401 protein-coding genes, 5 tRNA genes, 1 other RNA gene, 2 pseudogenes and 1 riboswitch (1 of these 410 cut by a window edge) are annotated in these 461,373 nt (G+C 38.9%); of the genes and pseudogenes, 251 read left to right on the forward strand and 158 right to left on the reverse strand.

Translation table 11 applies throughout. The features are described 5' to 3' along the window. The 3 genes from FFU37_RS00245 to FFU37_RS00255 all read left to right on the forward strand — a co-directional run. Positions 1-132: the 3' portion of a fatty acid cis/trans isomerase gene (locus FFU37_RS00245; protein WP_138488399.1), read on the forward strand. It extends 2,202 nt beyond the left edge of the window; 132 of the gene's 2,334 nt are visible here — the last part of the coding sequence; the start codon falls outside the window, past its left edge; its stop codon occupies positions 130-132. A 132-nt stretch (positions 133-264) separates the two neighbouring features. After that, positions 265-1,995: a response regulator gene (locus FFU37_RS00250; RefSeq protein WP_138488400.1), complete on the forward strand. Its 1,731-nt coding sequence runs from the start codon at positions 265-267 to the stop codon at positions 1,993-1,995. Between the two features lie 76 nt (positions 1,996-2,071). Then, on the forward strand, positions 2,072-3,484 hold the full coding sequence (locus tag FFU37_RS00255) for an ATP-binding cassette domain-containing protein (RefSeq protein ID WP_138488401.1): 1,413 nt from the start codon (positions 2,072-2,074) through the stop codon (positions 3,482-3,484). On the opposite strand, the gene FFU37_RS00260 is transcribed toward FFU37_RS00255, so the two are convergent. The 7 genes from FFU37_RS00260 to FFU37_RS00290 form a co-directional block, all read right to left on the reverse strand. After that, positions 3,474-3,665, reverse strand: coding sequence for a hypothetical protein (locus tag FFU37_RS00260; RefSeq protein WP_008166123.1), 192 nt, complete (start codon positions 3,663-3,665; stop codon positions 3,474-3,476). The two genes, FFU37_RS00255 and FFU37_RS00260, sit on opposite strands and share 11 nt — an antisense overlap. Before the next feature lie 70 nt (positions 3,666-3,735). Further along, positions 3,736-4,614: a TraB/GumN family protein gene (locus FFU37_RS00265; RefSeq protein WP_033038531.1), complete on the reverse strand. Its 879-nt coding sequence runs from the start codon at positions 4,612-4,614 to the stop codon at positions 3,736-3,738. Between the two features lie 49 nt (positions 4,615-4,663). Continuing rightward, positions 4,664-6,100 carry a sensor histidine kinase gene (locus tag FFU37_RS00270; protein WP_138488402.1) on the reverse strand — a complete coding sequence of 479 codons (1,437 nt, stop codon included), beginning with the start codon at positions 6,098-6,100 and terminating at the stop codon, positions 4,664-4,666. Continuing rightward, a complete protein-coding gene (locus tag FFU37_RS00275; protein WP_007377292.1) occupies positions 6,081-6,755 on the reverse strand; it encodes a response regulator transcription factor in 675 nt (224 codons plus the stop codon). The genes FFU37_RS00270 and FFU37_RS00275 overlap by 20 nt, the downstream gene beginning before the upstream one ends. Before the next feature lie 63 nt (positions 6,756-6,818). Beyond that, positions 6,819-8,765 carry an LTA synthase family protein gene (locus FFU37_RS00280; RefSeq protein ID WP_138488403.1) on the reverse strand — a complete coding sequence of 649 codons (1,947 nt, stop codon included), beginning with the start codon at positions 8,763-8,765 and terminating at the stop codon, positions 6,819-6,821. Further along, positions 8,756-9,127, reverse strand: a complete 372-nt coding sequence (locus FFU37_RS00285) for a diacylglycerol kinase (protein WP_007582120.1) — start codon at positions 9,125-9,127, stop codon at positions 8,756-8,758. Before FFU37_RS00285 ends, FFU37_RS00280 begins: the two co-directional genes overlap by 10 nt. Next, positions 9,124-10,794 (reverse strand): phosphoethanolamine transferase, encoded by a 1,671-nt coding sequence (locus tag FFU37_RS00290; RefSeq protein ID WP_138488404.1) that lies wholly within the window; start codon positions 10,792-10,794, stop codon positions 9,124-9,126. The genes FFU37_RS00285 and FFU37_RS00290 overlap by 4 nt, the downstream gene beginning before the upstream one ends. A gap of 553 nt (positions 10,795-11,347) precedes the next feature. Between FFU37_RS00290 and ilvG the strand changes: the two genes are divergently transcribed. The 8 genes from ilvG (at position 11,348) to FFU37_RS00330 (ending at position 20,465) form a co-directional block, all read left to right on the forward strand. Further along, entirely contained in the window at positions 11,348-12,997 is a 1,650-nt protein-coding gene (gene ilvG, locus FFU37_RS00295; RefSeq protein ID WP_002959891.1) for an acetolactate synthase 2 catalytic subunit, read from the forward strand. Continuing rightward, a complete protein-coding gene (gene ilvM, locus FFU37_RS00300; protein ID WP_138488405.1) occupies positions 12,994-13,239 on the forward strand; it encodes an acetolactate synthase 2 small subunit in 246 nt (81 codons plus the stop codon). Before ilvG ends, ilvM begins: the two co-directional genes overlap by 4 nt. A gap of 103 nt (positions 13,240-13,342) precedes the next feature. Then, positions 13,343-15,199, forward strand: a complete 1,857-nt coding sequence (ilvD, locus tag FFU37_RS00305) for a dihydroxy-acid dehydratase (protein WP_024596945.1) — start codon at positions 13,343-13,345, stop codon at positions 15,197-15,199. Between the two features lie 2 nt (positions 15,200-15,201). Continuing rightward, on the forward strand, positions 15,202-16,755 hold the full coding sequence (gene ilvA / locus FFU37_RS00310) for a threonine ammonia-lyase, biosynthetic (RefSeq protein ID WP_039485942.1): 1,554 nt from the start codon (positions 15,202-15,204) through the stop codon (positions 16,753-16,755). Between the two features lie 97 nt (positions 16,756-16,852). Continuing rightward, complete coding sequence (locus FFU37_RS00315; RefSeq protein ID WP_138488406.1) at positions 16,853-17,887, forward strand: ABC transporter substrate-binding protein; 1,035 nt, start codon at positions 16,853-16,855, stop codon at positions 17,885-17,887. Positions 17,888-17,947: 60 nt separating this feature from the next. Then, a complete protein-coding gene (locus tag FFU37_RS00320) occupies positions 17,948-19,123 on the forward strand; it encodes a methyltransferase (protein WP_138488407.1) in 1,176 nt (391 codons plus the stop codon). A 30-nt stretch (positions 19,124-19,153) separates the two neighbouring features. Next, on the forward strand, positions 19,154-19,816 hold the full coding sequence (gene can, locus FFU37_RS00325; protein WP_039485938.1) for a carbonate dehydratase: 663 nt from the start codon (positions 19,154-19,156) through the stop codon (positions 19,814-19,816). A gap of 4 nt (positions 19,817-19,820) precedes the next feature. Further along, entirely contained in the window at positions 19,821-20,465 is a 645-nt protein-coding gene (locus FFU37_RS00330; RefSeq protein WP_002959904.1) for an NAD(P)H-binding protein, read from the forward strand. 216 nt (positions 20,466-20,681) lie between these two features. Here the strand turns inward: FFU37_RS00330 and ubiK are convergent, their stop codons facing one another. Beyond that, on the reverse strand, positions 20,682-20,945 hold the full coding sequence (gene ubiK / locus FFU37_RS00335) for a ubiquinone biosynthesis accessory factor UbiK (RefSeq protein ID WP_002959905.1): 264 nt from the start codon (positions 20,943-20,945) through the stop codon (positions 20,682-20,684). 161 nt (positions 20,946-21,106) lie between these two features. Here ubiK and rep point away from each other — a divergent pair, with 161 nt between their 5' ends. Continuing rightward, complete coding sequence (gene rep, locus FFU37_RS00340) at positions 21,107-23,125, forward strand: DNA helicase Rep (protein ID WP_138488408.1); 2,019 nt, start codon at positions 21,107-21,109, stop codon at positions 23,123-23,125. Positions 23,126-23,140: 15 nt separating this feature from the next. On the opposite strand, the gene FFU37_RS00345 is transcribed toward rep, so the two are convergent. From FFU37_RS00345 to elbB, 3 genes are all read right to left on the reverse strand, one after another. Beyond that, positions 23,141-25,705 carry a sensor domain-containing diguanylate cyclase gene (locus FFU37_RS00345; RefSeq protein ID WP_138488409.1) on the reverse strand — a complete coding sequence of 855 codons (2,565 nt, stop codon included), beginning with the start codon at positions 25,703-25,705 and terminating at the stop codon, positions 23,141-23,143. A gap of 164 nt (positions 25,706-25,869) precedes the next feature. Next, positions 25,870-26,265, reverse strand: a complete 396-nt coding sequence (locus FFU37_RS00350) for a c-type cytochrome (RefSeq protein ID WP_002959908.1) — start codon at positions 26,263-26,265, stop codon at positions 25,870-25,872. Positions 26,266-26,498: 233 nt separating this feature from the next. After that, entirely contained in the window at positions 26,499-27,146 is a 648-nt protein-coding gene (gene elbB, locus FFU37_RS00355; protein ID WP_138488410.1) for an isoprenoid biosynthesis glyoxalase ElbB, read from the reverse strand. Positions 27,147-27,670: 524 nt separating this feature from the next. On the opposite strand from elbB, the gene polA reads away from it, so the two are divergent. The 3 genes from polA to FFU37_RS00370 all read left to right on the forward strand — a co-directional run bounded on the left by polA (position 27,671) and on the right by FFU37_RS00370 (position 31,998). After that, entirely contained in the window at positions 27,671-30,406 is a 2,736-nt protein-coding gene (gene polA, locus FFU37_RS00360; RefSeq protein ID WP_138488411.1) for a DNA polymerase I, read from the forward strand. A gap of 489 nt (positions 30,407-30,895) precedes the next feature. After that, a complete protein-coding gene (locus FFU37_RS00365; RefSeq protein WP_039485927.1) occupies positions 30,896-31,483 on the forward strand; it encodes a YceI family protein in 588 nt (195 codons plus the stop codon). After that, a complete protein-coding gene (locus FFU37_RS00370; RefSeq protein ID WP_138488412.1) occupies positions 31,480-31,998 on the forward strand; it encodes a DUF1285 domain-containing protein in 519 nt (172 codons plus the stop codon). The genes FFU37_RS00365 and FFU37_RS00370 overlap by 4 nt, the downstream gene beginning before the upstream one ends. 9 nt (positions 31,999-32,007) lie before the next feature. On the opposite strand, the gene yihA is transcribed toward FFU37_RS00370, so the two are convergent. Beyond that, complete coding sequence (gene yihA / locus FFU37_RS00375) at positions 32,008-32,676, reverse strand: ribosome biogenesis GTP-binding protein YihA/YsxC (protein WP_007377272.1); 669 nt, start codon at positions 32,674-32,676, stop codon at positions 32,008-32,010. A gap of 281 nt (positions 32,677-32,957) precedes the next feature. On the opposite strand from yihA, the gene FFU37_RS00380 reads away from it, so the two are divergent. The 3 genes from FFU37_RS00380 (at position 32,958) to FFU37_RS00390 (ending at position 35,456) form a co-directional block, all read left to right on the forward strand. After that, the gene (locus FFU37_RS00380; RefSeq protein ID WP_002959922.1) at positions 32,958-33,590 is read left to right on the forward strand and encodes a c-type cytochrome; all 633 of its coding nucleotides are present in this window, start codon (positions 32,958-32,960) and stop codon (positions 33,588-33,590) included. A gap of 753 nt (positions 33,591-34,343) precedes the next feature. Next, complete coding sequence (yihI, locus tag FFU37_RS00385) at positions 34,344-34,928, forward strand: Der GTPase-activating protein YihI (protein ID WP_002959924.1); 585 nt, start codon at positions 34,344-34,346, stop codon at positions 34,926-34,928. Positions 34,929-34,940: 12 nt separating this feature from the next. Further along, the gene (locus FFU37_RS00390) at positions 34,941-35,456 is read left to right on the forward strand and encodes a DUF2489 domain-containing protein (protein WP_002959926.1); all 516 of its coding nucleotides are present in this window, start codon (positions 34,941-34,943) and stop codon (positions 35,454-35,456) included. Positions 35,457-35,532: 76 nt separating this feature from the next. On the opposite strand, the gene hemN is transcribed toward FFU37_RS00390, so the two are convergent. Then, positions 35,533-36,906: an oxygen-independent coproporphyrinogen III oxidase gene (gene hemN, locus FFU37_RS00395; RefSeq protein ID WP_138488413.1), complete on the reverse strand. Its 1,374-nt coding sequence runs from the start codon at positions 36,904-36,906 to the stop codon at positions 35,533-35,535. A 123-nt stretch (positions 36,907-37,029) separates the two neighbouring features. Further along, positions 37,030-37,563, reverse strand: a complete 534-nt coding sequence (gene yjgA / locus FFU37_RS00400) for a ribosome biogenesis factor YjgA (RefSeq protein ID WP_002959930.1) — start codon at positions 37,561-37,563, stop codon at positions 37,030-37,032. 144 nt (positions 37,564-37,707) lie between these two features. Here yjgA and pmbA point away from each other — a divergent pair, with 144 nt between their 5' ends. The 3 genes and pseudogenes from pmbA (at position 37,708) to FFU37_RS00415 (ending at position 42,106) form a co-directional block, all read left to right on the forward strand. After that, the gene (gene pmbA, locus FFU37_RS00405) at positions 37,708-39,057 is read left to right on the forward strand and encodes a metalloprotease PmbA (RefSeq protein ID WP_002959932.1); all 1,350 of its coding nucleotides are present in this window, start codon (positions 37,708-37,710) and stop codon (positions 39,055-39,057) included. Between the two features lie 72 nt (positions 39,058-39,129). Beyond that, a pseudogene (locus FFU37_RS00410) lies at positions 39,130-39,608 on the forward strand (DUF721 domain-containing protein). Between the two features lie 422 nt (positions 39,609-40,030). Then, positions 40,031-42,106, forward strand: a complete 2,076-nt coding sequence (locus tag FFU37_RS00415; RefSeq protein ID WP_138488414.1) for a M13 family metallopeptidase — start codon at positions 40,031-40,033, stop codon at positions 42,104-42,106. A gap of 278 nt (positions 42,107-42,384) precedes the next feature. Here FFU37_RS00415 and FFU37_RS00420 read toward each other — a convergent pair whose 3' ends face one another. The 4 genes from FFU37_RS00420 to FFU37_RS00435 form a co-directional block, all read right to left on the reverse strand. Beyond that, entirely contained in the window at positions 42,385-43,452 is a 1,068-nt protein-coding gene (locus FFU37_RS00420; RefSeq protein WP_138488415.1) for a phosphotransferase enzyme family protein, read from the reverse strand. Positions 43,453-43,474: 22 nt separating this feature from the next. Continuing rightward, positions 43,475-43,873, reverse strand: a complete 399-nt coding sequence (gene mutT / locus FFU37_RS00425; RefSeq protein ID WP_007582062.1) for an 8-oxo-dGTP diphosphatase MutT — start codon at positions 43,871-43,873, stop codon at positions 43,475-43,477. 68 nt (positions 43,874-43,941) lie between these two features. After that, positions 43,942-46,650 (reverse strand): preprotein translocase subunit SecA, encoded by a 2,709-nt coding sequence (secA, locus tag FFU37_RS00430; RefSeq protein WP_039485905.1) that lies wholly within the window; start codon positions 46,648-46,650, stop codon positions 43,942-43,944. A gap of 371 nt (positions 46,651-47,021) precedes the next feature. After that, complete coding sequence (locus FFU37_RS00435; protein WP_138488416.1) at positions 47,022-49,049, reverse strand: methyl-accepting chemotaxis protein; 2,028 nt, start codon at positions 49,047-49,049, stop codon at positions 47,022-47,024. 116 nt (positions 49,050-49,165) lie between these two features. Between FFU37_RS00435 and FFU37_RS00440 the strand changes: the two genes are divergently transcribed. After that, entirely contained in the window at positions 49,166-49,936 is a 771-nt protein-coding gene (locus FFU37_RS00440) for a Rossmann-fold NAD(P)-binding domain-containing protein (RefSeq protein ID WP_138488417.1), read from the forward strand. Here FFU37_RS00440 and hutH read toward each other — a convergent pair. From hutH to hutC, 3 genes are all read right to left on the reverse strand, one after another. Further along, positions 49,933-51,468: a histidine ammonia-lyase gene (gene hutH / locus FFU37_RS00445; protein ID WP_138488418.1), complete on the reverse strand. Its 1,536-nt coding sequence runs from the start codon at positions 51,466-51,468 to the stop codon at positions 49,933-49,935. The genes FFU37_RS00440 and hutH overlap by 4 nt on opposite strands. A gap of 2 nt (positions 51,469-51,470) precedes the next feature. Next, positions 51,471-53,144 carry a urocanate hydratase gene (hutU, locus tag FFU37_RS00450; protein ID WP_138488419.1) on the reverse strand — a complete coding sequence of 558 codons (1,674 nt, stop codon included), beginning with the start codon at positions 53,142-53,144 and terminating at the stop codon, positions 51,471-51,473. Positions 53,145-53,210: 66 nt separating this feature from the next. Continuing rightward, positions 53,211-53,918 (reverse strand): histidine utilization transcriptional repressor HutC, encoded by a 708-nt coding sequence (hutC, locus tag FFU37_RS00455; protein WP_138488420.1) that lies wholly within the window; start codon positions 53,916-53,918, stop codon positions 53,211-53,213. Between the two features lie 118 nt (positions 53,919-54,036). Between hutC and hutI the strand changes: the two genes are divergently transcribed. Together hutI and FFU37_RS00465 are read left to right on the forward strand one after the other, a co-directional pair. After that, on the forward strand, positions 54,037-55,284 hold the full coding sequence (hutI, locus tag FFU37_RS00460; RefSeq protein ID WP_039485892.1) for an imidazolonepropionase: 1,248 nt from the start codon (positions 54,037-54,039) through the stop codon (positions 55,282-55,284). A 120-nt stretch (positions 55,285-55,404) separates the two neighbouring features. Then, positions 55,405-57,069 (forward strand): EAL domain-containing protein, encoded by a 1,665-nt coding sequence (locus FFU37_RS00465; protein ID WP_138489988.1) that lies wholly within the window; start codon positions 55,405-55,407, stop codon positions 57,067-57,069. Here the strand turns inward: FFU37_RS00465 and FFU37_RS00470 are convergent. Next, a complete protein-coding gene (locus tag FFU37_RS00470) occupies positions 57,066-58,115 on the reverse strand; it encodes a formimidoylglutamase (protein ID WP_138488421.1) in 1,050 nt (349 codons plus the stop codon). The genes FFU37_RS00465 and FFU37_RS00470 overlap by 4 nt on opposite strands. A 1-nt stretch (position 58,116) precedes the next feature. Further along, on the reverse strand, positions 58,117-58,614 hold the full coding sequence (rraA, locus tag FFU37_RS00475) for a ribonuclease E activity regulator RraA (RefSeq protein ID WP_002959955.1): 498 nt from the start codon (positions 58,612-58,614) through the stop codon (positions 58,117-58,119). A gap of 201 nt (positions 58,615-58,815) precedes the next feature. Here rraA and FFU37_RS00480 point away from each other — a divergent pair, with 201 nt between their 5' ends. From FFU37_RS00480 to FFU37_RS00490, 3 genes are all read left to right on the forward strand, one after another. Next, positions 58,816-59,355, forward strand: coding sequence for a phosphatase PAP2 family protein (locus tag FFU37_RS00480; RefSeq protein ID WP_138489989.1), 540 nt, complete (start codon positions 58,816-58,818; stop codon positions 59,353-59,355). Further along, a complete protein-coding gene (locus tag FFU37_RS00485) occupies positions 59,352-60,383 on the forward strand; it encodes an MJ1255/VC2487 family glycosyltransferase (RefSeq protein WP_138488422.1) in 1,032 nt (343 codons plus the stop codon). The genes FFU37_RS00480 and FFU37_RS00485 overlap by 4 nt, the downstream gene beginning before the upstream one ends. A gap of 109 nt (positions 60,384-60,492) precedes the next feature. After that, positions 60,493-62,373, forward strand: coding sequence for a methyl-accepting chemotaxis protein (locus tag FFU37_RS00490; RefSeq protein WP_138488423.1), 1,881 nt, complete (start codon positions 60,493-60,495; stop codon positions 62,371-62,373). A gap of 29 nt (positions 62,374-62,402) precedes the next feature. On the opposite strand, the gene FFU37_RS00495 is transcribed toward FFU37_RS00490, so the two are convergent. From FFU37_RS00495 to priA, 5 genes are all read right to left on the reverse strand, one after another. Continuing rightward, complete coding sequence (locus FFU37_RS00495) at positions 62,403-62,777, reverse strand: gamma-butyrobetaine hydroxylase family protein (protein ID WP_002958364.1); 375 nt, start codon at positions 62,775-62,777, stop codon at positions 62,403-62,405. 62 nt (positions 62,778-62,839) lie between these two features. After that, positions 62,840-64,168 carry an ATP-dependent protease ATPase subunit HslU gene (gene hslU, locus FFU37_RS00500; RefSeq protein WP_002958365.1) on the reverse strand — a complete coding sequence of 443 codons (1,329 nt, stop codon included), beginning with the start codon at positions 64,166-64,168 and terminating at the stop codon, positions 62,840-62,842. Between the two features lie 11 nt (positions 64,169-64,179). After that, entirely contained in the window at positions 64,180-64,698 is a 519-nt protein-coding gene (gene hslV / locus FFU37_RS00505; protein ID WP_002958366.1) for an ATP-dependent protease subunit HslV, read from the reverse strand. A gap of 79 nt (positions 64,699-64,777) precedes the next feature. Further along, positions 64,778-65,305, reverse strand: coding sequence for an SPOR domain-containing protein (locus FFU37_RS00510; RefSeq protein WP_024596311.1), 528 nt, complete (start codon positions 65,303-65,305; stop codon positions 64,778-64,780). A gap of 20 nt (positions 65,306-65,325) precedes the next feature. Then, entirely contained in the window at positions 65,326-67,512 is a 2,187-nt protein-coding gene (priA, locus tag FFU37_RS00515) for a primosomal protein N' (RefSeq protein ID WP_039485864.1), read from the reverse strand. A 230-nt stretch (positions 67,513-67,742) separates the two neighbouring features. On the opposite strand from priA, the gene rpmE reads away from it, so the two are divergent. Continuing rightward, complete coding sequence (gene rpmE, locus FFU37_RS00520) at positions 67,743-67,958, forward strand: 50S ribosomal protein L31 (protein WP_002958369.1); 216 nt, start codon at positions 67,743-67,745, stop codon at positions 67,956-67,958. A 526-nt stretch (positions 67,959-68,484) separates the two neighbouring features. Beyond that, positions 68,485-69,726, forward strand: coding sequence for a malic enzyme-like NAD(P)-binding protein (locus FFU37_RS00525; protein ID WP_002958370.1), 1,242 nt, complete (start codon positions 68,485-68,487; stop codon positions 69,724-69,726). 66 nt (positions 69,727-69,792) lie between these two features. On the opposite strand, the gene metJ is transcribed toward FFU37_RS00525, so the two are convergent. Beyond that, positions 69,793-70,113 carry a met regulon transcriptional regulator MetJ gene (gene metJ, locus FFU37_RS00530; RefSeq protein WP_002958371.1) on the reverse strand — a complete coding sequence of 107 codons (321 nt, stop codon included), beginning with the start codon at positions 70,111-70,113 and terminating at the stop codon, positions 69,793-69,795. Between the two features lie 289 nt (positions 70,114-70,402). Between metJ and metB the strand changes: the two genes are divergently transcribed. Together metB and metL are read left to right on the forward strand one after the other, a co-directional pair. After that, positions 70,403-71,650 carry a cystathionine gamma-synthase gene (gene metB / locus FFU37_RS00535; RefSeq protein WP_039485856.1) on the forward strand — a complete coding sequence of 416 codons (1,248 nt, stop codon included), beginning with the start codon at positions 70,403-70,405 and terminating at the stop codon, positions 71,648-71,650. Between the two features lie 482 nt (positions 71,651-72,132). Beyond that, the gene (gene metL / locus FFU37_RS00540) at positions 72,133-74,478 is read left to right on the forward strand and encodes a bifunctional aspartate kinase/homoserine dehydrogenase II (protein WP_138488424.1); all 2,346 of its coding nucleotides are present in this window, start codon (positions 72,133-72,135) and stop codon (positions 74,476-74,478) included. Between the two features lie 64 nt (positions 74,479-74,542). On the opposite strand, the gene FFU37_RS00545 is transcribed toward metL, so the two are convergent. Beyond that, positions 74,543-77,035: a penicillin-binding protein 1A gene (locus FFU37_RS00545; RefSeq protein ID WP_138488425.1), complete on the reverse strand. Its 2,493-nt coding sequence runs from the start codon at positions 77,033-77,035 to the stop codon at positions 74,543-74,545. A gap of 130 nt (positions 77,036-77,165) precedes the next feature. On the opposite strand from FFU37_RS00545, the gene FFU37_RS00550 reads away from it, so the two are divergent. From FFU37_RS00550 to FFU37_RS00590, 9 genes are all read left to right on the forward strand, one after another. Further along, the gene (locus FFU37_RS00550) at positions 77,166-78,245 is read left to right on the forward strand and encodes a pilus assembly protein PilM (RefSeq protein ID WP_024596029.1); all 1,080 of its coding nucleotides are present in this window, start codon (positions 77,166-77,168) and stop codon (positions 78,243-78,245) included. After that, positions 78,233-78,805 carry a PilN domain-containing protein gene (locus FFU37_RS00555; protein ID WP_138488426.1) on the forward strand — a complete coding sequence of 191 codons (573 nt, stop codon included), beginning with the start codon at positions 78,233-78,235 and terminating at the stop codon, positions 78,803-78,805. Before FFU37_RS00550 ends, FFU37_RS00555 begins: the two co-directional genes overlap by 13 nt. After that, positions 78,795-79,400: a type IV pilus inner membrane component PilO gene (locus tag FFU37_RS00560; protein WP_024596028.1), complete on the forward strand. Its 606-nt coding sequence runs from the start codon at positions 78,795-78,797 to the stop codon at positions 79,398-79,400. The genes FFU37_RS00555 and FFU37_RS00560 overlap by 11 nt, the downstream gene beginning before the upstream one ends. Continuing rightward, complete coding sequence (locus tag FFU37_RS00565; RefSeq protein WP_138488427.1) at positions 79,397-79,936, forward strand: pilus assembly protein PilP; 540 nt, start codon at positions 79,397-79,399, stop codon at positions 79,934-79,936. The genes FFU37_RS00560 and FFU37_RS00565 overlap by 4 nt, the downstream gene beginning before the upstream one ends. Further along, a complete protein-coding gene (locus tag FFU37_RS00570; protein ID WP_138488428.1) occupies positions 79,923-82,028 on the forward strand; it encodes a type IV pilus secretin PilQ in 2,106 nt (701 codons plus the stop codon). Before FFU37_RS00565 ends, FFU37_RS00570 begins: the two co-directional genes overlap by 14 nt. A 184-nt stretch (positions 82,029-82,212) precedes the next feature. Further along, complete coding sequence (gene aroK, locus FFU37_RS00575; RefSeq protein WP_004589350.1) at positions 82,213-82,731, forward strand: shikimate kinase AroK; 519 nt, start codon at positions 82,213-82,215, stop codon at positions 82,729-82,731. Between the two features lie 27 nt (positions 82,732-82,758). Next, complete coding sequence (gene aroB, locus FFU37_RS00580) at positions 82,759-83,829, forward strand: 3-dehydroquinate synthase (protein WP_024596026.1); 1,071 nt, start codon at positions 82,759-82,761, stop codon at positions 83,827-83,829. Next, positions 83,830-85,182: an SPOR domain-containing protein gene (locus FFU37_RS00585; protein ID WP_138488429.1), complete on the forward strand. Its 1,353-nt coding sequence runs from the start codon at positions 83,830-83,832 to the stop codon at positions 85,180-85,182. A 53-nt stretch (positions 85,183-85,235) separates the two neighbouring features. Beyond that, positions 85,236-86,093: a Dam family site-specific DNA-(adenine-N6)-methyltransferase gene (locus tag FFU37_RS00590; protein WP_002958383.1), complete on the forward strand. Its 858-nt coding sequence runs from the start codon at positions 85,236-85,238 to the stop codon at positions 86,091-86,093. Here FFU37_RS00590 and FFU37_RS00595 read toward each other — a convergent pair. Both FFU37_RS00595 and FFU37_RS00600 read right to left on the reverse strand, forming a co-directional pair. Further along, on the reverse strand, positions 86,050-86,235 hold the full coding sequence (locus tag FFU37_RS00595; protein ID WP_002958384.1) for a DUF2970 domain-containing protein: 186 nt from the start codon (positions 86,233-86,235) through the stop codon (positions 86,050-86,052). The genes FFU37_RS00590 and FFU37_RS00595 overlap by 44 nt on opposite strands. A 3-nt stretch (positions 86,236-86,238) precedes the next feature. Further along, positions 86,239-86,535, reverse strand: a complete 297-nt coding sequence (locus FFU37_RS00600; protein ID WP_039485830.1) for a hypothetical protein — start codon at positions 86,533-86,535, stop codon at positions 86,239-86,241. Positions 86,536-86,696: 161 nt separating this feature from the next. Here FFU37_RS00600 and rpe point away from each other — a divergent pair, with 161 nt between their 5' ends. The 3 genes from rpe to trpS are packed head-to-tail and all read left to right on the forward strand — an operon-like array spanning position 86,697 to position 89,082. After that, positions 86,697-87,380 carry a ribulose-phosphate 3-epimerase gene (gene rpe / locus FFU37_RS00605; protein ID WP_138488430.1) on the forward strand — a complete coding sequence of 228 codons (684 nt, stop codon included), beginning with the start codon at positions 86,697-86,699 and terminating at the stop codon, positions 87,378-87,380. Beyond that, the gene (locus FFU37_RS00610; RefSeq protein WP_138488431.1) at positions 87,380-88,045 is read left to right on the forward strand and encodes a phosphoglycolate phosphatase; all 666 of its coding nucleotides are present in this window, start codon (positions 87,380-87,382) and stop codon (positions 88,043-88,045) included. Before rpe ends, FFU37_RS00610 begins: the two co-directional genes overlap by 1 nt. Positions 88,046-88,077: 32 nt before the next feature. Then, positions 88,078-89,082, forward strand: coding sequence for a tryptophan--tRNA ligase (trpS, locus tag FFU37_RS00615; protein ID WP_002958388.1), 1,005 nt, complete (start codon positions 88,078-88,080; stop codon positions 89,080-89,082). 115 nt (positions 89,083-89,197) lie between these two features. On the opposite strand, the gene FFU37_RS00620 is transcribed toward trpS, so the two are convergent. Beyond that, positions 89,198-90,118, reverse strand: a complete 921-nt coding sequence (locus tag FFU37_RS00620) for a TraB/GumN family protein (protein WP_138488432.1) — start codon at positions 90,116-90,118, stop codon at positions 89,198-89,200. 36 nt (positions 90,119-90,154) lie between these two features. Then, positions 90,155-90,520 (reverse strand): hypothetical protein, encoded by a 366-nt coding sequence (locus FFU37_RS00625; RefSeq protein ID WP_138488433.1) that lies wholly within the window; start codon positions 90,518-90,520, stop codon positions 90,155-90,157. A 282-nt stretch (positions 90,521-90,802) separates the two neighbouring features. Here FFU37_RS00625 and FFU37_RS00635 point away from each other — a divergent pair, with 282 nt between their 5' ends. Both FFU37_RS00635 and FFU37_RS00640 read left to right on the forward strand, forming a co-directional pair. Next, the gene (locus FFU37_RS00635; protein WP_138488434.1) at positions 90,803-92,944 is read left to right on the forward strand and encodes a winged helix family transcriptional regulator; all 2,142 of its coding nucleotides are present in this window, start codon (positions 90,803-90,805) and stop codon (positions 92,942-92,944) included. A 15-nt stretch (positions 92,945-92,959) separates the two neighbouring features. Then, positions 92,960-93,211: a hypothetical protein gene (locus tag FFU37_RS00640; protein WP_138488435.1), complete on the forward strand. Its 252-nt coding sequence runs from the start codon at positions 92,960-92,962 to the stop codon at positions 93,209-93,211. Positions 93,212-93,291: 80 nt separating this feature from the next. Here FFU37_RS00640 and uvrA read toward each other — a convergent pair whose 3' ends face one another. Continuing rightward, complete coding sequence (gene uvrA, locus FFU37_RS00645; RefSeq protein WP_138488436.1) at positions 93,292-96,117, reverse strand: excinuclease ABC subunit UvrA; 2,826 nt, start codon at positions 96,115-96,117, stop codon at positions 93,292-93,294. Positions 96,118-96,279: 162 nt separating this feature from the next. Here uvrA and FFU37_RS00650 point away from each other — a divergent pair, with 162 nt between their 5' ends. From FFU37_RS00650 to FFU37_RS00680, 6 genes are all read left to right on the forward strand, one after another. Next, positions 96,280-97,647: an MFS transporter gene (locus FFU37_RS00650; protein WP_138488437.1), complete on the forward strand. Its 1,368-nt coding sequence runs from the start codon at positions 96,280-96,282 to the stop codon at positions 97,645-97,647. Positions 97,648-97,667: 20 nt separating this feature from the next. Next, a complete protein-coding gene (gene ssb / locus FFU37_RS00655; RefSeq protein WP_039485810.1) occupies positions 97,668-98,393 on the forward strand; it encodes a single-stranded DNA-binding protein in 726 nt (241 codons plus the stop codon). Positions 98,394-98,655: 262 nt separating this feature from the next. Beyond that, a complete protein-coding gene (locus FFU37_RS20255; protein ID WP_175413880.1) occupies positions 98,656-101,385 on the forward strand; it encodes a response regulator in 2,730 nt (909 codons plus the stop codon). A gap of 184 nt (positions 101,386-101,569) precedes the next feature. After that, positions 101,570-102,286 carry an arsenical resistance protein ArsH gene (gene arsH, locus FFU37_RS00670; protein WP_039485802.1) on the forward strand — a complete coding sequence of 239 codons (717 nt, stop codon included), beginning with the start codon at positions 101,570-101,572 and terminating at the stop codon, positions 102,284-102,286. Positions 102,287-102,295: 9 nt separating this feature from the next. Then, positions 102,296-103,312 carry an ACR3 family arsenite efflux transporter gene (gene arsB / locus FFU37_RS00675; RefSeq protein WP_138488438.1) on the forward strand — a complete coding sequence of 339 codons (1,017 nt, stop codon included), beginning with the start codon at positions 102,296-102,298 and terminating at the stop codon, positions 103,310-103,312. A gap of 226 nt (positions 103,313-103,538) precedes the next feature. Next, the gene (locus FFU37_RS00680) at positions 103,539-105,227 is read left to right on the forward strand and encodes an EAL domain-containing protein (RefSeq protein ID WP_138488439.1); all 1,689 of its coding nucleotides are present in this window, start codon (positions 103,539-103,541) and stop codon (positions 105,225-105,227) included. A gap of 3 nt (positions 105,228-105,230) precedes the next feature. Here the strand turns inward: FFU37_RS00680 and FFU37_RS00685 are convergent, their stop codons facing one another. Continuing rightward, entirely contained in the window at positions 105,231-106,139 is a 909-nt protein-coding gene (locus FFU37_RS00685; RefSeq protein ID WP_138488440.1) for a 1-aminocyclopropane-1-carboxylate deaminase/D-cysteine desulfhydrase, read from the reverse strand. A gap of 76 nt (positions 106,140-106,215) precedes the next feature. Between FFU37_RS00685 and FFU37_RS00690 the strand changes: the two genes are divergently transcribed. The 25 genes from FFU37_RS00690 (at position 106,216) to tldD (ending at position 135,401) form a co-directional block, all read left to right on the forward strand. Beyond that, positions 106,216-107,139: a hypothetical protein gene (locus tag FFU37_RS00690; RefSeq protein WP_039485798.1), complete on the forward strand. Its 924-nt coding sequence runs from the start codon at positions 106,216-106,218 to the stop codon at positions 107,137-107,139. Then, positions 107,136-107,735 (forward strand): PilN domain-containing protein, encoded by a 600-nt coding sequence (locus FFU37_RS00695; protein ID WP_234047864.1) that lies wholly within the window; start codon positions 107,136-107,138, stop codon positions 107,733-107,735. The genes FFU37_RS00690 and FFU37_RS00695 overlap by 4 nt, the downstream gene beginning before the upstream one ends. After that, positions 107,732-108,427, forward strand: coding sequence for a hypothetical protein (locus tag FFU37_RS00700; protein ID WP_039485794.1), 696 nt, complete (start codon positions 107,732-107,734; stop codon positions 108,425-108,427). Before FFU37_RS00695 ends, FFU37_RS00700 begins: the two co-directional genes overlap by 4 nt. After that, positions 108,405-108,728, forward strand: coding sequence for an agglutinin biogenesis protein MshK (locus FFU37_RS00705; RefSeq protein ID WP_039485790.1), 324 nt, complete (start codon positions 108,405-108,407; stop codon positions 108,726-108,728). Before FFU37_RS00700 ends, FFU37_RS00705 begins: the two co-directional genes overlap by 23 nt. Continuing rightward, positions 108,712-110,370, forward strand: coding sequence for a pilus (MSHA type) biogenesis protein MshL (mshL, locus tag FFU37_RS00710; protein ID WP_039486073.1), 1,659 nt, complete (start codon positions 108,712-108,714; stop codon positions 110,368-110,370). Before FFU37_RS00705 ends, mshL begins: the two co-directional genes overlap by 17 nt. 2 nt (positions 110,371-110,372) lie before the next feature. Next, positions 110,373-111,275 carry an ExeA family protein gene (locus tag FFU37_RS00715; protein WP_101217853.1) on the forward strand — a complete coding sequence of 301 codons (903 nt, stop codon included), beginning with the start codon at positions 110,373-110,375 and terminating at the stop codon, positions 111,273-111,275. Further along, on the forward strand, positions 111,272-112,414 hold the full coding sequence (locus FFU37_RS00720) for a tetratricopeptide repeat protein (RefSeq protein ID WP_138488441.1): 1,143 nt from the start codon (positions 111,272-111,274) through the stop codon (positions 112,412-112,414). The genes FFU37_RS00715 and FFU37_RS00720 overlap by 4 nt, the downstream gene beginning before the upstream one ends. Beyond that, positions 112,411-114,138: a GspE/PulE family protein gene (locus FFU37_RS00725; RefSeq protein WP_138488442.1), complete on the forward strand. Its 1,728-nt coding sequence runs from the start codon at positions 112,411-112,413 to the stop codon at positions 114,136-114,138. Before FFU37_RS00720 ends, FFU37_RS00725 begins: the two co-directional genes overlap by 4 nt. Continuing rightward, complete coding sequence (locus FFU37_RS00730; protein ID WP_138488443.1) at positions 114,125-115,345, forward strand: type II secretion system F family protein; 1,221 nt, start codon at positions 114,125-114,127, stop codon at positions 115,343-115,345. The genes FFU37_RS00725 and FFU37_RS00730 overlap by 14 nt, the downstream gene beginning before the upstream one ends. A gap of 1 nt (position 115,346) precedes the next feature. Then, the gene (locus FFU37_RS00735) at positions 115,347-115,931 is read left to right on the forward strand and encodes a prepilin-type N-terminal cleavage/methylation domain-containing protein (protein ID WP_138488444.1); all 585 of its coding nucleotides are present in this window, start codon (positions 115,347-115,349) and stop codon (positions 115,929-115,931) included. A 22-nt stretch (positions 115,932-115,953) separates the two neighbouring features. Further along, positions 115,954-116,484: a prepilin-type N-terminal cleavage/methylation domain-containing protein gene (locus FFU37_RS20470; protein ID WP_138488445.1), complete on the forward strand. Its 531-nt coding sequence runs from the start codon at positions 115,954-115,956 to the stop codon at positions 116,482-116,484. A gap of 6 nt (positions 116,485-116,490) precedes the next feature. Next, positions 116,491-116,982 carry a type II secretion system protein gene (locus FFU37_RS00745; protein WP_138488446.1) on the forward strand — a complete coding sequence of 164 codons (492 nt, stop codon included), beginning with the start codon at positions 116,491-116,493 and terminating at the stop codon, positions 116,980-116,982. After that, a complete protein-coding gene (locus tag FFU37_RS00750) occupies positions 116,969-117,508 on the forward strand; it encodes a type IV pilus modification PilV family protein (protein WP_138488447.1) in 540 nt (179 codons plus the stop codon). The genes FFU37_RS00745 and FFU37_RS00750 overlap by 14 nt, the downstream gene beginning before the upstream one ends. After that, entirely contained in the window at positions 117,508-118,350 is an 843-nt protein-coding gene (locus tag FFU37_RS00755; protein WP_138488448.1) for a PulJ/GspJ family protein, read from the forward strand. The genes FFU37_RS00750 and FFU37_RS00755 overlap by 1 nt, the downstream gene beginning before the upstream one ends. Then, entirely contained in the window at positions 118,340-118,831 is a 492-nt protein-coding gene (locus FFU37_RS00760; RefSeq protein ID WP_138488449.1) for an agglutinin biogenesis protein MshP, read from the forward strand. Before FFU37_RS00755 ends, FFU37_RS00760 begins: the two co-directional genes overlap by 11 nt. Then, positions 118,828-122,568: an H-type lectin domain-containing protein gene (locus FFU37_RS00765; protein ID WP_138488450.1), complete on the forward strand. Its 3,741-nt coding sequence runs from the start codon at positions 118,828-118,830 to the stop codon at positions 122,566-122,568. The genes FFU37_RS00760 and FFU37_RS00765 overlap by 4 nt, the downstream gene beginning before the upstream one ends. A 121-nt stretch (positions 122,569-122,689) precedes the next feature. Next, complete coding sequence (locus tag FFU37_RS00770) at positions 122,690-124,738, forward strand: SUMF1/EgtB/PvdO family nonheme iron enzyme (protein ID WP_138488451.1); 2,049 nt, start codon at positions 122,690-122,692, stop codon at positions 124,736-124,738. Positions 124,739-124,871: 133 nt separating this feature from the next. After that, a complete protein-coding gene (locus tag FFU37_RS00775; protein WP_002958401.1) occupies positions 124,872-125,915 on the forward strand; it encodes a rod shape-determining protein in 1,044 nt (347 codons plus the stop codon). Continuing rightward, complete coding sequence (gene mreC, locus FFU37_RS00780; RefSeq protein WP_173400216.1) at positions 125,915-126,757, forward strand: rod shape-determining protein MreC; 843 nt, start codon at positions 125,915-125,917, stop codon at positions 126,755-126,757. Before FFU37_RS00775 ends, mreC begins: the two co-directional genes overlap by 1 nt. Further along, a complete protein-coding gene (mreD, locus tag FFU37_RS00785; protein ID WP_002958403.1) occupies positions 126,750-127,229 on the forward strand; it encodes a rod shape-determining protein MreD in 480 nt (159 codons plus the stop codon). Before mreC ends, mreD begins: the two co-directional genes overlap by 8 nt. Next, the gene (locus FFU37_RS00790; protein ID WP_002958404.1) at positions 127,229-127,798 is read left to right on the forward strand and encodes a Maf family protein; all 570 of its coding nucleotides are present in this window, start codon (positions 127,229-127,231) and stop codon (positions 127,796-127,798) included. Before mreD ends, FFU37_RS00790 begins: the two co-directional genes overlap by 1 nt. Position 127,799: 1 nt before the next feature. Next, positions 127,800-129,272: a ribonuclease G gene (gene rng, locus FFU37_RS00795; protein ID WP_002958405.1), complete on the forward strand. Its 1,473-nt coding sequence runs from the start codon at positions 127,800-127,802 to the stop codon at positions 129,270-129,272. Then, a complete protein-coding gene (locus FFU37_RS00800) occupies positions 129,272-133,129 on the forward strand; it encodes a YhdP family protein (protein ID WP_138488452.1) in 3,858 nt (1,285 codons plus the stop codon). The genes rng and FFU37_RS00800 overlap by 1 nt, the downstream gene beginning before the upstream one ends. Next, positions 133,126-133,965 carry a carbon-nitrogen hydrolase family protein gene (locus tag FFU37_RS00805; RefSeq protein WP_138488453.1) on the forward strand — a complete coding sequence of 280 codons (840 nt, stop codon included), beginning with the start codon at positions 133,126-133,128 and terminating at the stop codon, positions 133,963-133,965. The genes FFU37_RS00800 and FFU37_RS00805 overlap by 4 nt, the downstream gene beginning before the upstream one ends. Further along, complete coding sequence (tldD, locus tag FFU37_RS00810; protein WP_138488454.1) at positions 133,962-135,401, forward strand: metalloprotease TldD; 1,440 nt, start codon at positions 133,962-133,964, stop codon at positions 135,399-135,401. The genes FFU37_RS00805 and tldD overlap by 4 nt, the downstream gene beginning before the upstream one ends. A 153-nt stretch (positions 135,402-135,554) precedes the next feature. On the opposite strand, the gene FFU37_RS00815 is transcribed toward tldD, so the two are convergent. The 3 genes from FFU37_RS00815 to gorA form a co-directional block, all read right to left on the reverse strand. After that, positions 135,555-136,391 (reverse strand): mechanosensitive ion channel family protein, encoded by an 837-nt coding sequence (locus FFU37_RS00815; protein WP_138488455.1) that lies wholly within the window; start codon positions 136,389-136,391, stop codon positions 135,555-135,557. Between the two features lie 108 nt (positions 136,392-136,499). Further along, positions 136,500-137,132: a hypothetical protein gene (locus FFU37_RS00820; RefSeq protein ID WP_138488456.1), complete on the reverse strand. Its 633-nt coding sequence runs from the start codon at positions 137,130-137,132 to the stop codon at positions 136,500-136,502. Positions 137,133-137,396: 264 nt separating this feature from the next. Then, positions 137,397-138,758 carry a glutathione-disulfide reductase gene (gene gorA, locus FFU37_RS00825; RefSeq protein ID WP_039485720.1) on the reverse strand — a complete coding sequence of 454 codons (1,362 nt, stop codon included), beginning with the start codon at positions 138,756-138,758 and terminating at the stop codon, positions 137,397-137,399. Positions 138,759-138,836: 78 nt separating this feature from the next. Between gorA and FFU37_RS00830 the strand changes: the two genes are divergently transcribed. From FFU37_RS00830 to FFU37_RS00890, 13 genes are all read left to right on the forward strand, one after another. After that, the gene (locus tag FFU37_RS00830) at positions 138,837-139,511 is read left to right on the forward strand and encodes a DUF2461 domain-containing protein (RefSeq protein WP_138488457.1); all 675 of its coding nucleotides are present in this window, start codon (positions 138,837-138,839) and stop codon (positions 139,509-139,511) included. 86 nt (positions 139,512-139,597) lie between these two features. Beyond that, positions 139,598-141,637: an oligopeptidase A gene (prlC, locus tag FFU37_RS00835; RefSeq protein WP_138488458.1), complete on the forward strand. Its 2,040-nt coding sequence runs from the start codon at positions 139,598-139,600 to the stop codon at positions 141,635-141,637. A 139-nt stretch (positions 141,638-141,776) separates the two neighbouring features. Next, positions 141,777-142,955: a response regulator transcription factor gene (locus FFU37_RS00840; RefSeq protein ID WP_138488459.1), complete on the forward strand. Its 1,179-nt coding sequence runs from the start codon at positions 141,777-141,779 to the stop codon at positions 142,953-142,955. 57 nt (positions 142,956-143,012) lie between these two features. Next, positions 143,013-143,768, forward strand: a complete 756-nt coding sequence (locus tag FFU37_RS00845) for a class I SAM-dependent methyltransferase (RefSeq protein ID WP_138488460.1) — start codon at positions 143,013-143,015, stop codon at positions 143,766-143,768. A 157-nt stretch (positions 143,769-143,925) separates the two neighbouring features. After that, on the forward strand, positions 143,926-144,651 hold the full coding sequence (gene trmJ / locus FFU37_RS00850) for a tRNA (cytosine(32)/uridine(32)-2'-O)-methyltransferase TrmJ (protein ID WP_002958423.1): 726 nt from the start codon (positions 143,926-143,928) through the stop codon (positions 144,649-144,651). Positions 144,652-144,888: 237 nt separating this feature from the next. Beyond that, positions 144,889-145,380 carry a Fe-S cluster assembly transcriptional regulator IscR gene (iscR, locus tag FFU37_RS00855; RefSeq protein ID WP_002958424.1) on the forward strand — a complete coding sequence of 164 codons (492 nt, stop codon included), beginning with the start codon at positions 144,889-144,891 and terminating at the stop codon, positions 145,378-145,380. 24 nt (positions 145,381-145,404) lie between these two features. After that, entirely contained in the window at positions 145,405-146,622 is a 1,218-nt protein-coding gene (locus FFU37_RS00860) for an IscS subfamily cysteine desulfurase (protein ID WP_002958425.1), read from the forward strand. Between the two features lie 41 nt (positions 146,623-146,663). Beyond that, positions 146,664-147,047 carry a Fe-S cluster assembly scaffold IscU gene (iscU, locus tag FFU37_RS00865; protein ID WP_002958426.1) on the forward strand — a complete coding sequence of 128 codons (384 nt, stop codon included), beginning with the start codon at positions 146,664-146,666 and terminating at the stop codon, positions 147,045-147,047. A gap of 12 nt (positions 147,048-147,059) precedes the next feature. Then, positions 147,060-147,383, forward strand: coding sequence for an iron-sulfur cluster assembly protein IscA (iscA, locus tag FFU37_RS00870; protein ID WP_002958427.1), 324 nt, complete (start codon positions 147,060-147,062; stop codon positions 147,381-147,383). Between the two features lie 82 nt (positions 147,384-147,465). Next, positions 147,466-147,993 carry a co-chaperone HscB gene (gene hscB, locus FFU37_RS00875; RefSeq protein WP_002958428.1) on the forward strand — a complete coding sequence of 176 codons (528 nt, stop codon included), beginning with the start codon at positions 147,466-147,468 and terminating at the stop codon, positions 147,991-147,993. 41 nt (positions 147,994-148,034) lie between these two features. Next, the gene (hscA, locus tag FFU37_RS00880; RefSeq protein WP_002958429.1) at positions 148,035-149,897 is read left to right on the forward strand and encodes a Fe-S protein assembly chaperone HscA; all 1,863 of its coding nucleotides are present in this window, start codon (positions 148,035-148,037) and stop codon (positions 149,895-149,897) included. 11 nt (positions 149,898-149,908) lie between these two features. Next, positions 149,909-150,247, forward strand: a complete 339-nt coding sequence (fdx, locus tag FFU37_RS00885; RefSeq protein ID WP_002958430.1) for an ISC system 2Fe-2S type ferredoxin — start codon at positions 149,909-149,911, stop codon at positions 150,245-150,247. A gap of 497 nt (positions 150,248-150,744) precedes the next feature. Beyond that, complete coding sequence (locus FFU37_RS00890) at positions 150,745-152,172, forward strand: NAD-dependent succinate-semialdehyde dehydrogenase (protein WP_138488461.1); 1,428 nt, start codon at positions 150,745-150,747, stop codon at positions 152,170-152,172. 290 nt (positions 152,173-152,462) lie between these two features. On the opposite strand, the gene FFU37_RS00895 is transcribed toward FFU37_RS00890, so the two are convergent. The 7 genes from FFU37_RS00895 to FFU37_RS00925 all read right to left on the reverse strand — a co-directional run bounded on the left by FFU37_RS00895 (position 152,463) and on the right by FFU37_RS00925 (position 166,451). Further along, the gene (locus FFU37_RS00895; protein WP_138488462.1) at positions 152,463-154,124 is read right to left on the reverse strand and encodes an HD-GYP domain-containing protein; all 1,662 of its coding nucleotides are present in this window, start codon (positions 154,122-154,124) and stop codon (positions 152,463-152,465) included. Beyond that, positions 154,096-156,315 carry a CHASE2 domain-containing protein gene (locus tag FFU37_RS00900; RefSeq protein WP_239022723.1) on the reverse strand — a complete coding sequence of 740 codons (2,220 nt, stop codon included), beginning with the start codon at positions 156,313-156,315 and terminating at the stop codon, positions 154,096-154,098. The genes FFU37_RS00895 and FFU37_RS00900 overlap by 29 nt, the downstream gene beginning before the upstream one ends. Positions 156,316-156,335: 20 nt before the next feature. Continuing rightward, positions 156,336-157,169 (reverse strand): MBL fold metallo-hydrolase, encoded by an 834-nt coding sequence (locus FFU37_RS00905; protein WP_138488464.1) that lies wholly within the window; start codon positions 157,167-157,169, stop codon positions 156,336-156,338. Positions 157,170-157,178: 9 nt separating this feature from the next. Then, on the reverse strand, positions 157,179-163,307 hold the full coding sequence (locus FFU37_RS00910; RefSeq protein WP_138488465.1) for an Ig-like domain-containing protein: 6,129 nt from the start codon (positions 163,305-163,307) through the stop codon (positions 157,179-157,181). 39 nt (positions 163,308-163,346) lie between these two features. Then, on the reverse strand, positions 163,347-164,468 hold the full coding sequence (locus FFU37_RS00915) for a FecR family protein (RefSeq protein WP_138488466.1): 1,122 nt from the start codon (positions 164,466-164,468) through the stop codon (positions 163,347-163,349). Between the two features lie 12 nt (positions 164,469-164,480). Beyond that, positions 164,481-165,806 (reverse strand): porin family protein, encoded by a 1,326-nt coding sequence (locus FFU37_RS00920; RefSeq protein ID WP_138488467.1) that lies wholly within the window; start codon positions 165,804-165,806, stop codon positions 164,481-164,483. A 569-nt stretch (positions 165,807-166,375) separates the two neighbouring features. Then, positions 166,376-166,451 (reverse strand) — tRNA-His (locus FFU37_RS00925). Positions 166,452-166,735: 284 nt separating this feature from the next. Here FFU37_RS00925 and FFU37_RS00930 point away from each other — a divergent pair. The 20 genes from FFU37_RS00930 to FFU37_RS01025 all read left to right on the forward strand — a co-directional run bounded on the left by FFU37_RS00930 (position 166,736) and on the right by FFU37_RS01025 (position 189,717). Next, a complete protein-coding gene (locus FFU37_RS00930) occupies positions 166,736-167,554 on the forward strand; it encodes a mechanosensitive ion channel family protein (RefSeq protein WP_002958438.1) in 819 nt (272 codons plus the stop codon). Positions 167,555-167,740: 186 nt separating this feature from the next. Further along, positions 167,741-168,523: a DUF481 domain-containing protein gene (locus FFU37_RS00935; RefSeq protein WP_138488468.1), complete on the forward strand. Its 783-nt coding sequence runs from the start codon at positions 167,741-167,743 to the stop codon at positions 168,521-168,523. Positions 168,524-168,645: 122 nt separating this feature from the next. Next, entirely contained in the window at positions 168,646-171,249 is a 2,604-nt protein-coding gene (locus FFU37_RS00940; protein ID WP_138488469.1) for an SLBB domain-containing protein, read from the forward strand. Positions 171,250-171,327: 78 nt separating this feature from the next. Further along, complete coding sequence (locus tag FFU37_RS00945) at positions 171,328-172,269, forward strand: Wzz/FepE/Etk N-terminal domain-containing protein (RefSeq protein ID WP_138488470.1); 942 nt, start codon at positions 171,328-171,330, stop codon at positions 172,267-172,269. 9 nt (positions 172,270-172,278) lie between these two features. Beyond that, positions 172,279-173,451 (forward strand): O-antigen ligase family protein, encoded by a 1,173-nt coding sequence (locus tag FFU37_RS00950; RefSeq protein WP_138488471.1) that lies wholly within the window; start codon positions 172,279-172,281, stop codon positions 173,449-173,451. Between the two features lie 174 nt (positions 173,452-173,625). Next, complete coding sequence (locus tag FFU37_RS00955) at positions 173,626-174,459, forward strand: hypothetical protein (RefSeq protein ID WP_138488472.1); 834 nt, start codon at positions 173,626-173,628, stop codon at positions 174,457-174,459. Then, positions 174,459-175,730, forward strand: coding sequence for a flippase (locus FFU37_RS00960; RefSeq protein ID WP_138488473.1), 1,272 nt, complete (start codon positions 174,459-174,461; stop codon positions 175,728-175,730). Before FFU37_RS00955 ends, FFU37_RS00960 begins: the two co-directional genes overlap by 1 nt. A 3-nt stretch (positions 175,731-175,733) precedes the next feature. Next, complete coding sequence (locus FFU37_RS00965; RefSeq protein WP_138488474.1) at positions 175,734-176,648, forward strand: glycosyltransferase family protein; 915 nt, start codon at positions 175,734-175,736, stop codon at positions 176,646-176,648. Further along, entirely contained in the window at positions 176,645-177,898 is a 1,254-nt protein-coding gene (locus FFU37_RS00970; RefSeq protein ID WP_138488475.1) for a glycosyltransferase, read from the forward strand. Before FFU37_RS00965 ends, FFU37_RS00970 begins: the two co-directional genes overlap by 4 nt. Before the next feature lie 23 nt (positions 177,899-177,921). Further along, positions 177,922-178,647 carry a glycosyltransferase family 2 protein gene (locus FFU37_RS00975; protein ID WP_138488476.1) on the forward strand — a complete coding sequence of 242 codons (726 nt, stop codon included), beginning with the start codon at positions 177,922-177,924 and terminating at the stop codon, positions 178,645-178,647. 30 nt (positions 178,648-178,677) lie between these two features. Then, positions 178,678-179,760 carry a glycosyltransferase family 4 protein gene (locus FFU37_RS00980; protein WP_138488477.1) on the forward strand — a complete coding sequence of 361 codons (1,083 nt, stop codon included), beginning with the start codon at positions 178,678-178,680 and terminating at the stop codon, positions 179,758-179,760. Continuing rightward, a complete protein-coding gene (gene gmd, locus FFU37_RS00985; protein ID WP_138488478.1) occupies positions 179,757-180,872 on the forward strand; it encodes a GDP-mannose 4,6-dehydratase in 1,116 nt (371 codons plus the stop codon). Before FFU37_RS00980 ends, gmd begins: the two co-directional genes overlap by 4 nt. Positions 180,873-180,938: 66 nt before the next feature. Beyond that, positions 180,939-181,904 (forward strand): GDP-L-fucose synthase, encoded by a 966-nt coding sequence (fcl, locus tag FFU37_RS00990; RefSeq protein WP_138488479.1) that lies wholly within the window; start codon positions 180,939-180,941, stop codon positions 181,902-181,904. A gap of 1 nt (position 181,905) precedes the next feature. Next, the gene (locus FFU37_RS00995; RefSeq protein WP_138488480.1) at positions 181,906-182,382 is read left to right on the forward strand and encodes a GDP-mannose mannosyl hydrolase; all 477 of its coding nucleotides are present in this window, start codon (positions 181,906-181,908) and stop codon (positions 182,380-182,382) included. A 1-nt stretch (position 182,383) separates the two neighbouring features. Beyond that, the gene (locus tag FFU37_RS01000; protein ID WP_138488481.1) at positions 182,384-183,790 is read left to right on the forward strand and encodes a mannose-1-phosphate guanylyltransferase/mannose-6-phosphate isomerase; all 1,407 of its coding nucleotides are present in this window, start codon (positions 182,384-182,386) and stop codon (positions 183,788-183,790) included. A gap of 181 nt (positions 183,791-183,971) precedes the next feature. Continuing rightward, positions 183,972-185,390 (forward strand): phosphomannomutase, encoded by a 1,419-nt coding sequence (locus tag FFU37_RS01005; RefSeq protein ID WP_138488482.1) that lies wholly within the window; start codon positions 183,972-183,974, stop codon positions 185,388-185,390. Further along, entirely contained in the window at positions 185,390-186,151 is a 762-nt protein-coding gene (locus FFU37_RS01010; protein WP_138488483.1) for a glycosyltransferase family 2 protein, read from the forward strand. Before FFU37_RS01005 ends, FFU37_RS01010 begins: the two co-directional genes overlap by 1 nt. Beyond that, on the forward strand, positions 186,144-187,067 hold the full coding sequence (locus tag FFU37_RS01015; protein WP_138488484.1) for a UDP-glucose 4-epimerase family protein: 924 nt from the start codon (positions 186,144-186,146) through the stop codon (positions 187,065-187,067). Before FFU37_RS01010 ends, FFU37_RS01015 begins: the two co-directional genes overlap by 8 nt. 12 nt (positions 187,068-187,079) lie before the next feature. Beyond that, positions 187,080-187,628: a sugar transferase gene (locus tag FFU37_RS01020; RefSeq protein ID WP_138488485.1), complete on the forward strand. Its 549-nt coding sequence runs from the start codon at positions 187,080-187,082 to the stop codon at positions 187,626-187,628. Between the two features lie 154 nt (positions 187,629-187,782). Next, positions 187,783-189,717 carry a polysaccharide biosynthesis protein gene (locus tag FFU37_RS01025; protein ID WP_138488486.1) on the forward strand — a complete coding sequence of 645 codons (1,935 nt, stop codon included), beginning with the start codon at positions 187,783-187,785 and terminating at the stop codon, positions 189,715-189,717. A gap of 223 nt (positions 189,718-189,940) precedes the next feature. Here FFU37_RS01025 and FFU37_RS20475 read toward each other — a convergent pair whose 3' ends face one another. Next, complete coding sequence (locus FFU37_RS20475) at positions 189,941-190,069, reverse strand: hypothetical protein (protein WP_275404353.1); 129 nt, start codon at positions 190,067-190,069, stop codon at positions 189,941-189,943. 524 nt (positions 190,070-190,593) lie between these two features. Here FFU37_RS20475 and rfaH point away from each other — a divergent pair. The 19 genes from rfaH to FFU37_RS01120 all read left to right on the forward strand — a co-directional run bounded on the left by rfaH (position 190,594) and on the right by FFU37_RS01120 (position 216,498). Continuing rightward, a complete protein-coding gene (gene rfaH, locus FFU37_RS01030; protein ID WP_138488487.1) occupies positions 190,594-191,079 on the forward strand; it encodes a transcription/translation regulatory transformer protein RfaH in 486 nt (161 codons plus the stop codon). A gap of 366 nt (positions 191,080-191,445) precedes the next feature. Then, positions 191,446-192,561 (forward strand): polysaccharide export protein, encoded by a 1,116-nt coding sequence (locus tag FFU37_RS01035; protein WP_138488488.1) that lies wholly within the window; start codon positions 191,446-191,448, stop codon positions 192,559-192,561. 12 nt (positions 192,562-192,573) lie between these two features. Continuing rightward, positions 192,574-193,008, forward strand: a complete 435-nt coding sequence (locus FFU37_RS01040) for a low molecular weight protein-tyrosine-phosphatase (protein WP_138488489.1) — start codon at positions 192,574-192,576, stop codon at positions 193,006-193,008. Between the two features lie 15 nt (positions 193,009-193,023). Beyond that, positions 193,024-195,270, forward strand: coding sequence for a polysaccharide biosynthesis tyrosine autokinase (locus FFU37_RS01045; RefSeq protein WP_138488490.1), 2,247 nt, complete (start codon positions 193,024-193,026; stop codon positions 195,268-195,270). Between the two features lie 115 nt (positions 195,271-195,385). Continuing rightward, a complete protein-coding gene (locus FFU37_RS01050) occupies positions 195,386-197,212 on the forward strand; it encodes an acyltransferase family protein (protein ID WP_138488491.1) in 1,827 nt (608 codons plus the stop codon). A 44-nt stretch (positions 197,213-197,256) separates the two neighbouring features. Continuing rightward, positions 197,257-198,336, forward strand: coding sequence for a hypothetical protein (locus tag FFU37_RS01055; RefSeq protein ID WP_138488492.1), 1,080 nt, complete (start codon positions 197,257-197,259; stop codon positions 198,334-198,336). Next, positions 198,323-199,753 (forward strand): oligosaccharide flippase family protein, encoded by a 1,431-nt coding sequence (locus tag FFU37_RS01060; RefSeq protein WP_138488493.1) that lies wholly within the window; start codon positions 198,323-198,325, stop codon positions 199,751-199,753. The genes FFU37_RS01055 and FFU37_RS01060 overlap by 14 nt, the downstream gene beginning before the upstream one ends. A 5-nt stretch (positions 199,754-199,758) precedes the next feature. Beyond that, positions 199,759-200,685, forward strand: a complete 927-nt coding sequence (locus tag FFU37_RS01065; protein WP_138488494.1) for a glycosyltransferase family 2 protein — start codon at positions 199,759-199,761, stop codon at positions 200,683-200,685. 15 nt (positions 200,686-200,700) lie between these two features. Further along, on the forward strand, positions 200,701-201,870 hold the full coding sequence (locus tag FFU37_RS01070) for a glycosyltransferase family 4 protein (RefSeq protein ID WP_138488495.1): 1,170 nt from the start codon (positions 200,701-200,703) through the stop codon (positions 201,868-201,870). Then, complete coding sequence (locus FFU37_RS01075) at positions 201,863-203,074, forward strand: hypothetical protein (RefSeq protein ID WP_138488496.1); 1,212 nt, start codon at positions 201,863-201,865, stop codon at positions 203,072-203,074. The genes FFU37_RS01070 and FFU37_RS01075 overlap by 8 nt, the downstream gene beginning before the upstream one ends. Continuing rightward, the gene (locus tag FFU37_RS01080; protein ID WP_138488497.1) at positions 203,061-204,032 is read left to right on the forward strand and encodes a glycosyltransferase family 4 protein; all 972 of its coding nucleotides are present in this window, start codon (positions 203,061-203,063) and stop codon (positions 204,030-204,032) included. Before FFU37_RS01075 ends, FFU37_RS01080 begins: the two co-directional genes overlap by 14 nt. Continuing rightward, on the forward strand, positions 203,984-204,985 hold the full coding sequence (locus FFU37_RS01085; RefSeq protein WP_239022724.1) for a glycosyltransferase: 1,002 nt from the start codon (positions 203,984-203,986) through the stop codon (positions 204,983-204,985). The genes FFU37_RS01080 and FFU37_RS01085 overlap by 49 nt, the downstream gene beginning before the upstream one ends. Positions 204,986-205,015: 30 nt before the next feature. Then, positions 205,016-206,422 carry a mannose-1-phosphate guanylyltransferase/mannose-6-phosphate isomerase gene (locus tag FFU37_RS01090; protein WP_138488499.1) on the forward strand — a complete coding sequence of 469 codons (1,407 nt, stop codon included), beginning with the start codon at positions 205,016-205,018 and terminating at the stop codon, positions 206,420-206,422. A 307-nt stretch (positions 206,423-206,729) separates the two neighbouring features. Then, positions 206,730-208,145 (forward strand): phosphomannomutase, encoded by a 1,416-nt coding sequence (locus tag FFU37_RS01095; RefSeq protein ID WP_138488500.1) that lies wholly within the window; start codon positions 206,730-206,732, stop codon positions 208,143-208,145. A 131-nt stretch (positions 208,146-208,276) separates the two neighbouring features. Further along, complete coding sequence (locus FFU37_RS01100; RefSeq protein WP_138488501.1) at positions 208,277-209,656, forward strand: undecaprenyl-phosphate glucose phosphotransferase; 1,380 nt, start codon at positions 208,277-208,279, stop codon at positions 209,654-209,656. A 191-nt stretch (positions 209,657-209,847) separates the two neighbouring features. Continuing rightward, positions 209,848-210,768 (forward strand): UTP--glucose-1-phosphate uridylyltransferase GalU, encoded by a 921-nt coding sequence (gene galU, locus FFU37_RS01105; protein WP_138488502.1) that lies wholly within the window; start codon positions 209,848-209,850, stop codon positions 210,766-210,768. Between the two features lie 1,200 nt (positions 210,769-211,968). Continuing rightward, positions 211,969-213,420 (forward strand): capsule assembly Wzi family protein, encoded by a 1,452-nt coding sequence (locus FFU37_RS01110; RefSeq protein WP_138488503.1) that lies wholly within the window; start codon positions 211,969-211,971, stop codon positions 213,418-213,420. A gap of 169 nt (positions 213,421-213,589) precedes the next feature. After that, positions 213,590-214,756: a nucleotide sugar dehydrogenase gene (locus tag FFU37_RS01115; protein WP_138488504.1), complete on the forward strand. Its 1,167-nt coding sequence runs from the start codon at positions 213,590-213,592 to the stop codon at positions 214,754-214,756. Positions 214,757-215,256: 500 nt separating this feature from the next. Then, complete coding sequence (locus FFU37_RS01120; RefSeq protein WP_138488505.1) at positions 215,257-216,498, forward strand: hypothetical protein; 1,242 nt, start codon at positions 215,257-215,259, stop codon at positions 216,496-216,498. A 296-nt stretch (positions 216,499-216,794) separates the two neighbouring features. Here the strand turns inward: FFU37_RS01120 and FFU37_RS01125 are convergent, their stop codons facing one another. From FFU37_RS01125 to lptD, 10 genes are all read right to left on the reverse strand, one after another. After that, positions 216,795-218,069 (reverse strand): PrsW family intramembrane metalloprotease, encoded by a 1,275-nt coding sequence (locus FFU37_RS01125; RefSeq protein ID WP_138488506.1) that lies wholly within the window; start codon positions 218,067-218,069, stop codon positions 216,795-216,797. Between the two features lies 1 nt (position 218,070). Continuing rightward, positions 218,071-219,270 carry an RDD family protein gene (locus tag FFU37_RS01130; protein WP_138488507.1) on the reverse strand — a complete coding sequence of 400 codons (1,200 nt, stop codon included), beginning with the start codon at positions 219,268-219,270 and terminating at the stop codon, positions 218,071-218,073. 809 nt (positions 219,271-220,079) lie between these two features. Continuing rightward, positions 220,080-220,532, reverse strand: a complete 453-nt coding sequence (locus tag FFU37_RS01135) for an REP-associated tyrosine transposase (protein WP_138488508.1) — start codon at positions 220,530-220,532, stop codon at positions 220,080-220,082. 798 nt (positions 220,533-221,330) lie between these two features. Then, a complete protein-coding gene (locus tag FFU37_RS01140; RefSeq protein WP_138488509.1) occupies positions 221,331-223,346 on the reverse strand; it encodes a methyl-accepting chemotaxis protein in 2,016 nt (671 codons plus the stop codon). Between the two features lie 137 nt (positions 223,347-223,483). Beyond that, on the reverse strand, positions 223,484-224,302 hold the full coding sequence (locus tag FFU37_RS01145; protein WP_138488510.1) for a symmetrical bis(5'-nucleosyl)-tetraphosphatase: 819 nt from the start codon (positions 224,300-224,302) through the stop codon (positions 223,484-223,486). A gap of 8 nt (positions 224,303-224,310) precedes the next feature. Beyond that, complete coding sequence (apaG, locus tag FFU37_RS01150; RefSeq protein WP_002960839.1) at positions 224,311-224,700, reverse strand: Co2+/Mg2+ efflux facilitator ApaG/CorD; 390 nt, start codon at positions 224,698-224,700, stop codon at positions 224,311-224,313. Further along, entirely contained in the window at positions 224,684-225,490 is an 807-nt protein-coding gene (rsmA, locus tag FFU37_RS01155) for a 16S rRNA (adenine(1518)-N(6)/adenine(1519)-N(6))-dimethyltransferase RsmA (protein ID WP_002960838.1), read from the reverse strand. Before rsmA ends, apaG begins: the two co-directional genes overlap by 17 nt. Beyond that, on the reverse strand, positions 225,487-226,479 hold the full coding sequence (gene pdxA, locus FFU37_RS01160; protein ID WP_138488511.1) for a 4-hydroxythreonine-4-phosphate dehydrogenase PdxA: 993 nt from the start codon (positions 226,477-226,479) through the stop codon (positions 225,487-225,489). The genes rsmA and pdxA overlap by 4 nt, the downstream gene beginning before the upstream one ends. Before the next feature lie 2 nt (positions 226,480-226,481). Beyond that, the gene (gene surA / locus FFU37_RS01165) at positions 226,482-227,777 is read right to left on the reverse strand and encodes a peptidylprolyl isomerase SurA (protein WP_002960833.1); all 1,296 of its coding nucleotides are present in this window, start codon (positions 227,775-227,777) and stop codon (positions 226,482-226,484) included. 30 nt (positions 227,778-227,807) lie between these two features. Next, entirely contained in the window at positions 227,808-230,060 is a 2,253-nt protein-coding gene (lptD, locus tag FFU37_RS01170; protein WP_138488512.1) for an LPS assembly protein LptD, read from the reverse strand. Positions 230,061-230,160: 100 nt separating this feature from the next. On the opposite strand from lptD, the gene FFU37_RS01175 reads away from it, so the two are divergent. The 3 genes from FFU37_RS01175 to djlA are packed head-to-tail and all read left to right on the forward strand — an operon-like array spanning position 230,161 to position 232,713. Beyond that, positions 230,161-231,162 (forward strand): aminoglycoside phosphotransferase family protein, encoded by a 1,002-nt coding sequence (locus FFU37_RS01175; protein ID WP_138488513.1) that lies wholly within the window; start codon positions 230,161-230,163, stop codon positions 231,160-231,162. Continuing rightward, complete coding sequence (gene murU, locus FFU37_RS01180) at positions 231,159-231,815, forward strand: N-acetylmuramate alpha-1-phosphate uridylyltransferase MurU (protein WP_138488514.1); 657 nt, start codon at positions 231,159-231,161, stop codon at positions 231,813-231,815. Before FFU37_RS01175 ends, murU begins: the two co-directional genes overlap by 4 nt. Before the next feature lie 31 nt (positions 231,816-231,846). Beyond that, a complete protein-coding gene (djlA, locus tag FFU37_RS01185) occupies positions 231,847-232,713 on the forward strand; it encodes a co-chaperone DjlA (protein WP_002960826.1) in 867 nt (288 codons plus the stop codon). On the opposite strand, the gene FFU37_RS01190 is transcribed toward djlA, so the two are convergent. From FFU37_RS01190 to rsuA, 3 genes are all read right to left on the reverse strand, one after another. Then, positions 232,696-233,646, reverse strand: a complete 951-nt coding sequence (locus FFU37_RS01190; protein WP_138488515.1) for a DUF3530 family protein — start codon at positions 233,644-233,646, stop codon at positions 232,696-232,698. The two genes, djlA and FFU37_RS01190, sit on opposite strands and share 18 nt — an antisense overlap. 81 nt (positions 233,647-233,727) lie before the next feature. After that, positions 233,728-234,381, reverse strand: a complete 654-nt coding sequence (rluA, locus tag FFU37_RS01195) for a bifunctional tRNA pseudouridine(32) synthase/23S rRNA pseudouridine(746) synthase RluA (RefSeq protein ID WP_138488516.1) — start codon at positions 234,379-234,381, stop codon at positions 233,728-233,730. A gap of 120 nt (positions 234,382-234,501) precedes the next feature. Beyond that, on the reverse strand, positions 234,502-235,200 hold the full coding sequence (gene rsuA / locus FFU37_RS01200; protein ID WP_138488517.1) for a 16S rRNA pseudouridine(516) synthase RsuA: 699 nt from the start codon (positions 235,198-235,200) through the stop codon (positions 234,502-234,504). A 59-nt stretch (positions 235,201-235,259) separates the two neighbouring features. On the opposite strand from rsuA, the gene zapE (FFU37_RS01205) reads away from it, so the two are divergent. Beyond that, complete coding sequence (gene zapE / locus FFU37_RS01205; RefSeq protein ID WP_138488518.1) at positions 235,260-236,369, forward strand: cell division protein ZapE; 1,110 nt, start codon at positions 235,260-235,262, stop codon at positions 236,367-236,369. Positions 236,370-237,020: 651 nt separating this feature from the next. Here the strand turns inward: zapE (FFU37_RS01205) and FFU37_RS01210 are convergent. From FFU37_RS01210 to FFU37_RS01235, 6 genes are read right to left on the reverse strand one after another with little or no spacing between them, the layout of a single operon-like run. Next, positions 237,021-238,448 (reverse strand): tetratricopeptide repeat protein, encoded by a 1,428-nt coding sequence (locus FFU37_RS01210; RefSeq protein WP_138488519.1) that lies wholly within the window; start codon positions 238,446-238,448, stop codon positions 237,021-237,023. 19 nt (positions 238,449-238,467) lie between these two features. Next, complete coding sequence (locus FFU37_RS01215; protein ID WP_138488520.1) at positions 238,468-239,124, reverse strand: energy transducer TonB; 657 nt, start codon at positions 239,122-239,124, stop codon at positions 238,468-238,470. A 1-nt stretch (position 239,125) separates the two neighbouring features. Then, a complete protein-coding gene (locus FFU37_RS01220; RefSeq protein ID WP_036981164.1) occupies positions 239,126-239,530 on the reverse strand; it encodes an ExbD/TolR family protein in 405 nt (134 codons plus the stop codon). Between the two features lie 4 nt (positions 239,531-239,534). Next, complete coding sequence (locus FFU37_RS01225; RefSeq protein ID WP_002960812.1) at positions 239,535-239,915, reverse strand: MotA/TolQ/ExbB proton channel family protein; 381 nt, start codon at positions 239,913-239,915, stop codon at positions 239,535-239,537. Further along, positions 239,908-241,233 carry a MotA/TolQ/ExbB proton channel family protein gene (locus tag FFU37_RS01230; protein WP_138488521.1) on the reverse strand — a complete coding sequence of 442 codons (1,326 nt, stop codon included), beginning with the start codon at positions 241,231-241,233 and terminating at the stop codon, positions 239,908-239,910. Before FFU37_RS01230 ends, FFU37_RS01225 begins: the two co-directional genes overlap by 8 nt. After that, positions 241,233-242,006 carry a DUF3450 family protein gene (locus tag FFU37_RS01235; RefSeq protein WP_138488522.1) on the reverse strand — a complete coding sequence of 258 codons (774 nt, stop codon included), beginning with the start codon at positions 242,004-242,006 and terminating at the stop codon, positions 241,233-241,235. The genes FFU37_RS01230 and FFU37_RS01235 overlap by 1 nt, the downstream gene beginning before the upstream one ends. 217 nt (positions 242,007-242,223) lie before the next feature. On the opposite strand from FFU37_RS01235, the gene FFU37_RS01240 reads away from it, so the two are divergent. Beyond that, entirely contained in the window at positions 242,224-244,404 is a 2,181-nt protein-coding gene (locus FFU37_RS01240) for a TonB-dependent receptor (protein ID WP_138488523.1), read from the forward strand. Between the two features lie 89 nt (positions 244,405-244,493). Continuing rightward, positions 244,494-245,174 carry a Fe2+-dependent dioxygenase gene (locus FFU37_RS01245; RefSeq protein WP_002960803.1) on the forward strand — a complete coding sequence of 227 codons (681 nt, stop codon included), beginning with the start codon at positions 244,494-244,496 and terminating at the stop codon, positions 245,172-245,174. Positions 245,175-245,493: 319 nt separating this feature from the next. Here the strand turns inward: FFU37_RS01245 and galE are convergent, their stop codons facing one another. Next, positions 245,494-246,510, reverse strand: a complete 1,017-nt coding sequence (gene galE, locus FFU37_RS01250; protein WP_002960801.1) for a UDP-glucose 4-epimerase GalE — start codon at positions 246,508-246,510, stop codon at positions 245,494-245,496. 276 nt (positions 246,511-246,786) lie between these two features. Here galE and FFU37_RS01255 point away from each other — a divergent pair, with 276 nt between their 5' ends. Then, a complete protein-coding gene (locus FFU37_RS01255; RefSeq protein ID WP_138488524.1) occupies positions 246,787-247,278 on the forward strand; it encodes a DUF3016 domain-containing protein in 492 nt (163 codons plus the stop codon). 47 nt (positions 247,279-247,325) lie between these two features. Here the strand turns inward: FFU37_RS01255 and FFU37_RS01260 are convergent, their stop codons facing one another. Continuing rightward, on the reverse strand, positions 247,326-247,616 hold the full coding sequence (locus tag FFU37_RS01260; protein ID WP_002960798.1) for a hypothetical protein: 291 nt from the start codon (positions 247,614-247,616) through the stop codon (positions 247,326-247,328). A 71-nt stretch (positions 247,617-247,687) separates the two neighbouring features. Here FFU37_RS01260 and FFU37_RS01265 point away from each other — a divergent pair, with 71 nt between their 5' ends. Then, positions 247,688-247,897: a hypothetical protein gene (locus FFU37_RS01265; protein WP_002960797.1), complete on the forward strand. Its 210-nt coding sequence runs from the start codon at positions 247,688-247,690 to the stop codon at positions 247,895-247,897. Here FFU37_RS01265 and epmB read toward each other — a convergent pair. Further along, on the reverse strand, positions 247,894-248,907 hold the full coding sequence (gene epmB / locus FFU37_RS01270; RefSeq protein WP_033031971.1) for an EF-P beta-lysylation protein EpmB: 1,014 nt from the start codon (positions 248,905-248,907) through the stop codon (positions 247,894-247,896). The two genes, FFU37_RS01265 and epmB, sit on opposite strands and share 4 nt — an antisense overlap. Before the next feature lie 41 nt (positions 248,908-248,948). Between epmB and efp the strand changes: the two genes are divergently transcribed. Together efp and epmA are read left to right on the forward strand one after the other, a co-directional pair. Then, complete coding sequence (gene efp, locus FFU37_RS01275) at positions 248,949-249,515, forward strand: elongation factor P (RefSeq protein ID WP_024596699.1); 567 nt, start codon at positions 248,949-248,951, stop codon at positions 249,513-249,515. Positions 249,516-249,571: 56 nt separating this feature from the next. Further along, positions 249,572-250,546: an elongation factor P--(R)-beta-lysine ligase gene (gene epmA / locus FFU37_RS01280; RefSeq protein ID WP_138488525.1), complete on the forward strand. Its 975-nt coding sequence runs from the start codon at positions 249,572-249,574 to the stop codon at positions 250,544-250,546. A 548-nt stretch (positions 250,547-251,094) separates the two neighbouring features. On the opposite strand, the gene FFU37_RS01285 is transcribed toward epmA, so the two are convergent. Then, positions 251,095-253,212: a TonB-dependent receptor gene (locus FFU37_RS01285; protein ID WP_175413881.1), complete on the reverse strand. Its 2,118-nt coding sequence runs from the start codon at positions 253,210-253,212 to the stop codon at positions 251,095-251,097. 84 nt (positions 253,213-253,296) lie between these two features. Between FFU37_RS01285 and FFU37_RS01290 the strand changes: the two genes are divergently transcribed. From FFU37_RS01290 to FFU37_RS01325, 8 genes are all read left to right on the forward strand, one after another. Continuing rightward, positions 253,297-253,695: an acyl-CoA thioesterase gene (locus tag FFU37_RS01290; RefSeq protein ID WP_010555268.1), complete on the forward strand. Its 399-nt coding sequence runs from the start codon at positions 253,297-253,299 to the stop codon at positions 253,693-253,695. Between the two features lie 126 nt (positions 253,696-253,821). Then, positions 253,822-254,220, forward strand: a complete 399-nt coding sequence (locus tag FFU37_RS01295; RefSeq protein ID WP_032826923.1) for an META domain-containing protein — start codon at positions 253,822-253,824, stop codon at positions 254,218-254,220. Between the two features lie 107 nt (positions 254,221-254,327). After that, a riboswitch (TPP riboswitch) is annotated at positions 254,328-254,442 on the forward strand. A gap of 140 nt (positions 254,443-254,582) precedes the next feature. Then, positions 254,583-256,535, forward strand: coding sequence for a phosphomethylpyrimidine synthase ThiC (thiC, locus tag FFU37_RS01300; protein WP_039485472.1), 1,953 nt, complete (start codon positions 254,583-254,585; stop codon positions 256,533-256,535). Between the two features lie 106 nt (positions 256,536-256,641). Then, positions 256,642-257,643 (forward strand): FAD-dependent oxidoreductase, encoded by a 1,002-nt coding sequence (locus FFU37_RS01305; protein WP_138488526.1) that lies wholly within the window; start codon positions 256,642-256,644, stop codon positions 257,641-257,643. A 7-nt stretch (positions 257,644-257,650) separates the two neighbouring features. After that, positions 257,651-257,845, forward strand: a complete 195-nt coding sequence (gene thiS, locus FFU37_RS01310) for a sulfur carrier protein ThiS (protein ID WP_002960781.1) — start codon at positions 257,651-257,653, stop codon at positions 257,843-257,845. Between the two features lie 5 nt (positions 257,846-257,850). After that, positions 257,851-258,642 carry a thiazole synthase gene (locus FFU37_RS01315; protein ID WP_138488527.1) on the forward strand — a complete coding sequence of 264 codons (792 nt, stop codon included), beginning with the start codon at positions 257,851-257,853 and terminating at the stop codon, positions 258,640-258,642. A 10-nt stretch (positions 258,643-258,652) separates the two neighbouring features. Next, complete coding sequence (gene thiE, locus FFU37_RS01320; RefSeq protein ID WP_138488528.1) at positions 258,653-260,188, forward strand: thiamine phosphate synthase; 1,536 nt, start codon at positions 258,653-258,655, stop codon at positions 260,186-260,188. Further along, the gene (locus FFU37_RS01325; RefSeq protein WP_138488529.1) at positions 260,178-260,972 is read left to right on the forward strand and encodes a HesA/MoeB/ThiF family protein; all 795 of its coding nucleotides are present in this window, start codon (positions 260,178-260,180) and stop codon (positions 260,970-260,972) included. The genes thiE and FFU37_RS01325 overlap by 11 nt, the downstream gene beginning before the upstream one ends. Before the next feature lie 868 nt (positions 260,973-261,840). On the opposite strand, the gene asd is transcribed toward FFU37_RS01325, so the two are convergent. Further along, a complete protein-coding gene (gene asd, locus FFU37_RS01330) occupies positions 261,841-262,707 on the reverse strand; it encodes an archaetidylserine decarboxylase (protein WP_175413882.1) in 867 nt (288 codons plus the stop codon). Between the two features lie 15 nt (positions 262,708-262,722). Further along, positions 262,723-263,781 carry a small ribosomal subunit biogenesis GTPase RsgA gene (gene rsgA / locus FFU37_RS01335; RefSeq protein ID WP_004336055.1) on the reverse strand — a complete coding sequence of 353 codons (1,059 nt, stop codon included), beginning with the start codon at positions 263,779-263,781 and terminating at the stop codon, positions 262,723-262,725. 121 nt (positions 263,782-263,902) lie between these two features. Between rsgA and orn the strand changes: the two genes are divergently transcribed. The 4 genes from orn to FFU37_RS01355 all read left to right on the forward strand — a co-directional run bounded on the left by orn (position 263,903) and on the right by FFU37_RS01355 (position 264,945). Next, a complete protein-coding gene (gene orn / locus FFU37_RS01340; RefSeq protein ID WP_004336052.1) occupies positions 263,903-264,448 on the forward strand; it encodes an oligoribonuclease in 546 nt (181 codons plus the stop codon). 183 nt (positions 264,449-264,631) lie between these two features. Beyond that, a tRNA-Gly gene (locus tag FFU37_RS01345) sits at positions 264,632-264,707 on the forward strand. Positions 264,708-264,750: 43 nt separating this feature from the next. Then, a tRNA-Gly gene (locus FFU37_RS01350) sits at positions 264,751-264,826 on the forward strand. A gap of 43 nt (positions 264,827-264,869) precedes the next feature. Then, positions 264,870-264,945: transfer RNA gene (locus tag FFU37_RS01355), tRNA-Gly, on the forward strand. Between the two features lie 231 nt (positions 264,946-265,176). On the opposite strand, the gene FFU37_RS01360 is transcribed toward FFU37_RS01355, so the two are convergent. The 3 genes from FFU37_RS01360 to FFU37_RS01370 form a co-directional block, all read right to left on the reverse strand. Continuing rightward, positions 265,177-265,605, reverse strand: coding sequence for a secondary thiamine-phosphate synthase enzyme YjbQ (locus FFU37_RS01360; protein ID WP_138488530.1), 429 nt, complete (start codon positions 265,603-265,605; stop codon positions 265,177-265,179). Beyond that, the gene (locus FFU37_RS01365) at positions 265,602-266,069 is read right to left on the reverse strand and encodes a chemotaxis protein CheX (protein ID WP_024595807.1); all 468 of its coding nucleotides are present in this window, start codon (positions 266,067-266,069) and stop codon (positions 265,602-265,604) included. The genes FFU37_RS01360 and FFU37_RS01365 overlap by 4 nt, the downstream gene beginning before the upstream one ends. A 75-nt stretch (positions 266,070-266,144) precedes the next feature. Then, a complete protein-coding gene (locus FFU37_RS01370) occupies positions 266,145-266,582 on the reverse strand; it encodes a transcriptional repressor (RefSeq protein ID WP_002957918.1) in 438 nt (145 codons plus the stop codon). A gap of 95 nt (positions 266,583-266,677) precedes the next feature. Here FFU37_RS01370 and FFU37_RS01375 point away from each other — a divergent pair, with 95 nt between their 5' ends. The 10 genes from FFU37_RS01375 to FFU37_RS01420 all read left to right on the forward strand — a co-directional run bounded on the left by FFU37_RS01375 (position 266,678) and on the right by FFU37_RS01420 (position 275,537). Next, a complete protein-coding gene (locus FFU37_RS01375) occupies positions 266,678-267,298 on the forward strand; it encodes a MarC family protein (protein WP_138488531.1) in 621 nt (206 codons plus the stop codon). Between the two features lie 449 nt (positions 267,299-267,747). Further along, entirely contained in the window at positions 267,748-268,212 is a 465-nt protein-coding gene (locus FFU37_RS01380) for a hypothetical protein (protein ID WP_138488532.1), read from the forward strand. A 56-nt stretch (positions 268,213-268,268) separates the two neighbouring features. Beyond that, on the forward strand, positions 268,269-269,945 hold the full coding sequence (locus FFU37_RS01385; RefSeq protein ID WP_239022707.1) for a methyl-accepting chemotaxis protein: 1,677 nt from the start codon (positions 268,269-268,271) through the stop codon (positions 269,943-269,945). Between the two features lie 662 nt (positions 269,946-270,607). Continuing rightward, positions 270,608-271,540, forward strand: a complete 933-nt coding sequence (gene dusA, locus FFU37_RS01390; RefSeq protein WP_239022725.1) for a tRNA dihydrouridine(20/20a) synthase DusA — start codon at positions 270,608-270,610, stop codon at positions 271,538-271,540. Positions 271,541-271,784: 244 nt separating this feature from the next. Further along, positions 271,785-272,465, forward strand: a complete 681-nt coding sequence (locus tag FFU37_RS01395; RefSeq protein ID WP_138488534.1) for a PspA/IM30 family protein — start codon at positions 271,785-271,787, stop codon at positions 272,463-272,465. A gap of 9 nt (positions 272,466-272,474) precedes the next feature. Next, positions 272,475-272,681 (forward strand): PspC domain-containing protein, encoded by a 207-nt coding sequence (locus FFU37_RS01400; RefSeq protein WP_002957924.1) that lies wholly within the window; start codon positions 272,475-272,477, stop codon positions 272,679-272,681. Positions 272,682-272,852: 171 nt separating this feature from the next. Then, the gene (locus tag FFU37_RS01405) at positions 272,853-273,179 is read left to right on the forward strand and encodes a hypothetical protein (protein WP_024595804.1); all 327 of its coding nucleotides are present in this window, start codon (positions 272,853-272,855) and stop codon (positions 273,177-273,179) included. Between the two features lie 79 nt (positions 273,180-273,258). Then, complete coding sequence (locus FFU37_RS01410) at positions 273,259-273,768, forward strand: copper chaperone PCu(A)C (protein ID WP_370659864.1); 510 nt, start codon at positions 273,259-273,261, stop codon at positions 273,766-273,768. Between the two features lie 8 nt (positions 273,769-273,776). Next, on the forward strand, positions 273,777-274,763 hold the full coding sequence (locus tag FFU37_RS01415) for a DUF2333 family protein (RefSeq protein WP_024603343.1): 987 nt from the start codon (positions 273,777-273,779) through the stop codon (positions 274,761-274,763). 3 nt (positions 274,764-274,766) lie between these two features. Next, positions 274,767-275,537, forward strand: a complete 771-nt coding sequence (locus tag FFU37_RS01420) for a TIGR04219 family outer membrane beta-barrel protein (RefSeq protein WP_138488536.1) — start codon at positions 274,767-274,769, stop codon at positions 275,535-275,537. A 33-nt stretch (positions 275,538-275,570) separates the two neighbouring features. On the opposite strand, the gene FFU37_RS01425 is transcribed toward FFU37_RS01420, so the two are convergent. Continuing rightward, on the reverse strand, positions 275,571-276,458 hold the full coding sequence (locus FFU37_RS01425) for a TIGR03899 family protein (RefSeq protein ID WP_002957930.1): 888 nt from the start codon (positions 276,456-276,458) through the stop codon (positions 275,571-275,573). Further along, positions 276,427-277,008, reverse strand: coding sequence for an SRPBCC family protein (locus FFU37_RS01430; protein ID WP_138488537.1), 582 nt, complete (start codon positions 277,006-277,008; stop codon positions 276,427-276,429). The genes FFU37_RS01425 and FFU37_RS01430 overlap by 32 nt, the downstream gene beginning before the upstream one ends. A gap of 111 nt (positions 277,009-277,119) precedes the next feature. On the opposite strand from FFU37_RS01430, the gene FFU37_RS01435 reads away from it, so the two are divergent. Next, positions 277,120-279,309 (forward strand): bifunctional diguanylate cyclase/phosphodiesterase, encoded by a 2,190-nt coding sequence (locus tag FFU37_RS01435; RefSeq protein ID WP_138488538.1) that lies wholly within the window; start codon positions 277,120-277,122, stop codon positions 279,307-279,309. 131 nt (positions 279,310-279,440) lie between these two features. Continuing rightward, positions 279,441-281,618 (forward strand): YgiQ family radical SAM protein, encoded by a 2,178-nt coding sequence (locus FFU37_RS01440; protein ID WP_138488539.1) that lies wholly within the window; start codon positions 279,441-279,443, stop codon positions 281,616-281,618. Between the two features lie 167 nt (positions 281,619-281,785). Here FFU37_RS01440 and FFU37_RS01445 read toward each other — a convergent pair whose 3' ends face one another. From FFU37_RS01445 to FFU37_RS01505, 13 genes are all read right to left on the reverse strand, one after another. Continuing rightward, complete coding sequence (locus FFU37_RS01445) at positions 281,786-282,193, reverse strand: protein disulfide oxidoreductase (RefSeq protein ID WP_239022708.1); 408 nt, start codon at positions 282,191-282,193, stop codon at positions 281,786-281,788. A 202-nt stretch (positions 282,194-282,395) separates the two neighbouring features. Beyond that, positions 282,396-283,754, reverse strand: coding sequence for a magnesium transporter (mgtE, locus tag FFU37_RS01450; protein WP_002957935.1), 1,359 nt, complete (start codon positions 283,752-283,754; stop codon positions 282,396-282,398). Between the two features lie 131 nt (positions 283,755-283,885). Beyond that, the gene (locus FFU37_RS01455; protein WP_002957937.1) at positions 283,886-284,158 is read right to left on the reverse strand and encodes an HPr family phosphocarrier protein; all 273 of its coding nucleotides are present in this window, start codon (positions 284,156-284,158) and stop codon (positions 283,886-283,888) included. A gap of 42 nt (positions 284,159-284,200) precedes the next feature. Further along, positions 284,201-285,046: an RNase adapter RapZ gene (gene rapZ / locus FFU37_RS01460; RefSeq protein WP_002957938.1), complete on the reverse strand. Its 846-nt coding sequence runs from the start codon at positions 285,044-285,046 to the stop codon at positions 284,201-284,203. An 18-nt stretch (positions 285,047-285,064) separates the two neighbouring features. After that, complete coding sequence (gene ptsN, locus FFU37_RS01465) at positions 285,065-285,517, reverse strand: PTS IIA-like nitrogen regulatory protein PtsN (RefSeq protein ID WP_024595797.1); 453 nt, start codon at positions 285,515-285,517, stop codon at positions 285,065-285,067. Positions 285,518-285,521: 4 nt separating this feature from the next. Then, positions 285,522-285,809 (reverse strand): ribosome hibernation promoting factor, encoded by a 288-nt coding sequence (gene hpf / locus FFU37_RS01470; RefSeq protein ID WP_007580301.1) that lies wholly within the window; start codon positions 285,807-285,809, stop codon positions 285,522-285,524. A 26-nt stretch (positions 285,810-285,835) separates the two neighbouring features. Beyond that, entirely contained in the window at positions 285,836-287,335 is a 1,500-nt protein-coding gene (locus FFU37_RS01475; protein ID WP_002957941.1) for an RNA polymerase factor sigma-54, read from the reverse strand. Positions 287,336-287,404: 69 nt separating this feature from the next. After that, positions 287,405-288,130 carry an LPS export ABC transporter ATP-binding protein gene (gene lptB / locus FFU37_RS01480; RefSeq protein ID WP_002957942.1) on the reverse strand — a complete coding sequence of 242 codons (726 nt, stop codon included), beginning with the start codon at positions 288,128-288,130 and terminating at the stop codon, positions 287,405-287,407. Continuing rightward, entirely contained in the window at positions 288,127-288,672 is a 546-nt protein-coding gene (lptA, locus tag FFU37_RS01485; RefSeq protein ID WP_002957943.1) for a lipopolysaccharide transport periplasmic protein LptA, read from the reverse strand. The genes lptB and lptA overlap by 4 nt, the downstream gene beginning before the upstream one ends. After that, the gene (lptC, locus tag FFU37_RS01490) at positions 288,662-289,216 is read right to left on the reverse strand and encodes an LPS export ABC transporter periplasmic protein LptC (RefSeq protein WP_024606357.1); all 555 of its coding nucleotides are present in this window, start codon (positions 289,214-289,216) and stop codon (positions 288,662-288,664) included. The genes lptA and lptC overlap by 11 nt, the downstream gene beginning before the upstream one ends. Then, a complete protein-coding gene (gene kdsC / locus FFU37_RS01495) occupies positions 289,213-289,764 on the reverse strand; it encodes a 3-deoxy-manno-octulosonate-8-phosphatase KdsC (RefSeq protein ID WP_007580311.1) in 552 nt (183 codons plus the stop codon). Before kdsC ends, lptC begins: the two co-directional genes overlap by 4 nt. Beyond that, positions 289,765-290,736 (reverse strand): KpsF/GutQ family sugar-phosphate isomerase, encoded by a 972-nt coding sequence (locus tag FFU37_RS01500; protein ID WP_138489995.1) that lies wholly within the window; start codon positions 290,734-290,736, stop codon positions 289,765-289,767. A 3-nt stretch (positions 290,737-290,739) separates the two neighbouring features. Next, on the reverse strand, positions 290,740-291,708 hold the full coding sequence (locus FFU37_RS01505) for a calcium/sodium antiporter (RefSeq protein WP_002957947.1): 969 nt from the start codon (positions 291,706-291,708) through the stop codon (positions 290,740-290,742). Positions 291,709-291,963: 255 nt separating this feature from the next. On the opposite strand from FFU37_RS01505, the gene FFU37_RS01510 reads away from it, so the two are divergent. Genes FFU37_RS01510 through murA form a run of 7 tightly spaced genes read left to right on the forward strand, consistent with a single transcriptional unit; the run spans position 291,964 to position 296,628 of the window. Continuing rightward, positions 291,964-292,779, forward strand: coding sequence for an ATP-binding cassette domain-containing protein (locus FFU37_RS01510; protein ID WP_080945050.1), 816 nt, complete (start codon positions 291,964-291,966; stop codon positions 292,777-292,779). Further along, complete coding sequence (gene mlaE, locus FFU37_RS01515; protein WP_002957949.1) at positions 292,779-293,558, forward strand: lipid asymmetry maintenance ABC transporter permease subunit MlaE; 780 nt, start codon at positions 292,779-292,781, stop codon at positions 293,556-293,558. Before FFU37_RS01510 ends, mlaE begins: the two co-directional genes overlap by 1 nt. A 13-nt stretch (positions 293,559-293,571) precedes the next feature. Next, positions 293,572-294,120 (forward strand): outer membrane lipid asymmetry maintenance protein MlaD, encoded by a 549-nt coding sequence (mlaD, locus tag FFU37_RS01520; protein ID WP_002957950.1) that lies wholly within the window; start codon positions 293,572-293,574, stop codon positions 294,118-294,120. A 5-nt stretch (positions 294,121-294,125) separates the two neighbouring features. Then, complete coding sequence (locus FFU37_RS01525) at positions 294,126-294,806, forward strand: MlaC/ttg2D family ABC transporter substrate-binding protein (RefSeq protein WP_039485391.1); 681 nt, start codon at positions 294,126-294,128, stop codon at positions 294,804-294,806. Continuing rightward, entirely contained in the window at positions 294,799-295,092 is a 294-nt protein-coding gene (locus FFU37_RS01530) for an STAS domain-containing protein (protein WP_002957952.1), read from the forward strand. The genes FFU37_RS01525 and FFU37_RS01530 overlap by 8 nt, the downstream gene beginning before the upstream one ends. A gap of 5 nt (positions 295,093-295,097) precedes the next feature. Then, entirely contained in the window at positions 295,098-295,355 is a 258-nt protein-coding gene (locus tag FFU37_RS01535; RefSeq protein WP_002957953.1) for a BolA family protein, read from the forward strand. 13 nt (positions 295,356-295,368) lie between these two features. After that, complete coding sequence (gene murA, locus FFU37_RS01540; protein ID WP_002957954.1) at positions 295,369-296,628, forward strand: UDP-N-acetylglucosamine 1-carboxyvinyltransferase; 1,260 nt, start codon at positions 295,369-295,371, stop codon at positions 296,626-296,628. 86 nt (positions 296,629-296,714) lie between these two features. Here murA and FFU37_RS01545 read toward each other — a convergent pair whose 3' ends face one another. The 3 genes from FFU37_RS01545 to FFU37_RS01555 all read right to left on the reverse strand — a co-directional run bounded on the left by FFU37_RS01545 (position 296,715) and on the right by FFU37_RS01555 (position 299,825). Beyond that, positions 296,715-297,797 carry a trypsin-like peptidase domain-containing protein gene (locus FFU37_RS01545; RefSeq protein WP_024595792.1) on the reverse strand — a complete coding sequence of 361 codons (1,083 nt, stop codon included), beginning with the start codon at positions 297,795-297,797 and terminating at the stop codon, positions 296,715-296,717. Positions 297,798-297,899: 102 nt separating this feature from the next. Further along, positions 297,900-299,252, reverse strand: a complete 1,353-nt coding sequence (locus tag FFU37_RS01550; protein WP_024606350.1) for a Do family serine endopeptidase — start codon at positions 299,250-299,252, stop codon at positions 297,900-297,902. A gap of 129 nt (positions 299,253-299,381) precedes the next feature. After that, complete coding sequence (locus FFU37_RS01555) at positions 299,382-299,825, reverse strand: Z-ring associated ZapG family protein (RefSeq protein ID WP_002957957.1); 444 nt, start codon at positions 299,823-299,825, stop codon at positions 299,382-299,384. 134 nt (positions 299,826-299,959) lie between these two features. On the opposite strand from FFU37_RS01555, the gene zapE (FFU37_RS01560) reads away from it, so the two are divergent. From zapE (FFU37_RS01560) to FFU37_RS01595, 8 genes are all read left to right on the forward strand, one after another. Next, a complete protein-coding gene (zapE, locus tag FFU37_RS01560) occupies positions 299,960-301,048 on the forward strand; it encodes a cell division protein ZapE (RefSeq protein WP_002957958.1) in 1,089 nt (362 codons plus the stop codon). Between the two features lie 282 nt (positions 301,049-301,330). Next, positions 301,331-301,759 carry a 50S ribosomal protein L13 gene (rplM, locus tag FFU37_RS01565; RefSeq protein ID WP_002957960.1) on the forward strand — a complete coding sequence of 143 codons (429 nt, stop codon included), beginning with the start codon at positions 301,331-301,333 and terminating at the stop codon, positions 301,757-301,759. Between the two features lie 8 nt (positions 301,760-301,767). Then, a complete protein-coding gene (gene rpsI, locus FFU37_RS01570) occupies positions 301,768-302,160 on the forward strand; it encodes a 30S ribosomal protein S9 (RefSeq protein ID WP_024595789.1) in 393 nt (130 codons plus the stop codon). 581 nt (positions 302,161-302,741) lie between these two features. Further along, positions 302,742-303,332, forward strand: a complete 591-nt coding sequence (gene petA / locus FFU37_RS01575) for a ubiquinol-cytochrome c reductase iron-sulfur subunit (RefSeq protein WP_002957962.1) — start codon at positions 302,742-302,744, stop codon at positions 303,330-303,332. Beyond that, positions 303,332-304,597 carry a cytochrome b gene (locus FFU37_RS01580; RefSeq protein WP_002957963.1) on the forward strand — a complete coding sequence of 422 codons (1,266 nt, stop codon included), beginning with the start codon at positions 303,332-303,334 and terminating at the stop codon, positions 304,595-304,597. Before petA ends, FFU37_RS01580 begins: the two co-directional genes overlap by 1 nt. Continuing rightward, positions 304,594-305,343, forward strand: coding sequence for a cytochrome c1 (locus FFU37_RS01585; protein ID WP_002957964.1), 750 nt, complete (start codon positions 304,594-304,596; stop codon positions 305,341-305,343). Before FFU37_RS01580 ends, FFU37_RS01585 begins: the two co-directional genes overlap by 4 nt. An 80-nt stretch (positions 305,344-305,423) precedes the next feature. Next, positions 305,424-306,050: a stringent starvation protein SspA gene (gene sspA, locus FFU37_RS01590; RefSeq protein ID WP_002957965.1), complete on the forward strand. Its 627-nt coding sequence runs from the start codon at positions 305,424-305,426 to the stop codon at positions 306,048-306,050. Next, positions 306,050-306,487, forward strand: coding sequence for a ClpXP protease specificity-enhancing factor (locus tag FFU37_RS01595; protein WP_138488541.1), 438 nt, complete (start codon positions 306,050-306,052; stop codon positions 306,485-306,487). Before sspA ends, FFU37_RS01595 begins: the two co-directional genes overlap by 1 nt. A 59-nt stretch (positions 306,488-306,546) precedes the next feature. Here the strand turns inward: FFU37_RS01595 and dolP are convergent, their stop codons facing one another. The 4 genes from dolP to FFU37_RS01615 are packed head-to-tail and all read right to left on the reverse strand — an operon-like array spanning position 306,547 to position 310,005. Next, positions 306,547-307,113: a division/outer membrane stress-associated lipid-binding lipoprotein gene (gene dolP / locus FFU37_RS01600; protein ID WP_039485369.1), complete on the reverse strand. Its 567-nt coding sequence runs from the start codon at positions 307,111-307,113 to the stop codon at positions 306,547-306,549. Next, positions 307,106-307,699: an SIS domain-containing protein gene (locus FFU37_RS01605; protein WP_002957968.1), complete on the reverse strand. Its 594-nt coding sequence runs from the start codon at positions 307,697-307,699 to the stop codon at positions 307,106-307,108. The genes dolP and FFU37_RS01605 overlap by 8 nt, the downstream gene beginning before the upstream one ends. A 32-nt stretch (positions 307,700-307,731) precedes the next feature. After that, on the reverse strand, positions 307,732-308,103 hold the full coding sequence (locus FFU37_RS01610) for a YraN family protein (RefSeq protein ID WP_002957970.1): 372 nt from the start codon (positions 308,101-308,103) through the stop codon (positions 307,732-307,734). Positions 308,104-308,127: 24 nt separating this feature from the next. Next, positions 308,128-310,005, reverse strand: a complete 1,878-nt coding sequence (locus FFU37_RS01615; RefSeq protein WP_138488542.1) for a penicillin-binding protein activator — start codon at positions 310,003-310,005, stop codon at positions 308,128-308,130. 61 nt (positions 310,006-310,066) lie between these two features. On the opposite strand from FFU37_RS01615, the gene rsmI reads away from it, so the two are divergent. Continuing rightward, on the forward strand, positions 310,067-310,924 hold the full coding sequence (rsmI, locus tag FFU37_RS01620) for a 16S rRNA (cytidine(1402)-2'-O)-methyltransferase (protein ID WP_138488543.1): 858 nt from the start codon (positions 310,067-310,069) through the stop codon (positions 310,922-310,924). Between the two features lie 41 nt (positions 310,925-310,965). Continuing rightward, positions 310,966-311,343, forward strand: an RNA gene (gene rnpB, locus FFU37_RS01625) — RNase P RNA component class A. A 402-nt stretch (positions 311,344-311,745) separates the two neighbouring features. Here rnpB and FFU37_RS01630 read toward each other — a convergent pair. The 3 genes from FFU37_RS01630 to FFU37_RS01640 form a co-directional block, all read right to left on the reverse strand. Further along, positions 311,746-312,264 carry an HD domain-containing protein gene (locus FFU37_RS01630; RefSeq protein ID WP_138488544.1) on the reverse strand — a complete coding sequence of 173 codons (519 nt, stop codon included), beginning with the start codon at positions 312,262-312,264 and terminating at the stop codon, positions 311,746-311,748. A 155-nt stretch (positions 312,265-312,419) separates the two neighbouring features. After that, positions 312,420-312,746, reverse strand: a complete 327-nt coding sequence (locus FFU37_RS01635; protein ID WP_138488545.1) for a hypothetical protein — start codon at positions 312,744-312,746, stop codon at positions 312,420-312,422. 278 nt (positions 312,747-313,024) lie between these two features. Next, the gene (locus tag FFU37_RS01640; protein ID WP_138488546.1) at positions 313,025-313,891 is read right to left on the reverse strand and encodes a hypothetical protein; all 867 of its coding nucleotides are present in this window, start codon (positions 313,889-313,891) and stop codon (positions 313,025-313,027) included. Positions 313,892-314,144: 253 nt separating this feature from the next. On the opposite strand from FFU37_RS01640, the gene FFU37_RS01645 reads away from it, so the two are divergent. After that, positions 314,145-315,164, forward strand: a complete 1,020-nt coding sequence (locus tag FFU37_RS01645) for a helix-turn-helix transcriptional regulator (RefSeq protein ID WP_138488547.1) — start codon at positions 314,145-314,147, stop codon at positions 315,162-315,164. Positions 315,165-315,681: 517 nt separating this feature from the next. Here FFU37_RS01645 and FFU37_RS01650 read toward each other — a convergent pair. Further along, on the reverse strand, positions 315,682-316,761 hold the full coding sequence (locus FFU37_RS01650; RefSeq protein WP_138488548.1) for a mechanosensitive ion channel family protein: 1,080 nt from the start codon (positions 316,759-316,761) through the stop codon (positions 315,682-315,684). Positions 316,762-316,888: 127 nt separating this feature from the next. Here FFU37_RS01650 and FFU37_RS01655 point away from each other — a divergent pair, with 127 nt between their 5' ends. Continuing rightward, positions 316,889-317,842, forward strand: coding sequence for a YihY/virulence factor BrkB family protein (locus FFU37_RS01655; protein WP_138488549.1), 954 nt, complete (start codon positions 316,889-316,891; stop codon positions 317,840-317,842). Positions 317,843-317,845: 3 nt separating this feature from the next. Here the strand turns inward: FFU37_RS01655 and FFU37_RS01660 are convergent, their stop codons facing one another. Further along, positions 317,846-318,733: a LysR family transcriptional regulator gene (locus FFU37_RS01660; protein WP_138488550.1), complete on the reverse strand. Its 888-nt coding sequence runs from the start codon at positions 318,731-318,733 to the stop codon at positions 317,846-317,848. An 88-nt stretch (positions 318,734-318,821) separates the two neighbouring features. Then, complete coding sequence (locus FFU37_RS01665; protein WP_138488551.1) at positions 318,822-321,926, reverse strand: bifunctional diguanylate cyclase/phosphodiesterase; 3,105 nt, start codon at positions 321,924-321,926, stop codon at positions 318,822-318,824. Positions 321,927-322,127: 201 nt separating this feature from the next. On the opposite strand from FFU37_RS01665, the gene FFU37_RS01670 reads away from it, so the two are divergent. After that, entirely contained in the window at positions 322,128-322,970 is an 843-nt protein-coding gene (locus tag FFU37_RS01670; RefSeq protein WP_138488552.1) for a pirin family protein, read from the forward strand. Positions 322,971-322,991: 21 nt separating this feature from the next. Further along, complete coding sequence (locus FFU37_RS01675; protein ID WP_138488553.1) at positions 322,992-323,966, forward strand: glutathione S-transferase family protein; 975 nt, start codon at positions 322,992-322,994, stop codon at positions 323,964-323,966. A 3-nt stretch (positions 323,967-323,969) separates the two neighbouring features. Here FFU37_RS01675 and FFU37_RS01680 read toward each other — a convergent pair whose 3' ends face one another. The 3 genes from FFU37_RS01680 to FFU37_RS01690 are packed head-to-tail and all read right to left on the reverse strand — an operon-like array spanning position 323,970 to position 325,014. Then, on the reverse strand, positions 323,970-324,212 hold the full coding sequence (locus tag FFU37_RS01680; RefSeq protein WP_039485339.1) for a hypothetical protein: 243 nt from the start codon (positions 324,210-324,212) through the stop codon (positions 323,970-323,972). Between the two features lies 1 nt (position 324,213). Continuing rightward, positions 324,214-324,669, reverse strand: a complete 456-nt coding sequence (locus tag FFU37_RS01685; protein ID WP_138488554.1) for a threonine/serine exporter family protein — start codon at positions 324,667-324,669, stop codon at positions 324,214-324,216. Positions 324,670-324,675: 6 nt separating this feature from the next. Further along, entirely contained in the window at positions 324,676-325,014 is a 339-nt protein-coding gene (locus tag FFU37_RS01690) for a DUF883 domain-containing protein (protein WP_138488555.1), read from the reverse strand. A gap of 496 nt (positions 325,015-325,510) precedes the next feature. On the opposite strand from FFU37_RS01690, the gene mraZ reads away from it, so the two are divergent. From mraZ to lpxC, 16 genes are all read left to right on the forward strand, one after another. Beyond that, complete coding sequence (mraZ, locus tag FFU37_RS01695) at positions 325,511-325,969, forward strand: division/cell wall cluster transcriptional repressor MraZ (protein WP_007582904.1); 459 nt, start codon at positions 325,511-325,513, stop codon at positions 325,967-325,969. A 28-nt stretch (positions 325,970-325,997) separates the two neighbouring features. Continuing rightward, the gene (gene rsmH / locus FFU37_RS01700) at positions 325,998-326,936 is read left to right on the forward strand and encodes a 16S rRNA (cytosine(1402)-N(4))-methyltransferase RsmH (protein WP_024606338.1); all 939 of its coding nucleotides are present in this window, start codon (positions 325,998-326,000) and stop codon (positions 326,934-326,936) included. Next, positions 326,933-327,259 carry a cell division protein FtsL gene (gene ftsL / locus FFU37_RS01705; RefSeq protein WP_002957986.1) on the forward strand — a complete coding sequence of 109 codons (327 nt, stop codon included), beginning with the start codon at positions 326,933-326,935 and terminating at the stop codon, positions 327,257-327,259. Before rsmH ends, ftsL begins: the two co-directional genes overlap by 4 nt. Next, on the forward strand, positions 327,256-329,073 hold the full coding sequence (locus FFU37_RS01710; RefSeq protein WP_002957987.1) for a peptidoglycan glycosyltransferase FtsI: 1,818 nt from the start codon (positions 327,256-327,258) through the stop codon (positions 329,071-329,073). Before ftsL ends, FFU37_RS01710 begins: the two co-directional genes overlap by 4 nt. Beyond that, positions 329,066-330,544 (forward strand): UDP-N-acetylmuramoyl-L-alanyl-D-glutamate--2,6-diaminopimelate ligase, encoded by a 1,479-nt coding sequence (murE, locus tag FFU37_RS01715; RefSeq protein ID WP_138488556.1) that lies wholly within the window; start codon positions 329,066-329,068, stop codon positions 330,542-330,544. The genes FFU37_RS01710 and murE overlap by 8 nt, the downstream gene beginning before the upstream one ends. Further along, positions 330,541-331,923: a UDP-N-acetylmuramoyl-tripeptide--D-alanyl-D-alanine ligase gene (locus tag FFU37_RS01720; RefSeq protein ID WP_138488557.1), complete on the forward strand. Its 1,383-nt coding sequence runs from the start codon at positions 330,541-330,543 to the stop codon at positions 331,921-331,923. Before murE ends, FFU37_RS01720 begins: the two co-directional genes overlap by 4 nt. Beyond that, the gene (gene mraY / locus FFU37_RS01725) at positions 331,923-333,005 is read left to right on the forward strand and encodes a phospho-N-acetylmuramoyl-pentapeptide-transferase (RefSeq protein WP_002957990.1); all 1,083 of its coding nucleotides are present in this window, start codon (positions 331,923-331,925) and stop codon (positions 333,003-333,005) included. The genes FFU37_RS01720 and mraY overlap by 1 nt, the downstream gene beginning before the upstream one ends. Continuing rightward, positions 333,006-334,340, forward strand: a complete 1,335-nt coding sequence (murD, locus tag FFU37_RS01730) for a UDP-N-acetylmuramoyl-L-alanine--D-glutamate ligase (RefSeq protein WP_138488558.1) — start codon at positions 333,006-333,008, stop codon at positions 334,338-334,340. Then, positions 334,337-335,512, forward strand: coding sequence for a cell division protein FtsW (ftsW, locus tag FFU37_RS01735; protein WP_024606332.1), 1,176 nt, complete (start codon positions 334,337-334,339; stop codon positions 335,510-335,512). The genes murD and ftsW overlap by 4 nt, the downstream gene beginning before the upstream one ends. Continuing rightward, complete coding sequence (murG, locus tag FFU37_RS01740; RefSeq protein WP_138488559.1) at positions 335,509-336,585, forward strand: undecaprenyldiphospho-muramoylpentapeptide beta-N-acetylglucosaminyltransferase; 1,077 nt, start codon at positions 335,509-335,511, stop codon at positions 336,583-336,585. The genes ftsW and murG overlap by 4 nt, the downstream gene beginning before the upstream one ends. Continuing rightward, positions 336,586-338,037 carry a UDP-N-acetylmuramate--L-alanine ligase gene (gene murC, locus FFU37_RS01745; protein WP_039485322.1) on the forward strand — a complete coding sequence of 484 codons (1,452 nt, stop codon included), beginning with the start codon at positions 336,586-336,588 and terminating at the stop codon, positions 338,035-338,037. Further along, a complete protein-coding gene (locus FFU37_RS01750; RefSeq protein ID WP_039485318.1) occupies positions 338,034-338,954 on the forward strand; it encodes a D-alanine--D-alanine ligase in 921 nt (306 codons plus the stop codon). Before murC ends, FFU37_RS01750 begins: the two co-directional genes overlap by 4 nt. A 1-nt stretch (position 338,955) precedes the next feature. Continuing rightward, positions 338,956-339,741, forward strand: coding sequence for a cell division protein FtsQ/DivIB (locus FFU37_RS01755; protein ID WP_002957996.1), 786 nt, complete (start codon positions 338,956-338,958; stop codon positions 339,739-339,741). Then, positions 339,738-340,970 carry a cell division protein FtsA gene (gene ftsA / locus FFU37_RS01760; RefSeq protein ID WP_007582937.1) on the forward strand — a complete coding sequence of 411 codons (1,233 nt, stop codon included), beginning with the start codon at positions 339,738-339,740 and terminating at the stop codon, positions 340,968-340,970. Before FFU37_RS01755 ends, ftsA begins: the two co-directional genes overlap by 4 nt. A gap of 21 nt (positions 340,971-340,991) precedes the next feature. Further along, the gene (ftsZ, locus tag FFU37_RS01765) at positions 340,992-342,236 is read left to right on the forward strand and encodes a cell division protein FtsZ (protein ID WP_138488560.1); all 1,245 of its coding nucleotides are present in this window, start codon (positions 340,992-340,994) and stop codon (positions 342,234-342,236) included. 106 nt (positions 342,237-342,342) lie between these two features. Next, a complete protein-coding gene (gene lpxC / locus FFU37_RS01770) occupies positions 342,343-343,254 on the forward strand; it encodes a UDP-3-O-acyl-N-acetylglucosamine deacetylase (protein WP_002957999.1) in 912 nt (303 codons plus the stop codon). An 81-nt stretch (positions 343,255-343,335) separates the two neighbouring features. Here the strand turns inward: lpxC and yjjG are convergent, their stop codons facing one another. The 3 genes from yjjG to FFU37_RS01785 all read right to left on the reverse strand — a co-directional run bounded on the left by yjjG (position 343,336) and on the right by FFU37_RS01785 (position 345,532). Beyond that, positions 343,336-344,010 carry a pyrimidine 5'-nucleotidase gene (yjjG, locus tag FFU37_RS01775; RefSeq protein WP_138488561.1) on the reverse strand — a complete coding sequence of 225 codons (675 nt, stop codon included), beginning with the start codon at positions 344,008-344,010 and terminating at the stop codon, positions 343,336-343,338. A gap of 13 nt (positions 344,011-344,023) precedes the next feature. Then, entirely contained in the window at positions 344,024-344,569 is a 546-nt protein-coding gene (gene yjjX, locus FFU37_RS01780; RefSeq protein WP_100218333.1) for an inosine/xanthosine triphosphatase, read from the reverse strand. A gap of 63 nt (positions 344,570-344,632) precedes the next feature. Next, positions 344,633-345,532: a phosphoribulokinase gene (locus FFU37_RS01785; protein WP_002958002.1), complete on the reverse strand. Its 900-nt coding sequence runs from the start codon at positions 345,530-345,532 to the stop codon at positions 344,633-344,635. 156 nt (positions 345,533-345,688) lie between these two features. Here FFU37_RS01785 and FFU37_RS01790 point away from each other — a divergent pair, with 156 nt between their 5' ends. Both FFU37_RS01790 and FFU37_RS01795 read left to right on the forward strand, forming a co-directional pair. After that, positions 345,689-346,564: a TolB-like translocation protein gene (locus FFU37_RS01790; RefSeq protein ID WP_138488562.1), complete on the forward strand. Its 876-nt coding sequence runs from the start codon at positions 345,689-345,691 to the stop codon at positions 346,562-346,564. Positions 346,565-346,639: 75 nt separating this feature from the next. Next, positions 346,640-347,005 (forward strand): hypothetical protein, encoded by a 366-nt coding sequence (locus tag FFU37_RS01795; RefSeq protein ID WP_007376965.1) that lies wholly within the window; start codon positions 346,640-346,642, stop codon positions 347,003-347,005. Between the two features lie 77 nt (positions 347,006-347,082). Here the strand turns inward: FFU37_RS01795 and FFU37_RS01800 are convergent, their stop codons facing one another. The 6 genes from FFU37_RS01800 to FFU37_RS01825 all read right to left on the reverse strand — a co-directional run bounded on the left by FFU37_RS01800 (position 347,083) and on the right by FFU37_RS01825 (position 352,539). Beyond that, positions 347,083-349,656, reverse strand: a complete 2,574-nt coding sequence (locus FFU37_RS01800; protein ID WP_138488563.1) for a M1 family metallopeptidase — start codon at positions 349,654-349,656, stop codon at positions 347,083-347,085. Positions 349,657-349,804: 148 nt separating this feature from the next. After that, positions 349,805-350,485, reverse strand: coding sequence for a site-specific integrase (locus tag FFU37_RS01805; protein WP_138488564.1), 681 nt, complete (start codon positions 350,483-350,485; stop codon positions 349,805-349,807). Between the two features lie 99 nt (positions 350,486-350,584). Next, the gene (locus FFU37_RS01810) at positions 350,585-350,935 is read right to left on the reverse strand and encodes a DUF2750 domain-containing protein (RefSeq protein WP_002958007.1); all 351 of its coding nucleotides are present in this window, start codon (positions 350,933-350,935) and stop codon (positions 350,585-350,587) included. 17 nt (positions 350,936-350,952) lie between these two features. Further along, a complete protein-coding gene (locus FFU37_RS01815) occupies positions 350,953-351,531 on the reverse strand; it encodes a glutathione S-transferase family protein (protein ID WP_039485301.1) in 579 nt (192 codons plus the stop codon). A 64-nt stretch (positions 351,532-351,595) separates the two neighbouring features. Then, positions 351,596-351,877 carry a peptidylprolyl isomerase gene (locus FFU37_RS01820; RefSeq protein ID WP_002958009.1) on the reverse strand — a complete coding sequence of 94 codons (282 nt, stop codon included), beginning with the start codon at positions 351,875-351,877 and terminating at the stop codon, positions 351,596-351,598. Between the two features lie 86 nt (positions 351,878-351,963). After that, positions 351,964-352,539, reverse strand: a complete 576-nt coding sequence (locus FFU37_RS01825; protein ID WP_002958010.1) for a glutathione peroxidase — start codon at positions 352,537-352,539, stop codon at positions 351,964-351,966. 81 nt (positions 352,540-352,620) lie between these two features. On the opposite strand from FFU37_RS01825, the gene FFU37_RS01830 reads away from it, so the two are divergent. The 3 genes from FFU37_RS01830 to FFU37_RS01840 all read left to right on the forward strand — a co-directional run bounded on the left by FFU37_RS01830 (position 352,621) and on the right by FFU37_RS01840 (position 356,405). Next, positions 352,621-353,109 carry a GNAT family N-acetyltransferase gene (locus tag FFU37_RS01830; protein WP_039485299.1) on the forward strand — a complete coding sequence of 163 codons (489 nt, stop codon included), beginning with the start codon at positions 352,621-352,623 and terminating at the stop codon, positions 353,107-353,109. A gap of 119 nt (positions 353,110-353,228) precedes the next feature. Then, a complete protein-coding gene (locus tag FFU37_RS01835) occupies positions 353,229-355,223 on the forward strand; it encodes a hybrid sensor histidine kinase/response regulator (protein WP_138488565.1) in 1,995 nt (664 codons plus the stop codon). 54 nt (positions 355,224-355,277) lie between these two features. Next, positions 355,278-356,405 (forward strand): response regulator, encoded by a 1,128-nt coding sequence (locus FFU37_RS01840; RefSeq protein WP_002958014.1) that lies wholly within the window; start codon positions 355,278-355,280, stop codon positions 356,403-356,405. Positions 356,406-356,439: 34 nt separating this feature from the next. Here FFU37_RS01840 and queG read toward each other — a convergent pair whose 3' ends face one another. The 4 genes from queG to FFU37_RS01860 all read right to left on the reverse strand — a co-directional run bounded on the left by queG (position 356,440) and on the right by FFU37_RS01860 (position 360,473). Next, a complete protein-coding gene (gene queG / locus FFU37_RS01845) occupies positions 356,440-357,573 on the reverse strand; it encodes a tRNA epoxyqueuosine(34) reductase QueG (RefSeq protein ID WP_058154164.1) in 1,134 nt (377 codons plus the stop codon). Positions 357,574-357,639: 66 nt separating this feature from the next. Further along, positions 357,640-358,860 carry a methyl-accepting chemotaxis protein gene (locus FFU37_RS01850; RefSeq protein WP_138488566.1) on the reverse strand — a complete coding sequence of 407 codons (1,221 nt, stop codon included), beginning with the start codon at positions 358,858-358,860 and terminating at the stop codon, positions 357,640-357,642. Between the two features lie 45 nt (positions 358,861-358,905). Next, on the reverse strand, positions 358,906-359,610 hold the full coding sequence (locus FFU37_RS01855) for a glycerophosphodiester phosphodiesterase (protein ID WP_039485289.1): 705 nt from the start codon (positions 359,608-359,610) through the stop codon (positions 358,906-358,908). Beyond that, entirely contained in the window at positions 359,607-360,473 is an 867-nt protein-coding gene (locus tag FFU37_RS01860) for a DMT family transporter (RefSeq protein ID WP_002958018.1), read from the reverse strand. The genes FFU37_RS01855 and FFU37_RS01860 overlap by 4 nt, the downstream gene beginning before the upstream one ends. A 158-nt stretch (positions 360,474-360,631) precedes the next feature. Here FFU37_RS01860 and FFU37_RS20260 point away from each other — a divergent pair, with 158 nt between their 5' ends. The 6 genes from FFU37_RS20260 to rlmB all read left to right on the forward strand — a co-directional run bounded on the left by FFU37_RS20260 (position 360,632) and on the right by rlmB (position 366,783). Continuing rightward, complete coding sequence (locus FFU37_RS20260) at positions 360,632-360,802, forward strand: hypothetical protein (RefSeq protein ID WP_164487629.1); 171 nt, start codon at positions 360,632-360,634, stop codon at positions 360,800-360,802. Then, positions 360,799-361,899, forward strand: coding sequence for a sensor histidine kinase (locus tag FFU37_RS01865; RefSeq protein WP_138488567.1), 1,101 nt, complete (start codon positions 360,799-360,801; stop codon positions 361,897-361,899). Before FFU37_RS20260 ends, FFU37_RS01865 begins: the two co-directional genes overlap by 4 nt. Continuing rightward, positions 361,899-362,513 carry a response regulator transcription factor gene (locus FFU37_RS01870; protein WP_138488568.1) on the forward strand — a complete coding sequence of 205 codons (615 nt, stop codon included), beginning with the start codon at positions 361,899-361,901 and terminating at the stop codon, positions 362,511-362,513. The genes FFU37_RS01865 and FFU37_RS01870 overlap by 1 nt, the downstream gene beginning before the upstream one ends. A 98-nt stretch (positions 362,514-362,611) precedes the next feature. Continuing rightward, the gene (locus tag FFU37_RS01875; protein ID WP_138488569.1) at positions 362,612-363,346 is read left to right on the forward strand and encodes an enoyl-CoA hydratase/isomerase family protein; all 735 of its coding nucleotides are present in this window, start codon (positions 362,612-362,614) and stop codon (positions 363,344-363,346) included. A gap of 201 nt (positions 363,347-363,547) precedes the next feature. Beyond that, on the forward strand, positions 363,548-366,043 hold the full coding sequence (rnr, locus tag FFU37_RS01880; RefSeq protein ID WP_138488570.1) for a ribonuclease R: 2,496 nt from the start codon (positions 363,548-363,550) through the stop codon (positions 366,041-366,043). Then, positions 366,040-366,783, forward strand: a complete 744-nt coding sequence (gene rlmB, locus FFU37_RS01885; protein ID WP_002958023.1) for a 23S rRNA (guanosine(2251)-2'-O)-methyltransferase RlmB — start codon at positions 366,040-366,042, stop codon at positions 366,781-366,783. The genes rnr and rlmB overlap by 4 nt, the downstream gene beginning before the upstream one ends. Before the next feature lie 187 nt (positions 366,784-366,970). Here the strand turns inward: rlmB and FFU37_RS01890 are convergent, their stop codons facing one another. Together FFU37_RS01890 and FFU37_RS01895 are read right to left on the reverse strand one after the other, a co-directional pair. Further along, positions 366,971-369,127 carry a TonB-dependent receptor family protein gene (locus FFU37_RS01890; protein WP_138488571.1) on the reverse strand — a complete coding sequence of 719 codons (2,157 nt, stop codon included), beginning with the start codon at positions 369,125-369,127 and terminating at the stop codon, positions 366,971-366,973. A gap of 212 nt (positions 369,128-369,339) precedes the next feature. Continuing rightward, positions 369,340-370,185, reverse strand: a complete 846-nt coding sequence (locus tag FFU37_RS01895) for a LysR family transcriptional regulator (RefSeq protein ID WP_002958025.1) — start codon at positions 370,183-370,185, stop codon at positions 369,340-369,342. A 126-nt stretch (positions 370,186-370,311) separates the two neighbouring features. Between FFU37_RS01895 and FFU37_RS01900 the strand changes: the two genes are divergently transcribed. From FFU37_RS01900 to FFU37_RS01920, 5 genes are all read left to right on the forward strand, one after another. Next, on the forward strand, positions 370,312-370,911 hold the full coding sequence (locus FFU37_RS01900; protein WP_039485272.1) for a hypothetical protein: 600 nt from the start codon (positions 370,312-370,314) through the stop codon (positions 370,909-370,911). A gap of 98 nt (positions 370,912-371,009) precedes the next feature. Continuing rightward, positions 371,010-372,092, forward strand: coding sequence for a glycine cleavage system aminomethyltransferase GcvT (gene gcvT / locus FFU37_RS01905; RefSeq protein ID WP_002958027.1), 1,083 nt, complete (start codon positions 371,010-371,012; stop codon positions 372,090-372,092). Between the two features lie 73 nt (positions 372,093-372,165). Beyond that, positions 372,166-372,555, forward strand: coding sequence for a glycine cleavage system protein GcvH (gcvH, locus tag FFU37_RS01910; RefSeq protein WP_002958029.1), 390 nt, complete (start codon positions 372,166-372,168; stop codon positions 372,553-372,555). A gap of 175 nt (positions 372,556-372,730) precedes the next feature. Then, complete coding sequence (gene gcvP, locus FFU37_RS01915) at positions 372,731-375,622, forward strand: aminomethyl-transferring glycine dehydrogenase (RefSeq protein ID WP_138488572.1); 2,892 nt, start codon at positions 372,731-372,733, stop codon at positions 375,620-375,622. Positions 375,623-375,932: 310 nt separating this feature from the next. Next, the gene (locus tag FFU37_RS01920; protein ID WP_096793685.1) at positions 375,933-376,217 is read left to right on the forward strand and encodes an addiction module antidote protein; all 285 of its coding nucleotides are present in this window, start codon (positions 375,933-375,935) and stop codon (positions 376,215-376,217) included. Between the two features lie 502 nt (positions 376,218-376,719). On the opposite strand, the gene FFU37_RS01925 is transcribed toward FFU37_RS01920, so the two are convergent. From FFU37_RS01925 to FFU37_RS01940, 3 genes are all read right to left on the reverse strand, one after another. Then, entirely contained in the window at positions 376,720-380,850 is a 4,131-nt protein-coding gene (locus FFU37_RS01925; RefSeq protein WP_138488573.1) for an esterase/lipase family protein, read from the reverse strand. 400 nt (positions 380,851-381,250) lie between these two features. After that, a complete protein-coding gene (locus FFU37_RS01935; RefSeq protein WP_138488574.1) occupies positions 381,251-382,399 on the reverse strand; it encodes a PA0049 C-terminal domain-containing protein in 1,149 nt (382 codons plus the stop codon). A 547-nt stretch (positions 382,400-382,946) separates the two neighbouring features. Beyond that, on the reverse strand, positions 382,947-383,792 hold the full coding sequence (locus FFU37_RS01940; protein ID WP_138488575.1) for a LytTR family DNA-binding domain-containing protein: 846 nt from the start codon (positions 383,790-383,792) through the stop codon (positions 382,947-382,949). A 147-nt stretch (positions 383,793-383,939) separates the two neighbouring features. On the opposite strand from FFU37_RS01940, the gene FFU37_RS01945 reads away from it, so the two are divergent. Beyond that, positions 383,940-384,359 (forward strand): DUF2141 domain-containing protein, encoded by a 420-nt coding sequence (locus FFU37_RS01945; protein ID WP_138488576.1) that lies wholly within the window; start codon positions 383,940-383,942, stop codon positions 384,357-384,359. 214 nt (positions 384,360-384,573) lie between these two features. Beyond that, a pseudogene (locus FFU37_RS01950) lies at positions 384,574-385,890 on the forward strand (carotenoid oxygenase family protein). A gap of 191 nt (positions 385,891-386,081) precedes the next feature. On the opposite strand, the gene FFU37_RS01955 reads toward FFU37_RS01950, so the two are convergent. From FFU37_RS01955 to FFU37_RS01970, 3 genes are all read right to left on the reverse strand, one after another. Beyond that, a complete protein-coding gene (locus tag FFU37_RS01955; RefSeq protein ID WP_138488577.1) occupies positions 386,082-387,125 on the reverse strand; it encodes an acyltransferase family protein in 1,044 nt (347 codons plus the stop codon). A gap of 556 nt (positions 387,126-387,681) precedes the next feature. Next, positions 387,682-387,990, reverse strand: a complete 309-nt coding sequence (locus FFU37_RS01965) for a hypothetical protein (protein WP_138488578.1) — start codon at positions 387,988-387,990, stop codon at positions 387,682-387,684. Positions 387,991-388,374: 384 nt separating this feature from the next. Next, the gene (locus FFU37_RS01970) at positions 388,375-388,620 is read right to left on the reverse strand and encodes a DUF4235 domain-containing protein (protein WP_002958040.1); all 246 of its coding nucleotides are present in this window, start codon (positions 388,618-388,620) and stop codon (positions 388,375-388,377) included. A gap of 350 nt (positions 388,621-388,970) precedes the next feature. Between FFU37_RS01970 and FFU37_RS01975 the strand changes: the two genes are divergently transcribed. The 7 genes from FFU37_RS01975 (at position 388,971) to FFU37_RS02005 (ending at position 394,554) form a co-directional block, all read left to right on the forward strand. Then, positions 388,971-390,203: a Vgb family protein gene (locus tag FFU37_RS01975; protein ID WP_138488579.1), complete on the forward strand. Its 1,233-nt coding sequence runs from the start codon at positions 388,971-388,973 to the stop codon at positions 390,201-390,203. A gap of 212 nt (positions 390,204-390,415) precedes the next feature. Further along, positions 390,416-390,910, forward strand: a complete 495-nt coding sequence (locus tag FFU37_RS01980; RefSeq protein ID WP_002958042.1) for a general stress protein — start codon at positions 390,416-390,418, stop codon at positions 390,908-390,910. A gap of 588 nt (positions 390,911-391,498) precedes the next feature. Continuing rightward, complete coding sequence (gene sodC / locus FFU37_RS01985) at positions 391,499-392,068, forward strand: superoxide dismutase family protein (RefSeq protein ID WP_138488580.1); 570 nt, start codon at positions 391,499-391,501, stop codon at positions 392,066-392,068. A gap of 16 nt (positions 392,069-392,084) precedes the next feature. Next, positions 392,085-392,318, forward strand: a complete 234-nt coding sequence (locus FFU37_RS01990) for a ChaB family protein (protein WP_039485228.1) — start codon at positions 392,085-392,087, stop codon at positions 392,316-392,318. 221 nt (positions 392,319-392,539) lie between these two features. Continuing rightward, entirely contained in the window at positions 392,540-393,127 is a 588-nt protein-coding gene (locus tag FFU37_RS01995) for an acyl carrier protein phosphodiesterase (protein ID WP_138488581.1), read from the forward strand. Between the two features lie 112 nt (positions 393,128-393,239). Next, positions 393,240-394,175, forward strand: a complete 936-nt coding sequence (locus FFU37_RS02000; protein ID WP_138488582.1) for a hypothetical protein — start codon at positions 393,240-393,242, stop codon at positions 394,173-394,175. A gap of 37 nt (positions 394,176-394,212) precedes the next feature. Continuing rightward, entirely contained in the window at positions 394,213-394,554 is a 342-nt protein-coding gene (locus FFU37_RS02005) for a YajD family HNH nuclease (protein ID WP_138488583.1), read from the forward strand. A gap of 3 nt (positions 394,555-394,557) precedes the next feature. Here the strand turns inward: FFU37_RS02005 and FFU37_RS02010 are convergent, their stop codons facing one another. The 5 genes from FFU37_RS02010 to FFU37_RS02030 form a co-directional block, all read right to left on the reverse strand. Then, complete coding sequence (locus FFU37_RS02010; protein ID WP_138488584.1) at positions 394,558-396,735, reverse strand: GAF domain-containing hybrid sensor histidine kinase/response regulator; 2,178 nt, start codon at positions 396,733-396,735, stop codon at positions 394,558-394,560. 296 nt (positions 396,736-397,031) lie between these two features. Next, positions 397,032-397,709, reverse strand: coding sequence for a DUF799 domain-containing protein (locus FFU37_RS02015; protein WP_138488585.1), 678 nt, complete (start codon positions 397,707-397,709; stop codon positions 397,032-397,034). Position 397,710: 1 nt separating this feature from the next. Next, positions 397,711-398,058 carry a DUF4810 domain-containing protein gene (locus tag FFU37_RS02020; protein WP_008165258.1) on the reverse strand — a complete coding sequence of 116 codons (348 nt, stop codon included), beginning with the start codon at positions 398,056-398,058 and terminating at the stop codon, positions 397,711-397,713. Continuing rightward, a complete protein-coding gene (locus FFU37_RS02025) occupies positions 398,058-398,738 on the reverse strand; it encodes a CsgG/HfaB family protein (protein WP_008165259.1) in 681 nt (226 codons plus the stop codon). Before FFU37_RS02025 ends, FFU37_RS02020 begins: the two co-directional genes overlap by 1 nt. 306 nt (positions 398,739-399,044) lie before the next feature. Beyond that, complete coding sequence (locus FFU37_RS02030; RefSeq protein WP_138488586.1) at positions 399,045-399,815, reverse strand: DUF1223 domain-containing protein; 771 nt, start codon at positions 399,813-399,815, stop codon at positions 399,045-399,047. A 177-nt stretch (positions 399,816-399,992) separates the two neighbouring features. Here FFU37_RS02030 and FFU37_RS02035 point away from each other — a divergent pair, with 177 nt between their 5' ends. Further along, on the forward strand, positions 399,993-400,670 hold the full coding sequence (locus tag FFU37_RS02035) for a glutathione S-transferase family protein (RefSeq protein WP_138488587.1): 678 nt from the start codon (positions 399,993-399,995) through the stop codon (positions 400,668-400,670). 53 nt (positions 400,671-400,723) lie between these two features. Here the strand turns inward: FFU37_RS02035 and FFU37_RS02040 are convergent, their stop codons facing one another. The 6 genes from FFU37_RS02040 to gss form a co-directional block, all read right to left on the reverse strand. Next, positions 400,724-402,463 (reverse strand): SulP family inorganic anion transporter, encoded by a 1,740-nt coding sequence (locus FFU37_RS02040; protein WP_138488588.1) that lies wholly within the window; start codon positions 402,461-402,463, stop codon positions 400,724-400,726. Between the two features lie 257 nt (positions 402,464-402,720). Then, on the reverse strand, positions 402,721-403,512 hold the full coding sequence (locus FFU37_RS02045; protein WP_138488589.1) for an HAD family hydrolase: 792 nt from the start codon (positions 403,510-403,512) through the stop codon (positions 402,721-402,723). Positions 403,513-403,821: 309 nt separating this feature from the next. Further along, positions 403,822-406,761, reverse strand: coding sequence for a TonB-dependent receptor (locus FFU37_RS02050; protein WP_138488590.1), 2,940 nt, complete (start codon positions 406,759-406,761; stop codon positions 403,822-403,824). A 623-nt stretch (positions 406,762-407,384) separates the two neighbouring features. Next, complete coding sequence (gene dps / locus FFU37_RS02055; RefSeq protein WP_024595435.1) at positions 407,385-407,909, reverse strand: DNA starvation/stationary phase protection protein Dps; 525 nt, start codon at positions 407,907-407,909, stop codon at positions 407,385-407,387. Positions 407,910-408,144: 235 nt separating this feature from the next. After that, complete coding sequence (locus FFU37_RS02060; RefSeq protein WP_138488591.1) at positions 408,145-408,513, reverse strand: DUF2237 family protein; 369 nt, start codon at positions 408,511-408,513, stop codon at positions 408,145-408,147. A 135-nt stretch (positions 408,514-408,648) separates the two neighbouring features. Continuing rightward, positions 408,649-410,517, reverse strand: a complete 1,869-nt coding sequence (gene gss / locus FFU37_RS02065; protein ID WP_138488592.1) for a bifunctional glutathionylspermidine amidase/synthase — start codon at positions 410,515-410,517, stop codon at positions 408,649-408,651. 299 nt (positions 410,518-410,816) lie between these two features. On the opposite strand from gss, the gene FFU37_RS02070 reads away from it, so the two are divergent. The 4 genes from FFU37_RS02070 (at position 410,817) to FFU37_RS02085 (ending at position 415,113) form a co-directional block, all read left to right on the forward strand. Next, positions 410,817-411,650, forward strand: a complete 834-nt coding sequence (locus FFU37_RS02070; protein WP_024590253.1) for a mechanosensitive ion channel family protein — start codon at positions 410,817-410,819, stop codon at positions 411,648-411,650. 242 nt (positions 411,651-411,892) lie between these two features. Beyond that, complete coding sequence (locus FFU37_RS02075) at positions 411,893-413,965, forward strand: catalase (RefSeq protein WP_138488593.1); 2,073 nt, start codon at positions 411,893-411,895, stop codon at positions 413,963-413,965. A gap of 103 nt (positions 413,966-414,068) precedes the next feature. After that, positions 414,069-414,539, forward strand: a complete 471-nt coding sequence (locus FFU37_RS02080) for a GFA family protein (RefSeq protein ID WP_058154198.1) — start codon at positions 414,069-414,071, stop codon at positions 414,537-414,539. Positions 414,540-414,639: 100 nt separating this feature from the next. Next, a complete protein-coding gene (locus FFU37_RS02085) occupies positions 414,640-415,113 on the forward strand; it encodes a VOC family protein (protein ID WP_010553103.1) in 474 nt (157 codons plus the stop codon). A gap of 232 nt (positions 415,114-415,345) precedes the next feature. Here FFU37_RS02085 and FFU37_RS02090 read toward each other — a convergent pair. Beyond that, positions 415,346-415,430, reverse strand: a tRNA-Leu gene (locus FFU37_RS02090). Between the two features lie 391 nt (positions 415,431-415,821). Between FFU37_RS02090 and FFU37_RS02095 the strand changes: the two genes are divergently transcribed. Then, entirely contained in the window at positions 415,822-416,814 is a 993-nt protein-coding gene (locus FFU37_RS02095) for a fatty acid desaturase (protein ID WP_138488594.1), read from the forward strand. 354 nt (positions 416,815-417,168) lie between these two features. On the opposite strand, the gene FFU37_RS02100 is transcribed toward FFU37_RS02095, so the two are convergent. The 6 genes from FFU37_RS02100 to FFU37_RS02125 form a co-directional block, all read right to left on the reverse strand. Then, entirely contained in the window at positions 417,169-417,942 is a 774-nt protein-coding gene (locus FFU37_RS02100) for a polysaccharide deacetylase family protein (RefSeq protein ID WP_039485172.1), read from the reverse strand. Beyond that, on the reverse strand, positions 417,939-418,658 hold the full coding sequence (locus FFU37_RS02105; RefSeq protein WP_052201191.1) for a GDSL-type esterase/lipase family protein: 720 nt from the start codon (positions 418,656-418,658) through the stop codon (positions 417,939-417,941). Before FFU37_RS02105 ends, FFU37_RS02100 begins: the two co-directional genes overlap by 4 nt. Positions 418,659-418,736: 78 nt before the next feature. Then, positions 418,737-419,033 carry a hypothetical protein gene (locus tag FFU37_RS02110; RefSeq protein WP_239022709.1) on the reverse strand — a complete coding sequence of 99 codons (297 nt, stop codon included), beginning with the start codon at positions 419,031-419,033 and terminating at the stop codon, positions 418,737-418,739. Further along, on the reverse strand, positions 419,030-419,497 hold the full coding sequence (locus FFU37_RS02115) for a DUF4405 domain-containing protein (protein WP_138488595.1): 468 nt from the start codon (positions 419,495-419,497) through the stop codon (positions 419,030-419,032). Before FFU37_RS02115 ends, FFU37_RS02110 begins: the two co-directional genes overlap by 4 nt. A 118-nt stretch (positions 419,498-419,615) precedes the next feature. Beyond that, positions 419,616-421,571 carry a TonB-dependent receptor domain-containing protein gene (locus FFU37_RS02120; protein ID WP_138488596.1) on the reverse strand — a complete coding sequence of 652 codons (1,956 nt, stop codon included), beginning with the start codon at positions 421,569-421,571 and terminating at the stop codon, positions 419,616-419,618. Between the two features lie 108 nt (positions 421,572-421,679). Beyond that, on the reverse strand, positions 421,680-422,594 hold the full coding sequence (locus FFU37_RS02125; protein ID WP_039485164.1) for a LysR family transcriptional regulator: 915 nt from the start codon (positions 422,592-422,594) through the stop codon (positions 421,680-421,682). A 230-nt stretch (positions 422,595-422,824) separates the two neighbouring features. Here FFU37_RS02125 and FFU37_RS02130 point away from each other — a divergent pair, with 230 nt between their 5' ends. Further along, positions 422,825-423,931, forward strand: coding sequence for an NHL repeat-containing protein (locus FFU37_RS02130; protein WP_138488597.1), 1,107 nt, complete (start codon positions 422,825-422,827; stop codon positions 423,929-423,931). Between the two features lie 118 nt (positions 423,932-424,049). On the opposite strand, the gene FFU37_RS02135 is transcribed toward FFU37_RS02130, so the two are convergent. Next, on the reverse strand, positions 424,050-424,649 hold the full coding sequence (locus FFU37_RS02135; RefSeq protein WP_039485154.1) for a short chain dehydrogenase: 600 nt from the start codon (positions 424,647-424,649) through the stop codon (positions 424,050-424,052). A 137-nt stretch (positions 424,650-424,786) separates the two neighbouring features. Here FFU37_RS02135 and FFU37_RS02140 point away from each other — a divergent pair, with 137 nt between their 5' ends. From FFU37_RS02140 to FFU37_RS02155, 4 genes are all read left to right on the forward strand, one after another. Next, positions 424,787-425,683: a LysR family transcriptional regulator gene (locus FFU37_RS02140; protein ID WP_039485151.1), complete on the forward strand. Its 897-nt coding sequence runs from the start codon at positions 424,787-424,789 to the stop codon at positions 425,681-425,683. A 216-nt stretch (positions 425,684-425,899) separates the two neighbouring features. Then, entirely contained in the window at positions 425,900-427,192 is a 1,293-nt protein-coding gene (locus tag FFU37_RS02145) for an amidohydrolase (protein ID WP_002958068.1), read from the forward strand. Between the two features lie 233 nt (positions 427,193-427,425). After that, entirely contained in the window at positions 427,426-427,839 is a 414-nt protein-coding gene (locus FFU37_RS02150) for a GFA family protein (RefSeq protein ID WP_002958070.1), read from the forward strand. A 97-nt stretch (positions 427,840-427,936) separates the two neighbouring features. Then, positions 427,937-428,158: a hypothetical protein gene (locus FFU37_RS02155; RefSeq protein ID WP_024605837.1), complete on the forward strand. Its 222-nt coding sequence runs from the start codon at positions 427,937-427,939 to the stop codon at positions 428,156-428,158. Here FFU37_RS02155 and FFU37_RS02160 read toward each other — a convergent pair. Next, positions 428,147-429,343, reverse strand: a complete 1,197-nt coding sequence (locus tag FFU37_RS02160) for an MFS transporter (RefSeq protein ID WP_138488598.1) — start codon at positions 429,341-429,343, stop codon at positions 428,147-428,149. The genes FFU37_RS02155 and FFU37_RS02160 overlap by 12 nt on opposite strands. A gap of 106 nt (positions 429,344-429,449) precedes the next feature. Here FFU37_RS02160 and FFU37_RS02165 point away from each other — a divergent pair, with 106 nt between their 5' ends. After that, a complete protein-coding gene (locus FFU37_RS02165; RefSeq protein ID WP_024595446.1) occupies positions 429,450-430,244 on the forward strand; it encodes an AraC family transcriptional regulator in 795 nt (264 codons plus the stop codon). 7 nt (positions 430,245-430,251) lie between these two features. Here FFU37_RS02165 and FFU37_RS02170 read toward each other — a convergent pair whose 3' ends face one another. The 3 genes from FFU37_RS02170 to FFU37_RS02180 all read right to left on the reverse strand — a co-directional run bounded on the left by FFU37_RS02170 (position 430,252) and on the right by FFU37_RS02180 (position 433,762). Continuing rightward, positions 430,252-432,312 carry a TonB-dependent receptor gene (locus tag FFU37_RS02170; protein ID WP_138488599.1) on the reverse strand — a complete coding sequence of 687 codons (2,061 nt, stop codon included), beginning with the start codon at positions 432,310-432,312 and terminating at the stop codon, positions 430,252-430,254. A gap of 74 nt (positions 432,313-432,386) precedes the next feature. After that, entirely contained in the window at positions 432,387-433,043 is a 657-nt protein-coding gene (locus tag FFU37_RS02175) for a YoaK family protein (RefSeq protein WP_138488600.1), read from the reverse strand. Positions 433,044-433,072: 29 nt separating this feature from the next. After that, positions 433,073-433,762, reverse strand: coding sequence for a substrate-binding periplasmic protein (locus FFU37_RS02180; protein ID WP_138488601.1), 690 nt, complete (start codon positions 433,760-433,762; stop codon positions 433,073-433,075). A 123-nt stretch (positions 433,763-433,885) separates the two neighbouring features. Between FFU37_RS02180 and FFU37_RS02185 the strand changes: the two genes are divergently transcribed. The 5 genes from FFU37_RS02185 (at position 433,886) to FFU37_RS02205 (ending at position 438,999) form a co-directional block, all read left to right on the forward strand. Next, complete coding sequence (locus tag FFU37_RS02185) at positions 433,886-434,134, forward strand: TIGR03643 family protein (RefSeq protein ID WP_002958079.1); 249 nt, start codon at positions 433,886-433,888, stop codon at positions 434,132-434,134. 76 nt (positions 434,135-434,210) lie between these two features. Continuing rightward, entirely contained in the window at positions 434,211-434,573 is a 363-nt protein-coding gene (locus FFU37_RS02190) for a hypothetical protein (RefSeq protein ID WP_138488602.1), read from the forward strand. Between the two features lie 23 nt (positions 434,574-434,596). Then, complete coding sequence (locus FFU37_RS02195; RefSeq protein ID WP_138488603.1) at positions 434,597-435,679, forward strand: endonuclease/exonuclease/phosphatase family protein; 1,083 nt, start codon at positions 434,597-434,599, stop codon at positions 435,677-435,679. Between the two features lie 433 nt (positions 435,680-436,112). Continuing rightward, the gene (locus FFU37_RS02200; RefSeq protein ID WP_138488604.1) at positions 436,113-438,464 is read left to right on the forward strand and encodes a hypothetical protein; all 2,352 of its coding nucleotides are present in this window, start codon (positions 436,113-436,115) and stop codon (positions 438,462-438,464) included. A 187-nt stretch (positions 438,465-438,651) separates the two neighbouring features. Next, positions 438,652-438,999 (forward strand): hypothetical protein, encoded by a 348-nt coding sequence (locus FFU37_RS02205; protein ID WP_039485094.1) that lies wholly within the window; start codon positions 438,652-438,654, stop codon positions 438,997-438,999. A gap of 157 nt (positions 439,000-439,156) precedes the next feature. On the opposite strand, the gene FFU37_RS02210 is transcribed toward FFU37_RS02205, so the two are convergent. Together FFU37_RS02210 and FFU37_RS02215 are read right to left on the reverse strand one after the other, a co-directional pair. Further along, positions 439,157-440,533 carry an NAD-dependent succinate-semialdehyde dehydrogenase gene (locus tag FFU37_RS02210; RefSeq protein ID WP_138488605.1) on the reverse strand — a complete coding sequence of 459 codons (1,377 nt, stop codon included), beginning with the start codon at positions 440,531-440,533 and terminating at the stop codon, positions 439,157-439,159. Positions 440,534-440,750: 217 nt separating this feature from the next. Continuing rightward, a complete protein-coding gene (locus FFU37_RS02215) occupies positions 440,751-441,266 on the reverse strand; it encodes an NUDIX hydrolase (protein ID WP_138488606.1) in 516 nt (171 codons plus the stop codon). A gap of 234 nt (positions 441,267-441,500) precedes the next feature. Here FFU37_RS02215 and FFU37_RS02220 point away from each other — a divergent pair, with 234 nt between their 5' ends. From FFU37_RS02220 to FFU37_RS02245, 6 genes are all read left to right on the forward strand, one after another. Beyond that, the gene (locus FFU37_RS02220; protein WP_138488607.1) at positions 441,501-442,841 is read left to right on the forward strand and encodes a sigma-54-dependent transcriptional regulator; all 1,341 of its coding nucleotides are present in this window, start codon (positions 441,501-441,503) and stop codon (positions 442,839-442,841) included. Positions 442,842-442,855: 14 nt separating this feature from the next. After that, on the forward strand, positions 442,856-443,065 hold the full coding sequence (locus FFU37_RS02225) for a histidine kinase (protein ID WP_039485081.1): 210 nt from the start codon (positions 442,856-442,858) through the stop codon (positions 443,063-443,065). Between the two features lie 38 nt (positions 443,066-443,103). Next, on the forward strand, positions 443,104-444,588 hold the full coding sequence (locus FFU37_RS02230; RefSeq protein WP_138488608.1) for a sensor histidine kinase: 1,485 nt from the start codon (positions 443,104-443,106) through the stop codon (positions 444,586-444,588). After that, the gene (locus FFU37_RS02235; RefSeq protein WP_039485075.1) at positions 444,589-445,050 is read left to right on the forward strand and encodes a response regulator; all 462 of its coding nucleotides are present in this window, start codon (positions 444,589-444,591) and stop codon (positions 445,048-445,050) included. Between the two features lie 10 nt (positions 445,051-445,060). Further along, positions 445,061-447,028: a hybrid sensor histidine kinase/response regulator gene (locus FFU37_RS02240; protein ID WP_039485072.1), complete on the forward strand. Its 1,968-nt coding sequence runs from the start codon at positions 445,061-445,063 to the stop codon at positions 447,026-447,028. Between the two features lie 284 nt (positions 447,029-447,312). Beyond that, the gene (locus FFU37_RS02245; RefSeq protein WP_007581529.1) at positions 447,313-447,933 is read left to right on the forward strand and encodes a fumarylacetoacetate hydrolase family protein; all 621 of its coding nucleotides are present in this window, start codon (positions 447,313-447,315) and stop codon (positions 447,931-447,933) included. On the opposite strand, the gene FFU37_RS02250 is transcribed toward FFU37_RS02245, so the two are convergent. From FFU37_RS02250 to FFU37_RS02260, 3 genes are all read right to left on the reverse strand, one after another. Then, positions 447,884-448,807: an ABC transporter substrate-binding protein gene (locus FFU37_RS02250; protein WP_138488609.1), complete on the reverse strand. Its 924-nt coding sequence runs from the start codon at positions 448,805-448,807 to the stop codon at positions 447,884-447,886. The two genes, FFU37_RS02245 and FFU37_RS02250, sit on opposite strands and share 50 nt — an antisense overlap. Before the next feature lie 116 nt (positions 448,808-448,923). Then, positions 448,924-449,976, reverse strand: coding sequence for an aldo/keto reductase (locus FFU37_RS02255; protein WP_138488610.1), 1,053 nt, complete (start codon positions 449,974-449,976; stop codon positions 448,924-448,926). A gap of 18 nt (positions 449,977-449,994) precedes the next feature. Then, positions 449,995-450,423, reverse strand: a complete 429-nt coding sequence (locus FFU37_RS02260) for an acyl-CoA thioesterase (protein WP_002958095.1) — start codon at positions 450,421-450,423, stop codon at positions 449,995-449,997. 729 nt (positions 450,424-451,152) lie between these two features. Here FFU37_RS02260 and dinB point away from each other — a divergent pair. Both dinB and FFU37_RS02270 read left to right on the forward strand, forming a co-directional pair. Further along, complete coding sequence (gene dinB, locus FFU37_RS02265; protein WP_039485058.1) at positions 451,153-452,205, forward strand: DNA polymerase IV; 1,053 nt, start codon at positions 451,153-451,155, stop codon at positions 452,203-452,205. Between the two features lie 129 nt (positions 452,206-452,334). Further along, complete coding sequence (locus FFU37_RS02270) at positions 452,335-453,855, forward strand: M17 family metallopeptidase (protein WP_138488611.1); 1,521 nt, start codon at positions 452,335-452,337, stop codon at positions 453,853-453,855. 71 nt (positions 453,856-453,926) lie between these two features. Here the strand turns inward: FFU37_RS02270 and FFU37_RS02275 are convergent, their stop codons facing one another. After that, entirely contained in the window at positions 453,927-455,564 is a 1,638-nt protein-coding gene (locus FFU37_RS02275) for a methyl-accepting chemotaxis protein (protein WP_138488612.1), read from the reverse strand. 142 nt (positions 455,565-455,706) lie between these two features. Further along, positions 455,707-457,932: a S9 family peptidase gene (locus FFU37_RS02280; protein ID WP_138488613.1), complete on the reverse strand. Its 2,226-nt coding sequence runs from the start codon at positions 457,930-457,932 to the stop codon at positions 455,707-455,709. Between the two features lie 111 nt (positions 457,933-458,043). On the opposite strand from FFU37_RS02280, the gene FFU37_RS02285 reads away from it, so the two are divergent. Continuing rightward, the gene (locus FFU37_RS02285; protein WP_024597591.1) at positions 458,044-458,448 is read left to right on the forward strand and encodes an HIT domain-containing protein; all 405 of its coding nucleotides are present in this window, start codon (positions 458,044-458,046) and stop codon (positions 458,446-458,448) included. A gap of 41 nt (positions 458,449-458,489) precedes the next feature. Here FFU37_RS02285 and FFU37_RS02290 read toward each other — a convergent pair whose 3' ends face one another. Continuing rightward, positions 458,490-460,190 carry a DUF8614 domain-containing protein gene (locus FFU37_RS02290; RefSeq protein WP_039485046.1) on the reverse strand — a complete coding sequence of 567 codons (1,701 nt, stop codon included), beginning with the start codon at positions 460,188-460,190 and terminating at the stop codon, positions 458,490-458,492. A 296-nt stretch (positions 460,191-460,486) separates the two neighbouring features. Between FFU37_RS02290 and FFU37_RS02295 the strand changes: the two genes are divergently transcribed. Continuing rightward, positions 460,487-461,326: an HDOD domain-containing protein gene (locus FFU37_RS02295; protein WP_039485043.1), complete on the forward strand. Its 840-nt coding sequence runs from the start codon at positions 460,487-460,489 to the stop codon at positions 461,324-461,326. Positions 461,327-461,373 lie beyond the last annotated feature (47 nt).

Here is a 461,373-nt window from a genome sequence, read left to right on the forward strand (position 1 = left end):
AAATCTAAGTTTGGTATTCGACGTACTCATCCACAGTTTTGGCAATACAGCGATATATTGCACGATACAGCTAAAAAGTATCGTGGGATAGAATATGGAATGTTCGATTATAATCGATTAGAGAATCGCTAATATAATTTTACTACTATGGCCCAGCTTGATGCTGGGCTTTTTTATTGGGTATTAATAATTCGCTTAATTATTTTGACTGATTCTTCGTTTTAAAAAATTAGTCTACACTTATATAAAAAAACTGGTTTATACATGTTCAATATTATTAAAAGCGTGAGAACACGTTACCGATGGGCACTAATTGCAATAGCGCTATTAATAAGTGGCTCTGCTTTATTAATGCAGCATAGTTTTTCTGTTCAAAAGTTTGATGCAAAAATTATTAACATCGCTGGTAGCCAGCGTATGCTCTCACAGAAAATTGCTTGGCACAGTAATGCTATGCTTAACATCAGTAATTACTCGCCCGCTCATACTGAGTCACTTGAAAAGTCCCTCAATACATTTAAAAAGTCCCATCAAATATTATTAACTAAAAACTCTGATGACGAATACATTTACTTAAATCCAGCGTTAGTAGACTTATATTTTGGTGAAACGATTGGGTTAGATAAAGCGGTATTTGACTATATAGAACAAACAGAGCGGCTTTTGTATCAGCAAGGAGAGATAAACCACTCAGTATTTTCTATAAAGCATGTTGAAACGTTATTAACAAAGCTTGATAAGGCAGTGAGCTTATTTGAATCTCAAGCTGTTAAAAAAGTAAATTGGGTCGCCAACCTAGAGATACTATGCTGGTTATTGGCAATGACATTATTACTTATTGAGTTAAGATTTGTTTTTATACCAATGGAAAAAGAGGTTTCAGACACGCTTTTAGAGCTACAAAAACAAAAAGATTTTGTTTATCAAACAAGTCAAAATAAAGAACATTTTATTGCCAGAGCTAGTCACGAATTTAGAACACCTTTGCAGGGACTTATTACGTCTATTGAGGAGCTAGAGGTTTCTGATAAACAGCAAAGCGTTAAAACCCAAGCTAACTATTGCGCGCTTAGGTTAATAGCCATATTAGATGAATTACAAGACCTGCAGGCTTTAAGTGCAGGTAAATGGGTACCGCATTTAAATGACGAAAACCTTTTAGAGTCGTGTAATAAAGTAGTAATAGCTTACAAGCATGCGTGTAAGCAAAAAGGCCTAAAACTAGTTAGTCGTTTAGATGAATCGTTAAATTGTGTATGTAAATTGGATCATCAACGTTTGCAGCACACACTTACAGAGTTAATTAGTAATGCAATTAAGTTTACACAAAAAGGTGAAATTACTGTTTCAGCTAAGCTTTTAAATGATGAATTTCATTTAACGGTGAGTGACACTGGCAGTGGCTTTTCGAAGAAGATTACTAGTCTTGAATTTGACTCATTTAAACAAACTAATCACTTTCAAGGGTTGAGAACAGGCCTAACCCGGGTTCAATACGTTGTAAAAGCACTGCATGGTGAAATTACTTTTACAAATAATAAAACTCATGGTGCTTTGGTGTCTTTGTATTTACCAGTGACTATAAGTAAAGCCCTCCCAACACCTCTTAAAGTAAACGACAAGCTAACGTGTTTAATCGTTGAAGATAACCCATTAAACACTATGTTATTAACCCGCATACTTAGTTTATTAGGTTTAAGCTATGATTGCGCAGAAAATGGTAAAGTCGCGTGTGATATGGTGAGTGAAAATCAGTACGATATTGTTTTTATGGACCTAAATATGCCTGTAATGGATGGGTTTGAGGCTATTAAAAAAATACGTTCCGATCTTAATAAAGTAATGCCAATTATTGTTATAACAGCAAATACCTCACAAAATGATATAGAGCGAGTTTATGAATACGGAGCTAACCTCCATATTCATAAGCCAATAAGCCAGCAAGCAATTAAAGACGCATTAAATAGTATTAGCGTTGTTAATGAAATAAATTAATTTTGCGGATAACAAGCTTGCTAAGCTCTTTTAATATGCGTTAACTTGCTGTTTTAAGGTTTATTAGGAAAAGTTAGTGCAGTCAATTACGCTTGAGCAATTTAATGGTTACTTACAAGGGCAAGGTAAAAGCCGTTACGATATATGCAACCTAGATTGGCAAGTAAACCTAGGAGAACATTGGTTACTTTTAGGTGCTAATGGAGCTGGTAAATCTGCTCTGACAGCTGCGTTAATCGGTGAGGCTAAGTGCGAAAGTGGTAAGCGTATAAGTAGTATTAATAAGCTTATGCTCGTGTCTTCAGATTCACATAAACAGTTACTAGCTCAGGAATTAGAGCATGAAAAGCACACCCTCGTTAAAGACCTTATTTTTACAGGGCATAGTAATAATGATGAATTATTAGCGCAGCTAATAGAATTATTTAAATTTAGCTCATTACTAAATAGGCATTTTAGAGACCTTTCAACGGGTGAAACTCGTAAACTCCTACTTATAAAAGCACTCAGCTCCCATAGTGAGTTAGTCGTGCTTGATGAGCCATTTCATGGACTCGACGTACAATCTTGCCAGCAGCTCAATAAAATACTCATAGAACTTAGCCAAACTATTACTTTTGTTTTTGTACTAAACCGCCTAGAGGAAATCCCTTCATTCACTACTCACTATGGCTATGTAAGCCAAGGTTGCTTGTTACATACTTTAGCAAAGCCAGACAGTGAGCAATTGAGTGATTTACTAAAACTACTTCATTTAGAACATACCTCATTGGATGTGCCATCTCCGGATACCGAACAAGAGCAAAAGGCATTCACCGGTAATACCTTAGTTAAATTGAGTAATGCTAAAGTTAGTTACAGTGATGTAAGCATATTCAAAAATCTCAATTGGACTATAAAAAAGTATCAGCATTGGCAGCTTAGTGGAGCGAACGGTTCAGGCAAAACATGCTTATTAAATTTAGTAACAGGTGATAACCCACAGTGTTATAACAATGACATTGAAGTGTTCGGTTTTAAACGTGGGACAGGGGAGAGTATTTGGGATATAAAACAGCATATTGGTTTTATATCTAACGCGCTACATATGGATTACCGCGTAAGTATATCGGCTTTAAATACTGTTATTTCAGGATTTTACGACAGCATAGGTTTATATCAAAAACCGAGCGACGCACAAATTAATATTGCTAAGCAGTGGCTGGCATTTATTGGTTTAAGTGACAAGCAAAACACCTCATTCACCCAGCTATCGTACGGCGATCAGCGTATGTTATTAATTGTGCGGGCTATGGTAAAACATCCAACGTTACTTATTTTAGATGAACCTTGCTTGGGCTTAGATGAAGCAAACAGGCAGCGTGTACTGTTACTAATAGAGAAAATTTGTGCTGCCAATACAAGTACTGTGATTTATGTAAATCATCATGCGGCAGACAAAATTAAAGGAATAGAGAATTACTTAAAAATGGAAGACTTTAGTTGTTAGTTCGTTTTTTATATTTTTTATTAATGCTTTCTATTAAGTAAATAACAATTTCAATCGCAATAAAAATAGAGGCAAGGATTAACCCACCACTTGGTTTAAAATACCCCTCTTGGTAGTAATATACTCCATTGATAAAAAGCATCGTGAGAAAAAATAAAATCTCAAATTGAAAACGTTTCATAATTTACCTAAACATTATGAGCTTACTTAGCGAGTTTGTTTACGTAAGCTCTATTAGGGTCATTTTTATTTTAAAGACGAGTAACGCTAAAGCCTTTATCTCGAAGTTGTTTAAGTAACCCGTGTTTTTCAGGTAAATGCAGAGCGCCTACAGCAATAAATAGCTGCTCGTTTGCTAAACGCGGTGTGAGTTGTTTAACCCAATTATTATTGCGGTTAGTTAGCATTACTTGCTCGCTAATTTCACCGTAATTACTGTCATCAAAACTCATGTTGTAGTAATCGGTTAGTGTGTCCATGTCACCGCTTTTCCACGCATTAACTAACTTGATAAAGTAAGTATTAATATCGGCTAGTTGCTCAAAGGTTTCTTCAATCATTTCATTGCTTAGTAGCGCCATACCATCAAACATTTGTAGTTGTTGCTCTAGGGTTTCAAGCTCGCCAATTTTAATATTATGCTCTTTAGCATAACTAAGCACTTGCTTGTCTATGCCGGTTTTATCTGAATATCCTGCATTTTGAAATTCAATTTGCATCATAGTCACCATAACAGCCCAAGGCTTTAAGCCATTAAACATAGCAATATCAATCGACTTTTTAGCAAAGTAATCTTTTAGCTTGGTATAATTTTGCTTTGAAAGCTCAGTTTGCAGTGTTTTACCGTCACTTAGCATCATAAATGGCATTGAGCGCTGTTGCATTTCAAGTGGTGTAAGTTTGCTTATATCAACTTCAACAATCACTTCTTTGCTTGCACTAATTGCATCGGTTACATTTTTAGGTAAGCCTTTCATGCTGGCATCACCAACGTGTACAGTGCCAAATAGGTAAGAACTGACGCCATTTTTTTCTATTTTATATAAGGCAGGAGCTGCGTAGCTGTTAAGGCTAAATGTTATAAGTAACGCCACAATAAAAAAGTGGCTAATACGGGTAAGAGCATTCATGGTTTGTCCTTAAAATCTCAAAATTAGTAGTGTAAATACTAACCTAAATTTACTTCAGAGGTAACGTTAATATAAACGTTAGCGTATTGTTTTCGGTATTACTGGCCTTAATAGTAAAGCCATTTAAGTTACATAAGCTCTGTACAATAGATAATCCTAAACCATGGCGCTGATTATTAGTTCTAGATGAATCTAGCTGATAGAGCGGGTCAAAAATAGCAGTTAGCTGTTCACCACTTAGTGGTTTATTTACTTTGTTACTAACAGAGATGCTCATGTTTGTGCTGTTATTTACGGCAGTTAATTTAATTGGCGCCTCAGGGAGTCCATAAAATAGTGCGTTATCGATTAAGTTACACAAAATGGTATTTAAACTAAATTCGTCAACATTAAGCATAAGTTCGCCACTTATTTCGTTATTTAAACGCGTTTTGATACTTGGATGCTTAAAGGTCAGCTCATCAATAATTTGATTTACTAAGTTATTTAGAATGATATTTTGCGCATTCAATTGCATAGCACTACTACTTGAGCGCTGCAATAATAAGAGGTTGTTAACAATCGTTTTCATACGCTGTGAAATACTAAGTACATCACTTGTATAGGTGTCGCTAATACGTTTATCGTCAGGGTAGCGAATAGCCACCTCTGAGAGGCTTATGAGTTCAGCTATTGGGGTTTTTAGCTCGTGTGCAATGTCGCTTGTTAGGCGTTTTTCATTACTATAGAGTTGCTGATTAACGGTAATAAACTTATTTAGCTCGTTACGTATAGGTTCTATTTCTTCTACTTTAAAGTCGCTTTCTATTGTTTGCGCAACACCGGTAATATCGAGTAACTTAATTTGGTCGTTTAAATTGTGTAGAGGGTGCAGGCCTTTATTTACAATACGTGTCACTAAATAGCGCACACCAAACACACCAAGTACACAGGTTAAAATAAAGACCACATCAATAATAATCAGTACTTTATTAAGCTCAGAGGTGGGCGCTGCAATTGCAAGCGTCATGGTATTAAAAACAGCAGAGTGAGTGGGGTTTCTATCATCTTTTTGGGCTACAAAGTGACTTATAAGTGCGCGACCATCACGTCCGTTAGGAAGCTCGTAATCTATAATTTTAGATTCGTTTATCGGCATTTCTAAAAAAGGCAGGTTAGCATTTTCATAAAGCGCTAATGAGTCCGAGCGTTCAAACACATCACGGCCATGCCATAATTGGTAAAACTCCGTGGCATCTGCAGCTTCATATTCCGACATAAACTCACCAGCAAAATCAAATTCAACCACGTTGTTGTCATCTTCAACTAAGGTTTTTAAGTAGTTAGCTTTATTAGTTAAAGACTGATTGAACTGATCTTCCACCCAAGTATCAACACTTAAATCAACGGTTAAAAATATGGTGAACAAAATAACTGAGATCACAGCGCTAATATTATTAACGAGTTTACGCTTTATTGAGTGACTTTTATTTTGTTGTTGCGACATAACCAAATCCACGTTTATTTTTTATCGGGAGCTCGCCATCAAACTGTCTTACTTTTTTACGTATGGTTGAGATGTGTGCTTCAAGCGCATTTTTAGAGAGCATATCAAACTGACCTACCACCGCTTCACTTATAAGTTCAAGCCCCAATACTCGCTCTGGGGCGTTAAATAAGCATTCTATTATTTTATATTCATTGCGCGTGAGCTCAATGGCATGTTGCTTGTAGTGAAGAGTTTTAAGGGAGAGATCTAATACGCAATCACCTACGGTAAGGGTATTTTGTTGATTTTGCAGTGAACCACGACGAAGTAATGCAAGGACACGAGCATGGAGTTCTTCAAACGAAAATGGCTTAGTTAAATAATCGTCAGCGCCTTTCATAAGGCCGTTAATTTTATCTTGAGGCTCACTTCGTGCCGATAAAATTAGTACACGGCTTTGGCTATTACTGCTGCGCAGTGCTTGTAAAATACTCATGCCATCAACGCTCGGTAGCATTAAATCAAGTACGAGGAGGTCGTAGTTTCCACTTAGTGCCATACTCAGCCCTTCTGAGCCATCACCAGTTTCATCTACGGTAAAACCAAGGTTGCTAAGGCCAACTTGCAAGCTTCGTCTTAATGCTTCTGAGTCTTCAATAACGAGGATTTTCATGTTTACTCGGTTTATAAAAATAGCCTTGTTACTTTAACAAGGCTTTATTATCAAGTCACTTGGTTAATGATACCAACCATTTGTGTAGGCTAAATTACCTAAGTTCGCATGGGCTAGGGCTTTTTTTACTAGTTGCTCATCGTTTTCACATGGCACAAGCTGGTTATTGCTATACGTATAGGTGGTTGCTGGTTTTTGTGGTTGTAACACCACCACTTTATTATCGTGCATGTAGGCAAAGTTTTTGTCGTATTGCATCATTGCGCGTTGTTTGTTGTCGCTAATTGGCTTTGATAAATCATGACCTATCATTGGGTGCTTACCACTTGCGCCAATTAAAGACAGTAGAGTAACAGGAATATCGAGCTGACTGGCTAGTTGGCTATCTCGTTTATGGGTAATACCTTTTCCAAAAATAACGGCCGGAATTTTAAAGTGATCAACCGGTACTAAATTTGAACCCGATACGCGCGAGTCGTGATCGGCAATAACTATAAATACAGTATCATCCCAGTAGCTCGATTTTTTAGCTTTTTCGATAAAGGTGCCTAGTGCGTAATCGGCATACTTGGCAGCATTATTACGGGTTTGTTTTTGTTTATCGTACAGCGTTATTTTATCGTCAGGAAAGTCATACGGGCTATGATTAGAGCTTGAAAATATAAGGCTAAAAAAGGGTTTGTTTTGATTTTTAAGCTTAGTAAGTTCTATGTCGGCTTGGTCGTACAAGTCTTCGTCTGATGCGCCCCACGAGCCATTAAAGTCTATTTTTTTAAAGTTATTTGTATCTACGATACTTTTAAAACCGTTGCCTAAAAAGAAGCTGCGCATGTTATCAAAATGGCTTTCGCCACCATAAATAAACTGCGTGTTGTAATTTTGCTTCGCTAAAAAATCAGCAATGGTAAAAAAGTCGCGTTGTGATTTATCAAGCTTAACAACCGCACGCGAAGGCGTTGGTGTAAATCCTGTAATTACCGCCTCAATTCCACGCACTGAACGTGTACCCGTGGCGTATAAATTATTAAATCCCCAGCCTTGTTTATAAAGGGCGTCTATATTAGGTGTAAGTGGTAAACCGCCAAGCGTGCCTACATAACGAGCACCTAAACTTTCTTGTAAAATAATGACTAAATTTTTGGGTTTACCTGTATTACTTGCGCCATGAAACGTTTTTGTAGGGGCGGTTACATCACTAAATGTGCCTTGCGTATTTTGCATGTTACTACGCACAATACTAAGTAATTCATCGGTGGGCATTTTACCGTAATAGTCTTGGCTCGATTGCTCATTAGAAAGTTGCTTAACTGCAAACGCGACGCTATAAAGTGAGTTAAGGGTTAAGTCGTTAAGTAAATGATCGGTAGAAAACGAGACCATGGCGGGGTTAAGTGGTCTGTGTCCTAATGAGTTGCGGGCGCCAAAAATAGTTAAGCATACTAAAACAAGCGCTAAAATTGATTGGTTTAAGCCTGTTAGTGATGACTTGCTTTGCCATTGATTGCTAAACATTTTACTTGCAAATTTACAGCTTAAAATAAGTGCTATAACAGCAATAAATACTTCTAACTTATAGCCTGAAAAAATCATTTTTGAGACTTCTTTAGGATAAATTAAATATTCTATAAATAAGCGGTTTGGGCGCAAATCGTACTCGTTTATAAACGTAGGCGTAATCACTTCAAAAAAAACAAGTAAAGCAGACATTCCCACTAAATAAATTTTAATGAGGCCGCGTACTTTATTTTGCCAACCTACGCTTTGCATCAGTAAAGTAAGTAGTAATGCGGGCATAATAATGTAGCTTAGAGTGGCTATATCAACTCTTAAACCACCTATAAATATAGACAACCACGCATGCGATCCAAATACACGCTCCCCTTGCCATACACTTAATCCAAAGCGAGCAAGTGTTAAAAAGCTAAGTGCCAAAACAGTAAATACAACAAAAATCCATACAGGGCCAAGTGCATTTTGTATTTTAGGTATAAAAGTTAGCTTTATGCCCATAACACAGCCCACCAAATAAGAGCGGCAATTAGCATAGCTATAAACACGCTTGCAGAGGCAATATCTTTAGCTAGCCCCGAAAGCTCATGGTATTCACTGCCAATTCTATCAACTACAACCTCAACTGCCGTATTTACCAGCTCAGCAAACAATACAAAAAGCAGGCTGGCTATAAGCAGTAATTTATCCCTTAGTGCAATTTCTTGTAGCCACACAAACACACCGAGTAACGAAAACAGTGCTAGCTCTTGTTGAAACGCCGCTTCAAATCGACTCATCCATTTTAAGCCGTTAAAAGAATGGCTTAAGGTAAAAATAAGGCGCATTAAGCCTTGGCGTTTTATGACGGTTTTATTACTCATAGTTTTATTTCGCTTGGTGTTGTTTGGCAGCTAGCAAGTAAATCAAGCGATGCCTGATACGTTTTGCTTTTAATGCCAATTAAATTTAAAAGGGTGTGAAAAATATTGTTGTGTGAGCGTGCAGCAGTGGTGTCTAAATTAGCCAAGCAGGTATTGGTAATGCGCTGATTATGCTCATCAGCCCAGATATAAAGAGGAACGTGCGTTTGTGTGCTAGGTGCAAAGCTATAAGGAAAACCATGTAAATAAGCACCGGCTTCGCCAAGTGATTCACCATGATCGGAGACATATAAAAACTGCTTATCTATGTTATTTGGCAGCGCTTTTAATTGCTCAATTACCTGGGCGTTAACAAAGTCGCTGTACGCAATTGTGTTGTCGTAGGTATTAACTAATTCATCGAGTGAGCAGTTTTGAATGTCGCTTCTGTCGCACGTGGGCGTAAATTGCTTAAATTTTTCTGGGTAGCGTTTAAAGTAGGTTGGTCCGTGTGAGCCCATCATGTGTAGGACGATAACGGTATTAGCTTGGTTTAAATTAGCTAGTTTGCGCTTAAGTGGAGCAAGAAGTGCTTCATCAAAACAATATTTTCCATCGCAAAGCGCTGATGGGGTGATTGGGATATCAATGTTAACAACACGGGTGCATACGTTTTTACAGCCGCTGTTGTTATCAACCCACAGTACGTCGCTGCCAGCTTGTTGTGCTAAATCAATCAGGTTTTGTTGGTTGTCGGCTGCTAATCGATCAAAGTTATCTTGTGTTTGCAGTGAAAACATACACGGCACAGACACTGCAGTAGCGGTGCCACAAGACGCCATATTATTAAAATACGTCACATTATACTTTTGTGTATAAGGGTTGGTGTTGCGCTTATAACCTTGATAAGCAAAGTTTTCTGCTCGTGCGGTTTCGCCAACAACCATAACTGTTACGCTGGTGGTGTTAGGCGCAATTAAGGTAGGTGTTGCATCTATATTTTTAAATTCCATATTGGTATACAGCAGCTGATCGCGCATATATTTATAACCGCTAGAGAGATACTGAAATGGGATGAGTTCTTTTTTCAAAATGCGGTTATTGCGGCCAGTGGCTGCGTAGTCGGCGTAAAAGTTTACGACCACTAAAGCAATTAATGAGCAGCACGCTACAATAAGTTTTATACGACTAATCGCTTCTTGGTGAGGGCGAGTAAAGTGTATTTTTACTTTGCTTAATATAAAAACAGGTAGCGCACAAAACAACAGTAAAAAAGCTATGAGCTGAGGGTTTAAATAGCTCATCGCTTCGCTTGAATCGGTTTCGAACGTGTTTTGAATCATTGAATAGTCAAACACGACGCCGTAATTTAATGAGCCGTAAAGTACGGCACTCGAAATTATCAGTAAAAGGTAGTTAATTGGTTTTAGTAACCACCTAACCGACACTATTGAAAAGAAAATAATTAAAAGGCATAGCAACAGCAGTGGCACTGAAAGTAAAAATAGCCATGAAAAAGATGCAAGAGAGGTGATGGCGCTAAACGAACCTTGAATAAAAGGAATGTTTATAACTAAACAGTAATAACAGGCAATCATCACTACAAAGGCATTTGCACTACAGTGAATGTAAAACCGCTTACTACGATTTGGCTTTTTTTGTGCTGGTGTTTGGCTAGTTATGTTCATATTTAGGCTCGTTTAAAATAACAACGCCATGCTATGCAACAACACTTAAGAGTCGCTTAAGAGAACCTACGCATTACCTGAAGGTGATAAATAATTTTATTTATAAAAATATTCTCAAAAATTAATCAAACCTTAAATAAGGGATATAAGAATAGTGAATTTCTGAGGTTAAAATTAGAGCATAAAAAAACCACTACTAGCTTGTATAATGAATTTTAAAACCTGATAAATTGCCTTTTAGTCTTTTTGTTAGATTAACTTTGGTGTTGACTTAAAGGGCCTAGCGCGGTACTAATATAAAAAGAGAGCGAAGGAATAACCTTCGCGATAATTGAACAAAATTTGGTATTAATTACATGCTTACAAACGCACTTAACCTAGTCCTGATTATTATCGTGGTGATTATTCCCGCGAGGGCTTCGTAGTGCTTTAAAAACTTAAGCATTAAAAAAGCCCTCCGCACTTAACCGTTCGGAGGGCTTTTTAGTTTTAAGGGTAAAATTTTTAGCGTAAAAATGTAATTGGGTTGTCACTGAGGAATGAGGGTTTATTAATGACAGGCGCAGAACTAACAATCGACTTATTGGCCAAACACGGCGTAAATGAAGTATTTGGCTACCCAGGCGGAGCTATTATGCCAATTTACGATGCGCTGTATGGCGCGCCAGTCAAACACTACCTTACTCGTCATGAGCAAGGTGCAGGGTTTGCAGCTGTTGGTTATGCTCGCAGCACGCGTAAATTAGGTGTGTGTTTTGCAACATCGGGCCCAGGTGCAACTAACTTAATAACTGCCCTTGCTGATGCGATGATGGACTCAGTACCATTATTGGCGATCACCGGCCAAGTGCCTACTGCAGCTATTGGTTCAGATGCGTTTCAAGAAATAGATGTACTAGGTATGTCGCTTTCGTGTACTAAGCACAGCTACATGGTAGAACGAGCTGAAGACTTAGCAGAGATATTACAAGAAGCAATTCATTTAGCGCAAAGCGGCCGCCCAGGTCCTGTACTTGTCGATATCCCAAAAGATATTCAAATGGCTCAAGTCCCTTTTAAACCTTGGCTAGCCGCTGATGAATACTTACCAGAGTTAGATTTAAAGCAAGTTGCTATTGCTAATCAATTGTTGAGTGAGGCTAAACAGCCTGTAGCGTATGTAGGTGGTGGTGTACAAGCCGCTGATGCGCAAGACGAACTAATGCAATTTTTAAATAAAACGCAGATGCCAGCTGTATCAACACTTAAAGCGTTGGGCAGTGTATTACCAGATTACGAACATTACTTAGGTATGTTGGGTATGCATGGTGGTCAAGCTGCTAATATCGCAGTGCAAGAATGTGATGTACTTGTATGTATAGGGGCGCGCTTTGATGACCGCGTAACAGGCAATTTGGCTAAATTTGCAGCTAAAGCTAAAGTAATCCATTTAGATATAGATGCTGCTGAAGTTGGTAAGCGAAAACCTGCTAAAGCTTCATTAATTGCCGATTTAAAAACGTCGTTACCCGCACTTGAGTGCTTTGTAACACCTAAAGCTTGGTGTGACACAAATAAAGAAATGAATATTAAGCATGCTTGGCGTTACGACTACCCAGGTGAGAAGGTTTTTGCACCGTACTTATTAAACCAACTAAGCCAACGCATGCCAAAAACAGGGGTTGTGTGCTGCGATGTTGGTCAGCACCAAATGTGGGTAGCACAACACATGAAGTTTACTCATCCGAGTAATCATTTAAGTAGTGGTGGCGCAGGCACAATGGGCTTTGGTCTACCTGCGGCTATTGGCGCGCAAGTAGCACGCCCTGATGACTTTGTTATCACTGTATCGGGCGATGGTTCTATAATGATGAATATTCAAGAATTGGCCACTATTCGTCGTAACAATTTACCTGTAAAAATATTAATTTTAGATAACCAGCGCTTGGGTATGGTTCGCCAATGGCAAGAACTATTTTTTGAAGGACGTTATTCTGAAACTAATCTGTCGGATAACCCAGACTTTGTGCAATTAGCTGCTGTATTTGGTATTCCAGGGCAAACAATTACTCACGCTAACCAAGTTGATGATGCGATAACTGCATTAGTTAACAGTAAAGGTCCGTACATAGTACATGCCTGTATTGATGATAAAGAAAATGTTTGGCCACTTGTACCACCTGGGGCTGCTAACGACGAAATGATGACGGAGAAAGCAAAATGAAACATAGCCTAACTATTGCATTAAAAAGCCAAAGTATAGCGGTAGAGCGCTTTTTACGAGTGGTGCGTCATCGTGGTTTTGACCTTACGCATTTTCAGCTCAATATGGACGATGGTTTTTATAATGTAGACATGACGGTAGATAGTGATAAACCAATTCACCTTTTAACCAGCCAGTTAAATAAGCTGGTGGATGTAAAAGAAGTCACTTTACAAGATTTACAGCAACAACAGGCTGTGTAATTACGAACTGAAAAACAATTTACGAGTAACTGAATCACTCGGTTACTCACCAATTTTAGAATGAGGAATGCCCGCTTATTTTGCGGCAAAAACTGAGGTAACTATGGCTAAATTAAGAAGTGCAACAACAACTGAAGGGCGTAAACGCGCAGGCGCTCGTGCATTATGGCGCGCAACAGGTATGACCGACACCGATTTTGGTAAGCCGATTATTGCCGTAGTTAACTCGTTTACACAATTTGTACCAGGGCATGTTCACCTTAATCAGTTAAGTGAACTTATGGCTGAAACCATTACACAAGCCGGTGGCGTCCCTAAAGAATTTAATACTATTGCGATTGATGATGGTATTGCAATGGGTCACGGCGGCATGCTTTATTCGCTGCCTTCACGTGACTTAATTGCTGACTCAGTTGAGTATATGGTAAATGGTCATTGTGCTGATGCGATGATTTGTATTTCAAACTGCGACAAAATTACTCCAGGAATGATGCTTGCAGCACTACGCTTAAATATTCCGGTAATATTTGTATCAGGCGGTCCAATGGAAGCAGGTAAAACTAAGCTTGCTAACATCGATATTAAACTTGATTTAGTAGATGCCATGGTTAAAGGCGCTGATGAATCGGTAAGTGATGCAGATTCAGAGCAAGTAGAGCGCTCTGCGTGTCCAACATGTGGCTCGTGTTCAGGCATGTTTACTGCAAACTCAATGAACTGTTTGCTAGAAGCGATTGGTTTAGCATTGCCAGGTAACGGCACGACGCTTGCGACTCATAAAGACCGTAAACAACTTTATGTTGAAGCGGGGGCTCGTATTGTTGATTTATGTCGTGAGTATTATCAAAAAGATAATCAAGATGTATTGCCACGTGCTATTGCTAACAAAACAGCCTTTATGAATGCAATGGTTGTTGATATTGCAATGGGTGGCTCGTCAAATACGGTATTGCATTTGCTTGCTGCAGCGCAGGAAGCGGGCGTTGATTTTGATATGTCGCACATTGATGCGCTCTCTCGTAAAACACCATTTTTATGTAAAGTTGCACCAGCGACACCTGAATATCACATTGAAGATGTGCACCGCGCAGGCGGCATGATGGCAATCGTACGTGAACTTGGCAAAGCAGGCTTAGTTGATATGTCAGTTAATCATGTTGCTGGGTCAACTATGGCTGAGCTCGTTAAAAAATGGGATGCAACAGATCCTACTAACGAAGCAGCGCGCAAATTTTACCGTGCTGGCCCTGCGGGCATTCGTACCACTAAAGCAATGAGCCAAGAGTGTCGTTGGGACGAGGGCGATAACGACCGTGTTAATGGGTGTATCCGAAGTGTCGAACACGCTTTTCGTCAAGATGGTGGCTTAGCTGTACTTTCGGGTAATTTAGCAGTTGATGGCTGTATTGTTAAAAGCGCTGGCGTTGTTGATGAAATGCTACATTTTGAAGGTACTGCAGTCGTGTACGAGTCACAAGATGATTCTGTAGAAGGTATTTTAAACGATGAAGTAAAAGCCGGTGATATCGTGGTTATTCGTTACGAAGGCCCTAGAGGCGGCCCAGGTATGCAAGAAATGCTATATCCAACTAGCTACTTGAAATCAAAAGGCCTAGCTGAAAAATGTGCACTTATTACTGATGGTCGCTTTTCGGGTGGTACTTCGGGTTTATCAATTGGTCATGTATCACCAGAGGCGGCAAGTGGTGGTGCAATTGCTTATGTTGAAAATGGCGACAAAATCATTATTGATATCGCAACCCGTGAAATTACGTTAGCGTTAAGTGATGAAGAGCTTGAAGCACGTAAACAAAAACAATTAGCACGCGGAAAACTGGCGTACAAACCAGTTGATCGTGAGCGCTATGTATCGTCTGCCTTAAAAGCCTATGCATTACTTGCAACAAGTGCTGATAAAGGCGCAGTGCGTGACTTAGCTAAATTGGAGGCGCTTAGTTAATTATGGTCTCTCAAGAGCTCGATTATTTTCGCGCTATTATTCAAGCAAACATGGAGCCTTTGGCTAAAGTTACCGAGGTCAGCGAAATGGCTGAGCTTGGTGCTAAATTAGGTAACCATGTTTGGTTAAAGCGTGAAGACCAACAGCCCGTGTATTCATTTAAATTACGCGGTGCGTATAACAAATTAAATAAATTACCTAAAGGCTCAGTGGTTATCACTGCTTCAGCGGGTAATCATGCTCAAGGGGTTGCACTAAGTGCTTCTCACTTAGGGCATCAAGCCACAATTGTAATGCCAGTAACAACGCCTGAAATAAAAGTAAGTGCGGTACGTGCGCTTGGCGGTGAAGTTGTGCTACATGGGCATCATTTTGATGCCGCAAAAGCACATGCGCTTGAGCTTACAGAGCAACGAAACGGTATATTTGTTCCACCATTTGATGACCCAGACGTCATTGTTGGTCAAGGTACTGTAGCACGTGAGCTCATGCAGCAATTAAACGAGCTTGATGCGGTGTTTATTCCTGTTGGCGGCGGCGGTTTACTTGCTGGGATGGCGGTTTATATCAAATCGCTGCGTCCAGATATAAAAGTAATTGGTGTAGAAGCCGACGAAAGTGCATGTTTACAAGCGGCACTTAAAGCAGGTAAACCGGTAGAGCTTGAGCGCGTTGGTAGTTTTGCTGATGGCGTAGCGGTTAAAATTATTGGCACTGAAACATTTCGCTTAGCGCAAAAGTTTTGTGATGAAGTTATAACCGTCACCAGCGACGAAATATGTGCTGCCATGCAGGATATTTTTGTATCTACCCGTGCAATAGCAGAGCCTTCAGGTGCACTTGCAACGGCAGGGCTTAAAAAGTGGAGCCAGCAGTCTGGTTTAAAAGGGTTACATTTAGCGGCTGTTTTATCCGGTGCTAATTTAAACTTTGATCGCCTGCGTTATGTTGCAGAGCGCACTGCGCTGGGTGAAAAAAACGAAGCGTTATTAGCGGTTACTATTAAAGAAGAAAAAGGCAGCTTTAAACAGTTTTGTGCTTCTTTAGGTGGCCGTGCTATTACTGAGTTTAACTATCGTTATGCAGGACCTGGTGAAGCACAAATATTTGTAGGTATTGCCCTGCGCCAAGGCGAGCAAGAGCTTAATGAGCTAAAGCAAGACTTAACAAATAATGATTACCAATTTTGCGATCTGTCGGATAACGAACTCGCTAAATTACATGTGCGCTATATGGTTGGCGGAAAAGCACCCGAGCAATTACATGAGCGCTTACTTCGCTTTGAATTTCCGGAGTATCCAGGTGCGCTTGCACGCTTTTTAGATACTTTAGGTAGTAATTGGAACATTACCTTATTTCATTATCGTAATCACGGTGGTTCGATGGGGAATGTACTGGCAGGTTTTGCTATTGAGCCGAGTCAGTATGAGATGTTTAACGAGCACTTAAACCGTTTAGGTTACAGTGTACAAGATGAAACACAAAATCCGTGCTTTAGCCAATTCTTAACATCAAAGCCGCAAGCAGAAAAAGCCGAAAAACTCGCCTCAGTATAGTCCTTCTTTATAGGCAGGCACCTAACTAGGGTGCTTGCTTTATTACACGTTTTACATATAGTTACAGGTAATCGTCATACTTTTTGAGGACACCTAGTTGCTAGTTAAAGGATTAATCATTGGATTGTGCTTTTTTTGTAGCCATATCGCGGCGCAAGAATCAGTCACATTACAGCTAAAATGGACACATCAGTTTCAGTTTGCTGGCTACTATATGGCAAAGCAAAAAGGCTTTTATAATGAAGCGGGCCTTGATGTAACCATTAAACAAGCTAATCCAATGAAACCTGATACCTTTGCTCCTGTCGCCAGTGGCGAAGCACAATTTGGAGTTGGGCACTCTGGTATTTTACAGCAACGTATTAATGGACAACCTCTTGTTGCTATGGCTGCCTTATTGCAATTTTCACCTTACTGCTGGATGGTTAAAGACACGTCTGATATTTTTCATCCACGTGACTTTGTTAATAAACGTATTACTGCGGTAAGCAAAAATGATGGTACCGAACTACTTATTATGCTTAAACGCAGTGGCGTTGATGTGGATAAACTCAAAGTTTACGATGGCGAAAACCCAGGCCAGGCTTGGATTGAAAACAAGCTAGATGCTATGCAAGTATATGTTACTACAGAGCCTTATTATATGACTCAACAAGGCGTTGCTCATCGACTTGTTTGCCCACAGCGTTATGGTATGGACGTATATAGCGACATTTTATTTACCAGCGAAAACATGCTTAAGAAAAATCCTCAAACGGTCGAAAAATTCTACCAAGCGAGCCTAAAAGGATGGCGTTATGCAATGATGAACATGGATGAAGCCATTGCAGTCACCCAGCAAAACTATGCACCGGGTAAAAGCTTTTATCAGCTCGCTTTTGAGGCTGAAGTACTAAAAAGTTATATAACCCCACCCACCACCAGTTTAGGACATATGTCGATAGCAAAGTGGCGCTTAATTGCGGACTTATATGGCATACAGCAAAACGAATTTGACGAAGTAAAATCTCACTTTATTTATAAATACCAAGAACCTGAAAAGATGCAGTTATCGTGGATGCTCATGGCAGCTATTTTGGTAAGTATTATTTCAATACCTTTGTATTTACGGCTGATTTTTAGTAAAAATTAACTGCTTAGGTAATTCCCGAAACTGATATAATTAATTGTCTTTTTTATTTTTTAAGCTGTTATGACTTTAGCTGAGCAATTTTTAGCACTTGATTCACTTTTAATGCGTCATCGTCAGTATTGGCAGTGCACTGCATTTGATTTTGACACTATACCTTGGCCAGAGCTACAAGGCATACTTAGCGAACTAACTGATGATCAGGTAAGCGTTCTTGATAACGATCAAAACCAGCTATACCAATTTTTTAGCCAACATATAAGCCAACTTGATGAACTTGCAAAGTTATGCGAGTTACCTAGCTCAGCCCACTCTCAAGCTGATTATCCATTTTGGATAAGTAACGGCATTAAAGGTCGTAAGTTTGCACAGTTACAAGATTTTGTATCTGCACTACCTAATACGAAACAACCTGTTTTAGAGTGGTGCGCGGGTAAAGGGCACTTAGGTCGAATGCTTGCGTTTAATGGCGCAAGTAATGTGCATAGTATTGAACTGCAACAAAGCTTATGCGAGCAAGGACAAAAAAGTGCACAGCAACAAGGCTTAGCAATGCACTTTAGCCAAGCAGATGTATTAAAAGACGATATCACTCAATTTTTTAATACAGACATGCATGCTGTAGCGCTTCACGCATGCGGTGGCTTACACCAAGCATTTATGCGCCAAGCAAGTTTAGCGAAAGTACAGCAAATTAGCTTTTCACCTTGTTGCTACCATTTATTCACGGCTAATGAGTACCGTGCAATGAGTGAGGATGCAAATAAAAGTGAGCTTAATCTAACGCATCGTGATTTAAAGCTCGCATTACAAGAAACTGTCACAGCGCCTTCTCGTCTGGAAAAAGTGCGTAAAACAGAACTTGAGTGGCGACTTGGTTTTGATGCACTAAGAAAGTCGATCACTGGCGAGCAATATTACGTAAGCGTACCTTCGGTCAACAAAGCTATATTCTCAGATTCGTTTAAATCGTTTTGTGCATGGGCTGCAGATAAAAAGGCATTAAAATTACCTCAAGGCACTGATTATATTAAGTATTTAGAGGTTGGGGTGGCTCGCAAAAAAATAACTGACCGAGTTGAACTGGTTCGACATGTGTTCAGAAGGGCAATTGAAGTTTGGCTTGTGCTCGATCGTGCTTTATATTTGCAACAGCAAGGTTATCAAGTAAGCGTTAAAACGTTTTGTGAAAAGGAGTTAACGCCTCGTAATATTTTGGTTCTTGCTAATGTCCATTAAATTTCCGTCCTCGACTTAATAAGAGATGCAATGAGAAAGTTAAAAAATTTATTCGATAACAACAAACGTTGGGCTGCTCGTACAAGTGAAGCAGACCCTGAGTTTTTTAAAATTTTATCTATGCAACAAAATCCAGAGTATTTATGGATTGGTTGTTCAGACTCTCGTGTACCTGCAAATCAAATAGTTGATTTATTACCAGGCGAATTATTTGTACATCGTAACGTTGCTAACGTGGTTGTACACACTGACCATAACTGCTTATCGGTTATGCAGTACGCTGTAGAGGTTTTAAAAGTAAAACATATAATGGTGGTAGGTCACTATGGTTGTGGTGGCGTACAAGCCGTTTTAAACAATGCTAAATTTGGCTTTATTGATAATTGGCTACGCCATGTAGGAGATGTAAAAGAAAAGCATCTTGAACAACTTGACGCAATGCCAGAAAGTGAACGTTTAAGCCGCCTTATTGAGCTAAATGTAATTGAGCAAGTACGTAATGTGTGTCGTACTAACATTGTGCAAGATGCCTGGGAGCGAGGCCAAGAACTAAGCGTTCATGGTTGGGTTTATGGTTTAGAAAACGGCCATCTTCATGATTTAGAATCTGTAGTAACGTGCGCGAGTGAAGAAACGCAAAGCTACAAAAAAGCAGTACAGTACGTACTTAAAAAAGTGGGTGAAAATAAATAAATCCATGACTAAAACGGCGGTGTTGATAGGTGCTACAGGCTTGGTCGGTAATGAGTTGCTCCATAAGTTACTTAATAGCGATCGTTATACAAAAGTAGTTACGTTAAGCCGTCGAGCTCTGCCTGTCACACATGCAAAGCTAGTTAATCACGTTATTGATTTTGAAAAATTAACTCAATATGTTGAGCTTTTTAAAGGTGATGTATTGTTTTCGTGTTTGGGCACAACCCGTAAACGAGCGGGCTCGATACACGCTCAGCGTAAAGTAGATTTTGATTATCAGTTTATAGCGGCGCAGTTAGCGGCATGTAATGGCGTTACGCATTATTGCTTAGTGTCATCAAGCGGGGCGAATACGCACAGTAATAGTGCTTATTTGAAAATGAAGGGAGAGCTTGAGCAACATATTAAAGCACTCCCTTTTGATAAAATAAGTATTTTACAACCATCTTTATTATTAGGCGATCGTGAGCAATTTAGAGTGGCAGAAAAGATAGGCAGTATTATTTTTCCTGTTATTACACGATTTGCGTTTTTAAAGCGTTACAAACCAATAACTGGCGAACAAGTTGCGCAAAAAATGCTGAGTGTGAGTTTAGCTCAGCAGGCTAAGTTGTCTTATTATGTACTTGATGAGCTATTTGAATAAACTTGGTAAAATGCAAAAGGCAGCCTGAGCTGCCTTTTTTGTACATTAAATTAATACCAATTTTATTAAAAAAAGATCATTTTAGTGTATTAAATAACTCACTAACTACGTTAAAAATTATTTATATAGAACAACTATGTACCATAATTTTAGCCTTGTTATTGAGCTATTTTCTTATCGCTATAATAGAACACTAATTTAATGCAATTGGTATAATTATTCAGCGTCAGTTTTAGCGCTAAGTTGTTGCTCAAGCAATGAAACTTTAGCTTCAAGTTCGGTTAACTTTTCGCGAGTACGAATAAGTACTTGGCTTTGCACATCAAATTCTTCACGGCTCACAAAGTCCATCTCAGCAAGCTTGTTTTGTAGAACTTGCTTTGTTTTACCTTCGAGTGTGTCTGCTAGGTTTTTTACACCTTGTGGCATATTGCTAGTAATTTGCTTAGCAATTTCTTCAAGTTTTGCTGGGTTGATCATATTTGTCCCTTCGGCATTGCCTAAATGATAATAACTAATATTACCTTATACCCACGGTATTTAACACATGATCATCTTTACCTTAATTAATTAAGGCAATTGCTATGCTCGCTGTAATGGTTACGTTAAAATTGCGTGTCTTTTAAATTTCTTTGGTCGTTATGAAACTCAATCCTAAACAAGATGAAGCCGTAAAATATATTAGTGGTCCCTGCTTAGTACTCGCGGGCGCAGGCTCTGGTAAAACCCGTGTTATTACGAATAAAATCGCTTATTTAGTGAAAAAATGTGAGTACAAAGCGCGAAATATAGCCGCTGTTACTTTTACCAATAAAGCAGCCAAAGAAATGCGTGAACGAGTACTGCAAACGCTCGGAAAGCAAGACGCTAAAGGTTTATGGGTATCAACGTTTCATACACTCGGTTTAGAAATAATAAAAAAAGAGTTAAGCACATTAGGGTTTAAACCCGGCTTTTCGCTATTTGATGATCAAGATACCAATCAGCTTCTTAGTGAACTCACCGAAGATGAGCTAAAAAAAGACAAGGACTTACTCAAACTACTTAAAATGGAAATTGGTAGTTGGAAAAACGAATTAGTACTGCCAGAGCAAGCAATACGCGAAGCGCGTGATCCGCAAAAAGCATTGTTCGCGCAGTTATATGGGCGCTATCAAAACCAGCTGCGTGCTTATAATGCACTGGATTTTGATGATTTAATTATGATCCCTACTTTGTTACTTACCAATAACGCCACTTCTCGTGAGCGCTGGCAGCAACGCTTTAAATACTTGCTGGTGGATGAGTATCAAGATACCAACACAAGCCAATATCAACTTGTTAAATTGCTAGTAGGCGAGCGTGCCCGTTTTACTGTGGTAGGTGACGACGATCAATCAATTTACTCATGGCGTGGTGCTCGCCCGCAAAACTTAGTGTTATTAGGTAAAGACTACCCAGGGCTTAGACTTATAAAGCTTGAACAAAACTATCGAAGTGCAGGGCGAATACTAAAAGCGGCTAACATTTTAATTGCCAATAACCCACATGACATAGAGAAAAAGTTATTTAGTGAACTAGGTTACGGTGAGCCGATTAAAGTAATAGGGTGCCGCGATGAAGAGCATGAATCTGAGCGTGTGGTTGCTGAAATAATTTCACATAAGTTTATGAAGCGAACCAGCTATAAAGATTACGCGATTTTATATCGTGGTAATCATCAAGCACGTGGCTTTGAAAAATCACTAATGAGTAACCGTATCCCTTATAAAATTAGTGGCGGTATGTCGTTTTTCGCTCGCTCAGAAATTAAAGATATTATGGCGTATTTACGTTTGCTAGTTAATCAAGATGATGACAATGCTTTTTTACGTATCGTAAATACACCGCGACGCGAAATAGGTACGGTTACCCTTGAAAAGCTTGGTACGCTTGCTAATGAAAAGCACGCGAGCTTGTTTGCTACCTGTTTTGATAACGATTTAGGCTACAGACTAAAAGGGCGTGGCTTTAATGCGCTTGCTGGGTTTGCACGCTGGGTTGTTGAGCTATCTGATAACGCAGTACGCGGTGATACGCTCGAAGCTGTTAAAGACTTAGTGCGTAATATTAATTACGAGGCATATTTGTACGAGTCGTCACCGAGTGCAAAAGCGGCTGAAATGCGTATGAAAAACGTATCAGAGCTGTATCGTTGGATAACAGATATGTTGACAGGTGATGCCGACAACGAACCAATGACATTAGCCGAGGTTGTTAGCAAGCTAACCCTTCGCGATATGCTTGAGCGTAATGAAGAAGAAGATGAAACCGATGCAGTGCACTTATCAACACTACATGCATCAAAGGGCTTAGAGTACCCGTACGTATTTATGGTGGGTATGGAAGAGGGTTTACTTCCGCATCAGGTAAGTATTGATGAGGACAACGTAGATGAAGAACGTCGCTTAGCTTATGTTGGTATTACTCGCGCACAGCAGGAGTTAACACTTACTTATGCAAAGACACGTCGTCAATTTGGTGAAACTTCACAAACTGAATTAAGCCGATTTGTACAAGAGTTACCGCAGGACGATCTCGCGTTCGAAAACAAAAAGGCGCCAAATACCCAAGCAGAGCGCATGGAAAAAGGCCAAGCAAGAGTCGCTAACTTACGAGCGATGTTTAAAAAGCCTGAGTAATACCTCAGGCTAACTTTATAGAGACTGAGTTGCTTGCACTTCAGGTAACTCAGAGCATACTAAAGCGTGTTGTTTACCTACAAAAAATGCCAAACCGTGTTTATCTAATAAAGCTATAAAATTAAGTATTGATGGGCCTTTAGCAATGACCTTCATTGCTTTGAGCTTTGTAATTGCAAGCACGCCCTGTAGCTGAAAATCGTAACTTTCTTGTTGTAAAACACGTTTACTAAAGGTCGAGCTAAGTAGTAAATAATCAAAATTAATATCGGTTAGTAAATTAAGTTCGCACCTGTCTTTAGCAAAATTGTTTAAACCAATTGAATAACCAAGTTGTGATAGCGTTTTGAGGTTTTTTATTTGCGTTGCACATGCGTGGCGAATTTCTTGTTCATCAAATAATAAACAGAGTTGGCTTTGTCCTTGTTGTTTATTTAGCGTATCTGTAAATAAAACAAATTCGTGTTCCTCAAGTAGCAAACCAGAGCAAGGAACCAATGCCATAGCTACATTTGCAGTAATTGCTTGTGCATAGGCGCGTTGTAATAGTTGTAACTCTACTTGCAGATGCTGCTCTTTATCTGATGCAAACTTTTTCAAAATATCAAAGCTAGTAAAGCCAAGTATTGGGTGTTCACCAAATGCTTCAAATAAAGATTCAGACTGTTGTTGCTCATCAAGCGTAATTATTTCTGAGCTTCTAAAACTCATAGGTAATATATCAAGGTGATGTTGTGCTTTTAGGGTCTGCGCAGGTATTGATTGCGTTAATAGCGGATGAAATAACTCGTAACGGTTTTTTCCTGAGTTTTTAGCGTGATACATGGCGGCATCGGCATCACGAATAATTTCATCTGTATGCGTATAGCTTTTCTTTGAGTAGGTTATCCCTATACTTGCGCCACTTTGTAAAGACTCACCTTTGAGATAAAAGGGTTTTTTCATTAAATCTATAATACGATTTGCAACATCTTCTGCTTGTTGAGGCTCAGTTAAATGGGTTAATAAAATAACAAATTCATCCCCGCCTAAACGTGCTAGTAAATCATGCTCGCGTATACATTGGGCAAATAACTCACTCACGTTAATTAAAAATTGATCGCCTGCATGGTGGCCAAGCTGATCGTTAATATCTTTAAATTTATCTAAATCGATAAACAAAACAGCAAAGTGGTGCTCAGGAAAACGTTGATAATGTTGTAGCGTTTTTTCTAGCTGAGTTAAAAATAGACTACGATTAGGCAAGCTCGTAAGTGAATCGTGATGTGCATCATGATAAAGCTGCTGCTCTATTTTTTTTCGCTCATCTATTTGCATTTGTAAGTGCAGATTAGTTTGACGCAATTCTTTGGTTTTTTCGTTTACTCTAAATTCGAGTTCTTGATGGCTTTTTGCAATTGCTTGATTGACGAGCTTTGTTTGTAAAACAGCTGCAATTTGATGCGATACAAAGGTAATTAACTCGCAATCATCTCGGCTGAAAATATGTTTGTTATCGTAGGCTTGGCAAACAATAAGGCCGATAACACCTTGAGCTGTTTTAAGTGGAGCGCCTAACCAGCTAGTGGCCATTTGCTCTTTTGGCACGGGAGCAGAGCGTTGTACCACCCCGCTTTCTATTAATTCTTTTGCTCTACATGGGTGTATTAGTTGTGTTTCTTCGGTGCTTATTACCAGTTCGCTATAACCTTTAGCAAAGCGTCTTGGCTGTGTATTTTCTTTAAATTCATCTACGCAATAAGGAAAACTAATCCACCCTGTTTCTTTATCATAAAGTGCAATATATAAGTTTTCTGCGTAGGTAATTGTTTTTATTATTTCGTGTATCTTAAAATAAGCGTCATCAAGGTTTTTAGCTTGTGTTGCTATCTCAGATATTTTAAATAGAATTTGTTGGCGTTGAAGTGCGCGTTTACGCTGCTCTATTTCAAGGTTTAGTGCATCGTTACTTTGAGTGAGTGCGCGGGTGCGAATTTTAACTTCTGACTCAAGAAGCTCTCGTTTTTTTACACGCTCTATTGCAGTTGCCAAATAAAGCGACATAAACTCGAGTAATTGTATTTGCTGTGAGCTATAGCCTTGTTTTGTATCGTAACTTTGCGCTGCTAAAACACCGATAATATTGTGTTCTTGATAAACAGGTACGCCTACCCAGTGTTCGGCAGGAGTGCCTAATGCTTTAAATAAACCTTCTGCTGCAGCATCTTGCATTTGCTGCTTGGTAAAACATGTGGTTTTACCCTGTTTAAATACATAACCCGTGGCGCCTTCATCAAAGCTATTTGATTGGTTAAGGGCGACGGCAATACCATCTTTTTCATCTGAAAAGTAAGAAAGTTCCAGTGATTGACTGTACTGATTTAGCAGCACCACATAAAAACTTTTACTAGGTACGTACTTTTGTAAAATGTCATGGATGGCGGGGTATAGCAGGGTTAGCTCGGCCACAGTACTTGCCTGCTCTGATAATTGGATCAGGGCATTTTGTAAGTGATGTGATTGTTTGTATTTTTCGAGAAGCGCTCTAAGGCGTTTATTTTGATACGCCAATTTACTCGATACTGATAGTTTATCTTCCAATGATCTAACCGGCTATTTTTATTGTATAGTTATTAGCCTTATACTTTCACTTTTAGTGCTTATCGTCAAGTTGATATTCCTACTAAAGCAGTAGCTAGACACACTATTTTAGGCATTAAAAAAGGCTTACAGAAGTAAACCTTTTTTGTATATTTCAATCGAGCTTATTTAGATGTCATAAAGTCGATAGCAGCGCTAATCTCATCATCAGAACAATCCATACACGTGCCTTTTGGAGGCATAGCATTAAAGCCATTTAGTGCATGCTCAAGTAAAGTGTCTTTACCTTTAGCAATACGTGGAGCCCAATCGTCAGCCGATTTAGGCGCGCCTAGTGCACCAGTGCCGTGACATGCAAAACATGCACCTTGATATACTTGCTCACCAGAACGAGGACCTGTAGGCGCCGCTGCAACTGCAGCTTTATCGCCTTCAAGGTATACAGCACCAACCGGCGCGAGACGTGCTTTAATTGCATCTTCAGTCATAGAGTTATCATATGGCTGTGCGTATGCAGTGGTTGCTAGCAATAATAATGCTGCAGCTGTTAATTTTTTCATTTTGCCTTGCTCACTTCGATTTGAACGTGATCAATCACGATTAAAGATGACGGAAATTAAACCGATTATAACTCTCTGAGCCAATTTATAAAATGCTAAGAGCCGTTTTTATTAATAAAACTGACTACTTTTTGCGTTAACGCAATAAAATTTAATTATTTACTGTTTTTTGTTAAGCAATTTAATAAGCGTAATCAGTCATACAATTAACTTTTTAGATCCTAAGATCAAAATCAATTTATTGATAATACGCTACTAACTAGTTTTGCGATCCCTGCGTCGGCTTCAAGAATCGATTCTGCCAACATGTAAGCAGGGGTGGTAACTAACTTATTTGGTTCATCGATAACTACACCGTCAACCGCACAGTCTATATGGTTAGCGCCTAATGTGCTTAGCGCTTGTGCTGTCTCTACATCATTACCAATAGTAAGTGCGGCGTTATCGTAAATAAATGGGATCAATGTGGGTGCGATACACATATAACCTGCAGGCTTATTCGCTTTTGCAAATGATTTACAAGCATTAAGGACGTCCTGATTGATATTTGCTTTTGCGCCTTTAATTGCAAAATCGCATAAGTTTTTTGCAGCACCGAAACCGCCAGGCACAATTAATGCGTCAAACTGAGTCACGTCTAGTTCAATCAGTGATTTAATGTCACCTCGTGCAATGCGAGCAGCTTCTGTTAATACATTGCGTTTATCAGGCATTACTTCACCTGTTAAATGGTTAATGGTATGAAGTTGCTCAATATCTGGTGCAAAACACTGATACGTTGCGCCATTTTTGGCTATATGTAATAAAGTTAAAATTGCTTCATTAATTTCACTACCATCGTACACACCAGACCCTGCTAATATTACTGCTACGTTTTTCATGCTTTTGTGCCCCTAAAGTCTTTTTTATAAGTCGATCGGATGAAGTTTAACATGCTCAAAATTTCTCGCGAAAATAAATTTTTAGTACAAAAATCATTCGCAGTGCAAGTCGTTTTGCGGTTTATGCCATTTGCGATCACTTTGCCTTTAAAAAAATTATAAAGGATCGCTATGATCTTCGATCCATTGTGCTAGAATACTCCTCCGGTTATTTAAATGGACGCGAATAATCAAAGTGAATAACAACAGAAGCAGTCGTTAGAAAACCTTTTTCCACATTGGTTTAAAATAATAAAAAAAGAACCTCGTATTATCTTTTTTAAATTAAAACATACAGTTAAAGTATTTTCTAGGCATTTTATAATGCTTTGGAAGAATAGCTCGTGGCTGTTATCTACACACTTATCCACAGCTTGCTCTAGTTTTAATAACACGATAAACAGTAATTCACAGTCGTTTTATTTACTACCTTATGGCATGCTTATAATTACCTTAATTTTTTGCATTTAGGATCCAAATTCACCATGGCTCAGATCCCCGAAAACCCACTTATTTTAGTTGATGGCTCGTCATATTTATTTCGTGCTTATCATTCTCCGCCGCATTTAACTAATTCTAAAGGTGAGGCTACGGGCGCTATTTATGGCGTGATCAACATGCTTAAAAGCTTGATCAGACAATATGATCCCTCACACATGGTGGTTATATTTGATGCTAAAGGCAAAACGTTCCGTAACGATATGTATAGCGAATATAAGGCAAATCGCCCGCCGATGCCGGATGACTTACGTACGCAAATAGCACCAATACATAGCATTATCAAAGCGATGGGTTTTCCGCTAATTAGTATCGAAGGCGTTGAAGCTGATGATGTTATTGGCACATTTGCACGCATTGCAACTGAGCAAAAACGGCATGTCCTTGTCTCCACTGGCGATAAAGATATGGCGCAACTTGTAAATGAACACGTTACATTAATAAACACGATGACCGACAGTATTTCAGACCCTGTTACCGTAGTTGAAAAGTTTGGTGTAGGCCCCGAGCTTATTATCGATTACTTGGCACTAATGGGCGATAAGGTCGATAATATCCCAGGTGTTGAAGGCTGTGGTCCAAAAACGGCCGTTAAGTGGTTAGAGAAATATGGCTCGTTGCAAGGTGTAATGGATCACGCAAGTGAGATTAAGGGTAAAATAGGTGAAAAGTTAGCTGCAGCTCTCGATCATCTGCCTTTAAGCTACGAGCTTGCAACAATTAAGTGCGATGTTGAAGTTGAATCAGATCTTGATACGTTCAAACTACAAGAGCCAAATAAAGACGAATTAATTGCACTATATGGTGAGTGCGAATTTCGTCGTTGGTTAGCTGAGTTATTAGATAACCCTAAAGATGCAGAAACACATCTAGCTGTACCTACCGAAGCCACTGAATTACCAAAAGTAGAAGATGCCCATTACGAAACTATTTTAACGCAAGCGCAATTTGATACGTTAATAGAGCAATTAAATAGTGCCGAGTTATTTGCATTTGATACAGAAACTACCAGCCTTGATTATATGAAAGCGCAATTAGTGGGTATGAGTTTTGCCGTAAAAGCGGGTGAAGCTGTGTATTTACCTCTAGCGCATGACTACCCGGGTGCGCCTGAGCAATTAAGCCTGGAATTTGTAATGCAAAAGCTAGGTCCAATTTTGGCCGATGAAAACAAAGCTAAAGTAGGGCAAAACCTTAAATACGACAAAAGTGTATTAGCGAATGCAGGTTTTGCGCTAAACGGTATTAAGTTTGACACCATGCTTGAGTCATACGTATTTAATAGTGTGGGTACACGCCACGATATGGACTCGCTAGCACTGAAATATCTAGGTCATAAAAATATTAGCTTTGAAGATATTGCTGGCAAAGGTAAAAAGCAACTTACCTTCAACCAAATTGAACTTGAAAAAGCTGCGCCTTACGCTGCAGAAGATGCCGATATTACTTTGCGCCTACATGAAGTGCTTTGGCCAAAAATAGCGGCTGATGAAAAGCTAAAATCTGTATTCGAAGATATAGAAATGCCACTTGTTAGTGTGATTTCTGATATTGAACGAACCGGCGTTGCAATAGATAGTAATATGCTTGCAGCACACAGCCAACGATTAGGCGAGCGTTTAATTGAGCTTGAAAAAGAAGCATTTGAAATAGCAGGCGAACCATTTAATTTAAGCTCTCCTAAGCAACTACAAGTACTGTTGTTTGAAAAGCTTGGCCTGCCTATTATCAAAAAAACGCCTAAAGGTGCACCTTCTACCGCAGAAGAAGTATTGCAAGAGCTTGCTCATGATTATCCACTACCGAAAGTAATTATAGAGCATCGTGGTTTATCAAAGCTTAAATCAACTTACACCGATAAATTACCATTAATGGTGAATGAGAAAACCCAGCGTGTACATACATCTTATCATCAGGCAATTACAGCAACGGGGCGCTTGAGTTCAACCGATCCTAATTTACAAAATATTCCTATTCGTTCAGAAGAAGGGCGTCGAATTCGTGAAGCGTTTATAGCTGCCGATGGTTACAAAATTGTCGCTGCCGATTACAGCCAAATTGAGCTGCGTATTATGGCGCACCTTTCACAAGACAAAGGTTTATTAAATGCATTTGCTAACGGCTTAGATGTACACAGTGCAACTGCCGCTGAAGTATTTGGTGTAGAGCTTGATGATGTAACTACCGATATGCGCCGCAAGGCGAAAGCAGTAAACTTTGGCTTAATTTACGGTATGTCTGCATTTGGTTTAGCACGTCAACTAGATGTGCCACGCCATGAAGCGCAGCATTACATAGATAAATACTTTGAGCGTTTTCCCGGTGTATTAGAGTACATGGAAACAACACGCGAAAAAGCAGCTGAAAATGGCTACGTTGAAACAATATTTGGTCGCCGCCTACATTTACCAGAAATAAACGCACGTAATGGCGCGCGCAGAAAAGGAGCCGAACGTGCTGCTATAAACGCACCAATGCAAGGTACTGCTGCTGATATTATTAAAAAAGCAATGCTGAGCGTTAACCGCTGGGTACACGAACAGGCGCCAAATACGATTAAGCTACTAATGCAAGTACACGATGAATTGGTATTTGAAATTAAAACAGACTGCGCACCTGAATACACAAAACATATTTGTGAGCTGATGTCGCAAGCTGCAGCGCTTGATGTGCCGCTTATTGTTGAAGCTGACGAAGGTGACAACTGGGAACAAGCCCATTAATGCAATTTGAGCATTTTAATTAAAGCGCCTTTGGCGCTTTTTTTATGTTTAATAAAAATGGTGAATCACAGCTATTTAATTAGCTATATGCAAGCTTTAGTTAAAATAAGGTTAATTTAAGCAACTATTTGTATTAAATAGTTATATGTTCGTCAATTCGAGCTGTTTTACAGGAATATGATTGTATTTTAATGCGTGCTTTTGTTAAAGTCCCGCCTGTCCTATCCTGTAGGACATCCTGTTGATGATGCATCTGAAAGGGTGCAACAAATTGATAGCTTCTCCCCAGTTTGCTATACCGGCCTACCAACTTGTTTGGTGGGCCGTTTTTTGTTTTACGCCTAAAAATCCTATCTAATTAATTCTTTTTTTCGCTATACCAATTGTATTATTCATTCGTCACTTCGAGGTGGTTTGGGTACATCGCAGGTGATACCATCGAAGTGCTATCATTTTTATTCTTTTCATTTTATTACTAAGGAGTGCGTTATGTTTAAAGCATTAGCTATTGCAGGTTTTTCTTTATCAAGTTTAGTTATTTCTAATGTTGCTCAGGCCAATTGGCAGCTAGTGAATGATAAAAGCCAACTAAGCTTTGTTTCAATTAAAAAAGATTCGATTGCTGAAGCTCACCATTTTACTAACCTTGAAGGTATGCTTTCTGATAAAGGTGAGTTTAGCGTTAATGTTGATTTAACATCAGCCGAAACTCTAATCCCTATTCGTAATGAGCGTTTAGCTACATTTTTATTCGAAGCGGCTAAATTCCCCAATGCTGTTTTAACTGCAAATTTAACTAAAGAGCTAAGTAATATTAAAAAGCCTGGTCAATACATATTGAAGGGTATTAAAGCTGAGCTTGATTTTCATGGTAATAAAAAACCATTGGCAATTGATGTACTCGTTAACAGCACGCAAAGTGGTGATTTAACGGTATCATCATTAACACCTATTATTATTAATAGTGATGATTTTGGTGTAACCGAAGGCGTTAAAAAGCTGCAAGAGTTAGCGGGCTTGCCTTCAATTGCAACAGCTGTGCCTGTTACATTTGCAATAACACTTAAAAAACAGTGATTTCTTTAAGTGAGCTTAGCAAGCGATTAAGCGAGCCAAGCAAACCTTTTGATAGTTGGCAGCCTAACCATTGCGGGGAGCTGCCAATTGTTATTAATAATGAAGGGAAATGGTTTTACGATGGCAGCGAAATAACACGCCCAGCCATGGTGAAGCTGTTTGCTTCTGTATTGTGTAAAGAAGATGAGCAATTTTATTTAAAAACCCCTGTCGAAAAAATAACAATAACGGTTGAAGATGCGCCGTTTATTATTGTTGATTGGCGTTTTGAAAATACAGCGCAAGGGCAAGTGTTGTGTTGTATTGATAATTTAGCTAGGCAGTGGCTAGTGAGCGCTCAGCAGCCCTTGCATATAAAAGACTACAATGGTTCAAAGGTGCCTTATTTAAAGCTACCGTATGGTTGTAGTGCGCGAGTTTCACGCAGTGTATTTTATCAGTGGGCTGAAAAAGCCGAGCCTGATAAGCTCGGCTATTTTATTAAATCTGCAGGAAAGCAGTTTTATTTATCGTAACGCCAGCGTTTAAGCCTCTGGGTTTGTTTCGTCTGTGATTGTTTCATCGGTAGGTGGTACAGCAATAACAGGACCTAAAAACCATTCATCTAGCTTTTTAGCTACTTCTGGTAAACCGGTGCCTTTTAATGATGAAAACGCATGAACTGTAATATCCCCATCAAGCGTGCTTAATTCACGGCGAACTTGCAGTACTTGTGATTTACGAGGGCCTTGCTTTAGTTTGTCGGCTTTAGTTAATAGTGCCAATACTGGAATTTCACTACCAATTGCCCAGTTAATCAAATCACGGTCTAAATCTTTTAATGGATGACGAATATCCATTAAAATAACAATACCTTTTAAGCTTTGACGCTTTTGCAGATATTCACCTAACGACTTTTGCCATTTCTTTTTCATTTCGATTGGTACTTTAGCAAAGCCATAGCCTGGTAAATCGATAAGGCGCATATCGTCGACATCCGCTAAATCGAATGTATTGATTAGCTGAGTACGTCCAGGTGTTTTACTTGTACGTGCTAGCTTCTGATCGGTTAATGCATTTAATGCACTCGACTTACCTGCATTGGAGCGACCGGCAAACGCAACTTCAATTCCCGTATCAGCAGGTAATTTAGTAATGTCGGGAGCGCTTGTTACGAAAGACGCAGTATTATATTTGATACGAGATTTGAGCACAGGCTCTCCTAAAACTTAAAAAAATAACATTGAGTAAACCAAATTCACTCAGGGCGCGTATTTTATACTATAAAGGATGTATTAAAAAGCGTATTTAACCACCTAAAAACAGCACCTATGGTACATTTAAAACATGTTAAAGCTTAATCTAAGTCAAAACCCTGTAAATTATAAGCTTAATATGTGTAGAAAACGTGCCAGAGAATTTATTATCGTGTAGAATATATGTATTACAACATCACGATTGTAGATGATACAGGGTCGGAAACAGAGAATTCACCATGAAAAAAATAGCACTATCTTTAACAATATTGCTTGGTGCGTTGTCAGCAAGCAACGCAACAGCATTTGATGGCGATGTAAACGCAGGTAAAGAAAAATCAGCAACGTGTGCGGCTTGTCACGGCCCAGACGGTAATGCGCCGGTTAATATTTACCCTAAAATTGCAGGTCAACATCCAGATTATATCCTTAAGCAACTTCAGGATTTAAAATTAGGTATGACGTCAGGCGGCAAAGAAGGGCGTATGGATCCAGTAATGAGCGCTATGGCTATGCCACTTAGCGAGCAAGACATGAAAGATCTAGCTGCTTATTTTTCTTCAATGAACATGACTGAAGGTGCTACACCTAAAGATGTTGTTGAAGTTGGCGAAATGCTCTTTAAAGCAGGCGATGCGGGGCGTGGAATTCCATCATGTGCAGCATGTCATGGTCCACGTGGTAACGGTTCATCACTTGCTAAGTTTCCAAAAATTTCTTTTCAGCATCCTGGATATATCAAGTCTCAACTTGAAAAATTCCGTGATGGAACTCGTCACAATGACTTAAATGGCATGATGGGCGATATAGCGAAGAAATTAACAGATAAAGATATTGAAGTACTTTCTCAGTACTTAGGTGGTTTACACTAAAGTCGTATTTATTTAGCAATTAATAATAAATAGACTACAATGTTTTACAAAAAGCAGCCCAGGCTGCTTTTTTTGTGTGTAAAATTAACGATATCACCCGTTTAAATGTAAGACATTGACCATGCATGAGTGTGAGAAAAGTCTTCTTTTTATTTTTTATTCATCATTAACCTATTGTATTTTATTGTTTATTTGATTTTAAAATGTAATAAGTATAATAAAAGTTATATAAACCAGTTGTAACAAAATCATTAACGAGTAAATTAACCACTGTCGCAAAAGAACAATAACAAAACGGAAACAAGCTATAAGGAAAGTGGCGCGGCATGACTACATAGCACAAGATTAGTGCTACTAAAGGAAATAATAAAAAAGTGTCAGGATGACCGAAAATAATAAAAAACTCATGGAAGTTTAATAATAAAAACAAAATGGAATGTAACAAGGAACGTAAAAATAATAACAATACGGACTGATAATAATAAAAATAATAAAGACTAAAAAAAGTCGAAGGGAGAAGTGTCCAGATAATGGCGCTCAGATTAGCAGGCGGTAGAGATGTTTTCTCTACCGCCTTTTTATTTGTCCTGTTACAATACCCACCGTTTAAAATTAGCGATTAATTAGCTAAGGCGCTTTTAAATGAGAAACCCAACCTCTATAGCGCAAACTGAATTCTTCTGGCTAGGCCAGCACTGCGATGCCCATTAATTTGCGCTTCGCTCAAAACCTCTTAAGTGAGATGATCAAGATATGAGTAGAACTAAAAAGTCACGCAAAAGCCCAGCAAACGGACCTGTTCGTTTAAGCCAAGATAAGCTTAAAGAAATGCGCGCATTAAAAGAGCAGCGAGTTAAAAAAACCAAAGGCGCAAAGCCCGGTTCTCGTAATGCGCCAGATTTACTAGATAGCGAAAGCCAAAATAGTAATCACGCGCCTAAAGATAAGCGTGTAGGCAGTAAAAAGCCTGTGCCGTTAATCGCAACCGCGCCGGAGCCTAAAGTTGAAATGAAACGCAACTTAAAGCCAACTATTGAGCTGAAAAAAGTAATCGAGCCTGAATTTACACCTGAACAAGAGCTAGAAGCACTTGAGAATGATGAACGTTTACTTAAATTAGTAGAGCGTCATGAAAAAGGTGAAATGCTAACAGGTAAAGATGCTAAGTACTTTAATAGTCGCATTGCTCGTCATCAGGCGTTATGTGAAATTCTTGGTATTGAAGATGAGGACGAAGACGAGTTTGAAGATGACCTTGAAAGCCAAGGCAATTCTGATTTCGATCAATACTTATCTGATGATTTAGCCAACGAATGGTTAGATGAAGACGATAAATAGTAAGGATAAATAATGAGTACCTCGGTAATTTTAGCCTTACTTTTAGGCGCTGCTATCATAGCTGGTTTGGCATTTTATGCGGGTCAGTTGCTGTATAAGTTAAATGCGCAAAAAAAGTTAATTGCTAAAACGCAGGCTGAACAAAAGCAAAAGCTTGAAAAGTCGCGTTTAAAGCGAAACGCAAAACTAGCCGATAGTATTCATTTAATCGCACGTGCAATGAATGAAGAGCAGTGTGAGTTTTCTGAAGGCTGTTTACGCATTTGGGTACTTATGTCTCAGTATGCCTTTGAAAGCGAGCGTGATTTAACGACGCAGTATCCTGGTATTTATAAAATGTATCAGGTAGTTAAAGAAATGCCGACGCACGATGCACGTAAAAAATACTCTAAAAAAGAGATTTTTAAGCTAGATAAGGCTCGCTGGCAAGCTGAAAAAACACTTAAAGATGAAGTTAAAGCGGATTGCGCTAAAATTATCATCGAGTTTAAAGCCGCTCCAGGTAGCGATAAAGTCGTTTTTAATTAAAGCTACAACTTAAATACAAAAAGCAGACCTAGGTCTGCTTTTTTTGTGTCGATGTATTTATTATCCAGAGTTCAGGCTAAATCACTCTTGAAAAGCGCGTTGCGTTAATTTGTTTTTGTAAGTGAGCATCGAAGCACATACAAATAATACGAATGAATAAGTTACCGCGTGGTGTTACGCTAATTTTATTATCAATTATAGTTACTAGTTCATCTTTTATAAGTGGCGCCAGCGCTACTAATGCATCCTCAAAGTAGTCATTAAATATAAGCGCGTGTTTTTCACTAAAGTCCTGTATATCTAATTCAAATTGGCAAATGAGCTGTTTAATTGCATCAGCACGAATTACATCATCATGTGTTAAGTGCATTCCTTTATTAAGAGCACTACCGCTTTGTGTTTCTACGCTGTGGTAATAATGTTTTAATTCTTTTTGATTTTGTAAAATGGCGGTGCCAATCTGCGAAATCGATGACACGCCTAAACCTAATAAATCACAATTTCCATGGGTTGTATAACCTTGAAAGTTACGATGTAACTTGCCTTCATTCTGCGCAACAGCTAGTTCATTATCAGTTTTTGCAAAATGGTCCATACCAATAAATTGATAGCCTGCTTGTGTCATCTGCTCCAGCGTATTTTTAAACATGGTGAGCTTATTATGTGCACTGGGTAAATCTGCATCTTTAATCTTACGCTGTGCGGCAAAGCGCTCAGGTAAATGCGCATAGTTAAACACTGATACTCTGTCAGGGCTTAACTCAATGAGTTGCTCTATAGTTTGTTTAAAGCTTTGTGGTGTTTGCAGTGGTAGTCCGTAAATCATATCTGCATTAATAGATTGAAACCCCAACTGGCGAGCTTGTGTAATTAATTGCTTGACCGTATCTGCATTTTGCGGGCGATTAACAGCAAGTTGTACGTCATCGTTAAAGTCTTGAATCCCAAATGAGACACGGTTAAAGCCAAGCATCCTTAAATCAACAAGCATATTATCGGCAAGTGAGCGTGGGTCTATTTCAATACCGCGTTCTGTTGTGCGTGTAAAATTAAAGTGCTGTTCTAAAAGCTTAATTAAACGGGTCATTTGTTTTGCGGTTAAAAAGGTGGGAGTACCGCCACCTAAATGTAATTGCTCAACCGTGTAGCTTTTAAATAAAGGCGCTTGGGCAGTAATTTCTTTTGCTAAAAAGTCGAGATACGTATCTGCCTTAGATTGATGACGGGTAATTATTTTATTACAGCCGCAGTAGTAGCAAAGCTGACTACAAAACGGGATGTGAATATATAAAGAAAGAGAGCGACTTGTTGACGATTCTATAGCGCTTAGTAGGTCTTGTTGCTGATATCCGTCACGCAGTGATAAAGCCGTGGGATAAGAGGTATAACGCGGACCAGACACATTATATTTGTTTATTAGGGTTTCATCCCATTGTGGAAGTTTAATCATCACGCGCACCTAAGTATTTATTTAGGGATGATTATAAAAAAGTACTCAGGAAGGCGGTTTGATCTATAACAAAAAAGGTGCCGAAGCACCTTTTTTAATAAAATATAACTTAATACGACCTAATTAATACGTAATAGTATGAGCATCTTTAAGGTATTGAAATAATTCTTTATAACCTTTACCTGGCTTTTCAGCTTTCGCTTCTTTTGCTGCATTACGAACTAATTGGCGCATCTGTTGACGATCAAGAGATGGAAACTGCTCAATAGTCTCATTGATAAGGTCATCACCTTGTTCAATTAAATCTGAACGTAATTGCTCAATTTTTTTGACCAATACTTCAGCTTGGTTATTTTTATTAAGCATCACATCAATAATCGCTTTAATATCATCAATGTTTTCTACAGTACGCAGTGTTTTAGCGATGTAGTTTAAGTGGCGGCGGTACGCGTCGCTTTTGTTACTTATTTTATCAGCAACAACCATCGCTTCTTTTAAATCGTCATTTAATGGCAGGCGTTCGCGCTGTTTTTTACCCATTTTGGCAATTTCAGTACCTAACTGATGAAACTCTTGCGCTTCGCGTTTAAGCTCCGTTCTTGATACATATTCAATTTCTTCTTCAATTTCAGCAGGCTTGCCTTTTTTCTTTGCCATGGGGTGCTCTTAAATAAAAATAACTTTTGCCATTATACATGAATATGATACTTAGGAATATTAGCTGATGTGATGCATTGAGTGTGTTAGCATTTAAATATAAGAAATGCGTGCATTATGCCTCTAAGGCTCAGGACTTAATTTATGAAAAGCCAACAAAACGATCCAATTTATTCTCAAATATCGCAAGTTAAAGATGCGGTAGCAGAAGTACTCGAACATGCTAAAAAATTAGGCGCTACAGCTGCAGAAGCTGCGATGTCTAGCACGTCTGGTTTATCGGTTAGTACACGAATGGGTGAAGTAGAAACCATTGAGTTCAACCAAGACGGCGGCTTAGGCATTAGTGTATATGTTGGTAATAATAAAGGCTCGGCGTCAACGGCTGATTTAAATCCAAAAACATTGCGCACGGTAGTCGAAAAAGCGATTGATATAGCCAAATTTACATCTGATGACCCATTTAACGGCGTTGCTGATAAAGAGTTACTTGAATTTAATCCTAAAGATTTAGATTTATATCATCCTTGGGATGTAAGTCCTGAGGAAGGCATTGAGCTTTGTCATGCTGCTGAGCAAGCTGCATTAAATGCAGACGAGCGGATTGTTAACTCTGATGGTGCGAGTTTTTCATCGCATCAGGGATTACGTGTTTATGGTAACAGCCACGGTTTAATTGCAGGCTTTCCGCGTACTCGTCATAGTATTAGTACTATGGTAATAGGTAAAGATGGCGAACACATGCAGCGCGACTCTGCTTATACAGTTGCTCGCGATCAGGCTGGTTTAAATGATGCGGCGGCAGTGGGCCTTGAAGCGGCAGCTGAAACCTTAGCTAAATTAAACAGCCAAAAGTTAGGCACAATGAAAGTGCCTGTTATTTTTAGAGCAGATATTGCAAATTCATTGTTTGGTCACTTGGTGTCGGCAATTGGTGGTGGCGCGCTTTATCGTAAATCAAGCTTTTTACTTGATAGCTTAGGTACTCAGGTATTTAGTAATTGTGTGAATATTGCTGAGCGCCCACATATTTTAAAAGGGTTGGCATCGTCACCGTTTGATAGCGAAGGTGTTAAAACATTCGATAGAGAAATAATTCAAGGTGGCGAGTTACAAACCTATTTATTAGCAAGTTATGCCGCACGCAAAATGAACATGACCCCAACAGGGCATGCAGGCGGTATACATAACTGGCTCGTTGAGCAAACTCATAACGATTTAACAGCACTATTAAAAACCATGGGTACTGGCTTATTAGTTACAGAGCTAATGGGGCAGGGCGTAAATACCGTAACGGGTGACTACTCTCGTGGTGCTGCAGGTTTTTGGGTTGAAAATGGTGAAATTCAATATCCGGTAAGTGAAATTACTATTGCTGGTAATTTAAAAGACATGTTTAAAGGTATTTCCGCCATTGGTGGTGATATAGAACGCCGTGGTGGTATTCAAACAGGCTCAGTACTAATAGAGCAAATGCAAATAGCCGGCGCGTAGTATTAATACGCAGTGTATACTTAGACCCAGAGTATTATCTCTGGGTCTAAGTGAGTTTTTACGAGGTGTAAAATGGCTAAAGATAGATATGCACCAAAACCGCTAACCGATATTATGGCGGGGTTAAATAATCGTTTATCGGCTTATGCAGGCAAAAGCCAAGCACTTGATACACAGCAAACCTTATTAAAAGATTTTTTAGGCCCTAAATTGGGTGATAAATGCCGAGTTAGTAATTACCGAGACGGCACGCTAATGATAGAGGCTGTGTCTGCGCCTATCGCGCTTAGGCTTAATTATTTAAAAATGGATATGCTTTCACACTTTAGAGCTGCTGGAATGGCAGAGCTCGGGCAAATAAAAATAACTGCAAATCCTCAAGCAACTCAGCGATTAAGTACCGCGAATAAATCGGGCAGCCCTACAGTTACCAACTCTCGGAAAATGAGTGAGCAAACCGCTAATTACTTAAATGCGATAGCGGCTTCTGCCCCCCTTCATTAAAAGAAAAACTAGAGCGTTTAGCGCTCCACGGGAAGAATAAAAGTTAGCCTTAGCCACCCGCTATATTGTTATTGGTAGGGCTATTTTTGCAGCTCACCGCATTCAAAATACTTTGTTACATATTCCATTTTATTGTTGGTCTAATGAGGTTTATGATACTGCCTGGTGTGCTTTATTATTTAAAGCTCCCTTGATACCCATTCCATTAAGTAAAAGCGTACAGGCAGTGCTATTTTTACTCCTGCTATATTCAAGAATTTAATGGAGTTGGTATGTGATACCAACCTGCATAAATCTTTGATCAATTTAACGAATTAAATTGCACTATAACGTCGTTAAAAATTTTTTATTTAGAACAACTAGATACAAAAACTTTTGCCTAGTTCTAGCGTAATTTTCTTAACGTTAAATAGACCCCATACATAAGCAGATTGGTATGATTTAATTCTAACTAACAAACGGAATCATTATGAATAAAGTAACAATGGCCGCTGCGAGCATAGCGCTTGCACTTGGTCTAGTAGGTTGTGGTGAAAAACAACAAGAAGCTAAAGTAACCGATACTCCTGTAGTAACAGCACCCGCTGAAAAGCCACTAGAGCTTGGTATTGAACTAGCGAATATGGATAGTTCAGTACGCGCACAAGACGATTTTTATTATCATGTAAATGGACAGTGGTTAGCAAAAACTGAAATACCAGGTGATAAGTCTAACTACGGTTCTTTTTCGCAGTTATATGATGAGTCACAAAAAGCGATGAAAATTGCCCTTGAAAACGCAGCCGCGAATAAGGCCGCTAAAAAAGGCAGCGATGAGTATAAAATTGGCGCATTTTATAAAAGCTACATGAATCAATCTGCGCGTAATGAGCTAGGTATTACGCCATTACAACCGTCATTAGATACGATTGATAGCGTTAAATCTAAAGCTGATTTAGTGGGTTTAATGGCTAAAATTCAAAAACAAGGCGGTACTTTACCGTTTGGTTGGTTTGTAAATAACGATGCTAAAAACTCGAGCGAGTATGCATTGTATTTATCTCAGTCGGGTCTTGGTTTACCAGATCGTGATTATTACTTAAATGATGACGAAAAATTCACTAAAATTCGTGCTTCTTACGAGCAATACATCACAGATGTTTTAGCAAAATCAGGCGTTAAAAATGCAGCAGAAGCTGCCAAGAGCGTACTTGCATTTGAAAAAACACTAGCTGATGCTCAGTGGAGCCGTGTGCAAAGCCGTGATGCAACTAAATCTTATAACAAGATGACAGTAGCAGACGCAAGCAAGTTGATGGGGGAGCTTGATTTAGCTGCATTCTTTAAAGATGCAGGTGTGAGTGCAAGTGATATTATTGTACGTCAACCAAGCTACTTAGAAGCACTTGCTACTATTTACAAAGACACTGATTTAGCGACGTGGAAAAACTACTTAAAATTTCATTTTGTAAGTGGTTATGCAGAGCTACTTAGCGAAGATTTAGTTAACCTTAACTTTGACTTTTATAGCACAACACTTCGTGGCGTAAAAGAACAAGCACCTCTTTGGAAGCAAGCGGTTGATGCATCTAACAGTGTACTTGGTGAAATTTTAGGTAAGGTATACGTTAAAGATAACTTCCCGCCAGAAGCTAAAGCACGCATGGAAGAGTTAGTTGATAACGTAATTAAAGGTTATGGCGTTGCTATCGAAAATCTTGAGTGGATGAGCCCTGAAACAAAGCTTGCAGCGAAAGAAAAATTAGACAAATTTACGCCTAAGATTGGTTACCCAGACACGTGGAAAGATTACTCAGAGCTAGAGATTAACTCAGACGAGCTAGTAGGTAATTACATCCGTTATAGCGAATGGGCATACGCAGATATGATTGCTAAATTGGGTAAACCAGTTGATCGCTCTGAGTGGCACATGACTCCGCAAACAGTCAATGCGTATTACAACCCAGTAAACAACGAAATTGTATTTCCTGCCGCTATTTTACAACCGCCATTCTTTAATTTAGAAGCGGATGATGCTGTAAACTACGGCGCAATTGGCGCGGTAATTGGGCATGAGCTTGGCCACGGTTTTGACGACCAAGGTGCTAAATACGACGGTGACGGTAACTTACGTAACTGGTGGAGTGAGACTGACCTTAAGCAATTTGAAGAGCGTACAGCGGCTTTAGTTGCACAGTATAACGAATATAAACCGTTTGAAGATGCAAGTGTTAATGGTGAGCTAACGCTTGGCGAAAACATTGGTGACTTAGGTGGTTTAACCGTTGCGCATAAAGCGTATATGCTATCTTTAGGTGATAAAAAAGCACCCGTGATAGATGGTTACACAGGCGATCAACGTTTCTTTATGGGTTGGTCACAAATCTGGCGTCGTAACTACCGCGATGAAGAGTTACGTAATCGTTTATTAACAGACCCTCATTCACCAAGCCACTACCGTGTAATCGGTATCTTGTCGAACATGCCTGAGTTTTACGAAGCGTTTGACGTAAAAGAAGGTGATAAAATGTATATCAAACCAGAAGATCGCGTAAAAATCTGGTAATTGCATTACTATAAATAACAAAAAACCAGTAAGTTTTTAGCTTACTGGTTTTTTTGTATCTTGAATTTGTAAATAACCTGAACTATGGATAATAAATCTATCTCAAGCAGCTATTTTTAGCGCTAACTGCGTTGAATTTACTTGCAATAGGCCAGCTATTGACGCGTAAATTCGCCTTGTTTTCACTAAAAATCTCTGGCTAGAGAAAATAAATTTAAATATCACCATGATTCAATACGTTAATAAATCTCTTAACCAGAGTTCAGGTTAAATAAGCTTTAGCTCATTAAGCACGCGTGCATCCATTCTTCGTTACTCAGTATGTTTTTATAAAGCGCGAGTTGGTTTTGTGCTCGCTCTAAATTATGCTCTGCATGAGCTACTTTAAAGTACACATCGTTATTTAAGTAATCAGTTAAAAAGCGCACACTTAACATGAGTGGCATAATTTTAGCGCCTAATAATAAGCTTTCTTGCTCTAGTATACTCATGCTACTTTTTAATGGCGTTACATAGCCTTTAACAATGGCTGAAAATATATCTTTTCGAATAACAACGTTGTGTAAGTTAGTTGAATCCTCGGCTTCGGGGGAGCAAAATGTACGTACCATGTCGCCAAAGTCATAAAGCCAAAGTCCTGCCATACAGGTGTCTAAATCAATAACTGCTTTTGCTTTGTGAGTTGTATTACAAAACAGCATATTATTTATTTTTGTATCGTTATGACACACTCTAAGCGGTATGTGTTTAGCTACCTGACTAAGCTCAGTAATTAAATGCTGCTGCGTTAAGCAATACTCTATTTCACCATTGCAGTGCTTTACTCTATTAACTACGTTGTTAGTGATTGCGGTATTTAATTGCTCAAAGCGCATCGCTAAGTTATGAAAATCAGGAATTACAGTGTGTAGCTGTTGCGCATCAAAATCTTGTAATGCATGAGCAAATACGCCAAAGGCGTAAGCCGCTTGCTCGCTCTGCTGGGTATTTTTAACAACGTCTTCGCTGTAGCTACCGCTAATATAGTTAAGGACGCGATAATACGCATTATCAATTTTTATTAAGTGTTCGTCGCTTTGTGTCGCTATATGTTTGATTATTTCAAGCGGGTAATTATTTTGCAGTTGTTTAGCATTTAAATGCTGCTCAATTAGTTTTGCGTTACTCACTAACTGAGCAGGGTTTTTAAATACCTCAGTATTTAGTTTTTGCACAATAAACTGTTTATCAATACTTGTAAGTAGCCATGTACTATTTATATGACCGCTACCAATCGCACTAACTTGAGTTAACTCAGGGGGCAGTGCTAACAGTTCGCTTAGCTTATTTTGTATTGAGATATTCATTGTGCTCACTTATGCCCTTTTTTTATGCGTATCGGGCAACTATTTTTTCGATAATTTCAGCATTCGCTTCAGGAAAATCATAATTTTCTAATTCACTAATTGCTACCCATTCGCTAGGTTGCCCTTCAGCGCCATGTGCCTCACCGCTAAAGTTACTTACTACGTGTACATCTAATTTAACGCATTTATCGCCGTAGTCATGTTCAATTACCATCAATTGGCTAGAGCTGTGAATGGTTAGTCCAACTTCTTCAATAAGCTCGCGTTTAAGTGCAACAAACACACTTTCTCCAGCTTCGACTTTACCACCAGGAAATTCCCATAAACCGCCTTGATGTTGTTCATCTGCACGTTTACAAATGAATATAGCGTTATTTTTCTTAATAACACCAACAGCTACATGTACAATTTCTATAGTCATTACTTTAAAACTCCATAAAAAAAAGCGACGCTAGCGCCGCTTTTTAATAAGCTACTGACAATATTGGGTTATTTTAATTTACCGCAACACTGTTTGAATTTTTGACCTGATTTACAAGGGCAAGGGTCATTACGACCTACTTTTGGTTCTGTACGAGCCATTACTGTCGCTGTTTCTGGCGCTTCGCCACCTACGTGCTCAGCTTCTTCATGTTGGTATTCGCGAGGAGCATTTTCACTTTTACGGTGTTGCTCTTCTACTTTTTCAACATCTTCTTCTGCGCGTACTTGTACTTTACTTAGAATGCTTACAACATCTACTTTCAAGTTTTCAAGCATTTCGGAGAACAGCTCAAACGATTCACGCTTGTACTCTTGCTTAGGATTCTTTTGCGCGTAACCACGTAAATGAATACCTTGGCGTAAATGATCCATTGCAGCAAGGTGATCTTTCCAATGCTGATCAAGGCTCTGTAGCATAATCGCTTTTTCGAATTGACGTAAAACAGAATCGCCAACTTGCTCTTCTTTTTGCTTGTATGACTGCTCAACCGCCTGCTCAATACGCTCACGAAGCTTTTCTTCGTATAGTTTATTGTCATCTGCTAACCACTGAGTAATAGGTAACTCAATTAAGAAGTCTTGTTTTAAACGCTCTTCAAGGCCAGGAATATCCCACATTTCAGCAAGGCTTTGCGGTGCAATGTACTGATCAATTGTATTGCTAAGTACGTCACCACGAATTGCAGTAATAGTTTCTGAAATATCACCTTCTTCAAGTAGTTCGTTACGCTGAGAGTAAACAACACGACGTTGATCGTTTGCTACATCATCGTACTCAAGTAGTTGCTTACGTACATCAAAGTTACGTGCTTCTACTTTACGCTGTGCATTTTCAATCGCACGGTTTACCCATGGATGTTCAATTGCTTCACCGCGTTGCATACCGAGTTTACGCATCATGTTAGTCATGCGCTCACCGGCAAATATACGCATTAACGCATCGTCCATCGATAAGTAAAAACGGCTTGAACCAGCATCACCTTGACGACCAGAGCGACCACGTAATTGGTTATCTATACGACGAGATTCGTGACGTTCAGTACCTATGATATGTAAACCGCCGGCATCAATTACTGCATCATGGCGAATTTTCCAAGCTGCTTTAATTTCAGCAATTTGCTCATCAGTTGGGTTTTCAAGTTTTTCAACTTCACTGTTCCAGTTACCACCTAACACGATATCGGTACCACGACCGGCCATGTTTGTTGCAATTGTTACTGTCCCTGGTAGGCCAGCATCTGAAACGATGTCAGCTTCTTGCGCATGAAATTTAGCATTAAGTACATTGTGCTTAATTTTTTCTTTGCGTAAAAACTGCGATAAATACTCAGAGCTTTCAATTGAAATAGTACCAACAAGCACCGGTTGTCCGCGGTCTTGGCAGTCTTTAATATCAATTAAAATAGCTTCGTATTTTTCTTCTTGCGTTAGGTACACTAAATCGGCGCGATCATCACGAATCATCGGCTTATTAGTTGGCATAACAACAGTATCTAGGCCATAAATTGACTGAAACTCAAATGCTTCAGTATCGGCTGTACCTGTCATACCTGCTAACGTTTCGTATAAACGGAAGTAGTTTTGGAACGTAATAGAGGCAAGTGTTTGGTTCTCGTTTTGAATTTTTACACCTTCTTTTGCTTCAACAGCTTGGTGTAAACCTTCTGACCAACGACGACCTTCCATTGAACGACCAGTATGCTCATCGATAATAATTACTTCGTTTTCTTTTACAACGTAATCAACATCTTTTTGGTATAGCTTATGAGCACGAAGGGCGGCATAAACATGGCTTAGTAGCGTAATGCTTGCTGCTGAATAAAGCGAATCGCCTTCTTCAATTAAGCCGCGCTCAGTAAGTAGCTCTTCTACTTTAATTTGACCACGTTCTGTTAAATGAACTTGCTTAGATTTTTCATCGATAGTGTAATCGCCGTCACCTTCAATGCCTTCTTCGTCTTCTTTTTCTTGAAGCTCAAGTAAAGGAACGATGGTGTTTATTTCAGTGTATAGCTCAGAGCTATCCTCAGCTGGGCCTGAAATAATAAGCGGGGTACGTGCTTCATCAATTAAGATTGAATCCACTTCATCGACTACAGCATAGAATAATGGACGTTGAACTCGTTCATCAATGCTAAAAGCCATGTTGTCACGAAGGTAGTCAAAACCAAATTCGTTATTAGTACCGTATGTAATGTCGGCAGTATAAGCGAGCTTCTTTTGCTGCGGCATCATACCTGGTACGTTACAGCCTACGGTAAGGCCTAAAAATTCAAATAACGCACGGTTGGTTTCAGCATCACGTTTAGCAAGGTAGTCATTCACGGTAATTACGTGAACACCTTTGCCTGTTAAGCCGTTTAGATAAGCTGGTAGAGTAGCTGTAAGTGTTTTACCTTCACCGGTACGCATTTCTGCAATGCGACCTTGATGTAAAACCATACCACCTAATAACTGCACGTCGAAATGACGCATGCCATTTACACGCTTTGACGCTTCACGTACCACAGCAAAAGCCTCTGGTAGAATGTCGTCAAGGCTTTGTCCGTTATCGTAACGTTCTCTAAACTCAGCTGTTTTAGCTCTTAAATCTTCATCAGAAAGCGCTTCAAGTTGCGTTTCTAGCGCATTGATTAGCGCGACCGTCTTTCTTAAGTTTTTAATAGTGCGGTCATTGCGACTACCAAAAAGCTTGGTAAATAAATTAGATATCATGATAAAACCGTTACAATGTATTCTTTGTCAGCCGAGTATCGGCTAACCCATTTTTAACAATTGGTAATTAATATGTGCTTTTAAGTAACACTTAGAACATATTAATTAGCAATTTTGTATTAAACCGTTCAAAAAGCACTGTTTATTACGTGCGCTACTATACCAGACTCTGCCAAACAACAAACTATCTCAATAAAAAGATCGGTGTATAAAATCGAAAAATTTGATCTGGTTCGTAAAAATCACTTTGTATTACTCAATTACAGTAAAAATAGCAGCGAACTGTAAAGATATGGTGCTAAATAAATTAAAAACAAGGGTTATAGTTGCGCTTAAGTTTTACGCTTAAACACAACTATAAAATGAATGTTTTATAATTTAAATTGATTAACCGTTTTGTTAAGCGCCGCAGCTAAATCACTTAAGTCACGAGCTTCGTCAGCGAGGGTGTGCGCATGGTCAGCGGTACTGTTCACTAAGTTATTAATTGCCGAAAGGCTCGTATTAATATCTTCAGCAACAACAGTTTGCTCCTCGGTAGATGTGGCTATTTGATGACTTTGGTCTTGTACTTTAGTAACCGACTGCGCAATATTGTGAAGTGAGCTAAGCACTTCTTTAGTTTGAAGCACTGAGCCCTCGGTTTGATCTTGTCCTTGTTGCATCATTACTGAGGCTTGTTGAGCTATTTGCTGCAAGCGCGAAATCATATTTCGAATATCGTCTGTTGATTCTTGTGTGCGACTTGCTAGTGAGCGTACTTCATCAGCAACAACGGCAAAGCCTCTACCGTGTTCACCGGCACGAGCAGCCTCTATAGCCGCATTAAGTGCAAGTAAGTTGGTTTGATCTGCAATGGAATTAATTACATCGACTAACGCACCAATGTTATTACTTTCTTGCTCAAGACCTGCAACCACTTTAGATGCTTCGCCAATATGTAATGCCAGTTCAGTCATTACTGTTTGCGCCTGTGTAGAACGGCTAGCTCCTTCAGCTGTAATTGCTTGTACTTCTTCAGCTGCGTTATTTGTGTGTTGTGCGTTACGTGATATTTCAAGCACAGTAGTCGCCATTTCAGTTACCGCTGCGCTCACGCTATCAACTTGCTGCTTCTCTTGCTGAATTTCAGAATTTGTTTTCTCAGAAACACTTCTTAACTGGGCCGCTGCATTACTTAGTTGTTCTGCTTGCGCTGCGGTATCAAGCATCATGGCGTGCAACTTATCAATAAAAGTGTTCATGTGGTTGGCCAGCTGTCCCACTTCATCTTGACTATTAATATCAATTTTTTGAGTAAGATCGCCTTCGCCCGATGCTATATCACGCATAATGTGTGTAAGCGTTGTAATGGGTTTTGAAATCATGTGGGTAGCCCATAAAATCATGGCTAATATAATGATTAAGATAATAATTACCGCCGTTGTTGTAGCGGTTACTGCGGCATTTACGGGCTCTTCAATCATAGTAGTTGGGATAAGTAGACCTACATACCAATCTATATAAGGCTGCTCTAGCTGCAAACGATGGTAAACCACATAAAACTGCTCACCTTTAAAAGTAACCATTTGGCTGCCTTCAAGGTTATTTCGCATTTGTGTATTTAACTCTTTAAAGCCTGCTGTATTTGTAAATTGTTGCTCAAGTGCATCGAGCCCTTCTTTACCGTTTGCACCTTCATCTGTAATTGAAAGTTTATGCCCAGTGGCCTTTGAAAAATGTACTACTTTTTGATTGCCATCGAGTAAAAATCCATAACCTTGGCCGTTAAAGCGAATATTTTCGACCATGTCGTTAATTTTGTTTAATTGTAAATCAACACCGCCCATACCGATGAGTTTTCGCTGAGCGTTATAAACAGGTTGTTGTACTACTGCGGATGCTACGCCTGTGGTTAAATCAACAGAGATTGGACCTACATAAAGCTTGTTAACTTGCATGGCTTCTTGCCACCACCCACGCTTGTAGGCGTAATAAGGCTGGCCGTTGTAGTGACTTGTACGCTCGTTCTCTTTAAAGTATTCACCGGTGGTTGCTGAGGCAAAAAAGGCCGATAAAATGTTTTCGTCATTTGAGCTTAAACGCACAAAGTCTTGGTTTACTTCGTGGTAACCTGGCGCGCTTTCGAGTGCTTGATCGCGCGTATCCCAATTTTCAAAAAAGTTGATTAAATGTGGGTTATTAACAAAGGTTGATACCATTTTACCGTACATCGCGAAGTAACTTTGCATTGAAAGTTGCTCGGTCTGTAGATAACTTTGTGCTTCGTTTTCTATGTTTTCTCTAGAGAGATTGGCAATGTGTTTAACAAAAAATGTTGAGGCGATAATTAGTAAAACGGTAATTGTTCCACCAATCAATAATAATATTTTCTTCCGTAATGATAAATTATTTAGCATGAGTACACATATTTTTATTATTTATGAAATTATATCTAATCATATCTTACTTAAAATCTCTATAAAGTTAGATAGAAAGAACTAATTATGCGTTTAAAATAAAGGCTTATACAAAAATGACAAATAAAAGTAATAAATTAGTAGTATTAGGTGCAGGCTGGTTAGGACATGCTTTATGCGTAAGTGCACAAAAAGCTGACTGGCAAGTACAAGGAACGCATAGAACAGATATACACGAGTTTGACTTTGAGCGTCAGTTTACACTTGAAGATGGACAATTAAGGCATCAAGTTGATTTACAAGATGCTTATTGGGTATGTGCTATTCCACCCCGTAGCAGACACAGTGAAAGTAATTATCCTGAAACACTCACCGCAGCGCTTAAGCTTTCAAAGGAGCTAAACGCAAAGGGCTTTTTATTGTGCTCATCAACCGGGGTGTACGATCAAGAGCCTGGTGTATATAGTGAAAGTAGCGATATTTCATGCACAAACGAGCGCCAAATAAAGCTTTACGAAGCTGAAGAGCAAGTGCTTGAACAAGATGGCAAAATACTTCGTTTAGCTGGATTACTAGGGCCTAATAGAGAACCGGGGCGTTTTGTGGCAGGTAAAGAGCTCAATACATCAAGTGAGCAAGTGGTAAATATGGTGCATCAACAAGATGTAATTAATGCTATTTTTGCGGTGATAGAGCACTGGCAAGTAGGGCAAAATATTTATAATGTGGTTAATCCTGCGCACCCTACAAAAGCTGAATATTACGCGATGAAGTGTCAGCAACATGGTGGTGAAATGCCAACGTTTACAGGAACTGATTCGGCTGAGCGAAAAATATTAGGCTCAGCCATTGAAGCCTTAGGGTTTAGCTATCAGCACGGTATTTAATATGCTGAAGGCAGGGGACTGCTCTCTATAAAGTCGCATAGCTTACCTTCACTTAGTAATGTGTTAGCAGCTTCGATATCGGGAGCAAAGTAGCGGTCTTTATCATAATAACTCACATGCTCGCGTAACAACGCTTTAGCGCTTTGCACTTTATTTGATGGTTCAAGCGGCTTTCTAAATTCTAGCCCTTGAACCGATGCTAACCATTCTATTGCCAAAACACCTTGGGTATTATTGGCCATTTCATCTAAGCGCCTTGCTGCAAAGGTTGCCATAGAAACATGATCTTCTTGATTTGCAGATGTAGGCAAGCTATCGACCGAAGCCGGATGCGCTAATGATTTGTTTTCTGATGCAAGCGCTGCTGCGGTAACTTGGGCAATCATAAATCCTGAATTTACCCCCCCGTTTTCAACTAAAAATGGCGGTAATTTGGATAGGTTTGAATCGATAAGTAATGCAATTCGCCTTTCTGCTAATGCACCAATTTCGGCAATTGCGATAGCTAAGTTATCGGCGGCCATTGCAACGGGTTCTGCATGAAAGTTTCCGCCCGATATTATGTCGCCTACATCGGCAAAAACTAGCGGATTATCGGTTACACCGTTCGACTCGCATAGCAACACTTCTGCAGCTTGGCGTATCTGAGTTAGGCAAGCACCTAGCACTTGAGGTTGGCAGCGAAGGCAATAAGGGTCTTGTACTTTTTCACAGTTGACGTGGGAGCTACTAATTTGAGAGTGCGTATCGAGTAGCTCTCTAAATACTTGAGCGGTGTCTATTTGTCCGCGCTGTCCGCGAATTTCATGAATACGTGCATCAAATGGCGCGCGACTGCCCATTGCGGCTTCTATACTTATCGAGCCGATAACGCAGCTTTGTGCATATAGGTTCTCGCTTCTAAATAGGCCTTGTAGTGCAAACGCAGTCGACGCTTGTGTGCCATTTAATAATGCTAAGCCTTCTTTAGCTGCAAGGGTAAGGGGTTCAAGTCCCGCTATTTTTAACCCTTGTGCTGCGCTAATTATTTCTCCTTTATGTCGCATTTGACCTTCAGCTAATAAAGGTAGACACATATGCGCAAGAGGGGCTAAATCTCCCGATGCCCCCACGGAGCCTTTTTTAGGCACGCATGGATATACTTCGCTACTAAGCAGCTGCATAAAAAATTGGATTACTTGCAGGCGAATGCCCGAATAGCCACGTGAAAGCGAGTTTACTTTTAAGGTGATCATTAACCTTACAGTGCTGTCATCCATGTATTCGCCAATACCCGCAGCGTGTGAAAGCACAATGGAGCGCTGTAATAATTCAAGTTGGTCGTCGGCAATTTTAGTATTGGCTAATAATCCAAAGCCGGTGTTAATTCCATATACAGTGCGGTGTTCATTAATAACGTTTTGAACGGTTTGCGCGCTGGCTGCTATTTGCGACTCGGCATGCTTTGCAAGGCTTAACTTTACCGGTGAATTATTAATTTTTTTTAGTGTGTTTAAATCAAGTGATCCGGGTGTGAGAGTAAGTTCGAACATGATCATTCCTCGTTTAACATAGGTAGGTCTAAATTTTGTTCTTTAGCGCAGTTTTTTGCTATGTCGTATCCGGCATCAGCATGGCGCATTACACCTGTTGCAGGGTCGTTCCACAGTACGCGAGCAATACGCTCTTTAGCTTCATCAGTACCATCGGCAACAATAACTACACCAGAGTGCTGACTAAATCCCATGCCTACACCGCCACCATGATGAAGCGACACCCAAGTAGCGCCACTAGCGGTATTAAGCAGTGCGTTGAGTAATGGCCAATCTGATACTGCATCTGAGCCATCTTTCATGCTCTCTGTTTCGCGGTTAGGGCTGGCAACTGAACCAGAATCGAGGTGATCGCGACCAATAACGATAGGGGCTTTAAGTTCGCCATTTTTAACCATTTCATTAAAGGCCAGTGCAAGGCGTGCTCTATCTTTTAGGCCAACCCAGCAAATACGTGCAGGTAGCCCTTGAAATTGTATGCGTTCCCGCGCCATATCAAGCCAATTATGCAAATGTGCATCATCAGGAATAAGCTCTTTTACTTTAGCGTCGGTTTTATATATATCTTCAGGGTCGCCTGATAATGCTACCCATCTAAATGGTCCAATACCTTCACAAAATAAAGGGCGAATATAGGCAGGCACAAATCCAGGAAAATCAAACGCGTTGGTAACACCCTCATCAAACGCCATTTGACGAATATTATTACCGTAATCAGTAGTGGCGGCACCGGCTTTTTGTAGTGCCAGCATAGCTTTAACTTGGACTGCCATTGATTGTTTAGCGGCTTTCACTACGGCTTTTGGATCTTGCTCACGCATTTTTGCTGCGTACTCCATTGTCCAGCCTTGTGGTAAGTAACCATTTAATGGATCGTGAGCAGATGTTTGATCTGTGACTACATCAGGGGTAATGCCTGTTTTAACTAGTGTACTAAATACATCGGCAGCGTTACCTAGTAAACCCACTGAGAGGGCTTTACCTTTTACACATGCATTGGTTACTAATTGCAGTGCGTGTTCAAGACTTGTTGCTTTTACATCAACGTAGCCTGTTTTTATACGAAAATCGATACGGCTTTCATCACATTCAACAACCAGTGCACTAAACCCAGCCATTGTAGCTGCAAGTGGTTGCGCACCGCCCATACCACCAAGACCACCTGTTAATACCCATTTACCACTAGCGCTACCTGCAAAATGTTGCTTTGCCATAGCTACAAAGGTTTCGTAAGTTCCTTGTACTATGCCTTGCGAGCCAATATAGATCCAAGAACCCGCCGTCATTTGCCCGTACATCATCAAGCCTTTTTTATCGAGCTCGTTAAAGTGCTCCCAATTTGCCCAGTGTGGAACAAGATTTGAGTTAGCAATAAGCACGCGAGGAGCATTACTGTGGGTTTTAAATACACCAACGGGTTTTCCTGATTGTACAAGCAGGGTTTCGTCGCTTTCGAGCCTATCGAGGGTTTCTATAATTTTGTCATAACTTGGCCAATCACGAGCTGCTCGGCCAATACCACCATATACAACAAGTGCATGAGGATGCTCTGCAACTTCAGGGTCTAAGTTATTCATTAGCATGCGCTTAGCAGCTTCTGTTTGCCAGCTTTTAGCACTTATTTTATCTCCGAGAGGTGCACGTATTACGCGACTTGTGTCGAGTCGGTTGTTCATGTTTTGCTCCTGTTGTATATACAAGGTGATTTGTTATAAAAAAAGCGCAGTAAGCGCTATTGTTTGTTATTTTTTAAATGTTAAGTGGCCACCTAAGCGATATTTACTGCCAGGTGATACAAGGCGCGCAAAGCTTACAATGCCTTTAACAGACCAGGTGCGTCGGATCACTTGTAAGCATGGCTCTTCATTATATAAGTTTAACCATTGGCACATTTCGCTGTTTGGCATAATGGCCTCTACGGTATGCCTTGCTTGGGTAAGTGGGGCAACACTAGATAGATATTCATGTGGTGTAAGCATGCTAAAGTCTTGTTGTAAGTAGCCAGTCGCAAGGGCAGGGTTTACAAAACGCTCTTCTAGCTGCAAAGGGCTGTCGTTTTCGTTATGCACAAGTACACTTCGATATACAACACTTTCAACCTCAACACCAAGTGCAATGGCAATAGGTGCGACTGCATTTATTGATTCGAGTATGAGTACGCTACAGGTGTAGTTGCCGTTACGCTCTTTTACTTCATCAGCAATATTTTTTATTTCAAGTAATGATGACTGCGATTTAAATGTAGCTACAAATGTACCTAACCCTTGGCTGCGGGTTAAAATGCCTGCCTCGGTTAATTCGCTTAGTGCTCTGCGAGCTGTCATCCTGCTTACACTAAATTGACTACTTAGTTCGTTTTCAGAGGGAACACGTTGGTTTTCTTGCCACGTACCGCTGCGTATTTTATCAACAATGAATTGTTTTATTTGCGCAAATTTAGGTGTCGTCATTAAATTTATGGTTACATTAAAATAGACTATATAAATAAGATGACACAATTACCTTGTATATACAAGATGGGTTGTTAGACTATATTTTCATCACTCTGGGCGTAAAAAGGGCTGAAAAATGCAAAGCACAACACAAAATTATGAGTTAGAAGAAATCGACTTACTTTTAACTGATGCCAATATTGCCACTATGGATAGCAATATAAATGCCCCTTATGGCGCAATTGAAAATGCTGCTATAGCCATTAAAAATGGTAAAATTGCGTGGATTGGAGAGCAATCAACATTGCCTAGTTTTGATGTGTTTGCAACGCCGACATTGAGTGTAAAAGGGCAGTGGTTAACGCCGGGCTTAATAGATTGCCATACTCACTTAGTATTTGCAGGTTCAAGATCGCAAGAGTTTGAACAGCGTTTGCAAGGCGTAAGCTATGAGCAAATCGCAGCACAAGGCGGTGGCATAGCAAGTACGGTTAAAGCCACAAGAGCAGCCGACCGTGAACAATTGTTTGTTGATGCAAAAGATCGCTTAAATACGTTGTTAAAAGAAGGTGTAACCACCGTTGAAATAAAGTCTGGTTATGGGCTAGATACTGAAAACGAGATAAAAATATTAGAAGTCGCTCGTTTATTAGGTGAACATCACCCTATTGATATTAAAACTACTTTTTTAGGGGCGCATGCTCTACCGCCTGAATACAAAGGCCGTGCTGATGAATATATTGATTTAGTGTGTACTGACATGCTTGATCAGGTAGTGGCTAATAATCTTGCTGATGCAGTCGATGTATTTTGTGAAAATGTAGGGTTTAGTTATTCGCAAACCAAACGTGTTTTCCAAGCGGCTAAAAAGCACAACCTCCCAGTAAAATGCCATGCTGAGCAGCTATCTAATCAACAGGGTTCTCAGCTGGTGGCGCAGTTTAATGGCCTTTCGGCGGATCATATTGAGCATCTAAATGAAGAGGGTGTAAAAGCCATGGCAGACGCTGGGACGGTAGCGGTGTTATTGCCAGGTGCATTTTATTTTTTAAGAGAAACTAAATTCCCACCTATAGAATTACTTAATCAATATAAAGTACCGATAGCTATTGCGAGTGACTTTAATCCTGGTACTTCACCGCTGTGCTCAGTGCACTTGATGATGAACATGGCATGCACATTGTTTAGATTAACACCTGAGCAAGCATTAGCTGGTGTTACTCGAAATGCAGCTAAAGCACTAGGGTTAGACGACCGTGGTATTTTAAAGGTTGGCGCAAGAGCTGATATTGCGCATTGGCAAATAAGTCATCCATCACAATTAAGTTACCAATTTGGCGTAAATAAACTGTTAAATTTATGGATTTTGGGTAGAATTAATTAGTTTGTATTATTTTTACCCACATATAACTTGGTTTAAACTTTTTTAGCGAATACGGATGCCGTTAATTTGAACATACTAACCGACAGTAATTTCCCAATATTTTTTAGTGGTGCACTATTAATGGCGATGATCGCCACTTTATTTGCTGTTAAAAATACCAGTATTAAATTTAGTTATTTATGCACAGCTGCTGTTGGTTTAGCTATCTTAAGCAGCGGTGCGGCTTGGCTTGCTATTTTACTAGCCTTTGGATTTTGTTTTCACTTATGGCAAGCATTTGAGCGAAATAATTGGAGCATGATAATTACCAGCTCAATGGCTGGTCTTTTATTTGTTGTTCTATTTTCAGCTCATTTATTATTGGAAGTTCCGCTATTTTGGGTTGTGTTAGCAATATTATTATTAGCTATTGTTGGCTTTTTAAATGATGAAAGTGCTGAAATAGAAGTCGTTATAGAGCCAGAACCTGAAGGTGATGCATTTATTGAAGAGTCTCCGCTTTCAGTTTTTGCAGATAGAAAACAGTTACGCCAAGGTTACTATGCATGGTGCGACAACAAACAAATAAGCGCAGCGTTAATCGTTATTCGCCTTGAAGGCTTTGAGCAAGTTAACCAGCATATTGGACGCGACTTTGGCGATATACTGTTAGCGCAATCGGCTAATCGAATAAAAGAGCTACTTTCAAGTGACGAAATAGTGACTTTAACTGGGCAAGAAAAGCTAGCCCACTTAGGGGGTCTTAACTTTGCATTTATTTGTAGTTTCGCGAATCAAAAACACTTACATGAATTAGTTATTGACCAAATACTGGGTGCAACGCTTAAGCCATTTAATGTTGCTAACTGCACTGTAGAAGTAAAAGCGAGAGCGAGTTATGTTGATTGTAATGAGCAAGATAACAACTTTGATAATTTAATATCGTACGCATACCTAGCACTCGATAGCCACCCAGATCGCAAGGTTGTGCCTTATCATCAACAAATGATGATTGAATTGCGAGAGCAACAAGCGCGACTAAAAGAATTAGCAAATATTGATTTTTCGAGTGAGTTAGAGCTTTATTTTCAGCCTATTATTTGTAACGAAAACGGTCAAATTGAGTTTTTAGAATTACTACTGCGTTGGCAGCACCCTAAGCAAGGAATTTTATCCGCTAACAGATTTATCGACGACATAAGAATTGCAGGGCTTGGTTATCCACTCGCTAAATTTGTAATAGAGAGAGCCGCTGAGCTTGCAATGGCGCTTAGAATAGAAGGTATTTCTATACCGCTTAGCATTAACGTATTTGGTCCTGAAATGCTTAACGAAGAGTTTATTGAATTTGTTGATGTTGTTTTAAGTGAGCATCACTTGGAAGCTGGCGATTTAATTGTTGAATGCCCTTTGCATATTTTTGCGGGACTAGATGATAAAGGCAGAGGCATGATCGCAAGGCTTAATAACATAGGCTTAAAAGTATGTGTTGATGGACTTGGTGATAACCCGGTACTGCTTTCTAAGTTACCAAGTTTAGCGGTAGAGTATATTAAGGTTTCACCTTCACTTACTGCTGACTTTAGTAATCAAAACAATATACGCAGTTTAGTTAGCGGAATGGTTGAAATGCATAGCCAACAAAAAACAAAAGTGATTTTTGAAGGGGTAGAAACACTTGAGCAACTTAAGTTTGTAAAAAGCTTAAAAGGTTATGCTGCCCAAGGTTATTACTTTGGTCACCCGCTAAGTAGTATCGGTTTAATGAGCTGGCTAAAAGAGTGGCGATTAGTTCAACAGCGCTAAGTGTTTTCTTTGGCTTGTAGGTAGCTATTCACAAGTGCACTGATCACTTGCCCTACATGGGCAGCACCGGCCTCAACTCCGTTAGGGTGCTGGCTAGGCGCTGCTTCACATAAATGTAAGTACTTAGAGTGGCGATGGTTTGCTGCTAAATGCACAAAGTGCTCAGTGTCATTCACACTAAATCCGCAACATGTGTACGCACTAACCGGCATGTAAGTAATACTATCTAAATCAACTTCAATACCCAGTGGTAAATCGTTAAAATTACTTAATGCGTTTTCAATTGCCTGCGTGAGTGTAATTTTTCGCTTAACTTGTATTGATTGATAGCTATCAAACGTAAAGTTAGCTTCACTCATTGCATCTATAATTGCTTGATTGTTTTTTATCTCATGTAAGCCAATAACGTGGTAATTACTTAGATGTTGCTCGTTATAAGCGTAGCGAAAGCCATTGCCGCTATGGCGACCTTCACATTCTCTAAAGTCGGCATGAGGGTCAAAGTTGATAGCATTAATAGGTGTATTTTTTGACTTACTCAGGGCACGGATAATTCCCAAGCAATTGTTATGACCTCCGCCAATAACGATTGGCTCAAGCCCCGCTTTAAAAATAAGGCTCAATACCGATTCTACGCGTTCATCAAGCTGTTGGCATAAATCTCGTAATTGAGTTAATTGCTGGCCTTGCTGATTATTAAGCTGGTTGCTTTGCGCCATTAAATCATCAGTATTAACTTCACCCAATAAAAGCACTTTTTGAGTGGCACTAAATTGATTGTGAGGTTGGTTTAAAAAGCGTTTTAAAAAAGCTGGCCATGCCTCGTTTGCACCGCCATTTCCTAAGTTTGCTTTTGGGCCGATATCTTCGCAAATACCCAGAAGTACATAGCGGATACCAAATTGAGCAGCGTCAACAAGTGCTTGTTGCAGGTTTACTTGGGTGTCGAGCAAGGCCATTGATTGCCATGCTTTTTTCTCATTTGCGCGGGTAGAGCAAAGTGTTCTAACCGCGCTTTCATCATATACTTTTAAATGGGAAGTCACGTTATACTTCTACAACTTCCAACTCTAATTCTTCTGCAGATAAAACAATGCCTGTGCTATCTGCATAAATAAAGTCGTCATCAAAAAATGATACCCCAGCAAAGTTAACGCCTATAGCATCTTCACCAGCACCTTCGCTGTCGGCTGCAACAGGGATTGAAGCAATTGCTTGAATGCCTAAATCAAGCTCTTCAAGCTCATCAACGTGGCGTACTGCGCCGTAAACAACAATACCATTCCAGTTGTTTTCAAGTGCTAGCTCAGCCAGTTCAATGTCGATTAGTGCGCGACGAGTTGAGCCGCCACCATCAATAAGAAGTACTAGGTCTGTACCATCTTGAGAAAGTAATTCGCGGATGAGTTCATTATTTTCAAAACATTTAACCGTTTTAATGCGGCCACCAAAGCTGTGTCGACCACCAAAGTTGATGAACATAGGCTCTAGCACGTCAACCACGTCAGCAAAGTGGTCGCATAAATCAGAAGTGCTGTAATCCATTATTTTATCCTCAAAAGGTACATTAATTTATATCTCAGTATACCCTCCTTATAAGCAATAACAACGACTTAATCGCAGTAAATTTAGGCAAAACAAGCGCTAAATCATTAATCGCAATAATAGTGTATTAAAAGCGTCACTCAATTGTTATTTACAACACATAAGCTAAATCGGTGTTCATATGTTATGCAATGAGGGATGGTGATGAATAATAATATGCTTAAAAAGGTAACTCAGATAGATGAGCAATTATTTTTAACTTTGTTTAATTGCAATTCACCGAGGTGGTTTAAAATAATGGCCTTTGGTTTGTCTAAAAGCGGTGATGGTGGGCTTTATATATTAATATGCTTAGCAGTGTGGTGGCTTAGTAATAATGAACAGCACCAATTATTGCCTGTCACTATATTAATTGGTTTTGCTATAGAAAGACCTATTTACCTACTAGCTAAAAATAGATTTGCTCGGATCCGTCCATGCGACTGCTTAGTAACAAATGCCTATATAGTACCAAGCGATAAATTTAGTTTACCATCGGGTCACAGTGCTGCTGCCTTTTTAGTGGCAATTATATTAAGCCATTTTTTTCCAGAATATGCATTACTACTATTTAGTTGGGCTACCGGCGTTGCTATGTCTCGTGTGGTATTAGGTGTGCACTTTCCTGCTGATATTATAATAGGCGCAACGATTGGTAGTTTTTGTGGTTTATTTGCGTTAGCACTTGTGGTGCCTGCATGAAAATATTGTATGGAGTGCAAGGTACCGGTAATGGTCATATAACGCGCGCTCGGGTTATGGCAAGCTGCTTTAATAAGCTCGGTATTGATGTTGATTATGTGTTTTCAGGGCGCGCAAATAAAGATTACTTTGATATGCACGAATTCTCAGATTATAAAGCGTATCGCGGTTTATCGTTTAGCACTGAAAATGGGCAAGTTAAAAATTTAAAAACACTTAAAAACATGCGAATTTGTAAGTTGGTGAGTGATATAAAATCGCTTGAGATAAAACAGTACGATTTTGTACTTAACGACTTTGAGCCTGTGACAGCATGGGCTGCAAAACGGGCAGGTATACCCGTTATTGGCATTAGTCACCAAGCAGCATTTTTGTCAGATAACGTACCTATGTTTGGTCGTGGCGTCCTGAGAAAATCACTTATCAAGCATTATGCACCAGCGACTACCTATTTAGGCGTGCACTGGCAACCATTTGCAAATAATATAATACCGCCTTTTATTGCTCATCATAATCACGACAACCCTGTAGCCGTAATGAACAAGGTATTGGTATATTTACCTTTCGAAAACTTAGATAGCGTTGTTGATTATTTAAAAGACTTTCCCGAAAAAGAATTTTATTGCTATCACCCAAATGCCTGCAATCAGTCTTTTGGACATATACATTTACGTGCCCCTTCACGCTCTGGTTTTCTAAACGACTTAGCAAACACAAGTGGCGTTATTGGTAATGCGGGATTTGAGCTTGCCAGTGAAGCGCTTAAGTTAGGTAAAAAGTTACTATTAAAGCCTTTAGATGGTCAGTTTGAGCAAGCAGCAAATGCACAAACTTTATTTGCCATGGGCATGGCGCATGTTATGAACTATTTAAACCCACAAGCCCTTGATGATTGGAATAGCGCGCCGCAAAACAAGCAAATAAATTACCCCAGCGACCCCGCGCCTTTAATTGATTGGTTGGTTAAACAACAATGGAATAACACACAATCGTTACATAAAGGTTTGTGGGATAGTGTCGCCTTATAGCCATCACATTTAAACTGTTTAAAATTACCAATAATAAAAAGTTAAATTAATTAGTCGCTTTTGATCTATTAGCTATAATAAAAATGCATATTTAAAAAAGGCGTTAGCGATGAATTTTTTACAAAACTTAACAATCAAACGACGTTTACAATTAAACGCAGTCGTTGTTGGTTTAGCAATGGTGGTCCTTTTATGCGTGATTATTTTTGAATCACGTACAACCCTGAGCTTAAACAAGACTATTCAATTAGCAGAAGAGCTCAACGTACATGCATTAGCATTGCGTAAACATGAAAAAAACTTTTTGTTTTATAAACAAGAAGACGCGTTAACTGCATTTGAAACGGATTTTGAGCAGTTAAGTGATAAAGTAAAAAAGTTACAACAGTTAATGGCTAACCAAGGTATTGCACAGGAGCAAGTTCAGCGCTTTGAGCAACTAATAAATAGCTATAATAATGATTTTAATACTGTTGTTAAGCTTCAAAAAGAAATTGGTTTAACCCCGACCGACGGGTTATATGGCAAGCTTAGAAGCTCGGTTCATGAAGTTGAACAACTATTAAAAGAGCAGCAAAATTACCAACTGGTGTCGTCAATGCTGCAACTAAGACGCTCAGAAAAAGATTTCATGCTGAGATTTGATATTAAGTACCTAGGGCGTTTTAATGAGGGAATTAATACATTTAAGCAGCAGATAGCTGCAGCACAGCTGCCAAGCGACTATAAAGCACAAATTAATCCTTTGATTGATATATACCAAAGCGAATTTCAAACACTTGTGCAGGCGCAAACTAAGCTAGGGCTAGATCTTGAGTCAGGCGCACTTGGAGTAATGCGTGACAGTGTAGATAAAAGCGACGCCATTGTTTCTAAAATCGTTAAAGACACTAAGTTACAAGTAGAACAAAGTGTAGAGCAGGCTCAATTTTTAGCTATTTTGGTATTTGTGATTGCAGGTGTGATTGTATTAGCACTCGTTTATTTTACAAGCCACTCCATTATTGTACCTATTGAGCGGGTTTATCACACTATTAACGATATTCGTCGTAATAATGATTTGAGCGTGATGATAGAGCAAACTGGTAAAGACGAAATTACCACCATGACGGTCGACTTTAATAGCTTAATAGGCGATTTTAAGAACTTAATTAACGAAGTTAATGGTGCTTTAAACACGCTTAATGTAGCAACAGAGCATTTATCAGAAAGTACCGCAGCAACAAGCTCTGGTATGCAAGAGCAACTACATGAAGCCGACATGGTTGCAACTGCAGCCACCGAAATGCAGGCGACGATTCAGGATATTTCACATAATACTGAGGCGGCTGCGAAAAAAGCAGAGTCAACAAATTTAAGTGCACAACAAGGGCGTAGTGAAGTAGATTCTACCGTTAAGCACATTAGGGCCCTATCTGATTCGCTGGGGAATGCATCAAATGTAGTGTCGCAACTTGAAAAAGATGGTGAAACAATTGGTTCAGTGCTTGATGTAATTCGAGCGATTGCAGATCAAACAAATTTACTTGCACTTAATGCGGCAATAGAAGCGGCCCGTGCTGGTGAGTATGGTCGTGGTTTTGCTGTTGTTGCAGATGAGGTTCGTTCATTAGCAAAGCGTACTCAAGAGTCTACAAGTGAGATTGAAGGTATTATAAGTACCTTACAACAGCGTACTCAAGAAGTGGTGAGTATTATGCACAAATGTCGCTCTCAAGGTGATGAAAGTGCCTCACAAGCAATTAAAGCTGGTGAGCTATTGGGCGCAATTACTGAGGATGTACAAACAATAATGGAAATGAGCTCTCAAATAGCAGTTGCTATTGATGAGCAAAGCCAAGTGGCATCAGAGGTTAATAAAAATGTAGTAAGAATTCGCGATATTGCACAAGACGCAACTGAACATGCTGCTAACAATGCGCAAACAAGTGAAGAGGTCTCTGAGCAGGCTCGCGTTCTGTTCACTGCAATTGATAAATTTAAGGTTTAATAACGCTTAATAGAACGGGCCTATAAAGTTTAAGGAACAAATTTTATAGGCACGCTATCTTTACTTTTTTCGTGTTCAGTTACCCGCGCTAAATATTCACTCCACAATGTATCTTGTTGCTGTTGTAGTTTTTCAAAGTAGCGCCAGCTAAATAGTCCGCTGTTATGGCCATCGTCAAAATCTAAACGAAGTGCGTAATGCCCAACAGGTACAATACTTTTTATTCCTACAGCTTGCTTATTAAGTACTAGCTTCATTGGGCCAGAGCCATGGCCCTGCACTTCAGCTGAAGGGGAGTGTACACGTAAAAACTCACAGCTAAATACAGCTTTACTGTCATCATCAAAGTAAACATCTAGATTTTTACTTACACTGTGGTAATGCACTTTTGTTACGTGTTTCATTTAATATATCCCATTAAAAAGCCCCCAATTTGGAGGCTTTTAGTATAACGTTTATATTCGTTTTATAGAATAAAGCGGCTTAAGTCTTCATCTTCAACAAGTGCACCTAAGTGTTTTTCAACATAAGCGGCGTCGATTACTAATGACGAGCCTGCTTTTTCAGAAGCATCGTATGAAATTTCTTCCATCAATCTTTCCATTACAGTGTGTAGACGACGAGCACCGATGTTTTCGGTTTTCTCGTTAACTTGCCAAGCTGCTTTGGCAATACGCTCAATTGCATCGTCGCTAAACTCAATCGATACCTGCTCAGTTTTAAGCAGCTCTCGTTGTTGCTCGGTAAGCGATGCATGAGGCTCTGTAAGGATGCGTTTAAAGTCATCTGCAGTAAGTGCTTCAAGTTCTACTCGAATAGGTAAGCGGCCCTGTAGCTCTGGGATCATATCTGATGGCTTTGCCATCTGAAACGCACCAGAGGCAATAAACAGCATATGGTCAGTTTTAACCATTCCGTGCTTAGTATTTACAGTTGAACCTTCAATTAGCGGTAGTAAGTCGCGCTGAACACCTTCTCGGCTCACATCTGGGCCTGACGAATCGCCGCGCTTACAAATTTTGTCTATTTCATCAATAAACACAATACCGTTTTGCTCTACTGCAAAAATAGCTTGTTCTTTTAGCTCTTCAGGATTTACTAATTTAGCGGCTTCTTCTTCCGTTAATAGTTTGAAGGCTTCTTTGATTTTTAGTTTACGCTTAGTGCGCTTATCGCCGCCCATGTTTTGAAACATGCTTTGTAGCTGGTTGGTCATATCTTCCATACCAGGAGGCGCCATAATTTCTACGTTTGGTTGTGCTTGTGCTAAATCGATTTCAATTTCTTTATCGTCTAGCTGACCTTCACGTAGCTTTTTACGGAACGCTTGGCGAGTTGATGAGTTATCATCACGCTGCGTTTCGCCGTATTGATCTTTCGCTGGTGGTAAAAGGGCATCTAAAATGCGCTCTTCTGCTGCTTCTTCGGCGCGATGTTTAAATTTCTTAGTCTGCTGTTCGCGAGTCATTTTAATTGATACATCGACTAAATCGCGGATGATAGTCTCAACTTCTTTACCAACATAGCCAACTTCAGTGAACTTAGTCGCTTCTACTTTAATAAAGGGTGCGTTAGCAAGTTTTGCTAATCGGCGGGCAATTTCTGTTTTACCTACACCGGTTGGACCAATCATTAAAATGTTTTTTGGTGTAACTTCGCTGCGTAAATCTTCTTTTAGTTGCATGCGACGCCAGCGGTTACGAAGTGCGATAGCCACTGCTTTTTTTGCTTTAGCCTGACCTATAATGTGCTGATCTAGCTCGTGAACAATTTCTCTTGGGGTCATATCAGACATGATAGTTCCTATTATAATTCTTCGATTGTTTGGAAGTTATTAGTAAATACGCAGATGTTGCCTGCAATAGTTAAGCTTTTCTCTACTATTTCACGAGCGCTTAAATCTGTATTTTCTAAAAGGGCGGTTGCCGCTGATTGTGCAAAGTTACCACCACTGCCAATTGCAATTAGGTCGTTTTCAGGTTGAACCACATCGCCATTACCGGTAATAATTAAAGAGGCTGTTTCGTCTGCTACAGCGAGCAGAGCTTCGAGTTTTCGAAGTGCACGGTCGCTGCGCCAATCTTTAGCCATTTCTACTGCGGCTTTAGTTAGGTTTCCTTGGTGCATTTCTAATTTGCTTTCGAAGCGTTCGAAAAGAGTGAAGGCATCAGCAGTACCACCGGCAAAACCAGCGATTACTTTGCCATTATAAAGACGTCGAACTTTACGGGCGTTGCCCTTCATTACGGTATTACCAAGAGACACTTGGCCATCGCCGCCAATTACAACCTTGTCGCCACGGCGTACACTTACGATAGTAGTCATGTTATTCCTCATCATCGAGCTGCAGAGGCAACTCGTAAAAAACGATTATGAAGAGGTTATATGGGTGAATGGTTTATTTTCAAGTCCAGCCCCAAATTCCGCAGCCGACTATTTTTACACGTTTAAGTTTGTTTTTATCACTTTCGGCTTGGCGTTTGGTTTTATAAGGGCCTAAGCGCACTTTATACCAAGTACCATTGCTGCCTTCTGCCTGTTTTATTTCAGAAATGAGGCCTGCAAATGCTATTTTAGCTTTTAGCGATTCCGCTTGTGCGTGGGTTTTAAACGAACCACACTGCATAACGTAAGGGCCTTTTTGCTCAAGTTCCTTCACTTCAACTTGAATCTCGTGGTTTCTAATTTCTTTAATAAACTCTGGTGTGCGTGGAATAACCACTTCTACTTTTGCGGGCGCAGTGGGGTTTGCTTGTTTTTCGACAAGTTTTGGATCTGCATTACTTTTAATAAACCATAATGTATAAGCAAAACCACCGACGAGTAAGATGGCTATGACAGCTAAAAGAATAGGAAATGGTTTTTTAGCGGGTGCGTTTTTTTTACTGTTTCTGCCTGCAGGCTTTTTGTTAATATAATCGTGCTGTGCCATGGTGTTATTTTGGCCTTAACCTAAATCATGTCTATAGGGTCTACGTCTAAGCTCCAGCGTACTTTTTGTGCAAGTTTACTTGAACTTAAATAATCAACCATTTGCGCAAGGTACTGATGTAATATGCGGCGATCTTGCGCTTGAATATGTAATTGAAAACGATACATACCTGCGACTTTTTCAAGTGGAGCAGGGATCGGACCGAGCAATTGTATACCAGATACCCCATTCACAGGAACCAAATCCGTCAAAAAATCGACGACTAGCTTAATGCTGTGTCCTTGTGCACGGACAATAGCCATATTTGTAATGGGTGGTAAGTCTGCATCATCGCGTTCACTCAGTGCAAAGCGAGCAAAGTCTTGGTAACCATTATTAACTAAGTCTTGTAAAAGTGGGTGTTCTGGAAAGTGTGTTTGTAATAATACTTGGCCAGGTTCCCCTGAACGCCCAGCTCGCCCCGCGACCTGAGTAACTAACTGTGCTAAATGCTCTGTCGCCCTAAAGTCGCATGAGTATAAACCGCTATCTACGTCTAAAATTATAACAAGGCTTACATCTGCAAAGTGATGGCCTTTGGCAAGCATTTGTGTGCCAACTAAAATGCGTGCACCGCCTAGGTTTATTTCATCTAGTGCTTTTTCAAGGCTGCCTTTACGGCGAGTTGAATCGCGGTCTATGCGAGTAACGGGTGTATCTGGAAACTCGGTCGATAAAAACTCTTCAATTTGCTCTGTACCTTTGCCATTTGGAAATATTTGCGTACTTCCACAATCAGGACATTGGTGAGGAACAGGGTACTGGTCGCCACAGTGATGACAAATCATTTGGCCAATCGCTTTATGAAATGTGGCGCTGGTACTGCAGCGTTTACATTCACTTAGCCAGCCACATTCATGGCAAATAAGAGTGGGTGAAAAACCTCGACGATTTAAAAAAACCATAACCTGTTTACCGCGATTTAAGTGTTGGCGCATAGTTGCAAGGCTTGCATGTGCAATACCTGCTTGGTCGGGCTGACCTTTCATATCGAGTAACTTAAATTGGTTATCTGTCGCAGTTTGCGCGCGCTCGGTTAAACTTAGTAGCTGATATTTGTTATTAATTGCTTTGTGAAGTGTTTCAAGTGCGGGTGTAGCACTGCCTAATATAAGCGGTATTTTATGCTGAAAAGCTCTGTATGCAGCTAAATCACGAGCATGGTAACGAAGGGTATCTTGTTGCTTAAATGATGAATCGTGCTCTTCATCGACAACTATCATACCGAGTTTTAAAAATGGCAGAAAAATACTCGAACGTGTGCCTATAACTATTGCACAACTGCCTTTTTCGCAAAAACGCCATGTTTGTAATCGCTCGTTGTCGGTAAGGGCTGAATGCCAAAGCATAATGGGTGTATCAGGAAAGCGGCGACGAAAACGGTTTACAGTTTGTGGTGTTAAGCCTATTTCTGGCACTAATACTAATGCTTGCTCGCCACGTTTGAGTACTTCTTCTAGGCACTGTAAATACACTTCTGTTTTACCACTGCCCGTTACGCCTTCTAATAAAAAGCTGCTAAATCCACTACTTTGATTTATTGCTGTACAAGCAACCGCTTGTTCTTTATTAAGTACAGGTTTACTTCCGACAGTTGGTGCAACGCTTTGCCATTGGTTATCATGTTCAATAGTTTGCGTAATGAGTTCTTTATCTATTAGGCTATCTATTGTTTTTTTGCTAAAGCCAAGAGCTTTTAATTCGGTTAACGATGATTTCCCCGATTGCGATAACTGCTTTAATAAATTGAGTTGTGTTTTGGCTTTTAATGACGGTACTTTTGCGCCTTTTTCTGTCAGAGCAACCATGTTAATACTGGTTTTATCTGGCGATTCACCTTGGCGAAGTGCACTCGGTAGCGCTATGTGAATAGTTTCGCCTAAGGGATAGCAATAATAGCGGGCAGTAAAGCTAAGGAGTTCTAAATGTTGGGCACTTAAAATAGGGGTATCGTCTATTACCTCTATAATATTCTTAATTTTATTTAAAGGGACGTCGGTACTGTTTTTAATGCCCAGAACAACAGCTACTTTTTTTTGATTACCAAAAGGTACTAAAACCCGCATGCCCGGTAGTATTGGGGTTGATAAGCCACTGAGCTGCTCTTCTATTTTATAATCAAAGGTGCGTGGAAGCGGGACTTTAATAGCAACTTCAACAAAACTCATAACAACTCAACCCGTAAAATTAATGCTGTAATGTACTAAAAATACCGCTAAAAACCTACTAGCAATAGTACTTGAGAAAGAGATTGTTCACTTTTTTAGCGAAAAGATAAATAAATACTTGTGCAGGGGAAGGTTGTTGGATAAAATCCGCCACCAACAAATTTGTTTTAACGACGTATGGTGCCAGACTTCGGGTTTGGAGAGCGATGCGGCCTTAACTAGAGGTTCCTATGAAAGAAGGTATTCACCCTAAGTACGAAGTAATTTCTGCAACATGTTCATGCGGAAACAAATTCGAAACTAGCTCAACTCTTTGTAAAGACATTCACTTAGACGTATGTTCTGCGTGTCACCCGTTTTACACTGGTAAGCAAAAGATTTTAGACACTGGCGGCCGTGTTGATCGCTTCAACAAGCGCTTCGGTGCACTTAGCAGCAAGAAGTAATTATTGCTGTTTAGTTAAAAAAAGCACCTTAGGGTGCTTTTTTTGTGTCTAAAATTTACCACTTCTTATCATATTTAGCTTGCTCGAGCTACATCACACCTTGCATAACTATTTCCTATTCTTATTCTGAGTATGCATAAACCTTTACAGACAAATTGATAGATATTCTCTATATTTTAAATAGTACAAATTTTAACTAGGTTGATAAAAGTAGCTAACGTGGGCTTATCTGTTTTTAAAGTAGTGTAGTAGGCTGTTATTTTAAGTTTATGATGATGCATTAAACATACATTTTTTTAATATTGTAGTAGACATAAACGCACCTCAAAACTTACTTTTTTGGTGAATTTTTATTTATCAAATGTTTATATAATCCTGCAAAGTTACTGAAAAACCTCTTAAAATTAAAGGATATAGCATATAACAGGATAGACCTGATATTGCTTGGAATTTAAAAATAATAAGGGTATCGTACCCCAAGACTCCACCTCTCACTTTAACTTAAATTGCAGGATACCATCGCGTTATGTCTGACTTTCGTGAACAAGCACTACATTATCACTCACATCCCGTACCTGGTAAAATTAGCATTGAGCTAACAAAACCAGCTGAAACAGTTCAAGACTTAGCCCTAGCTTATAGCCCAGGTGTCGCTGAGCCTGTACGTGAAATTGCCGCAGATCCTGCAAATGCATATAAATATACCGGTAAAGGTAACATGGTTGCGGTTATCACTAATGGTACTGCAATTCTCGGCTTGGGTAATTTAGGTCCTTTAGCGTCTAAACCCGTAATGGAAGGCAAGGCGTTATTGTTTAAACGTTTTGCAGGGCTTGATTCTATTGATATTGAAGTAAAGCACAAAACAACAGAAGACTTTATTAACACGGTGGCCAATATTGCTGACACATTCGGTGGTATTAACCTTGAAGATATTAAAGCACCAGAGTGTTTTGAAATTGAAAAAGCATTAATAGAGCGTTGTAGCATTCCTGTTTTTCATGACGACCAACACGGCACCGCCATTGTTACGGCTGCCGGCATGTTAAATGCGCTAGAAGTACAAGGTAAATCAATTGAAGATGCAATAATTGTATGTTTAGGTGCAGGCGCTGCTGCAGTTGCGTGTATGGAACTGTTAATTAAGTGTGGTGCACTGCGTGAACACATTTATATGCTTGACCGCAAAGGTGTTATTCATACTCGTCGCGATGATTTAAATGAATATAAACAGCTTTTTGCTAACAATACCGATAAACGCACATTGCAAGATGTAATTGCAGATGCTGATGTGTTTGTTGGTGTTTCGGGTCCTAACTTGTTAGCTGCCGAAGATTTAAAACTAATGGCAGAAAAACCGGTCGTGTTTGCATGTTCAAACCCAGATCCAGAGATCGATCCTGCACTTGCTCACGGCGCACGCAACGATTTAATTATGGCAACAGGGCGCTCTGATTACCCTAACCAGGTTAACAATGTTTTATGTTTCCCGTTTATTTTCCGTGGTGCACTTGATGTACGTGCAAGCGCGATTAACGATGAAATGAAAATTGCTGCAGTTGAGGCTATTCGTAGTATTGCCAAAGAGCCTGTACCTGCAGAAGTTTTAAAAGCCGCAGGCGTAGATAAGCTAGAGTTTGGTGCGCAGTACATTATTCCAAAACCAATGGATCCGCGTTTACTACCGCGTATAGCTAAAGCTGTAGCACTTGCTGCGGTAGAGTCGGGTGTTGCGCAAATTGACTTACCTGAAAATTATATGGCGTAATATATATAACGCTTAAACAAAAAAACCTCAGCAATGCTGAGGTTTTTTGATTAAAAAGGTAACGATTTATTCTTCGTTTAAAATAGGCACTTCTAAACCCATTTCTTGCATTATCTTTTTGACTTCTTCTGGTACTTTTTCTGCGTTGTCTTTACGTAAGTCATCGTCATTTGGTAAAGGTTGACCAGTAAAGGCATGCAAAAACGCCTCACATAGCAATTCACTATTTGTTGCATGGCGAAGGTTGTTGATTTGACGACGCGTACGCTCATCCGTTAAAACTTTTAATACATTTAGCGGGATCGAAACGGTGATCTTTTTAACTTGCTCTGATTTTTTCCCGTGTTCTGCGTATGGGTGAATATACTCACCATTCCATTTAGCCATAAGATGTATCGTTGCCTCAGATTATTAATTTCTCACACGGTATAAAAAGCGTGTAAATATGCGTGAAATTCTATCGATTTAAAAAAGATAGTCAAATAATAGATACCGATCTATCTTAATAAGCCTATTTGGGATGTAAAAATAAGCTCATTTTTGTGAGCTAAAATGTGATACTAGCAAACGCCTCTCCTAACTTTAGCCATCTAGAGCTTTAAAATGCTTTGACTTATTAAAACGGATAACTTACTCTTTTAGACGTCTAAACATCCAAATTAATCAGGTGACGAATATGAGCGAAAAAAACAAAGCGACCATTGCTGTACGTAACGGCGTTGATGCTGATAAACATCATGGTGCAGTGGTGCCGCCAATTTATTTATCAACGACTTATTCGTTTGCCGACTTTGATACCAAGCGTGAGTATGATTATGGGCGCAGTGGTAACCCTAATCGTGATATTTTAGCAGAGACGCTTGCTAAGCTTGAAGGCGGCGCTCGTGGCATAATTACGGCCACTGGTATGGCTGCCGTGCATTTAGCTACTCAGCTACTTAACAGTGACGACACGTTAGTAATTCCACATGATTGTTATGGTGGTAGCTATCGTTTATTTACATCATTACAAAAACGCGGACTATTGAAGCTTGAAGTATTAGATTTAACAAAAGAAGAAAGCCTTCAACAAATTTTAGCAATTAAACCTAAGCTTATTTGGATAGAGACTCCAAGTAACCCAGTACTTCGTTTAACCGATATTAAAGCGGTTACTGATGTTGCTAAGCAATGCGGTGCATTGGTTGCCGCAGATAACACGTTTTTGTCTCCTGCCTTACAAAACCCTATTAAGTTTGGTGTAGATATTGTGGTGCATTCAACTACTAAATATATTAACGGGCACTCAGATGTAGTGGGCGGCGCTGTTATTGCTGCAACACAAGAGCTTGGTGATGAGCTTGCTTGGTGGGCAAATAATATTGGTATTACGGGCGCCCCTTTTGATAGTTATTTAACGCTTCGTGGTCTACGTACTTTAAATGTGCGCTTAAGGCAGCACCAAGAAAATGCGCTAGCAATAGCTAAGTACCTTGAAAGCTCCAATTTTGTAAGCCAAGTTTACTATCCTGGACTTGAGTCGCATCCTCAACATGAACTTGCTAAAGCACAACAACTTGGCTTTGGTGGCATGGTTAGTTTTGATATTAAAGGCGATATAAACGACGCTGCAGCATTTTTAACTAGTCTTAAAACGTTTAGTTTAGCTGAGTCACTAGGTGGCGTAGAGAGTTTAATTTGTCACCCCGCAACTATGACGCACGCAGGCATGGAGGCAAAGGCACGTTTAGAAGCGGGTGTGGGCGATACGCTTATTCGTATTTCGGTTGGGATTGAAGATATACACGATTTAATAGCTGACTTTGAACGAGTATTTGAACTTGTAAAACCAGGGCAAAATAAAAATGTTGGCCGTGTAGGCAAAGGTGCTGGCACTTCTGGTGGAAACGTTAAATTAAGTGCAGCCCGTCCAGCGCTTTGGTAAGTAATACCAATCCGCAATAATACCTAGGGCGTGTTGATCTTTGGTGGGTGAATTTGCAGCAGTATGTTTGGTTTTTAGGCAAGGCGGAGCCTATGTAGTGTGGTTATTCCCCATGAATAGGCGATAACGCAGCATAAATACCAAACATGCGCTGCCCTTTGGGTTCTTTCTAGGGACGATTAACTCTTTGTTGCCTACATGGATGTAGGTAAGGGGCGTGAGCAGGACGCGGAAGCTTTGCTCGGTTTTTACTTAGCCCACTAGGTTACAAACCTCGCGCCGCGATTTAATCTTCCTTGGATTGAACAAATTTCAATCCACAAAGATCAACACGCCCTAATCAATTTGAGGGATTAAACCGCACGATAACATCGTTAAAAATTCCTAATATAGAACAACTAAATAACGAAATTTTTGCCTTGTTATCGATACGGTTTTCTTACCTCAAAATAGACAACTTAATTAAGCGAATTGGTATAAATATGGTCAATTGTGTACATAAATTTGGTGGTTCAAGCTTAAGCTCTAGTGAGCGCTATCAAAGCGTAGCTAAAATAATTATAGGGCATACTCAGCCGGGCGACTGTGTTGTAGTGTCTGCTGCAGGTAAAACTACAGATACACTTGTGTCGTTGTGGCAAAGTTATCAGCTGCAAGACACGCAAGCTGTCGCTGATATTTTACTGCAGTTAAATAACCATCAAAGCGATTTAATTGAGCAGTTGTTACAAGCTGATTTAAAGCGCAGCGCACTTAAAACACTAAATACCGAGCTTAGTAATATTGCAGAACTTGCTCAAGCTGAGCAGCTAAAAGAGGCTGCGTTACTTGCGCATGGGGAACTGTGGTCAGCACGTTTACTCGCTACTTATTTACAGCAGTTAAATATTGAGGCGTGTGCTCAAGATGCCCGTAGTCTTTTTACCTTAAACGATGGTGAATTAATGCATGCGCAAAATGCGCAGCAATGTCGACAGTCAATTTTGCCTAATAAGATAAATGTTGTTACTGGGTTTATTGCCGCTGATACGAAAGGTGAGACCGTAACACTTGGACGCAACGGTAGCGATTATAGTGCAACACTACTTGCTAATTACTGTAATGCTAAGCAAGTATGTATTTGGACCGATACACAGGGAGTGTTTAGCACTGATCCTCGCAAGGTAAAAAAAGCGATTAAATACGGCAAAATTTGTCGCGGGCAAGCTAATTTATTAGCTCGTTTGGGTAACCCTGTATTACATGCAAAAACACTATCGCCACTTAAAAACAGCGATATTAAGCTAGCTGTTCGTAGTAGTTTTGATGTGCAAGCAAGCCCAACAGATATAGTAAAAGAAGGTTCAGTAAAGAAAAAGCGCTTTATAACCACGCTGCAAAATGTTGATCTGTTAATGGTTGAAGGATTAAGTGAAGGTGAGGTCGCAAGCGTTAGTCAGCTTATTCAGCATAGCCTTCATCATTTTAACCATAATGGTGAAGTGTATTTAGTAGTACCGGCTGCCCAAACATATCAAGTTATTAATTACTTTGCTGGTAGAGCTAATATTAGTGAGTCAAATTTAAATGGCTGTGCAATTGTTGCCCCTGAGCAAGACGTTAGCGTACTTAAACTGCAAGCTTTAGAACTATTAGCTGAGCAGACTATAAAGCCGCGTTTTGTGCATCAAGATAATGGTTATGTTTTATTACTAACAGACCAATTTATAGATAGCGATATACAAAGCGCCTTACACGATAAGCTAATCAATAAAGGCCAAGAAATAGCCGTTATAGTTGCGGGCCTTGGCAATGTAGGCGATGCTTTTATTGAGCAGTTATCGGCACAATTTGAGCGTTTATCAGACGACTTTAGTATTAAATTGGTAGCGCTGGTTCGCTCTAAACATATGTTATTTAATGCAAGTGGCATAAATATACCGCAATGGAAAACGCAGTGGCAGCATGAGGCGAATAGCTATGAAGCTGCGGATTTACTTAATGCGATAAGCGAGCTTGACTACGAACATAAAGTGTTAATTGATATTACCGCAAGTGAGCAGTTTAGCTTTTTATATACAGATTTTGTAGACAGAGATTGTCATTTAATTAGTGCTAACAAATATGCAGGTACAGCACCGACTTCTTGGTATAAAGCACTTCGTAGTAACCTTGGCGAACGTAATTTACATTGGCGATATAATACAAGTGTAGGCGCAGGCTTACCTATCAATTTTGCTTTGGCTGATTTGCAAAATAGTGGTGATAAAATTACGCGTATTGAAGGCGTATTCTCGGGTACGCTTTCGTGGTTATGTAGTAAGTATGATGGTACGACTGCTTTTTCTGAGTTGGTATTAGAAGCACAGAAAATGGGGTTCACAGAGCCTGACCCTCGCGAGGATTTATCTGGACGAGATATGCAGCGTAAGTTACTTATTTTAGCCCGAGAGTTAGGTATAGAGCTTGAGCTTGATGATATTAGCTTATCGGCATTAATGCCCGGCGAGCTTGCGCTAGGAAGCTGGGAATACTTTCTAAACAATAAAGCCCAGCTAGATGCATTCATTGAAGAGCATGCTGATACAGCAAAAGCTAATAACTCAGTACTGAGATACACAGGCCTATTAGATATAACAAAAACTGAAGTTATCGCTAAAGTAGGAATTACGTATGTGCCCAATGGAGATGCGTTAGCAAACCTTACACCTGGCGATAATATTTTTGTAATTAATAGCAAATGGTATAGTGATAACGCGCTTGTGATTCAGGGGCCTGGGGCTGGGAAAGAAGTAACCGCTGCGGGTGTACACTCTGACTTATATTGGCTTGTTCAAAACTTAAAATAAGCGATTATTTAAATTAAAACGGCAGCTTAAATAAGCTGCCGTTTTTTGTATTACAGAGATATTATTAAAATAGCTCTTCTTCGGTTTTTGTGTCTTCTTCAAATATATCGCTAGGCTGAGATAGCACATACTTTGTCGGTGCAGTGCCTTTTTCGAAGTATTCAAAGCGGCTGGTGTAGTCATTTTTGTGGCTTAGCAAACCAGTGGCTAAATCAATACGAATCGAAACAAGCCCCTCAGGTGGCTCAATTGGCGCTTCAGGTGTTCCCTCAAGTGCGGCTTTCATAAATTCAATCCATGCAGGCTGCGCTGTTTTAGCCCCCGATTCAGCACCAGATATTTGGCTGCTATCTAAGTTGTTATTATACGTAGAACGGCCAAGAGCGTTACCTGGGTTATCAAAGCCCACCCACACTGAAGTCATTACTTTACTGTTAAAACCACTAAACCAGGTGTCTACAGAATCGTTAGTTGTGCCTGTTTTACCCGAAAGATCACGACGTTCTAAAGCTTGTGCGCGCCAACCTGTACCACTCCAACCCGTTTTATGGGCCCAACTACCGCCGCCCCAAATACCACTGTGCATTGCATCAGCAATTAAAAATGCATTCTGCTTAGAAATAATTCTCGGTGCACATTTTTTTGTTGGCTCCACATCAGCACTACTATTATGAAGTGAGAATTCATTATGTGTTGGTAAAGACTCTTCGTCACAGGCAAGGGCAGGGTTTGCTTTAAACAATACATTACCGTAAGCATCTTGAATTTCTGAAATAAAGTAAGGTTCAATTAAGTGGCCACCATTGGCAAATGCACTCATCCCACGGGCAAGTTCAAGTGGAGTAATGGAAGCACTACCCAGTGCTAATGATTCACTGCGATTAATGTCTGAATCTTTAAAGCCAAACTTTAATAAATGATCAGCTGTACGTTGTAATCCAACGCCGCGTAGTAAGCGCACCGAAATAACGTTTTTAGACTGTGCTAAGGCACGGCGAATTCTTATCGGACCATTATATACAGCAGGGCTGTTTTTAGGGCGCCATGCTACGCCTTGGCTTTTATCCCATTGGTTTATAGGAGCATCGTTTAATATAGACGCAAGCGTGTAACCTTTTTCAAGTGCTGCTGAATATATAAAAGGTTTTATATTAGAACCTACTTGACGCTTTGCTTGTACCGCTCGGTTATATTGACTTTGTTCAAAGCTGTAACCACCTACAATAGCTTTAATTCTTCCATCTTGTGGGTCGAGTGACACAATAGCACTTGATGCTTCTGGTATTTGGCTTAGTAAGTAGCTGTCATCTTCATTTTTACGCACCCATATTTGCATTCCTGGCGTTAAAATATCTGTAGCTGCTTTTGGAGCAAAACTTTGGCGGTAACGAGTAATATATTTACGCGCCCATTTTAAGTTATCCCAAGTAAGAGTTGTGCGCTCGCCACTTTTAAGTAATACCGACGCTGTTTTGTCATTAACACTAAGCACGGCTGCTGCTTTCAAAGTACCCAACTCATTTACGCTTTGTAATTTATTGAGTATTTGTTGCTCAGTTAAAGCAGGTTGTGTTTCAGGGTCCCATAAAACATCTGTTGGTCCTCTAAAACCATGGCGCATATCATAATTATGTAAGTTGTTTACAAGTGCGTTTTGCGCTGCTTTTTGAACTTTAGACTCTACCGAGGTGAAAATTTTAAAACCTGAGTTGTAAGCTTTATCTATTCCATAACGCGAGACCATTTCAGCGCGCACCATTTCAGAAATATATGGGGCGTATAAATTTATTTCAGCACCATGAAAATAAGCGGTGATAGGTTGGCTCGTTGCTTCGTTATATTCTTCTTGAGTAATATAATTTTCAGTTAATAAACGCCCTAATACAACATTTCGGCGTGCTTTTGCACGCGTTGGGTTACGAATTGGGTTTAAAGCTGAAGGGGCCTTCGGTAAACCTGCAATCATCGCCATTTGTGCAAGTGTTAAATCTTTTAACTCCTTACCGTAATAAACTTGTGCTGCAGCACCAATACCAAAAGCGCGATTACCTAATTCTATTTTATTAAGGTAAAGCTCTAAAATTTCGTCTTTTGTTAATACACCTTCGATATGTAGCGCTATAAATATTTCTTTAACTTTACGAATATATGCTTTTTCGCGAGTTAAAAAGAAATTACGAGCAAGCTGCATAGTAATAGTACTTGCGCCTTGTTTTTTCTCGCCGGTAGATATAAGAACAATAGCCGAACGTACAATACCTATAGGATCTATGCCTATATGATCGTAAAATCGATTATCTTCTGTCGCTAAAAATGCATTAATGAGGGTTTGAGGAATTTCATCAATAGTCACTGGAATACGACGCTTTTCACCAAATTGATTGATTAAAAGCCCATCTTTTGTGAATACTTGCATAGGAGTTTGTAATTGCACGTCTTTTAAAACTTGCACACTGGGGATATCAGGTTTAACGTAGTAATAAAGACTGACCAAAGTGATCAGACCAATTAACACACAAATGATAAAAAATTGTAAAGTTCGTTTTAATAAAATCACTTATATTTCCCTAAATGGACTCCCAATTGCGAGTTTTGACTGCTAGTATATATTGATTAAAAAATGAATAATATTTTTTCAGATAAAAATTATAACTTGTTTATTATTAAAACAAAGGCCAAGTTGAAACATGCTAAGTCAACTATTTCAAAAACCGTCCCCGATGATGGTAGGAATTGATATTGGATCGCACTCTATCAAAGCGGTGCTTTTACGTGAAATTGAAACTGGATTTCGACTAGAAGCACTTGCAATTGAGCCGATGCCAAAAGGTGCGATGAGTGAGCGCACAATCCAAGATATTGAAGCGATTGGTAACGTTATTACAAAATTAAGAAAAAAATTACCGAAGTCGTTAAAATCTGCTGCAGTGGCTGTTTCTGGCCAAACAGTTATTACAAAAGTGATCTTCATGGATGTATCGTTAACAGATGCTGAACTTGAATCGCAAATTGAAATTGAAGCTGATAGTTTAATCCCTTACCCCCTTGATGAAGTGAGCCTCGATTTTGAGAAGCTTTCGACGAATGAGGCCGATCCTAGCAAAATGAATGTTTTGCTTTCGGCTGCTCGTACTGAGAGTGTTGAAGCACGGGTGGGCGCTTTAGAAGCCGCAAATTTAGAGGCCAAAATAGTAGATGTAGAAAGCTACGCATTGAGCCGTGCTATGGACGTTTACTATCAACAATTACCTAGCGATGCATTTAATAAGTGTGTGGCTGTGGTCGATATTGGCGCAGTTTTAATGCTTGTGAGTGTTGTGCAAGCTGGGGAAACCATTTATACCCGTGACCAAGTTTTTGGTGGCGATCAATATACAAATAGTATTGTTGCTTATTATAATAAAGGCTTTGATGAAGCCGAAATAGGCAAAACATCAGGTGATTTACCGCCAAACTATACCTTTGAAGTATTAGCCCCTTTTCAAACTTCGTTACTTCAACAAGTTCGCAGAGCTGTGCAAATGTTTTTAACAACCAGCGGTAAAGAGCAAATAGATTATATTGTATTAACGGGCGGTACATCGATGATAAAAGGTATCGACCGATTGCTTATTGAAGAACTCGGTATCCACTCAGTTGTTGCAGAGCCTTTTGTAAATATGGAAATTTCCCCAAAGGTAGACCGTAATATAATGCAGCGTCACAAAACGCAGTTTGCAATTGCAACAGGGTTGGCATTAAGGAGTTTTTCAACATGCCACATATAAATCTACTGCCTTGGCGTGAATCACAACGCGAAGAATCGAAAAAGAAATTTGTAACTATACTTGTTGGTGTCGTTATACTTTGTTTTGTAAGTATGTACTTATTAAGCTCTTTTTATAGCGCTTTAAAAGACGGTCAAAACTTAAAGAATAATTATTTAAGCTCAGAAATTAGCATGCTAGATAAAAAAATAAGTGAAATACGAAGCTTAGATAAAAGAAAGGAAAATTTACAACAGCGTATGAGGCTCATTGAAGAATTGCAAAGCAGCCGTAATTTGGGTACGCAAATAATGGATGAAGTTGCCAAAATAGTACCTGGCGGTGTTTATTTAACAAAATTGGAGCGCAAAGGCAGCCAAATACATGTTTTAGGACGTAGTGAATCTAATAATCGCCTATCAACAATGCTCCGCCAAGTACAAAGCTCATATTTACTAGAGAATCCTTCAATGCAGGGCATTGTTGCAGGCGATCAATCTTCGCGTTTACTTAGTGATTTTAATATGGAATTTTATGTAAAACCATTTGATAAAATTGGTGAGGTTAGCGATGAACCTTGATTTTAAAGCACTGAGTGAAATTGATTGGAATGAAATAGAGCTTGATAACATTGGTGATTGGCCAATTGCTGTTAAAGCAATTTGCTGCACATTTGTTGCGGGCCTTGTATTGTTTTTTAGTTATAGCCTATTAGTTTCTGATGAAATTGACAGCTACCATAGTGCCGTGGCAAAAGAAGTTGAACTACGAACAACTTATCGAACTAAGTATGCAGTAGCGAGCAAGCTTGAAATATATCGTCAACAAATGATTGAAATGGAAGATAAGTTTTCACAGCTATTAAAGCGTCTACCCACTTCTAACGAAACTCCTGGTTTACTTGATGATTTATCATATGTTGGGACAACGAGTGGTCTGACTTTTTTAAAAATAGGTTGGCTGCCAGAAGTTGAGAAAGAATTTTATACCGAGCTGCCGATTAAAATCGAAGTAATAGGTAGTTATCATGAGTTTGGTGAGTTTGTAGGTAAAGTGGCCCAGTTACCCCGAATTGTAAGCTTACATGACTTTTCTATTTTATCATCGGGCGATAAACAGTTAACATTCAGTGTTGTTGCAAAAACATATCGTTATGAAGAAGGGGTTAAAAAATGAAACTCCTTCGCGTAGTACCTTTAGCTATAGCATTTGTTTTAGCTGGTTGTAATGATGACACTTCTGAGCAAAAAGAATTTATTGATCAGGTAAAAGCAAGCACCACACCAAAGGTTGAGACGATTCCTGAACTGACAAAGTTTGAAATATTTGAGTACAGTGCTGGTCAGCTACGCAGCCCGTTTGTAGCGCCTCAGCCTGAGGTTATTCAAAATAAACTAACGCAAGTAAAAAACTGTTTGCACCCAGATCAAGAGCGCCGCCGCGAACCGTTAGAGAAATACCCGCTAGATAATTTAGCAATGAAAGGCACAATTGGCTCTAGTGGACAAATATGGGCATTAATTACAGCAACAGATGACACTTTGCACCGCGTAACGGTAGGGAATTATCTTGGTAGTTATGATGGCAAAGTAAAAAGAGTAAGCAACGACTATATAGAATTAGTGGAATTAATCCCTGATGGGTCTGGCTGTTGGAAAGAGCGCCTGACGAAATTAGAAATGTTAGAGGCGGCAACAGATGGCGCAAATTAATAATAAAAAAGGTAAAAATAGGATGCATAAGGATGTACTTTGGCTTCATCGTATTTCACGGACATTACTGGCTGCTGTTGCTTTAGTCACTGTAAACTCAGCCATAGCTGGGCCATTGCTTTATGATGTTCGTTATAATCCATTACTTAAAGGCGAAACTGAATTACAGCTTGTTTTTGATGAAGAGTTAACCTTTGAACCAAAAGTTCAAGTGTTTAATAGCCCAGCCCGAATCGAAATGTTTTTTGATACTGCAGAGTTAGAGGTTGGTTTAAATGATGTTGAAGTTAATCAAGCTGGAATTAGCAGTGTTACTAATGTTTTAACTAACAGTGGTTTAAAGGTAACGGTAAACTTAGATAGATTAAAAATTTATGAGACTGAAGTTCATAACAATTTAGTATCGATACGTGTCTCTGATAACCCTCTTACAGAACCTGAAAATGAAGATGTAGTGATGGATTCAGGTGATGTAAGTGGAAATTACATTAACCGTATCCAGTCAATTGATTTTAGACGTGGTGAGAAGGGTGAAGCAAAAGTACTTGTATTTTTACAAGACACTCAAGCTGCAATTGAAGTCCATGAAAGTGGCGGGAAAATTTACGCTGACTTTCATCACACCGATATTTTAGACGATCTACTTTATGAATTAGATGTATTAGATTTTGGAACTGTTGTCAGTAATATCGAGACTTTTAAAGAAGATGGTTTAAGTCGTGTTGTTATCGAACCTAATGCTCAGTTCACGTTTACGTATCAGCAAATAGATAATATTTTAACGTTGACAGTAGAAAAAGATGAAACGCAAAATGCGTACTTAGATGGTGGGGTTGAGTATCAAGGTCGCCCTATGACCTTAAATTTTCAAGATATCTCTGTGCGTGCAGCATTGCAAATTATCGCGGGTTACAACGACTTTAACTTAGTAACCAGTGATTCAGTAACGGGCAATATAACGTTGCGCCTAGATGGTGTACCGTGGGATCAAGCGCTTGACGTAGTACTACGTATTAAAGGGCTAGATAAGCGCATGGATGGCTCTATATTAATGGTAGCGCCTGCAGAAGAACTTGCAGCGCGTGAAGCCAAAGATTTAAAAGCTAAACAGCAAGTTGAAGACTTAGAGCCTCTATATAGTGAATACATCCGATTAAACTATGCTAAAGCCGAAAATTTTGCTGACTTATTAAAAACAGATACAAACAGTATTATAACTGCCCGTGGTAGTGTATCTGTTGATCAACGTACAAATACATTGTTAGTAAAAGATACTGTTAAGAGTATAGAAAATATCCGCCGCATGATAGAAACGCTCGATATTCCAGTACAGCAGGTTGTAATCGAATCTCGAATGGTAACGGTACGCGATAACGTTACCGAAGACTTAGGCGTACGCTGGGGCTTTAGTGACCAAGGCAGTAGTGTTGGTATTTCAGGCTCTCTTGAAGGTGCAGAAGGTATTTATAATGCGACATCTACTTCAGATGCACCAAGTATTTCAGACCGATTAAATGTAAATTTACCTATAACTAACCCTGCGGCTAGCATTGGCTTACACATAGCAAAACTGGCTAACGGTACGCTGATTGATTTAGAACTAAGTGCGCTTGAGGAAGAGAATAAAGGTGAGATTATTGCTAGTCCACGTATCATAGCGGCTAATCAGCAAAAAGCCCGAATAGAGCAAGGTACTGAAATTCCTTATACTGAGTCAGCTTCAAGCGGTGCTACTACCGTAAGCTTTAAAAAAGCGGTACTGAGCTTAGAAGTTACACCTCATATCACACCTGATAATAAAGTAATTCTAGATTTAATTATTACTCAAGATACACGTGGTGATACCGTACAAACAGGTACTGGTGAAGCGGTGTCTATTGATACTCAAGAAATTCAAACACAAGTGTTAGTCGAGAATGGCCAAACCGTAGTACTCGGTGGTATTTTCCAACAGCAAATCATTAATACTACGAGTAAAGTGCCAATTTTAGGTGACATTCCTTACGTAGGAAGACTATTTAAAACCACAAGTGAGTTTAATGAAAAGCGTGAATTACTTATTTTCGTGACACCGAAAATACAAATTGATTAAAATACAGTGGTTTTATGTTAACCAACGGGTGATTATTTAGATTAATTGCTCGTTATATGGCTTTTTATTCTAATTGACTTGAAATACCCCTGCAATTACTGAGATAATCCCCTCCTTAATTTTGGGGCCAGGTCGTTAGGCGGGGTTTTATTTCAAATTTTAGAGTTTGTTTGTACTAAAAGATATGGCTGAGAAACGTAATATATTTCTAGTTGGCCCCATGGGGGCTGGCAAAAGCACGATTGGTCGTCACATCGCTGACCAATTACACCTTGAATTTGTTGATTCTGATCAAGAAATCGAACGCCGCACAGGTGCAGATATTGCATGGGTATTCGATCTTGAAGGTGAAGAAGGCTTTAGACTTCGAGAAGAGTCTGTTATTGGCGATTTAACCGAGATGCAAGGTATTGTACTTGCTACCGGTGGTGGTTCAGTAATGAGCAAAGAAGTTCGAAACAAGCTTTCGGCTCGAGGTATCGTTGTATACCTAGAGACACCTATAGAAAAGCAAGTTGCACGCACGCAACGCGACAAGCGTCGCCCATTACTGCAAACTGAAGAAGCACCTCGTAACGTACTAGAGCGCTTAGCAGAAGAACGCGAGCCCCTATACAAAGAAGTTGCCGATTTTGTTGTACGTACCGATGAGCAAAGCGCTAAAGTTGTTGCTAACCAAATCATCGAGAAATTAGATTTTTAAAAACCAATAATAAGGAAATAACTAAGCATGCTTAAATTAACAGTTAATTTGGACGAGCGAAGTTATCCTATTTATATTGGGCAATCTGCACTTCAAGATAATGGCCGCCTGGTTCACCATATTGGTGATTGTCGGCCTATCATCATTACTAATGACACAATAGCGCCTTTATATTTACAAGCGTTACTTGACTCATTAGCAGATCAAAATCCGCTATCTTTTATTATTCCTGACGGTGAACAATATAAATCACTTGAATGGTTTGAAAAAATATCAGCATTTTTACTCCAAAATAACTGTGGCCGAGATACGTGCTTAATTGCGTTAGGTGGCGGTGTTATAGGTGATCTAACTGGTTTTGTAGCGGCGTGTTATCAGCGCGGCGTACCGTTTATTCAAATACCAACGACAGTGCTTTCACAGGTTGATTCATCGGTAGGTGGTAAAACGGCAGTAAATCATCCTTTAGGTAAAAATATGATAGGGGCATTTTATCAGCCTCAAGCGGTTTTTATTGATACACAAACATTACACACCCTACCAGCAAGAGAGTTTGCAGCAGGTATGGCTGAAGTAATTAAGTATGGTCTGATTTACGATACCGAATTATTTGCATACTTAGAGCGAAACGTAGCTAATTTGCAGCAACTAGATGAAACGTGCTTACAGCATATTATTTTTAGATGTTGTGAAATAAAAGCACTTATAGTTGCGCAAGATGAAAAAGAGCATGGTTTACGTGCTTTATTAAACTTAGGTCATACATTTGCCCATGCAATTGAGGCAGAAATGGGCTACGGCGTTTGGTTACATGGCGAAGCTGTTGCAACAGGCATGGTATTAGCAGCTAAACTTGCCAAGACACGCCAAGATTTGAGCGCAAGTGAAGTTGATCGAATTATTAAGCTGCTTGAGCTATATAATTTACCAACAGAAATTCCAAAGCAAATGACTAGCGAGCAGTTCCTAACGCATATGCGTAAAGACAAAAAGAATAAAAGAGGCACTATACGCTTTATTCTACCTACCCAATTTGGCCAGTGTGCATTAGTTGATGATGTCTCTGATGACCAAGTTAGAGACTTAATCGAGCAGTAAATGCAGTCACAAATTTTACCAAGCCGTGCGGCTTTGGTGGATAGAATCGCACTGCAATTTGAGTACGGACAAAATTTAATAGTTTTACTTGGCACATCGGGGCTAGGTAAAAGTTATATGCTCGAAACCTTCATTACAGATAAATACAATGACTTTAATAAAGCGTTTGTGCAAGTAAGTGCACAAATGACTGACGCTCAGCTAATGAGCGATTTATTAGAGCAAAGCTTTAATTCCCCTTTGGTTGATCATAATTTAAGTTTACCTGAAAACTATTACCAGCTGCTTGAGCAACAGCAGTGCGCACCTTGTTTATGGGTGCTTGATGGCGGTAGGCAACTATCTGAAGAGATACTAATTGAGCTTGAGCTGCTTTCTAAAAATAGCCCTAATACGTTGTATATCATAATTGCATCACAGTCTAAACTTGCTTTAAATGACGCTGTCGAAATTTACTTGGAGCCACTAACGCTTCGAGAAAGCAAGATGTTATTGCAGTGGTACTTTACTGATTTACCTTATGATGAAGACCCTGTTTTTAGTACTTTTTTAGCCGAGGCTCATGGTAACCCCAGTTTATTGCTTGCTTGGCAACCTAGTGAGCACATAGCCGATATTATCGTTAAAGATAAAGTATCTTGGCGATTGCACTTATTGATTTTGATGTTGTTAATTATGCTTTTAATTATTGGTCTGCTTTATAAGTCTGATATGACGCAGTGGTGGCAACAATATTATCAGCAGGAAGAAACACAAGTCCTAAATACAGCAATATCTGTAGAGCAAGTAAGTGAGCCGGTTATAAAGCAAAATGACTCAGTAGTTACCTTAAATGACCCTGAAGTAGTTGAGCCAGATATTGAGCTTGAGAGCGTACACATTAATGATGTGCCTGCTATCATGCAAAGTCTTACCGAACCTGCAAATACCGTTAAGGTACTAGACAATGCTATTGATAATAGCGTTAAAAACAAAAGCAGTGAAGCAGGTGACGTTGTATCTAAAGCTCTAAAAGTAGAGAAAGTAAATACAGCAGAGCAAACTCAGATCAGCCAAGATAATATTTGGTATATGCAGCAAGCAGATACAAATAGTGTTATTCAATTATTAGCGGTAACTCAGCAGGAAGTTCGCGATAATTTCATTGCTCAATTCAATCTACAGCAGCAAGCACACACTTACCAAACGAAGCGAAATAACCAAATATGGTGGGTTGTTACATTTGGCAGCTTTGAGAGTATAAACGAGGCAAAATCAGCAATGGATACTTTGCCCCCTGGGGTTAGAAAAAATAAACCTTTCTATAAAAAAATTAGTAAAATAAAGCAAGAAATAGCAGTCGTTGATCAGTAAAATACACTGCTTTAGTGTAAAATCGCGCAACACCAGATTGAAGTAAAGAGCCAATGCAGCAAAAAAGTAGAGCCTTCCTTAAATGGGCCGGCGGAAAATACAGCCTAGTTGAAAACATTAATGCGCGACTAAACCAAGCTAGCAAGCATGCTGATACCTTGGTTGAACCTTTTGTTGGTGCAGGCTCTGTGTTTTTAAATAGTGACTTTAAGCACTATATTCTCAACGATATCAATGCAGACTTAATTAACTTATATAAAGAGCTTAAAAGCTCTCCAGATGAGCTTATTAGTGACGCTAAAAAGCTATTTGTTGATTTGAATAATCACGCAGATGCGTATTACGAATATCGTGTGCAGTTTAATCAAAGTCGTGATGTATACGAACGTTCAATCTTGTTTCTATACATGAACCGCCATGGTTACAACGGACTGTGTAGGTATAATTTAAAAGGCATTTTTAATGTGCCTTTTGGTAAGTATAAAAAGCCTTACTTTCCTGAAAAAGAAATGTATTTTTTTGCTGAAAAAGCACAAAAAGCAACGTTCACTTGTTTAGATTACGATGACGTTTTTAAGTTAGTGCCTAACAATGCTGTTATTTATTGCGACCCACCTTATGTACCATTAAGTAAAACGGCTTCTTTTACGTCTTACGCTAAAGGGGGGTTTAATTTAGATGATCAGGCTAACTTAGCTAATTTGGCAGAACAAGCCGCATTTGAAAATAACACACCTGTGCTTATTTCAAACCACGATACCGTGTGGACGCGTAAAATTTATAGCCAAGCATCGCTTGAACAAATTCAAGTAAAGCGCACTATTAGCCCCAAAGGTGGCTCTAGAAATAAAGTTGACGAGTTGATGGCTATGTATTTAGCACCCAAGCAACCACTGCGTAAATTGCGATAACAAAAGCAACAAATAGTACAATCGCAATTAAAATGATGGATAAAGGGGAGTGTTGTTTAAAATCGACTTGGCGTTTATTTTCAGATTGAACACCAAAAAATGCAGCTAGCACACTTTGCAACGCGCTAAAAAATTGTAGCATTATTTAAAATAAAGGTTTTAAAGAAGGAGCGTTTTTAGAATCTTCAGAACTAGTAAGTAGTTCCAGTAAATCAAGGTAATGAAACTGAGCACTACGGCTATCGCCAGTTAACCACGAAAACCATGATGACTCTTCTTCAGCTTTAATACACGCAGTTAAAGTGTTTTGAGTACTTACCAGTTGTGTATTATGACAATTACTCACTGAGCTTAATTCTTGCTCAGAGCTTGAACCAAAGCTAAACGCCCCGATAAGCAGTAATGCCGACGCAATTAATATCCCAATTTTAAAAGCACGCATGATGAAATCCAATAATTTGTTACTTTTTTAATCATAGCAAATATTGGTTAAATATCAAACTTAAAGTTACCTAAAATGGGGGCTATTACGCCATATTACTTGGGTAACATCTTCAATTAAGTTACATTAACGCAATACACTATTTATTGATGGAGTTAATCATGTTTAACCCAGAGCAAAAATATTTAATAGCCCCTTCTATTTTGTCTGCTGATTTTGCAAAGCTAGGCGAAGATGTTGATAAAGTTCTCGATGCGGGTGCTGACGTGGTTCACTTTGATGTAATGGATAATCACTATGTACCTAATCTCACAATTGGTCCTATGGTGTGTAAAGCACTAAGAGATTACGGTATTACAGCACCTATCGACGTACATTTAATGGTTAAGCCTGTAGATAGCATAATACCTTTATTTGCTGAGGCTGGTGCTTCTATTATTACTTTTCATCCAGAAGCCAGCGAGCACGTCGATCGTACAATACAGTTAATTAAAGATCACGGTTGTAAAGCAGGCTTAGTGTTTAATCCAGCAACAAGCCTAAGTTATTTAGATCATGTTATTGATAAGCTAGATACCATTTTACTAATGTCGGTAAATCCTGGGTTTGGCGGGCAAAGCTTTATCCCTCATACGCTTGAAAAATTACGCCAAGCAAAACAGCGTATTATTGAATCAGGCCGAGATATTCGCTTAGAGGTTGATGGTGGTATTAAAGTCGATAATATTGCAGCAGCGGCTCGAGCGGGTGCTGATATGTTTGTTGCAGGCTCAGCTATTTTTAATCAACCTGATTACAAAGTGGTGATTGATCAAATGCGTGAGCAGCTTGGAAGTGTTAAGTAATGAAGTACGATGTCGCCTTATTTGATTTAGATGGTACTTTGGTTGATAGCGTTTACGACTTGTATATCGCTATTAATTTAACCTTGAGCGATTTTGCTTTTCCTATTGTTAGTCAACGCTTGGTTGAAAGTTGGGTTGGTAATGGTGTTGAAGTCCTTGTAAAACGCGCTTTGAGTGGCGATATGCAAGTGAGTGAAAATCTAGATGAGTCACTTAGTGGCAAAGCAATATTACAGTTCTATAAGTATTATGAACAACAAGTTGGTGAGTATAGTGTTTTGTACCAACATGTAGAAACAGGGCTTGCAGCACTTCGCGGTATGCCTAAAGCATTAATCACTAATAAGTCTCGAATTTTTACAGAGAAACTACTCGATAAACTGGCACTAACGAGTCATTTTGATGTGGTTGTATGCGGTGACGACATGGCAAAAAAACCATCGCCAGAACCATTGCTATTTGCCTGCAAAAAACTAAATGCGGAGCCTAATAAAGCAATAATGATAGGTGATTCTAAAAGCGATATACTTGCAGCTAAAGCCGCTAATATAGACGTAATTGCACTTAGTTATGGCTATAACCAAGGTGAAAATCTTGAGGATTATAATCCGCAGTACCTATGCGATAACTTCTTAGATATAATACCTGTTCTAACGCAGCGTTAAATATTATTCATTAAGCAAAATAAAGGAAAATCATGAGTAAACCAGTAGTTTTAAGCGGCATTCAGCCAACCGGTGGTATGACAATAGGCAACTATGTTGGCGCTATTAACCAGTGGCTAAAGTTACAGGAAGACCACGAAAGTTTCTTTATGTTAGTAGACTTACACGCTATTACGGTTCGCCAAGAGCCTGAATTACTGCGCTCTCGAGTGTTAGATGGTATTGCTCTTTACGCGGCATGTGGCATTGATCCTGAAAAATCTGCGTTATTTGTACAATCGCAAGTACCTGAGCATGCACAATTAGCGTGGGTATTAAATTGTTACGCGCAAATGGGTGAGCTTAATCGAATGACTCAGTTTAAAGACAAGTCATCTAAGCACGCAAATAACGTAAACGTGGGCTTATTTTCATATCCAGTATTGCAAGCTGCGGATATTTTATTATACCAAGCTGATCAAGTACCAGTAGGGGATGATCAAAAGCAGCATTTAGAGCTGACTCGCGATATAGCCACACGCTTTAATAATTTATATGGCGACGTATTTAAATTACCAGAGCCGTACATCCCTGAGTTTGGTGCACGCGTAATGAGCTTGCAAGATCCACTTAAAAAAATGTCTAAGTCTGACGAAAACCCAAATGGTTACATCATGTTATTAGATGAGCCTAAGCAAATTGTGAAAAAGCTTAAAAAAGCAGTAACTGATTCAGATGAACAAGCACGTATTTATTTTGATCGCACAGAAAAGCCTGGCGTATCAAACTTGCTTACTTTATTGAGTGTTGCAACTAAGCGCTCAATTGAAGACCTAGTTCCTGAGTATGAAGATAAAATGTATGGCCATTTAAAGAAAGATACAGCAGATGCAGTTGTAAATATGATTGAGCCAATTCAAGCACGCTTTAAAGAGATCAGAGAAGATCAAAACCTACTTGATGGCATAATGAAGTCAGGTGCTGAAAAAGCAAGTGTACGCGCTGAGAAAACATTGAAATCGGTATACGATGCGCTTGGTTTTATTCCTCGCGGGTAAGTTTATTAAAATAAAAAAATGCCGCTTGTTAGCGGCATTTTTTATATAGCACATATCAACATGATAGACCCAAATAGAAACAGTAGCGATATAGCTAGTTTGTCTGTTTTATCCATTATTCAGCCCCTCCTACTGTTATATCTGCCGTGCTATCAATATTAACTAGAGAAACTTTATAGCCCTTGTTTTCAAGTAGGGTAAGTAAACTATCTTGTCCTGCAAGATGGGCAACTCCAACAAGTACAAACTCATTTTTGTCGTTGTTAAACATGGCTTCTACTTTTGGTAACCAATCATTATTTCTTTCTGTAATGATTTGTTTATAGCTATTCGGATCATTTTGCTGCATATCTTCAAGTGCCACTTTATTCAGTGTGTCTGTATCACCTTTGCGCCAGGCAGCTAAAAGTCCTTTAAACATATCGCCATAGTTGTGCAGCTCGGCTAAGTTATGTTTAATGAAGTCGTTTTCGTTGCCTTGACCCATTTTTTTAAAAAGCTCTAACTGAAATTCCATTGTTTCTAAGTAATTTTTTGTTTTGTTATCTTCAGTCGCTTTTTTAGTAAAGTAAGCATCAACACCTTCACCCATTAAATTTTGCTTTTGAAGCTCCATCGACATTAAAACAATACCAACCATAGCAGGGCGAAAGCCATCTAACTTAGCGAGATTAGCGCCAAACTCGTTAAGCTTATTTTCAAGTGATGCCTTAATCTCGGGTTCTAGTTTTTGACTTAATGTTTCGTTATTTGTATACGATAGTGCGCCTAACATTTGCATTTGCGCATTAGTATCGGCTGGGTCAGATAACGGTGCTTCTAAAATAATTGTATCCGCTTGTTCATAAGCATGGTTGAACTCAGCGGGTAGTGGCATTTCAGCTTTAGGTAGTATGTGAACTGTACCGCCAATAAATAGTGAGTCATTACCATTGCTTACTTGCCATACAGAGCTTTGAGCCTGTGCTGTATTTGCTAAAAGACTACAGCTAAGTAATACGCTGGCAGATACTAATTTTTTTGTGAATTTTTTCATGATAATTCCTTTATGTAACTTTTAATTTTATTGTTTTTAGTTCGATAACACAGTGCTGAAATATGCAGTGATTGAGGATGTTACCTTTGAAAGGTTTTTATCAATTTGCGAGTTTATTTTGCTCATTGAAGAGTCAAGCTCAGCTGATATTTTTTCATCTATCGAAGAAAGTAACGTTTGTGTATCAACATTACTTTTTAAAGACTCAGTGGCGTCTATGTTGTTTGTTTCTTGCTGCTTTTTATTAACTGGGTTAATCGCCTCTACGCTTTCACCAATTATGCATTGATTAAAATTACTTTGAACGGTGTGTTGTTTAGCGTCAGCTGCAATAACTGAATTTGTATTAAAAGCAGTTGCTAGTAGTAAAGCCGGTAGTACTTTTTTCATTGTGCTATTCATAATTAAACCTTTTATATTTTTAATTGCAGCCAATTTAGAATCACAAATGATTTTTTACTAAGCTGCTTGTTGATGACGGTTTAAAGAATATCGCTGAATTTATTGAGAGTCGCTTATCTAGTTATGAGCAATTAATAGATAAGGTTTTTAAATTAAATAATTGTTTTAATTTAGAGGGTTAGCCTTAAACCTTATAATGCTAATATAAGGTTTAAAATGCTTTTTCTATAAAATAAAGTGTAGATGTGATACGGTTTATAAAAATAAAAATACGTAAAGACTATGAATTATCAAATCGGACCTTGGCAATTTATTAGTAATCGCTGTGTGATTACTTCAAACCATTTAGAAAGGGAATTAGATCCACTCTTAGTAAAGCTATTACTTCACTTTATAGACAAGCCTCAACAAATTGTTTCCCGCCAAGAGCTTATTGAGAGTGTATGGCAACAGAGCTTTGTTGATGATAATGCGATTAACCGTGCAATCTCAGAGTTAAGAAAGCAGCTTGCCCATCCAATTGAAAAAGCGCCGCTTTTAAAAACGCATTACCGTAAAGGATATAGCCTAACAGTAATACCTGAGCGTTTAACGCAAGCAAACGTTTCTAATGAGCCTGCAAACATTTTGCCTGACTCACCAGGTATTTCTGCCAAAAATGAAGAGATAGCTACTGCAACTACTTCTCAACCAGTTCAAAAAAAGAACAGTAAAAAGTTTTTGATTTATTCTTTACTCGTCATTATTTGCCTGTGCTCTTTAGTATGGTTTGGGTTGTTTTTTATTAATGCACCTTCTAGCGAAAAGATTAAACAGATCACAGTTAATAAGGTAGCAAGCACGTGGAATATAGGCAGTGAGGTTCACCCTGAGATGTCCTCAGATAAACAATATTTAGCTTATACAAATGTTGAACCTGAAAATGACGTAATGCATGCATTTGTAAAGCGACTATCTGATCAAAGGGAAGTTGAAATTACCTATCCTGGCTTTCAAGTATCTATTTTATCGTGGCAGTTAAATCAGCACGCAGTGCTTATACAAGCTACAAACTTAAAACAACAGCAGTGCGAAATGGTACTGGTTGATTTAAGCCAGTTTCCTATTGTTGGTGAGGCTACATTAATTAAAAAGTGCGACCTTAGATACACAGGTTATGCGCAAGTAGACGAAAGTGGTGAGCATATTTATTACACCGAATATAAAAATGAGCATGAGGGTTCAGGTTTATATAAATATGATTTAGAGTTACAAAAAGAGTCCATTGTTATTCCACCACCAGGTGTAATGTATGGCGTAATAATGCCGCGCTTATCTTCTTCAGGTAATAAAATAGCATATATACTTAGTCAAAAGGGTAAGCCTTTTTCTGTATTTAGCTACAACTTTGAGACCCATGAAACCAAGCGATTATTTAAAGCAAAGAAAAGCATAATTAGCTTCGCGTTTGACTGGCTTGCAGACGATAAAGGCGTGATTGTTTTTGAAGACTCTGACCTTTCAACCATTGTGTTTGATGAAAATAATATTATTAAACGCACACTAACGGTTACCCCAGCAATTTCACCTTATTATATTGCAGTTCAATCTGCTAATAGCCTCTTTTACTCAGCAAATAAAACACAAGCATTTTCGTTAATTAAAGCGACTAATCTTTTTAACGAAACTCCTGAGTATGAACCACTCTACAAAAGTGATGAAGACGACTACCACATTGTAGAAGTCATTAATGAGAAAGGGCCAGCGCATATTTTTGTATCCGAGCGCTCTGGCAGCAGTCAGTTGTGGTTATCTCAAAATGGACTTACAAAGCAACTTAGTAACTTTACTTATGAAGGGAAATCTACCTTTGCTATTGGCGGGCTAAGAGTATCGAGTAAGCAAGATCGTGTTTTATTAAGAATTAATAGCGATATTGCATTTTTTGACGTTATGTCGAACAAGCTCTATACCATAGCTGAGTTTAAAGGGCGAAAAATACTAAACTATGTATGGTCTAAAGATAATGAAAGTATAATTTATTTAGAGCGAAGTGGTTCAGAAAATCTATTTGCTCAGTTTAATTTGTTAACGCGAGACACAACTATATTAGAGGATGTTAAAGCCAACAAATTAATTTCAGGCGCTGACGGTACTAATTATGCAATTACTAACAATCAGTTAATTAAACTATCAAATAAACAGAGTTGGGAATTACCCAAAGACGCGCGACAAGCACAACTTTTTGCTATTAATGGTAATTACCTTTACTACTCTGATGCGATTTCAAGAGTTGCTCGGCTTAATTTAGAAGATAAAACAGTAAAAGATGTGCACGTGGATTTTAAACCCATCGCATTTTTTATTAGTGATAACAATCAAATTTTCTTTACAGAATCAAAATATAAAGACATGCAAATAATACAGATAAGTTGGAATAACTAGAAAAAAGGAATTTACATGAGCTTTAAAGTTAAGCACTATGCTGCAAAAACGATTAAGACGAGCTATGCAATGGAGTGGGAAATGCTACTCACTGAATTAGTTATTGGCTTATTGTGCAGCGTATTTGCTTATCTTGGTTTTAAGGCGAGTGTATTACTCATTTTTGTTGCTAATTTATTTATTGCAGTGTGTTGTTTTTCTTTAATAACATTTTCTATTGTTATGTTGATAAAGGAAAAATTAGAGCCAAAAAATAGCGAGAAGTGAATCTTCTCGCCATTTTTAATTAAGTGCAATCTCGACAGTTAAATAACCTCAAAGCCGATTAATTTGTCACAACTGGACCTCTATTTATTTAATAGAGGTTTTAAGTAATGCCCAGTATGTGAACGCTCACACTCAGCTACTTCTTCTGGCGTACCTGCAATGAGTATTTCACCACCACCAGCTCCGCCTTCAGGTCCTAAATCGATAACCCAATCTGCTGTTTTAATAACATCGAGGTTGTGCTCAATAACGACAATTGTATTACCGTGATCGCGCAAGCGATGAAGTACAACAAGCAGCTGTTCAATATCAGCAAAGTGTAAGCCTGTTGTTGGCTCATCTAATATGTAGAGTGTTTTACCTGTATCACGCTTTGATAGCTCGCGTGCTAGTTTTACACGTTGCGCCTCACCACCTGAAAGCGTGGTAGCGGCTTGACCTAAGCGGACATACGATAAACCAACGTCCATTAGGGTTTTAAGCTTACGGGCAATAGCCGGTATTTTGTCAAAATACTCATGCGCGTCTTCAACAGTCATTTCAAGCACTTGGTGTATGTTTTTACCTTTGTATTGTACTTCGAGCGTTTCGCGGTTATAGCGTTTACTCTTACATACATCACACGGTACATACACATCAGGTAAAAAGTGCATTTCAACTTTAATTAAGCCGTCACCTTGGCACGCTTCACAGCGTCCGCCTTTAACGTTAAAGCTAAAGCGACCTACTTTGTAGCCACGTGAGCGCGCTTCTTGTGTACCTGCAAATAATTCACGAATGCCGGTAAATATACCTGTGTAGGTTGCCGGATTTGAACGAGGAGTACGACCAATTGGGCTTTGATCAATATCGATCACTTTATCAAAATGATCTAAACCGCTAATTGATTTATACGGTGCCGCTTCGGCAGTGGTTGCGCCATTTAGCTCTGTATGAGCTAGTTTAAATAAAGTATCGTTTATTAGCGTTGATTTACCTGAGCCCGATACACCTGTCACACAGGTCATTAAACCAAATGGGATTTTTAAATCCACATTTTTAAGGTTATTACCCGTTGCGCCAAATAGCTCTAGCCATTTGTCGTTCGTTGGGTGACGCTCTTTTGGTATTTCTATTTTACGTACGCCTGATAAAAATTGGCCCGTAACAGACTCTTTGCTTGCTAAAATATCGTCGCGCGTACCTTGAGCAATAATATGCCCACCATGAACCCCCGCACCTGGACCAATATCAATAATATGATCTGCAGCACGAATAGCATCTTCATCGTGCTCTACCACAATAACGGTGTTACCTAAGTCGCGTAAATGGATTAGTGTTTGTAGTAAGCGGTCGTTATCGCGTTGATGTAATCCAATAGATGGTTCATCTAGTACGTACATTACACCTACAAGACCGGCACCAATTTGACTGGCTAAGCGGATACGTTGAGCCTCACCACCTGATAATGTATCGGCGCTACGTTCAAGTGATAAATAATTTAGGCCAACGTTAATTAAAAACGATAAGCGGTCGCGAATTTCTTTTAATATTTTTTCAGCTATTTGGCCTTTTTGTCCGGTTAATTCTAAACCTTCAAAAAATTCCATGGCTTCACCAATACTCATGCATGTGATTGCAGGTAAGTTGGTTTGTCCAATAAATACATTTCGAGATTCTTCGCGTAAGCGCGAGCCATGACAGCTAGGACACGCTTGGCTTGTTTGGTATTTAGCAAGTTCTTCGCGTACAGAGTTTGACTCTGTCTCGCGGTAGCGGCGATTCATGTTATTTAAAACGCCTTCAAACTCATGGTTACGCGTAATTAAATCGCCACGGTCGTTACGGTAATTAAACGCAATTTTAGTGCTACCAGAGCCGTCTAAAATAATTTTTTTCGAGTCGCTGTCTAAATCTTGATAAGGCACATCTAAATCAAAATTGTAATGATCCGCAACCGCTTGCAGCATTTGATAGTAATAAAAGCTGCGTTTATCCCATCCTTTAATTGCACCGCCAGCAAGGCTTAACTCTGGGTTATGGACTACGCGATTAGGATCAAAATATTGACGTATACCTAAGCCATCGCAGGTTTGGCAAGCACCAGCTGGGTTATTAAACGAAAACAAGCGCGGCTCAAGTTCAGTCATTGCATAGCCACAAGTAGGGCAGGCAAAATTTGCTGAAAATAGAATCTCTTCAGCGCTGCTATCGTCCATGTATGCTACATGTGCAACGCCATTAGACATTTCAAGTGCAGTTTCGAACGATTCTGCTAAGCGTTGTTGTAAGCCATCTTTTACTTTAAATCTGTCTACAACAACTTCTATTGTATGTTTTTTATGAAGCTCAAGCGTTGGTGGATCAGACAAGTCACATACTTCACCGTCTATACGGGCGCGAATATAACCTTGGCTAGATAGCTGTTCTAATAACTTAACATGCTCACCTTTACGCTCTTTTACTATTGGCGCAAGCAGCATTAATTTACTGCCCTCAGGTAGAGCCAAAACAGTATCTACCATTTGGCTAACGGTTTGCGCAGCAAGTGGTAAATCATGTGTAGGACATCGTGGTTCGCCAACGCGGGCAAACATAAGTCGTAAGTAATCGTAAATTTCGGTAATAGTACCTACGGTTGAACGCGGGTTATGAGACGTTGACTTTTGCTCAATAGAAATGGCAGGAGAGAGGCCTTCGATGTGATCCACATCAGGCTTTTCCATGAGCGATAAAAATTGTCTTGCGTACGCAGAGAGTGATTCAACATATCGGCGTTGTCCTTCTGCATAAAGCGTATCAAATGCAAGTGATGACTTCCCCGAACCAGATAGACCCGTAATAACTATTAATTTATCACGTGGGATGGTTAGGCTGATGTCTTTTAAATTGTGCGTTCGGGCGCCTCGGACTTCAATGTTTTCCATGCTATCTCGTTTATTACCAAAATTATTTACTCAGTATCGCATAATACGAAGCAATATTAATCCTTGATCAATGAAAAATCCTTACTTATAGGCGATTAATTATTGCCAAGCTTATGGTAGAATCCCAACCTCAATTTTTCATAGAGTAAGATCACGCAGATAATGACCGCATCTTCACTTAATTCACGAGAAAAACGCGCCGCTGTATCACTGGCGAGTGTGTTTGCATTTAGAATGCTCGGCTTGTTTATGCTGATGCCTGTATTGGCTATTTATGGACAATCGCTTGAAGGTTTTTCGCCTATTTGGATTGGTTTTGCCATTGGTGCGTATGGTTTAACGCAAGCTGTACTACAAATACCTATGGGTCGATTATCCGATAAGATTGGTCGTAAAAAGGTTATTGTTGGTGGCTTAGTTGTATTTGCTATTGGCTCTGTAGTTGCTGCATTAGCTGACTCTATCCAAATGGTTACCGTAGGCCGTGCTTTACAAGGTATGGGCGCAATAGCCAGTGCGCTACTCGCGTTTGCTTCAGATTTAAGCCGCGATGAGCAACGACCAAAAGTAATGGCCGTTATCGGTATGAGCATAGGAATGAGCTTTGCCTTTGCTATGTTACTTGGGCCAATTGTCGCCGCTTCGTGGGGTATTGCTGGTGTATTTTGGTTGACTGCTATTTTAGCTGTCTTTGGTATATTTATAGTGACTATGCTAGTGCCAAAGGCGGTAAATAAAGCACCCAAAGGCGATACATTAGCAAGCTTCAGCGACATTAAAAAATTAATTAAACACCCTCAGTTAGCACGATTAAATGCAGGTGTATTGTTATTGCATTTAACGCTAACCACAATTTTTGTGGTACTGCCGAGTCAATTAATTAAAGATGGCTTGGTTGCCGACCATCACTGGTATTTGTATATTCCAGTGCTATTTTTAGCATTTTTATTAATGGTACCAATAATGATTGTGGCCATTAAAAAAGAGAAAGAAAAACAAGCGTTCATTGGCTCAGTAGCCTTGTTAACTATTAGTATGTTAGCAATGTCGATATGGGTTAATAGTGTAGTAGGCATTGCTGTGTGTATGCTGCTTTATTTTGTGGCGTTTAACTTTTTAGAAGCCACTATGCCTGCGCTTGTATCGCGAATAGCACCTGCAAGCCAAAAAGGTTCAGCAATGGGTGGCTACTCATCTAGTCAGTTTTTAGGCGCCTTTTTGGGCGGTATGTTAGGTGGCTATGTAGCACAAACTACAACGACGCAAGCTGTGTTTGCGGCAGCGGCACTTGTTGGGTTAATATGGCTTATTATTGCGTGGAAAATGCAAGTCCCACCCAAAAGTAAAGTTATTAGTTTAATGACCAAATTAGATTCTGAAGAGCATGCTCAAGTACTTGCTTCTCAGTTAGTTGCTTTACCAGGTGTAATAGAAGCAACTGTGGTTCGCGATGAAAGTCGCAGCTATTTAAAGATTAATGATAAAGAATTTGACCTAGACCAAGCGCGTAAAGTCGCTGGTTTAATCTAACATTTATAGGAGATGGTTCCATGGCACGCGGTGTGAACAAAGTAATTTTGGTTGGTAATTTAGGGCAAGATCCTGAAGTTCGTTATATGCCTAACGGCAACGGTGTAGCAAATATTACCCTAGCAACTTCGGATAGCTATAAAGATAAGAACACTGGCCAAATGGTTGATAAAACTGAGTGGCACCGTGTTGTATTTTTTGGCAAGTTAGCTGAAATTGTTGGTGAATATTGTCGTAAAGGTTCACAAATTTATGTTGAAGGTAAACTTCAAACACGTAAGTGGACCGATCAACAAGGCCAAGAAAAGTACACTACAGAAATAGTCGTAGATGGCTTTACTGGTCAAATGCAAATGTTGGGCGCACGTGGTGGCGATCAACAAAGTGGTGGTTACCAAGGTAATCAATCACAAGGTGGGCAACAAGGTGGTGGTTACCAAGGTAATCAAGCGCAAAGTGCTCAACAAAGCGGTGGTTACGGCCAAAATAATCAAGGCCAAAATAACCAGCAACAAGGTGGTTATGCTCCACAACAGCAAGCAGCACCTGCAGCGCAACCTCAGTCAGCGCCAGCACCACAACAAAATAATCAATACCAACAACCGCAAGGCGGCTTTGCACCACAACAAAATAGTGCACCGCAGCAGCAAGGTGGTTTCGCTCCTAAACCACAAAGTGCTCCGCAAGGTGGTGCATCAAACCCAATGGAACCAACCATTGATTTTGATGACGATATCCCGTTCTAGTTTTCCAACTTTTACAGTGTAAAGATAATTAGATTCTTTACACTTTTTACTCTAAACCCAGTATTCGTACTGGGTTTTTTTATGCGTATTGCGCTGTGATGATAATCAAAAAACTATCAATATAAGACCTCATTAGGCTGTAAAGTGAAATAGTATTGTTGGTAATGTTAAATTACAGTAAATTTTATCTTGTATTTAATTGATATATATATCGTTAACACTTACCATTAAACTACTTTCCCCTGATTACACAATGAGAAACATGAAAACTAATATCTTATTTTTATTTCTTGTTTTTCAATTCTTGAGCCCTAGTTCACACGCTCAAACTCCTTCAAATGTTACTCATATTTTATTTATAAATTCAACAAATCAAGATATGCCTTGGTATAAAAGTGTTGAGCTTGGACTGCGTACAGAGCTTACAAAACGTTCTTTTAGTTATGAACTATTTGTCGAAAATATGGATGTAAATCGCTTTGATGAAGTTAATCAAAAACAGTTAATGAAAGACTACCTCAAACAAAAATATAAAAATAAGCACATCGATATCATCGTTACTCAGTCGCCATCTGCAGCGACGTTACTATCTCAATTAGATGATTTTTTTATAAATGCTCCACGAATATACTTAGAGCCAGGCGCCCAGTTTAATCTACCAAAAAAGACCAGCGGAGCTGTGATCCAAGCTAAATTAGATTATGCGCAAGCAACAGCAAATGCTGTTAATTTAATGAAGCCTAAAAAATTGATCGTGATTTTAGATACAAAAAACGATATTGGTATGAGCTTTCATCGAGGACTATTTTCGGTTATTAACCGTGATTTTTCGTATTTAAATGTAGAAAAGTGGTTTGATCTTCCATTACCAGAATTACTCACCAGAGTAAGAAATGCCCCAGCAGATTCAATTATTTTATTTACCCCCATTTTTAGGCGTTACGATAATAAATCACTTAGCCCTTATCAGCTAGTAGAGCGATTAACTGAAGAAAGTCCGGCGCCAGTGTTTAGCTATTGGGAAGTACTATTAGGCTCGGGTGTTGTTGGTGGGTATGTTCTGTCGGGTGAAAAAATAGGTAAACGTATTGCCGATTCAATAGTTTTTTATAATGAAAATAAAGCGTTAAATGAAATTAGTGGTGAAGGGCTTAGTACATACTCATATGATTGGCGACAATTAAGTAAGTTTAATATTGCTCCGCAGAGCTTGCCAGAAGAGTCAATTATCTCTTATTACGAGCCAACTTACTTTGAGAAAAATAAAATATTAATTTACAGCGCTACTGCAATTATTTTTATTCTTAGCAGTTTTTTAGTTTTTGTTTTGTTTTTAAACCAACGCCGCATTCAACTTTTAAAAGAGCTTGATGAAGAAAAGCAAAGATTAGAGTCGCGCGTTGAAGAGCGCACTGAAGAGCTTTTGCACGCCAAGGAAGAAGCAGAGCATCTGACATCCGCTAAGTCTGAGTTTTTAGCAAATATGAGTCATGAAATTAGAACCCCTATGAGTGGGATTATTGGTTTGACTAATATTTTGCTCGAAAAAGGTTTACCTGGTGAGTATGAGCATTATTTAGATAAAATTAAATATTCCTCAGATCAACTTCTTGTGGTTATTAACGATATTTTAGACTTTTCAAAAATTGAGTCTGGAAACATTAATCTTGAAGAATTTCCTTTTTCTGTAAATTCGATTGTTGATTACATCAAAGCAACCTTCAATGAATTGGCCCAAAGTAAAGGGGTCACATTTGATATTGTCATTGATGAGGCAGTTAAACTGGACTTAATCGGCGATGTAGTGCGAATAAATCAGGTGCTGTTAAATTTATGCTCTAACGCAATTAAATTCACCCCTCACGGCACTGTATCGGTTTTAATTGAGTCAAGAAAGTTATTAGACGATCCGCAAAGTGTTTGCTTATATTTTACAGTTAAAGACTCAGGTATTGGCATCGCTGAGGATAATCTTACCAATTTATTTGAATCATTTACTCAGGCAGATAGTTCTACAACTAGGAAGTTTGGTGGTACAGGGTTAGGTTTAACTATTAGTAAGCGTTTATGCCAATTGATGGGTGGTGATATAACGGTACACAGCACTCAAGGTGTGGGTAGTGAGTTTGTAGCTTCGGTGGAAGTTAAATTGAACAACCAAGCGTTGATTGATGATACGCCTAACCTAATCTTTACTGATCCGTTTGATGTATTAATTATAGATGATAATGAAGAGGACCTTAAAGTAATTGAAAATCAGCTTACAGCTATGGGTTTAGCATGTACTGCGTGCTCGTCTGCTAAGCAAGCTATTGATATTATTGAACAGAATAAAGAAAAATTTAAAGTCATTATTGTCGATTGGATAATGCCAGCGATGAGTAGTGAAACATTTTTAACGCGTATTTATAATATTAATCCCCAGCTTTGCAATAATATAATTGTACTTACAAGGGATCATGAGGTTTTACTTAATGATGTGGCTAACAAAATAAATATAAACACAATTTTGCAAAAACCTGTTTATTCGAGTGTCTTGTATAAGGAGGTGAGCAGTAGAGTGTTAGGTTTTTTTAATGAAGTGCCTAAAGTAAATACTGTGAGTGAACAGTCGCTGGCGGGTATTAAAGTATTAGTTGTGGAAGACAATTCAATCAATCGACTCATAGTTACCAACATACTAGAAAATAGCGGCGCTCAGGTTTACTTAGTTGATAATGGATTAGAGTGCATCCAAACAGTAAAATTAGAGCCGTTTGATATAATTTTAATGGATATTCATATGCCTATCATGGACGGTGTTGAGGCGACTCAAATTATTCGTAGTGATAGTGATGAAACTATCGCAAATATTCCAATAATTGCCTTAACAGCTAATGTTATGAAAAATGATATTACACGATACTTATCTATTGGCATGAATGCTCATGTTGCAAAACCCATTAAAACACAAAAACTACGTGAAACTATAATTCGCTGTTTAAATAAATAGTTGCGCTAGACATATAATTTAATATTTTTATCAAATACCTACCGCAATCCCTTCCATTGGCTTGAGCCGATTTTTTAATAACTTAAAAAAATTTATAAAATAGAATTTGACTCACGTGTGTTTATATGTGAAATTCCATATATTCGATTTTTCGTATATTAACTTGGTAAAGGTTGAGTTATAAATGTCAGAAGTTAATGGGTTACCAAATACAAATAAAACACATAGCGTTGTTCCACACACTAAAAATTTTAACGTTAGTTTTTCTGAGCACAAACCTAAAATTTTATTGTTATATGGATCATTAAGAGCGCGTTCTTATAGCAAGTTGGTAATAGAGGAGAGTGCACGTTTATTAACGTATTTTGGTGCTGAGGTTAAAATTTTTAATCCTGAAGGTTTACCTCAAACCGATAGTGAAGATGAATCACACCCTAAAGTACAAGAGTTACGAGATTTAATGCTTTGGTCAGAAGGGCAAGTATGGTGCTCTCCAGAACGTCATGGCTCAATGACGAGTATATTCAAAAACCAAATTGATTGGATACCACTTAATTTAGGTGGTGTAAGGCCAACGCAAGGTAAAACACTCGCAGTGCTGCAGGTTTGTGGTGGTTCGCAATCATTTAATGTAGTGAATCAGCTGCGTGTATTGGGGCGTTGGATGCGTATGGTAACAATACCAAATCAGTCCTCAGTGCCACAAGCTCATTTAGAATTTGAAGAAAATGGGCGCATGAAACCTTCTCCACTTTATAATCGGATTGTTGATGTTATGGAGGAGTTGATAAAATTTACTTTGTTATTACGAGATCAAAAAGATTACTTTGTAGATCGTTATTCTGAACGTGTGGAATCTGCAGAAGAACTTAGCCAACGCGTTAATCAAAGCTCTATTTAGGACAGAACAATGGGATTATTTGAACGTTATCTTTCTGTGTGGGTAGCCTTAGCTATTACTGTTGGTATTGTAGCTGGTTCTATAATGCCAAGTGCATTTAGCTTAATTGCTGGTTTTGAATATGCCCATGTAAATATTGTAATCGCAGTACTTATTTGGTTAATGATTTACCCAATGATGGTGCAAATTGATTTTTCATCAATTAAAGATGTAGGTAAAAAACCAAAAGGGTTAGTGCTCACTATCGTTATTAATTGGCTTATAAAACCCTTTACTATGGCGCTACTAGGCTGGTTATTTTTTAAGGGTATTTTTGCCGATTTTGTTGACCCACAAACAGCTACAGAATATATAGCTGGTATGATTTTGTTGGGTGTTGCGCCTTGTACCGCTATGGTGTTTGTGTGGAGTCAATTGACAAAAGGCGATGCTAATTACACCTTAGTGCAGGTATCAATAAATGACATAATTATGATTTTTGCCTTCGCACCTATTGCAGGGCTATTACTTGGCGTGACTGATATTACTGTACCTTGGGATACACTGTTATTATCGGTGGTATTGTATGTACTTATCCCGCTGGTAGCCGGTGCTGCTACCCGTAAAAAGCTTGATAAAGAAGATGACCATACGTGTTTAAATAACTTTTTAAAGGTAATGAAACCTTATTCTATTATTGGCTTACTCGCGACAGTAGCGCTATTGTTTGGTTTCCAATCGCAGACATTAATAGAAAAACCAGAGGCAATAGTTCTTATTGCAATCCCGCTCTTAATTCAAACTTACGGTATTTTTGCGATTGCTTATATTGCAGCTAAAAAAATGGGGCTTGCACATAATATAGCGGCGCCTGCATGTATGATTGCCACTTCAAACTTTTTTGAGCTAGCTGTTGCGGTTGCTATTTCATTATTTGGTTTACATTCTGGGGCTGCGCTTGCCACTGTGGTGGGTGTGTTGGTAGAGGTCCCTGTAATGCTAAGCTTGGTATACTTTGCAAATAAAACCCGCCATTGGTTTAATTAAGGCGGTATGCAGCATAATCTCTGCTGGCATACTTTTTAAAATGATCTGTCGATGGCTTTCATCTATTTATAGAATGAAGGGCATAGCTGTTTATTTTTGTAAGCTCTCGTTTATCTGAGTGTTTTTTGTTTAGTGCTATTAATAAACGTTTAAACTTAGTTTGCAGCCTTGTGCTTCTATAGATATTGAACAACACTTTAGTTATTAATATAACGAGTGGCAGGCTATGCAAAAGAGTAAACTCTGGCTTTTAAAGTACTTCAAAGGTATCTCTTTTGTTTTGTTTTTGATGATACTTATTAGTTTTAATTTCATTTTAAATGATGCATTACATCAAAAAGCACATGTTTCTGGGCAGCAGTTTGTTAAACGCGTTTATGAATTAAATTTATCTCCCTCTATAAATAACGAAGTGTTGGTCGCATTAGCTAAAAATGAAGGCTTTAAGTTAGAGGTGCAAAATTCTTCAGATCACTTTAGGAACTTAGTAAATTTAGAACGCGAAGTTTTTACTTTTAAAACGTTAAGCTTGAGCCTTTATCACTATCCAGTGTGGGTAACACAAAGCTACTTATTTATATTTTTGAATCTGATTATATTAGGCGCTGCTAATTGGTCTTATCGCTGGTGGAGCCTGTTAAAAGTAAACCGTAAAGTAATGCTTAAAAATACAGTTATACAGCCGACTAAAATTATTCAACAAAGGCATAAAAATACTCAACTAATCGAACAGGCAAAAAAATGTGATTTAAGTTCTTTGTATGGAGTTAATACTGCATCACATAACTTATTTTTACTTATTGAGTGTGATTGTAGCTTTGATAAAAAAACGGATATAGAAGCCAATTTTAAAGTCTTAATTACTAAAAAATTAGCCGAACTTAAAGGTGTGTCGGTAAAAATACTAAACTCTAATTACTTAGCGGTTACCTTACCAAACATTTCTATTAGCGAGTTGAATAGCTACGTTGAAAAGCTTCATAAAAATGTGTTTTTAATATGTCAAAATCATCAAAAAAATATTACTCATAAAAATATTAAAATAGGTGCGTGTGATTATCAATTAGGCGCTGATCAAGTGGCGGTTTATAAGTTAGCAAAATCAGCACTCGCGCTATCACAAAGCAGCCTATTGCAGCATTGCCACCGTTTAACGTTAAATCACTGCCAAGAAAAACACCTCTCTAGCAAACAGGTTATAGAAAACATTAAAAAGAATAAATTTATATTATTCTTTCAGCCTGTATTTGAACTCTCTAGTGGAGATATCCTGCAGCATGAAGCTCTTATTCGGGTTAGGCATAGCCAACTTGGTTTACTGGCCGCTCGTTATTTTATTAAGCAGGTTTATAGTGATCAAGACGCTTTAATATTAGATAAAGCTGTAATAACACAAGTCAAAAAGCTAATGCTCAGTGAGTCTTCGGCTTTAACAGTTAGTGTAAATCTACACCCTAAAAATTGGTTTAATACTGTATTTTGGGAGTGGTTAGCCAATCAAATGGCAGAGCTTAAGTTAAATACTAAATTACAATTTGAAATAAGTGAGGCAGAATTTTTTACTCATAGAGAGTCGATAACTCATGCATTTAATGTTATTAAAAAAGGGCATTCACATATTGTGATTGATAATGTAAAAAGCAGTGAGAAAGTAGCCATGCTAGTTGACTATAACCAAGTATGTGGGCTTAAGTTATCTTACGAACTGGTTCATTTATTAGATGAAAAAACTCAAAATCAAAAGAAAATAAAAAGGATAGTCGAAGCCGCTAGTCTTTTAAATCTACCCGTATACGCGGTGGGCGTAGAGACTCAAAAAGAGCTACTTACGCTTACCAAATTGGGGGTGGTAGGAGCTCAAGGTTTTTACTTTTCAGAGCCGCTTCAAGAGTTTACGCAAGCGGTATTTAATTAAGATCTAGATTAACCCTCTATATTTAAGCCCATTTAATCCTTGAAGCCCGCCGGTATGAACAGCAATAATTTTACTCCCAGATGGGAAATAATCTTGCTCAATAAGCTGCCACAATGCATACATCATTTTTCCGCTATAAATAGGCTCAAGTGGCAGATTATAAGTGCGGCCCATATCTTGGCAAAACTGCCATAACTCAGGTGAAAACTTACCATAACCCCCATCATGAAACTCTGTGAGTAACTGCCAGTTAGTTTGGTTATTAGCTCTAGCGCTCAGCTTTTTTATTTCTTCACTTAAGTATTCAGCTTGTTTTAATACCGCTATACCAATAACTTGTGTTGTTGAAGCACTGCCTTCTATTAGTCCAGCAAGCGTGCCACCACTACCTGTAGGACAAACTAAGTAGTTATGTTCGGGTAAGCTTTGTACTAACTCTTGACACCCTAATAAAGCATGTTCATTTGTACCACCTTCAGGGATGATATAAGCGTTTGGAAAACGCTCTTGCAGAACATAAAGGTATTCGGTGTCGTGACGTTTTCGATATTCTATACGATTAACAACATGTAGGTTCATACCACAATGTTTTGCAAACTGAATTGTTGGATTGTTGTTATCAAGTTCTGGTCCGCGGATAATCGCGTGAGTTTTTATATTAAATTCTTTTCCCGCAGCTGCGCAGGCGTGAATATGGTTTGAAAATGCACCACCAAAAGTCAGAAGTTCTGTCTTATTTATCTTTTGCATGTACGCTAAATTATATTTTAATTTACGCCATTTATTGCCACTTATTAACGGATGAAGCAAATCATCACGTTTTATACCTAAATAAATATTTCTCTTTTTTAGAAACGAGCTATCTATTTGTTGTATTTGGTTATTTTCATCTATTTTGAATGTTTCATGCATTTTTTTGGTTTTCAATTTGGCAAAGTAGTTAAAATGTACGACACTTATTTCATACATAATTAACATTAGTAGCTATATGAAAGAAAAGCTGTTTTCGTGGTTAAATCGTAGTTTAGATCCAAATACAGCTATTGGTGTTGCAACTTACGCAGATACTGTTAACGCAGTATGTTTAAAAAAACAAAGCGACCAATGGATGGTCCACAGTTCTCACAGTGTTAATGTGTCTGAGCAAACTGATTATACCGCTGCAATTGTTGCTTGTACAAATGAGGTTTCTACTGATATTTGTGCCGTTAATTTAGTTATACCGCACTATTTTTATCAAATAGTGCAAATGGATAAACCAAATCTCAGCGATGAAGAAATAATTCAGTCACTCCCTTGGACTACAAAAGATTTAGTTGATATAGCCCCTGAAAATATTGTGGCTGATTTTATTGATTACCCAATAACACTCACAATGCAAAGCAGCAAAATGAATGTATTTATTACTAATAAGCTGCAGCTGCTTCCGTTTATAGACAGCTTTGGACAGACCAAGCCCGTTTTACGTGCAATGACCTCTGAGGAGATGGTGTTAGTCACCTTGTTTGGTACGCATAAAGAGGCACACATGCTGATTGTGCAGCATGCTAGTCATGAGCCTCGAATCTTAATTATTCGTGATGGGCAATTAGTTTTAGCTAGGCGATTAAACGGTTTTTTAGGTATTGCTGATAAAGATCAAAACCAAGAGTTAGTAGATGCGTTAGGGTTAGAAATTCAGCGTTCGATGGACTTTTTTGAAAGCCAGCTCAAGCAACCACCAATTCGCAGCATTCAGTTACAGTGCGACGATTTATCGTCATTAACTCTTAGAGCTGGCCTTGCAGAGTTTTTACAAGTAAAGGTTGTAGATTTTGAGCCTAACTTAGAACTAGCGCAGCAATTAGAGCCAAATTTTTATTATGCACTCGGTGCAGCCTATCAATTAACAGATCCTGAGTCTGTGCTATGAAAACCCGGATTAACTTTTATCATAAAACCCTTCGAGTGCGGCGAGACCCAGTCCCTTTATCGGGAATGATTACGTTGTGGTTAGGTGCGCTATTAATCATTGCGATCACGTGGGCTTTTTATAGTTATAAAACATATTCTAATAAGCTTGATTTAGAACAAAATAAGGAATACCTCAAGCAAGGAAAAGCTCAGTTAGAAGTTGTAAAACAGCAGTTAGCAGAGAAGCAAAATAAAGCACTATTTATTAATGAGCTAAAAACACTTCAGCAAGAGGTTTTGCATAAGCAGCAAATATTTACCTATTTAGAGCTAAGCACAGATCAATCTGCAACCGATTACGCTCAGGTAATGCAAGATTTGGCAAAGTATCACGAACCTAACATTTGGTTGACCCACATTAAGTTTGCAGGGAAAAGTGTGACGCTTCAAGGGCAAGTATCGCAGTCAAAATTTTTACCTATTTGGTTTAGTAATTTAAAACAATCGTCATTTTTTATTGATAAAGAGTTTTCAGTTTTAGAGCTTTCGACGCAAGGCGGTGTGAGTAAATTTAATGTAGCGACAGACCTTAGTGATGAGGGCGATAGACCATGAGCCAAGAAGCAATTAGCCCGAATAATAAAAGCAAAGGTTGGCCATTGTGGGTCAAATATAAAACACAGTTTGCATCGCTACAAAAACGTGAGAAGTATTCCACCTTATTTGTTGGTCTGTTTATAGTGATTTACCTCGGTCTCTGGTTTGTTATTTTTCCACAGCAAGATGAAGTTGCCAATATACGTTCAAAGCACAATATAACGCTGCAAGAGTTGCAGCAGATAAACACACAACTTTCTATGTTAAATCAAGCACTAAACTACGACTACACTAAGGTTTTACGCGGGCAAATTGCACAAACTAGAGACGAATTAGCCGAAATAAATAATCAACTTAGTAGTTTTAGCCAAGGCTTTGTTGCTGCTAAAAATGTACCTGCCGTTTTAAAAGATTTGCTCGTAGATAGTAGCGATGTGAAAGTAAGTAGCTTTAATGTCAAACCAGCACGAGCTATCGATGTAGAAAAGCTCGGTGAGCATGATACGCAAACATTATTTTTTGAGCATCAAATGGTGGTTACTTTACAAGGCAGCTATTTCAACTTACAAAAATATTTAGCTGCATTAAAAAACAATCAAAATAAGTTATTAATACAAGAGTTTAGTTATCAGGTACTAGAGTACCCTCAAGCTGAACTCGTCCTACATATAGCTACAGTGAGCGCTAATGAAAAATTTATCGCGTTATAGTATTTGTACTTTGGCTCTTTACATTATTGCGCCGAGTGCGCTTGCGCAACTTCGCGATCCGACTCAGCCAAATATGTTCGTGAGTAACAATAGTCCCACTAAGCAAAGTACAGAACTTAAATTGCAATCTATTATTAAAAACAGTACAGCATTTAAGGCTATTATTTCCGGCCATATTTATCGAGTGGGTGATGTTGTAGACGATTTTCGGGTGCTAAGCATTAACTCAAAACACGTTGTGCTAGCAAATGATGATAAACAAATAAAATTAGAATTATATGACTATGAAATTAAAAAATAATTTATCTCACCCGTGGCTTGTTCTCTTTTTGTTGCCTACGTTTTTAACGGCTTGCCATAGCTTTAAACCAGGTAAAGAGATTAAAACGCATATAGAGCAAGAGTTAGTAGAAAAACCAACAAAGCCTAAAGCCATTGCGCCTCTACAAATGCCAAGCGAACTTACACAAAGCTTATTGTCATCTATAAATAATGAGCAAACGATAAGTGATGATTTATCTATCAAGCGTTTTGATGTTGCTGCAAATGATGTTGAAATAGGCGCTTTTTTTGCAGGCTTAACAGACGATACTCCTTTTAGTGTTGCTGTACACCCAGAAGTAAATGGCACAATTAGTTTAAACCTAAAAAGCGTTACGTTTAACGAAGTCATTGCTGTTATTAAGCGTATGTACCCTTTAGATATTGTAAATGAAGGGCGAATTGTACAAGTATTACCAGCCAAAATGCGCACAGAAACGATACCTGTAAATTATTTGATGATGCAACGTCATGGTCAATCTACAGTGAGTGTTGTTGCTGGTGGGGTTAGTCAGTTTGCACAAAGTGGCAATGGATCGAGTAGTTCAAATTCAGGCAGTGGTAACCAACAAAATAGTAGCTCTGGTGGTGACAACCAAAGCTTAGATTTAAATGGCTCTCGAATCCAAACAATTAATAAAAATGATTTTTGGCAAGAATTAGAAGTTGCTCTTAAGTCCTTAATTGGCGCAAGCGATGGGCGCTATGTTGTTGCAAGCCCACAAGCTAGTTTGGTTACAGTAAATGCATTGCCCAGTGAAATTAGTCAGCTAAAAGAGTTTTTACGTCAAAGCCAAGAAAACCTGCAACGCCAAGTTATTCTAGAAGCAAAAATAATAGAAGTAACTTTAAAAGATGAGTACCAACAAGGAGTTAACTGGGAGCGTATAGCCAGTGGTTTAGAAGGTGGGATTTCGTTTGCTACAACAGCGGGTTCTACAATTAGTAATAGTATTTCGGCTGCAATTGGCGGAGCGTCATCGCTAACCATTCAAAAAGGTGACTTTAACGGGGTTATTAATTTGCTAGAAACCCAAGGCGATGTGCAAATGTTATCTAACCCTCGGGTTACGGCTACAAACAATCAAAAAGCAGTTATAAAAGTAGGGCAGGACGAATATTTTGTTACTAACGTATCAAGTACGACGGTAACAGGTACTGCTACAACTACCTCGCCTGAGATAGATTTAACGCCGTTCTTTTCTGGTATTGCACTTGATGTAACGCCGCAGATTGATAAGTATGGCTCAGTCATTTTGCATGTTCACCCTTCAGTAACTGAGACAGAGGAGCAATTAAAGGTAATTACTTTAGACGATCAACGTTTTGAGTTACCTCTAGCGCAAAGCAACATTCGAGAGTCAGATACCGTTATTCGCGCTCAAAGTGGCGAAATAGTGGTTATTGGTGGCTTGATGCAAACGTCTACTCAGGATGAAGAATCTAAAACACCGGTGCTGGGTGATATCCCGCTATTTGGCAATTTATTCAAAAGTATTCGTAAACGCCAAGAGAAAAAAGAACTGATTATCTTAATCAAACCAACCGTTGTTATGCCCGACACTTGGAAAAAACAACAAGGTGAAAGCCGTCAGCTTTTAAAAACATGGTATGAAAACTAACTATGTATTTAAGCTTTTTTAATTTAAGTGAAATGCCTTTCACGTTAACCCCTAACACACAATTTTTTTGTGCGCTTGAGCCGCACCACGAAGCGATGCAAGTGTTAACAACTGCCATTGAAATGGGGGAGGGGTTTATTAAGGTTACCGGTGAAGTTGGGACTGGTAAAACATTGCTTTGTAGAAAGTTATTAAACCAACTTGAGCCAGATTACATTGTGGCTTATTTACCTAACTCTTATTTAAGCCCAGAAGAGCTTAGATGGGCGATTGCAGTTGAGCTGGGCATGGATGTAGATAAAGCATTGGATCAACAAGCACTAGGGCAACTTATAAATCATCATTTACTCGACTTACAAGAAGACAATGAGCGCGTAGTACTTTTGATAGATGAAGCGCAATGCTTGAGCTGGGAGACTCTAGAAGCGCTTAGATTATTTACAAACTTAGAAACAGAAAGCGAAAAGCTGATTCAAGTAGTGCTATTTGGACAACCAGAACTTGATGAAAAACTGGCAAATAATAAAGTAAGGCAGTTACGCCAACGTATCAGTTTTTCGTATAAATTAAGGGCGATGACTGGCGCAGAGGTTGTTTATTATATTAATCATCGCTTACAAGTTGCAGGGTTTAATCGGCCTCCTTTATTTAATAATAGTATGGGGCTTAAGATTGCCAGAGCAAGCCGTGGTATTCCTAGATTAGTTAATATTTTATGCCACAAAGCACTATTACAAGCGTACGGTGAAGGATTAAATACAATAACAAATCGCCATATTCAGCTTGCCATAAAAGATACTGAAGACTGCGCAAAATACCGGACAGGCCAATATTGGAGTTACAGCGCGTTAATGTTTAGTGTTTTAGCTATTGCTGCTATATGGGTTTGGAGGCAGTGGTTGTGAGCGTTATAAATAATATGCTTAAAAATATTGAGCAACGTGAAGCTAAGCAAGTAAGTATTCAAGAAGGTGTAAGCGTAAAGCCAATATATGATGTAAGAAACATTGTATTTAAAGCCGTAATTTTACTTATTATGCTAAGTGTTATTTTTTTAGCATACCTGTATTTACCTACCGCCGACAAAAAAGAGACCCAACGTGAGCCTGTATTACCACAGCAAAAAATGGTTGCGGTTATAACCTCTAATTTATCTGACTCCCAAGATAAAAAAAGCACTGCAGAACCTATGGTTGAGCAAGAAGCTGTGAAGGCAGTTATACCAATTGAGCAGATAAAACCAAAAGTGAATGATTTAGCTGAACCCAAGTTGAGTGAAGCTACATTATTGGTTTCTCAGCCGGTAGTTGAGCCGGTTGTAATTGCGGAGGTTAAACAAAGCTCTGCACTAGCTAATAATAAAGAGTTAACCGCAAGCGAAGTTACTGTGAGTAAGCCAAAAATTACGCTAATGACTAAAGCTAAGCCTCAAAATACTATGATTAAAAGCGTGGCAGAAGCTAAGTCGCCACAGGCTTTATTGGTTGAGCAATTAGCGGCAGCTAAGCAGGCAATACAGTTTGGCTTATACAACGAAGCTATAAGTGATTTAAACGTGATTTTAGCGCAATCGCCTTTACATGTTGAGGCTCGAAACTTACTGGCTGCAACTTACTTTAAACAACAAGATATAAATTCTGCACAGCAGGTTTTGCAAGCGGGTATTCGCCAAAATCCTAACGTACTTGAATGGCGTGTAATGCTAAGCAAAATACTTATTATGCAACAACAGTATGAAGGGGTATTGCTGCTTTTAAGTGATGAATTTGAGCCTCAAGCGAATCTTGATTTTTGGGTGCTGCAAGGGACTGCCGCGCAAAGTGCAAGTAAGCACCATAAAGCACTTGAAAGCTTTAAACATCTTACAAAGCTTCAGCCTAGTCAAGCCAAGTGGTGGCTTGCACTTGCAACCTCAAAAGATGCACTGGGAGAATATCTGGATGCTAGACAACTTTACAAAGTAGCTCTAGATTTAGGTGGATTAAATACTGCTATGACTCAGCATGCATTACAGCGTTTAGTTGCGCTAAAGGAGGCCGTATGAGACCTAGTTTAAAAATGCGCTTAGGCGATTTACTTGTTCATGAACACATGATCACCGAAGCGCAACTAAGTGAAGCACTAAATGTTCAAGCAGCGACGGGTCGTAAATTAGGTTCGACACTTATTACCCTTGAGTTTATTAGTGAGCCACAACTATTACGCTTTTTAGCGCAGCAATTACAGGTACCTTTTTTAGATATATCACAGCGAAAAATATCACATGATGTATCTAAGCTTTTATCTGAAGTATATGCGCGTCGTTACAGAGCATTAGTAATTGAAGATAATGGTGACTCTGTTTTAGTCGCGATGAGCGATCCTGCTGATTTAAGGAGCCTTGATCAACTTGCGACTATGCTTGCTCCTAAACGAATAGATTTAGCTGTTGTTCAAGAAAGCCAAATTATGGCTGCGTTTGACAACGTGTATCGCCGTACAGATGAAATTACCAACTTTGCAGCACAACTTCATGAAGAATATCAAGACGTAGAAGAGTTTGATTTAAATTCTTTAGGTGATGAGACATCAGATGCAACCGTTGTAAAGTTACTGCAATCAATATTTGAGGATGCTGTACAAGTTCGTGCATCCGATATTCACATTGAGCCAGATGAAGGTTTGCTTCGCATTCGTCAACGTGTAGATGGCATATTACAAGAGCACACTCTTAACCAAGTAAAAATAGCATCGGCATTAGTGCTACGTTTAAAGCTTATGTCGGGATTAGATATATCTGAAAAACGCCTCCCTCAAGATGGCCGGTTTAATATAAAAGTGCGCAGCCATAGTATTGATGTGCGTTTATCTACCATGCCGGTTCAGCATGGTGAATCAGTTGTAATGCGCCTGCTTGACCAATCCGCAGGATTACTATCATTAGATGAAACGGGTATGCCTGTACACATATTAAAACGTGTGCGCAGCATTATAAAACGTCCACATGGGATGGTTTTAGTTACCGGGCCAACAGGTTCGGGTAAAACAACCACACTATACGGTGCACTAAGTGAGCTGAATCAACAAGAAAGTAAAATTATTACAGTAGAGGATCCTGTTGAGTATCGTATCGGTCGTATTAACCAGGTACAAATAAATAATAAAATAGGGCTGAGCTTTGCCAGTATTTTACGGACCGCTTTAAGGCAAGATCCTGACATTATAATGGTTGGTGAAATGCGGGACCAAGAAACCGTAGATATTGGGTTAAGAGCCGCTTTAACAGGTCATCTTGTGTTATCAACGCTACATACTAATGATGCAATCACTAGTGCTATGCGGCTAATTGATATGGGGGCACCGGCTTACTTAGTGGCAAGTTCACTGCGCGCTATTATTGCCCAACGATTAGTAAGGCGAGTATGTAATGACTGTAGAGTACCGTACTTGCCAGATCATCAAGAAATAAGCTGGCTAAAATATTTAGGCGAAGATGTTACTAAAGCTCAATTTTCTAAGGGGCAAGGTTGCACTGCATGTAACCATAGTGGTTATAAAGGGCGTGTAGGTATTTTTGAGTTGCTCGAAATGGATGATGCAATGATGGATGCATTACGAGTTAACGACACACAAGGTTTTGCAAAAGCCGCTAAAAATAGCGCGAATTTTTCGCCGCTCTCAACAATGGCATTAAACTACGCCAAACAAGGAATTACCTCTTTAGATGAAGTATTTAAAGTGGCTGAATATATCCCAGAAATAGTAGGGGATATTGATGCAACTATATAGCTACAAAGCGAAAGACAGCAAAGGTATGTTGGTTAAAGGCCAATTAGAAGCGAGTAACCAAGCTGGCGTAGCTGATAGTTTAATGAAGCGTCAATTTATACCAATATCAATCTCTTTAGTTGAAACAAAAAATAACATCAAAATTTTTGATAATTTATTTGTCGAAAAAATAACGCTAGACGACATGATTATGTTTTCTAGGCAAATGTATTCGCTATTAAAAGCGGGTATACCAATTATACGAGCAATGGTTGGGCTGGCAGATACAACGCAAAATAAAAAATTTAAAAATGTACTAATAGAAGTTACCAAGCAGCTTGAGCAAGGCCGCGACTTATCCAGTGCAATGGCGATACATAACGAGGTATTTAGCCGTTTAACAGTATCAATGGTAATGGTTGGTGAAGGCTCTGGACGATTAGAAGATGCGTTTTATCAACTCGCTATTTATTTTGAGAAAGAACAAGAAACCCGAAAGCGTATAAAAGCAGCTATGCGCTACCCTACTTTTGTTATTTTGGCTCTAGTAGCGGCTATGATTATTTTGAATATTTTTGTTATTCCTACCTTTGCCAGTATGTTCGAAAAATTTGATGCTGAATTGCCATTAATGACTCAAATATTAATTGGCACTAGCAGCTTTTTTGTTAACTACTGGTGGTTATTGTTGGTAATGGGGATTGGTTCTGTTTTTGCTTGGAGGCGTTATTTAAATACAGAGCTTGGACGCTTTAAGTGGGATCAATATAAATTAAAAATTCCATTTATTGGGGATATTTTAAAACGGACATTGCTTGCGCGCTACAGTCAAAGTTTAGCTATGGTATTGCGCTCCGGTGTGCCTATGACTACTGGTTTATCACTAACAGCGCATGCCGTAGATAACAGCTATATGGAAAAAGCGATTATTACTATGCGCCAAGATATAGAAAAAGGCGATAGTTTACTCAGAGCCTCAAAAAGTTCTCAGCTGTTTTCTCAGCTTGTATTACAGATGGTAGCGGTAGGTGAAGAAACGGGCCGGGTTGATGAGCTACTTCAAGAAGCTGCTGATTATTATGAGCGTGAAGTTGATTATGACTTACGAAGTTTAACCGCAAAAATAGAACCTATTTTAACTGTGTTTGTTGCCATTATGGTGTTGATTTTAGCATTGGGTATTTTTATGCCTATGTGGAACATGATGTCGGCAATCAAAGGGAATTAAAGTGAACACAACAATAACTAACTCAAAAGGTTTCTCATTATTTGAGTTAGTTATTGTTGTTATTTTACTGGTAGTCATTTTGAGCTTTGCTATACCTCAATATATAGGTATTAAAAATCAAGCGCATAATGCAAGCGTTGACTCTATAGCCGGTAGTTTCTCATCAGCTGTTGGCATGGTTAGAGGACAATGGGAGTTAGAAGGTAGGCCAAACAGCAGGTCAAACAAAACATTTGTTAACTATGCAGGGGTAATAGTTGGTGTTGATGGGACGTTAGGTACACCAACAAGCGATGAAACAGAAAAAAAAGATACTCGTGCAGAAGTTATAAGTGCGAATAAATGCCGCCAAGTTTTAAATATAATTTTACAAGATGCACCCAGTAGTACGTTAAGTAATGAATTATCGATAATAAAAAGTGTAAGTTTTTTAGTTAGGTACAATGCAGAAAATACGCAATGCGTCTATTATTTAACTCACACCATTGATGTTAAAAGTATACCTACCAATACGGGGGAAATATCAGGTCTAACAGGTTTTTCATACTTTGCTAAAACAGGCAAAGTAAAAATATTTAAAAACTAAGTAATTAAAAAGAGGCTTATTTATGAAAACGCAATCGTTAAAAAGTTTACCAATAAATAAACAAGCAGGTTTTACACTTGTTGAATTGATCATCGTAATTGTTATTTTAGGCATTTTAGCTGTTACCGCAGCACCTCGCTTTTTAAACTTGCAAGGTGATGCCAATGCTTCAACACTTGAAGGCTTACAAGGGTCGATTCGCAGTGGTATGAATATTGTGAATGGTAAGGCACTTATTGCTAATATACAAAATAAAGCAGAAACAGATACTCCAACACCTATTGTTGAAGGCGTAGCAATCCGATTTGGCTACCCAGTAGGGACTCTTGATGCATTTGAGGCATTTTTAGATATAGATTTTGCAGATGTAACCGATGATCCTACTATCGCTGATAGTACTGACTTCAATTTGTCAGGAGGGGATGATGCTACAACTCCAGTCATTATTTTTCCAAATAGCTACCTAGTCACAGATTCTTGTAAAGTTACTTATACTCCAGCTTTAAACAAAGATACTCCAGCAACAGTCGCTATCGATGTTAGCGCTTGTTAATATTAAATGATAAGCAGTAGTAAGCAACGATTGCGTGGCTTCACACTCATTGAGTTAATTATTACTCTAGTGATATTGGGAATACTGTCGGTAACGGCAGTTCCTAAATTTCTGGGAAGCTCAACAGAAGACGCATACTCATATCGAGACCGTACTTTAAATGCACTTAGGACAGTGCAGCTACGTGCAATGCAAAATACAGCAACAACAAGTTGCCATACCCTTTATATAACCTCCACACTTATTGCTCCCCCCGCAACTGATACATGTAACGGTGGCGCTGATGTAAACAACACCGATCATTTAGTGGTGCAAATAGATACACAAAGAAGTGATATAACATTTAGTGCTTTAGATAGTAACGCGAACATTTTTACCCAAATTAGTTTTGATCCTTTAGGCAAATCAAATCAAACCTGCACTACGCAATGTCGAATCGATGTTGGATTAGCTGGCGTATGCATAAGTGGAGAAGGGCTAATATATGCGTGCCCTTAAAGTAAAAGGTTTTACTTTAATTGAGCTTATTATTGGCATAGTCATGTTTGCGATTGCATTGAGTATTATTACAGCTTTAATTGCCCCACAAGCCAAAAAAAGTGCAGAGCCGATTGTGGCTTTAAGAGCCTCTGAATTTGGTCAATCACTAATGAACGAAATTCAAAGTAAATCATTTGATGAACACAGCGACAGAAGCTCTCCTTTTAAGCGGTGTGGCGAAATATCTATAGGTGCTGAGGCTTGTACCGCACCTGCTGACTTAGGAGTAGATAACTCAGAAACCAGAACCAGTTATAACGATGTAGATGACTATATTGCACTGTCTAACCAGCCTATTACTAATAGCCTAGGTGAGGTGTTAAGCCAATACAGTGACTTTAACTTAGTTATTACAGTCCAGTACGATAGCGACTTTAACGAATTGACTATTAACGATGGCACAACCTTTAAGCGTATTACTATAGAAGTAACATCACCCTTAGGCGAAGTTTACGGGTTTAGTGCATATAAAGGGAATTACTAATGCAAAGAGCCAAATATCAAAATGCATTTACCCTTATAGAGCTATTACTTGTCATGGTTATTATTGGTATTTTAGCCGTAAGTGCATTTTCGTTTATTGGTGCCGGAGTCAGTATTTATTCGCAAGGGGTTGAACGCCAAGAAGCTGTAGCCCAGGCCCGCTTTTTAATAACGCGACTTAGTAAAGAACTTCGCCACGCTACACCAAATTCATTAAGACTTTCTTGCGATAACAGTACTAGCGGAGCATGTGGTGCTCAGCAGTGCTTAGAGTTTACGCCGTTTTTATCGGCCACTCACTATACAAATTACTTACCAACTGTAGCGCCTTTTAATGTTAGCGCTGTTGATTTTGAACTTAATAATTTAACGCAGCCGCAAGCTGGAGATTGGGCAACTATTTACCCGTTAAGCAGCGCTGATATATACGACGAGGATAATAATAAGCGTTTAAAAATATCAGTATTTAATAGCTCCACCACTAGTGCAATTGATGAGTGGCAATTTAGCAAAGCATTTGCCCAAGAGTCGCCAAGTAAGCGCCTTTATTTACTCTCTCAACCTGTAAGTTTTTGCGTTGAAGGGCAGTATTTATATAGATATACCAATTACGGTTTTACTGTTAATCAATTAGATGCCGTGAGCTTACAAATAAGCAGTGGTGTTAAACGTGATTTATTAGGTATTTATATTGCTAACAATTTAGCGAGCGATTCATTTTTTACTCTTGATGCGCTTTCTTTACAAAGAAACGCAGTGCTTAATGTGAATGCGCAAATGCAATTTAACAATACTGAAGAAATGAGCTTTAACCATGAGGTACATATTCCTAATGTACCTTAAAAAAAACCTTCACGGAAAAGCCTTACCCAGTAAGCAAAAAGGAAACTTAATAATAGTTTCTTTAGTCATTATTGTTGCTTTATTAGCACTAGGATTAGCATTAGTTAAAGTGCTTTCTGGTGCATCTCAACAAAATACCATTGAGTACTATGGGGCTCGCGCTTTTATGGCAGCACAAAGCGGATTAGAAAGTGGCTTAACGCAACTATTTCCAACAAATAGCCCAGTTAAAAGCTGTACATCAGTTGCTACTGATTTAACCTTCCAAACTGCATATTTAGCTAACTGTAAAGTAGTGGTAAGTTGCAATGAATATATAGACCTACCAGATAGCAGTACAACAAACGGGCTTGTGAATATATATTACTTACAAAGCAGTGCAACGTGCGCCGCAATTGATTGCCCTGCAGGGAGTAGCTGCAGAAAAGATTATTGGCAAACACAAAGAACGCTCAGTGTGGAGGCTAAAACCTTACCATGATGAAAAATGTATTGGTCACTATATTTTTTAGCTGCGTGTTACTTTGTAATTACGCAAATGCAGTGCCTCCAAAAATCGAAGGGCGTTACATAGAACTGCAAGATACATATACATCGCCTGTTTGGACAAAAGTTAATTTTCAACAGCAATATATAACGCCTCCTGCTGTCTTTATGCTTTCGACAAACCAAGGCGGTAACCCTGCAATAATAAGAATACGTAATATAACCACAACTAGCTTTGAGGCCTTACCGCTTGAACCTTCAGGGGAGGACGGCGGGCATATTAGTATGGGGGCGCACTATTTAGCTGTTGAGTATGGTGTGCATCAATTTCCTGATGGGACAATTATGGAAGTGGGTAGTACAGACTTATTACTCGAATTACAGTATGGCTCTAAATCTGGTTTTGCTCCACTGACACCTAAGGGATATAAATCACTGACATTTGCTGAACCGTTTACTCAAAGGCCAAACTTTTTCCATTCATTACAAACACTCAATAGCATAGACAGCAATCCACCAACGCAAGCATTAATACCATTTTTAACAGTTGCAGTAGAAAGTAATTCTCTATCTACTAGCGGCGTTAATATTGCTTTAGAAGCATCTGAAACAGCACTTGGGATTATAAAAACCGAAACTGTTGCTTATATGGCTGTAGAGCCTGGAAGTAATCGCACATTTTCTGACGATAATGGCGTTGAGGTATCGTGGGAAACTTTTTTCACAGGCTTTGAAGTTGACGGCTGGAGCAATGGCTGTAATTACTTTAGTTTTACTAATAATTTTAGTGTGGCTCCGTTAGTTGTAGCAAGTAAAAACTCACGCCAAGAAGATGATGGCGGGTGGCTACGCAGCTGTAACCTAAGGACTGACAGGTTAGGGCTTGTTGTTGACGAAGATCGTGATGGCGATAACGAGCGCCGCCACGTAAACGAGGAAGCATCAATACTCGCCATGACCAGTACCTTTGTGTTTAACGGTGATATTTTAGATTGTGATACCTTGTTCCCAGGCGCTATTTCTACTTATAACAATGGTGAGGTGCAGTTAGTTCAAGGGGTAGAAATAACAGATGGTAATGCGCAGTTTGTCACCACCACAAGTTTAATTTCTACTGCGCTGACGAGCCCTCCTTTGTGTAATGGCCAGGCGTGTGTTGCTGGTGGCTATAACTCTTTAGAGCCAAATCAAGCGGCGCAGGTGCCAACGGTTACAAACGATGGCAGCTCAACAGGGCCCGTACCTACTTCTTTAGCTGGCGACTATTATTACGATGAGTTGCAGTTAAGTATGCTGGAAACACAATACAGAGTAACAGCGCCTACACGTATTTTTTTAAAAGACACAACCTCACTTCTATCAACTTCATTTTTGAATATAGGTAAAACAAATATAGTAGTAGAAACTGGCGCGTATTTAGCGATTTATGTTGATGGTGCGATTGCTATTGCAGCCGATGCCAATATTGCGGCCTATATTGTTGCCACTGGTGAGGTAAGAATCGCACAAAATGTAACGTATCAGGGGTCAATTACATCTGCTACTCAAATTATTACCGAAGGGAGCTCAACGTTTGACGCTCTACCAGTACCCGAAAGTATCCCTGGTTTTTGTGGTATTTATACACCACAAACCCTAGATCATTATCGTTTAACAATAAGCGATAACAATGCTCTAACGTGTGAAGCTAAAGAGATGACACTCACAGCCTGTGCAAATGACGCCTGCGATTTATTATTCGCAGAGCCGTCTAGTTTAAACCTTTCTCCAGATAATAGTGGTCAGCAAAGTTGGGTTACGGGAGAGAATATTAATTTTACAGGATCAGCGGTTGTCGAATTTGCTAAACGCACCACAGGCAGTGTTACATTTGGATATAACACTGCAGAACCTTCAGCACCTCTGCGTTGTTATATTGCAGGTAATAATGTTGGATTAAGCGGCTGTAAAGTTACATTTTCTGATGCCGGATTTATTTTTAATAATGATACAGATGGAAATACTACCATTCCTACTCAGTTATCAGCAAAGCCTTCAAATACTGGATTTAATGCAAAAGCGTTATCTATTCAGGCGGTAAAAACAAATACCATTACGGGCGTATGCGAAGCTGCATTTCCTGCTGGTGGCGATGTAAGCTTAGATTTATCGTATACATGCAGTGCTGGTGCAAGTTGCTCTGATACGGTTTCACTTAGTAATAACAATAATACCTTTGCGGTAGAGCAAGCTTCTAAATCGTTCATACTAAACTTTGATAGTGAGTCTAAAGCCCCGATTGTTATAAATTATCCCGATGCAGGAAAGTTGAGTTTAAATGTAAATACCAATTTAATTTTAGACCCAGTCACTAATTTATCAGTAAATTTAACGGGTAGTTCAAATGAGTATGTTGTAAAGCCATTCGGATTAGCGATAGAAATTGCAAGTGATGGTTATGCAGCAGACGCTGATGGAAGTTTATTTAGATTAACTGGCGAAGCATTTGATTTAAAGATGAATGCGGTGCAATGGCAAACAGGGCAAGACACTAACAACGATGGTTACCCAGATAACTACAGCAATATAACAAATAACACCATTGCCAAGCACTTCATTACAGAGCAACCACTTGTAGAGCCATTACTTAAAGCGCCTACGCCAGGCATTCAAGGTACGCTTGAAGCGATGAGTACTGTTGCGTTTAGTGATACAGGTAGTTTGAGTGAATCTATATCGCAATATAATTACGACCAAGTTGGCATCATTGATTTAACAGCAGGTCTGCAAGATGCCGATTATTTTGGTGCGGGAGATGTAAAAGGTGAGCTATATAACGTTGGTCGTTTTGCACCTTCGCAGTTTCAGGTAGTGGGGGTTCAAGCCGCCGCGCAATGCACGCAATACGGCAGTAATTTAACTTACCTTGATCAACCTTTTGAACTTGGCTTTACAGTACAAGCACAAAATCAAAATGGTGAGCTAATGGCTAATTATAAAGAGGGCTTTGATAAGTCCAGTGTAGCCATTAATGCCGAAAATAATGAAGTAGCTAACTATGTACCTGCAACTAATTTTGCTAGCCGCTTAGTAAACCTAGGAAATAATAACTGGGGAGATATAAGCGACGGCCAATGGCAAATGAGTAAAATAAACACCACACTTCAAAGATTAGGTGTAGGGCAAGCAGACGGACCGTTCGCTATGGTCAGTTTAATGGCAACGCTTTCTAACATAGAAGGAGCAACGCTCATTGATGCAAATGATAAACCTAATACACAAGCAGCATGCTCGGGTGGCTGTAATAGCGTACGACTAAATACATTACCAATAGAGTTTAAATTTGGACGCTTAGTCCTTGGTAATAACGCAGGCTCCGATCTCGACCCTTTACTTATTCCTATGCAGGCTCAGTATTACAACGGCAGTGGATTTGTAAATAACGCAGAAGATAACTGTAGTGTATTTGATCATACCCAAATCACTCAAATATCACCTAACAGCCCGCAGTTAGCCTATGAATATGGAACGGGTGTATCTGGCCAGTTAGAGGCGGGAGTGTATCCGGCAAACAATGGTATTTATGCACAGCCAAATGGTTTTGGTGAATTTACCTTAGAATATAATACTTATGATTGGTTAAAGTGGGATTGGCAGGGGGATGAAACACAGCTTGATCCTCGTACTATTTTACAATTTGGACGCTTTCGAGGAAATGATCGGGTTATTTACTGGCGTGAAACACGCGAATAGTTGTAAACTAAGATAATAATTGAACAAAGCTTGTGTTTTGTGCTGCAAGTACATAGCATAAGGCTTTAATTATAAAAAATAATAACGACCAAATAATTGCCGCTTTTTGGGACTGGAATATATGCGAATTACTCCTTTATCTCTGTTAATTTCAGCTAGTTTGTTAGCTAGTAGTGCATTTGCACAAGACACAGCTACAGTAACTGGAATTGAGTCAGAGATTAGTGTTAAACAGACAGAATACGATAACTCGACAAGAATACTTGAAAAACATCTTAAAGAAGAAAGTCAGTTACAAAATCAACTAGAGCTACTTCGTTCTCGTTCTACAGAGCTAGATAAAGAAAAAAACCAAGCGCTCGATGCGATGAACGAAATGTACCGTCGTTTAATTGACGATCCCACTATTAATATTAGTGCGGCTCAATCACGCTATCAAAAAGCGGTGATTGATCATAAGCAAAACAAAGATGATATTTCTATGCAGTTGGCGGCAATTGCATCCCACCGTAAAGATATAGAGCAAATTCGTGTTGCTAAACATACGCTTTTAAATACTTTAGAGAGCTTAAAAGAGCAGTTAACTACAGCCCGCGTAGAGCGTTTACGCAACGAGTTTACACGTGAAGGCACGCTTGAAGTTAACCATACGATTAACTGTAAGCGAACAGAAACGCTAGCAGCGTGTGAGCAACGCGGTCAGCAAATGGGGCTACAAAAAGCAACTAAACGCTTTGTAGATCAAATTTTTGCAAACTTAACAGAAGAGCGCATTGTTGAGCCAAAACGTAATTTGGCGGGCGCTCAAGTACAAATATTAAGTAGCCATGTAGTTAACAGTGCATTTAGCGGCCAAGGTAACTACAACGTTAACTTAAGCGTAACCATGCGCGGCGAAGTAAACAGTAGCCGTTTATGTAGCTTATTAAGCATTGATAACCGTTATTGTTCTGAGTACGGCACGCCACTTACTGCTGCTTATCAACCCGCGTATAACAATACATTTACTGATAGTCAGTTAACATTCAGTAATAGCGCGGATAATAGCAACACGGTGTCGGTTTCTCGTTTAGAAAAGCAGTCAGTACGTGATTATTCAGTTAAACCTGCATCGGTGAAAGAAGATTACCCTTCTATCCTTAATAAGAAGAAGGATCAATCAATAGAGCTGACATTACGATCAAACGTATACGACGATGAAGTGTTTATCGATGGTGTAAGCTTTGGCTCAACACGCTTGATCACACGTTTACCGCCGGGTATTCACAACATTGAAATACGTAAACTTGGCTATAAGCCTTATCAAGTTCGTGTTGATTTGAATAAAGCACAAACAATTAATGCAAATTTGGTAAAAAAGCCTAAGTCGATTGCTGCACCGACCTATACTCGAGAGCAACCAGAAGTAACAACACGCCAGGTTAGTGAAAACGTTAATGTATTAAATGCAAACGTTGAAACGCCGGTTGTCGTTATTCCTGCAGGCAAATTTAAAATGGGCGATATCAATGGCAATGGTTTAGCTAATGAACGTCCAGTAATTGAAAAAGTAATAGCAAATTCTTTCGCTATGCAAAGTAAAGAAGTAACCGTAGGTGCCTACGAAAAGTTTGTAGCAAATACAGGTTATAAAACTCAAGCGGAAAAAAATAAAGGGTGTGCGTATTATTTAAATGGCGAACCAGTATGGGAAGCAAATTTAAATTGGCGTAATCCTGGTTTTGAGCAAGGCAGTGACTTTCCTGCTGTATGTTTAACTTATAACGATGCAAAAGCTTACGCTGAGTGGTTATCGGGTCAAACAGGGCAGCAATTTCGTTTACCTAACGAAGTTGAGTGGGAATACGCAGCACGTGCAGGAACCGAAACAGAATACCCTTGGGGTAACGAAATTGGTAAAAACCTAGCTAACTGTGGTTGGTGTGGTAGTGAATGGTCAAATAGACGTGCATCACCAGTAGGTTCTTTTTCTCCAAATGCATTTGGATTATACGATACCGTAGGCAATGTATGGGAATGGACCGATAAAGAATCAGGTGAGTCTGATGTAGCAGTAAGAGGCGGAGCGTGGAATTTTGCACCAAGCCTTGCTCGTGCATCTACGCGTTTAATTTTAGCGCCTGATTTTAGATCTAACTACATTGGTTTTCGCTTAGTTCGCGAACGATAAACTCAATTAAGGAAGCTTTGCTTCCTTTTTTCACAAATTCACAAAGGCGCTGCGCTTTATATTGCTCATATAGTTGAGCATGTTAAAGTGAGGCAGCTAATATAAGAACGTATTTCAAAGGTCATCCAGCCTCATGTTTAAAAAACTCCGTGGTATTTTTTCTAACGATCTATCGATCGACTTGGGTACAGCCAATACCCTAATTTATGTAAAAGAAGAAGGTATTGTATTAAACGAACCTTCTGTTGTTGCTATTCGCCAAGAACGCGCTGGTGGACCTAAAAGTGTTGCATCTGTAGGTACAGAAGCAAAACAAATGCTAGGTCGTACACCGGGAAATATTAAAGCAATCCGTCCAATGAAAGACGGTGTAATTGCTGATTTTTATGTAACTGAAAAAATGTTACAACACTTCATTAAGCAAGTGCATAACAATAACTTTATGCGCCCAAGTCCGCGTGTACTAATTTGTGTACCGTGTGGTGCTACTCAAGTAGAAAAACGTGCAATACGTGAATCTGCAATGGGTGCTGGCGCTCGTGAAGTTTACTTAATTGAAGAACCAATGGCAGCAGCTATTGGCGCAGGTTTACCAGTATCAGAAGCAACAGGTTCTATGGTTGTTGATATTGGTGGTGGTACAACTGAAGTGGCTATTATTTCACTTAACGGCGTTGTTTACTCATCATCTGTTCGTATTGGTGGTGATAAGTTTGACGAAGCTATTATTAATTATGTACGCCGTAACTTTGGTAGCTTAATTGGTGAAGCGACAGCTGAAAATATTAAACATCAAATTGGCTCTGCGTTCAAAACTGATGAGCCAATCGAAATTGAAGTGCGCGGTCGTAACCTTGCCGAAGGTGTTCCGCGTTCATTCACGCTTAACTCACACGAAATCCTAGAAGCTCTACAAGAGCCGTTAATGGGTATTGTGAGTGCAGTAATGGTTGCGCTTGAGCAATCACCACCAGAGCTGGCATCAGATATCTCTGCGCACGGCATGGTACTTACTGGCGGTGGTGCATTGTTAAAAGATTTAGACCGTTTATTAATGGAAGAAACGGGTATTCCGGTTGTTGTAGCTGATGATCCACTTACGTGTGTTGCGCGTGGTGGTGGTAAAGCATTAGAAATGATCGATGTTCATGGTGGTGACGTTTTTAGTTACGACTAATGAAATTAATGTTTGGACGCACAGTCTCTTTGCAACTGCGACTTTTTGTCGCAGTGCTTTTGAGTATCGTACTCATAGTTGGAGACAGATATACGCAAGGTGGTACCGTTGTTCGTACCAGCCTTAATACTCTAGTTAGCCCACTAATCTATGTTGCTAATTTACCCTACGAATTATTTAGCTTAAGTGCTAAAAGCCTGCATACGCGGGATCAACTTCTTACTGAAAACGAAGCGCTGAAAAAAAAGCAAATGCTACAAAGCGAGCAACTTCAGCAGTATCAATTTCTAGCCAGAGAAAATCAAAAACTGCGCGCCTTATTAGGCTCATCTGCAAAGCAATCAAATCGTAAAATTATTGCTCAGGTACTTTCTGTACATTCAAACCCGTATAGTCATCAGGTTGTTATTAACCGTGGTACAACTGACGGGCTTAGTGAAGGCCAAGCTGTAATTGATGAAATGGGTGTAGTAGGGCAGCTTACAAAGGTTGGTTCAACAACTTCACGCGTGCTACTAATGACCGACACCACACATGCTACACCTGTGCGTATACTTCGTAACGATGTACGAACGGTTGTTGAAGGCATAGGTAAAATTAACGTCGTTAAGCTCTCTCACGTGCCACACAGTTTAGATGTGCGAATTGGCGATGTACTTGTTACATCGGGTTTAGGGGGCACATTCCCCGAAGGATACCCGGTGGCAGTAGTAACCGAAATAAATCGTGATGAAGGGCGACCGTTTGCACAAGTTTTTGCAGAACCTATTGCGCAACTAGATCGCATTCGTTTGCTGGTTATTTTATGGCGTAATCAACAGGAGCAAATCAGCGATGATTAACCGTTATTCATTGTTAATTGCGCTAAGCATCTTTTTTGCGTTAATAATGGCACTAATGCCACTTCCATTTTCGTTTGAACCATTTAGACCTGACTGGGTTTTACTTGTACTTATGTATTGGTCGCTAGCAGTACCGCATCGTTTAAATATTGGTACTGCTTGGGTTGTTGGTTTATTAATAGATTTAGCGTCTGGCTCACCGCTGGGCGTGAACTCGCTTACATTCTCGGTATGTATTTTTGTAACCGCGAGCAACTTTCAAAAAATTCGTAACTTTTCGCTTTGGCAACAAAGCCTACTAATTGGTTTATTTTTAACGCTGTATCACTTAATGCAGTTTTGGCTAAATCACTTTTTGTTAGGGGTTTACTTTAATCCACAGTACTTATGGCCAGTAGCAACCGGAATGGTTAGCTGGTTTTGGGTCTTTTTACTACTTCGTAAATATCGCAGACATTTTAGGATCAGGTAATGACTACCGCAGTATATTTGGCATCAGCCTCTCCCCGTCGTAAAGAGTTATTAAGCCAATTAGGTGTCGAATTTACACAATTTAGTGTTGATGCAGATGAAAGCCCACTTCCAAACGAGCAACCTAGAGCACTTGTTGAGCGTTTAGCGCGCTTGAAAGCCCAAAGCGGTGTAGAGCTTGGATATACCGATCGCCCTGTACTTGGTAGTGATACCGTGGTTGTTATAGATAACGAGTCATTGGGTAAACCTCGCGATAAAAACGATTTTACACACACGTTAAAACGCCTATCGGGTAACACGCATCAAGTTCTTACCGCAGTTGCATTTGCGACGCAAAATGATGTGCTTAGCTGTGTTGTAAGCACAGATGTTACTTTTAAAACCTTAACAGATGAAGAAATTAATGCTTATTGGGAGTCAGGTGAGCCACAAGATAAAGCCGGTGGCTACGGTATCCAAGGTTTAGGCGGCCGCTTTGTAACTCACATTGCGGGTAGCTATTTTTCTGTTGTAGGCTTACCTTTATATGAAACCGAACAATTATTAAAAACATTCTTAAGAAGGTAACATGAGTACAGAATTACTGATCAATGTCACACCGAGCGAAAGCCGTGTTGCCCTAATAGAAAACGGTGTACTGCAAGAAATACAGCTAGAGCGAATCGGTAATCTAGGTATTGTAGGCAATATTTACTTAGGAAAAATAAGCCGTGTACTTCCGGGTATGCAGGCTGCTTTTGTTGATATCGGCCTTGAAAAAGCTGCATTTTTGCATGCATCCGATATTGTAAATAGTGCCTCTATTGTTGAAGGCGTAGACGACGTACCAATAAAAAAAGTACAAGATATTAGAGAGTTAGTTCGTCAAGGCCAATACATTATGGTGCAAGTGGTAAAAGATCCGCTAGGCACTAAAGGCGCAAGGCTCACCACTGATATAACTATTCCTTCTCGCTATTTAGTGTTTATGCCTGATGCGACCCATGTAGGGGTTAGTCAGCGTATAGAAACTGAAGAAGAGCGCTCACGTCTTAAAAAAATAGTCGCAGAATATGGCGATGAAAATGGCAGCTTTATCGTACGTACAGCTGCCGAAGGTGCTAGCGAAGCTGAATTACGACACGATGCCGGCTTTTTAAGAAAATTATGGGAAAAAATAACATCACGTCGTAGAAAAACGAGTAAAGCCAGTATCCTACACGAAGATTTAACGCTTGCCTTTAGAACCCTGCGTGACTACGTAGGCGAAGATATGGAGCGCATTCGCGTTGACTCTAAACTCAGCTATGAAGAACTAAAGTTATTTACTGAAGAGTTTGTTCCACAGCTTTCTCAAGTGCTTGAATACTACCCAGGCGAGCGGCCTATATTTGACTTGTTTGACGTTGAAAACGAAATTCAAAAAGCACTACATCGTAAAGTTACGCTAAAATCTGGTGGTTATATAATTATTGACCAAACAGAAGCAATGACGACTGTTGATGTTAATACTGGCGCATTTGTAGGGCATCGTAATTTAGAAGAAACCATTTTTAATACCAACGTAGAAGCAACCTCTGCAATTGCCCGCCAGCTTAGGCTGCGTAACTTAGGCGGTATTATCATTATCGACTTTATCGATATGGTAAGTGAGGATCATAAAAGGCGGGTGCTTCATTCACTTGAATCAGCCCTTGCAAAAGATCGCACTAAAACGAATATTAATGGGCTTTCAGCGCTTGGCCTTGTTGAAATGACGCGTAAACGTACACGCGAAAGCTTAGAGCATATTTTATGTGATGTATGCCCTGCATGCTCCGGTCGTGGTTCACAAAAAACAGTTGAAACGGTTTGCTACGAAATACTACGTGAAATAGTGCGTGTTAACCGAGCATACGCAGCGGACAAGTTTATGGTGTACGCAGCACCTGCTGTAAGTGAGGCCCTACTAAACGATGAGTATCATAACCTTGCTGAGCTTGAACTATTTATTGGTAAGCAAGTCAATATTCAAACCGAGAGCTTATACAGCCAAGAACAGTTTGATGTGGTAATGATGTAATGAAAGCAAAAGCGGTCTGTTTTTTTTGTTTTAGAAAGTTATGGCAGACCTGCGCCATAATTTTGGTATTACTGGCCGTTATTGTTTCAATTTTAAAATATACCCTCCCGTATGCAAACGAGTACAAAGGTGACATAGAAAGCTATTTACACGAAAAGTTTGAAATAAGCTTATCTATCGGTGAAATATCAGCTAGTTGGCAGGGCAGTGGTCCTGCATTAGTGCTAGAAAATTTATCGTTTAAAGATAACGAAACCGCGCCAATATCACTCACCATTGCTAAAACCAGCTTAGAGCTAAACCTATGGGAAAGCTTAAAAGCACTGCAACTTAGATCTAATTATTTTGTTATTAATGGTTTTCATACCAGTGTAAATATCACCAACTTATTTAAAACCGGTGACAACGATGAAGTTTCTTTTGAGCAAAAAGAGCTAATTGAAGAACTGTTTTTGGGCAAAACGGGTCATTTTGCAATAGAAAATTCCAGTATTAACTTTATTTTAGAAGACGGTAAAGAACGTAAATTACTTCTTCAAAACATTGTTTGGCAAAATGAAGATGAGCAGCACCTTGGTAGTGGAAGCCTAGCACTGCCGGGTATTTCGGTCGGAGACTTTGACGCGCGCATAGCACTTACCGGGGATACTCTAGAGCAGGTTGCGGGTGACATCTATGTGCAGGCTAATAAGGTCGATGTATCTAACTGGTTAGCGCAATATATAAATACGCAAAAGCAGCAACTGCATAGCGATATTAATTTACAAGCATGGCTAAAACTAGATAAAGGTTTTGTAAGCGATGTGAAAATGCAGTGGTTACCAAGCTTTGTACGCTGGCAGCGAGAAGAGCAAAGCCACCAAGTTAGTTTGAGTGAAGGTGGATTCCATTTATATCCAGAACAAAATAGCTGGCACTTAAAAAGCACCGGTTTAACATTTAATAGTAACGATAAAGCATGGCCAAGTTTAGAGTTTGAAGCCCAACTAGGGCTACAGAATAAGGTGTGGCTGCATCAAGTTGATTTTGAATTACTGAGTAACCTAGCCGGGCTAAGTAATTTTAATGCACTTGAACCATTTTTAGAACGCCAACCTAGTGGGCAAATAGATCAAGCTTATTTAAGTTTTTCTAATGCACAGCAATGGCAATTATGGTTTGAGGCTAACAATATTGGCTGGCAAGAATTAAGATCGGTACCAGCAGCGCAAGGACTTAGAGTAAATGGTTTACTTACCCAAAGTAGTGGTCGAATAAATTTATTTGGTGAAAATGGCACATTAGTTACAGGCGAAAGCTTTAGCAACGACATAAATTATAATCAGCTAAATGTAGAGCTAGATTTAGCTAAGCGAGATGATGGCTGGCATATAAGTAGTGACAATATCTGGTTTGATAATGATGAAGTCACTCTTGCTGCAGAATTACAAATTAGTCTAACAGATGATCCTCGATTAGATCTTTACGCTGAAGCATTCGCTCCAGATGCCAATATTGCAGGTCATTACTTCCCATTAAAAGCGATGAGCCCTGAACTTGTTAGCTATTTAAATGGTGCAATTAAAGGCGGAGAAGTATCTAAAGCACAGGTCTTATTTGCAGGGCCTTTGTCTGGTTTCCCATTTACTGATGGTAGTGGTCAGTTTGATGTATTAGCACAAATAGACAATGCAACCTATGAGTTTGACCCTAGTTGGCCTGCGGTCACTAATGCTGATGTACAGCTACATTTTGCTAATGAGCGGATGGACATATATAGCCAGCAAGGCAAGTTGGTTAATTTAGATATTGGTAATAGTGTACAGGTGAGCATTGCAGATTTAATGAATGCTGATGAACTTATTGTGCAAATTGATAAAAAAGCAGAGATGGAAAAGTTACATGACTTTTTTGCAGCGACACCTATTGCCAAACCTCTTGCTGAAATTTTTAAAGTTGTACAGGGCAAAGGCGAAGCCGATGCCAGTATTGAGCTTTTAGTAGGCTCTAAGTTTAAAGGCGGAGCCAGTGTTAGCGGCAAAGTTAATTTAAATGACTTGCCAGTATTTATAGCAACGCCAGGTATTGAGCTTAAAAACTTAACTGGCGAGCTTAATTTTAAAAACGACAACATCACACTTAAAAATGCGACTGCGAAGTGGTTGGGTATGCCGCTAAATATTAATTACAGCAGTAAAAGTGATGCTAAAAACTACCAAGCAAACATAGATATAAACGCCAAAATTGACGCCGATACACTAATCGATAGTGGACAAGGTATATTAAAAAATTATTTAAGCGGGCAAAGCGATGTTGATATTGGTTTAGTACTTAATTTTACCGAACAAGGCTTTAATTACCGTGCACAGGTAAACTCAGAACTACTTGGCTTAACGAGTAACTTACCCGCACCTTATAATAAAAATAGCGAACAAGCGTGGGCACTTGATGCAGTAGTTCAAGGTGATGATATTTCTAATCTCATTACAGCAAACGCTAATCAACAGTTTTACTTTAATGCTATTTTAGAAAATGGAAAATCACAGTTTAGTAATGCCCATTTTGTGCTCGGAAAACAAGATTTAGGATTAAACCAAAAAGACTTAAGCGTAAATATCAATCTTGAACAGAGTGAATTAGTGCCTTGGTTTGATCTGATTGATCAAATAATTAAAGCAGGTAAATCAAACCCAGATAAAGAATCAAAAGGGATTATGCCACCGCTTAATGAGGTGGTCGCAAATATAGGTATGCTTGATGCGAGTAACATCATCTTTAATGATTTTGAAATGCGTTTAGCACCATCAAAAGACGATTTATACCTAAAGCTAAATGCTAAAGAACTTAGAGCTGGGGTTTTTATTCCTACATCACAACCTAGCCAGCCTATACGAATTAATGCCGATTACTTAAGGCTTAATTTTGCACAGCCTAGCGAGCAATTAATTGAAATAACAGATGTACTTCCTGAGGAAGACTTGAGCTGGCTTACTAAAATACCTGCCATTGAGTTTGAATGTAGTGACTGCAAAATTGATCGCTATCAGCTTGATAAAGTGAGTGCGTCATTATTAGGTGATGGCGAGCGCTTATCGATATCAGAACTTGTAATCGATAAAGGAGATCATGTACTGCGCACTAAAGGGCAGTGGCAAAATGGTTTAACAACGCTAAGTGGTGAGCTTAAAAGTGATGATATAGGCGCATTGTTTGGCGAGTTTGATATTACCTCTGCAATTAAGGATTCTAAAGCTGATCTAAATTATGATCTTACTTGGCAAGCAGCACCTTATGATTTTGATGTGAAAACTTTAAGTGGTGAGGTTACTTGGGATTTAGGGGAAGGTCACTTAACTGAAATAAGTGATGGTGGTGCACGCGTATTTTCGCTGTTGAGCCTTGATTCACTCGTACGCAAACTGAAACTTGATTTTAGAGATGTATTTTCAAAGGGCTTTTTTTATAACAGCATGCAAGGCTCTATGCAGTTAGAAAACGGTATCGCTTACACTAAAGATACTAAAATGGATGGTGTGCCTGCCGATTTAACTATTAAAGGCTACGCAAACTTAAATACGCTAGATATAGATTACGACCTTGCTGTAGCGCCACAAGTAACCTCAAGCATTCCGGTTATAGTGGCGTGGATGGTTAATCCAGTAACAGGGCTTGCTGCTTTAGCACTTGATAAAGTTATTCATTCTGCGCGCGTCATCTCAGAGATCAATTTTAAAGTAACGGGTAAAATGAACGATCCTATTGTTCAAGAACTCGACAGAAAAAGTCGTGAAGTTACGCTTCCTCAAGCTGCGCAAAATCAGCCACAAGCATCAGTCGATTTAAAACTTAAAGATGCACAAGTAACAGTAACGCAATGAACAAAACTGAAATACTAAGCACTCCCACAATAGTTGCCCTGCAAATGTGTTCAGGGCTAAGCCCTGATGACAACATAGCAAGCTTAAAGCGTGCACTTAAAACACTCCCCGCAAAAAGACCATTACTTGTTTGCTTGCCAGAAGCTTTTTTAGTGTTTAGTAAAACTGGTAACGATACGCTACGTGTTGCTAAGCAAGTTGAGCGATACAAACTACAACTTAGTGAATTGTGCCAACACCATAATATTTGGTTAAATGCAGGCACAATGCCTGAGCCATTTAACGAACATAAGTATTACGCAGCATCGCACTTATATAATAATCAAGGCGAGCTGGTTGCAACGTATAACAAAATACATTTATTTGATGTAACCGTTGATGATAAAACAGGTAGCTATCGAGAGTCAGATTTTACCCAAGCTGGAAGCGATGTAGTGGTTGTTGATTCTCCCTTTGGTAAAATTGGCTTAACAGTATGTTATGATCTGCGCTTTAGTGGCTTATTTAACGAACTAGTACGCCAAGGCGCCGATATTATTTTAGTACCCAGTGCATTTACAGTCCCTACAGGGCAAGCGCATTGGCAACCGCTATTAGCAGCTCGCGCAATAGAAACACAATGTTATGTAGTTGCAGCAGCTCAGTACGGTACACATGAAAATGGCCGACAAACATATGGCCACAGTATTATTATTTCACCTTGGGGCAATACCCTGAGTGAATTGCCAACAGGCACCGGTTTTATAAGCTGCAACGCAGATTTAGACCAGTTACAAAAAATTAGACGAGATATGCCCGTGCAGTCTCATCAACGATTTAGAGAGCATTTATTATGAATTCGGTTGAACAGCATTTACTACAAGACAGCCAGCTAAATAGAGAAGAGCTCGAAAAAACGCTCGCTTACATACATCAGCATAAAGTGGATTACGCCGATTTATATTTTCAATCAAGCCACCACGAATCATGGGTGCTTGAAGACGGCTTAGTTAAAGAAGGCTCTTATAACGTTGAACGTGGCGTTGGTGTACGTGCTGTAAGCGGCGAAAAAACAGGTTTTTCTTACTCTGATGCAATAAATCTTGAAGCACTTAATAAGGCGGCTACAGCGGCTCGTAGCATCGCAGATGCTGGCGAAGATAGAGCGATTAAAGTATTTAGTGATGTTAAAGTTAAAGAGCAGTTTGCAGCGCATCAGCCAATTTCGAGTATGAGCGATACCGACAAGGTGAGTTTATTACGCGAACTTGAAAACTATATTCGTGAACTAGCACCCGATGCAGAGCAAGTAATTAGCTCAATGTCAGCGGTATACGAAGAAGTATTAATCGCAGCTAGTGACGGTACGTTTGCCACCGATATTCGCCCGCTTATTCGTTTAAACTGCTCAGTACTGCTTGAAAAAAATGGTCGCCGTGAACGCGGTGGCGCAGGCGGTGGTGCACGTTTAGATTATGGTTACTTTAAAGAGCTTGTTGATGGTAAACCACGTTGGATGGAATTTGCTGAAGAAGCTGTACGCCAAGCTAAAGTAAACCTTGAAGCTATTGATGCACCTGCAGGCACGATGGAAGTTGTACTTGGTAATGGTTGGCCTGGCGTGCTTTTACACGAAGCAGTAGGGCATGGACTTGAAGGCGACTTTAACCGCAAAGGCGCGTCTGCGTTTAGTGGTAAAGTGGGCCAAAAAGTAGCATCTGAGCTGTGTACTGTTGTTGATGATGGCACCATGGCCGATCGCCGTGGGTCACTTAATGTGGATGATGAAGGCACACCAGCTGCTTACAACGTACTTATCGAAAATGGTATTTTAAAAGGCTATATGCAAGATAAGCTAAACGCGCGTTTAATGGGTGTAAATCCTACCGGTAACGCACGTCGTGAGTCTTATGCGCATTTACCAATGCCTCGCATGACTAACACCTACATGTTAGGTGGTGAGCACAGCCAAGCCGATATTATCAGCTCAGTTAAAAAAGGGGTATTCGCGCCTAACTTTGGCGGCGGACAAGTTGATATAACCTCAGGTAAGTTTGTATTTAGCGCATCAGAAGCGTATTTAATCGAAAATGGTAAAATTACCCAACCAATTAAAGGCGCAACGCTTATTGGTAATGGACCAGAAGTAATGCAGCAAATATCTATGGTTGGTAACGACTTAGCACTTGATAAAGGTGTTGGTGTTTGTGGTAAAGATGGTCAAAGCGTACCGGTAGGCGTAGGCCAACCAAGCCTTAAAATTGATCAGTTAACGGTCGGTGGTACAGCTTAAATATTACTCAAGCGCGAAGTGAATTCGCACCTTCGTGCTTGATGTTTATTGTAGGTGAGGTTTTACACCTCGCTTTTTAAATACAGACTTAGAAATAGAGCGCGAAATAAATTCGCACCTACGATTTGTATTTTTACTTTGTGTAGGCGAGGTTTATGCCTCTCCTTCACTTTCTTTATTTTTTTCAGCCTCTTTGTACCATAACGCAAAAAAGCACTCTGTTAATTTGTGCTCTATCTCAAGCGCTTTTTCTGTCGGGCAAAACAAGGTAAAGCTTGCTTTAAATTCACCTAAATCGGTTGTACCAAAGTGAATTACCGGCTCTGGACCAGATATTTTTGCATCAAGTTTACGCTCAATCATCGAATTATAACGGCTTGCTACTTCTTGAAACTCTTCGCAGTACAGTTTAGCTTGCTCAGTGAGTGTGTCGTGAATAGGGTACGGGTTAAAGCTCTCTCTTCGGACAATAATAAAATGATGTGTAACAAAGCGTTTTACAAAGTTTAAGTTTTTAATAGAGCTGGTAATCAGCTTATTATTAGGTATGTATATGGTTTTTCTAGAAAATTGATAAGTATGTATATCAATTTCATGCATGGTTGTTTTTATCCAATCCGTTTCAGCTACTTCACCAAAGTAATCACCTACTTGTATCCAATCACCCACTCTAAACGGGCGAGTTGTTACGAGGTAAAAAAAGCCTATTACACACTGAATAAACTCACGCGTTGCAAGTACAATCGCCACAGCAAAAGCAGCAATAGAAAGTGCAAAGTTTTGAATTTCAGTAGACCACACAAATAGCAGCGATATCATCATTACAAAATTAATAAAGTGCTTAATATTGTGTGCGATGTAACGGATGTCTTTTTCTTTTTTTTCTGCGCGACTTTTAGCGAGCTTATCAACAAGCACTTTTAGTACAAATGCAATTGTGATCATTACAATTGAAAGAAGAAACGGATGCAGCAATATATCTTTAGTCATGGTATCCAATTAAACGTGAGTTGATAAAAACAGGCTCAGTATATTGATTTATTAAACCAATTAGCAAATTTAGTGTAAAAAAAGTAACCAATAAAAAATGTAGCTACGTTATTGAGTTACTTGATCAGTGCAATGCTTGTGATTTTTAGCCATTCTTTTTCGGCATATGAGTACAAGCTCAATGGCTGAAATAAAAATCAAAGTATAGCCAAGCGTTTCTATACCTTCTTCAACAATGTTTTTTACCGCACGTACATAGTCATCACCCATTACTGAATGCCAAAATGCGCCTTTGCCCATCATTCGCGAAAATGCGAGTAAAGTAACCATGCCTGATAAGCAAATTCCATAACTAGGAGTGAGGCTATAGGCTTTTAAAGAGTTAAAAATACTTCCTCTGTTTGTTATTAAATAAACAAACACGCCAGCTAAAATTGAATAGACGATACTTTGCCAAGCGCCATCAAAAAAGTATAAGTCGAGGTAGGTATCAAACTCTCTCACAAACATCATTGCCGATAACGCAGCTAGTAATACAGCCGGTATTTTGAGTTGAAAGTTAATTCGCGAAGCGTAAAAAAATAAAATACAGCTTAAAAAAGTTAAAACATCTTGCATATGTTCGGTAAGAGTTTCTTCACTGTAAAGTGCATCCTGTTTTAATTCAAATCCTTCAAGTTGAATTAAATGAGCAACACCCGCTAGGCATAATAAATAAATAAAAGATCGTAGTAAAAACATAAATAACCAAGAGAAACTATAAATGCGCGGGATTCTAATCGTTAAAATGCTTTAAAGCCAAAACAAAATTTAAACTTTTAATCTTTTTATCGGTCTAAAATTTTTGCTGTTAAAATAATAGCTTAGTTGTTTTTTTAATGTTGAATGGATGTTTTTAATGTGACGTTTTAAGTGGTTTATTGTGCAAAATATAACAAGCATTAAAAAGCCCTTACTAATTACTTAACAAGGGCTTTTTATAATTGAGCGCTTAGAGTTTAGCGCCTAGCGCATAGTAACAAACTCTTCAGAACCTGTTGGGTGAATCGCAACAACGGCATCAAAGTCAGCTTTAGTTGCGCCCATTTTCATGGCAACTGCAAAACCTTGAATCATTTCATCAACCGCAAAACCAATACCATGTAGGCCAACTACTTTTTCGTCTGGGCCGGCACATACAAGTTTCATTTTACAAGGCTGGCGATGTTTAGTTACCGCTGTGTACATAGCTGTAAAACCAGATTGGTAAATCTTAACGTTTTCTTCGCCATACTGAGAAATAGCTTCTTGTTCAGTAAGGCCAATAGTACCAATTGGTGGGTGGCTAAATACAACAGTAGGAACTAGGCTGTAATCCATTTTTAAATCATCAGGTAGTTCTTTATTAAATAAGCGTTCTGATAAAGTACGCCCTGCTTTAACTGCTACAGGCGTAAGTTCAATACCGTTTTCGATAATATCGCCAACCGCGTATACATTTTTAGCTGTGGTATTTTGAAACTCATCAACTTTAACAAAACCATCGCTGTTAACTTCTACGCCGGCAGCGGCTACATTAATTGCATCTGTTGTTGGCTGGCGGCCAATGGCCCAAATTACTTGGTCAACGTTATGAGTTTTGCCATTATCTAAATGTAGCGTTACAGAGCCATCATCTTCTTTAACTAATTTATGAGGTACAGATTCTGTATGAAGAGTAGGGCCTTCAGCAGCCATAACATCAACAAGTGTTTCAACTATGTATGGGTCAAAGTTACGAAGTGGAGAATGCTTACGAACAAATAAATGTGTTTCAGTACCTAAACCATGTAATACACCAGCAAGCTCGACGGCTATGTAGCCTGCGCCAATAACTGCAACGCGCTTAGGCTGCTCTTTTAGTTCAAAAAAGCCATTTGAATCGATACCGTGTTCAGCACCTTCAATATGCGGAATGCTTGGGCGGCCGCCTACTGCAATTAATATATGGTCGGCTGTGTAGTGCTCGCCGTTTACTTCAACTGTTTTATTATCTACAAATTTAGCAAAACCTTTAATTACAGTAACGCCATTGCTAGCAAGGCCACTGTCGTAACCTTTATGAATTCGACCTATGTAGGCTTCACGGCTTTCTACTAACTTGCTCCAATCAAAGCCTTTAACTTCAACATTAAAGCCGTAATCTGGGGCATATAAATTAATTGCTTCAGCAACCTGAGCACCGTGCCACATTACTTTTTTAGGTACACAGCCCACGTTTACACACGTGCCGCCCATGTGTTTTGCTTCTATAAGTGCTACTTTAGCGCCACGCATTGCCGCTCTATTTGCAGAGGCAATACCACCACTGCCACCACCGATTGCAATATAATCAAAGTGTTGTGTCATTTTATGTCCTTAGGCGTTGAGTTTTATGCGCATTAGCATAACATTAAGTTTTAAAAATAAAGAGTGTTTAGGTGACCTATGTTTAGTAAAAAAACATTCGAATTTCTTGCTCAGCTTGATCAAAACAATAATAGAGACTGGTTTAACGACCATAAATCACAGTATGAGGAATACGTAAGAGAGCCCGCTTTAGATTTCATTAGGCAAATGCAAGCACCACTTGCTGAGGTTTCTAGCCATTTTGTCGCATCAGATAAAAAAGTCGGCGGTAGTTTAATGAGAATCCATAAAGACGCGCGTTTTAGTAAAGATAAAACCCCATATAAAATTAATGTAGGGATTCAATTTCGCCATTTTATGGGAAAAGACGTACACGCCCCTGGTTTTTATTTTCACTTAGCAAATGACGAATGTTTTGTAGGTGCTGGTATTTGGCGACCAGAATCAAAGGCGCTTAATGCAATTAGAACCTGCATAGATGAAAACCCAAATAGCTATAAAAAAGCAATTTATGATGAGCAATTTAAATCTATATTTGAAATGTCAGGAGAGTCGCTAAAACGCCCACCAAGGGGTTTTGAAAAAGATCATCCCTTAATAGATGAGCTCAAACGAAAAGACTTTATAGCCATTAGCCCACTTACTCAAAAGCAAATATGCAGTAATAACCTAGTTGATACGGTACTAGAACGTTATAAAGTGGCCGACTCATTAATGGGTTATTTGTGTTTTGCTTTAGAGCAACCTTATTAAAATTAAACAACTTAAAAGCGGCTGAGTTGTTTTTTTACTTTTAGACCCAATTTAAAACGTAATGCATTAACGCAAAGAGAGTATTTATGAGCAACCCACTAATTGGCCTTGAAGGCTTACCACCATTTTCAAAAATAAAGCCTGAGTACGTAGTACCAGCACTAAAAGACGGTATTGAGCTTTGTCGTAAAGCCATTGATGACGTGCTAGCGAAAGGCTCGTACACGTGGGATGACTTAGTATTACCCCTTGAAGAAGCGGACGATAAATTATCGCGCATGTTCTCCCCTGTATCGCATTTAAATTCAGTAATGAATAACGACGAATTACGTGAAGCTTACGAGCAGTGCTTACCGTTAATATCTGAATATTCAACATTTGTAGGTCAGCATCAAGGTTTATACAACGCGTATAATACGCTTTATAACAGCGACGAATTTAAAACGCTGACTACAGCACAGCAAAAAGCAATTACTAATGCGCTTCGTGATTTTAAATTATCGGGTATTGCATTAGCGCCGAAGCAGCAAAAACGCTACGGCGAAATTAGCGCGCGTTTATCAGAACTTGCCTCAAAATTTGGCAACAACGTAATGGATGCCACACTTGCTTGGCACAAACATATTACTGATGAAAGCGACTTAGCTGGCTTGCCAGAATCTGCTTTAGCGCTTGCAGCTGACACAGCTAAAAGTAAAGAGTTAGACGGTTGGGTATTTACCCTTGATTTCCCGTCGTATTTACCAATTATGACTTATGCAGATAACCGCGAACTCCGCAGAGAAACTTACACCGCGTTTTCTACGCGCGCATCAGATCAAGGCCCTAATGCCGGTGAATTTGATAACTCAGAGATTATGAGTGAGGAGCTTGCGCTTCGCCATGAACTTGCACAGTTACTAGGATTCAACAGCTACGCTGAAAAGTCATTGGCAACTAAAATGGCCGAAACACCGGCGCAAGTATTCTCGTTTTTAGAAGACCTAGCGGCTAAATCAAAACCACAAGCAGAACAAGAAGTGGCAGAGTTAAAAGCCTATGCTGAGCAAAAACATGGTATTTCTGAATTACAGGCATGGGATTTTGGTTACTACAGCGAAAAACTTAAGCAAGAAAAGTATGCTATTTCAGATGAAGTATTGCGTCCTTACTTCCCAGCAAATAAAGTATTAAGTGGCTTATTCGAAACCGTTAACCGCTTATTTGGTATCAATGTAAAAGAAGTTACTGATTTTGATACTTACCACAAAGACGTACGTTTTTTTGAAATTGTAGATAGCAGCAATACTCTACGCGGACGTTTTTATCTCGATTTATATGCACGCGACCGTAAACGCGGTGGTGCGTGGATGGACGACTGTATGGGTCGTAAAGTACGTGCTAACGGCGAACTACAAACTCCAGTGGCTTATTTAGTGTGTAATTTTAATAAAGCGGTTGGCGATAAACCTGCATTGTTTACTCATGACGAAGTGACAACCTTATTCCACGAGTTTGGTCATGGTATTCACCACATGCTTACACAAGTTGATGCTGCCCCTGTTGCGGGTATTAATGGTGTGGCGTGGGATGCGGTAGAGCTTCCTAGTCAGTTTTTAGAAAACTGGTGTTATGAAGAAGAAGCATTGAGCTTTATTTCAGGTCATTATGAAACGGGCGAGCCGTTACCTAAAGAGCTACTTGATAAGCTACTAGCGGCTAAAAACTACAACTCAGGCATGCAAATGCTGCGTCAAATTGAGTTCTCGTTATTCGACTTTAAAATCCACAATGATTATAAAGCGGGTGAAGAGTGTCAAATTCAAGCTGTACTTGATGACGTACGCAGCCGTACTTCGGTCGTAAAGCCTCCTGAGTTTAATCGTTTTCAGCATGGCTTTAGCCACATTTTTGCAGGCGGTTACAGCGCTGGTTATTACTCATATAAATGGGCTGAAGTACTCTCTGCTGATGCTTATTCTAAATTTGAAGAAGAAGGTATTTTTAACCCGCAAACCGGTCAAGCCTTCATGCAAAATATTTTAGAAAAAGGCGGCAGTGAAGAGCCAATGGAATTATTTAAAAAGTTCCGTGGTCGTGAGCCTAATGTTGACGCGTTACTACGCCACAGCGGTATTGCAGCTTAAAAACTAATATTTAGCACAAACCAAAATAAAGCGCCTAAATGGCGCTTTTTTATTATTTGTAAATTATTATCTAATAATTTTTAGTAATTTCATCCTGTCGTACTATGCTTTTAGCACACCTATTAAAATGGATTAAGGCATGGCAAAGTTGGTATTAGCAATTGATGACGACAAATATGTTCATCATATAATTGAAGAGTCTTTAGCAGGGTTTTGTAAAATAATTCATGCAAAAGATGGCGATGAAGGATTAAGGCTAACCAATAAATATAACCCTGATATTATTTTACTCGATATTGAAATGCCAGGTATGTCAGGCTATGACGTATGTAAAGCGATAAAGCACAGTGAAAGCACTCAAGATATTCCCGTTATGTTTCTCTCATCTAAAATAGAGTTAAGCGATCGGGTAAAAGGTTATAGTGTTGGCGCATCTGATTACATTACTAAACCCTTTAACGCAGAAGAGTTAATAGCGCGTATAAAAGTGCTTTACGAATATCGACAGCAATGTGCAAAGCTAAAACTGGATATAGCAAAAGCGAATAAAACAGCGGAAATAGCGATGACAGAGTCGGGCGATATGGGGCGTATAATGCGCTACGTTGGACAAAGCTATCACGCTAATAACTTTCAATCGTTGAGTGAACACTTTTTTACCTTTTTTGCTCCTTTAAATTTAGATGTTGTGGTTGTGTTTTGGTATCAAGGAACAGGTGTTTTTTATAGCCAGCAAAGCGGTGTTTGCCCGTTAGAGCAAGAGCTGCTGGAGCAACACAGACAAGCTCAACGATTTGTTGATATTGGTAGTAGTACTATAATTAATTACCCCAAAGTATCCCTTTTGATAAAAAATATGCCAGTTGATAACGATGCTTTGTACGGGCGCTATAAAGATCTGTTCCCGCATATATTAGAAGTAACCAACGAGAAGGTTATTACCATGGAAAGAAGCGAAAGCAGTTATGAGCAGGCAGCTCAAATAAGTACAGCCCTTCAAGATATTGTTAAGCAGTTAACTACTCAAAATATAGAGCAAAACAAAAGTACTAAAGTGTTTATAGAGCAGCTACATGAGCTTGACTGCGCCATTAAGCTACAACAAACACAAGCAAACCCTGCCGATCTCACCTTATATATATCTCAATTAGATCAAACAATGCAGTTATTTGTATCGGCTAATAGTGATTTAGCTTTTATCAAATATCAGCTTAAACAAGTTGCCGAAAGCCGCAATGAGCTTATATCTAATTTACGCACTAAAGCGGAAGCCGCAAAGGTCAATACTAATCATCACAGTGATATAGAGCTATTTTAGTGCTTTAAAGTAAAGCGGTTGATATACTACAGGCGTATTTTATCGTCGGAGTTTATTGTGGTTATTCAGTGTGCTTTTAAAGAGTTACGTCCTTATTTAAATGAATTAGAAACACGCTTTGGTTTAGCCCAATGGGCGCAAAATTGCAGTGGCTTTAGCTTACATTACGACGATAAAGGGTTAAGCCTATTTAAAACCGATGAGCCTAAACTAGGTGCAATTAATGTTGATTTTGTAACCGGTGCTGCTGCCCATAGGCGTAAGTTTGGCGGTGGTAAAGGGCAAGCAATTGCCAAAGCAGTTGGTTTAAATAAAGGTGCAACGCCTGTTGTACTTGATGCTACCGCAGGCCTTGGGCGAGACGGCTTTGTACTTGCCTCGCTAGGGTGCAAAGTTATATTACATGAACGTCATCCGGTTGTTGCAGCCCTTTTATACGATGGGTTAAAGCGAGCCTATAGCGATATTGAAATTGGTGTGTGGATGAAAGAAAACATGAGCCTAATATTTGGCTCAAGCCATACCTTGCTCTCTCAGTGCGAAAGCATGCCCGATGTTGTTTATTTAGATCCTATGTTTCCGCATCGCGAAAAATCAGCATTAGTTAAAAAAGAAATGCGCGTATTTCAAGAGCTAGTTGGTGCAGACAACGACGCAGACGACCTACTTGATTTTGCTTATCCACTTGCCAGTAAGCGTGTCGTTGTAAAACGCCCCGATTACGCCCCATTCTTAAACGAAAAAACCCCAAGTATGCAGATCAAAACCAAAAAGAACCGTTTTGATGTTTATGTAAAAGCGGCAATGATTTAAACATCAAAACAAATTGGTGGTTTATCCCTAGAATTTATCTATGTAAGAATCGTTATATTGGCTTGGATCTTAGGATCTAGCCTTTTGAATCTAGGATCTTATTACATTTTCATGTTAGAATTTGCGCAATTTTTTGGCATAGCAAAGTAGCACAGTAATGATCTTAGATGATATTCGCATTGTTTTAGTTAACACGTCACATTCGGGCAATATTGGTTCGGCGGCTCGCGCCATGAAAACCATGGGTTTATCAAAACTTTATTTAGTTGATCCTGCTTGTGAAATAGACAGCCAAGCAAGTGCTTTAGCTGCAGGCGCAACTGATGTTTTAGGCAATGCAGTTATTGTAGGTACTGTTGAAGAAGCTATCGCTGACTGTACATTAACAATTGGCACAAGTGCGCGTTCTCGTACGCTTTCGTGGCCAATGGTTGAACCACGTGAATGTGGTGAAAAACTCGTTGCTGAAGCTGTAAATGGTCCTGTAGCGCTAGTATTTGGTCGTGAAAACAGCGGCTTAACTAATGAAGAATTACAGCTTTGTAATTACCACGTATGTATTCCTGCTAATCCAGAGTACAGCTCGCTTAATTTAGCTATGGCCGTACAAACACTTAGTTACGAAACACGCATGGCGTTTTTAAATCAACAACCTAAAAAGGTTGAAGAAGACGATGCTGTTTACCCAAGCTCAAAACAAACAGAACTGTTTTATGAGCACCTTGAAGAGACGCTTTTCAAAACCGGCTTTATTATCAAACAGCACCCTGGTTTAGTTATGACTAAATTACGTCGTTTATTTAACCGTGCTCACCCTGAAGATGCCGAAATGAATATTTTACGCGGTATTCTCACCTCAATTAATAAGTCTATCCCTAAGTAACTTAGGTATAGCTATTAGTTATAAAAACCAATGGGTAAATAACTAGCTAATACTTGACTAAAATACTCAGGTAATTACAATGGCTGTAATACTTGACCAAAGAGGTCAAGTATTGAAAGTTTGTTAACTCTACAATTTAAAAAGTAAGAGTTTATAAATCAAATTTTTATCAAGTGATAATACTTGACTAATTTACTCTGGTAATTAAAATTTGCACTCTTTTGTGCAGGGGGCGTTATGAAGTTAACATCAAAAGGCAGATATGCCGTTACAGCTATGCTGGATGTTGCACTACACACAGGTGTAGGTCCTGTAGCCCTTGCTGATATTTCACAAAGACAAGAAATTTCTTTGTCTTACCTTGAACAATTATTTGCTCGTTTACGTAAAAATGGCCTAGTAAGTTCTGTTCGTGGACCTGGTGGTGGTTATTTACTAGGGCGTGAAGCGGGCGTTATCTCTGTTGGCGATATTATTAGCGCCGTAGACGAATCGGTCGATGCAACACGTTGCCAAGGTGCCGATACCGGCTGTCAGAGTGGTATGCGTTGTTTAACACATAATTTGTGGTCAGACTTAAGCGCACGCATAGAAGAATTTTTGAATAATATTACCCTTGCTGAATTGGTGGAAAAATCAGATGTGAAAGAAATAGCATCGCGCCAAGATAACAGTATCAATAATGCAATTAAGCAGTTGGAAAACATTCAAGTAAGCTGTCAACTTTAAGGTTGACCTGCAGCGGAGAGAGAAATGAAGTTACCGATTTATTTAGATTACGCAGCGACCACGCCTGTTGATGAACGTGTTGCTAAAGAAATGATGCAGTGCCTGACAATGGACGGTAAGTTTGGTAATCCTGCGTCACGCTCACACCGTTTTGGTTGGCAAGCAGAAGAAGCTGTTGACCAAGCGCGTACAGATATTGCTGATTTAATTAATGCAGACCCACGTGAAATTGTTTTCACATCGGGTGCAACAGAATCAAATAACCTTGCTATTAAAGGTGCAGCACAGTTTTACAAGAAAAAAGGTAAGCACGTTATTACCGCTAAAACTGAGCATAAAGCTGTAATCGACACATGTCGTGAGCTTGAGCGCCAAGGTTTTGAAGTAACTTATATGGACGTTGAAGAAAACGGCCTACTTGATTTACAAAAACTTGCCGACACAATGCGTGACGACACAGTACTTGTAAGCATCATGCACGTTAATAACGAGCTAGGTGTGATTCAAGATATCGCGACTATTGGCGAAATGTGTCGCGAACGTAAAATTATGTTCCACGTAGATGCAGCGCAAAGCGCGGGCAAAGTATTAATCGACGTGCAACAGCTTAAAGTTGATTTTATGTCGTTCTCTGCACATAAAGTGTATGGCCCTAAAGGTGTTGGTGCACTTTACGTTCGTCGTAAACCACGTGCTCGCCTTGAAGCGCAAATGCACGGTGGCGGACATGAACGCGGTATGCGCTCTGGTACACTAGCAACTCACCAATTAGTGGGTATGGGTACTGCGTTTAAAATTGCTAAGCAAGATTTCGAAAAAGATCACGCACACATCAGCGCCTTACGTAATCGTTTAATCGACGGCATTATGGCTGATATGGACGAAGTATACTTTAACGGCACACAAGACCAATCAGTACCGGGTATTGTAAATATCAGCTTTAACTTTGTTGAAGGTGAGTCGTTACTTATGGCAGTAAAAGACATTGCAGTATCGTCAGGTTCAGCCTGTACATCTGCAAGCTTAGAGCCTTCTTATGTATTACGTGCACTTGGCCGTAACGACGAATTAGCACATAGCTCAATTCGTTTTAGTATTGGTCGCTTTACTACCGAAGAAGAGATTGATTACACCGTCGAATTAATGAAAAACTCTATCGGTCGCCTACGTGAGATGTCTCCACTTTGGGAGATGCATCAAGAAGGTATTGATTTAGATTCAGTTGAATGGGCTCACCACTAATAGTGTGAGCACATACCCTAGCAGGTAATGAGGATAGAATAATGGCTTATAGTGATAAAGTAATCGACCACGTAGAAAACCCACGTAACGTAGGTACTCTAGATAAGAACGATCCGTCAGTGGCAACGGGTATGGTAGGCGCACCAGCATGTGGTGACGTAATGAAACTGCAAATTAAAGTATCTGCCACTGGCGTTATTGAAGATGCAAAATTCAAAACCTACGGTTGTGGTAGCGCAATTGCTTCTTCTTCACTTGTAACAGAGTGGGTTAAAGGCAAAACGCTAGACGAAGCAGCGACAATTAAAAACACTGATATCAGTGCAGAGCTTGAGTTGCCACCAGTGAAAATTCACTGTTCAATTTTAGCCGAAGACGCAATTCAAGCAGCAATTGCAGACTACAAAAGCAAACAAGCGAAGTAAGAAGAGAAACTCATGGCAGTGACATTGACAGATGCGGCAGCAAATCGCGTACAATCATTTTTAGCAAACCGCGGTAAAGGTTTAGGCCTGCGCGTTGGCATTAAAACGACGGGCTGTTCAGGTCTTGCTTATGTACTTGAGTTTGTTGACGATTTAAACGAAGACGATGAAACTTTTGCGGCTAAAGGTGTTACATTAATTGTTGACGCTAAAAGCTTAGTTTACATTGACGGCACAGAGCTCGACTACACTAAAGAAGGCTTAAATGAAGGGTTTAAATTTAATAATCCGAATCAAGCTGATGAGTGTGGTTGTGGCGAAAGCTTTACCGTTTAAGCTTTAAATATCTTTGTAGTATAAATAAGCCCTGCCAGTTAATGTAGGGCTTTGTTATTTCTGAATATTATTGGTTGAAGTTATGCGTTACTTTGAATTATTTGCAGTCCCCGTTGATTACAATATTGATTTAGCAACGGTTAACAAGCACTACTTGGAATTACAGCGTACTGTACATCCCGATCGCCACGCGAATGCGAGCAGCCGCGATAAGTTAATGGCTGTGCAAAGCACCGCCGAAATTAACGATGCGCTACAAACGTTAAAGCACCCAGTAAAACGTGCCGAATATATGTTGAGCGAGCTAGGTGTTGATATTCGTGCAGAGCAGCAAACCTTGCAAGATCCAATGTTTTTAATGCAGCAAATGGAACTTCGCGAAGAACTTGAAGAGCTAACATCAGCTAGCGATCCTGATACCGCCATTGCAAATTTTGAAAAACAAATTAAGCAATTAAACGCGCAATACAGTGCACAACTTGCTGAGCAATTAGCAAGTAACGATGAGCAGCAATATCAACTTGCCGCAGATAATATTCGTAAACTGAAGTTTGTTTATAAGTTACGTGAAGAACTAGAGCGTATCGAAGACAGTTTATTTGACGATTAATTACTTGCTGCAAAGCGAGCAACACGAGTTTAAAGAGCATTATGGCATTATTGCAAATTGCTGAGCCGGGGCAAAGCGCGGCACCACACGAACATAAACTAGCGATTGGTATTGACCTTGGTACAACTAATTCATTAGTTGCAACAGTGCAAAGTGGCGAAGCCCGCACGTTAACTGATGATCTTGGCGCGGCTATGTTACCGTCGGTTGTTCGTTATCAAGCAGGCGGTATTACTGTTGGCGCAGAAGCTGCACAAGCAGCAACGCAAGACCCTGCTAACACACTTATTTCGGTTAAGCGTTTTTTAGGTAAAACTCAGGCTGAAATAGAGCAAAGTTATGGCCAACTACCGTATGAATTTTGTGAGCACAATGGTGCGCTAGCAATAGAAACTGCGGCAGGTAAAATTAGTCCAATTAAAGCATCAAGCCATATTTTAGCTGCATTAAAAGCACGAGCTGAGCAAAGTTTTGGCAACCAAGAGATTTTAGGGGCTGTAATTACAGTACCAGCGTACTTTGATGACGCGCAGCGCCAAAGTACTAAAGATGCCGCAGAGCTTGCTGGTATTAACGTACTACGTTTATTAAATGAGCCAACAGCAGCAGCGGTTGCTTATGGTTTAGATTCAGGTCAAGAAGGTATTATTGCTGTTTACGATTTAGGTGGTGGTACGTTTGATATATCAGTACTTAGATTACACCAAGGTGTGTTTGAAGTAATGGCAACCGGTGGCGACTCTAGCCTCGGCGGCGATGACTTTGATTCGCTCCTTGTTGATTACTTTAAGCAGCAAACAGGTGTGTCAGCATTATCACCTTCAGTTTTACGTTTATTCATCAATAAAGCAAAAGCGTGTAAAGAAGCATTAAGCCAATACGCTAAAGTAAACGTGGGCCTTGAGTTTGACGATCAAAAATACACCGTTGAAGTAACGCGCGAAACGTTTGATGAAATGGCTATGCCACTAATTAAAAAAACGCTGCGCTCGTGTCGTCGTGCTGTAAAAGATGCTGGCATTGAAAATGAAGAAGTGCTGCAAGTTATTATGGTAGGCGGTTCAACCCGTATGCCATTGGTACGTAGCCAAGTACAAAGCTTTTTTGATAAAGAGCCGCTAACTTCAATCGATCCTGATCGTGTTGTAGCCTTAGGTGCCGCGCTTCAAGCCGACGTGTTAATTGGCAATAAGCCCGATTCTGACATGTTATTGCTTGATGTATTACCGTTATCGCTTGGGCTTGAAACTATGGGTGGTTTGGTTGAAAAAATCATTCCACGTAATACAACGATTCCGGTAGCACGCGCACAAGAATTTACAACGTTTAAAGACGGTCAAACAGCCATGTCATTACATGTGCTGCAAGGTGAGCGTGAGCTTGTTGATGATTGTCGATCGCTTGCTAAGTTTAGCTTAAAAGGTATTCCACCTATGGCGGCAGGCGCTGCGCATATTCGTGTAACCTTTAAAGTTGATGCTGATGGCCTATTAAGTGTTTCAGCTATGGAAAAATCAACAGGTGTACAAGCTGAGATTCAAGTTAAGCCTTCGTTTGGTTTATCTGATGACCAAGTAGCTAACATGCTAAAAGAATCAATGAGCAACGCTAAAGGCGACATGCAAGCGCGTATGCTTAAAGAGCAACAAGTAGAAGCGTTGCGTGTTATAGAAGCGCTTAATGCATCACTTGAAGCCGATGGTGCATTACTTGACGATATGCAACTAGCTAACTTACGCGCTGAAATTGCAGAACTGGTAAAAGTGCGCGAAAATGCACAAGAGCCTGGTGAAATTAAAGCAGCTATCGAAAAAGTCGATAATGCGAGTAGCGACTTTGCATCGCGTAGAATGGATGCATCAATTAAAAAGGCCCTTACAGGGCAGTCAGTAGACAACATTTAAGAGAGATTAGAATGCCACAAATTGTTTTTCTTCCACATCCTGAATTATGTCCTGACGGCGCTGCAATTGAAGCTCCTACAGGCCAAACGGTACTCGACGCTGCGCTTAAAAATGGTATTAGCATTGCGCATGCTTGTGAAAAATCGTGTGCATGTACTACGTGTCACTTAGTGATACGTGAAGGATTTGACTCACTTGAAGAAAGTGATGAGCTAGAAGACGACATGCTAGATAAAGCATGGGGCTTAGAGCCTGAGTCACGCCTTGGTTGCCAAGCAATTATAAGAGATGAAGACCTAGTGGTTGAAATACCTAAGTACAATCTCAATATCGTTAATGAAGAGCACTAGTTTTTAACGATGTATATATTAAAAGCCGCTGTTTGATACAGCGGCTTTTTTGTTTGTATGCGTTCATTTTTGTAAGTGAGGCTTTATATCTCGCTTTGTTTTGCATTAAAGCTGCATTAAAACCAAATTACATGAGCGCGAAGTGAATTCGCACCTACAAGTTTGGTGTATGTGTTGATGTAGGTGAGGTTTTATACCTCGCTATGTTGCATAAGCGCGAAATAAATTCGCACCTACAAGTTTGGCGTATGTATTGATGTAGGTGAGGTTTTATACCTCGCTATGTTGCATAAGCGCGAAATAAATTCGCACCTACAAGTTTGGTGTATGTGTTGATGTAGGTGAGGTTTTATACCTCGCCATGTTGCATAAGCGCGAAATAAATTCGCACCTACAAGTTTGGTGTATGTATTGATGTAGGTGAGGTTTTATACCTCGCTTGTTACTAAATTAACACGTACCTGTAATTTTTATACGTAGCCTTTAGGAGATCTATTTTGAATAATTTAACTTTCTCAGACTCATTTATTAACGGCGAATTTTATAAAACTGATACGCGCTTTAGCGTTAACGATCCCGCTACCGAAAAAAGTATTGTTGAAGTAAGCGATATTGACGAGCAGGGTGTAAATAGCGCAATAACCGCAGCTCAAGGGGCTTTTGTTAAGTCAAAAACGACAAATGCCACTGAGCGAAGCGAAACCTTGATGCGCTGGTATGAGCTAGTAATAAAGCACAAGCAAACACTTGCAGAGCTGATGACTAAAGAGCAAGGCAAACCACTCAAAGAATCCCTTGGTGAGATTGATTACGGTGCAGGTTTTATCAAATGGTTTGCAGAAGAAGCCAAACGTAGTTACGGAGATGTAATTCCGCCAACAGATGACTCGCATCGTTTAACTAGCTTTAAGCAGCCTGTAGGTGTTGTAGCTGGTATAACGCCGTGGAACTTCCCTATTGCTATGGTTACTCGTAAAGTAGCGCCAGCTTACGCTGCGGGCTGTAGCTTTATATTAAAACCTTCTGAGCACACACCACTTTGTGCGATAGCACTTGCTTACTTAGCTGATCAAGCTGGTTTTGTTAAAGGTGCATTTAATGTACTGGTTTCTCAAGATGCCAAAACAGTAGGTAAAATGCTGACTGACTCAGAAGTCGTGCGTAAGTTTACATTTACCGGTTCTACCGGTGTAGGTAAGCAGTTGCTATCGCAATGTGCAGACACAATTAAACGCACCTCGATGGAGCTTGGCGGTAATGCACCTTTTATTATTTTTGATAATGCCGACTTAGATGAAGCTATTGAAGGGCTAATGGCGGCTAAATTTAGAAACAGTGGGCAGGCGTGTGTTGCTGCAAACCGTATTTTTATACAGCGTAATATTCTCGACAAAGTACTTTCAAAAATCACGCCTAAGGTTGCAGCGTTAAAAGTAGCAAATGGTTTTGAAGACGGGGTTGATATTGGTCCACTCATTTACCCTAAAGCCAAAGAGAAAGTGCAACAGTTAGTACAAGACGCACTCGATAAAGGCGCGACGCTGATTGGTGATAATAGTGACTTAGGTGGCAGCTTTCAAAACCCATTAATAGTAAACAACGTCACTACAGAGATGGATATTTACCACGAAGAGGTATTTGGCCCAGTGTTAACGGTTATTCCTTTTGATGAAGAAAGTGAAGTGCTTGCGCTTGCCAACGATGTACCATTTGGTTTAGCAGCTTATTTTTACAGCCAAAACATTAAGCAAGTCTACCGAGTTAGTGAAGGGCTTGAATTTGGTATGGTAGGTGTAAATGAAGGTGTAATATCAAACCCAGTAGCGCCATTTGGTGGTGTTAAGCAATCTGGTTTAGGCCGAGAAGGCGGTCATCAAGGGCTTGATGAGTACTTAGAAGAAAAGTACGTGTGTATTAAAATATAACGCCCGTTAAGTTTATGAGCGCGAATTTACTTCGCGCTTTTTTTATGACGTTAATATGGCAGATATATGAACTTTATCTTTTACTGTTGCTACACAAAGCACTAAATGCTACCTTTGGGCACATATTTTTTGTTAATAAAACAATACAAAAAAACAAATAAAAAGTAAAAGTATTTCTATAAGTAGAAATAACCCCGTGTGTAAATGCCACCGTCAGGTGGCATTTTTTTGTTTGAATAGTCATAGACTGTAATAAGCACATTTTGAATAAAGATATTACTTTATAAGTGCTAACTTATAGGTGTATAACCAGGTAAGTTATCAAAATCTACCTCATCTAGCTGCTCTGGGTTAGCATATTCGTTGATATAATTTTTATAGACTTCTGACTCAATAAAAATAGCAAAAATATCAGGATCAAGGTGATTATTACTAACCATGTTCCCTAGAATATTCAAACATTCACTTACCGGTTTTGCTTTTTTATAGGGCCTGTCTACGGCAGAGAGTGCTTCAAAAATATCCGTAATAGCCATTAACCTTGCAGGCACCGACATTTGTTCTTTGGTTAAACCTCTTGGGTAACCAGTACCGTCAAGTTTTTCATGATGACCTAATGCATATTCAGCTACATTACTAAGATGTTTAGGGAACGGCAAAATATCTAATATATTTTTAGTTATATCCATATGGCGTTTCATGATTTCGCGCTCACCTTGGGTAAGTGTGCCGCGTCGTATCATGAGGTTTTCTACTTCATCATCAGTCAGTAGAGATGTTTCTTCGCCGTTTATTTTAAGCGAATACTGTTTTGATATTCTCAGTATATGGGCTTGTTCTTCTTCGCCCAAAAACTCACCGCCAATATTTACCCGCTGTAATAATGCACGGTCGAGTGCTAGTTGTTTAAGCTCAGTTTCAAGCAATCGTTCAAATTGTAAAACCTCAACCGACTTGTTCTGTTTTATTGCTGAAACAATTTGCTGCTGATAAGAGAGTTCTAAATCTCGACTAATTATTTCAAACTTAGCATCAATAAACTCTATGCGATCGAAAATAGTCTCTAACTTGGTCGACTTTTCCATAATATGATCAGGAGTAGCAATTTTCCCACAGTCATGTAGCCACCCCGCAACACTTAGTTCATGGCGATCCTCTGGGCTCATTATAAAATCTGCTAGTGGACCTTTATCTATTTTATGCACTGCATCAGCAAGCATTAACGTCAGTGCTGGTACCCGCTTACAGTGGCCGCCCGTGTGAGGAGACTTTTCATCTATTGCCATTGCGATAGCTTCGGCAAACGTTGAAAAAAGCACTTCCATATCTTTAACTAAAGTAGAGTTAGTTAGTGAAATAGCGCCTAAAGAGGCAAAAGATCGAATTAGAGTGACGAGCTCTTCACTAAAAGGAATGTTTTTATTTTGCGCATCTTTTACATTTATAAGCTGGATTACACCAATAATGTCATCTTCATGATCTTTTAAAGGAATTGTTAGCATGGACTCAGAACGATAACCCGTGCGAGCATCCATTTTGCGTGCAGCGCTCATATCAAAAGGCAAGGCATCATACACGTCAGGAATATTTATTACTTCCCCTGTATTAACAGAATGCGCAACAATAGCGGTGTCATTTGGTTTGCCATCAATAAAAAGATCTATATTAGGAAAATCAACAGGACCACCTAATGTGCCGCCTAAATAAAGATTCAATGATTTGTTTATTACTGTTTCAAACTTTAGTTGTTTTTTTGAGGTAATAGAGTAAATGCTGCCAGCATCAGAATTTGCTATCGACATTACAACTTGCAGTATTTCATCAAGTAACTTAGACGAGTTTTTTTCGGTTGTTAGTCTAATGCTAATATCGATAAAGTGTTGAAGATTTGTTTTGTCTTTAATGTGCTGTCGCATATGTTTACTACTTTTGAGTATGTTTGAAGGCACCATTCCAATCCTTAGCTAGTGTTTGCAAATCAGAGCCCTTAATACGTTCAATAAAAATGGCATAAATGTTGGGGCTAAATACGGTTGTACTGTGTAGTTCTTTAAATAAGCTAAGTGCTTGTGGCCAGTTTTTATTATAAAAAAGCGTCATGGCCTGCTGCGACTTTTTAACTTCATTTAACTGCTCTTCATTGAGCTTATCTGTAAAGTTTATAGGTTCAAACAACTGTACAGCGGTTGTTTTACCAACAACTTGCACTTTATCTATTAAACGAAATGAAATATTAGGGCATTCCTTCATCGTTTCTTCTGTAACAAGAATAGCTACGCCATAAAATTTGGTCAAGCTTTCTACTCTAGCACCTAAATTAACAGCATCACCAAGAACTGTATAGGCTTTACGGTAAACCGAACCCATATCACCTACATTCATGTCGCCAGTACTTAAACCGATACCTATTTTTATGGCAGGCTGGTTGTTTTCTGCAAATAACTGATTTATTTGCGTTAACCCGTTGATCATAGACATTGCGGCTTCAACACCATGACGAGCGTGGTTTTCATCTTTTAGTGGAGCATTCCAAAATGCCATCACCATATCGCCTACGTACTTATCAATAGTTCCGTGATGATCAAATATGATTTTGGTAATAGCCGTAAGATATTCGTTTAAATATTCACTTAACTGATGAGGGGTCATACTTTCTGATAGTGAAGTGAAACTACGAATGTCGGCAAACAACACCGTCATATTTTTTCGCTCACTTTTTTGAGATAAACTTTTACCTTGAAGTATCATTTGGTTTATACGCTCAGGAGGAACATATTGGTCAAACATAGATTTTATTTTTCGGCTGTGTTTCATTTCAGCGATAGAGCCTACAATGATGTAATAGCCGGCTAATATAATGATGAGTAAAAGAGGCATTAATAAAGGTAAACTAATTTTTTGTACTGACCATAAATAAACGTTTAAAAATATAACGACACTTGTGACTGTAAGAGACAAAACAATAATAAAGCGTGCGCTCTTAGCGTGGCTAAAAAACGACAGTACGCAACCCGTTAATGCAATGATGAGTAAGCTTGCTCCCTGTGACCAATTAGGTTTAGAGGGAAGTAGCTCTGGGTGCATTAACCCTTCAAATATATTGGCATGAACCTCCACACCGGGGTACTGCAAACCAACAGGTGTTGATCTTAAATCAGCAAGCCCTACGGCGGAGGTACCAATAAAGGCTACAGTGCCTTCTAATTCCTCTAAACCAATTTTTTTGGTCAAAATATCGGTAGCCGAATAATAGGGGAAGCTATGTGCACGCCCTTTGTAAGGAATTAATATTTGCCCATACTCATCAGTTTGAATCCACTTATCTTGAAACTTTATACCTTCGAATAAGGTTATACCATCTAACCTATTGGAACGGGTTTCTATGTTTTCAGCAAGGGTATAAAGTCGAGCAACTTCAAGTGCTAAAGAAGGATAAAGCTTATCGCCAACTCGATTTATAAGAGCTGCTTTACGTATAAAGCCATCTTCGTCAATATGTGCATTAATAAAGCCGGTGCCCGTTGCAGCATTTTGTAACTGTGGAATATTTACAATAGCACCAGGAAACTGGTTTATTTGTGAATTAGTGTGCTCTTCGCTTGCCCATACAACACTGTTTTTAGCTGGCAAGTTTTGATTAGTCAGTTGTTCATCAATTAGTAAAAAACCAAGAACAGTATCATTTTTAGATAATGCGCTTGCTAGTTTTGTGTCTGCATCGACTTGTTTCGTAATTTCAGCAAAGGGGATGGTGTACTTTTTTGATAAATCAGGAATTTCAGACATAATTTTTGTAACAGGGTTTTCTTCCTGTTCAGAAAAAAATATATCGAATGCAATAACAATAACACCTGCATCACTAAGCTTTGTAACAAGGTCTGCTAATTTTGAGCGACTCCAAGGAAAGCGTCCTTGTTCTTGCATGCTCTTTTCATCGATATCAATTATTACAACGGTTTCATCAATACGCCTAGGCGTCTCTGAAAGCGTCAGTAATAACCGAGAGTCGTATATTATACCTTCTACACGGTTAACTAACTTTGCAAGCGACCCAGTTGAAAATAACTCTATTGATGCGATTAATAATGTAATAACAGCGCCAATAAAAAAGTGCTTTGAGGTAATGAGTTTTAAGAAGCTAATGAGTAACGCTCCTTGATAGACTAAAAATCAAAAACTCGTCCTTCTCGGCCGCATTCTATTTTTACCTGTTGAGCGTACTGCGTGTGTAAATACTTTTCTATAGCGACTAACTGTTCATCGGTTCTTGATAGATCGTGGCTAATAATAATCACATTTTTAATACTCGCTTTTATAGCAAGCTCAGCAACCTGATCTATGGTGCTATGACCCCAACCATGCTTAAGAGGCAAGTCTGCATCTATAAATTGAGCATCGTGAATTAGTAAATCAGCGCCTTCAATAAAATTACTCCATTCGCAAATACTTGTGTTTAGCTTGTCTGGTGGGTTTAGCTCATTGTCGGTAACGTAGGCTATCTTTTTTTCATCTGCTTTAATGCAATAAGCAGTACCGCCACCAGGGTGATTCAGTGGAGCAGTAGAAACCAAAAAACCGTTAAGTGTAAATTGCTTTTGAGACGATAAATCAGTATTAAGCGTAATATTGGCAGGTAAATCCTGATAACACACAGGAAAGTACGAACCACTCATTTGCTTTAATATGGCATCTTGGCTTTTTTTATCATCAACGTTGCCAGCTACAATGGTTATATTGCGGTTGGGCTGGTAAATAGGTTTAAAAAAAGGAAACCCTTGAATATGATCCCAATGATTGTGCGTTAGCAAAATATTGATAGGACTTTGTGTTTCTAGTAAACGTGTACCGAGTTCTACAATACCGGTACCAGAGTCTAAAATAAGATCTCTACCGTTGTTTTGTTCAATGTACACACATGAGGTATTTCCCCCAAAAATGTGTGTATTACTTCCAGCTGAAGGCATCGAGCCTCTAACACCAAAAAATTCAACTTTCATAATTTAAGGCTAAGCTCCATCTGCTTCAAAATTGAATTTAGAAATACTAACATTGTTAGAGTTAGTGTCATTACAGGTGCTACTTACAACAACTTGGGTATCATTTTGCAGGATGATTGAAGTAAACACATGTGTACTGACACATTGGCTTGCTTCATAAAAGCCGGCACCACTGGCTCCAAACGTATTATCCAAAGTACCGTCAGTTAAAATGCGCGCTAACATGCCTTTATTGTTGCCCATACCAACTAAAACAATATTGTTGTTGGTATCAAAAACGGCACTTTTTACTTCGGTATCTCCCGTTGAAGCTAATGTATATTGGTCTAAAGGGTAGCTGTCATCAATTACTCCAGATGCGAGTAATCGCGTAATACTAGCTTTATTAGGCGTATCTACAACGTTTGCAATTAAATATAATTTATTTGATTCGTCGACTAATACTTTTACCATTTTATTCTCGGAATCAATGATTGTTTCACCTATGTATTTGTAGGTTTGCTCACCGTCAGAGTCGAGCTTTAATGCTATTAATTCTGAACTGGCACCTGATACAGATTTACCACCAATAAAAATACTATCATCACTGATAAAAACACTTTCATAATATTCAAAAGGTGTTCCTATAATTTTTCCATTGCTACCAAAGTCATCGTCAAGTGTACCGTCAGAATCTAGCATCATGATAAACGAACTAGGAGTATCGGCTATAACTACAGAGCCAACTGCTACAACGTTGCCATCATGTAGTGCTAAATCAGTTAAGTTAAGCTTTTCAGCACCTGAAATAGAAGTAGAGTAAATACCATCACTGGCGAATGAGGTATCTAAATCACCATTTTGATCAACTTTAGCTATAAAGCCCTCTTCACCGTCAGTTTTGCTTTTAGATCCCGCAATAAATAAGCTGCCGCTATTGTGTTCAACCAACGCTATATTAGGTACGCTCAAATCTATGGCAATTTCTTTATGACCACTTTCGCTAAAGCTAGTATCTATAGCACCCGTACTCGTAAAGCGTGTTAATACTAACTTAGTAATTGAGTTCGATTTAGCCGTTGATGCAAGAATATACTTACCGACCTGAGGGCCATTGCTCAGTTGTAAAACGTGCATTGATTGATCGTCAGATTCTGCGCTTATAGTATCAAAAGCAAGATAACCAACGTCTGCAAAGTTACTGAATAATGTGGCTTGCTCGTCAATTGCTGCAACAAATGGTTTAGTGGTTGAGTCGTCAATAACACCCGATACCCATACTGTATCATTCGCATCTATAGTTGCCGATTTGGCAAATTGCTTACCATTGATACCTGAAATAATATTAATACCTGATGCACCATAAGTACTATCAAGTGAACCATCAGACATTAAAATACGGGCAGAAAATAGTTTTTCACTAGCAGAAACTCCAGTAGTGCCAGATAACGTAATTCCATTTTTAATTTGCTCATATTTTACGCCGGTTACACTCGCGCCACCATCACCACTACCACTATCACTATCAATATCGTAAATAGCAGTACCTGCATCACCAAAACTCGTTATAAGAGTACCCGTTTTATCAATAGCCAAAACCACGGCTTCTTTTTCACCACTATTACGAGTTATGTAACCACCTACAAAAGCTGTAAAGTCGGTGTTTTTAGCGCCGCCAATTGCAAATAGTTCGTCATCTTTATTATTCTTGGACAAGTCGAGCGATAATGCTGCGCTACCATTAAAACTTCCATTGTTTTCACCATCAGAAATTAAATAACGAATAAGTACGTCTTTATCACCAGTTGCACTTGTGACACTGCCAACAACCATAAGATCAGAGCTATTAAAGTTTTTAATAGCAAACGCTTCGTCATCTCTACTAGCGCCGCTCACATCGACAATTTTAGGGCTTCCGGCTTCATAAGCGAGCGTAGATATATCGTATTTTATCCATAAGCTATCGCTGTCGTTACCATTAAATGACTTACCAACAGCCTGAATTTTATTGTCGCTAAATTCAAGGTCATTAATCACGAGGGTGCTTGCTAATGCGGTACAGTGAATACCTGAATTATTATCTCCAGAGTTATTACTTAATACGCCAGCGGTATTCATTTTCAACAAACATGCTTCGGTATTTGTGCCATCAAAACTAGTGTAAGCAACAAAGAGGCTTGTACCATCAGAGATGATAGCTGTTGCTTGTTCATCATTTTCTAAATCTAATACTTTAACGCCATCACCATTAAATGCTGTATTTATCACACCACTCGTTGTATACGATGCAATAACGATATCTTTGTCGCTGTTATTACTAAAACCTACAAAGTAAAGGTTATTATTTAGCTCAATACTGTCATTAAATTCACCGCTTGAAAAAACTCCAGAAAGATCAAGTTCACCTGTTATAGGGCGACCAAATGTTTCATCTTCAACAGGAACTAGAGGCTCCGTATCATCAGTGATATCAATTATTATATTAATAGTAGTTGTTTCGTTAGGCGTACCATCATCAGTAATAGCTAGGCTCAATATGTACTGAGGAGTTGTTTCAAAATCAAACGGGCTTTCTCCTTTTACAGTTAATAAGCCAGAATCATTATTTATTTCGAATATGGGGGCACCACTGAGCAGGGTGTAACTTAAATTTTGGTTCTCAATGTCTGAGGCACTAACAGTCCCAATAGTGTCGCCATCGGTTGCGTTTTCCCTAATATTAAAACCTTGGTTTGACGCAACTGGAGCATCGTTAATAGGAGCAATCGTAATTGACAAACTACCAGTATCTGTAGCGTTATTCCCATCATCAACAGTATAACTGACAACAACAATACCGTTGGTATTTGCAGCCGGTGTGTACTGTAGTTTGTTATCAACAACGGATACTGAACCGCTATCGGCTGACGCTGCTGTTATGCTTAGGCTATCACTATCAGCGTCTATATCATTAATCAACACATCAATGAGTAGCGGTACTGCATCTTCATCCATCGTTGCCGTGTCAGCATTTGCTATTGGAGCATCATTTACAGGTGTAATAGTGATAGTTAACGTTGTTGTACTGGCACCGCCGTTGCTATCGCTTACAGTATAAGTAACTGTTGCTGAGCCGTTGTCGTCGGCTGCCGGTGTGTATTGAATTTGATTGCCAACCACTGAGACTGAGCCAATATCAGCTGAGACTGCGCTTATGGTAAGGCTGTCGCCATCCTCATCTGAGTCATTGGCTAATACGTTTATTAGTATTGGCGCTGCATCTTCATCCATAGTTGCTGTGTCAGCATTTGCTATTGGAGCATCATTTATAGGTGTAATAGTGATAGTTAACGTTGCTGTACTGGCGCCGCCGTTGCTATCGCTTACAGTATAAGTAACTGTTGCTAAGCCGTTGTCGTCGGCTGCCGGTGCATATTGAATTTGATTGCCAACGACTGATACAGAGCCAATATTAGCTGATGCTGCGCTTATGGTAAGGCTGTCGCCATCCACGTCTGAGTCATTGGCTAATACGTTTATTAGTATTGGCGCTGCATCTTCATCTATTGTAGCTGAGTCTGCGTTTGCTATTGGAGCATCGTTTACGGGAATAATAGTAATTGTTAAGTTAGTAGTTGCAGTACCGCCGTTACCATCACTTATTGTGTAGTTAATAATTGCTGTTCCATTTGTATTAGGAGCAGGCGTATATTGGATTTTATTATCAACAACAGATGCAGAACCTCTATCTGCAGTAGCAGCTGTTATCACAAGAGTATCGCCGTCAATGTCGGAGTCGTTAGCTAATACGTTAACTAATAACGCAGGAGCATCTTCGTTCATCGTTGCTGAATCAGCATTTGCAGTAGGGGCATCATTAACGGGTGTAACAGTAATCGTCACACTTGCTGTTCTGTCGTTTATACCTTCATTACCAGTGCTATAACCATCAGTAATGGTGTAAGTTAGTACTATTTCACCTGAAAAATTTGCTGGTGGAGTAAACTGTATTTTTCCGGCGACAATAGTCGCTTCTCCAGCAGTATTTTCTATATTAGAAATACTTATTGTATCGCCATCTGCATCAGTGTCGTTAGCTAGCACATCTAATAAAGATGCAGAGCTGTCTTCGTCTAACGTATATTGATCGTCATTGGCTTGTGGAAAAGTATTAACGCCGCTTTCACTTAAGGTTACTTGAGCTGTTGCAGTTAAGCCTTGCTCATTTGAAATTGAATAGGTAAAGCTATCTACACCAATAAAACCTAAGTCTGGCTGATAGGTAAATGAGCCATCAGCATTTAATGTAAGTTCGCCATTTTGAGTTGTATTAATTGCCGTAGTATTAACCGATAAATCGCCAGCCTCAATATTAAAGTCGTTAATTAATAAGCCATTTTGTACTGTTACTTCAAATAGTTTATTTTTGCTAAATTGATAGGCATCATTTTGTGCAACAGGGTTATCGGGTTCGCTGTTTATTACTAAAGTTACTGTGGCTGTAGAGGTTGCACCTAATGAGTCTATAGCTTGGTATTGAAATTGATCAACACCATTAAAATTAGCATCCGGCACATAACTAAAGCTGCCATCAGTTGCTAATAATAGTTGGCCATGTGTGGGTGCCACCATAAACGTTTCATCAACTGAAAAATTGTCATTATTTGGGTCAGTATCGTTACTAAGCACACCATTGGCTGCTGTAACCACAAGTGTTTCATCTTCGCTTAAACTATAGCTATCATTGTTTGTTACAGGGGCTATGTTAGTGTTTGAGCTTACAATAGTTACATTTGCAATAGCCTGAGCACCTTGTGCATCAACAACTCTGTACTGAAAGCTGTCTTGGCCTTGCATATTTTGCTCGCCTTGGTATTCAAAGCCACCATTATCAAAAAGGGTTAATTGTCCTCTTGTTGGTTCGCTAACCGGCGTTGTATCAACAGTTAAGTCATCTAAGTCTATATCGCTATCGTTTATAAGTAAGCCTGGCGATAGGACAACTAAGGTTCCATTGTTTGTAATGCTGTAAGTATTATCAAGCGCAATAGGAGCGTCGTTAACAGCTAAAATGGTTATCTCTACAACTGCGGTATCTGTCATACCTAGCTCGTTAGCAACTTGATAGCTAAAGGCATCTTCACCATTAAAGTTTGCAATAGGGATATAAGTAAAATCCCCATTTTCATTTATATTAAGAGTGCCATGCTGCGGTAGAATTAATGCATCTGCATTTACACGTAAATCACCACTGTATTGATTCGTATCATTCGTTAGAACGTTACCTTGCAGAGTTTGATCTTCATTTATCTGAAACTGATCGACATTTGCCTCTGGTGCAAATGCAAGCTCTCCACCCACTGGTGCTATGTTTATTATATTAGCAAAACCACTTTCACCACTGCCATCAACACCGGTAATAAGTACTTGGTAACTTTTATCTGTAAGTGACTCGGTAATGCTTAATGCAGTATCTTGAATACTTAAAAATTGTTGCCCATTCTCTAATTCATTAATATTAGTAGATGAGACTCCAGCTTGAGTTGCAATATAAACGTTGTAACGATTAAGTTCGGGGTTAGCTTGCCACGAAAGATTAATATTATCTTCGTCTCGTTGTGCTGTAACACCTTCAATTTGATATGGTTGCCAGTTAAAAGTGATTGCATCAGCAAGTACTTGATTATTTAAAGTGTCAGTTATCCATATTTCAAGGCGTATTTCCCCTGGAGTTACGCCATAAAGCGCAGGGCTGAGGCCTATAATTGACTTTTCGTAGCCAACACCACAATCAGAAGAACAAAGTGATATGCTTTTATTAACGCTAGGGAGTACTAAATTAACTTCAGCAATGCCATCAGTATCCGAAGCTTCAAGTAAAAAAGAAACATTACCTTGTACTGTGTCGTTTGTTTGTGAAAAAACAATATCAGCGCGAGTATTTGCTAAACTTGCTCCAACAACACCTCTACTTGAAGTGACAGCACCTAAAACTTTTGTACTCTTGGTTTGATTACTCGCTATAACACCAGCCAAATTTATATAGCTAGTCACCGTTGGCGGTATTACTTCAGCCGTAGGTGATTGTATTCCCTCTTGAGTGGGGCTTTCTTCTGAGCCTCCACAGGCACTTAACAAAAACACCATAGAACCAAGCAAAAATATATTTTTTGCTGTCATTTTAAATACTCCATAATAAAAGCTTTGTATCCAATGTGTTTATGGTTTTAATTTAAAAGAGCCGCTAGCATTTACATCAGGATTATTTATTTCGTTAAGATTAAAGTTGCCAGTAATATTGTCTAAGTCATTCAAAAATATTGCATCAACATCGCCCTCGGCTTTATTGTTACCATGGGATGCAAATGTAACGGCCAGTTCAAGTTCGCTTAAATTTATTAAGCCGCTGTAAGCTGCATACCAATTTCCACCGGCGTCATTAAAACTAATTTCGCCATCAGGCACGGTGCCATTATCAAAATCAACTGCCATAGTCATAGCAAAGTCAGTAACAGCACCCACACTCGAATTTACATTAAAGTTTGATGCCTCATAGTTAAATACACCTTGGCGCTGAGCTATTTGATCGACTAAAGATGCGCTGCTAACAGTTTGAAATTGTTGTTCAGAATATATATCCATAACACCTGTATCAGCTTCAAAAGCATTTACTTCAACTTCAGTTACCGATGCTTGCTCAGTTTCTTCTTCGTTGTCGTCTTTAGGATCAATTGCTACTATATTTTGATCAAACACGCGTGCCGCACGTGTCGTTTTAAATACTTCACCAGTGGCTGTAATTTGTGCAAACGAAAATGCCTCGTTATCACCCAAAGAAACCACGTTATTATTTTCTAACGTTAAATCTATTGCGCCATCCCATACCGCTAAAAATACATCGCCTTTAACCAGCTGAACTTCAAAATGCGTTCCGCGTATGCCAATAGAGCCTACGGGAGTTTTTACACTATAAGAGCCACCATTTTTTTTAATTACGCCGGAAATAGAGCGTAAACCGCCTTTAAGTAACTCAATAGAAGCAGAGCCTTGTTGGGTATTGTCATTAAATTCGTAGTTAGCAATATTTAATACTGAGTTTTCTTTTAAGGCTATTAAACCACCATCCAACATCGAAAATTGCGCTTTGCTTTTCTCTCCAGTCGTAATGCGATCTACGCCAAAAACAGTATCTCTGCGCTGCAACTGTCGTTGTTGTTCATTGCTTCCATCAACCGCGAGTACAGAGCCTCGTGCTAAAATAGTTTTACCAGCAGGGTCGTTTGCTTGTGTATAAAAACTTACACAAAGTAAAGTGGTAATTACAGGGAGTAAATGTTTCATAAATACCTTAAATTAAAATGAGTAAGAAGCGCTTAAATTTATATCTAAACGGTCATATTCGAATAAAGAAATATTACTGGATTTATCTTGATAGTTGGCAGCCAACTGTATGGCTAAATCGCGATTAACTAAGTAGCGAACAGAAGTTGAGAACATAAAGAGGTTATCGGCACGTTCTTGTAAAAATAAAGGGTGATCATCTTTATAATTAATCCATTGGTATCCAGCAAGAGATAACAACTGCCAATGTTGAGCCAACTGAGTGTTCACTTGGTAGTACAAGCTCGTAATATTACGGCTATTAAATTCACCTTCAGTAATGTCCGCTTCCTCGCTTTTAGCGTTAATGCTTAAGCTTTGAAACCAATTTCGAGCTGCATAGCTAGCACCTGCATTTATCGCATAAAATGAGTTATCGAGCTTTTCATCAAATCTATTGTTTAAAACACCCGCAGTCAAAGAGCTAAATAAATTAACTTGTTTATTTAGCGTAAAATTAGCTCCGGCCGTTAAAGCTGATTCAGTACGATAAAGTTCACCATCAAGCATCAACGGAGTGGTAGCAACTCGTGCAAACCAACTTATGTCATTTTGTTTATATTGATAGGCGGCATTAATATGAGCATTTATACGATCGTATTGACTGAGTTCTTCAAACTTGTACCACCCAGTATCAATACTTAAAGTGATTAAGCTTTTTTGGTCAATAGGGTGAGAGTACTTTCCTCTGTAATTAAGCCGTGCATAGTTGTCCTGCGTACTTTTACTTTCTGGCGATAACAAAAACTCACCAATATTAGGAATTATAATCGTATTTTCTGCAGTACCTGCGTTTACGTTGCCATCTACGCCAAGGGCAAGCTCAATATTTTGTTTATAAGAGCGTCCAGCCTCTTGTTGCTTAAGTGCTGCAGTTTCTAGCAATGACTGTGCTGAAGACTTTATATTATTAGGTGTGTCAGGTGAGTTGATTAGTATTAAAGCTTGAGTATCGGCAGCAGGTAAATTATTAACTGTTAAATAAGCGCGAACTAAGTACAAGCGAGCTTCATACCATCTAGGATTATTTTCAACCACGCGTTCAAAGGCAAATACAGCTGGCGCCGCATGCCCTGTTTTAAGTGCACTGACCCCTAATAAAAAGTCGTATACGGGTTCGCCCAGGTACTGGTATTCGCTATTACTTTTTTGATAAGCCTGAGTGTATTTTTTTTCAGAAACTAATTTTTGAAGCTCAATCAATAACTTATTGAATTCATCATTGCTTTGAGCCAATGAGTTAAAGCTCATTACAGCTAAACAACTACACAGTAAATTTCCTAAAACCTGTTTAATCATGCTTAATTTTATATCCCAGTAGAAGTTTGATGTTTTGTAAAAAGTGATGCCAACATTAGAAACCTACCACTTTTTGTAGCTAAGTATAGTTAATACAGTCACATTGGTTAATTAATTGTAGATAAGTAACGAGTTATACCAATCCGCGATAATACTTAATCATTTTGCGGGGCTAAACGTGTCGCTACCTGTGTTAAAAAATTCTCATTTACGACTGCATGGATGCAGAGGGTAGAGCAATGCGGGAGCAATTGCCGAGAACAACTAAATAGCGAATTTTTTGCCAAGCTATCAACATGTTTTCCCATCCTCAAAATAGATCACTTAATTAAGCGAATTGGTATTAAATACTTGTTTATTAAATATTATTACTAATTAGGGCGTGTTGATCTTTGTGGATTGAAATTTTTTATCTAGGGATGATTTAATCGCTGCGTGAGATTTGTAAATTAGTGGGTTTAACTGGAGTATTAATAATTGTGTTGCAAGGTTAATATAGTAAGAGGTTTTAGAATTTATATAATAGAATAATTAATAGGGTATAAATATGAGGCTTTCTAGGAAAAAAATGGGGCGATTGACGGGGCTTGAACCCGCGACAACCGGAATCACAATCCGGGGCTCTACCAACTGAGCTACAACCGCCACTACACACACCTTGTTTGGTGTGGCGCGCATAATACATAAAATAATAATTGTTGTGAAGCCCAAAAGTGAAATAAATTAAAATAATTTAAATCAGGCAAGTATAATTAGTATTTAGTCGTTAATATTTTTCCAAAGAAGGCTACATTTTATCGGATAATTGCCTCTAAAAAATAGAATATACTTGCATTTAATAGTATTAATTCATTATTTCATGAGAATAAATTGTAAATTAATGTATAATAATGCCCGAAAACGCTTAATAAAAAACATTTGGAGTAAATATGGATTCAGTACTTAATTGGCTTAACGATAACTCAGGCCTAATTTTACACTACGGTATACAAGCTGTTGTTGCGCTTGTTATCTTTTTACTTGGTAGTCGTGTTGCTAAGTTTTGTTCTAACTTAACTGAAAAAGGTTTTGCTAAAAAGAAAGTCGATAAAGCTGTCGGTTCATTTGTTTCAAGTATTGTGTACACACTTGTATTTGCTGTAACTATTTTAATGGCACTTTCGCAAATTGGCATTGAAACAACTTCGTTCATTGCTATTTTAGGTGCTGCCGGTTTAGCTGTTGGTTTAGCATTACAAGGTTCATTATCTAACTTCGCATCAGGCGTACTAATTATTTTACTTCGTCCATTTAAGTCTGGTGACTTTGTTGAAGCAGGTAATAAAATGGGTACGGTTAAAAAAATCGAAATATTCTCAACTGAACTACGTACTCCAGATAACAAAGTAATTATCGTACCAAACTCTCAAATAATGTCTGGTGCTATTACTAACTTCTCACGAGAGTCTACTCGTCGTATCGATTTAGTTATTGGTGTTGGTTACGATGCTGATTTACGTCACGCAAAAGAAGTATTAAAATCTGTATTAGATGCAGAAACACGCATACTTAAAGATCCAGCTTACAATGTGTCTGTAAATGAGTTAGGCGATTCAAGTGTTAACTTTATTGTTCGTCCTTGGGTTAACGCTGCTGATTATTGGCCTACTTACTGGTCATTAATGGAAAATATTAAAATCGCATTAGATGATGCAGATATTACTATCCCATTTCCACAAATGGATGTTCACTTTCACAAGCAAGACTAATTTTAAATAGTTATTTAATTAAAGTTATCTTTAATTGTTATAGTGCTAAAGAGCTATTAAACATAAAATTTTCATGCGGTATTTGTTGCATGAAAATTTTTTACATTATTACTTAGCTGTTTAGCTTGCCCTAACAAGTAATGCTTTAATAAAATAGATGTACATTTATACAAAGGTTATTTTTTAATGAAATTAAAGCTTTTATCAGTTTTAGTTGCGGCTTCTGCTGCAACAAACGCATTTGCTGCAGACGCAGAACAAAGAACATGGGAAGTTACCAGTGAACTAGGTGCTATTGTCACAAGTGGTAATACAGAAACGACCACACTTAAAGGTGGCATCAAAGTTCAGCACAATCTTGAACACTGGAACAACGAATACAAGCTAGACGGCATCTACAAAGAAGATGAAGTTGAAGATGCAAATGGTGACAAAAACAAGCAGCGCACTAACGAAAAGTATTCAATTTCTGCACAAGGTAATTACAAATTAAATGAAGATCATTCTCATTTATTCATTTATGGTTCACACGTTTCAGATTATTTTGGAGCGTATAGAAGTGAGTCAGTAATTTCTGCAGGTTACGGTTTACGTTTATTAAACGAAAAAACTATGTGGTTAAGTGCTGAAATTGGTCCTGGTTATAAATACTTTGAATACCCAGATGACAGCACTGAAGTTGATGACAACGGTAACTCTGTTGCTGGTGAATTTGAAGGCGAAGTAATTGCCTTAGGTAAGTTAGATTACAACTGGCAAATTTCTGAGAATGCACGTTTCACTCAATTAGTTGCTGTTGAGTACGGTGATACAAACACTAAAACTCGTTCTGAAACTGCATTACTTGCAAAAATAAACGGCTCGTTACAAATGAAAGTCGCTTTTAATGTCACTAACAACTCAGATGTTGCTGACGATAAAAAAAGCACTGACACAGAAACGTCATTCACGTTGGTTTACAGTTTTTAACCAATGTAGTTAAGTTAATTACACTAAAGTGACAAAAGGGACGAAAGTCCCTTTTTTATTTGCTTAAAATTAAGGTATTATAGCGGCCAATTTTGGTTGTAGACCTAGGGATATACCTACTCGTGAAAGTTTTTACACAATTAATTAGTGCTTTTATTCTACTTTGTAGTTTTAGTGCTTTGGCTTTTACGCCAACAGCGTCTCAAATTGAGCAATTTAAAAAGTTACCGAAAGCTCAACAAGAAGCTCTCGCAAAACAGTATGGTGTTGATATATCAACGATCACTGGTACAAACCAATCTAATAATCAAAATAATACACAGCAGCAAAGTAGTATTGGTGAGCGTACCGAGCCAGAAGAAGAAGAGCTTACAGATGAAGAGCGCTTTAAACCAAAAATAGACGAACTTAAGCCATATGGCTATGAGTTGTTTGCAGGTGAACCTACTACGTTTATGCCAAGCGAAAATGCCGCAGTACCAGATACATATATTGTGGGCCCTGGCGATCAATTAAAAATAAACTTTTATGGTAAAGAAAGTGACAGTTTTGAAGTTATAGTTGACCGTGAAGGACGTATTAGTATTCCAGATTTAAGCCCTGTAGAAGTGGCCGGTTTAACCTTTGCTGAAATTAAAGAGCTAGTAAAAGTAAAAGTAGAGCAAGAGATTATAGGTGTAAAAGCGTTTGTATCGCTTGATCAGCTTCGTAGCATGCGTATTTTAGTGTTAGGTGAGGCATACAAGCCAGGTAGCTACAGTGTTTCATCATTAACAACTGTTTCGCACGCTTTATTTGTAAGCGGTGGCGTGTCTGAAATTGCTTCACTGCGTAATATTCAAGTGAAGCGCTCGGGTAAAACGGTGGCTAATTTTGACCTTTATGACTTACTTATTAAAGGCGATAGCAGCAACGATATCGTATTAAAGCCGGGTGATGTTGTATTTATACCATCAGTTGGCGCTCAAGTAACAGTTGAAGGTGCAGTTAAACGTCCCGCTATTTTTGAACTTAAAAAAGGTGAATCTGCTAAGCAGTTATTAGCAATGGCCGGAGGCCTCAAACCAAATGCATACGCCAAAAGCGCTATTGTAGAGCGCTTTAACTTCGATCGTAAAGAAGTACTCTCAGTCGATTTTTCAAAACCACAAATTAACTATATCCCACAAGATGGCGACCGTATTCGCTTTAATTCAGTTAGCTCGCAATATCAAAATTCAATTAGCTTAATTGGTGCAGTAGCACGTCCGGGTAATTATCAATGGTATCAAGGTAAGCGTATTTCTGATGTTTTAAAATCAGTACGTGGCGACTTGCTTCCACAAGCAGATCTAAGCTACGGCCTAGTTATTCGCGAAATTAATATAAATGGTGATATAGAAGCGCACCAATTTGATGTAGCACAAGCCATTATTAAAAACCCTGAAAACAACCTAGAATTAAAAGCTAATGATAAAATCGTAGTATTTAGCCGTTTTGAAGAAAAAGAGGCTGAAAATTCAGCACTTACTAATATGGCCTTAAGCCAAGAGCAGCAAGAGCAGCAGCTTAAGGCTGAGCAATGGCATAAATATCAGCAAAAAGAGTTTGAAAAATACATTGATTTAAAACAAAAGAATGCTGAACTTGAAACTGAATTTGATGATTATGCTTTATTTAGTCGGCATAATCTTTTAGCGCCCATTTTAGCTAAGCTTAAACAACAAGCATCAGTTGATCATGCTGTACAACTTGTTGAAATTGGCGGCAACGTTACGTCCCCTGGGGTTTATCCGTTGATGGTTGGTGGAGATGTACGTGATTTAGTGACTGCTGCAGGTGGGCTGTTAGAGTCAGCCTATCTAAAACAAGCCGAAATCACTCGCATCGTTTCAAGTGACGCCTCTAAGATTGAGCATTTACGCTTAGACCTCGAAAGCGCAATGATAGGTGATTCAAAAAACAATATTACTTTACAAAGCAAAGACAGTATTAACGTATTCGCCATTCCAAATTGGCAAGAAAATGTAAAAGTGGAACTTAAAGGCGAACTAAGGTTTCCGGGCACATACACAATACGCCGCGGCGAAACGCTTGCGGAGTTACTCGAACGTGCTGGAGGGTTCTCTGAATTTGCAGAGCAGAAGGCTGCTATTTTTACCCGTGCTTCCATAAAAGAACAAGAACAAAAGCAGCTTGCTCGTTTATCTACAGAATTACGCCGTGATATTGCATCAAAAAGCTTTCAGAACTCTGTAAGCAGTAATTCACTTTCATACGATGAAATGAACAAACTATTAAACGATTTAGCAAGCGTTGAAGCAGTGGGGCGTTTAGTTATCGATTTACCGTTAATCGTCGAAAACAGGCAAAATTTAGTGCTGCAAGATGGCGATACACTTTATGTACCAAGCAAGCGTGATTCAGTCAGCGTAATAGGAGAAGTTAATTACTCTACTTCTCATTTATTTAAAGCGGGGGTTAGTCTAGAAGATTATCTTGACCTTAGTGGTGGGTTAAAAGATCGCGCCGATGAAGATAGTATATACATAATCAAGGCCAACGGTTCAGTTGTAATTCCAGATAAGGGTAGTTGGTTTGCATCAAGTAATAACCAGCTTGATGCCGGTGACACAATTGTCGTGCCTTTAAACGCTGACCATATGGATAAGCTCACGCTTTGGAGCACCGCCACACAAATACTTTACCAACTAGGTGTAGCAGTGGCTGCAATAGCAACACTTTAGGCATATAGACAGTTATACATTATGTAAAGCTGCCTTAGCTTTAGGCAGCTTTAACAGCTAACAAAAAAGAGAAAGTTTATGGAAAATGCTAATAACTTAATATCAAATGATGAGGTGATTAGTCTAAAAGAGCTAGCAGCTGCTTTGTGGTTGGATAAATGGAAAGTTATTTTTATCACAGTAACATTTGTAATTGGGGCTGTAATTTACTCATTGAGTCTCCCAAATAAATACACAGCTCAGTTAGTGTTGACTCCAGCGAAGAGTGAGTCAAAGGGCGGCTTATCAGGGTTAGCCTCTCAATATAGTGGTTTAGCAGCTATGGCAGGGATAAATTTGGGTGGTGGGGATAGCAGTAGAGTTTATCAAGCAATGGAACTTATCAAAAGTTGGCCCTTTTTAGAGAGCTTCTATAATAAGTACAACTTAAAGCCGTTAATTATGGGAGTAAAAAGCTGGGATAGTTTATCCAACGAGCTAGTTTATGACCAAGAGGTTTATAATCCCAAGGATAATAGCTGGATTAATATTGATGAGACTGATAAAGACCCTGAGCCTACTAGTTGGGAAACATATAAAGTAATAAAAGAGATGTTGTCTATTTCTTTAGATGATGAAACAGGGATGTTAACAATTTCTTTTACCCACTACTCTCCTAATATAGCTAAAGAATGGGTTGACCTTTTAAAGCAAGAGATTAATAGTTTCTATCAAAAAAAGGACATGAGTGAGTCTAAAAAGAATATTGATTATCTAAAGTCAAAAATTTCTCAAACGCCAGTTACTGATATGCAAGTTGTATTTTACAATATGATTGAAAGTCAGACCCAAACATTAATGCTGGCTGAGGTAAGTGATGCATACTTATTCAAGACAGTAGTTCCAGCTACAGTTCCACAAGTTAAATCCTCTCCTAAACGTTTAATTATTGTAGTCGTTGGGGCATTTTGTGGGGGGAGCTTATCGCTTATGTGGGTGTTTATTCGTTTTTTTACTCGACGTTCGAAAAGTACTCTTTAGGGGTATAGCTTGTTAACTGCTAACAAAGTGGATTTGCGTAAATCGGAAAAGGTTATATTATTTGCTATTGTAACGCATTTAATTGGTTATCAAATCTTTGGGCTTATAGGCTCTGTTCTTCCTGTACCATTTATAACACAATTATTTCGTTTAGTTACTGTAGTTACAATAATTTTAGTAATATGTTTTTCTAGGATTAAAGTTACTTACACTCGAGCTCATGTTTTCTTATTCTTTTGTATTATTGCGTATGTTTTACGTGTGTTAATTTATTTTGCTAATGGATTTGAAAACAGCTTTTTTACATTTTTTTATTACTTTCAAAATCTATTTATTTTATTACTAATACCTATAGCTTTAATTGCATTCGACCTTAATAAAGCTCATTTAGAGTATTTGAAGCAAGTGTTTTTTAAGTACTCTTTGTTTTTTATTTTATTATTGTTTATTCTCCTTCCATTTTCAGAACCAGGAAGACTTGGGTTTGAAAGGTTAAACCCAATATCTATAGCACTCTACTTAGGTGCTGGGATTATTATAGCCGCAAATTCTAATATTAAGATTTTCATTAAATTAATACACATTTTTTTATCACTTTATTTAATGATATTGTCCGGTTCTAGAGGGCCTTTACTAGCTTTATTATTATGTTTATTTATGTTTTTCTTATTTAGATCCTCTACGAAAGTTAAGATATCTCTAGGCGGGGTATTTCTTTTCTTTATAGCTGTTTTTATAAGGTTTGTTCAAGATATAATTGCCATAGCTCCAGCCTTAGCAAGGTTTAACCCAACCTCTGACGCAGGTTACATGTCAGTAGGAATTCGACTAGAACAATATATGTCCGCAATTGATATATTTACTGATAATATTTTTTTTGGCGGTAGCTTATTAGAGCAAGCACATAATTATTACCCACATAATTTATTTTTGGAGCTGGCAATGTCGACCGGCTTAGTTGGGATAATTATAGTTTTATTATTAGCCTCTTTTACAGTTATTAAAGCTTGGAAGTTACCGGATAGTCAAAAATGGATTAATTTTTTAACTCTATATTTCTTTCTATCAATGATGTTTTCAGCAAGTATTGCTACCTCTTACCAGCTGATTATCTTATTGTTATTAGTTCTTAGAGCAAAGGTAGATGCCACATCATGTCCAAAAGTATTAAAACCAAGTTGAATTGAGTCACTTATAAAGTGTTTTTAGTTATATTTACTTGTATTAGATGGTAAAATATTGCGTCATCGCCTTGCAAGCAGTCATATGAAAGTTTTTTTGGTTATTTACTTTACGCTTTGACTATTCATTATAATTTTATATTTAAATTAACCACTAAGTTAAAAAGGACTTCGTATGCCTGGGTATTTATCTGAGCAGTTTGGGTTAGAAAAACTGCCAGAGTATAGAAAGTATAATAACTATAAGGTTATTGATAACCCTCATGTTGATAATAAAAAGTGCTTAGTATGCTTTTCAAGTAATGGGTTATACTTTCCAAATACTGATTTAGAACTATCTAAAATAATAGATAATGATCGCTACGAATGGGAAAATATAATCCCTAAGTCTTCTTATTCTAGGGTTATATTGCTAAGGGATTTATATAAGCAGTGGTACATTGCAGGTATAAGCGAGCAGTACAACTCTGTGGATAAAGTAAAAAGCTTGTTAAAAGAGTTATGTGATGGATATGATGCTGTATTTATAGGCTCTAGTGCAGGAGGGTATGCTGCTGCTCTATTTGGAACTTTAGTTGGGGCAAAGCACAGCTTATGTTTTGCTGGACAGTTTGATCTTACTAAAGTACAAAAAGATGAAGTGAAAAATAAGCTGCTGTATGATGAGCGGGATTATAAATATATTAATATAAATAAATTTATTAATAATGTTTTTTATTTTTGTCCAATAGAGTCTCAGCAGGATAAAGAGCAATATCAGTTTGTCAAAAATAATGAGGGCGTAAATTCGATAATATTTAAATCAAATATTCACGGTATCCCTTTCAAGCCTTATGCAATAAAAAGAACTATTTCATTGTCGAGCCATGAGCTGGTTAAGCTATCGAGAACAGTCCATAAGCCAAATGCATTTTCTTTAAAGTATATTCATGTAAATGATTTTACTATTTATATAAAAAGAAGAATTAGCCGTATTTTAAATAAAATCTTTAATAAAAGTGCCCGCTAATGCAGATTAGTGCAAATATAAAATCTTTCATTTCTAATTCAGCCTGGTTGCTCTTTGATAAATTTTATCGAATTGGGTTAGGTATGCTTGTAAGCGTCTGGATTGCTCGATATTTAGGACCAGCTAGCTTTGGAGAGTTGGCATACGTCATTTCAGCCTTAATTTTTTTCCAAACACTTTCACGCGCAGGGCTAGACGGAATTGTCGTCAGAGAGCTTTCATTAAACCCTAAAAATAGCGAAGAAATAATAGGATCTGCTTTCTTTATTAAGTTGATTTCGGGAGGGCTATCGTATTTATTGGCCGTTAGTTTATTCTATTGTTTTGAAGGCCCTAATCTAACTTTGTTAATAGCTCTTGCTGGTATTACGCTATTTTTCCAGAGTATGGATATTTTAGAACTATGGTTTCAAAGTCAATCTCTTAATAAAAAATCTGTTGTAGCCAAATTGATAGCCTACAGTATTGTAAATATTGGTAGAATATTTTTAATTATTACTGAGCAGGATATTATTTACTTCGCTCTTTTTGTTGGCCTAGAGATGGTTTTTGCTGCACTAGCTTTAATTATTATGTATTACCAAAATAATACTTTCCTCAGTTGGACAGTATCAAAAAAATTGACTGTTAAATTGCTTAGAGAGTCTTGGCCTTACCTACTATCAGGCCTATCAGTCGTACTTTATATGCGCGTTGACCAATTACTTATAAAAAACTTAACGTCTCCGGAATCACTAGGTTTTTATGCGGCTGGTGTAGCTATATCATCCCAGCTTTCATTTATTCCAGTTATTATCCAAAAAACTATAACTCCTTTCATTACGCGAAAAAAAGCTGAATCAGAGCAGCAGTACCAGCAATGGATTAAAAAGTTGTTTTTTGGTTATGCTGTATTTGGTTGGTTAATCTGTATTCCATTTTATTTTTTTGCAGAATATCTGATTGTTTTCCTATATGGGGAGGTTTATAGATCATCTAGTGAAGTATTATCAATTCATGTTTTTACTAATCTCTTTATTAATATGGGGATTGCACAAACTATTTGGATGGTTCTTGAAGGTAAAGGAAAGTTAGCACTTGCAAAAACTCTAGTTGGTTTATGTGTATGTATTATATGTAACCTCATCTTAATACCCCGTTATGGTATTGTAGGGGCTGCAATATCAGCAGTATTAGCGCAGGCGAGCCAAGCTGTTTTGTCGAATATAATTTTGGCGCCTAATATATTTTTATTACAAGTTAAAAGCTTAATTTTCATCAAGGCTAAATAGGTTATGAATATAGAGAGAAGTTACGCACCAGTAGTGTTATTTGCTTACGCTAGGCCAGATCATACATTACGAACATTAAATGCTTTAAGAGATAATTTTTTAGCTGAGAAGACAGAGTTATATGTTTTTTTAGACTTCCCTAAAAAAGCAGAGCACAGAGCTGATTATGAGTCTGTTGTAGATATTGTTAATAAAGTGAATGGTGACTTTAAAGAAATTCATATTGAAGCTAGGACCGAGAACTTCGGTCTTGCGAAAAATATCATGTCTGGTGTTAGTGAAGTCATTAATAAGCACGGGAAGGTTATTGTTCTTGAAGATGATTTAGTAACTTCTAAGTACTTTTTAACATTTATGAATGATGCTTTAACTGAATATAAAAGTAATGAGTCTATTTGGCACATCTCTGGATGGACCCATCCGATCGACTTTGGAATAAATGAAGATACATTTGCTTGGCGTACAATGAATTGCTGGGGCTGGGCTACTTGGGCTGAAAACTGGCAATTTTTTGAGAAAAACCCACAATCTTTGGTAAGTAATTTTACAAAAGAAGATATAAGTAAGTTCAACTTAGATAATACCCATAATTTTTGGAAACAAGTCGAAGCTAACTTAGATGGTAGGTTAAATACGTGGGCTATTTTTTGGTATGCCACTATTTATAAGAACAACGGGTTGTGTATTAACCCTACTAAGACATACATACAAAACATAGGAAATGATGGCAGTGGTGAAAACTGTGGTAATTGGGATATTTTTACTTCTCCATTAGCTCAAAGTAGCCCTAATGAATGGCCTAAAAAATTAACACAAGAAAACGTAACTGCAGTTAAGGCTATAAAAAGGTTCTATAAAAAAAATTACCCCAGTTTAATTATTAGAGCCTTTAGGAAGGCGTGGAGGCTTATTTCATGAAAAAAGTCGTTTTAGTCTCTAGCTCAGATTCAGCAGGTGGAGCTGCAAAGGCAACATTTCGCTTTTTTAGTGCATTAAAAAATCACTCTTTGAGTTTAGACATTAGAATGGTAGTTTCAAAAAAAAATCAGCCAGATAGCGATATTATTACTAATAATAGCTTTACTTTTCGTTTAATGAGTTTTTTAAAATATAAAATTTCGCGTAAAATTATCTCTTTGCAAAAAACATCAAATCAGAATTATCATTCAATTAATTGGTTTTCTGGCGGTTTGAAGAACTTAGTTGAAAGCCAATCCCCGGATATCGTTAATATTCATTGGGTAAATGATGAAAGTATATCAATAGAACAAATTGGTAAAATAAAACAAAGTTTAGTATTGACATTGCATGATATGTGGGCTTTTTGTGGTGCAGAGCATTATGTTGATGACACTCAAAGTGTTCGGTATTTAAAAGGTTATAACAATACTTCACCTAAAGCTAATGAAGGCATTGATATAAATAAATTAGTTTGGCAGAGAAAGATGAGGGCGTGGGGTAATAAAAAAATTACAATAGTAACTCCAAGTAATTGGCTAACTGAATGTGCTAAAAATAGTGAGTTATTTAAAAATAGCCCTGCTTCATTTTCAACTATAGCAAACCCTTTAGATTTAGATATTTATAAGCCTTTAGATAAAAAAGCTATGAGGGAACTTATCGGTATACCTCAAAATAAGATTGTAATAGGTTTTGGAGCTCTATCTGCTAAAACAGATAGTAGAAAAGGTTTCGATTTATTGGAGTTAGCCTTAACAAAGTTAAATGAAATAGCTGTTGATATAGAACCGAAAAATACTGTTTTTTTAATATTCGGTGCTGATGATAAGCAAAACTCAATAGCAGGCTTTGATTGCTATTCTACAGGTCATTTAAATAATGAGATTGCTATTGCGGCAGCTTACAATGCTATGGATGTCATGCTAGTTCCGTCGAGGCTAGAAGCATTTGGCCAAACAGGAAGTGAGGCTCAAGCATGTGGAGTACCTGTTGTTTGTTTTGATACTTCAGGGTTGAAAGATGTAGTTGTGCAAAAGAAGACAGGCTACTTGGCTAAGCCATATGACCCTCTAGACTTTGCTGAAGGTATAATTTGGGTTTATCAAAATAGAGAAAATTTATCCATTGCAGCAAGAAAACATGCTTTAGAAAGTTGGTCGTATGAAAATATATCCAAAAGATACGAAGAACTTTACAGTCTTTTATAAAGTTTAAGCCTAGGAGCTTTTAATTGAAAGTATCAGTTATAACTATCACATTTAATGATCTAGATGGTTTAAAAAGAACATGCAAAACAATACAATCGCAAACATTTACTGATTTTGAGCATATTATAGTTGATGGTTTGTCAAGTGATGGTACCAGTGACTTTTTAGCCGAGTGGCAAAAGCAGAGTGTCACAAATAAATTTATCTCAGAGCCTGATACGGGTATTTATAATGCGATGAATAAAGGCATTAAGTTAAGTCAAGGGCAATGGATAATCTTTATAAATGCTGGTGATGAGTTTGCCTTTAACGATACGTTAAAGCTTGCCATAAGCAAAAAGGAATTTTCGAACTCAGAATATAAAGTTATCTATGGGCATAAATTTAACAAAGAAAGAAAGTTAGAAAAATCCAAAAAAGAGCCTGTTATTTTAAGTTCTGGAGAATTATTTAGCTGTCATCAATCAATGTTTTTCAGTGATAAATCTTTTTACGATGAAAGTTACAAAATATTTGGTGATTTTGAATTGCTAGCTCGGTTCTATAAAGACTTTGGTAAGGGGGCATTTAAACAAATTGACCTACCGATTGCGGTTTTTGAAGGGGGCGGGGTTAGTTCTAAGATATCTTCGACGAAGCGTAAAGAAAAGTTTAGAGCTATCTTTCTACATTTTGGACTTAGAGGTTTATTAAAAAATTACTTTTTGAACCCAGTTGTATGGAAAAAGCTGTTACGAATTAAAGCTTAACGGCAGTGATTATTTAGAGCGGAGTTTTTTTTGAAAAGTAGCATTTTATTAGTTGGCCCAGATCCTGAGTTCATTACAGGACAATCTGTCGCATTTAAGTATTTATTAGACTCTGAATATTGTGAACAAAATAATGTACATTATTGTTTTAACAGTACTGGCGCTTCTACTTTTGCCAAATTGCTAGGGTTTGTAATTTATTTTTTTAAATTAATATATTTATTTATTAGGTTTAGGCCCGAAACTATATATTTAACAAACAGTCGAACAAGGTTTGGTCTCCTAAGAGATACCTACATTTTCTTGTTAGCAAATTTATTTGGATCAAAAGTTGTAGTGCATTTGCATGGCTCAGACTTCAAAAGCTTTATTGAAACATTACCTAGAAGTTGGAGAGTCCTTGCTGATTTAGGGTATGGAATGGTCACTACAGCTATTGTATTATCTCAGCCAATGAATACTCAGTTTTCGATGTATAAGCATATAAACGTTGAAGTTGTTGGGAACTGTTTTTCTGAAGAAATATCTAATTTCAGTACTAACATAGTGCACAGTCCACTGAAAATTCTTTTTTTGTCTAATTTAATGCAAACAAAAGGTATTATTGAGCTAACTGAAGCGGTGAAAAAATTAAATATGAAACAGCATCTTATCGATTTAAAAATTGCTGGGGCATATTTGACTGATGGAGAGCTCACTAAGTATCAAATGCAAGAAAAAATAGAAGCGTCACTCAGTAATAATATTGAGTATTGCGGTATTGTAAAAGGTGAAGAAAAGAATAAGTTATTCGAATGGTGCAATGTGGTAGCATTACCCAGCTATTACCCAACAGAAGCACAGCCAATAGTTCTAATTGAAGGCTTGGCTGCTGGTCGATACTTACTGACAAGTAAAGCCGGATATATTTCTGAGTTTGTTAAACATTTAGAAAATGGCTTTGTCTTAAACACCGTTTCGGTAGAAGAAATTATTAAAGCTTTAAATTATATGCTTGTAAATCAGCGTGAAATAGAAAAAGTATCTCAAGAGAATATTGGGTATGCTCATACACATTTTTCTCAAGAGCAGTATGTAAATAGAATTTTTGAAATTATTGGAGTTAGTTTATGAAAAAGGCCTTAATTACTGGTGTTACAGGTCAAGATGGATCTTATTTAGCAGAGTTTTTACTTGAAAAAGGTTATGAAGTGCATGGTATTAAACGTCGTGCTTCTAGCTTTAATACTGAGCGTGTTGACCATATCTATCAGGATATCCACGAAGTAAATCCTAAATTCTTTTTACATTATGGCGACTTAACCGATACTTCAAATTTAACGCGTATTTTAAAAGAAGTGCAGCCAGATGAAGTGTATAACTTAGGCGCACAAAGTCATGTAGCCGTTTCTTTTGAGGCTCCTGAGTACACTGCTGATGTGGACGCTATGGGAACTTTACGACTACTTGAGGCTATTCGTTTATTAGGTCTAGAAAAGAAAACTAAATTTTATCAAGCATCTACCTCTGAGCTTTATGGTGAAGTACAGGAAATTCCTCAAAAAGAGACGACTCCATTCCACCCACGCTCACCTTACGCTGTAGCTAAAATGTACGCATATTGGATTGCTGTTAACTATCGTGAGTCATACGGAATGTATGCATGTAACGGTATTTTGTTTAATCATGAATCGCCTCGCCGTGGTGAAACGTTTGTTACGCGTAAAATTACACGTGCTTTAGCAAATATATCTCAAGGTTTGGAAAAGTGTGTATACCTCGGTAACATGGATGCACTTCGTGATTGGGGACATGCAAAAGACTACGTTCGTATGCAGTGGATGATGTTACAACAAGATAAACCTGAGGATTTTGTTATTGCAACAGGCAAACAAATTTCGGTACGTGAGTTTGTTACTTTATCCGCAAAAGAGTTAGGAATTACTTTAGCGTTTACAGGCGAAGGAGTTGATGAGATTGCGACTGTTATTGCGATTGACGGTGATAATGCGCATGCATTAAGCGTGGGTGATGTCATTGTACGTGTTGATCCTCGCTACTTTCGACCAGCAGAAGTTGAGACATTATTAGGTGATCCATCAAAAGCCAAAGAAAAGCTAGGGTGGGTGCCGGAGATTACGGTAGAAGAAATGTGTGCCGAGATGGTACAAAATGATCTCGCTAAAGCAAAGCAACATGCCATATTAAAGTCGCATGGCTATGATGTAAATGTCTCTGTAGAGTGATCTCTGTTTTTAATTATTAACTTATTAACCCAGCAAGCTTTGCTGGGTTTTATTATGGATTGAATAATGAACAAACAACGTATATTTGTTGCAGGGCATAATGGCATGGTTGGCAGTGCTATTGTTAGGCAGTTAAAATCTCTAAGCAATGCAGAAGTCATTACGCGCTCAAGAGCAGAACTGAATTTATTAAGCCAAGCGGACGTACTTGATTTCTTTAATAAAAATAATATCGACCAGGTTTATTTAGCCGCAGCAAAAGTAGGTGGCATTGTTGCAAACAATACTTATCCTGCTGAATTCATATATGAAAACCTCACGATTCAAAATAATATTATTCACAGCGCTCACTTAGCAGGTGTTAATGAGCTGCTATTTTTAGGTTCTTCGTGCATATACCCTAAACTCGCTGAGCAACCTATGAAAGAGGATGCACTACTAACAGCAACGTTAGAGCCGACCAATGAACCATACGCCATTGCAAAAATTGCTGGTATTAAAATGTGTGAGTCATATAACCGGCAATATGGGCGCAATTATCGCTCTGTAATGCCAACAAATTTATATGGGGAAAATGATAATTTTCATCCAGAAAACTCACACGTTATACCTGCATTACTGCGTCGTTTTCATGAAGCTAAATTAGCGGGGAACAACAAAGTGGTTGCTTGGGGCTCAGGGAAGCCAATGCGCGAGTTTTTGCACGTAGATGATATGGCTGCGGCGTCAATTCATGTAATGAATCTAAGCGACGGACTTTATAAAGCAAATACACAAGATATGCTTAGTCATATAAATGTGGGTACAGGAGTGGATTGCACAATTCGAGAACTAGTTGAAACTGTTGCTCAGGTTGTTGGATTTGAAGGTGATATTGAGTTTGATAGCACTAAACCTGACGGTGCACCTCGAAAATTAATGGATGTATCTCGTTTAAAATCCTTAGGCTGGGAGTATTCAATTAGCTTAGAAGAAGGCTTACGCCAAACATATGCGTGGTTTTTACTAAATCAAGATAACTTTAGAAAGTAATATGTTTTTAGAAAAGCAAATATTTACAACCGTTATTGATAGTACACCTTTGGTATCTATTGACTTAGTAGTAATAAATGAAAAAAATGAAGTATTACTTGGTCAGCGTTTGAATCGTCCAGCAAAAGGCTTTTGGTTTGTACCTGGTGGGCGAATATTAAAGAATGAAGCATTAGCTGATGCGTTTAAACGTTTAACGCTTGAAGAGTTAGGTACACAATATTTAATTGAAAATGCAAATCTATTAGGTCCCTATGACCATTTTTATACAGATTGTGTATTCAATGAAAGTATAAGTACTCACTATGTAGCAATAGCGTATGTTTTAAAAATAAACAATAATGAGTTGAACAGTTTACCGATTGCTCAGCAACATAGTAATTACAGCTGGCTGGCTATAGAGGCACTGTTAGAAAGTAATGAAGTACACAAACACACAAAATGGTACCTTCAAGCAATAGACTCAAAAGGAATTTAACATGATTTTACCAGTAATAATGGCGGGTGGCTCAGGCACACGTTTATGGCCGCTCTCGCGCGGTAATTACCCTAAGCAATTTTTAACCTTAAGCGGTGATTATACGATGCTGCAAAGCACGTTAAATCGCTTAGATGGATTAGACCATTCACCGGCTATGCTAATTTGCAATGAAGAGCATCGTTTTATAGCGGCAGAGCAAGTACGCCAATTAGGTGTTGGGCACAGTGGTATATTTTTAGAGCCCGTAGGGCGTAATACAGCCCCAGCCATTGCGCTGTCTGCTTTCAAAGCATTAGAAAACGGCGAAGACCCGTTGTTACTCGTACTTGCTGCAGACCATGTTATTAATGATACGAGTGCGTTTCAGCAAAGCGTTAGCCAAGCGGCAACGCTTGCTGAGCAAGGGAAGTTAGTGACCTTTGGTATTGTAGGTAATAAACCAGAAACAGGTTATGGCTATATTAAGCGCGGTGAGCAGTATCAGGCAGGGTTTGTGGTAGAGCGTTTTGTAGAAAAACCGAATGAAGCTACAGCACAAGACTATATTAAAAGCGGTGATTATTACTGGAATAGCGGTATGTTTTTGTTTAAAGCAAGCCGTTACCTAGACGAGCTAAAAGCATTCCGCCCAGATATATATGCTGCGTGTGAAAAAGCCATGCAAGTGCAAAATGATGATATGGATTTTGTGCGTGTAGATAAAGCGGCGTTTGAAGCATGTCCAGACGAGTCAATAGATTATGCGGTAATGGAACACACTAAAGATGCTGTTGTTGTGCCTATGGATGCAGGCTGGAGTGATGTGGGTGGTTTTGCTGCATTGTGGGAAGTATCACCGCAAGATGAAAATGGTAATGCATTTAGTGGTGACGTAAAAGCCGTTGATACAAAAAACACCTTGGTGTTTGGCGAAGATAAACTAGTTGCTACCGTTGGCGTTGAAAATTTGGTCATAGTAAACACCAAAGATGCGGTGCTCGTTGCGCATAAAGATAAGTCACAGCATGTAAAAGCAATAGTACAACAATTAAAAGATGAACAACGTTCAGAAGCTACGCTACACAGAGAAGTATACCGTCCTTGGGGTAAGTATGACTCTGTTGATAATGGTGAGCGTTTTCAAGTTAAGCGTATAACTGTAAAACCTGGAGCTAAGCTGAGTGTACAAATGCATCACCACCGTGCAGAGCACTGGATTGTAGTATCTGGCACGGCCAAAGTACAAATTGACGATACAGAGCAGTATGTAACAGAGAACGAGTCGGTGTATATTCCTATCACCGCGGTTCATGCTTTAGAAAACCCGGGTAAAGTTGATTTAGAATTGATTGAAGTGCAATCAGGCTCCTATCTTGGTGAAGACGATATAGTGCGTTTTGAAGACCGCTATGGGCGCGTAAAATAATTAACAATATAAAAAGATAAAACTATAGCTTGCTTAGAGATGTAGCAACACCGATTAGTTCACCACAGATACACAGAGAAGAAAAGGCGCTGTTAGTAATACAAGTTTCTCCTCTGTGTAACGCGCAGTGTCTAAATGCTCTTGGTGGTAAACAATAAGCATGACTTGATTTGGAAATACAATGAATAAAAAATTAGTTAGCTCAGAAGTGATTTCAAAGAGTGGCATTGCTTTTGGTACCAGTGGGGCACGAGGTTTAGTTAATGACTTTACGCCAGATGTATGTGCTGCATTTGCCATCGCGTTTGTAAAATCAATTGATAATGAATTTAGTTTTAACACAGTTGCACTGGCGATAGACAACCGGCCAAGTAGTTACACTATGGCGCAAGCCTGCGCGCAAGGGCTAAAGCAACTTAATATTGATACCGTTTATTATGGTGTGATACCGACCCCGGCGTTGGCTTATAAAGCGATGCAAGATGCGATGCCGTGTATAATGATTACAGGCAGCCATATTCCTTTTGACCGCAATGGCCTAAAATTTTACCGTCCGGATGGTGAAATAACCAAAGAAGATGAGCAAGCTATTCTACATAATGATGCCCCTTTTGCGCCGCTTAGCCAGATATCAGCGTTAACGGTGAGTAATGCCGCAGAGCAGGCGTATATAAGCCGTTATGCAGCGCTATTTAGTGGCGATGCGCTCGCAGGTAAAAGGATAGGCATATATGAACACTCAAGCGCTGGGCGAGATATATATAAATCATTATTTGAAAGCCTAGGCGCAGAAGTAACGAGTTTAGAAAGAAGTGATACCTTTGTGCCTATAGACACCGAAGCCGTGTCGGATGAGGACAAACAAAAAGCCCGTAATTGGTCAAAAACGTATGGTTTTGATGCGATATTTTCAACAGATGGTGATGGCGACCGACCGTTAGTGGCAGATGAGAGCGGTGAGTGGCTTCGAGGTGATATCCTGGGGCTATTATGCAGTCAGTTACTGAACATAGACGCGTTGGCAGTGCCTGTTAGTTGTAATACGGCGATAGAAAAATCAGGGTACTTTAAACATGTTGCGCGCACCAAAATTGGCTCCCCTTACGTAATAGCGGAATTTGCTGATTTGAATAAAGCGTATGAAAGCGTAGCAGGATTTGAGGCTAACGGCGGATATTTGCTCGGAAGCAATATTACTTTAAATGGCAAACCGCTCAGCGCCTTACCAACACGTGATGCATTATTACCTGCATTTATGCTATTAATTCAGCCACAAAGTATTTCAAGCTTATTAAAAGATTTACCCCAGCGTTTTACAGCGAGTGACCGTTTAAAAGCGTTCCCAATAGCAAAAAGTAAAGCATTGTTGGAAGAGATAACGAGTGATGTAGCGCGATTTATAAGCACACTTAATTTGCCAGCGCACACATCGGTAGACACTACGGATGGACTGCGCATTACGTTAGAAAGTAATGATATAGTGCATTTAAGGCCTTCGGGCAATGCACCTGAACTTCGTTGTTATAGCGAAAGTGTTACTGAGAAAATGGCAATGACTTTAGTTGAGAGTACTTTTAAATATATAAAGAGCATAAAATAATGAAAGTTTCTATAGTAACCGTTTGTTACAATAGTGCCGCTACAATTGAACACACAATCCAGTCCGTTTTATCTCAATCGCATGACAATATAGAGTATATAGTCGTAGATGGTGGCTCAACTGATGATACCCTTAACATTATCGATAAGTATAAAAATAAATTAAGTAAGGTTATTAGTGAGCCGGATCATGGTATATACGATGCGATGAATAAAGGTATAAAAAATGCCACAGGTGAAATAGTAGGTATTTTAAACTCGGATGACTTTTATGAGACCAACGAGTCAATATCTCAAGTCGTAGCAGCTTTTGAACCAAGTATAGATGTTGTATTTGGAAACTTAGTATTTGTAAAACCGGAAAATTTAAACCATATTACACGATTTTACTCCCTACCTAACTTCAAAGCATGGAAGTTAAGATTTGGTTGGATGCCTCCTCATCCTGCATCATTTATAAAAAAAGACTTATATGATAAATATGGGCTTTATAAAATAGATTATAAAATATCAGCTGACTACGAAATATTTATCCGATTTCTACTTGTACACAAAGCTCGCTTCAAGCATATCAACAGTACATTGGTTAGAATGCGCGATGGTGGGGTTAGTACATCAGGTATTAAGAGTTCAATTACATTAAATAAAGAAATAGTTAAAGCGTGTAAAGAAAACGGAATTTATACAAATATATTAATTTTGCTCTTTAAGCTCCCATTTAAAGTGTTAGAACTCATCAAAAGACCTAAAAGTAATGTCTAATTTAATAATTACAGGTTCAACAGGCTTTGTTGGACGAGCCTTGGTTAAATCTTTAGGTGCAAAATATACAGTTAAAACGATAGGGCGCAAAGGTAAGACTTCGGATAATCATTTACGTGCTAGTATTGATATGAAGACTGACTACTCTTCGATGCTCCGCTCTAACGATGTGCTAATCCATTTAGCAGCTCGGGTTCATGTTATGAATGAAAAAACAAAAAATCCTATTGATGCGTTTAGGGCTGTAAATACCCAAGGGACTTTAAATTTAGCTACTCAGGCAGCAGAGGCTGGTGTTAAGCGGTTCATATTTATAAGTACGATAAAAGTCAATGGGGAGAGCACAACAGGGCGTGAGCCCTTCACCGAACAAGAAAATTCTCCAGAAGATCCATATGGAATATCTAAAGCAGAGGCAGAGCAAAAGCTACTAGCTTTAGGAAAAAAAACAGGTATGGAAATAGTCATAATAAGGCCTCCGTTAGTTTACGGTAAAGGAGTAAAGGCTAACTTTGCTTCTTTAATGAGTTTAGTCAATAAAGGGTTTCCTTTACCTTTTAGAGCGATAAATAAAAATAAGCGAAGCTTAGTTTCTGTTTATAACTTAGTTGATCTCATAGAAGTGTGTATTGAGCATCCAAATGCTACTAATCAAGTGTTTTTGGTTAGTGATGACCATGATCTTTCCACTGCAGAAATGGTACAATTAATGGCTAAGGTACAGGGCAAGTCAAATCTAGCGCTCCCAGTACCGCCAACGTTATTTTCAATTGCCGGCTCAATATTAGGTAAAAAAAGCGTAGTTGATCGTTTAATAGGATCTCTACAAGTAGATATTACTCATACAAAAGATACGTTAAAATGGACACCTCCATATTCAGTTGAAGATGGCTTTAAATTATCTGCAAAAAATTAAATAGGTTAATTGATGATCCGAATACTCGACATTTTGTTTTCTTTAGTAGGTTTAATACTTACGATGCCATTTTTGTTCATTTTATATGTCATTGGCTTATTTGATACTGGCTCGCCGCTTTTTATGCAGCAGCGTGTAGGGCGGAATAAAAAACCGTTTACTTTAGTCAAATTTAGAACAATGACAGTAGATACTGCCTCGGTAGCTAGCCATTTAGCAAGCACTGCATCTATTACAACATTTGGTGGTTTTTTACGAAAGACAAAATTAGACGAGCTACCGCAGCTTTGGAATGTACTAAAAGGTGAAATGAGCTTAGTTGGCCCTCGTCCAGGGCTGTTCAATCAAGAAGAGCTAACCCAGGCTCGAGATGTTAAGAATGTATTTGCAGTTCGACCAGGCATAACGGGATTAGCGCAAGTTAACGAAATTGACATGTCTACTCCTGAGCTGCTAGCAGAAACAGATGCCAAAATGATCGCCACATTGAATCTCAAGCTCTACTTTACTTATATATTACAAACAGTTACTGGAAGTGGCAGTGGTGATAGAGTTAAGTAGCATTCTGAAAATTACACAAAGTAACTAAATACATAAAGACTATTTAATATTTTGCATATAGTCTTTAATTATTAAGTGCAACAGTCGTTCATCGTGTAGTAAAATTGCAACTAATAGAATGGCAGTATCGCTGCTAGCTTCAGGGAAATATATTGTGTTTTTAAAATTTTTAGTTAACTTGCCTCGCCCTCAGAAAAGAGTCGTATCGCTTTTTGTAGATAGCATTTTTATTATTGTTGCCTTTTGGCTTGCCTTTTTATTAAGGCTCGACAGCACGGCTGTTTTAAAAAATAACCACACATGGATACTACTCGCAGCAGTCCTCCCCCTAAGTTTATTAAGCTTTGTGAAACTAGGGCTGTACAGAGCTGTACTTCGCTATATGAACATGCAGGCTATGTGGGCTATTATCGCAGGTGTTATGCTTTCCACCGTTTACTTAACTGTTCTATCTTTCTTTTTGAGTGCACCAGTCCCACGAACAGTGCCATTTATATACGCTAGTTTTTGTATTCTATTTGTAGGAGGAGCTCGACTGGCTGTCAGGGCTGTTGTAGGGCAAATAACAATGCGTCGTAAAGAAGGAGTTATTATATACGGTGCGGGTTCTGCTGGCCGGCAACTTGCTACTGCGCTAGCTAATGGGCCAGAATACTCACCTGTTGCCTTTATTGATGACGATCCTAAAAAGCATTTATCGTTAATTCAGGGGGTGTGCGTTCATCCGCCTTCTCAAATTTCTGAAATCGCAAAGCAAAAATGTGTTAATAAAATTCTACTTGCACTACCTAGCGTTTCAAGAAGTCGTCGAAAAGAAGTGCTTAATGCAATAGAGAAATTTAAATTACAAGTAATGACCATTCCAGGAATGGCTGACATCGTTTCGGGTACAACCAACCTTGATGAAGTGAAAAATGTAGAAATAGATGACTTATTAGGCAGAGATTCGGTTCAGCCACGTCAAGATTTAATGTCAGCAAATATAGAAAATAAAATAGTAATGGTAACAGGTGCGGGCGGATCAATCGGCTCGGAACTATGTAGGCAAATAATTAAAAACAACCCAACTAAAATAGTGCTTTTTGAGTTGTCTGAGTTTGCTCTATACGCAATAGAAAAAGAGTTATCGGAATACCGCACTACAAACGGTTTAAATATAGAAGTAATACCTATTTTGGGTTCAATACAAAATAAAAAATTAGTTGAATCTACGTTTTCTACTTTTAAAGTCAAAACCGTTTACCATGCAGCGGCGTATAAGCATGTCCCATTAGTAGAGCATAACGTAGTTGAAGGTGTACGAAATAATATCTATGGGACTTACAACGTTGCTACGGCAGCTATAAATGCAAAAGTCGATACTTTTGTTCTCATTTCAACAGACAAAGCGGTGCGCCCAACAAATATTATGGGAACTACAAAACGCATGGCAGAGCTTGTATTGCAAGGGTTGTCTGATATTCAAAGTTCGACACGTTTCACAATGGTACGTTTTGGTAACGTACTGGGTTCTTCTGGTTCTGTTGTACCATTATTTAGAAAGCAAATAAAAGCCGGTGGTCCAATAACATTAACCCATCAAGATATCACACGCTACTTTATGACGATCCCAGAAGCTGCTCAATTGGTTATTCAAGCTGGTGCTATGGGAGTCGGCAGCGATGTGTTTGTACTTGATATGGGTGAACCAGTAAAAATCAAAGATTTAGCAACTAAAATGGTCCACTTATCGGGGCTTGAAGTTAAGCACGAAAAACGGCCAAATGGTGATATAGAAATAAAATGTACAGGTTTGCGCCCTGGCGAAAAGCTTTTTGAAGAGCTACTTATTGGCGACAATGTTATTGGTACCGATCATCCAAGAATTTTAAGTGCGCAAGAAATAAAAATGCCATGGCATGAGCTAGAGCCATTTTTAGGTAAACTCAAAGCAGCATGTGATGACTCAGATCATATTCTAATACGTAAGCTGCTACTGCAAGCGCCTACTGCATTTGCTCCAACAGATGGCATATGCGACCTTAACTGGCAAGAAAAACAAAGTAGCCAAACTAATGTAACTGCTTTACCCAACGTAAGCGGCTCTTAGAATAGGTTGCGTGAGCAAGCTTCACGCCTACGTGGGTTTTTATATTTTTGGTGTGTCACGTTGTAGGCGCCTTGCTTGCTGGCGCACTAAAAACGCAGCTTTTACGTATTTATCAAATTGCGTGAGCAAGCTTCACGCCTACGTGGGTTTTTATATTTTTGGTGTGTCACGTTGTAGGCGCCTTGCTTGCTGGTGCACTAAAAACGCAGCTTTTACGTATTTATCAAATTGCGTGAGCAAGCTTCACGCCTACGTGAGTTTTTTCATCCTCGGTGTATGTGACCATGTGGCGCCTTGCTTGCTGGCGCACTAAAAGCGCGGCTTTTACGTATTTACTAAATTGCGTGAGCAAGCTTCACTCCTTGTATCTCTCATTGATAAATGATTAGCTATCATTTATCACATCGAAGTCAGTGAGCAAGCTTCACTCCTTGTATCTCTCATTGATAAATGATTAGCTATCATTTATCACATCGAAGTCAGTGAGCAAGCTTCACGCCTACGTGGATTTTACTTTGGGTCTATGTGGTGTTGTAGGCGCCTTGCTTGCTGGCGCAATAAAGCGCAGTTTTTACATTTAATCTTTCGCGTGAGCAAGCTTCACGCCTACGTGAATTTTCATCCTTGGTGTATGTGACAATGTAGGCGCCTTGCTTGCTGGCGCGCTTAGGCTAAATCGTTGCCACCTAAATGCATTTAGTTAAGCTTGGTTTAGACTGCATAAGTATCTAAACCAAGCCCACTTTCTGCTGTTAACAAAGTTAGTAAACATTTACGATAAACGCCTATTTACTTAATAGACTTAAATTGTTTATAATTACGCGTTATTAAATTTAACGTTGTGTTTTTTGCAATTATATTGTAGTAAGGATTGCTATGGAAAGTTGGTATTTAGTTACGTGTAAGTCTCGCCAAGAAGAGCGAGCAGCCACCAACTTATTAAACCAAGGGATTGAAGTATTCTACCCCAAGTTAACCATCGAGAAACTGGTTAAAGGTCGACGTACCATTAAACAGTCAGCTCTGTTCCCTAACTACCTATTTGTTTGTCTTGAGTCACAAAACGGTAACTTTTCTGCGGTAAAAAATACGCGCGGGATTAGTGGCTTTGTATCTTATGGGCCAAATTATCAAATTGTACCTACAGAATTAATCGAACAGCTTAAAAGTGAGCGTTTACAAACTACCAGTTCTACAATACCTAAAACGGGTGATGTAGTTAGCGTAAATAGCTATTCATTTAATAATATTAAAGCTATTTACAAAGAGCCTGACGGCGATATGCGCAGTATTTTGCTAATTAATCTACTTAATAAACAAGTAGAAATGAGTGTAGATAACAAAGATATAAACCAATACTAGTTATAAAGCGCAACTTAGGCTTTATGCCATAAAAAATTAAGTAAGTATCAGTACGTAGGAACTGCAACCTAGGGGCGGAAGCGTGCCCGAAGGGCTAGACAAGCAAAAAGTTTTGCTTTCAAGCTGGAGCGAGAGAAGCTCTGCGACGAACTGGAGCGTGGGGCGTGCCCGAAGGGCTAAACTCATTACTAGTAGGTTAGGGTATATTTTTACTTTTGCTAGCTTATGGCTTTTAACCAATACGTATAAAATGATTCGCGCTTGCGCGTAGTTAGCCCTCATGCTTTAATTACAGCGCTAAAAAAAATAAGTACTCACCAAGGTTGGTGAGTAAGAACAATTTTAAAATAATTTTGGGATTCTACAATGGCGTTAAGCTGTAAATCACTCGTTACCTCACTCGCATTATTATCACTAACAGGTTGTACAATAATTCCGGGTAGCCATTTTGAAGGTGTTTCTCCAGGTGAGCAAACTCAAAACCTTGAGCAAGATCTAGAAAAAGTAAACATTCAAATTATTGACTCATCATTAATAAATGAACAGAAAAAAGCACGTAAGGCTGCAAGGCCTATATCTAGTTTGGCTGGAATAGATACCAACAATTATCAATACAAATTAGGTGTTGGCGACGTACTAACAATAGGCGTATGGGATCATCCTGAGCTAACAATACCCGCAGCAGTACAACGTACCGCAGAGTTTGACGGCTTTCGAGTACAACGAGATGGCACAATTACTTACGCCTACGCACCAAATATACCAGCTGCAGGTAAAACAATAAGCCAAGTACGTAACGAGCTTGTTAAACGCCTAAGCCGAGTAATAGAAGACCCACAAGTAGATGTAAAAGTAGTCGGCTTTAGAAGCCAAAAAACCTACGTTACCGGTGAAGTAAACAAGCCTGGTGTATACCCTGTAACAGAAATACCACTTACCCTCATTGATGCCCTAAACCAAGCCGGCGGCTTAACTGATGCAGCCGACTGGCGCACAGTAACATTTACCCGTGGCGATAAAACAGAAGTTATTAAACTTGATGACTTTTATACCCATGGTGACATTTCGCAAAACCGCTTATTGCAACATGGTGACATAGTGCATGTGAATCGTAACGATGCACAAAAAATATTTGTATTAGGTGATGTTAAAAAAGCAGGTTCAGTAACGCTTAACCGTTATGGTTTAAACTTAGCCGAAGCGCTAAGCGACTCGGGCGGCTTAAACGAGGCAACAGCAGACGCTAACGGTGTATTTGTACTGCGTAAAAGTGACGTAGAGCAAACTGGGGTTATGGCAAACGTATACCAATTACACGCTAAAAATATAGCGGCAATGGTATTAGCTGAGCAGTTTGAACTACAACCGCGTGATATTGTATATGTTACATCGGCACCGATTGCCCGTTGGAACCGCGTAATTAGCTTACTGTTACCGTCAATTGCTACTGTAGATAGTATTGATGATATAACTGCAAACTAAGGGTTTTTTAAAATGTTTGATTCAGTTTTAGTGGTGTGTGCAGGCAACATTTGCCGCAGCCCAACAGGCGAGTATGTTTTAAAGCAAAAGCTTGAAGGCAAAAATATCAAAGTATCGTCTGCTGGCTTAACTGCACTTGAAGGCAAACCAGCAGATGCGAAAGCAAAGCAAATCGCACTCGCACATGGCGTTAATATGGATGCCCACCAAGGGCGGCAGCTTACATCAAGTTTAGTAGCGCAAAACAGCGTAATACTTGTAATGGAAGAACGCCATTTAAACGATGTACACGCTCGCTACCCAGAGGCGCGAGGTAAAACGTTTTTACTCGGTAAGTGGATTAATAACGCCGAAATACCCGACCCTTACCGCCAAAGCCAAGAGGCTTTTGAACACGTTTATACATTAATCGACAGCGCCTGTAGCGCTTGGCAAAAGTATTTATAAGGAATGGCTAATTTAATGAATACCCAGCCGAATAACAGCGCTAGTAACGCTAATAATAAAAGCACTAATAACTCACAACCAACTCAAGAAATTGATTTAATGGCGCTACTAGGCGCTCTGCTCGATCGTAAATACTTTATAGTAGCCGTAACCGCACTGTTTATGTTTGTAGGTGTTATTTATGCAGTATTAAGTACCCCTGTTTACCAAGCAACAGCAATGATACAAGTTGAAGACGGTGGCGCATCAGTCCCTGGTTTTGACGATATGGCAGGCATGTTTGAAAGTACTTCAGCCGCAGTAACAGAAATAGAACTGCTAAAATCGCGCAGTATAATAGGCGAGGCCGTTGATACGCTAAAGCTTGATATAATAGCAGAGCCTAAACTATTCCCGTTTATAGGTAGCAGAGCTTACCGTACTTTTACCCCAATCAAAGATGGCGACTTAGCTGAGCCAAGCTTTGCTGCTAACAGCTACGCATGGGGCGGTGAGAGCATAAATGTATTTAGATTTGACGTACCACGTACTGCTGTAAATCAAGAATTTACATTGGTAGCACAAGCTAATAATAGCCTTGCACTTTTTAATGACGACGGTGAGCAAATATTATCGGGTAAAGTAGGCGAAGAGCTAACTAGCGGTAAATTTAACCTAACCATTCGTACTTTAAATGCACACCCTGGTACAGAGTTTACAATTACCCGTAAAGATCGTTTAAATACTATTTTAGACCTTCAAACTGAAATTGGTGCCAGTGAAAAAGGTAAAGATTCTGGCATAATTAATTTAAGTTTAGAAAGTACTAAACCAAGCTACGCTGAAAAAGTACTTGATAAAGTAGCGGCTATTTATGTGCGCCGTAATGTTGAGCGCAATAGCGCGGAGGCGCAAAAGTCGCTTGAATTTTTAGAAGTACAATTACCTGAAATTAAAAAACAGCTTGAATACGCAGAGCAACGCTTTAACGACTACCAAATAAAACGCCAATCAATAAACATAACATTAGAAACTCAGGGAGTGCTTGAGCAAGTTGTAAAGCTTGAAACTAAATTGCAAGAGCTAAATCTAAAACGCTTAGATATTGGCCGAAAGTTTAAAAAAGATCACCCTGCATACCAAGGTATACTTGAGCAAATAGAAGCAGTTGAAAACCAAAAACAAGAGCTTGTTGGTGAGGTAGGTAACCTACCAGAAACTCAACAAGAGCTATTACGCTTAAAACGCGATGTTGAGGTAAGTAACCAAATTTACACACTATTACTTAGCAAAACACAAGAGCTTGACATAGTTCGCGCAGGTACTGTAGGTAATGTACGTATTATTGACTATGCTGAGGTTAACACCAGCAAGCCAGTTAAACCTAAAAAAGCCTTAATTGTGGTAATAGCTACTATGCTAGGCGGTATGTTAGCTGTGGCTATTGTGCTTATACAAAAAGCAATGCATAAAGGCGTTGAAGACCCAAGCGAAATTGAAGCACTAGGCTTACCTGTTTATGCAAGTGTACCGCATTCTGATTTTCAAGATAAACTCAGTGGATTTGCTGAGCGAGCCCGTAAAAATAAAACGAATAAACCTAAAAGTATATTAGCATTAGATAACCCTGCAGATTTAGCAATTGAAGCATTACGAAGCTTACGGACTAGCTTACACTTTGCAATGATGGAAGCTAAAAACAATATTATTGCAATATCTGGCCCAAGCCCAAGTGTAGGTAAATCGTTTATATCGGTTAACTTAGCAAGTGTGCTTGCCCAAAGTGGTAAAAAAGTACTTATTATTGATGCCGATATGCGTAAAGGCTACTTACAAACTCAGTTTGGTTTAAAGTGGGACGATGGACTGAGCGATTACCTGTCTGGCCGATTAAACCTAGAACAAGTGACTAAACCAACTAAGGTTGAAGGCTTAAGTGTTATTACGCGCGGGCAAATACCGCCAAATCCTTCAGAGCTATTAATGCACTCGAACTTTAGCAAATTAGTTGAGGAAGTAAGTGCCGCCTACGACATTATAATTGTTGATACTCCACCAATTTTAGCTGTGACTGATCCAGCAATAGTAAGTGCACATTCAGGTACTACACTACTTGTAACGCGTTTTGGGCAAAATCATGTACGTGAAATAGAACTCACGCGCAATCGTTTTGAACAAAATGGGGTAGATGTAAAAGGCGTGGTATTTAATGGTGTAATTAAAAAAGCCAGCAATGCATATGGCTATTATGGTTATTATAATTATGAATATAAATCGAATTAGTATTTAATTAACTTTTGTTATTTTTAATTAGATAAGTAGTTTGGTTATTTAGGTTTTCAAAGGGAAAATCTTCAAATTATATTAATGCCAGAAATTTGGTAAGAATGGAATTACAATGAGGTTTAGAAAAGATATTAATGGCCTTAGGGCTATCGCAGTTATTGCTGTTGTATTGTTTCACTTTAATAGCGAATGGCTACCTGGAGGATTTGCAGGCGTAGATGTTTTTTTTGTTATCTCAGGCTATTTGATGACGAAAATTATATTCGAAGGGGTCAAAAATGAAACTTTTTCGATTCTAACTTTTTACTGTTCGAGGGCTAAGCGGATTATTCCAGCCTTAGCTATATGTTGTTTGGTTTTGATGCTTTTAGGGTGGTTATTCCTGTCTGTAATAGACTACAAAGTATTAAGTAAACATGTATTCTCAAGTATAACTTTCTTATCTAATATAGTATACGCAACAGAGCAGGGGTATTTTGACTCTTCTTCTCACGAAAAGTGGTTATTACATACTTGGTCGTTATCTGTTGAGTGGCAATTTTATCTTTTATTTCCAATATTTGTATTGTTTCTTGTAAAACTTATGAGTTATAGGAATGCTAGGTTAATTTTGTTAATAACAACGGCTTTTAGTTTTTTTATATCAGTTATTGCAACTGATATATGGCCTTCATATTCTTATTTCTTACTCCCGACCAGAGCATGGGAAATGCTAGTTGGTGGCATCGCTTATTTGTACCCTTTAAAATTAAATTTTAAGAACTCAAAAATATGTGAACTTACAGGTTTGCTATTTATTGTTTTGTCTTATTTTGTGTTCAATGAGAATACGTTGTGGCCTGGTTATTTAGCTTTTTTGCCAGTGTTAGGTTGCTATCTTGTAATCCAAGCAAATGTTAGTGGCAGTTTTTTAACCTCAAACTTTGTCTTCCAGAAAATAGGAGGGTGGTCGTATTCAATTTATTTATGGCATTGGCCAATAGTTGTATTTATTGGTTTTTATAATTACGAGTTGAGTATTCTAAATATATCGCTTGGATTGTTGTTGTCTATTTTTCTTGGTTTTTTAAGTGCGACTTATATTGAAAAAGCGAAGTTATCAATTTTATTCCCCATTAACCTAACCATAATAGCTAGCCTTTTAGCAAGTATTGTATATTTTAATGATGGGGTTATAAGTCGATTTCATGGAGAACAAAAACGAAATAATTTAGCTGCACAACGTGCAATAAATGATAATGATTACCCTGAACCAAATTTAAAGGTCGGCCCTAATAACGTTAGGTATATAAAAGGTACTACTGAAAAGAATATTTTATTTATAGGTGCAAGTCATATTGAGCACACTTACCCTTACGTCTCTCATTACGGAAGTGAATATAATATCTACTACTTAACGAAGGGAGGTTGTTCTGTTTTACCATCAGATAAAAAAATGAAATGGGATTGCAGTAATGTTAAAGATTATAAAAAACTTATAGAAACGGTTAATTTTGATAAGATTGTAACTTCTTTCTATTTTTTTCACTTTAGGCTACCAATATCAGTAAATGAAAGAAGTGCTCAAATTTATACAAGAATTAAAGAGTACGATGAATTTTTGTCATATATAAAAGAAAATTCAAAAGAAGTGTATTTAATACTCGGAGAGCCTCGAGGTAAAGAGTTTAGCCCTAAATATTCGGTGAGGGAAAACTTAAATGATTCAATAACAGTTGATTATGCTAGAAGTTTTTATAATACACATAATTTTGCATTGAAAAAATTAACAGAATTAGATGATGTTAATATTATTGATCCAATAGAGTATTTGTGCGATACACATTGCCGAACTAATAATGGAGACGATTTTTATTACATGGATAAAACTCATATGAGACCTTGGTATGCAAGAAAAGCGTTGGGGTATTTATCATCTATATTGGACCCTTCGGAATAAAATAATTATTTTAACGGTATATTATTTATATTGGTATTAAAGCTATGAAAAAAATTATAAGCATTTGGGTTTCGATTATTAATCAAGTTAAACAGCATGAAGACGGCTCTTTTGTAGCAGGCCATAATGGACCACATGGCGATCAGGAAACACCAGTAAGGACTACAGCTCACCTTTTGTACATCTTGTGCAAATTGATTGATTTAGGTCATAATGAATATCGAGGTAAAGCTAATAAAGCAATTGACTACTTAATAAGCCCTAGTGCTAGGCCTATGGGAGCTTCTTTTTGGTGTAGAGTGAACCCAGAAAAAGACTTTTGTAATGGTTTAATTGGGCAAGCCTGGGTTATGGAATCTTTAGTATATGCAGCCAATGTTCTAAAAAGAAGTGATTGTTTTGAAGTAGTTGATGAAGTATTAGCAATGCATAAATGGAATAGTGGTTGTTCAGCTTGGCATAAGCTAAATGTTGATGGATCTTGCGGTGAATTATTTGGTACTTTTAACCAGCAGTTATGGTTTGCATATATATCTATACAAATGGGCGAAGAGTCAAAAAGTTATAATAATGGCGTGGAGTTTGTAAGTACCGTTTTACCCAGAGTAGAACTCTATTCTGACGGAATCATTTACCATGATTCCCCTGCTTATAAGATGCAAAAAATGCTGGGAGTTAAATCAGCTATAAAAGAACTAATTAACTTTATTAGTCGAAAAAGCAAAAAGAGTGATAAAAGAGCAAGATCTGTCGGGTATCATTCTTTTAATTTAATAGCGTTAAAAGGGATTGAAGAAAAACTGCCTGAAAACAAATTTTGGTATAGTTGTAAATATAAAAAAATAGTCAAAGCACTCTACACAGAGAAATATAAAAGAGAAACGAAAAATAATAAATTTGCTTATCCCTATAACCCTGTAGGTTTCGAAAATGCTTACTTTTTGGAAGGTAAAGATAAAGAGTTAGCAATCTTTTATCTTGTTGAGCAGCTAAACTATATATATTACGATGATAAAAAAATCGTTGTCAGGGATTCTCAAGATGCAGTAAATTCTTTGGCTAGAATCTATGAGTCTTGTAGATTAAGCGAATCTATTTTGAGTAGTCTAAATGACAACAACTAAAAGCTTAAAAAAAGAACTGTTTAGCAATATCAGTAAAAGTGTAGTCGCTAAGTATCTATTATACGTTTTTCAAATAATTGCGCTTGCTATTTACTCAAGATTATTTAGTCCAGAGCAGTTTGGGGTTATTGCAGTTATAACTGTATTTATTACTTTTTTTGTCATTTTTGGTGAAAGTGGTATTAGCTCAGCCTTAATAACGAGATCAAATTTAACTAAAGAACAGATCAATGGGATATTTAGCTTTACAGTTTTGCTTGCTCTGCTTTTTTCGTTTCTTTTTTGGTGCTTTTTGTATCTGTTAAATTTTTTTTATAACAGGGATGATTATCAAACTATTGGTTTATATGGTGTGTTTTCTGTTTTTTTTAGTGTTGTGAGTTCAGTGCCACTTGCTGCTCTAATTAAAGATAAGCAGTTTTTTGAACTATCTAAGAACACCATATTTGCTGAACTATTTTCCATAATTATTGTTATAGTTTTATATGAAAAAGTGCCTGATATGTATCTTATCGGAGTTAGGTTTGGGTTAGTGCCTATCGTAAATTTTATGTTGGTAATGTATTCAGCTAAAAAAACAACTATAGGCATGCCATTTTTTGGAAAAAGTTTAAGTGATTTCAATTTAATTCGTGGCTTTTCAATTTATGTATTTGGTTTTAATTTTTTAAATTATTTTTCAAGAAACTTAGACAACATATTAATTGGTAAATATATTGGGCTAGTCAGTTTAGGCCTCTATGAAAGATCATATATGTTAATGAAGTACCCCCTTCAGCTAATTACATCTGCAGCAGCGCCCGCTATACAGCCAGTAGTAAAAGATTTTAGCAAAAACAAGGATGATGTTTGTGATGCCCATAGCTTTATTGTTGAAAAAGTAATTGTTTTATCATCAGTAATATCGACTTTTTTGTATTGTAATGCGGAAATGATAGTTAGTATCCTTCTTGGTGAACAATGGAGGGAGGTGTCAGAAATTATTTCAGTCTTAGCTATGGCAATTCCCCTGCAAGTAGCGACCTCATTTAATGGTGGCTTTTGGCAAGCGTTAGATAAAACTAAAGAGCAGTTCAAGGTTGCCTTGTTCACAGCTTCAGTAATGATAACACTTATCTTTGTTGGTGCAGTATATTTTAAAACTCTAATTATACTTGCGTATTTGATTACATTTGGGCTGAATCTAACTTGTTTTAATGCCTTGTATCAGATTTTTAGGCGGCTTTATTCTAAAAGTATACTGTATGTTTTTAAACTGGTATCAATAGGTTTGATTCCTTTCTTTTTATCGGTTTTTGTCTTTGAGATTTTAGTTCGTTATTTGCATGTTTCGACTATTGAGAAGCTTTTTTTAACAATTTTACTTTCATTTTCTTGCTATGGTTTTTTTGTAATTAAAATGATTAAAAATAGGTGATTACCATGTGTTCTGTACCTTGTAAAACAGAGAGGGATGATACTGTAAGTATAATCGTTCCTGTTTATAATGACTCCGAAAGTTTAATAAAGTGCATTGAGTCTTTGTTGGAGCAAGACATAAGCAATGAATATGAAATTATAGTTGTGGATAATGGCAGTCATAACTTTAATACTTACTCTGCTGAAATAAACAAAAAATACCCTTCAGTGATCTTGTTACAAGAGCTAAGCCCTGGCTCCTATGCTGCCCGAAATAAGGGGCTGAGTATAGCAAAAGGTAAAGTGATCGCTTTCACTGACTCTGATTGTATTGCTCACAAATCATGGCTTTCTACAGCAATAAAAAGGTTGCAAAAAGTGGATATGGTGGGGGGGAGAATTGAGGTGTTTTATAAAGACCCTCAAAACCCAACCTCCGTAGAGCTTTATGAATCTGTTTTTGCATTTGATCAAAAAAGCGCGGTGGCTAGGGGGCATTCTGTGACAGCTAATTTATTAGTGAAAAAGATTGTTATCGATAAAGTTGGCGTATTTAACTCTAAGACCTTTTCCGGTGGTGATATTGAGTTTACTGACAGAGCCAATAAAGCAGGTTTTAAAATTGACTATAGTGAAGATGCAATGGTATATCATCCTGCTCGAAGAAAATACTCCGAATATCAGAATAAGCTAAGAAGAGTTATAGGTGGGCAGTTTGTTCTTAAACATGAAAATGATATTTTTATGAATAACTTTACTCTTAAAGCACTAATTAAAGATTTACTTGCTCCCTTCAAATTCCTTTTTATTAGTAACTTTATAATGAAAATTGATGACTGCGACCTTTTAAAAAGGCTTCGTATTTTTAATGTTGTGCTGCATAACCGCTATTATTCATTTTACTGTAAAGTGAAAATGTTAATACTTGGTGGTAAAAACTTAACTCGGTAGATTGAAATCATTTTTATGAAAATTCTAATATTAAATACTCTTTATTACCCTTATAAAGTTGGTGGAGCTGAAGTGTCAGTTCAGTTTTTAGCAGAAGGTCTAGCTGAGATTGGGCATGACGTTTATGTGGCTTGTATCGTACCAAAAGGTTCTGTTCATGCTAACACGAGTACGACCATCAATGGAGTTAATGTATTATATGTTCCACTATTAAATCTTTATTGGCCGTTTAATGATAAGGCAAGAGGAAAACTAATAAAGCTAATGTGGCACATACTTGACTCGTTTAATCCCCTTATGATTCGTCAAGTGAAAAAGCTTGTTAAAGCTATCAAGCCAGATGTAATTCACACAAATAATTTGGCTGGCTTCTCTGCTGGGGTTTTATCATGTCTAACGAAAAGTAAAGTAAAGGTTTTACACACTGCCAGAGATTATTACTTTTTACATCCAAATTGCACTTTGATGGATGGGAAGGAGCAGCTAAGTAAAGATTGTCTAAGTGTAAAGTTTTGGTCGGCTATTCGAGGACGGTTTTTAAAAAACGTTGATACTTTCATTTCTATTTCTTATTTTGTTAAAGAGTTATATTGTACTCGATTTGATTTTTTATCATCCAAGTCAGAGGTGGTTTATAATCCAGTGCAGGTTGTGGATGGTTTAAATAACGTGAAAAGTAATAGGGGGGAACTGGTTTTTGGCTTTATTGGTCGGTTATCCCCAGAGAAGGGGTTTGATGATTTTGTTAAATTAGCTGATTTTTTTTCCTCAGCAAATTCAAATGCGAAATTTATTGTTGCAGGTAAAGGGGAGAGTAAATATGTTAATTCCATTCTTAGCTTGTATCACAGAGCTAATATTGAACTTTTGGGGTTTGTAGAACCTTCCACTTTTTATGAAAGAATAGACGTTCTTGTTTCGCCAACAAAGTGGCCTGAGCCATTTGGTAGAACAATAATAGAGGCAAGAAGTTTTGGTGTACGTGTGATCGCTTATCCATCCGGTGGGATTAGAGAAATTTTCTACTTACTAAATGAATCTGAATTTTTAGTGGAAGATTTCGATACATTGAAAGTGTTGGCTTTATCTTTAAGCTTTAATTCGCTCGATAAAGAAATTAAAATGCATGAAGGGTTTCTTATCAAAGAGCATTGCAGTCAAGTAGAAGAACTCTATAATGCATAAAGTAAAAGGGGCAAACACAGCTAGTCTTCTTAAGCTCCCTTACTTTGTTATTATTTTTTTCTTTGTTTTTGATGGTGTTAGAGATAATGTTAGCTTCTCAACTTTATTAACTATTCTAAGAGAAGCTGCTATAGCATTTGTTGTTTCAATTACATTATTCAGTCTTTTTAGTAATAGAGTTAAAGTAAAAAAACATCTCGTACCCTATTTTTTTATTTTTCTCGTTCTATTTATAGGTTGTGTGTTTTCGCTTTACGCTACTATATTCCCGGTTTTTGATAGTCTTCAAGCGCTGTCTAGCCCGATATCGATTATTACCAAGCAACTTCAATTTTTTCTACTCGTAGTCGTTTTTTATAAATATGAAGACATTACAGGTGCAGAGTTGGAGGGGTTGATTTTATTTTTTGTGTATCTAGCTATTATTTATGCGTTAATTACTCCTATTTTTTATTTTTATCCACCTCCTTTCTTAGATGATTATAAGTCGTGGGGGAGATTAGGTATTGGCTATCCAACAATGGATGCACAAATGTTTTTTTATGCTTTTGTGTTTGTGACATTTTATTTAAAAATGACAAGGCTTAGGTTTTTTATTCTGTCATCTGTTTTAATTTTGGGGGCGTTGCTCCAAGTGACTGGAACTGGTTTTGCTACTTTATTTGCATTAATAATATCTGTGATGCTTTTTCCTTCAAAGCAATCAAGAGGATTAATGTTAGCTTTAATTTTACTTTCAGGCTTTATCGTTACAATAACTTATTTTACTTATGCGGATAAGTTTGAAAATGTGGTTTATTTATTTCAGAGTAAGACTTTAGAACTGTTAGGCCTAGAGGAGAGTATATCGCTTGATATTAGAAAGGGACAATTTGAACAACTAATGTCACTTGTAAAAGGTGATTTTATTACAAGTTTATTTGGAGTAGGTGGGAGTATATATGTTGAAAACCAGTTTTCTTTTTTTAGAGTCTCCTCTGGCTTGGTTGGTTTTTGTGCTTTTATAGCCTGGATTGTGTTATTAGCCTCTAAAAGTTTATTTCAATTTAAGGTTGATAATGGGGTTCTGCTATTCAGTTTGATGATATTTGTATTGGCTAGTTACAGTTTAGTAACTTTTTATTTACTACCGCTATATGGGGTACTTTCTATGTCTGTTGCTTTACACATTATAGAAGTGAAGAAGTTCAATGAAAATAATTGATTATAGGTGGAGTGCTAATCATGGTATAGGTCGCTTTTCTTCAGAAATATTAAAGAATATGCGTGGAAATGAACTCCAAGGCGACTTTTCTGATATTTTCAATACACTAGATCCAGTTCGATTATACCTGAGGTGTGTAATTGGTAGGGCTTGGTATATTTCCCCATCCTACAACTGCCCTTTATTTTGGGCTAAAAGGTCGATTATTACATTACATGACTTAATGCATATAAAATTTAGTGATTACTCGGGGTTAAAAAATAAAATATACTATAAGCTTTTAGTGAAATTAGTTTGCAAAAAATCACCTTTGGTTTTTACCGTATCAGAGTTCACCAAGCAAGAGATTGTTACATGGGCAGGCATTTCTGCAGATAAAATAGTTGTAGTTTATAATGGCGTTGATGATAAGTATCATACTGATGTAGCCCCTTATATTATGGGAGAACCGTATGTTTTTTATATCGGTGATAAAAAACCACATAAAAACATTAGAAGGTTAATCGAGTCTTTTTCACTATCAAAATCATCAAATACACACACCTTATTATTGTCAGGAGTTGAAAACCCAGAAATTAAAAATTGGGCTTCCGAGTTTGGCGTTCAAGATAAAGTTAAATTTTCTGGTTTTATCCCTGAAGAGCGGCTGCCTTCATACTACAAAGGAGCTGCACTTTTAGCTTTACCCAGTTTATATGAAGGGTTTGGATTGCCAATTATTGAAGCTATGGCTGTAGGTACTCCCGTCTTGACATCTAATTTAACCTCAATGCCTGAAATAGCGGGGGATGCCGCAGTTTTAATAAACCCTTTAGATGTAGATGATATAGCTAGAGGAATTGATTTATTAATTTCAGAGGGGGTGAAAAAGTTCTCGAGGCGTTATGTGAACTCTACCCACAAGCTGATATTTACACCCATGTTTATGATGAATCAGCGTTTAAAAATAGCATTATAAGTAAGCATAAGGTAACTACTACGTTTATTAGTAAATTACCTATGGCAATTAAAGCTTATCAGAGCTATTTACCTCTTATGCCTTTAGCATTAGAAGAGCTTGATTTAAATGGCTACGATTTGGTTATATCAAGTGAGTCAGGTCCTGCTAAAGGCGTGATTCCTCCTCCTGGTATCCCGCATATTTGTTATTGCCATTCACCAATGCGTTATGCTTGGGATATGTATAATGAATATAAAAATAGGGCTGGATGGCTTAAACGTAAAATAATGCCGCCCTTAATGCATTATTTAAGGCGTTGGGATCAACAAAACTCAACACAGGTAACTCATTTTGTTGCTAATAGTAGCTTTGTAGCCAAACGTATTTATTCATATTACAGGCGTGAGGCGAGTGTTATTCACCCTCCGGTTTCATTTGATGAGTTTAATATAAGCGAAACACAAGGTGATTATTATTTACTTTTAGGGCAGCTTGTTTCTTATAAGCGCGCAGATATTGCAGTAAAAGCATTTAATAAGTCGGGAAAGAAACTAATTGTAGTTGGTGAAGGCGAGCAATTTAATGAGCTTAAAGAAATAGCTAATCCCAATGTTCAATTATTAGGCCGTCAACCATTTAATGAAATCAAACGATTATTGAGTGAGTGCCAGGCGTTGGTTTTTCCTGGCGTCGAAGATTTTGGAATTGTACCCTTAGAAGCAATGGCATCAGGTCGCCCTGTAATAGCATATAAAAAAGGCGGTGCTTTAGAGACTGTGGCTGAAGGTATTTCGGGCATGTTTTTCAATGAGCAATCCGAGCAAAGCTTACAAGTCGCGATTAATGAATTCGAAAATAATAAACACAATTTTAAACCTGAAGTAATAAGAGCTTATGTAAAGAAGTTTGATCAAATTCGGTTTAAACAAGAATTTAAAGAGTTAGCAGATAAAATTTTATCAGGATATTGATACATCAAAATGATGTAGAAGGAATTTAACATGATTTTACCAGTAATAATGGCGGGTGGCTCAGGCACTCGTTTATGGCCGCTCTCGCGCGGTAATTACCCTAAGCAATTTTTAACCTTAAGCGGTGATTATACGATGCTGCAAAGCACGTTAAATCGCTTAGATGGATTAGACCATTCACCGGCTATGCTAATTTGCAATGAAGAGCATCGTTTTATAGCGGCAGAGCAAGTACGCCAATTAGGTGTTGGGCACAGTGGTATATTTTTAGAGCCCGTAGGGCGTAATACAGCCCCAGCCATTGCGCTGTCTGCTTTCAAAGCATTAGAAAACGGCGAAGACCCGTTGTTACTCGTACTTGCTGCAGACCATGTTATTAATGATACGAGTGCGTTTCAGCAAAGCGTTAACCAAGCGGCAACGCTTGCTGAGCAAGGGAAGTTAGTGACCTTTGGTATTGTAGGTAATAAACCAGAAACAGGTTATGGCTATATTAAGCGCGGTGAGCAGTATCAGGCAGGGTTTGTGGTAGAGCGTTTTGTAGAAAAACCGAATGAAGCTACAGCACAAGACTATATTAAAAGCGGTGATTATTACTGGAATAGCGGCATGTTTTTGTTTAAAGCAAGCCGTTACCTAGACGAGCTAAAAGCATTCCGCCCAGATATATATGCTGCGTGTGAAAAAGCCATGCAAGTGCAAAATGATGATATGGATTTTGTGCGTGTAGATAAAGCGGCGTTTGAAGCATGTCCAGACGAGTCAATAGATTATGCGGTAATGGAACACACTAAAGATGCTGTTGTTGTGCCTATGGATGCAGGCTGGAGTGATGTGGGTGGTTTTGCTGCATTGTGGGAAGTATCACCGCAAGATGAAAATGGTAATGCATTTAGTGGTGACGTAAAAGCCGTTGATACAAAAAACACCTTGGTGTTTGGCGAAGATAAACTAGTTGCTACCGTTGGCGTTGAAAATTTGGTCATAGTAAACACCAAAGATGCGGTGCTCGTTGCGCATAAAGATAAGTCACAGCATGTAAAAGCAATAGTACAACAATTAAAAGATGAGCAGCGAACAGAGGCCAAACTACACAGAGAAGTATACCGTCCTTGGGGTAAGTATGACTCTGTTGATAATGGTGAGCGTTTTCAAGTTAAGCGTATAACTGTAAAACCTGGAGCTAAGCTGAGTGTACAAATGCATCACCACCGTGCAGAGCACTGGATTGTAGTATCTGGCACGGCCAAAGTACAAATTGACGATACAGAGCAGTATGTAACAGAGAACGAGTCGGTGTATATTCCTATCACCGCGGTTCATGCTTTAGAAAACCCGGGTAAAGTTGATTTAGAATTGATTGAAGTGCAATCAGGCTCCTATCTTGGTGAAGACGATATAGTGCGTTTTGAAGACCGCTATGGTCGTGTTAAATAATCTATGCTTTTTGACATGAGCCACTAAGTGCGAATAGATATATTAGTTCTCTTGGTGGTTCATCTGCTTGTAGGTGAAACTTACTTTTTCAAGTTTATAGTCCCCAACCCCGAAGTAAATTCGAACCTCTATTATAAAAATATTCCCTAGGCTAAGTTTTACCCTTCGTTTATAAGTCTTGTATTGCCCAAGTACGAAACGAATGTGAACAGGCACCTGAATCATACTTCTATTTATGAAGCGCAAAATGTCTCATAGCTTTAGGTATCGTAAAACTTAAATAAAATTAAAATAATTCGGAAATGTAATGAATAAATTAATTAGTTCTCAAGTTATTGCTAATAGTAGCGTTGCTTTCGGTACAAGTGGTGCTCGTGGGTTAGTAAGCGATTTTACTCCTGATGTATGTGCTGCTTTTGCCGTTGCTTTTGTCAAATCAATCGACAATGAGTTTAGCTTTGATACAGTCGCGATCGCAATTGATAATCGTCCAAGCAGCTACGTAATTGCACAAGCCTGTGTAGAGGGGCTAAAGCAACTGAATATAAGCATCGTTTATTATGGTGTTATCCCTACGCCGGCACTTGCATATAAAGCTATGCAGGACGGTATGCCAAGTATTATGGTCACAGGTAGTCACATTCCATTTGACCGTAACGGCCTTAAATTTTACCGCCCTGATGGCGAAATAACTAAAGCTGATGAGCAAGCTATTTTAAATAGCGATACAACATTAAGGCAGCTTAAACACCTAACCGATATTTTCGTATGTAAGTCAGCAGAGCAAGCTTATATAAAACGTTATGCAGCGCTGTTTAGTAGTAATGCTCTTGCTGGAAAAAAAATCGGTATATATGAACATTCAAGTGCAGGGCGAGATATATACAAAACTTTATTTGAAAGCTTGGGAGCAGATGTTACTTGTTTAGAAAGAAGTGATACGTTTGTTCCTATCGACACGGAAGCTGTTTCGGATGAAGATAAACAAAAAGCACTGGATTGGTCAAGTAAATATGGATTTGATGCGATATTCTCTACTGATGGAGATGGTGATCGACCATTAGTTGCTGATGAAAATGGGCTGTGGCTCAATGGTGATACGCTTGGGTTAATAACGAGTCAATTATTAAATATAGAAGCATTGGCTGTACCTGTGAGTTGTAATACCTCGATAGAAAAATCACATCGCTTTAAGCAAGTCGTACGCACAAAAATTGGTTCACCATATGTAATTGCTGAGTTTGAAAGTTTAAAAGCAGACTTTACACGTGTTGCTGGTTTTGAAGCTAATGGTGGTTATTTATTAGGCTCTGATATTGATGTAAACGGAAAAATACTTACGGCACTGCCTACGCGTGATGCTTTATTGCCGGTACTACTGTTATTATCGCAAAAAAAGAGCATTGCAGAAATGCTTGTTGGACTACCTCAGCGCTTTGTAGCAAGTGACAGAGTAAAAGAGTTTCCAACAAAAAAAAGTAAAGAGCTAATAAAGCAACTAACGAGTAATTTAGCGCTTCTTACATCTGCGCTTAACTTACCACCGCACATTGCTGTAAATACAACAGATGGCCTGCGTATTACATTGGAGAATAATGATATATTACATTTAAGAGCATCAGGTAATGCGCCAGAACTACGTTGCTATGCTGAAGCATCAAGTAGTAGTGCTGCACAGAGTTTAGTTGTTAAAGGATTGAGCTTTTCACAAAGTTACAAATAGAGTATTAAATTATATCTGCCTTTCAGAATGCATTATGTAACTGAAGTGCCATTGTTTAACAAATAATTAAACATAAAAATATTTTGTCCGAACTTTAAGTGTTCGTTATTGAATTAATAAAAGAGAGAATTATGTCTAAAGGATTTGCAAAAGATCATAGCTTATTGGTTGCAACCTTACACCGCGGCTCTGACCTATTTGCTATATTTATCGGTTTTTCAGTATCAATGTGGCTAATAAATGGCGATATATGGCCTCAAAAGAGTTTTATTCTTACGCTGTTTTTAAGCATTGCTATTGCTTTTTGGCTATACCCATATCTAGGCATGTACAGAACATGGAGAGGGGAATCTAAAGTAAAAGAAATTGGTGTAGCGACAACATGTTGGACATTAAACCAAGTTATTTTAGGGGCTATTTATTATATCTCTGATAACTCAGTGAATTACGATAATAAATTGTTTATATATTGGTTTTTTGTCGGTGGGCTTGCTCTTATAGTTATACGTTTTAGTATTCGTTTAATGCTTAACAAGTACCGCTCTATAGGTGGTAATCAGCGTAGAGTCTTAGTAATTGGTGATGGTGAAATTGCGATTCGCCTAGTTAATAAAATTTTTAGCTCACCATGGACAGGTTATAAAGTATTGGGATCTTTTGGTGATGCACATGTTGAAGGCTGTTCGCACTTGGGCGACTTCAACGAAATTGAGGCTTATATGGATAAATACAGCCAATTAATTGATCAGGTTTGGATTGCTTTACCACTATCTGATGAGCTATTGGTTGAGCAAATTTTGCATAGCCTGCGTAATGCAACTCAAACGATTCGATATATACCTGATATGCGTGGTTTTAGGTTAATAAACCATTCTGTAAGTGATATTGCCGGTTTACCTGTTATTAACTTAAGTATGTCACCCATTAGTGGCGGGAATCAGCTTCTTAAAGTTATGGAAGATAAATTTTTATCCGGGGTGATCTTATTGATGATTAGTCCCATTCTTCTAATTTTGGCTATTGGTGTTAAAGTCACTTCACCTGGACCTGTTTTTTATAGGCAAGAACGGGTTAGTTGGAATAATAAGACATTTATGATGCTTAAATTTAGAAGTATGCCTCAAAATAGTGAAAAGGACGGCGTACAATGGGGGGGAGCCAAAGGTAAAACAAACACTAAATTTGGTCAGTTTATTCGTAAAACTAGTCTCGACGAATTACCACAGTTTATAAACGTTTTAAAGGGTGATATGTCGATAGTAGGTCCGCGTCCGGAGCGTACTGTTTTTGTTGAGCAGTTCAAAGATGAAATTCCTGGTTATATGCAAAAGCACATGGTAAAAGCAGGAATAACAGGTTGGGCACAGATTAATGGTTGGCGCGGCGATACTGACTTACAAAAGAGAATAGACTGTGACCTATATTACATAGATAATTGGAGTTTATGGTTAGATATTAAAATTATATTTTTGACTATTTTTAAAGGTTTTATAAATAAAAACGCTTATTGATAACTTGGTTGTGGTTGTTAAGTTTTCTTGTTAGCAACTTACTATCTCATTGAGCTGAGGTGTACATTTTATTTTGTATTTTTTTGGAACCTAATCTTAATATTTATTATCCTAAAATTTATTCAGGCTATTAGTTTAGTACTGTTAGGGTAAATTTAACGTGTAAATTATTTTCAAATAAAGGACTTCCTATGAAAGCTGTTATTCCAGTTGCCGGTTTGGGCACTCGCATGTTACCAATGACTAAAGCAATTCCTAAAGAAATGCTACCAATAGTTGATAAACCACTTATTCAGTACATTGTGAATGAATGTGTTGCGGCGGGTATTAAAGAAATTGTTTTAGTAACGCATAGCTCTAAAAATGCGATAGAAAACCACTTTGATACTAGCTTTGAGCTTGAAGCAACTCTTGAGAAACGTGTTAAGCGAACGTTACTTGAGGAAGTTCGATCAATATGCCCACCTGATGTCACTGTTATGAGTGTACGCCAAGGTGAAGCTAAAGGTTTAGGCCATGCCATTTTATGTGCTAAACCTATCGTTGGTAATAATGATTTTGTTGTGCTACTTCCTGATGTAATACTTGATGCATATACAGCTGATCAAAAAACAGAAAATTTAGCCGCGATGATCAAGCGCTTTAATACTGCTCAAGCAAGCCAAATTATGTTAGAGCCTGTTGCACTAGGAGATGTGAGCAAATATGGTATTGCCGATATTAACGGTGTTCAATTAATGCCAGGTAAAAGTGCTGCAATTAAAACTATGGTCGAAAAGCCTGCTGCCGATGACGCGCCTTCAAACCTTGCTGTTGTTGGACGCTATGTGCTGAGTAAAAATATTTGGCCTTTACTGGCTAAAACTCATGTAGGCGCAGGTGGTGAAATACAGCTTACAGATGCTATTGATGCATTAATGATGCAAGAAGCTGTAGAGGCGTTCCACATGAGTGGGCGTGCTCATGACTGTGGAGATAAGCTAGGTTATTTAAAAGCCGTTGTTGAATATACGATACGTGATGAAAGGCTAGGTAAGGAGTTTACTCAACATTTAAAAGCATTAGTTAATGGCGAAAGTGCGCCAACACTTAACAATGTGGTTAATTTGTAAGATATAACCTGTGTTGATTATAAAATTATAAACCGTGTTTAATTTAAATACGGTTTTTTTGTTTCTAGATTAGGTTTGTATATTACCAAGCTCAGTATTTAAAGCGACATCAACATTCTATGAAATTAAACTCTTTGTAGGCGTGAAGCTTGGTCACGCAAAAGGTTGTTAATATAGCAATGTGTAAATTAAACGCGCTAGCCAGCAAAGCGCCTACAAAAAATAGACATCGGTGCGCCCGATGGTAATTAAATCTTTGAAATCATCCCAACGTAGGCGTGAAGCTTGCTCACGCAAAGGTTGTTAATTAACTATGTGTGAATTAAACGCGCTAGCCAGCAAAGCGCCTACAAAAAATAGACATCGGTGCGCCCGATGGTAATTAAATCTTTGAAATCATCCCAACGTAGGCGTGAAGCTTGCTCACGCAAAGGGTTGTTAATTAACTATGTGTGAATTAAACGCGCTAGCAAGCAAAGCGCCTACAAAAAATAGACATCGGTGCGCCCGATGGTAATTAAATCTTTTAAATCATCCCAACGTAGGCGTGAAGCTTGCTCACGCAAAAGGTTGTTAATATAGCCATGTTTAAATTAACCACGCTAGCCAACAAAGCGCCTACAAAAAATAGACATCGGTGCGCCCGATGGTAATTAAATCTTTGAAATCATCCCAACGTAGGCGTGAAGCTTGCTCACGCAAAGGGTTGTTAATTAACTATGTGTGAATTAAACGCGCTAGCCAACAAAGCGCCTACAAAAAATAGACATCGGTGCGCCCGATGGTAATTAAATCTTTGAAATCATCCCAACGTAGGCGTGAAGCTTGCTCACGCAAAAGGTTGTTAATATAGCCATGTTTAAATTAACCACGCTAGCCAACAAAGCGCCTACAAAAAATAGACATCGGTGCGCTCGGTGGTAATTAAATCTTTGAAATCGTCCCAACGTAGGCGTGAAGCTTGCTCACGCAAAAGGCTGTTAATATAGCCATGTTTAAATTAACTACGCTAGCCAACAAAGCGCCTACAATAGACTGGCTTAGGTTTTCTATGTGGTAGAGTTGGTTAGTATGGTGTAATCGATTAAGTACTGTATATTTAACAGAGATAGTAAATTAATACAGATCGTTGTTGTTAACTCATCAGCGATTTTTTATTATGTAAATATTACCTAGAACATAACAATAAATGGAAGAACAATGCTAAAAAAATTACCTGTATTAATTGGATTAATGTTTAGTTCTCAGGTTTTTGCAAGTGGGGTCTCACCTTACTTACCTTTAAAACAAAACCCACAGTTAGAGCAACTAGTTGAAAAGCTCCTTGTTGTTGGCGACAACGCTCATATGATGAGCAAGCCTTATAAAACAACAGAAGTGCTAAAGGTATTAAAATCTATTGAGCACAGTTACCCCAGTTTGTATCAAAAACTGTTTAACGAACTCGCTCTATATAAACAAACTGATGCAATGACTTATGCTAAAGCTACAATAGCTTATGGTAATGAATCTAAGTCCATACCTAATCAGCGCGGACAAAGCGTTGATACTTATTTAAAATTAGAAGCCGGTGGCTTTGCTAATTTTGGTAATCATTTTGGTGTAAGTGTGGGCGGTATTATCAACGAAGATAATTTGCTCCCAACTCAAAGCTTTGTTTATTTTGGTAACGAGTATGCACAAGTCGATTTAGGCTATAGGGAACGTTGGTATTCACCTATTTACGATAGTGCAATGATTTTAAGTACTAATGCTAAAACCCTTCCTTCGATTGGTATTAGCAATGTGGAACCTATTACCGACTTTGATATACGTTACGATTTGTTTTACATGAAAATGAAAACAGACCCTGCGATCAATTCAGGCAAAGAGCTTGGCTTAAAAGTAGAAGGTAAACCTCACTTAGCAGGGGTGCATTTAAGTTTCTCCCCTTTTGATGGTTTAACATTAGGTGCTAGCCGTTTATTGCAATTTGGTGGTGGAGATCGCTCTGTTGGCATTAGTGATTTTGCCGAAGCATTCTTCTTACCCGGTAATAACGATAATGTGAATGGTGAAGAGCTTTCTGAGTTTGGCCCAAATTATGAAGTAGGTGACCAACTTGCCTCTGTTAGTTTTGACTATAAAGCGACCTGGTTTGATGTGCCTTTTAGTTTTTATGGTGACGTTGGTTTTGAAGATACCTTTGGCGGTGGAAAAAAGAATAATGCTTATAGCTTTGGACTATTTTTACCATATTTACACGAAGATCATAGTTTAAGGTTTGAAAATAGCCGTTGGCAAGAGGGTTGGTACATAGCTCATTTATACTCTTTGGGTAATACAATTAGTGGCCAAGTTTTAGGGCATTGGGCAGGTAATGAGCGTGGCGAAAATCATCAGCCGGCGGCTGAAAGTCAATCTATTAACTGGGTATGGCAATATAGTTCAACACAAAATATTGATACTACTATTCGACGTATAGAAAATGGTTTGGAGCGTGGGGGCAACGGCGCAGGCCGTTTACCCTTATCTTCTTACACTATAGGGGTTGAATTAGAAACTCGTTATACGCAACAGTTGCAAGAGGGTTATTGGGGCTTAGAGCTTTATACTGGTAAAACTGTTTTTGCCGATAACTTTTTTCGAGTCGGCGCCTTTTATGGATGGTAAATTGTGTTAGTATTTTAGCTATAACCAGCTGGGCATTAGACGCTTGCTGTAATCTTTAGCCTTATCTCTTTTAAAGTCACCTGTTTAACAATAGGTGACTTATAGCTGATAGTAATTAACTCTGATAAAATCATTTTTATTAATTATTGAATAACCTTAAAGGATTAGTATGAAAATTGCCGTAGTTGGTACAGGCTATGTAGGCCTTTCTAACGCTATGTTGCTAGCACAGCACAATGAAGTGGTTGCATTAGATATAGACGCACAAAAAATCGCACTTTTAAATAACAAAAAATCACCTATTGTGGATACCGAAATTAGTGATTTTTTAACACGTAGTGACTTGAACTTTACAGCAACTACCGACAAAGTAGCAGCCTATAAAAATGCTGACTTTGTAATTATTGCCACACCCACTGATTACGATGTTGAAAATAACTACTTTAATACCAGCTCAGTAGAGGCTGTAATTAAAGATGCGATAGCGCATAACCCAGATGTAGTTATGGTTATTAAGTCGACTATACCCGTTGGCTTTACACAAAGTATTAAAGAAAAACTTGGTATTAATAGCTTAATATTTTCGCCTGAGTTTTTACGTGAAGGTAAAGCGCTACACGATAACCTATACCCATCACGTATTGTAGTCGGTGAGCAAAGTGAGCGCGCAACAGTGTTTGCTAACTTACTTAAGCAAGGCGCTATAAAAGAAGATATTGAAGTACTGTTTACTGACTCAACTGAAGCTGAGGCTATTAAACTTTTCTCAAATACTTACTTAGCAATGCGTGTAGCTTACTTTAATGAGCTTGATAGCTACGCTGAAGCACATGGCTTAAACTCTAAGCAAATTATTCAAGGTGTTAGTTTAGACCCACGTATTGGTGGTCACTACAATAACCCATCGTTTGGATATGGCGGCTATTGCTTACCAAAAGACACTAAGCAGCTACGTGCAAACTATGCAAATGTACCAAACAATATTATTAGTGCCATTGTTGATGCTAATACGACACGTAAAGACTTTATTGCGGACTCAATACTTAAACGTAACCCTAAAGTGGTTGGTGTATATAGGTTAGTAATGAAAAGCGGATCTGATAATTTTAGAGCTTCGTCTATTCAAGGTATTATGAAGCGTATTAAAGCCAAAGGTATTGAGGTAGTAGTTTACGAACCAGTACTTAAAGAAAATGAATTTTATCACTCGCGTGTAATTAAAGATTTAAGTGAGTTTAAACAAATATCTGACGTTGTTGTATCTAACCGCATGGTTGAAGAGCTTAGCGATATTGCTGATAAGGTTTATACACGTGATTTATTTGGTAGTGACTAGTATATAATTTTATATAGCGTCCATTTATTATGGGCGCTTACATTTATTTTCTGTATTTTAAACATAGATAGTTATTAAAGAAGCGAGCAGTCATTTCTCTTTTTTATATTAATACTGAAATGAAACAGATTTCTAAACATTACCTTTATTAATTTAATAACAAGTATAAACCATTCATTTAAATTGCTTACATAACCTTACCAATACCTTTCTCTCTTATTTTTCCTTACCTTGAATCAGCATATTACTGGCTAGATTTTTTTAGTTGTCAGATGTAACCTTAATATGTTAATTCCTCTGTATTATTAATTCTATAAAAAAAGGTTAATAAAACTATGGATATAGAAATTAAAATTTACTAATATTTAACATGTGTATCTTTGAGTTTTATAATATATAAAGTTCAAAGAGAGCAGTGCTAAATATATTGAGTAGCAACTGTTGTTGCTCAATATTGAATTAAGAATAGTAGAATTAAATTAGTAAAAATAAGGAATAATATGAAACGGAATGTTAATTATGTATGGGTACTCATTTTAACTTTACTTCTAACTGCGTGTGGCGGAGGTGGGGGCTCAGATCCATCTGAGAGTACGAATACATCAACAGGAGGTGGAGGCTCGACCGGTAGTGTAACCACTGAAGCCCCAAAAGTTGTTAGCTTTACAGTAGATAATGAACTGAGCTGCACAGCAACAGTAAAATGTGAAAATATTATCACTGTAGAAGTGGATGCAGAGATTACGGGGGCTAAATTTCAATTAAATGGCGCCCAAGGAGACATAGTTTTCTCAGATAGTTTTTTGACTTTACCTGATAGCGGTGAAATAACGTTTGATAGCACTAAGACTTTTAAGCTGAATGTAACCTCACAAACAGCGGGTGAAGTTAGTATTGAGTTAGTGGCTATTACTGATGCTAATGGCACTTATGATATTGACAATGCTTCAGCTGTGATTATGTTTGCAGAACAGCCTGTCCAATCGCAACTAGGTACAAGTATAATATATTTCAACCCACTTAATGATGCAGAACTTTCATCAACGGGTGAGCAAGATGAAAATACGGTGATTGCCACAAGTATTACAGTGACACGTTATAAACGTAATGAGGATGGCGAGTATGTTCAAGAGTCACAAGATGTGGTTATACTTGATAGTGAAAATAAGTTTGAACAACAGCTTGCAGTAGGTGATTACTATGAGTATATAGCAGTCAGTACGAGCTTTGCTGAACTTGAAACAAGTCGACAGTTTTCGATAAGTCGTGGTGGCTTAGCAACAAATACTATGATGCTCTACCCTGTAGGAGTAACTGCAGAAGAGGTCGCAGCTCAAAAAGAAGCGCATGAGCTAGGTGAACATAATTTATTCACTTATTATATTAATGACTTCACTTATAATTGGGTCGATAGAAAGCCACTGAGTGTTAAGTATGATGCAGAGCTTGAATTTATCGTAAACTCATTCTCTCTTGTAGATAGCAGTACTTCGAGTGTGGAAATTTTGTCTAATTTAAACTTCAACCTAAAAGTAAAAGACACTAACTTTAATGTAGATATAACCCCAGATACCCAACTTTATGATTTTGTTCCATTGTCGGCTGGAACAGTATCAATAGAGTTTGCCCTGTCTAATTTTACTGCAGGTAATCAAACGCTTGAACTTGATATGCGAATTGCAGGGTCACAAACCATTGGTGGTTTTAGCGAGACCGCAGTGGAAATTGAAATTCTTGAGTAACGAAGTAAATTCTAAACACTGAATATTTATATCTATTTTTAAGAAAAGCAGTTTTACTTTTAAAGCCCTATGACAATAGCCCTAATTATTTCCATAGGGCTATTTCAAAAAACTTGAATCACATTACTTGGTTATGTTTTTATTTCCTACTTTATTAAAATGGCAGTTACAGACTCACCGCTAAATACATAAGATTGTACTTAATAAATGTAAGTTAGACTGCGCTGTCTTATTGCCTCGTATAAACTCTGTGTATGTTTACTTCAATTTTGGTCTGTTATTGATCAGCATTCTGATCACACACTCTCTTCGGAAGTCGCGTTATTTTTTAATGACTTTAGCTCTAATACGCCTTCATTAATGTAAGAAAATATAACTATCCAACCAACGACTGAAATAAAAGAGGCTTTAATGATCCAAGGCAAAAGCCAGTCTCCACTATTCCATAGCATATGTGAAAGTGTTGCTATTAGAAAAACCCGTACAAAAGTATACTCAAATAGCATACTTATCATAAAGGGTCTGCCTTGCTTAACTTTCCATAATGCAGCACCTATCATACCGGTCCAAATTATATGCCCAAAGGGAGACAAGACACCTCGTAAATTAATGTTATCTATCATTGAGGTATAGTTCTGACTCAAAAGAATTTCAAACGCATACCCAGCACTTTCAAATGAACCAAAACCACAGCCAACAGCAGCCCCAAACAATAAACCGTTTAAAATATATGGGTATCTGACTGCATTTGCTATTAATAGAAGTGCGATTAATTTACCAGGCTCTTCAGCTAAACCTGCAACAGGTGGGCCTAGCCAGTTTAAGTCAGAAGTTAATTGAAACATGAGCAATGAAAAAATGAGCGACAGTATCCCGCCTTGTAGAACTAGTTTAAATACTTTTATTAATGATACATTTCTTGGTACGTTTGTCTCGAAAAAGAAAACGAGTACACTCAAAGGCATTGCAAACGTGCCCACAAAAATTAAGCCGGGCAATAGTTTGATATTTTCCCAATATTCAAATGAGTAAATAAAGCCAAAATAGGTTAGTAGCATCAATCCAAAAAGCCGAATAAATAACCAAGGTCTTGGGAATTCGGATGTTATTTCATTGATATCAGGTGTTGTTGTCATCGTTCCAACCGAATAATACTCTTCAAGCTCTTCATCATTTCTTTTCTTAAACACATCTGAAAAAAGTAGCTTGATGTTGAAGTCCGCCAGATCTGTAGTGCCCGCAAAGGAGGTGACATGCTGACTTAATGTCGCTCGGTTTTGAAACAACGTTTTTTTAGCTATTACATCTCCTTTTGATGAAAAACGATTACTTGCATTCTTATCACCCATTACATAGCAGATAATGCCAGCTTCTAGCATCATCTCAGACATGTACTGGGCTTTTTCGTGACTTAGACCCTTCTTTAATACATAGCTTCTGCCATTAAAATATTGCTCAGCTTTAGCGATTGAAATATTAAAGAGCGAAGCAAACTCATTTACTGCTTTCCCTCGGCTTTTATCCGGGGCAATATCTCCTTTAAAAACGAGCTTATAAGTACACGCCATCATACTACCTCGTAAATAATAGTTTTACAGATGGTGTTACGGCGAGGCTGATTTCCATACCTACGCTTTTCATACTTCTGATGTTAACTTTTCTTTGTAAATCAGCACTCATTTTGATTGCGCGAACTAACATTGCCACGATAGGTTTATCTTTAACTTTCTCTTCAAGCTCTTCCATTGATAGCGTCGTTTCACTGTTCATTTTAATAATGACATTAACCTTTGGTGATACACCGACTTCCATCTCAAGATCTTCAATAATGTAGCCCGCATTCTCTAGATAAGGTATTGATGAATTTATTTGTACTACAGATTCTTGTAGTTTTATCATACCAATTGTTTGCGCTCTTTTGAGCTGCTCAAATGCCATTTTTTGTGCTTTTACAGTAAAAGCATTAGAGCTAATAAAGCTACTTGTTTCCTCTTCAACAACATAAGCCCCCGACATTAAATCATGGAATCCTCGACGCTTAGGGTTGAAGAAAATACTTATCGCTGATATCAAGAAAAAGGCGAAGCCTACTAAGAATACAATGGATCTTATGAAGGCGTTAAGTAAGTTTAATGGGGTCGAGTTTTCATCTATTACTTTTATTTTTAATAACCTTGCGCCAATTGTTTTTCCGCCTGATAAATTGCCAGTCATCAGCGTGAAATAAACAAGACTTAACACAAATCCAAGGTACTTTAAGCTTTCAAGTGTGGCTGGAAAAAAGGTCAGTATCAAATACGTAATGATAAACGTAAAAACCATCGTTATTAGTTGGTCAATGCACACGGCCGCGACACGTTTCCACGGTTTTGCTATTAGAAAGGTGTCTACTTTTATTGTGTCATTTTCATTGGCAGGTTCTTGGGCTGCATCCGCTTCTATTGTCGAAATGTCTTCAACTACGGCAACAGTTTCAATTTCTTCTTCTGCGGCCAAGTCATCGACTTCTTCAATGTCTTCAAGATTAAAAAGATCTTCATTATTATGTTTAAATTGAAGCTCAACTTTTCCACCAAACTTAATGATAGCCTGTTCGATTTTATTGGCTTTTTCTTCGTCCAAATCGGTAAAAAGCACGAGATTATCTTGCTTTAAATAGCCGATGACATCTGCTTTAGATGCGCTTGGGAAACAACGCTTAATTACGCCAGCAAGGTTAGCGATATTATTTTTATTACTGATCCCTCTGTAGATAACATCACACTTCATCATAATATATTTCAGTCCCTTTAATATTTAAGTTCGCAATAGAATTTTATTAGCTTTATTTTGGTTATGAACAGGCGCTCACAAACGGGTGTCTTCAATCAACGGTTGCGCTAAGGTGAAGTCACTTGGACTCTTAAGTGGTTTGCTTTGCTCTTACCTATAGCCATCATCTTAAAACGATATTTTTCGCATTTAGTTTTAGATGAAACTCAAATAGCACAGAGCCAAACTTACTTGATCCTATCTGTATTGGCGTGCACGGCGAAGCATGACAATCTGCCTGTTAACAAATGTGAGAGTGCGCTAGTTGTGTCTTTAAATTTGATAACGCTCTAGCGTTTAATACTTTTCAAAACAGTGGGTACATATTGGATAGGGATAATGGGAAATGAATACGTTTTACTTTCATGTCAACTCATCGTCCAATTTGATAAGTACTACAACTGACTAGCCGGGAATAGTATACATTCCTGCCATGCATATCAAATAAAAATTTATAGTGCATACAATGAACTAAAAACATTTTTTCTTTGCATGACGGTTAATAATATTACTAATACCCATGATATCTCGGTTTGTAAGGAAGTATTTTAATATTTACCTATGCCATAGCTTCATCGGTAATCCCCACAAAAAATAATAGAAGCCAAATGTAGAATTTTCTCCGATTGCCATCCCGATTTACAGTGATATTTTTTTAGCATAATTATTCCATCAGCAGTACATACTTAAGTAAGGAAGAAAAAAGCGATATATTAGTAGTTAGTAATTGGTGTATATAAGTTGTAGGTGAGGTTTTATTATCTCGCTTTTTATTTTATATAAATACAATCCCAATAAGGGTATGAAGCAATTTTATCGACAATTTTAGCCCGCAAAGGGTTAGCAATAATATATCTAGCATTGTTCAGTAAATCATTTTCATTTCTAATCATGTGATCATAGTAGTTACGTTGCCATAATTTATACATACCCAAATCGTTACGAGTTACTTTAGAGCAACGCCCTTTAAATAACTTAATTACATCGGACAGCGCTTTCTTAGTTCCTAATTGAATTAGCCAATGTATATGATTTGGCATAATTACAAATGCTATTGTTTTAGCTGCTTCTTGCGTTTCTATCTTTTTCATTTCTGTGATTATTAAACGATTAATATCCATAGAAATAAATATGTTTTCTCTTTTGTGTGCCACTAGTGTGATTGAGTAAAATCGATTTGTTAATGATACTCTGCCTTTTCGCAATAAATCAGAACGATACATTTTTACAGTCTTTCAATACTTTTCATTAAAGGTAGCAGAGGTTTCAAATTAAGAGATCGCGAAGTAAAGTTAGGTTAGATGAGCGCGAAGTAAATTCGCACCTACAGGGTGTGTGCATGTTGTAGGTGAGGTTTTATACCTCGCTTTGATAAAGTTAAGGTCGATGAGCGCGAAGTAAATTCGCACCTACAGGTGGCATATATTGTAGGTGAGGTTTTATACCTCGCTTTTGGTAACGTTAGGTTAGATGACCGCGAAGTAAATTTGCACCTACAGGGGGATATTGTAGGTGAGGTTTTATACCTCGCTTTGGTAAAGTTAAGGTAGATGATCGCGAAGTAAATTTGCACCTACAGGTGGCATATATTGTAGGTGAGGTTTTATACCTCGCTTTGGTAAAGTTAAGGTAGATGAGCGCGAAATAAATTCGCACCTACGGTGTGTGTGTGTTGTAGGTGAGGTTTTATACCTCGCTTTGGTAAAGTTAAGGTAGATGAGCGCGAAATAAATTCGCACCTACGGTGTGTGTATGTTGTAGGTGAGGTTTTATACCTCGCTTTGGTAAAGTTAGGTTAGATGAGCGCGAAGTAAATTCGCACCTACAGGGGGGGGCATGTTGTAGGTGAGGTTTTATACCTCGCTTTGGTAAAGTTAGGTTAGATGAGCGCGAAGTAAATTCGCATCTGCAGGGTGTGTGTATGTTGTAGGTAAGGTTTTACATCTCGCTTTAAAGGTCTTATAAACAAAAACCCCGATGGTACTGTGTACCATCGGGGTTTTTTAATCGTTTTAGTAAACTTAAACTTTAAATTCGTCTACCGACAAGCGAAGCTCTTCAGCAAGTTTTGCTACTTCTGAACTTGAGATATTAGTTTGGTTTGCGCCTTCGGCTGTTTGCTCTGCGATGGCTACAATCGACTCAAGGCGTTCGCTAATTTCTTGTGCTACTTGTTGTTGCTCAAGTGCCGCAGTCGAAATTTCTTCACTTACGTCGTGGGCTTGCGAAACTGCAAATGTAATCGAATCAAGTGCGCTACTTGCTAGGTCGGTTTGCTCAACACACGATACAGCGCGTTGCTTACCTTTGCTCATTGCCGTTACGGCAGCTTCAGCGCCTGTTTGTAGCGACTCAATCATTGATTGTATCTCTTGGGTCGACTCTTGAGTTTTACTTGCTAGAGAGCGTACTTCGTCAGCTACAACAGCAAAGCCTCTGCCATATTCACCAGCTCGTGCAGCTTCAATTGCGGCATTTAGTGCAAGTAGGTTCGTTTGATCCGCTATTCCGCGTATTACATCTAAAATGCTGCCTATTGATGCGCTATCTTGATGCAGTTTATTAATGACTTGTGAGGCGTCGTCTACTTCACGCGCTAGCTGTTCAATCGTTGCTTTATTGTTATTTGAAATGCCTTTAACGCGTTCAGCTTCTTTATCTGCATTTTTAATTTCGCTAAGTGCTTGTTGAGCGCTGTTACTAACCGTTTGCGATGTACTGCTCATTTCGGTTGTTGCAGTAGCTGCTTGTTCAACTTGTGCTTGTTGGTTACGAATTGCTTGGCTTGATTCTGAGGTAATGGCCGATGTTTGCTCTGATGCTGCTGCAAGCTGAGTAGAGCGCGAAATAATGCCTTTAATTAGGCTGCGTAGGCTGTCAATTAGTGTATTACAACTTTTAGATAGTTCGCCAAACTCGTCTTTAGCGCTGTCGTCTAAACGTTGTGTCATGTCGCCACTGGCAACAATATCTAAAATGCGATTCACTTCGGCAAGTGGTTTAGTAATGCGGCTAACAGTAATAATGGCAATCACAATTGCTAAAAGAGTGGCTATAACCATGCCAACCCACGTCCATAAATTAGCTGAGTCTACATCGCTGCGCACACCTTGTTGTAATTTAAACGCAACGTCACTCGCTTGATTAACTAGCTCGTCAATTTGGTTAAGTGCCATTTTGGTGGCTTGCTCTGACTGCGCAAGCTCTGATTGCGTAAGCGTAATCGAATCAATTAAACGTTTTTTGTTTGCTGCTAAGCTGTTACTGCCCTTTATGTTATTTTCTAAAACATCAACATACTCTTTTAGGCTTGAATATAAGTCGCTATGCGTTTGCTCTATTGCTGGCTTAATTAAATCAACGGTACGGATTACTTCTTCAAGGTAATACGTTTGCTCGTTTTTAACAATATCGAGAGTGTTAAGCGTTTTAACGGTTAGCATGTCGGTGCTGTTACTAACTACCGACATAAAGTTGTTTTCTAAATTATTTGCAGCTTGATAAGCGCGAGGGTGGTTTTGTTCAAACCCGTCAATGTCGATAATGTCGAGTACAACAGAGTTAGCATCTTCTGCACTTAGTTCTATATTTTCTAATTGTGCTTTTAGTGTTTTATTTAATGCTAGCTGCTTGCCTTTGTCTTCTAATAAATTTTCAACGGTGCTTAAAAAGCTTAAATAAGTTTTTTCTACATTTTGGCTACTTTGATTAAGTGCAGCATCGTTTTTTACTACGTCTTGAAGCTCACGGTGCAGCGTGTTGAATTGCTGTTTTTGTTCAAGGACTTGTGCTTTTATTGGCGCAAGCTCATTGGCTGATGTCGTGTAAAAGCTCGCTTGTGCGGCTTTACTCATTAAAATAAATTCGGCTTGTAGCTCAGAGCTTTTATTTAATGCTGGGAGTGATAGTTGGTTCACTTTTTGAGTGGAACGGTCAATATTTGCAATTTTTATTAAGGAATTACCACCAATTATTAATAATAATAGTGTGATAAATATAAAACCACCCCAAATACGCTGGCTTACTGTCAGGTTCATAAGATTTCCACTCAAAAAGTACTTCAATTAAGACTTATCGGCGTTTGTACCAATAAGTTAAGTAATTAAAATCAATTACTTTAATTAATTTTAACTATTAATTGATAAATCTAACAGATGTATTGTTTTTTTTCAGTTTATTTAGACGAAAGGTGGGATTTTTCTACAATTACTTTTTTAGTACTCAGCTCCATTAGGGTCATGGTGTTACCCCATACGCAGCCTGTATCTAGGGCGTGAACCCGTGAATTACCTGTTCTACCTTCAAGTGCGGCCCAGTGGCCAAAAATAATATCGTGTTTAGATTTAGCTATATTGGGGTGGTTAAACCAAGGCGTGAGGGTTTCGCTGTCGGTTATTGCACCCTTTGCATTAAGCTCGAGTGTGTTATCACTTGTTAAAAAACGCATGCGGGTAAAGTAATTAACTATGTATCTAAACTTTGCAAAGTCATCAAGGGTGTTAGACCACTTTGCGGGGTGAGCCTGATACATGTGTTCAAAAAACGCTTTTGCGTTACTTGATTGATAACAGCTTTGTGCAAATTGAGCTTGTTTTAGCGCATCCTCAATAGACCAATCGGGATTTAATCCTGCGTGAGATATAAAACAGTTATGTTTTATAAGCTCTAAAGCCAATGGCTGGGTTTGTAAAAAAGCGATGTAGTTAGCCAATTTAGGGCTTTCAAATATTGAGTTTAATTTATCTTTTGGATTAGTGGGTTTGTTAAGAAAGTAGCAGGCAACCATGTGAAGGTCGTGATTGCCTAAAGTGATGGTCATGCTATTTTGATGTTGGTAAATATAGTCTAAGCAGGCTAGGGAGTCTGGCCCGCGAGCAACTATGTCGCCAACTAAATATAGGTGATCTTTACTTGGGTTAAAATCAACCCGTTGTAAAAGGGTGTTAAATTCACTAAAACACCCTTGTAAATCACCTATCGCATAATCTGCCATCTAAGTGCTTAATGCAAAATGTTAGGGCAAGCCAAACGAAACACATTAATAGGCGCCTGAAACTCAGAGCCAAACTCGTTGCGTAACGTGTAATGGCCTTGCATAGTGCCTACAGGTGTATCTAAAATTGCACCGCTAGTGTATTTATAGCTTTCGCCTGGGCCAATATCTGGCATTTCGCCAACAACGCCTTCGCCTTCAACTTCTACTTGTTTGCCATTTGCGTCGGTAATTAACCAATAGCGGCTCAGTAATTTTGCACTGCATAAACTATGGTTTTTAATTGTTACCGAGTAAGCAAATACATATTTTTCAAGCTCTGGTTGAGATTGACCTTCTACGTAAAATGTTTCTACAGATACCTTTACAGGCGATCCAATGTTACTGCTTGTTGTCATAAATCCAGTTAGCTATATCAATAAATTGTTGTAAAGATAAGCGCTCAGCACGCAGCGTTATATCAATGCCAATGCTAGTTAGTTCTTCTGCGGTAAGTAAATTACCTAAACTATTACGTAGCGTTTTGCGGCGCTGGTTAAATGCTTCTAAACACACGGTGTTTAAAATTTTAACGCTTTTTGCTGTACGTTGCTCTGGCTTTTTAGGTATTAAACGAATAACAGCAGAGTCAACTTTTGGCGCTGGTTTAAAGCACTCAGGTGGTACTTCAACAACCGGCATTGCATTACAGTAGTATTGAGTCATTACGCTTAAGCGGCCAAATGTTTTACTACCTGGGCCTGCTACCATGCGTTTTACTACTTCTTTTTGAAGCATAAAGTGCATGTGCTCAATATGATCTGAAAATTCAAAAAGGTGAAACAATAACGGTGTCGAAATATTGTAAGGTAAGTTACCAAACACTTTTAATTTTTTGTCATCGCGAACCAAGCTTGCAAAGTCAAACGTCATTGCATCGCCTTGGTTAACGGTTAATTTAGGACCCAAAAATGGGTGTTCAATTAATCGTTGTGCTAAGTCTTTATCTAATTCAACAACCGTTAAATGGCCGCTTAAGTCGGCTACTGGCTCAGTAATTGCGCCAAGGCCGGGGCCAATTTCTACTAAGTTGTCTTCTGGTTTAGGATCAATCGCAGAGACTATTTTATCGATGATAGATTCATCAAATAAAAAGTTTTGCCCAAAACGCTTACGAGCGCGGTGTCCTAAATGTACTTTATCGGTCATTGATTTTGTGCTTTTTCTTGGGCGAGCTTAATTGCTTCGCGGATCGCTAATTCAAAACTGCCAACGTCAGCTGTACCAGTCCCTGCTAAATCGAGTGCAGTACCGTGGTCAACTGAGGTGCGGATAAATGGTAAGCCAAGGGTAATATTTACCGATTTACCAAATCCTTTGTATTTTAGCACAGGTAATCCCTGATCGTGATACATAGCAAGTACTGCATCTGCTTCAGATAGGTATTTATGTTGAAATAAGGTATCGGCCGGTAGTGGGCCAATTAAATTCATCCCTTCGCTTCTAAGTATTTCAAGCGTTGGGGTGATTGTTTCTATTTCTTCACGGCCTAAATGGCCATCTTCACCTGCATGTGGGTTTAAGCCACACACTAAAATACGTGGTTTTTCTATCCCAAACTTAGTTTGTAGGTCGTGATTTAAAATACCCGCTACTTTAGTTAAGCGCTCAGGAGTAATGGCACGCGATACATACGCAAGTGGAATATGCGTGGTTACAAGCGCAACACGTAAACCTTCAGTTGCAAGCATCATAACCACATCTGCAGTATTTGATTGCTGCGCAAAATACTCAGTATGTCCGCTAAATGAAATGCCCGCTTTGTTAATAATACCTTTGTGAACAGGACCCGTAACAACCGCATCGAACGTGCCATCCATGTTTTTTTCACTTGCTATACGCAAGGTATCTAACACATATTGGCCATTACCGTCGTTTAGTACGCCAAGCTCTACATCAACCCCTAAATCAACCTGATGAATATACAAACTGCCTGCAGGTGCTGCTATGGCGGGGGCATTATCATCAAAGTTAATTAAGTTTATTGTTAAGCCTAAATGCTTTGCACGCTCTTTTAATAGTTTGCCATCAGCAATCGCTATTAGTTGAGCGTCCCACGCTTGCTGAGCAAGCGTGAGTAGCAAATCTGGGCCAATACCGGCTGGTTCACCCGGTGTAATAGCAATTCTTAGAGTCATATTTATTGGTCTATAGGGAAAATTTCAACGTGAGCTTGCTCGCGCATTTCTTGCTGCCAGTTAAAACTTTCTTCCTTAAATTTACGGTTAAACAACATACCGTGAGCACGGTTACGTTTAGCTAGTTCAGTTTTATCAGCTACACGTTTGCCAAGTAACTGCACAATATGCCAACCAAACTGTGTTCTAAACGGTTCGCTTATTTCATTTTCTTTAAGAGAAAGTAATGTATCTTTAAACGCAGGTACGTAGGTAGTTGGATCTGTCCAATCGTACTCGCCACCTTTAAGTGCAGAGCCTGGATCTTCTGAGTACTCTTTAGCAAGTTCACCAAAGTCGGCTGTTCCTGCACGTAAGTCTTTTGCAAAGCCTGCAAGCATTGAGCGTGCTTTTTCTTCACTTAAAATAATTGAAGGTTTAATAAGTATATGGCGTGAACGTACTTCAGTTGTTTCTACAACTTGTAGACCACGAACGTCTTGTACTTTAATGATATGAAAACCAGCACCAGAGCGAAGTGGGCCAACAATAGCGCCTTTCTTTTGGCCTTTTACTGCTTCAGCAAAAAGCGATGGCATTTCGTTAATGCCCATGTAACCAAGTTGTCCACCTTCAAGTGCTTTAGAGCCGCTTGATGATGAAATAGCAATACGCTTAAATTCTTGGCCATCGTTTAATAGCTCAATAACTTTATCTGCACGTGTTTTTGCATCAGCAATTTCGTCAGCTGTCGCATCGTTAGGGATATCTATTAAAATATGACCAATGTCGTACTCTTCAGCACTTTGACCTTGGGTTTCCATAATTTTTAAAAGGTTATCAACTTCTTGTTCGCTAATATAAATACGACGATCAACGCTTGCACGTGTTACTTGCTGCGTTGTGATTTCTTTACGAATTTCTTCACGGTAAGCTTGAAAGCTTTCGCCCGAACCTTCAATAGTGCGGCGTAAGTCGGCAATTGTTCCGCCTTGCTCTTTTGCCATGTTAGCGAGAGTTTGATCGAGTTGGCTGTCTGAGATTTGTAATCCCATACGCTCAGCCATTTGCATCATAAGCGCTTGATTAACTAAACGCTCTACAGCTTGTACACGAAGTGTTTCATCTTTTGGTAATTGCTGGCCTTGTTCTTGTGCTTGCTTTTTAACACGATCAATTATGGTGTCTACTTCGCTTTTTAAAATTACGCCTTGGTTTACAACGCCAATAACTTTATCTATTTCTACTGGTGCAGCCATTACACTTTGACAAAGACTGGCACTTAAAACTGCTGATGTTAATAATTTTTTTAAATTCATATTCTTTTTACTACTCTTGCTGATAGTACTCTAGTTACTAAGAAAATACGGTCTACGATAGCCAAAAATACCTTGTTGTAATAATTTTTGTGCATCATAACGGCTTTTACTGCCAAGTCCTTTTAATACAAAATTCAAACTAATACCTGAATCAAAAGTTGCTTGTTCTTGTCCTATTGACTGATTTAAATCAGTTTCAATTTGGCGATGGCCAGTAATTTGGATAGCCCAACAGCATGATTCATACTGTAATCCGCTCAATACTTCGATACTTCTGTTGTTTTCAAGATCTCGATGATAGCTCGCAATAAATTGCCATTCGTCGCTAATAGGAATACTTGTAAATACACCTGCTTGCTCGATTGTATTTCCTGAGACATCATTTGCATAGCGATGGTTCAATTGTACTAGCTGATTATTATCACCTTTATAATCAAGTGTTACATTTGACTGTACCATTTGCTTGCCATCTGTATCATATTGAATACCTCCAGCGAGGTACCAACGGCGGTGCCAATGTAACATGGTTTGAGCTGCAAATAGTGCATTATAATTAGTGTCTGAGTTTAAGCCTTGTTCTGTTGGCTTGGCATCGTCACTTAAATAAAATATTTGGCCCGCACTAAAGTTAAACACTTCTTCTTGTTTTTTATCAAATAAGCGCGTTGTAGCACCTAAAGTAAACTGATTAGCAGCTGCTATACGGTCAACACCCGAAAAGCGCACGTCTCTAAATAAACCATAATAATCATCTTGCAGTTTGGTTGTATCAAACAAGCCAATGTCTGACTGATCTTTATTAGGTGTATATAAATACTGAATTTGCGGCTCTAGTGTTTGTATACCATCTTCAAAAAAGTATGATGCGTCACGCTCAAAATTAAGCTGAGAGTACAAACGTACTTTTGGGATAGTACGCGATACAGTATCGCTATATTGCGTGCCGGTTAAGTTTCCGCTTTGCTTATAATTAGTTTGTAATAAGCTCACTTCAGACAAAAATGACCACGCATGCGTAGCGTAGTTGTAGCGTGCTTTTGGCTCTACGTGTACACGAGTTGCGCTGTCTATGGCCACTTCTGATGAATCATTAGTAAAATGACTCATCTCGCCCGACACACTAAAGTCAAAATTATCAAAACGCCAAGGCGCTGTTTGCGTAAAATTAACTTGTGGTATTGCAGTGTATGACTCTAAGTGATCGCCCAGTACTTCAAAGTTTTGCACTTTAATATCGGTGCGCCATGTATCACCTAAATGGGTAAGTGAACCAGTACGATACAATTGAGTATCGGTTTTACTTGCGTAGTTTGAAGTTAAGTCGGTGATGTAGTTATCATCGCTCACATTGGTTACATCAACGTTTGCGCGCCAGTTCTCACCTAGGTAGCTTTGCTGTTGCCAATGAAACATGTAGCGTTCATTCAAATCAGGCTCAGAATCATCACTATCTAAGTATTCAATCCCTACTAAGCCTTCGTGTTGCTCTGTTAGGTATCTAAATTCTGTTTGTAATTGCAGCCCTTTGTTAGACATATAACGAGGGGTGATGGTGGCATCAAAGTTAGGTGCAATATTTAAATAATACGGCGTAATTGTTTCAAGGCCGTATTTGTCAGAGCTTGAAATAGTCGGGGTAAGTAAGCCCGATTTACGGCGTTCATCTAGCGGGAATGTAAAATAGGGTAAATATAGAACTGGTGTATCTAAAATACGCAATACGGCGTTATATGTTTCGCCCCAGCCTTCTTCGCGTGAAAGGTTTATTTCGTCAGCTTCAATTTCCCATGCTGGGGTGTCACTTGGGCAAGTAGTAAAGCTTGCATTCATGAGCAATAGGCCAGACTGATTAACAGTGAGCTTTTCAGCGCCGCCTTTACCTTGTTGTTCGGTTAGGCTGTAGTCGGCGCCTAACAAACTGACTTCTGAATTATTTAAATCGGCATTTAATCCGGTGCTGTTTACTTTACTTACGTAGTCTTGATAAGTAATTGGCCCCGTTGCATTTAATAAACCACGCTGTTTGTCTATCAACGCAGTTTGTGCGGACAAACTCATCTTAAGGGTGTTAATATCAACATTGCCGGTAAATTCAGCGCTTTGAGTGCCAAGTAGCTCAACATCATCAGCTTGGATATCAACTTCACCAAGGTTAAGGCCTTCAAGTGGTTGCCAAGCTCTGGTTTGCATTGAAATGCCACAAAGGTTGTGTGCCAGTTCAGTTTCGGCAAGCGATGGTGCGCTAACTACGCTTAGCATCAATATGCCCCAGGTTTTGCTCATTTATCGACCTTAATACTTTGTGTTTAATATAATATACACATAATAAAGGAAAATAATGGCAATTACAGTAATTGACCTATAAAAATAGATATCTAATAAAATGACACGCTTTGAGAATTTACAACAATTTATAAACACACACCTTAATGCCAAGTCGCATACTTTAAACGCGATCACGGGGGATGCTAGCTTTCGCCGTTATTATCGTTTAAATCACGATAATAAACATTTAATAGTGATGGACTCAGATCCAAAAAAAGTGAATAACGAACCTTATATTTCGCTAAACCAGGTGTTTGTTGAGCAAGGTTTTTTACTTCCCACTATTATTGCAAGCGATGAGAAACAGGGCTTTTTTATCCTCAGTGATTTAGGCAGTACGCACCTAGCTGACATGCTTGATGATGCAAACCGCACCGAGCACTATCAAGCATTAATTAGTTTAAGCGCTCAATGGGCAAAAACGCCCACAGCTTCTGCTATGCAAGCGTACAACGAAGACTTTATAACACTAGAACTTGATATATTTAGCCAGTGGTTAGTAAGCGACTTTATTAATGAGCCACTCAGTACCGAACAAAAAATAATGTGGCAAGCAAGTTCAGAGCTATTAATAAAGGCGATGCTTGAGCAACCTACGGTTACCGTTCATCGTGATTACCATAGCCGTAATATTATGAATAGTGACGGCCAGTGGGCCATTATAGATTATCAAGATGCTGTACGCGGGCCGCTTTGCTACGACTTAGTATCGCTACTGCGCGATTGCTACTTTAAATTGCCAGAGCAAGAGTTAACAAGTTTACTTGATTTTGCTTATCAAGAATTTACAGCTCAAAATTTACTGGCTAACACTTCATTCGATGAGTTTAAATATTGGTTTGATTTAACCGGATTACAGCGCCACTTAAAAGCTGCGGGTATATTTTGTCGATTGTATTTACGCGATGGTAAAACAGGTTATTTAGATAATATTTTACCGACGCTTGATTACATTATTGAAGTGGCAGCAATTTATCCAGAGCTTAAAGCATTGAGTGAGTGGACAAAAAATACCATAGTGCCAAAAGTGACTGAAAAGTTGGCAAAGGAGCGCTCATGAAAGCGATGATTTTAGCTGCAGGGCGCGGGCAAAGAATGATGCCGCTAACGCAAAATATGCCAAAGCCAATGTTAAAAGTGGCAGAAAAACCACTTATTGAGCACCATATAAATAACCTTAAAGCAGCCGGCATTACCGATATTGTAATAAACCTTGCGTGGCAGGGGGATAAAATAAAAGACTACTTTAAAGATGGCAGACAATTTGGCGTAAATATACTTTATAGCCAAGAAGTTGAAGGTGGCCTTGAAACGGCCGGCGGTATTATTGAAGCGTTACCGTTGTTGGGCGACTCGTTCATTGTAATAAATGGCGATGTATACACCGACTATGATGTAAGTGCGCTAATGCAACTTCATTTACAACCCGGTGAGGCGCACATAGTGCTTATAGAAAACCCGCCACACAATCCAGATGGCGACTTTGCGTTGAGCCATTTGCCGGCTGAGAGTCAAAAATATACATTTTCAGGGATTGGCCGCTATAAGGCTGATTTTTTTAAAGGATTAACGCAAGGTATTCGCCCTTTAGGGCCTATTTTACGTGAAAAGCTAAATGGACATTTAGTCTCTACTGAGCTCTACATAGGGCAGTGGGATGACATTGGTACACCAGAGCGTTTAAACCAATTAAACACGCGCCTTGAGGCGTAACAACTCAATTTTTAAGAAGGCAGTATTATAGATGTGGGGAAAAATTCTCGGTTTTTGTTTTGGCTTTATGTTTGGCAAAATATTTGGTGCTATTTTAGGTTTATACCTAGGTCATTTATTTGATAAAAGCTTAAAAAATAACTTTGATAAAGCAGGCGGTTTTTCTAGCTTATTTAGTGGTGACGATGTTCACGAGCGCCAAGCTTTATTCTTTTCAAGCTGCTTCGCTGTTATGGGGCACATTGCAAAATCGAATGGCCGAGTGAGCGAAATACACATAAAAGCGGCTAACTTGTTCATGGACGAAATGGGCTTAAAGGGCGAAGAACGCCGCGAAGCACAACATGCATTTCAGTCAGGTAAAGAGAGCGACTTTTCACTTAAAGAAACCGTACACGATTTTAAAGAACGCTTTGCTAAACGAAACGATCTAATACAGTTGTTTTTAGAAATACAAATACAAATGGCGTTTTCTGACGGGGTATTAGCCGAACAAGAAAAGCAATTATTAGCAGAAGTAAGTAAACAGCTAGGCATTTCTAAAACACATTTTGCATTTGTATTAAAACGTTATCAAGCTGAGTTTAACTTTAGAAAGCAACAACAGCGCTTTAATCAGCAGCAACAAAGCCAAGGTCAAAGTAGTAGTTACCGTGAGGGTTCTGGCCATCATGTACCGCCAAATAATAATATGAACCGTGCGCAAGCATTGGCGTTATTAGGCTTAAATAGCGATGCAACGCAACGTGATATAAAAGTAGCGTACCGTAAACTTATGTCGCAACATCATCCAGATAAATTAGTATCGCAAGGTTTACCAAAGCACATGATGGAATTGGCTGTTAAAAAGAGCCAAGATATTCAAGCCGCTTATGAGTATTTAAAAAAGTCGGCGTAAAAACCCGTCTATTTCTTTTGTTAGGCGTGCGTGTTGACCGGGTTGATCGCGCAGGCCAAACAATTGGCGTTGGCGGTAATCAAATTTTGCATTTCGATTAACCCAGCGCTGACGACTTTTAAGGCTCATCAAAATGTCTGTGCTGTCATTTGCATAGTAAATATCAAGCAAGGCGGGTGTAACAAGTGACGCTGTTTGGCTCAAACTTTCGTTACGTTTAGTATTAGGTAAGTAACTGCTCAAACTTATAAACGCATCTAGTCTCTCATCTGGAAAATCTGCATAGTACTCCAACAACACACCCGCACTTGTACCTTGTGCAATAACCACTATATTACTCGAATCTTCCATAGCGGTTTGATACAGCGCATTAAACCGGGAAATGAGATTTATTTTATAGTTATCAAGTATGTCGTCAGTTACTTTTTCAATTGCATTTACGTAATGAGGTTCTTCTTTTATTTTTGCAGGCTGTGATTGGGCGTTTGTTGCTGTGTCGGGTGATGCAGATTCCTCGGCTTTACTAGGCGCAGCTTCGGTTTCGCTGGGCATTGCTTCGCCCAGTTTACTTGCTTGCCAATCAATGTCGGGTACTGTCATTGCGTAGGTGCTGTAGCCTAAATTATTAAGCTCTTTACGCAAGTAGCCCATACCTGAGTTATTGGTAGGTGAAGAATGCCAATCGGGTATAAGTATTACGATACCTCTAAAATTACTACTCATATATTCGCTGTAAAGGCTTAAAAATTCTGTTTCACCCGCTAACATTGGCTTTATTTCATCACTTGGCAGTAGTCGCTCAATGTCGCTATTTTCAATACTTGATAAACTAGGTGGGGCAATATGTTCAGCCGCGTAGGCGGGGTTAGCTAAAAGTAGCGCACAGCTGAGCTGTATATAAAAAGCCCTTTTTAAAAACCGTGTAAATAGCATAACGCACCTAAGTAATGACAATTAGTTAGGTATCGGCAAGGTTATCTAAAAGTTTAATAATTTACGAAGTATTTGCGCCGGTTAAAATTCTGGCTCGGCTTCAAAAGTGAGTACTTGCTCAGTTACGGGGTGCTTTAATTGCAGCATTTGTGCATGTAATTGTAAGCGAGGAGCGGCAGCAAGTGCCTCTTTGTGGGCGTAAAGTCTATCACCTAAAATAGGATGACCCAGGCTTAACATATGCACACGTAGTTGATGCGAGCGACCAGTGATGGGGGTTAGCTCTACACGGGTTGCATTTTCTTCACGCTCAAGTATTTTAAAATGCGTAAGTGAAGGTTTACCTCTGTCGTGATCAACCATTTGTTTAGGGCGATTAGGCCAATCACAAATAAGGGGTAAATCTACTGATCCTGTTTCAGCTTCAAGGTGTCCGTATATACGTGCTATGTAACGTTTCGCTGTTTCGCGCTCTTGAAACTGCATGCTTAAATGTCTGTGCGCTGCTTTATTCATGGCAAGGCACAGTATGCCAGAAGTCGCCATATCTAAGCGGTGCACTATTCTTGCTGTTGGGAAAACACGATTAACGCGATTAATTAAGCTGTCGGCATGTTTAGGATCTTTACCTGGGACAGTTAATAACTCACTTGGTTTATTAACTATCAGTAAGTCGTCATCCTGAAAAAGTATCGTTAAATACGGACTCATAGGGGGATTGTAGTTAACTAACACGGCCGACCTTAGTAATTTTGAAGGGCGCTATTTTAGTAGAGCAAGCCAACAGGCTCAAGTAAAAGTTTGGCTATATTGTTTTAACTAATAGTCCAAGCCTTAGGCTCCTTTAAAGCGCTTTTATAACTTAATTTCTTCGGGTGTTAATAATCGATATTCACCACTAGCCAAGTTTTCATCTAGGGTAATCCCCGCAATCTGCTCGCGATGTAACTCAACCACTTTGTTATCTACCGCGTAAAGCATACGCTTAACTTGATGATACTTACCTTCACTTATTGATAAACGCAGTCCGTAATTAGCAAGTCGTTCGGCAATAGCTGGGCGGGTTAAATCTTTTTCGTTATGCAGCATGACACCTGTACGTAATTGCTCAAGTGCTTCATCGGTAATAGGCTCTTGAGTTTCTACTAGGTAGGTTTTAAATTTATTGCTTTTAGGCGACGTAATTTTATGTGACCAATCGCCATCATTAGTAATAATAACTAACCCGGTGGTATCTATATCAAGACGACCTGCCACGTGAAAGTCGCTCATATTTGGCTCATCAAGTAAGTCAAAAACGGTTTTATGTAGCTCGTCGCTGTTAGCGCATACATAGCCAACAGGTTTATTTAGCATGTAATAACGTTTACCTAAAAATACCAAAGGCGTACCTTGGTGCAGTACTTCATCTTGCTGGGCTAGCTGAAAATTATGTGATGTGATTACTTCGCCATTAACGCTTACTTCTTTTCGCTTAATACTAGCGCGAGCTTGGGTGCGCGGTATTTCAGCTAAATGGCTAATAAATTTATCTAAGCGGCAAGGGAATTTCATTTTGGTTCACATTTTTAGTCGGCTACAATGGGCGCGATTATAGCCGATAGTGAAATACCATGACAGTGCACAGCACACAAATTTTAAGCCTTTACCAAGCAAAAATAGACACGGGTGAACTGTGTTTTGATGCAGCGCAGCAAAATGCGGTGGAAGCTTTAAATACGCTAAGCGAGCAACTTCAAGCTCACACATCATGGTGGCAAAAAGCGCCCTTAATAAAAGGCATTTATTTATATGGACCCGTAGGGCGTGGTAAATCCATGTTAATGGATTTATTTTATAAAAACCTATCTATTGAGCAAAAGCAGCGACTGCATTTTCATCATTTTATAGCACAAGTGCATACCCAACTTTCGCAGCTACAAGGTCAAAAAAATCCACTTATTCTAATTGCAAAACAGTGGGCTAAAAATATTCGAATACTGTGTTTTGACGAATTTTTTGTGAGCGACATTGGCGATGCCATGATTATGGCCAGATTGTTCAATGCATTGTTTGAACAAGGTGTTGTGCTGGTGGCCACATCGAACGCAAAGCCAGAGCAGCTTTATTACAACGGCCTACAACGAGCGCGATTTTTACCTACGATTGATTTAATTAATAGTCACTGTCATATAATTAACGTGGCAGGGGAGGACGATCACCGCTTTAGATATGGTAAAAACAGTCGTCACTATTTTATTAATTTATCAAATCACGATTTTGAAAGTAAGTTTTTAGCTTCGTATCCAGTAGTAACATGTAGCAATACAATTACTGTGCATGGCCGCGATTTACCCTATTTATTAAAAGCAGATAATGCCTTGATGATTGATTTTATGGCGCTATGTTCAGGCCCGCGTAGTGCTAACGATTATATGTATTTAGCAACGCAATTTGATGTGTTATATGTATCGAACGTGCCGCAAATGGGTGTTAAAGCAACGGGTAAAGTTATTGTTCACGGTATAGAAGATAGTTATCAGCGCGAAAAACAAACGCTTGATGAGCACACTTTTGACGACGAAGCACGGCGCTTTATTGCCTTAGTAGATGAGTTTTACGATTGCCATAAATTGCTGGTAATAAATGCGCAAACCGACATTGAACATTTATATAAAGGTAAAAAGTTGAGCTTTGAATATGCGCGCACGCAATCACGCATAGTCGAAATGCAAAATTGGTAACGCTTTAATATATATTGTAAACGAGCTTGCTCAAGTGAGAAGCGCAGCTTTTAATTTATTCTACTTACGAGCTGCACCGTTTGTTTTTTTATGGGCTTTGCCCATCACGCCAGCAAGCTGTGCGTCTACAAGTAAATTTAACCACGGCGTCAAATTTTACCGGTAGGCGTTTAGCTTGCTCACGCGAAAAGCGTAGCTTTTAATATTTATAGCTGATTACTTTGCTACTAATTGGTTTCTCTAAAGCGAAGCGCCCTCTAAACCTCTTTGTGAATAAATCACTTAAAACCTTATTGCACAAAGAGAAGTAAATGAGAAGACATTAAAGCATAGAAATTACGAGCTTTGCTCGTCACGCCAGCAAGCTGTGCGTCTACAAGTCAGTTTAACCACGGCGTCAAATTTTTACTGGTAGGCGTTTAGCTTGCTCACGCGAAAAGCACAGCTTTTAATATTTATAACTGATTACTTTGCTACTAATTGGTTTCTCTAAAGCGAAGCGCCCTCTAAACCTCTTTGTGAATAAATCACTTAAGATCTTATTGCACAAAGAGGAGTAAATGAGAAAACATAAAACATTGAGATTACGAGCTTTGCTCGTCACGCCAGCAAGCTGTGCGTCTACAAGTCAGTTTAACCACGGTGTTAAACTTACCCTTCTTGGCGCACTATATTCTCAAGGGCGCGAATATTAGTAATTAAGTCCTGGCGTTGTGGGTTAGCTTGTAATGCTTTTCTAAGATGCTTTAGCGCACTCGGGTAGTCTTTAGAATCAATCGCTATTTGCGATAATCCAAGCCACGCCGATAGTTGGTAATCAGGTAGAGCTTGTGCACGAACATACATAAGTTTAGCTTGGGTAAGTTGACCTTTACTACGATGTATACTTGCTAAACTAAGTAGGGCATCACCTAAATTCGGGTTTATTTTAAGTGCATTATTTAAGCTTTTAAGAGCACGTTTAGTATTACCTTGTTGCATAGCAATTTGTGCGCTGTATACAGAAAACTGGGCTTGTTCATCACGGGGTAGTTGCTTAGTTAATCTTTTTGCGCTGCCTATTAGATCTTTAGCTAAATCCCATTTTTGTTGAGATACAAGCCAGCCTAAAGTTTGCATCGTGGTATTAATAACCTCAACTTGCTGCTGTTTAGTGGCGTGTTTTAAACCTTGCTTTAATAAACTCACAGCGCGTTCAGTGCTGCCTTCACTTAAATGCAGCTGGGCTGCTAAAAGCTGGTTACTGGTATCTTTAGGGTTGAGTTTTAAGGCCACTTCAATAGCAGCAAGCGCTTGCTTTTTTTGATCAAGCTGTAACGCTATTTGTGCACGTTGCAGCCAAAGTTCAGCTTTATCAGGGCTTTTATTAAGTAATTCTTTTAATAATGCACTTGCCTGACTTAAATCACCCGATTCAATTAACGCAAACAATAGCCCTTGTTGATATTGGCTTGTTTCTGGCGCTAGCATTAGCGCTTGGCGGTAGGCCGCTACTGCGCTCCAAGGTTGGCTATGCTGCACGTGTATATAAGCAAGTTGCGCATAACTTTGTGCGTCAGCTTGGCCAAGTTCAATACTGTGAACTAGGTGTGTTTGTGCTTTGTCATACTTTGCTTGTTGCATGTATAAAAGGCTCAAACCTTGGTGTGCTTTTACTAAATCAGGTGAAGCTTTTAAACACGCTAGGTAAGCTAATTCAGCGTTATTAAAGTCTTTTGTTGAAAGCAAAACTTGTGCACGTAATAAGTTTAAAGCAGTGCTATCTTGGCTTATATCTCGGCCTTTAAATAGCGCCGCAACTTCACTGTAATTACCGGCTTGTAATAGTGGTTGTACTTGGCGAGCAAAACCGCGCTCGGTCGGTTCAATAAGGACCTCTGTAGGGCCTAGTAATTTATTATTTATAGCCAACTGCCATGTTGGATCGCTAGGCGATAACGTTACTTTTAGTGGCGCACTTTTTAATGGCGTACTAGCAGCGCTTGCATGCACGCTACTTACACCTAATAAAGGGAGTGAGCACATTACAGTCGTAAACAGTGCGAAAGTTAATGGTTTTAGCGTTTTAAATATATTCATATTTTTCATTTTAATAGGCTTAAGGTTTAAATTCGATTGGCCAAATAAAGCGAGCGCGTACGGTTTCACCTTCTTTTTTAGGTGCACTAAAGCGGCTTTGTTTAATAATTTTGTCGATAGCTGGTTTAAGTTCAGGGTATGGGTTTTGTACTACCTCAATTAAACTTAACTTGCCACTTTCATCAATAAATACATCGAGTTTTACAGTAAATACATCAACACCTCGGCGGGTTAAGCTTTTTGGTAAAACGGCCTTGACGGGAGTAAGTAAAGTGGGGAGACCATCGAGTTGATTTAAGCTAAATGCATCCCAATTTACACTCATTGATTGCCATTGTGGCGCGCTTACTTTTACGTTGGGTGTATCGGGTTTTACAATACTTAAATCACTCTTTATCTTAATTTTTACGGCTTGAATTGACGCGCCTGCACCTTCTACCGCTAAGCTTTGCATTGGCTCACTTGTTTGCTGTTGTGATATTGATGGAGGTGGCGGAGGTGGCAGTGCCACCATGGCAATCTCACGTACAACCACTTTGTCTTGTATATGGTGTTCAGCAAGTTGCCCAAGCCATAAAAGCAGTAATGCAGCACTAAGCACAATGAGGCTAAGGCCAAATGCAAACAGCGGATGGCGATTGTTTTTTGTTTTTTGAAGCGGGTTAATCGTGTGCATATTATTGTTTCGTAGCTAAGTTAACTTGCGCTGCGCCTGCCAGCTTTGCTTCGTCAATTACTTGAACAAGTAATTCAGTAGGTACTGTTTTATCAGCTTGAATAACCACAGGGCGTTGTTGCTGTTTTAACATTTGCTCGACACTACTACGTACACCCGCAACACCAATTTGGCTGCCATCAAAAAATACTTGTTGGTTGTCGGTTATTGCTAAAAATATAACTTGCTGCTCAAGACGACTGGCCGATACGGCTTGTGGTTTATCAACCTCAACGCCGCTTTCGCGTACAAATACGGTTGTAACAATAAAAAATATTAGCAATATAAATACCACATCAAGTAGCGGCGACATATCAATATGTTGCCCCGCTTCTTGCTCTAGCTTGTGCTTTAATCGTGATTGCATAGTGTTACCCTAACTGCTTACTTAACGTATGTAATTTAGGATTACGCTGCGAATACGCTAAGTAAGCTTGCATTAACCACGCAGGAATAGCGCACACAAGGCCCAATTGAGTTGTTAGTAATGCGTCACCAATGGCGTCGCTCATTAACTCGTTATGGCCCAGCGCCATTACTTTAAATGTATCAAGCAAACCAACAATGGTGCCTAATAAACCAAGTAGCGGAAGCGCTGCAGTTAAAATAGAGCTAACTTCTTGCCAATAACCTTTGCGCTGCGCTTGGTATTGTTTAAGGTGCAGTAAGTCATGAAAAATCAGCTGGTATACAAATAAAGCGAGTAAAAGAATACACCAGCAAATAGGGTTACTAACGATTTTTTCAAACATTGTTATCTCCTTTTTCTAGTTGGCTTAGCTGTAATGCGAAGCCTTCTAGTTGGCTGTAGTACGCTTTTGCTTTACGCGATAACAATGCATTTAAAACGAGTGCTGGTATAGCAACGACTAAACCCAGTTCGGTTGTTATAAGTGCTTGTGCAATACCGCCCGATACAACTTCTGGATCGCCTGAGCCAAATAAAGTCATCATTTTAAATGTTTCGATCATGCCGCTAACAGTGCCTAATAACCCGAGTAATGGGGCTACTGCTGCAGTAACGGCAATAGCGCCAATAAAGTTATCGAGTTTATGCTTATCATGAATTAACTGATTAAATAATTGATCGTCTCGTACTTGGCCTTTTTCGCTTTGCAGCGTTAAGTTAAATAGCTGCTTCTGCATGCCTGCAAATTCACTGCTATTTTCAGCTTTAAAAAGTTGCTGTAATTGCATTTGAGAGTGCATTTTAATTTTACTTAAACGTAGTAGCTGTGCGGCTTTTAATAGCGCAATGGTTAGTGCAAAGCAGGCAAATAAAATAATAGGGATAGCCCATAAACCGCCTTTTTCTAGGTGTTCAAGCGGACTTTCTTGTTGGGCTTGGCTAGTTACTAAGTGCGTTAAACTAGGATCAAAAGTAAGTAGTGTAGAGCCTACACCGTTTTGCTTTAAAGTATTATCGAGTGGGTTGTCGTCACTTGTTGATTGTACTAACGCTACTTTTAATGCATTAGATTCATCATCTAAATTTAATAAACCCATAAGTTTAGGTGTTTGCGTACTAAACCATGCAACAGGCCCGACTTGAAGGGTATTAGCTTGGCTTAATTCGCCATTACTTAGCACAACCGATTGTTTTTTTAACTGTGGATAAAGTGCCTGCTCTTGATTATTAATTAGCGATACAACACGGCTTAATAACTCGTTTTGGCTATTAGCCGACTCGTTACTGCTAGCACTATTGCTGGTGTTTTGGCGTACAAAACGGCTAAGTAAGTTTAATTGATATTGCTGCTGCTGTTGCCAAGTGTCTAATCGGGTTTGTAACTGATCAAGGCTTAATGTGTTTTCGTCAGCTAGGCGGCGATTAACGGCGGCTTGTTCGCGTAATTTACTGAGCGATTGCTGCTTGGTAAAAATTTGCTTTGCAAGGGTAGCTTGCTCTTTTGAAATACTATTTTGAGTTTTACTTAGAGTACGCTGCGCTGTTTTAATATCACTTAAAATACTTTGTTTAGCATCATCACTGCTAGCTGCAAAAGATATGTTTGCACTAAAAAGTAAAACTGTGGCGCTAAATACTTTAATTATGCTGTTAGTCGCCATTATTTAGCCCCTTGCTGGTTTTTATTTACATAACTTAATATTGGGAGTGTTACCCAATCAGCAGCGCGCTTTTTTTGCTGTACAGCAATACCCTGTGCAACTTGTTCTGCATTAATGCTTGGATCAAATTCCCATTGCCAACCTAAGTCACTTGGAAAACCAATACCTACGTAACTTAAGTCTTCACTCACAAACCATGCTTGAGCTGCACCTAAATAAAGCTGCTTAACCCATACCTCTTGCCCGTCAGGATGCTTAATAGCCATTTCGTGAATAGAAATACGTTGTTGAAAATCATTAAGTAGAGTCAGCATTTTTAGTGCTGTTTGTAATTTGTCAGTTGTACTGAGTTTTGAATCGCTTAAATCACCAGCGTTTTTCCAACTACTCAAAAGTGGCGGGGGGAGTTGCACTTGTAATGAAAGTAATTGCCCAGAAATACGTGCTAGTTGATCATTTAATTGCTGTTGATCATTTTCAAGTTCTGATTGCTGAGTTACAAGCTGTTCGCGTTTTTGGGCAAGCTCACTGGTCCTTTTTTTTCTACGCTGATTAAGCTCGCTAAGTTGCTGCTGCTCGGCATTAAGAAGCGTTAAGGTTTGCTCCATACTGCTTTTTTGTTCAAGCCAATGAGTATTTAATTCTGTGTTTTGATTTTCTATTTGTAGCCAATTATTAACGAGTTGTTCTAGCTCACTAACTGTGTCGGCTTTTACTGCCATAGTGCTACAAAGCGCGATAACTACGCTAATTGGTTTAATTAAGCTTCGCATTACTTAACAACAATCCTGAAAGTTACGACAAGCAATTACAAGGACGTAATTACTGTTAATTTTTGAGTGTGTATACAATATAGGAATTCACATAACAATGCAATTGATAACAGTTATCGTTTACATTGCGTTATTTGAGTGGTAGGATTTCGCCGAAATTAAATATGTACCTTAAATTAACAATAGTTAAGTGCTTAATAAAAACTACGGAGTAACCATGAGTAAGCCATCGAATAAAGGAAATGCGTACGTGAAGCCAATTGCAGCGGTTGTTACAGCTACGCTTTCAACTTGGGCAAGTGCACAGGATGTTCAAGAACTATCGGTAACCAAAGCAGAAACTAAAACTGAGTCTAGTTATGTTGTAGAAAAATCAACGTCGCATAAATACACTCAACCGCTACTCGATACAGCTAAAACGGTAACAGTAATCAACCAAGCGGTAATGAAAGACAGAAACGTAGATAGCCTACGTGATGCTTTGCGTAATGTTTCAGGTATTTCTTTAGCAGCAGGTGAGGGTGGCTCACCTACTGGCGATAGCATGTCGATTCGTGGTTTTAGTGCAACAAATGATATTTTTGTTGATGGTATTCGCGATGTTGCAGGTTACACACGTGATATTTACAACATTGAAGCCGTTGAAGTTGCAAAAGGCCCAGGCTCTGCAGTTTCTGGTCGTGGCGCAACAGGTGGTAGTGTTAATTTAGAAAGTAAAAAGGCGAAGTTAGACAACTTTAACGACGTTTCTCTACGTTTAGGTACAGAAAACGATTACCGTGGTCGTTTTGATACTAACATTCAAGTAAACGACACAAGCGCACTACGTATTAATCTTCTGACTGATAAAGGTGATGTTGCAGGTCGCGATCATGTTGAAAACGAAACAAATGCTGTTGCGTTTGCATTTGCAACAGGACTTGGTACAAACAGCCGTTTTGATTTAAACCTAGAGTATCAACGCCAAGACAATTTACCAGATTATGGTATTCCTTGGGTTTACAGTGATACGCCAGTAGCTGAACTTGCAGATAGTGCACGCTCACCTTCTCCTGTCGACTTTGATAACTTTTACGGTAATATTTACCGTGATTACGAAGATATTGAAGCTTACTCAACAACAGCTCGTTATGAGTATGATTTTTCTCAAAATACTACGTTACGTGTGCAAGGTCGTTTAGGTAAAGTTAAGCGTGAGTCAGTAACAACTGCACCGCGTTATTTCTCGGTTACAACAGACACTGATATTACCTTTGCAGATGAAAAAACACGTGATACTGAAAATTCACTTGCTGCACTTCAAGTTGATTTAATTGGTAACTATGAATTTGCTGGCTTTACTCACGACGTAGTAGTGGGTGTTGAACTTGCAAATGAAACGTTTACACGCCATAACTTTGTTGCAACTACGCCTGATAACCTAATTGAAGATGGAATACGTAACGACTTATACAATCCTGATGCAACAATTGCATTTACGGGTGTGTACGGCCGTGACGGTACAAGCATTGAAGCTAAAGCTAAAAACCAAGCTATTTATGCATTTGATACAGTGACGCTTAACAAGCAATGGGAAGTTACAGGTGGAATTCGCTTTGATAGCTTCACTACGGATTATCACAACGATTACAATGATCCAAGCGCTTTAATTTCTACAAGTGACGACTTATTTAGCTGGAATGCAGCGGTAGTGTACAAACCTACAGAAAATGGCAGTGTATATTTAGGCGCGGGGAATTCATTTAACCCATCGGCGGAAAGCCTAACGGTATCTACGCGTTCAAATGCAGCTGATTTAGACGCAGAAGAAAGTCGCAGTTATGAATTAGGAACTAAATGGAGCCTAATGGATGGCCGCCTGCAAACTAATGCTGCACTTTTCCGTACTGAAAAAACCAATGCCCGTACTGATGACCCATTTGCAGATAGCTCAAGTGACGAAATACTTGGTGGTGAACAGCGCGTTCAAGGTTTAGAGCTTTCAGCAACGGGCCTAATTACTAAAGAGTGGACTGTAATTGCTTCATACACTTACCAAGATAGCGAAGTAACAGAAGCATTAGGCGACGACGCAACTCAAATCGGTAACGAGCTTGCACGTACGCCTAAAAATAGCGCGAGTGTTTGGACTACGTACGATATGTCGGATAAGTTATCGTTTGGTTTAGGTGCGCAGTATGTAGGTGAGCGTTACAACGGCACTACGTCAACACGCTCTCGTGCGCCAGGTTATACTATTTTTGACCTAATGGTTGCGTATGACATATCAAAAGATTTGAGCCTGCAGCTTAATGGTGAAAACCTAGGTGATAAAGATTACGTTGATCAGTTAGGTGGTGGACACTTTGTACCAGGTGATGGTCGTAAGTTTAGTTTAACAGCGAGCTACTCTTTTTAATTTTAAAACAAATTAAAAAATAAAAGTAAGCATAAGGGCAGGCCTATTACCTGCCCTTAATTATTTGATGAAAATGTGAGAGGGCGCACATGATAGTTAAAATTCCAGAGCTATTAACGAAAGAAGAAGTGGCGTATTGCCATGAGGTTTTGCTTAAAGCGCAGTGGGCCGATGGCAGTATTACCGCAGGTCATCAATCAACCAAAGCAAAAAATAACTTACAGCTACCTGAAAATAGCCCTGAATGCCAAGAGCTTGGCGATATTATTATGGCAGCACTTGCGCGTAGTAATTTGTTTATGTCGGCTGCACTTCCTGCAAAAATTTTTCCTCCGTTATTTAATTGCTATCAAGGCGGGCAATCGTTTGGTGTGCATGTAGATAATGCAATTAGACAAGTGCCGGGTACGCCAGTAAAAATTCGTACAGATGTATCAATGACGTTATTTATTAACGACCCTGAAGACTATGAGGGCGGTGAACTTGTTATTGAAGACACTTATGGCTCACACAGTGTAAAGCTGCCCGCAGGCAGTATGGTGTTGTACCCTTCAACGAGTTTACATCGTGTAATGCCTGTAACGAGTGGGCGCAGATTAGCCTCATTTTTTTGGCTGCAAAGCATGGTAAACAGCGACGAAAAACGTGGTTTGTTATTTGATTTAGATATGTCGATTCAAAGTTTGCGCAGCAAAGTAGAAGATAGCCCAGAGATTATTCAATTAACAGGTGTGTACCATAACTTACTAAGACAGTGGGCACAGACATAACGAATATACTCGTTATTAAATACTGGATATAAGTAATTAAATATAAGTAATTAAAAGCTGCGCTTTTCGCGTGAGCAAGCTTTACGCCTACAGCCAAAACTTAACGCTGTGGTTAAATTACTTGTAGACGCGCAGCTTGCTGGCGTGACGAGCGAAGCTCGTAATTTATATGCTTTGGTTTCTTCTCATTTACCCCTCTTTTGCTTCTCTTTGTGCAATAATATTTTAAGTAATTTATTCACAAAGAGGCTAAGAGGGCGCTGCGCTTTAGAGAAGCAAAACTACATAATTACTATGTTTTCTGACTTGCCATTTTTACTTAACCCTTATAACCGTTAGGGTTATTTGACTGCCAACGCCATGTATCTTGCATCATTTCATCAATACCGCGCACTGCTTCCCAGCCAAGTTCATTAAGTGCTTTTTCTGGCGCTGCATAACACGCTGCAATATCACCCGGGCGGCGAGGTGAAACCTGATAAGGTACAGCTTGATCGCTTGCTTTAATAAATGCATTAACCATTTGTAGTACAGAGTAACCATTACCAGTACCTAGGTTATAAACTAATGCACCCGTACTGCTGGCAATTTTATCAAGCGCTTTTAAATGACCAATAGCTAAATCTACAACGTGTATATAGTCGCGTACACCTGTGCCATCAACTGTGTCGTAGTCATCACCAAATACAGCGAGTTGCTTTAATTTACCTACCGCTACTTGTGCGATAAACGGTAAAAGGTTGTTTGGAATACCATTAGGATCTTCACCAATTAAGCCCGACTCATGTGCACCCACTGGGTTAAAGTAACGCAAAATAGCAAACGCAAAGCGTTCATCTGATTTAGCGATATCTTGTAGCATCATTTCAACCATTAACTTAGATGTTCCGTAAGGGTTGGTAGTACCGCCTACAGGGAAATCTTCTTTGATTGGTAAGCTTGCTGGGTCGCCGTAAACCGTGGCTGACGAGCTAAATACCAATTTAAATACACCAGCGTCGCGCATCGCATCAACAAGCGTAAGCGTACCTTGAACGTTGTTTTGATAGTACTCAACTGGCTTTGCAACCGACTCGCCTACTGATTTTAAACCCGCAAAATGTATAACACTATCAACCGTATGTTTTGCAAATACAGAATCTAAAAAGGGTTTATCGAGAATATCGCCTTGGTAAAAAGTGGCTTCTTTACCTGTTATATTTTTTACGCGCGCAAGTGATTCTTGTGATGAGTTACTTAAATTATCAATAACAACAACATCGTTACCTTGCTGTAAAAGTTCTAAAACAGTGTGCGAGCCAATATAGCCTGCGCCACCGGTTACTAAAATAGTCATGAAAGCTCCGTGGGTACCTTTTATCAATTAAGTTAATTTCACCATAAATAGAGGTGATTTACATGTTTTATCTGTAATTTATATGATTTTAATCGTATTTTTTTGATATCAGCACATTAAATACTTTTGATTACATTTTGTGCAAAACAAGTAACACTTGATTCGTAAGATTAAGTTATAGTTAATAAACAAGTGCTAAAATAGCTTTAGTAATAGCTAATGCTAGGTTTACTCCAATCCACACTTTTGTGATTGGTTACCTCTTTGGAGAAAGATATGAATTTAGTTAAAAAAATAGCAACAACAATGTGTATCGCATTACCTGCGCTTGCCCATGCTGGTGAGTCTGTTGTTAAATGGAATGACTTTAATGATTATCGTGATGTGCGAGCGTCTAACCAAGCTAAGGGCTCGTATCACAAAAGTATTGCGGCAAGTTTTGAAAAACATATGTCTAAATTAGCTGAGCAACTACCAAAAGATTATAAGTTAAACGTAGAGTTTACTGATTTAGATTTAGCGGGAGATGTGCGTTATGGTGGTATGGAGGAAATTCGTGTAGTAAAACCAATATACTTTCCACGCATTAAGCTTAATTATTCGTTAACCGATAACGACGGTACAGTGCTTAGTAAAGATACTGATGTGGAGCTCAAAGATATGGGCTTTATGGATAAAATTAAAATGGGCCGCGAAGAATCACTATATTACGAAAAACGCTTATTAACAGAGTGGTTTGGTGAGCAAATATTACCAAGTTTAGATTAACTTAAAATAAAAATGCCGCTAAATAGCGGCATTTTTATTTTTAAGCTTTACTTAAAAGTAGCTAACAGCGTGAGTATTTGTTGTAACTTAATAACGGTTGTTTTAAGTTTTTCTTCATCAAAACCATCGTTAGATAAGCTTTCAACGTCAGCGGCTACGTCAAGAACGTACGGCTTAAAGCGTTTAGCTTCAAAGCTAAAACCAGCATCTTGTGCAAATAAGGCTTTAAATTTGCCATGGCCTTGCTGTTGTAGTTCATCGAGTTTTTTGTCGGCATCAAGCGCCTGACGATAAACAATTTTTAAATTAGTATTGAGTTGTTCAATAATTGAATCCATGGTTTTCCTAAAGCTTTGTACTGCATGGCCGACATAATACTTGGATTACATTTAAAAGTCAGGTTTGTTATATGAATATATCAGGCACAAGTTTACCCGCTGTTTCTGGCTCAGGCCAAGGCAGTGAGCTTTATAGCGCTGCTTTATCTAAAAAGCAGCAACTAGCAGATGGCGCAGCAGCACTTGCACTTATTGAAGGTGCTGCACAATCGTCAAGTGCACAAACACCGGCTAAGTCGGTAACTGCATCATTGGGTAACAACGTAAATATATATGTTTAAATTAGCTTAAGATCGATAGGTGTTTTACTTTTTTGACCACCTATTTCTCTCACTAATTTAGGCACTAAAAATCCAGGCAGGGCTTTTAATAGCTCTGCCATTATTTTTATTGCGTCTTCTTCGTTAATATCAAAGTGGCTGGCCCCTTCAACTTTATCGAGCAAATACAAATAATACGGTAATACGTCTGCGTCAAATAACGCTTCGCTTAAATTTATTTGCGCATCGAGCGTATCGTTCACATCTTTTAAAATTACAGCTTGGTTTAAAAGCGTTACGTTTGCTTGTTTAAGCTTTTGCATGGCTGCTTTAAAGTCAGCGTCTATTTCGTTGGCGTGGTTTATGTGATTAATAAAAATAATTTTTAATGGCGATTTTGCTAATCGCTCACATAACTCATCGGTAACTCGCGTGGGTATAACTACTGGTAAACGACTATGAATTCGCATTCGTTTAATTTGTGGTAATTGCTCAAGCTCATCTAAAAACCAACTTATTGCATCGTCTTTGGCCATCAGCGGATCGCCACCACTTAAAATCACTTCGTTTATATTGGCATCAGATTTTATGTAGCTTAGTGTTTCAAGCAGGCTTTTTTTATTAAGTTGGTTTTCTTGATACGGAAAATGCCTTCTAAAGCAGTAACGACAATTGACTGCACAGCCGGTTTTAAACATTACTAAAACACGTGATTTATACTTATGTAAAAGGCCGGGTTGTTCGTTATCTTGCTCAAGTAGGGGATCTTTATTAAAACCCGACTTAGTTAAAAATTCTTGATGGCGTGGCATGACTTGCAATAAAAGAGGATCGTTTGGATCGCCTTTGCGTATTTTTTTTATAAAAGGGATAGGCACGCGTACCGGAAATAAACTGCGGGCTTTTAGGTCGTTTTCATGGACTTGGCTCGATAAACCGACCATTTCAAGCAAGGTTTTTGGGCAGGTAACTACATTTGCTAATTCTTTTTGCCAGTTTTTATGCAAATTTGCTTCATTTCTTTGTATCATTGGCATGTAGATTACTCGAAAAAATATAAATAGAGGAAACGATGGCGAATTATAGCACCAACGAGTTCAAGGGCGGCCTAAAAATTATGATGGACGGCGAGCCTTGCAGTATCTTAGAAAATGAAATGGTAAAACCTGGTAAAGGCCAGGCGTTCAACCGTGTTCGTATCCGTAAACTTATCTCTGGTAAGGTGCTTGAAAAAACCTTTAAATCGGGTGAATCAGTTGAAGGTGCTGATGTAATGGATACAGATTTAGCGTATCTATACACAGACGGCGAATTTTGGCATTTCATGAACAACGAAACATTTGAGCAAATTGCCGCTGACGAAAAAGCACTAGGCGATGCAGTTAAATGGTTAGTTGAAAATGATTTATGTACAATCACATTATGGAACGGCAGCCCTATTGCTGTTACACCACCTAACTTTGTTGAGCTTGAGATCACAGAAACAGATCCTGGCCTTAAGGGTGATACAGCGGGTACTGGTGGTAAACCAGCAACGCTTAGCACAGGCGCTGTGGTACGAGTTCCATTATTCGTACAAATTGGCGAAGTAATTAAAGTAGACACTCGTAACGGTGAATACGTAAGCCGTGTTAAGTAAGCTTTAACATTGTTTATAAAATCCCAGCTTAAGCTGGGATTTTTTTTGGAGAAAATATGTCAGCAGATCTTTGGGCCCCAAGCGCAAGCATTGAAACACTAAAACAACGTGCAGCGATATTACGTAGCATTCGTGAGTTTTTTTATACGCGTAATGTAATGGAAGTAGAAACGCCGAGCTTAAGCAGTGCCAGTGTAACCGATGTGCATTTGGCCAGTTTTAACACCACATTTGTAGGTCCAGGGCACGCAGGTGGGCTTCCTCTTTTTTTACAAACATCTCCAGAGTTTGCTATGAAACGCTTGTTAGCGGCAGGCTCAGGCGCTATTTTTCAGCTTTGTAAAGCATTTAGAAATGAAGAAGCGGGTAGCCATCACAATCCCGAATTTACAATGCTTGAATGGTATCGCCCAGGCTTTGATGAATTTGCACTTATGGATGAAATGGATGAGCTAATGCGGCTTGTTTTAGATGTTGAGCCGGCAACAAGGCTTGCTTATCAGCAAGCGTTTGAACAAGCACTTGGGCTCGATCCGCTAACAGCGAACATAGAGCAATTAAAGCAACTAGCGTGTGAGCATGGATTTGCTGATATAGCCCAAAATGAAACGCATAAAGATACCTTACTGCAATTATTGTTTTGTATGAAGGTAGAGCCAACGATAGGGCAAGAAAAACCGTGTTTTGTTTATCATTTTCCAGCTTCTCAAGCGGCACTTGCACAAATTTGTGAGCACGATGCACGCGTAGCAGGGCGCTTTGAGCTTTATTATAAAAATATGGAATTAGCGAATGGTTTTAACGAACTCACTAGTGCCAGCGAGCAAGCTAAACGGTTTAACGACGATAACGAATATCGCGCTAATAACGGTTTAAAGCAAGTGCCAATGGATACGCGTTTAATTAAAGCGCTAGAGCATGGATTACCGCAATGCGCAGGTGTTGCTTTGGGGATTGATAGGCTTGTAATGCTAGCAACCAATAAAGAGAAAATTAAAGACGTGATTGCGTTTGACGTGCAAAGAGCATAATGCTTGACCTGTAGGCGCAGGTACAAAGCTATAGGTGCGAATTTATTTCGCGCTCGTGTAATATGGCTTTAATATTTAAAAAGTAAAAAGCGAGGTATAAAACCTCACCTACAATAAAAATCAACTCCAACAACATACGCCAAACCTGTAGGTGCGAATTTATTTCGCGCTCGTGTATTTGGCTTTAATATTTTAAAAAGCAGAAAGCGAGGTATAAAACCTCACCTACAATAAAGATTAAACCCAACAACATACGCCAAACTTGTAGGTGCGAATTTATTTCGCGCTCGTGTAATATGGCTTTAATATTTTAAGAAGAAAAAGCGAGGTATAAAACCTCACCTACAATAAAAATTAAACCCAACAACATACGTCAAACGTGTAGGTGCGAATTTATTTCGCGCTCGTGTAACTTGGCTTTAATATTTTAAAAAGTAAAAAGCGAGGTATAAAACCTCACCTATAAATAAAAAACACCGCGTTTAAATTAAACGCGGTGTTTTTTATTGCTTGCTGAAAGCTTTCATTTGAAAGCCAACGACTGTGTGTTACAGATTAAGCGTAAACGTGACACCTGCCACGCGAGGCTCACCTAATTGTGTATAGGTATGCGTTGCGTAACCATCTTGTGGATCGTTACCAAATTCAAAACCACGTGTAGGGACTGTTTCGTCAAACACGTTACGAGCCCATGCGCGAACTGCCCACATGTCAGCTTCGTAGCCAAAGCTTAAGTTAACTAAGTTGCTGCTTGGTGCCTGTGAGTTATGACTATCTGAGAAGTAGTAATCGTCCTTACCTTCAACACCAATCATACCGTAAAGCTCACTTGTAAAGTTATAACGAGCAGTAAACGCATACTGGTATTTAGGTGACTGTGCTTGCTCACGACCGTCTTGATTTAAGCCAGACTGCGTTACAAAGTCGTCTATTTCAGTGTTTAAGTAACCAGCACTACCTGTTAAAAATAGATTATCAGTTAGTTGGTAACTACCTTCAACTTCAAGTCCGTAGTTGCTACCAGAACTTGCGTTATCAACATAACCGGTAAACTGCTGACCTTCTACTTGCCATGCTTTTAACTGAATATCGTCGCGGTGCATGTAAAATGCAGCTAAGCGAAGTGTAAATTTGTCATCAAGTGATGAACCTTTAACACCAAATTCGCCGCTCCATAAATATTCAGGGTCAAAACTGGTGTGCTGTTGGAAAAAATCAGCGCTTAGGTTTAAGCCTTCATCTTTTGCTTTAGCGAGGGCTTCTGAATTAATACCGCCGGCTTTGTAGCCACGGGTTATGCTGGTGTAGATCATAGTGCGATCAATTACTTGATATTCAAGCGCTATTTTACCGCCAACCATTACATCGTCAGTATCTTGTATAAAGCCATTGCTATCGGTGTAGTCGCCTTGGTATTGCTCTACACGTAAACCTGTAATTAATGTTGTTTTAGGACCAATTAGTGTCGCTACTTGACCATATACTGCAACATTACTCGTTTCGTAAGTTGAAGAAAATGGGCTTGCTAACCATGTGTATTGGCGCTCTAAATCAACGTCACGGTTTTGGTAATAAATACCCGCAACCCAGTTACCTGTTTTAGAGTTAAATTGTAAATCTACAGACTGATCGTCGCGATCGCGGCTGTAAAGATCGGTTGAGCTGTATCCATCAGGATGTAAACCTGCAGCACATAACTTTGGCTCACTTGTATCGTTACATACCCAGTCTTCGTCAAAGCTGTAAAGTAATTCGGTATCAATAGCCGACAGGTTTAAATTTACATCAAAAGCGTCAAAACCCGTGTAAGTATTATTAACGCCTATTGCGTAGCTTTGTTGATTATCTTGTCCTGGTTCATCGGCAACACTATTGCGGCTGTTATCAAGCGTAAACGCATCATAGCCGTTGTTTATATCAATATAGTGAAGGTTTAACTCAGTATTTAAATGCTTTGTAAGCTGGCTGTTTAATTTAAAGCGGGCTACTTGTTCGTCTTGATTTTGTGTTTCGTCATTTAAGTACAAGTTATCTACGTAACCGTCTGACTTTCTGCGAAAGTAGCTAACGCGTGCGCTAGTGTCATCTGTTAAGCCTGTGCTTGCTGCAATGCCTGCTTCGCGGGTGTTGTATGTGCCAGCACCTACTTGTAATTTTAAGCTTGGATCGCTTGTGGCTTTAGCTGAACCCATTTGGATCATACCGGCCATACCGTCTGCGCCAAAGCGTGTACCTTGTGGCCCACGATAAATTTCTACTTGGTCTATATCAAATAATAATGAGCTGCCACCAAGGCCAGAATAGTTAATACCATCAATAACTAAGCCTACAGATGGATTAATAGGGTCTACAAATTGTGAACGAAGTCCCACGCCACGAATTTGAATATAACGACCACGTGATGCACCAGATGCAAAATTTACATTGGCGGTACTGCCTAACATTTCGTCTAAGTAACTTGCACCACGTTGATTAATTTCATCTTCGCTGAATAAGCTCGCACTCGCGCTTAAAGTTTGAATGCTTTCGCGCTGAAAATCGCCAGTTACAACAATTCTTTCTAGGTCGCTATCATCAGCGTTAGCTGCAATCGGTGCACCAAGCAGCGGTAAAAGTGCGGCAGTAATTAAAGACAAACGTAAGTTCATTGGGTTACTTAACTCCATTTTAGGGACTCGTATGGTAGCAATTATTTAAACACATGTGCTATAAACGCGGCAATTATACGTTAAATAATCAGGATTACTAATATGACCTTTAAAGTTGACTTCAAAGTACGTGATTACGAATGTGACTTACAAGGTATCGTAAATAACAGTGTTTATTTTAATTATTTAGAGCATGCTCGCCATGAATTCTTGTACGCACACGGTATTGATTTTGCTCAATTAGCGAAAGATAAAATTAACCTAGTCGTGATGCGCAGCGAAATGGACTATAAACATTCACTATTACCAGGTGATGAATTTTATGTGGCTGTGGAGCCGCAGCGTATTAGTCGTTTAAAATTTGCGTTTAAGCAAACGGTTATACGTAAAAGCGATGAAAAAGTAATGCTCAATGCACTGGTTATAGGAACGTCTGTTAATGAAAAAGGTAGGCCATTTTTACCTGAGCAAATAGATAACGTATTTAAAACTACAACTTAGTACTTAATCGCATAACTTTTGAACTATCATAGAACAAAAATTTACATTTAAAACATGCATTTTTAACGGATAAAGGGCATAAATATTGTTACTATTACATTAATTAGACAATTAGTTAGTAGTAGCATGAAATTAGCAGCAATACCGATGCTTATAGTCGGTTTATGTGTTGGTTGCGCATCAACAGGGACGGTTACCAGTGAGCAGCTTAAATACACCCAATGGCAATTATCACGTGTTGATGGTTTAGCAATTCCACCTTCGTTTAATGCATCAATGAGCTTTATTGAAGCACTGCAAGTAAACGGTTTTGCTGGCTGTAACAAATTTTTTGGTGAAGGCTCGCTTGAAGAAAGTAACCTTACCGTAAGTAAATTAGGAATGACGCGCAAGTCGTGCGGCGAAGAGCTTGATGAGTTTGAGCAGCAGTTATTACAAGCCTTAAAGCAAGGTGCCGAGCTTAAAATGCAAGACCAGCAATTAGTCATGCAAGGCGAGCAAACATTTGTGTTTATCCCTAAATAATTTTAAGTTTTTGAAAAACAGCCCCTTGCGGGCAGTTTTTAACTGACGTACACTCAGCGCAGATTTGTTGAATAATACCTTCGAATCGACGAACAAAATTTATATATCAATACTTGTCGGAGTGCCAAAGCTAAGGAATTAGTTTTTGGCTGAGATCGCGAAAGCGGGATCCGTGAACCTGATCAGGTTAATACCTGCGTAGGGAACAAGCTGCCTAAAATGGGACGCTTGTGCGTCTTTTTTTATGCGCACAATAAAGTGATTTATTTTTTAGGCTGCAAAGTAGCATGTACGCTACTTTACGATCTTTCTCTATTCCTCGGAATATCTGACAAGACAACCCTTAAGCAATGAGGCAAGTCATGTCAAATACTACAAATAAAGCGTCACGCCGAGAAACTCGTGCTGCCGCGTCTGAATATATTTATAACTTAACGGGTCAACCGTTCCCAAATTCTCATAAAGTATACGTTGAAGGTACTCAACCAGGCGTGCGCGTTGGTATGCGTGAAATCACGTTAAGTGATACGTTTATTGGCGGTACAGATGAAAACCCTGTTTATGAGTCAAACGATCCGCTACGTGTTTACGATACGTCGGGCCCGTATACCGATCCTAATTTTGAACTAGACGTGCGCAAAGGCTTACCAAAATTTCGTGAACAATGGATTGAAAGCCGTGGTGACACTGAAATTTTAGAATCAGTGACGTCGCAGTTTTCGCAGCAGCGCATGGCAGATGAAGGGCTGGATCATATTCGCTTTGATCACCTTCCAAAAATTCGCCGTGGTAAAACAGGCAAAAACGTAACGCAAATGCACTACGCACGCCAAGGGATTATTACCCCTGAAATGGAATACGTAGCTGTTCGTGAAAATATGGGACGTGCAGAAATTCGTAAAGAATTACTTGCCGCGCAGCATAAAGGCGAGTCGTTTGGTGCGAGTATTCCTGAATTTATTACCCCAGAGTTTGTACGCGACGAAATAGCCCGTGGTCGCGCTATTTTACCAAATAATATAAACCACCCAGAAACAGAGCCTATGATTGTAGGTCGTAACTTTTTAGTAAAGGTTAATGCCAACATTGGTAACTCATCGGTTAGCTCATCTATTGAAGAAGAAGTAGAAAAAATGGTGTGGTCTACCCGCTGGGGCGCAGACACCGTGATGGACTTATCAACGGGGCGTTACATTCACGAAACGCGCGAATGGGTTGTACGTAACTCGCCTGTACCTATTGGCACAGTACCGATTTATCAAGCGCTTGAAAAAGTAAACGGTGTAGCTGAGGATTTAACGTGGGAGATTTTCCGCGATACGCTTATAGAGCAAGCCGAGCAGGGCGTTGATTACTTTACTATTCATGCCGGTGTACTGCTTCGTTACGTACCAATGACGGCTAAACGTGTAACCGGTATTGTGTCGCGCGGTGGCTCAATTATGGCTAAGTGGTGTTTAGCGCATCATAAAGAAAACTTTTTATACACTCACTTTGAAGACATTTGTGAAATTTTAAAACAATACGATGTGTGTTTTTCACTCGGTGATGGACTTCGACCTGGTTCGATTGCTGATGCCAACGATGAAGCACAGTTTAGTGAGCTGCGCACATTAGGTGAACTGACTAAAATTGCGTGGAAGCACGACGTGCAGGTATTTATTGAAGGTCCAGGACATGTGCCAATGCATATGATTAAAGCCAATATGGACGAGCAATTAAAGCATTGCGACGAAGCGCCATTTTACACTTTAGGCCCGCTAACGACCGATATTGCACCAGGGTACGATCATATTACTTCTGGTATTGGTGCCGCTCAAATAGCATGGTACGGCTGTGCAATGCTTTGCTATGTAACACCTAAAGAGCATTTAGGTTTGCCAAATAAAGAAGATGTTAAAGAAGGCTTAATTACCTACAAAATTGCAGCGCACGCCGCCGATTTAGCAAAAGGCCACCCAGGCGCGCAAGAGCGCGATAATGCGCTATCAAAAGCACGTTTTGAGTTTAGATGGCATGATCAATTTAATATTGGTTTAGATCCAGAGCGTGCTCGTGAGTATCACGACGAAACCCTGCCGCAAGAGTCAGGCAAAGTGGCTCACTTTTGTTCTATGTGTGGCCCTAAATTTTGCTCTATGAAAATTAGCCAAGAAGTACGCGATTACGCTAAAGATTTAGAAACACGCGGTATTGATCCAAATGACGCTGGCGACGCTATTGAAATAAAAATGATTGATGTAGAAGCCGAAATGAAAGCTAAATCTGCCCAGTTTAAGCAAACAGGCTCAGAAATTTACCACAAAGCGGTATAGCAAGAAGTTAGATACAGATGTAGGTGAGGTTTTATACCTCGCTTCTTTAAATATTGAAGAAGTGCGAGTGAATTCGCACCTACTAATAACTGCTTTTGGAGGTTTTATGTTTTATAACATTGCAGTGGTGGGTTTTGGTTTAGCAGGGCGCTTAGCTGCCCTTGAGCTAAGTAAGTTACATCATGTAACGGTGTTTGAAGCAGACGATGAGCAAACCCCAAATAGCGCCGGTAAAGTGGCAGCAGCCATGCTGGCACCGCTGGCTGAGTCGGTGTTATGCGAGGCTGATTTAGCTTTAATGGGGCTTGATTCAATGAAGCGCTGGCCAGAAATAGTGAGTGGACTTGAGGGGGATGTGTTTTTTCAGCAGCAAGGCACATTGGTCGTTGCGCATCAGCAAGATAAAGGCGATCTACAAAGCTTTACCCAGAGAATAAAGCCTATAGCAGGGCAAAGCGCTCAGGCATTGAATGCTCAGCAAATAGCGCAGTTAGAGCCAGAGCTTGCTAATCGGTTTAATCAAGGTCTATTTTTACCCTGCGAGGGGCAAATAGATAACCAAGCCTTTTATAAAGCAAGTTTTAGCATGCTCAACAAGCGCAAAGTTAAGTGTGTGTTTAACCAGCGCGTAACCATTAAAAACGGCGAAATAAATAATCGGCCATTTGACTATATTATAGATTGTCGTGGGCTTGGTGCTAAAAGCGATAAACCGCTTAGAGGTGTGCGCGGTGAAGTAGCAAGACTATATGCACCTGAAGTAAATTTAACGCGACCTGTACGTTTAATGCATCCGCGTTACCCAATTTATATAGCGCCTAAACCTAATCATGAATATGTAATTGGTGCGACCGAAATAGAATCGCAAGATAGCGGCGCCGCAACAGTGCGATCAACTCTTGAGTTACTTTCAGCGGCTTATACCGTACACAGCGGATTTGCCGAAGCACGGCTACTTAATATTCAAACCGGATTACGCCCTGCATTTAGCGATAACCGCCCAGAAGTATCACAAGTTGGCAATGTAATTAGCATTAACGGCTTATATCGTCATGGTTATATGCTGGCACCGGCATTAGTGGCGCAAGTAGTTTCACGAATAGAGTGAGAATAAAATGAACATTACAATTAATGGCGAGCTACTTAATGTTAATAGCAAAGCGCTCGTTGAGGTACTTCAAAGTTTTGGTGCAGTTGCGCCTTTTGCTGTGGCTGTTAATGGCGAATTTATTCCACAAAGTCGGCACAGTAACTATGTACTTAATGAAGGCGACAGTGTTGAGTTGCTGTCACCCATTCAAGGCGGATAAAGCTCATGCAAACTAAAGACTGTTTAACTATTTACGGTGAGCAAGTAAATAGCCGTTTATTAATAGGCTCTGCGCTTTATCCGTCGCCTGATATCATGACCCAATCGATAGTCGCCTCTGGTGCTGAAATTGTAACCGTGTCGCTTAGGCGCCAACAAAGTGCAGCAGCCGGTGATGACTTTTGGCAGTTAATAAAAAATACAGGCTTAAAAATACTCCCTAATACTGCAGGGTGCCACAGTGTAAAAGAGGCGATTACACTTGCAAAAATGTGCCGAGAGGTATTTGCCACCGACTGGATTAAGCTGGAGCTGATTGGCGATGATTACAATTTACAGCCTGACCCTTTTGCGTTACTTGAAGCCACAAAAATATTAATTAATGATGGCTTTAAAGTATTGCCTTATTGCACCGATGACTTAGTACTTTGCCAGCGTTTAAATGAGCTAGGGTGTGAGGTGCTTATGCCGTGGGGGGCGCCAATAGGCACCGGTAAAGGCTTGTTAAATAGCTATAATTTAAAAACTATTCGAGAGCGTTTACCCGATACCACATTAATAGTAGATGCAGGTTTAGGTTTGCCATCGCATGCCTGCCAAGCACTCGAAATGGGGTATGATGCGGTATTATTAAATTCAGCCATTGCAGGGGCGGGTTGCCCAATTACTATGAGCCGCGCATTTAAAGCCGCAGTTGAAGCAGGGCGCTTTGCATATCAAGCAAAAGCAATGCCTGAAAAAGACGTTGCAGCCCCATCAACCCCTACAATGGGTATGCCATTTTGGCATCAGCAGTGAAGGAGAGAATATGAATAACGTAGTGTGGACAATTGCCGGTTCTGATTCGGGCGGCGGTGCCGGTATTCAAGCTGATATAAAAGCAATGCAAAGTTTTGGTGTACATGGCTGCACGGCAATTACGGCGCTTACTGCACAAAATAGTTTAGGCGTAGAAGCTATTAATGCGGTGTCTACCGATATTATTGAATCGCAGTTACTAGCGCTTGAAAAAGACATGAAAGCCAAAGTAATAAAAATTGGCATGCTTGCCAATGTGCAGCAAATTCAGCTGATCAGCGAACATATAAGCCACTATAAAGCTAAGTGGCCTGTGCCTCCCGTTATTGTATATGACCCTGTTGCGATTGCCTCAAGCGGTGACTTACTAACAGAAGAAGACACCGTCAGTGCAATAAAAGAATGCCTACTGCCGCTGGTGGATGTAATAACCCCAAACACCCACGAAACACAGTTATTAACCGGTGTGTATTTAATTGGCCCGGCTGCAATAAAAGAAGCGGCTAATAAGCTATTAAGCTGGGGGGCAAAAGCTGTTGTTATTAAAGGCGGGCATTGGGATTACCCAAGTGGCTACTGCATTGATTATTGTATTGATAGTAATACGCAAAATGGTGAAGAATACTGGTTAGGCAATCAAAAAATACAAACCCCGCATAACCACGGCACCGGGTGTAGCATGGCTTCGGTCATTGCTGCGTGTTTAGCTAAAGACTACCCATTAAAAGATGCCTTTATTTTAGCTAAAGCGTATATAAACCAAGGGCTAAAACAGTCGGTACGCTACGGCGAAGGGATTGGACCGGTTGCTCATACATCGTTCCCCACTAATTTAGCTGACTACCCACAAGTAATTGAGCCCGGTAGCTGGCTGGGCGATGAACTAGATTTTGATGTGCCGCTTGATTTTAATATGGCTGCTGATTTTGCACCTTGTGAAAGTAAGTCGCTTGGCTTATATGCAGTTGTAGATAGCACAGATTGGCTAGAAAAGTGCTTACAACAAGGCATTAAAACAGCGCAGTTACGCGTTAAAAATAAAACGCAAGACGAGCTGGATGAGCTCATTAAGCAAGCTGTTGAGCTGGGCAAGAAATACAACGCACAGGTATTTATAAACGACTACTGGCAGTTAGCTATTAAACATGGTGCGTATGGTGTGCATTTAGGGCAAGAGGATTTAGACATTGCTAATTTAGCGGCGATTAAAGACGCTGGATTAAGGCTTGGGCTTTCTACTCATGGTTTTTATGAAATGCTACGTGCGCATAATTATCGCCCTAGTTATATGGCATTTGGCGCTATTTACCCAACCACAACAAAAGATATGACAGGGCAAATACAAGGCCTTGAAAAACTGATTAAGTTTGTACCACTTATGCAAAGTTACCCAACAGTAGCAATAGGCGGTATTGATTTAAGCCGTGCTGAGCAGGTAGCTAAAACAGGCGTAGGCAGTGTTGCCGTAGTGCGTGCGATTACCGAAGCTAATAATTACGTAGAGGCTATAAGCGCTCTGCAAGTGGCCATAAGCAGTGCCAATTAAAACTAACAAGGGTAATACTAACAAGGCTGATAAACGTAGTGAGCTAAGCGATAAAGAAACCCTGCGTTACAGCCGCCATTTATTGCTTGAAGAAGTTGGGCTTGAAGGGCAATTAGCACTTAAATCCTCAACGGTTGCAGTAGTGGGGGCTGGCGGGTTAGGTAGCCCCGCACTTTTATATTTAGCCGCTGCGGGTGTTGGAACGCTTATTTTAATTGACGATGATGAGGTGGAGCTTTCAAACTTACAGCGCCAAGTGCTTTATAAAATAAACCACTTAGGGCAAAACAAGGTCGCTGCGGCGGGTAAAGTATTAGCGAGTCTTAATAATCAAATAGAGATAGTAACGCATTGCCAAAAGTTAGATGAGAGTAATGCAGCTAACATGCTAAAAGGTGCTGACATCGTACTAGATTGCTCTGATAACTTTAGTACTCGCTATAGTGTTAACCGTTATTGTATTGCTAATAAAACACCGTTAATTTCGGGTGCTGCACTCGCAACCAAAGGGCAGTTAATGGGCTTTGATTTTAGGCAAAGTGATAGCCCATGTTATGGCTGTGTTTTTCCACAAAGCGAAGCTACATCGGTTATCAATTGCAGTAACGCAGGAGTAATTAGCGCGCTACTTGGTGTAATAGGCTCTATGCAGGCGCAACTTACGCTCAATTTATTGCTGGGGCATGCAGAGGGAAGTGTGTTTATAACCTTTGATGCGCTTACTTTAAAGCAACAGCACTTTAAAGTGATTAAAGATTTAGAGTGTAAAGAGTGTGGTAAATAGGTTTTGAAGGGAGTTGTGCCTTTTATTAAATGTAGCGTTAAAGAATTAAAAGCTGCGCTTTTCGCGTGAGAAAGCTCTACGTCTACAACATATCAAACTTTTGCACCAAACTTGTAGACACACAGCTTGCTGGCGTGATGGACTAAGTCCATAAAAATATAAACGCTATAAGCCTGCAATTACATATAAACCAAAAACTGATGCTTTAACGTGAGCAAGCTCTACGTCTAAGACATATCAAACTTCTGCGCCAGACTTGTAGACGCACAGCTTGCTGGCGTGATGGGCGAAGTCCATAAAGATATAAACGGTGCAGCTTGCAATTACTTATAAGCCAAAAGCTGCGCTTTTCGCGTGAGCAAGCTTCACGCCTACAACATATCAAACTTTTGCACCAAACTTGTAGACGCACAGCTTGCTGGCGTGACGAGCAAAGCTCGTAATTTCTATGCTTTGGTGTCTTCTCATTTACTCCTATTTGTGCAATAAGATCTTAAGTGATTTATTCACAAAGAGGTTAAGAGGGCGCTTCGCTTTAGAGAAGTAAAAATAAATAATTACTATGTTTTATGTCTTCTCATTTACTCCTCTTTTACTTCTCTTTGTGCAATAAGGTTTTAAGTGATTTATTCACAAAGAGGCTAAGAGGGCGCTGCGCTTTAGAGAAGTAAAAAAAAATAATTACTATGTTTTATGTCTTCTCATTTACTCCTCTTTTACTTCTCTTTGTGCAATAAGGTTTTAAGTGATTTATTCACAAAGAGGTTAAGAGGGCGCTGCGCTTTTCGCGTAAGCAGGCTTTGCGCCTACAAAAATAAAAAACCGCGTTTAAATAACGCGGTTTTTTGATTTCTAATTAACGATTGATTTAGTCGTTAATTTTTGCAAACGCAGTACCTAAGCGAGTAACCACTTCTGGTAGTTGATCTTCCAGTATTTCAGCTTTATCAGCACCCCATGCAAGTACCACAGTAGAGCCTAATTTAAAGCGACCCATTTCTTCACCCTTTTTAAGCATGATGGCGTTATCGCCAGTGGTTGGGTATTTCCAACTAAATACATCGCTACCTGCTGGTGGCGTGACAGTACCTGCCCAAATCGTTTCTATGCTGGCTACAATTGTTGCGCCAACAAGTACCATAGCAAGCGGACCAATCTCAGTTTCAAAAATTGCTACTACTCGTTCATTACGCGCAAACAAGTTAGGCACGTTTTGCGCGGTAAGTGGGTTTACTGAAAATAAATCACCTGGCACGTAAATCATTTTGCTTAGTGTGCCATCAATTGGCATATGAATACGATGGTAATCTTTAGGTGCTAAATAAATCGTTGCAAACTTACCGCCTAAAAATGGTGTTGTATCATCTTGTGAGCCGCCTAGTAGCGCTTGTAAGCTGTAATCGTGACCTTTAGCTTGTATTAGCTGTCCGTCAACAATATCGCCTAGCTGGCTGATTGCGCCATCCACTGGATGAATGATGATATCGCTATCTTCTACCATTGGGCGCATGCCGTCTTTTAAAGGGCGAGTAAAAAATTCATTAAAGCTTTTATAATGAGCCGGATCTGGGTATTGGGCTTCGCTCATATCTACTTTATATTGCTTAATAAATAGTTTAATTAAAGTCGTTGTTAAAGCGCCTGCTTTAGCTGCGGCTAATTTACCGACTACGCGTGAAATAAAATGTTTTGGCATTGCGTACTGCATTGCGATTTTAAATTTGTCTAAACTCACAGTATTTATCCTAAATTATACGCGAGGCGCACGGGCGCCTGCACGGCCATCGGCCATTGTTTCTAAAATTCGGTGGTAGCTGTCAAAGCGCAATTGAGAAATTTTGCCATCTGCTACAGCTTCTTTAACTATACAGCCCGGATCGTTTAAATGTTTACAGTCTCTAAAGCGGCATCCGCCTATAAATTCTCTAAACTCTTTAAAGCACCAGGTTACACGCTCAACATCTAAATGCCATAAACCAAACTCACGAATTCCTGGTGAGTCGATTAGGTTACCGCCACTTGGTAAATGGTGAAGGCGTGAAACAGTTGTTGTGTGCTGTCCTAAGCCGCTGTTTTCAGATACTTCTTTAGTTAATATTTCAGCGTTAGGTAATACAGTATTAACGAGGGTTGATTTACCCACACCACTTTGGCCAACAAAAATGTTATTTTTACCAACAAGTACTTCTTTTAATTCATCAATACCATTACCCGATATATTACTAACAAGGAGTACTTGGTAATCAAGTTTACGATAGATATCGAGAACTTTTTGTATTTCGCTAAGACCTGCGTCATCAATTAAATCTATTTTATTGAGTACTAAAATTGGCTCAATACCCATATCTTCACAGGCTATTAAATAGCGGTCGATAATACTTGGGGTAAACTCAGGTAATACCGCCGATACCATGAGTATTTGATCAATGTTAGCTGCAATAACTTTTACGCCGTCGTAAAAGTCAGGACGGGTAAGTTGCGAGCGACGCTCTTGCGTGGCTTCAATTACTCCGGCTAAATCACCTTCACTTACTTTGGCACGGCGAAACAATACCTCATCACCACACACTAAATTTGACACGGTACGTCGTATATTACAACGAAGTACATCGCCATTTTCAGTTTCGACATCGGCGTGTTGGCCAAAACGACTGATCACAATTGCGCTTTCAACCTGACCTAAATTATCGGTTTGCCACTCTTGCGCGCCTTTTTTAGCTGGTCTTGAGTCTGCGCTATTAATGCGCTTTTGGTGGTTGGCCTTGATCTGACGCGATTGGCCTTTACTTAATTTTTTCTGTTTTGCCACTGGAGGCCTATAACCTTAGTTAAATGTCGCTTTTCCTAAAAAAAGCTTTAGCTCGACGGTTGATGCTAATATGATATATCGAAATGCGTTGGATCTAAAGGAAAGCACCGCTTAGGTAATTATGACTATTAATAAATCAAATTTAATTTGGCTCGATCTTGAAATGACAGGACTCGAACCAGAGACCGATAAAATACTCGAAATTGCGACGGTTGTCACTGACGCAGACCTGAATATATTAGCTGAAGGGCCAACCATAGCTATTCATCAAAGTGATGAATTACTAAATGGTATGGACGAGTGGTGTACTACGCAGCATGGTAAGTCGGGTTTAACAGCGCGCTGTAAAGCAAGTACATTCGATGAAGAGTATGCCGTGGCACAAACGTTAGATTTTTTAAAACAGTGGGTGCCTGCAGGTGTATCACCAATGTGTGGTAATTCAATTGGGCAAGACCGCCGCTTTATGAATAAATACATGCGTGAACTTGAAGATTTTTTTCATTACCGCAATCTTGACGTGAGTACTATTAAAGAATTAGCACGTCGTTGGAAACCTGAAGTGCTTGCAAAAGTGAACAAAAAAGGTTCGCACCTTGCTTTGGATGACATTAAAGATTCGATTATGGAATTAAAAGTCTATAGAGAAAATTTCTTTAATTTGTAAAAAACACTTGCAAACACATCGGATTATTGTAGAATCCTGCCCCGCTCAAGACGATAACCCACGCGGGGTTAGTGTGTTTGAGTGATTGAATTACCATCAATAAATGTGGTGCTAGCTCAGTTGCTAGAATGTTGAACGCGACCTGTCGCGCACCAACGTAAAATAACTGAAGAAATAAAAAATGCGGTACTAGCTCAGTTGGTAGAGCGCGACCTTGCCAAGGTCGAGGTCACGAGTTCGAGCCTCGTGTACCGCTCCAATTTCTAACCAAAAGAAATTGTAGTGTTGAATGAAAATATAATGCGGTACTAGCTCAGTTGGTAGAGCGCGACCTTGCCAAGGTCGAGGTCACGAGTTCGAGCCTCGTGTACCGCTCCAATTTCTAACCAAAAGAAATTGCAGTGTTGAATGAAAATATAATGCGGTACTAGCTCAGTTGGTAGAGCGCGACCTTGCCAAGGTCGAGGTCACGAGTTCGAGCCTCGTGTACCGCTCCAATCTTTTTATATCCTTTCAAAATTCTCTGTATTAAAAATCATAAATAAAATTATAATTTAAAATCTCTCTTATCTACTTTATTCTTTGTGCAATATTCAGCATTAAAGTTTTGGTTGTTAGAAGCTATGGTTTCTCGCGCGAGCTATACGCCTACAATAAAGGTGTTGTACTTTGAAGTTATGAGGTATGAGTGAGGTAAAGAGTCAATACTTTGAAACCGAGAGCTTTTATTAAAATAGCTCCCCTTGAATAGTTGCTATAACTCGTCTAGAACCACCAGAATCGCGATGTTCACCTAAATAAATACCTTGCCATGTACCTAACGCTAAATAACCATTTGAAATAGGAATATTTAACTCGCAGCCTAACGTGCTGGTTTTTATGTGTGCAGGCATGTCGTCGTCACCTTCATAATCGTGGCGATAATAAGGTTGACGCTCAGGAACGAATTTATTGAAATGGCTCTCCATGTCCATACGAACAGTGGGGTCTGCATTTTCGTTTATTGTAAGGCTCGCTGAGGTATGCTGAATAAATAAGTGCAACAAGCCTATTTTGTAACTCGCCAGTTCTGGAAGCTGAGACAATATTTCGTCATCTATTATATGAAAACCTCGCGGGCGAGGCTTTAATGTAATTTGCTTTTGCTGCCAACTCATAATTTATCGAAACTAACTTCAATGTTTGCATTACCAGCATCACAGCTAAATGGCATGATGATTTTTTTACCTTGGCTTTTGTGAGTAATTGTATGACCCTTACCAGATACCACAATAGGCGTTGCCATATCAAAGTCGAAGCCTTTCTCGCCAAGTAAATTTTTAGCACCACCGGTCACCATGTTGGTTATTTCGCCAACCATATCGGTAACTTCTTCATCTATAGCATCAGGGCGTTCGCCAAGCATACGCTCCATGATGGTGAGTGCTAATTCTTCGTCGAATGTAATTGAAAATGATCCTCGCGTTTGCGGGCCAACCATCCCAATCAAACCTGATACATCACCACAGGCTATCTCATCAGTTTTAATGCGAGGTTTACCTGGCTTCAATTGAGTTTGAGCCATAGTGCTCAAAACATTAATTAAAGAAGATAAAAAGGGATTGATGAATTCTACATTCATAGTGGCTACTCTTAAATTTGTTCTGTGAAATGACTATATAGTTTGAGTATAGTCACTAAGGATAACTTTGAAGGATTATGATGCTCTGCAAGATTCACATTTACCATGTGCTTCTATTGTTTGCCCTGATACAACAAAGCCACCTTCGGCAGCTAAATTATTTAGCTCATGCGAAATTACACTCGAGTGTAATTCTTTGACAAAACCACAGGTATCGCAAATTAACAATTGTACTGGGTGTATATGATCAAAATGATGACACAGCATAAATGCATTTGTGCTTTCAATTTTATGAATAAAACCTAGCTCAGCTAAAAAGTCTAATGCACGATAAATAGTTGCAGGTTTAGCACCCGTTTCAGTTATTTTTAATTGCTCAAGCAAATCGTATGCACCAACACCACCTTGTGCGCTGGCTAATAGGCGAAATACTTTCTCGCGGATAGGCGTAAAACGCGCGCCACGGTTGTCACAAACTTGTTTTGCTTTACTTACGAGTGATTCTATATTCATCATTACTCTTATCCTTATGCTACCGTGATATACTAACATACTGTGTTGTAGTTGCAGCGTTTTTATTAAGCGCTTTTTACCTAGGAAACCCAGTAATGCACGAACTATTAGCTATATTTATTTTCTTTTTTGCGGTTATTGACCCCATTGGTACTGTACCTGTATTTATTGCAGTCACACGTGGTGATGATGAGAGATTTAAACGTAAAGTTATATATAAAGCGGTAGGCGTATCTGCATTAGTGCTCTTATTTTTTGTACTTGCAGGTGAGCAATTACTTAACGCAATTGAAATTCCGCTTTCGGCTTTTCAAATAGCTGGCGGTATCATATTACTTATTTTTGCGCTCTCAATGATATTTGGTGAAAGTAAACCGGAAGCCGAAATTAAAAGTGTACGCGACAGCACTGAAACCGCTATTTTTCCGCTTGCGATTCCCTCTATTGCGAGCCCTGGCGCTATGTTAGGCGCCGTATTAATGACTCGTAATGAAGAATATACCTGGGTTGAGCAGTTACTAACGTCTTCGATGATGCTTGCTGTATTAGCGGTTGTACTGGTTTTGTTACTGCTTGCAACACATGTACATAAATTAATTGGTGATAGTGGTGCAAGTATAATAAGTAGAATTATGGGGCTTATTTTAAGCTCGGTTGCGGTTACCAATATTTTAAATGGCATAGCCCATTATTTTGGCTTGCAGGTGTTTAATTAAAAGTATTCCCTATTTAGAGGGGTAAGACGTTGCGATATATTGGTTGTTTTGAGGTCAGAGCGATCATTATGATCTATTGACGACTTAATATGTTCGTAGCTTCCTCTGAACGTTTTTAAGTGTTTTCTTACTTCTTTCTATAGAGTGCTGTACAGAGAGTCGGTATTAATATAATCCCCAATCTATATTGTTATTAGTGATAAGAGTTACCTCCTTGCAAAAATAAGCATGTTTTATATAAATAAAATTGCGCCATTTATAGTCTAAATGAATTCATAAAAAATTTTACTAAGCAACAAACCCTTCCTATATTTACTAGTGATATTGCCCCACATATGAAATAAATTTTTTACCAGTTTATTTAATTACATTTTAGCTTTGTTATAAGGAATACTGACGGTGATGTAGTGTGGGAGGTTTTTTTGTTTCCTTATTTAAAAGAGAAAATTATGAAAAATAAAACTGTAAAGCTCACGGTATGTTTATTAACTTTTTTAGCTCCAATTGCTCAAGCCAGTGATGAGGTAAAGCATATTCCCGGTTTTTTTATTGGTACTACACATTTTGACAGTGAGACTGAGTTTACGTTTGGTGTTGAATATGAATATAAATTTACTCAAGATTGGGGAGCTGGAGTGGTATTTGAGCGTACAAATGACGCTCATCATGGCGATGGTACTGCTGTCGCTTTGGCTTCGCTCTATTATCATCCAACTAAAAGTATACGTTTAGGGGTGGGCTATGGTGAGGAGAGAATTGGTGGATCTCACCCCCATAATGAAGATTTATACCGCATTAGCTCTGCTTATGATTTTCATATAGGCGATTTTGGGATTGCACCCACTATAGCTGTCGATTTTATTGATGATGAAGAAGCAATTGTTGTGGGTTTAGCTATTACCAGACCTTTTTAATGTGTTGACTTGTAACTGTAAAGTTAGGTTAAACCTAAATTATTAAGAGGTCTGAAATGTTAAATAAATTGTCTATTACAAGTAAAATATACCTTCTAGGAGTATCACAAATACTATTAATGTTTGTGATCGGAGTTATATCTTTAATACAAATGAATAAAATTGGTATAGAGCTAGTTGACATAGCTGAGAGAGATATACCACTTAGCAATATGCTTTCAAAAATGTCTGAGCACAAATTAGAACAAACGATATTTTTTCAACGAGCTTTATTGCACGCAAGTTTAGAGCCAGATGAAGCCAATGAAAAAATCGAGAATAAACTCACGTCATTAACACAAAAGATTCAAAGTGAATTTGAGAAGTCTGAAAAATTTGTCACTGATTCTATTGATTATTTGCACAGTGAAAAGGCAAAAGCGAGTTTTACTTCCCTAGCGAGTGACCTGAAGCTTTTAAATAAAGAATACCAAAGTATTTCTGTGAATATTAATGACGCTATTGAGGCCACTAAAACGCAATCCGTTGGCAGCTTGGGTGATAAAATAAAGTTAATAGAAGTCGCAGAAGATAAATTTGAGAAAAAACTTATAGCTTTACTGTCCCAGATCCAACAATTTACCTTAAATTCTGCGCTCCAAGCTGAAAATGATGAAAAACAAGGTATTCATTTAATTCTTTATATATTTATATTCTCCGTCATTGTTAGTGTTGTTTTATCATATTTGATTAGTCGAGCAATTGCTTTACCAGTGAATAAGCTAAAAAATAGGTTGATTGAAATAGCTGATGGCGATGGTGATTTAACTTTAAAACTTGACGAGAGCGCTGGTGATGAAATTGGAGATACAGCTAGAGCATTTAATAAATTTTTACTAATGCTAAGAGAAACAATAAACGAGGCTAATATACACCTCTCTCAATTAGATGAATCATCAAAGTTTGCCGTAACTATTATGCAAGAAACCGTTGTGAATGTTGAAAAGCAAAAAGCTGAGACAGAAATGGTTTCAACAGCTGTAGAGGAAATGAATTGTACTACTCAAGAGGTTGCTAGTAATACCCAGAATGCTTCAGACGTAACTGAAGCAGTTAAAGAACGTGTAGCAAAGGGTAAAGCAGAAGCTTCACAGGCAAAAGTAGTTATTCAGCGTTTAGCTCAAGAAATAGATGAAGCAAGCTCTGTAATAGAGTGTCTTGTTACTGAAACGAACAGTATTGGTAGTGTTTTAGACACAATACAAAGTATTGCCGAGCAAACTAACTTACTTGCTTTAAATGCGGCTATAGAAGCTGCGCGCGCTGGTGATACTGGTAGAGGCTTTGCAGTTGTTGCGGATGAAGTGAGAGCGCTTGCTCAACGAACACAGGTTTCAACCATTGATATACAAGGGCTGGTAACTCGTCTACAAAGCGAAGCTAAAAATGCGGTTATTAGTATGAATAAAGGCATTAACAGTGCTGACGAGTGCCTGCAAAAAAGTACTCAAACGTCAGAAATATTTGCCAACTCAGCCATTGCTGTTAATGAGATTACGGACCTAAACTTACAGATTGCTACCGCAGCAGAAGAGCAATCTGCCGTTGTAAGTGAAATAAATCAAAACTTGATTAATATTACTAACATTGCAATAGAAACGTCTACCGGTGCAAAAAATACGTCAGAAGCGAATGAAAGTATTGCCCGATACATCGCAAATTTAAGAGTGAATTTGAATAAATTTAAAGTTTAAATTATGTTTTTTGGACTTAGCGGTGATAATGAAATTAAGTTATTGCTCGGCAAAAATATATATTCCTAAGATAGATAAATGCTTTATGAAATATGGTTATGTTTTTGTCTTGCGTACAGCTGTATTAGTTCCATTACTGCCGCATAGATAAATTAATCAATAATAGTCGCATTGATATATTGAGCCTTCAGTTTTAAGGTTTATTTTATTGATGGAAGATTAATTGCGGCGTGAGGTTTGTAACCTTGTTAGCACGCTAAAATCAGGCAAATTTTTTGCGCTATATCTCTTATCTAAACCTATGTAGGCAACAAAGGAAAATCGCCCAAGGAGGAATCCAAAGAGCGACATCTGTTAGGTATGTATACTGGTTATCGCTTATTTATAGGCAAATGAGCACATCCCTTAGGCTTTGCCTTATTTAAAAATAAACATAGCTGTGGAAAGTTTAATCTTCATAGGTAGCTAGGCTTTAGCAGAGTCATATGGTCTGTTTTAATTGAGTGGCTCGTTATTTTGGTTTTTAGGGGTTTTCTTTACATTGATGCTCGCTAGGCTTTTGTGTAAAATGCAGCGCCTTTTAAGCTGTGCTTAATAACTTTAATACCCTGAGGTTTGCTTTGAATAAATGTACTTTGGATAGACGCTTTTCTGTGGCCCCCATGCTTGATTGGACTGATCGCCATTGTCGTACTTTTCATCGCAAAATGACTAAACATACTGTGCTTTATACTGAAATGATAACCACAGGGGCTATTTTATTTGGTCGCGGCGACTACTTACATTTTAATAAACACGAAGGCCCAGTTGCACTGCAACTTGGTGGCTCTGATCCTAAAGCGCTTGCGCAATGTGCAAAGCTCGCAGGTGAGCGTGGCTATGACGAAATAAATTTAAATGTAGGTTGCCCGTCAGACAGAGTTCAAAATGGTCGATTTGGCGCATGTTTAATGGCTGAGCCTCAATTAGTTGCTGAGTGCGTTGCAGCAATGAAAAACGAAGTAAACATTCCTGTTACCGTTAAAACGCGTATTGGTATTGATGAGCAAGATTCGTATGAGTTTTTATGTGCGCTTATTGAAGCGTCTCATAAAGTAGGGTGTGATGATTTTATTATTCATGCTCGTAAAGCATGGCTTAATGGTTTAAGCCCGAAAGAAAATCGTGAGGTTCCACCGCTTGATTATCCACGTGTTTATCAACTTAAAAAAGATTATCCGCAGCTAGACTTAAGCCTAAATGGCGGTGTTAAAACAATCGAGCAGAGCCTAGAACATTTGCAACATATTGATGGTGTAATGATTGGGCGTGAGGCTTACAGCAACCCATTTATGCTCAATGACGTTGATGAGAAAATTTATGGTGATGCTGCAAATACGCAGTCACGCCACGATGTAGTGCGTTCAATGTATGACTACATTGAAGAAGAAATGCGTTTGGGTGCTAATTTTTGGCATATTGCACGTCACATGCTCGGTATTTTTCAGGGGCAGCCTGGTGCGCGAGGTTTTAGACGCCACCTTTCTGAAAGTGGTCACGGTAAGCAAGCTGATTTATCGGTAATGGATAAAGCATTAAGCTTTGTACCAGAATAAAACTAAGCTTTAAAAATTCTAAATTTAAGCCACTTTCGAGTGGCTTTTTTGATCCTAAAAATTAGTCAAAATCATAATTTATTGGCCAATTCCACTCTATGTTGTTCAGCTTAAAGTCACTAAAATTTAGAGTGTTTGTTATTTACCATTATGATTTTAAATGCTTTATTTTGTTTTTGATGGACTTGGCACAACTATTGGAATCTTCTTGTTGAAATTAATTAAAAATCAACAGGAGAATACCATGGGTATATTTAACCGCGTAAATGATGTAATTCAATCAAACATTGTCGCCATGCTTGATAAAGCAGAAGATCCAGAAAAACTTTTAAACCTAATGCTTACCGAGATGCAAGATGCATTGAATGAGTGCCGTAGTACAGTAGCCGCTTTATTGTGTGAAGAGAAAGTAATTAATCGCCAAATTGATACTAAAAAAACAGAATTAGCAGCTTGGCAAATGAAAGCAGAACGTGCGGTTGAGAAGGGCAGTGATGACCTTGCTAAATCAGCTTTACTTGAGAAGCAACGCGTTAACGAAAGCATTGAAAATAAGCAAACTCAACTAGAAACATTGCAAGAGTCTATTGCAAAAATTAAGTCTGATTGTGAACGCTTGCAGCAAAAAATGGCTATGGCTAAAACTAAGCAAGCTCAGTTAATGCAACGCCATAATGTTGCTATTGCTAGAGGGCGAATCAGTACGCAACTACAAAGCGATAAAGTAGCTCATGCGTTGTCTCGTTTTGAACAAATAGAGCAGCGTGTTGAAGGTATTGAAGCTCAAGTAGAGGCTTATGAGCTGACTGATACAGCAAGCTCTACCAGTGCCCAAATTGAGTCGTTAGTTAAAAATGAAAAAATTGATGCTGAGTTGGCTCGCTTAAAGGCGAACTTAAATACTAATTTAAAACACACTGCTTAGGAGATTGCTATGAACAGCTTTAATCGTCAACAAGGTTGGTATAAAGATACTCTGAATAAAAAAATATCGGGTGTTTGTAGTGGTTTAGCCCATAGATTGGACTTTCCGGTATGGGCAACACGCGTAGTTACTATTTTGTTGTTTTTGAGTTTTCCGTTTGCAGTTGCACTTGGCTATTTTATAGCGCATTGCTGCCTTGAAAATAAAGAGTATTAATACCAATAGGCATAAATATTTGAACAATTTAACGAATTAAATCACCCATAACGTTGTTAAAAATTTTAATTTAGAACAGCTAAGTATAAAAATTTTTGCCTAGTTATAGCGCAATTTTCTTATCGTTAAATAGACCTCATATATAAGCCAGTTGGTATAAGGAGAGTTACTATGAAAGCTTTGGCAGTATGTGTATTTATCTATTTATTACTGTTTACTGATTTAATAACGTTTGTGCAGATTGATTCTTGGCAGTTGCCGTTATGGATTGCTGATATTAGTTGGGCTGGGCTCGAGCTTGTAGGTGCTTTGGCCGCAATTATTGCTGTAGTTGCGGTAGTGGCTTTAATTACTATGGGATTAGTTGGTGCGGGTGTAGTGGCATTAGCAGGGACTGTTTTAGCGCTTTTATTCGGATCTATAATGATTGCATGGCCGTTACTATTTGTTGCAGTGTTGTGTTGGCTTGTTGCCGATAACAAAAAAGTAGCCTCTTAATCCTTAATTTGACTGACTATTATAGGTTAACTATGTTAAATTTAGCCTGTAATTTAAAGTTTTCATAAGGATAAGAATGATGACGAAACTATGTTTTTCGATGGCTTCTGCATTAATATTTAGTTTTTTTTCGTCATCGTTGGCGGCGCACTCAGGGCATGATCATGGTTCTGATATGGCTGTGCTCGAAGTAACTAACGCGCAAGTTAGAGAGTTTTTACCTGGCAGTACTGCAACTGTAGGTTATTTAACCCTTATTAATCACAGTGGAGCCGCAGCAACTTTAACTAAGGCAACTATTGATGGCTTAGGGCGTGTTGAAATACACGAGCATTCACATGTAGACGGCATGATGAAAATGCAACAAGTTGAATCGGTTGAAATTAAGGCGCACGAAAGTGTCAGCTTTCAGCCTGGCGGTTATCATTTAATGGCATTTGAACCACAAGAGCCATTAAAAGTAGGACAAGAACGTAAACTCACACTATATTTTAGTGACGGTAATCGCTTATTTACTAATGCTCAAGTCGTGTCGCTTGAAGCGCAAGCTAAGCAGTCAAAACCATCTACTCAACACGCTCATCATTAGGAGTACACATGTCGCAACATAAAGGAAAAATAGCAGGAATAATTGTTTTACTGCTTATCATTTTTTACGCAATTGCTGTTTATTGGAGCACAGAACCTTCACGTTTTGACGTTGTTGCCAACGCGAAAGAGCAAGCGCAGCTTCGTAATGAAAAAATAGTAACGGGTTATGTAACTACTTCTACATTAATTACGGTAGCCAATACCTTACTAGATAAACCGGGTGGCTACTTATCAAATGATGTAATACCACCAAGTATTATTATGGATGATATGCCAGCGTGGGAATATGGCGCACTAGAAATGGTACGTGATTTATCGCTTTCTATGCGAAAAGATTTTAGCCGTTCTCAATCACAATCAACGGAACATGAAGCCCTTAAAAAGGCGCAGCCGCAGTTTAATATAAGCTCTGAGGCATGGGCATGGCCAAGTGCCGAAGGTGAGTACCAAAAAGGTATTGACTACTTAATGGTATATCGTGGACAAATTGCTAATGAGCATGAGCGCGATAGCCAATTTTACGCACGAGCAGATAACTTACGTAGTTGGCTTAAAGAAGCTGAAAAACGTTTAGGTAGCTTAAGCCAACGTTTAAGTGCGAGCGTAGGCCAAGAAAAAGTGAACACCGATTTAGCGGGTAATTCATCTAATAAACAAGCAACGCTTGCGCCACTGCAGCAGCAAGTAAGAACACCATGGTTGGAAATTGACGATGTGTTTTACGAGTCGCGCGGTGCAACTTGGGCATTACTGCATTTTTTACAAGCGATAGAGTATGACTTTAATGACGTACTTGAAAAGAAAAATGCACGTGTAAGCTTACAACAAATCATACGTGAACTTGAGGCGACTCAAGAAACAGTATGGAGCCCACTTATTTTAAACGGCAATGGTTTTGGCTATGTGGCAAACCATTCTTTAGTTATGGCAAATTATATTTCTAGAGCCAATGCGGCTTTAATCGAACTCAGCGAACTACTAGCTCAAGGATAAAAAATGAAAAAGTATTGTTTAGCAGCAGCCCTTTCAATGGCATGTTTAGCACCAGCAGCGCAAGCTGACACTCTACTAGGTTTATACGTAGGTGTTGATGGGTGGAAGTCAGATAACGATGGTCAATTTTCTTATAAAAATAATGCATCTCAAGATTTTAATTTTGAAGATGAGACTTTTGTAAGTTACTACGCGGCACTTGAGCACCCTGTACCATTAGTTCCAAATATTAAATTAAAGTATACCGAGCTTGAGTTAAATGGTTCTGCGCTACTTACAGATACATTTAGCTTTAATGGCTCTGATTATGTTGTTGGCTCTACGGTAAATACTGTAAGTGATTTAACGCATATTGATTATATTTTTTATTATGAAATTTTTGATAATGACTTAATCTCAATTGACTTAGGTTTAAATGCTAAGCAGTTTGATGGTGATATTGTTGTAAATGGTACTACTCAAAATGGTGGTACTAACTTTACCGAAACAAAAGATTTCTCTGGTTTTGTTCCTCTTGCATATGGCCGTGCCGAAGCAGGCTTACCATTTACTGGTTTAAGTGTATTTTTTGAAGGTAGCTTTTTGACTATTGACGATAGCAAAGTACAAGATTACCAAGTAGGCGTAGCGTGGGAACTTATTGATAACCTAGCAGTAGATGTTGCTGTTAAAGCAGGTTACCGCTCTATGGTATTAGAACTTGATGATGTAGATGATATTACTACTGATATTGATGCATCTGGCCCATTTGCGGGTATTCAGGTTCACTTTTAATTAGTATTTTCTAATTAAACAAAGCGTGGCATATTATTTTATTGCGTGCCACGCTAAATCAAACTCTCCCTCCAGCGCATTATTAATTAACTGCTTATAAATTTTATTTACAGGAAAATTAATGAGTTTAGATAACTCATCACCTGTTTGCGTGAATTTATAATAGCTTAATACCAAGTCACTGCTTTTTGCTTTTAACGTTACTTTTTGCGATAAAAATGAAAGGGTAAGTTCTTGCCCCGCTTTAAGCACTGCAGATTCAATTTCTTTTCTATACAGTAAATTAAGATCCATAAGTGTTAAAATATCAGGAAAACTAATACCTGTTTTTCCTAAATTTAAAGATACTTTATTGCCTTTTCGTAGCAAATCAAACAATGACGGTTTTTTGTAAAAGCCGAGTAAAATAAAGTGGCTGTCGTCTTTTTCGTTATAGCCTGAGAGCGACACACATTTTTGCAAAGAGTCAGCTTCTCGCTGTGTCATATGCTTTAATGTTTGCAGGCTTTTAATTGAAAACGTACCAGGGTTGAGTGTTTCTCCCGTTAAAATTTTGGCCCATAAAGTTTGCATTGACGCATTTGAAGTATCTTCGCACAGTGCGATAAAATGCTCTACCCAGTCAGCATCGGGCTGTTTACTACTTGCTACATCGGGGCAAAACCCCATAGCCATTGCTAAAATTGACTCTATATTTTGTTGTTGTTTTATTAGTAGTAAATCTTGGCGCTTTTGGGCACGAGCTAAAACAGAGTTTTCACTGTTGATATGATAAAGCGGCTTAACTTGGCCTTTAATATCGTAATTTTGTTCGGGGGTAGGCAGTATTCCGTTACTGCCTATTTTTGTTATAGGGTAACCAAGTAAGGATTCGATAATGTTAGCAAGGTTAATTCTCGCTTGTGCTGTCTTTACTGGCATGGCTGTGCATTGTCCTTTGTGAATGACTAAGCTGAGCAACAGTTTTAAGGTTATTTAACCCCATTGAAACTGTATTACGGAGCACATATTCGCTCAAAATTGCGGTGTAACCCGATATTAAAGGGGCGGTTGTTTGTCCGTTAATCTTACATATTAAAGTGACGATACCGTTTTGCTCACTAAAATTAAAAGTCCCCCTAATAATATGCTCAGCATTTAAAAGTATATTAAAGCTGACCTTATTTTGACTCACCGAAGTTATGATCATTTCACCATACCCCCATTTTCCCTTCCAAGACTGATGAGCACCCAGGCCAGAGCTCGGTTCGCCCAAGGTAAAACGTATACTGGGGTCTACTTTTTCCCATGGAGACCATTTTTGCCATTGATTAAAGTCAGTAATAAGCGGTTTTACTGCGTGAATATTTGCATTGATTTCTATTGTTTTATTTACATTATAACTTTGGGGAAGTATCAGCCCTACCAGTACTAATACCAATAACAATAACAGTACGCCTTTGATTAATATTTTTAATGGTTTAATAAGCACACCTTTTATTAATTTTTTGAGTTGAAATACAACAACTTTTTATTAATCGACTATAGTATGAATTAGATTATAAACCAAAAATAATTTATAAATTGCTACCTAGGAGAGCGAATGTCGTCAGATCAAAACGATTTTTTATTTTTTGAACAAGACTATGGAGATGATGCAGTAATTGAGCCGACTAAGTTTTGGGATATTTTAATTGTTGATGACGAACCTGAGATCCACTCTGTAACAAAGTTGGCTTTGTCTGGCGTTGAGTTTTGGGGGGCAGGCTTGCGATTTCATGATGCCTATTCGGGCGCTGAAGCAATAGAGATTTTAGCTAAAAATAACAATATTTCAGTTATTTTTTTAGATGTTGTTATGGAAACTGACGATGCTGGCTTGCAGGTTGTAAAAAGGGTGCGTGACGAATTAAATAATCAACATGTAAGAATTATTTTAAGAACAGGCCAAGCTGGTAATACACCAGAGGAAAAAGTAATACGTGAGTACGACATAAATGATTATAAAACTAAAACAGAACTCACTCGCTCTAAATTAGTAACATCGCTCATAACCGCTATTCGCTCTTACGAGCAGGTATGCCAGCTTGAATATCAAAGTAATGCAATGAACACGATTGTTTCTGCATCAAAGTCTATTTTAGGGCTTACTGATATTAAGCAACTATGCAAAGAAATCATCAAGCACATGAGTATTATTTTAAAGTGTTCACCTCGAGGGCTTGTGTGCAGCAAATTAGATGGCGATGACTTTATTCAAGTTTTAGGTGGTTGTGGGCATTACGAAAATTACTTTGGTGAAAAATTAATTAATGTTGATAGCAAAGTATTTAAACAAGTCGAGTCGTGTTTTGATTTATCAAAGCATCAACATACAGACTCAAGTGCAACATTTGTATTAAAAAGTAAGCATAGAAAAGCGGCTTTATATATAGAATGTGACCATGTTCCTTTGCCAGCGCAGTTGCAGTTTGCTGAAATCTTTTTAACAAATGTGAGTGTGGCCCTGGATAATATAAGGCTGTTTGTAAAGTTAAGGGATGCAGCTTATAAAGATGTGCTTACAGGTATTTCAAATCGTACCAATTTTATTGAACGGGTAGAGCGTTATCAAAAACCGCACGTGAATGATTATGTATTTGTACTACTTGATATAGTTAATTTTGCAGATATTAATAACGGCTTAGGGCAAGAGGTCGGCAATAAAGTATTAATTGGCATTGTGCAAAGGTTAAAAGAAAACTACCCAACAGCTAAATTACTATCTCGTATTGGTGCTGATGTTTTTGGTTTTATTATTCGTCAAGGCGAACTCGACTTAAAAAAATTGAATGAGCAGTTAGGTGTTCCATTTTGCGCAGAAGAGCATACATTGCCTATCGATTTTAGATTGGGTTTATGCCAACAGCAAGACTTTCAAAGTAGCGGGATTGATACACTTAAAGTTGCTTATATTGCACTTAATCAAGCTAAAAAAACAAAACACAAAGAGGGAATTTATTACAATATCGACATGCAAGATAAAATGGCTTGGCGCATAGGAATTATTAGACAATTACGCCATGATTTTGCTCGAAACAAGTTAGAGGTATGGTATCAACCTCAACTTTCATTAGATGACTTGTCTTTAATTGGGTGTGAGGCATTACTTAGGTGGCCCACCGGTAATGGATCATATATATCGCCAGCGGTATTTGTTCCACTTGCAGAAGATGCGGGTTTGATTGTTGATATAGGGCAGTGGGTTTTAGAGCAAGCTTGCCAACAACAAAAGCGCCTAGAAAATATGGGTACCGAAATTTGTATTGCGGTTAATGTGTCTGTTCCGCAGTTTAAAGTAAAAGGTTATGCTCAAAACGTTAAAAATACATTATTAAAATATGGTGTTAAGCCAAAAAACATAGAATTAGAAGTCACTGAAAGCGTAGTAATGGATGAACTCGAAACTGTTATTAATACACTTAGAGAGCTTCAAGAGCTAGGGATGGAAGTTGCTATTGATGACTTTGGGACTGGCTTTTCATCGCTTAGTTATATACAAAGTTTACCCTTGGATAGATTGAAAATAGATCGTGCATTTATTAAAGATCTGCCAAATGATGACACTGGCGCTATTGCTGCCTTAGTTATTTCTCTTGGTGCTAAGTTGGGTTTAAAAACGATTGCTGAAGGCGTTGAAACACAAGAACAAGCCCAGTTCTTAAAAAACTTAGGCTGTGATGAGGTACAAGGTTTTATGTATGCTAAACCCATGCCTGAGCATGAATTGATAGAATTTATAAATAAACGCTAAAAAAGATTAACTTATTATTTAAGCTAATGAACGATTTAGAATTTAAAGCGCGATATGCTTTGACTACTTTGTATATATAAAGAATTTAGTAGGGTATAATTCGCGCCTTTTGTTATTCTACGGCCACAATTATGAGCACACTCAAAGCTAAGCGCGCCTTATTTTCATACCCTAAATACTGGGCTGAATGTTATGGCACCGCGCCATTTTTACCAACTACACGTGAAGAAATGGATGCACTTGGCTGGGATAGTTGCGACATAATAATAATTAGTGGCGATGCGTATGTTGACCATCCTAGTTTTGGTATGGCGGTAATCGGCCGTGTACTTGAAGCGCAAGGCTTTAGAGTGGGTATTATTGCCCAACCTGCATGGGACTCTAAAGATGCATTTATGGAGCTCGGCAGACCGAATTTATTTTTTGGTGTAACAGCCGGCAACATGGATTCGATGATCAACCGCTATACAGCGGAAAAACGCATGCGCCACGATGATGCTTACACGCCTAATAACGTTGGCGGTAAGCGCCCAGATCGCGCCGTGATGATTTACTCGCAAAAATGCCGTGAAGCATACAAAGGTATCCCAATTGTTATTGGCGGTATTGAAGCCAGCCTTCGCCGTATTGCTCATTACGACTATTGGCAGGAAAAAGTACGTCGTAGTATTTTGTTTGATGCAAAAGCCGATATTTTAATTTACGGTAACGCAGAGCGCCCGCTAGTTGAAGTTGCACACCGTATTGCGGCGGGTGAAACGATGGATACGATTCAGGATATTCGCGGCACCGCTGTTATTCGAAAAGAGCCTCTACCTGGTTGGCGTGGCAGTGATTCTACCGCTATTGATAAAATTGGTAAAATAGACCCTATTCCAAACCCATATGGCGCGGATGATGTTGGCTGTAGTAAATCTGAATTTAAACAAGCGGGTATTGATTTAAAAGCAGAAGCGGCAAAACCAATCATGGTTCAGCCTGCACGTCCTAAGCCGTGGGAAAAAACCTATGTTAAGTTACCTGCTTATGAGCAAGTAAGTGTTAACAAACCTTTATACGCCCATGCCTCGCGAATTTTACATCAAGAAACAAACCCTGGTTGTGCAAGGGCGCTTTACCAACGACATGGCGATCGCTCTATTTGGGTAAACCCGCCAGCATATCCATTAGAAACACATGAAATGGATGCTGTATTTGGTTTGCCGTATCAGCGTATTCCTCACCCAAGTTATGGTGATGCTAAAATCCCTGCTTACGATATGATTAAAACGTCTGTTAATATTATGCGTGGCTGTTTTGGTGGTTGTTCGTTTTGCTCAATTACAGAGCATGAAGGGCGCATTATTCAAAGTCGTTCACAAGAATCTATTATTGAAGAAATTGAACAAATTAGAGATAAAGTTCCCGGCTTTACTGGTGTTATTTCTGATTTAGGTGGCCCAACGGCGAATATGTATAAGCTGCGCTGTACGAGCAAAAAGGCCGAGAGTACCTGTAGACGCTTATCATGTGTGTATCCAGATATTTGTAAACACATGGATACAGATCATACGCCAACAATAGATTTATATAAAAAAGCACGTGAAGTTAAGGGTATTAAAAAGGTATTGATTGCTTCAGGTGTACGTTACGATTTAGCTATACGCGACCCGCGTTACGTTAAAGAATTAGTAACGCATCATGTAGGCGGTTACTTAAAAATAGCGCCAGAGCATACAGAGGATGGTCCATTATCAAAAATGATGAAACCAGGTATGGGAGCGTACGATCAATTTAAAGAACTATTTGATAAGTACTCTAAAGAAGCCGGTAAAAAGCAGTATTTAATTCCTTACTTTATATCTGCTCACCCAGGTACAAAAGATGAAGACATGGTAAACATGGCTTTATGGCTTAAATCAAACGACTTTAAGCTTGATCAGGTACAAAATTTTTACCCATCACCTATGGCTAATGCGACGACTATTTACCATACAGAGATGAACTCTTTACGTAATATAAAAAACAACTCAGAAGTTGTTCCAGTACCTAAAGGCGCACGCCAACGTAGATTACATAAAGCTATTTTACGCTACCACGATGCAGCTGGTTGGCCAATGATACGTGAAGCTCTACGTAAAATGGGTAAAGCTAATTTAATTGGTAAAGGGCCTAACTGTTTAGTGCCAGAAGAAGGGCGCGATGAAAAATCAGGTAAAGGTGGTAAAAAAGGTGGGCGTCCGGCACTAACGCGACATACCGGTTTTAGCCAATTTAAAAAGGCAAACACTAAGCCAAAAGTGGGCGGTAATCGTCAAAGCACACGTTAGTAATTTTATTTGCTAATAGATAAGGCTAATTGCGGTACGCGTTTTTTAGCTTTTGTATACGTAAATTAAGTCAGCTTTGCTCTTTATTATCTATATTATTGTAGGTGATAAAGGGTGAGGTTTTAGAGCCCCTCTCTTTAGATATCCTGTGCTAAGTTTAGTTTTTTTTAAAGCATTGATGATAACCACAAACGCAATTTAAGTGACCATAACGGCTGAATGCCGGTGAGTCCTTGCGTCATTTTATTATCTTTTAAGATTATATAAGATGGCGTGACTTGTCCCTGCCAATCGGAAAATATCTCCCCGTGTTGATCGTTAACAGTACTGAAGCTGTAGCCTTGCTCATTTAAATAATCATGCAGTTCTTGATCAGAGCCTGATTTTATCGCGATGCTCACGACGGGGTATTTATTCTCGTTTGCGAGTTCGTTTATGGCAGGGGAGGTAATACTACAAATAGGACACCAAGTTCCCCAAAAATACACAAGCGTGGGTTTATCTTGGCTCATTGCTGCTAAATCAATGTTTTGCCCTTTATAATCGATTAATTGTAATTGAGGATTTGCTGGCATGACAGGTTGCCGCCACCAATTGACGGCAGTATAAATGACAAAAAATATAGAGCCATATACCAATACACTTTTTAATATGGATACGCTTTTTTGTTTTAGCGTTTTTTTAGGTATGTCATTTTTATGTTTGGTATCCGTTGCCATAGTTACTGATTTACCCTAAGTGTTTTTGCTGTAGTTCTTTACATTTAAAGCGTTTAATTTAAATCAGCAACCATGTAGCAGTACCTAAAAAGGCGAATATACCAACAATATCAGTCACCGTGGTTAGCACCACACTCCCTGCAAGAGCAGGGTCTATATTCATTCTTTTAAGAATTATTGGAATACTTGCACCAGCAACACCTGCCACCACTAAGTTCATAAACATAGCGAAAGCGAGTACGCCACCAAGCATAAAGTCCCATTGCCATAGCGCAATAACACCCGCAATTAATAGTGACCACAAAATACCGTTTAGCGCGCCAATGGCCAGTTCTTTCATCATCAAGAAACGTTGGTTTGTTTGGTTTATATGACCTACTGCAATACCACGGATAACAAGCGTTAATGATTGGCTACCAGCAACACCACCCATAGAAGGGACAATACCGTTAAGCACAGCCAAAATAGGGAGCACATCTAAAGTGCCTTCAAAAAAGCTAGCTACAAAAGCAGCTGCAAGTGCGGTTAGTAAATTAACTCCTAGCCAAACTGAGCGTTTTTTAGAGCTTTTTAGTACAGGCGCGAATGTATCCTCTTCATCATCAAGACCGGCTAGGCTTAATAAGCTATGCTCGGCATCTTCTCGGATTACATCAACGATGTCATCGATAGTAACACGACCGAGGAGTTGGTCGTTATCGTCCACCACAGGGGCCGATATCCAATTATGACGCTCAAATAATTGCGCTACTTCACTTTCATCCATTGAGATTGGGATAGACTCACAATCTTCATCCATTAAATCGCGGACAATTTTTTCTGGTGGATTAGTTAATAATGTACTTAGCGATAAAGCGCCTATAAAGCAGTTATGTTTATCAACAACGTATAAATCATCTGTACCCTCTGGTAGTTCACCACGCAGTCTAATATAACGAAGTACAACATCGAGTGTTACATCAGGGCGAATGGTCACCGTATCGGTGTTCATTAGTGCACCAGCTGAACGCTCTTGATATGACAGTGCTTGCGTGGCACGTTCACGGTCTTGAATGTCCATCGCGCTAACAACGTCTTTATAGACGGTATCTGGCAGGCTACGTAATACTTCACCTAAGTCATCGTGGCCCATATCTTCAGTTGCGGCGGCAATGTGCTTAGGTTCCATTTGGGCAATAATGCCTAAACGAACATCTTCAGATAATTCTTCAAGAACATCACCTTGCACATCAGGATCGACCAATTGCCAAAGCAGTCGGCGAATTTTATGCGGTGATGATTCTAATAATAATGCGGTATCACAAGGAGCCGTTTTTGCGAGCATGCGCCTAACTTGAACAAACTGACCACTATTGAGTGACTTCGTCACCTGTTTTAGTTGCTGTAGTGGGTAATCTTGTTCAAAAGCTTCTGGCATTGGCGTCCTTTATAAATTGTTATATTACTTTATGGGGGGAGGTGAGTTAACTGGCGTTACTAACCTATTTATTTTATATGTCTGTTTTAATTGAAGCATTAGTAATGCGAATATTGTTTTTATAAAACAGGTTATTCTTGTTCATTAAAGCGTTGTGCTATTAATTCTCCAACAGCGTGTAAAGCTTGCTCAGAATCAGGGCCTTTACAAACAACTTTAACTTCTTTTCCTTGGCTACTTTCAAGTAACATTAATGCAAGTACGCTATCGCCTGCGGCTTCTTTGTCATCTTGGAATAATGTGATTGTCGCATCAAATTGTACTGCTAATTGCGCAAGCACAGTAGCTGCTCTGGCGTGTAAGCCTAATTTGTTTTTTATTAAAAAGGTATCTTCACAATGCATAACTTACTCTACCTAAGCTGAACAGGTGATTATTCAGCTATATTATTTTTCTTGTTCGCGATGGCGAATTTTTACATTGGGATGTGTCATTGCAAAACTTTCACCGATAGTTTGCGCTAAATACACAGAGCGATGTTGCCCGCCTGTACACCCAATAGCAATGGTTAAATAACTGCGGTTATTTCGCTCTAAATGCGGTAACCACGTTTGTACAAATGTTTGAATTTGCCATGTGAATTTTTGCACTATGCTGTGATTAGCTAAATAGTCTTTAACCGGTTGATCTAACCCATTTAAAGGCTTTAACTCTGGTTCCCAGTGTGGATTTGGTAAAAAGCGTGCATCAAATACGTAGTCTGCTTCTTTTGGTATACCGTGTTTAAAACCAAATGATTCAAATGTGACAATCAGTTGCTTATCTTTTTTACCTAAAATCTTTTCACGAATAGATTCAGCGAGTTGATGAACACTTAAATCAGTCGTATCTATCATAAAGTCGGCGCGAGTGGTTAATACATCAAGTAATTCTTTTTCTTTTTTGATGGCTAAATCAAGCGGCAACGAGTCTATTGATAGTGGGTGTAATCTGCGTGTTTCTGAAAAGCGTTTGATCAATGTCTGATCGTCGCTATCTAAATAAAACAACGTAGGGTTTGCAAAGCCTGGTAAGTATTCAAGAATATCGTTAAATTCATCTTGTTCTTTAGGGATGTTGCGCACATCTATGCTAACAGCAATTTTATCGTAGCTATCAGACACACTGCGAACTAATGAAGGTAGTAGGTTTACTGGAATATTATCTACGCAATAATAACCTAAATCTTCTACAACGCGCAAAGCAACCGACTTTCCAGAACCAGAACGGCCGCTTATGATAATTAACTCCATTTAACACCCTTTATAAAACTATGATTGATCGACAATAACTTGGTAAAGCTCAGTATCAGATTTTGCACTGCGTAACTGTTTACAAAAATCTTTGTTGTTTAGTTTATCAGCAATGGTTGCTAGAGTCTTTAAGTGCTGTTGGTTATCGCCATCTGGTACGATGAGTGCGACAAAAATATCAACAGGGCGATTATCGATTGCATCAAAGTTTATTGGAGTTTCGCTAACGAGCACTAAAGCCAAAGGCTCTTCTGCACCGCTCATTCTTCCATGAGGAATAGCAATGCCACGCCCTATACCTGTACTACCTAATTTCTCTCTGCTCATTAAAGCATTAAGAATATCTTGTTGCGGTAAATACGGAAGTTTGTCGTGAGCAAGTTCGCTAATGAACTCTAAAATTCTTTTTTTGCTATTAAAAAGGACCGCAGCTTTGCTGCAGTCCTGGCATATAAGTGAACTTAATTTCATCATATTAGTGTCGAGCAAGCTTCTCTTTGTGTTTGATTACTTGGCGATCGAGCTTGTCGATCAACGAGTCAATAGCGGCATACATATCTTGATGTTCTGTAGAGGCAAATAGCTCAGCACCGCTTACGTGTATTGTGGCTTCTGCTTTTTGATTTAATTTTTCTACATCGAGAATGACATGAACATTATTTATATGATCAGAGTGTCTTTCAAGCTTCGCAAATTTAGTATTAATATAGTCTCTTAGTGAATCGGTTAATTCTACGTGACGACCAGTTAAGTTTAGTTGCATAAGCATTACCCTCTTAGTTTAGCGTCTTAAATCAGACTTTTACGCTGATTTGACGGTGGAATAGCAAGAGATTCGCGGTATTTTGCGATTGTACGTCTTGCTACTTTAATTCCTTGCTCAGCCAATATATCCGCTATTTTGCTATCACTCAATGGTTTTGCTGAGTTTTCTGCTGCGATTAATTTTCGGATAAGCGCACGTATTGCTGTAGATGAACATTCACCACCGTTTTCAGTACTTACATGGCTTGAGAAAAAGTATTTAAGCTCAAATATACCACGGGGTGTATGCATGTACTTTTGAGTAGTTACGCGTGAAATTGTCGATTCGTGCATTTCTACCATTTCAGCGACATCATTTAAAACCATTGGTTTCATGGCTTCAGGGCCATGTTCAAAAAAGCCTTGTTGTTGCTTAACAATACAATTAGTAACTTTTAATAGCGTGTCGTTTCTACTTTCTAAGCTTTTAATAAACCATTTAGCTTCTTGTAAATGTGAGCGAATAAACTGGCTGTCGCCACTTGATTTTACAGTGCGAGACATTGCCGCGTATTGGCTATTAACACGAATTTTAGGCATGCTATCTGGGTTTAATTCAACAACCCAGCGGCCTTTAATTTTTTTAACTGACACATCAGGAATAACATACTCAGATTCTTCCCTTACAATAGTATCTGCAGGTTTTGGGTTGAGAGTATGTATTAGTGTCATTACTTCTTTAAGCTCTTCTTCTTTGAGCTTAGTTTTTTTCATTAATGTACGATAGTCGCGAGCTGCTAATAGATCAATATGCTCGGTTAAAATCATTTTCGTTTCATTAATGTAAGGTGTTTCTTTATCAAATTGATTAAGCTGAATACACAAACACTCTTGTAAACTACGTGCAGCAATACCAACAGGATCAAACAGTTGGATGCGTTTTAATACCGCTTCAATTTCATCAAGTTCAACTTCGTTATCATCTTCGTTTTCTTGATTAAAGCTTTCTAAAATTTCTTCGCAACTGAGAGTTAAAATACCTGAATCATCGACAGCTTCTACAATCGCAATAGCGATGGCTTCATCGGTAGGGCTAAATGGCGTTAGTTGTAATTGCCACATTAAATACTCATGGAGCGTTTCAGTAGAGGCGCCTTGGTATATAGATTCATCTTCAGGCATTGGACCTGATGAGGCTGCAGGAGCGGCACTCATGTACTCATCCCAACTAACATCCATAGCCATGTCGTCACTTAGCGTGTCTTTTGCAAGTGCTTCACCAGTATCTTGTTCGTATTCGCTCGGAGCATCATCAGCAGATGCGCTAACAGTTATGTCATCGGTATCAGCTTTTTGCTCGTTTTTACCAGCAGCGTCTTCAGAATAGTCTGCCTCTTCAACCTCTAATAGTGGATTACTGTCGAGAGCTTCTTGTATTTCTTGCTGGAGATCCAATGTACTGAGTTGCAACAAACGAATAGCTTGTTGCAACTGTGGAGTCATTGTAAGTTGCTGGCCCATGCGCAGCTGTAGTGATTGCCTCATGTATCTCTAACAATCCTTTTATGTTGTTATAATTAATACTAGCAGATGCTTAAAGACATGGCGTAAATGTTACAGCCTAAATTGCTCGCCTAAGTAAACATCGCGTACTGTTTTATCATTTAATACGTGTTCTGGAGTACCTGATGCAATCAGCTCCCCATGAGAAACAATGTAGGCTTTTTCACAAACATCAAGGGTCTCTCTTACGTTATGGTCGGTAATTAAGACACCAATCCCACGATTTTTAAGATGTTCTATTATTTTCTTTATATCTAATACCGAAATAGGGTCAACACCGGCAAACGGTTCATCCAGTAATATAAATTTAGGATCTGCTGCCAGTGCTCGTGCTATTTCTACACGACGACGTTCTCCACCCGATAATGCCATACCTTGGCTATCACGAATGTGTTGTATGCTAAATTCATCTAATAAGTTATTGAGTGTGTCTTCTCTGGCTTGTTTATTTAGTTCTTTGCGCGTTTCTAAAATGGCCATTAAGTTTTGATAAACAGTCAGCTTTCTAAAAATCGATGACTCTTGTGGTAAGTAGCCTATGCCTAATCTAGCACGACTATGCATAGGTAAAAGAGTAATATCGTTATCATCAATAGATATTTTACCTTTGTCGCTAGGAACAAGCCCTACAATCATATAAAAAGTCGTTGTTTTACCAGCACCGTTAGGGCCAAGTAAGCCAACTATACTGCCAGCTTGTACTTCAAGGCCGACGTTTTTTACAACTTCACGACCTTTATAGCTTTTTGCCAATAGTTCTGCTTTTAATGTGCTCATGGTTGACCTTTATCGCCTTTTTTACTTTTTTTAGTTTCGATCGGTACTAAAATTGTGTGAACGCGGTCAGTTGAGTTTTCATCTTTTTCGGCACTGATTAGCTGCTGCTCTATATCGTAGGTAATGCTTTTAGCATTTATTTTTTGTCCCGCTTGCGATACTTGTGCATTACCAACAAGCGTTAAAAAACGCTTAGATACATCATAACGTACTTCGTCAGCACTGGCGCTCATAGTCGTGCCATCTGATTGCTTTTCTTCAAAGTGCGCAGGGCTACCTGTGGCAATTAATAATTGTTTATTATCACCAAGTTCATCACGTTTGTGCACTTCGAGGCGATCGGCTGTAATGCGGCGATTACCGTGAATAATCTCAACGTTTTTCTCAAAAATACCCACATTAGCTTTTAATTGACCTTCTTGCTTGTCGGCACTTATTGAAATTTGATTGGCAGCAGGTTGCGTGTTTTGTTCTGCAGCACTACTATTAAACGCTAGTATAAGTGTAGGAATTATAAGTGATTTTAATATTTTATTGGTCATAGTATATGGTTCGCGTATGGTTAATTAGTTTTATCACTTCGGTTTTTAAGTCGGCTTCTAGGCCTTTACCGGTGATTTTTAAATTCGGTCCAGTGATAATGACGGGTTGCTCCGAACGCATTGTTAGTAACTTTATATCAACCTGAATATTATCAGCATTGATTTTGTCTATCATGGCGTTATCGGTTAAATTTTTGGCAACCACATTACCTTCTAAAATTAATTGTTTATCTTCGTATAATGTTGCTTCGTCTGCATTTATTTGCCACGTTTGTTGTTCGTTATATAAAGTAAAAATGGGTTTTTCGAAAAACGTGAAACCTAATTGCTGGTATAGCTCCATTTTAGCCGCAGTGACTTTGTGGCTAATTTTACCTTGCTCATCATAGGCTGTCTGTTTGAGCTCAATAGCTATGTAATCAGGCTTAGCAATAACTTCTGGCTCAGCCTGAGGCACAATATTTGTTTGTGTAAAATAAGGGTACCAAAGCCAAACCATACAGCTAATGAATAAAACGCTTAATATTATGCGCGCTGCATTCATGAACTAGTGCCTTGTGTAGTCAATGCTTTACCATTTTCAAGCATGAGCAAATCGGTGAGTTCTCTCACAGCACCAAAACCACCAGGCATTTGCGTTACATAGTGTGACAAACGCTTAATAAGTGGGTGGGCATCATTTACTGCAACGGCAAAGCCTACTAACTCCATAACAGGCATGTCAGGACCGTCATCACCAATATAAGCAATTTGTTCATCGCTAAGGTTGAGTTTATCTTTTAATTCTTGATAGGCAATGAGCTTATTTTCTTGGCCTTGATAAATATGCTGTACGGTTAAGCTGCTCATACGTTGTTGTACTATCTGTGAATGACGACCAGTAATAACAGCTACTTCAAAGCCACTGTTTATAAGTGCTTTAATGCCAAAACCATCTTTTGTATTAAATGCTTTTAGCTCTTCACCTTGATTGCCAAGGTAAATACGGCCATCAGAAAATACACCATCAATATCGCATATAAGTAGTTTTACTTTTTTAGCGCGTGCTTTTGCATCATCGCTCAGCGGTTGATAGAGTTCTTCAAATTGCATTTATAACACTCCTGCTTTTAATAGGTCTTGCATATTTAATGCGCCAATAGGTTGGTTTTTCTCATTGACGACGATTAGGCCATTTATACGTTTACGTTCCATAATATTGAGCGCTTCAGCGGCTAAAATATCTTGCGTAGCTGTAGTACATGACTTAGTCATAACAACATCTATTTGTGTTGTATGAATATCAATTCTTTGTTCTAAAATGCGACGTAAATCACCATCGGTAAACAACCCTACGAGTTGCTGATTTTCATCAACAATGGCTGTCATACCTAACCCTTTAGCTGACATTTCTATTAGGGCATCTTTAACTGTTTGTGAAACATCAATAATAGGTGTATTTGCGCCGCTGTGCATAACATCTTTTAAAGTAAGTAATAAGCGCTTGCCTAAACTACCACCTGGGTGAGATAGCGCGAAGTCATCAGCTGTAAAGCCGCGAGCTTCTAATAATGCAACTGCCATGGCATCGCCCATCGCAAGCGTTGCAGTGGTACTTGATGTAGGGGCTAGACCCAATGAACAGGCTTCTTTTTCTACTTTAATACACACATGTACATTAGCAAGGGCCGCCATGGTTGATTGTGTATTGCCAGTCATTGCTATCATTTTGGCACCAAGCCGTTTTAAAACCGGAATGATATTTAAAACTTCGCTGGTTTCCCCTGAATTAGAAATAAGCATAACCACGTCATTTTTAGTGATCATACCTAAATCACCATGACTTGCTTCACCAGGGTGAACAAAAAACGCTGGGCTGCCAGTACTTGCAAGGGTTGCCGCTATTTTATTGCCAATATGGCCTGATTTTCCCATGCCAATGACAATAATACGGCCTTCACAATCGTACATTAATTGGCACGCATTATGAAAATTTTCATCTACATATTGTGCAATATCACTAAGTGCTTGGCGCTCAACATCTAAAACGCGAAGGCCTTGTTCAATAAAGTTTAGCGTTGCCATCATTTACCCTACTTGACTAAAAATATACCCTTGGTAACCCAAAAACGCTATTAGCAATAAGCCGCCTTCTACCCTATTGATACGCTGGGTGCCTCTAAAGTTCAATGACATAATAATAAGAGCAAGTGTTGCACCAATCATAATTAATATATCTCGGCTTACTAACGATGGATCAATTGCTGAAGGATTAATAATACCTGCTAGAGGTAATACAGCTAAAATATTAAATATGTTTGAGCCAACAATATTACCTAGTGCTAAATCATCTTCATTTTTAAGTACGCCTGCAACCGAGGCGGCAAGTTCAGGCAAGCTAGTACCAATAGCAATAATTGTTAAACCAATGACTAAGTCGCTTAAGCCGAAGTATTTAGCAATATCAACAGCTGAGCCGATTAAAAAATGAGAACTAACCGGCAGGAGTATCATGCCGACAATTAACCAAAATACCGCTTTTTTAGTAGGTACATCGTTTGGTACATCGTCGCAGGCTTCTGAGACAAATGGGTCATCTTGGTTTTTTGCACGCATAGATACAATAATTAACCCACCGATGAATACGATAAAGCCAACTAAAAGCGCAACACCTTCACTAAATGAAAAGTAGTTATCTGAGAACACATACCAAGTAGCTAAAGATACGAGCATAACTAATGGCATTTCACGTTTTAACGTACTAGATGAAACTGAAAGAGGGCGAAATAGAGCAGTGATACCTAACACAAGTAAAATGTTTGTAATATTAGAGCCAACAGCATTGCCAACCGCTGTGTCGGTTTTGTTAGCTAGAGCGGCAGAGGCTGAAACCATCATTTCAGGGGCTGAAGAGCCCATGGCTACAACGGTCAAACCAACAATAAGTGTAGGTACACCAAAGTTTTTAGCAAGAGCCGCAGCCCCATAAACAAACCTATCGGCACTCCAAACAAGAGCTGCAAAACCAAGAATTAAAATAACAAACGAGGTAACCATTGTGTTAAGCCAGTTATACAAAATACGGATGGCGCGAATAGTAACAAAAGCCAAGATGAAAGTATAAATAAAAGAGTAAGGTCAACTAGGTAACAATGTTGCTTTTAAACAGCTAATTTAAAAATTTAAGCTGGGGTTAAGCTGTTTTAAGCGAGTCTTATAATCCTTTTCATGGGTGTATTACAAAATCTTACGAATTGTTTTTTCCATCTTTGACAAAAAAGCTTTAAAATAGGGGCACTAGTGAACATTTTTATGGAGAGCGACTTGTCGCAATCAATAGTAGAAGTCAAGGATGTTAGCTTTTCGAGAGGCAATAGAACCATATATAAAAATATGAGTTTTAGCGTTCCTAAAGGTAAAATTACTGCGATTATGGGGCCAAGCGGAATTGGCAAAACCACTATGTTGCGTTTAATTGGTGGTCAGCTTAAACCAGATTCAGGTGATATTTTATTTGAAGGTGGCAGCATTCCTAAAATGTCTCGTAAAGAGTTATACGAAGCACGTACTAAAATGAGTATGCTTTTTCAAAGTGGTGCGTTGTTTACTGATATGTCGGTATTTGACAATATCGCGTTTCCTATAAGAGAGCACACAAAGCTAAGTGAAGACCTGATTCGATTAGTTGTGTTAATGAAATTGCAAGCGGTTGGACTACGTGGCGCTAAAGATTTAATGCCCTCTGAGTTATCCGGCGGTATGGCAAGGCGTGCTGCACTTGCACGCGCTATAGCACTTGATCCAGAGCTAATCATGTACGATGAACCATTTGCAGGGCAAGATCCTATTTCGATGGGCGTATTGGTTAAGCTAATTAAGTCGCTTAACGAAGTATTAGGTTTATCGTCTTTAATCGTGACGCACGATGTAACAGAGGTAATGAGTATTGCCGAACACGTTATAATTATCGCCGATCAAGGGGTAATTGGTTCTGGTACTCCAGATGAAATGCGTAATCATGAATCTCCTTTAGTTCAACAGTTTTTAAAAGGCTTGTCGGATGGTCCAGTACCATTTCATTTTCCGGCTCAGGCTTATGCAGACGAACTACTTGGAGAAAAAGCATAATGTTGGATTTATTTCAAAAGCTAGGGCATAAAACGCTAGGACGTTTTGCGGCTCTTGGCCGTTCGGCTTATATGCTGTTTAGTGCGCTTGCGCATGTTCCTAATTTTAAAAAAGGCACACCGTTACTTGTTCGCCAACTTTATATGGTGGGTTCGCAATCGTTACTGATTATTATGGTGTCGGGTTTGTTTATCGGCATGGTGTTGGCTCTACAAGGTTACACCGTATTAGTTGGTTATGGCGCTGAGGATAGTTTAGGGCCGTTAGTGGCACTGAGTTTATTGCGAGAACTGGGCCCGGTTGTTACTGCATTACTGTTTGCAGGACGTGCAGGTAGCGCTTTGACAGCTGAAATTGGCTTAATGAAAGCAACAGAGCAACTTTCATCACTTGAGATGATGGCAATCGATCCGCTAAAACGTATTATTGCACCGCGCTTTTGGGCGGGTTTTATAAGCATGCCATTGCTTGCATTGATATTTTCAGCTGTAGCAATTATAGGCGCTCATTTAGTGGGCGTAGATTGGCTGGGGGTTGATACAGGTAGCTTTTGGTCAATCATGCAATCGCAAGTGTCGTTTCAGCAAGACATACTAAACGGTATTATTAAAAGCTTTGTATTTGCCATAGTGGTGACCTGGATTGCGCTTTATAAAGGATATGACTGTGTGCCGACCTCAGAAGGGATCAGCAAAGCAACCACCGAAACGGTTGTTCATTCGTCATTAGCAGTTTTAGGTTTTGACTTTATTTTGACAGCGGTAATGTTTACCAGCTAATAGGGTATAGATAATGAATTCACGGAAATTAGAAATTTTAGTTGGTTTTTTTGTAGCACTTGGCATTTTAGCTTTTGCGATGCTTGCACTTAAAGTTGCCAATTCAGGTATTAGTGGCTCTGGCGAAACATATACGCTTAATGCCAAGTTTGAAAACATCGGCTCGTTAAAAGCGCGTGCGCCGGTAAAAGTAGGTGGTGTTGTAATTGGTCGTGTTGAATCAATTTATGTTCACCCACAAGAGTTTTTACCAGTCGTTAATATGACCATTGACGCACAGTACTTATGTCGTTTTTCAGACACAAGCTCAATCTCTATTTTAACGTCGGGTATTTTAGGTGAGCAGTACTTGGGTATTCACCCTGTAATTTCTCCAGATTCTGCTAAGCAACGTTGTTTAGGCGAAACAGTGACAGAAAACAAGCAAGATGAAGCAATTGACGATTTATTTGGTGTGGAAAGTAAAGCACTAGGTGATGGCGATTCAATCACTGATACTAAGTCTGCCATTGTACTTGAAGAATTAATCGGGCAGTTTTTATTCAACCAAGGTAGTGAGTAATTATTATGTTGAAAAAGTTTTTAGCTATTGTAGCAATTGGCACAATGACGCTAACTCAAAGCGTAAGTGCAGCAGATGTGAAATTAGTCGATCCTAATAAAATGGTACGCCAAGTTGCCGATAATACATTTGCGCGCATTAAAAAAGATCAGCCATTAATTGTTAAAGATCAAGAATACCTTCGCGTAATAGTCGAAGAGGAATTAATGCCTTATATCGACTATAAATATGCAGCACTTCGTGTACTTGGCAGTGAAGTATCTAAAGTACGTGCAATTACCGACGAGGCTGAAAAGGCCAAAGCAATTAAAGAAATTCAACGCTTTATTGGTGTATTTAGAGAGTACTTAGTTGCTACTTATGCAGGTGTATTTACTCAATACACAAACCAGAAAGTTGAGTTTGGTGCAGAGCAAGCGTTTAAAGGTAAAGACGTTGTTGTTGTTAAGACTAAAATTATTGAAGACGGTAAACCTGATATCAGAATCGATTTTAAAGTACGCGAAGACCGCGACGGTGAGTGGCGCGCGTACGATATGATTGCCGAAGGTATTAGTCTACTAGATGCAAAACAAAGTGAGTTACAAGGTATTTTGCGCCAGCAAGGTATTGATAATGTAAGTAACCTTTTAGAGCAAAAGAGTCAGCTACCAGTTCAGTTTAGAGGCAGTAACTCGAATGACTAAATTGGCAATAAGCCAAGTTGATGGACAACATTTTGGAGTAAGCGGTGAGCTTACTCGAAATTCAATTGGCGATGAACAGCTTCTGAACAATAAGTTATTAACTAAGCATAAAATCATCTATTTCGACCTAAGTGGAGTATCAAGGGTTGACACAGCAGGCTTAGCTTGGTTAATTCACTCTTTTGCAGAATTAAAGCAGCAAGGCATTCGCCTTGAATTGCAAAACCTACCTGAGCAGTTGCAAAATTTAATGCAATTGGGTCAGGTTACAACCCTATTTGAGTGAGAGTTATGGAAACTAGCCAAGTCGAAACATTATTACGCGAAGAACTTCAATTAGCTGAAGTACATGTAAAAGCCAATGGTAGTCATTATGAAGTTGTTGCAGTAGGCGAATGCTTTGACGGTTTAAGCCGAGTTAAAAAGCAGCAGCTAGTTTATGGTCCATTAATGAATACAATTTCAGATGGGACAATTCACGCAGTATCTATTCGTGCATTTACTCCTGTAGAGTGGAAGCGTGAACAAAAATTCATTTTACCGCAATAACTAGGGCCTCCTAATGGATCAATTTGTAATTCAAGGTGGCACTTCACTTGCTGGTGAAGTGACTATTTCGGGCGCTAAAAATGCCGCACTTCCTATTTTATTTGCTTCACTATTAGCTGATGGTAAAAGTATATTTACTAATGTACCGCGTCTTCGCGACATAGTGACCACTGAAGCCTTATTAAAAACTTTAGGTGCAGATGTTAATTGGCAGGGCGATACCCTAGTAATTGACGGTGCAACGGTTAATAAAACATTAGCGCCTTATGACTTAGTAAAGCAAATGCGCGCCTCTGTGCTTGCATTAGGCCCTCTAGTTGCACGTTTTGGTGAAGCTCAAGTCTCTTTACCTGGTGGGTGCGCCATTGGTGCTCGCCCGGTTGATATTCATATTCAAGGTTTGGAGCGCATGGGCGCACAAATAAACGTTGAAAATGGTTATATTAATGCCAAGGTAAATGGTCGCTTAAAAGGCGCTGAAATTTTTATGGAAATGGTAAGCGTAGGCGCTACCGAAAACCTATTAATGGCAGCGGCCCTCGCTGATGGTAAAACCATACTTGATAATGCGGCACGCGAGCCTGAAATAATTGATTTAGCTAACTGCCTAATTGCTATGGGCGCTAAAATCACAGGTGCAGGTACTAGCCGCATTGAAGTTGAGGGCGTTGAGCGTTTAGCAGGCTGTGAACACAGTATTTTACCTGACCGAATTGAAACTGGGACGTTTTTAGTCGCAGCAGCAATGGCTGGCGGTGAAGTACTTTGTAAAAATACAGACTTTCATTCTCTTGAACCTGTGATTGAAAAGCTACGTGCTACGAATGCACACCTAGAAGTACATAACGATAGTATTTATCTTGATATGCGCGGCCGAGAACTTAAAGCCGTGAATATTAAAACAGCTCCACACCCAGGTTTTCCTACGGATATGCAAGCTCAGTTTACAGCATTGAATGTAGTAGCAAATGGTAGTGCAACGATCACAGAAACGATTTTTGAAAACCGTTTTATGCATGTACCAGAGTTGCAGCGTATGGGCGCTAATATTCGTTTAGAAGGGCATACCGCAATTTGTGGTGAGACTGAAAGCTTAACGGGTGCGCAAGTGATGGCAACCGACCTGCGCGCTTCAGCTAGTTTAATTTTAACGGGTATAGTGGCACAAGGTGAAACGGTTGTTGACCGTATTTATCACGTTGATAGAGGTTATCAGCGCATTGAAGATAAACTAAGTGCATTAGGCGCAAATATTAAACGTAGAAGTAGCTAAGTAGATAGCTAGTTAAGCTATTTTAAAAAGGTCGGATACGCAAATTGCTATCCGACCTTTTTATTGACGATTGGTATTACTCTTTATTAAAGCTTTGTTTCAAGCTCAGCTACCACGACCATGATTTTTTCTATTTTCCCATCTCTGTATAGCTCAAATTCTATTTCTTTACCGGGCTCCGTATTACCTATTTTTTCAAGCACTTTTTGTGGGTTTGCTACCGAAAGCCCTGCAATTTTAATGACGATATCTTGCTCTTCAATGCCTGCTTGCCATGCTGGCCCCAAAGGGTCTAAATTAGTAATGCGCATGCCGGTAACCGGCGTTAGGCTGTCGTTTACTTCTTTACCTGTACTATCTACTGCTGTGCCTTCAAAGCCTAAATAGCCGCGTACAACGCGACCGTGACGAATGAGTTTACCCATCACTTTTTTAGCAAGTGAGTAAGGAACCGCAAAAAATATTCCTTGAATATTCAAGTTCTCACGCGTTTTAAATTGTGCAGAAGTAATGCCGACTAAATCACCATTGGAGTTAACTAATGCGCCGCCGGAGTTGCCCACGTTAATAGCTGCATCCATTTGCAATAAGTTATTGTAAGGGCTATCTGTAATTTTTTGCTTACCCGTTGCACTAATAATGCCTTGAGTGATTGTTTGCCCTAAGTTAAGCGGGTTGCCTATAGCAAGTACAACATCGCCTACATTTGATACATAGCTATCGTTTACGGGAATCACCGGGAGGTGATCTGCATTGATTTTAAGTAAGGCTAAATCAGTAATGGTATCAAAACCAATTAGTTGCACATCAAAAAAGCGTCGGCCATCGGTTAAGATAACCATAATTTGGTCTGCATTATTCACAACATGGTAGTTAGTAAGAATATAACCGTCTTGCGACATAATGACGCCAGAGCCTAGCTCTTGTACCGTGTTTTTTCTTTTATAACGAGGTTCTTTGGAAATGCTTTCTGAAAAAATAGTAACTACAGAAGGAGCTGCTCGTTTGACTGCATCAGAAAAACTCAGGTGACTCGCACTCATCGCGCTTGGAAGGGGAACATTAGGAAGTAAGGCGGCTCGCATATTAGGGCTGAAAAAAACCACTAAAAAAGCAATACTTAGACCTGCAAATAAAGGGGGAAGAATAAATTTTATTAATTTCAGCACAGTTTTCTTATTATGTAAGTGAGCAATCTCTTTATGATGACATAAAAAAAATAACAGCGGCAAGTGCCACTGTTATTTTTATTACATTAATAGTGCTATTTATTACTGAATTAAAATAAATATAGACTCACGACCACGTTGCACGCCAAGTACGATATTACCTTTGGTGTTTTCGATAATCTTATTCATATCACGAATAGTCTCTACTCGTTGGCGATTCACTTGCATAATAATATCACCTTCTTCAAGGCCAACACGGGCAGAAGGTGAGCGAGGGTCTACAGACGTAACCTCAACACCTTTATTACTATTTTTTTGCACGTTTTCAAGTGTCGCGCCTTGGAACGCAGGATGCAGCTCTTCGCCTGTCGCTGTAACACCTGATGCACCATCAAGAGTTACTTTTACCGTTTTAATTTTACCATCGCGGTAAATACCTAGTTTTATTTCGCGGCCTTCACCTAGCGTAGCAATTTTGCTACGTAGTTCATGGAAACCACTAATATCGCCGCCATTAATGCTAACAATTACGTCACCTGCTTTTATACCTGCTTTACTTGCAGCAGTGTCGTCCATTACTTGCATTACATAAGCACCTTGTTTAACGTCAAGTTGCTGTGCTTTTGCAAGGCCTGCATCAAGTGGGCGGCCAGAAATACCCAGCGAACCTCGGCGTACTTCACCGTGTTCAACAATTTGATCAACTAAGTTTTTCATCATGTTTGATGGGATGGCAAAACCAATACCCACGTTACCCCCAGAAGCACCTAAAATAGCAGTGTTAATACCAATCAATTCACCGTTTAAGTTAACTAATGCACCACCAGAGTTGCCTTGGTTGATAGCAGCATCGGTTTGAATGAAATCTTCGTAGCCCTCAATATTTAAACCACTACGGCCAAGAGCACTAACAATACCAGATGTAACTGTGTGGCTAAGTCCAAATGGGTTACCAATAGCGACAGCAAAGTCGCCCACTCGTAAACTATCTGAATTTGCGAGTTTTATTTCAGTTAAGTCATCAGCGTCTATTTGTAAAAGAGCGATGTCTGATTCTGTATCAGTACCAATTTTAGTTGCTTCAAATTCACGGCCATCTTCGAGGGTTACTACCATTTTTTCGGCATCTTGGATTACGTGATTATTAGTAACTACATAACCCTCATCAGCATCAATAATTACCCCAGAGCCTAATCCACTAAATTGACGCTTTTGACTGCGAGGCTGTTGCTGTCCAAAAAAGTATTCAAGCGGATCTGCACGGCGGCGTACTTCTTTTGAGCCTGAAACTTGGATACTTACAACACCTGGAGATATTTTCTCTAGCATGGGGGCAAGAGTTGGTAGTTGTTGACCATTTACTGCAATTGGCATTTTTGCATAAGACGCTACAGGGCTCATTAACAAGCTTGTAGATAGAATAGCTGCGCTGATAAGTGATAATTTCATTTTCATAGTCTGGGGTAACTCCACTTAAGATAAAGCAAAACAAAAAGGGCTACTTTACAGCAGCCCTTTTCGGTTTATTAAGATAAAACAACAAAGCTGTTATATCTAAAGACTATGGGGTCAAAAAAAAGTTCATCAAGATGCTTTAGAATGTTCTGAAACTTTATTTTGACCAGCAAATAAACCTGATTCACCTGATACATAATCAGCTGGTTGTGCTGCGGCTGTAGAACGATCGCATTGACGCTCTTTTAATGAAGCCTGCAGTTGTTCTGTTGTTTCTTTTGAAAAGAATGGTTCAGCTGGTGCTTTATTTCTATCTTCTAGAAGAAGCTGGTTTGTTTCTTCAACGTGACTAAGCAGTTGATCATAGTTTTCTTTCATTTTATTTACGAGCTTACCAGTATTCGCTAAATGATCAGCTACATCTTGACGATACTGCTCTAACGCATTTTCAGCTTGCTCTGCTTGCTCTTTTAATTCATCTTGTTTGAACTGTTTTTTAGTAACAAATGCGCCAATAAAAAATGCTACAACAGCAACAATAACAATCAAACCTACCCACATAACTGTACCCATAAAAACTACCCCTTTGGGAAAATAACTAACGAATGCCGATTCAATTATAAATCATACTAAGTGTAATATACCCCGAGTTATGATGCGTGTTAATATGCTTTGCAAATTAAACTGTGTTTTAACTGTAAATAGATATGACTCCTTGGCAAACATACCAACAAGACTTAAAGCGAGATGACTTTGTACACGACGCAGCACAAGAAAATGCTGTGCGCCATTTACAACGTCTATACGATGACCTAACTCAGACAAAGCCAAAACAAAAAGGCTTTTTTGCTAAGCTATTTAGTAAAGAAGAACCTGCGCCTGTAAAAGGTTTGTACTTTTGGGGGGGAGTAGGGCGTGGTAAAACTTATTTAGTTGACACTTTTTACGAATCATTACCGGGCACACGTAAAATGCGTGTGCACTTTCATCGATTTATGCACCGAGTGCATAACGAGCTTAAAAAGCTAAATAATACGGCTAATCCATTAGAAAAAATTGCTGACACTTTTAAAGCAGAAACAGACATTATTTGCTTTGATGAGTTTTTTGTACAAGACATTACTGATGCCATGCTATTAGGTGGCTTAATGGAAGCGCTATTTGCACGGGGCATAGTACTTGTAGCAACCTCTAATATAGTGCCTGATGAGCTTTACAGAAATGGCTTACAACGAGCGCGTTTTATGCCAGCAATTGAGCTTGTTAAAAAAAATACCGAGATAGTTAATGTAGATTCAGGTATTGATTACCGCTTACGTACTTTAGAGCAAGCTGAAATTTTTCATAGTCCGTTAGATGAAGATGCGGATAAGAATCTATTTGAGTACTTCGATAAGTTATCGCCAGAGCCTGGGCAATTAGATGAGCCGATAGAGATAGAAGGGCGAAAAATCAAAACGCGTAAAGTAGCTAAATGCGTTGTGATGTTTGAGTTTAGTGAGTTGTGCGAAACAGCACGTAGCCAGGTCGATTACATGGAGATTAGCCGCTTATACAATACGGTGATTATTTCTAACGTAAAACAGCTAGGGCAAACTAATGATGATGCTGCTAGACGCTTTATTGCTTTAGTGGATGAATTTTATGAGCGCCATGTAACTTTAATTATATCGGCTGAAAAACCTATTACCGAACTTTATACCCAAGGTAATTTAAACTTTGAATTTAAGCGTTGTATTAGTCGTTTACAAGAAATGCAATCCTTAGAATATTTAGCTAGAGAGCATTTAGTTTAAATAAGTAAGTAAATGTGTAATAGGGCAACTATAAAAAAGAGGTACATATATAGTACTTCTTATTTCTGAAATTTCTTGTGGAAAAAACAACCGGCGAGTAGCAATGTGTTTTAAGTGCTGGTATACTCCCGCGTCTGCCACGTTGCGTTCTATGTCCTCATATAGTCTAGCCACTTGTGAGCGGCGCAAAAGTCTAAAACTCGAAGGGGTTATAGCAAACTTAGAGCAGTAGTTAATATTAACTACTTGTGGTTTTAATTGAAAAACATTGGATTTTTATAAATGAAAACGTTTGTTGCTAAACCAGAAACAGTAAAACGTGACTGGTACGTAGTTGACGCTGAAGGTAAAACTTTAGGTCGCATCGCTACTGAAATCGCTCACCGCCTACGCGGTAAGCATAAAGCTGAATACACTCCTCACGTAGATACTGGTGATTACATCATCGTTATCAACGCTGAAAAAGTTACTGTAACTGGTAACAAATTCAAAGATAAAGTGTACTACGCTCACTCTGGTTTTCCAGGTGGCCTTAAGTCTACTACTTTTGATAAACTTCAAGCTGCAAAGCCTGAAATGATCATCGAGAAAGCTGTAAAAGGCATGTTGCCACGTGGTCCTTTAGGCCGCGCTATGTACCGTAAACTTAAAGTTTACGCAGGTACTGAGCATAACCATGCTGCACAACAGCCTCAGGTTCTAGACATTTAAGGAGCACCATCATGGCAAATCAATACTACGGTACAGGTCGTCGTAAAAGTTCAAGTGCTCGCGTATTCTTACGCCCAGGCACTGGTAACATCGTAATCAACAAACGCTCTCTAGAAGAGTATTTTGGTCGCGAAACAGCACGCATGGTTGTTCATCAAGCTCTTGAGCTAGTTGATATGACTGAAAAATTTGACCTTTACATCACCGTTTCTGGTGGTGGTACAACTGGTCAAGCTGGTGCTATCCGTCACGGTATCACTCGTGCACTTATGGAGTTTGACGAGTCACTACGTCCACAACTTCGTAAAGCAGGTTTTGTTACACGTGATGCACGTAAAGTTGAACGTAAGAAAGTGGGTCTTAAGAAAGCGCGTAAGCGTCCACAGTTCTCAAAACGTTAATCTATACGTTATCAAGAATTCAAAAACCCAGCTTATGCTGGGTTTTTTGTTTTCAAATCAAAAAGTTTACATTTGCTACTTAATTTAAATTTGTTTATAGCGGTCGCCATACTTGGTATTGCTGTAATTAATGATGATCAAATTTATTAATAACTGCGTATTAATCGAACGAAAGTTAAAAAACACTCAGATAGCTGCAAAAAAGTTAAATAATTATCGTAATTAGTTTAAATCCATCAGTTAATTGGTGGAATTTTTTGCTACAATTGGCGTGGAAGTAAAATGAGTGAGTTTAACGACACTATGTACAGTTTTTACTGTTTCCTCTTAGTGGTGTTGATCTCGGTCAGTATATTGTTTTTACAGAAGCGTTATTATAGTCGTTCGGCTTTATTCTCGAGCTAGCTTAATCAAATTTTTGATCAAGTCAGGTTTATTCGAGCATGGGGCTTTGAATAACCTTGTTTTAATCAAGGGTTTTAATTATGATCGCTTCTATTTTAAAAATTTCGAATAATTAACCTGCTGTAACTGATGTTCTCAATATAGCAAGTGTTGAGAATCATAGTGGAGATAAGTGGATGAGCAATGCGCCTGTAGACAATGGCCGACGTCGCTTTTTAACCATAGCTACCTCTGTTGTAGGTGGTGTTGGTGCGGCTGGGGCTGCTGTTCCTTTTATTGCGTCTTGGAATCCAAGTGAGCGAGCTAAATCTGCGGGTGCGCCTGTAGAAGTAGATATCAGCAAACTTGAGCCTGGACAATTAATACGTGTCGAGTGGCGTGGTAAACCTGTATGGGTTGTATCACGTACCCCAAAAATGCTTGAGCAGATGAAAGAACATGAAGGTCAACTTCGTGATCCGCAATCGCAAGAGCCACAACAATTAGAATCATCAACAAATGATTACCGTTCATTACGTCCAGAAATATTTTTGGCTGTAGGTATTTGTACGCATTTAGGGTGTTCACCAGGCTTTTTACAAGGTAATTTTGGTGAGAAAGTAGAAGGGACTGATGACGGTTTCTACTGCCCGTGCCACGGTTCTAAATTTGATATGGCTGGTCGAGTATTTCAATCGGTACCTGCACCATTAAACTTAGAAATACCACCTTATACTTTTCTAGATGACACCACTATTTTAGTGGGCGAAGAAAGAGGGGTAGCCTAATGTTTGGTAAGATTATTGGTTGGATAGACGACCGAATCCCAATGACACGTGTTTGGAACATGCACATTGCACAGTATCCAGCACCTAAAAACTTTAACTTCTGGTACTTTTTTGGCTCACTAGCCATGTTAGTACTAGTAAACCAAATCCTAACAGGTATTTGGTTAACTATGAACTTTGTTCCGTCTGCTGAAGGTGCTTTTGCTTCGGTAGAGTACATCATGCGTGATGTAGAATATGGCTGGTTACTACGTTACTTGCACTCAACAGGTGCATCAGCGTTTTTCATCGTTGTATATATGCATATGTTCCGTGGCATGATCTACGGTTCTTACCAAAAACCGCGTGAATTACTGTGGTTATTTGGTATGTTCATTTTCTTAGCGCTAATGGCTGAAGCATTCATGGGATACTTATTACCATGGGGCCAAATGTCGTTCTGGGGCGCACAAGTAATCATTTCATTATTCGGTGCTATTCCGGTTATTGGTGATGACTTAACACTTTGGATCCGTGGTGACTACGTAATATCAGGTGCAACGCTTAATCGCTTCTTTGCATTACATGTAATTGCACTACCACTGGTTATTGTAATCTTAGTTTTCTTACACATTGTTGCTCTACACGAAGTGGGTTCAAATAACCCTGAAGGTATTGAGATTAAACGTAAGAAAGGCTCAGTAGCTGAAGAAGATAAGCCTAAATTTAAATTCCATGAGTATTACACTAACAAAAAAGACATTGTTGATGCGATACCGTTCCACCCTTACTACACAGTTAAAGATATTGTGGGTGTGGTTGGTTTCTTAATACTGTTTTGTTGGGTTGTGTTCTTTATGCCGGCGATGAATGGCTTCTTTTTAGAAGGTCCAAACTTCGAGGCAGCTAACCCACTTAAAACACCTGAGCATATTTTCCCGGTTTGGTACTTTACGCCATTCTATGCAATCTTACGTGCAATCCCTGATAAGTTAATCGGTGTTGCGGCGATGGGTGCATCGATTGTAGTACTTGCATTACTACCTTGGATAGACCGTGGTAGAGTTAAATCGGTTCGTTACCGTTGTGGTTTCCATAAATGGAACATTGCAGGCTTTGTTGTAACTTTCGTTCTTCTTGGTTGGGTGGGTGCAACTCCACAAACTGATATGAAAACGATTATTTCTCAAATCTGTACTGTGACTTACTTTATGTTCTTCGTACTGTTGTTTGTATACAGTAAGAACGAAAAAACTAAGCCATTGCCAGAGAGGTTAACGAAATGATGAAGAAGCTTATTATTGGTTTATTTGCTTTATCAGTAAACTTGTTGCCTAACATGGTTATGGCAGCAGGTCCGTCGGTTCCTTTAATGGAAGCGAATAACGACCTTACTGATCAACCATCTTTACAACGCGGTGCAAAGTTGTTCATGAACTACTGTCTTGGTTGTCACCAAATGCAGTATCAACGTTATGAGCGTACTTTTCGTGATATCGGTATCCCAACAGAAGTTGGTTTAGAGCAGTTAATTTTTGACGGCTCTAAAGTAGGTAGCCATATCACCAACGCAATTACAAAAGACGATGCAGCAAAATGGTTTGGTGCGGCTCCGCCGGATTTAACTCTTATTGCACGTGTAAAATCACCAGATTATATTTACACGTACCTAAAATCGTTTTATAAAGATGAATCTCGCCCGTTTGGAGTTAACAATATTGTTTTTCCATCGGTAGGTATGCCTCATGTTCTTCAAGAACTACAAGGTTTACCAACGCCTATCACTAAAGAAGTAGAAGAACATGGCCACACTGTGACCAAAGTTATTGCTACTGAAACTGATGGTACGGGTGAATTAAGCGTAGATGAATACGACCAAGCGGCTCGTGATTTAACAAACTTCCTTGAGTACGTGGGTGAACCTTCACGTCTTGAATCGGAAGCGCTAGGTATTAAGGTAATAGGATTCTTAATAATTCTATTTATCTTGGCATTTATGCTTAAGAAAGAATACTGGAGAGATGTTCATTAAGTTGAACATTTTTAAAGGTAATTTTGCAATAGGGGCTTAAGCCCCTTTTGCTGTTTTAGTTATTTAATGGAGGTATAGGCATGGCCGTAGCTGCCAATAAGCGCCCTGTAATGACCCTTTTTTCTGGTGCTAACTGTATGTATAGCCACCAAGTACGTATTGTACTTGCGGAAAAAGGTGTAAGTGTAGATATTCATTTGGCTGAAAAAGATAACTTGCCAGAAGCACTTCACGAAATTAACCCTTACGGCACAGTGCCAACACTGATTGACCGTGAGCTTGGTTTATACCAGGCAAACATCATCATGGAATACCTTGATGAGCGTTTTCCTCATCCTCCACTAATGCCTGTTTACCCGGTAATGCGTGGTCGTAGCCGCTTAATGATGCATCGTATTGATACTGATTGGTACAGCCTAGCTGACAAAATCAGTAACAATACGTCAGATGCTGCTCAAGCTCGTAAAGAGCTAACAGAAGCATTACTTGCTGTAGCACCTATTTTTAGCGAAGCACCTTACTTTATGAGTGAAGAGTTTAGCTTAGTAGACTGTTATTTAGCTCCACTATTATGGCGTTTACCAGAGTTTGGTATTGAGCTTAATGGTGCAGGTTCTAAAGAGCTTAAAGAGTACATGATCCGTTTATTTGAACGTGAGTCATTCCAAGCCTCTTTAACTGAAGCTGAGCGTGAGATCCGTTTATAATGACGCCTAATCGTCCTTATTTATTACGTGCTTTTTTTGATTGGATAGTCGATAACGAGTGTACACCGCATTTAGTGGTAGACGCTGGGTTTGCAAATGTACAAGTGCCAACACAGTTTGTTCAAGACGGACAAATTGTTTTAAACATAAGTCCATCAGCGGTCACACAGTTTTCGTTAGACTTAACCCAACTTAGCTTCAATGCGCGCTTTGGTGGTCAGCCAATGCAAGTGTTTGTGCCTCTAGGTGCTGTGCTTGCAATATACGCGCGTGAAAATGGCGAAGGAACAGTCTTTACTGCAGATGAGTTTTTAGAGGACGAAGACGATTTTGTGCCTGAGCTTGAAAGTGTTGATTCATCAGCTGAATTTATTGATGAAACACCACCAGAAAAGCCACAGAAGAAAAAAGGCTCTCATTTACGCGTTATTAAATAATAAGTAAATGCCAAAAAAAAACCGCTTAGTAAGCGGTTTTTTTATGTCTGTATTTTACTTTACATATATTCAAATACTTTAATTACACGCTCTACGCCAGATACATTTCGGGCAATGTTTACAGCTTGAGTAGACTCAGAGTCAGATACTAAACCCATTAAAAATACTTCAGCGTTTTCAGTAACTACTTTAATGTTATTACTGCTAATGTCTTTTGCTGTTAGTAGCTGAGCTTTTACTTTAGAAGTTAACCAAGAGTCATGCGTTTGTGTAGTAATACCAATATTTGAGCCAATACGAATTTGGTTATGTATCTTACGAATACCTGAAACGCCCTCAATGGTACGCTGTGCTTCGTTTCTCATTTCTTCATTAGATACTTGGCCTACAAGTAAAACAATACCGTTAACGCTTACAGCGCTTATATTGGCAAACTTTTCAAGGCGTTCTACTTCGCTAAGTGCAATACTCGCTTTTATTTCAATATTGTTATCGTCAATTTGAGAGCCAATGGTACGGCGATCGTTCGCTGCAGTTACTGCACTGGCTGTACCTGCAACAACAGCAGCTGCGCAGCCTTGTAGTAATACAACAGTACCTAAAACAATAAGAGAGCGTTTAAACATAATTTTCATCCTGAGGGAAAAGCGTTAAATCAACAAGTTCGCTTAAACAATGTAAGTTAACTAAATGGGATTCGATAATGCGGCTAGGGCGTTTAGATGGGGATCTAATTTCAACATCGTTAGGGCCAAGTAGGCCAACCAACTCGCCACCATCATCACCAACCATAACTATGACCTTCATATCTTTAGTTAGTGCAGCTTCAACGGCAGAAATAACATGTTTTTCGTTACCGTTAATAGCCAGTACGAGCAATAAATCACCTTGCTGGGCAAAAGCGCGGACTTGACGAGCAAATGTATCGTGATCGTCTACCTGAGTACTTTGTCCAAGGTTAACGTTTTCTTGCGATAGAGCAATTGCCGGCAAACAAGGACGCTCGGTTTCATAGTGATTAACCAATACACCCGCCATGTGCTGGGCGAGCATGTGGCAATTAGCAGTACCGCAGCAAATGAGTTTATTTCCGTTGATCAGACTTTGTGCAATAGTAAATGCAGCTGACTCAAGCGCACTAGGTAGCACTTCACCAGCAGCGATTTGAACTTGAATGCTTTCTGTAAAAATTTCTTTAATTGTGTCTTGCATAGCCTACCAATAATTTATCTTTGTATTTGCGTTTAAAATACATTTTTAAGCCAATTAATATTAGGAGATGCTTCTCCTGTAATGGCTACATAATCAATTCTTAGTGCTTGGTTAGTTAAATTTTTAGCTGCTAAGTAATGATAAATACTACGTTTTAATCGAGCTTGTTTTTGTGGGCTAAGTGCATAGTTGGCACCGCCGCGGGCATTATTTTTGCGAAACTTGACCTCAATGAATACAAGGGTGTCGCCTTCTTTCATAATGACATCAAGCTCGCCAAAGGGGCAGTAATAATTACGTTCAATGGGTGTTAAGCCCTGAGTAACTAAGTATTTTTGCGCTTCAAGCTCATAATACTGGCCTTTTTCGCGACTATTGTGCCACAGCTCTTTAAACCACGACATGCCGCCCCCTTAACTTAATAAAGTTTAATTTATAGTTTGTATATCACCCGCTGATTGCATAAACAATGGTACCGGGCGTTGTGTTTCTAATTGCACAGGCTTAATGCGACGGTTTGTATATTGAGCCCAGTCGAGCATGCGTTCTATATGGCCGCTGGTATTAACAGATAGCTTACCGCTTAAACCACTATATTGATTGCTTGGCATTACGCTTAACTGTCTAATGTCATGTAATATTGATACAGCATCGTACGCCATTGCAAATAAGCGTTGGCTAATATCAATTTGCTCAGGCCATAGAGAGTTGTACTGCTGGCGTAAATTATGTTGTTTAATTTGCGAATCAAGCATCCACGGTAATTCAGTGAAGTATAGGCCGTCTAAGTCGCCTTTGTCTGTACTGTCAATTTGTTTACTATGACTTTTAGAGCTTGCATAAAGTGGGATACGATCAGCAAATGTACTGACGTTTACATCAAGGTAAGGTTTAATTAAGCGAGTTTCTATTGCATCACCCAAAATATAAATAACGTCTATATCACTGCGTGAACGCGTTTCGTTTTCTACTTCTTGCTTAAATAATGCTTTAACTGTTTGTATGCGATCTTTTGACTTATCAACTTCTAATAAGCTGGTAATTGTGTTCGGCATATCTTTTTTATCATTATAAAAACCGATTTGTGGCTTGGTTTCGCTGTAGCGTTGCCACTGTAGGTTAAAATAATCAACTAAACGTTGGCCATTTGCATTATTTGGCGCAAGCAGCATAGGCTTTTGATAGCCCTTAGTTAAAAAGTGTTCCAGAGCTTGTTGTACTTCGTGCTCAGGGTTCAATGCAAAGTAATAATGCTGAAGCGAAATGCGCTCACCATCAAAGGTGTTTAAATGCAGTACCGGAGTATCAATAAGAGTTTGTGCATTGGCTAGTTTATCAATATTTGCTTTAAGTAGAGGACCAATTACAAAATCAGGCTTTATTTCTTCAAGTTGCGCTGCGATTTCTTCAGTGCTTAGGTTTTCATCAATAAAAATAGTGTCGTTGATAGTTTGCGTATCAAGTGCAGCTAACACACCGGCTTTAAGCGCATCACCTAAGCGTTCGTTAGGGCCTGATTGTGGAAACAACACAACTAAACGCTCTATATTAATAGGGGCGAGCTCAGTAAGCATTTCGTCTTGTTCAGGTAATACAGAAAAAGCCGGATGCCCAATATAGCGCCTGCGCCAATTATTAATTGCTTGGTCTAGCTCCACGCCACTACTTGCATATACTTGATAGTATAGACCAAGGTTTACCCAGCCTTGCTGGATAACCGAACCACGGTTAAAACGTTCAAGCGCATATGAAGAGAGCTGTTTTAAGTTATCCCACAAATTTTGATTGAGCTGAGGGATTTCTATATTGTTTTTTGTGGCTGTCTCAGAGGCTCTAAAGAAATAGGGGGCAGCTTTTTTAGGAAAATTTTGCGATGCATAAATACTGGCTGTTAAAAATTGATGCCAAGCAAAATGCTCAGGTTGAGTAAGTTGTCCGTCTAGCGATTGTAAAATCACCAAAGCTTGATCATTCTTATTCTGTTGTTTTTGTGCAAATGCAATATAAAGACGGTTTTGGATTTGATCAACACTTGCGGTTAATTCAAGCTCATTACCAATTTTCTCTAACAAAGGCCAATTTTGCTCACTAATTGCAGCATCACGGGCACTATACAATAACTGTATTTTATCGGCACCTTGGCGGTTTTGCGCCAATTGGTAGATAGATTGCGCACTGGTTGCCTGATTTTGCAGTGCATTAGTGCGGTTACTTACGTTATCGCTGTTTTTAGTTGGTTTTTCGGTTGTGCTACACGCCGATAACCCTGACAATATAATTAATAGACTAACTAGTTTAAGTCGCACAATGATTTCCCAATACGTTAACGCGATTTGCTTATATTACTGACTGACGCAGGAGACCTCAATGTTAAATGAGGAGAATTCACAGAAAATTGGCACTCTTTACATTGTTGCCACCCCAATTGGCAATTATGACGACTTAAGTCACCGTGCCATTGCGACATTATCGCAAGTTGACTTAATAGCTGCTGAAGACACTCGCCATACCGGCAAGCTACTTAGCCACTTTGGAATTAAGGCAAAAACGTTTGCATTACACGACCACAACGAAAAGCAAAAAGCACAACAAATTATTGATCAACTTAATCAAGGTTTAAATATTGCTTTAGTATCTGACGCTGGTACACCGCTAATTAGTGATCCCGGCTATGCGGTTGTAAATCTATGTCGCGAACAAGGCGCTCATGTTACACCTGTTCCAGGTGCATGTGCTGCAATTACAGCCGTATGTTGTTCAGGCTTACCAACCGACCGTTTTCAGTTTATTGGTTTTACGCCAGCTAAAAGCAAAGCTCGCCAAGACTTTTTTATCGAAGCTGTTAACTCAGGTATCACCAGCATAATGTACGAAAGTACGCACCGTATTATGGCAAGCCTTGATGATTTAGCACTAGCCCTTGGTGATGAGCAGCAAGTTGTATTTGCTAAAGAGCTAACCAAAACCTTTGAAACATTTTTTAATGGTAGTGTAAGTGAGCTTAAACAATTTTTAACTGATGATCCTACCAAGCAGCGCGGCGAAATAGTGCTTATGCTTGCGGGTAAACCAAAGCAAATAGACGATGTTCCGCCAGAAGCGCGCAAAATGCTGGCACTTCTTGAAAGTGAAATGCCAATGAAAAAAGCCTGTGGCGTTGTAGCTGAATACTTTGGTATGAAGAAAAACGCTTTATACAAAACAATTATTGAAGAAAAAGAGTAAATTTTACTGCGCTTGGTATTAGCCTCATGTATACTGCGCGCCGAGTCAGCCAAGATGATCGCTGCCTGTGACGAAAATGATCAGGGGGAGGAAAGTCCGGGCTCCATAGGGCAGAGTGCCAGCTAACGGCTGGGGGGCGTGAGCCCACGACAAGTGCAGCAGAGAGTAGACCGCCAATCTCGATTGGTAAGGGTGAAAGGGTGCGGTAAGAGCGCACCGGGCCGCTAGTAATAGTCGGTTGCAAGGTAAACTCCACTCGGAGCAAGACCAAATAGGGTTCTATCATTTTAAATAATGAACGCGTGGCCCACGTGAGAACCGGGTAGGTTGCTTGAGCCATAGAGCGATTTATGGCCTAGACGAATGATTATCACTTTCTTCGGAAAGGACAAAACCCGGCTTATAGGCTGACTCACTCATTCAATAGAAAGCCCGCAGTTAACGCTGCGGGCTTTTTTGTGCTTGTAAATAAAATAAGCGTTTAACTCTCAGCCTCCGCTGTCAAATTAATGCTTTTTTGACTTAACAGGTTTAAGATTTTAGGTTGAAATTGATCAAATTCGGTGTGAGAGGGCTGCGTTCATTAAGAGATAAAACCAAGTTTTTAAATACTAGGTATCACGCAGAAATTAACCAAACTTGCTGTTTGGCTTATGTTGTAGACAAGGCTTTAGCGGCACTGGTTAAATTTAAGGGCTTACAAAAGTACATTACTGAGCAAGGTTTAACACTCGCGTGTAAAAGTGAAATTAAAATTCAAAGTGACAGGTTTATCTGACTAATCTTCATTTTAAATAAAAATAATAGCTAAATTGAGGGAACTATTTAGAGAAATACTTAGCTCTTCTTCTCATGTATTCATTATACAGCGAAAGGCTAGATGCTGCGCAGATGTCAGCAACTTGATCTAACCAGAAAAAGTACTCTACCTTCCGTTCAGGTGACCAACCAGAAGGTATGGCAGAAGCATTAGAGCACAGATCAGCTAATTTAATACGCTTTACCGAGATTGACTTCTTAGGAAGCATTTTAAGCGTTTCTGCTCTTCGCTCTTCTAAAGATAGCGATTTATCGTCAGTAAGGGCTTCTACTAATTCCAGAACACGATTACCACAGGTTTTATAAATCTCCCCTCTTGTAATATCAGTGTCCTCTAAAATGTCATGCAGTATTGCGGCGCATAGCTCATCGTTTTCATCAATTTCAGCGATATCAGTTAGTAGGGCTGCCACTTCTATCAAATGATTTATATAGGGTGAGTCATCTGACTTTCGCTTTTGCTGCGCATGATATTTTGAAGCCAGATCCAGTGATTTAATTAAAAGCCTGTTTGAGCTCATTTTAGCAACCTTAAAGTAATATTAACTAAAGCCATAGTTAAAAATCCACGGTAAAAGTTGCCCAGGTCAACCTTTTAATCCGCGTAAAATAGCACTATGAAAGTAGCTTCTGAATTTCGAAAGTGGTTAGCCTTGTTTAGCCACCCAAGTAAGAGTTATTTTATGTACTCATCATATTGACGTTGTAATTCCAACCAAGTTGCAGCGCTAATTTTAGTCGCTTTTTCTAGTTTGTCGGCTAGCACAGAGTTAACAGCCAAGTTAGCTACCATAAATTGTTTTAGAGTCTCAATTTCTATGTTTGTTTTATCAGCAAGGTCTTGAGTGCCTTTAGATTCAAATTTATCTAAGCAATTTCGCTTAAAAAAGTTTGAAGGATGTTTTCGAAACCCACCACTGGGCCGTTTTACTAGTTTTAAATCCTTAAGGGGAGTAGTTTTGCTGCGTTTTATAAAGTTATAATTATTTATGTGGTACCTCATAGCTCTTACGATAGCTTTTACGGATGTTTTGGCTAATTAATTACGGATAATAAATTAAATATTTCATTGTCTATTTCATTTTTCGACTAACTACTCCTTCCTCTATAGTTAAGTGTTTTTGCTCAAAAAAAGGCCTACATTTAGTAGGCCATAATGAAAAAGTTTCTCACACTTTCTCTTCTGCTCCCTCACGGAAACAACACATGTCTATAATATAAAATACTTGCGACAGAATAAGTCGCAATATTGTTCATTTTAAATATTGGTCATTCAGTTACTCAACTTAGTAGGTTTAGGGAACCCACCCATGCATTATTTGAATCAGGCTTTCTGAGAGCGAAAACGAATAACTCTACGGAGCCTCCATTAATTAACATATTAGCAGTTGCTATAAATTGCTCGACATCGTGAGGCTCTGAAATAAGCGTATCGTCATCTACAGACGCTTGCAAACCTAACTTAATATCAAAGTCTCGGCGGTCTAAATTCAAGTAAACAATTGACTCATCTTGGTGTTGCGCACGCAGTTTTTTAATTTCTATGGGGTGATCATCCTCACTTAACTTTTTTAAAAGAAAGTTGATTTGGTAGTCATTGATTTTGATCTGCCAGCCAAGGTCTGTTTTAATTGCTTTATTCTTTAACAAATCTTGTTCAAGGTCGTATTCGTCAATAGCTGATGGTTTATTTTCATGATAAAAATCCAATAAGTGTTGAGATAGCTTTTCACTTAATTGATATGCTTTTTTATCGGTTAATGTATGGGTCAAACAATTTAAAGACTGCCATTTTCTCTGAGTCAAAGTATCAAATAACTCAGTAGCCACTTTTTCTGTAGGAAATTCGGCATAATCTTTGTGATTTTTATGCCCTTCGTACTGAACGGCAAATAACTCTCTATCGCTGTTGTTAACCTTCAAAATATCATCAACATAAATCCAGTGCGGCTTAGAGTGTTTATCGGTAACACCATCATTTACTACTTTATAAGCTAATATCATTTGCTTAATTTTTATAGAATCGTTGATATTTATTGGGATGAGGTATTTTATTTTTTGATTCTGAGTAATTAACAACTCACCACTTTCAAATGAGCTGTATAACGTACTATTTTCATAGCTTCTAATGTGAAAATCTGCTTTCATTAATTTTTCTCTACTTAACGTTTATTTAATGCAAGAGAAGCTTGAGGCCTAAAAACAAGGTTACAGGGCTTTTAAACAACTTCCTTATCATTTTTATCGCACGCAGATTAACCCAAAGCTCTCTGCTATAAAAGTGCTTTTATATATAAAAGAGTGCAATTACCCTACCTACAACCACAGGCTAACCTGCTGTTATAATTTAATTTATGGTAATATATCTGTAAGTTTAAGTTATAATAAGAGCCCAAAGTTGATGCCAACGGCTAAAGGAAAGACTCTCCCTCGCATTATTAATATGATGCAACTTATCCCTATTACTCCTAGGTGGACAACAGCCAAAATTTTACAATTAGGCCTTGAAGATAGAGGTTTTACAGTCACAAAACGTACTGTAGAGCGCGATTTAGTGGAAGTAGCAGACTTATTTGGGCTAGTAAGTTCAGACTCACCTGACGGGTACAAATGGTCTTATTCAAGAAAACGTTCTGATATTTTCTTACCTTCTATTTCTGCTGAGGAAGCTTTATCACTTCAGCTAGTCGAGCAACACCTTGAAGACTACTTTCCTAAAGAGGTATTTTCTCAGCTTAATGCAATTTTTAAAAAATCAAAAGATACGCTTGTGAGATCTAAATCATTGCACTCTTGGCCTTCGAAAATTGCGAACTTGCCACATGTTTTGGCATTTAAACCATTAAATATTAATACTGAAATTAAATCCCTAATAACTCAAGGAATACTGGAGCAACGTAAATTAGAAATAACTTACGGGAACTCGGATTCTATTCACCTTATTTCACCAATAGGGATGGTGGTAAGAGACACTAAGTTGGTTCTTATTTGCTACTTTTATGATTATGAAGAACCTAGGCATCTTCTTTTTCATCGGGTTAATAGCGCCAAGCTGTTAAATGAAACGTTCGATACTGACTTTGATACTTCAAAATACATTCAAACAGGTGCAGTGGGTATATTAGTAAATGCAGAGCTAATTGATGTGAAACTCACAGTAAAAGGGTATGCCAAAGAGCTATTCCAAGAGTCAGTTATTAATGGTAGCCAGAAAGTTAGTGATGAAAAGGCTTTTGCTAATTCGATTACTCAAGATGATTGGATAGATATTTCTATTCAGTTGCCTCATACCTTGGAGTTAGAGAACTGGCTTATGGGTTTATCAGATCAGATTATTGTAAAGGCACCAAAGCAGCTAAAAGCCAGAGTTATTAGGCGTATGATAAAATCATTGGGTCAGTATGGAGTTGAGGTCAAATAACAGCCCTTTGTACTATCTTAGCGCTTTGAAAATTATAATTTCATCAACGACTTCGGATTACTTAGCAATCATTCTCGCTCAGTAACTCGAGACTCTCCTAGAAGCCAATTTGAACTTCCAAAATTAAAAAAGACGCGACCTATTTTGTCGCTTTCTCCCATTACCTTATTAATTCGAGATAATTAAGGTAATGAGAGAAAGCGATGTCTTGTATTTGTGAAGCTAAAAATTTAGAAACATTTTTGAAAGTAAAAATTAGAAGATTGTTCATTCTGGTGTTTTTAATAATTATTACTAGCTGGTTTTCAAGTTACGCCCAAAACAAAAAGATAGTAAAACTTGAAGCTGCAGTGCAAAAGTTGAGTAGTTCAGTCGAAGCGGTCAAAAGTAAAAATAGCTAAGTTACGCTTAACCACGTAGCCAGGCTGTAAAGCATGCAACTCAGACTTCGAAATTACTAAAGTGCATGTTTCAAAGGCACTAATGTATAAATACATATTAGTGCGACGTAAAGAAATTAAATAATATTTTTCCCTTGTTCTGGATCGCGAGATTGCTCTGCTTGTTCACGTATTTCGTCAGTATCACTGCTCACATCATCAAGTGTTTTAGTTTGATCAAGTGTTTCACTTTTTTCGCTTTGTACTTGCGATGGTTGTTTTTCCTCTAAGCTAGAAACATTTTCACTAGGGTCGGTGAGTATAATTCTTTCTCGTGCGTCATCAGGCATGCTGATGTTTTGTTTTGTGAACTCATTGACTAATTCGCGCATAAGCTGGGAAGCTACTTTTAATGGGCTGTGCTGCTCGCTATTAACCCAAAAATACAAAACGAAGTTAATAGTAGATGAGCCTAAGTTTTTTATTAAAACCTGCGCGGGTGGATCGCTAAGCACCGCATTTTGTTGATTGGCAATAGCTAGGGCAAGAGTTTGTGCGCTGCGTATATCGTTATCATAGCCAATACCAATTTCTACTTTTCCGCGCATTTTTGGATTAGCAGTCAGGTTTTTAATGGTATTTTTATATACCGTCGCATTGGGTATTTGAATATGATTGCCATCGTAATCAACAAGTGTGGTTGCTCTTGCGGTTACTTTTTTAACAACACCTAAACGATTGTCTACTTCAATTACATCGTCGATTTTAAAAGGCCTTTGTATGCTCAGTAATAAACTAGCGATAAAGTTCTCAGCTATGTCTCTAAAGGCAAAACCTAATATAAGTCCTATTAGTCCCGTGCCACTCATAATGGCGACAGCAAACTCGGTAAGCCCTGCTAAACGCAGGAATAAGTACACGCCAAATAAAATAATTAAAGTGCTTATACTGCGCCTTACAACTAGATGAACTAGTTTACTGTCAGTCATGTAGTCAATAGGCTTTATAAGCAATCGAGAAAGTGGCCCTGCAATTAAATAGCTTAATGCTAAAAGTATTATACCGAGTAATAGTGTGGGTAATATTTGCGCTGTTGCATGAAGTAATTGCACAGCTTGTTCATGAAAAAACTGCCACGTAAACACATCGCCTTGAAAACTTTGCGTGCTGGGAGGCGTATTGTTTAAAGCTATAATGTTTGATTGGCTACTAGGCATGGCTTATCGTCCGTGTTTGATTTTTATAATCGTTAATACTAGGTAACAGCAAGTTTAGTACCAAATACTTTATTTAACTTGGCAAACATTTTGCTGTAGTAATGTAATACAAATATTGAGGTTTAGAATGAAAGAAGCTAAACGAGGACAGCAAGCTGAGCAGCCTGGTCATATCCCTTTTATAGGTTGGTGGGATATTGTTAAGCGCATTTTTAAGCAAATGAGTGAAGATAACTTATCTATAGTGGCAGCGGGTGTGGCATTTTATGCGTTACTTGCTATTTTTCCGGCCATTGCGGCGATGGTATCTGTGTATGCGTACTTTTCATCCCCTGCAGATATTAGTGATCATTTAAGTAAAATAGTTACTTTGCTCCCACCAAGTACCAGTGAACTAATTTTATCTCAGGTTTCTAGCCTTGCAAAAACATCAAGTGCCAGCTTGAGCTTAAGTGCAATTGGTACGCTTATACTTACCATTTGGAGTAGTTCTAAGGGTAGCCAAGCACTTATTACTGCGTGTAATATTAGTTATCGTGAATATGAAAAACGTTCATTTTTTAAAGCTCAATTAGTACGCTTTTTATTTTCGGTAGGGGCGATTGTTGTCGCAATTTTTGCGTTATTAATTATTGGTATTTTACCTATTGTGCTTAATTTAGTGGGGCTAAAGGAAAGTATAGATTTATTAATTAAACTCATTTCTTGGCCATTATTAGCTTTTACCTTTAATTTTGCATTGGTACTTTTATATCGTTATGCCCCACATCGTAAACCGGCCAAATGGCGTTGGATCACGATGGGTTCGTCTATTGCTACTGTGCTTTGGATTTTGGCATCTATAGGTTTTTCTTTTTATGTGTCGCGTTTTTCTAGTTATAACGAAACGTATGGCTCACTAGGTGGCGTAGTGATCATGCTGATGTGGTTGTATATCAGCGCTTATATAATCACATTAGGTGCTGTAATTAATGCAGCTACTGAGCAGCAAACAGGTAAAGATAGCACTGTAGGACCGGCTAAAGAGCGTGGACAGCGAGGCGCCTATGTAGCAGATCACCTCGATGTAAAAAATGAATAGCTATTAGCTAGCTAAGTTAGTGAGAGCCGTAAGCTGCTCTTTAAACTCTTGTGCTGCAGGACCAAGCCTGTCGTTGTCGTTGCACATTAAATATAAATTAAGAGTACGGGTTGTACCTTGGTCTAAATTAAGTGGGATGAGCGTTTTATTTTCAATTAAATGTGCTATTTGTGTTTTTGGCAGCCAAGCGTAACCCAAATTTTGACTAACCATATCAATAGAGTTGCGTAAATGGCTGACTGTCCAGCGCATATCAGCACCTAACCAGCCATCATTGTGACTGGTGTGGGTTGCTGAGTCGCGAACTACTATTTGCCGGTGTAGCTTTAAATCACGAAAGTTGAGCTGTTCAGTCTGTTGGTGTAATACATGGTCTTTATGCGCAACGGCTATAAACTCTATATCGCATAACGTACTGCAACTAATTCCATAGATAGGAATTGATGAAATGGCTAAATCAACCACTGAGTTATGTAGTAATTCGTTTGCACCGGTTAGCACGCTTTCTACTAAATCAATCTTTAAAAGCGGGTAAAGTTCACTCGTTTTAGCAAGTGCCTGGTATAAAATGGTGTGTGGAAAAACTTCATCAACAGCTATTTTTAACGTGCTTTCTACGCCTTCGCTTAGTGTGCTCGCTACCGATTCTATTTTAGTTGCTTCTTCAATTAAAAATTCAGCTCTGCGTAAAATTAGTTTACCGCTATCGGTTAAAAATGCTTTACGACCTTTTACTTCAAGCAACTTAATTTGCAAGGCGGCTTCAAGTTTTTGAACAGCATGGTGTACGGTTGACTGACTTTTATGTACAGCCGCACTTGCGCCTGCAAATCCGCCGTGATCCACAACCGCTTTAAACATTCGCCATTGCTCTAATGTTGCTTTTGCCATTTTTAAATCCTGTTACTACTTATATCTGATTGCTTAACTTGACCGCGCAGACGCATTATTTATTGCGTAACAGTAATTTTTTGTTTATTTATTTTAATAAAGCGACTTTTTTATCAGCTAGAAGTGCCATAAAGCTGCTTTTATTTAAAGGTCTTGAAAATAAATAACCTTGTCCGTAATCACATCCGGCTTCAAGTAATAGCTGCATTTGTAATTCAGTTTCAATTCCTTCGGCGATTACTTTTAAGCCCAGTTGATGCGCCATAACAATTATTGCTTCACACAGTGCAAGTTCTTGACTGCCTACTTGGATATTATCAACAAAACGTTTATCTATTTTTAAATAATCGGTATCCATTTCTTGTAAGTAAGCGAGTGACGAATATCCTGTACCAAAATCATCAAGGGCAAGCTGCATACCTGATTTTACTATTTCTTTTAAGCGACGTTGCGTTAATGCTTCGGGGTTAATCATTAGGCCTTCAGTTATTTCTGCCACAATTGAGGATGCAGGTAATTTTGCAGCTTTTAGCATATCGTACCATTCATCTATACCACTTTCTGGCGTGGATAACTGCACTGGCGACACGTTTACACTTATTTGGAAAGTATCATCGGTTAGGGTTTTTATATCGTTAAGCGTTTGCAAGGTTTGAGCAAATACAAATTGGCCAATTGCATTTATTTGCCTGGTTTCTTCAGCAAGTGAAATAAATGCGACAGGGCTAATTAGGCCTTTTTCGGGATGTTGCCAACGAATAAGTGCTTCAGCTTTATGAATATGTAAATCATTCAAAGCAACTATGGGCTGATAAAATAACTCAAACTGTTCAAGTTCTATGGCACTTCGTAAGTCTTTTAATAGCACCATGCGTGCGTGTGCATATTCGCGCATGTCAGCAGAGAAAAATTCAAAACAGTTACGACCATTACTTTTTGCTTTATACATAGCCTGATCGGCTGCTTTTAAAAGCTGTTCAGTATTTTCACCATCATTAGGGGCGCATGCTATGCCCATGCTGGCGCTAATAAATAACTCTTCGTTTTCAAGATGAAAAGCCGACGATAGGCTAAGCAAAATATTACTGGCAATTTGATTAATATGACGCGTACTTTTTATACGATTAAATACAATAACAAACTCATCACCACCAATACGTGCCACAAACTCAGCATTTTTTGCCGACTGAACTATGCGTTGCGATACGAGTTTTAATAAGTTATCGCCATAGTGGTGGCCTAATGTGTCATTAATATCTTTAAAGTGATCAATATCTAAAAGCATGACAACCAATTGATTGTCGGGAGTAACAATGCTTGAAAATCGTTGACTTAATCGCTCCTTTAACTCTAAACGATTTGGTAAGTCAGTTAGGTGATCATAGTGAGCTTGTCGCCAAATTGTTTCATCGGCTTGTTTTTTCTCAGTGAGGTCTGTGAATATCGCGATTCGACGAATAGGTGCGTTGTTTGTATCATAAACCGTATCGATTGTGAGCCACTCAGAGTAAAGCTGCCCGTTCTTTTTGCGGTTAATAACCTCGCCTTGCCAGCGGCCTGTTTGCTGTAATTCAGACCACATTTTATTGTAAAAATTCTTATCATGTTTTCCTGATGAAAGAATTGAAGAGGAGCGCCCAATAACTTCTTCTTTATTATATAAAGTCGTTTTGCAAAACGCAGGGTTTACATCAAATATTATACCCGCTGGATCGGTGATTGCCATGCCTTCACTACTGTTGTTATATACTAGCGAGGCAAGGTGAAGTGCTTCTTCATTTATTTTTCTTTGTGTTATATCTCTTAGCACAACAACGTATTCATTTTTACTTTGCATTGCACTAATACGCGCTTCAAAGCTGCGTTTAGGATCTGATTTTTCGAGTGTAAATTCTAAATTACTCGAAACATCAAGCTTAGATAACTGCGATAACAAAAGCTGCACATTGTTGTGAGAAAGTATTGATGATAAATGAGGTGCTGCAGTGCTGTTTGGGTTTACTTGAGGCTTAAATTGCCCCGTTATGTTGAGAATATCGCCATGGATGTTAATTCTAACGTAACTGTCGGGTAGAGTATTAAGCAAGCTGGTAAGCTCATCGTGCTTGTTTTTTAAATTAGCTTCAGCTGTTAACCTAGTTTGCGCCATTGATTTAAAGCGCTGATAGAGAGTATTTAGCTCTGGATTATTTGGCTGTGTTTTTTGTGACGGCATTTCGCCCTTAGCCAACACGTTTGTTGCGTTTGTTAGATTATTAATTGGGTCGATAATGCTGGTTTTAAGCAGCTTACGTGCAATTAAACATAGCACTAGCAGTGATAAAATAAACACACCAATCGCTATAAAAAAATTATTATTTATTTGCTTTAAAGCATGCGTAATAGGAAGTGCAATATGTATATTTAAGCTGTTATTACTCGGATCTTTATAAATAGTAGAGTGATGAAGCAGTCGATCTTCACCCTCAATCGATTTTATTTTTGTTGATGCCTCATTATCAATCGAAGAATCACTTGCTAATAAAGTCTTTGCAATATTATCGCCAAGGGCTGCAGTTGTTGGTGGGTAGCGCGCTAAAATTTTTCCATTAGAATCAGCGATTGCAGCAATAGAGCCAGGTGGCAGTTCAATATTATTAAAAGCATTGTTCCACCAGTCAAGCGCAACAACGATAACTACAACGCCCTGAATTACATTTTTTTTATTAATGATAGGCAACGCAAAGTTAAGGGTGTTTTTTTGCAGGCTTCGGTCGTGCTGAAAATAACCTACCGACAATTGGTTACTTTTTAAGGCATTTTGAAAATACGCACGATCTGCAATATTTATTGTTTTGGCTAATCCGCTTGTTGTACATATAACAATGCCATTTGGATCTATAATCCCGATATTGGCAACATGCGCGTAAATAGCTCTAAATTGTTTGAAATAATTAGGGCAGGACGTTGCTAGATTTTCTTTTTTACTTTCCTCTTTAGCCAAATAACGCGCTAAACGGTCAATATCATCGACTAAATACTTTTGCTGCAAAATTAATTGCTTAGCAATGTTCTCTACTTTTTTTTCACTTTGCTCAATAGAATGGTGGCGTTCAAGCAGCAGGGTAAAAATAATTACAGCTGTGCCTGGAATACTTAGCAATATAAGTAAACGATAAAGCTGATGTTTGAGAGAGTAAGTAAAAATAACCATTCCTTAGTTTTGTATTTTGCAATAACAATTGTAGCCAAATTCACTCCAAATAACCATAATAATTATAAGGTTGAAAATGTAACCAATGAATCAATGTTATTCTGTTTTTTAGAACTTTAAGCTCGATTTAAAGACATAGTTGTTTTGTTTAATGAATGATTTAATAGCCTCATAAACTTATTCTTTAGAGTGAATTAAAAAATGAAAATATCAAAAATACTTACAGCTTATGCAACTCAAGATGGCGATGGCGTGAGCATTAGCCGTATACCTGGATTTGATGGTAAATATTTAGATCCATTTTTGATGATTGATGAACTCAAGTCAGACGACAAAAAAGATTATATGGGAGGCTTTCCTGAGCATCCGCACCGAGGAATTGAAACGTTTACTTATATTCTAAAAGGTGGCTTTGAACATCGTGACCAAATGGGTAACAAAGAAGCAATTAAAGCAGGCGATGTGCAATGGATGAGCACAGGGCGCGGCGTCATGCACAGTGAAATGCCACTCGCTGATGCTATAGATGGTCTGCATGGCTTTCAAATTTGGATAAACATGCCAAGCGCAGAAAAAATGCGTGATTCGCGTTATCAAGATACGACTAAAAACCCAGCCCCTAGTTTTACAAATACGCAAGGCGTGACGTTAAAAGCACTTGCGGGATCGTGGCAGTTCGAAAGTGAAACGCTTGCAAGCGAGCTGCAAAGTTTAGCTGCTAATGCGGCGCTCGCTGATATTACATTACCTGCTGGTAAAAGCACTTATTTAGAGCCTCTTAGCCAACAAAAAGTAATGCTTTATATTCATAGCGGCTCACTAATAATGAGCGACAATCAAATAATACCAGCGGGTAAACTACTTATTTTAGAGCCAGGCAGTGATATTAATATTAGCTCTGAGCACGGCGCTGGTGTTTTGGTTTTAGCAGGCGATCCGCTTAATCAGCCAATTGCTCATATGGGGCCGTTTGTAATGACGACGCAAGCTGAAGTACAGCAAGCAGTGCGTGATTATCAAAACGGCGAGTTTGGCAAAATATAACGGTATTTTTAGGAGAGTTTTATGGGATTATTAGTTAACGGCCAATGGCAAGATAAATGGTACGACACAGATTCAAGTAACGGTAAGTTTGAACGTGAAACGGCGCAGTTACGTCACTGGGTAACTGTTGATGGTAGCGCTGGAATAACGGGCGAGGCCGGTTTTAAAGCACAAGCGAACAGGTATCATTTATATGTATCACTTGCGTGTCCTTGGGCGCATCGAACGCTTATATTTAGAGCGTTAAAAGGGTTGCAGGATTTAATTACGGTGTCGGTTGTTAGCCCTGATATGCTTGATAGTGGTTGGGCTTTTGATACGCAAAACCACAGTACTGGTGATGCTTTATTTAATAGTAACTACTTACATCAAGTGTATACAAAAAATAATCCTAAGTATTCCGGGCGAGTCACCGTACCTGTATTGTGGGATAAAAAGCTAAATAAAATTGTCAGTAATGAGTCTGCCGATATTATACGTATGTTCAATAGTGCGTTTAATGAGTTAACAGGTAATAACGATGACTACTATCCAGAGGCACTACGACCAAAAATTGATGAATTAAATGCGTTGATTTATCCAAATATAAATAATGGTGTTTATCGTACGGGATTCGCAACAACTCAAGATGCATACGAAGAGGCGTTTAACGATTTATTCAAAGCACTCGATAAAGTAGAAGGGATACTGAGCAAGCAGCGTTATTTAACAGGTAATAGGCTCACCGAGGCAGATTGGCGATTATTCACTACTCTCATTCGGTTTGATAGTGTGTACGTTGGCCATTTTAAATGTAATTTACGCACAATTGAAAGCTATCCTGCATTAAGTGGATACCTTAGGGAGCTATATCAAGTTAAAGGAGTGGCTGAAACAGTTGATTTCTATCATATTAAGCGTCACTACTATTTTAGTCACACAATGATCAACCCAACACAAGTTGTGCCAAGTGGTCCAAGTATTGATTACTTATCAGATCACGGTAGAAATGTTTAGCGCTTAAGCTATCAAGTTCACTAGCCAGCCGTATTTTCTTACGAAGCTAGTTTCGCTTTTACCCGCTTGTACTGCTGCACCTGCGATAAAGGCACTTGAAAGCCCAACTTTGGTTGCGGCAAAACGCTTTAGTCTATATTGGAACGCTGCATGATGTTGGCGTTTCAATTCACTGCGCGTATCCATTTGCTTACTTAGAGCATCAACGTTTTCATTAGGTGCTTTAATTAAGTAGTTAACTAACATACTAATTTCCTTGTTGGTTAAATAGCTGCTTTAAACTTTTAAGCGTTTTACTAAAGCCAATTTTATTGCTTAAGTAAACTGTATTTTTCCAAAGCCATATTAAACAAGCAACTTGTAGCAAAGTAGCTGTTGCAATACTTAGCCATACCGACCCAAAAACATCGTATACACCGTATCCAACAGCACCTAGAAATCCTGCCCACAACAAAACCAAACCACTGGCAAAGCATCCTAAAAATATAGTGATCAATGCAAGCGATCTAAGCGATAACCGCCATTCAGCTTTAGCAAGCTGGTGGGTGATCTTTCCTTGAGTTTGGTAATCATCCTTGAGCTGCTTAGAATACTCTAAAAGCATTGCAACATGATCTTGCCAATCGTCCTTTTGGCTATGTTGCTCAGTAGTTTGGTCTTGCACATTACCATCCTTGGTTGTGGTTGTTTGTGGGTTATTCATCACAAATTACTTACGACGAAGTAGTGATGTGATTAACATACCCGCAGCAAAAGCAATACCCGCCGTTGCTAATGGGTTTTCAGAAGCAAAAGCACGAGTTTTTGCAGTACATTCACTTAGTTTTTCACGTGCAATAAGTTGTTTTTCGCTTAATGCATCTGCTGAGCTAGAAGCTCCTTTACGCACACTGCTTTCAGCTGTTGCAGCTTTGCTAGAAAGTGCATCTACAGCATCGTGCGCCGCTGATGTTGCTTTCTCTGTAAGAGGAGACTCAGTATTTGTTAGTTTAATGTCAGGCTTAACATCTGAAGTTGTATTTGGTTTCGTATTCGTTGCAGTAGCCATAATCAATCCTTAATAAGTTAAAAATTTAAATAGTGATTTAGATGATGCAATGATTAAACCAAACTTGCTGTTTGTTTTAACTGCTTGAATTTTATGGTTTTTGTTTGTATTTTTTAATTTTTGATAATTAGTATTTTAAAATAAACAGTAACTATTACTACACGGCTAGGTAAATTTTACAAAGAGGATAAAAACGCCTTAAAAATTGTAAATATTCATTGGTTATTCAGTAAGCAATGCATGTAAACAGAAAGTTATAAAAGCAAAGCTGATATTTTTCTTTACCTCAATCCCACTTTTTCCCACGTAATTCAAACGCTTCGCTTGAGCCCTTATTTTTTCTAGCTTTGAGACTCACTAAAGCTGGTCAGCTTACTTGACAAAATGGCTTGTCAAGCCCTAAACTGGAGCACTGTGGTAAAAAGTGGTTTTTAGTGGATCTCATTGGATAAAATAAACAAAAAATTGAATAAAACAATTTCAAAGTAGGTTTTTTATGTTTCGTGGCGCGAGTTCACTGAGTTTGGATGATAAGGGGCGTTTTGCGGTACCGACAAAGTACCGAGAATCTCTGTTGTCTGAAGATCAGGGGACAGTTATTTGTACCGTCGCATTAAATGAACCGTGTTTATGGTTATATCCATTGGCTGAGTGGCTCGAAATAGAAAGCCGTTTAGCGAAAATATCTAATATGAATCCACGAGCTCGACGAATGCAACGTATGTTGCTAGGTAACGCTACAGAGTATCAACTTGATAAAAATGGTCGAATTTTGCTTGCGCCGTCATTACGTGCCCATGCATCTCTTGGCAAAAAAATCATGCTGGTTGGTTTGATGAATAAGTTTGAAATTTGGGACGAGGCGCGTTGGCACGAGCAAATGCAGCAAGATACTGAGCTTGAAAGGCTTGGTGATTTTGAACCTAACCAAGATTTAGATAATTTTACACTCTAACGGCACAAAAAAAGGCACACAATAGCTAATGACAGCGCAATTTGAACACGTATCCGTATTAATGGATGAGACCATCGATGCCCTTGCAATTAAGCCAGATGGTATATACATGGATGGTACATTTGGACGTGGTGGCCACTCTGGGCAAATTTTAGCACGCCTTGGTGATGAAGGTCGCCTGCAAGCAATTGACCAAGATCCACAAGCAATACAATCAGCTGAAAAATTTGCTGATGACCCACGTTTTGCAATTGCACATACTCGCTTTTCAAACTTATACGAAGTAGCACAGCAAAACGATCTAATTGGTAAAGTGGATGGCATTTTATTAGACATTGGTGTTTCGTCACCACAACTAGATGACGCTGAGCGTGGCTTTAGTTTTATGAAAGACGGCCCACTCGATATGCGTATGGACCCTACAACAGGTCGCAGTGCAGCACAGTGGTTAGCAGAGGCTGAGTTGGATGATATTACCCACGTAATTAAAAAATTGGGCGAAGAAAAGTTTGGTAAACGCATTGCACACAAAGTACTTGAAGTTCGTGAGCACACGCCAATCACAACTACCAAGCAGCTTGCTGACCTTGTTGATGAAGCTGTACCGGTAAAAGATAAGTTTAAACACCCAGCTACCCGTACTTTTCAGGCTATTCGTATTTACATTAATAGTGAGCTTGAAGAGATTCAAACTGCGCTACAGTCTGCAGTTAAAGTGCTAAAGCCAGGCGGACGTTTAGTGGTGATTTCGTTTCATTCTTTAGAAGACCGTATTGTAAAACAGTTTATTAGAAAACAGAGTAAGGGAGAAGCATTACCCAGAGGTCTGCCTTTAACTGATGCACAAATAAATAAAAATCTGACGTTAAAAGCAGTGGGTAAAGCTATTAAGCCAAGTGCTGCAGAAGTAGAGCGTAATCCACGCTCTCGTAGTTCTGTACTTAGGATTGCACAGAGGTTGGGATGAGTAAAAAAGCGAGCTATCGGCAACCTAATTTATTCTTTGAAATATTAAAAGGCCTAGGAGCTAATAAGCTAACCTCGGCCTTGTTGGTTGTGATATTCGCTTCTAGTTTAGCTGTTGTGCAAACAACCCACTTAGCTCGTGGCCAACTTATACAGCAAGATCAATTATTACAAGAACGCGATGAGCTCGATTTAGAGTGGCGCTACTTACTTGTTGAAGAAGAATTTTATTCGCAACATGCACGCATTGAAGAAGTAGCTACATCACAATTGAAAATGAAAAGACCTACGAGTCAAGATGAGCAGGTAATAATAGTACAATGAGAAATAGAGGCAAAAAACCAGTCACTAATTTAATCACATGGCGCTTTATGCTGGTGTGTGCAGTTGTGTTTATGGTGTTTGTAACACTCGTATCTCGCGCTGCTTATTTACAAGTAATAGAACCTGATAAAGCACGTTCAGAAAGTGACAAACGTACCGTACGCGTTGAAAAACTACATGTGCAACGCGGGATGATTTTTGACCGTAATGGTAAAGAGTTAGCGGTAAGTGTGCCTGTGGTAAGTGTATATGCTGATCCTAAAGCATTGCACAAGTCGCTTGTTTCTAAAGTAATTAAACAAGCACGTAAAAGCGGCGAAGATCATTTATCTTTAGCTGAAAATACCGCTGAGCTTGATAAGCGTACTGCACTTTATTATAAAAACGATTTACGCTGGCGTGAGCTTGCTGATGTATTGCGCATTGATCCTAAGAAGATTAACTCTCGACTATTAAACGATCCCTCGCGTCGCTTTGTTTATTTAAAGCGCCAAGTTACTCCTGCTGTAGCAAATTATATTGGCGATTTACGCCTACCAGGTATTCATTTACTAGATGAATCTAAACGCTATTACCCCGCCGGTGAGGTTACCGCGCATGTTATTGGTTTTACTAATATAGACGGTAAAGGCATTGAAGGCATTGAAAAGCTATACGAAAACGCTCTAACGGGCGAGGAAGGCCGCCGCACTATACGTAAAGACGCACAAGGGCGTGAAGTAGAAGTGCTTGACGAGCGTGAGCGCGTAGAGCCAGAAAGTATAGAACTAAGTATTGACCAACGAATTCAAGCTATTGCCTACAAAGCTGTAAAATCAGCTGTACTGACTTACAAAGCCACATCGGGCTCAGCTATGGTAGTTGATGTTAAAACCGGTGAAGTGCTGGCAATGGTAAATAGTCCTTCATTTAATCCAAATAACTTAAGCGATGCTGCACCTCATAAGCGTCGTAATCGCGCAATTACAGATTTGTTTGAACCAGGCTCAACTGTTAAGCCTCTAGCCATTTTGGCTGGGCTAGACTACGGCGCCATTCAGGCAGATGACACGATTGATACCTACCCAGGTTGGATGCGTTTAGGTGGTAGTTTAGTTAGAGATACTCGTAATCACGGCGAACTAACACTGCGCGAAATACTAAAGTACTCCTCAAATATGGGGGTTGCGAAGGTTACTCAGTTAGTGCCTAAAGATTACCTTGTAGGCTTATATCAAAAAGTAGGCTTTGGCAGTGACACCGGTACTGGAATGGTAGGTGAAAGCAGTGGTTTGTTTTATCCAAATCGTCGTTGGTCTGACTTTGAAATTGCAACTTTATCATTTGGTTATGCAATTTCGGTAAGTACTGCGCAAATGGCGCGCTTTTATACCATGTTAGGCGCTGGTGGAGTTAATCGACCACTGACTATTTTAAAGCAAGATAATATACCTGAAGGCGAACGTATTTTTAAACAAAAAGACGTAGAAGCCGTAGTCCACATGATGGAAAGTGTATTTGAAAAAGACGGTACTGCTCGCAACATAAAAGTTGATGGGTATCGTGCTGCTGGTAAAACAGGTACATCTAAAAAAGCCGTAGCAGGTGGTTATGGTGATGAATATGTAGGTTACTTTGCAGGTGTAGCACCGGCAAGTAATCCTCGTTTAGCCGTGGTAGTTATGATTAATGAACCAGGTGGTGATGTGTACTATGGAGGTGCCACCGCTGGCCCTGCATTTGCAGAAATCATCTCTAACGCATTAAGAATATTAAACGTAGCGCCTGACAAGGAAGAGGTTGCGTACGTACAAGGTAAAGATAACGATGCGTGATTTAAAGGATATTTTAAAATACATCGAAATAGATGCGCCCTCGCAACTGGTTAAGCATTTACGCCTTGATAGCCGTGAAGTAACGCCAGGGGATGTATTTGTTGCTATTAAAGGCCATACACTTGATGGCGGACAATTTATTAATAAAGCAATTGAAAATGGCGCAATAGCTATCATTGCTGACAGATTATGTGAATTTGAAAGCAGTTTTGAGCCACTGTATTTAGTCTCAGAGCTTGATAAAAAGCTTCCAGAATTAGCTAGTCGCTTTTATAGCCAACCAAGTCAGACTCTTGATTTAATTGGTGTGACAGGTACAAATGGTAAATCGACCACCACAGCAATGATTGCCCACTTAGCACAATTTTGTAGTACTGAGTCGGCTATTATAGGTACTTTAGGTTATGGCCATCCTGATAACTTAATTCCACTGATAAACACAACGCCTTCAACAGTTGATTTACAGCATATTTTGAGCGATTTAAATTCGCAGCATAAAAAGCTGGTAGCCATGGAAGTATCATCTCATGGGTTAGTGCAACAACGCGTTGCTAAATGTCAGTTTAAAGCGGCTGTGTTTACTAATCTTTCGCGCGATCACTTAGATTACCATGGTGATATGGCAAGTTACGGTGATGCGAAATTAATGCTTTTCCGTGATTTTGAACCGCAAGTTGTAGTGCTCAATCAAGATGACTTTCAAGCTGAGCAATGGCTTGAAAAGTATGATTTTAATAACCTAATTTGTTATGGCCGCAAAAACTTAGCTCCTAAGAATGCCCGATACGTTTATTTTTCTGATGTTGAATATTCAAGTAAAGGTATTTCGGCGCAGTTGTCGACAAGTTGGGGTGATATTTCAATTAAATCGCCTCTGTTTGGCGAATTCAACTTATATAACTTAACGGCAGCGCTCGCTACATTACTAGGGCTAGGTTATCCGCTTGAGCAACTAGTTGCTGGTTGTGCGCAGTTACAGCCAGTCGCTGGTCGAATGCAAGCTTTTAGTCAAGCTGGCATGCCAACGTGTGTTGTTGATTACGCCCATACACCCGATGCACTTGCACTTGCATTACAAGCATTGCAGTTGCATGTGCCAGGTGGTGTAAGTTGTGTATTTGGTTGCGGTGGCGACAGAGACAAAGGTAAGCGCGCATTAATGGCGCAAGCTGCAGAGCAAAACGCTAATAAAGTGATTATTACCAGCGATAACCCTCGAACAGAAAACCCTGATGACATTATTGCAGATGTAGCAGGCGGTCTAACCCATCCTCAAAATGCACATTTAGAGGCTGATAGAGCAACTGCAATTCGTTTTGCTATAGAAAATGCTACAGCTGATGATGTTATTTTGATTGCAGGTAAAGGCCACGAAGATTATCAAATTATAGGCGATAAGCGCATCGACTTTTGCGATCGCCGCTATGTACAAGAACAACTAAAAAAAGCAGTAAGAGGGATAACACAATGATCCCAATGGATTTTGATTGGTTAGCTAATGTGCTAACAACCGATTATCAAGGTGATAATCAACACGTGCTAAATATAAATACTGATACTCGTACAGTGTGCGATGGCGAAGTGTTTTTAGCACTGAAAGGGCCAAATTTTGATGGCCATAAATTTATAGCTGAGGCTAAACAAAAAGGCGCTATAGGCGTTATTGTTCAGCACAAAGTTGATGTGGATATCCCACAATTTATAGTAAGCGATACACGTATTGCACTAGGTGCAATTGGCACTGCGGTTATGGCGCAAGTGGCGCCTAAAACAATTGCAATTACAGGGAGTGTAGGCAAAACCACCGTAAAAGAAATGTGTGCGGCAATTTTGTCGGTTCACGGTGATGTATTAGCTACTAAAGGTAATTTTAACAACGATATTGGCGTCCCACTTACGTTATTGCGCTTAGAGCCTCAACATCGTTTTGCTGTTATTGAGCTAGGTGCAAATCACTTAGGTGAAATTGCTTACACAACGGCAATGACAAAACCAGATGTGGCCGTTGTATGTAATGTTGCAGCAGCTCACTTGGAAGGTTTTGGTAGCTTAATGGGCGTTGCAAAAGCTAAAGGTGAGATTTTTGATGGCCTAAAAGATGACGGCGTTGCCATTGTTAGTTGCGATAGTGAATTTAGCCAGTATTGGTTAGATAAACTTGAAGGGCGTAATGTTAAACGCTTTTCTACAACCGAAAAACTAGACATTTGGGCAGAGAACATCACGCTTGATGGCAATGCGCGTGCAAGCTTTACGCTTTGCACTAAAAACAAGCAAGTGCCTGTTACTTTGGCACTACCTGGTAAGCATAATATTAGTAATGCACTTATCGCTGCGGCGCTGACCAGTGAATTTGATGTAACCCTTGAAGAAATAGCCAATGCACTTGCCACAATGGGTGATGTAAAAGGGCGCGTTAATTTAATTGAAGTGTCTGATTTACTTACCGTGGTTGATGACACCTATAATGCCAATGTTAAGTCGGTAAAGGCTGCGATTGACTTGTTAAGTGATATGCAAGGTCACCGCATTTTAGCACTCGGAGATATGGGTGAGCTTGGTGAAGATGCACGTAAGTACCATCAAGAAGTTGGCGAGTATGCACTTGAACAAGGGATTGATGAGTTATTTACATTAGGCGTGTTAAGTAAATACGCAAGTGATGTGTTTGAACTCCCTAATCGCCACTTTTCGAGCCGCGAACAGATGCAGCAAAAAATTCAAGAAAGCATTAATAAAGTGAATAAAAAAACAACAATAGTAGTGAAAGGATCGCGCAGTTCTCGCATGGAATTATTAGTAACCGATTTAGTTAATGGCCAGCAACAAGCCATCAATGGAGTATCATAATGTTAGTTTGGCTGGCAGAGTATTTAACACAGTATTTTAGTGGTTTTCATGTTTTTTCGTATTTAACGCTACGTGCCATTTTAGGTATTTTAACTGCGCTAATTATGTCTCTTTATTTGGGGCCTAAGTTAATTCGTGGTTTGCAACGTATGCAAATAGGTCAAACAGTTCGCGACGATGGTCCGCAATCGCATTTGTCTAAGTCGGGTACACCGACTATGGGTGGCTTACTTATTTTAGCGGCTATTTTTACCAGCACGCTACTTTGGGCCGATTTATCAAATAAATATGTATGGGCAACACTGTTTGTAATTGGCTCATTAGGTATTGTTGGCTTTGTTGATGATTACCGTAAAGTTATTCGTAAAGACCCAAAAGGTTTAATTGCTAAGTGGAAGTACTTTTGGCAATCGGTCATTGCATTAGTTGTAGCTACTGCTTTGTACTTTACCAGTGCACAAGCATCTGAGACATCACTTGTTGTTCCATTTTTTAAAGACGTATTACCGCAATTAGGTTTGTTTTATATTGTGCTCACGTACTTTGCGATAGTAGGTACATCAAACGCAGTAAACCTGACAGATGGTTTAGATGGCTTGGCGATTGTGCCAATTATTTTGGTGGCTGCAGCATTGGCAATTATTGCTTACTTAACAGGTAATATTAACTTTTCGGCTTACTTACATATTCCACATTTACCGCTGGCGAGTGAGCTTGTGGTTGTGTGTACTGCCATTGTGGGCGCAGGGCTTGGCTTTTTATGGTTTAACACTTACCCAGCACAAGTGTTTATGGGCGATGTTGGCTCATTAGCACTTGGTGGCGCATTAGGTATTATTGCTGTTTTAGTACGCCAAGAGTTACTGCTTATTATTATGGGCGGTGTATTTGTAATGGAAGCACTATCGGTAATATTACAAGTGGGGTCGTATAAATTACGCGGTCAACGTATTTTTAGAATGGCGCCGATTCATCATCATTATGAATTAAAAGGTTGGCCAGAGCCTCGCGTTATTGTGCGCTTTTGGATTATTTCTGTTGTGCTAGTGCTTGCTGGCTTAGCTACTTTAAAGATTCGATAAATGCAGTATTTAAACGAGATAAAAAACAAACAAATAACAGTGCTCGGACTCGGTGTAACCGGTCTGGGCATTGTGCGTTTTCTATTATCTCATGGCCTCGCCCCCAAGGTCGTTGATAGCCGAGCAACCCCGCCGGGGATTGATTGGTTAAAAGAGCATGCGCCAAATCTAGATACCCACTTTGGTAATTTGGATGACGCAGAGCTTTGTTCAAGCAATATGATTATTATAAGCCCTGGGCTTAGCTTAAAAATACCAGCTGTTGCAAATGCAATTAACGCAGGTGTTGAAGTGATTGGCGACGTTGAGTTATTTGCACGTATTAATACAAAACCGGTTGTTGCTGTTACGGGCTCTAACGGTAAATCAACCGTGGTTACGCTCGCTTATGAAGTATTAAAAGAAGCCGGCTATAAAGTTGCTTTGGGTGGGAATATTGGCACAGCGGTGCTTGATTTACTCAACGATGATTTTGACGTGTATGTACTTGAGTTATCTAGTTTTCAGCTAGATACCACAACGAGTTTAAAACCTGTGAGTGCAACGGTATTAAATGTGTCAGAAGATCACCTTGACCGATACGACAGTTACCAAGCTTATATAGACTCAAAGCTAAGTATTTATGACGGTGCAGAGCTTATTGTTGTCAATGCAGACGATATTCAAACACATCCAGTTAAGCGCGGTACAACCCCCCTAATCAGCTTTGGTGCTCAACAAGGTGATTACCATTTAGCGCAGCATAATGGCGAAACTCATTTTATGCTTAAAGGCGATGCCTTTTTACCTGTTGATACGCTTGCGGTAGTGGGTAAGCACAATTATTTAAATACGCTTGCAGTAATGGCGCTTTTAAGTTCGTTTGAAGTAAGTAAAGATCAATATAAGAGCGCGTTAGGTCAATTTAATGGATTGGCTCATCGCTGCCAATTTGTAGCTGAGCTTAACGGTGTAAAGTATTTTAACGATTCAAAGGCAACGAATGTTGGAGCGACCATTGCTGCAATAGATAGCTTGGCTAGTGATGGTGAAAACCTGATTGTTATTGCAGGTGGCGATGCTAAAGGCGCTGATTTAAATGCACTTAAACCCTACATAGAACAGCATGTAAAAGCATTAATTTGTTTTGGTAAAGATGCAAGTGACTTAGCTGCGATTACCAATAAGAGCTATTTAACTAACAACATGGAAGAAGCCGTTGCTTTGGCCAACGTACTGAGTAGTACAGGCAATATTGTTTTGTTAGCACCTGCATGTGCCAGCATTGATATGTATAACAACTATATGCAGCGCGGTGATGACTTTATTCAATGTGTTATGGCAGGGCAACTATGATTGCTTTTGCCGATATAAGAGATGCATTAACACCAAAACCTTCAGGTCAGTTGTATGATGTACCGCTGTTGTACTGCGTAATTATGTTAATTGGTGTTGGTTTTATCATGGTAACCAGCGCTTCAATGCCGACCGCAGAGCGGTTATTTGATGACCCATACCATATTACTATTCGCCACAGCATGTTTTTGGCAATGTCTTTTGTGCTTTTTTGGATAAGTGTTTGTGTGCCAATGGATTGGTGGAAACGTTCCAACCCTTATTTATTAATACTAGGCATGGTGCTGTTAATAGCGGTATTGATTGTTGGGCGTGAAGTGAATGGTGCTAAACGATGGATACCTATTGGCCCTGTTGGTTTTCAGGTGGCTGAGGCCGCTAAATTATACTTTTTTAGTTATATTGCGGGTTATTTGGTAAGAAAACGCGAAGAAGTACAAGAAAATATTAAAGGCTTTGCAAAGCCAATAGCTGTATTTGCAGTGTATGCGCTGCTTATTTTGCTGCAACCTGATTTAGGCACAGTGGTTGTTATGTTTGTAACAACGGTTGGTTTACTGTTTTTAGCTGGCGCTAAATTATGGCAGTTCTTTGTACTTATTCTAACTGGCGTCGGTCTGGTTGTATTACTGATTATTGTTGAACCATATCGAATGGCGCGTGTTGTCGGCTTTTTAGACCCTTGGGATGATCCTTTTGGTAAAGGTTATCAGTTGGTTCAATCGCTAATGGCTTATAGCCAAGGTGGTTGGTTTGGCCAAGGCTTAGGTAACAGTGTACAAAAACTGCAATATTTACCTGAAGCGCATAACGATTTTATTTTTGCTGTAATAGGTGAAGAACTTGGTTTAATAGGCGTTGTAAGTATTTTAATGGTATTAGCTACTTTAGTATTTAGAGCGTTATTAATAGGCCAACAAGCGCTTAAGTGTGGCAAAGAATACGAAGGCTATTTTTCGTTTGCCATTGGTATTTGGTTTGCATTTCAAACCATGGTGAATGTAGGTGCGAGCGCGGGTATTTTGCCAACTAAGGGTTTAACCCTGCCATTTATTTCTTATGGTGGTTCAAGCTTGTTAATTATGACCATTGCCACGGGTATTTTATTGCGCGTAGATTTTGAAACCAAAATGGCAACCAAACAAGCCACCTCACGTGGAGGCAAGCGATGAGTAAAAAATTAGTAGTAGTGGCTGGTGGAACTGGCGGACACATTTTTCCTGGTATTGCAGTGGCTGATTATTTAAAACAGCAAGGCTGGCAAGTTAGCTGGATTGGCACACCAGATCGAATGGAAGCAAGCGTTGTACCTAAGCATAATATAGATATTGATTTTATTAATGTAAAAGGTGTTCGTGGTAACGGATTAAAACGTCTTATTAAAGCCCCATTCATGGTAGTTAATGCAGTATTGCAAGCGCGTAAGGTATTGAAAGAACAGCGTCCAGATGTAGTACTTGCAATGGGCGGTTATGTTACGGGACCCACGGGAATTGCCGCAAAGAGTTTAGGTATTCCGTTAGTTATTCACGAGCAAAACGCTGTAGCGGGTATGAGCAATAAACTGCTAGCTAAGGTGGCTACACGTGTATTAGCAGCATTCCCAAGTGCTTTTGCACAGGGTCAAGCCGAGCTAGTAGGTAACCCAGTTCGCCAAAGCGTTATGAATATAGTCAAACGCGATGTATCAAGCCCTATTAATATTTTAGTGGTAGGGGGCTCGCTCGGTGCACAAGTGCTTAATCAAACATTACCAGAAGCATTTAAAGTACTAAATAATACAGCTCCTATAAGCGTATGGCATCAAACAGGTAAAGGTCATTTATCTACTGTAGAAACAGCTTATAAAATGCATGGCTTTGCGGATGGTAATACAAAAATAGCTGAATTTATTGATGATATGGACGCGGCGTATAGCTGGGCTGATATTGTTGTTTGCCGCGCTGGTGCATTAACTGTTAGCGAAATTGCAGCAGCAGGTAAAATGGCTATTTTTGTTCCTTTTCCACATGCCGTGGACGACCATCAAACAGCAAACGCACAATATTTAGTGATGGCTAATGGCGCATTATTAATGCCACAAGGGCAGTTTAATAAACAATCAATTGTTGAACTATTAAGCCCATATTTAGCCCAACCTTCATTAATTACTGAAATGGCTACAAATGCAAAAAAACAAGCTATTTTAGATGCCACAGCAAGCGTAGCAACGCACTGTGAGCAAGTAACAAATAAGAGAAAATAAGTGAAAGAAACGTCAGTACAAGAAAAACACACGCGCCCAGCAATGCGCCGAATAGAAACCATTCACTTTATTGGTATTGGTGGAGCCGGTATGGGCGGTATTGCTGAAGTACTCGCTTTTGAAGGCTACCGTATTACAGGTTCTGACATTGCTCATAGCGCTATGACAGATCGCTTAATTAAAGCCGGTGCTGAGGTATTTATTGGCCATCATGAAAATAACGTGAAAGATGCCAATGTAGTGGTTGTTTCAAGCGCGATTGATGAAACAAACCCTGAAATTATTGCAGCTAAAGCCGCAAGAATCCCTGTTGTGCGCCGCGCAGAAATGCTCGCAGAACTAATGCGTTTTCGCCACGGTATAGCCATTGCGGGTACGCATGGTAAAACAACGACAACAAGCCTAATTGCGAGTATTTATGGACAAGCAGGACTTGATCCAACTTTTATTATTGGTGGCTTGTTAAATAGCGCAGGTAGTAACGCAAAAGTAGGCAAAAGTGATTTTTTAATAGCAGAAGCTGATGAAAGCGATGCGTCGTTTTTACACTTACAGCCAATGGTATCAGTGATCACAAATATCGAAGAAGATCACATGGATACTTATGGCGGCAGTCTTGAAAAGATGAAAGACACATATGTGGATTTTATTCATAACTTGCCGTTTTATGGTTTAGCTGTTGTATGTATTGATTCTGAAGTTGCAGCTGAGCTTATTCCGCGCTTTGGCCGCCCTGTTATTACGTATGGTGAATCGAAGGATGCTGATTATCGCATGAGCGACTTTAGCCAATCAGCTAATACGTGCACATTTACAGTAACTAACAAACAAGGTGAGTGTTTAACTGCCACATTGAATATGCCAGGTAGACACAATGCACTTAATGCAACCGCTGCGATTGCTGTTGCAAAAGATCAAAACATTGCGAATCATGCAATTTTAGAAGCGCTGCAGAAGTTTGAAGGCATTGGTCGTCGTTTTCAGCACTATGGTGAATTTGAAAACGAGCGGGGCAATGTGATGTTAGTTGATGATTACGGGCATCACCCTTCAGAGGTTGCAGCAACAATTGCAGCAGTACGTGAAGGTTGGCCTGATAAGCGTTTAGTAATGGTTTATCAACCTCATAGGTTTTCTCGTACACGCGACTTATACGAAGATTTTGTAAAAGTACTTGCTGATGTAGATCAGTTACTATTACTTGATGTGTATAGCGCTGGTGAAGATCCTATTGTAGGGGCCGACAGCAAAAGCTTATGTCGTAGCCTTCGCCAACGTGGCAAAGAGCCGCTGCACGTAGCAACAAATGCTGAGCTTGCAGGTGTTTTGGCCGCAAATTTACAAAACAATGATTTAGTATTAACCCAAGGCGCTGGTAATATAGGTCAGTTAGTTAAAACATTAGCTGCAACGGGTATGTCGATAGAAAAACTTAAGCAAGGTGAAGTATGACTCAGGTAAACACACAATTTGGTAAAGTAGCGGTACTGCTAGGTGGTAACTCAGCAGAGCGTGAAGTGTCTTTACGATCGGGTCAGGCTGTTTTAAATGCGCTGCAAAATAGTGGTATTGATGCAATTGCATTTGACCCACAAAGTCGTTCTTTGTGGGAGTTAAAAGAATTAAATGTAGATCGCGTTTTTATTGCTTTGCATGGCCGTGGTGGCGAAGACGGCACAGTGCAGGGTGCACTTGAATTTATGAACTTGCCTTACACGGGCAGTAATGTACTAGGTTCAGCACTTGCTATGGATAAAGTACGTTGTAAGCACTTATTTAAATCAGCGGGTTTAAGCACTGCACCTTATACCGTAGTTGATGCTAAAAAAGGCTTTGATGCTAAAGCCATTATGGATGAATTTAAAAAGGTAATGGTTAAGCCATCGCATGAAGGTTCAAGCATAGGTATGGCGCAAGCAAGTACAACACAAGAGCTTGAAGATGCACTAGCTAATGCATTTAAGTTTGATAACCAAGTACTTGTAGAGCAGTGGATCACTGGTCGTGAGTTTACAATTACGGTGCTGGGCGACGATGTACAACCAGTCATTGAGATGACGACACCTAATGGTTTTTACGATTACCAAGCTAAGTATCAATCAAATACAACCCAGTATCATTGCCCTGCAGATTTATCAGAGCAAGATACTAAGTACTTACAAGCCATATCGCTAGATGCGTTTGATTTAGTGGGTGCAAGTGGTTGGGGTCGTGTTGATGCTATGCAAGACGAGCAAGGGAATTTTTACCTGCTTGAAGTAAATACAGTACCAGGCATGACTGAAAAGTCACTAGTACCGATGGCTGCAAAAGCGAACGGGGCAACTTTTGAGCAATTAGTTGTTCGCATTTTAGAGCAAACGCTTTAATATGCATCCCCTTTTAGAAAAAGCTCAACAATTAAAACAGCAACTTAACTTTAATTGGTCGCTGATTTTTGGAGTGAGTTTTTTTCTGGTTGTGGTTATAGGCTTAGTACAAATAACCACAGGTGTATCTGATTGGTTAGTTGAAAATAAAGATGCTCAAATTAAGCACCTTACAGTGCAAGGGCATCCCAAATACACAGATGAAACGGCAATTATAAAAGCAATTAAAAAAGCCGATTTAAGTAGTTTTTTTGAACTTGATGTTAAGCACGTGCAGCAGCTAGTTCAAGACTTGCCTTGGGTTGCTACCGCTTCGGTACGTAAACAATGGCCTGATACTATACAGGTGTATGTAGTTGAACATGAAGTAGTTGCCCACTGGAATAGCGACTTGTTGCTCAACCAAAGTGGCCAAGCATTTCAAGCCAGCAGCGATAAGTTAGATGATAACTTACCGCAGTTATATGGCCCAGAAGGTAGCGAAGAAGAGGCGTGGGTTGCTTTTAAGCAATTTGATGAAATGCTCAGAGTTAATGGTTTAACATTAACAAGTTTGGCATTATCGGAGCGTTTTTCGTGGCAACTTTGGCTAGATAACGGGATTCGCTTAAATTTAGGGCGTAAAGATAAAGCCAAGCGTGTACAACGTTTTATAGACGTTTATCCACGAATGGAACAACGTGCAGATGCACAAGTAGATACAATCGATTTACGGTATGATACCGGCCTTGCAGTAAGCTTTAAGCCAATGCAAGAAGAACAATTACAAAATAAGAGTAAGGCATGACTAAGTCAGCAGAAAGAAACCTAGTAATAGGATTAGACGTTGGCACCTCGAAAGTGGTTGCCACGGTAGGTGAAATCACCGCAGATAACAAGCTCAGCATTGTTGGTGTGGGCAGCCAAGTATCTCATGGTATGGATAAAGGCGGCGTTAACGATTTAAACTTAGTGTCTGAGTCTATTCGACGAGCAATAGACGAGGCCGAGTTAATGGCTGATTGTCGTATAAGCTCTGTGTATTTGGGTATTTCTGGCAAACATATACAATGCCAAAACGAAAGTGGTGTGGTGGCAATCAATAACACCGAAGTCACTGACGAAGACATTGAAAACGTAATACATATTGCGCGTTCTGTGCCTATTTCAGCAGAGCGTAAAATGCTGCATGCATTGCCGCAAGAATACAGCATCGATATGCAAGAGGGCATTAAAAACCCACTAGGCATGAGCGGCGTTCGTATGGAAGCGCGTGCACATATCATTACGTGCTCAAACGATATGGCAAAAAATATCGAAAAATGTGTAGAACGCTGTGGTCTTGAAGTCGATCAACTTATCTTTACTGCACTTGCGTCTTGCTATTCTGTACTAACAGATGACGAAAAAGAGCTAGGTGTTGCAGTACTTGATATTGGTGGCGGCACTATGGATATCACCATTTATATTAATGGCGCACTTCGTCACTCTGCGGTTATACCTGTAGCGGGTAACCAAGTTACTGGTGATATTGCAAAAATATTTCGCACACCTATATCACATGCAGAGTCACTCAAAGTACAATACGCATGTGCTAGTAGCCAAATGGCAAGTAGCGAAGACACAATTGAAGTACCAAGTGTAGGCGGGCGACCAGCAAGATTAATGTCGCGCCATACATTATCTGAGGTGGTAGAGCCTCGTTTTAGAGAATTATTTGAGCTTGCGATGGAAGAAATTCGTCGTTCAGGCTTAGAAGACCAAATTGCGGCAGGTCTCGTTATAACAGGCGGAACTGCTAAAATGACTGGCGCTATGGAAGTGGCAGAAGACATCTTCCAAATGCCAGTAAGAATAGGCAAACCAATCGGGATGGTTGGTTTGACAGACTATGTAGATGATCCTTCGTACGCAACCGCTGTTGGTTTGTTACAATACGGGCGTACCATGCAATCGATGAATGCACAAAAGTCGAAAGCAGAGGATAACAATAATTGGTGGAACCGCATTACTAAATGGTTCCAAGGCGAGTTTTAAGACTCAAGTCGGAGAGTAAACATGTTTGATATAATGGAACAACACAGCGAAGAAGCTGTAATAAAAGTAATCGGCGTGGGCGGTGGTGGCGGTAACGCTGTTGAGCACATGGTAAAACAACAAATAGAAGGCGTGCGTTTTATAGCCGCTAATACGGATGCGCAAGCATTACGTAACTCTGCTGCCGATATCACAGTTCAACTAGGCACGCAAATAACCTCTGGGTTGGGTGCGGGCGCAAACCCTGAAGTAGGCCGTAAGTCGGCTGAAGAAGATGCAGATACAATTCGTGCCAGCCTTGAAGGCGCCGATATGGTATTTATTGCAGCCGGTATGGGCGGTGGTACAGGTACTGGTGCAGCACCGGTAGTTGCTAAAATTGCTAAAGAACTCGGTATTTTAACTGTTGCAGTTGTAACACGTCCTTTTGATTTTGAAGGTAAAAAACGTGCAGCAGCCGCTGAACAAGGCATTAATGAATTGTCAGAAATTGTAGATTCACTTATTACAATTCCTAACAATAAATTGCTTAAAGTTTTAGGGAAAGGGACTACACTTCTAGATGCCTTCGCTAAAGCTAATGACGTATTATTTGGTGCGGTACAAGGTATAGCAGAGCTAATTACACGTTCTGGTTTAATTAACGTGGATTTCGCCGATGTTAGAACTGTAATGTCTGCAATGGGTACTGCAATGATGGGAACGGCGTCTGCGTCAGGTCCTGATCGTGCACAAGAAGCTGCAGAAGCCGCTATCTCAAGCCCACTACTAGAAGACGTTGATTTAACAGGTGCTAAAGGTATCTTAGTTAATATTACCGCTGGTATGGACATTGCGATTGAAGAATTTGAAATTGTTGGTAATCACGTTAAAGCACTTGCGTCAGAAAACGCAACGGTTGTTGTTGGTGCGGTAATCGACCCAGAAATGACTGATGAGCTACGTGTAACGGTTGTTGCAACTGGTTTAGGCGGCGATCGTCGTCCACAGTTTGGTATTGTTGATAACGGCTTTAAAAAAGCATCAGGTTCTGATGTTGCAAGCACATCAAACCAAACGAGCAGTATGTACGTACCAAGCTTTGCAAGCCAAGATACAAACACTGAAGAAAATACGACTAAAGAGCAAGCGCAAAGCAAAGAAAAAGCGCCTTCAACGGCTTCAAGTAGTTCAAGTTCTTCAGCGCAAAATAGTAAAAAAGCAGATAAATCAGAAGGTGGTGATTATTTTGATATTCCCGCTTTTTTACGTAAGCAGGCAGATTAACATTTAATAATACTTTTGTTTGAAATATGTACAAATATTGAAAGGCAAAAGGATTTATGTTAAACTCCACAGTCTAACTGTAACTGATTTAAAAGTGAGCATACCTATGATTAAACAGCGTACGATTGCACAAGTAGTCAAAGCCATAGGAATTGGACTTCATAAAGGTGAGAAGGTCACAATAACTCTCCGACCTGCGAGCGCAAATACTGGGATTGTATTTCGTCGTGTCGACCTTGATCCGGTTGTTGATTTTGAAACAACACCTGAAGCCGTTGGTGATACGCAGTTGTGTACCTGTTTAATTAACAAAGATGGTGTTCGCTTATCAACTACTGAGCATCTTATTGCAGCCGTGGCTGCAATGGGGATTGATAATCTAATTGTAGAATTAGATAGCTCAGAAGTGCCTATTATGGATGGTAGTGCATTACCATTCATATATCTGTTACAAAAAGGCGGAATTGAAGAACAAAACGTTGCTAAACGCTTTATCCGTATTAAAGAAAAAGTACGCATTGAAGAAGATGGTAAGTGGGCTGAAGTTGAACCATATGATGGTTTTCATATCGACTTTGAGATTGCATTTAACCACCCAGCTATCAATGAAAGTCGCCAACGTATTGGGTTGGATATAACAACGCAAAGCTTTATTGAAGAAATTAGCCGTGCGCGTACTTTTGGATTTATGAAAGATATTGAATACATGCATGCAAACAACCTAGCGCTAGGTGGTAGCATGGATAGTGCTGTGGTACTTGATGAATTCAAAGTTTTAAATCCTAATGGCTTACGTTATAGCGATGAGTTTGTTAAGCACAAGATATTAGACTGTGTTGGTGACATGTTTATGACAGGTCATAATCTTTTAGGTAAAGTAACAGCATTTAAATCGGGTCATGATTTAAATAATAAATTACTACGTAAAATTATGGCTACAGAGTCAGCATGGGAGTGGGCAACATTTGAAACGCCTGTGACGATGCCTGCACCCGGTCTTGAGTTAGCTCCAGCCTAAAAGCAGTAAAAGAACAGCTCGCAAACAGTTATAAAAAATGACGCTAATTAGCGTCATTTTTTTTGTGTAAAATTTACTCTATTATAACTCTAAAAGATCTTGTAACTGATTTAAATGAGTTACTGTATAGGTTGGTTTTATTCCATCGGCTAATTGCTCACCAGGGTGTTGTAACCAGCAAGTATCAATACCTGCATTGTTGCCGCCAAGTATGTCGCTTGCAGCAGTATCACCCACCATAAGTATCTTGCTTTTATCAGGGTTACCCATTAGCTCAAATGTGTGCTCAAAAATCGCTTTATTTGGTTTTGCTATACCCACAAGTTCAGATATTACTAACCATTCAAACATATCTTTTAAGCCAGTATGCTCAAGGCGTACGGTTTGTAAGCGGGCAAACCCGTTAGTAATAATACCTAATCGAGCATTTGGCTTAAGTTTATTTAAAAGCTCAATAGCACCAGGTAATGGCTCGCAAATTTGCGCCATAGCATCTAAAAAAGCATCGTTTAGCTCTTTTGCGGGTACATTAAGTTTTGAAGCCCATTCATTAAAGCGTGTTACTTGTAAGTAATCTGCGCTAATAGTGCCATTTTGATAATCAACCCACAGCTGCTTATTGGTTTTTTGATAATGAACATAATCGTCTTGGCTAAAATCTACGTTGTAAGCTTTAAACATGCGAGTCATGCCCGCTAAAATATCAAACCTAAATAAGGTTTCGTCTGCATCAAACAATACATAGTTGTATTTCATTAAACTTCCTAAATTAATTTGTTTGGCTGTAGAGATCTACGTGTAGAAAGGGCGCCATAGCTAAAGTGAGTGCTTGTGTATAGGTGCTTTCGCGCGTGGCGTGATTGTTTGTAAGTAACCCAATAGCGCCCCCTTTTTGTTTAACGTTGGTGGTATTAAATGCTTTGTCCATTACATCGCCAAGCTCTTCGCCATTAAGTAATGCGTTATAAAGCACTTGAGGCAAGGGGAGGTTGCTGCTGCGCCCTACAACCTGATTTAAGGCATTATCAATAACTACGTAAGCAAAGGTTGCTGCACCATAGCTAAATTGCTCTGCACCGCCTTCCATTGCCACGTAGTAGTGAGCTTGGTAATGCTCTTTGCAATAATTAACACGGTTTTGTGCGCCAACACGTGTTTCTTCTTCGCCAATAGGTTGATCTGGCACATTGGATGGAGCATCAACACCTTGGCAATCAATTTCATGTTCAGGGAAATACATTGCAAAAATATGTTTAGCAGCGTTAATTTTTACAGGGTTTTTAGAACCCACAATAATTTTTAATGAGTACAACACAATGTCCCTTATTGTTACTAAAATCAGCAGTGTACGTGAGATAGCCCAATCTTAGAAGAAGAGTTAAATAGGTATATCCAAAGGTGCTAAGTTTTCCAGTGCACGCTTTTTCAAAATAATATCTTTAATAAGTGGAGTAAGAACCAGCTCCATAGCTAAGCCCATTTTGCCCCCTGGTACTACAAGCGTATTAATACGAGACATAAAACTGCCTTCGATCATCCGTAAATAATAAGGAAAATCAACATCATCAATACCCCTAAAGCGAATAACTACAAAGCTTTCATCAAGAGATGGAATATCTTTGGCGCTAAATGGGTTTGATGTATCAACGGTTGGCACGCGTTGAAAATTAATATGGGTACGAGAAAACTGCGGGGTAATATGATTTATATAGTCATCCATACTGCGCACAATAGAGCCCATAACCGCTTCGCGAGAATGGCCTCGTTCGGATGTATCGCGTATTAATTTTTGAATCCACTCAAGGTTAATAATTGGAACCATGCCTATTAATAAATCGACATGCTTTGCAACGTCTACATCTTGATCAACTACACCACCGTGTAATCCTTCATAAAACAAAATATCAGTATTATGGTCAAGATCTTGCCAAGGTGTAAATGTACCTGGTAATTGATTGTACGGAACGGCTTCATCAAAGGTGTGTAAGTAGCGGCGTAACTTTCCTTGACCTGTTTCGCTATAGTTTTCGAACAGCGTTTTTAAAGCGCCAAAGTCATTGGCCTCTCGGCCAAAGTAACTAATATGTTTACCTTCTTGTTGTGCTTCTCGAACTTTTTTATCCATTTCGGGGCGAGTGTAACGATGAAAGCTATCTCCTTCGACAAAAGCCGCTTGAATATTAAGGCTACGGAAAATATGTTTAATTGCATTCGTTGTGGTGGTTGTACCCGCACCAGATGAACCCGTAATCGCAATAATAGGATTTTTAGCTGACATGTTAATTCTCTTTTTTAGGACCAGGTTTATAACCAGACTAAACTTAACATTATTTTAAGTCGTTTGGGTATCTTAAGAGTTGACTGACTTAGCTCAAGTGACGCCATCAGCAAATAACGTTATCATGAGGTGCTTAAAATTAAAACGAGAGAAAGCATGAAACTTATTAAACCATTACTTGGATTATTTTCTATAGCAGCGCTGAGCCCAATAGTGGTGCAGGCTAGCATGCCAAAAAGCCAAGTATTACTTGCTGATTTAAATACACCTTTCGGGGTACAAGTTAGTATAGTGAGCGATAAAAATAGTTATAACAACCAACCGCACTTAACAAGTACAGGTTTATACTTTACTCATGAAGTAATTAATAAAGGGCAAAGCCAAACTGATATTGCTTATTATGATTTCACGTCAAAAAAAGTTACCAATATAACTAACTCTCCTGTAAGCGAATATTCACCAACGGTTATGCCAAGTGGTGGTGCGATATCAGCGATTGTTGTAGAAGCTGACCGTAAGCAAAAATTGTGGCAATACCCACTCAAAAATCAAGATGCGCCAAGTCGTATTTTTGATTGGATTGAACCTGTTGGATACCATGCATGGGGTGTCCAAAATGATTTAGTGATGTTTATTTTAGGAAAGCCTCACACTCTTCAATATACTTCTGTTGCACAAGCGAAGGGGGAAATAGCTGCCAGTAATATTGGACGGACGCTTATTTATAACAACTCAATGGCTGCATTTTTATTTAGTTACACTAAAAACGAGCAACACATTTTAGCGAGTTTTAATCCACAAGATAAACAAGTTGAAGACTTATTAAGGTTACCGGCTCAAGTTCAAGATTTTATTTTAAAAGATAATGCGACCATTGCTTATGCTATTAAAAACCGCGTTTATCAGCGTAAACTTGATGGAAGTGATGAAGTATCGCAATGGCTTAATTTAAGCACCTACTGCGAAACAAATATAACAAGAATGAGTTACAACAATGAAAAACTCGCTTTTGTATGTGATATAACAAAGTAAAGCAGGCAAATAAATTCAGATTTTATTGTGTGTATGCGTTAATCTAATACGCAAATTAACTAATAGGGATTACACGTGGCTTATAGTGCAGACGAGCTGACAGAACAGCTCATTAAATTACAGTGCAGAAGTAATTTTAAGATTAAAAATATTGCAGAGTACATGTTAGTAAACTCTAAAGAAGCATTTTATACCCACAGCGAAAGCGGCAAGGGTAAAATAGTAATTCGCCCAGCATTTGAAGTATTTAGCGATGATTTTAATGATATTGATGGCGTGACGCGTGCGCAAGGGTACTTCCATAGCAGTGAGATGACACGCTTTCCTACGCGCATTTTTAAAAGCGCCCAACCTATTCACTACGGTGTTGCGTTTAAAATAAATTCTGAGCAAGCAGCCAAAGATTTTATAGCCAAGCTAACTATGATTATTGGTAATTAATTTTATATAAAAAGTAAAAAGCCGCTGAATTTATATTCAGCGGCTTTTGTATTTTTATAGCTCAATAAACCTAATAATTACTTACTTTTTAAAAAGCTATTAACCGATTCAAGTTCACGTGTTTTAAGCGCGATACAATCATTTGTGCTTTCTTCAAGCTTACTTAGTGTACGAGCGTAACCAGCTACATCAGCTACTTTTTCGTTAAAGAAGGTTTTTGTTGTCACTAAGCTTTCTGCATCACAGCTTGCAGTTGTAAAGTACGGCAAGTTAGGTATAAAGAACGGCGGTAAACTTGCTGTTACTTTATCGTAGTTACTGTAAACCCAATCAATAAATAATGCTTGGCGCTCATCTGTGTAACTTTGACCTGACAAAATAGTACGCATGTCAGATGCCGTTACTTCATCCGTTAAGCTATAAGCTAATACCGCTTTTTGTAACTCAGGTTTACCAAAAAAGCCCATAGCTGCAAGCATGTTTGTGCGTACTTGCGGATCTTTAGTCGTTTTGAACGTTGTCATGAATTGATCAAGCAGTGCTTTATCACCATGAAAAGCAGCAAGAGTTAAGTACGTACCCGCTAAGTATGGGTCTACTTTTTGTGGATCATTTAAATAAACTTGCGTTTGTTCTTTGGCTTTATTGATGAGGTTTTGATCTTCACCATCAAAACCTAAGCGTGATACAACGGCTGCACGAAGTTGTGCAATAGCTCCGTCTTCACCCGCTTTTGCTTCTAAACCATATTTTTTAGCAGCAGGCGTTACTGCACCGCGAATAAATTCAGGCCATAGGTCTTTATTGCTATCGTCTTTAAAAGTGCGCTGTTGCGATACTAAGTAACCTAGTGCAGTATTTGCTACGCGAGGGTGGCTATCGCTTACGAACACTTCAAGTGTTTGCATTAACTTAGCAGCAGATATAACACCAGCATCAAGTAGCGCATCAGTAGCCGATAGTAACGCTAAGCGTTCACGGTCACTCAGTACGCTTGGCGCCTTTTTAACAAGTGCGCTAAATTGTGCATCATCCATTACCCAGCGGTAGTAGCCTAGTGCACCTTGATCAGGATAAATCCACTCTGGTTCAAAGTCTAAATCTAGTGTTTGGCTTTGTTTATTAAGTAATACGTTTGCTGTTTTTACTTTATCGCCAGCACCATATTTAATTGCAACTGGTACATTCCATAACTGCTCTGGCGCATCAACGCCTGCGTTTACAAAGCGGCTTTGTGAAATAGTTACTTTGCTACCTTGTTGAGTTACTTTAACTAGTGGGAAAGAAGATTGCTCAATAAACGATTTTAAAACACTCGCTACGTCTTTATTTGATGCTTTACCAAGTGCTTCCCATAAGTCGGCCGCTTCAGCATTTTTATATGAAAACTCTTTTAAGTAGCTTTGAATACCTTTTTGAAATGCATCTTCGCCAATCCAGTTTTCAACCATAGCAAGTACTGAGCTGCCTTTACTGTAAGCAAGACCTAAACCGTCCATAATGTCGGCTTCGGTTTTAATTGGCTTACGAATAGGCTTGGTGCTTAGGCGTGCATCAAGTGCCATTACGTTGTTTTGTGGCAGGTCTAAGTGCGATTCAAACTCAGGGTTAAGCTGCTTAGTAATTTTTGCAGCCATCCAGCTAGCAAACGCTTCGTTTAACCATAAGTCGTTCCACCATTTCATGGTTACTAAATTACCGTACCATTGGTGAGCAAGTTCGTGAGCAATAATTGATACATTACGCTGTTTTTTACTGCGTGTTGCTGCAGCTAAATCAACTAATAAAATATCTTCTCGGTAGGTTACTAAGCCGGAGTTTTCCATTGCGCCAAATGGAAACTCTGGTACCGCTACTGAGTCTAATTTTTTGTAAACGTAAGGAATACCAAAATACGCTTCAAGTGCACCCAATACTTTTGGCATGTTTTCTTTTGCGTATTGGGCTAAGTGGATTTTACCTTGAGGGGTAATTACACGGCCAGGAATTGGCATGCCTTTAATATCTAATTCTTCAAACGGGCCAACAGCCATCGCGACTAAGTATGAAGGAATTGGCGGCGTTTTATCAAAGTAGTGTGTGGTCATATCGCCATTAACGATTGCTTTAAGCTCAGGCGTATTTGAATATACTTTTTGTGATGTAGGCGCAGTAATCGTTAACTGAAATGGAATTTTGTAACTTGGCTCATCAAAAACAGGAAATGCACGGCGTGCATCACTCATTTCAAATTGAGTAAATAAATAAGGTGTGCCTTGGTCTAACGTTTTGTATAAACCAACACTTTGACGGTTATATGGCGCTGAAAAATCAACTTTAAGGGTGTATTTACCTGGTTGGATTTGCTCATCACAGCTAAATTTAACTTTACCTGTTTTAAGCATTTCGTTGTTTAAGTCACAGTTTTCGTCGCCAAGCAGTTGCGCCATTTTAACAGCGTAAGCTACGCCATTTAATTCAATGTATTTTGTTGGTTTTAGTACTTCTAGGGAAATCTCAGTCATCCCTGTGAATGTATCTTGGCTCGGATCGAGTGTTAACGATACCTGTTGTGAACTTGGTTTTGCGAGTTTTTCAATAACGAATTCGTTAGCGTTTGCAGCACCCATTGCCAAAGCAACGCTCACTGTTAAGAGGCTTTTAAGAAACATAGTGATCCCTAGATTGTTGTTGTTAGAAACTACCCTAAATAGGCTTTTTTATGCTCATATTATTAGGGGGTTAGATATCCTAACAGTTTTTTTAAATAGAGTAATTGATTATAACGGTGACTTTAAGGGGAAATAGTAACAAAGTTTGTCAGTGGCTTTCGCGTGTTATAAAACGCTGCCAATGCAGGTGTGAGTTAATAATACGTATTTTTTGGATCACGTTATTTAATAAAAGCACGTCCTTAAATTCATTATGTGGGTATTCGTTAAATCCCATGAGGTAATTAAAGGCGTCTTTAGAGTTGGCTTGCAGAGCATGTATACGCACTTGTTGCTCAAAGTTAAGACGAAGGCTGCTTATTGCTGTTTTCATACCGAGTTGATCAACGTTTGGTATATCACACTTTTGTAAATAGCCGGCTCGCTCACCTTCACCTGAAAACCAAATACGGACTTTTTCACTGTATCTGCCAGTTTTAGCGGGTAAGTCGAACATTAATCGTTGTTGATTTTGTGATTTTATGAATGCTAAATATTCATTAAACCCGGCATCTATAAGTGCCTGATGCACAGGAACTAAGCGAGGTTTTATCTTACCGTGAGTATGAAAATTAAAACATAAGACATCTTTTTCAAGAGACAGATCATCAAGCGTTAGATAGCCAATTTCATCGCTATATGCACCACTGTAATATGCAATTAGAGGAAGCCAAAAATGCCAGTGTTTTGGTTGCTCACGTGCAACTTTAAAATCACCGTATATATATCCATTATAAAGAGTGTGCAGTTCCATGGCTGAAAAGGGCCGGCGACCAAGATGGGTTTTCAACGTAATACCTTGAAAATAATGATGTGTTTTATTTTATACCCAACTAGCAGTAGATGCTAGTCGGGTTTTATCCGCTCTTAAAATAAAGCGTATAAAGTATTATTCACTTAATGCGCGAGCTAAACCAGTAGGTTCAATCTCTGTACATACTTGGTCATCATTCCAGTTAATGCCAACAAGTGCGTTATCTTCATTTAAATCTTCAACCCATGCATCTAAAAATTCATCAAGATTTATTTCTACAGGGCTGTAGTCTTTCCACTCTTCTTTACATTGCGCTTTAGCTGCTTCTTCACTTTCCCAAAGCAGTAGTACGTCAGTTTCGTCAAATTGGTTAGAATCGCACACTACAAAGCCATTATCTTCTGCACCAAGTGCCCAAATTACTTCGCTAACACGTACTTTTTCTACAAAGTTAACTAGTTGTGATTCAATTTCGATATCGCTCATGTGTTTACCTTTTTAAATTAGTGACGAGGATTAGTATCTATTGCTGCTTGACGCTTGCCATATTGCTTATGAAAAGCAACAAGCTCTGAATACTGACTAAAGTCAGTTAATTCACGAAAGCAAATCCAATCAAGCAGGCAGTATAAACTGATGTTGAGGTATTCACAGCTTTTAAATTCTTCATCGCTTAAATGGGTATTTAAAAAGCTTAATGTTTGTTCAATTCGTTCGTTTTGCAAATTAAAAAAGAGTTTATCGCTTTTGGTGTCAAATCCAGAGCGTTCACATAGCAGCATTTCTACTAGCGAATCGTTACAGGCATTTATAGTCGTAAGTAAGTGCTCTTGTGGCCACGTTAGTTTTGGTTGACCTGTTTTTTCAAGTAAATAGCGCAATATAGAATTAGAGTCACTAAGTGTTAAGTTGCCATCTACCAGAATGGGAATCTTTCGAGCTGGATTTTTACTGGCCATAGTAGGGCGATCTTGCTCAGAAAATATATCAAGACTCACAAGCTCTAGTTTACAGTTGTTTTGTTGTGCCCAAATTCTAATTCGGCGCACGTAAGGTGAAGGTACAGAACCAATTAATTGCATAATTACTCCATAAAAAAGCCGCATAAGCGGCTTTTATAAAACGTTACTTACGATACAGTTAAATTTATTCTGAACGGCTAGTAACTTCAAGTAAATGATAACCAAATTGAGTTTGCACAGGGCCTTGTACTTGGTTAATTGGAGCTGAAAACACAACTTTATCAAACTCTGGAACCATCATACCAGGACCAAACTCACCAAGAGCACCGCCATCTTGACCTGATGGGCAGTTTGAATGCGCTTTGGCTAATTCAGCAAAGTCTTCGCCTTGCTCAATTTTTGTTTTTAAGTCTAAGCATTGTGCTTCACTGTCTACAAGTATATGTCGTGCGCTTGCTACTGTCATAAAATCTCCCGAGTATAGTGTGGTGTTTTTTTAACCGAATTAAAATATCATTCTAGTTAGTTTCAACTAATTGTACCAGTATAAACTTATTTATCAGAAAGCACAGTTTCAATTGCAGCAATCATTTGTTCTGAATCAGGTGCTGCTTTGCTGTTAAACCGTAAAACCGTCTCACGATCAGCAGACACTAAGTACTTATAAAAGTTCCAATTTGGAGAGCTAGTTTGCTCATTCAAATATTTAAAAATTGGATTCGCTTTACTACCACGCACTTCGCTTGTAGCAAACATAGGGAAGGTTACACCATAATTTACAAAGCATACTTTTGCAGTTTCTTTTTCACTATCCTCTTCTTGAAAAAAATCATCAGAAGGGAACCCTAATACGACTAAACCTTGTTCTTTGTATCGTTGATATAGCGCTTCAAGGCCTTTAAATTGGGGTGTAAAACCACAGTTGCTTGCCGTGTTTACTATTAATAAAGGCTTATTTTTAAATTGGCATAAATTAATAGATTCTTTTGAGCGAAGCTTTCGAATATCGACATTGGTAAAATCTTGACAGTCTTGGGTAGAGGTTTGGTTGATAGTTGATGATGTTTCAGCGTGGAGTGGGGCATTAATAAATAAAGCCATTAATCCTATTATAATTTTTTTTAGCATTACATTACCTAAACTTTTCAATTGTTTGATTGGATAATCATACGCTAATATGAAACAAATTGATCAACCTTTGAATGACCTATGACAACCCGTTTAGCAACTATTGATGATCTTAATGAAATTGTAGCCATTTATAACGAAACCATTGCAGGGCGAATGGTAACTGCAGATACCGAAGAAGTTACTGTTGACGAAAAGCGTGACTGGTTTAATAGCCATAACGATAAAAGGCCTATTTATGTTTACTGCGAAAATAACCAAGTACTTGCTTGGGTAAGTTATAAATCGTTTTATGGGCGTCCTGCTTACGATGGCACAGTAGAGATGAGCATTTACATTACCCGTAAAGCACAAGGTAAAGGGCTTGGTAAAAAGCTAATGATATTTGCTCAAACACAAGCTAAGCAATTAAATATTAAAGTATTGCTTGGTTTTATTTTTAGTCATAATTTACCAAGTGTTAAATTATTTAAGCATTTTGATTTTGAAATATGGGGCGAGTTGCCAAGCGTTGCCATAATGGATAACAAGCCCTACAGCCTGACTATTTTTGGAAAGCATCTTAAATAAACTGTTTTTTGAAAGCTTGTAATATTTTTTTACAAAATAACGATAGGGCTTTATGCCAATTAAATAAAAATAGACTACGCTATTAGGATATTAAGTTTATTAATTTGAAGTGTGGCTTGATGATTCGAAAAATATTAATTATTGATAGTAGTAGTGTCATCGCGATGCGTGTGAAAGTGCTTTTAGAATTAATAGGGTGTGAGGTCGAATTAATTCATTTCAGCATGCTAGACATGTATACCAATATAGGCGATTACGACTTAGTTGTTGTTGCCCATGGTGTGCCTGTTGATTCTATAAAACCGCTTGTAAGCGAAGTAGCGCAAGAGCGCTTTATGCTGCTTGCGCCAAAAGCACAAAGCGGTGAACAACTAACTGCGTTTAGCGAGCTAAATCATATTGCGCCTGACGCAACCGTGGTCTACCCATTTTTTTCTAATAAAGAAATTACTTCTCTTTTAGAGAGCCTATTAGAATTAGGCTCTAACCATATTTTGCAATTACCTACTATTTTACTCGTCGATCATGTTCCTGAACGTCTCGAAAAAATGAAAAATAGCTTAATCGGTGCTCATATCGAGACTCATACTGCAACAACCTCCGCAGAAGCTTTAGAAATTAGTAAAGAAAAGCAAATAGATATACTGATAAGCGATTTTATTTTAGATGACGGAACAGGTTTAGGAATTTTTTCAAATTTAAAAGTAACCCAACCGCATAGTCGTTGTTTGTTATTTACCTCACGCCCTGATCAAGTTTCAATGATCGAAGCAATTCGCCAAGGCGTAGAAGATGTACTCATTAAACCTTTAAACGATAGCTCACTATTACAATCAATACATAAATTATGGCAAACAGAGTTATTAAAACGTCATAACGCAGAGCTTGTAGAAAGGCTACAAGATACGGTTGATGCCCTGATTGAAAAAGACAGCCTACTTCAGGTTATTTATAAACATACGCCCGATGCAATTATGTTATTTGAAAAGTGCGGTAGAGTGATAGAAGCTAATGATGCTTGCTTGAGACTATTTAACTTACCGTTTAATGAACTCGAAGGTAAATCAGTATTTGATTTTTTAGACGATGATTCAATTTTAGGTATTAAAGATAAGATTTCGACATTAAATAGTAATCGACAATTTAGCTGCGATTTACGTTTATCTAAAACAGCAGGAGGTTATATACCCTTAGTTGGCTCTTTTAATGAGATAGATCACCATGGCGAAATAGCACTTGCGGTCATATTTAAAAATGTAACTCATCTTAAGCAAAAAGAGGATTTATTACTTGAAGCAAAAGATGTTCTTGAAGAGCAAGTAAGAGCGCGTACTTCACAACTCGAGCATGCTAAAAATGTGGCTGAGGCTGCAAACTTAAGTAAATCAGAATTTTTAGCAAACATGTCGCATGAACTTCGAACACCTATGCACTCTATTTTAAGCTTTTCGCGTTTTGGTTTAAGTAAATTAGAAGCTGGAGATTTTGCAAAAGAAAAACTCATTAAGTATTTATCGCGAATAGAGAGTAGTGGTGAGCGTTTACTGTCGTTACTAAATAATTTACTCGACCTATCTAAGCTAGATGTAGGTAAGTTTCCATTTAACCCTCGTCCCTATAATTTAGCGAATATTATTAAAACAAGTATTGACGATGTGTCTGGTACGGCAATGGAAAAAGAAATTGAGGTTATATTTACCGCACAGCCATTACCTGTAATTGCACAATGTGATGAAGAGCAAATAAACCAGTTACTTCGAAACGTACTAGGTAACGCACTTAAATTTAGCGAACCTAAAAGTAAAATACGGGTAAATTTAGAGTCAGATAATAAGCTTGCTACTATAGAGGTTACCGATAATGGGGTCGGTATACCAGAAGATGAGTTGGAGCATATTTTTACTAAGTTTGTGCAAAGCAGTAAAACAAATAGTGGTGCTGGTGGCACAGGGTTAGGCCTTGCATTGTGTAGAGAGTTTGTATCTTTACACCAAGGTGAAATCACTGCACGTAACAACGAAAATGGTGGTGCAACTATATCTATACAAGTGCCATTAGAAATAAACTTAGACGAGCATTTAGCTGAAGATCAGTTAATACAACACAGTAATTAATTGTTTTTTGGCATACCAAGTAACTTTTTAAAGAATTTGAATGGATGATAAATTATGGCCTTAACTAAAATACTTGCCGTTGATGACGAACCCTTTAACCTTGAAATTATTGAGGAAATTTTAGAGGAGCTTGATTTTGAATTACAAGTAGCAACAAGTGGTCCTGAGTGTTTAAACATGGTTGAAGGTTATATGCCTCAGGTTATATTACTCGACGTAAGTATGCCGCAAATGAACGGCTATGAAGTATGTAAAGCACTTAAAGCAAATCCAAATACCGCACACATTATTGTTATGTTTGTTTCTGCTCGCGGCACTGTTGAAGAACGCATGGAAGGCTATTCTGTTGGCGCAGAAGACTATATTGTAAAACCTTTTGGCCATGACGAACTTAAATCTAAGCTTAAAAATTTAAATCAAGTACTCGTTGAAAAGCAAAGCCTAGAAAAGCAAGTTGAAGATGCAACATCAACTGCATTTAATGCAATGGCCAATAGCAGTGAAATGGGGCAAATAGTTAACTACGTTGAAAACATTGGCTTTATTAACGATCCTCAAGAGTTAGGTAAAGCGCTTGTAGATTGCCTTCAGTCTTTTGATTTACAAAGCAATGTAGAATTTAGAGAAAATAATGAAATTAGCCACTTTGCACTAAACGGCGTGTGTTCACCTATTGTGGTGGAGCTATTTGAAATGCTGAAAAACAAAGGGCGCTTACATGAGTTTTCGCACCGAATTTTAGTTAACTATGAATTGATTAGCTTACTTATTTTAAATATGCCCGATCATGACCCTGATAAGCATGGTCGTATACGCGACCACGTATGTTTTATTGTCAGTGTTACCGAGCAGCAGCTACGCGCCATCATGACCAAGAAAATGCTTGAATCACAACGAGCGAAACTTAATGCCGTAGCAAGTACTGTTCATAGTAAGTTTCATAGCTTAATTAGCTTGTTGAATGAAAACCGTCAAAACAACGAAAAAGTGTTTAAACAGTTACAAGAAGAGCTCGAAGAACGTATCCCATCAATGGGACTGGATGAAGATCAGGAGGTGTTTATTTATAAAAAAGTAGATGAAACTATCCAAAACTCAGTAGCAAGAGAAGAGTCTGTTAAACAAGTCAAAGCAGCCTTTACAGAGATAGAACAAGATCTATCGTTACTTTTGAAAAACTAGTTACTTCGCAATATAAAGGTTTACTTAAGCGGTGCTATGCATCCCTTGGTAAGCCTTTTTCTACAATTCTAATTAACCTAGCTGTTTTACGAATTTGTAATCGTTGTTTATCGTTTTGCTGAGCAAGTGCCCATTCAATATGCTCTAAAACAAGTTCGCTGCATATTTGGCTTTTATCTTGTAGGGCATTAATAATAGCGGGGCTGAACTCTGCATTACCTAAACCAACTGCTAAATTACGTAACCAACGTTCGTGGCCAATGCGACGAATAGGGCTGCCTTCGGTATTTTTTAAAAATGTAGGCTCATCCCAAGCAAACAGCTCAAGTAAATCTTTATCTTTTAATTGAGTGCGAGGATGAAAATCATTTTCGTCAGTTATTTGTCCATAACGATTCCAAGGGCATACTAACTGACAATCATCACAACCATAAACACGATTGCCTAATAAAGAACGGTACTGCTCTGGTATTGGCCCTTGGTGTTCTATGGTTAAGTACGATATACATTTACGTGCATCAACAACGTAGGGCTCTACAATTGCACCTGTTGGGCAAAGAGTAATACAAGCAACGCATTTTCCGCAGCCTTCAAAGGTGTTTTCTGCATCAATTGGTAGAGGTAAATCAATAAATAGCTCGCCTAAAAAAAACCACGACCCCGCTTCTTGGTTAATTAATAACGAATGCTTACCACGCCACCCTAAACCGGCTTTTTCGGCAAGTTGACGCTCAAGTACAGGGGCTGAATCTACGAAGGGTCTAAAGCCATACTCGCCAACTTCTTGCTCTATTTTTTGGCCGAGTTTTTTTAAACGATTACGCATTAATTTATGGTAATCGCGACCTAATGCATAGCGGCTTATATATGCTTTTTCTTTATTTTTTAAGGTTTTTGCAAAGCCAGCATCGGGAGGCAGATAATTCATTTTTACGGATATAACACGCTGTGTACCAGGCACTAATTCAGCAGGGCGGGCGCGTTTCATACCGTGGGCAGCCATATAATCCATCGAGCCGTGGTAGCCTGCATCAAGCCAACGTTGCAATTGGGCTTCGTGCTTAGATAAGTCAATATCAGTAATGCCCACTTCGCTAAAGCCAAGCTCTTGCCCCCAGGTTTTTATTTGCAGGGCTAATTTTTCATAGTCTGGGGTAGGGTTGCTCACACGCTTTGCACACTTAAATTAATAGCTGCGTAATTTACCATATTTCTCTGAGCCCGAAAACGCTTCTTAGTGCACAAAGCGTTTTAACTGTTGCTGGGTTTGTAAGCTTAGCTGTTGAGATTGCTCGCTATCGGCTAATGCTGTATCTATTTGCTGTTTAGCTTGCTCCCCTAAAGCTACGATTTGCTCTACCGATTGGTGAGTCGTACTTTGGGTGCCCTCAAGCAAATGTACAGCACTAGCTATTTGTTGCAGCTGCTGCTGGTTGTGCTCAAACTCACTAAGCATTTTAGTAAAGCCATCACAGGTTGCACTAATTGAGCTTTGTGCGTTATTAGAGTGAGTCATTAATTGCTCTGACTCTTTATTTGTCTCGTTTACCAAATCATTCATCTGACTTATAAAGTCGCTAATCTGCCTAGTTGCGCCACTTACCTTTATTGAAAGCGTGCGTACTTCGTCTGCAACTACGGCAAATCCTCTGCCAGCTTCACCCGCTCTAGCTGCTTCTATTGCGGCGTTGAGGGCTAACAAATTAGTTTGATCAGAAAACTCTTCAACCATTTTTAAAATACTACGAATGTTTTCACTGTTTTCTTTTAGTCCCGCAATTGTATTTGAAAAGCTACCTAGCATATTAGTAATAAGTTTAACCTGCTCTACTAAAGCAGCGAGTTCTGACGCAGATAGTTTTACAAAGTTAAGGTGTTCATTATTAACGTTATGTACGCTATCTGTATTATTTACTATGTCTTGTAAGCTTTGGGTTATTTGCATACTGGCATTAATAATACTGTGGCTTAACTGTATTTGTTGCTCACTTGATTGCTCAGTATTTTTCATTGATTCAGTGACTTGTGTATTGCTGTGTGCACTAGCTTGAGCACTGTTATATGTTGTGCTGAGTAACTCACTTAAATGGGCAGTAAATATATTGTATTGTGAACTTAAATCTTTAAATTCGTCATACGAAAACTGGGGAAGTTTTGCTGCTAAATTTGCATCTTGTTGGTTTATTTCTATCAAAGTATCGCGCATAGCAGTAACAGGGCGAACAATTAAAAAACGCATATAAAAAAGAGTAAAAATAAAACCAGATATAATCACAAGCGTAAGCAGCCAAAATAGCCCTGTACTTTGCTGTTGTTCGCTTAAACTCTGATGCAGCCAAAATAACGTAATTGCTTGGAACAATAATACAAAACTTAAGTTACCGACTATTTTACGGGTTAACGTAAAAAAGAATGTTTGCTCTATATAGTTATAAATTTTCATAAAACCACTCATTATGCTCAAGCCCTACGATTGTTATTTAAGTGAGGGGAATGTAAGTTAGCCTTTTTGTAACGACAACAAGTAAGCTTTGGTTCGCGCTGGGTAATTTGTAAAAATTCCGTCTATGCCATACTCAAGCATTAGCGCTATATCTTCTTCCCTATCGACTGTATAAGCATAAATCTTTAGGCCTCTTTTTTTTGCATCCTCTGCAAAAGCCTTATTTATAAAGGTTTTATCTGCATGTACGCTATAAGCGTTTAAATCACTAGCAAATTTTGCATAGTTAATTGGAATAGAAGAAGTAAGGGCGCCTATTTTAAGCCATGGTAGCTTGTTTTTAAGCCACTGTAGTTGATGATGATCAAACGATGATACTAAAATATTGGCTTTCGATATTTTTTTAGCTTCAATGTTTTGTTCTAATTGAGCCACAAACCTTTCTAGTGCAAACGTGTGTTTAAGCTCAATATTTAATAAAGATTTATTGTTATTCCAATCAAACAGCTGCTGAAGAGTAGGGATTTTTTCACCATTTCCAGCATCAAGCTTAGAGAGCTCATGAGCGGTAAAGTTACTCACCCTACCTTTACCGCTGGTGGTTCTATCAAGCCATGAGTCGTGTATTACCATGTAATCATCTAAGGAACTTTGAATATCTACTTCAATACCATCAACATCTACTTTTAACGCTTCTAAAATAGCGCTTTTGGTGTTTTCAGGAAAATCCCCACTGGCACCACGGTGTGCAAATACTTTCATTGTCGAGCCTTTTTAGTGATTGACCACGTTTCAAAACAAGCGGCACTCACTATGAGTGCTCCACCAACTAACGTCATAATAGTAGGACGTTCATGAATAATTACTATAGCCAGTATGGTGCCATAAAGTGGCTGCAAGCAAGAAATTAACCCAGCGGTTGCCGCTGATAAATGCTTTAAACTTGCTGCAAATAACGAGTGCGGTGTAGCTGTAAATATAACACCCGCTACAGCAATTAAAATCAGGTCGTGATTACTAACCTCATACACTGGTACTTCTATAAATGCACACAACATAATGCTTGCCACTAAGGTTTGATAAAACATCGTTTGCGGCCCGCCATATTGGCTAAAGTAGCGCTTATGAGTAATGTTTCTTATTGAAAAAAACAATGCCGATATCACACCTGTTATTACACCTAGGGTTACATCATCGCCTAAGTTTGCACTTGGTACTAATAAGTAAATACCTAAAACAACCACCGCTGCACTTATTATATCTTTTGCTTTTGGCCTGCTTTTATTAAATAAGGGTTCTAAAAACACCGTCATTACGGGATAGCTAAAAAATGCCAGCATTCCAATAGTTATACCGGCCATTTGCATACCAGCAAAATAGGTAACCCAGTGAATACCCACAGCAACACCTAAAAATAATGCAATAAGATAGTCTTTAGGTTTGTTGAGTTTAATTTGTTTTTTTTGAAAATAAAGCATGGCTAAAATAGCCATTCCTGCAATTGCAGTTCTGTAAACGGTAATATCTAAAGCATTTAAACCAATAAGTTTGGCAAATAGAGCGGTCCCGCCAAAAAGTAATACCGCTATGTGTAAATAAATTAAACTTTGTTGCTGAGGTTGCATTTAATTTCCTTGTTGTACTTTTTGAATATATTAACATTGCTTAAAAATTCTTAAGATGAATTTTTTCCGCATGACAAAAGTCATTAAAGTTGATGACACTTCACACTCTTATTATTTTTGTACGCGGGCATAGTTACCTTACTCAACAGGAGATAATTATGAATTCTTTAATTTTAATCAGCTTAACTATTAATGAAGTGCTAGAGGCGTTAAGTTTTACGATTACGTACGCAGATTGCTTTATGCTGGTATGCATTTTTATGTTATTTATATTTATTAATAAAAATAGTGCTATAAGTAAAAATAATATGCCTGAGGTATTAGTATGAGCTCGTTAAGCAGCTTTTCTCAACAAAGCGATAAAGGTTTTTGGAAATATGGACATTTAATTTTTACCGGCTTTTATTTACTCCCGCTAATAATTAATTTTGCGAGCTTTACAGTTAACCAAATTGTTATGTCTTTAGCCTTCTATATTGCTTTTATTCTTTTGTATGTAAAAGCAATAAACTGTAAAAGTGCAGGGGTGACTAAGTTATTTTTAGCCATGCTCTTAATTTGTTTTTGCGCTACTTTTTACACCACAGGTACGCCTACTTTATTTGGTTTCGTAGCTTATATAGCAGGCTACTCTTACAGCTCCCGTCAAAGAATTTATGCTGCGGTCGCAATTATATTCACGGTTTTATTAAGCACATATATTGGAGATATAGGTAAGGTTCAATACTTTTTAGGCGTTGCTTTGATTCTATGCGCCACATTATTTAGTTACGGTATTGCAGCAAAAAGAGAAAGCTTATACAAGAAGCGCGAACAAGAAAGCGCTAACCAACTAGAGCAATTAGCAGCTATTGCAGAGCGAGAACGAATAGCTCGCGACTTGCATGATATTTTAGGTCACTCATTGTCATCTATTGCTTTAAAAGCTGAGCTTGCTAATAAATTAAACCAAGGAGAGCGCTACGCTCAAGCAAATAGCGAAATTGCACAAGTGGCCGATTTGGCAAGGCAGTTACTTAGCGATGTAAGAAGCGCCGTAAGTGATTTAAAACAGCTTAATCTTGTCAGCCAAGTAGCACAGTTAAAGCAAAGGTTAATAGAGCAAGGGTTTAACGTTTCATTTAATGTGGTTTTAAATGCTCTGCCCGCTAAAGTAGAGGGTATAGCAGGCCTTATAATTAAAGAGGCAGTTACTAACTTATTACGCCATAGCAACACAAAAAATTGCGAAATAAATATAGAACAAACAGCGCAGCAGTTACTTATAACCGTAATTGACCATGGTCCGTGCAGTACATTGAATTCGGGCAATGGCCTAAATGGTATTAAAGAGCGAGCAGAGCAACTAAATGGCAGTGCAGCATTTACCTGTGGCGATAATTTTACTTTAAAAGTAGTGCTGCCAATTACAGCTAAGGATTTATAATGATCAGAGTATATTTAGTGGAAGATCAGGCGCTTGTACGCGACGCAGTAGCAGCATTGTTAGGGCTTGATTTTAATATTGAGATTATTGGGCAAGCAAGTAACGGGCAAGATGCACTTAATGCAATTGAGGCGCTTGATAGTGATTTACATCCCGATATAATTTTAACCGATATAGAAATGCCAACCATGAATGGTATAGAGCTTAGCGAAAAAATAGCTGTTAAATTTCCTACTATAAAAATGGTTATTATGACTACATTTTCTCGTGCGGGTTATATTAGGCGAGCGCTTACGACAGGCGTTAAAGGTTTTATTTTAAAAGAAGCACCAAGTGAAGAGTTAATAAATGCGCTTAAAAAAGTAATGCAGGGACAAAAGGTAATTGACCCAGAGCTTGCTATTAATGCATTGGACGATGCAGATCCACTTACCGATAAAGAACGCAAAGCCCTTAAACTTGCAAGCGATGGCCTTAAAACAAGCGACATAGCCAAGCAGTTATTTATTAGCGAAGGGACTACGCGTAACTACCTATCGGATGCCATTGCAAAATTAAACGCCACTAACCGCATAGATGCTGCGCGTATAGCTAAACAAAAAGGGTGGCTTTAATTAGCGGGTTTATAAATTATAAGCAAAGTATTACTATGATATGTAAAAGTAACGAACAGCGCTTAAAATTAGCTTAAAAAGCGCTAAAAGAGGTTTTAATGGCAAACTTAATAGAACTAACAACTAAAAATAATATCGCTATACTCACCATGAATACCGCTGAAAACCGCCACAACCCAGCGTTTTTGGCTGAGTTTAATTTACACCTAGACCACATTGAAGCAGAACGAAATATTAAGTCAGTTATTTTAACGTCTTCAAGTGATAAAAACTGGTCATTGGGTATCGACCTTCAATGGATGTCTAATCCAAGTATTTTACCTGCAGCAATTTCTGACTTTATGATTCAAATAAGTGACTTATTTAAACGTATAGTTACTTTTCCTATGCCTATTATTGCTGCGTTAAACGGGCATACCTATGGTAATGGTTCTGTACTTGCGTGTGCGTGCGACTTTAGATTTATGAAATCAGACAAAGGCTTTTTTTGTTTTCCTGAAGTGGATGTAATGGTGCCATTTGTTCCGTCGATGTTTCCTATAATTAATAAGGCAATTTCGCAAACCTTCTTTAATCGTCTAGCTATGTCAGGAGAGCGGGTTGGGGCACAGCAGTTGCTAGAGAACAAAGTAGTTGAAGCTGTGTTTACAAATAACGACGAACTACAAGCGGGTGTACTTGAGTTTGCCCAGCAGTTTAATAAAAATCGTTGGATTTACGCTCAAAATAAAACACAAATGAATAAGCAGATTTTACTTACGATGAAAGAAGAAGACCCAAGCTTTATTGATAATATAAGTAAACTGCTGTGGAAAAACCTACAAAAAAAATAGTACAGGTTTTAGCATTGCTACGAGATGACTAAACACTTTGCAGTTAAGGGATCGTTAAGCCCCATTGCGCTAGATTTTTAAACTATACACCAAGGTAAACAGCAAGGTAAAAGTGCTTTCTTAAAAGTTTAATAGCTTTTACCTGTCTCATTATAACTATATGGGTTAAAATACCTACATAACCAACTAACAAGATAGTGAATGTCAAACCAAGATCCAAATCTCAGTCGAGAACAAGAAAAGTACGAAAACCCAGTCCCTAGTCGTGAGTTTATACTTACTCACCTTCAAGAGCGTTCAAAGCCTGCTAACTACGCGCAATTATGTGAAGAACTAGCAGTAAACGATGACGAACGCCAAATAGCATTTAAACGCCGCCTTCGCGCTATGGAGCGTGACGGACAGCTGTATTTCAATAAATTTAAATGCTATGCCCTAATTGACGAAGCCGGTTTAACCAAAGGCAAAGTAATAGGCCACAGAGACGGTTTCGGCTTTTTAGAAGTTGAAGGCGAGAGTAAAGATTGGTTTATTGCTAAGCACCAAATGAATATGGTGTTACATGGCGACATTGTACTAGCTAAAGGCACTAAACGTGGTTCTGGCTCAAAATGCGATGCACGTATTATAAAAGTGCTTACTAACGAGCGCGCGCCAATTGTTGGCCGTTACTTTGTTGAGCACGGTGTTGCTGTTGTAGTCGCTGAAGACCCGCGCATAACGCAAGATATAATGATTTTACCAGGCAACGAAAACGGTGCCCGCCATAACCAAATGGTGCAGGTTAAAATTACGCAAAACCCAAGCCGTAACATGAACGCGGTAGGTAAAGTTATAGATGTACTTGGTGAGCATTTAGCCCCAGGTATGGAAATTGAAGTTGCACTGCGCAATCACGATATTCCACATGTATGGCCAGAAGAAGTTGAAGCACAAGTTGCTCATCTAGGTGAATTTGTTGAAGAAGCTGACAAACAAGGTCGTGTAGATTTACGTGATTTACCACTTGTAACTATTGATGGCGAAGATGCACGCGACTTTGATGACGCCGTATATTGTGAACCTAAAAAATCAGGTGGCTGGCGCTTATGGGTTGCCATTGCCGATGTATCGCATTACGTAGGAATGAACACGCCGCTTAACAAAGAAGCAATTTTGCGTGGTAACTCAGTATATTTTCCTGAGCAAGTAATTCCGATGCTACCAAAAGTGCTTTCTAACGGATTATGTTCGCTTAATCCAAAAGTAGATCGCTTATGTATGGTTGCCGAAATGACCGTGTCGAGCGCGGGCAAACTTTCGGGTTATAAGTTTTACGAAGCGATAATGAACTCGCACGCACGTTTAACTTACACCAAAGTAAATGCCATTTTACAAAACGACGAAAAACTACGCGAAGAATACTCAGCCGTTGTGCCACATTTAACTGATTTACAGCAAATGTACATGGCACTTAAAGCATCACGCCAAGACCGTGGTGCCATAGAGTTTGAAACCCTAGAAACACGTTTTGTATTTAACGCTCAGCGTAAAATAGAATCAATAGTGCCTGTTATTCGTAACGACGCGCACAAACTTATTGAAGAATGTATGATTTTAGCCAACGTATCAGCGGCTAAAATTCTTGAAAAGCATGAAGCGAGTGCGCTTTATCGTGTGCATGACGAACCAGATCAAGAAAAACTAGGTAACTTTACTAAGTTTTTAGGCGAGTTAGGTATTGAAAGTACATTAAGCGACGAGCCAACACCAAAAGAAATAACGCAAGTATTAGCGCGACTAGGTGACCGCCCAGAAGCTGAACTTATTCAAACTATGTTACTGCGTTCAATGAAACAAGCTGTATATCAGCCAGATAACATTGGTCACTTTGGTTTAGCGTTATCGGCTTACGCGCATTTTACATCGCCAATACGTCGTTACCCAGATTTAGTCGTGCATCGTGCTATTAAAGCAGTAATAAAAGCACAAGGTCAGCAAACGTCTGGCGAATATGCTTACACCGACGACGAAGTTGATCAACTAGGTGAGCAGTGTTCTACAACAGAGCGTCGTGCTGACGATGCAACTCGCGAAGTAGCTGATTGGCTTAAATGTGAGTTTATGCAAGACCATGTAGGTGAAGAGTTTGATGGTGTTATTTCATCGGTTACCAATTTTGGTTTGTTTATTCGTTTAGACGATTTACAAATTGATGGGCTTATTCACGTTACTAATTTAGGCGACGAGTTTTTTGCGCATGATGCTGCAAAACACACCCTAATAGGTGAGCACTCTCACAAAGTTTATCGCCTTGGCGATAAAGTAACAGTAAAAGTTGCGTCGGTTAGTTTAGACGATCGCCGTATAAACTTAACGCTTAAAGGCGATGTTGCACAAGACAGATACTCACGTCGTCGTGCACCAAAAAAAGGCTCAGGTAAGTCTGAGCATGCGCCAGCAAGTGTGCGTTCGCAATTAAAAGCAGGCAAAGTACCAGGTAAAAAGTCGCACAGCGATGACAAACCAAAAGGTAAAAAAAAGCCAGCAAATAAAGATAAAGGCAAGCCTGCAAATAAGTCTGCAACAAAACCTGCAGATAAAAAAGCATCAGACACTGCCGTAAAGAAAAAACCAAAGAAGAAGGCCGTTAAAAAGCCTAAAAGAGCAGGCAAAAATGCCCGCAAACGTACTAGCCCAGGAGCAGACAATACGTGAGTAATGAATTAATTTTTGGCTTTCATTCTGTTGAAGCAATTTTAGAAAGCGAACCAGAGCGCTTTGTAGAAATTTACGCCCTTAAAGGTCGTGACGACAAACGCTCAACTCCGATTATTGATGAAGCACGTAAATTTGGTATTTCAGTACAGTTTATGCAGCGTAAAGCCCTTGATAGCAAATCAAAAGGTGAGCAGCATCAAGGTATTATTGCCAACGTAAAAGCAGCGCCAACGTTTAATGAAAAAGATCTTGATGCGATAATCGCTCGTGAAGACACACCGTTTTTACTTGTGCTTGATGGTATTACCGATCCGCATAACTTAGGCGCATGCTTACGTAGTGCAGACGCGGCAGGTGTTCACGCTGTGATTGTACCTAAAGATAAGTCGGCTAAGCTTAATGGTACTGCACGTAAAGTGGCCTGTGGCGCAGCCGAAACAGTACCGCTTATTCAAGTGACTAACCTTGCACGTACGCTTCGCGAAATTAAAGATGCAGGCGTATGGGTTGTAGGTACCGCTGGCGAAACTGATAACCACGTATTTGATGCAAGCTTAACGGGGCCAATGGCTATTGTTATGGGCGCAGAAGGCGAGGGCATGCGACGCTTAACGCGTGAGCATTGCGATATGCTTGTTAAAATTCCAATGGCGGGTACTGTTTCAAGCTTAAACGTATCGGTAGCCACGGGTATTTGTTTGTTTGAAGTATTACGCCAACGTAACGCAAATAACTAATATATAAAACGATAAGTTTTATGTATTAAAAAGCCGAGATTGAAATTCAATCTCGGCTTTTTTGTGTCTGTAATTTACGCTTTAACTTTGTAAGCTTTGGTAAACGGTTTAAAAACAAGGCAATAATTTTTGGTCTTACATAAAAAATTATTAACGCTGTTAGTGAACCGTTTAACCAGCTTTCAATTTAGAATGAGTAAGTGTAGCCCATCTGTACAGTACGCGGCTTACCTGGCTGAATGCCACCGTTTGAACGGTTAGCAACGTATGTTTTATCAAACAAGTTATCAACGCTTAGGTATACTTTTTGATTTTCATCGATTAAGTATTTAGCAGCTAAATCCCATACTACGCGGCTATCAATTGCGTTTAAGCCCGCCTCAGTTAAGTTAGCATGCGCATCAGATACGTAACGTATTTGGCTGTTAACTACAAACGCAGAAAACTCAGCACCTAACGATAACGCTACTTGGTTTTCTGGTACGTAAGGCATTGCATCGCCTTTTTCTACCGCGCCCCAAATTTCTGAATCAAAATCGTTTTTAAACTCAGAGTCTGTGTAGGTGTACGTTAATTTAACTGGGAACATCGCTGTATCAGTTGCAAAAGTACGTGCTGCACTAAATTCAAAGCCCGCTACTTCTACTTCACCGTAGTTGTATTGGTCGCCAATGTTGTCGTCGCTACAACCAACCGCTGCAGTACAGTTACCGTGCATGTTGTCGTAATCTGAGTAAAAAGCAATTACTTCACCGCTAAAGCCATCCATATTAAAGCGAGAGCCAAACTCAATGTTTACACTTTCTTCTTCTTCTTGGTCTGCATTACCAGGTGCTGCTGGTGCATAACCTTTTTGAATGCCCGCAAGTAGCGTTACGTTTTCGTTAAGCGTGTATGTAGCACCTAGTGACGGCACTAAAATTTCAGTGTCGTTCGACACATCTTTAGTTAAACCGTTGCTGCGTGTTGGATCTGATTTAGACCACTCTTCACGAGTAATAGTAATGTCTTCATAACGAAGACCAGCACTTACTACTAATGCGTCAATTGTCCACTCGTCTTGAATAAACAAGGTGCTTGCTTCTGCACTATCTACGCGGTTGCTATCAGAGCCCGGAACGCCTTGCTCTGTAAGCGTTAAGCTTAGGTCTTGATTAAGTGTGTATTTGTCTTCCCACTGAAAACGATCCATTTCGTCTTCGTGGTAACGTACGCCAACAGTCACATAGTGATCGCCTGCAGGAATATGTAATTCAGACTGAATACCTTTAGCTTGGTAATCGCGGTTATTAGCTTTAATACCAATACCTTCAATACCTTCGCTTGTAGGGTTTGCTTCAAATTCACTGTATTGCTCAAGGTAGCTTTCGCTTACTTTGCTGGCTTTATACCAGTTACGATGAAAATCGTTTAAGTAAGCCGTAGCTAAAAACTCATAGCCATCACCAAAACGGTATGCATAGTTAAGTTGGTATGCGTTGTGGCGCGTATTCATTTCATCATTTTGCGATGCAGCATAGCGACGGTAAGGACTTTGTTTATAGTCTTCGTCAGTTAAGCCCATGTAAGTTTCGTCTGATGTTTCGTCAGAGTACTTAATTTTTAGCTCAAGATTATGCGCATCGTTTTGACCAAACGTATGGCCAAACTTTAATAGTAAATCTGTTTTTTCAAAGCCGGTGTTGTCATTGCCTACTGGCAGCTCTTTAAAGCCATCTGCGCCGTAAGTAAATACTTCAATTAAACCTGCTGTGTTATTTTTTTCTTTACCAAAGTAAGCGTGGCCTTTGTAGTAACCGTCGCTACCAAGGGCTGCATCTACCATACCTTTTGAGCTATTTGGCTCAGTTGGTAAGCTGCGCGAAAGTAAGTTTAAAACACCACCCGTAGTACGCGGGCCGTACTTAACTGAGGCTGCGCCTTTTAATACTTCAATAGATTCCATACGACCCATAGTAGGGAAGTAGTATGCAGAAGGTGCTGAATATGGTGCTGGTGCAACTAATACACCGTCTTCCATTACTGATATTTTATCGTTACGGCCAGTACCTGTACCGCGCATACCAATGTTAGGACGAAGGCCATAACCGTCTTCTTCTTGCACGTAAACGCCCGGAACAGACGCTAAAACGCGAGAAATATCGGTAAACTGGAATTTTTGAAGCTCTTCTTCAGAAATAAACGTAGCCGAACCAGGAATATCGTTAATTGCTTGCTGTGAGCCAATAACAGTAATTTGTTCAAAGCGTTGTTCTTTATTGCTGGTGTCTTTTGCTATTGCAGTAGCACTAAAAGACAAAGCAACCGCAGTTGCCAAAGTAGATACTAAAAACTTAGGGTTCATTGTGTTCCTAATCATGTCAATTATCTTAATTGGCGTAATTTGAACACGTTAACGAATACGAATCAATGTTATTAACTATTTAATTATTCAGTTTAATAGAACTAAAAACACCTGCTTATGCAACTTAATTAACTAAATTTTTTCTTTTGTATTATTTTGTAATTGTTTAACTAACTATAAAGGCTGAACGATTTATACGTGCTACGTAAGCGCTAGCCCAAGCGTAGAGCTATAAATTCAGCGAGTTTATCTACCGCATTTTCCGACTCACCCGAACTTTTAACCAAGCTAATACCAATATTACCAAGAGCTGGTAAATGCTTGGTTTGAACCTGATAGTTAAGCTCACTCGGTACTGTACTTTTGGCAAGTACCGTAATACCTAAGCCTTCTTTTAATGCTGCTATAAGGCCGGTTAAATCGGCGTTGCTATAAACTATTCGGTATTTAATGCCTGCACTTTTTAATGCATCAGTAGCACGGCGACGATAAATACACCCCTCTGGTGCGGTAACTAGGGTAACCACCTCATTATGCGCAAGTGACAGGTCGCCCACCCACACTAGTTCGTCTTGCATAAAAATAGGAAACTTATCAGAGTTGAGTCGCTCATTTAGCGCAAGTACTAAATCAAACTGATCTTGCCTTGAGGCCGAAAGCAAATGCTTACTTAAACGCGACTTAACCTCTAACGACACCTCAGGGTAGAGCGCCACAAAGTCGCCAATAATAGAAGGTAGTATGCGCGCTGCAAATTCGCTCGGAATACCCAAGCGCACTTTACCTGCAATGTTTTCTGAGGTGAACTGCTGCAAAATAGCATCGTTGTGTTGCATCATTTGTTTTGCCATAGGCAATAATAGCTCGCCGTACTGGTTTAATACTTGGCGCTGCCCTTGTTTTTTAAATAGTTTATAGCCAAGCACGTCTTCTAAACGCTTTATTTGCAAACTTACAGCAGGTTGCGACAGGCCAAGTAAATCGCCTGCTTTAGCAAAGCCACCTATTTCAACTACCATTACAAAAGTACGTAAACCGTCTGTTGATATGTTTTTCATATTTAAAATTACAATTTATATAGCCATATATATAAGTATTATTTATCAATTGATAAATAATTACAATTTGTTGTTGATAGGCGTGGGCAATATACTTTTGTAATCGAAAATACACAGGTGTTTGTTATGACTTTTAACCCAATAATGTTTGCCCGCCACAGCAACGCAAGTAGTGCGGTTACTAACGCTTTGCAAACTAACAACAATCACGTTGTAATGGATTTTAGCGGCACCGAAACCAGTGTATTTTTAAGCACTATTTTAGGCCTTGATTTAACTAAGCTTACCGCCAGCGGTTTAGGCTTAAAAGGCACGCTTGATGGCGACTATAATTCTGACTACAGTTTTGCTGTTTATTACTTTAGCGAAACCGCCTTTAGATTCGTACTACCACACAACGCAAGCCTTCAACTACAAGCGCTTATAAACGAGCAGCAATTACGTTTTGATATTGATTATGTAGTACGCACCGACCTAGCAAGCTTTATTTTAAGTGGCGACAACGCATTTGATACCCTAGTTAATGCTTTTAAATTAACACCAGGTTTGCGCCTTTCTGACGCGCAACTTTGCTACGGTGCACAAAGCGGTGATGTATTTATTACCGTCATTGATAAAAACGACGAACAACACTTTGTATTAGTAGCTAAACAACAAGAATTACAAAAATGGCAAAGCTACATGCAAGCGCAAGGTTTTGCACTTATGCATAGTGAAGCCGCATAACGAATAAAAACAACAGGTGAGCATTACAATGTTTACCTGTTTTTATATCTATTTAAGCCACGCCCTAAACAGGGTTAATTTAAACGTGAAGGAATGTTATGACTTCTAAAACTGTACTACATGCTAAGCACCTAGAAGCGGGCGCAAAAATGGTTGATTTTCATGGCTGGGAAATGCCAATCAACTACGGCTCACAAATAGAAGAACACAATAGCGTACGTACCGACGCAGGTATGTTTGACGTATCACACATGACTATTGTTGATATTGAAGGGCCTCAAGCAAAAGCATTTTTACGTAAGCTAGTAGCTAACGACGTTGCAAAATTAACCGTACCAGGCAAAGCGCTTTACACAGGCATGCTTAACGAGCAAGGCGGTGTAATAGACGACTTAATTATTTATTTCTTTAGTGAAACGTTTTACCGCTTAGTTGTTAACTCAGCAACGCGCGAAAAAGACCTAGCGCATTTGGCTAACGTATCGAGCGACTTTGACGTAACTGTTACAGAGCGCCCAGAGTTTGCAATGATTGCAGTGCAAGGCCCTAACGCTAAAGCAAAAACAGCCACTCTTTTAAATGCTGAGCAACAAGCTGCTGTTGAAGGTATGAAGCCGTTTTTTGGTGTTCAAGTAGGTGATTTATTTATTGCCACAACGGGTTATACTGGCGAAGACGGTTACGAAATAGTAGTACCGAACGACCAAGCAGCCGATTTATGGCAACAACTGCTAGACGCAGGTGTTAAGCCTGCTGGTTTAGGTGCACGCGACACGCTACGTTTAGAAGCAGGTATGAACCTTTACGGCCTAGATATGGACGAAAGCGTATCACCACTTGCAGCTAACATGGCATGGACCATTGCATGGGAACCAGAAGATCGTGACTTTATTGGTCGTGACGTACTTGTTAAGCAACGCGCAGAAAAAAGCACTGACAAACTAGTTGGCTTAGTGTTTGAAGAAAAAGGCGTTTTGCGTAGCGGTTCTAAAGTAATTGTTGATGGTGGTGAAGGGGTTATTACCTCAGGTACTTTCTCACCAACACTTGGTTTTAGTGTAGCCCTTGCACGTGTACCACGTTCAACAGGCGATACAGCTCAAGTAGAAATGCGTAAAAAATTAGTAAACGTTAAAGTAGTAAAGCCTAGCTTTGTACGTAACGGTAAATCAATAATTTAAATAATTTGGTTATACCAATCACAATAATTATTGTGATTGGTATCCTCCCAATATAAACCAAAGGACAAATAAAATGAGCAACATTCCTAGCGAGTTAAAATACGCACCTTCACACGAGTGGGTTCGTAACGAAGGCGACGGTACATTTACTGTTGGTATTTCTGAGCATGCACAAGAACTTCTTGGCGACATGGTATTTGTTGAATTACCAGAAGTTGGCGACGAAGTAGACGCTGGCGAAGACTGTGCAGTAGCAGAGTCAGTTAAAGCAGCATCAGACATTTACGCACCTATCAGTGGCGAAATTGTTGCTATTAACGAAGAACTTGAAGACTCACCTGAAACAGTAAACAACGACGCTTACGGCGACGGTTGGTTATTCCGTATTAAAGCATCTGACGAGTCTGAGCTAGACAACTTACTAGACGCTGAAGGTTACTCGCACACTATCGACGAAGAATAATTATTCTTTGTAGATAACTAAAAGCCCCGCGTGTTTTATTTAGATATCGGGGCTTTTATGATTTTACAGTTAACTTTTCCATACAAAGTAGGCTGTTAAATCATAAGAATTTTAAGTTATTGCTGTTTACCCATCAGCAGTAGCCACATTTTTTGGATCATAGGAATCTGGACACATGTCAAACGCCAAATCTCTTGAAGAACTAGAGCAAAAGCAAGATTTTATTCGCCGCCATATTGGGCCAAGCCCAGCACAAGTAAGCGATATGCTAAGTGCTTTAGAAGTATCGAGTGTGCAAGAGCTCATTGACCAAACTGTACCGGCTAGCATTCGTCTAGAACAACCGCTAACAGTTGGACAAAGCCGTACTGAAGTTGAAACACTAAGCTACTTAAAATCAGTAGCCAGCAAAAATAAAGTTTTCAAATCGTACATTGGCCAAGGCTACCACCCAACTAACGTACCGCACGTAATTTTACGTAACGTACTAGAAAATCCAGGTTGGTATACAGCGTACACACCGTATCAGCCAGAGATTGCACAAGGGCGTTTAGAATCATTATTAAACTTCCAAACTATGACCCTAGATTTAACCGGTCTTGATTTAGCAAGCGCATCACTACTTGACGAATCAACAGCCGCTGCAGAGGCTATGGGCCTTGCAAAACGCGTATCAAAAGCTAAAAAAGCAAATGCCTTTTTTATTGCAGACGATGTACACACACAAACAATCGACGTAGTAACAACGCGTGCCGAGCAGTTTGGTTTTGAAATAATTGTAGGTAAAGCAGAAGATGCCATAAACCACGACATTTTTGGTGCATTGTTCCAATACCCAACTACATCAGGCGAAGTGGTAGATATAACTGACCTAATTGCTGGCGTACAAAGCAAAAAGGCCATTGCCTGTGTTGCTGCCGACATAATGAGTTTATTACTATTAAAAGCACCGGGTAAACTAGGCGCAGACGTAGTACTTGGTTCGGCTCAACGTTTTGGCGTACCTATGGGTTACGGCGGTCCACACGCTGCATTTTTTGCAACACGTGACGCATACAAACGTTCATTACCAGGTCGTATTATTGGTGTATCTAAAGACCGTTTAGGTAACGATGCACTACGTATGGCAATGCAAACGCGCGAACAACACATTCGCCGCGATAAAGCCAACTCAAACATTTGTACAGCGCAAGTATTACTTGCCAATATGGCAGCGTTTTATGCGGTATACCATGGTCCACAAGGCTTAAAAACTATCGCGCAGCGTATACATCGCTTTGCTGATATTTTAGCAAGTGGCCTTAAAGCTAAAGGCATCGCACTTAAGCACAGCACTTGGTTTGATACGCTAACAGTAGTAAGCGATAGCAAAGACGACGTAATAGCGCGTGCAATTGCAAAAGGCGTAAACTTTGCAACAAATCACGAAGGCGAGTACTCAATTTCGGTATCAGAGACAACAACACGTGCCGATATTACTGAGTTATTCGATATTATTTTAGGCGAAGGCCATGGCCTAAGTGTTGACGCTATTGCAGCCGACGTTGAAGCAAATAGCAGCGAGTCAATTCCTGCAAGTTTAGTACGTGATGACGAAGTACTAACGCATCCAAACTTTAACAGCTACCACAGCGAAACAGACATGCTTCGCTACATTAAGCGACTAGAAAGCAAAGACTTATCGCTTAATCACTCAATGATCTCGTTAGGCTCATGTACCATGAAACTAAACGCGACTGCTGAGATGATCCCAATTACGTGGCCTGAGTTTGCAAACCTTCACCCATTCTGCCCGCTTGATCAAGCAGAGGGTTACCAAATAATGATTGGCGAGCTACACGACTGGCTAGTAAACATTACCGGTTACGATGCAGTATCACTTCAGCCAAACTCTGGCGCGCAAGGTGAATACGCAGGCTTAATCGCGATTCGTAAATATCACGAATCACGCGGCGACGCACACCGTAATGTATGTTTAATACCAAGCTCTGCGCACGGTACTAACCCTGCATCAGCGCAAATGGCGAGCATGAAAATTGTAGTAGTTAACTGCGACAAAAACGGTAACGTAGACATGAGCGACCTTAAAGCGAAAGCTGAGGAAGTGTCTGAAAACTTATCGTGCATCATGATCACATACCCGTCTACGCACGGCGTATACGAAGAAACCATTCGCGAAATTTGTGACATTATTCATGAGCACGGCGGCCAAGTTTACATGGACGGCGCTAACATGAACGCACAAGTTGGTGTAACAAGCCCAGGCTTTATTGGCTCAGACGTATCGCACTTAAACTTGCATAAAACGTTTTGTATTCCACATGGTGGCGGTGGTCCAGGTGTTGGCCCAATTGGTGTTAAATCGCACCTTGCGCCGTTTATGCCAAACCATAGCGTAATTAACGTACCAGGTACTAACATTGGTAACGGTGCAGTATCAGCAGCGCCTTACGGCTCAGCCGCTATTTTACCTATTTCATGGGCTTACATTACCATGATGGGGAGCGAGGGCTTAAAACAAGCCACTGAAATGGCAATCGTTAATGCTAACTACTTAACGCATGAGCTAAGCAAGCACTTCCCAATTTTATACCGTGGTCGTAACAACCGTGTTGCTCACGAGTGTATTGTTGACTTACGCCCGCTTAAAGAGCAATCAGGCATTACTGAAATGGACGTAGCTAAGCGCTTGCAAGATTACGGCTTCCATTCACCAACTATGTCGTTCCCAGTAGCTGGCACATTAATGATTGAGCCAACTGAGTCTGAATCAAAAGGTGAGATTGACCGCTTTATCGAAGCAATGGTGTCAATTAAAGGCGAAATTGAAAAAGTAATCTCTGGCGAATGGTCAATCGAAAACAACCCGCTAGTGTTTGCACCGCATACACAAGGCGACGTGTTAGGTAACGAATGGGACCGTGCATACGACCGTTTTTACGCTGCATTCCCAGTGCCTGCAGTAGCTAAAAACAAGTTCTGGCCAACCGTTACACGTATTGATGACGTATACGGCGACCGTAACTTAGTGTGTTCATGCCCTGCGGTTGAGACATATAGAGATTGATAATTTTTAAAATTTCCAATTAAAGATTGGGAATTTATAAAATTGAAAAAGCCGTTGCAGCAATGTAGCGGCTTTTTTGTGTGTGGTGATTCCACATAAATTATATGGGCGTAGGTTGGGTAGAGTGAAACGAAACCCAACGAATCACAAATATACTTACTCGCTCAAAAGCCAAGAGTATGTGTTATTTATTGTAGGCGTTTAGCTTGCTGACGCGCTGGCGGCAGCCTTAAAGTTATAAATAACATTGTGCACTCGTAGCCTTTAGGCTACATTTATTTGGCAAGTTGAATAAATTGGAGTAATTACTATGACGCTACAAACATCAGATTTTAACCCGTTTGACTATATGGAAACACAGCAAGAAATCAATACATTTTTAGAAGAGTGTTTAGCTGATGATGATCCAAATACCTTTATTGAAGCACTTGGCTTATTAGTTAAAAAGCATGGCGTGAGTGATATTGCTAAAGCAACGGGGTTAAACCGTGAAAGCTTATATAAAGCAGTTAACGGTAAAACTAAACCACGTTGGGAAACTATTTTTAAAGTGATGAAAGCACTTAACTTTCGCCTTACAACACAAGTTGCATAGGCTAGGTAGAGTGAAACGAAACCCAACAATTCACAAATATACTTACTCGCTCAAAAACCAAGAGTATGTGTTATTTATTGTAGGCGTTTAGCTTGCTTACGCGCGGGCGGCAGCCCGAATAAGTATTTGAATAGGTGTTTGAGGTTATCGTCACCGATAATGTTAATGTGTTTCGTACTTTTAAATATTAGAAACCTTATTCAAGGTTTCTTGCCAGATTGCTGGCGGCAACCAAGGGGCGGCTACCGCCGACCGCCCCTTGGAACCCCACGGCGCCCCGAGCATCACGCTATTTCCTTCAAACCACAATTGATGTGAACGTAAACGACGAAGATAGGCCATCCATGGCCTAGTTTCGCCTTATCGCGCTTCCATGCGCGATATTACTCATCAATTGCTTATTTTCAGGGCGTGATGACGGGGGAGGGTGTTAAACGTGAGGTCATTGTTTGGTCTTGGCAAGAAGCAAGACCTGGCCCTCTATTTTCTGTTGAATTCACAGCTACCACTCAAACCTCTCATTGCTCTCTGAATCACGTTCTGTTTCTCTTTCGTAGTTACTAGCAATATATGCTTCCCATTGAACTTTTTTAGCAATACCCCATGCTGATATTTCTTCGTTAGTTGAATCTATTAATGGCTGAAATAATGGTAATCGTGATTCAAGTATTTTTGCTCTTGAGCCTGTCCATCCATTCGGGCTGAAGCTTGTGAGATACTCATCTAGAACTTTAGCTGGTTCAGGGCAGGAGTTTAATAGCTCTATTGCTAGTGGTGTCCACTTAATTGATTTTTCATTTGATTGGTACGGCGTAATTATAGATGCGAGTACAGGGTAACTATCTTTGCCATTACTTTTACACCAATCTAGCGTGCTTTTCATATCAACTTTAGAAAATGGGCTTACTTTCTTATCAAACTTACCTTTTATTGCATTTCTTATCTGTGTTTCAACTTCAGCATTACTACCTATAAATACTTCAAGAGCTAATATTGGGTGTAATTGAATAACTGTAGACATAAATTCAGGGAAATCATATCGGCCAATTATATGTTTCAAAATTTTCGCTTTAATTGCCTCTAGAACAGTTAAAGCATACTCTTTATTTGCACCAGCAGAAAAGCAGACATTGGCTATTTGGGTTAAGCTATGATCGCTGCCTCCCAAAGGTCCTCTTTCTTCTGGGTAATCGAATAATGCTAAAAATGATGCAGATTTCTCTTTAAGCAAGTCTGAAACAATATAGTGTTGGTTTTGCTTTAGCCCATGAAAACGCATAGATAATATATGGATAGCAACGTTCTGCCCACATTCTTTGTGCCAAATCAAATCCAAAATCTCGCATAACTTTTCATCAGGTATTGGTTCGTGCCTTCGTCCAGGTGCGAGGTCGTTATACTCCCTTATTAGGCATGTATTTTCCTGTAGCGATTGAATAATACGAGCGGTAGACTCTGTATCAATCTGGTAGCTTAGTTGAACTCTGATGAAGTGTTGTTTAAGTATAGGATGAATAAGAAGGCTATCTAAGAAATGATTAGTCAGTGCGATATTATGTGTCGAAAGGTAATATATTTGGCCACATAAAAAATCAAGATTTCTTTCTTTTTCTGGAAGTTTCTCCAATACACTTATCACTTTAGTTAATGCTTCAGAGTTATTTTTTACTCCTTCAGCGTAACCTTTGCCGAATGCAAATAAATTAGAGCTTATTTCTGAGTATGATAGTAGTTTGCGAAGAATATCTTCATACTCTTTTGGCGGTCTGTTTGCTAATTGGATACCTAGTTCAATAGAGTATTCGTGCCCTTTTTTATACCCACGCTCAATTACTTTACCATTATCATCCATCTCCTCTAGGTCATAAAATTTCCACGGTTCAGCTAAAACGTACATATCTATATCGTCCAGAATACAATTTGGTGATAGTAGTTCAGAAATTGACTTTAACCTTTGAATATTATCTTCATTTGATGAACTACAGTCAAACCTCAATATTGAGTGGATTGCTTCAAAGCCATCGCTCCACATTCCTGATTTGCTTATTTCTACACATATCTTCTCAATTACATCTCTAAGGCAACTTACTCGCCATAAGCTTCGTAAGTTTTTACTGAGTATTTTCTTTGCGAATGACGAAACTTGAGAATCACTGGCTATTAACTCAGCTGTATATTCGATGAATAGTTTATACCAGTCTTCAACATCTTGGTTGGTCTTTGGTCTGTAACCAAAGTCTCTTGGGTTTGCACCAAAATCAAAGCTATGGTGTGAGGAAAAGTGCCAAGCTTCTAGAGATGAATCTAAAAGCTCAAAAGCTAGCTCAATGCTATTCTCAGTATCGCTAGCAATTAAATTATTGATAACATTTAATCGCTGCTCTTTGGTTGCATGAGTACCAGATAAATATAGTTGGAACAGTGATTTTAAAATATTTCTGATAGAGTTGTAATTCTCAGTTTTATCTTCAGATAGTGTGAATTGGCATAACAATTTAGCGCATGTGTCAAAATACTGTTCCTCATATGCAATAGATCTAATAAGCCTTGTTATTTCGGTAAATTGCTTATTTTTTCGTGTACAAAACTCAGGCTGTTTAGCTAAAGCTTCAATGTGAAATAAAGCTTCTTTCGTTGAAATAGGTGCTACATTATTAAGTAATATCCAAGCAAGCTTATTTTTGCCTTTTGTATATAGTTTATATAACAGCCCATTTTCACTTAACCAATCATTAACGATGATTTTAGCTTCTTCACATTGAGGTAGGTAGCCTAGTCTCCTAGAAAATGACTTTAATAATCGCTCGTTTGTAGATTCATTAAAGTTACTGGAAATAATAGCGGAACTTATATTTTCTAACGCATATTTGGCTAACCTATTAGCAATAGGGTGGGGTAATACAGCCATCCATTTACTACGTTGCTGAACTAAGTTTCGACGTTTTAGTTCTATTGCCGATTCAAACATAGTTTTTGAAGGAATTTCTGATAGGTTACTGAGAAATGTAATATCATCACTATATAGCTTATCACTATTAATTTGGAATGAATAAACTAGTGAAAGATATTGAGCTGCCTTTTCGAGTGACTTTTCATTGGTATGGCGTTGATAAAATAGCCTTCTAAATAGTTCTTCATCCCTTAGACTTGAAATGTTTTCGTCTTTACCTATTGTTTCAGCCAAAGCCAAAGCTATTCTTGAGTTACCACCTGAAAATTCACTAATTGTTCTAGAGTTTTGCTGACCTAGGTGCTGATATCTAGCGTTAAGTATTTTTTCTATAAGCTCGATTGAAGATGGCTCTAAAGAGAATACTTCAGTCTGCTCTGGTTGGTCTTCTCTTAAATCATATTCGACAGTCAGTAAGTTGGTGTTACTGCTTTCAACGCTGCATAGGGTTGTAAGTGATCTATGTAAGTCAGGTGGGCAGTTATCTATAATTAAAACTGCTTTACGGCCTTCTCCCGCGATTTTTTCTGCCAGAGCTTGTGGCGTTGGTGTTGGAGCGTTGGCCATATCAGTATAGAATACAGCCCTATGGGGTAATGGATTTTCACCAATACGCTCATCAAATAAAGCTTGCACAAATCTAGTTTTTCCAACACCAGATAAACCAACAAGTCTAATCGATGCTTTTTTTTCTAGTAATTTACCGCGAATAAGGTTTAAGCCGTCTAAACCTTTATGTCCTTCATTATTGTTTGACGATGAATCGAGTAACCTAACCTGTTCATCAAAGAAATATTCACCGGATGTTCCATGGGGGCAATTTGCCCAGTTATTATATCCTTCCCATGAGTTTGTATCGTTATAAAACCTAGAATTTATCCATAGCTCATGAAATTCTCTTTTTTTTTGAGATATAAAGCCTTTGACGTGTGTGTAAATTTCGTCTTCTTTGTCTGCTGGTTTACAGATGTTTTCGTGACAAGATTCAATAGGAATAGCTCTAGTTTCCGGTAAGCCTGGATCTGCACTGTCAGGCTTAACAACTTGTATTACACCATACATTTTCTTTGTTTCTGTAAGGATAAGGTGTCTTATTGGGGCATTCGAAGACCAATCTCTATACCAAGTGTTGAGTTCTCTTAAATTAGGATCATTTCTACTTAAAGATGCAGTGGCTACTGATGGCTTTAATAAAGTAGTACACTTTAAGAGAGCTCTAGCAGCTAAATTATGGCCAAGTAAAGCTATGTCAGAGCCCAAGTGAGGAGTTCCTAAAAAAGCCGAACCTGACACTCTGCCTAAAAATTGTTGTGCTTCGACTCTATTAGTTTGATCATGAGCAATTCTAAGTATTTGCTTCGTAATTAACCCACCAAGACTATGACAAACAAAGAATATTTCGCCTTCAGATAGCTGAGGAGTTTTTAGCATATGTTCAAATATATTGGTAGCTAGGTCAGGGATACCCATACCAGTGCTATTGAAAGATAATTTTGGTGCGGAATATTCAACAGTCCATATGTTTAGATCGCTATTATCTTCAGCTAACCACATTGGCCAAGCTTCATCTTTAGAGCCTTTTTTAAGCCAAGTGCTGTTAGCACTTCCTCCTAGCCCATGTAGAAAAATAACATGAATATCTTTTATCTCATCAGAATCTGACCTAAGTACTATTTTTGCCACTGTTCTTTCTCTTCAATCCATTGTTTAATATCTACACGTTTAAAACGCCAGCTACCACTGACCTTGAAGTCAGGAAGTTTACCTTAGCTAGCTAATCGGTAAGCGGTTTTTTCATTGAGTTTTAAATAGAGCGCTAACTCTTGAATAATGAGTATATCTTCAGCGGTTCACAATGTCCCCTAACTTAGATTAATCCCATCATATGAAGAGCAAAGTTTTGACTACATACCAAGTACCTAGATTTATAGTTTATTGCTCATTGAGTTAATTACTCTGTCTAGACCACTGCGAATAGAGTTTAAGAATGCGTTTACCATGTGATTAACCGTGGCAGAGGGCGTGAGAAAATAAAGGGCAATATTATTGCCCTTTTTTACGCGCTTAAACTAGTAGTTATTAACTATAGCGCTACTAAGCTTTGCTCTAGCATTGCCTTTATTTGTTTTACTATTTTAGCTTCTGTTTCAGGTTCGAATTGTTGTATACGTGGGGTATGAATATGCCCTGTAGGTATACTTGAATTAAGCGCATCGCGCAGGCGAATACTTCGGTACGATATTTCGTTAGACAGGTAACCACCACCGCCGCCATTTACCGCAATACTATTTTTAAGCTCACCGTACGAACCCGCTTTATAGGTTTTTTCAAGCGTGGTGACTTCATGATTGTCGATAACTTTATAAGGGCCTTTGGCTTGTTGCATGTAAGTTACAGGCAAGCTAAATTTTACAAACTCGTTGCCCGGGAGTGGTCGGCCATTAAGTTTTGGTATTACTGGGCTTGTTTGCGTTCCGCCATATACAATATTGGCATTATCGGGGGCGGTTACACTGCGGCGTTTACCTGGGAAACGCTCTAAATCAAATTCTGTTCTGCCCATACTTACGGTTACTACCATGTCTACATTATTAAGTGCGTAGTAGGGGGCAAGTAGCGACTCTATTATGCCTTGATCAAAATCTTCGTAGCGTACAGGCACCATAACGGTGTTAATTTCTGCGCTTATGCCGTTGTAATTAATAACTTGGCCGTCGAGTAATAACGCCGCAACACCTGAGGGATTACTTTGGTTTATATTTTTATCGAGTAAAAATGGGTCAAAGCCTGTAAGTAATATTTTTTTAGTGCTGCCTGATGAAAAAGCAAGATCGGTACGGCCTCTGCTGCCGTCCTCAAGTAGGGTTAGTAAAGTATTTAGTTGAGCCTGCGTAATTGAAAATTTAGGTGACGTTGTGCGTATTACTTCGCTTGAAAGCAGGCGTGCCCAGTAAAGCTCTCGGTCGTCGTAGTTATTAGTTTTTATTATGCGTTGTTTTGCGTTTTCCCACAGTTCAAAGCTAAAGCTTTGTACTAAAATTTTTGCACTTTTAAAGTCGTTTAATTCTTTAAATTGTTGCTCAAAACTTGATACTTGTGGGGTAAATGCATTTAAAACATTTGGCATTGCTGATTGGGCTTTGTTGATACGCTGTTCTTCAACAGTTAAAGGATTACTTAAAGCAGCGAATGAAGAGGCAATTAAGCTGGTCGCTAATAATACTTTGATCATAATACTCCTAAGATAAAGCTATTGTTTTATGTGTAATTTACTATCCTACTATTGCTAACTTAGGGCAACCAATTAACGTTGAATCGACTGATATTTGCTTTTGTTGTTTGTTATGCAATTCAACACTGCAACATACTAAGGAGCTCAGTGCGGCCTTGTTCTTCTTATTTTTCAGCAGTATTGAGTACAAGCGCTTGCTGTTTTATTTGCACTGCAGAGTGTTTTTCTATTAATAAAATCGCAAATTAGCGAGCTGCTAAAAAGTGGAGTCGGGATGCGGGCATTATTCAAAAGCTTGTAGACGGGCAACAACTGTAGGTTGGTTTGGGATAGGCGAAACCCAACGCATAGCCAATGTAATAAATTCAGCTACAGATAAATACCAATGCTATTGGTTGTAGGCGCTTAGCTTGCTGGCGCGTCGGGCGATAGCTCGAAAAGTTTTACAAAATTGTCTACAGACGCCTCTACTATTAATAAAGCCTAAGTCACTTTGATAATTAAGTAACTGTGGAGCTCTCATAGTTTGCTAGAGGCTCTTTTTTAGCTAAATATTTAAAGCTGCTTTGGCGTTTGCTAAATAGGTTTGTGATACTGGTACTTCCAAACCATTTTCCATAATAAGTATAAGTTTTCTGCCTTCTTTTTTACTTGCAGCAACTGCTTCACGCGATACCCACCAAGAGCGGTGTGTTTGAAAACCATCGTAATTTTCTAATTTTAATAAAGCATCTTTAAACCGTATAAGTAATAGGTGCTGGCCTTTATCTGTAACTATATTTAGGTAATGGTCGTCCATTTGTAGACAAATTAATCGACCTCTTTTTTCTAGTGGTAATTCGTTGATTAGGTCGTTTACTTGTTGATTTTGAATAGTTACGATTTTTTCAGACTCATCAGTAAGTGCTTTTTCACTTTGCTGTAACTGTTGATTTTGTTGTATTAAGATGCTTTTTATAGAACTTACACCCGCAATAACTCCGCCAATAAATACACACGCAAAAAAAGACATGGGGAGCGATTGCCAGTAATTTTCAAGCGAGTTAAAAAATAGGTTAATGATTAAGGGGGTCAAAAGAGCCATGATGGCACTGGCCGTGAGTGTTGAAATAATTAGCCTAATTGCTGCATTGTTATAAGGCTGAGGTAAGGATTTCAACAACCATACGGATAAAATTTGTATTGTAGGTGAGTAAATTCCATAGCCGCTAAAGCAAATGATTGTCCAAAAAGCTCCGCTGTATAAAAAGCTAATTTCATGCATACCAAATGGTTTTAGAAACGTTAAAAAAAGCACAAAAATAGCCACAACCACGCAGTCAGATAAAATACTTCCTTTATCCCAGCTCCCTCTTACATACTGATTAATATGGTTTATTTCACGATTCGTCAATTGAACTCCTAGTTTTTTTATTTATTTTACGAAGTTTACTGTATAGCTTACGAAAGCGCTGTGGAAGGTGTTGGTTGTTAACCTTATTGTTATTTCAACGAGCCAAGAGGGCTCCGTCAATCTAACTTATTAGGAGTAGGAAATACCATGAACTTATTACAGCTTTCAGCGCTTTCATTTACATTAGTAATAGTACCTGTATCGGCACAAACGGTGCAATTTGATATTCAATCTATTCAGCATAATCATGGAAAACTTTACATACAACTGTATAAAGGTAAACAAAGCTATAAAAGTAATAAGCCTTATAGTTCCACGATAGTCAAAGCAAAAGAGGGCACTGTTAGTGTTACGTTTAGCGACATTGAAGCAGGTGATTACGCTATTCGCTATTTTCATGATGAAAACAACAATGGCAGCATGGATACCAACTTATTTGGCTTACCAGTTGAAGGATATGGTTTTTCAAATAACGCCATTGTGAATTTTGGTCCTCCAAGCTATGAACAAATGTCGTTTGAGGTTGCTCAACAGCCTGTTAAAACTCACTCTACTATTAACTATTGAGGGCACCGATATGGAACGCAGAGAGGTACTTAAAAATATATTTAGCTTATCTATTGCTGCAGCGGTTGCTCCGCTACCATCTTTTGCTAATTTATCTTCGGCCGAAGGTGATTTATTAAAGCAGAACGCGCAGAGCTTTAATAAGGCTTTATTAATCAATCCAAATTTACAGGGCTTTGTTGGATTAAAGCAAAATATCCCCCCGCAGACACTGATGATTGAAGGAGCAATACCAGCTGATTTTAAAGGGGCATTTTATAGAAACGGTCCTGCAATACATCAAAGGCAGGAGCAACGCTATTCACATTTATTTGAAGGTGATGGCATGGTGCAACAGTTTTCATTTTCTGAAGAGGGGGTGACCCATCAGGCAAAATTTGTTAATACAGATAAATTTATCCAAGAGCAGCAAGCAGAGAAGTTTTTATTTTCAGGCCCCGACAGCAAATTGAAGCATAGCCGTTCAGTTACTGGCCCTGACAGTATTAATACAGCCAATATAAATGTATTACCAGTAAATGGTGAATTATGGGCTCTTTGGGAAGCCGGATCAGCAACCGCACTTGACGCGAATACGCTCAATACAAAAGGGTTGGTTGATCTTGGTTAAAACACTAAGTATGGCCGTAGTTTAAAAGGGTTGGCATTTTCAGCTCACCCTAAGGTAGATCCCGATGACACTATTTGGAATTTTGGTAGCACTACTACTGGCGATATTGTGTTGTACCATTTAAGTAAACAAGGGATTACGCAAAAAGTTAATATTTTAAAAACGAATTACCGTGGCGGCATGTTGCACGACTTCTTAGTTACTCATAAGCACTTACTTATTATTTTGCCTTCTATTATTCAAGACAAAACTAATAATACATTTTTTGGCGCTATTAGTTTTGCTAAACAGTTACCAATGCGAGTGCTCGTTGTTGATAAGGAAACGCTGACATTAAAAAGAGAATATAACCTCGAACCGGGATTTGCTTTTCACTTTGGAAATGCGTGGGAAGATCAGCAAGGTAATATTCGCTTTGATGCTAGCCTTTATCCAAATTTAGATAACTTGCATTATATGAGTGATATTATGCAAGGTAGGATTAATCATCCTGAGCCGGCTAAAACAACATTTTTTACATTATATAAAAATGGCCAAACTAAGAAAGAAACCTTATCAGGGGTGAGTGAATTTCCTCGTATTTATAATCATTTAACGGGATTAAAAAACGATACTTTAGTTACATTATCCTCCATTGAAAGTGATGTGTGGAGTGACTCTGTGCGTGTTATTAATACTAATACAGGAAAACAGGATATATTTACATATGGTAAAGAATACCTAGTAGAAGAGCACATTGTGGTTGATACCTCACAAAAAGAAGGAAATGGTTACCTAGTTGGCACTGCTTTACACGTGCCTTCAAAGCGCACCTGTGTAAATATATTTAAAGCGAGTAGGGTGAGTGAAGGCCCTGTTTGTAAGGCATGGCTGCCTCATTCAATACCACTTGGTTTTCATGGAAATTTTATGTCTATTTAATAGAGTATTAAAAATAACGTTGTTTGCTTTTATTTTGTTAAGTGTGTTGCGAATGTCAGACCTTAATCACTTTGTGGAGTGAGTACACTCACTTCATATTGTAAACGAAAGGGAGCAAACATTGAGGAACCACACACTCTTATCCGAACGACAAGTACTCACCACAACCCTTATTTAATTGTAACAATACGTTAGGAGCCGATTAGCTTTCGTGAGTGTCGCCCTACTGGTTTCTTTATTAGCCATGCGAGGGCCATTGTTGTACCGACTCCAACAATCATATTTGCAATACCTAATAAGCCGATAATGAAGGCATCTCGGTGACTTTGAATGTAGTCTTGCAGGCCCATAATTAGAAAACCAACGAATAACACATGGTAAAAATAAATAGAAAACGAATATTCACCAATGTTGCATATGGCTTTGGGTAGACGTGTTTCAATATTTTGAAGCCACTTTAAGATTAGTAAACAAGCTAAGATTTTTTGAATGTAGAAAAGAGTTTGTCGAGATGAATACCATCCATCTACTTTATATTCATTAATATATTGGATAAGGATGGCTGCGCTGATTAAGGCAGTAAAAGCGATTAACCACGTTTTATATTGATTGACCGTAGCCATCGTCTTTTCGTAATGACTCCCTATTATCATTCCGAAACAATATGCACCACAAAAATACACCAAACTCTGCATGCTTAAAAAATCAGGAAAGGCGCTGCGAGATATAATTAAGGGCACACATGCAAAAAGAAGCATAAGCTTTGGCGCGCGTTTATTCACAAAATTTAGCAATGGTGTCAATATAAAAAGTACCAATAAAATCGGTATGTACCAAAATTGAATAGCTGCGGTTCCGGATACTAGATTTGTGGCGACAGTGGTAATAAACGATATATCGGTTGCTGCACCATCAGCAAGGTAATATTGCCAGTACACAGCTGTCGCTATTGTGCTTGCGACAACATAGGGTAAAACAACATTTAGTGCTTTACTCTTATAAAATGAAATCCATCCTTTATTCTGTAAAACTTTGCTGAAAAGTAATCCCGAGATAATGGCGAAGTATAGTGTGCTGCCGTGAAACAATAATTCAGTTGAGTAAAACAGCGCTTTTAAACCGAGAGAATCTAAATCGCCAGTCCAAAAAATAGCAAATGACCACGCATGAGCTGCGACAATACTTAAGATCGCAATGCCTCTAAAGGCTTGTAAATGATAAATATGTGAAGACATAGGCAGAGTCATCTATCGTTAAATATACGTTATAATTATGTTACTGCTCAGGTGGTGCGATAGATACCCACTACATACGTATTCAGGGCTTACAAATTTAAACGAGGTAAATATTACTACTTAAAATGTATCGCCAAAATGCCACCTTGAGGTTTATGTATCTGTGCTTGATGAAGTTAAAACATTGATATTCAATTTTACCTACAGAAAACGCGTTGCTAACTAAGCTCAATGATGCAAAGCGGGCCATGTTATTAAAACGATTTACCAAAGGACTATAAGGTGTTTATCAACAAAATAAACAGGTTGTTATTAGTGATTTAAGAATGGGGGAGAGGGCAACTATGTTTTTTCGTTTGTGGTTGCTGAACAAAAAGATCAGCAGTTGATCTTAGGACAATATGAGAAATTGAGTAATTAATTGCCGCTATATAAGCTCAAGCAGGTTTTGCTCGTATTACAGACTCAAATATCGATTTATAAACGAGCGCGGTAGTATCCACGTTTTTTTACTGTGGATATTAGTTAGGGTTACCTGCTATTACTTAAGCTTAGTTTAATCATCTGGCCCTTTTAAGGTAAACACTAAATGTTTACGCATATCTTTTAAAATCACACCTTTTTTAAGCATTGCGCCGCTTAAGCGTTTTTGCCATTTTAATAAATCTGGCTCTGCGGCTGCTAAGGCTTGCTCGTTTTCAAACTGAAAGCACAGCAGTAGTGAACTTGGAAATAAGTGATATTCCACATCAAACCAGCATTGCAACATACCAGGTAGCTCAGTGCGGCCTTGCTCTTCTAATTTTTCAGCAGTATTAAGTACAAGCGCTTGCTGTTTTATTTGCACTGCAGAGAGTTTTTTCATTATTAAAATCCAAGTTAGCGGCTTAAAAATGCAGCCGGAATGTGGGCATTATACGCAAGCTTGTAGGCAGGCAACAACTTTGAAAGGGAGTTAATGTCCAATAGAGTGTATTTGCTTAAAATAAAGGGTCATGTTGCAAGGCACCTCCAGTTTTTCAATCTAAGTAGGTCGGATAAGTGGCGCAGCCGCGCCATCCGACTTTTTAAGTTTCATCACTGAACCCCGATTTGGGTATTAATCCATTTTTTAACTCAATAGTTAAGTAACCTTAACCTAGGCTTTTGCCAAGTTGCTTGCGACAACTGGGGAGTGGTTGTCGCAAGCCGCCTTTAGAGCCTTACCGTATTACGCTTAATACTTATAAGAGGTATTAATAGGGAAGGTTTATTTGGATCGGCGCTTGTCTAGTACATAACGTACGGCCATTCTTGCAACACCCGCACCAATACCTGAGACTACTGCCCATGTAACGGCCTCTTTAAGATCTGTTTCTTCGCTTGGTCTATCTTTTGGAGCTGGTTCGTTGGTAACCTTTTCCCACGATTTTTGTAAAGTTTTCCTTGTTAACATACCTGCGGATGCAGCGGCGAGACCTATACCTATTGTCGTAATTAGTTGTTTATTACTCATAATGTTCTCCTTTTTATAAATAACGGCAGCGTTATTTATGTATAACTCTTTAAGTAAGAATATTAATAACAGCAATTTATGTACCGATAGGCTGAGGCGCTTTTAAATTAGGGCGTTCTTGTTTTATGCAAATTAGTCGTTTAAAACCACACTCACATCACACTTTCACCACATTTGTACACAAGCTAAATAACCATTGTAGAGCGAGCGCAACTCTGCTCAAAATCTTCTTTTTAGATATTAACTCTGCAATTTAACTCACCTTCTAGCCGGCTTATCGCACTCATTGCTGTACAGATAGTAAACACTTTCACCCTATGCTTTAATATTAAAAAACAAGGGAGGGCGTTATGAGTAAAAATCGATTTTTATTTAATAAATACGTTTTGGTAATGGCTGTGTCGGGCACTTTGTTTGCACCGCTACCAGTGCTGAGCAACGATAAGGGGCCAGTAGTTGAGCAGCTTTGTGCTAGTTGCCATAGTTTAACTAACCTTGAGCGCAGCGCGGGTTATAGCCAGCAGGACTGGCAAACATTAATAAGCTATATGGTTGATGCGGGCGCAGATACCGCGCTTAATAAAGATATAAGTGCTTATTTAGCTGAGCATTATCCTGTTAACACTAAGCGCGAGTCTAAGGTTGTTGCTGGCGATTTAAAGCTTAGCTTTAAGTACTGGCAAGTGCCAACGCTTGGGCAGCGCGCTCGCGATCCGGTGCAAGATAAAAATGGCATTATTTGGTGGGTTGGCCAGTGGGGTAATATTTTAGGCAGGTTAGACCCTCAAACCGGCGATATGAAAGAGTACACACTGCCAAGTGGTACCTATGCGCACAGTGTGTCGCTTGATAAAAATCAAACCCCTTGGTTTTTAGGCAATAAAAATGGCACGGTTGGATATTTAGACTTAAAAACCGAAAAATTTAAAGTGTATAAAATGCCAAATAAAAATGCCCGCGACCCGCATACTGGTGTATTTGATGAAGCCGGAATATTTTGGTTTACCCTCCAGCATAGCAATATGATTGGCAAGCTAGACCCTACAACTGGCGATATTCAATTGGCTACTTTACCCACTAAAGGCTCACGCCCATATGGTATTAAGCTCGATTCAAACGGTACGCCGTGGGTGTCGTGTAATGGTAGTAACTGTTTGGTTAAAGTTGATAAAAATACCATGGAGCTTAGTGAGATTAAACTCCCAGGCGCTAAAACGCATACTAGGCGATTAGCCATTACGCCTGACGATATGGTTTTTTATGTTAACTCTGGTATGGGTAAACTTGGCCGCTATAACCCCAAAAACGGTAAAATAACGCAGTGGGATAATCCCAGTGGTGAAAACAGCCACCCGTATGCAATTGAATATGCAGATAACGCCATTTGGTTTAACGAGTCAGCTAAACGCCCTGAAACCTTAGTAAGGTTCGACCTTAATACCGAAACCATGCAAAGCTGGCAAATTCCGAGTAAAGAAGGAGTCTACTCTGGCTTAATTAGGCATATGCGCATGGGGAATAATGGGTTGATCATTCATCAAACAGCGACCAACCAATTAGCTGAAATTACGTGGAGTAAGTAATAATTTATTTTATGTTAAAGCTGCGTACTGCTTACTAGTAAGTTTTCTTATATTAGGTAGGAGTTTTTTACAAAGCTTAGCAACTTTTACCTTTTAAATAAGTAAATTGATACAATAATTTATGTAAAGCACTGATTTTTAATAGTTAAATTTTTGGTTCGGGTTTTGCTTTGTAGTAAGTGTATTTTCTTAAATAAAATAAAGGAGTTATTATGAGTACCGTTATTACTGGGTTATTCGAAAGTGCATCACAAGCAACACTCGCAATTTATAGATTAGAAGCTTTAGGTATTAATGAAGCTGACATAAGCATTGTAGCCAACGACTCATACGCAAAGGAAGATTTTGCTGTAGACGAAGGTACAAAAGCCGCTGAAGGTGGCCTTGTAGGCGCGGCTTCAGGTGGTATTCTTGCTGCAATTATTGGCGGTTTTACTGCAGTAGGTACTGTAGCAACAGGTGGTACGGGCTTATTAGTTGCCGGACCATTAGTCGCAGCATTTGCTGCTGGTGGCGCAGGCGCCGCAGTAGGTGGTACTTTAGGTGCTGCAATTGGTGCATTTATTCCTGAGCACGAAATTAAGTATTATGAAGATGCCATTGAAAAGGGCTCTATATTAATTGGTGTTAAGTACGATAGTGACAACAAAAACGCTATTGAAGAAATACTTAACAATGCAGGCGCAAGTAACGTTTCTACGGCTTAATGCTAACTAATTAGTTTCAAAATTAATTAAAAAGGTGAAACTTAGTTTCACCTTTTTTTCGTTTTTAACGGCGGAGAAATCGTAAATATTAACGTAATTTTTTGTCATTAAATAAACTCCATATATAAGTAAATTGGTTTTAAACATGCTTTGATTATAGAAAAGACTTATTTAGATAGGCGCTTTTTATTACATGTCGTAAGGCCCCCCTAACAACACCAACTCTCGAGACTACCGCGTATATAATAACGGCCTTTTTAATAGCTACTTTTTAACTTGGCTTGTCTTTTTGGGTTGGAGTGTTGGTAGTCTTCTTTTATGAGTTTTGTAAAGTTGCCATTCTGTTTGTAAATATGCCTTGGTTTTTGCTTAACTTTTGGATGAAAGTCAGTTTTTTTAATTAATTAGCTATTTATTTAAACGTAATAAAAACTATAAATTTACTTTTTAATCAATAGATTAAAAATAAATTATACATAAATTCATGTTTACGCGTAGGGCTGGTATATACATTGAAACTACTTGTTTAATAGTCGCTTAATTTAGCGTTATTGCTTTATTAATTTGATACTAAACGAGGAGATGACGATGAATTGTTTGCAGTTTGATTCAAACGCTAAAAGACTTTCAACCCGTGTTTTAAAACCAGCTTTTGCGATACTACTTACCGGTGTGTTACTACAAAATAGCGCACTGGCTAATGTAAAAGTTCAAATGCACCAAGTAACTAAGTCAGGTCAAGGGCAATCACTAGGTACTATTACACTAACAGAAAATGATAACGGTGTTGTTTTTACACCAAGTTTAAAAGGTTTAACACCGGGGCAGCATGGTTTTCATGTTCACCAATTTGCAAGTTGTGAACCCAAGAAAAAAGGCGATAAAGTTGTGCCGGGGGGCGCCGCTGGTGGGCATTTCGATCCAAAAGCTAGCGAGCATCATGATGCTCCTTGGGGGTATGGCCATTTAGGCGATTTACCGGCGTTGTATGTAAATGAAAGTGGTCAAGCTAAATCGCCTGTTTTAGCGCCAAGGCTCACGCTTGAAAAACTTAAACAACACGCAGTAATGATTCACGAAGGAAGTGATAACTATGCAGATAAGCCAAAGCCATTAGGTGGCGGTGGCAAACGTGTTGCTTGTGGCGTAATTGAGTAAATAAAAGGAGCAAGTTATGCCATATAAAAATCGTGATGAATTACCTGAGTCGGTAAAAAGTAACTTACCTAAACATGCTCAAGAGATATATCAAGAGGCGTTTAATAGTGCGTGGGATACCTATAAGGACCCTAGCGATAGAAAAAACGATGATGACCGCGAAACAACAGCGCACAAAGTAGCTTGGTCGGCGGTTAAAAATAGTTATAGCAAAAATGATAATGGAAATTGGGTAAAGTCGAGTAATTAGTTTTGATCAAACTAACAACAAGGCTGAAGTATTAAAAAGCCGCTACAGCTGATGTAACGGTTTTTTATATACTCGTTTTATATTTACCTGTTTAAACAATACTTTACGGCGTGTTTGAGTGAAATTGGTAAGCAAAACCATAAGTACTGCTTTAAACACGAATGTGAGTTTAGTTTAAACTTGCGTTATTATTTATTTGTATTAGCCAATCAGAGAACACTTTGAATTATTTAGCTCATCTTTATTTAGCGCAGCCCACAGCCGATTCTCACTTTGGGAACCTGTTGGGTGACTTTGGTGGAAAAAGATATGTAAAACACTTACCAAACACAGTTAAAAATGGCCTCGATAACCATTATTTAGTTGATAAATTTACCGACTCTCACCGCGAAGTAAAACACGCTAAACAATACTTTTCACCTGAGCGTAAACGCTTTGCTGGTGTGGCTATTGATGTGGTGTTTGATCATTTTTTAATTGTGCATTGGCAGCGATTTAGCAAGCAACCTTTAAGTGATTTTAAGTACACCAGCTATCAGCTTTTGAATAATCGCATACCTGTTATGCCAGCGCGAATGCAGCACGTTGTAACAAGTATGACTAAAAACGATTGGTTTAAAGAGTACGAAACCGTTGAGGGAGTAGGGCTTGCGCTCGATAACATAGCCAAACGCATTCGTTTTACGAACACTTTTGCGGGCGCGGCTGATGATATAAAGCGTAACTACAATGAATTAGAAAACGTGTTTTTAACGTTTTTTCCGGAGCTGGTTAAGCATGTGAATGAGTTTAGTCTTGAAAGCACTTAAAAAAGTTAGATAAAGAACTTTATTTAAAGTTTTCATAAATTGTTAATCTTTTGTGATAAGTTAAGGTGAAAAAAACGCTACTCTAATACAAATTAATCTTTGAGTGTTTTTAATGAATCGCAATTATTTAGTTATTGTGGGCTTTGCCGTTTTATCGGCATTTCTATCTGGTTCTGTATTAGCTTTTGACTTCGACTTAAAATCGGTACGAACCACTATTTCAAACCCAAGCACTAGCCACGCGCTAATAAACGATGACTTGGCGCAGAGTAATCAAAAAACACTGTTTTCGTTAGAGCCCATAAATAACCAGCGTGTGGGTGTGTTTTTTGATATTAACGATATTGAAATTGGCTACTCTGCCGATATTTTTGAAGATGATGTTGAAACAAAAACACAAGATATACTGCTCTCGTATAGAAAATTTAAAAATTCTAAAATCACATTTAACTATCAAACGCTTGAAGGGCTGCAAAGCACGGCTAGCAATTTAAGCAGCAATCAAACTGATCAAATTTTCTCGCAAAATACACGTTCAACCAAGTTTGAGCTATCTGGCCAACACAACTTTTATACCTTCAATAATAAAGCGTCTTTGTTTGAGCATTTTTTTCTTAATAGGCCAAAGCTAAGTAACAAATTTGATATGTCGTTAAGTATTGTTGGCGCGTGGTCTTTCAAGCATGTATCTCTTGAGAATAAAGATAATATTGTGTTTCAGGCTGATTTTTTAAATTCGTCTGCACCACAGGTCACTAAGTTAATTTCTAATTCGTACGGGGCGAGTATTGGCTCGCTTTTATCATTTTCGTTACCGCATAATGTTCACGTATTTGCTGAATACAAAGTAGGTAAAGGGCATATTCAAAACACAAACCCTGGGTTGGGGTTAAAAGATTCGGGCGCCGAAAAAGTTGAAGCATACGGCGGTGGAATTTCTTGGACTTCCGACAATAAAAAACTTATGGTCGTACTACGCGCGTGGGAGCAAACAGGCCGGCATATAGATACTTCTTTTGGTGATTTGTCAGTAATTAAGTTTTTTTAGTATTGATCACCGAAATAGTAAATTTACCAGGAATACTATGAGTAAGAATAACGCAGTACCTCAGGCTTATGTGAAGCAAGAGGAAGGTTACCGAATTAAAGCCTTAAGATTATACCCTTGGGTATGCGGGCGTTGTGCCCGTGAGTTTGAGTACTCTAATTTACGAGAGTTAACGGTGCATCATATAGATCATAACCATAGTAATAATCCAGAGGATGGCAGTAACTGGGAGTTATTGTGTATTTATTGCCACGACAATGAGCACAATAAATACCACGAACATATTATGTATGGCGGGTCGACTACAGAGCGAAAAGTTGAGGCTGCAACACATTCTCCATTTACCGATTTAAAAGCGATGCTTAGTAAATCAAAGTAGCTACTATGATTTCAACTGTTTGGATAAAAACAAGGTTGTTACATCAGCTACTTTAATAAGTGACAGTTTATCTGCATGGCTCCATGAAATTTTTGAGCCAACACTTTCACAACAAATAACACCTAGCGGTTTGTTATCAATAAAGTAGATGTAATCAAGCAAGGAGTAAATGTTTGATGGTTCAAAATAAACCTTGGTTAAGTTTTTAGTGATTTCGTGGTTTCTCGCATCTGATGCGTCTAATACTTTATGCTCTAAAATATAGTCAAAGTATGCAGGAAAGTCTTCAGCTTTTAAAACTGCATTACTTACTATCTCATTTTTTTCATCAAGGAAAATTAAGCTATTAATGGCAGTATAGTCGTGATTAAACAACCATAGACTGACTCTGTCGGCATTTGAAATTAACTTTTTTAGCTCATTGCATATCTGTTTTAGCTTACGTTCACTCGTAATGTTTGGGTTACTAACTTTAACTGCTAAATTTTTGAGATTTGAGTTTTTTGGATTATAAACATTGAGCAAGCTATTTAAATGATCTTTATTAAATGGCTTCGTTAAATAGCCATCCATACCAATATTCAAATAGTGTTTAATATCTGGTTTCATGGTGTTGGCTGTCATGGCAATAATTGGCGTTGTTTTACCTGTTTGTTGCTCTCTAATTATCTTAGTGGCTTGCACTCCATCCATCACTGGCATTTGAATGTCCATAAAAATTAAATCAACATGGTTGGCAAAAAAGTAATCAACGCATTCTTTGCCATTTTCGGTAAATATTACTTTCGCATTATGAGCTTGTAGCATTTTACTTACGACAACTTGATTTACTTTATTGTCTTCGGCAACCAAAATAGTGCACCCTTGTAAATCGGTTATTTCTTTATTTGGTTTTAATAATTCATCGAGTTCTGATGTTTCAAAGCTTTGTTGGTAAGTAAATACAGAACCTTTATCTTCTTTACTCGTGAAGTTGATTTTGCCATTCATTAAATCACTTAGCTTGGTGCAAATGGAGAGGCCAAGGCCCGTGCCCCCGTACTTTCTAGATGTAGATGAATCAGCCTGATGAAACTCTTGAAATAAATTTTGCTGCGCAGCTTTACTAATACCAATACCCGTATCGGTTATTTCAAATACAATATTTTGCGTGTTTAAGGAGTTCTCTTTTACAGTGACTTTAAACTCTACCTGACCTTGTTGTGTAAATTTAATCGCATTTGAACATAAGTTATTTAAAATTTGAGAAACTCTGACAGGGTCGCCTTTTAGGGTTGTGGCGATATTTTTATCTATAGATGGAATAAATTTTATGCCTTTATCTGTGGCTTGTTTCATTAGTGGATTAATTACATTGTTAATGACTTCGCTCAAGTTAAAGTTAATATTCTCAATATTTAATTTACCCGCTTCAATTTTTGAAAAGTCTAAAATGTCATTTACAATATTTGAGAGTATATTCGCGGAGCTTAAAATACTTTTTAGGGCGTTATCTTTTTCTATATTTGAAGTTTCTGCTAGTCCAAACCCAGCTAAATTTAAAATGCCGTGCAGCGGGGTTCTTAGCTCGTGCGACATATTTGCTAAAAATCGACCTTTTAGAGTGTTAGCTGTGTCAGCTTCTTTTTTTAGTTCTTCAAGATTTTTATTATGTATTTGTTGCTGTTTTAATGCAGTGGCCAGCTTTCTGTTGTTTAACCTGAGCTCAAGTTGCGCGATAACTTCTTTGCCAAGTATTTTCAGTGCGTTAATTTGTGTTTGAGTTAGCTTTTTAGGCTGGTCGCTGATAACACATAATGTACCAATTGTGCTGCCACTAGGTGTAACTAGCGGTGTGCCCGCATAAAACCGAATGTTTGGATCGCTGGTTACTAGAGGGTTATCATAAAAACGTTCATCAAGTAGAGCGTTTTGTATTTCAAATACTTGGTCTTGCAGTATTGTATGAGAGCAAAATGCGATATCTCTTTCGGTGGAGTCTACATCGATACCATACTTTGATTTAAACCACTGCCTTTGTGGATCAACTAAGCTTATAAGTGATATGGGGGCTTCACAAATATCAGAAGCAAGTTGAGTTAAATCATCAAATACTTTTTCGGCTTCAGTATCTAATATTTCATACTCGTAAAGGGCCTTTAATCTAGATTCTTCGTCAGCTGGTATTTGTGCTTTTATCATAGTATGGCTCAATATTTATATAGATTCACTATAAGAGTAATTTAGTGATAATGACAACTTTAACATGTAGAACCGGCTAAAAAAAAGACATTGCATTTTGCTACTCTATTATTACTTTTTTGAAATGTGTTTTCTATTGTGACTAATATTGGTTTTTAAACTCGTATTTTAAAATCTGCTCTAAATACTTAAAAGTAACTTTGCTAAGCTTTTTAGTTGAGTAAGCTGTTATTAAAAAGGCCGAATCCCATTTAATGGTTCGGCCTTTTAAAGCTTTAGGTTAATAACAATAAGAGTTATTTTTTCTTTTCGCTTGGTGCTGGTTGGCCATAATTAGGTGAACGAGGTCCATATAATAAGCCGTTGTAAACATCTGAAGAAAGTAAGCGTGTTGAAGTCATTGCTGCGATTTCAAAGCCTTTATCGGTTACCGTTTCAGCAATTTGATTGATTGCTGCAATAACAAGCATACCTACAAGGCCACCACCGCCATTACTTTGTTGTTCAGCTGAAGAGGCTCTTGCTTTACCTTGCCATAATTGCTCGCCAGTGCGTAAATCAACTAGTGAGGCTGACACAGTTACAGCTGTTTCGCTAGAAATTACAACATAGCTAGTACCGTATTCTTCAATAGTGATGTAAAGCGCAGAGTCTGCACCAAAAATTTCATGTAATTTATTCACCGGTACTTGGTGTACGTCGCTTGCAACAGTGAGGCCATTACCTTTAAAGGTTTGATCAACTAAAGCAACAGGAAAAACATAAAAACCGGACTCAGCTATAGGCGCGACCATTTGAGTCATCACACTGTATGGTGCAATTACTTCAGGTGTATTATTTAGCGGAGGTAAAATAATAACTGAGTGAGGGTCTGCTTGTTTAAATGCTGTGTAGTCATGTGCTGGTGGAGGTGAAACACAACCAGCGAGTAATGCGACTAATACGATCGCTGTGTATGATTTTAAATTAAGCATATTAAGCGCCTTTCGCAGATTTTAGAAGGAAGTCGATGTAATGAACTGATTCTGGGAAAAGTGATTTCTCAGTTTCGAAGTGAGTAGTGCCTAATGAAGGATTACCCGTTTCAAAGTACAGCATACCTAGGTGAGCATGTAAGCCAGGTGCAACATTCTTACTTTTGTTTGCGGCATCGGCAATAATTTGCTCAAGCATACTAATTTGCTCTTCGGCTGTTACGTCATCTGCTTTTAAATAGGCGTATACGGCAGTGCTATAGTCGCCGTAATAGTAAATAGGTTCTTTCGTTGAGTTACAACCCGTTAGGGCTATACAAACAAACGCTAAGGTAATTAGCTTTTTCATTATTTATTGCCCCATTGGCCAGCTTCAAGACCAGTAACTAACTTGTTAACGACTTCGCGAATAGCTAGGTCAAGTACTTTGCCATTTAATGTGGCATCGTATGAAGCTGTGCTACCAAAACCAATAACTTCACGTTCTGATAGGCTGTATTCACCAGCACCTTGCACTGAATAAATAACTTCTGACGTAGTAACATCAACAACATTAAGCGTTACTTTAGCGTAAGCAATTTGCGATTTACCTTTACCCAATAAACCAAAAAGTTGGCGATCGCCAATGGCTTTACGGCCAAACTCTGTTACATCACCAGTTACAACAAATTTAGCACCGCTAAGAACTTGTTTTGTACCTGTTAACTTTGCTTCTTCTGCAAGGGCTGCCATATTGTCGCGATCAAGCACACTAAAGCGATTTGTTTGTTGTAAGTGGCTCATTAGTGTTGTTTTTGCTTGGCTGCCTAAACGGTCTTGGCCTGATGAAAATATACCATTTTGAAAGCTCGAACGGTTTACAAACTGACCTACGACTAGTTTGCTTTTTGTACCTGAGTAGGTTGTGTTATAGCTAGCAACAGTTGGTGTTTCTACTACTTTTGATGATGTTGTAGCACACCCAGCTAAAGACGAAGCTGTAATTGCAGCGATTACAATTGTTTTAATGTGGCTTTGGTTAATTCGCATAAATTTTTGTCCATATAGATAATTGCAGAAGTTTTTATTGATAGGCGCTTGATTTTTATACTTATAAGTCAATTACTTATTTCAAGAGTCCATTCAACTTACTTTATAAACAAAAGTCGATGTAAATACAATGTTATTTATGTTTTATACAGATGCATACAATAAAAAAGAATAAATTCTTTGTAATAATAATGCTAATTCATTAGTTTTTAAATTATTGAAAGCCTTTTTCTATAGTTGATATACAAGGACATTTATTGCGCGCTGAGTTGTTAATTAGTAATTTTATTCAATTAACTTTAATTTTTAAAACCAATCGGCTGCAACTTGTAGTGGAGTAGGGTCGCCTTTTTTAGATACCCAAAACACTAAGGCTTGCTTTGTTGGCGATATTTTTTTAGCGCGAGGCATGGTTAAGTCAGTTAATGATAATTGCTGCTTGGTCTGCATGTCACTTTGCTCGTAGCCAATAACAACAAAGTCGTGTTTTAACTTATGGCCTGCGTTTTCGCCGCTGTGTATTTGTGTTTCTATGCCAAAGCCTAATAGAGCTACATGGGCTATTAAGTTTTGGTTAGTATTATCTTCGGTATTAACAGTATCGTATTCGAGATTAATTTTACTGTTGTTTATAGTCGCTTTTAAATTACCTGAATAACGGGCTTTAGCTACAGGAATAGCTTGTTTATAAAACCAACCTTGCCACCCTTTGCCGTTAACCATAAATCCTGGAGTAGCTACAATCCTACTTTTACCGAGTGCCTTATACGTGCGTTGTCTTTTACTAAAAACAGCAGAGGCAAATTGGTCTTTCCATCCTAAATAATCCCAATAAGTAACATGAAAATTAATAGGGATTAAATCAGTCCATAGTTTTTCATCATCTGTAAACGTTGAAATCCAGCGCTCTGCTGGTGGGCAGCTACTGCAACCTTGCGATGTGTAAAGCTCTAAAAAGGTAGTCGGATTAGCTGTACTGGAAATAGTTACTTGCTCAGCAGCTTGGCTTTGAAAGCAAAAAATTATTAACCCAACAAGTGAGATTAAAAATGGACGGGATATTGCTTTAAAAGGCATGTTACTTCTCGCAAAGGCTGATATTGCATTCAGCATAAGTGATTTTTACGATTGAAGTATCACGAAATACTCACAATTAAATCACGTTTTAACTGTGTATTTTACTTAGTTAAAACTTAATTTGAACACCCGCTCAAGTTGTGCTTTAATCGTTGCTCAATTATTGAGGAACTTTACATGATTAAATTTTATTTTCACCATACTCCTAACCCAATGAAGGTTGCGCTCTTTTTAGAAGAAACAGGCTTACCGTTTGAACTTGTTCCTCTTGATACTTTAAAAGGTGAGCAACATACACCTGAATTTAAAGCAATTAATCCAAACGCTAAAGCGCCAGCAATTGTTGATGGTGAAACGCGTGTGTTCGATTCGAATGCTATTTTAATGTACCTTTCTGAAAAGTATGGGAAGCTTGAAGGCAAGGGCGAGGACCGCGCTGAAATGCTGTCGTGGTTAATGTTTATCGCATCGGGTTTAGGTCCGTATTCAGGGCAAAGTGTTCACTTTAAACACATGGCGCCAGAAGGGCTTGATTACGCGGTTAATCGCTATTTACGTGAAGCGCAGCGCCATTACGAAGTACTTGATACTCACCTTGAAGGTCGTGACTTTATAGTAGGTGATACATATACCATTGCTGATGTATCTGCATGGGGTTGGATTGATAAAGCACCGGTTGTATTAGGTGAAGAGGGTTTAGCACCGTACCCAAATCTTAAGCGTTGGTTTGAAAGCATTGATAGCCGCCCAGCGGTTGCACGTGCACGCGCAATTGGTACTGATATAGCCTTTAAAAAAGAGTTTGATGAAGATGCTAAAAAAGCGTTTTTTCCTTCAAACTACCCAAAAGTATAAAAAGTAATTAATACTAAACAGCAGATCAGTTAGCTGATCTGCTGTTTAGTATTTTATTGCTGTGTGAGCGGTTCTTTATTTTCGTCTGACTCAAACAAGCTAACTTCTTGTGTATGCTGCTTTACGCTATTTCTTTTTAGGGCGATGTATAAATCTGAGTGAATATATATACCTTCTTTTCCTGACTTCATTCCTGCAATATCAAACCACGAAAGTAACTGACGTTTTCTACCTGCAAGCTCAAGCCTTATATCGCGCTTTTTAAATATAACGTCGAGATCTGCAAGCATGGCCATTACACTTAAATCTAAATGAGTAAAGCAGGGCACAGCGTCAATTATTACACATTGAGTGTCGTCTTTTTGCCTTGCATATTGCTCAAGTAATCTGCGTTTAAAGTAGCTGGCATTAAAGTAAGTTAAAGGTGAATTAAAGCGATAGATAAACACGCCTTGCACTGCTTTTGCTTTATCTGTGGCGTCTAAACTTCTTACTACACCGTTAACATCTACGCCGAGAATATTGTCGGTTGGGCGCATAACAGTGCGAATAAATTGAAATAACCCCAGTAATACAGCAAGTGTGATCCCTGGTATAACGCCAATAAATAACACCGCAAGTAAGGTGGCTGAGGCGAGATAAAATGCCTGTTTGTCTTTTCGTTTTAATTGCCAAACAGCTTTTAAATCGAGTAAGTGTACAGAGGCAATAATAAGTACAATACCTAGCGCTGCGCTTGGAATAAATTCAAGTGGGGCTGTTAAAAATACAGCTATGAGCGCAATAATAGCTGCTGCTATTATTGATACTAACTGCGTTTTACCACCTGTTGCATCGTTAACAGCGGTGCGTGAGTCGGCGCCACTGACTGCAAAACCTTGCGAAAGAGCTGACGCTATATTGGCAATACCCAACGCTCTAAATTCTTTATCGGCGTCTATGTCGTAGCCATTTTTAGCAGCAAAGCTGCGGGCAGTTAGCATCATACTAACAAAGCTCACGATGGCTAAGTTAAGTGCGGGTACCACCAGCTCACGAATAATCCCTAAATCAAAAACAGGGGTATTAAAAACGGGAAGCCCGCCAGTTACGGTGCCAATGGTTTTTATATCAAATTGTTTTAAATCGAAAATCCATACCAAAAGCGCACCAAAAGCTATGGCGAACATAGACGCAGGCCACGTGGGTCTTATGCGCTTCATGGCAAAGTAAACCGCTAGTGTGAACAAGGCCATTAATAAGGTGGGAACATGTGTTTGCGCTAAGTATGTGGGTACACCACCTAGGCGTTCAAGTAAGTAGCGCTCATCAAAGGTAAAACCGAATACTTTAGAAAATTGACCAACAATAATAGTGATGGCTACGCCGTTTAGTAAGCCCATTAAAATAGGTTTAGATAAAAAGTCGGCTAATACACCTAACTTAAATTTACTGGCTATAAAGCACCAAAAGCCGGTCATAGCGGTCATGGTGACAACAAGTTGCCAATGCTTAAAGCTGTCACCTGCAGCAAGAGGTGTTACTACAGCGGCAATAACGGCGCAGGTTGCGGCATCAGGGCCGACTATTAATTGTTTTGAAGTGCCGAAAAGTGCATATAGCATCATTGGCAGTATGCAAGAGTATAACCCTACGGCGGCGTTAACACCGGTTAGTTGTGCGTAAGCAATGGCAACAGGTAAAGCCACTGCTGCTACTGATAGCGCCGCCCTTACATCATCAGCAAACCATTGGCGTTCATAGTGCAGCAATGTATTTAAACCGGGCATAAAATTATATAAACGCGACAGCACTTTAGTTTTCCTGCTAATAGTTACAACGTTTTGATAGTAAATTTAATATTCAAATAAGTATAGCTAGGACGGCGGTTATTTTAATAAATTGCAGGTGATTATTTATCAAGATATTAAATTTATAATTTGGCAAAAAAGTGAAAATTGAATTTTCCTGAGGTGTCTTTTAATCAGCTTATGTGCGTAGTATTAATGTACTGATATTGAGCACCTCAGGAAATCACTAAATCTAAAATCTAGTTTTAAATTTTTTAAGATTATTTAGCACCACATGCCGGATATAACTCAAGCACCTCTGTTACTACTTGTCCAAATAAAGCTTGTTCTTGCTGTGTTAAATCTATAGCAGGAATAAATGGCATTGTGTCTGTTAATTCCGAGGTAATGATTTGATAAAAGGTCATCGCTGTAAGGACATTCCCAGCATAGGATGCATGATTACCGTCGGCACTATGAAGGTTTATACTAGGCATTATTTCTAATACTCGATTCCATACAAAGCCAACAGGCGCTATGCAGCTAGGTTGTTTTTGACTGATTGCTAAATGGAGGTCGTAAACCTGCTTTGCTTCTGCGGGATCCCCTTTTTGAGGATGCTCTGGAAATAAAATAGGTGTAATTTTATGCTCTTTTGCGTTCGAGATTAATCGCTCAGTTGCACTTGTAGGGTAGTCAGTCGAACCTGATTGTGAGTACTTTTGGCCTTGAAAAATTGCATGACTCCAGTTATCACTTTTTAATTTATCGACATTTGCATCTACTGCGACTATTTCATCTAAAAATCGACCACTGACAGTCGTTATTTTGACTGAAGTGCTAGGTAACTGGTTTGTAATAATTATTTCTAATAAGCCCCCTAACTGTGAACTATGGCTATTACCATAGATAATTATTTTGTAGTCACTTAAGGGACTGTTATTAATAACCGCTTTTGATTTTGGTATTTCAATGCTTTCAGCCTCTTTTGTTTTACTTCCCCCAGAGCCGCATGCTGTTAATAATAGTAATGATAATGTGATTGATATTGTTGTTATGTATTTTAGAGACATTGTTAATCCTTTTTTCGTACCAATTATAAGTACGGCTTTAGAATACTAGACATTTTATAACCAAGCTGCAAGGTTGCTGGTTTTTAGTGCAATGTATGGTGCTTAGTTTGTGCGCTAAAAGTGAAGTGCAGGAGGTTGATATTGTTTACGCGGTATCTAAATTTTAGTTTGGAGTATTATTCAATGATAATTTTATTGCTTTAAATAAATATTTAGTTATAAAAGTTGTGCGATGTTTTAACACAAGTGCCACTTTTTTATAGACGTAAAAAAGCCTGCATAAAAGCAGGCTTTAGTTTTTAGGGAAAATTAAAATTTTGCGCGAATACCAAAGCTGTAACGACGATCCGCTTCAGTGTACTTCCAAGCACCACCTAGTTCAGATAGATAGATTGAAGGTTCACCTGTTAAGTTGGTCGCATTACCTACTAAGGTCACGTTTTCGTTAATATCCCAGCTTGCAGAGAAGTCTAACTGGCCTCTGTCGTCACGGTAGTTATTACCGTAAACAGTACCTTCTGCTGAAATACTGCCGTCTGAGTTAATATTTTCTACACGTTTCTCGTTTTCAGTATCTAAGAAACTGTCACGGTAGTTATAAGCTAGACGAGTAGAGAAACCTTCGTATTCCCAAAATACTTGTAAGTTATACGTATTTTTAGAAATATCTAATAATGGGTTACCGTTTGGTTGCTCGCTGTCTGCGTATGTGTAGTTTGCGTTAATGCCTAAGCCAGAAAATGCACCAGGTAGGTCTGTAAAGAACTGTTGATAACCAACTTCAAAGCCTTGTACTGAGCCGTTTTCACCGTTTACATTTTTAACAGTATCGATACCCGTTAGTCCTGCGTCACGTAAGCCTGCTACATGGTTAAAGCCATCAGCATCTACTGGGAAGTCAGTTGCATCCGAGTAAACTAGGTTATCTTGTGAAACACCTGCAACGTCAAGCTGACATACTTGGTTCCATTGAGTTACGTTTTGACCTGTTGAAGTGCTTGATGCAGCTACACAGCTACTTTCGTTACTTAAGAAAGATTCAACATCTTTATAAAATACTGCGAAAGAAATTACGTTACCTTGGTCAAAGTAATGCTCTACAGATAAGTCGTATTGCGTTGCACGATATGGTTCTAAATCAATAGAGCCTTGCGTTGCACCTGTAATGTCGTTATTAACGTCAAATGCAGGGCTTAGTTCGCTAAAGTCAGCGCGGCGCATAACTTTTGCAGCAGCAAAGCGGAATAATGTTTCGTCTGAGTAGTTATACGTAACGTTTAAGCTTGGTAAAAAGTCGCTGTAATCATTGTCGCCAGTTACTTTTTCGCCATTAAGAAATACGCTTGATTCTAAATCTGTAGTCACATAACGACCACCCACAATCGCAGTGATGTTATCAAAGTCTAAGTACGCTGATATGTACACAGCAGCTGTATCTTCAACTACGTTACGGTATGCGCTTTCTTGGAACTCTTGGTTATCTGAAAGACTCCCTGTTGACGCTAGGTTAGTACCTGCAAGTAACTGCTGAAGTTGAGCGTAAGTATTTGCAGGGTTAGATAAACCGTTGTAGCTTAAAAATGTTAGTAGGTCATTTTGTCCCGAATGACCTAATTGGTCAAAAGAGTTGTCGTGGCTAACTGTTGTGAAGCTATTTGAAAAAGCAGCGTTGTAGTCATCAACCCATAAAGTAGCCAATGAACCATCTGAGTCGTTAAATGCATTTTTGTAAATGTCTTTAATTTCTACTTTGTATTGCTCATATTCGTAATCACGATTAGTAACACGTACACCTGCTTTTACTTTAGAGACCCAGCTTAAGCTGCTTACAGGTTCAAACATTTCAACATCAAAACGAATAGCTGTTTCGTCATTGTCTGTTCTTCTATCTTCGCTTTTAAATGTACGCAGTGCTAAGTTCTGTGGGTCAGTAAATGCATTTGGATCTGAATGAATGATGCTTGGTAATTTATTACCGTCTTGAGAGAATGCACCATCATATAAATGATTTGTTAGCTGAGTTCCGCCACTTGCTTCAAATGTTGATTTTTCGATTGGGCGAAGTGTAAATTCAGAATCAGGTCTTACGCTTTCTGATGATGCTACCGCAATTTCACCAGAGATTTTGATGCTGTCAGTAAGGTTCCACTCTGCACCAAGTGCATTTGAAAACGAGTCAGTTTCACGAAAGTCACTGTATGTTTTAGGAATACCAAATTCGTTTGTTAACGTGTAATTATTTACGCCGTTAGCATCTTGAGTTGTATTTGCATCTGTTGATAACGAACCTGCGACACCTAAAATAGAGTTACCAGCTTGTTCACCTGAGCGCTTTGTGCCGCTTAAATCAAGATACACCATGCCATTACCAGATTGTGGTGCCCATTGAAGAGATAAATTTACAGCAGTACGTTTACGTTGTTCTACATATTGCTCAACACTGTGCTCGTCTCGTACGATAGCGTTGCCACTTGGTGTATTACCTTCTTGGCCGTTAATATCAATGTCTTGAGGTTTAACACGGCTAGACGTTTCATCTTGGCGAATTTCACGATCTTGATACGAAAACATAGCAATGGCACCAAAGGTACCCATTTCGTCAAAGTCCCAGTTGTTACCAAGTGAACCACTAAAAATAGGTGCTACTTTTTCTGTTTTATCTGCGTATTCACCATCTAATGAAACTGCGCCAGTTAGTTTATCTAACTCTAATGGGCGAACTGTTTTTAAGCTAACCGTTCCGCCTAATGCGCCTTCAATCATATCGGCAGTAGGAGACTTAACTACTTCTACTGTTTTTAAGAAACTTGATGGGTAATCTTGTAAGCTAATACCGTCACGAGAGTCACCAATAGTAGAACGACCGTTTAATTCAACACGGTTTTGAGGTAAGCCACGAATCGAAACACTGTCACCCACACCAAAATCGGTATTAATAGATACACCAGTAATACGTTGCAATGCTTCTGCAATATTATTATCAGGTAACTTACCAATGTCTTCAGCAACAATTGCATCTACAATACGTCCGTCAGTACGCTTAAGCATAGCGGCGGCTTTCATACTACCTAGCATGCCTTTTACTTCAATTACTTCGATGTCTGCAGCTGCCGTTTCTGAAGCTGCCGGAGCCTCTTGCGCTGCAATATTTGAAGAAGCCATTAATAAAAGGGCTGCTGCACTGATTGTTGTAGAGCTACTTCTTTTATGTTTATTAATTAATGTTGAAGTAATTTGATTGAGTTTCATGTATCTCTCCCGTTTGGGTACGACTTACGTCATTGTGTGTGTTGTTACTTGGTTTGGTTAACCAATTTAACTGCTATTTCCCTGTAGTGTGTAATACAGGTGGTATGGTTGAAATTAGTCCAATTCAGCTTTTATTACAACCTTTGTTTACCAAAAATTCACAAAGTGTATTACAAAATGTTCTTTTATTTTGCTTATACTTAATAAATTTAATGGCTTATGATGTGTTTTTATTTTTAATATTTTGAATGAATTTTATTAAAGTATGTTTACCAAAGGCATTTTTTATATTATTTGTACAATTTAGTGCGGGTTTAGGTGCTATTTTGAGCTTTTGCGATGTAATTTTATACGTGTTTAGTTTGCTTTTTAAGTGATGTTAAAATAATGAGGTGTTCATTAAAGGTTGGGTATGGCTTATAAATTTGCGAAATAGTGAGGAGTATAAAATCATTCAATTTTATTTTGGTTATTTGTTTTGGTAATACCAATTTTCTATTGTTTTTATATGAATTTTGTATTAGAGCTTACTGATACATATCTATATATGATTATAAATAAATGGATTTTTACGCAAAAAAAAGCCCAGCATAATAATGCTGGGCTCTCTTACTTTAGATGTATTAGCTCTGTAATTCGCCTGTAGATGATTCTAAATGTGCTCGTATGAACCACTGAAATTGCTCTAAATCGGCTAGTTGGCTGGTGATCATATCTTCAGAGACCGGATCTAGCTCAGAAAGAGTCTCGATTGCTTTACGGTGATCGGCATTAACGCCGTTATATACTTTATCAAGCGCAGCCAAATGTTCGGTTACTAAACCTTTGCCTACAGAGTATTCGTCCCAAGTACGGCGATCTACAATTGATTTGGGTGTGCCAACAGGTACTGCACCAAGTGTCGCAATTCGCTCTGCAATTGTATCTGTCATTTCGCGTACAATGTCTACTTGCGGGTCTATCATTTCGTGTACGCCAATAAAATTTGGTCCCACTACGTTCCAGTGAATATGCTTTAAAGTAAGCTGTAAATCTATCAATGCAACCATGCGGTTATCTAGCGTAGCTATTGTTTTTTGAGCTGACTCGTCACTCATACCTGGCGCGGTAAATTTAGTTGTTTTGTTTGATTCGTTATTGTTACTCATAATTTCTCCTACTTAACTAATGTGTTGCTCATATAATGTGTTGCGTGATGAGCGTGACTTAAGCTTAATAAAGCAACTGCTATGCCGTAAGTTGATTTATTTAAAAAGTAATTTAAAAACATGTGGTTATATTTTAAATTAAGATTTTTAAGGCTGCAGAGGAGATTGGGTTTTTGAAAAGCCTGCATATATTTGTAAAATATGCAGACTTCGATTTAGTTACTCTTAGATGTATTTAAACGTTGGCTATATATTCGTGCGCTTTTAAAACATTGATCGGCACTATTTCTAATGATTTTTTATTTGTGGCTTCAAGTACCACCGGTGGGGCAACGTTTGCTGAAATAGCATGAAGCCATCTTAGCGCACACAAGCACCATTTATCACCGGCTTTTAAACCTTCGAAATCGTAAAGAGGGTTCGGGGTTATTAAATCGTTACCTTGTGATTTTGAAAACTGTAAAAACTCATCAGTCATAATTGCACACACACTGTGATTGCCAAGATCTGATTCTGGTACATAACAAAACCCTTCACGTGTGTAGCCACCATTACCGCAACATAGTTTTAAGCGTGTGCCGAGTACATTAAATTGATTCGCCATGAAATACCTTAATTTGTGGTGTTTAATAAATTTACTCTAACAGGAGTAACTCGCTTGAGATAGCTATAAAACTTAAAAGAGGGAAGGGCTACACAAACTTAAGCCCGCAGCAAATTGCGGGCTTAGTATTGTTTATTATTTAATACGCAGCGCCATACAATCGCTATGACCGTTTATGATCATGCTTTTATCAACACGCACGCCACCACCAGAGTATTTTCCGGCGGCTGTAAAACTACATATTTGTACAAAGTAATCATCTACTTTGGGCAGTGCAAATAGCTGTTGATATATTTGGTCTTGCTCGGCAAAGTGCCCCATTGTTTTTTCTATAACTTGCTGCTGCTCATCAACGAGTTGAATATTAGCGCCACAGCGTCCCACTATTGGTTTAACTACATATCCGGTTTGTAATAACTCGTCGTTAAGCTCAAACGCGGTATTAAGTAAATACTTATGATTAGGGAATAAGCTCCACAGTATTGGCAAAATAGCCTTGTTACTTGGAATTAATGTCCACAGCGGTTCAAACACCATGACATTTTTACGCAGTAATACATCGACTAAGCGCGGCGTTTCACCAGCTTTGAATTGTGGTTCAAAGTTATCACCTAATGATTGGTCGGCTTCACACTCTTCACGAATTTGATCAAGTGCGGTTTCCCACGACCACGTTTTCCATACGTAACTCAGTTGTGCGCCATCTGTATCTACTATGTTGCCTGACTCATTCCAGCGAAGTGTGCTTAAGCCAATTACTAACTTACATTCAAAGCCAGCGGCTTCAATAGCTTCTTTCATAAATAATGCGTGGTAATGTTCTTCTGGTTCATCATCTTGCAGAATATGAACAAGACCTTTTACTTCACTTTTACGCCATGCTTTTACGAGGTCTTTAAATAAATCTTGACCTGCATCTACACCTGTTTTAACACCAAAGTGTTTTGCCCATTTACCTTGAACCTTGCCGCTTTCCATATAACACGATGCCGAATCGCAATTGTATTCGTAAACTTTTAAACCTGCTGCTGTTAAGGCAAAGTCAAACCGGCTGGTAATTAATTGGTTCAAGCGGTTATCCCACGATTGGCGAATTTTATTAAGCACAACATCGGGTAAATTAAACTTTTTTAATAACTCAGGGTGCTGCAATACATAGTCGGTTGCATGCATAAATAAGCCATGCAGCTCATTTGTTGCATGCTCAATGCTTTGCTGCGCCGTTTGAGATATTGCAAAGTAATTATGCTGATCTTCATCTACTGATGTAAGTTTATGGCCTTGCATCATTTCTACGTAGGCAGCTTCATCGTCATTCGCAATATTTAACCATGACTTGTTTGCTTGGCCTGTATCTACTGCTTTATGGGCTTCTATAATAAATAAATCAGTGTTTAGCTCAGACGTTGGCTCAGCATATTCTGTTTCATCAGTTTGTGTCATCCAACCTAAAATAGTGGCGTCGCTGTAAGAGCACTCAATCCAATAGTCGCCATCTTTAGTTACTTTTGCTTTTAGTTCTCGGCACCAGTTTTGATTTGTTGGCCATATTTGATGTCCTACATTTTGCTCAGCAAGGCGTATTTTATCTTCATGCACTTCAACAACGACAGCAACATGGCCTGTTTCTTCAAACTCGCCGCCTTCTTCCCATATAAGTAAACTACCTACTTGAGGGTGATGTTTAGCACCATTTTTAAACGCGTTTAGTGGCAGTCTATTTTGGCTATTTACATCGCGTACTGAACGCAGCTCAAAAATATCGTAAGCCATGGCTATGTCATCAAAAATATAACCATGGTTGAGGTACATCCATCTACGGGCAAACTCAACGCATTGCCATTTATAGCCCATGTAAATACCGTCTAGGTAACTACGATAGGCGCTACGATTAGGATAAATGCTTTCGTCAGCCGTATCATAATCAGATGAGTAAACAGCAACATTACCAGGTGCATAACCTAATAAAGTACCAAAATCACTAACAGGAGCAGAAGATTTCATAAACAAAGATGTTAAAAATAAGGTGTGATAATTTGCTGACTATATGAGTCAAACTGCGTTATAGCAAGATATTACTGGGTATAATCTTTAATTAAATATTGGTGCTAAATAGGGCTTAAAATTATATTTTATTAATCCATCGTTTTAAAAGCAGTAGTTAAGAAATCCCTCCTTCAAAGTGCTTATACATGTAAAACTGAACCTATATTCGTACTTTGGTTAATTTTTTGTTAAACTATTGCGCTTGGTATAGCAAAACTAGCTAAAATTAGTTAAAAGTTTTTAAAACAGGAAAAATAATGGAAGACATAATAAACAACATTGATATTAATCAATATTTACCCGCTGCAATTACGTGGGCAACCAACATATTACTAGCAATTGCAATTTTACTTGCGGGCTTATGGTTAGCGGGCAAAGTACGCAATTTAATTATTGGCTTATGCCATAAATACACTCATCTTGATGACACGCTTTTTCGCTTTTTAGGCAGCATGGCTCGCTACATCATATTAGCGTTCGTTATTATTGCTGTGTTAAATCGCTTTGGTGTTCAAACAGCCTCTATTATTGCTTTGCTCGGTGCTGCGGGACTTGCTATAGGCTTGGCGTTACAAGGTGCAATGTCGAACCTTGCCGCAGGCGTTATGTTGCTAATATTTAGACCTTATAAAGTAAATGACTTTATTGAGGCTGCAGGGCGTTTTGGTAAAGTAACAGAAGTAGATATGTTTACTACTATTTTACAAACGTTCGATAACCAACAGGTTATTATACCAAATAGTCAAATTTGGGGCGCGCAAATTATAAACCATTCACATCATCCAATTCGTGGTGTTGATATGCATTTTGGTGTTGCTTACGGTGAAGATACAACGGCTGTACGTAAAGTTATAGATGCCGTACTTGCAGCGCACCCACACATATTAAAAGATCCAGCTCCTTTTGTTGAAGTAGAAACACTTAACAACAGCTCAGTAGACTTTTTAGTAAGGCCATTTTGTAAGGGCGAGCATTACTTCGATATTCTTTACACGGTGCCAGAGTTAATTAAAAAAGCACTTGATGAAAACAACATTGAAATACCTTTCCCACATCGTAAAGTTATTTTAGTTAACGAAAGCAAAGATTAATTAAATTTAAAAATGCATAAACCTAAGAGCACTTTTAAGTGCTCTTTTTTTGTGTGAAAAAGTTACATACCTGTGTAACCTTTTCTTTTATAAATCATCTCAAATACTACATTGTTATCTGTACAGCCCTTTTTTACTAGGTTGGATGGCTGGTCTTTATTTTGCATTTGCATAGTCGCTTTTAGCTTTAAAGCTCATAAAAACTATTGACCCATTAAATCAAACTGTATGAAGGACTAAACATGGCTGAATCATTTAAATACGCAGGTAATAAAGGGCATGGCGGTGAATTGCATCAAAAAGCGTCGGATGAACACCCTACCATGACCACCGCGCAGGGCTGCCCTGTAAGTGACGATCAAAATTCATTACGTGCTGGAAAGCGTGGCCCAGGATTATTAGAAGATCACATAATGCGCGAGAAGATCTTTCATTTTGATCATGAACGCATTCCTGAGCGTGTAGTGCACGCCAGAGGCTATGGTGCACACGGATATTTTGAAACTTACGACACGCTTGAAGATTTAACCTGTGCAGATATTTTTCAGCGAAAAGGTGAAAAAACCCCAGTATTTACTCGTTTCTCTACAGTTGCAGGTAATAAAGGGTCTCCAGATTTAGCACGTGATGTACGTGGTTTTGCGGTAAAATTTTATACCCAAGAAGGAAACTGGGATTTAGTCGGTAACAATATACCGGTATTCTTTATTCAAGATGCGATGAAGTTTCCAGACTTAGTTCATTCAGCTAAAGCCGAGCCTGATCGTGGCTTTCCACAAGCGCAAACCGCACACGATAACTTTTGGGATTTTGTGAGCTTATCGCCTGAGTCAATGCACATGGTTATGTGGGCAATGTCTGATAGAGCTATTCCACGCTCTTTACGCTTTATGGAAGGTTTTGGCGTTCATACCTTTAAATTTATTAATGCCAAAGGTGATGAAAAATTTGTTAAATTTCATTGGAAGCCAAAAGGCGGTATGCAATCGGTAGTATGGAACGAAGCTCTTAAGCTAAACGGTGCGGACCCTGATTTTCATCGCAGAGACATGTGGGAATCTATTGGCAACGGCGACTTCCCTGAGTGGGAACTAGGTGTACAGGTGTTTGATCAGCAATTTGCTGATGAATTTGAATTTGATGTTTTTGATGCCACCAAGCTTATACCTGAAGAGCAAGTACCAGTGCAAATTGTTGGTCGTATGGTGCTTGACCGTGTTGTAGACAACTTTTTTGCAGAAACAGAGCAAGTAGCATTTTGTACTCAAAACATTGTACCGGGGCTCGACTTTACACCTGACCCGCTACTGCAAGGTCGTAACTTTTCATACTTAGATACTCAAACCAAGCGTTTAGGTGGTCCTAACTTTACGCATATTCCGGTCAATGCGCCTAAATGTCCAATGCGTCATTTTCAGCAAGATGGCCACATGGCAATGCACAATCCAAAAGGGCGTGTTAATTATGAGCCAAACTCATGGAGCGCAGGCGAAAACAACCCGCGCGAATGCCCAGTACATGGCTTTAAAAGCTCAAAGGAACCTGAAGTAAGCGGCGGTGACAAACTGCGTTATCGCTCAGAAACATTCAGCGATCATTACAGTCAAGCTCGTCAATTTTATTTAAGTCAAACAGAGGTAGAGCAGGCGCATATTCAATCTGCGTACGTGTTTGAGCTGTCTAAAGTTGAGCATTTGCCAATACGAGAACGTTTGGTATCGCACTTGTTAAATATTGACGAAACCCTCGCAAATAAAGTTGCCGAAGGACTTGGCTTGCAAGAAATGCCAGACCAAGCTGAAGCAGCTATGCCAACTCGTAAAGACTTACCTGTATCTGATGCGTTAAGTATTTTGAAAAATGCGCCCAACACCTTCAAAGGCCGTAAATTAGGTATTTTAGTAAGTGATGGCTTTAATGCAGAAATTTTTGAATCGGTTACCAATGCACTTAAAAGTGAAGGTGCAAACTTTGAAATTATTGCCCCGCAAGTTGGCGGTGCTAAATGCAGTAAAGATAAGCACTTTAAAGCTGATCAGGTTATTAATGGTGGTCCATCGGTTTTATACGATGCGGTACTTGTACTCACCACCGAAGATGGAGCTGAAAAACTAGCTGCCATAGCAGAAGCTAAAGACTTTGTAAGTGATGCGTACGCACATATGAAATTTATAGGCTTTACAAATGAGGCTAAGCCTTTATTTAAAGCGGCAGGCCTTGATGGAAAAGTAGATAATGGTTGGATAGATTTAGAGGCACATTCAGGCGATAAATTTATAAATACATTACGTAATTTAAGATTCTGGAAACGTTAGTAAGCTCAATAATTAAAAAACCACAGCATGTAATTGTTGTGGTTTTTTTTAGCTCACCTAGTTAAGGTATTAGTTCAAGCCAACAATAAAAATTGGATATATTATGAAGCTTAATGGCGCTTGTCACTGTGGCAAAGTGGTATTTACGGTCAACTCAAAACACCCTTATCCTTACAATTTATGTTACTGCTCTATATGCCGTAAAACCGCAGGGAGCGGCGGGTTTGTTATTAATTTAAACGCGCAATACAGCACGCTTGAGGTTACAGGGCGTGAACACATAACTATTTATCATGCAAAAATAGGCGATAAAATTAGCCCTGCAGAGCGTCATTTTTGTAAGCATTGTAGTGCTAACTTGTGGTTATACGATGCACGTTGGCCTGAGCAAGTTCACCCCTTTGCTGGTGCAATAGATAGTGAGTTACCCATACCGCCAGAGCGCACTCATTTAATGCTTGGTAGTAAAGCAAATTGGGTAAATGCGCCCATTAATGAAGGTGACAAGCAATTTGAAGAATACCCTGATGAAAGTATTGCTGCTTGGCATAAGCGTTTAAACCTCGAAAAGTAACGCAATTTTTTGTATGAGCTAAGCTTAAATTTAGGGGCAATTAAGCGCATATTTAGTTTATTAAATATTAAAAATCACCGCGTAAGTAAAGGAGAATATTATGGCAGTCTCAGCAATACCAAAAGGGTTTCATTCAGTTACACCTTATTTAATTATGAATGACGCACAAAAAGCGATAGATTTTTATTGTGATGCATTTAGTGCTGAACACGTAATGCAGATGCCTTTACCTGATGGTGGAATAGCCCATGCAGAAATAATAATTGGTGATTCGCATATTATGCTTTCAGATAATGGTTCTGAAGAGCATTTAAAAAGTCCAAAAGAGCTCGGTGGTACAGCGCTAAGCCTTATGCTTTATGTTGAAGATGTTGATACCGTATTTAAAAAAGCAATTGAGCTTGGTGCAACAGAAATAAGACCCGTACATGATCAGTTTTATGGTGATAGGACCGGCACGCTACAAGACCCATTTGGTCATATATGGATCATTGGTACACACAAAGAAGATGTTAGTGACGAAGAGTTAAATAATCGAATCGGGAATATAACAAATCAAGAGCAAGACGCATAACTCGCATGCTAATTAGATTTATGTAGCTTTCTAATTACCTTGATGGCCTCAATGGTAGGCTTATGGCTTATGGCTTATGGCTTTTGCTTCAGCTCATCTAGGTTTTGCCCTGTTATCGAAACCGTTTTCTTACCTAAAAGTAGCTCACTTAATTAAGCGAATTGGTATAGATTACTAGTTAAATTTTAGGCATAAAAAAACCTCAGCCAATAATTAGCTGAGGTTCAAAAAGTGGTACCAGCGGCCGGACTCGAACCGGCACTCCTTTCGGAAGGGGATTTTGAATCCCCCATGTCTACCAATTTCATCACGCTGGCATAATTTTTCTTTAATCTTTTAAGCATAAAAAGATAAAGAAAAACCACTTAAAATAAAAAGGATACTTATATACCTCTTATTCTGTATCCGCATTATACAAACAAAAGAGGGGGCGGCAAGCCTTTTCTTTTATTTGCATAAACAACTGGTTGATAATTAATCGTTTATAGCAAGGAGACTCCATCGGTAAATTTTTTAAGTCTTTTTGGGCTGATATATAAAGCGAATATTTTGGGTTATGAGTGCTATTAAACTGTTATGCGATTGAATAAATAAGCAATTGAACTATTGATAATAGTGAATCGTATTATAATAATTCTTCCTGCTTTATGCCGATTTTGCGTTTAATTCAGGTATTATTTGTACAACAAGGCTTTTAAGATATTAGATATGACTCAATTAAGTGCCAAGCAAAATATTCAGGCGATTGTGAAAGCCATAAAAGCGGAAGAAGCATTACTTCGTCAAAAATACCCATTACTTGCACATCAAAATACCTTAGGGTTAATTATTTTATTGCTGTCGCTTAGCGCATTAATTGGTGTTGGTGCTTTATATTATTTAGCCCTAATACCTGCTTGGGTATGTATAGTACTTGCGGCTATTGCTGCGTCTATTTCCCATGAGTTAGAGCACGACCTTATACATAAACAATACTTTAGTAACCAGCCTTTCATGCATAACTTTATGATGTTAGCAGTATGGTTAATGCGGCCAAATACTATTAGCCCATGGTACCGACGTAAAATGCATTTACACCATCACAAAACCTCAGGCACACAACAAGACCTAGAAGAACGCTTGGTGGGTAACGGTATTAAAAATCCATTTTTACGTGCGCTAGTTATTGTAGATGGGTTATTAGGGTTAGTTATTTCTACTAAACGTTTTAGAAAAGAAATTAATGGCTTTAGTTTTTCGAGTGTTTTTAATGCGGGACTTCCGATAGCGACTGCGTATTTTGCTGTTTTATATAGCGTTATTGTATTTCATATCGTTGATTTATTTATACCACTTTCGCTAAATTCGCCTAGCTGGGTACTAAGCATAATGCACGTGTTTGAATTTTTAATGGTTGTGCTCATTGTGCCTAATATTATTCGCTCAAGCTCGCTTAATTTTGTTACCTCAAGCATGCATTACTATGGTGGCGTTAATAACATGCTTGAACAAACTCATGTACTAACGAGTCGTTTATTTATGCCGTTTCACTTGTTTTGTTTTAACTTTGGTAAAACGCATACCATTCATCATTTTGTGCCAAATCAGCCGTTTTATTTACGCCAAATGCTAAGTAAAAAAATACTTAAAGTAATGGCGCAGCACAACGTGCGCTTTAACGATTTTGACAGCATTAAAAATGCGAATGCATTTAAAGCCTAGATAAAGCTAAGTGCAATTAACGCAGTGAAAACAGACAAACATTATTACATGAGTGGTTTAATTGCTAATGTTATAAAAGGCTTTCTGCTGACGCCATTGTTTGTATAATTCTTGGCATAGAGACGAAGGCATATAAATAATCCTTAGCTCTAAAGTGGTTTGTCTTTATCTTCTCGTGTTTAGAAAGTTAAAGCAAAATGACGCCAGCGTGATGAAAGTGGTAGGCGTGGGGAATTCAAAACCCCCTAGCGAAAGGTGTGTCGGTGCGAGCCTGCCCGCTGGATGAATTAATTACTCTTACTACATTTGAATGTGCTTATGTGAGCTTTACTTAGCACTAAAAGCTCCGTACGCTTACTTACCCTCTAAAAACGCGATGAACTCTCCAGCCGATACATACCAAATATCATCTTTATTTGAGAGTGTCTGAATAAGCTGCTCGGCGTAATCCCAGTTATTGTTTTTTGTATTTTTGTCAAACTCCCACGAATGGCCCCAAATCATCATCACAGTGAGTTTATTGCTGTTTAGCGCTAAGTATTGCTCTATTAATGGCATTGCGTTTGAGTGGTGAACGGTTGGGTGCCACGCCATGTAGTTAGTAGGGAGTTCAAAATTAAGGGTGTCGTTTACTGTTCGGGCATTAGTAAAGCCAGCTTGCTTTACTAATTTCATCGCAGCTTTATCGTACGAGCCTAAAGGGTACGCAAATGATTGCAAAGGGCTGCCTTTAATTGGCGATAAAATTTGCTTATCACGGGCTAATTGTAATTTCAGCTCTGCTGTATCTAAGTCCGCAAAGCCGGGGTGTGAGTAACTATGGCTTGCTATTTCATGACCTTTATAAAGTGCTTTTACTTCACTTTGTTTAATATATTCGCCTTCTTTACCGGTAAAGGCTTTCATCCATGGTAGCTTTTTAGCAAATAATCCTGAGTTTAAATTAAATGTGCCAACAACCTGGTATTTATTAAATAGCGCCACGAGCTTTCTGTCTTGTGTAACGCCATCGTCGTAACTAAAAATAACGGCTTTAGTCGCGCCGTTAGGGTAGCTTTTTGCAGGCACTTTATTGGCTGTACAAGTAAAGCTTACCGCCATTAACATACCAATTAATAAGTACTTCATTTTAATGTCTTCATTATAGGTGCAAGTTGCTTAGCCCAAAGGGCATAGCCTGCCTCGTTTAAATGGGTACCATCGGTAGTGAGCGCTTCATTAAGCGTGCCTTGTGCGCCTAAAAATGCTGGGTGTAAGTCTATGTAGGTAAATCGTGCGTGCTTAATTGCTTTAATTTGCTTGTTAACCGTTTGCGCCATTTGAGTTATAAAATCGCGATGATCTGGCAAAATACTTTGTACATAAATTTGTGTATTAGGTAGCGCCTCATTGAGCTGAGTCACTATTTTTTCGATATTTTCACTTATCGACGATAGGTTTTTTACTTGCTTTATATAGTGAAAATTAAAAATATCGTTTACGCCAATTTTTAAAAATATAGCTTTAGGAGGGGCTGCTTTTAATTCGTTTAAACGCGCTAAAACACCGTAGGTCATATCGCCACTAATACCGCGGTTTCTTACGCGTAGGTCGTTAAATCTAATGGCCCAATTCAATCCTTGCTCAGTAATGCTATCACCAACAAATACAATATCGCCTTTACGTAAAGGTTGCAGCTTAAAGTGCGCTGTGCGCTCGCCATAGTGGTTTTTTAACCACTGCGACTGAAAAGGAATGAGCGTTTCAGCATTGGCTTTAAAACTAATTAAAGCCGTCCACATTATGAACGCGATAAATATAAAATAGGTGTATTGGTGTGTGTTAATACTTGGTTTATAATTCATAAAAAGCTGCGCTTATAGACATACTAATTTTTCAATGTATCTATAAACGCCGGATTTTGATATATGTTGCATTCGTATTCAGGCTTTGTTTTTAAACATTCCTTTTATTAAGCCTGCTAGTTTGGCTACCCCTAAAGTAAGTAACATCGGTACGCCTATTAAAATAAGCTCTTTTACAAAAGGTAAAATATACATCAATATCGGTGCTATATTTGGCTTTTCTCCTTCAGGTGAGCCGTGGCTATAACCTTGTAGGTTTATTTGCATAGCCCAATCTGTTCGCTCCAAAGTCACCAATATCAGGCTCACTAAAACAGATACAATTAAAACGATGCTGGTGCGGGTTTTCCACTGTTGTTTTAAGTGCTTCATCATTTAGCCTCCTTTGCAAACATACGTTTGGTTAGTTTTACAATCCAGCTCAAATTAAGAGCTAAGTGTACGCCTAACATTGGCATGATAAAAGTGGCCGAATCATGATGTATCTTTGACCAAAAGTCTTGAATATTTAAACTAATATCAAGCGCAGGTAGTAAAGCAACCGACACTAAAAAACCACTCACAAATACCAGTAACATCATTATATAAAGTAGGTAATCCCACACTATGTTAAAACGTTCTCGAGCACTTAATTTAGATAATAAGCGCTTAAAGCTGCGCTGTATCCAATCCCAATGTAGTAATAAGTGAATTGCAAATGGCACTATAAAAAACAAACTAAGCCATTCATGTAAAGGTACGCCCGTCGCTTGTGGTGCGCTTACTAGCATAAAGCTTATAAGGAGTAGTGCATCCATTACATAGCGGAATTTTTGTAAGTTTTGCTTCCAGTTAGACATTGTAATATGACCCTAATTTTTAATTACTTTTTGATTGCCACTATTTAAGGTACGCCCTCCTTAAACAGTAAAAGGCTCAATAAAATATTGAGCCTTAAATTATTACTGAGCTTTTAAATTAAAAAACGTACGACGCGCTTAATTTTACATTGCGACCTGCTTCGTAATCTTGCACGGTGTCGCTTGAGTATGACGCGTGTGAGTAATAGGTTTTGTCAAAAATATTTTCAATACCTAAGGTCATGCTAAGTGCTTCAAGCTGACTTGGTAGCCACTGCATGCTGATGTTATGAACTTGATAGCCTACTTTATGGATATCAGCACCGCTTGATACCGAATCATCCGTTCTGTTAATTAGGCTGGTCCAGTTAAACTTTAAATCATACTGCGGGACTTCGTAGCCTAAATTTAATGAAATACTATCGCCTACTTCGTAGCGTAATTGTTCATGCGTTTCTAACTGTTCTGAATCAGATTTCGAGTAGCTTAAACGCGCACTAAAGAGCGCTTTACGAAGTGAAAACGTGGATTCAAAGCCATCAATATCGTAATCGCCTGAATTTGCGTACGTACCAATTGGGCGACCTTTACCTATAGCCCAGTTATCTATGTAATCTTCAATGCGGGTTTTAAACACATTAAGTGAAAAGCCTAAAGAATCTAAGCCCAATACATTACGTTCTTTGAAGGCAAATCCGATGGCGTTATTTACACCTGTTTCTGCTTTTAGGTTTTTATCAAAGTTAGTGCTGTAATCAACGTAACTTTCACGAAGGCCAGGCCCTTGAAATAACTCAGTAGAGCTTGCGCTTATGCTCCAGTTATCATTAACAAGGTATTTAGCAGCTAAACCAAACGTTAGTTCGTTCCACGATTTATTTAATGAATCGTTAGTACCAGCAGAGTACATATCTACTTTAAAATAGTTGTAGCGCACGCCTGGGGTCACAAATAACTGTTCGGTTAGGGCTATTTCGTCTTCAATATAAATAGCATGAGAGTCAGCTGTGTCTTTGTTAGTTTGAACGTGGTTTGCAATACGTTTTGATACTTGCTCATAGCCTTCACCGCCGTAGCGCAATGTATGGTTAAAGCCAGCAAGAGCAATTTTTGAAGTGGCAAGCGCTGTGTAACCTGTATGCTCAGAGTTGCCTTCTGTGCCTAATGCAATATAGCTCAATTCGTTACGGTAAACGCTGGCACGCAGAGTAATTGCATCGCCTTTATTTAGCTCATAAGCAAGTGATGTACTTGTGCGAGTGTAGTCAATATCTTCTGTTTTAGCGTTTGAGTCTTCAGCAAAGCCAGCACCAAAGTTAGTTTTTACGTAGTAATCGCCTTCGTCGTTATATCTATCGTAAGAAAATACTAAACGATTGCTTTCGTTTACATCCCAACCAAGTTTGAATATTCCGTCAATTGTACGACCTTCGTTACCGGTTACTTCTTTGCCATTGCCGTTTTCAAAATTATTTCTGTCTGTTGAGGTGTAGTAGGCTAAGGCATCAACATTATCAGTTAGTTGGCCATATAATGCGGCAGAGCCTCCAGCATAGTCGTTAGTGCCTAAATTTGTATATAAACGAGCACCAAAACCTTGCCCTGGCTCTAGTAAATCTTTAGCGTCTTTGGTTTCAAAGGCAACACCGCCTGAAAGGCCTCCGGTAAGCACTGAGTTAGTACCTACTTTTATATCAACCGCTTTTAAAATATCAGCGTTAATTAATAAGTTACCCGAGTGATGAAACATGTTGTTGTTTTGGCTAATTCCATCAACGGTAATATTTAAATCTAGGTCGTCAACGCCACGAATATTAATGCCTTGCACTATTGAATGCGAGCCACCCACATCAATACCAGCTTGGTCGCGTAATAAGTCGCTTAAGTGATTTGCTTGTTTTCTTTCAATGTCGTCTTGTAATAACGAATTGTTAGTAATAGTTGTGCCCCATACTTCGATTGTTTCTGATGTGTTGGGAGTCTGTTCGGCCAAGCTAGCGAATGACATACTGGCGCATAAAGTACTGACAATAAGAGGGAGAGACTTTTTATTAAATGGGAGCATATTTATCATTGTTGATCTTTTATTTAATTTTTAACATTATTAAGAATGATTCGTATTAAATAGATCGTAATGGTGAATGGCAATTCAAAGAATATGCTCATAATGAATAGCGGTTATTTATATTTTAAATACTTTGCTTTTAACTAGCTCTCTAAACCATTGGCAAACAGGATCATTATGATGGCGTTGATGCCAATATAAATAGACTTCATCGTGCTCTAAATCTAGTTCTGGAGGGACCACTCTTGCAACTACATCATGATGGCGACAAATATCATTAGCAAAATGGTCCGGTACAAAAAATATTAAATCGGTATTTTGTGCAATGGTGCCAATACTATAAAAGTTTTTTAAGCGTATTGGCGTATTAACATTATCAATCCCAAGTGCTGCAAAGCAGTGGGCAATAGAAAGTGACTTTTCTCCCTGAATCGATATTTGTCCAAAGTTACAGTTACGTAATAATTCAATATTCAGCTTTGTATTAGCTAGTGGGTGAGTACTTGCCATTATTAATTTAAAGTCGCGTTCAAACAACGCTTGGCGATACAGTTTGTCCTCAGAGCTTGTAGGCTTGTGCCCTGTTATTACAAAATGAGTTTCGCCTTTTAGTAAATCTGAAAATTGCGGTTTTGGTAACGTGTCTATTTCAAGAGTGATATTAGGTGCTTGTTCGCGCACATCTTTAATAATGGTTTCTATTAGTAAGTGCATTTGTGGTGGCAAGCCAAATAACTTAATAATGGCTTGGCTGGTTTTAGCATCAAAGGTTTGCTTATTAACCAGTGTTTCGACCATATTCAAAATAGAGTTTAAATCTTGCTGAATCGACTGTGCTTTAGGCGTTAGTTCATATCCACCGGCCATTCTAATTAGTAATGGGTCGTCAAATAAACTACGTAACTTACTTAAAGACCGACTAATTGAAGGTTGGCTCATACCTAACGTCAACGCAGTATTACTAATGTGTTTTTCGTTTAATAGCTGTTTTAAAATAATGAGTAGGTTTAGGTCGAGCTGATTTAAATTCATAATTTGGTTTTATAATGAGCCTGTATTACAAGCTGTTATCCTAGCATTTATATTTGAGAAGTACGTATAGGTCTTTTGTTTTTAGGAATTTAAACATGACTCTTAAAAATAAAAAACAACCTTAATTATATATAAAATGTATAAAGTGATTTGCTATTTACCCTGATTATCAAACCTTAAAGTAAACAATATACTGGTTGTATCAAATTAAACTAACAGGATACAACACAATGAAACCACTTTATTTTGCAGCAGCGCTGCTAGCAACAGGGTTTTTTAATAGCGCATTAGCTGAGCCTACAAAACCAGAATTGTTAACGCCTGAGTTATTAGTCGATTTACCTAACACCTTTAATTCGCCAGCCAGTAGCGATATGGATAAAGAGGGCAATATATATATTACCTCACCAAACTTTCATAACGATGCACTGATTAAAATTGGCGAGATGCAAACACCTGCTGCGCCCCGTATAGGCATGCTTGATAAAAATAACAATTTTAGTAATTGGTATACTTTTACTAAGCAAGATATGGCGCCATCAACAGGTAAAATTGCACCTATGGGAATTGCATTCGGCCCAGATGGCAATGCTTACGTAGCTGATATGCAAATGTGGTTTGATGGCAGTTATAAATCGCGAATACTACGTATTAATGTCGTAAATGGAAAAGCTGTAAGCACGGATGTTGTTGTAACAGGGTTATTATTTCCTAATGCAGTGGTATTTAAAGGCGATGATCTGTTTATTTCAGAAACAGTATTAAAGCTTGAAGGTACTAAGCAGTTAAGTGGTGTGTATAAGGTTGGCATGAGTGAGTTAAATGATCAAAAACCAGCGCATATAAAACCTTTTTTAAGTACTCAAAATCATGACTCACATCTGTTTGATACATTTGCCTCTAACGCGACACTTAAGTTTGGCGCTAACGGCCTAACATTTGATGGAGAAGGTAATTTATACACTAGCATTATGGAAGATGGCAGTGTAATTAAAACCACTATGAACGAGCGCAATGAAAAAGTTAAAACAGAGCTATTTGCAAAAGGCCTAGTTGCAACCGACGGTTTAAAGTGGGACAACCGTACTAACAAAATTTATATTACAGACTTATTTGCTAACGCTATTTATAGTATTGATATGCAAGGTAAATTAGAGTTACTGGCACAAAATGGCAATACCACAGGACTTCATGGGGAGCTTGATGCACCATCTGAATTAATTGTTCGTGGTAAAGATATTATTATTATGAATTTCGACGCCGTGTTCGACAGCCCTAATATGGTTAACAAAAAAGCTGATAACCCACATACTTTATCGGTAATTAAGCTTAAATAACAGATTGCTAGCTGTTTAAAGTTACTAATTTAAATAGCTGCTTAGAGCAGCTATTTTGATAACAGGGCTTCAATTAATAACCTGGTTGAATTGTTACATCAAGCAATCTGCTTTAGCTCTAAATATAGTCGACTACATCAAAAGCTTTACCTGTTTGGTTACTTTCAATTGCGTGTCTAAATGCTTTAGCGGTATCAGCTGCGGTTATACCATTGGTGCTATCCATACCCATTATCTCCATCGTTTCCTTTACAAAATGAGGACTTACGGTATTTACGCGTAATATGCCTTCAAGTTCTAATGCCGCCGCTTTAGCGAATGAATCTAGCGCTGCATTTACCATGCTTACAGCTGCTGAACCAGGCGCAGGATTTTGTGCTAAAAAGCCTGAAGTAAAAGTAAAACTACCGCCTTGATTAATGTACTTAGTTGCCACATGAAATAGTGTAATATTACCCATTAATTTATTACCTACAGTTGTTGTGTAATCTTGCTCACTTATCTCGTTTATAGGTGCGAAGGCAATTAAACCTGCAGTAGATATAACCGCATCAACATTTCCTACTTTTTTAAATAATGCTTCTATAGAGGCTTTATCTTGAATGTCTACCGTGTGTTCGCTGTTTTTAAAGCTCGCTTTAATAACTTGATGATCATGAAGGTCTGCCGCTATTGCTGCCCCAACTATGCCTGATGCGCCTATTAATAATACTTTCATTTTTATTACCTTTAACAATGTATTTTGTGAATGTAAGGTAATAATAAACTCATCAGTAAAGGTGAAAAATAACAAATAAATAATATTATTTGTGATATTTTTAGAATAATAGCCAAGTGTAATTTAGCGAGTAAGTAATGGATTTATTAAAATCAATTCAGGTATTTGAGCAAGTAGCCCAGCAGCAAAGCTTTAGCCGCGCTGCCGAGAGTTTAAATTTAGTGCCCTCAGCCGTTAGCAGGCAAATTAACGAGCTTGAAAAATGGCTCGATATTAGGTTAATAAACCGTACTACACGCTCATTAAGTTTAACCGAAGACGGTAAAGCATATTTACTTAAGCTCAGTGATATTCGTGCACAAGTCACCGAACTTCGCCGCTCCAAAACACAGCTACAACAAATCAAAGGGCTTATAAAAATTACAGCTCCCATAATGATTGGGCAATATATGCTGCCGGTTGCATTAGCTGAATTTAAAGAGCTGCATCAGGACGTTGATTTAGCAATTTCACTTATGAATCGTAAAGTAGAGCTGGTGGAAGAAGGCTTTGATTTAGCTATACGCGTAGGGCACTTAAACGACTCAACAATGGTCGCGCGTAATATTGGTAATATGCACTTTAAAACGGTAGCAAGCCCTCACTATATTAACACTCACGGCATGCCCAGTACGCCTAAAGATCTTAAAAACCATCAATGTTTAATAAATACCGCAGTAACTAATGCCAAGCGATGGTCGTACTTAATTGACGGAAAAAGCACAGTAATAAAAGTAGCTGGTAGCCTTGAAGTTAACGATTCTCAAAGCTTAAAAGCCTTTGCTATAGCTAATCAAGGTATTGCTCAGCTGCCTAGTTTTTACGTTGATGCGGCAATTCAATCCGGTGAGTTAATAGAAATATTAAGCGATTATGTGCCAAGCCCATTACCCGTGAATTTACTCTATCCATCGCAACGTTTATTAAGCCCAACCGTCCGCGCTTTGGTGGACTATTTAGTGCCATTTTTAAATCAACAAAAGCAAAAGTGGTAGGCTTAATTAGCGCTAAAACTTCAAACTAAAAATAGATAAAACCAGTGAAAAGTGAAGTGGCCCTTCATAGTTGGGCATCTAGCTTAAATGGGATTGATTATTGTAGAGCCTTCAGTAATAGTGGTTATAGAGCAAACTAATTATGTTCTCAATAATACATAAGGGCTCGTGCTCATCAATATTATAAAACCAATAAATATAATAAGGACAAACAGGATGAAAAAATCACTAATTTCAATAGCGCTGGGCTTTGCTGCCCTTAGTGCGTTTAATGCCAATGCAAACATTGATCAGCAAGTTAAAAAGATAGAGCAACAGGTTATTGATTGGCGACGTGATTTTCATCAAAACCCTGAGCTTGGAAATCGCGAAACCCGCACAGCAGGTATTGTTGCTAAGCACTTAAAGTCGCTGGGTATGGAAGTACAAACAGGGATTGCTTATACAGGTGTTGTGGGGCTATTAAAAGGCGCAAAGCCTGGCCCGACAGTAATGCTACGTGCAGATATGGACGCGCTGCCAGTTACTGAAAAAGCAGATGTTGATTTTAAATCAACTAAAACCACTAATTACCGTGGTGTAGATGTAGGCATAATGCATGCTTGTGGGCACGACACGCACGTGGCTATGCTAATGGGCGCTGCACAAGTGCTTGCAAACATGAAAGATGAGCTACACGGTAATATTATGTTTGTATTTCAGCCTGCAGAAGAAGGCGCACCTGAGGGGGAAGAGGGGGGCGCTGAGTTAATGCTTAAAGAAGGCATATTTAAACAATACAAACCAGAAGCTGCTTTTGGGTTACACATAACATCTAGTTTGCACAGCGGTAAAATTGGCTATAGAAGTGGCCCTGCAATGGCCAGTGCAGACCGATTTGAAATAACAGTACATGGCAAGCAGGCACACGGCTCTGCACCGTGGACTGGGGTTGACCCCATTGCCGCAGCTGCGCAAATAGTAACAGGCGTAAATCATATTGTTAGTCGCCAAATCAACATTACCAAAGAGCCTGCTATTGTCTCGTTTGGTAAGATAGCGGGTGGGGTGCGTAATAATATTATTCCTGAAGAAGTCGAAATGGTAGGCACAATTCGTAACTTTGATATGGATAACCGAGCACAAATATTTGAAAAAATAAAAACCACAGCCACGCACATTGCTAAATCGTCAGGTGCTACTGCAGAGGTACACATTCACGAAGGTTATCCGGTAACGATTAATAACCCAAAGTTAACTGCGCAAATGTTACCTAGCCTTAAAAAAGCAGCAGGTAATGAAAACGTAGTTGAAATGGGAAAAATAACCGGCGCAGAAGACTTTTCGTTTTACGCATTAGAAGTACCGAGTGTATTTGTATTTTTAGGCGGCACACCAAGTGAGCAAGATTTAAATACAGTGGCTAGTAATCACTCACCTTATTTTTATGCCGACGAATCATCGTTTAAAGTAGGCACTAAGGCGCTTAGCCTGTTAGCTGTTGATTATTTAAACGCACATAAAAGATAGCTTAAACACACCACGTTACGCTATTAGCTTAACGTGGTATTGCTGTTTTATTTAAAACATCGGATCATGTTTTTAGCACTTGCTCAACTTTTAAAATCACTCTCAAAAATTAAAAATCTAACCGAACATACAAATGAACCGGCGAGCAGTTTTTTTATATTTTAAAAATAATGAATCGATATTGCCGGTCTTATATCTCGATTCAATCTTCATAAGCATTAAGGATTTAAATAATGGAAATTACTGGAAGCTGTTACTGTGGTGAAATTAAATACCAAGCAAAGTCTCAAAATAACAACGCACTTGTTTGCCATTGTAGCGATTGCCAACGTATGTCGAGCGGCCCATTTAGAGCAGTTATAATTGCAGAGCCAAATTCGGTCGTGTTTACCCAAGGTGAGCCAAAAGAGTTTGTTAAAACAGCGCAAAGCGGTAACAAGCGTGCGCAAGGTTTTTGTGGCACATGTGGTACAACACTTTATGCAACTAACGAAGCTAAAACTGACCGTGTATATGGCTTGCGTATTGGTGCAGTTGATCAGCGTGATCAGTTTACGCCAACAGCACAAATTTGGGCTAAATCAACATTGAGCTGGTTGAGCGGCTTACACGAAGTACCTGCGTTTGATACAACCCCACAAAACTAGTTAGTTGGGGTTACCAGTATTACTTTTTTAGTAAGCGGTTTGAAATTTATTTAACCAAATGACTGTCTACTTATAAGTCAGTCATTTGGAGAATAATATGTGTAGTTCACCTAAAAGCAGTCGAGCAGTGAAAAAAACAGCCATTAGTTTTAATGATGAGCTTACTCAAGAGCAGCGCTTGCGTTTTGCTGCAAAAGCTAATTTAGCACAAGAGCGCCGTGAACAGCGCGAAGCAACTAATAAACGCTATGAGCAAAAGCACGCGAGTAGTAAACCTTCGTCTGGTTTATTTTCGTGGTTACAGCAGCTAGTTAGCTGATTTAGCTAAAGTGGTGTTTTTACCACTGCCCAAACCACATAAAGCACACAGTACTCCGGCAATAGCGCACAACCACAATGGCGCACTCCAACTGCCTGTTGTAGTGTGTAATGCACCAGCTAGCATAGGACCAATAGCCGCGAGCAAATAACCTACGCTTTGCGACATACCTGAAAGCGACGCTGCTTGTTGCGAATCATCGGTTCGTAAACTAATAAACGACAGCCCCAATATAAAACACGCTCCAGAGCAAAAACCCAGCATTAGGGTCCAAACAAAAGCAAAGCTAGGCATGTAAAGCAGCCCCAAAGCACTGAGTGCACTCAACATGGCTAAAATAAAGCTAAGCGCGCTTTGATCTTTTAATTTGGCAAGTAACGGAATTAATATTAAACCCGGTAATGCAGTCGCTATTTGAAAAGCCCCATGATAAGCACCTGCTTGAGTAGCTGAGTGACCGGTTTCGGTTAATATGCTTGGTAACCACGTAATAATTATATAATTTAAAAACGAGTTTAAGCCCAGCAGTAGGGTAATTTGCCATGCTAGTAAATAACGCCATACACTTTTTGACGTGTCGGTGTGTTGAGCAATACTCGCGGGTTTTGTGTGCTTACTTAATTGCGACATCCATACAATAATGCTCGCCAAAGTAATAAGAGCTGATGAGCCCAGCGCAAGTTGCCATCCTAATCCGTTTAATTGACTAAGCGGAAATACTAAAGTAGAAAACCCACCCGATACCACGCCCATAGTAAGCACGTAGGCTGAGGTCATTAACGCAACCTTAGCTGGGAAGTCGCGCTTAATTAAACTTGGTAATAATACGTTTGCAATGGCAATGCCCACACCAATAATAGCGGTGCCTACAAAAAGCATAGCTGAGGTATTTATTATCCGCGCTGCAACCCCTGCAAGTATAAATAACAAAGCCACAAACAAGGTGCGCTCTAACCCTTGCTTTTTAGCAAGAGTTGCGGCCATTGGCGATACAACCGCAAAGGCAATGAGTGGCAATGTTGTTAAAAACCCAGCTTGCGATGCGCTAAGCCCAAAGTGATTAATAATTTGTTCAAGCACAGGTGCAATACCTGTAAATGTTGCACGTAAATTTGCGGCAATAAGTAATATGCCAAGCACAAGTAATATGCCAGCAAAGCGTGATTTAGGTGTGTTATTTAACAAAAGGGAAGACCATTAAAGCTAATACTTAATGGGCGCTAGTATAAAGGCTTAGCAAAAACTATAATTTAGAGATAATGACATTAAATAACTAAAAACAGACAAAACTATGTTTGATGCAATTGGTTGGGACGACATTAAAAATTTTGAAACTATGGCGCAGCCTATAATAGCCAAAATAGAGCACGCGCATGCAAGTCACGAAATACCACTACATACTCATCCAAAAGGGCAATTAATTTTAGCGCTGCATGGTTATGTAACGTGTGAAGTGTCGGCAAAAATGTGGATGGTGCCTACGCACAGTGCAATTTGGATCCCAGCACAAAAGGTGCATAGTAATAGGGCGTCTGATAACGCGCAGCTTTGTCATTTATTTATTGATAGTAGTAAAAACGGTATGCCGCTAAATACGTGTACGTTAGCTATTACGCCGCTGGTTAAAGAGCTAATGTGCGAGTTGGCTGGGCATAATCAGCACTATACTTTAAATAGTAAAACAGCGCGTTTAGCTCAGGTGTTATTTGATCAACTTATTGAAATGCCCGTACAACCACTTGATTTTGTATTATCTAAAAACGAGGTAATTCAAACCATGAGCGATCAGCTTATAAATATGCCAAACAACCGAAAAACACTACCACAATGGGCTAAGCAGTTTGCATTAACTGAGCGCACATTAGCGCGGTTAATTAAAAAAGAAACAGGCATGACATTTGGAAAATGGCGTACGCAATTGCATATAATTACAGCCTTAAAAGCGCTTTCTGATAAGCAAAGTGTGCAGCAGGTGTCGGAGTTATTAGGGTATGAGTCGGTGAGTGCGTTTATTACTATGTTTAAAAAGGTAATGAAAAAGTCGCCCATGAAATACATGAGCGATTTAAATCAGCTTAGCCCTTAAATAAGCATTACCACGTATAAGTTGCCGAAAGCATCGCGTTACGAGGCCTGCCCGGGAAGTATCTGTCGCCGGTAAAACTGGTGTAATCGGCGCGCTCCGCATAAGCCTCATCAGTTAAGTTAATAATACGAGCAAGTAGCTCAAGATTACTAGTAACTTGCCACTGTGCGCGCAGGCTTAAAACATCATGCCCTTGGTATTTATTTAAGTTTTCTGGGTCGGTGTAGTAGTTACCAACGCGGTGCCACTGCAAAGCAAATTGCGCGTTGTTTAATGCCTGCCATGTTAAATCGATATTAGCAATATTACGCGGCGCGGTATCTATGTCGTTGCCGTTTATATTTAAACCGTTAAGTATTTGGTTGTTAGTATAAGTATGCTTTGCGTGAGTGCCTGCAAAGTTAAGCGCAAGCGACTTGGTGAGCTGGTAGTTAAGCTCAAGCTCAATACCACGATGACGAGAGCTGCCATTATTTACCGTAAAAAAGTCGCTATCGCGGTAAATCGTATTGTGTTTACTCATAGCGTAAACCGACACGCCATAACGTAGTTTTTCGTAAATCCCTTTAATACCCAGCTCTGCGTTATTCGCTATTTCGGCGCTTAAATTTGCAGTGGTTTGCTCGCGTTGTAATTGGTATAGCTCAGCCGCTTGTGGCGCTCTGTAACCGCGAGAAAAGTTTGCATAAAGCGTGTTATTTGTATTGTACTGATAACTAACCCCAAGCTTTGGCGATAGATTACTAAAACTATTTTTAGCACTCGCTGGGCGGCTGTATCGGCAGCCACCAAAGCCGCATTCTGTGCCATCGTCTTTTGTTCTACCTGCTAGCATATTATTGGTGTAGTCGTACTGCATATGCTCGTAGCGCACACCTGCGGTAAGTAACCATTTATTTAATTGCCAATCAATAGATGCAAAGGGGGCATAAAGCGTGGCGTTTACATCGTAATCGTAATGCTTACCTTGGGGTACTGTAGCAACTAAAAATGCAGAGCCCTGAGTTGGCTCGTTTTGGCTTTGAGTAAAGTCGGCTTGCGTGTATTCGCCATCAAGCCCGAGGTTTACTTTTACATTGCTTTGTAAATTATGTTGATAAAGCGATTGTATGCCAAAACCAGTTTGACTGTTTGTTTCAAGCGGTGTGCCGGGTAAAAAGTGCTTAAAAAAGTCCATGCTTTGGTCACGAAAATATAACGTAGTAGAGAGCACATCATCGTTATTTAATTGCCATGTTGCATTGCTCCATGCTCTAAATGCGCGTGCTTTTCTAAATGCGTCAGGGTCAAAGTTTTTTTGCGCGAGGTCTTCGTTTTTATAGCTTTCAAAGCCTGTAATAAATCCAGCCGTTTGCTGATCAAGATTTGTATAAGTAAGGCCTGAGGTAAGTAATAAATTATTATTTGAATAGCGATGGCGAATATTTACTTTTTGTTGCTCTACGCTTTCGTCGTCGCGGTAACCGCTATCGTCGGTAACACTTGCGTTAATGCCGATACCGCTGTTGCCGTAATCGTGCCCTGCGCGTAATTTGTAGCGAGTATAACCGTACGATCCATAATCTAAACCAACTAAGCCACCGCCTTGTGTGGTGTCGGGCGTTATTACATTAATAACACCATGCACAGCGTTTGAGCCATAAAGTGCAGAGCCAGGGCCTTTTAGCACTTCAATACGCTGCGCCATTTCGCTGTGCGCCTCAAATAACTCGTTTATGTTACAAAACCCAGCGGCTCTAAGTGGTATGCCATCCTCCAAAGTCAATATGCCACCACAAGCGCCAGCGCCCGAAAGTACGGGGGAGCGAAGTGCGGGTAAATATTCTTGGCCATTTCCGCGTTGAATATTAGCCCCTGCTACACGTTGAAGGGCTTCTTCAATATGGGTAGGCGCAATGCTATTTAGCTGCGCTTCGCTGAGTGTACTTATTGATAAAGGCATTGGGGTCGATAGCGCTTCAATACGTGATGCCGTAGTTGTTATGGTTTCTATTGCATCGTTGTTTTGATTATCGGCAAACGCAGCGTGGCTAAAGGGTAATATCAGAGGCAAAAAATAAGGTTTCATACATTCCTTGAAAGTAATCTATATTGCATTGCCTCTATAATATGCGGTTTTAATATGCATTTAAACTTGTTGCGTTAAAGCGTACGTAACCTATAAATCCGATACGTAATTGATAAAACAAAACAAGCCACAGCAGGAAACACCAAAGCCAGCACTAAGTAATGCTTAAATAAAACGTAGCCGGTTATACCGCCTAGTAAAAAGCCTGCAATAATGAGTAAAAACATAACGCCTTTACGGGTATCAAATTGCTCACCTTTAAGCGCTTTACCTAGCATTAAACCAAGGTCAGTAAAAATACCGGTTAAATGTGTCGTACGTATAACAGCACCACTGTAATTAGTGGCTAGCGCATTTTGTAACCCACACGCAGCAGACGTTAAAACAATGCCGTAAACGAATGTGTTTTTGAGTAAATAAGCACTCGCAAGTAGTAGCAATCCTTCAATAAAAAGCAAAGTGTCGTAATGACGACCAAGTTTTAATGAGCCACCAGAGAGCAAAAAGCCCGACAGTGCCGAACCCAACATAAAGCTAACAATTATTGAAAGTAACAATAAGGCAGTACTAGGATTAGTTATTGCTTTAATACCAAGTAAAGTAACAGAGCCAGATACATGCGAAATAGCCTGGTGCTCAAATCCTAATAAGCCTACAGCGTTTACTATGCCCGCTATAAATGCGAGCGTAAACGCGCCATATTCAACCCACTTTGGTAGTTTTGTAAACATTGGTTATCTCTTAACGTGTACAGTGTTAATTATTGAGTTTGTGCTTTAAAACGCTTTATTTGCTCATCAACTAATTTTGTATCTATTACGCCACGCTTAAAAGCAATGTAAGTAGGAAACGTAAACTCATTGAACTGCCTAGCGTATACGTTTTTAAATTCCTTTGAGTACCACAAACCCGCTTGATAGTTAGTTATTGCGTATTCAACGCGTTTTTTTTCTAGCAGCTCAAAAGTGTCTTTAGTTGAAAGTGAACGAAGCAGATTATTCTCATCAAGGTTATACTTTTTAGCAATAACCTCAGGCACAGGAACGCCGCGCAGCATTGCTATTGGGGTATTTGATAAATCGTCAGTGAGCAATTTATCTTTGTTTAAAGCAAATAAACCATACTTAGTAGTATGCAAGGGCACGCTTGTAAAATCTAAATACTCTGCTCGCTCTTTTGTATTGGCCAAAGAGAAATAGCAGTCGTAGTAGCCCAGCGCCATTTCTTTTTTTACGCGCGCCCATGGCAGATGAATTACGTCAATCTTAAGATTTAAATTACGCTCAATAAACGTTAAATATTCAATATCTAAACCTGTGAACGTATCGCTTTTCTCATCAAATATAGTAAAAGGCGGGTAGTGAGTTGTTACGCAGCGCAGGGTCTTACTTGGCGCTGCAAGTAATAACGAAGGTAAAGTTAAAGCTAAAAATAGAAATATTGCGCGCATAAATAAAAATTCGATATCTTTTAAAATACATAAATTGAACGCCAATTATACAGTTACTGAGCTTAATTGCATTGATCGAAGTATTTTTACCTAGCGTATAAGTTAAATTTTGTGAGATATACCATGTTTAACGCAGAGCAGGAGTCACGCATTATCGAAATGGCGTGGGAAGATAGAACTCCTTTTGAGGCAATAGAGCAGTTATACGGATTAAAATACTCCCAGCTGGTGGTATTTATGCGCGAACATATTTCAAAAGGCAGTTTTAAAGTGTGGCGTAAACGCCATGCTGGTCGTAAAACAAAACACTTAAAATTACGCGATCCCGCTATTATGCGAAGCCACTGTAAAACACAATATAAACAACGTTAAATAAGTGTAAGCTGTTTCATATGATGTTCAGCCGTGTTTGTTAATCTTTAGCTATAAATTACGCTAGAGATTATTTATGAGAGCACTAACATACACAGCACTAATAGCATTGGCTTTATGTTCAATAAGCGCAGATGCAAAACCGCATAAAGATAAGCATGGTCATAAACACGGCCATAATAAGCATCATTCACATAAACACAACGACAATGACTACCTTTCTAAAAAAGAGGCTAAGCAGTTAATTCGCGCAGGTTGGACGCCACCAGGGATAAGTAAAAGCTACCACCGAGGCGACTATTTAGATCGTGATTTATATAAACGAGGTAGAGTGATTGAACGCTCTAGAGATAATGGTACAGTGAGTATTGAAATAGACCGTACAGTTATCCATATGGTGCACGACACTCGAGAAATACTTTCAATCTTAAGTCGCTAAACTAACTTTATAAGGATATTAAAATGCTTATTGCGCTGGCTATAATTATTGGCTTTTTTTTACTGGTTACCTTGTTGCCTATGTCGTACAGCCAGCATTACTTAGTGCGTAGCTGCGACTTTGTGCGCTTACAGGTATTTTATATTGCCAGTTTTGTAGCCGTTACATCGTTGTTTTTATTATGGCAAAGTAGCGCAATAGGTTATGTATTTATAGCCTTAACCTCATTGCTTATAATGATTTTACAAGGTAAATGGATTTATCCGTATACGTGGCTTGCTAAAAAAGAAGTGCAAAGCGCACCAAAGCATATAGACCACAGCGTACGAATTATGTCGGCAAATGTACTGATGTCGAACCATAAAAGTGAGCAGCTAATTAGCCTTGTAGATGAGCACCAACCCGACCTGCTCATTACGCTTGAAAGCGATAGCTGGTGGGAAAATAAATTATCAGTCATTAAAAAAAATTACCCGTATTACATAGAATGCCCTAAAGACAATCGTTACGGCATGCACTTATACAGCAAATTTAAAATACTCGATGCACAAATATGTGAGCTAATAGAAGAAGATATTCCTTCAATTCATATTTTGTTTGAAAACGATGAAGGCCTGCAAATGCAAGGGCACTTTATTCACCCAGCACCACCAAGCCCGACCGAAGAAGACTCATCGCGTCCGCGCGACTCAGAGCTAATAATGGTGGCTAAAGCACTTAAAAACCCAACACGACCTACCATAGTTGCCGGTGATTTAAACGACGTAGCATGGTCGCGTAGCACCCGTTTATTTATGCAAATAAGTGGCTTTTTAGACCCTCGAAAAGGCCGTGGTTTTTATAACACCTTTCATGCAAGTTACTTTTTTATGCGCTGGCCGCTCGATCACTTATTTCACAGCGAAGGCTTTAAAGTAAAGCGTATTAAGCGCTTAGCTAAGTATGGCTCTGATCACTTTGCACTCCTTACTGAGCTTTCTTACGAAAACGCTAATCAGCAATCATTAGAAGATAAACCCGAAGATCTAAAGCATGAAGAAATCCAAGAGCTTGCTATGAATAAGGCAGACAAGCGAAAAGTGCCGAGGTTTGAGGAAAAGTTATAGCTATTAGGCAGTGTTGGTCGGATAAGTGGCGAAGCCACGCCATCCGACAAAAATAATGAATTGGCTAGCAACAACACGACTACCACGTTTATGTTGTCGAGTGGCTAGAAAGTGCCAAAAGCGGACATGATCATTCTGCCTATTGTTCTCAAATTTTTATGAGCTGCAATAACATCAGTTTTAATCAGCCAGCCAAATTTGCTGTGCCAGTGCACAACTAACACGGTCCCTATGAATTAGGTCCACCTTTCCTCAGTCATAAAGCTTGTCAAAAATAGTAGCGTACTGAAATTAAATGAAAAAAATATTTTAAGGGATACTTCAGATAGGTTTATTGAAAGTTCAGACTTTTCGACCATCTCTTGCTTCTGGCTCACGGACAAAGTAATTTAGGAGTACCGCCAAAAATGATGACTGGAATTTACTCGCGCTGATGATAGAAAAAAGAAAACTTAAAAATCAAATCCTCAAAATATTAAGGCGCAAAGACGAGAATAAAAGTAGATCTACTCCTGAAATCTATCTATCGCTTACGCCAGAAAAATTAGACGAAGTATTATCGGTTGCGGTAGTAAATTACGAAGAGGCGATTGAGCATTATTATGATGGAGTACAAGAGTTTATCTATGACCTAATGAGCGGCTGCCAGCTTGATAAACTTGTGCCAATACCAGAATACTCGGACGCTGGGTTTCAGCAAAGAGCGAAAGCGTTAAATAATCTCACCGTTACAGAAGTAGAGTTTAAGAAAATCGCGATGATCTTAAAAATCTCTAACCCAAACTGGAAACCAGACGAGGACAGTAGGACATTCGACTATGTCCCCCAAATTAAGGGGGGTATATATAACGATAAGGAGGTTGTTGAGTACTTAACCGGTGAGGAGTTCAACCAATTTAAAAAATCAATAAGAATCAAGATATTGCGACAAAAAGGAATGGACTATGTTCCGGCAGGCTCTAGTTTTGGTGAATCAGTCAAGATCATTCGCACCGAGTTCAAAGAGTACCAACTTTTATTCATTAAATTGTATTTCGGTACGCTAGAACAATTTGTGTCAAGTCTAATCGAACGGACCTCTCATCTTATACTGCAAGACCTAAGCAGCAAAAATAAAATGATGTCATACATCAAAGAGTATGTCCTACCGCAATTTAATGGATGCTGGCCTGTTTACAATAACTTTTTGAGTGATTGGAGACCTCCCAAAAATCATCCTTCAGCATTAACAATTGGCGATAGGATCTATACCTATTTTGGAGACGGTGTATCAACTCAGTCAGTATCGCCGAGATATAGAAAAAGAGAAAAGGGATTATGGCGAAAGGTTGGAGAGAAGTTGAATGCCAAAGTAGAGTCTGGATCGAGGCGCGCTTTTACAAAGAATCAGTTGGATGAAAAGTTAAAGACAATTCATAACAACGGTGGTGCATTATCTCAACATTTTATTAGAAAAAATCACTCAGGATTAATAAGCTCGATAATTCGCTACTATAAAAAATTTACAAATATGCAGACAGCGATTACTGAAAAACCGGTACAGATTCATATCGCCGATGATAAAACTGTTTTAGACTCTTATGCTGAAAAATTACTCTATAACCATTTACTAAAGATCCGGTCACATGCCGACTGGCTGTATTCAATTGAGGTGCATCAGTTAGTTTTCCTAGCAGATGACATATCAAAGAAGTTCAGTGTGGACTTTGTAATTAACGCAAATTTATTCGTTGAAGTTGAAATGATCGACTCGAGGGGTAAGTACAAGAATCGACTTCATAAAAGCTACGCTGCGAGAAATAGTATTAAGCGAAAGTGGTACGCTCAAAAAAAATTGAAATATATCTTCGTACAGCAAGAAGATTGCTTCTCAGACATCGCATTAGCCGCTACAGTGAAAAAACTGATAGACCTGAATGAATCGCCTTTTCCTATTGAAGATACGTCAAAAATCGGATACCAAAAGCACAGGCTAGGTCTGAACTATTGGCGACAAGAAGGGGTAGTAGAAAAGGAATTCAAGAAAGCTAAACAAAAAGCTCTTTCTGCGGGAGGAGATTCACTGACTTTGCTCTATGTTTTCAATATGGGGGTGACTGGTTTGAGGGATGCTTTTTATAAGTTGCCGAAGGAAAAACAGCGAGCATTGATTAAAGACATCGATCAGCAGCTTACACAGACACCTCAATTTGTAGATGGCAAGCTGACCGAAATCGCATGGAATGCACTTCAAGAGCGACTGCGCACCAGTCGCGGTGTATTTATGTCTGATAAGCTCTACAACAAATTTGGCTTTACATCGGTATATAACTTTTCTGTTATGCTTACTTTGCGGAGATACTTTGGTTCTTTCAAAGATTTAGCAGTGCACTTTGGGCTTGGCTGGCTTCCTAATACGAGGTCGATCTGTTTCGAACTTAATTCGGTTCGTATTGAGAAGGATGATGTTAAAAAGGCAATTGAAAGTCTTCCTGCTGTTACAGATGATAAGCTAGAAAAACTGAAAGAGTATTTAACTGGCAACTCTGAAACTACTGTTCGCAAAGTGCAAAATTCATTTTGCTATGAAGATGGTGAAATGCTTCCGTTGGTGAAAAACTTTATCGAAAGCTCTATAAGGGATGGAGTTTTTTATCCCCTTAAAAAATGTAATGCGCAACTCGCTGAATACATTACTAAAACCATCTCCACAAAAAAATTCTATGAAGAAATAGGTTACCATCAAGGTATGCCTGTGGAGGACTGGCTACCTCCTAAGGTGTGGCCAAGGCTAATCCTACCTTAGATTTTTGAATCGCTACTAGCAGTTTGGATATTTCTTGGTCATAGAAAAGTACATGTCTGCTTTTCGCTCATTGTTGCCTGTCAGGTTAAGTCTAGTGAAATAGATTGCATTGCATAGTTAAAGTTTTTATATTGTTCGGCAATATTTTATTTGGTGCTAATAAAGCACTGCGTGCAAAGGAAAGCATGTGAATTATAAAAAAATGTACTACCCAGTTAAGGCGCTTGCTGTTTTATCTTTAGTTGCTGTTGCTATTAAGTACTGGATGCCAACTGAGATTGGCTTTGCGTTTATGCTGTTGCCTTATTTGCTTCTATATTTTTTAGCTAACGCTAAAAACTATAAAAATAAACGGCTCATTTTTATTAGAATTATAGCTGCATTATGTACTATTACTTTAGCGCCAGTACTTGTCTTTGGTATTGAACCTGACCCTCAAGCTGGGATTGGTATTATGTTTTTGCTGATAATGCAGCTAGCTGCAATTAGTGCCTCTGAATTTATTATATTATTCTTTTATGTTGATAATGATTAAAAAGCAAACTGCTCATTTACAGTTATTACTGTGTAGTTGCTTTGTGGTTTGAACTTAGTAGAGACTAAGCTCTTCTGTAATCTAATTTTAAAGTTAAAAAACCTAAAAGCGGTTACCCACTTTTAGGTTTTCTAATGTATTAGTATTTAAAGCTAAATTAGCTATTGATCATAATACATTTGATATTCACAAATTCGCGCATACCAAAGCCGCCGTGCTCTCGGCCGTAGCCACTTTCTTTAACACCACCAAACGGTAGGTTAGGTTGTGCTAAACCGTAGCCGTTAATATTGATCATACCTGTGTCGAAGTACTTTTTAGCTAGTTCAATGGCTTTTTTCTCATCTTTAGAGAAAATACCGCCGCCTAAACCGTAGCGAGAGTCGTTAGCGATGCGCATTGCATCGTCGTTGTCTTTGGCTTTAATAAGCGAAGCTACTGGGCCAAATAATTCGTCGTCGTAGGCTGGCATACCAGGGGCTAAGTTATCTAGTAGAGTAGGTGGGTAGTAATAGCCTGTTTGCGAAGGTATTTCGCCGCCCGTTACTATGTTTGCACCTGCTTTAACTGATTCCATTACTTGGTCGTGAATACCGTCGCGTAAATCCTCACGTGCCATTGGACCTAAGTCTGTGTCATCAGCCATTGGGTCGCCCATTTTCATAGCTTCAAATTGCTCTTTAATTTGCGCTTTAAAGTCATCGTAAAGTGGTTCTACAACCACAAAGCGTTTAGCTGAAACACACGTTTCACCGTTATTGATCATGCGCCCGGTTACACAGGTTTTAACTGCAAGCTCTAGGTCTGCGTCATCAAGTACTAAGTAAGCGTCGTTACTACCAAGCTCTAACACTGTTTTCTTAACGTGTTTACCAGCTTCTTCTGCTACTTTTTTACCTGTCGCATCACTACCGGTAAAGGTTACGCCGCTAATTGCTTTGTGCGAAATTAAAGAACTGGCTGTTTTGCCGTCGATAAGTAAATTGTTAAAGCAATACTCTGGGAAACCAGCTTGTTTAAATAGCTCTTCTATTTTTTCAGCCATGCCAAATACATTACCAGCATGCTTTAATACGGTTGTGTTACCCGCCATGATGTTAGCAGCACTGTAGCGAATTACCTGATAAAGCGGAAAGTTCCACGGTTGAATACCTAATAGTACACCTGTTGGTTGGTAGCTGATGATTGCGCGGCCGCCGTCCATATCACGTTCTTCGTCAGCAAGTACTTGTGGGCCTTGTTCGGCTGTATAACGACAAATTCCTGCACATAGTTCAACTTCTTGAAAGCCTTGCTCATAAACTTTACCCATTTCTTCGGTCATGAGTTTTGCAATAGCTTCTTTTTGATCTTCAAAGAGTGAGGCTAACTTATTAAGGCATTTTGCACGTTCAGTGAATGACGTTAATCGCCATTTTAAATATGTTTCGTGAGATTTTTCGATTACCTGTTCTGCTTCCTTTTGAGAAAGTAGTGTATAGGTTTCAATGGTTTGCTCAGTTGCGGGATTAATCGTTTTAACTGTGTTACTCATTTCTATCTCCTTACAAATTTAGTTATTTAAAAGGTGCAAGGCTAGAGCCAGTTTTTATCATAAGTTGATTTTGTTTTTATCCATCTGATTTTATTAGTTAAATTTATATTTTTGTTGAAGAGGGTATTTTTTAAATATAAAAATTGAAGTGCTCGAGGCAGTAAAATATTCTGGGCGTTGCAAAATTTACAACACCCTCTGGGGCAAACACAGAGCTTTATATTAGCTCCTTTGCAATACGCTTTAATAAGTAAGTTTCTCGTAAAATAGAAAGCCCTTGTTTTTCACTGTTAGCAATGGTGCGCTCGTTATGTGCAACTGCGTCGTTAATATCAACCCATTTGGCTGTCATGCCATTTTGCTGCTCGTAATGCTCTAACTGCGCTTTGCCAAACTCGTCGGCAATATTACATACAAAGCAATACGATTTAATATGAATAATATCAAAATCGTCTTTATACCAAGGGCGATACTCTTCATAGAGTCCAAAAGCTTTAACTACACTTATTTGTTGTGCACCGGTTTCCTCGCTTAGTTCGCGAATTAAGCCTTGCTCAATACTTTCGCCGTCATCTACTCCACCGCCGGGTAGGCTGTAGTCTTCATAACGGTTTGTATACATTAAAAGTATTTTATTATTTTTAATTACAATGGCGCGAGCTGTTAAGCGTGTAAATTGGGTGCCTTGGTCAATATTAATACCTGAATGTATTAAGGTTTTTAATTGCTGCATTTCGTCTCCTTTTTTAGGTTTTTAATAATAATAGTTGCTACCATTCTATAAATAGAAACGATTTTAATTATTAATCATAATTTATGATCGATTTTTTTCAGCATACGTAAATATTAGGTTGGTAACATTTATAGCATTTAATCGCTTAAGTTTATTTTAAAAATTAGATTCTGGGCGCACCTTTAAATTAATATCTAGGATGCGTAGAATAAGAAAAAAGCATAGGGATTTATCATGTTAGACATACTTTTAGTAGATGATGACGTTGAATTTAGTGACGTTGTTTGCCACATAGTCGAATTCCTCGGCCACAATATAAGCACAGCTACCAGTTTAAAAGAAGCACATCAATGGTTTGAAAATAATACCTTTGATCATGTGCTGCTTGATTTTATGCTGCCTGATGGTAGCGGTTTGCACTTACTTGATCACTTAAAAACGATTGGGCAATCTCCAAAAATTACACTTATTTCGGGCCATCCTTCAGTTAAAGGTATTTTAGCTGATATGTGTGAGCCAAATGTAGGGCATTTATTAAAACCATTACAACGTGAAGATTTAGAACTCGTTTTAAATGGCCCTAAAAAAGCAGTTAAAAAAGCAAAGTCGAGCGGTATTGTACGCCACTTTGGCGGTTTAATTGGTGAATCTGAGCCAATGCAAAAGCTTTACAACATGATTGAACGCGTAGCTAAAACAAATGCTAACGTGATGCTTATGGGTGAAAGTGGTGCAGGTAAAGAAGTAGTGGCTCAAGCTATTCATAACGCAAGCCAGTGCGAAGGGCCATTAGTTGCTAGCAACTGTGGCGCACTTTCAAAAGAGTTAATTGGTAGTGAGTTATTTGGCCACGAAAAAGGCGCATTTACAGGCGCAATTGCACGTAAAGAAGGTGTATTTGAGCAATCAAATAACGGTACTTTGTTTTTAGACGAAGTAACTGAAATGCCAATTGATATGCAGCCAAATTTACTGCGAGTGCTTGAAACTAAAAAGGTAACACGCGTAGGTGGTAACAGAGAAATACCAACCAATTGCCGTGTTATTTCAGCCACTAACCGCTCGCTTACCGATTTAGCACAAAATAATGTTATTCGTGAAGATATTTACTTTAGGTTGGCTGTTTTTCCTATTGATATACCGCCACTTCGCGATAGAAAAGAAGATGTACCTTTATTAGCGAAAGCCTTTTTAGATCAACTTAATGACGAAAACGGCACTGCCTTTAGTTGGACTGCCGCACAGCTCAAAGAGCTGCAAAGCTATGAATGGCCGGGTAATGTGCGAGAGCTCCGCCATGCTATACACCGTGCATTTATTATGAGCGACCCACAAACCAGCGACATTATTTTACCTGATAACTTAGAGTCACCTTTTTCGCGCGTTAATAATCAAGCTGCCGAAAAGCCTGTATCAGCAGGGCAAACAATTGAAGAAGTTGAAAAAGAACTTATTCATGCAACGCTTGATAAGGTGCAAGGTAATAAAACGCTTGCTGCACAAATGCTGGGTATTAGTACTAAAACACTTTATAACCGCCTTAATGCATATGGCGGTATTGGCGAATATAAATAGATTTGAGGAAGGGCATGACATCCGATAACCAAACAGAGCAACTCAATAAATTAGTTCACGATGCAAGAGGGCCGCTAAATCGTATTTCGATGAATGCTGAGCTGATTAAATTGGTACTTGAAAACGATATGCCAAAAGAAAAAGCGTTAGATGCACTTGATAAAATTATCAATAATTGCCAACAGTGCAGCGAAAGTTTGCAAAAAATATCAGACTCTCAATAAATATTAAGTGTTGTATAAACTTTAATTCGGGAAGCTAAATGAGCAAGAAAAAACAGCAAGGTAAGGCGAATATCACTTGGGCAACATTTATGGTGGTTGTGCTAGGTATTATTGTGGGCAACGCATTTTTAGCATTGAATACGATTCAAGGCTTAACACAAACCCAAAAAAGTTTAGACAACACTAGCATGCTAACCACTGCAATTGAGAAGCTGCATCTATCCATAGTGCAGGCTGAGTCAGGACAGCGTGGTTATTTATTGACAGAAGAGGCTGATTATTTAACGCCGTACTACGATGCTGTAGGCCAAATTGAAGCGCAAACAGGTCATGTCAAGTCGCTTCACTCTGAGATTGACGGTCAAGCTGAGCGTATAGCCCAGTTGTTAGTTCTTGTAGATAGTAAAATTAAAGAGTTAAAACAAACTGTAAACCTTGCGCTAGATGACAAAGAAAGACGTGCGTTGTATGTATTAAATACGCATAAAGGAAGAAAGCTTTATAAGCAAATTAGAGAGTATGTTAATGAAATTCAAGACCGCGAATTACTCTTTAAAGTAAGCCATTTTTCTAAATTAGCACAGATTAAAAATGAAGCTAAAATTACATTCGCTATAACAGCAATAACGAGTGCGTTACTGATTATTGGTATGTTTATTATGACGCGCCTTAATTTAAGAAATGCAGCACAATATCGTTTTGAGCTTGAAAAACAAAACGAAACATTAGCAATGAAGGTTTCTGAGCGGACACAAGAGCTAACATTATATTCAGATGAATTGAGCCGTAGTAACCGAGAGCTTGAAGAGTTTGCTTTTGTAGCAAGCCATGATTTACAAGAACCTCTTAGAAAAATCCAAGCCTTTAGCGACCGTCTTGAAACCATGTTTAAAGATGAATTGGGTGAAAAGGGGATGGATTACATTGGGCGCATGAAAAATGCAGCGCAGCGTATGTCTAATTTAATAAACGACTTATTAGAGTTTTCGCGAATTACAACGCGTGGTAAAGATTTTGATGACACGAATTTAAATGAAGTTGTAGCTGATATATTAAGTGATTTAGAGATAGCGATAAAAGAGTCTGAAGCACAAATTGATGTAGATGATTTGCCAGTTATTCAGGCAGATAAAAGCCAAATGCAGCAGCTGTTTTTAAATTTGTTGTCGAACGCTGTTAAATTTAGGCGTCCCAACGTAAACCCACACATAAAAATTAGTTATCAAGATGAAGATATTTTCAGCTCTGATCATAATACTCATTTAAGTTTTCAAGTTATTACCATAGAAGATAACGGTATTGGTTTTTCACAAGACTATGCCGATAAAATATTTGTACCGTTTCAGCGCTTGCATGGACGCTCACAATATAAAGGCACGGGTATTGGCCTTTCTGTATGTAGGCGTATTGTGGAGCGCCACGGCGGAACAATTACAGCCCAAAGTAAAGACGGTGAAGGTGCAACCTTCATTATAAAATTACCAGTGGAAGCTGAGCTTTTCACATTGCAAGGAGAGGCTTAAATGCCCTATTCAAAAGTAAAACCGATTACTATTTTAATGGCAGACGACGATGAAGATGATCGTTTGTTAACACAAGATGCCCTTGCTGAAAGTCGTGTACTTAACGAGCTTCATTTTGTTGAAGATGGCGTTGAGTTGCTTGAGTATTTAGAGCGTAAAGGTAAGTTTGAAGACAAAGCAGTTTCGCCGCGTCCTGGACTTATATTACTTGATTTAAATATGCCTAGAATGGATGGCCGTGAAGCGCTTGAAGCTATAAAAGGAAACCCTAACTTAAAGGGAATTCCGGTTGTTATATTAACTACGTCTAAACAAGAAGAAGACATGGTTAAAGGGTATAACTTAGGTGCTGCATCTTACATTACAAAACCAGTAACGTTTGATGGTTTGGTTGATTTGATGAAAACGCTAGGAAAATACTGGGTAGAATTTGTAGAGCTACCGACAACATTTAACGATTAATGGAGATTGTATGTTAGATAAAGTGACTCAGTTGCTGCTTGTAGAAGACGATGAAGATGATTACATACTCACCTGCGACTATCTGGACCAATTGGATTCACACACGTTTAACATTCAATGGATAAGCTCTCCAGAGCAGGCAATTGCAACGCTTAGTAAAAATGAGCACGACATTTGCCTGCTTGATTACCGCTTGGGTGCATCGAATGGTTTAGATGTATTAAAAGAAGCAATTGCCAATGGCTTTAGCGGACCCATTATTATGCTTACCGGGCAGTCAAACGACGAGTTAGACTCGGCGGCGCTTGATGCCGGTGCAGTAGATTACTTAATTAAAACAGAAATGAGTTCGAGCCGCTTTGCACGTGCTATTCGTTATGCTTTGGCACGTAAAGATGTTGAAGGCGAGAGAGTAGAGCGCTTAAAAGCTGAAGCCGAAAACCGTTCAAAAGATCGATTTTTAGCTCATTTGAGCCATGAGTTACGTACTCCTCTATCGTCTATTTTAGGCTACACCGAACTGTTAATGCAGAGCGATTTTAGTCAGCAAGCTGAAAATGAATTGGGTGTTATTTATCGAAATGGTAAACACTTATTGAGCTTGTTAAACGACGTACTCGATTTGTCAAAAATAGCAGCCGATAAACTGGAACTTACCCTAAGCGAAGTTAACCTTGATAGCATGCTTGCCGATGTATACACGCTAATGCGCGTATCGGTGCTTGATAAAGGTCTTACGCTGCGCTTTGAATCTCATCAGCCATTACCTTTGGTTGCACGACTTGATGCAACAAGAGTTCGTCAAATTTTAATAAATCTAATAAACAATGCGGTTAAATTTACCGATAAAGGCGAAATTGTTGTTAATGCGTGGACGCAATGGGTTGATGATCGCGAAATGCTATTTTTTAGCATTAAAGATTCAGGTATGGGCATTGCCCCTGAAAAACAAGAACTTATATTTAAGCCATTTGAACAGATAGCTGATGTAGAATCACGCTCTGTAGGTGGCGCGGGCTTAGGTTTGGCAATATGTGCTGAATTGTTAGCGCGTATGCACGGTGATATTAGTTTGCACTCTGAAATAGGCAAAGGTTCTACATTTACGATTTCGGTATATCCAGGTGATATTAGCGAAGTAGAACGACAAGTACTTAATTTTAGTAGTGCCCCACAATTACAAAGTAAATCGGCTCCATGCAAAGTGCATGGGCGAGTATTAGTGGTTGATGATTTACGTGATTTACGCATGCTAGTTGGTCATATGATCAGTACCTGTGGTGCGCGCGTAGATTATGCCGAACATGGCCAGCAAGCACTTGAAAAAGTACGCATAGCAGATGCGTATAAAGCGCCTTACGATATTATTTTTATTGATATTCATATGCCTGTAATGGGCGGCAAGGAAGCTACCATAGAGCTTAGAAAAATGGGCTACAAAGGCCCAATAATTGCGCTCACTGCCGCTACTATGAAAGGCATACATGAGGAGCTTGCTGCACTTGGTTTTAACGATGTAATACCAAAGCCTGTTGATAGCGCGGCTTTATATCAATGTTTGCAAGATTACTTGGTAGCGCCAGAGCATGCACCGCAAGCTAAAGATATAAATTGTAGTAATGGCTTAACCGAGAAAAAGCAGCGCTTTTTACTTGTGGAAGACGATCACGATGCAGCGCAAATTACGCAACTACTTTTAGAAAGTTTAGGCGTTGAAACCGTCATTGCGTCTAGCTGCGCACAATGTTTGCAAATACTTAATCACGACCAGCAATTTAATAAGGTATTGTTAGATATGCATTTACCTGATGGTCGTGGCGTTGACTTAGGTCAGCAAATTAATGAACGATATCCTGAATTACGTTTAGTAATTGTAAGTGGCGCAGAGCCAGATCCAAGAGAAATAAAAGATTTAAATATTGACCGAGTTTTACTTAAACCTATTAATTTGAGCTTACTTGAAACGCTTATTAGCTAGGGCCTGTTTATCTTTCGAGGTTAAATTTACAGCAGTTTGTTTGGTATTTAGGCAAGGCAGAGTCTATGTAGTGTGGTTATTCCCCATAAATAGGCGATAACGTAGCACAAATGCCAAATATGCGCTGCCCGAAGGGTTCTGCCCAGGGGCTATTTACTCTTTGTTGCTCGGTTTTTACTTAGCCCACTAGGTTACAAATCTCGCGCCGCGATTAAATAGCCCCTAGATTGAACAAATTTTAATCCTGAAAGGTCAACAGGTCCAATAACTGAGACATTATTTATATGCATTCAATAAAGTTAGTATCTGAAGAATTAACACCATCAAAAGTAGTGTGTGTTGGGCGTAATTATACCGCACACATTGCAGAGCTAAATAACGAAACGCCAGATCAAATGGTCTTATTTAATAAGCCAAATAGCGCAATTACTAATACGTTATTTGCAGCTCACAACGGCGATACGCTGCATTATGAAACCGAGTTGTGTTTTGTAGTTAAAAATAAAAAATTTGTAGGTGTTGGACTCGGCCTTGATTTAACTAAGCGTACTGTGCAAAGTAAATTAAAAAATAAAGGGCTTCCATGGGAGCGCGCTAAAGCGTTCGACGGCTCTGTAATTTTAACTGATTTTGTAGCGCTAACTGATGCAATGAAGCACTTTACCTTTGAACTTAAAATTAATAATGAAGTGATTCAGCGAGGTGATACTCATTTTATGCTGCACAACCCTGACTCAATTTTACAAGAAATTAGTGAATTTATGAGCTTAGAAGACGGTGATGTAATAATGACAGGTACACCGTCGGGCGTAGGTGAGGTAACAGCTAAAAGTATTTTTGCAGTGGCGCTTTATGCTAATGATCAGTGTTTGCTTGAGCATCAGTGGCAAGTAAGTAAAAATTAATGACTTGCTGTTGGTAGTGTTTATCAAAGTCAGTAAAGGTGGTTTTAAGCCAATTATGCTGACTTTGTTGATACTCAGGCGATTGAAGTACACTATTTTTTAATGCGCGGTTAATTTTTTTAAGGGCTTGCTCTGCAAAATTATTAGGTGCTTTAGCCGCACAACCTATTGCTCCTCTTATAAATTGAATATCATTTTCTGCAATTGGCACACTTTCTATATTCGTATACTCCCCTTGTTTATTAAAGTAATCAGCCATAAACGGGTAATCAATTGAGTAGTCTAAAAAGCCGTGACTCAAGCGTGCTATAACAGCCTGACTTTCATTTTCGCTACTCCAACTTAACGAAGACTCTTTATCTCGTTTTGTATTTTCAATAATTGTATTAATTTTAGTTGTAAATTTACGAGCAGCCGCTTGCCCGTATACATATTGCGGGTCGGTTAATAAATTAATAAGGTGAATAGGCGAGCCGTGCTTTTCTTCTAATTGCGGCTTTAGCTCTTTAGTCGTGATAATTGAAAATGGGGGATATACCGTTGTTGGATTTGAGTAGTTAAGCTGTTGGTTATTATTTTTTTTATAAATAACACACGGAAAACATACATTTTTTCCTTCATTTAAATATTTATTTATACGCTGCTGAGGAACAATTAAGCGGGTATGTTTTACATCAGTTATGGTTCTGATGAGTTGCTCGGTTAGGTTGTCGCAAATTCCACCTTGTGGTGCACTTTCGCTTTTAGTTATATGAAAAGGGGGCGTGTAACTTTGCAGCCAAATAATTTCTTCTAGAGGCTGTACTTTTTGCTCAACGGCGTGCGCGTTAAATACAATTAATAAGCAAAATGCATAGTATCCGTTTTTCAGCATTGATAAGTGTTCGTTGAATTAAGAAAACTTAATAAAAGTATAGTGTTGGTTGTAGTAGGGTCAAATATTTTAGTAAAAAGCAACCTCATTCAAGGCTGCTTTTAACTCATACATGCTTAATAAGGCATCGGATGGTTTCTAAATATGGTGTTAATCTCACTAAGAATTTCGTCGTTTAGCGTTATGCTAAATGCGTCTATATCTTCCTTTAATTGAGCTATAGATGTTGCCCCAATAATTGAAGAAGTTACGCCATCTACTTGGTTACACCATGCTAAGGCTAGTTGTGCTGGAGTAATATTGTTTGCATGAGCCAGATCAACATACTGCTTAGTGGCTTGCTCTGCATTGGGTGTATCTCTAAAAATACCGTTACGCTGCATGAAGGTCCAACGAGAACCTTCTGGGCGAGCACCGTTTAGGTATTTACCCGTTAATAAACCGGCCGCTAAAGGCGACCACGGTAAGTAGGCAATATCTTCGTGTACACATTGTTCTATTAAATACGGCCAGTCTTTAGCGTGCGCTAAGCTAAACTCATTTTGAATAGATACCATACGCGGTAAGTTATGCTCTTTGGCCAAACTTAAAAACTGGCTTATACCCCATGGCGTATCGTCAGATAAACCGCAGTGCTTAATTTTACCTGCTTTGACACATTCATTAAGGTCTTCTAGAATATCAAGCATACTAGCTTGTTGCTCTTGTGTATTTACGTCGGTAAATTTAAGAGTGCCGGGCCATTGTCTGCCAAAGTGAGGGGTAGAGCGGTTTGGCCAATGTAGTTGATATAAATCGATGTAGTCTGTTTGAAGTCGCTTAAGTGAATCATCCACGGCTTCTATTACTGTTTGGCGAGTAATATTGCCGCCATCACGTACCCACGATAATCCATTGCCTGCAATTTTTGTAGCTAGTACCACTTCGCTGCGCTTTTGCTGATTACGCGATAGCCAATTGCCAATAATTTCCTCGGTTTTACCATAGGTCTCTGGCGAAGGAGGTACAGCATACATTTCGGCTGTATCAATAAAGTTTACGCCTTGCTCTAGCGCGTAGGCTATTTGTTCATCAGCGTCGCTTTGAGTATTTTGTTTACCCCAAGTCATACTCCCTAGGCACACTCGAGATACGTTTACGCCACTGCTACCTAGTGGGTTGTATTGCATAAAAATTCCTTAACTAAATTAGTTTTGAGCATGGCTGATTAAAGCCGATAAAAGAGGCTCGGAGATTGGGGCTTTTTGCCCTGTAGTAAAATCAAACATTACAACTTTAGATGCACCCGTAGTTGTTATTGCTTTTTGTGCATGGCTATAAACGGTGTAGTTCATGGTAAAGCGATCTGTTTTAAGATCTGTAATTGTAACGCCTACAGTGAGTGTGTCGGGAAAAGTTACTGGGCGTTTATAGCGAACGTTATTTTCGCTTATTACTGGGCCCACACCGTTTGGGCTTATTGTGTCGAACAGATTTATTTTATTTAAAAAGTCGATTCGGGCTATTTCAAAGTAACGTAAATACACTACATTATTTACGTGTTGTAGCGCATCCATATCAGCCCATGCTACGGTGATATCGGTATGAATAGGGTGCTGATCTTTAAACGTTTGCATTATTTATTGGCCCTTGATTTTCAAAGTACTTAGATTATCAACATGGTGTTACGAGCTCAAGGTAATTAATGGCATGTTTTTTTTATAAGATGATTGTACCTGTTTAATTTTAGGTCTACAGTTAAATTACACAGACACACAAAAACACACACAAAGGTAATAATATGCAGAATATAATTAATTGGTCCTTAGCTTGTTTGGTTTTTATAGCCTCTTTTACCTGTTACGCGATGGGGAATGAATCTGGCGCTATCATTTTAATGTTGGCAGGATTTTTATTTGAGGTTATGTATTGGCTACGTGGTTATAAGAGATCGGAGGACAATAAACACTTTTTTTAATCGTTAACTAGGGCCTGTTGACCTTTCAGGATTAAAATTTGTTCAATCTAGGGGCTATTTAATCGCGGCGCGAGGTTTGTGACCTAGTGGGCTCGATAACTGCTCCTGCGTTATTCTACTGACTTACATCCCTGTAAGAATAAGTAAAAACCGAGCAACAAAGAGTAAATTGCCCCTAGGCAGAACCCTTCGGGCAGCGTATGTTTGGCATTTGTGCTACGTTACCGCCTATTTATGGGGAATAACCACACTACATAGGCTCTGCCTTGCCTAAATACCAAACATACTGCTGCAAATTTAACCTCGAAAGATAAACAGGCCCTAGGCTTGCTTATCGCATGTGATTCAATAATAATAACTGTATAAATAACCAGTTATTATTGTGGTGATGAAGAAGTTTATTCACATAGACATGGATTGCTTTTATGCAGCAGTAGAAATGCGAGATAATCCAAAACTTGCATGTGTACCGCTTGCTATTGGAGGCAATAGCCGACGAGGCGTGCTCTCAACCGCTAACTATATAGCTAGAGAGTATGGCGTACGATCGGCTATGTCGAACTATCATGCTAAACAATTATGCCCCGATTTAGTTATTGTCCCAGGGCGCATGGCTGTATACAAAGAAGCTTCAAACCAAATACGTGAAGTATTTAGCCGCTACACAGACTTAATTGAACCCCTTTCTTTAGACGAAGCCTATCTAGATGTAACAGACAGCACCGCATGTAAAGGCAGTGCCACACTTATTGCACAGCAAATAAGAGCCGATATTTACAATGCTACAGGGCTCACTGCATCAGCAGGTATTGCACCGATTAAATTTATTGCCAAAATAGCCAGTGACGAAAACAAACCGAATGGTCAATTTGTCGTTTTGCCTGATGAGGTTGATGACTTCTTAGCGCAATTACCGCTGGGGAAAATTCCAGGAGTGGGCAAAGTAACGCTCGAAAAGCTAAATTTAAAAGGCTTATATACCGGCAAGGATGTACGTGAAAAAGGCGTTAACTGGATGCAGCAACATGTGGGGAATTTTGGTGTGTCGCTATATCAAAAATGTGCAGGTGAGTATGTTGGTAAAGTATCCACAGATCGCATAAGAAAATCGCTGAGTGTTGAACATACCTACGAGTACAACAAAACAAGTTTGCAAGAGTGCTTAGATGAGCTGCCAAGGTTGTTAGAGGAATTAGTTTTAAGGCTGAATAAACAGCAGTTACAAAATCGTATTAATAAATTGAGTGTTAAGGTGAAGTTTGCAAATTTTGTAGTGACCTCAGCCGATCAGGTATATCACGAGCTAAATACAGAAATATTTGTTCAACTACTTACTAAGGCCTACCAGCGAGGGCTACAACAGCCTGTAAGATTACTTGGCATAGGCGTTGGGATTAAAAACGAGCCAGAACAAAACTTCCAACTTAGTATTCTCGATTAAGCTGTAAAGCCTGTAACTCCAAGTTGCCATTTATTGACAGGTTATGTGATTAGCTCATCGCTCCTTGCTGGTCTTCAATATTTAAATCGACGATAATAGGGGCTTATGTTTTCTAACAGGACCTTATTTATGGCATACCCTCAAGCGGTTAGTGCAAGCCTTGAATGCACATCTCATGATGCGCTTATTATTATTAGTAATGACTTTTCTCAGTTACCAAATAACTCATTACGTGATGCTATTTTAGCTCAAGCAAACGTAGATTCTCGCATCGGTAAGCAAGTTACTTTATTAGTAATTGAAAACAAGCGCGTTGTACTTGCGCCAACCGGTCCGTTAAATAGAGATTACGACGACGTGCGTCGTTATTTTGATGCTGCTAAATTAGCAATTAACGAAGCAAAAGCGTCGGGCTGTGTTAACCCTGCATTATTTTTACCAAATTTAAATGGCGATAGCCGTTATCAGCATGCTTTAGAAGTTGCTTATTTAGGCGCTTGCCAAGCCTTATGGCAGCCATTAGAAGCGCGTGAATATCACGGTGAAAGCATTGAACCAATTACACAGATTGGTTTAGTTGGCGCAAGCGAGCAAACTATTAAAGCTGTTAATGCAATTGCAGCTGGCCAATATGCAGCGCGTGACCTGTGTGGCACTGAACCTGAGCGTATGGCTCCCCCACGTTTTGCTGATTACTGCGTTGAATTGTTTAAAGGCTCAAACATTGCAGTTGACGTAATTGATGATATTGCAGCTATTGATAAAAACTACCCAATGCTAAGTACAGTTGCTCGCGCATCGTATGCAGTTGAGCGCCATCACCCACGTGTTGTCAAGCTTGAATATGTACCAGAGGGCGAAATTACTCGCACACTTATGTTTGTAGGTAAGGGCCTTGTATACGATACAGGCGGTGCAGATTTAAAAGTAGGCGGCCATATGGCAGGCATGAGCCGTGATAAAGGCGGCGCAGCTTCTGTTGCGGGCTTTATGAAAGCCGTTGCTGATTATCAGCCTAAAGGCGTTAAAGTGGTATCGTACTTAGCTGTTGTTCGCAACTCTATTGGCTCAGATTGTTTTGTGCCAGATGAAATTATTACTAGCCGTGAAGGTGTTCGTGTACGTATTGGTAATACCGATGCAGAAGGGCGTTTAGCAATGGGCGACCTGCTTAGCGAAATGAAAGATTTAGCTAAAGGTGAGATTAATCCAACGTTATTTACTGTAGCTACATTAACGGGTCATGCGGCACGTGCAATGGGTCCTTACGGTGCGTATGTTGAAAATGGTCCAGCTCGTAGTGCTGGTGTCTCACGTCAAATAGCTGACCTTGGAGATTTGTGGGCCGATGGCGCTGAAGTATCGCGTTCACGACGTGAAGACTACGACTTTATTAAACCACGTACGCTAGCTGACGATGTCTTATCTAGCAATAACGCAGCATCTGCCGTTACTGCTCGTGGACATCAGTTCCCTATGGCGTTTATGGCTATTGTTGGTGGGCTTGATAAGCACGGTAACGACTCTGCACAGCCTTTACCTTATGTGCATATGGATATTGCAGGTAGCGGTGTTGAAGACGGTGATTGGCAGCATGGTAAGCCAACAGCTGCATCAGTAACGAGCTTGTTTGCACGTTATTGTTTGTAAGCTAAAAACTTACATGTAATAAAAAAGCCCTGTTAATTCAGGGCTTTTGCATTTTATGAGAACGCTATCGATTAATCTAATTTAAAACGATTAACTACGCTCGAAAGACCTTCGCTACTTTGTTTAAGGTTATCACTGGCATCGGTAAGCTGCTTAGTATTATTTAATGATTGCTCAGTTGATTGAGATAGCTCATTAATACGCAAATTAACCTCGTCGGCAGCTTGCGTTTGTTGCTCTGTGGCACGTGCTATTTGGCTGTTCATTTCGGTAATAATTGAAACAAGTCGTTCTATTTCATTAAGTGAAGTATTGGCTGATGACGCCTGCTCCACGGTAGAAACTGAAAGTGCTTGGCTTGATTTAACTGCTTCTACTGCTGCTTTTGCACCTTCTTGTAGTTTAGTGATCATGGTTTGAATTTCGTCAGTACTTTGTCCTGTACGACTGGCCAGTGTTCTTACTTCATCTGCAACAACAGCAAATCCCCGACCATGCTCTCCTGCGCGAGCAGCCTCAATTGCAGCGTTTAATGCAAGTAAGTTTGTTTGTTCTGATATGCTTCTTATTACGTCAAGCACAGAGCCTATATTATGGCTTTCGTTGGCTAAATCTTCTGTTACACGGCTGACTGTTTCAATGTTGCTTGAGAGTGTTTCTATTGCTGTAATTGTTTGCGCAACCACATTTTTACCCGTTGATGCATTTTGTGCTGCATCCTTAGCTGCTTGCTCTGCGGCTTCAGCGTTACGGCTCACATCGTGTATTTGGTGAGTCATTTGCTCCATGGCAGCTGCAACTTGGGTTGAACTATCGTTTTGAAGCTCAATAAATGAGTGGCTTGTTCTACTTGAATCGTCAACTGTATGCGCATGTTCGCTTACATCGTTTGCACTTTGTGCTACATGAACAAGTGACTCTCGCATTTTTAGAGCAAATAAATTAAATGAGCGTGATAGTTCAGATATTTCATCATTACCGGATTCATTTAATTTACGAGTTAAATCGCCTTCGCCTTGTGAAATATCTTTCATCATATCGGCCGCTAAGCGAGTCGGTATTATAATACTCTTACCTATAAAGTAACTAAGTAAAATAACAGCAATAATCATAATTATTGCACTGACGACTATAAGATTACGTTGCTCACTAAATGCTTCGTCAATTGAATCAAGGTAAACACCCGAGCCAATAATCCACTGCCATTGATTAAAACCTTTAACAAATGCGATTTTTTCAACCGGTTTATCTTTACCTGGTTTTGGCCATTTATAAGGGATAAAGCCCTCGCCATCTTTTTTCACTATATTTACCATATCAACAAACAATGATTTGCCGTCAGGGTCTTTGTTATTGGTTAAATCTTTACCATCAAGCGCAGGTTTTATAGGGTGCATAACCATTGTTGGCTGATAATCGTTAATCCAAAAGTAATTGGTTTTGTCGTAGCGTAGTGCTCTTATTGCATTAAGTGCTTGTGATTGAGCTTGTTGTTGAGTGAGAGTGTTATCTTGTTCAAGCGCATAATAGTGCTCGATTATACTGTACGCAGTTTCTACTACATTTTGTGTTTTTATGTATTGCTCGTCTTTTAGCGAACTATATTGATGAGTTAGGCTCGATATACTAAGTATTATTAGTCCAAATACAACGATGGCTATTAACAGTGAAAAACGCTGGGATATACTAAAACTTCGTAGATTAGGCATACATTTATCCTCAAAAAGTGTGCGCTTTAGCGCATAGAATAAGCGTAGCTAAAAAAAGAGTTTAATCTAGGCTTAACGCCTATTAATGCAAAAAAAAGGCTGATTTATCAATCAGCCTTTAGTCTGTTATTACTTTACTTGCTTATTTAACGTCAAAATGGCGATTAAAGAAGTTTGTAATTGTTTGATGTAAGTGTGTTTGCACTTGTTTACCACGTAGACTGTGCTTAGATCCTGGGTAGGTCATCATTTCAAACTGTTTTTCGTTATCTTGCAGTTGTTTAAACAATTTAGTTGAATGCGTAAACAATACGTTGTCATCAGCCATTCCATGATAAATCATTAATGGGCCTTTTAAGCCATCAGCATATGGAAATACTGCGCTGTCTTCATAGCCTTTAGCATTTGTATCGGGGTGACCTAAATAACGCTCTGTGTAATGCGTATCGTATAGAGCCCAATCGGTTACAGGAGCACCCGATACGCCGGCTTGAAAGTAATCGCCCGCTTTAAACATTGTCATAAGCGCCATGTAGCCGCCGTAGCTGTGGCCATAAACACCGATGCGTTGTGGGTCAACGTAATCAAGTGTACGTAAAAACTCTACGCCTTTAATTTGATCGGCAACTTCAACCACACCTAAATGTTTATAAATAGCATCTTCAAACTTTTTACCACGGTTGTACGAACCACGGTTATCCAGTTGAAAAATTACATAACCTTGTTGCGCCATGTACTGAAAGTACAAGTTTTTACTGCGCCAGCTATTCGTTACTCGCTGAGCATGCGGGCCGCCGTATACGTTAACAATAACAGGGTGCTTTTTGCCATCAGCAATGTTGCTAGGCTTAAATAAACGGTAATGCATAACTTGACCATCATCGGCTTTAATTGTGCCGTATTCTGGTTTTGCTAAGTCGCTTAAATAAGGGGTAAGCGGATGGTTACTATCAAGCCTATTTTCTTCAAGCCAGGTAATGAATTCGCCGTTTACTTTACGAAGCGCTGCTGAGTTTGGTTTATTATCAGACGAGCTATTATCGATAAAGGTTTTGTTGTCTTTTGCTAGCACAACATTGTGGTACTGACCTTTTTCGGTAATACGTTTGGCATCGCCTTTTTTAAATAAAGGCGCGCTGTATAAATGGCTTTCAAGCGGTGTATCTTTTCGACCGGCAAAGTAAACAATGCCTTTTTTCTCATCAATACCTTTTAAGCTATCAACAGCCCAGTCACCAGAGGTAATTTGGCGAACAAGTTGACCGTTTGTACGATACAGATATAAATGTTTAAAGCCGTCGCGCTCAGATGCCCATACAAAGTGTTTTTTGTCTTTTAAAAACTCAAGATCAAAATGTAGGTTTATCCACGTTTCGCTGTTTTCGGTCAGTGCTACTTTTTGGGCTTTAGTTTCGCTGTTATAAAAACGCAGTTCTAATTTATGTTGCGAGCGATTTTGCCATTGGTACGACAGTGTATTGCCGTCTTTTAGCCATTTTGCGCGTGCAATGTAAATGTCTTCATCTTTACCTAAATCAATCCAATCTACTTTTTGGTCGTTTAGCTTAACCACACCAAGTTGAATTTTAACGTTATCGGTACCTGTAAACGGGTAGCGCTGGTTAAATAATTTAACTTCGTCAGCGTAAATTTCGTTACGGATAGCTTCTTTTACAGGGGTTTCGTCAACGCGGGTATAGGCAATTTTAGTTTCATCACCTGACCACCAGTAACCTGTCATACGGCTCATTTCTTCTTGAGCAACAAATTCGGCCATGCCGTTTTTAATTACGCCGCCGCCATCTTTACTAAGCTGAATCTCTTTACCTGATTCAAGCTCTAAAGCATAAAGGTTTTGCTCTCGAATAAACGATACGTAGTTACCTTTAGGTGAAAAGCGTGCATCGGTTTCAAATGCTTCAGTGTCGGTTAGTTTTTTACTTTTAGCTGAGGCTAAATCGTAATAATAAAGGTCACCATTGAGTGGGAATAAAAGTGCTTTGCCATCTTTAGACCATTTGTATTCAAGTATGCCTTTACCAAAAATACGTTGGCGTTCGCGGCGTGCTTTTTCTTCATCTGATAAGTTTTCTGGGCCTGAAAATAACTTTGCTGAATCAACTAGCACACGGTTGGTGTTATCTTTTAGATTGTATTCCCATAAATCGTAGCGGTTGTAGTCATCGCTTTTGCCTTGTAGGTAAGTTACACGGCTGCCGTCAGGCGAAAATTTAAGTTGTACAGGTGATTTACCAGAAAGGCTCGGATCGTCAAAAATTCGCTCCAGCGATAAAGGTTTTGCTTGAACACTAATAGCGCCAACCATTAACGGTATAGCTAGTGAGAGGTGTTTTATTTTTTTTAGCACAAGGTTGCCTTAGCTTATTATAAATATTGCTTTGATGGTAAAGCCAAGCGTGTGCAACTGCAACTAAATGCTATAAAGTGGCGATTATCAAAGACAAAGTAGGACATAGCAATGACTCACCCTGAATTTAAACTAGCGCCAGAACTTAAACGCGACTGTATAGAACTTGCCGATTGGCCGTTGTGTAAAGTACTTTTATTGAACGACAGCTTGTATCCGTGGTTTGTATTAGTGCCTAGGCAGGCTAACTTAAAAGAGATAATTGATTTATCTGAGGATGATCAAATTGTTTATTTAAAAGAGTCAGCCAAGCTAAGTAAATTATTAATGGATGTATTTAAACCTGATAAATTAAACATAGCGGCTTTAGGTAATATGGTGCCGCAATTGCATATTCATCATATTGCGCGTTTTACGAGTGATGCTGCATGGCCTGCGCCAATATGGGGTAAACACCCAGCAGTGCCTTATACAGATCTACAAATCACAGAGCTAAAAAAAGCGCTGCAGTTTTAAGCTGCAACGCTTTTTTAGGGTTTAACTAAGTTTAACTAAACTTATTTAAGCCCTAGTACTTCCTTACCTTGCTTAAATGTTACATCTACAGGGATATTAGCTTTACTTAGTTTTTCTAAGTCTTTAGCAAGTTCTTCTTTAATGTCGCCATGCGTTGCAATTAGTTGATCTACTTTTTCATAATCGCCATCACCTTGTAAGGTTAAAATTAAGCGAGAAAGCTTGGCCATTGCAATGCTCATTTTTTCCATATTAACGCGGTATAAGCCTTCTTCATTTTTAGAAAAAGCACCTTCTTGAGCAAAAAAGTTAAAGCGGATCATATTTGCTTTACCATGCGCACTTGATGCTCCAAAACGAACTGAGCGGAATATACCCGCCATGAAGGTGGTGTAATAATCTTCAATAGTGCCTTCTGTAATTTCGCCTTTTTTAAGTAACTGTTCAATCATGTATAGCCCTAAAATATCGGCTTTACCTTCTTCAAGGGCACTTGCGTGTTCTTGTAGTGATTGACGAACAGTACCTTTACCTGTGATTGTATTTTTAATACCTAAACCGTGAGCCACTTCATGGAACATCGTATTGGCAAAAAATGCGTCAAAAGTAATGTGTTTACGCTGCTCTGGTACAATTAACTGCTCTGAAATTGGCACTAAAATTTTATCAAATTTAGCACGCATTGCGTTTTTAAGTTGCAGACGACGAGTTCCTTTTTCTAGCTGTACTTGCTCATCGTTTGGTAAGTTAATTGCAATTGTTTTACTACCCGCGTTTGAATGTCCAGCGTAGTAAACAACATCATATGCATTTAGATCGGCGTCAGAGCCTGGTACTTCTTGTTTGTACTTAGCATCTACAGGTAAGCCTTTTTGAAGCTCAGGTAAAAATGCTGCAAATTTAGCTAAGCGTTCGCTCCATTTTAAATCTTTAATAAGTACGTAAGATTCATAAGCTGCGCGGTAACCAAATAATTGATCTTCATAAGTTTCAATTGGACCAATAACCACATCTACTGGGTTATTTTTCATATCCATCCAAGCAAAGTCAGATACTTGGAAGTCATCTTTTTGTAGAGCATCGGCACGCAAGTTTAGATAGTTAGCAAATTCTTTATCGTCAGCAAGTTTGCTTGCTTCACGTAAAATATCAGCGGCTTTTGCAAGCTCATCAGCGTATTCTTTTGAATATGGCACGCTGTAAAGCTTGCCTTGCTCATCACGCTTAATTACAGAATAAAGCCCTGTTTTATCTTCAACGTCTGCATTGTTTAACTCTTCTTTGGTTATATCAGCAGGGTAAAACTGTGCGCCAAGAGGTTTTTCTTTATAGCTGGATAAAAATGCTTCATCACCATTTAAACGATCCCATGGGCCATAGTTAATATCAGCAAATTTACGTACTTTTTCATCGTTTAGTTTTGCTAAAAAAGCATCTTTATTTTCACCAAATGCTTGCTTCCAAAATAACTCATCCATTATTTTTGAAGCGTCAATAAGCTTTGCAACCATTGCTCGTTGATTATCGCTTAAGTGCGATAAATCACTTTGTAAGCTAAAGTCGGTGTAAATATCTAAACGTTGTTTATCTGCATTAATAAGCTTAGGGCCTGACTGTGCACTGCTTTTTTGAGCAAGCTCTACGGCTGTGTTGTCGGTAGAAGACGGCGCTTGTTCAGAACATGCGCTAAGAAAAACAACACCAGAGAGCATAATTGCTTGGCTAATTTTATTTAAGATCATTATATTGCCTGTTAAAAAGTAAGTTTAATAATTTGTACTGCTTTAGTTAAAATATTAAGTATGTACAAACGCTTCCTTATTGTGAGTGCATTAAAGCAAAACTAAATGGTAAATAGCAAGTATTTGGCGTTGTAAGGCAAGCATGAGCGGTAAAGCATTATAAATAAAAATAAACTTCTATAATTTTCTTAACTTTATCGGTAAGTTAGACAATACTAATTATATTACTAATACGAAAATTAACTGCCTGAGTTTGCAGTTACTTTACAGGCTGAACACAAAAGGATGGCAGCTTTATGTCTACAGAAAACGCTTTATTAACGATTCTAGTCGATAGAATAAATAACGATACGTTGGTTTTACCAACGCTACCTGAAGTAGCGATTAAGGTTCGCCAAGCTGCAGATAACCCAGATGTGAATTTAATCCAAATGTCAGATGTAATCTCACAAGATCCAGCGCTTTCAGCTCGTATGATAAAAGTAGCTAATAGTGCGATTATGGGACGTTCTGTAAAAGTATCTAATTTACAACAAGCAGTGACTCGTATTGGATTACGTCAAATTAAAAACATTGCTACAGCTATGGCTATGGAACAATTATTTGTATCAAATAATGAGCTAATTAAAGGCTACATGGGTAAGGCATGGCAAAAAACATTAACTGTTGCTAGCCATTCAATATCACTCATGGAATTTTATTTAAAAAATAGTAAGCACACGTCACTTAACCGCGATTCTATTACACTCGCCGCACTTGTTTATAATATTGGTGTATTACCAATTTTAACTGAAGCTGAGCGCCACCCAGAGGTATTTGCTAATCCAAGCTTTTTGGCTCATGCAATTCAAAAGCTTAGCGGAAAGGTTGGCTCATCTATTATGCAAGCGTGGGAATTCCCTAAAGAGTTTGTTGATGTAGCTCAGAGCTGGGCTGACCCAAGTTACAAACCTGAAAAAGTAAGTTACGTGGATTTTATTCGAGTAGGGGCTATTTTAGAGGGCACATTACAGGTTTCTGATAAGTCTGCAGCGCTGCAAACGTATATAGACAAAGGCGTTATACCGTCTATGCAGCTATTCACAAGTGATGAGTACAACGACATGCTAAAAGATGTGAAAAACATGTTTAGCTAAACATGTTTTATTACACAAACAAAAAGGGTTAACTTGCGTTAACCCTT

The organism is Pseudoalteromonas distincta (assembly GCF_005877035.1).
Classification (GTDB): Bacteria; Pseudomonadota; Gammaproteobacteria; order Enterobacterales; family Alteromonadaceae; genus Pseudoalteromonas; species Pseudoalteromonas distincta.

Bases quoted from the DNA above. Each gene is read 5' to 3' on its own strand.
- rfaH (WP_138488487.1), top strand. From the start codon at position 190,594: ATGGAAAGTTGGTATTTAGTTACGTGTAAGTCTCGCCAAGAAGAGCGA.
- aroK (WP_004589350.1), top strand. From the start codon at position 82,213: ATGGCTGAGAAACGTAATATATTTCTAGTTGGCCCCATGGGGGCTGGC.
- elbB (WP_138488410.1), bottom strand. From the start codon at position 27,146: ATGAAAAACGTAGCAGTAATATTAGCAGGGTCTGGTGTGTACGATGGT.
- FFU37_RS02225 (WP_039485081.1), top strand. From the start codon at position 442,856: ATGACATCCGATAACCAAACAGAGCAACTCAATAAATTAGTTCACGAT.
- FFU37_RS02045 (WP_138488589.1), bottom strand. From the start codon at position 403,512: ATGTCTCTAAAATACATAACAACAATATCAATCACATTATCATTACTA.
- FFU37_RS01890 (WP_138488571.1), bottom strand. From the start codon at position 369,127: ATGAACCCTAAGTTTTTAGTATCTACTTTGGCAACTGCGGTTGCTTTG.
- FFU37_RS01405 (WP_024595804.1), top strand. From the start codon at position 272,853: ATGAAAGCTTTGGCAGTATGTGTATTTATCTATTTATTACTGTTTACT.
- hutH (WP_138488418.1), bottom strand. From the start codon at position 51,468: ATGTTCGAACTTACTCTCACACCCGGATCACTTGATTTAAACACACTA.
- murD (WP_138488558.1), top strand. From the start codon at position 333,006: ATGCAGTATTTAAACGAGATAAAAAACAAACAAATAACAGTGCTCGGA.
- thiE (WP_138488528.1), top strand. From the start codon at position 258,653: ATGAATAACGTAGTGTGGACAATTGCCGGTTCTGATTCGGGCGGCGGT.
- FFU37_RS20260 (WP_164487629.1), top strand. From the start codon at position 360,632: ATGAATTCTTTAATTTTAATCAGCTTAACTATTAATGAAGTGCTAGAG.
- FFU37_RS01585 (WP_002957964.1), top strand. From the start codon at position 304,594: ATGATGAAGAAGCTTATTATTGGTTTATTTGCTTTATCAGTAAACTTG.
- FFU37_RS01720 (WP_138488557.1), top strand. From the start codon at position 330,541: ATGATCCCAATGGATTTTGATTGGTTAGCTAATGTGCTAACAACCGAT.
- FFU37_RS02135 (WP_039485154.1), bottom strand. From the start codon at position 424,649: ATGAAAGTATTATTAATAGGCGCATCAGGCATAGTTGGGGCAGCAATA.
- secA (WP_039485905.1), bottom strand. From the start codon at position 46,650: ATGATATCTAATTTATTTACCAAGCTTTTTGGTAGTCGCAATGACCGC.
- FFU37_RS00860 (WP_002958425.1), top strand. From the start codon at position 145,405: ATGAAGTTACCGATTTATTTAGATTACGCAGCGACCACGCCTGTTGAT.
- FFU37_RS02100 (WP_039485172.1), bottom strand. From the start codon at position 417,942: ATGAAGTACTTATTAATTGGTATGTTAATGGCGGTAAGCTTTACTTGT.
- FFU37_RS00800 (WP_138488452.1), top strand. From the start codon at position 129,272: ATGAAAGCAAAAGCGGTCTGTTTTTTTTGTTTTAGAAAGTTATGGCAG.
- FFU37_RS00565 (WP_138488427.1), top strand. From the start codon at position 79,397: ATGAAACTCCTTCGCGTAGTACCTTTAGCTATAGCATTTGTTTTAGCT.
- gcvP (WP_138488572.1), top strand. From the start codon at position 372,731: ATGTCAAACGCCAAATCTCTTGAAGAACTAGAGCAAAAGCAAGATTTT.
- FFU37_RS01075 (WP_138488496.1), top strand. From the start codon at position 201,863: ATGCATAAAGTAAAAGGGGCAAACACAGCTAGTCTTCTTAAGCTCCCT.
- mraZ (WP_007582904.1), top strand. From the start codon at position 325,511: ATGTTTCGTGGCGCGAGTTCACTGAGTTTGGATGATAAGGGGCGTTTT.
- FFU37_RS01825 (WP_002958010.1), bottom strand. From the start codon at position 352,539: ATGCTAAAAAAAATTATAATAGGATTAATGGCTTTATTTATTAATGCC.
- FFU37_RS01230 (WP_138488521.1), bottom strand. From the start codon at position 241,233: ATGGCGACTAACAGCATAATTAAAGTATTTAGCGCCACAGTTTTACTT.
- pdxA (WP_138488511.1), bottom strand. From the start codon at position 226,479: ATGACTCTAAGAATTGCTATTACACCGGGTGAACCAGCCGGTATTGGC.
- rpe (WP_138488430.1), top strand. From the start codon at position 86,697: ATGTTTAACCCAGAGCAAAAATATTTAATAGCCCCTTCTATTTTGTCT.
- FFU37_RS01850 (WP_138488566.1), bottom strand. From the start codon at position 358,860: ATGAGTGGTTTTATGAAAATTTATAACTATATAGAGCAAACATTCTTT.
- FFU37_RS00775 (WP_002958401.1), top strand. From the start codon at position 124,872: ATGTTTAAAAAACTCCGTGGTATTTTTTCTAACGATCTATCGATCGAC.
- FFU37_RS01120 (WP_138488505.1), top strand. From the start codon at position 215,257: ATGAAACGGAATGTTAATTATGTATGGGTACTCATTTTAACTTTACTT.
- FFU37_RS01260 (WP_002960798.1), bottom strand. From the start codon at position 247,616: ATGGATTCAATTATTGAACAACTCAATACTAATTTAAAAATTGTTTAT.
- FFU37_RS00905 (WP_138488464.1), bottom strand. From the start codon at position 157,169: ATGAAAGTTGAATTTTTTGGTGTTAGAGGCTCGATGCCTTCAGCTGGA.
- pmbA (WP_002959932.1), top strand. From the start codon at position 37,708: ATGAAAAGCCAACAAAACGATCCAATTTATTCTCAAATATCGCAAGTT.
- FFU37_RS02005 (WP_138488583.1), top strand. From the start codon at position 394,213: ATGAGTAAGAATAACGCAGTACCTCAGGCTTATGTGAAGCAAGAGGAA.
- hpf (WP_007580301.1), bottom strand. From the start codon at position 285,809: ATGCAACTAAACTTAACTGGTCGTCACGTAGAATTAACCGATTCACTA.
- FFU37_RS01290 (WP_010555268.1), top strand. From the start codon at position 253,297: ATGACCTTTAAAGTTGACTTCAAAGTACGTGATTACGAATGTGACTTA.
- FFU37_RS01080 (WP_138488497.1), top strand. From the start codon at position 203,061: ATGAAAATAATTGATTATAGGTGGAGTGCTAATCATGGTATAGGTCGC.
- FFU37_RS01710 (WP_002957987.1), top strand. From the start codon at position 327,256: ATGAGAAATAGAGGCAAAAAACCAGTCACTAATTTAATCACATGGCGC.
- djlA (WP_002960826.1), top strand. From the start codon at position 231,847: ATGTGGGGAAAAATTCTCGGTTTTTGTTTTGGCTTTATGTTTGGCAAA.
- ilvD (WP_024596945.1), top strand. From the start codon at position 13,343: ATGGCTAAATTAAGAAGTGCAACAACAACTGAAGGGCGTAAACGCGCA.
- FFU37_RS01550 (WP_024606350.1), bottom strand. From the start codon at position 299,252: ATGAAAATGAAATTATCACTTATCAGCGCAGCTATTCTATCTACAAGC.
- ssb (WP_039485810.1), top strand. From the start codon at position 97,668: ATGGCACGCGGTGTGAACAAAGTAATTTTGGTTGGTAATTTAGGGCAA.
- FFU37_RS01475 (WP_002957941.1), bottom strand. From the start codon at position 287,335: ATGAGGCAATCACTACAGCTGCGCATGGGCCAGCAACTTACAATGACT.
- FFU37_RS01685 (WP_138488554.1), bottom strand. From the start codon at position 324,669: ATGAATAACCCACAAACAACCACAACCAAGGATGGTAATGTGCAAGAC.
- FFU37_RS01510 (WP_080945050.1), top strand. From the start codon at position 291,964: ATGGAGAGCGACTTGTCGCAATCAATAGTAGAAGTCAAGGATGTTAGC.
- FFU37_RS01870 (WP_138488568.1), top strand. From the start codon at position 361,899: ATGATCAGAGTATATTTAGTGGAAGATCAGGCGCTTGTACGCGACGCA.
- FFU37_RS00715 (WP_101217853.1), top strand. From the start codon at position 110,373: ATGTATTTAAGCTTTTTTAATTTAAGTGAAATGCCTTTCACGTTAACC.
- FFU37_RS00415 (WP_138488414.1), top strand. From the start codon at position 40,031: ATGAATAAAGTAACAATGGCCGCTGCGAGCATAGCGCTTGCACTTGGT.
- zapE (WP_138488518.1), top strand. From the start codon at position 235,260: ATGACAGTGCACAGCACACAAATTTTAAGCCTTTACCAAGCAAAAATA.
- FFU37_RS00285 (WP_007582120.1), bottom strand. From the start codon at position 9,127: ATGAGTAATAAAACCGTCATAAAACGCCAAGGCTTAATGCGCCTTATT.
- FFU37_RS01305 (WP_138488526.1), top strand. From the start codon at position 256,642: ATGTTTTATAACATTGCAGTGGTGGGTTTTGGTTTAGCAGGGCGCTTA.
- FFU37_RS01955 (WP_138488577.1), bottom strand. From the start codon at position 387,125: ATGTCTTCACATATTTATCATTTACAAGCCTTTAGAGGCATTGCGATC.
- mreD (WP_002958403.1), top strand. From the start codon at position 126,750: ATGATTAACCGTTATTCATTGTTAATTGCGCTAAGCATCTTTTTTGCG.
- FFU37_RS02030 (WP_138488586.1), bottom strand. From the start codon at position 399,815: ATGCCTTTTAAAGCAATATCCCGTCCATTTTTAATCTCACTTGTTGGG.
- mgtE (WP_002957935.1), bottom strand. From the start codon at position 283,754: ATGCCAGAAGCTTTTGAACAAGATTACCCACTACAGCAACTAAAACAG.
- arsH (WP_039485802.1), top strand. From the start codon at position 101,570: ATGTCAGAAGTTAATGGGTTACCAAATACAAATAAAACACATAGCGTT.
- FFU37_RS00320 (WP_138488407.1), top strand. From the start codon at position 17,948: ATGACTTTAGCTGAGCAATTTTTAGCACTTGATTCACTTTTAATGCGT.
- FFU37_RS01055 (WP_138488492.1), top strand. From the start codon at position 197,257: ATGAAAAAAATTATAAGCATTTGGGTTTCGATTATTAATCAAGTTAAA.
- ftsA (WP_007582937.1), top strand. From the start codon at position 339,738: ATGACTAAGTCAGCAGAAAGAAACCTAGTAATAGGATTAGACGTTGGC.
- FFU37_RS01635 (WP_138488545.1), bottom strand. From the start codon at position 312,746: ATGAGGTACCACATAAATAATTATAACTTTATAAAACGCAGCAAAACT.
- FFU37_RS01065 (WP_138488494.1), top strand. From the start codon at position 199,759: ATGTGTTCTGTACCTTGTAAAACAGAGAGGGATGATACTGTAAGTATA.
- FFU37_RS00690 (WP_039485798.1), top strand. From the start codon at position 106,216: ATGAAAGAAAAGCTGTTTTCGTGGTTAAATCGTAGTTTAGATCCAAAT.
- metL (WP_138488424.1), top strand. From the start codon at position 72,133: ATGGTCAATTGTGTACATAAATTTGGTGGTTCAAGCTTAAGCTCTAGT.
- epmA (WP_138488525.1), top strand. From the start codon at position 249,572: ATGTCAGCAGATCTTTGGGCCCCAAGCGCAAGCATTGAAACACTAAAA.
- hslU (WP_002958365.1), bottom strand. From the start codon at position 64,168: ATGTCTGATATGACCCCAAGAGAAATTGTTCACGAGCTAGATCAGCAC.
- FFU37_RS01010 (WP_138488483.1), top strand. From the start codon at position 185,390: ATGAAAGTTTCTATAGTAACCGTTTGTTACAATAGTGCCGCTACAATT.
- FFU37_RS02180 (WP_138488601.1), bottom strand. From the start codon at position 433,762: ATGCGCGCAATATTTCTATTTTTAGCTTTAACTTTACCTTCGTTATTA.
- FFU37_RS01045 (WP_138488490.1), top strand. From the start codon at position 193,024: ATGAATACCCAGCCGAATAACAGCGCTAGTAACGCTAATAATAAAAGC.
- FFU37_RS01135 (WP_138488508.1), bottom strand. From the start codon at position 220,532: ATGTATCGTTCTGATTTATTGCGAAAAGGCAGAGTATCATTAACAAAT.
- FFU37_RS00435 (WP_138488416.1), bottom strand. From the start codon at position 49,049: ATGCTAAATAATTTATCATTACGGAAGAAAATATTATTATTGATTGGT.
- surA (WP_002960833.1), bottom strand. From the start codon at position 227,777: ATGAATTTAAAAAAATTATTAACATCAGCAGTTTTAAGTGCCAGTCTT.
- FFU37_RS01090 (WP_138488499.1), top strand. From the start codon at position 205,016: ATGATTTTACCAGTAATAATGGCGGGTGGCTCAGGCACTCGTTTATGG.
- FFU37_RS00525 (WP_002958370.1), top strand. From the start codon at position 68,485: ATGTCTGACTTTCGTGAACAAGCACTACATTATCACTCACATCCCGTA.
- iscU (WP_002958426.1), top strand. From the start codon at position 146,664: ATGGCTTATAGTGATAAAGTAATCGACCACGTAGAAAACCCACGTAAC.
- FFU37_RS01810 (WP_002958007.1), bottom strand. From the start codon at position 350,935: ATGAGCGATATCGAAATTGAATCACAACTAGTTAACTTTGTAGAAAAA.
- ptsN (WP_024595797.1), bottom strand. From the start codon at position 285,517: ATGAAATTAAGTTCACTTATATGCCAGGACTGCAGCAAAGCTGCGGTC.
- ilvG (WP_002959891.1), top strand. From the start codon at position 11,348: ATGACAGGCGCAGAACTAACAATCGACTTATTGGCCAAACACGGCGTA.
- rplM (WP_002957960.1), top strand. From the start codon at position 301,331: ATGAAAACGTTTGTTGCTAAACCAGAAACAGTAAAACGTGACTGGTAC.
- dps (WP_024595435.1), bottom strand. From the start codon at position 407,909: ATGAGTAACAATAACGAATCAAACAAAACAACTAAATTTACCGCGCCA.
- FFU37_RS01295 (WP_032826923.1), top strand. From the start codon at position 253,822: ATGAAATTAGCAGCAATACCGATGCTTATAGTCGGTTTATGTGTTGGT.
- FFU37_RS02245 (WP_007581529.1), top strand. From the start codon at position 447,313: ATGCATTCAATAAAGTTAGTATCTGAAGAATTAACACCATCAAAAGTA.
- FFU37_RS02260 (WP_002958095.1), bottom strand. From the start codon at position 450,423: ATGCAAACGTTTAAAGATCAGCACCCTATTCATACCGATATCACCGTA.
- FFU37_RS01500 (WP_138489995.1), bottom strand. From the start codon at position 290,736: ATGGCAACGCTAAACTTTATTGAACAAGGCCTTCGCGTTTTAGATGTT.
- FFU37_RS01670 (WP_138488552.1), top strand. From the start codon at position 322,128: ATGAAAATATCAAAAATACTTACAGCTTATGCAACTCAAGATGGCGAT.
- FFU37_RS02165 (WP_024595446.1), top strand. From the start codon at position 429,450: ATGTTTGATGCAATTGGTTGGGACGACATTAAAAATTTTGAAACTATG.
- lptB (WP_002957942.1), bottom strand. From the start codon at position 288,130: ATGAGCACATTAAAAGCAGAACTATTGGCAAAAAGCTATAAAGGTCGT.
- FFU37_RS01680 (WP_039485339.1), bottom strand. From the start codon at position 324,212: ATGTTAGTTAACTACTTAATTAAAGCACCTAATGAAAACGTTGATGCT.
- FFU37_RS02050 (WP_138488590.1), bottom strand. From the start codon at position 406,761: ATGAAACTCAATCAAATTACTTCAACATTAATTAATAAACATAAAAGA.
- FFU37_RS02080 (WP_058154198.1), top strand. From the start codon at position 414,069: ATGAAGCTTAATGGCGCTTGTCACTGTGGCAAAGTGGTATTTACGGTC.
- FFU37_RS01445 (WP_239022708.1), bottom strand. From the start codon at position 282,193: ATGCCAGCAAATCCTCAATTACAATTAATCGATTATAAAGGGCAAAAC.
- galE (WP_002960801.1), bottom strand. From the start codon at position 246,510: ATGACTATTTTAGTAACCGGTGGCGCAGGCTATATTGGCTCGCACACT.
- FFU37_RS00770 (WP_138488451.1), top strand. From the start codon at position 122,690: ATGCGAATTACTCCTTTATCTCTGTTAATTTCAGCTAGTTTGTTAGCT.
- gmd (WP_138488478.1), top strand. From the start codon at position 179,757: ATGAAAAAGGCCTTAATTACTGGTGTTACAGGTCAAGATGGATCTTAT.
- FFU37_RS02170 (WP_138488599.1), bottom strand. From the start codon at position 432,312: ATGAAACCTTATTTTTTGCCTCTGATATTACCCTTTAGCCACGCTGCG.
- murG (WP_138488559.1), top strand. From the start codon at position 335,509: ATGAGTAAAAAATTAGTAGTAGTGGCTGGTGGAACTGGCGGACACATT.
- FFU37_RS00265 (WP_033038531.1), bottom strand. From the start codon at position 4,614: ATGAATGCTCTTACCCGTATTAGCCACTTTTTTATTGTGGCGTTACTT.
- FFU37_RS01140 (WP_138488509.1), bottom strand. From the start codon at position 223,346: ATGAACCTGACAGTAAGCCAGCGTATTTGGGGTGGTTTTATATTTATC.
- FFU37_RS02295 (WP_039485043.1), top strand. From the start codon at position 460,487: ATGTCTACAGAAAACGCTTTATTAACGATTCTAGTCGATAGAATAAAT.
- FFU37_RS01035 (WP_138488488.1), top strand. From the start codon at position 191,446: ATGGCGTTAAGCTGTAAATCACTCGTTACCTCACTCGCATTATTATCA.
- FFU37_RS01115 (WP_138488504.1), top strand. From the start codon at position 213,590: ATGAAAATTGCCGTAGTTGGTACAGGCTATGTAGGCCTTTCTAACGCT.
- FFU37_RS00465 (WP_138489988.1), top strand. From the start codon at position 55,405: ATGGCGATGATCGCCACTTTATTTGCTGTTAAAAATACCAGTATTAAA.
- FFU37_RS00440 (WP_138488417.1), top strand. From the start codon at position 49,166: ATGACAAATAAAAGTAATAAATTAGTAGTATTAGGTGCAGGCTGGTTA.
- FFU37_RS01835 (WP_138488565.1), top strand. From the start codon at position 353,229: ATGATTCGAAAAATATTAATTATTGATAGTAGTAGTGTCATCGCGATG.
- FFU37_RS01785 (WP_002958002.1), bottom strand. From the start codon at position 345,532: ATGTCAGCTAAAAATCCTATTATTGCGATTACGGGTTCATCTGGTGCG.
- FFU37_RS00260 (WP_008166123.1), bottom strand. From the start codon at position 3,665: ATGAAACGTTTTCAATTTGAGATTTTATTTTTTCTCACGATGCTTTTT.
- FFU37_RS02075 (WP_138488593.1), top strand. From the start codon at position 411,893: ATGGCTGAATCATTTAAATACGCAGGTAATAAAGGGCATGGCGGTGAA.
- FFU37_RS01660 (WP_138488550.1), bottom strand. From the start codon at position 318,733: ATGGCAAAAGCAACATTAGAGCAATGGCGAATGTTTAAAGCGGTTGTG.
- FFU37_RS01375 (WP_138488531.1), top strand. From the start codon at position 266,678: ATGCACGAACTATTAGCTATATTTATTTTCTTTTTTGCGGTTATTGAC.
- FFU37_RS02140 (WP_039485151.1), top strand. From the start codon at position 424,787: ATGGATTTATTAAAATCAATTCAGGTATTTGAGCAAGTAGCCCAGCAG.
- FFU37_RS01425 (WP_002957930.1), bottom strand. From the start codon at position 276,458: ATGCCAGTAAAGACAGCACAAGCGAGAATTAACCTTGCTAACATTATC.
- FFU37_RS01410 (WP_370659864.1), top strand. From the start codon at position 273,259: ATGACGAAACTATGTTTTTCGATGGCTTCTGCATTAATATTTAGTTTT.
- fdx (WP_002958430.1), top strand. From the start codon at position 149,909: ATGCCACAAATTGTTTTTCTTCCACATCCTGAATTATGTCCTGACGGC.
- FFU37_RS01975 (WP_138488579.1), top strand. From the start codon at position 388,971: ATGAGTAAAAATCGATTTTTATTTAATAAATACGTTTTGGTAATGGCT.
- FFU37_RS02010 (WP_138488584.1), bottom strand. From the start codon at position 396,735: ATGATAAAAGCACAAATACCAGCTGACGAAGAATCTAGATTAAAGGCC.
- FFU37_RS02235 (WP_039485075.1), top strand. From the start codon at position 444,589: ATGCCCTATTCAAAAGTAAAACCGATTACTATTTTAATGGCAGACGAC.
- FFU37_RS02145 (WP_002958068.1), top strand. From the start codon at position 425,900: ATGAAAAAATCACTAATTTCAATAGCGCTGGGCTTTGCTGCCCTTAGT.
- FFU37_RS01265 (WP_002960797.1), top strand. From the start codon at position 247,688: ATGAATATATCAGGCACAAGTTTACCCGCTGTTTCTGGCTCAGGCCAA.
- FFU37_RS01400 (WP_002957924.1), top strand. From the start codon at position 272,475: ATGAACAGCTTTAATCGTCAACAAGGTTGGTATAAAGATACTCTGAAT.
- lpxC (WP_002957999.1), top strand. From the start codon at position 342,343: ATGATTAAACAGCGTACGATTGCACAAGTAGTCAAAGCCATAGGAATT.
- galU (WP_138488502.1), top strand. From the start codon at position 209,848: ATGAAAGCTGTTATTCCAGTTGCCGGTTTGGGCACTCGCATGTTACCA.
- FFU37_RS00280 (WP_138488403.1), bottom strand. From the start codon at position 8,765: ATGGGCATAAAGCTAACTTTTATACCTAAAATACAAAATGCACTTGGC.
- FFU37_RS01020 (WP_138488485.1), top strand. From the start codon at position 187,080: ATGATCCGAATACTCGACATTTTGTTTTCTTTAGTAGGTTTAATACTT.
- hemN (WP_138488413.1), bottom strand. From the start codon at position 36,906: ATGATTAAACTTCCACAATGGGATGAAACCCTAATAAACAAATATAAT.
- trpS (WP_002958388.1), top strand. From the start codon at position 88,078: ATGAGTAAACCAGTAGTTTTAAGCGGCATTCAGCCAACCGGTGGTATG.
- FFU37_RS00995 (WP_138488480.1), top strand. From the start codon at position 181,906: ATGTTTTTAGAAAAGCAAATATTTACAACCGTTATTGATAGTACACCT.
- FFU37_RS00930 (WP_002958438.1), top strand. From the start codon at position 166,736: ATGGATTCAGTACTTAATTGGCTTAACGATAACTCAGGCCTAATTTTA.
- aroB (WP_024596026.1), top strand. From the start codon at position 82,759: ATGCTTAAATTAACAGTTAATTTGGACGAGCGAAGTTATCCTATTTAT.
- hutU (WP_138488419.1), bottom strand. From the start codon at position 53,144: ATGAACAACCGACTCGACACAAGTCGCGTAATACGTGCACCTCTCGGA.
- FFU37_RS01370 (WP_002957918.1), bottom strand. From the start codon at position 266,582: ATGAATATAGAATCACTCGTAAGTAAAGCAAAACAAGTTTGTGACAAC.
- FFU37_RS00590 (WP_002958383.1), top strand. From the start codon at position 85,236: ATGCAGCAAAAAAGTAGAGCCTTCCTTAAATGGGCCGGCGGAAAATAC.
- FFU37_RS00595 (WP_002958384.1), bottom strand. From the start codon at position 86,235: ATGCTACAATTTTTTAGCGCGTTGCAAAGTGTGCTAGCTGCATTTTTT.
- FFU37_RS01505 (WP_002957947.1), bottom strand. From the start codon at position 291,708: ATGGTTACCTCGTTTGTTATTTTAATTCTTGGTTTTGCAGCTCTTGTT.
- tldD (WP_138488454.1), top strand. From the start codon at position 133,962: ATGAATTCGGTTGAACAGCATTTACTACAAGACAGCCAGCTAAATAGA.
- can (WP_039485938.1), top strand. From the start codon at position 19,154: ATGAGAAAGTTAAAAAATTTATTCGATAACAACAAACGTTGGGCTGCT.
- FFU37_RS02150 (WP_002958070.1), top strand. From the start codon at position 427,426: ATGGAAATTACTGGAAGCTGTTACTGTGGTGAAATTAAATACCAAGCA.
- FFU37_RS00610 (WP_138488431.1), top strand. From the start codon at position 87,380: ATGAAGTACGATGTCGCCTTATTTGATTTAGATGGTACTTTGGTTGAT.
- FFU37_RS02255 (WP_138488610.1), bottom strand. From the start codon at position 449,976: ATGCAATACAACCCACTAGGTAGCAGTGGCGTAAACGTATCTCGAGTG.
- FFU37_RS01980 (WP_002958042.1), top strand. From the start codon at position 390,416: ATGAGTACCGTTATTACTGGGTTATTCGAAAGTGCATCACAAGCAACA.
- FFU37_RS02270 (WP_138488611.1), top strand. From the start codon at position 452,335: ATGGCATACCCTCAAGCGGTTAGTGCAAGCCTTGAATGCACATCTCAT.
- FFU37_RS01920 (WP_096793685.1), top strand. From the start codon at position 375,933: ATGACGCTACAAACATCAGATTTTAACCCGTTTGACTATATGGAAACA.
- FFU37_RS02070 (WP_024590253.1), top strand. From the start codon at position 410,817: ATGGAAGACATAATAAACAACATTGATATTAATCAATATTTACCCGCT.
- FFU37_RS01990 (WP_039485228.1), top strand. From the start codon at position 392,085: ATGCCATATAAAAATCGTGATGAATTACCTGAGTCGGTAAAAAGTAAC.
- FFU37_RS00920 (WP_138488467.1), bottom strand. From the start codon at position 165,806: ATGATTAAACAGGTTTTAGGAAATTTACTGTGTAGTTGTTTAGCTGTA.
- FFU37_RS01240 (WP_138488523.1), top strand. From the start codon at position 242,224: ATGAGTAAGCCATCGAATAAAGGAAATGCGTACGTGAAGCCAATTGCA.
- fcl (WP_138488479.1), top strand. From the start codon at position 180,939: ATGAACAAACAACGTATATTTGTTGCAGGGCATAATGGCATGGTTGGC.
- FFU37_RS01420 (WP_138488536.1), top strand. From the start codon at position 274,767: ATGAAAAAGTATTGTTTAGCAGCAGCCCTTTCAATGGCATGTTTAGCA.
- FFU37_RS01435 (WP_138488538.1), top strand. From the start codon at position 277,120: ATGTCGTCAGATCAAAACGATTTTTTATTTTTTGAACAAGACTATGGA.
- FFU37_RS00910 (WP_138488465.1), bottom strand. From the start codon at position 163,307: ATGACAGCAAAAAATATATTTTTGCTTGGTTCTATGGTGTTTTTGTTA.
- FFU37_RS00820 (WP_138488456.1), bottom strand. From the start codon at position 137,132: ATGTTTTTACTACGATCTTTTATTTATTTATTATGCCTAGCGGGTGTT.
- FFU37_RS02060 (WP_138488591.1), bottom strand. From the start codon at position 408,513: ATGGCGAATCAATTTAATGTACTCGGCACACGCTTAAAACTATGTTGC.
- FFU37_RS01935 (WP_138488574.1), bottom strand. From the start codon at position 382,399: ATGATCAAAGTATTATTAGCGACCAGCTTAATTGCCTCTTCATTCGCT.
- priA (WP_039485864.1), bottom strand. From the start codon at position 67,512: ATGAGTTTTGTTGAAGTTGCTATTAAAGTCCCGCTTCCACGCACCTTT.
- FFU37_RS00635 (WP_138488434.1), top strand. From the start codon at position 90,803: ATGAATTATCAAATCGGACCTTGGCAATTTATTAGTAATCGCTGTGTG.
- FFU37_RS00680 (WP_138488439.1), top strand. From the start codon at position 103,539: ATGCAAAAGAGTAAACTCTGGCTTTTAAAGTACTTCAAAGGTATCTCT.
- FFU37_RS02240 (WP_039485072.1), top strand. From the start codon at position 445,061: ATGTTAGATAAAGTGACTCAGTTGCTGCTTGTAGAAGACGATGAAGAT.
- FFU37_RS02175 (WP_138488600.1), bottom strand. From the start codon at position 433,043: ATGTTTACAAAACTACCAAAGTGGGTTGAATATGGCGCGTTTACGCTC.
- FFU37_RS00915 (WP_138488466.1), bottom strand. From the start codon at position 164,468: ATGAAACATTTACTCCCTGTAATTACCACTTTACTTTGTGTAAGTTTT.
- FFU37_RS00390 (WP_002959926.1), top strand. From the start codon at position 34,941: ATGAGTACCTCGGTAATTTTAGCCTTACTTTTAGGCGCTGCTATCATA.
- FFU37_RS02155 (WP_024605837.1), top strand. From the start codon at position 427,937: ATGTGTAGTTCACCTAAAAGCAGTCGAGCAGTGAAAAAAACAGCCATT.
- rng (WP_002958405.1), top strand. From the start codon at position 127,800: ATGAGTACAGAATTACTGATCAATGTCACACCGAGCGAAAGCCGTGTT.
- FFU37_RS02290 (WP_039485046.1), bottom strand. From the start codon at position 460,190: ATGATCTTAAATAAAATTAGCCAAGCAATTATGCTCTCTGGTGTTGTT.
- FFU37_RS01790 (WP_138488562.1), top strand. From the start codon at position 345,689: ATGAAACTTATTAAACCATTACTTGGATTATTTTCTATAGCAGCGCTG.
- iscA (WP_002958427.1), top strand. From the start codon at position 147,060: ATGGCAGTGACATTGACAGATGCGGCAGCAAATCGCGTACAATCATTT.
- FFU37_RS00700 (WP_039485794.1), top strand. From the start codon at position 107,732: ATGAGCCAAGAAGCAATTAGCCCGAATAATAAAAGCAAAGGTTGGCCA.
- FFU37_RS02220 (WP_138488607.1), top strand. From the start codon at position 441,501: ATGTTAGACATACTTTTAGTAGATGATGACGTTGAATTTAGTGACGTT.
- lptA (WP_002957943.1), bottom strand. From the start codon at position 288,672: ATGACCAATAAAATATTAAAATCACTTATAATTCCTACACTTATACTA.
- FFU37_RS01315 (WP_138488527.1), top strand. From the start codon at position 257,851: ATGCAAACTAAAGACTGTTTAACTATTTACGGTGAGCAAGTAAATAGC.
- arsB (WP_138488438.1), top strand. From the start codon at position 102,296: ATGGGATTATTTGAACGTTATCTTTCTGTGTGGGTAGCCTTAGCTATT.
- FFU37_RS00550 (WP_024596029.1), top strand. From the start codon at position 77,166: ATGCTAAGTCAACTATTTCAAAAACCGTCCCCGATGATGGTAGGAATT.
- FFU37_RS00510 (WP_024596311.1), bottom strand. From the start codon at position 65,305: ATGGCACAGCACGATTATATTAACAAAAAGCCTGCAGGCAGAAACAGT.
- mraY (WP_002957990.1), top strand. From the start codon at position 331,923: ATGTTAGTTTGGCTGGCAGAGTATTTAACACAGTATTTTAGTGGTTTT.
- FFU37_RS02275 (WP_138488612.1), bottom strand. From the start codon at position 455,564: ATGCCTAATCTACGAAGTTTTAGTATATCCCAGCGTTTTTCACTGTTA.
- FFU37_RS20470 (WP_138488445.1), top strand. From the start codon at position 115,954: ATGAAAACGCAATCGTTAAAAAGTTTACCAATAAATAAACAAGCAGGT.
- lptD (WP_138488512.1), bottom strand. From the start codon at position 230,060: ATGAGCAAAACCTGGGGCATATTGATGCTAAGCGTAGTTAGCGCACCA.
- FFU37_RS01820 (WP_002958009.1), bottom strand. From the start codon at position 351,877: ATGACAGTAGCAAGCGCACGACATATACTTGTAGACAGTGAAGCACAA.
- FFU37_RS00760 (WP_138488449.1), top strand. From the start codon at position 118,340: ATGTACCTTAAAAAAAACCTTCACGGAAAAGCCTTACCCAGTAAGCAA.
- FFU37_RS00965 (WP_138488474.1), top strand. From the start codon at position 175,734: ATGAATATAGAGAGAAGTTACGCACCAGTAGTGTTATTTGCTTACGCT.
- FFU37_RS01580 (WP_002957963.1), top strand. From the start codon at position 303,332: ATGTTTGGTAAGATTATTGGTTGGATAGACGACCGAATCCCAATGACA.
- FFU37_RS01235 (WP_138488522.1), bottom strand. From the start codon at position 242,006: ATGCGAAGCTTAATTAAACCAATTAGCGTAGTTATCGCGCTTTGTAGC.
- FFU37_RS01895 (WP_002958025.1), bottom strand. From the start codon at position 370,185: ATGAAAAACATATCAACAGACGGTTTACGTACTTTTGTAATGGTAGTT.
- FFU37_RS01245 (WP_002960803.1), top strand. From the start codon at position 244,494: ATGATAGTTAAAATTCCAGAGCTATTAACGAAAGAAGAAGTGGCGTAT.
- FFU37_RS02120 (WP_138488596.1), bottom strand. From the start codon at position 421,571: ATGATAAATATGCTCCCATTTAATAAAAAGTCTCTCCCTCTTATTGTC.
- FFU37_RS00625 (WP_138488433.1), bottom strand. From the start codon at position 90,520: ATGAATAGCACAATGAAAAAAGTACTACCGGCTTTACTACTAGCAACT.
- FFU37_RS01555 (WP_002957957.1), bottom strand. From the start codon at position 299,825: ATGGGTACAGTTATGTGGGTAGGTTTGATTGTTATTGTTGCTGTTGTA.
- prlC (WP_138488458.1), top strand. From the start codon at position 139,598: ATGAGCAACCCACTAATTGGCCTTGAAGGCTTACCACCATTTTCAAAA.
- metB (WP_039485856.1), top strand. From the start codon at position 70,403: ATGAGCGAAAAAAACAAAGCGACCATTGCTGTACGTAACGGCGTTGAT.
- FFU37_RS01840 (WP_002958014.1), top strand. From the start codon at position 355,278: ATGGCCTTAACTAAAATACTTGCCGTTGATGACGAACCCTTTAACCTT.
- rsmI (WP_138488543.1), top strand. From the start codon at position 310,067: ATGTTAAATGAGGAGAATTCACAGAAAATTGGCACTCTTTACATTGTT.
- FFU37_RS01365 (WP_024595807.1), bottom strand. From the start codon at position 266,069: ATGAATGTAGAATTCATCAATCCCTTTTTATCTTCTTTAATTAATGTT.
- ftsZ (WP_138488560.1), top strand. From the start codon at position 340,992: ATGTTTGATATAATGGAACAACACAGCGAAGAAGCTGTAATAAAAGTA.
- FFU37_RS01800 (WP_138488563.1), bottom strand. From the start codon at position 349,656: ATGTTTCTTAAAAGCCTCTTAACAGTGAGCGTTGCTTTGGCAATGGGT.
- FFU37_RS00555 (WP_138488426.1), top strand. From the start codon at position 78,233: ATGCCACATATAAATCTACTGCCTTGGCGTGAATCACAACGCGAAGAA.
- FFU37_RS00485 (WP_138488422.1), top strand. From the start codon at position 59,352: ATGAAAATATTGTATGGAGTGCAAGGTACCGGTAATGGTCATATAACG.
- FFU37_RS01610 (WP_002957970.1), bottom strand. From the start codon at position 308,103: ATGTCGTGGTTTAAAGAGCTGTGGCACAATAGTCGCGAAAAAGGCCAG.
- FFU37_RS01210 (WP_138488519.1), bottom strand. From the start codon at position 238,448: ATGAATATATTTAAAACGCTAAAACCATTAACTTTCGCACTGTTTACG.
- FFU37_RS02095 (WP_138488594.1), top strand. From the start codon at position 415,822: ATGACTCAATTAAGTGCCAAGCAAAATATTCAGGCGATTGTGAAAGCC.
- FFU37_RS01015 (WP_138488484.1), top strand. From the start codon at position 186,144: ATGTCTAATTTAATAATTACAGGTTCAACAGGCTTTGTTGGACGAGCC.
- rapZ (WP_002957938.1), bottom strand. From the start codon at position 285,046: ATGGAGTTAATTATCATAAGCGGCCGTTCTGGTTCTGGAAAGTCGGTT.
- FFU37_RS20255 (WP_175413880.1), top strand. From the start codon at position 98,656: ATGAAAACTAATATCTTATTTTTATTTCTTGTTTTTCAATTCTTGAGC.
- yihI (WP_002959924.1), top strand. From the start codon at position 34,344: ATGAGTAGAACTAAAAAGTCACGCAAAAGCCCAGCAAACGGACCTGTT.
- FFU37_RS01070 (WP_138488495.1), top strand. From the start codon at position 200,701: ATGAAAATTCTAATATTAAATACTCTTTATTACCCTTATAAAGTTGGT.
- FFU37_RS01220 (WP_036981164.1), bottom strand. From the start codon at position 239,530: ATGCAATCACGATTAAAGCACAAGCTAGAGCAAGAAGCGGGGCAACAT.
- FFU37_RS01640 (WP_138488546.1), bottom strand. From the start codon at position 313,891: ATGAAAGCAGATTTTCACATTAGAAGCTATGAAAATAGTACGTTATAC.
- FFU37_RS01095 (WP_138488500.1), top strand. From the start codon at position 206,730: ATGAATAAATTAATTAGTTCTCAAGTTATTGCTAATAGTAGCGTTGCT.
- FFU37_RS00815 (WP_138488455.1), bottom strand. From the start codon at position 136,391: ATGACTAAAGATATATTGCTGCATCCGTTTCTTCTTTCAATTGTAATG.
- FFU37_RS02035 (WP_138488587.1), top strand. From the start codon at position 399,993: ATGATTAAATTTTATTTTCACCATACTCCTAACCCAATGAAGGTTGCG.
- FFU37_RS01380 (WP_138488532.1), top strand. From the start codon at position 267,748: ATGAAAAATAAAACTGTAAAGCTCACGGTATGTTTATTAACTTTTTTA.
- rraA (WP_002959955.1), bottom strand. From the start codon at position 58,614: ATGGATTACAGCACTTCTGATTTATGCGACCACTTTGCTGACGTGGTT.
- FFU37_RS00695 (WP_234047864.1), top strand. From the start codon at position 107,136: ATGAAAACCCGGATTAACTTTTATCATAAAACCCTTCGAGTGCGGCGA.
- FFU37_RS00970 (WP_138488475.1), top strand. From the start codon at position 176,645: ATGAAAAAAGTCGTTTTAGTCTCTAGCTCAGATTCAGCAGGTGGAGCT.
- FFU37_RS01830 (WP_039485299.1), top strand. From the start codon at position 352,621: ATGACAACCCGTTTAGCAACTATTGATGATCTTAATGAAATTGTAGCC.
- FFU37_RS00765 (WP_138488450.1), top strand. From the start codon at position 118,828: ATGATGAAAAATGTATTGGTCACTATATTTTTTAGCTGCGTGTTACTT.
- FFU37_RS00960 (WP_138488473.1), top strand. From the start codon at position 174,459: ATGCAGATTAGTGCAAATATAAAATCTTTCATTTCTAATTCAGCCTGG.
- iscR (WP_002958424.1), top strand. From the start codon at position 144,889: ATGAAGTTAACATCAAAAGGCAGATATGCCGTTACAGCTATGCTGGAT.
- FFU37_RS00330 (WP_002959904.1), top strand. From the start codon at position 19,821: ATGACTAAAACGGCGGTGTTGATAGGTGCTACAGGCTTGGTCGGTAAT.
- FFU37_RS02250 (WP_138488609.1), bottom strand. From the start codon at position 448,807: ATGCTGAAAAACGGATACTATGCATTTTGCTTATTAATTGTATTTAAC.
- hslV (WP_002958366.1), bottom strand. From the start codon at position 64,698: ATGACTACTATCGTAAGTGTACGCCGTGGCGACAAGGTTGTAATTGGC.
- FFU37_RS01665 (WP_138488551.1), bottom strand. From the start codon at position 321,926: ATGGTTATTTTTACTTACTCTCTCAAACATCAGCTTTATCGTTTACTT.
- FFU37_RS00275 (WP_007377292.1), bottom strand. From the start codon at position 6,755: ATGAAAATCCTCGTTATTGAAGACTCAGAAGCATTAAGACGAAGCTTG.
- FFU37_RS00365 (WP_039485927.1), top strand. From the start codon at position 30,896: ATGTTTAAAGCATTAGCTATTGCAGGTTTTTCTTTATCAAGTTTAGTT.
- FFU37_RS00945 (WP_138488470.1), top strand. From the start codon at position 171,328: ATGGAAAATGCTAATAACTTAATATCAAATGATGAGGTGATTAGTCTA.
- mreC (WP_173400216.1), top strand. From the start codon at position 125,915: ATGAAATTAATGTTTGGACGCACAGTCTCTTTGCAACTGCGACTTTTT.
- FFU37_RS01690 (WP_138488555.1), bottom strand. From the start codon at position 325,014: ATGGCTACTGCAACGAATACGAAACCAAATACAACTTCAGATGTTAAG.
- FFU37_RS01875 (WP_138488569.1), top strand. From the start codon at position 362,612: ATGGCAAACTTAATAGAACTAACAACTAAAAATAATATCGCTATACTC.
- rep (WP_138488408.1), top strand. From the start codon at position 21,107: ATGAAACTCAATCCTAAACAAGATGAAGCCGTAAAATATATTAGTGGT.
- FFU37_RS00650 (WP_138488437.1), top strand. From the start codon at position 96,280: ATGACCGCATCTTCACTTAATTCACGAGAAAAACGCGCCGCTGTATCA.
- FFU37_RS01530 (WP_002957952.1), top strand. From the start codon at position 294,799: ATGACTAAATTGGCAATAAGCCAAGTTGATGGACAACATTTTGGAGTA.
- FFU37_RS02105 (WP_052201191.1), bottom strand. From the start codon at position 418,658: ATGAATTATAAACCAAGTATTAACACACACCAATACACCTATTTTATA.
- FFU37_RS01385 (WP_239022707.1), top strand. From the start codon at position 268,269: ATGTTAAATAAATTGTCTATTACAAGTAAAATATACCTTCTAGGAGTA.
- FFU37_RS01255 (WP_138488524.1), top strand. From the start codon at position 246,787: ATGAATTTAGTTAAAAAAATAGCAACAACAATGTGTATCGCATTACCT.
- FFU37_RS00840 (WP_138488459.1), top strand. From the start codon at position 141,777: ATGGCAAAGTTGGTATTAGCAATTGATGACGACAAATATGTTCATCAT.
- FFU37_RS01970 (WP_002958040.1), bottom strand. From the start codon at position 388,620: ATGAGTAATAAACAACTAATTACGACAATAGGTATAGGTCTCGCCGCT.
- FFU37_RS00745 (WP_138488446.1), top strand. From the start codon at position 116,491: ATGATAAGCAGTAGTAAGCAACGATTGCGTGGCTTCACACTCATTGAG.
- FFU37_RS02185 (WP_002958079.1), top strand. From the start codon at position 433,886: ATGTTTAACGCAGAGCAGGAGTCACGCATTATCGAAATGGCGTGGGAA.
- FFU37_RS01145 (WP_138488510.1), bottom strand. From the start codon at position 224,302: ATGGCAGATTATGCGATAGGTGATTTACAAGGGTGTTTTAGTGAATTT.
- FFU37_RS01645 (WP_138488547.1), top strand. From the start codon at position 314,145: ATGCCAACGGCTAAAGGAAAGACTCTCCCTCGCATTATTAATATGATG.
- FFU37_RS00350 (WP_002959908.1), bottom strand. From the start codon at position 26,265: ATGAAAAAATTAACAGCTGCAGCATTATTATTGCTAGCAACCACTGCA.
- FFU37_RS00730 (WP_138488443.1), top strand. From the start codon at position 114,125: ATGCAACTATATAGCTACAAAGCGAAAGACAGCAAAGGTATGTTGGTT.
- lptC (WP_024606357.1), bottom strand. From the start codon at position 289,216: ATGAATGCAGCGCGCATAATATTAAGCGTTTTATTCATTAGCTGTATG.
- mutT (WP_007582062.1), bottom strand. From the start codon at position 43,873: ATGACTATAGAAATTGTACATGTAGCTGTTGGTGTTATTAAGAAAAAT.
- FFU37_RS01900 (WP_039485272.1), top strand. From the start codon at position 370,312: ATGACTTTTAACCCAATAATGTTTGCCCGCCACAGCAACGCAAGTAGT.
- FFU37_RS02015 (WP_138488585.1), bottom strand. From the start codon at position 397,709: ATGCTTAATTTAAAATCATACACAGCGATCGTATTAGTCGCATTACTC.
- FFU37_RS01225 (WP_002960812.1), bottom strand. From the start codon at position 239,915: ATGTTTGAAAAAATCGTTAGTAACCCTATTTGCTGGTGTATTCTTTTA.
- dolP (WP_039485369.1), bottom strand. From the start codon at position 307,113: ATGTTTAAACGCTCTCTTATTGTTTTAGGTACTGTTGTATTACTACAA.
- hscB (WP_002958428.1), top strand. From the start codon at position 147,466: ATGCGTTACTTTGAATTATTTGCAGTCCCCGTTGATTACAATATTGAT.
- ubiK (WP_002959905.1), bottom strand. From the start codon at position 20,945: ATGATCAACCCAGCAAAACTTGAAGAAATTGCTAAGCAAATTACTAGC.
- FFU37_RS01675 (WP_138488553.1), top strand. From the start codon at position 322,992: ATGGGATTATTAGTTAACGGCCAATGGCAAGATAAATGGTACGACACA.
- FFU37_RS02025 (WP_008165259.1), bottom strand. From the start codon at position 398,738: ATGCGAATTAACCAAAGCCACATTAAAACAATTGTAATCGCTGCAATT.
- FFU37_RS01525 (WP_039485391.1), top strand. From the start codon at position 294,126: ATGTTGAAAAAGTTTTTAGCTATTGTAGCAATTGGCACAATGACGCTA.
- FFU37_RS01535 (WP_002957953.1), top strand. From the start codon at position 295,098: ATGGAAACTAGCCAAGTCGAAACATTATTACGCGAAGAACTTCAATTA.
- rnr (WP_138488570.1), top strand. From the start codon at position 363,548: ATGTCAAACCAAGATCCAAATCTCAGTCGAGAACAAGAAAAGTACGAA.
- FFU37_RS02115 (WP_138488595.1), bottom strand. From the start codon at position 419,497: ATGTCTAACTGGAAGCAAAACTTACAAAAATTCCGCTATGTAATGGAT.
- FFU37_RS00935 (WP_138488468.1), top strand. From the start codon at position 167,741: ATGAAATTAAAGCTTTTATCAGTTTTAGTTGCGGCTTCTGCTGCAACA.
- FFU37_RS00585 (WP_138488429.1), top strand. From the start codon at position 83,830: ATGCAGTCACAAATTTTACCAAGCCGTGCGGCTTTGGTGGATAGAATC.
- FFU37_RS02130 (WP_138488597.1), top strand. From the start codon at position 422,825: ATGAAACCACTTTATTTTGCAGCAGCGCTGCTAGCAACAGGGTTTTTT.
- rsmA (WP_002960838.1), bottom strand. From the start codon at position 225,490: ATGACCGATAAAGTACATTTAGGACACCGCGCTCGTAAGCGTTTTGGG.
- yjjG (WP_138488561.1), bottom strand. From the start codon at position 344,010: ATGAAATACAACTATGTATTGTTTGATGCAGACGAAACCTTATTTAGG.
- FFU37_RS00895 (WP_138488462.1), bottom strand. From the start codon at position 154,124: ATGGTGCCTTCAAACATACTCAAAAGTAGTAAACATATGCGACAGCAC.
- FFU37_RS02110 (WP_239022709.1), bottom strand. From the start codon at position 419,033: ATGATGAAGCACTTAAAACAACAGTGGAAAACCCGCACCAGCATCGTT.
- FFU37_RS00570 (WP_138488428.1), top strand. From the start codon at position 79,923: ATGGCGCAAATTAATAATAAAAAAGGTAAAAATAGGATGCATAAGGAT.
- uvrA (WP_138488436.1), bottom strand. From the start codon at position 96,117: ATGGAAAACATTGAAGTCCGAGGCGCCCGAACGCACAATTTAAAAGAC.
- metJ (WP_002958371.1), bottom strand. From the start codon at position 70,113: ATGGCTAAATGGAATGGTGAGTATATTCACCCATACGCAGAACACGGG.
- dinB (WP_039485058.1), top strand. From the start codon at position 451,153: ATGAAGAAGTTTATTCACATAGACATGGATTGCTTTTATGCAGCAGTA.
- polA (WP_138488411.1), top strand. From the start codon at position 27,671: ATGGCTCAGATCCCCGAAAACCCACTTATTTTAGTTGATGGCTCGTCA.
- FFU37_RS01605 (WP_002957968.1), bottom strand. From the start codon at position 307,699: ATGCAAGACACAATTAAAGAAATTTTTACAGAAAGCATTCAAGTTCAA.
- FFU37_RS01440 (WP_138488539.1), top strand. From the start codon at position 279,441: ATGAGCACACTCAAAGCTAAGCGCGCCTTATTTTCATACCCTAAATAC.
- FFU37_RS02200 (WP_138488604.1), top strand. From the start codon at position 436,113: ATGATAGAAAAAAGAAAACTTAAAAATCAAATCCTCAAAATATTAAGG.
- mlaD (WP_002957950.1), top strand. From the start codon at position 293,572: ATGAATTCACGGAAATTAGAAATTTTAGTTGGTTTTTTTGTAGCACTT.
- FFU37_RS01860 (WP_002958018.1), bottom strand. From the start codon at position 360,473: ATGCAACCTCAGCAACAAAGTTTAATTTATTTACACATAGCGGTATTA.
- orn (WP_004336052.1), top strand. From the start codon at position 263,903: ATGACTATTAATAAATCAAATTTAATTTGGCTCGATCTTGAAATGACA.
- FFU37_RS00560 (WP_024596028.1), top strand. From the start codon at position 78,795: ATGAACCTTGATTTTAAAGCACTGAGTGAAATTGATTGGAATGAAATA.
- gorA (WP_039485720.1), bottom strand. From the start codon at position 138,758: ATGACACAACACTTTGATTATATTGCAATCGGTGGTGGCAGTGGTGGT.
- thiS (WP_002960781.1), top strand. From the start codon at position 257,651: ATGAACATTACAATTAATGGCGAGCTACTTAATGTTAATAGCAAAGCG.
- FFU37_RS00250 (WP_138488400.1), top strand. From the start codon at position 265: ATGTTCAATATTATTAAAAGCGTGAGAACACGTTACCGATGGGCACTA.
- FFU37_RS02285 (WP_024597591.1), top strand. From the start codon at position 458,044: ATGACTCACCCTGAATTTAAACTAGCGCCAGAACTTAAACGCGACTGT.
- FFU37_RS01040 (WP_138488489.1), top strand. From the start codon at position 192,574: ATGTTTGATTCAGTTTTAGTGGTGTGTGCAGGCAACATTTGCCGCAGC.
- FFU37_RS00290 (WP_138488404.1), bottom strand. From the start codon at position 10,794: ATGAACATAACTAGCCAAACACCAGCACAAAAAAAGCCAAATCGTAGT.
- FFU37_RS00805 (WP_138488453.1), top strand. From the start codon at position 133,126: ATGAACAAAACTGAAATACTAAGCACTCCCACAATAGTTGCCCTGCAA.
- FFU37_RS00755 (WP_138488448.1), top strand. From the start codon at position 117,508: ATGCAAAGAGCCAAATATCAAAATGCATTTACCCTTATAGAGCTATTA.
- FFU37_RS01965 (WP_138488578.1), bottom strand. From the start codon at position 387,990: ATGAAAAAACTCTCTGCAGTGCAAATAAAACAGCAAGCGCTTGTACTT.
- FFU37_RS01415 (WP_024603343.1), top strand. From the start codon at position 273,777: ATGTCGCAACATAAAGGAAAAATAGCAGGAATAATTGTTTTACTGCTT.
- FFU37_RS00725 (WP_138488442.1), top strand. From the start codon at position 112,411: ATGAGACCTAGTTTAAAAATGCGCTTAGGCGATTTACTTGTTCATGAA.
- rsuA (WP_138488517.1), bottom strand. From the start codon at position 235,200: ATGAAATTCCCTTGCCGCTTAGATAAATTTATTAGCCATTTAGCTGAA.
- FFU37_RS01060 (WP_138488493.1), top strand. From the start codon at position 198,323: ATGACAACAACTAAAAGCTTAAAAAAAGAACTGTTTAGCAATATCAGT.
- dusA (WP_239022725.1), top strand. From the start codon at position 270,608: ATGCTTGATTGGACTGATCGCCATTGTCGTACTTTTCATCGCAAAATG.
- FFU37_RS00955 (WP_138488472.1), top strand. From the start codon at position 173,626: ATGCCTGGGTATTTATCTGAGCAGTTTGGGTTAGAAAAACTGCCAGAG.
- FFU37_RS00705 (WP_039485790.1), top strand. From the start codon at position 108,405: ATGAAAAATTTATCGCGTTATAGTATTTGTACTTTGGCTCTTTACATT.
- FFU37_RS01630 (WP_138488544.1), bottom strand. From the start codon at position 312,264: ATGAGCTCAAACAGGCTTTTAATTAAATCACTGGATCTGGCTTCAAAA.
- FFU37_RS02215 (WP_138488606.1), bottom strand. From the start codon at position 441,266: ATGCAGCAATTAAAAACCTTAATACATTCAGGTATTAATATTGACCAA.
- FFU37_RS02190 (WP_138488602.1), top strand. From the start codon at position 434,211: ATGAGAGCACTAACATACACAGCACTAATAGCATTGGCTTTATGTTCA.
- murU (WP_138488514.1), top strand. From the start codon at position 231,159: ATGAAAGCGATGATTTTAGCTGCAGGGCGCGGGCAAAGAATGATGCCG.
- apaG (WP_002960839.1), bottom strand. From the start codon at position 224,700: ATGACAACAAGCAGTAACATTGGATCGCCTGTAAAGGTATCTGTAGAA.
- FFU37_RS00640 (WP_138488435.1), top strand. From the start codon at position 92,960: ATGAGCTTTAAAGTTAAGCACTATGCTGCAAAAACGATTAAGACGAGC.
- gss (WP_138488592.1), bottom strand. From the start codon at position 410,517: ATGAAATCTTCTGCTCCTGTTAGTGATTTTGGTACTTTATTAGGTTAT.
- FFU37_RS01100 (WP_138488501.1), top strand. From the start codon at position 208,277: ATGTCTAAAGGATTTGCAAAAGATCATAGCTTATTGGTTGCAACCTTA.
- FFU37_RS00420 (WP_138488415.1), bottom strand. From the start codon at position 43,452: ATGAATATCTCAATACAAAATAAGCTAAGCGAACTGTTAGCACTGCCC.
- FFU37_RS01190 (WP_138488515.1), bottom strand. From the start codon at position 233,646: ATGCTATTTACACGGTTTTTAAAAAGGGCTTTTTATATACAGCTCAGC.
- FFU37_RS01815 (WP_039485301.1), bottom strand. From the start codon at position 351,531: ATGCAATTAATTGGTTCTGTACCTTCACCTTACGTGCGCCGAATTAGA.
- rsmH (WP_024606338.1), top strand. From the start codon at position 325,998: ATGACAGCGCAATTTGAACACGTATCCGTATTAATGGATGAGACCATC.
- FFU37_RS01110 (WP_138488503.1), top strand. From the start codon at position 211,969: ATGCTAAAAAAATTACCTGTATTAATTGGATTAATGTTTAGTTCTCAG.
- FFU37_RS00380 (WP_002959922.1), top strand. From the start codon at position 32,958: ATGAAAAAAATAGCACTATCTTTAACAATATTGCTTGGTGCGTTGTCA.
- sodC (WP_138488580.1), top strand. From the start codon at position 391,499: ATGAATTGTTTGCAGTTTGATTCAAACGCTAAAAGACTTTCAACCCGT.
- FFU37_RS00620 (WP_138488432.1), bottom strand. From the start codon at position 90,118: ATGAAAAAATTCACAAAAAAATTAGTATCTGCCAGCGTATTACTTAGC.
- FFU37_RS00790 (WP_002958404.1), top strand. From the start codon at position 127,229: ATGACTACCGCAGTATATTTGGCATCAGCCTCTCCCCGTCGTAAAGAG.
- murA (WP_002957954.1), top strand. From the start codon at position 295,369: ATGGATCAATTTGTAATTCAAGGTGGCACTTCACTTGCTGGTGAAGTG.
- FFU37_RS00490 (WP_138488423.1), top strand. From the start codon at position 60,493: ATGAATTTTTTACAAAACTTAACAATCAAACGACGTTTACAATTAAAC.
- ftsL (WP_002957986.1), top strand. From the start codon at position 326,933: ATGAGTAAAAAAGCGAGCTATCGGCAACCTAATTTATTCTTTGAAATA.
- murE (WP_138488556.1), top strand. From the start codon at position 329,066: ATGCGTGATTTAAAGGATATTTTAAAATACATCGAAATAGATGCGCCC.
- FFU37_RS02125 (WP_039485164.1), bottom strand. From the start codon at position 422,594: ATGAATTTAAATCAGCTCGACCTAAACCTACTCATTATTTTAAAACAG.
- FFU37_RS00750 (WP_138488447.1), top strand. From the start codon at position 116,969: ATGCGTGCCCTTAAAGTAAAAGGTTTTACTTTAATTGAGCTTATTATT.
- FFU37_RS01855 (WP_039485289.1), bottom strand. From the start codon at position 359,610: ATGAAAGTATTTGCACACCGTGGTGCCAGTGGGGATTTTCCTGAAAAC.
- FFU37_RS01650 (WP_138488548.1), bottom strand. From the start codon at position 316,761: ATGCCTAGTAGCCAATCAAACATTATAGCTTTAAACAATACGCCTCCC.
- sspA (WP_002957965.1), top strand. From the start codon at position 305,424: ATGGCCGTAGCTGCCAATAAGCGCCCTGTAATGACCCTTTTTTCTGGT.
- FFU37_RS01865 (WP_138488567.1), top strand. From the start codon at position 360,799: ATGAGCTCGTTAAGCAGCTTTTCTCAACAAAGCGATAAAGGTTTTTGG.
- ftsW (WP_024606332.1), top strand. From the start codon at position 334,337: ATGATTGCTTTTGCCGATATAAGAGATGCATTAACACCAAAACCTTCA.
- FFU37_RS02085 (WP_010553103.1), top strand. From the start codon at position 414,640: ATGGCAGTCTCAGCAATACCAAAAGGGTTTCATTCAGTTACACCTTAT.
- FFU37_RS01395 (WP_138488534.1), top strand. From the start codon at position 271,785: ATGGGTATATTTAACCGCGTAAATGATGTAATTCAATCAAACATTGTC.
- FFU37_RS01360 (WP_138488530.1), bottom strand. From the start codon at position 265,605: ATGAGTTGGCAGCAAAAGCAAATTACATTAAAGCCTCGCCCGCGAGGT.
- FFU37_RS01130 (WP_138488507.1), bottom strand. From the start codon at position 219,270: ATGATGAAGTGTGATGTTATCTACAGAGGGATCAGTAATAAAAATAAT.
- hscA (WP_002958429.1), top strand. From the start codon at position 148,035: ATGGCATTATTGCAAATTGCTGAGCCGGGGCAAAGCGCGGCACCACAC.
- FFU37_RS02195 (WP_138488603.1), top strand. From the start codon at position 434,597: ATGCTTATTGCGCTGGCTATAATTATTGGCTTTTTTTTACTGGTTACC.
- FFU37_RS01175 (WP_138488513.1), top strand. From the start codon at position 230,161: ATGACACGCTTTGAGAATTTACAACAATTTATAAACACACACCTTAAT.
- FFU37_RS01215 (WP_138488520.1), bottom strand. From the start codon at position 239,124: ATGCACACGATTAACCCGCTTCAAAAAACAAAAAACAATCGCCATCCG.
- hutI (WP_039485892.1), top strand. From the start codon at position 54,037: ATGCAAAGCACAACACAAAATTATGAGTTAGAAGAAATCGACTTACTT.
- ilvM (WP_138488405.1), top strand. From the start codon at position 12,994: ATGAAACATAGCCTAACTATTGCATTAAAAAGCCAAAGTATAGCGGTA.
- FFU37_RS01125 (WP_138488506.1), bottom strand. From the start codon at position 218,069: ATGATGGCGTGTACTTATAAGCTCGTTTTTAAAGGAGATATTGCCCCG.
- FFU37_RS01750 (WP_039485318.1), top strand. From the start codon at position 338,034: ATGACTCAGGTAAACACACAATTTGGTAAAGTAGCGGTACTGCTAGGT.
- thiC (WP_039485472.1), top strand. From the start codon at position 254,583: ATGTCAAATACTACAAATAAAGCGTCACGCCGAGAAACTCGTGCTGCC.
- mshL (WP_039486073.1), top strand. From the start codon at position 108,712: ATGAAATTAAAAAATAATTTATCTCACCCGTGGCTTGTTCTCTTTTTG.
- zapE (WP_002957958.1), top strand. From the start codon at position 299,960: ATGACTCCTTGGCAAACATACCAACAAGACTTAAAGCGAGATGACTTT.
- FFU37_RS02020 (WP_008165258.1), bottom strand. From the start codon at position 398,058: ATGAAAAAGCTAATTACCTTAGCGTTTGTTTGTATAGCCCTAACGGGT.
- FFU37_RS00685 (WP_138488440.1), bottom strand. From the start codon at position 106,139: ATGCATGAAACATTCAAAATAGATGAAAATAACCAAATACAACAAATA.
- trmJ (WP_002958423.1), top strand. From the start codon at position 143,926: ATGATCTTAGATGATATTCGCATTGTTTTAGTTAACACGTCACATTCG.
- ilvA (WP_039485942.1), top strand. From the start codon at position 15,202: ATGGTCTCTCAAGAGCTCGATTATTTTCGCGCTATTATTCAAGCAAAC.
- FFU37_RS01755 (WP_002957996.1), top strand. From the start codon at position 338,956: ATGCATCCCCTTTTAGAAAAAGCTCAACAATTAAAACAGCAACTTAAC.
- FFU37_RS02230 (WP_138488608.1), top strand. From the start codon at position 443,104: ATGAGCAAGAAAAAACAGCAAGGTAAGGCGAATATCACTTGGGCAACA.
- mlaE (WP_002957949.1), top strand. From the start codon at position 292,779: ATGTTGGATTTATTTCAAAAGCTAGGGCATAAAACGCTAGGACGTTTT.
- FFU37_RS01595 (WP_138488541.1), top strand. From the start codon at position 306,050: ATGACGCCTAATCGTCCTTATTTATTACGTGCTTTTTTTGATTGGATA.
- FFU37_RS01655 (WP_138488549.1), top strand. From the start codon at position 316,889: ATGAAAGAAGCTAAACGAGGACAGCAAGCTGAGCAGCCTGGTCATATC.
- FFU37_RS00270 (WP_138488402.1), bottom strand. From the start codon at position 6,100: ATGTCGCAACAACAAAATAAAAGTCACTCAATAAAGCGTAAACTCGTT.
- FFU37_RS01050 (WP_138488491.1), top strand. From the start codon at position 195,386: ATGAGGTTTAGAAAAGATATTAATGGCCTTAGGGCTATCGCAGTTATT.
- FFU37_RS01945 (WP_138488576.1), top strand. From the start codon at position 383,940: ATGAACTTATTACAGCTTTCAGCGCTTTCATTTACATTAGTAATAGTA.
- FFU37_RS02210 (WP_138488605.1), bottom strand. From the start codon at position 440,533: ATGAGTAACACAGTTAAAACGATTAATCCCGCAACTGAGCAAACCATT.
- FFU37_RS00495 (WP_002958364.1), bottom strand. From the start codon at position 62,777: ATGAAACACGTAACAAAAGTGCATTACCACAGTGTAAGTAAAAATCTA.
- yjgA (WP_002959930.1), bottom strand. From the start codon at position 37,563: ATGGCAAAGAAAAAAGGCAAGCCTGCTGAAATTGAAGAAGAAATTGAA.
- rpmE (WP_002958369.1), top strand. From the start codon at position 67,743: ATGAAAGAAGGTATTCACCCTAAGTACGAAGTAATTTCTGCAACATGT.
- gcvH (WP_002958029.1), top strand. From the start codon at position 372,166: ATGAGCAACATTCCTAGCGAGTTAAAATACGCACCTTCACACGAGTGG.
- epmB (WP_033031971.1), bottom strand. From the start codon at position 248,907: ATGATACAAAGAAATGAAGCAAATTTGCATAAAAACTGGCAAAAAGAA.
- FFU37_RS01000 (WP_138488481.1), top strand. From the start codon at position 182,384: ATGATTTTACCAGTAATAATGGCGGGTGGCTCAGGCACACGTTTATGG.
- FFU37_RS01005 (WP_138488482.1), top strand. From the start codon at position 183,972: ATGAATAAAAAATTAGTTAGCTCAGAAGTGATTTCAAAGAGTGGCATT.
- kdsC (WP_007580311.1), bottom strand. From the start codon at position 289,764: ATGCAATTTGAAGAACTCTATCAACCGCTGAGCGATGATGCAAAAGCA.
- FFU37_RS00600 (WP_039485830.1), bottom strand. From the start codon at position 86,535: ATGCGTGCTTTTAAAATTGGGATATTAATTGCGTCGGCATTACTGCTT.
- FFU37_RS00830 (WP_138488457.1), top strand. From the start codon at position 138,837: ATGTTTAGTAAAAAAACATTCGAATTTCTTGCTCAGCTTGATCAAAAC.
- petA (WP_002957962.1), top strand. From the start codon at position 302,742: ATGAGCAATGCGCCTGTAGACAATGGCCGACGTCGCTTTTTAACCATA.
- gcvT (WP_002958027.1), top strand. From the start codon at position 371,010: ATGACTTCTAAAACTGTACTACATGCTAAGCACCTAGAAGCGGGCGCA.
- efp (WP_024596699.1), top strand. From the start codon at position 248,949: ATGGCGAATTATAGCACCAACGAGTTCAAGGGCGGCCTAAAAATTATG.
- FFU37_RS02000 (WP_138488582.1), top strand. From the start codon at position 393,240: ATGAATCGCAATTATTTAGTTATTGTGGGCTTTGCCGTTTTATCGGCA.
- FFU37_RS01455 (WP_002957937.1), bottom strand. From the start codon at position 284,158: ATGCATTGTGAAGATACCTTTTTAATAAAAAACAAATTAGGCTTACAC.
- FFU37_RS01285 (WP_175413881.1), bottom strand. From the start codon at position 253,212: ATGGAGTTAAGTAACCCAATGAACTTACGTTTGTCTTTAATTACTGCC.
- hutC (WP_138488420.1), bottom strand. From the start codon at position 53,918: ATGACGACACCTAAATTTGCGCAAATAAAACAATTCATTGTTGATAAA.